Annotated in this window: 371 protein-coding genes, 32 pseudogenes and 2 riboswitches (1 of these 405 cut by a window edge); of the genes and pseudogenes, 194 read left to right on the forward strand and 209 right to left on the reverse strand. The window is 70.2% G+C overall.

Going from position 1 to position 430,699, the window contains the following annotated elements:
- The 4 genes in view from allB to ACHMXE_RS41870 are tightly spaced (at most 40 nt apart) and all read right to left on the reverse strand, a layout consistent with a single transcriptional unit that may run on beyond the window.
- Positions 1–615, reverse strand: partial view of an allantoinase AllB gene (allB, locus tag ACHMXE_RS41855; protein ID WP_395349349.1) — the start only. 855 nt of this gene lie to the left of the window's left edge; the window shows 615 of its 1,470 coding nt (coding positions 1–615); it begins with the start codon at positions 613–615; the stop codon falls past the left edge of the window.
- Positions 616–631: 16 nt separating this feature from the next.
- Positions 632–1,423 carry an SDR family NAD(P)-dependent oxidoreductase gene (locus ACHMXE_RS41860; RefSeq protein ID WP_395349350.1) on the reverse strand — a complete coding sequence of 264 codons (792 nt, stop codon included), beginning with the start codon at positions 1,421–1,423 and terminating at the stop codon, positions 632–634.
- A 40-nt stretch (positions 1,424–1,463) separates the two neighbouring features.
- Complete coding sequence (locus ACHMXE_RS41865) at positions 1,464–2,504, reverse strand: ABC transporter substrate-binding protein (protein WP_395349351.1); 1,041 nt, start codon at positions 2,502–2,504, stop codon at positions 1,464–1,466.
- Between the two features lies 1 nt (position 2,505).
- Complete coding sequence (locus ACHMXE_RS41870; RefSeq protein ID WP_395349352.1) at positions 2,506–3,351, reverse strand: cysteine hydrolase family protein; 846 nt, start codon at positions 3,349–3,351, stop codon at positions 2,506–2,508.
- Positions 3,352–3,507: 156 nt separating this feature from the next.
- Between ACHMXE_RS41870 and ACHMXE_RS41875 the strand changes: the two genes are divergently transcribed.
- On the forward strand, positions 3,508–4,413 hold the full coding sequence (locus ACHMXE_RS41875) for a LysR family transcriptional regulator (RefSeq protein ID WP_395349353.1): 906 nt from the start codon (positions 3,508–3,510) through the stop codon (positions 4,411–4,413).
- A gap of 229 nt (positions 4,414–4,642) precedes the next feature.
- Here ACHMXE_RS41875 and ACHMXE_RS41880 read toward each other — a convergent pair whose 3' ends face one another.
- Positions 4,643–5,542 carry a LysR family transcriptional regulator gene (locus ACHMXE_RS41880; RefSeq protein WP_395349354.1) on the reverse strand — a complete coding sequence of 300 codons (900 nt, stop codon included), beginning with the start codon at positions 5,540–5,542 and terminating at the stop codon, positions 4,643–4,645.
- A gap of 72 nt (positions 5,543–5,614) precedes the next feature.
- Here ACHMXE_RS41880 and ACHMXE_RS41885 point away from each other — a divergent pair, with 72 nt between their 5' ends.
- Both ACHMXE_RS41885 and ACHMXE_RS41890 read left to right on the forward strand, forming a co-directional pair.
- Positions 5,615–6,865, forward strand: a complete 1,251-nt coding sequence (locus tag ACHMXE_RS41885; protein ID WP_395349355.1) for a flavin-dependent oxidoreductase — start codon at positions 5,615–5,617, stop codon at positions 6,863–6,865.
- A 34-nt stretch (positions 6,866–6,899) separates the two neighbouring features.
- The gene (locus ACHMXE_RS41890) at positions 6,900–7,862 is read left to right on the forward strand and encodes a tripartite tricarboxylate transporter substrate binding protein (protein ID WP_395349356.1); all 963 of its coding nucleotides are present in this window, start codon (positions 6,900–6,902) and stop codon (positions 7,860–7,862) included.
- 332 nt (positions 7,863–8,194) lie between these two features.
- Here the strand turns inward: ACHMXE_RS41890 and ACHMXE_RS41895 are convergent.
- The 17 genes and pseudogenes from ACHMXE_RS41895 to ACHMXE_RS41975 form a co-directional block, all read right to left on the reverse strand.
- Positions 8,195–8,991, reverse strand: a pseudogene (locus ACHMXE_RS41895) (GntR family transcriptional regulator); the annotation flags it as partial.
- Entirely contained in the window at positions 8,988–9,656 is a 669-nt protein-coding gene (locus ACHMXE_RS41900; RefSeq protein ID WP_395349357.1) for a cysteine hydrolase family protein, read from the reverse strand. The gene ACHMXE_RS41900 and the pseudogene ACHMXE_RS41895, both read right to left, overlap by 4 nt.
- A 13-nt stretch (positions 9,657–9,669) precedes the next feature.
- Positions 9,670–11,236, reverse strand: a pseudogene (locus tag ACHMXE_RS41905) (ABC transporter ATP-binding protein).
- 313 nt (positions 11,237–11,549) lie between these two features.
- Complete coding sequence (locus ACHMXE_RS41910) at positions 11,550–12,260, reverse strand: cysteine hydrolase family protein (protein ID WP_395349358.1); 711 nt, start codon at positions 12,258–12,260, stop codon at positions 11,550–11,552.
- Entirely contained in the window at positions 12,257–13,258 is a 1,002-nt protein-coding gene (locus ACHMXE_RS41915; RefSeq protein WP_296798172.1) for a formamidase, read from the reverse strand. Before ACHMXE_RS41915 ends, ACHMXE_RS41910 begins: the two co-directional genes overlap by 4 nt.
- Positions 13,259–13,301: 43 nt before the next feature.
- Positions 13,302–14,225: an ABC transporter permease gene (locus ACHMXE_RS41920; protein WP_395349359.1), complete on the reverse strand. Its 924-nt coding sequence runs from the start codon at positions 14,223–14,225 to the stop codon at positions 13,302–13,304.
- Complete coding sequence (locus ACHMXE_RS41925) at positions 14,222–15,298, reverse strand: ABC transporter permease (protein WP_057592789.1); 1,077 nt, start codon at positions 15,296–15,298, stop codon at positions 14,222–14,224. Before ACHMXE_RS41925 ends, ACHMXE_RS41920 begins: the two co-directional genes overlap by 4 nt.
- Before the next feature lie 117 nt (positions 15,299–15,415).
- Positions 15,416–16,534, reverse strand: a complete 1,119-nt coding sequence (locus ACHMXE_RS41930; protein ID WP_209540463.1) for a BMP family ABC transporter substrate-binding protein — start codon at positions 16,532–16,534, stop codon at positions 15,416–15,418.
- Between the two features lie 63 nt (positions 16,535–16,597).
- On the reverse strand, positions 16,598–16,984 hold the full coding sequence (hpxZ, locus tag ACHMXE_RS41935) for an oxalurate catabolism protein HpxZ (protein ID WP_395349360.1): 387 nt from the start codon (positions 16,982–16,984) through the stop codon (positions 16,598–16,600).
- Positions 16,985–17,006: 22 nt separating this feature from the next.
- Positions 17,007–17,657, reverse strand: coding sequence for an amidase family protein (locus tag ACHMXE_RS41940; protein WP_395349361.1), 651 nt, complete (start codon positions 17,655–17,657; stop codon positions 17,007–17,009).
- A 97-nt stretch (positions 17,658–17,754) separates the two neighbouring features.
- A pseudogene (locus ACHMXE_RS41945) lies at positions 17,755–18,435 on the reverse strand (amidase family protein); the annotation flags it as partial.
- The gene (locus ACHMXE_RS41950) at positions 18,432–18,653 is read right to left on the reverse strand and encodes a DUF4089 domain-containing protein (RefSeq protein ID WP_395349362.1); all 222 of its coding nucleotides are present in this window, start codon (positions 18,651–18,653) and stop codon (positions 18,432–18,434) included. The pseudogene ACHMXE_RS41945 and the gene ACHMXE_RS41950, both read right to left, overlap by 4 nt.
- Before the next feature lie 14 nt (positions 18,654–18,667).
- Positions 18,668–19,501 carry an ABC transporter ATP-binding protein gene (locus ACHMXE_RS41955; protein ID WP_203203762.1) on the reverse strand — a complete coding sequence of 278 codons (834 nt, stop codon included), beginning with the start codon at positions 19,499–19,501 and terminating at the stop codon, positions 18,668–18,670.
- Positions 19,498–20,328, reverse strand: coding sequence for an ABC transporter permease (locus tag ACHMXE_RS41960; RefSeq protein WP_203203761.1), 831 nt, complete (start codon positions 20,326–20,328; stop codon positions 19,498–19,500). Before ACHMXE_RS41960 ends, ACHMXE_RS41955 begins: the two co-directional genes overlap by 4 nt.
- A 4-nt stretch (positions 20,329–20,332) precedes the next feature.
- Positions 20,333–21,334 (reverse strand): ABC transporter substrate-binding protein, encoded by a 1,002-nt coding sequence (locus ACHMXE_RS41965; protein ID WP_261215299.1) that lies wholly within the window; start codon positions 21,332–21,334, stop codon positions 20,333–20,335.
- Positions 21,335–21,372: 38 nt separating this feature from the next.
- Positions 21,373–23,094 (reverse strand): allophanate hydrolase, encoded by a 1,722-nt coding sequence (gene atzF, locus ACHMXE_RS41970; RefSeq protein ID WP_395349363.1) that lies wholly within the window; start codon positions 23,092–23,094, stop codon positions 21,373–21,375.
- A 230-nt stretch (positions 23,095–23,324) separates the two neighbouring features.
- Complete coding sequence (locus ACHMXE_RS41975) at positions 23,325–24,179, reverse strand: M48 family metallopeptidase (RefSeq protein WP_395349364.1); 855 nt, start codon at positions 24,177–24,179, stop codon at positions 23,325–23,327.
- 88 nt (positions 24,180–24,267) lie between these two features.
- Between ACHMXE_RS41975 and ACHMXE_RS41980 the strand changes: the two genes are divergently transcribed.
- The 10 genes and pseudogenes from ACHMXE_RS41980 to ACHMXE_RS42025 all read left to right on the forward strand — a co-directional run bounded on the left by ACHMXE_RS41980 (position 24,268) and on the right by ACHMXE_RS42025 (position 34,719).
- The gene (locus ACHMXE_RS41980; protein WP_395349365.1) at positions 24,268–25,656 is read left to right on the forward strand and encodes an AmpG family muropeptide MFS transporter; all 1,389 of its coding nucleotides are present in this window, start codon (positions 24,268–24,270) and stop codon (positions 25,654–25,656) included.
- Positions 25,657–25,783: 127 nt separating this feature from the next.
- Positions 25,784–26,989: a beta-ketoacyl-[acyl-carrier-protein] synthase family protein gene (locus ACHMXE_RS41985; protein WP_395349366.1), complete on the forward strand. Its 1,206-nt coding sequence runs from the start codon at positions 25,784–25,786 to the stop codon at positions 26,987–26,989.
- Positions 26,986–27,807, forward strand: a complete 822-nt coding sequence (locus ACHMXE_RS41990; protein WP_395349367.1) for a beta-ketoacyl synthase chain length factor — start codon at positions 26,986–26,988, stop codon at positions 27,805–27,807. The genes ACHMXE_RS41985 and ACHMXE_RS41990 overlap by 4 nt, the downstream gene beginning before the upstream one ends.
- A 13-nt stretch (positions 27,808–27,820) precedes the next feature.
- Positions 27,821–29,005 carry an NAD(P)/FAD-dependent oxidoreductase gene (locus ACHMXE_RS41995; protein ID WP_395349368.1) on the forward strand — a complete coding sequence of 395 codons (1,185 nt, stop codon included), beginning with the start codon at positions 27,821–27,823 and terminating at the stop codon, positions 29,003–29,005.
- A complete protein-coding gene (locus ACHMXE_RS42000) occupies positions 29,002–29,472 on the forward strand; it encodes a hypothetical protein (protein ID WP_395349369.1) in 471 nt (156 codons plus the stop codon). Before ACHMXE_RS41995 ends, ACHMXE_RS42000 begins: the two co-directional genes overlap by 4 nt.
- A 66-nt stretch (positions 29,473–29,538) precedes the next feature.
- Positions 29,539–30,261: a response regulator transcription factor gene (locus tag ACHMXE_RS42005; RefSeq protein ID WP_093344026.1), complete on the forward strand. Its 723-nt coding sequence runs from the start codon at positions 29,539–29,541 to the stop codon at positions 30,259–30,261.
- 83 nt (positions 30,262–30,344) lie between these two features.
- Complete coding sequence (locus ACHMXE_RS42010) at positions 30,345–31,529, forward strand: ATP-binding protein (protein WP_395349371.1); 1,185 nt, start codon at positions 30,345–30,347, stop codon at positions 31,527–31,529.
- An 81-nt stretch (positions 31,530–31,610) separates the two neighbouring features.
- Positions 31,611–32,882 carry an O-antigen ligase family protein gene (locus ACHMXE_RS42015; protein ID WP_395349372.1) on the forward strand — a complete coding sequence of 424 codons (1,272 nt, stop codon included), beginning with the start codon at positions 31,611–31,613 and terminating at the stop codon, positions 32,880–32,882.
- Between the two features lie 54 nt (positions 32,883–32,936).
- Positions 32,937–33,573 (forward strand): annotated as a pseudogene (locus ACHMXE_RS42020) (TetR/AcrR family transcriptional regulator).
- A gap of 108 nt (positions 33,574–33,681) precedes the next feature.
- The gene (locus tag ACHMXE_RS42025; RefSeq protein WP_395349373.1) at positions 33,682–34,719 is read left to right on the forward strand and encodes an NADP-dependent oxidoreductase; all 1,038 of its coding nucleotides are present in this window, start codon (positions 33,682–33,684) and stop codon (positions 34,717–34,719) included.
- Here ACHMXE_RS42025 and ACHMXE_RS42030 read toward each other — a convergent pair.
- Genes ACHMXE_RS42030 through ACHMXE_RS42040 form a run of 3 tightly spaced genes read right to left on the reverse strand, consistent with a single transcriptional unit; the run spans position 34,716 to position 37,049 of the window.
- A complete protein-coding gene (locus ACHMXE_RS42030) occupies positions 34,716–35,840 on the reverse strand; it encodes a DUF2827 family protein (protein ID WP_395349374.1) in 1,125 nt (374 codons plus the stop codon). The genes ACHMXE_RS42025 and ACHMXE_RS42030 overlap by 4 nt on opposite strands.
- 40 nt (positions 35,841–35,880) lie before the next feature.
- The gene (locus ACHMXE_RS42035; protein ID WP_057592770.1) at positions 35,881–36,090 is read right to left on the reverse strand and encodes a zinc-finger domain-containing protein; all 210 of its coding nucleotides are present in this window, start codon (positions 36,088–36,090) and stop codon (positions 35,881–35,883) included.
- A gap of 5 nt (positions 36,091–36,095) precedes the next feature.
- On the reverse strand, positions 36,096–37,049 hold the full coding sequence (locus tag ACHMXE_RS42040) for a branched-chain amino acid transaminase (RefSeq protein ID WP_057592769.1): 954 nt from the start codon (positions 37,047–37,049) through the stop codon (positions 36,096–36,098).
- Between the two features lie 214 nt (positions 37,050–37,263).
- On the opposite strand from ACHMXE_RS42040, the pseudogene ACHMXE_RS42045 reads away from it, so the two are divergent.
- Positions 37,264–38,251, forward strand: a pseudogene (locus ACHMXE_RS42045) (recombination-associated protein RdgC).
- 16 nt (positions 38,252–38,267) lie between these two features.
- Here ACHMXE_RS42045 and ACHMXE_RS42050 read toward each other — a convergent pair.
- Positions 38,268–39,478 (reverse strand): annotated as a pseudogene (locus ACHMXE_RS42050) (M20 aminoacylase family protein).
- A 44-nt stretch (positions 39,479–39,522) separates the two neighbouring features.
- Positions 39,523–40,839: an MFS transporter gene (locus tag ACHMXE_RS42055; RefSeq protein WP_395349375.1), complete on the reverse strand. Its 1,317-nt coding sequence runs from the start codon at positions 40,837–40,839 to the stop codon at positions 39,523–39,525.
- Positions 40,840–41,180: 341 nt separating this feature from the next.
- Here ACHMXE_RS42055 and ACHMXE_RS42060 point away from each other — a divergent pair.
- Together ACHMXE_RS42060 and ACHMXE_RS42065 are read left to right on the forward strand one after the other, a co-directional pair.
- A pseudogene (locus tag ACHMXE_RS42060) lies at positions 41,181–42,186 on the forward strand (asparaginase).
- A gap of 16 nt (positions 42,187–42,202) precedes the next feature.
- Positions 42,203–43,135, forward strand: a complete 933-nt coding sequence (locus tag ACHMXE_RS42065; RefSeq protein WP_395349376.1) for a LysR family transcriptional regulator — start codon at positions 42,203–42,205, stop codon at positions 43,133–43,135.
- Here ACHMXE_RS42065 and ACHMXE_RS42070 read toward each other — a convergent pair.
- The 5 genes from ACHMXE_RS42070 to ACHMXE_RS42090 form a co-directional block, all read right to left on the reverse strand.
- Entirely contained in the window at positions 43,132–43,563 is a 432-nt protein-coding gene (locus ACHMXE_RS42070; RefSeq protein WP_209540444.1) for a glycerate kinase, read from the reverse strand. The genes ACHMXE_RS42065 and ACHMXE_RS42070 overlap by 4 nt on opposite strands.
- A 461-nt stretch (positions 43,564–44,024) precedes the next feature.
- Positions 44,025–45,416: a DNA repair protein RadA gene (gene radA, locus ACHMXE_RS42075; protein ID WP_395349377.1), complete on the reverse strand. Its 1,392-nt coding sequence runs from the start codon at positions 45,414–45,416 to the stop codon at positions 44,025–44,027.
- Positions 45,417–45,468: 52 nt separating this feature from the next.
- Complete coding sequence (locus ACHMXE_RS42080) at positions 45,469–46,422, reverse strand: D-2-hydroxyacid dehydrogenase (RefSeq protein WP_395349378.1); 954 nt, start codon at positions 46,420–46,422, stop codon at positions 45,469–45,471.
- On the reverse strand, positions 46,419–47,420 hold the full coding sequence (locus tag ACHMXE_RS42085) for a Bug family tripartite tricarboxylate transporter substrate binding protein (RefSeq protein ID WP_395349379.1): 1,002 nt from the start codon (positions 47,418–47,420) through the stop codon (positions 46,419–46,421). Before ACHMXE_RS42085 ends, ACHMXE_RS42080 begins: the two co-directional genes overlap by 4 nt.
- 36 nt (positions 47,421–47,456) lie before the next feature.
- Positions 47,457–48,230, reverse strand: coding sequence for a class II aldolase/adducin family protein (locus ACHMXE_RS42090; protein WP_057592760.1), 774 nt, complete (start codon positions 48,228–48,230; stop codon positions 47,457–47,459).
- Between the two features lie 112 nt (positions 48,231–48,342).
- Between ACHMXE_RS42090 and ACHMXE_RS42095 the strand changes: the two genes are divergently transcribed.
- A complete protein-coding gene (locus ACHMXE_RS42095) occupies positions 48,343–49,260 on the forward strand; it encodes a LysR family transcriptional regulator (RefSeq protein WP_203203738.1) in 918 nt (305 codons plus the stop codon).
- Positions 49,261–49,264: 4 nt separating this feature from the next.
- Here ACHMXE_RS42095 and ACHMXE_RS42100 read toward each other — a convergent pair whose 3' ends face one another.
- Complete coding sequence (locus ACHMXE_RS42100) at positions 49,265–50,191, reverse strand: LysR substrate-binding domain-containing protein (RefSeq protein WP_395349381.1); 927 nt, start codon at positions 50,189–50,191, stop codon at positions 49,265–49,267.
- A 74-nt stretch (positions 50,192–50,265) separates the two neighbouring features.
- On the opposite strand from ACHMXE_RS42100, the gene ACHMXE_RS42105 reads away from it, so the two are divergent.
- The 19 genes and pseudogenes from ACHMXE_RS42105 to ACHMXE_RS42195 all read left to right on the forward strand — a co-directional run bounded on the left by ACHMXE_RS42105 (position 50,266) and on the right by ACHMXE_RS42195 (position 66,743).
- Entirely contained in the window at positions 50,266–51,966 is a 1,701-nt protein-coding gene (locus ACHMXE_RS42105) for an FAD-dependent oxidoreductase (RefSeq protein WP_395349382.1), read from the forward strand.
- Complete coding sequence (locus ACHMXE_RS42110; protein ID WP_057592757.1) at positions 51,963–52,949, forward strand: tripartite tricarboxylate transporter substrate binding protein; 987 nt, start codon at positions 51,963–51,965, stop codon at positions 52,947–52,949. The genes ACHMXE_RS42105 and ACHMXE_RS42110 overlap by 4 nt, the downstream gene beginning before the upstream one ends.
- Positions 52,950–53,041: 92 nt before the next feature.
- On the forward strand, positions 53,042–53,473 hold the full coding sequence (gene hpaR / locus ACHMXE_RS42115) for a homoprotocatechuate degradation operon regulator HpaR (RefSeq protein WP_093343992.1): 432 nt from the start codon (positions 53,042–53,044) through the stop codon (positions 53,471–53,473).
- Positions 53,470–54,126, forward strand: coding sequence for a fumarylacetoacetate hydrolase family protein (locus ACHMXE_RS42120; protein ID WP_395349383.1), 657 nt, complete (start codon positions 53,470–53,472; stop codon positions 54,124–54,126). Before hpaR ends, ACHMXE_RS42120 begins: the two co-directional genes overlap by 4 nt.
- On the forward strand, positions 54,123–54,875 hold the full coding sequence (locus ACHMXE_RS42125) for a fumarylacetoacetate hydrolase family protein (protein ID WP_395349385.1): 753 nt from the start codon (positions 54,123–54,125) through the stop codon (positions 54,873–54,875). Before ACHMXE_RS42120 ends, ACHMXE_RS42125 begins: the two co-directional genes overlap by 4 nt.
- Before the next feature lie 76 nt (positions 54,876–54,951).
- Positions 54,952–55,935: a tripartite tricarboxylate transporter substrate binding protein gene (locus ACHMXE_RS42130; RefSeq protein WP_057592753.1), complete on the forward strand. Its 984-nt coding sequence runs from the start codon at positions 54,952–54,954 to the stop codon at positions 55,933–55,935.
- A 13-nt stretch (positions 55,936–55,948) separates the two neighbouring features.
- Positions 55,949–56,548: pseudogene (locus ACHMXE_RS42135) on the forward strand (aldehyde dehydrogenase family protein); the annotation flags it as partial.
- Positions 56,549–56,594: 46 nt separating this feature from the next.
- Positions 56,595–57,415, forward strand: a pseudogene (locus ACHMXE_RS42140) (aldehyde dehydrogenase family protein).
- Positions 57,412–58,386, forward strand: coding sequence for a tripartite tricarboxylate transporter substrate binding protein (locus ACHMXE_RS42145; protein WP_395349386.1), 975 nt, complete (start codon positions 57,412–57,414; stop codon positions 58,384–58,386). The pseudogene ACHMXE_RS42140 and the gene ACHMXE_RS42145 overlap by 4 nt, the downstream one beginning before the upstream one ends.
- A gap of 2 nt (positions 58,387–58,388) precedes the next feature.
- The gene (locus ACHMXE_RS42150; RefSeq protein ID WP_208510163.1) at positions 58,389–58,724 is read left to right on the forward strand and encodes an aromatic ring-opening dioxygenase subunit LigA; all 336 of its coding nucleotides are present in this window, start codon (positions 58,389–58,391) and stop codon (positions 58,722–58,724) included.
- Complete coding sequence (locus ACHMXE_RS42155; RefSeq protein WP_093343981.1) at positions 58,721–59,548, forward strand: extradiol ring-cleavage dioxygenase; 828 nt, start codon at positions 58,721–58,723, stop codon at positions 59,546–59,548. Before ACHMXE_RS42150 ends, ACHMXE_RS42155 begins: the two co-directional genes overlap by 4 nt.
- Positions 59,549–59,561: 13 nt before the next feature.
- Positions 59,562–59,969 (forward strand): 5-carboxymethyl-2-hydroxymuconate Delta-isomerase, encoded by a 408-nt coding sequence (locus ACHMXE_RS42160; RefSeq protein WP_209540433.1) that lies wholly within the window; start codon positions 59,562–59,564, stop codon positions 59,967–59,969.
- A gap of 17 nt (positions 59,970–59,986) precedes the next feature.
- Positions 59,987–60,790, forward strand: coding sequence for a 2-oxo-hept-4-ene-1,7-dioate hydratase (hpaH, locus tag ACHMXE_RS42165; protein WP_093343978.1), 804 nt, complete (start codon positions 59,987–59,989; stop codon positions 60,788–60,790).
- A gap of 17 nt (positions 60,791–60,807) precedes the next feature.
- Positions 60,808–61,638, forward strand: a complete 831-nt coding sequence (gene hpaI, locus ACHMXE_RS42170) for a 4-hydroxy-2-oxoheptanedioate aldolase (protein WP_395349387.1) — start codon at positions 60,808–60,810, stop codon at positions 61,636–61,638.
- Positions 61,639–61,657: 19 nt separating this feature from the next.
- Positions 61,658–62,122 carry an ester cyclase gene (locus ACHMXE_RS42175; RefSeq protein ID WP_395349388.1) on the forward strand — a complete coding sequence of 155 codons (465 nt, stop codon included), beginning with the start codon at positions 61,658–61,660 and terminating at the stop codon, positions 62,120–62,122.
- 37 nt (positions 62,123–62,159) lie between these two features.
- Positions 62,160–63,896 carry a dihydroxy-acid dehydratase gene (gene ilvD, locus ACHMXE_RS42180; RefSeq protein ID WP_395349389.1) on the forward strand — a complete coding sequence of 579 codons (1,737 nt, stop codon included), beginning with the start codon at positions 62,160–62,162 and terminating at the stop codon, positions 63,894–63,896.
- 34 nt (positions 63,897–63,930) lie between these two features.
- Positions 63,931–64,920 (forward strand): Bug family tripartite tricarboxylate transporter substrate binding protein, encoded by a 990-nt coding sequence (locus tag ACHMXE_RS42185; protein ID WP_203203724.1) that lies wholly within the window; start codon positions 63,931–63,933, stop codon positions 64,918–64,920.
- A gap of 18 nt (positions 64,921–64,938) precedes the next feature.
- Positions 64,939–65,739, forward strand: coding sequence for a class II aldolase/adducin family protein (locus tag ACHMXE_RS42190; protein ID WP_203203723.1), 801 nt, complete (start codon positions 64,939–64,941; stop codon positions 65,737–65,739).
- A 26-nt stretch (positions 65,740–65,765) separates the two neighbouring features.
- Complete coding sequence (locus tag ACHMXE_RS42195) at positions 65,766–66,743, forward strand: 2-dehydropantoate 2-reductase (RefSeq protein WP_395349390.1); 978 nt, start codon at positions 65,766–65,768, stop codon at positions 66,741–66,743.
- A gap of 12 nt (positions 66,744–66,755) precedes the next feature.
- Here the strand turns inward: ACHMXE_RS42195 and ACHMXE_RS42200 are convergent, their stop codons facing one another.
- A complete protein-coding gene (locus ACHMXE_RS42200; protein WP_395349391.1) occupies positions 66,756–67,397 on the reverse strand; it encodes an alpha/beta hydrolase in 642 nt (213 codons plus the stop codon).
- Between the two features lie 92 nt (positions 67,398–67,489).
- On the reverse strand, positions 67,490–68,431 hold the full coding sequence (locus ACHMXE_RS42205) for a DMT family transporter (protein ID WP_395349392.1): 942 nt from the start codon (positions 68,429–68,431) through the stop codon (positions 67,490–67,492).
- A gap of 112 nt (positions 68,432–68,543) precedes the next feature.
- Here ACHMXE_RS42205 and ACHMXE_RS42210 point away from each other — a divergent pair, with 112 nt between their 5' ends.
- Entirely contained in the window at positions 68,544–69,464 is a 921-nt protein-coding gene (locus ACHMXE_RS42210) for a LysR substrate-binding domain-containing protein (RefSeq protein WP_209540424.1), read from the forward strand.
- 124 nt (positions 69,465–69,588) lie between these two features.
- Here ACHMXE_RS42210 and ACHMXE_RS42215 read toward each other — a convergent pair whose 3' ends face one another.
- The 6 genes from ACHMXE_RS42215 to alr all read right to left on the reverse strand — a co-directional run bounded on the left by ACHMXE_RS42215 (position 69,589) and on the right by alr (position 76,409).
- On the reverse strand, positions 69,589–70,584 hold the full coding sequence (locus ACHMXE_RS42215) for a tripartite tricarboxylate transporter substrate binding protein (RefSeq protein WP_395349393.1): 996 nt from the start codon (positions 70,582–70,584) through the stop codon (positions 69,589–69,591).
- A gap of 34 nt (positions 70,585–70,618) precedes the next feature.
- Complete coding sequence (locus ACHMXE_RS42220) at positions 70,619–71,827, reverse strand: acyl-CoA dehydrogenase family protein (RefSeq protein ID WP_395349394.1); 1,209 nt, start codon at positions 71,825–71,827, stop codon at positions 70,619–70,621.
- A 14-nt stretch (positions 71,828–71,841) separates the two neighbouring features.
- The gene (locus tag ACHMXE_RS42225; RefSeq protein ID WP_395349395.1) at positions 71,842–73,416 is read right to left on the reverse strand and encodes an AMP-binding protein; all 1,575 of its coding nucleotides are present in this window, start codon (positions 73,414–73,416) and stop codon (positions 71,842–71,844) included.
- A gap of 140 nt (positions 73,417–73,556) precedes the next feature.
- Positions 73,557–74,549: a LysR family transcriptional regulator gene (locus tag ACHMXE_RS42230; protein WP_395349396.1), complete on the reverse strand. Its 993-nt coding sequence runs from the start codon at positions 74,547–74,549 to the stop codon at positions 73,557–73,559.
- A gap of 16 nt (positions 74,550–74,565) precedes the next feature.
- On the reverse strand, positions 74,566–75,303 hold the full coding sequence (locus tag ACHMXE_RS42235) for a hypothetical protein (RefSeq protein WP_395349397.1): 738 nt from the start codon (positions 75,301–75,303) through the stop codon (positions 74,566–74,568).
- Entirely contained in the window at positions 75,300–76,409 is a 1,110-nt protein-coding gene (gene alr / locus ACHMXE_RS42240; protein ID WP_395349398.1) for an alanine racemase, read from the reverse strand. Before alr ends, ACHMXE_RS42235 begins: the two co-directional genes overlap by 4 nt.
- Positions 76,410–76,586: 177 nt before the next feature.
- On the opposite strand from alr, the pseudogene lplT reads away from it, so the two are divergent.
- The 3 genes and pseudogenes from lplT to ACHMXE_RS42255 all read left to right on the forward strand — a co-directional run bounded on the left by lplT (position 76,587) and on the right by ACHMXE_RS42255 (position 79,410).
- Positions 76,587–77,892: pseudogene (lplT, locus tag ACHMXE_RS42245) on the forward strand (lysophospholipid transporter LplT).
- Between the two features lie 124 nt (positions 77,893–78,016).
- The gene (locus tag ACHMXE_RS42250) at positions 78,017–78,922 is read left to right on the forward strand and encodes a DMT family transporter (protein ID WP_395349399.1); all 906 of its coding nucleotides are present in this window, start codon (positions 78,017–78,019) and stop codon (positions 78,920–78,922) included.
- Positions 78,919–79,410: a glutathione peroxidase gene (locus tag ACHMXE_RS42255; RefSeq protein ID WP_395349400.1), complete on the forward strand. Its 492-nt coding sequence runs from the start codon at positions 78,919–78,921 to the stop codon at positions 79,408–79,410. Before ACHMXE_RS42250 ends, ACHMXE_RS42255 begins: the two co-directional genes overlap by 4 nt.
- Positions 79,411–79,413: 3 nt before the next feature.
- On the opposite strand, the gene ACHMXE_RS42260 is transcribed toward ACHMXE_RS42255, so the two are convergent.
- Positions 79,414–79,836: a carboxypeptidase regulatory-like domain-containing protein gene (locus ACHMXE_RS42260; protein WP_395349401.1), complete on the reverse strand. Its 423-nt coding sequence runs from the start codon at positions 79,834–79,836 to the stop codon at positions 79,414–79,416.
- 185 nt (positions 79,837–80,021) lie between these two features.
- Here ACHMXE_RS42260 and ACHMXE_RS42265 point away from each other — a divergent pair, with 185 nt between their 5' ends.
- Positions 80,022–80,249: a hypothetical protein gene (locus ACHMXE_RS42265; protein ID WP_203203708.1), complete on the forward strand. Its 228-nt coding sequence runs from the start codon at positions 80,022–80,024 to the stop codon at positions 80,247–80,249.
- 4 nt (positions 80,250–80,253) lie between these two features.
- On the opposite strand, the gene glcF is transcribed toward ACHMXE_RS42265, so the two are convergent.
- The 9 genes from glcF to ACHMXE_RS42310 all read right to left on the reverse strand — a co-directional run bounded on the left by glcF (position 80,254) and on the right by ACHMXE_RS42310 (position 89,963).
- Entirely contained in the window at positions 80,254–81,489 is a 1,236-nt protein-coding gene (gene glcF, locus ACHMXE_RS42270; RefSeq protein WP_395349402.1) for a glycolate oxidase subunit GlcF, read from the reverse strand.
- A gap of 26 nt (positions 81,490–81,515) precedes the next feature.
- Positions 81,516–82,328 carry a YoaK family protein gene (locus ACHMXE_RS42275; RefSeq protein ID WP_203203706.1) on the reverse strand — a complete coding sequence of 271 codons (813 nt, stop codon included), beginning with the start codon at positions 82,326–82,328 and terminating at the stop codon, positions 81,516–81,518.
- 9 nt (positions 82,329–82,337) lie between these two features.
- Complete coding sequence (glcE, locus tag ACHMXE_RS42280) at positions 82,338–83,465, reverse strand: glycolate oxidase subunit GlcE (RefSeq protein ID WP_395349403.1); 1,128 nt, start codon at positions 83,463–83,465, stop codon at positions 82,338–82,340.
- Positions 83,465–84,901: an FAD-linked oxidase C-terminal domain-containing protein gene (locus ACHMXE_RS42285; protein WP_395349404.1), complete on the reverse strand. Its 1,437-nt coding sequence runs from the start codon at positions 84,899–84,901 to the stop codon at positions 83,465–83,467. Before ACHMXE_RS42285 ends, glcE begins: the two co-directional genes overlap by 1 nt.
- Before the next feature lie 212 nt (positions 84,902–85,113).
- Positions 85,114–86,007 (reverse strand): LysR substrate-binding domain-containing protein, encoded by an 894-nt coding sequence (locus ACHMXE_RS42290; protein WP_209540410.1) that lies wholly within the window; start codon positions 86,005–86,007, stop codon positions 85,114–85,116.
- 14 nt (positions 86,008–86,021) lie between these two features.
- Complete coding sequence (locus ACHMXE_RS42295) at positions 86,022–86,951, reverse strand: SMP-30/gluconolactonase/LRE family protein (RefSeq protein ID WP_395349406.1); 930 nt, start codon at positions 86,949–86,951, stop codon at positions 86,022–86,024.
- Between the two features lie 273 nt (positions 86,952–87,224).
- Positions 87,225–88,652 carry an ammonium transporter gene (locus tag ACHMXE_RS42300; RefSeq protein WP_203203701.1) on the reverse strand — a complete coding sequence of 476 codons (1,428 nt, stop codon included), beginning with the start codon at positions 88,650–88,652 and terminating at the stop codon, positions 87,225–87,227.
- Between the two features lie 29 nt (positions 88,653–88,681).
- Entirely contained in the window at positions 88,682–89,020 is a 339-nt protein-coding gene (gene glnK, locus ACHMXE_RS42305) for a P-II family nitrogen regulator (protein ID WP_057597341.1), read from the reverse strand.
- Positions 89,021–89,084: 64 nt separating this feature from the next.
- On the reverse strand, positions 89,085–89,963 hold the full coding sequence (locus ACHMXE_RS42310; RefSeq protein ID WP_203203700.1) for a TorF family putative porin: 879 nt from the start codon (positions 89,961–89,963) through the stop codon (positions 89,085–89,087).
- 214 nt (positions 89,964–90,177) lie between these two features.
- Between ACHMXE_RS42310 and ACHMXE_RS42315 the strand changes: the two genes are divergently transcribed.
- On the forward strand, positions 90,178–91,716 hold the full coding sequence (locus tag ACHMXE_RS42315) for a YifB family Mg chelatase-like AAA ATPase (protein ID WP_395349407.1): 1,539 nt from the start codon (positions 90,178–90,180) through the stop codon (positions 91,714–91,716).
- 88 nt (positions 91,717–91,804) lie between these two features.
- Here the strand turns inward: ACHMXE_RS42315 and ACHMXE_RS42320 are convergent, their stop codons facing one another.
- The 6 genes from ACHMXE_RS42320 to tssJ all read right to left on the reverse strand — a co-directional run bounded on the left by ACHMXE_RS42320 (position 91,805) and on the right by tssJ (position 101,686).
- Positions 91,805–93,814, reverse strand: a complete 2,010-nt coding sequence (locus ACHMXE_RS42320) for a serine/threonine-protein kinase (protein WP_395349408.1) — start codon at positions 93,812–93,814, stop codon at positions 91,805–91,807.
- A 28-nt stretch (positions 93,815–93,842) separates the two neighbouring features.
- Positions 93,843–94,559: a type VI secretion system-associated protein TagF gene (gene tagF / locus ACHMXE_RS42325; protein WP_296774512.1), complete on the reverse strand. Its 717-nt coding sequence runs from the start codon at positions 94,557–94,559 to the stop codon at positions 93,843–93,845.
- Positions 94,559–98,239 carry a type VI secretion system membrane subunit TssM gene (gene tssM, locus ACHMXE_RS42330; protein ID WP_395349409.1) on the reverse strand — a complete coding sequence of 1,227 codons (3,681 nt, stop codon included), beginning with the start codon at positions 98,237–98,239 and terminating at the stop codon, positions 94,559–94,561. The genes tagF and tssM overlap by 1 nt, the downstream gene beginning before the upstream one ends.
- Position 98,240: 1 nt before the next feature.
- Positions 98,241–99,590, reverse strand: coding sequence for a DotU family type VI secretion system protein (locus ACHMXE_RS42335; protein WP_395353032.1), 1,350 nt, complete (start codon positions 99,588–99,590; stop codon positions 98,241–98,243).
- 8 nt (positions 99,591–99,598) lie between these two features.
- Positions 99,599–100,981, reverse strand: a complete 1,383-nt coding sequence (gene tssK / locus ACHMXE_RS42340; protein ID WP_203203695.1) for a type VI secretion system baseplate subunit TssK — start codon at positions 100,979–100,981, stop codon at positions 99,599–99,601.
- A gap of 189 nt (positions 100,982–101,170) precedes the next feature.
- Entirely contained in the window at positions 101,171–101,686 is a 516-nt protein-coding gene (tssJ, locus tag ACHMXE_RS42345) for a type VI secretion system lipoprotein TssJ (protein WP_203203694.1), read from the reverse strand.
- A gap of 125 nt (positions 101,687–101,811) precedes the next feature.
- Here tssJ and ACHMXE_RS42350 point away from each other — a divergent pair, with 125 nt between their 5' ends.
- From ACHMXE_RS42350 to ACHMXE_RS42360, 3 genes are read left to right on the forward strand one after another with little or no spacing between them, the layout of a single operon-like run.
- On the forward strand, positions 101,812–102,225 hold the full coding sequence (locus ACHMXE_RS42350; protein WP_203203693.1) for a TssQ family T6SS-associated lipoprotein: 414 nt from the start codon (positions 101,812–101,814) through the stop codon (positions 102,223–102,225).
- A 45-nt stretch (positions 102,226–102,270) separates the two neighbouring features.
- Complete coding sequence (tagH, locus tag ACHMXE_RS42355) at positions 102,271–104,490, forward strand: type VI secretion system-associated FHA domain protein TagH (protein WP_395349410.1); 2,220 nt, start codon at positions 102,271–102,273, stop codon at positions 104,488–104,490.
- Positions 104,483–105,313 (forward strand): PP2C family serine/threonine-protein phosphatase, encoded by an 831-nt coding sequence (locus tag ACHMXE_RS42360; protein ID WP_203203691.1) that lies wholly within the window; start codon positions 104,483–104,485, stop codon positions 105,311–105,313. The genes tagH and ACHMXE_RS42360 overlap by 8 nt, the downstream gene beginning before the upstream one ends.
- A 25-nt stretch (positions 105,314–105,338) precedes the next feature.
- Here ACHMXE_RS42360 and ACHMXE_RS42365 read toward each other — a convergent pair whose 3' ends face one another.
- The 29 genes and pseudogenes from ACHMXE_RS42365 to ACHMXE_RS42505 all read right to left on the reverse strand — a co-directional run bounded on the left by ACHMXE_RS42365 (position 105,339) and on the right by ACHMXE_RS42505 (position 140,904).
- Positions 105,339–105,719 carry a DUF4150 domain-containing protein gene (locus ACHMXE_RS42365; protein WP_203203690.1) on the reverse strand — a complete coding sequence of 127 codons (381 nt, stop codon included), beginning with the start codon at positions 105,717–105,719 and terminating at the stop codon, positions 105,339–105,341.
- 14 nt (positions 105,720–105,733) lie between these two features.
- The gene (locus tag ACHMXE_RS42370) at positions 105,734–106,399 is read right to left on the reverse strand and encodes a DUF3540 domain-containing protein (RefSeq protein ID WP_209540404.1); all 666 of its coding nucleotides are present in this window, start codon (positions 106,397–106,399) and stop codon (positions 105,734–105,736) included.
- A gap of 53 nt (positions 106,400–106,452) precedes the next feature.
- Positions 106,453–106,680, reverse strand: coding sequence for a pentapeptide repeat-containing protein (locus tag ACHMXE_RS42375; protein ID WP_395353034.1), 228 nt, complete (start codon positions 106,678–106,680; stop codon positions 106,453–106,455).
- 2 nt (positions 106,681–106,682) lie between these two features.
- Complete coding sequence (locus ACHMXE_RS42380) at positions 106,683–107,504, reverse strand: pentapeptide repeat-containing protein (RefSeq protein ID WP_395349413.1); 822 nt, start codon at positions 107,502–107,504, stop codon at positions 106,683–106,685.
- On the reverse strand, positions 107,501–110,092 hold the full coding sequence (locus tag ACHMXE_RS42385) for a DUF2169 domain-containing protein (protein WP_395349414.1): 2,592 nt from the start codon (positions 110,090–110,092) through the stop codon (positions 107,501–107,503). Before ACHMXE_RS42385 ends, ACHMXE_RS42380 begins: the two co-directional genes overlap by 4 nt.
- Positions 110,093–110,105: 13 nt before the next feature.
- Complete coding sequence (locus ACHMXE_RS42390; RefSeq protein WP_203203686.1) at positions 110,106–110,495, reverse strand: hypothetical protein; 390 nt, start codon at positions 110,493–110,495, stop codon at positions 110,106–110,108.
- A 50-nt stretch (positions 110,496–110,545) separates the two neighbouring features.
- The gene (locus ACHMXE_RS42395) at positions 110,546–112,927 is read right to left on the reverse strand and encodes a type VI secretion system Vgr family protein (protein WP_395349415.1); all 2,382 of its coding nucleotides are present in this window, start codon (positions 112,925–112,927) and stop codon (positions 110,546–110,548) included.
- A gap of 15 nt (positions 112,928–112,942) precedes the next feature.
- Positions 112,943–115,681, reverse strand: coding sequence for a type VI secretion system ATPase TssH (gene tssH, locus ACHMXE_RS42400; protein WP_395349416.1), 2,739 nt, complete (start codon positions 115,679–115,681; stop codon positions 112,943–112,945).
- Complete coding sequence (gene tssG / locus ACHMXE_RS42405) at positions 115,678–116,862, reverse strand: type VI secretion system baseplate subunit TssG (protein ID WP_395349417.1); 1,185 nt, start codon at positions 116,860–116,862, stop codon at positions 115,678–115,680. The genes tssH and tssG overlap by 4 nt, the downstream gene beginning before the upstream one ends.
- Positions 116,859–118,739: a type VI secretion system baseplate subunit TssF gene (tssF, locus tag ACHMXE_RS42410; protein ID WP_395349418.1), complete on the reverse strand. Its 1,881-nt coding sequence runs from the start codon at positions 118,737–118,739 to the stop codon at positions 116,859–116,861. Before tssF ends, tssG begins: the two co-directional genes overlap by 4 nt.
- On the reverse strand, positions 118,739–119,296 hold the full coding sequence (gene tssE / locus ACHMXE_RS42415) for a type VI secretion system baseplate subunit TssE (protein ID WP_203203681.1): 558 nt from the start codon (positions 119,294–119,296) through the stop codon (positions 118,739–118,741). The genes tssF and tssE overlap by 1 nt, the downstream gene beginning before the upstream one ends.
- Complete coding sequence (locus ACHMXE_RS42420) at positions 119,296–120,162, reverse strand: type VI secretion system accessory protein TagJ (protein WP_395349419.1); 867 nt, start codon at positions 120,160–120,162, stop codon at positions 119,296–119,298. Before ACHMXE_RS42420 ends, tssE begins: the two co-directional genes overlap by 1 nt.
- Before the next feature lie 262 nt (positions 120,163–120,424).
- Entirely contained in the window at positions 120,425–120,907 is a 483-nt protein-coding gene (locus tag ACHMXE_RS42425; RefSeq protein ID WP_057593445.1) for a type VI secretion system tube protein Hcp, read from the reverse strand.
- 45 nt (positions 120,908–120,952) lie between these two features.
- Positions 120,953–122,458, reverse strand: coding sequence for a type VI secretion system contractile sheath large subunit (tssC, locus tag ACHMXE_RS42430; protein WP_057593408.1), 1,506 nt, complete (start codon positions 122,456–122,458; stop codon positions 120,953–120,955).
- A 33-nt stretch (positions 122,459–122,491) separates the two neighbouring features.
- A complete protein-coding gene (gene tssB, locus ACHMXE_RS42435; protein WP_203203679.1) occupies positions 122,492–123,061 on the reverse strand; it encodes a type VI secretion system contractile sheath small subunit in 570 nt (189 codons plus the stop codon).
- A gap of 61 nt (positions 123,062–123,122) precedes the next feature.
- Positions 123,123–124,214 (reverse strand): type VI secretion system protein TssA, encoded by a 1,092-nt coding sequence (gene tssA, locus ACHMXE_RS42440; protein ID WP_395349420.1) that lies wholly within the window; start codon positions 124,212–124,214, stop codon positions 123,123–123,125.
- Positions 124,215–124,394: 180 nt separating this feature from the next.
- Positions 124,395–125,585, reverse strand: coding sequence for a fumarylacetoacetate hydrolase family protein (locus tag ACHMXE_RS42445; RefSeq protein WP_395349421.1), 1,191 nt, complete (start codon positions 125,583–125,585; stop codon positions 124,395–124,397).
- Positions 125,586–125,682: 97 nt separating this feature from the next.
- Positions 125,683–129,434 (reverse strand): annotated as a pseudogene (locus ACHMXE_RS42450) (molybdopterin cofactor-binding domain-containing protein).
- Positions 129,431–129,937, reverse strand: coding sequence for a (2Fe-2S)-binding protein (locus ACHMXE_RS42455; protein ID WP_203203675.1), 507 nt, complete (start codon positions 129,935–129,937; stop codon positions 129,431–129,433). Before ACHMXE_RS42455 ends, ACHMXE_RS42450 begins: the two are co-directional and overlap by 4 nt.
- A complete protein-coding gene (locus ACHMXE_RS42460) occupies positions 129,915–131,075 on the reverse strand; it encodes an ABC transporter substrate-binding protein (protein ID WP_395349422.1) in 1,161 nt (386 codons plus the stop codon). The genes ACHMXE_RS42455 and ACHMXE_RS42460 overlap by 23 nt, the downstream gene beginning before the upstream one ends.
- Positions 131,076–131,154: 79 nt before the next feature.
- The gene (pncA, locus tag ACHMXE_RS42465) at positions 131,155–131,880 is read right to left on the reverse strand and encodes a bifunctional nicotinamidase/pyrazinamidase (protein WP_057593414.1); all 726 of its coding nucleotides are present in this window, start codon (positions 131,878–131,880) and stop codon (positions 131,155–131,157) included.
- 78 nt (positions 131,881–131,958) lie between these two features.
- Positions 131,959–132,702 (reverse strand): ABC transporter ATP-binding protein, encoded by a 744-nt coding sequence (locus tag ACHMXE_RS42470; protein ID WP_395349423.1) that lies wholly within the window; start codon positions 132,700–132,702, stop codon positions 131,959–131,961.
- The gene (locus ACHMXE_RS42475) at positions 132,699–133,463 is read right to left on the reverse strand and encodes an ABC transporter ATP-binding protein (protein ID WP_203203672.1); all 765 of its coding nucleotides are present in this window, start codon (positions 133,461–133,463) and stop codon (positions 132,699–132,701) included. The genes ACHMXE_RS42470 and ACHMXE_RS42475 overlap by 4 nt, the downstream gene beginning before the upstream one ends.
- A gap of 61 nt (positions 133,464–133,524) precedes the next feature.
- Positions 133,525–135,453 (reverse strand): ABC transporter permease, encoded by a 1,929-nt coding sequence (locus ACHMXE_RS42480; protein ID WP_395349424.1) that lies wholly within the window; start codon positions 135,451–135,453, stop codon positions 133,525–133,527.
- Between the two features lie 202 nt (positions 135,454–135,655).
- Positions 135,656–136,861: an ABC transporter substrate-binding protein gene (locus tag ACHMXE_RS42485; RefSeq protein ID WP_203203670.1), complete on the reverse strand. Its 1,206-nt coding sequence runs from the start codon at positions 136,859–136,861 to the stop codon at positions 135,656–135,658.
- A 74-nt stretch (positions 136,862–136,935) separates the two neighbouring features.
- Positions 136,936–137,520 (reverse strand): amino acid synthesis family protein, encoded by a 585-nt coding sequence (locus ACHMXE_RS42490; protein ID WP_395349425.1) that lies wholly within the window; start codon positions 137,518–137,520, stop codon positions 136,936–136,938.
- A 46-nt stretch (positions 137,521–137,566) separates the two neighbouring features.
- Positions 137,567–138,211, reverse strand: a complete 645-nt coding sequence (locus ACHMXE_RS42495) for an amino acid synthesis family protein (protein WP_057593420.1) — start codon at positions 138,209–138,211, stop codon at positions 137,567–137,569.
- 21 nt (positions 138,212–138,232) lie between these two features.
- Positions 138,233–139,126, reverse strand: a complete 894-nt coding sequence (locus ACHMXE_RS42500; protein WP_395349426.1) for a UPF0280 family protein — start codon at positions 139,124–139,126, stop codon at positions 138,233–138,235.
- 149 nt (positions 139,127–139,275) lie between these two features.
- Positions 139,276–140,904 (reverse strand): 6-hydroxynicotinate reductase, encoded by a 1,629-nt coding sequence (locus ACHMXE_RS42505; protein ID WP_395349427.1) that lies wholly within the window; start codon positions 140,902–140,904, stop codon positions 139,276–139,278.
- 304 nt (positions 140,905–141,208) lie between these two features.
- On the opposite strand from ACHMXE_RS42505, the gene ACHMXE_RS42510 reads away from it, so the two are divergent.
- The 3 genes from ACHMXE_RS42510 to ACHMXE_RS42520 are packed head-to-tail and all read left to right on the forward strand — an operon-like array spanning position 141,209 to position 143,917.
- A complete protein-coding gene (locus ACHMXE_RS42510) occupies positions 141,209–141,982 on the forward strand; it encodes a ferredoxin--NADP reductase (RefSeq protein WP_395349428.1) in 774 nt (257 codons plus the stop codon).
- A 19-nt stretch (positions 141,983–142,001) separates the two neighbouring features.
- Positions 142,002–142,772, forward strand: a complete 771-nt coding sequence (locus tag ACHMXE_RS42515; protein ID WP_057593424.1) for a TetR family transcriptional regulator — start codon at positions 142,002–142,004, stop codon at positions 142,770–142,772.
- The gene (locus ACHMXE_RS42520) at positions 142,718–143,917 is read left to right on the forward strand and encodes an amidohydrolase family protein (protein WP_296742063.1); all 1,200 of its coding nucleotides are present in this window, start codon (positions 142,718–142,720) and stop codon (positions 143,915–143,917) included. Before ACHMXE_RS42515 ends, ACHMXE_RS42520 begins: the two co-directional genes overlap by 55 nt.
- Positions 143,918–143,929: 12 nt before the next feature.
- Here the strand turns inward: ACHMXE_RS42520 and ACHMXE_RS42525 are convergent, their stop codons facing one another.
- The 5 genes from ACHMXE_RS42525 to ACHMXE_RS42545 form a co-directional block, all read right to left on the reverse strand.
- Complete coding sequence (locus ACHMXE_RS42525; RefSeq protein ID WP_395349429.1) at positions 143,930–144,331, reverse strand: GtrA family protein; 402 nt, start codon at positions 144,329–144,331, stop codon at positions 143,930–143,932.
- Positions 144,332–144,335: 4 nt separating this feature from the next.
- Positions 144,336–145,352 carry a glycosyltransferase family 2 protein gene (locus ACHMXE_RS42530; RefSeq protein ID WP_395349430.1) on the reverse strand — a complete coding sequence of 339 codons (1,017 nt, stop codon included), beginning with the start codon at positions 145,350–145,352 and terminating at the stop codon, positions 144,336–144,338.
- Positions 145,349–147,175: an ArnT family glycosyltransferase gene (locus ACHMXE_RS42535; protein WP_395349431.1), complete on the reverse strand. Its 1,827-nt coding sequence runs from the start codon at positions 147,173–147,175 to the stop codon at positions 145,349–145,351. Before ACHMXE_RS42535 ends, ACHMXE_RS42530 begins: the two co-directional genes overlap by 4 nt.
- A gap of 66 nt (positions 147,176–147,241) precedes the next feature.
- Positions 147,242–149,956, reverse strand: coding sequence for a methionine synthase (gene metH, locus ACHMXE_RS42540; RefSeq protein ID WP_395353036.1), 2,715 nt, complete (start codon positions 149,954–149,956; stop codon positions 147,242–147,244).
- 60 nt (positions 149,957–150,016) lie between these two features.
- Positions 150,017–150,142: riboswitch (S-adenosyl-L-homocysteine riboswitch) on the reverse strand.
- A 59-nt stretch (positions 150,143–150,201) separates the two neighbouring features.
- Positions 150,202–150,639 carry a PACE efflux transporter gene (locus ACHMXE_RS42545; RefSeq protein ID WP_395349432.1) on the reverse strand — a complete coding sequence of 146 codons (438 nt, stop codon included), beginning with the start codon at positions 150,637–150,639 and terminating at the stop codon, positions 150,202–150,204.
- A 117-nt stretch (positions 150,640–150,756) separates the two neighbouring features.
- Here ACHMXE_RS42545 and ACHMXE_RS42550 point away from each other — a divergent pair, with 117 nt between their 5' ends.
- Positions 150,757–151,680: a LysR family transcriptional regulator gene (locus ACHMXE_RS42550; RefSeq protein ID WP_209540383.1), complete on the forward strand. Its 924-nt coding sequence runs from the start codon at positions 150,757–150,759 to the stop codon at positions 151,678–151,680.
- Between the two features lie 23 nt (positions 151,681–151,703).
- Here ACHMXE_RS42550 and ACHMXE_RS42555 read toward each other — a convergent pair.
- The 13 genes and pseudogenes from ACHMXE_RS42555 to ACHMXE_RS42615 all read right to left on the reverse strand — a co-directional run bounded on the left by ACHMXE_RS42555 (position 151,704) and on the right by ACHMXE_RS42615 (position 166,597).
- Positions 151,704–152,754: pseudogene (locus tag ACHMXE_RS42555) on the reverse strand (homocysteine S-methyltransferase family protein).
- 202 nt (positions 152,755–152,956) lie between these two features.
- Complete coding sequence (locus ACHMXE_RS42560; protein WP_395349433.1) at positions 152,957–154,096, reverse strand: histidinol-phosphate transaminase; 1,140 nt, start codon at positions 154,094–154,096, stop codon at positions 152,957–152,959.
- On the reverse strand, positions 154,093–155,481 hold the full coding sequence (locus ACHMXE_RS42565; RefSeq protein ID WP_395349434.1) for an FAD-binding oxidoreductase: 1,389 nt from the start codon (positions 155,479–155,481) through the stop codon (positions 154,093–154,095). Before ACHMXE_RS42565 ends, ACHMXE_RS42560 begins: the two co-directional genes overlap by 4 nt.
- Before the next feature lie 18 nt (positions 155,482–155,499).
- Positions 155,500–156,315 (reverse strand): N-formylglutamate deformylase, encoded by an 816-nt coding sequence (hutG, locus tag ACHMXE_RS42570; RefSeq protein ID WP_395349435.1) that lies wholly within the window; start codon positions 156,313–156,315, stop codon positions 155,500–155,502.
- A gap of 13 nt (positions 156,316–156,328) precedes the next feature.
- Entirely contained in the window at positions 156,329–157,711 is a 1,383-nt protein-coding gene (locus ACHMXE_RS42575; protein ID WP_395349436.1) for a formimidoylglutamate deiminase, read from the reverse strand.
- Positions 157,708–158,953 (reverse strand): annotated as a pseudogene (hutI, locus tag ACHMXE_RS42580) (imidazolonepropionase). Before hutI ends, ACHMXE_RS42575 begins: the two are co-directional and overlap by 4 nt.
- Before the next feature lie 183 nt (positions 158,954–159,136).
- Positions 159,137–159,718, reverse strand: a complete 582-nt coding sequence (locus ACHMXE_RS42585; RefSeq protein WP_395349437.1) for a HutD family protein — start codon at positions 159,716–159,718, stop codon at positions 159,137–159,139.
- Between the two features lie 2 nt (positions 159,719–159,720).
- Positions 159,721–161,445, reverse strand: coding sequence for a urocanate hydratase (hutU, locus tag ACHMXE_RS42590; RefSeq protein WP_395349438.1), 1,725 nt, complete (start codon positions 161,443–161,445; stop codon positions 159,721–159,723).
- 53 nt (positions 161,446–161,498) lie between these two features.
- Positions 161,499–163,064: a histidine ammonia-lyase gene (gene hutH, locus ACHMXE_RS42595; RefSeq protein WP_395349439.1), complete on the reverse strand. Its 1,566-nt coding sequence runs from the start codon at positions 163,062–163,064 to the stop codon at positions 161,499–161,501.
- Positions 163,065–163,128: 64 nt separating this feature from the next.
- Positions 163,129–163,908 carry a histidine utilization repressor gene (gene hutC, locus ACHMXE_RS42600; RefSeq protein ID WP_395349440.1) on the reverse strand — a complete coding sequence of 260 codons (780 nt, stop codon included), beginning with the start codon at positions 163,906–163,908 and terminating at the stop codon, positions 163,129–163,131.
- Between the two features lie 5 nt (positions 163,909–163,913).
- Positions 163,914–164,711: an ABC transporter ATP-binding protein gene (locus ACHMXE_RS42605; RefSeq protein WP_209540371.1), complete on the reverse strand. Its 798-nt coding sequence runs from the start codon at positions 164,709–164,711 to the stop codon at positions 163,914–163,916.
- Positions 164,708–165,592 carry an ABC transporter permease gene (locus tag ACHMXE_RS42610; protein WP_203203648.1) on the reverse strand — a complete coding sequence of 295 codons (885 nt, stop codon included), beginning with the start codon at positions 165,590–165,592 and terminating at the stop codon, positions 164,708–164,710. Before ACHMXE_RS42610 ends, ACHMXE_RS42605 begins: the two co-directional genes overlap by 4 nt.
- Before the next feature lie 42 nt (positions 165,593–165,634).
- Positions 165,635–166,597, reverse strand: coding sequence for an ABC transporter substrate-binding protein (locus ACHMXE_RS42615; protein WP_209540369.1), 963 nt, complete (start codon positions 166,595–166,597; stop codon positions 165,635–165,637).
- Positions 166,598–166,970: 373 nt separating this feature from the next.
- On the opposite strand from ACHMXE_RS42615, the pseudogene recQ reads away from it, so the two are divergent.
- Positions 166,971–168,846, forward strand: a pseudogene (gene recQ / locus ACHMXE_RS42620) (DNA helicase RecQ).
- A 6-nt stretch (positions 168,847–168,852) separates the two neighbouring features.
- Here the strand turns inward: recQ and ACHMXE_RS42625 are convergent.
- The 3 genes and pseudogenes from ACHMXE_RS42625 to ACHMXE_RS42635 form a co-directional block, all read right to left on the reverse strand.
- A pseudogene (locus ACHMXE_RS42625) lies at positions 168,853–170,047 on the reverse strand (nucleoside hydrolase).
- A 242-nt stretch (positions 170,048–170,289) separates the two neighbouring features.
- Positions 170,290–171,879, reverse strand: coding sequence for a S41 family peptidase (locus ACHMXE_RS42630; RefSeq protein WP_395349441.1), 1,590 nt, complete (start codon positions 171,877–171,879; stop codon positions 170,290–170,292).
- 128 nt (positions 171,880–172,007) lie between these two features.
- A complete protein-coding gene (locus ACHMXE_RS42635) occupies positions 172,008–174,332 on the reverse strand; it encodes an ATP-binding protein (RefSeq protein WP_203203644.1) in 2,325 nt (774 codons plus the stop codon).
- A gap of 116 nt (positions 174,333–174,448) precedes the next feature.
- On the opposite strand from ACHMXE_RS42635, the gene ACHMXE_RS42640 reads away from it, so the two are divergent.
- The 3 genes from ACHMXE_RS42640 (at position 174,449) to ACHMXE_RS42650 (ending at position 177,923) form a co-directional block, all read left to right on the forward strand.
- Entirely contained in the window at positions 174,449–175,648 is a 1,200-nt protein-coding gene (locus ACHMXE_RS42640; protein ID WP_203203643.1) for a threonine ammonia-lyase, read from the forward strand.
- A gap of 124 nt (positions 175,649–175,772) precedes the next feature.
- Positions 175,773–175,925, forward strand: coding sequence for a hypothetical protein (locus ACHMXE_RS42645; protein ID WP_172705419.1), 153 nt, complete (start codon positions 175,773–175,775; stop codon positions 175,923–175,925).
- A 150-nt stretch (positions 175,926–176,075) separates the two neighbouring features.
- Positions 176,076–177,923, forward strand: a complete 1,848-nt coding sequence (locus ACHMXE_RS42650; protein ID WP_057592396.1) for a phosphoenolpyruvate carboxykinase (GTP) — start codon at positions 176,076–176,078, stop codon at positions 177,921–177,923.
- Positions 177,924–178,004: 81 nt separating this feature from the next.
- On the opposite strand, the gene ACHMXE_RS42655 is transcribed toward ACHMXE_RS42650, so the two are convergent.
- A complete protein-coding gene (locus ACHMXE_RS42655; protein WP_395349442.1) occupies positions 178,005–178,550 on the reverse strand; it encodes a hypothetical protein in 546 nt (181 codons plus the stop codon).
- A gap of 102 nt (positions 178,551–178,652) precedes the next feature.
- Between ACHMXE_RS42655 and ACHMXE_RS42660 the strand changes: the two genes are divergently transcribed.
- Positions 178,653–179,633 carry a LysR family transcriptional regulator gene (locus tag ACHMXE_RS42660; protein ID WP_203203641.1) on the forward strand — a complete coding sequence of 327 codons (981 nt, stop codon included), beginning with the start codon at positions 178,653–178,655 and terminating at the stop codon, positions 179,631–179,633.
- Between the two features lie 28 nt (positions 179,634–179,661).
- On the opposite strand, the gene ACHMXE_RS42665 is transcribed toward ACHMXE_RS42660, so the two are convergent.
- Positions 179,662–179,835, reverse strand: a complete 174-nt coding sequence (locus ACHMXE_RS42665; protein WP_203203640.1) for a hypothetical protein — start codon at positions 179,833–179,835, stop codon at positions 179,662–179,664.
- Positions 179,836–179,961: 126 nt separating this feature from the next.
- Here ACHMXE_RS42665 and ACHMXE_RS42670 point away from each other — a divergent pair.
- Positions 179,962–180,769, forward strand: a pseudogene (locus ACHMXE_RS42670) (metallophosphoesterase).
- A 78-nt stretch (positions 180,770–180,847) separates the two neighbouring features.
- Positions 180,848–181,252: a phage holin family protein gene (locus ACHMXE_RS42675; protein ID WP_057592392.1), complete on the forward strand. Its 405-nt coding sequence runs from the start codon at positions 180,848–180,850 to the stop codon at positions 181,250–181,252.
- A 13-nt stretch (positions 181,253–181,265) separates the two neighbouring features.
- Here ACHMXE_RS42675 and ACHMXE_RS42680 read toward each other — a convergent pair whose 3' ends face one another.
- From ACHMXE_RS42680 to ACHMXE_RS42690, 3 genes are all read right to left on the reverse strand, one after another.
- Positions 181,266–181,880 carry a TetR/AcrR family transcriptional regulator gene (locus ACHMXE_RS42680; RefSeq protein ID WP_281080998.1) on the reverse strand — a complete coding sequence of 205 codons (615 nt, stop codon included), beginning with the start codon at positions 181,878–181,880 and terminating at the stop codon, positions 181,266–181,268.
- Between the two features lie 82 nt (positions 181,881–181,962).
- Positions 181,963–183,447 carry a diguanylate cyclase domain-containing protein gene (locus ACHMXE_RS42685; protein ID WP_203203638.1) on the reverse strand — a complete coding sequence of 495 codons (1,485 nt, stop codon included), beginning with the start codon at positions 183,445–183,447 and terminating at the stop codon, positions 181,963–181,965.
- Positions 183,448–183,615: 168 nt separating this feature from the next.
- Positions 183,616–185,205 (reverse strand): phospholipase D family protein, encoded by a 1,590-nt coding sequence (locus ACHMXE_RS42690; protein WP_395349444.1) that lies wholly within the window; start codon positions 185,203–185,205, stop codon positions 183,616–183,618.
- A gap of 109 nt (positions 185,206–185,314) precedes the next feature.
- Here ACHMXE_RS42690 and ACHMXE_RS42695 point away from each other — a divergent pair, with 109 nt between their 5' ends.
- Positions 185,315–186,544, forward strand: coding sequence for a nucleoside recognition domain-containing protein (locus ACHMXE_RS42695; RefSeq protein WP_203203636.1), 1,230 nt, complete (start codon positions 185,315–185,317; stop codon positions 186,542–186,544).
- Here the strand turns inward: ACHMXE_RS42695 and ACHMXE_RS42700 are convergent.
- The 5 genes and pseudogenes from ACHMXE_RS42700 to ACHMXE_RS42720 form a co-directional block, all read right to left on the reverse strand.
- A complete protein-coding gene (locus ACHMXE_RS42700) occupies positions 186,526–188,214 on the reverse strand; it encodes an aldolase/citrate lyase family protein (RefSeq protein WP_395349445.1) in 1,689 nt (562 codons plus the stop codon). The two genes, ACHMXE_RS42695 and ACHMXE_RS42700, sit on opposite strands and share 19 nt — an antisense overlap.
- Positions 188,214–189,402: pseudogene (locus ACHMXE_RS42705) on the reverse strand (CaiB/BaiF CoA transferase family protein). Before ACHMXE_RS42705 ends, ACHMXE_RS42700 begins: the two are co-directional and overlap by 1 nt.
- The gene (locus ACHMXE_RS42710) at positions 189,393–190,412 is read right to left on the reverse strand and encodes an acetyl-CoA hydrolase/transferase family protein (RefSeq protein WP_395349446.1); all 1,020 of its coding nucleotides are present in this window, start codon (positions 190,410–190,412) and stop codon (positions 189,393–189,395) included. The pseudogene ACHMXE_RS42705 and the gene ACHMXE_RS42710 overlap by 10 nt, the downstream one beginning before the upstream one ends.
- A 273-nt stretch (positions 190,413–190,685) precedes the next feature.
- Complete coding sequence (locus ACHMXE_RS42715; protein ID WP_203203631.1) at positions 190,686–191,150, reverse strand: MaoC family dehydratase; 465 nt, start codon at positions 191,148–191,150, stop codon at positions 190,686–190,688.
- Between the two features lie 44 nt (positions 191,151–191,194).
- A complete protein-coding gene (locus tag ACHMXE_RS42720) occupies positions 191,195–192,496 on the reverse strand; it encodes a CaiB/BaiF CoA transferase family protein (RefSeq protein WP_395349448.1) in 1,302 nt (433 codons plus the stop codon).
- Positions 192,497–192,654: 158 nt separating this feature from the next.
- On the opposite strand from ACHMXE_RS42720, the pseudogene ACHMXE_RS42725 reads away from it, so the two are divergent.
- From ACHMXE_RS42725 to ACHMXE_RS42735, 3 genes and pseudogenes are all read left to right on the forward strand, one after another.
- A pseudogene (locus tag ACHMXE_RS42725) lies at positions 192,655–193,820 on the forward strand (acyl-CoA dehydrogenase family protein).
- Positions 193,821–193,892: 72 nt separating this feature from the next.
- A complete protein-coding gene (locus tag ACHMXE_RS42730) occupies positions 193,893–194,861 on the forward strand; it encodes a Bug family tripartite tricarboxylate transporter substrate binding protein (protein ID WP_395349449.1) in 969 nt (322 codons plus the stop codon).
- A gap of 7 nt (positions 194,862–194,868) precedes the next feature.
- Positions 194,869–195,549: a nitroreductase family protein gene (locus ACHMXE_RS42735; protein WP_395349450.1), complete on the forward strand. Its 681-nt coding sequence runs from the start codon at positions 194,869–194,871 to the stop codon at positions 195,547–195,549.
- Between the two features lie 3 nt (positions 195,550–195,552).
- Here ACHMXE_RS42735 and ACHMXE_RS42740 read toward each other — a convergent pair whose 3' ends face one another.
- The gene (locus ACHMXE_RS42740; RefSeq protein WP_395349451.1) at positions 195,553–197,547 is read right to left on the reverse strand and encodes an alkyl/aryl-sulfatase; all 1,995 of its coding nucleotides are present in this window, start codon (positions 197,545–197,547) and stop codon (positions 195,553–195,555) included.
- Positions 197,548–197,654: 107 nt separating this feature from the next.
- Between ACHMXE_RS42740 and ACHMXE_RS42745 the strand changes: the two genes are divergently transcribed.
- The 5 genes from ACHMXE_RS42745 to ACHMXE_RS42765 all read left to right on the forward strand — a co-directional run bounded on the left by ACHMXE_RS42745 (position 197,655) and on the right by ACHMXE_RS42765 (position 201,566).
- Positions 197,655–198,578: a LysR family transcriptional regulator gene (locus ACHMXE_RS42745; RefSeq protein WP_395349452.1), complete on the forward strand. Its 924-nt coding sequence runs from the start codon at positions 197,655–197,657 to the stop codon at positions 198,576–198,578.
- A gap of 30 nt (positions 198,579–198,608) precedes the next feature.
- Positions 198,609–199,118 (forward strand): flavin reductase family protein, encoded by a 510-nt coding sequence (locus tag ACHMXE_RS42750; RefSeq protein WP_395349453.1) that lies wholly within the window; start codon positions 198,609–198,611, stop codon positions 199,116–199,118.
- On the forward strand, positions 199,115–199,621 hold the full coding sequence (locus ACHMXE_RS42755; protein WP_395349454.1) for a BON domain-containing protein: 507 nt from the start codon (positions 199,115–199,117) through the stop codon (positions 199,619–199,621). Before ACHMXE_RS42750 ends, ACHMXE_RS42755 begins: the two co-directional genes overlap by 4 nt.
- Positions 199,622–199,708: 87 nt before the next feature.
- Complete coding sequence (locus tag ACHMXE_RS42760) at positions 199,709–200,611, forward strand: DMT family transporter (protein WP_395349456.1); 903 nt, start codon at positions 199,709–199,711, stop codon at positions 200,609–200,611.
- 13 nt (positions 200,612–200,624) lie between these two features.
- Complete coding sequence (locus ACHMXE_RS42765; RefSeq protein WP_395349457.1) at positions 200,625–201,566, forward strand: glutaminase; 942 nt, start codon at positions 200,625–200,627, stop codon at positions 201,564–201,566.
- Between the two features lie 206 nt (positions 201,567–201,772).
- On the opposite strand, the gene ACHMXE_RS42770 is transcribed toward ACHMXE_RS42765, so the two are convergent.
- The gene (locus ACHMXE_RS42770) at positions 201,773–202,972 is read right to left on the reverse strand and encodes an AGE family epimerase/isomerase (RefSeq protein ID WP_395349458.1); all 1,200 of its coding nucleotides are present in this window, start codon (positions 202,970–202,972) and stop codon (positions 201,773–201,775) included.
- 94 nt (positions 202,973–203,066) lie between these two features.
- Positions 203,067–204,053 carry an NAD-dependent epimerase/dehydratase family protein gene (locus ACHMXE_RS42775; protein ID WP_395349459.1) on the reverse strand — a complete coding sequence of 329 codons (987 nt, stop codon included), beginning with the start codon at positions 204,051–204,053 and terminating at the stop codon, positions 203,067–203,069.
- Positions 204,054–204,149: 96 nt separating this feature from the next.
- Here ACHMXE_RS42775 and ACHMXE_RS42780 point away from each other — a divergent pair, with 96 nt between their 5' ends.
- The 13 genes and pseudogenes from ACHMXE_RS42780 to ACHMXE_RS42840 all read left to right on the forward strand — a co-directional run bounded on the left by ACHMXE_RS42780 (position 204,150) and on the right by ACHMXE_RS42840 (position 217,423).
- Positions 204,150–205,079: a LysR family transcriptional regulator gene (locus ACHMXE_RS42780; protein WP_395349460.1), complete on the forward strand. Its 930-nt coding sequence runs from the start codon at positions 204,150–204,152 to the stop codon at positions 205,077–205,079.
- Complete coding sequence (locus ACHMXE_RS42785; RefSeq protein WP_093343804.1) at positions 205,076–205,576, forward strand: hypothetical protein; 501 nt, start codon at positions 205,076–205,078, stop codon at positions 205,574–205,576. The genes ACHMXE_RS42780 and ACHMXE_RS42785 overlap by 4 nt, the downstream gene beginning before the upstream one ends.
- Before the next feature lie 411 nt (positions 205,577–205,987).
- Positions 205,988–207,136, forward strand: a complete 1,149-nt coding sequence (gene urtA / locus ACHMXE_RS42790) for an urea ABC transporter substrate-binding protein (RefSeq protein WP_395349461.1) — start codon at positions 205,988–205,990, stop codon at positions 207,134–207,136.
- A 50-nt stretch (positions 207,137–207,186) separates the two neighbouring features.
- The gene (urtB, locus tag ACHMXE_RS42795) at positions 207,187–208,089 is read left to right on the forward strand and encodes an urea ABC transporter permease subunit UrtB (protein WP_209540345.1); all 903 of its coding nucleotides are present in this window, start codon (positions 207,187–207,189) and stop codon (positions 208,087–208,089) included.
- A 10-nt stretch (positions 208,090–208,099) separates the two neighbouring features.
- The gene (gene urtC, locus ACHMXE_RS42800; RefSeq protein WP_203203612.1) at positions 208,100–209,149 is read left to right on the forward strand and encodes an urea ABC transporter permease subunit UrtC; all 1,050 of its coding nucleotides are present in this window, start codon (positions 208,100–208,102) and stop codon (positions 209,147–209,149) included.
- A 14-nt stretch (positions 209,150–209,163) separates the two neighbouring features.
- Positions 209,164–209,946 carry an urea ABC transporter ATP-binding protein UrtD gene (gene urtD / locus ACHMXE_RS42805; RefSeq protein ID WP_281081428.1) on the forward strand — a complete coding sequence of 261 codons (783 nt, stop codon included), beginning with the start codon at positions 209,164–209,166 and terminating at the stop codon, positions 209,944–209,946.
- 13 nt (positions 209,947–209,959) lie between these two features.
- Complete coding sequence (gene urtE / locus ACHMXE_RS42810; protein WP_209540344.1) at positions 209,960–210,649, forward strand: urea ABC transporter ATP-binding subunit UrtE; 690 nt, start codon at positions 209,960–209,962, stop codon at positions 210,647–210,649.
- Positions 210,650–210,688: 39 nt separating this feature from the next.
- The gene (locus ACHMXE_RS42815) at positions 210,689–211,726 is read left to right on the forward strand and encodes an aliphatic amidase (RefSeq protein ID WP_208511019.1); all 1,038 of its coding nucleotides are present in this window, start codon (positions 210,689–210,691) and stop codon (positions 211,724–211,726) included.
- Positions 211,727–211,737: 11 nt separating this feature from the next.
- Positions 211,738–212,748, forward strand: coding sequence for an alpha/beta fold hydrolase (locus tag ACHMXE_RS42820; protein ID WP_208511018.1), 1,011 nt, complete (start codon positions 211,738–211,740; stop codon positions 212,746–212,748).
- Positions 212,745–213,563, forward strand: coding sequence for a CbbQ/NirQ/NorQ/GpvN family protein (locus ACHMXE_RS42825; protein WP_093343794.1), 819 nt, complete (start codon positions 212,745–212,747; stop codon positions 213,561–213,563). The genes ACHMXE_RS42820 and ACHMXE_RS42825 overlap by 4 nt, the downstream gene beginning before the upstream one ends.
- Before the next feature lie 1,164 nt (positions 213,564–214,727).
- Positions 214,728–215,213: a VWA domain-containing protein gene (locus ACHMXE_RS42830; protein ID WP_395349462.1), complete on the forward strand. Its 486-nt coding sequence runs from the start codon at positions 214,728–214,730 to the stop codon at positions 215,211–215,213.
- Between the two features lie 96 nt (positions 215,214–215,309).
- Positions 215,310–216,465: pseudogene (locus ACHMXE_RS42835) on the forward strand (ABC transporter substrate-binding protein).
- A 314-nt stretch (positions 216,466–216,779) separates the two neighbouring features.
- A pseudogene (locus ACHMXE_RS42840) lies at positions 216,780–217,423 on the forward strand (ANTAR domain-containing response regulator).
- Positions 217,424–217,429: 6 nt separating this feature from the next.
- On the opposite strand, the gene ACHMXE_RS42845 reads toward ACHMXE_RS42840, so the two are convergent.
- Complete coding sequence (locus tag ACHMXE_RS42845; protein WP_395349463.1) at positions 217,430–218,320, reverse strand: LysR family transcriptional regulator; 891 nt, start codon at positions 218,318–218,320, stop codon at positions 217,430–217,432.
- A 109-nt stretch (positions 218,321–218,429) separates the two neighbouring features.
- Here ACHMXE_RS42845 and ACHMXE_RS42850 point away from each other — a divergent pair, with 109 nt between their 5' ends.
- Positions 218,430–218,651 carry a DUF1127 domain-containing protein gene (locus tag ACHMXE_RS42850; protein ID WP_395349465.1) on the forward strand — a complete coding sequence of 74 codons (222 nt, stop codon included), beginning with the start codon at positions 218,430–218,432 and terminating at the stop codon, positions 218,649–218,651.
- A 53-nt stretch (positions 218,652–218,704) separates the two neighbouring features.
- A complete protein-coding gene (locus ACHMXE_RS42855) occupies positions 218,705–220,411 on the forward strand; it encodes a hypothetical protein (RefSeq protein WP_395349466.1) in 1,707 nt (568 codons plus the stop codon).
- A 125-nt stretch (positions 220,412–220,536) separates the two neighbouring features.
- Here ACHMXE_RS42855 and ACHMXE_RS42860 read toward each other — a convergent pair whose 3' ends face one another.
- The 4 genes from ACHMXE_RS42860 to ACHMXE_RS42875 all read right to left on the reverse strand — a co-directional run bounded on the left by ACHMXE_RS42860 (position 220,537) and on the right by ACHMXE_RS42875 (position 223,439).
- Positions 220,537–220,938 carry a RidA family protein gene (locus ACHMXE_RS42860; protein WP_395349467.1) on the reverse strand — a complete coding sequence of 134 codons (402 nt, stop codon included), beginning with the start codon at positions 220,936–220,938 and terminating at the stop codon, positions 220,537–220,539.
- An 86-nt stretch (positions 220,939–221,024) separates the two neighbouring features.
- The gene (locus tag ACHMXE_RS42865) at positions 221,025–221,618 is read right to left on the reverse strand and encodes a uracil-DNA glycosylase family protein (protein WP_395349468.1); all 594 of its coding nucleotides are present in this window, start codon (positions 221,616–221,618) and stop codon (positions 221,025–221,027) included.
- Positions 221,619–221,623: 5 nt separating this feature from the next.
- Positions 221,624–222,463 carry an oxaloacetate decarboxylase gene (locus tag ACHMXE_RS42870; RefSeq protein ID WP_395349469.1) on the reverse strand — a complete coding sequence of 280 codons (840 nt, stop codon included), beginning with the start codon at positions 222,461–222,463 and terminating at the stop codon, positions 221,624–221,626.
- 58 nt (positions 222,464–222,521) lie between these two features.
- Positions 222,522–223,439 (reverse strand): LysR substrate-binding domain-containing protein, encoded by a 918-nt coding sequence (locus tag ACHMXE_RS42875; protein ID WP_395349470.1) that lies wholly within the window; start codon positions 223,437–223,439, stop codon positions 222,522–222,524.
- 105 nt (positions 223,440–223,544) lie between these two features.
- On the opposite strand from ACHMXE_RS42875, the gene ACHMXE_RS42880 reads away from it, so the two are divergent.
- Both ACHMXE_RS42880 and ACHMXE_RS42885 read left to right on the forward strand, forming a co-directional pair.
- Positions 223,545–224,420, forward strand: coding sequence for a fumarylacetoacetate hydrolase family protein (locus ACHMXE_RS42880; RefSeq protein WP_395349471.1), 876 nt, complete (start codon positions 223,545–223,547; stop codon positions 224,418–224,420).
- Positions 224,417–225,016 (forward strand): VOC family protein, encoded by a 600-nt coding sequence (locus ACHMXE_RS42885; protein WP_395349472.1) that lies wholly within the window; start codon positions 224,417–224,419, stop codon positions 225,014–225,016. The genes ACHMXE_RS42880 and ACHMXE_RS42885 overlap by 4 nt, the downstream gene beginning before the upstream one ends.
- Before the next feature lie 17 nt (positions 225,017–225,033).
- Here ACHMXE_RS42885 and ACHMXE_RS42890 read toward each other — a convergent pair whose 3' ends face one another.
- From ACHMXE_RS42890 to ACHMXE_RS42900, 3 genes are read right to left on the reverse strand one after another with little or no spacing between them, the layout of a single operon-like run.
- Entirely contained in the window at positions 225,034–226,413 is a 1,380-nt protein-coding gene (locus tag ACHMXE_RS42890; protein ID WP_395353039.1) for an L-serine ammonia-lyase, read from the reverse strand.
- A gap of 4 nt (positions 226,414–226,417) precedes the next feature.
- Entirely contained in the window at positions 226,418–227,587 is a 1,170-nt protein-coding gene (locus ACHMXE_RS42895) for a M20 aminoacylase family protein (protein ID WP_395349473.1), read from the reverse strand.
- 20 nt (positions 227,588–227,607) lie between these two features.
- Positions 227,608–228,945, reverse strand: coding sequence for a DUF3100 domain-containing protein (locus tag ACHMXE_RS42900; protein WP_395349474.1), 1,338 nt, complete (start codon positions 228,943–228,945; stop codon positions 227,608–227,610).
- Between the two features lie 138 nt (positions 228,946–229,083).
- Between ACHMXE_RS42900 and ACHMXE_RS42905 the strand changes: the two genes are divergently transcribed.
- Together ACHMXE_RS42905 and ACHMXE_RS42910 are read left to right on the forward strand one after the other, a co-directional pair.
- Positions 229,084–230,061, forward strand: coding sequence for a LysR family transcriptional regulator (locus tag ACHMXE_RS42905; RefSeq protein WP_395349475.1), 978 nt, complete (start codon positions 229,084–229,086; stop codon positions 230,059–230,061).
- A 56-nt stretch (positions 230,062–230,117) separates the two neighbouring features.
- Positions 230,118–230,573 (forward strand): CopD family protein, encoded by a 456-nt coding sequence (locus ACHMXE_RS42910; RefSeq protein WP_093343774.1) that lies wholly within the window; start codon positions 230,118–230,120, stop codon positions 230,571–230,573.
- On the opposite strand, the gene ACHMXE_RS42915 is transcribed toward ACHMXE_RS42910, so the two are convergent.
- From ACHMXE_RS42915 to ACHMXE_RS42925, 3 genes are all read right to left on the reverse strand, one after another.
- Positions 230,570–231,016 (reverse strand): VOC family protein, encoded by a 447-nt coding sequence (locus ACHMXE_RS42915; RefSeq protein WP_395349476.1) that lies wholly within the window; start codon positions 231,014–231,016, stop codon positions 230,570–230,572. The two genes, ACHMXE_RS42910 and ACHMXE_RS42915, sit on opposite strands and share 4 nt — an antisense overlap.
- A 13-nt stretch (positions 231,017–231,029) precedes the next feature.
- Positions 231,030–232,262, reverse strand: a complete 1,233-nt coding sequence (locus tag ACHMXE_RS42920; RefSeq protein ID WP_395349477.1) for a CaiB/BaiF CoA transferase family protein — start codon at positions 232,260–232,262, stop codon at positions 231,030–231,032.
- 131 nt (positions 232,263–232,393) lie between these two features.
- Positions 232,394–233,593, reverse strand: coding sequence for an acyl-CoA dehydrogenase (locus ACHMXE_RS42925; protein ID WP_057592354.1), 1,200 nt, complete (start codon positions 233,591–233,593; stop codon positions 232,394–232,396).
- 175 nt (positions 233,594–233,768) lie between these two features.
- Between ACHMXE_RS42925 and ACHMXE_RS42930 the strand changes: the two genes are divergently transcribed.
- Positions 233,769–234,671: a LysR substrate-binding domain-containing protein gene (locus ACHMXE_RS42930; protein WP_395349478.1), complete on the forward strand. Its 903-nt coding sequence runs from the start codon at positions 233,769–233,771 to the stop codon at positions 234,669–234,671.
- 132 nt (positions 234,672–234,803) lie between these two features.
- Positions 234,804–235,016, forward strand: coding sequence for a GyrI-like domain-containing protein (locus tag ACHMXE_RS42935; RefSeq protein WP_395353041.1), 213 nt, complete (start codon positions 234,804–234,806; stop codon positions 235,014–235,016).
- A gap of 18 nt (positions 235,017–235,034) precedes the next feature.
- Here ACHMXE_RS42935 and ACHMXE_RS42940 read toward each other — a convergent pair whose 3' ends face one another.
- Both ACHMXE_RS42940 and ACHMXE_RS42945 read right to left on the reverse strand, forming a co-directional pair.
- Complete coding sequence (locus ACHMXE_RS42940; protein ID WP_395349479.1) at positions 235,035–235,826, reverse strand: zeta toxin family protein; 792 nt, start codon at positions 235,824–235,826, stop codon at positions 235,035–235,037.
- Positions 235,823–236,170, reverse strand: coding sequence for a hypothetical protein (locus ACHMXE_RS42945; protein ID WP_395349480.1), 348 nt, complete (start codon positions 236,168–236,170; stop codon positions 235,823–235,825). The genes ACHMXE_RS42940 and ACHMXE_RS42945 overlap by 4 nt, the downstream gene beginning before the upstream one ends.
- Positions 236,171–236,287: 117 nt before the next feature.
- Between ACHMXE_RS42945 and ACHMXE_RS42950 the strand changes: the two genes are divergently transcribed.
- Both ACHMXE_RS42950 and ACHMXE_RS42955 read left to right on the forward strand, forming a co-directional pair.
- A complete protein-coding gene (locus ACHMXE_RS42950) occupies positions 236,288–236,998 on the forward strand; it encodes a 2OG-Fe(II) oxygenase (RefSeq protein WP_395349481.1) in 711 nt (236 codons plus the stop codon).
- Between the two features lie 187 nt (positions 236,999–237,185).
- The gene (locus ACHMXE_RS42955) at positions 237,186–239,159 is read left to right on the forward strand and encodes an adenylate/guanylate cyclase domain-containing protein (protein ID WP_395349482.1); all 1,974 of its coding nucleotides are present in this window, start codon (positions 237,186–237,188) and stop codon (positions 239,157–239,159) included.
- Positions 239,160–239,162: 3 nt separating this feature from the next.
- On the opposite strand, the gene ACHMXE_RS42960 is transcribed toward ACHMXE_RS42955, so the two are convergent.
- Positions 239,163–239,621: a YbaY family lipoprotein gene (locus ACHMXE_RS42960; RefSeq protein ID WP_395349483.1), complete on the reverse strand. Its 459-nt coding sequence runs from the start codon at positions 239,619–239,621 to the stop codon at positions 239,163–239,165.
- A 7-nt stretch (positions 239,622–239,628) separates the two neighbouring features.
- Positions 239,629–241,623, reverse strand: a complete 1,995-nt coding sequence (locus ACHMXE_RS42965; protein WP_395349484.1) for an acetoacetate--CoA ligase — start codon at positions 241,621–241,623, stop codon at positions 239,629–239,631.
- Positions 241,624–241,723: 100 nt separating this feature from the next.
- Between ACHMXE_RS42965 and ACHMXE_RS42970 the strand changes: the two genes are divergently transcribed.
- The 7 genes from ACHMXE_RS42970 to fahA are packed head-to-tail and all read left to right on the forward strand — an operon-like array spanning position 241,724 to position 248,027.
- On the forward strand, positions 241,724–242,476 hold the full coding sequence (locus ACHMXE_RS42970) for a TetR family transcriptional regulator (RefSeq protein WP_395349486.1): 753 nt from the start codon (positions 241,724–241,726) through the stop codon (positions 242,474–242,476).
- Entirely contained in the window at positions 242,473–243,417 is a 945-nt protein-coding gene (locus tag ACHMXE_RS42975; RefSeq protein ID WP_395349487.1) for an ABC transporter substrate-binding protein, read from the forward strand. The genes ACHMXE_RS42970 and ACHMXE_RS42975 overlap by 4 nt, the downstream gene beginning before the upstream one ends.
- The gene (locus ACHMXE_RS42980; RefSeq protein WP_203203583.1) at positions 243,414–244,271 is read left to right on the forward strand and encodes an ABC transporter ATP-binding protein; all 858 of its coding nucleotides are present in this window, start codon (positions 243,414–243,416) and stop codon (positions 244,269–244,271) included. Before ACHMXE_RS42975 ends, ACHMXE_RS42980 begins: the two co-directional genes overlap by 4 nt.
- Positions 244,264–245,034, forward strand: a complete 771-nt coding sequence (locus tag ACHMXE_RS42985; protein WP_395349488.1) for an ABC transporter permease — start codon at positions 244,264–244,266, stop codon at positions 245,032–245,034. Before ACHMXE_RS42980 ends, ACHMXE_RS42985 begins: the two co-directional genes overlap by 8 nt.
- On the forward strand, positions 245,031–245,816 hold the full coding sequence (locus ACHMXE_RS42990; protein ID WP_395349489.1) for an ABC transporter permease: 786 nt from the start codon (positions 245,031–245,033) through the stop codon (positions 245,814–245,816). Before ACHMXE_RS42985 ends, ACHMXE_RS42990 begins: the two co-directional genes overlap by 4 nt.
- A 56-nt stretch (positions 245,817–245,872) precedes the next feature.
- Entirely contained in the window at positions 245,873–246,679 is an 807-nt protein-coding gene (locus ACHMXE_RS42995) for a cyclase family protein (RefSeq protein ID WP_203203580.1), read from the forward strand.
- A gap of 13 nt (positions 246,680–246,692) precedes the next feature.
- A complete protein-coding gene (gene fahA / locus ACHMXE_RS43000) occupies positions 246,693–248,027 on the forward strand; it encodes a fumarylacetoacetase (RefSeq protein ID WP_395349490.1) in 1,335 nt (444 codons plus the stop codon).
- A 228-nt stretch (positions 248,028–248,255) separates the two neighbouring features.
- Here the strand turns inward: fahA and ACHMXE_RS43005 are convergent.
- From ACHMXE_RS43005 to ACHMXE_RS43020, 4 genes and pseudogenes are all read right to left on the reverse strand, one after another.
- Positions 248,256–249,202: pseudogene (locus ACHMXE_RS43005) on the reverse strand (NAD(P)/FAD-dependent oxidoreductase).
- The gene (locus ACHMXE_RS43010; protein WP_093343749.1) at positions 249,195–249,653 is read right to left on the reverse strand and encodes an Rrf2 family transcriptional regulator; all 459 of its coding nucleotides are present in this window, start codon (positions 249,651–249,653) and stop codon (positions 249,195–249,197) included. The pseudogene ACHMXE_RS43005 and the gene ACHMXE_RS43010 overlap by 8 nt, the downstream one beginning before the upstream one ends.
- A 93-nt stretch (positions 249,654–249,746) precedes the next feature.
- Positions 249,747–250,433 (reverse strand): 4'-phosphopantetheinyl transferase family protein, encoded by a 687-nt coding sequence (locus ACHMXE_RS43015; RefSeq protein ID WP_395349491.1) that lies wholly within the window; start codon positions 250,431–250,433, stop codon positions 249,747–249,749.
- A 260-nt stretch (positions 250,434–250,693) separates the two neighbouring features.
- Positions 250,694–250,897 (reverse strand): hypothetical protein, encoded by a 204-nt coding sequence (locus ACHMXE_RS43020; RefSeq protein WP_395349492.1) that lies wholly within the window; start codon positions 250,895–250,897, stop codon positions 250,694–250,696.
- Positions 250,898–250,973: 76 nt separating this feature from the next.
- Here ACHMXE_RS43020 and ACHMXE_RS43025 point away from each other — a divergent pair, with 76 nt between their 5' ends.
- A complete protein-coding gene (locus tag ACHMXE_RS43025) occupies positions 250,974–251,396 on the forward strand; it encodes a hypothetical protein (protein WP_395349493.1) in 423 nt (140 codons plus the stop codon).
- A gap of 64 nt (positions 251,397–251,460) precedes the next feature.
- Here ACHMXE_RS43025 and ACHMXE_RS43030 read toward each other — a convergent pair whose 3' ends face one another.
- The 5 genes from ACHMXE_RS43030 to ACHMXE_RS43050 all read right to left on the reverse strand — a co-directional run bounded on the left by ACHMXE_RS43030 (position 251,461) and on the right by ACHMXE_RS43050 (position 257,616).
- A complete protein-coding gene (locus ACHMXE_RS43030) occupies positions 251,461–251,910 on the reverse strand; it encodes a MaoC family dehydratase (RefSeq protein ID WP_395349494.1) in 450 nt (149 codons plus the stop codon).
- 31 nt (positions 251,911–251,941) lie between these two features.
- Positions 251,942–253,222 carry a benzoyl-CoA 2,3-epoxidase subunit BoxA gene (gene boxA, locus ACHMXE_RS43035; protein ID WP_395349495.1) on the reverse strand — a complete coding sequence of 427 codons (1,281 nt, stop codon included), beginning with the start codon at positions 253,220–253,222 and terminating at the stop codon, positions 251,942–251,944.
- Positions 253,223–253,353: 131 nt separating this feature from the next.
- A complete protein-coding gene (gene boxB / locus ACHMXE_RS43040; RefSeq protein WP_395349496.1) occupies positions 253,354–254,781 on the reverse strand; it encodes a benzoyl-CoA 2,3-epoxidase subunit BoxB in 1,428 nt (475 codons plus the stop codon).
- A 31-nt stretch (positions 254,782–254,812) separates the two neighbouring features.
- Positions 254,813–256,489 carry a 2,3-epoxybenzoyl-CoA dihydrolase gene (gene boxC / locus ACHMXE_RS43045; RefSeq protein WP_395349498.1) on the reverse strand — a complete coding sequence of 559 codons (1,677 nt, stop codon included), beginning with the start codon at positions 256,487–256,489 and terminating at the stop codon, positions 254,813–254,815.
- A 191-nt stretch (positions 256,490–256,680) separates the two neighbouring features.
- On the reverse strand, positions 256,681–257,616 hold the full coding sequence (locus ACHMXE_RS43050; protein ID WP_203203572.1) for a helix-turn-helix transcriptional regulator: 936 nt from the start codon (positions 257,614–257,616) through the stop codon (positions 256,681–256,683).
- A 162-nt stretch (positions 257,617–257,778) separates the two neighbouring features.
- Between ACHMXE_RS43050 and ACHMXE_RS43055 the strand changes: the two genes are divergently transcribed.
- The 9 genes and pseudogenes from ACHMXE_RS43055 (at position 257,779) to ACHMXE_RS43095 (ending at position 267,091) form a co-directional block, all read left to right on the forward strand.
- Positions 257,779–258,279 carry a DUF4863 family protein gene (locus tag ACHMXE_RS43055; protein WP_209540309.1) on the forward strand — a complete coding sequence of 167 codons (501 nt, stop codon included), beginning with the start codon at positions 257,779–257,781 and terminating at the stop codon, positions 258,277–258,279.
- Positions 258,280–258,403: 124 nt separating this feature from the next.
- Positions 258,404–259,955, forward strand: a pseudogene (locus ACHMXE_RS43060) (3,4-dehydroadipyl-CoA semialdehyde dehydrogenase).
- 60 nt (positions 259,956–260,015) lie between these two features.
- Positions 260,016–261,563, forward strand: coding sequence for a benzoate-CoA ligase family protein (locus tag ACHMXE_RS43065; RefSeq protein ID WP_395349499.1), 1,548 nt, complete (start codon positions 260,016–260,018; stop codon positions 261,561–261,563).
- Positions 261,560–262,366 (forward strand): alpha/beta fold hydrolase, encoded by an 807-nt coding sequence (locus tag ACHMXE_RS43070; RefSeq protein WP_395349500.1) that lies wholly within the window; start codon positions 261,560–261,562, stop codon positions 262,364–262,366. Before ACHMXE_RS43065 ends, ACHMXE_RS43070 begins: the two co-directional genes overlap by 4 nt.
- A complete protein-coding gene (locus ACHMXE_RS43075) occupies positions 262,363–263,538 on the forward strand; it encodes an ABC transporter substrate-binding protein (RefSeq protein WP_093343725.1) in 1,176 nt (391 codons plus the stop codon). Before ACHMXE_RS43070 ends, ACHMXE_RS43075 begins: the two co-directional genes overlap by 4 nt.
- A 199-nt stretch (positions 263,539–263,737) precedes the next feature.
- On the forward strand, positions 263,738–264,610 hold the full coding sequence (locus ACHMXE_RS43080; protein WP_093343724.1) for a branched-chain amino acid ABC transporter permease: 873 nt from the start codon (positions 263,738–263,740) through the stop codon (positions 264,608–264,610).
- 26 nt (positions 264,611–264,636) lie between these two features.
- Positions 264,637–265,629 (forward strand): branched-chain amino acid ABC transporter permease, encoded by a 993-nt coding sequence (locus ACHMXE_RS43085; protein WP_395353043.1) that lies wholly within the window; start codon positions 264,637–264,639, stop codon positions 265,627–265,629.
- Positions 265,626–266,390 carry an ABC transporter ATP-binding protein gene (locus ACHMXE_RS43090; protein ID WP_395349501.1) on the forward strand — a complete coding sequence of 255 codons (765 nt, stop codon included), beginning with the start codon at positions 265,626–265,628 and terminating at the stop codon, positions 266,388–266,390. The genes ACHMXE_RS43085 and ACHMXE_RS43090 overlap by 4 nt, the downstream gene beginning before the upstream one ends.
- Positions 266,390–267,091 (forward strand): ABC transporter ATP-binding protein, encoded by a 702-nt coding sequence (locus ACHMXE_RS43095; protein WP_057595313.1) that lies wholly within the window; start codon positions 266,390–266,392, stop codon positions 267,089–267,091. Before ACHMXE_RS43090 ends, ACHMXE_RS43095 begins: the two co-directional genes overlap by 1 nt.
- A 7-nt stretch (positions 267,092–267,098) precedes the next feature.
- On the opposite strand, the gene ACHMXE_RS43100 is transcribed toward ACHMXE_RS43095, so the two are convergent.
- Positions 267,099–267,557, reverse strand: a complete 459-nt coding sequence (locus ACHMXE_RS43100; protein ID WP_395349502.1) for a hypothetical protein — start codon at positions 267,555–267,557, stop codon at positions 267,099–267,101.
- A 162-nt stretch (positions 267,558–267,719) separates the two neighbouring features.
- Here ACHMXE_RS43100 and ACHMXE_RS43105 point away from each other — a divergent pair, with 162 nt between their 5' ends.
- Positions 267,720–269,678: a sigma-54-dependent Fis family transcriptional regulator gene (locus ACHMXE_RS43105; RefSeq protein WP_395349503.1), complete on the forward strand. Its 1,959-nt coding sequence runs from the start codon at positions 267,720–267,722 to the stop codon at positions 269,676–269,678.
- A gap of 53 nt (positions 269,679–269,731) precedes the next feature.
- Here ACHMXE_RS43105 and ACHMXE_RS43110 read toward each other — a convergent pair whose 3' ends face one another.
- Positions 269,732–271,090 (reverse strand): hypothetical protein, encoded by a 1,359-nt coding sequence (locus tag ACHMXE_RS43110; RefSeq protein WP_395349505.1) that lies wholly within the window; start codon positions 271,088–271,090, stop codon positions 269,732–269,734.
- Between the two features lie 371 nt (positions 271,091–271,461).
- Here ACHMXE_RS43110 and ACHMXE_RS43115 point away from each other — a divergent pair, with 371 nt between their 5' ends.
- Positions 271,462–273,264, forward strand: coding sequence for an NAD(P)/FAD-dependent oxidoreductase (locus tag ACHMXE_RS43115; protein ID WP_395349507.1), 1,803 nt, complete (start codon positions 271,462–271,464; stop codon positions 273,262–273,264).
- Between the two features lie 12 nt (positions 273,265–273,276).
- Here ACHMXE_RS43115 and ACHMXE_RS43120 read toward each other — a convergent pair whose 3' ends face one another.
- Both ACHMXE_RS43120 and ACHMXE_RS43125 read right to left on the reverse strand, forming a co-directional pair.
- Complete coding sequence (locus tag ACHMXE_RS43120) at positions 273,277–273,987, reverse strand: Crp/Fnr family transcriptional regulator (RefSeq protein WP_395349509.1); 711 nt, start codon at positions 273,985–273,987, stop codon at positions 273,277–273,279.
- Between the two features lie 13 nt (positions 273,988–274,000).
- Positions 274,001–274,381 carry a DUF1090 domain-containing protein gene (locus tag ACHMXE_RS43125; RefSeq protein ID WP_395349511.1) on the reverse strand — a complete coding sequence of 127 codons (381 nt, stop codon included), beginning with the start codon at positions 274,379–274,381 and terminating at the stop codon, positions 274,001–274,003.
- A 156-nt stretch (positions 274,382–274,537) separates the two neighbouring features.
- Between ACHMXE_RS43125 and ACHMXE_RS43130 the strand changes: the two genes are divergently transcribed.
- From ACHMXE_RS43130 to ACHMXE_RS43145, 4 genes are all read left to right on the forward strand, one after another.
- Positions 274,538–275,458, forward strand: coding sequence for a 3-keto-5-aminohexanoate cleavage protein (locus tag ACHMXE_RS43130; protein WP_395349513.1), 921 nt, complete (start codon positions 274,538–274,540; stop codon positions 275,456–275,458).
- Between the two features lie 38 nt (positions 275,459–275,496).
- Complete coding sequence (locus tag ACHMXE_RS43135) at positions 275,497–276,702, forward strand: ABC transporter substrate-binding protein (RefSeq protein ID WP_395349515.1); 1,206 nt, start codon at positions 275,497–275,499, stop codon at positions 276,700–276,702.
- Positions 276,699–277,646 carry a 3-hydroxyacyl-CoA dehydrogenase NAD-binding domain-containing protein gene (locus tag ACHMXE_RS43140; protein ID WP_395349516.1) on the forward strand — a complete coding sequence of 316 codons (948 nt, stop codon included), beginning with the start codon at positions 276,699–276,701 and terminating at the stop codon, positions 277,644–277,646. The genes ACHMXE_RS43135 and ACHMXE_RS43140 overlap by 4 nt, the downstream gene beginning before the upstream one ends.
- A 178-nt stretch (positions 277,647–277,824) precedes the next feature.
- A complete protein-coding gene (locus tag ACHMXE_RS43145; protein WP_395349518.1) occupies positions 277,825–279,633 on the forward strand; it encodes a feruloyl-CoA synthase in 1,809 nt (602 codons plus the stop codon).
- 147 nt (positions 279,634–279,780) lie between these two features.
- Here ACHMXE_RS43145 and ACHMXE_RS43150 read toward each other — a convergent pair whose 3' ends face one another.
- Entirely contained in the window at positions 279,781–280,593 is an 813-nt protein-coding gene (locus ACHMXE_RS43150) for a PaaX family transcriptional regulator (protein WP_395349520.1), read from the reverse strand.
- An 80-nt stretch (positions 280,594–280,673) separates the two neighbouring features.
- On the opposite strand from ACHMXE_RS43150, the gene ACHMXE_RS43155 reads away from it, so the two are divergent.
- A complete protein-coding gene (locus tag ACHMXE_RS43155; protein WP_395349521.1) occupies positions 280,674–281,465 on the forward strand; it encodes a crotonase/enoyl-CoA hydratase family protein in 792 nt (263 codons plus the stop codon).
- Between the two features lie 6 nt (positions 281,466–281,471).
- On the opposite strand, the gene ACHMXE_RS43160 is transcribed toward ACHMXE_RS43155, so the two are convergent.
- Entirely contained in the window at positions 281,472–282,896 is a 1,425-nt protein-coding gene (locus tag ACHMXE_RS43160; RefSeq protein WP_395349522.1) for a PLP-dependent aminotransferase family protein, read from the reverse strand.
- Positions 282,897–283,039: 143 nt separating this feature from the next.
- Between ACHMXE_RS43160 and ACHMXE_RS43165 the strand changes: the two genes are divergently transcribed.
- From ACHMXE_RS43165 to ACHMXE_RS43175, 3 genes are all read left to right on the forward strand, one after another.
- On the forward strand, positions 283,040–284,329 hold the full coding sequence (locus ACHMXE_RS43165) for a hydroxymethylglutaryl-CoA reductase, degradative (RefSeq protein WP_395349523.1): 1,290 nt from the start codon (positions 283,040–283,042) through the stop codon (positions 284,327–284,329).
- 101 nt (positions 284,330–284,430) lie between these two features.
- Complete coding sequence (locus tag ACHMXE_RS43170; RefSeq protein WP_209540285.1) at positions 284,431–284,886, forward strand: hypothetical protein; 456 nt, start codon at positions 284,431–284,433, stop codon at positions 284,884–284,886.
- The gene (locus tag ACHMXE_RS43175) at positions 284,883–286,271 is read left to right on the forward strand and encodes a tripartite tricarboxylate transporter permease (protein WP_177239342.1); all 1,389 of its coding nucleotides are present in this window, start codon (positions 284,883–284,885) and stop codon (positions 286,269–286,271) included. Before ACHMXE_RS43170 ends, ACHMXE_RS43175 begins: the two co-directional genes overlap by 4 nt.
- Here ACHMXE_RS43175 and ACHMXE_RS43180 read toward each other — a convergent pair.
- Positions 286,268–287,536 (reverse strand): hypothetical protein, encoded by a 1,269-nt coding sequence (locus ACHMXE_RS43180; RefSeq protein ID WP_395349525.1) that lies wholly within the window; start codon positions 287,534–287,536, stop codon positions 286,268–286,270. The two genes, ACHMXE_RS43175 and ACHMXE_RS43180, sit on opposite strands and share 4 nt — an antisense overlap.
- A gap of 154 nt (positions 287,537–287,690) precedes the next feature.
- Between ACHMXE_RS43180 and ACHMXE_RS43185 the strand changes: the two genes are divergently transcribed.
- The 5 genes from ACHMXE_RS43185 to minE all read left to right on the forward strand — a co-directional run bounded on the left by ACHMXE_RS43185 (position 287,691) and on the right by minE (position 291,534).
- Positions 287,691–288,116 carry a hotdog fold thioesterase gene (locus tag ACHMXE_RS43185; RefSeq protein ID WP_209540282.1) on the forward strand — a complete coding sequence of 142 codons (426 nt, stop codon included), beginning with the start codon at positions 287,691–287,693 and terminating at the stop codon, positions 288,114–288,116.
- 49 nt (positions 288,117–288,165) lie between these two features.
- On the forward strand, positions 288,166–289,449 hold the full coding sequence (locus ACHMXE_RS43190) for a solute carrier family 23 protein (protein WP_209540280.1): 1,284 nt from the start codon (positions 288,166–288,168) through the stop codon (positions 289,447–289,449).
- A gap of 155 nt (positions 289,450–289,604) precedes the next feature.
- The gene (minC, locus tag ACHMXE_RS43195) at positions 289,605–290,372 is read left to right on the forward strand and encodes a septum site-determining protein MinC (RefSeq protein ID WP_203203544.1); all 768 of its coding nucleotides are present in this window, start codon (positions 289,605–289,607) and stop codon (positions 290,370–290,372) included.
- Positions 290,373–290,436: 64 nt separating this feature from the next.
- Positions 290,437–291,252: a septum site-determining protein MinD gene (gene minD / locus ACHMXE_RS43200; RefSeq protein WP_057591862.1), complete on the forward strand. Its 816-nt coding sequence runs from the start codon at positions 290,437–290,439 to the stop codon at positions 291,250–291,252.
- Between the two features lie 3 nt (positions 291,253–291,255).
- On the forward strand, positions 291,256–291,534 hold the full coding sequence (minE, locus tag ACHMXE_RS43205; RefSeq protein ID WP_093343682.1) for a cell division topological specificity factor MinE: 279 nt from the start codon (positions 291,256–291,258) through the stop codon (positions 291,532–291,534).
- 1 nt (position 291,535) lies between these two features.
- Here minE and ACHMXE_RS43210 read toward each other — a convergent pair whose 3' ends face one another.
- Positions 291,536–293,143, reverse strand: coding sequence for a rhodanese-like domain-containing protein (locus ACHMXE_RS43210; protein WP_395349526.1), 1,608 nt, complete (start codon positions 293,141–293,143; stop codon positions 291,536–291,538).
- 4 nt (positions 293,144–293,147) lie between these two features.
- On the reverse strand, positions 293,148–294,128 hold the full coding sequence (locus ACHMXE_RS43215) for a tripartite tricarboxylate transporter substrate binding protein (RefSeq protein WP_203203542.1): 981 nt from the start codon (positions 294,126–294,128) through the stop codon (positions 293,148–293,150).
- A 136-nt stretch (positions 294,129–294,264) separates the two neighbouring features.
- Between ACHMXE_RS43215 and ACHMXE_RS43220 the strand changes: the two genes are divergently transcribed.
- Entirely contained in the window at positions 294,265–295,233 is a 969-nt protein-coding gene (locus ACHMXE_RS43220) for a fatty acid desaturase (protein ID WP_395349527.1), read from the forward strand.
- On the opposite strand, the gene ACHMXE_RS43225 is transcribed toward ACHMXE_RS43220, so the two are convergent.
- Positions 295,234–296,151: an alpha/beta fold hydrolase gene (locus ACHMXE_RS43225; RefSeq protein ID WP_203203540.1), complete on the reverse strand. Its 918-nt coding sequence runs from the start codon at positions 296,149–296,151 to the stop codon at positions 295,234–295,236.
- Positions 296,152–296,355: 204 nt separating this feature from the next.
- A complete protein-coding gene (locus ACHMXE_RS43230; RefSeq protein ID WP_209540275.1) occupies positions 296,356–296,958 on the reverse strand; it encodes a TetR/AcrR family transcriptional regulator in 603 nt (200 codons plus the stop codon).
- A gap of 176 nt (positions 296,959–297,134) precedes the next feature.
- Between ACHMXE_RS43230 and ACHMXE_RS43235 the strand changes: the two genes are divergently transcribed.
- Both ACHMXE_RS43235 and ACHMXE_RS43240 read left to right on the forward strand, forming a co-directional pair.
- Positions 297,135–298,079: a CysB family HTH-type transcriptional regulator gene (locus ACHMXE_RS43235; protein ID WP_057591795.1), complete on the forward strand. Its 945-nt coding sequence runs from the start codon at positions 297,135–297,137 to the stop codon at positions 298,077–298,079.
- Between the two features lie 176 nt (positions 298,080–298,255).
- Positions 298,256–298,519 carry a hypothetical protein gene (locus ACHMXE_RS43240; RefSeq protein ID WP_203203539.1) on the forward strand — a complete coding sequence of 88 codons (264 nt, stop codon included), beginning with the start codon at positions 298,256–298,258 and terminating at the stop codon, positions 298,517–298,519.
- A gap of 92 nt (positions 298,520–298,611) precedes the next feature.
- Here the strand turns inward: ACHMXE_RS43240 and ACHMXE_RS43245 are convergent, their stop codons facing one another.
- Complete coding sequence (locus ACHMXE_RS43245) at positions 298,612–299,034, reverse strand: RcnB family protein (RefSeq protein WP_203203538.1); 423 nt, start codon at positions 299,032–299,034, stop codon at positions 298,612–298,614.
- Between the two features lie 153 nt (positions 299,035–299,187).
- Entirely contained in the window at positions 299,188–299,784 is a 597-nt protein-coding gene (locus tag ACHMXE_RS43250; protein WP_203203537.1) for a dihydrofolate reductase family protein, read from the reverse strand.
- 144 nt (positions 299,785–299,928) lie between these two features.
- Here ACHMXE_RS43250 and ACHMXE_RS43255 point away from each other — a divergent pair, with 144 nt between their 5' ends.
- From ACHMXE_RS43255 to ACHMXE_RS43265, 3 genes are all read left to right on the forward strand, one after another.
- Positions 299,929–300,357 carry a helix-turn-helix domain-containing protein gene (locus tag ACHMXE_RS43255; protein WP_203203536.1) on the forward strand — a complete coding sequence of 143 codons (429 nt, stop codon included), beginning with the start codon at positions 299,929–299,931 and terminating at the stop codon, positions 300,355–300,357.
- An 89-nt stretch (positions 300,358–300,446) separates the two neighbouring features.
- Entirely contained in the window at positions 300,447–300,863 is a 417-nt protein-coding gene (locus tag ACHMXE_RS43260) for a VOC family protein (RefSeq protein ID WP_395349528.1), read from the forward strand.
- A gap of 126 nt (positions 300,864–300,989) precedes the next feature.
- Positions 300,990–301,628 (forward strand): GDSL-type esterase/lipase family protein, encoded by a 639-nt coding sequence (locus ACHMXE_RS43265; RefSeq protein WP_395349529.1) that lies wholly within the window; start codon positions 300,990–300,992, stop codon positions 301,626–301,628.
- A 25-nt stretch (positions 301,629–301,653) separates the two neighbouring features.
- On the opposite strand, the gene ACHMXE_RS43270 is transcribed toward ACHMXE_RS43265, so the two are convergent.
- The 3 genes from ACHMXE_RS43270 to ACHMXE_RS43280 are packed head-to-tail and all read right to left on the reverse strand — an operon-like array spanning position 301,654 to position 303,161.
- Positions 301,654–302,175: a class IV adenylate cyclase gene (locus tag ACHMXE_RS43270; protein WP_395349530.1), complete on the reverse strand. Its 522-nt coding sequence runs from the start codon at positions 302,173–302,175 to the stop codon at positions 301,654–301,656.
- 10 nt (positions 302,176–302,185) lie between these two features.
- Positions 302,186–302,548, reverse strand: coding sequence for a hypothetical protein (locus ACHMXE_RS43275; RefSeq protein ID WP_395349532.1), 363 nt, complete (start codon positions 302,546–302,548; stop codon positions 302,186–302,188).
- 25 nt (positions 302,549–302,573) lie between these two features.
- Positions 302,574–303,161, reverse strand: a complete 588-nt coding sequence (locus ACHMXE_RS43280; protein ID WP_203203531.1) for a cob(I)yrinic acid a,c-diamide adenosyltransferase — start codon at positions 303,159–303,161, stop codon at positions 302,574–302,576.
- Positions 303,162–303,399: 238 nt separating this feature from the next.
- On the opposite strand from ACHMXE_RS43280, the gene ACHMXE_RS43285 reads away from it, so the two are divergent.
- Positions 303,400–304,824, forward strand: coding sequence for an FAD-binding oxidoreductase (locus ACHMXE_RS43285; RefSeq protein ID WP_203203530.1), 1,425 nt, complete (start codon positions 303,400–303,402; stop codon positions 304,822–304,824).
- A 91-nt stretch (positions 304,825–304,915) separates the two neighbouring features.
- On the opposite strand, the gene ACHMXE_RS43290 is transcribed toward ACHMXE_RS43285, so the two are convergent.
- From ACHMXE_RS43290 to ACHMXE_RS43335, 10 genes are all read right to left on the reverse strand, one after another.
- Positions 304,916–305,821, reverse strand: a complete 906-nt coding sequence (locus ACHMXE_RS43290; protein ID WP_203203529.1) for a CsgG/HfaB family protein — start codon at positions 305,819–305,821, stop codon at positions 304,916–304,918.
- A gap of 105 nt (positions 305,822–305,926) precedes the next feature.
- Positions 305,927–306,889, reverse strand: a complete 963-nt coding sequence (locus tag ACHMXE_RS43295; RefSeq protein WP_203203528.1) for a ParB/RepB/Spo0J family partition protein — start codon at positions 306,887–306,889, stop codon at positions 305,927–305,929.
- Positions 306,889–307,437 (reverse strand): alpha/beta hydrolase, encoded by a 549-nt coding sequence (locus tag ACHMXE_RS43300; RefSeq protein WP_057591807.1) that lies wholly within the window; start codon positions 307,435–307,437, stop codon positions 306,889–306,891. Before ACHMXE_RS43300 ends, ACHMXE_RS43295 begins: the two co-directional genes overlap by 1 nt.
- Before the next feature lie 42 nt (positions 307,438–307,479).
- On the reverse strand, positions 307,480–308,397 hold the full coding sequence (locus ACHMXE_RS43305; protein ID WP_209540265.1) for an AAA family ATPase: 918 nt from the start codon (positions 308,395–308,397) through the stop codon (positions 307,480–307,482).
- Between the two features lie 9 nt (positions 308,398–308,406).
- Complete coding sequence (locus ACHMXE_RS43310) at positions 308,407–309,021, reverse strand: LysE family transporter (protein WP_203203525.1); 615 nt, start codon at positions 309,019–309,021, stop codon at positions 308,407–308,409.
- A gap of 147 nt (positions 309,022–309,168) precedes the next feature.
- A complete protein-coding gene (rsmG, locus tag ACHMXE_RS43315) occupies positions 309,169–309,807 on the reverse strand; it encodes a 16S rRNA (guanine(527)-N(7))-methyltransferase RsmG (RefSeq protein ID WP_395349533.1) in 639 nt (212 codons plus the stop codon).
- The gene (mnmG, locus tag ACHMXE_RS43320; protein ID WP_395349534.1) at positions 309,804–311,756 is read right to left on the reverse strand and encodes a tRNA uridine-5-carboxymethylaminomethyl(34) synthesis enzyme MnmG; all 1,953 of its coding nucleotides are present in this window, start codon (positions 311,754–311,756) and stop codon (positions 309,804–309,806) included. Before mnmG ends, rsmG begins: the two co-directional genes overlap by 4 nt.
- Positions 311,757–311,926: 170 nt before the next feature.
- Positions 311,927–312,811 (reverse strand): transglutaminase family protein, encoded by an 885-nt coding sequence (locus ACHMXE_RS43325; protein WP_209540259.1) that lies wholly within the window; start codon positions 312,809–312,811, stop codon positions 311,927–311,929.
- A gap of 27 nt (positions 312,812–312,838) precedes the next feature.
- Positions 312,839–312,988, reverse strand: coding sequence for a hypothetical protein (locus tag ACHMXE_RS43330; protein WP_203203521.1), 150 nt, complete (start codon positions 312,986–312,988; stop codon positions 312,839–312,841).
- Entirely contained in the window at positions 312,988–313,173 is a 186-nt protein-coding gene (locus ACHMXE_RS43335) for a DUF1328 domain-containing protein (protein ID WP_203203520.1), read from the reverse strand. The genes ACHMXE_RS43330 and ACHMXE_RS43335 overlap by 1 nt, the downstream gene beginning before the upstream one ends.
- A 177-nt stretch (positions 313,174–313,350) precedes the next feature.
- Between ACHMXE_RS43335 and gstA the strand changes: the two genes are divergently transcribed.
- The 4 genes and pseudogenes from gstA (at position 313,351) to ACHMXE_RS43355 (ending at position 316,300) form a co-directional block, all read left to right on the forward strand.
- Positions 313,351–313,959, forward strand: coding sequence for a glutathione transferase GstA (gstA, locus tag ACHMXE_RS43340; protein WP_395349535.1), 609 nt, complete (start codon positions 313,351–313,353; stop codon positions 313,957–313,959).
- Positions 313,960–314,194: 235 nt separating this feature from the next.
- Entirely contained in the window at positions 314,195–315,298 is a 1,104-nt protein-coding gene (locus tag ACHMXE_RS43345) for an alkene reductase (RefSeq protein ID WP_395349536.1), read from the forward strand.
- 45 nt (positions 315,299–315,343) lie between these two features.
- Positions 315,344–315,820: pseudogene (locus ACHMXE_RS43350) on the forward strand (RidA family protein); the annotation flags it as partial.
- 129 nt (positions 315,821–315,949) lie between these two features.
- Entirely contained in the window at positions 315,950–316,300 is a 351-nt protein-coding gene (locus tag ACHMXE_RS43355) for a GNAT family N-acetyltransferase (protein ID WP_395353045.1), read from the forward strand.
- A 34-nt stretch (positions 316,301–316,334) separates the two neighbouring features.
- Here the strand turns inward: ACHMXE_RS43355 and ACHMXE_RS43360 are convergent, their stop codons facing one another.
- Together ACHMXE_RS43360 and ACHMXE_RS43365 are read right to left on the reverse strand one after the other, a co-directional pair.
- Positions 316,335–317,744 (reverse strand): sensor histidine kinase, encoded by a 1,410-nt coding sequence (locus ACHMXE_RS43360; RefSeq protein WP_395349537.1) that lies wholly within the window; start codon positions 317,742–317,744, stop codon positions 316,335–316,337.
- Positions 317,745–317,757: 13 nt separating this feature from the next.
- Positions 317,758–318,447, reverse strand: coding sequence for a response regulator transcription factor (locus ACHMXE_RS43365; protein WP_093343640.1), 690 nt, complete (start codon positions 318,445–318,447; stop codon positions 317,758–317,760).
- A 137-nt stretch (positions 318,448–318,584) separates the two neighbouring features.
- Between ACHMXE_RS43365 and ACHMXE_RS43370 the strand changes: the two genes are divergently transcribed.
- The 5 genes from ACHMXE_RS43370 (at position 318,585) to ACHMXE_RS43390 (ending at position 322,941) form a co-directional block, all read left to right on the forward strand.
- Positions 318,585–319,457 (forward strand): alpha/beta hydrolase, encoded by an 873-nt coding sequence (locus tag ACHMXE_RS43370; protein WP_395349538.1) that lies wholly within the window; start codon positions 318,585–318,587, stop codon positions 319,455–319,457.
- A gap of 160 nt (positions 319,458–319,617) precedes the next feature.
- A complete protein-coding gene (locus ACHMXE_RS43375) occupies positions 319,618–319,908 on the forward strand; it encodes a phosphopantetheine-binding protein (protein ID WP_209540253.1) in 291 nt (96 codons plus the stop codon).
- On the forward strand, positions 319,905–321,215 hold the full coding sequence (locus ACHMXE_RS43380) for a beta-ketoacyl-[acyl-carrier-protein] synthase family protein (RefSeq protein ID WP_395349539.1): 1,311 nt from the start codon (positions 319,905–319,907) through the stop codon (positions 321,213–321,215). The genes ACHMXE_RS43375 and ACHMXE_RS43380 overlap by 4 nt, the downstream gene beginning before the upstream one ends.
- A gap of 47 nt (positions 321,216–321,262) precedes the next feature.
- Entirely contained in the window at positions 321,263–322,399 is a 1,137-nt protein-coding gene (locus tag ACHMXE_RS43385) for a sterol desaturase family protein (RefSeq protein WP_395349540.1), read from the forward strand.
- A gap of 59 nt (positions 322,400–322,458) precedes the next feature.
- A complete protein-coding gene (locus tag ACHMXE_RS43390; RefSeq protein ID WP_395349541.1) occupies positions 322,459–322,941 on the forward strand; it encodes a GNAT family N-acetyltransferase in 483 nt (160 codons plus the stop codon).
- Between the two features lie 7 nt (positions 322,942–322,948).
- Here ACHMXE_RS43390 and ACHMXE_RS43395 read toward each other — a convergent pair whose 3' ends face one another.
- Positions 322,949–325,207 carry a heavy metal translocating P-type ATPase gene (locus tag ACHMXE_RS43395; protein ID WP_395349542.1) on the reverse strand — a complete coding sequence of 753 codons (2,259 nt, stop codon included), beginning with the start codon at positions 325,205–325,207 and terminating at the stop codon, positions 322,949–322,951.
- 146 nt (positions 325,208–325,353) lie between these two features.
- Between ACHMXE_RS43395 and ACHMXE_RS43400 the strand changes: the two genes are divergently transcribed.
- Together ACHMXE_RS43400 and cueR are read left to right on the forward strand one after the other, a co-directional pair.
- Positions 325,354–325,548, forward strand: coding sequence for a heavy-metal-associated domain-containing protein (locus ACHMXE_RS43400; protein WP_057591827.1), 195 nt, complete (start codon positions 325,354–325,356; stop codon positions 325,546–325,548).
- Positions 325,549–325,616: 68 nt separating this feature from the next.
- The gene (cueR, locus tag ACHMXE_RS43405) at positions 325,617–325,964 is read left to right on the forward strand and encodes a Cu(I)-responsive transcriptional regulator (protein WP_281081424.1); all 348 of its coding nucleotides are present in this window, start codon (positions 325,617–325,619) and stop codon (positions 325,962–325,964) included.
- A 4-nt stretch (positions 325,965–325,968) separates the two neighbouring features.
- Here cueR and ACHMXE_RS43410 read toward each other — a convergent pair whose 3' ends face one another.
- Positions 325,969–326,943 carry a YcjF family protein gene (locus ACHMXE_RS43410; RefSeq protein WP_203203507.1) on the reverse strand — a complete coding sequence of 325 codons (975 nt, stop codon included), beginning with the start codon at positions 326,941–326,943 and terminating at the stop codon, positions 325,969–325,971.
- A gap of 559 nt (positions 326,944–327,502) precedes the next feature.
- Here ACHMXE_RS43410 and ACHMXE_RS43415 point away from each other — a divergent pair.
- Positions 327,503–328,315, forward strand: a complete 813-nt coding sequence (locus tag ACHMXE_RS43415) for a response regulator (RefSeq protein WP_395349543.1) — start codon at positions 327,503–327,505, stop codon at positions 328,313–328,315.
- Complete coding sequence (gene creC / locus ACHMXE_RS43420; RefSeq protein WP_395349544.1) at positions 328,312–329,748, forward strand: two-component system sensor histidine kinase CreC; 1,437 nt, start codon at positions 328,312–328,314, stop codon at positions 329,746–329,748. Before ACHMXE_RS43415 ends, creC begins: the two co-directional genes overlap by 4 nt.
- 1 nt (position 329,749) lies before the next feature.
- Here creC and ACHMXE_RS43425 read toward each other — a convergent pair whose 3' ends face one another.
- The 4 genes from ACHMXE_RS43425 to creD form a co-directional block, all read right to left on the reverse strand.
- A complete protein-coding gene (locus tag ACHMXE_RS43425; RefSeq protein WP_209540241.1) occupies positions 329,750–330,361 on the reverse strand; it encodes a hypothetical protein in 612 nt (203 codons plus the stop codon).
- A gap of 80 nt (positions 330,362–330,441) precedes the next feature.
- The gene (locus tag ACHMXE_RS43430; RefSeq protein WP_395349546.1) at positions 330,442–332,826 is read right to left on the reverse strand and encodes a penicillin-binding protein 1A; all 2,385 of its coding nucleotides are present in this window, start codon (positions 332,824–332,826) and stop codon (positions 330,442–330,444) included.
- Positions 332,827–332,839: 13 nt separating this feature from the next.
- Positions 332,840–334,156: a glycoside hydrolase family 3 N-terminal domain-containing protein gene (locus ACHMXE_RS43435; protein WP_395349547.1), complete on the reverse strand. Its 1,317-nt coding sequence runs from the start codon at positions 334,154–334,156 to the stop codon at positions 332,840–332,842.
- On the reverse strand, positions 334,153–335,601 hold the full coding sequence (gene creD / locus ACHMXE_RS43440; protein ID WP_395349548.1) for a cell envelope integrity protein CreD: 1,449 nt from the start codon (positions 335,599–335,601) through the stop codon (positions 334,153–334,155). Before creD ends, ACHMXE_RS43435 begins: the two co-directional genes overlap by 4 nt.
- A gap of 187 nt (positions 335,602–335,788) precedes the next feature.
- On the opposite strand from creD, the gene ACHMXE_RS43445 reads away from it, so the two are divergent.
- Genes ACHMXE_RS43445 through ACHMXE_RS43465 form a run of 5 tightly spaced genes read left to right on the forward strand, consistent with a single transcriptional unit; the run spans position 335,789 to position 341,415 of the window.
- Positions 335,789–337,861, forward strand: a complete 2,073-nt coding sequence (locus tag ACHMXE_RS43445; protein WP_395349549.1) for a VIT domain-containing protein — start codon at positions 335,789–335,791, stop codon at positions 337,859–337,861.
- Between the two features lie 33 nt (positions 337,862–337,894).
- Positions 337,895–338,815, forward strand: a complete 921-nt coding sequence (xrtQ, locus tag ACHMXE_RS43450) for an exosortase Q (RefSeq protein ID WP_395349550.1) — start codon at positions 337,895–337,897, stop codon at positions 338,813–338,815.
- Positions 338,816–338,858: 43 nt separating this feature from the next.
- Positions 338,859–339,386 (forward strand): hypothetical protein, encoded by a 528-nt coding sequence (locus ACHMXE_RS43455; protein WP_395353049.1) that lies wholly within the window; start codon positions 338,859–338,861, stop codon positions 339,384–339,386.
- Positions 339,383–340,672, forward strand: coding sequence for a biosynthetic peptidoglycan transglycosylase (locus tag ACHMXE_RS43460; protein WP_395349551.1), 1,290 nt, complete (start codon positions 339,383–339,385; stop codon positions 340,670–340,672). Before ACHMXE_RS43455 ends, ACHMXE_RS43460 begins: the two co-directional genes overlap by 4 nt.
- Entirely contained in the window at positions 340,669–341,415 is a 747-nt protein-coding gene (locus ACHMXE_RS43465) for a GNAT family N-acetyltransferase (protein WP_395349552.1), read from the forward strand. The genes ACHMXE_RS43460 and ACHMXE_RS43465 overlap by 4 nt, the downstream gene beginning before the upstream one ends.
- A 10-nt stretch (positions 341,416–341,425) precedes the next feature.
- Here the strand turns inward: ACHMXE_RS43465 and ACHMXE_RS43470 are convergent, their stop codons facing one another.
- The gene (locus ACHMXE_RS43470; RefSeq protein WP_395349554.1) at positions 341,426–342,031 is read right to left on the reverse strand and encodes a TetR/AcrR family transcriptional regulator; all 606 of its coding nucleotides are present in this window, start codon (positions 342,029–342,031) and stop codon (positions 341,426–341,428) included.
- 257 nt (positions 342,032–342,288) lie between these two features.
- Here ACHMXE_RS43470 and ACHMXE_RS43475 point away from each other — a divergent pair, with 257 nt between their 5' ends.
- The 5 genes from ACHMXE_RS43475 to ACHMXE_RS43495 all read left to right on the forward strand — a co-directional run bounded on the left by ACHMXE_RS43475 (position 342,289) and on the right by ACHMXE_RS43495 (position 347,160).
- Entirely contained in the window at positions 342,289–343,758 is a 1,470-nt protein-coding gene (locus ACHMXE_RS43475) for a carotenoid oxygenase family protein (RefSeq protein ID WP_395349556.1), read from the forward strand.
- Entirely contained in the window at positions 343,755–344,318 is a 564-nt protein-coding gene (locus tag ACHMXE_RS43480) for a hypothetical protein (protein WP_395349557.1), read from the forward strand. Before ACHMXE_RS43475 ends, ACHMXE_RS43480 begins: the two co-directional genes overlap by 4 nt.
- Positions 344,319–344,370: 52 nt before the next feature.
- On the forward strand, positions 344,371–345,270 hold the full coding sequence (locus ACHMXE_RS43485; RefSeq protein ID WP_395349558.1) for a pirin family protein: 900 nt from the start codon (positions 344,371–344,373) through the stop codon (positions 345,268–345,270).
- Positions 345,271–345,362: 92 nt separating this feature from the next.
- Positions 345,363–346,436 carry a flavodoxin family protein gene (locus ACHMXE_RS43490; protein ID WP_209540225.1) on the forward strand — a complete coding sequence of 358 codons (1,074 nt, stop codon included), beginning with the start codon at positions 345,363–345,365 and terminating at the stop codon, positions 346,434–346,436.
- A gap of 151 nt (positions 346,437–346,587) precedes the next feature.
- Positions 346,588–347,160, forward strand: coding sequence for a Spy/CpxP family protein refolding chaperone (locus ACHMXE_RS43495; RefSeq protein WP_395349559.1), 573 nt, complete (start codon positions 346,588–346,590; stop codon positions 347,158–347,160).
- Between the two features lie 94 nt (positions 347,161–347,254).
- Here ACHMXE_RS43495 and ACHMXE_RS43500 read toward each other — a convergent pair whose 3' ends face one another.
- Positions 347,255–347,692: a serine/threonine protein kinase gene (locus ACHMXE_RS43500; RefSeq protein WP_203203490.1), complete on the reverse strand. Its 438-nt coding sequence runs from the start codon at positions 347,690–347,692 to the stop codon at positions 347,255–347,257.
- Between the two features lie 377 nt (positions 347,693–348,069).
- Between ACHMXE_RS43500 and ACHMXE_RS43505 the strand changes: the two genes are divergently transcribed.
- Genes ACHMXE_RS43505 through ACHMXE_RS43515 form a run of 3 tightly spaced genes read left to right on the forward strand, consistent with a single transcriptional unit; the run spans position 348,070 to position 351,076 of the window.
- Entirely contained in the window at positions 348,070–348,798 is a 729-nt protein-coding gene (locus ACHMXE_RS43505) for an endonuclease/exonuclease/phosphatase family protein (protein ID WP_203206035.1), read from the forward strand.
- 14 nt (positions 348,799–348,812) lie between these two features.
- Positions 348,813–350,084 (forward strand): cardiolipin synthase ClsB, encoded by a 1,272-nt coding sequence (gene clsB / locus ACHMXE_RS43510; protein WP_203203489.1) that lies wholly within the window; start codon positions 348,813–348,815, stop codon positions 350,082–350,084.
- Complete coding sequence (locus ACHMXE_RS43515; RefSeq protein WP_203203488.1) at positions 350,081–351,076, forward strand: lysylphosphatidylglycerol synthase domain-containing protein; 996 nt, start codon at positions 350,081–350,083, stop codon at positions 351,074–351,076. Before clsB ends, ACHMXE_RS43515 begins: the two co-directional genes overlap by 4 nt.
- Here ACHMXE_RS43515 and ACHMXE_RS43520 read toward each other — a convergent pair.
- Positions 351,067–351,642, reverse strand: a complete 576-nt coding sequence (locus tag ACHMXE_RS43520) for an acyloxyacyl hydrolase (protein ID WP_203203487.1) — start codon at positions 351,640–351,642, stop codon at positions 351,067–351,069. The two genes, ACHMXE_RS43515 and ACHMXE_RS43520, sit on opposite strands and share 10 nt — an antisense overlap.
- 228 nt (positions 351,643–351,870) lie before the next feature.
- Here ACHMXE_RS43520 and ACHMXE_RS43525 point away from each other — a divergent pair, with 228 nt between their 5' ends.
- Positions 351,871–352,389 carry a polyhydroxyalkanoate granule-associated phasin gene (locus ACHMXE_RS43525; protein WP_395349560.1) on the forward strand — a complete coding sequence of 173 codons (519 nt, stop codon included), beginning with the start codon at positions 351,871–351,873 and terminating at the stop codon, positions 352,387–352,389.
- A 9-nt stretch (positions 352,390–352,398) separates the two neighbouring features.
- On the opposite strand, the gene ACHMXE_RS43530 is transcribed toward ACHMXE_RS43525, so the two are convergent.
- The 6 genes from ACHMXE_RS43530 to dnaA form a co-directional block, all read right to left on the reverse strand.
- Positions 352,399–353,646 (reverse strand): metallophosphoesterase, encoded by a 1,248-nt coding sequence (locus ACHMXE_RS43530; protein WP_395349561.1) that lies wholly within the window; start codon positions 353,644–353,646, stop codon positions 352,399–352,401.
- Positions 353,647–353,765: 119 nt separating this feature from the next.
- Complete coding sequence (locus ACHMXE_RS43535) at positions 353,766–354,254, reverse strand: hypothetical protein (RefSeq protein ID WP_395349562.1); 489 nt, start codon at positions 354,252–354,254, stop codon at positions 353,766–353,768.
- Positions 354,255–354,384: 130 nt separating this feature from the next.
- Positions 354,385–354,906 (reverse strand): hypothetical protein, encoded by a 522-nt coding sequence (locus ACHMXE_RS43540; protein ID WP_203203483.1) that lies wholly within the window; start codon positions 354,904–354,906, stop codon positions 354,385–354,387.
- Positions 354,907–355,253: 347 nt separating this feature from the next.
- On the reverse strand, positions 355,254–357,875 hold the full coding sequence (gyrB, locus tag ACHMXE_RS43545; protein ID WP_395349563.1) for a DNA topoisomerase (ATP-hydrolyzing) subunit B: 2,622 nt from the start codon (positions 357,873–357,875) through the stop codon (positions 355,254–355,256).
- 140 nt (positions 357,876–358,015) lie between these two features.
- Positions 358,016–359,122 (reverse strand): DNA polymerase III subunit beta, encoded by a 1,107-nt coding sequence (gene dnaN, locus ACHMXE_RS43550; RefSeq protein ID WP_203203481.1) that lies wholly within the window; start codon positions 359,120–359,122, stop codon positions 358,016–358,018.
- Positions 359,123–359,243: 121 nt separating this feature from the next.
- Complete coding sequence (gene dnaA, locus ACHMXE_RS43555; protein ID WP_395349564.1) at positions 359,244–360,623, reverse strand: chromosomal replication initiator protein DnaA; 1,380 nt, start codon at positions 360,621–360,623, stop codon at positions 359,244–359,246.
- Positions 360,624–360,993: 370 nt separating this feature from the next.
- Here dnaA and rpmH point away from each other — a divergent pair.
- The 7 genes and pseudogenes from rpmH (at position 360,994) to ACHMXE_RS43590 (ending at position 366,687) form a co-directional block, all read left to right on the forward strand.
- Positions 360,994–361,127: pseudogene (rpmH, locus tag ACHMXE_RS43560) on the forward strand (50S ribosomal protein L34).
- Positions 361,128–361,213: 86 nt separating this feature from the next.
- Positions 361,214–361,636 carry a ribonuclease P protein component gene (locus tag ACHMXE_RS43565; RefSeq protein WP_395353051.1) on the forward strand — a complete coding sequence of 141 codons (423 nt, stop codon included), beginning with the start codon at positions 361,214–361,216 and terminating at the stop codon, positions 361,634–361,636.
- Positions 361,633–361,920, forward strand: coding sequence for a membrane protein insertion efficiency factor YidD (gene yidD, locus ACHMXE_RS43570; RefSeq protein WP_057591857.1), 288 nt, complete (start codon positions 361,633–361,635; stop codon positions 361,918–361,920). Before ACHMXE_RS43565 ends, yidD begins: the two co-directional genes overlap by 4 nt.
- Positions 361,917–363,605, forward strand: coding sequence for a membrane protein insertase YidC (gene yidC, locus ACHMXE_RS43575; protein WP_395349566.1), 1,689 nt, complete (start codon positions 361,917–361,919; stop codon positions 363,603–363,605). The genes yidD and yidC overlap by 4 nt, the downstream gene beginning before the upstream one ends.
- A 76-nt stretch (positions 363,606–363,681) precedes the next feature.
- Positions 363,682–365,092: pseudogene (gene mnmE / locus ACHMXE_RS43580) on the forward strand (tRNA uridine-5-carboxymethylaminomethyl(34) synthesis GTPase MnmE).
- A 106-nt stretch (positions 365,093–365,198) separates the two neighbouring features.
- Positions 365,199–365,660, forward strand: coding sequence for a Crp/Fnr family transcriptional regulator (locus ACHMXE_RS43585; RefSeq protein ID WP_203203478.1), 462 nt, complete (start codon positions 365,199–365,201; stop codon positions 365,658–365,660).
- Positions 365,661–365,736: 76 nt separating this feature from the next.
- On the forward strand, positions 365,737–366,687 hold the full coding sequence (locus ACHMXE_RS43590) for a zinc-ribbon domain-containing protein (protein ID WP_395349567.1): 951 nt from the start codon (positions 365,737–365,739) through the stop codon (positions 366,685–366,687).
- A 12-nt stretch (positions 366,688–366,699) separates the two neighbouring features.
- Here the strand turns inward: ACHMXE_RS43590 and ACHMXE_RS43595 are convergent, their stop codons facing one another.
- Positions 366,700–368,685: a monovalent cation:proton antiporter family protein gene (locus ACHMXE_RS43595; protein WP_203203476.1), complete on the reverse strand. Its 1,986-nt coding sequence runs from the start codon at positions 368,683–368,685 to the stop codon at positions 366,700–366,702.
- A 125-nt stretch (positions 368,686–368,810) separates the two neighbouring features.
- Between ACHMXE_RS43595 and ACHMXE_RS43600 the strand changes: the two are divergent.
- The 4 genes and pseudogenes from ACHMXE_RS43600 (at position 368,811) to ACHMXE_RS43615 (ending at position 371,834) form a co-directional block, all read left to right on the forward strand.
- Positions 368,811–369,813, forward strand: a pseudogene (locus ACHMXE_RS43600) (SIS domain-containing protein).
- Entirely contained in the window at positions 369,813–370,361 is a 549-nt protein-coding gene (locus ACHMXE_RS43605; RefSeq protein ID WP_395349568.1) for a KdsC family phosphatase, read from the forward strand. Before ACHMXE_RS43600 ends, ACHMXE_RS43605 begins: the two are co-directional and overlap by 1 nt.
- Entirely contained in the window at positions 370,358–371,035 is a 678-nt protein-coding gene (gene lptC / locus ACHMXE_RS43610) for an LPS export ABC transporter periplasmic protein LptC (RefSeq protein ID WP_395349569.1), read from the forward strand. The genes ACHMXE_RS43605 and lptC overlap by 4 nt, the downstream gene beginning before the upstream one ends.
- Positions 371,036–371,045: 10 nt before the next feature.
- On the forward strand, positions 371,046–371,834 hold the full coding sequence (locus ACHMXE_RS43615) for an SDR family oxidoreductase (RefSeq protein ID WP_203203473.1): 789 nt from the start codon (positions 371,046–371,048) through the stop codon (positions 371,832–371,834).
- A 71-nt stretch (positions 371,835–371,905) separates the two neighbouring features.
- On the opposite strand, the pseudogene ACHMXE_RS43620 reads toward ACHMXE_RS43615, so the two are convergent.
- A pseudogene (locus ACHMXE_RS43620) lies at positions 371,906–372,435 on the reverse strand (RNA recognition motif domain-containing protein).
- 266 nt (positions 372,436–372,701) lie between these two features.
- Positions 372,702–372,891: riboswitch (yybP-ykoY riboswitch) on the forward strand.
- A gap of 8 nt (positions 372,892–372,899) precedes the next feature.
- Between ACHMXE_RS43620 and ACHMXE_RS43625 the strand changes: the two are divergent.
- From ACHMXE_RS43625 to ACHMXE_RS43640, 4 genes are all read left to right on the forward strand, one after another.
- The gene (locus tag ACHMXE_RS43625; RefSeq protein ID WP_395349570.1) at positions 372,900–373,463 is read left to right on the forward strand and encodes a TMEM165/GDT1 family protein; all 564 of its coding nucleotides are present in this window, start codon (positions 372,900–372,902) and stop codon (positions 373,461–373,463) included.
- Between the two features lie 156 nt (positions 373,464–373,619).
- A complete protein-coding gene (locus tag ACHMXE_RS43630) occupies positions 373,620–374,780 on the forward strand; it encodes a homoserine O-acetyltransferase (protein ID WP_209540203.1) in 1,161 nt (386 codons plus the stop codon).
- Positions 374,777–375,364, forward strand: a complete 588-nt coding sequence (metW, locus tag ACHMXE_RS43635) for a methionine biosynthesis protein MetW (protein WP_203203470.1) — start codon at positions 374,777–374,779, stop codon at positions 375,362–375,364. The genes ACHMXE_RS43630 and metW overlap by 4 nt, the downstream gene beginning before the upstream one ends.
- Positions 375,365–375,380: 16 nt before the next feature.
- On the forward strand, positions 375,381–375,968 hold the full coding sequence (locus ACHMXE_RS43640; protein WP_057597360.1) for a YigZ family protein: 588 nt from the start codon (positions 375,381–375,383) through the stop codon (positions 375,966–375,968).
- On the opposite strand, the gene ACHMXE_RS43645 is transcribed toward ACHMXE_RS43640, so the two are convergent.
- Positions 375,913–376,866, reverse strand: a complete 954-nt coding sequence (locus tag ACHMXE_RS43645) for an ion transporter (protein WP_395349571.1) — start codon at positions 376,864–376,866, stop codon at positions 375,913–375,915. The two genes, ACHMXE_RS43640 and ACHMXE_RS43645, sit on opposite strands and share 56 nt — an antisense overlap.
- Before the next feature lie 157 nt (positions 376,867–377,023).
- On the opposite strand from ACHMXE_RS43645, the gene ACHMXE_RS43650 reads away from it, so the two are divergent.
- Positions 377,024–377,548 carry a polymer-forming cytoskeletal protein gene (locus tag ACHMXE_RS43650; protein WP_261212084.1) on the forward strand — a complete coding sequence of 175 codons (525 nt, stop codon included), beginning with the start codon at positions 377,024–377,026 and terminating at the stop codon, positions 377,546–377,548.
- Positions 377,549–377,587: 39 nt separating this feature from the next.
- Here ACHMXE_RS43650 and ACHMXE_RS43655 read toward each other — a convergent pair whose 3' ends face one another.
- Positions 377,588–378,490: a DUF72 domain-containing protein gene (locus ACHMXE_RS43655; RefSeq protein WP_395349572.1), complete on the reverse strand. Its 903-nt coding sequence runs from the start codon at positions 378,488–378,490 to the stop codon at positions 377,588–377,590.
- A gap of 95 nt (positions 378,491–378,585) precedes the next feature.
- Here ACHMXE_RS43655 and ACHMXE_RS43660 point away from each other — a divergent pair, with 95 nt between their 5' ends.
- Positions 378,586–380,097, forward strand: a complete 1,512-nt coding sequence (locus ACHMXE_RS43660) for a M20 family metallopeptidase (protein ID WP_203203466.1) — start codon at positions 378,586–378,588, stop codon at positions 380,095–380,097.
- Positions 380,094–380,957 carry a lysophospholipase gene (locus tag ACHMXE_RS43665; RefSeq protein WP_395349573.1) on the forward strand — a complete coding sequence of 288 codons (864 nt, stop codon included), beginning with the start codon at positions 380,094–380,096 and terminating at the stop codon, positions 380,955–380,957. The genes ACHMXE_RS43660 and ACHMXE_RS43665 overlap by 4 nt, the downstream gene beginning before the upstream one ends.
- Positions 380,958–380,967: 10 nt before the next feature.
- On the opposite strand, the gene ACHMXE_RS43670 is transcribed toward ACHMXE_RS43665, so the two are convergent.
- The 6 genes and pseudogenes from ACHMXE_RS43670 to ACHMXE_RS43695 all read right to left on the reverse strand — a co-directional run bounded on the left by ACHMXE_RS43670 (position 380,968) and on the right by ACHMXE_RS43695 (position 389,269).
- Complete coding sequence (locus ACHMXE_RS43670; RefSeq protein ID WP_395349574.1) at positions 380,968–383,904, reverse strand: DUF4132 domain-containing protein; 2,937 nt, start codon at positions 383,902–383,904, stop codon at positions 380,968–380,970.
- A gap of 54 nt (positions 383,905–383,958) precedes the next feature.
- Positions 383,959–385,129 (reverse strand): annotated as a pseudogene (locus ACHMXE_RS43675) (MFS transporter).
- Between the two features lie 131 nt (positions 385,130–385,260).
- Complete coding sequence (locus ACHMXE_RS43680) at positions 385,261–385,728, reverse strand: YidB family protein (RefSeq protein WP_395349575.1); 468 nt, start codon at positions 385,726–385,728, stop codon at positions 385,261–385,263.
- A gap of 98 nt (positions 385,729–385,826) precedes the next feature.
- Positions 385,827–387,194, reverse strand: a complete 1,368-nt coding sequence (locus ACHMXE_RS43685) for a M20/M25/M40 family metallo-hydrolase (protein ID WP_395349576.1) — start codon at positions 387,192–387,194, stop codon at positions 385,827–385,829.
- Between the two features lie 134 nt (positions 387,195–387,328).
- Positions 387,329–388,063, reverse strand: coding sequence for a 16S rRNA (uracil(1498)-N(3))-methyltransferase (locus ACHMXE_RS43690; RefSeq protein WP_395349577.1), 735 nt, complete (start codon positions 388,061–388,063; stop codon positions 387,329–387,331).
- Between the two features lie 87 nt (positions 388,064–388,150).
- Positions 388,151–389,269 (reverse strand): aminoglycoside phosphotransferase family protein, encoded by a 1,119-nt coding sequence (locus ACHMXE_RS43695; RefSeq protein WP_395349579.1) that lies wholly within the window; start codon positions 389,267–389,269, stop codon positions 388,151–388,153.
- Positions 389,270–389,505: 236 nt separating this feature from the next.
- On the opposite strand from ACHMXE_RS43695, the pseudogene ACHMXE_RS43700 reads away from it, so the two are divergent.
- The 3 genes and pseudogenes from ACHMXE_RS43700 (at position 389,506) to rsmA (ending at position 394,331) form a co-directional block, all read left to right on the forward strand.
- Positions 389,506–392,119 (forward strand): annotated as a pseudogene (locus ACHMXE_RS43700) (LPS-assembly protein LptD).
- A gap of 21 nt (positions 392,120–392,140) precedes the next feature.
- Positions 392,141–393,553, forward strand: a complete 1,413-nt coding sequence (locus ACHMXE_RS43705) for a peptidylprolyl isomerase (protein WP_395349580.1) — start codon at positions 392,141–392,143, stop codon at positions 393,551–393,553.
- 10 nt (positions 393,554–393,563) lie between these two features.
- Positions 393,564–394,331, forward strand: a complete 768-nt coding sequence (rsmA, locus tag ACHMXE_RS43710) for a 16S rRNA (adenine(1518)-N(6)/adenine(1519)-N(6))-dimethyltransferase RsmA (RefSeq protein WP_209540188.1) — start codon at positions 393,564–393,566, stop codon at positions 394,329–394,331.
- A gap of 93 nt (positions 394,332–394,424) precedes the next feature.
- Here the strand turns inward: rsmA and ACHMXE_RS43715 are convergent, their stop codons facing one another.
- From ACHMXE_RS43715 to ACHMXE_RS43730, 4 genes and pseudogenes are all read right to left on the reverse strand, one after another.
- On the reverse strand, positions 394,425–394,682 hold the full coding sequence (locus tag ACHMXE_RS43715; RefSeq protein ID WP_203203456.1) for a hypothetical protein: 258 nt from the start codon (positions 394,680–394,682) through the stop codon (positions 394,425–394,427).
- Positions 394,661–395,086: a barstar family protein gene (locus tag ACHMXE_RS43720; protein WP_172705479.1), complete on the reverse strand. Its 426-nt coding sequence runs from the start codon at positions 395,084–395,086 to the stop codon at positions 394,661–394,663. The genes ACHMXE_RS43715 and ACHMXE_RS43720 overlap by 22 nt, the downstream gene beginning before the upstream one ends.
- Positions 395,087–395,139: 53 nt before the next feature.
- On the reverse strand, positions 395,140–395,556 hold the full coding sequence (locus tag ACHMXE_RS43725) for a ribonuclease domain-containing protein (RefSeq protein WP_203206389.1): 417 nt from the start codon (positions 395,554–395,556) through the stop codon (positions 395,140–395,142).
- A 201-nt stretch (positions 395,557–395,757) separates the two neighbouring features.
- Positions 395,758–398,106: pseudogene (locus tag ACHMXE_RS43730) on the reverse strand (NADP-dependent malic enzyme).
- A 180-nt stretch (positions 398,107–398,286) separates the two neighbouring features.
- Between ACHMXE_RS43730 and ACHMXE_RS43735 the strand changes: the two are divergent.
- From ACHMXE_RS43735 to ACHMXE_RS43805, 15 genes and pseudogenes are all read left to right on the forward strand, one after another.
- Positions 398,287–399,337: pseudogene (locus ACHMXE_RS43735) on the forward strand (SPFH domain-containing protein).
- A 103-nt stretch (positions 399,338–399,440) separates the two neighbouring features.
- A complete protein-coding gene (locus tag ACHMXE_RS43740) occupies positions 399,441–400,934 on the forward strand; it encodes a DUF4178 domain-containing protein (protein ID WP_203203453.1) in 1,494 nt (497 codons plus the stop codon).
- A 64-nt stretch (positions 400,935–400,998) separates the two neighbouring features.
- The gene (locus tag ACHMXE_RS43745; RefSeq protein WP_019653703.1) at positions 400,999–401,217 is read left to right on the forward strand and encodes a DUF350 domain-containing protein; all 219 of its coding nucleotides are present in this window, start codon (positions 400,999–401,001) and stop codon (positions 401,215–401,217) included.
- Positions 401,214–402,779 carry a polyamine aminopropyltransferase gene (locus ACHMXE_RS43750; protein ID WP_395349582.1) on the forward strand — a complete coding sequence of 522 codons (1,566 nt, stop codon included), beginning with the start codon at positions 401,214–401,216 and terminating at the stop codon, positions 402,777–402,779. The genes ACHMXE_RS43745 and ACHMXE_RS43750 overlap by 4 nt, the downstream gene beginning before the upstream one ends.
- A 185-nt stretch (positions 402,780–402,964) precedes the next feature.
- Positions 402,965–404,596: an FAD-dependent oxidoreductase gene (locus ACHMXE_RS43755; protein WP_395349583.1), complete on the forward strand. Its 1,632-nt coding sequence runs from the start codon at positions 402,965–402,967 to the stop codon at positions 404,594–404,596.
- Positions 404,593–405,711: a saccharopine dehydrogenase family protein gene (locus ACHMXE_RS43760; RefSeq protein WP_395349584.1), complete on the forward strand. Its 1,119-nt coding sequence runs from the start codon at positions 404,593–404,595 to the stop codon at positions 405,709–405,711. Before ACHMXE_RS43755 ends, ACHMXE_RS43760 begins: the two co-directional genes overlap by 4 nt.
- A 7-nt stretch (positions 405,712–405,718) precedes the next feature.
- Positions 405,719–406,198: an SRPBCC family protein gene (locus ACHMXE_RS43765; protein WP_395349585.1), complete on the forward strand. Its 480-nt coding sequence runs from the start codon at positions 405,719–405,721 to the stop codon at positions 406,196–406,198.
- Positions 406,195–406,572 carry a DoxX-like family protein gene (locus ACHMXE_RS43770; RefSeq protein ID WP_395349586.1) on the forward strand — a complete coding sequence of 126 codons (378 nt, stop codon included), beginning with the start codon at positions 406,195–406,197 and terminating at the stop codon, positions 406,570–406,572. The genes ACHMXE_RS43765 and ACHMXE_RS43770 overlap by 4 nt, the downstream gene beginning before the upstream one ends.
- Entirely contained in the window at positions 406,569–407,045 is a 477-nt protein-coding gene (locus ACHMXE_RS43775) for a DUF2269 family protein (RefSeq protein ID WP_395349587.1), read from the forward strand. Before ACHMXE_RS43770 ends, ACHMXE_RS43775 begins: the two co-directional genes overlap by 4 nt.
- A gap of 115 nt (positions 407,046–407,160) precedes the next feature.
- Entirely contained in the window at positions 407,161–413,184 is a 6,024-nt protein-coding gene (locus tag ACHMXE_RS43780) for an alpha-2-macroglobulin (protein ID WP_395349588.1), read from the forward strand.
- 19 nt (positions 413,185–413,203) lie between these two features.
- Positions 413,204–415,537 carry a penicillin-binding protein 1C gene (pbpC, locus tag ACHMXE_RS43785; RefSeq protein ID WP_395349589.1) on the forward strand — a complete coding sequence of 778 codons (2,334 nt, stop codon included), beginning with the start codon at positions 413,204–413,206 and terminating at the stop codon, positions 415,535–415,537.
- A gap of 73 nt (positions 415,538–415,610) precedes the next feature.
- Positions 415,611–416,966 (forward strand): esterase-like activity of phytase family protein, encoded by a 1,356-nt coding sequence (locus ACHMXE_RS43790; RefSeq protein ID WP_395349590.1) that lies wholly within the window; start codon positions 415,611–415,613, stop codon positions 416,964–416,966.
- Positions 416,967–417,083: 117 nt separating this feature from the next.
- Positions 417,084–417,434, forward strand: a complete 351-nt coding sequence (locus ACHMXE_RS43795; RefSeq protein ID WP_395349591.1) for a DUF3649 domain-containing protein — start codon at positions 417,084–417,086, stop codon at positions 417,432–417,434.
- Entirely contained in the window at positions 417,431–419,104 is a 1,674-nt protein-coding gene (locus ACHMXE_RS43800; RefSeq protein WP_395349592.1) for a PepSY-associated TM helix domain-containing protein, read from the forward strand. The genes ACHMXE_RS43795 and ACHMXE_RS43800 overlap by 4 nt, the downstream gene beginning before the upstream one ends.
- Complete coding sequence (locus ACHMXE_RS43805) at positions 419,104–419,469, forward strand: DUF3325 family protein (protein WP_209540176.1); 366 nt, start codon at positions 419,104–419,106, stop codon at positions 419,467–419,469. The genes ACHMXE_RS43800 and ACHMXE_RS43805 overlap by 1 nt, the downstream gene beginning before the upstream one ends.
- Positions 419,470–419,484: 15 nt before the next feature.
- Here ACHMXE_RS43805 and ACHMXE_RS43810 read toward each other — a convergent pair whose 3' ends face one another.
- Genes ACHMXE_RS43810 through ACHMXE_RS43820 form a run of 3 tightly spaced genes read right to left on the reverse strand, consistent with a single transcriptional unit; the run spans position 419,485 to position 422,042 of the window.
- Positions 419,485–420,882, reverse strand: a complete 1,398-nt coding sequence (locus ACHMXE_RS43810; protein WP_395349593.1) for an aminopeptidase P N-terminal domain-containing protein — start codon at positions 420,880–420,882, stop codon at positions 419,485–419,487.
- A 30-nt stretch (positions 420,883–420,912) separates the two neighbouring features.
- Positions 420,913–421,626: an NDP-sugar synthase gene (locus ACHMXE_RS43815; RefSeq protein WP_395353054.1), complete on the reverse strand. Its 714-nt coding sequence runs from the start codon at positions 421,624–421,626 to the stop codon at positions 420,913–420,915.
- A gap of 29 nt (positions 421,627–421,655) precedes the next feature.
- Entirely contained in the window at positions 421,656–422,042 is a 387-nt protein-coding gene (locus ACHMXE_RS43820) for an S-adenosylmethionine decarboxylase family protein (protein WP_203203440.1), read from the reverse strand.
- 172 nt (positions 422,043–422,214) lie between these two features.
- On the opposite strand from ACHMXE_RS43820, the gene ACHMXE_RS43825 reads away from it, so the two are divergent.
- Together ACHMXE_RS43825 and gap are read left to right on the forward strand one after the other, a co-directional pair.
- Positions 422,215–424,317: a transketolase C-terminal domain-containing protein gene (locus tag ACHMXE_RS43825; RefSeq protein WP_209540174.1), complete on the forward strand. Its 2,103-nt coding sequence runs from the start codon at positions 422,215–422,217 to the stop codon at positions 424,315–424,317.
- 64 nt (positions 424,318–424,381) lie between these two features.
- The gene (gene gap, locus ACHMXE_RS43830; protein ID WP_395349595.1) at positions 424,382–425,383 is read left to right on the forward strand and encodes a type I glyceraldehyde-3-phosphate dehydrogenase; all 1,002 of its coding nucleotides are present in this window, start codon (positions 424,382–424,384) and stop codon (positions 425,381–425,383) included.
- A 64-nt stretch (positions 425,384–425,447) separates the two neighbouring features.
- Here the strand turns inward: gap and ACHMXE_RS43835 are convergent, their stop codons facing one another.
- From ACHMXE_RS43835 to ACHMXE_RS43845, 3 genes are all read right to left on the reverse strand, one after another.
- A complete protein-coding gene (locus tag ACHMXE_RS43835; protein ID WP_395349596.1) occupies positions 425,448–426,050 on the reverse strand; it encodes a hypothetical protein in 603 nt (200 codons plus the stop codon).
- A gap of 23 nt (positions 426,051–426,073) precedes the next feature.
- On the reverse strand, positions 426,074–426,673 hold the full coding sequence (locus tag ACHMXE_RS43840) for a hypothetical protein (RefSeq protein WP_203203436.1): 600 nt from the start codon (positions 426,671–426,673) through the stop codon (positions 426,074–426,076).
- 131 nt (positions 426,674–426,804) lie between these two features.
- Entirely contained in the window at positions 426,805–427,113 is a 309-nt protein-coding gene (locus ACHMXE_RS43845) for a putative quinol monooxygenase (RefSeq protein WP_209540172.1), read from the reverse strand.
- A gap of 137 nt (positions 427,114–427,250) precedes the next feature.
- Between ACHMXE_RS43845 and ACHMXE_RS43850 the strand changes: the two genes are divergently transcribed.
- Both ACHMXE_RS43850 and ACHMXE_RS43855 read left to right on the forward strand, forming a co-directional pair.
- Complete coding sequence (locus ACHMXE_RS43850) at positions 427,251–428,579, forward strand: Nramp family divalent metal transporter (RefSeq protein WP_209540171.1); 1,329 nt, start codon at positions 427,251–427,253, stop codon at positions 428,577–428,579.
- A gap of 122 nt (positions 428,580–428,701) precedes the next feature.
- Positions 428,702–428,992: a YciI family protein gene (locus ACHMXE_RS43855; RefSeq protein ID WP_395349598.1), complete on the forward strand. Its 291-nt coding sequence runs from the start codon at positions 428,702–428,704 to the stop codon at positions 428,990–428,992.
- A gap of 4 nt (positions 428,993–428,996) precedes the next feature.
- On the opposite strand, the pseudogene ACHMXE_RS43860 reads toward ACHMXE_RS43855, so the two are convergent.
- Together ACHMXE_RS43860 and ACHMXE_RS43865 are read right to left on the reverse strand one after the other, a co-directional pair.
- Positions 428,997–430,197 (reverse strand): annotated as a pseudogene (locus ACHMXE_RS43860) (pirin family protein).
- A 20-nt stretch (positions 430,198–430,217) separates the two neighbouring features.
- On the reverse strand, positions 430,218–430,634 hold the full coding sequence (locus tag ACHMXE_RS43865; protein WP_203203431.1) for a VOC family protein: 417 nt from the start codon (positions 430,632–430,634) through the stop codon (positions 430,218–430,220).
- Positions 430,635–430,699: the final 65 nt, after the last annotated feature.

A 430,699-nucleotide genomic window follows, 5' to 3' on the forward strand; every position in this document is an offset into this window, starting at 1 on the left:
CATCGCGTCGATGCGCCCGGCCGCCTGCATCTTCTTCTGGCGCCGGAACAGGATCGAGGAGTTCTCGGCATGCACCACGGTGCGGATGCCCAGCGGCGCGAGCTTCTCGAAGCCCTCGAGCAGCGCGCCGTCGGTGGGCGCGGGCAGGTTGCCGAAGGTGTTGCCGACGAAGGCCTTGAAGCTGGTCACGCCGGCCTCGAGCAGTTCCTCGAGCCGCTCGACGGTGTCGTCGCCGAGCAGGCCGTGGATGCCGAAGTCCACGTACGAGGACTCGGCAGCCTTCTGCTTCAAGCGCAGCGCCTCGACGGTGCCGGTCGGCGGGTTGGTGTTGGGCATCTCGAACACGGTGGTCACGCCGCCGAGCGCCGCGGCCGCCGAGCCGGTCTTCCAGGTCTCCTTGTTCGGATAGCCGGGATCGCGGAAATGCACGTGGCTGTCGATGGCGCCCGGCAACAGGTGCAGGCCGTCGGCGCGCATCTCCTCGCGCGCGCTCGGCATGGTGTCGTCGTGGCCCACGGCCACGATGCGCTCGCCGGCGATCGCGACGGCGGCTTCGAAGATGCGGTCCGGCGACACCACCTGGGCGCCGCGGATGACGAGGTCGACTTCCTTCATGGTTCGTTCCTCGCGTTCAGAGCATGGCCCAGCCGCCATCGACCGGCAGGTCGACGCCGGTGATCTGGCGCGAGACCTCGCTGGCCATGAACAGGCAGGCGTTGGCCACGTCGGCGTCGGTGGAGACGCGGCGCAGCGCGTAGTCGGCCGCGTGGCGCGTCATCGCCTCCTCGAGCGTGATGCCCAGCTTCTCGGCCATGTTGGCGCACACCTTCTCGCGAAAGCGCGGCCCGTCGACCATGCCCGGCGCGACGCAGTTGACGTTGATGCCGTGCGGGCCGGCCTCGAGCGCGAAGCTCTTGGTGATGCCGCGCAGCCCCCACTTCGAGGCCGAGTAGGCGAGCCGGCCGGCGCGCCCGCGCATGCCGAAGGTGCCGCCGACGTTGACCACCTTGCCGCTCTTGCGCTCGATCATCGAGGGCAGCACCGCGTGCATGGTGTTGAAGCAGCCGGTCATGTTGAGCTGCACGATCTCGTCGAACTCCTCGCTCGTGGTCTCCCAGCCGGTCTTGCCGATCGGGCCCGAGCCGCCGGCCACGTTGACCAGGATGTCGATGCGGCCGAAGGCCTCGAGCGCATGCGCGGCCAGCGCCTCGGTCTGGGCGCTCTTCGTGAGGTCGCAGGGCACCACGATGGCGGCCACGCCGAGCGCGCGCGCTTCCGCAGCCACGGGCTCGATGGCGGCGGTGTCGCGGCCGGCCAGCACCAGCTTCGCGCCTTCGCGCGCGAAGGCCAGCGTCACGGCGCGCCCCATGCCCTTGGCGGGGCCGGTGATGAGCGCCACCTTGTCCTTGAGTTGCAGGTCCATGTTCGTGTCTTTCTCTGTTCGTTCGTCGTTGTGGCGGGGTTCAGGGCTGGCGGTCCAGGCTCGAGGGCCGCTCGGCGCGCGCGGGCAGGAAGCCGCGGTCGAAGACCTCGGCCACCGTGGGCTTGCGCGGCAGCTTGTTGGCATCGGCCACGATCTCGATCCCGCGCTGCATGCGCGCCTCGTCGATGTCGCCCAGGCCGATGCGCGCGATCTCGGGATGGCTCATGTCGTTGCGCAGGGTGGCGAGCAGCTTCTCCTTCTCGACCTCGCGCTTGAGCAGCGGCTCGCGCTTCATCACCGCGGCCACGCCGGCATCGGGATCGGCGATCACGTCCTTGATCGCGCGGTTGAGCGCCTTCACGAAACCCTGCACCGCCTTCGGGTTGTCCTTCACGAAGGCGCGCGAGAAGAACACGGCGTTCGAATAGAGGTCCATGCCGTGGTCGCCGTAGCGGATGAAGCGCAGGTCCTTCGCGGGATCGAGGCCCATGGCCTTGGCGCTGAAGCTCACGGTGGTCACGTAGCCGAAGGCGGCGTCGATCTGGCCGCGGCTCAACATCTGCTCGCGCAGGTTGGGCGCCATGTTGGTGATGTTGACCTTGGCGGGGTCGACGTTGGCGATCTTCGCGAAGGCCGGGAACAGCTTGAGCGCGCCGTCGTTGGCCGGGCCGCCGATGGTCTTGCCCTCGAGGTCCTTGGGCGTGCGGATCGGGCTGTCCTGCTTCACCACCAGCGTGAAGGGCGGCGTGTTGTAGAGCATGTAGACCGCCACCGGCGCATCGGCCGGGCGCTTGGAGGCCAGGTCGATCAGCGCGTTGACGTCGCCGAAGCCGGCCTGGTAGGCGCCCGCGGCCACCTTCGGGATCGAGGCGGCCGAGCCCTCGCCCTGGTCGATCTCGACGTCGAGGCCCTCGGCCTTGAAGTAGCCCTTGTCCTGCGCGGTGAAGAACCAGGCCTGCGCGCCTTCGTACTTCCAGTTGAGGACCATCTTGACCGAGGTCTGGGCGGCGGCGCCGGTGGCGGCCAGCGCGAGCGCGCAGGCCGAGAGCAGCGCGGGCATGGGGCGGCGGAAGAGGGACATGTCAGGACTCCTGGTGGGACGGGGTGGATGCGGTGCGGCGCGAACGCTTCGGCAGCGAGGCCATCAGCGCTTCGGCCGTGGCGACGAAGCCGTGCAGCTGCTGCACGATGAAATGGATGCCGCGCGTGACGTAGGCCGGCGACGGCGTGTTGCGGGCGTCCTTCAGCAGCACGCAGTCGTAGCCGAGGAAGGCCGCGTCCTGCAGCGTGGAGAACACGCAGCGGTCGGTGTTGATGCCCGCGAACAGCAAGGTGGTGATGCCCTGCTGGCGCAGCAGGCTGTCGAACTCGTTGTCCCAGAAGCCGCTCAGGCGATGCTTGTGCACGGTGATGTCGGAGGCGGCGACCTCGAGCTCGTCGACCACGCGCGCGCCCCATTCGCCGCGCACCAGCGAGGGGCCGCGGTCGATCGGCGAACGCTCGGCATAGCCCACGCCGTCGGCGCTGCGCTTGCCCTTGAAGTGGATGGTCGGGCTGAGGTTGCGCGCATCGGCGCGGATGCCCCAGTTGAGCCACACGACCGCGCCGCCGGCAGCGCGCCAGGTGGGCAAGAGGCGCGCGATGACGGGAATGGGCTTGCGCGCGGCCTTCGTGCCCAGGCCCTTCTGCGCGAACCAGCCCTCGGGGTGGCAGAAGTCGTTCTGCATGTCGACCACCACGAGCGCGCTGCGCGCGAGGTCGAAGCGCACCGGCTGCGGCTGCGCATCGATGCGCACCGAAACGGGCCGCCTTGGTGCGCGCACTAGGCTCACGCCCTGCGCGTCGAGCGTCCAGGCGTTGTGCGCGGCGGGGCCGAAGCGCGCCGGCTGTTCGTCTTTGGTGCGTGGGGACGGCGATGGGCGTTTCATGCCCGACCTCCACGCAGTCACCGTGCCAGAAGGTGCTCCGAATCCATACCGTTTCGCGGACCCTGCGTTGCCGCAACGGCAACGCACGTCCGGGGCTGCCATTGGCCCGGATCGTGCAACCGGTCGCGGCCACATCCCTCCAGCCAACGATCCGCCATGAACCACCTGCGCTTCCTGCGCTATGCCGACGAGGTCGCCCGCGCGGGTTCGATCCGCCAAGCCGCCGAACGGCTGCATGTCGCGCCCTCGGCCGTCAACCGCCGCATCCAGGACATCGAGGAGGAGCTCGGCACGCCGATCTTCGAGCGGTTGCCGCGCGGCATGCGGCTGACCACCGCGGGCGAGCTGTTCATGCGCTACGTGCGCGGCCGCGCGGCCGACCTCGAGCGCGTGCGCTCCGAGATCGAGGAGCTCAAGGGGCTGCGCCGCGGTACGGTGCGGGTGGTGGCGAGCCAGGCGCTGGCGCCGCGCTTCCTGCCCGCGGCGATCCACGACTTCCGCCGGAGCCATCCGCTGGTGGCCTTCGAGGTGCGCATCGGCGACCACGTGCAGGCCGCCGAGGCGCTGCGCAGCTTCGGCACCGACCTCGCGCTGGTGTTCAACCTCGCGCCCGAGAGCGACATCGAGCGCCTGACCTCGGTCGAGCAGCGGCTCATGGCGCTGATGCATGCACGCCATCCGCTCGCGATCGCCACCGGGTCGGCCACCGGCGTGCGGCTGCGCGACTGCGCCGAGTACCCGGTGGTGCTGCCCAACCGCGACACCGGCGGGCGCCAGCTGATCGAGCGCTTCCTCGCGCGCAGCTCGACACGCATCGACGCGATGGTGGAGAGCAACAGCTTCGAGTTCCTGCGCGGCTGCGTCTACGACCGGCGCTCGATCTCGTTCCAGATGGCGATCGGCGCGCTGTCCGACGACCGCGAGGTGGTGGTGCGCGAGATCGAGGACCGCGGCTTCCCGCGCGGCGAGCTGGTGCTCGCGAACCTGCGCGGGCGGCAGCTGCCGGTCATCGCCTATGCGTTCGCGGAGTTCCTGGGGAAGCGGCTGGCTGAGCTGGATTGACTTCGGGAGCGGGCAGCCGGACGCAGAGGACGCGAAGGTTTCGCGAAGGACGCGAAAGAGCAGCCGAAATGATGTGGGTCGCGCTAGGACGACCTCCGCGCTCCGGGTCGGGCATCGTTTCCAGAGGAGCGCGCCGGCCGCTCAAGCGCAGCCCACCTTTTGAGATTTCTTTTTCGCGTCCTTCGCGAAACCTTCGCGTCCTCTGCGTCCGGCTGTTGGTATTCGCAGCCTAACGCGACAACGCCGGCAACGCCCTCTCCAAAGTCTCGCTGAAGGCCCGCAGCGCCTCGGTCTCGTGCGCGCCGCGCCTGGTCACGCGGAAGAAGTCCATGCCCACGCGCGGCTTCACGAGCACATCGGTTTGCACGCGGTGGCGGCGGCAGGCCGCAAGCGCGAAGGTGGGCATCACGGCGGTGCCGAAGCCGGCCTCGACCATCGAGATCAGCGTGCCGAAGAAGTTGAAGGCGGGCCGCTGCGCGTCGGCCAGGCCCATCTCGCCGAGCTGGCGGTCGATCACCTTCTGGATCGGGTTGCCGGGCGGCAGGCCGATCAGCGCGGCGCCGCGCAGCGCCGACCAGGGCGCGCTGCCGACCGGCTCGCCGTCGGCCGCGGCCTGCGTCACGCGCATCAGCTCGAAGCGGCCCACGGGCGTGCGGTCGAGGTCGGGCGCGGCCTTGAAGAAGAAGCCCAGGCCGAGGTCGGCATCGCCCGCCTCCACCATCGCCTCGACGTCGCGCAGGTCGGCATCGAACAGCCGCAGCGCGACCTGCGGATGCGCCTCGCGAAAGCTCGCGAAGACCCAGGGCAGCAGGTGCGACGACACCAGCGGCGTGGCCGCGATGCGCAGGGTCTGGCGCGCCGCGTCGCCCTCGGCACCGAGCTCGGCCGCCACATCGTCGAGGTCGGTCAGCAGCCGCTCCACCACCGGCAGCAGGCGCCGGCCGGCCGGCGTGAGGCTCACCATGCGCGTGGTGCGGTCGAACAGGCGGCAGCCGAGCTGCTTCTCCATCTCGCGGATCAGGATGCTCAGGCCGGCCTGGGTGATGTGCGCCTGCTCGGCCGCGCGCGTGAAGTTGCCGATGCGCGCCACCTGCAGGAAGGCGCGCATCTGGCGCGTGCTCAGGTTCATAAGGATTCATGATAAATCCATATCACATCTAAATTTCCCCTATGGCTCGTTTCAGGTCCCAATACGGCCCCCATGAGCACCGCATCCAACGAAGTCATCATCCTGGGCGCCGGCATCGGCGGCCTGACCCTTGCGCTGAGCCTGCACCAGGCCGGCATCGCCTGCCGCGTCTACGAGGCCGTGCCCGAGCTGCGCCCGCTGGGCGTGGGCATCAACCTGCTGCCGCACGCGGTGCGCGAGCTGTCCGAGCTGGGCCTGCTCGAGGCGCTCGACCGGGTCGGCGTGCGCACGCAGGAGGCGGTGTTCTTCACCGAGCACGGCCAGCTGGTGTTTCGCGAACCCGCGGGCCGGCATGCGGGCTACGACTGGCCGCAATACTCGATCCACCGCGGCGACCTGCAGACCGTGCTGCTCGAGGAGACGCTGAAGCGTCTCGGCCCCGACAGCGTGCGCTGCGGCTACCGCTGCACCGGCGTCGAGCAGGACGACGCGGGCGTGACGGTGCATTTCGCCGACGGCCGCGCGCCGGTGCGCGGCGCGGTGGCGATCGGCTGCGACGGCATCCACTCGGCGCTGCGCAAGCAGCTCTATTCCGACGAGGGCGCGCCGCGCTATTCGGGCATCAACATGTGGCGCGGCACGGCCGCGTGGCAGCCGTTCCTTTCGGGCGGCAGCATGGTGCGCGCGGGCTGGCTCACGGTCGGCAAGATGGTGATCTACCCGATCCGCAACGACATCGACGCGCAGGGCCGCCAGCTCGTGAACTGGGTGGCCGAGATCCACGCGCCGCAGCCCGCGATGCGCGACTGGAGCCGCGCCGGCCGGCTCGAGGACTTCCTGCCCGCCTTCGCCGACTGGCACTTCGACTGGCTCGACGTGCCGGCGCTGATCCAGGCCTCCGACACCATCCTCGAGTACCCGATGGTCGACCAGGACCCGCTGCCGCGCTGGACCCACGGCCGCCTCACGCTGCTGGGCGACGCCGCGCACCCGATGGTGCCGCGCGGCTCCAACGGCGCGGGCCAGGCGATCATCGACGCGCGTTTTCTCGCGGGTGCGATGAAGCGCGAGGGCGTCGGCCAGGCCGCGCTCGAGAGCTACGACCAAGTGCGCGTGAAGGCCACCACCGAGGTGGTGCTGACCAACCGCAGCAACCCGCCCGACACCATCCTGCGCGAGGTGTTCGAGCGCTCGGGCGGCAAGCGCTTCGACAGGCTCGACGAGATCGTGACGCAGCAGGAGCTGCAGGCGATCTCGGATCACTACAAGCGCGTGGCCGGCTACGACCCGGCCGCGCTCAAGCAGCGCGCCTCGTACCTTTGAACCCGTCCCACAAGAACATGCCCACGGAGACACCATGCGCCTTCTGACCAAGACCCTCGCCACCCTGCTCACCGCCGCCAGCGCCATGGCCGCCCATGCCTGGCCCGACCAGGCCGTGACGCTGGTCGTGCCCTACACGCCCGGCACCGGCATCGACCTGATCGCGCGCCAGCTCTCGGCGCGGCTGCCCGCGGCGCTGGGCCAGCCGGTGGTGGTGGAGAACGTGGCCGGCGCCAGCGGCAACATCGGCAGCGAGAAGGTGGCGCGCGCCAAGCCCGACGGCTACACGCTGATGGTGCAGGTCAACACGCTGGTGATGAACAGGAGCCTCTACAAGACGCTGGCCTACGACCCGGTGGCCGACTTCACGCCGGTGTCGCTGACCTCCTGGGGCACGCTGCTGCTGGTGACCAACCCGAACACGCAGAAGGCCACCACGCTCGCGCAGCTCGTGGCCGCGGCCAAGTCGCATCCGGGCCAGCTGACCTACGCCACGCCCGGTGTCGGCACGCCGCACCACCTGTCGATGGCGCTCTTGATGCAGGGCACCGGCACCGAGCTGCTGCACGTGCCCTACAAGGGCACCGCGGGCGCCGTCACCGACCTGCTCGGCGGGCGCATCGACGCGATGTTCCTGCCGGTGCACGTGGCGCTGCAGCACATCCAGGCCGGCAAGCTCAAGGCGCTCGCCACCGGCAGCAGCCAGCGCCTGCCGCAACTGCCCGACGTGCCCACCCTGGCCGAGGCCGGCGTGACCGCCGACAACGTCGACATGTGGTACGGCGTGCTCGCGCCCAAGGGCACGCCGGCCGACGTGGTGGCGCGGCTCAACAAGGAGATCGCCGCGGTGCTGAAGTCGCCCGAAGTGGCGAAGTCCTTCGAGTCGCAGGGCATGGTGCCCGCGAGCTCGACGCCGGCGGAGTTCGGCACGCTGATCCAGAAGGATGCGCAGCGCTGGGCGGCGGTGGTGAAGAAGGGGAACATCACGGCGGATTGAGCCGGCGTCTTGCTCCCTCCCCGCTGGGGGAGGCCGGGGTGGGGGCATGCGGCGGTGGATCGGGTCGCGGCCTCGTCGACCGTCCGGTGCCCCCATCCCGACCTTCCCCCAGAGGGGAAGGGGCAAATACCCAGACGGATGCGCAGCGTCGGGCGGCGATGTGAAGAAGGGGAACATCACGGCCGATTGAGCCGGTGTCTTGCTCCCTCCCCCGCTGGGGGAGGGCCGGGGTGGGGGCATGCGGCGGTGGATCGGGTCGCGGCCTCGTCGACCGGCCGGTGCCCCCATCCCGACCTTCCCCCAGAGGGGGAAGGAGCACATACCCTCAGCGCGGCGCGCGCCCCCGCGTGCCGCGCCAGATGCACCTGGTGCAGCGTGATCTTGCGCACCTCGGCCTGGCTGGTCTCGATGTGGGCGCGCAGCAGCATCGCGGCCTGGTCGCCGCGGTTGGCGCGCACGGCCTTGAGGATCTTGGCGTGCTCGTCGTAGGTGGCGTCGATGCGCGGCTGCTGCGTGAAGTCGAGGCGGCGGATGATGCGGATGCGGTCGGTGACGTCGCGATGCACGCGCGCCATCTCGGCATTGCCCGCGGCAGCGACCAGCGAGCAGTGGAAGTTCTCGTCCAGGCCGCGACCTGCGCCATGTCGGTGCTGCGCTGCGCGGCGGGCACCAGCCAGATCGCCGCGAGTTCGTCGAGCAGGCTGCGGTCGACGCGGCGGTCGGCCTCGCACAGGCGGTGCACGGCCGATGTCTCCAGGATCATGCGCAGGTCGTAGAGCTGCTCGAACTGCTCGAAGTCGAAGGGCAGCACGCGCCAGCCGCTGCGGAACAGCACCTCGACGAAGCCCTCCTGCTGCAGCCGGAACAGCGCCTGGCGCACCGGCGTGCGCGAGACGCCGAGGCGGTCGCTGATCTCGTTCTCGGTGAAGCGGTCGCCCGGCACGAGGATGAACTCGGCCACGTCGCGCTTGAGCTGCGCATAGACCTCGTCGGCGCGCGTGCGGAACACGACCGCGTCGGCGGCCACGGGCGTGGACGCGGGCGCGGTGGGTTCGGCGGCTTCGGTGCCGGGGCGGGGACGGGCGATGGTCGACACGGGGCGAATGGTAGTCGCTGCGGCGCGCTTCATGCGCCGCCGAGCGCTTCGATGAGCTGGCCGCCGGTCGCGGTCCAGCCGACGATGCCGCCCTGGGCGCGCACCATCTCGACGGTGGCGGCCTTGAAGGCCGGGAAGTAGCTCTCGGTGCAGTCCTCGAGCAGCAGGCTGTCGTAGCCGCGGTCGTTGGCCTCGCGCATGCTGGTCTGCACGCAGACCTCGGTGGTGACGCCGCCGAACAGCAGGTGGGTGATGCCGCGTGCCTGCAACAGTTCGTGCAGCTCGGTGGCGTGGAAGGCCCCCTTGCCGGGCTTGTCGATCACGATCTCGCCGGCCACGGGCGCGAGCGCCTCGATGATCTGGTTGCCGGGCTCGCCGGCCACGAGGATGCGACCCATCGGCCCCTCGTCGCCGATGCGCAGCGTGGGATTGCCGCGGTTGCGCTTGGCCGGCGGGCAGTCCGAGAGATCGGGCCGGTGCGCCTCGCGCGTGTGGACGACCAGCCCGCCGGCCGCGCGCCAGGCGGCGAGCACGCGCTGCGTGGCCGGCACGATGGCCTCGAGCAGCGAGACGTCGTTGCCCAGGGTCTCGCCGAAGCCGCCGGGCTCGATGAAGTCGCGCTGCATGTCGATCAGCACGAGCGCGGTGGACTTCGGGTCGAAGTCGTAGGGGAAAGGCAGGGCCTGCGCGATCTGCATGTTGGATGTCCTTCTAGTGGCCGCCGCCCATGTGCGCCCCGATCACGTGCCGCTCGGCACCCGCGGCGGCGGTCTCGTGGACCACGCGGCCCTCGCTCATGACGACGATGCGGTCCGACAGCTCGAGCAGCTCGTCGAGGTCCTCGCTGACCAGCAGCACCGCCCCCGCCCTTCTCGCGCACCTGCACGATGCGCGCATGGATCTCGGCCACGGCCGCGAAGTCGAGGCCGAACACAGGGTTGGCCGCGATCAGCACGTTGATCTCGCCCGCGAGTTCGCGCGCGAGCACGGCGCGCTGCACGTTGCCGCCCGAGAGGCTGCGAATGGGCGCGCCCTCGCCCTGGGTCTTCACGCCGTACTCGGCGATCCATTCGCGCGCCCGTGCGCGCCAGCGCGAGAAGCGCAGCAGGCCGCCGGCCGCGAGCGGCGCTCGATCGAAGTCGCGCAGCGCCATGTTCTCGGCCACGCTCAAGTCGCCCACGCAGGCATTGCGCAGCGGCTCCTCGGGCAGGCTGCGCACCTTGAGTTCGCGGTTCTCGGCGCGGCTTGCGCGGTAGGGCGCGCCCATCACGCGCACCCGGCCCGCGAGGCGCGGGCGCTGGCCGACCAGTGCCTCGACCAGTTCGCGCTGGCCGTTGCCCGAGACGCCCGCCACGCCGAGGATCTCGCCCGCGCGCACCGACAGGCTCAGGTCGTGCAGCGCGAGCGTGCCGCGGTCGCCGAGCGCGCGCAGGCCCTCGACCTCGAGCGCGACGGGTGCATCGGCGGCCGGCGCGCGCCGCGTGGAAGCGACTGCCTGCGCGGGGGCCGCGGCAGTCTCCTGCGCGCCCATCATGGTCGCGGCGAGCAACGCCGGGCTGGTGTCGGCCACGCGGCCGTGATGCACGGCCTTGCCGCGCCGCAGCACCGTCACGCCGTCGGCATAGGCCATGACCTCGCGGAACTTGTGCGTGATGATCAGCACCGTGCATAGCCCGCTGCGCGCGAACTCGCGCACATGGCCCAGCACCTCGTCGGCCTCCTGCGGCGTGAGCACCGAGGTGGGCTCGTCGAGGATCAGCAGGCGCGGCTTCAGGTAGAGCTGCTTGAGCAGCTCGAGCTTCTGCTTCTCGCCCGCGGCCAGTTCGGACGGCCGCGCATCGAGGTCGAGGCGAAACGGCGTGGTGGCCAGGAAGGCCTCGAGCTCGGCGCGCTTAGCCTTCCAGTCGATCACCGCGGGCGTGCGGCCGCCGGCCAGCAGCAGGTTCTCGGCCACGGTCATGCCCGGCGCCAGGGTGAAGTGCTGGTAGACCATGCCGATGCCGAGCGCGCGCGCAACGATCGGGTTGGCGATGTCCTGCTCGCGGCCGTCGATCAGGATGCTGCCCTCCTCCGCGCGCTGGAAGCCGGCCACGCACTTGACCAGCGTGCTCTTGCCCGCGCCGTTCTCGCCGAGCAGCGCATGCACGCTGCCGGGTTCCACGCGCAGGGTCACGCTGTCCATCGCGGTGAAGGCGCCGAAGCGCTTGGTGAGGCGGTAGGTGTCGAGCGCGAGGGCGCCGGTGCCTGGGGGGAGGCCGCCGATGGCGTGGGTGCTCATGTCCGTGCTCCAGCTTCTTTGACGCCCGAGAGGCTTCGTTCGGGGCGCGTGCACAGGCCGCCGGGTACTCCCCTCCGCGAATGTCCCCCGCCTTCGGCTCCTCCTTGATTTCGCTGCGGGGAGTACCCGACGCCCTGTGCACGAGGAGCGCAGCGGTGGCGCGGCCGGCACGACCGCAGCGCCCCTCGATCACGTCGCTGGGGTGCCTTGCGCAGCGAAATCAAGGAGGAGGCCGAAGGCCGGGGGACATTCGCGGAGCAAGGCACCCCAGTGGCGTGATCGCGCCCCGGCCGTCGACAGAGAAGATCCGCGCTCATACCGCCGCCAGCAAAGCCTGCGACGAAGCATGCGCCCCGAACACCCCGCCCTGCATCGTGATCATCTTGAGCGCCGCGAGATGGTTGCCATGGTCGGTCGCCGCCGTGCAGTCCGACAGCAGCAGGCATTCGAAACCGCGGTCGTTGGCGTCGCGCATGGTGGTGTGCACGCAGACGTCGGTGGTGATGCCCGCGAGGATCAGGTTCTCGATGCCGCGCGTGCGCAGGATCAGCTCGAGGTCGGTGGCATAGAACGAGCCCTTGCCGGGCTTGTCGATCACGGTCTCGCCGGGCAGCGGCGCGAGCTCGGGAATGATTTCCCAGCCCGGCTCGCCGCGCACCAGGATGCGCCCGCAGGGACCGTCGTCGCCGATGCCCACGCCGTTGGCGCCGATCTGGCGCGAGCGCCAGCGCTTGTTGGCCGGCAGGTCGGCGAGATCGGGCCGGTGGCCCTCGCGCGTGTGGATCACGTGATAGCCCAGCGGCCGCAGCGCCGCAAGCGTGCGCGCGATCGGCTGGATCGGCGCCTGCACCAGCGACAGGTCGTAGCCCATCACGTCGACATAGCCGCCCTTGCCGCAGAAGTCGGTCTGCATGTCGATCACGATCAGCGCCGTGTTGTCGGGCCGAAGCGCGCCGTTGTAGGGCCAGGCATAGGGTTCGGCCGCGACGTGGCGCTGCACGGCGGCGGTGTCGGTGGTGCTCATTGCTCGGGTCCTGCGTAGCTGCGTTCGGGCGGCGCGAAGCCGCAAGGCGTGCCGTCGGTCACCTTCACCTCGGCGCTCCAGGGCAGTCGGTAGGTGCCCGCGGCCATGTCGCGCATGTAGGTGTAGGGACAGTCCTGCGCCCCGCCCTTCACCGCCACGTAGCCGCGGTGGTAGAGCTGGTAGATGTTGTTCTCCACGCCCCAGCCGGTGCGCGCCTCGCGCACCAGGTCGGGCCGCAGCTCGGCCGTGACGATCTCGTCGACGCGGCCGCCGCCCTCGACCAGCACGGTGCCGTCGAAGTTGCAGAACATGCCCTCGCCCATCGAGTCGAAGCTGCCGTCGCTGCCGCTCAGGCACACGCTGGCCGTGTACGCGAGGTTGCAGAAGGCGTTGGCCTGGTTGGTGATCTTCCAGGCATGGCGGATCGGCGCGGTGTAGCCGGCCGTGCGCAGGATGATCTCGGCGCCCTTGTACGCGGCCTCGCGCGCCATCTCGGGGAACATGCCGTCGTGGCAGATGATCAGCGCGAGCTTGCTGCCGTTGGGGCCGTCGCACACCGGCACGCCGAGGTTGCCGGGCTCCCAGGGCTCGACCGGCACCCACGGATGCAGCTTGCGGTAGTAGAGCCGGATCTCGCCCTGGTCGTCGATGATCAGCCCGCTGTTGTAGGGGTTGCCGCGCGGGTTGGCTTCCATGATCGAGAAGCAGCCCCAGATGCGGTGCTCGATGCAGGCCCGCTTGAAGGCCGCGACCTCGGGGCCGTCGAGCGTGCACATGATCTCGGGATTGGTGTCCATCGAGAGGCCGTGCAGCGCGTACTCGGGGAACACCACCAGGTCCATGGTCGACTGGTTGCGGCGGGCCTTGCCCACCAGCTCGCAGATGCGCGCGGTCTGGGCCGCGAGCTCGGCGCGTGTCTTCACGTTGGGCAGCTGCAGCTGCACCAGGCCAACGACGACGCCGTTGGCCGATTTGTTGAGTCCGCCGAGGCCGCTCATGGGCGATGTCCTTGTGTGATGGGTTCAGGGGTCATGTCGAAGCTCAGTTCCTAGTGGCCGACAGCTCGCCGGGACTGCCCGCGGCCGCGCTGCCGGGACGGCAGGTCAGCACCAGGATCGCCAGCGTGAGCACGTAGGGCACGGTGTTGAAGAGGTGGTAGCCCCAGCCGATGCCGATCGACTGCAGCGCGGGACCGATGGCGCCCGCGCCGCCGAAGAGGAAGGCCGCGCCCACGCAGCGCAGCGGGCTCCAGCGCGCGAAGATCACCAGCGCCACCGCGATCAGGCCCTGGCCGCTGGAGATGCCCTCGTTCCAGCTGCCCGGATAGAACAGCGTGAGCGACGCGCCGCCGAGGCCCGCGATGAAGCCGCCCGCGGTGGTGGCCGCGATGCGCAGGCCCGACACCGAATAGCCGAGCGCGCGCGTGGCCTGCGCCGAATCGCCGGCCATGCGCACCAAGAGGCCGATGCGCGTGCGCGCGAAGCTCCACCACAGCAGCAGCGCGAGCGCCAGGCCTACCGGCACCAGCGCGTTGAGCTGCAGCGCCGAGCGCACCACCGGGTTGTCGCTCCAGAAGCCCAGCGGGATCGCGGGAATCTGCGGTGCCTGCGGCTGGATCAGCGGCTTGCCGAGGTAGAACGCCAGGCCGGTGCCCAGCAGCATCAGCGCGATGCCGGTGGCCACGTCGTTGACGCGGTCGAGCGAACACAAGAGCCCGTGCAGCAGCGCGAGCGCCGCGCCCGCCGTCGCGCCGATCAGCACGCCGAGCCAGGCCGAGTCTGTGAGGTAGGCACCGCCGAAGGCCGCCATGGCCGACAGCACCAGCACGCCCTCGAGGCCGAGGTTGATGCGGCCCGACTTCTCGGTGAGGCATTCGCCCAGGCTCACGAACAGGAAAGGCGCGCCCACGCGCAGCGCGCCGCCGACGATGCCGGCCACGAGTGCGATCCACTGGTCGGCGGTCATGCAACGGAACTCCTGTCGTAGCTCTTGGCTTCGGGCAGCATGCGATCACCGAACTTCTTCCAGTTGACCGTGCGCAGCCCCTCGCTCGCGAGGATCAGCACGAAGGCGATGCCCTGCAGCACCAGCACCGAGGCATCGGGCAGACCGACGCGCCGCTGCAGCAGGCTGCCCGCGGCGCCGAAGCCGCCGAACAGGATCGCCACCGGCACGATGGCCGCGGGGTTGTGGCGCGCGATGAAGGAAACGAGGATGCCCGCGTAGCCGTAGCCCGCGATCAGCGAGGCGTTGGCGTTGGTGTGCACCGCCGCCACCTCGATCGCGCCGGCCACGCCCGCGCAGGCGCCGCCGAGGCCGCAGGCACCGAGGATCAGCCGCGTGGCCGGCAGTCCCACGAGCTGCGCGGTGCGCGGGTTGCCGCCCACCACGCGCACCGAGAAGCCCGAAGGCGTGGCGCGCAGCCAGGCCGCGAGGCCCAGGCAGGCGACGATGCCGACCACCAGGCCCCAGTGCACGTCGGAGCCGCCGATGCCGCCGATCAAGAGGCCGTCGGGCAAGGTGTGGGTCGAGGGCTTGTTGAGGCTCGCGGGATCGCGCAGCGGCCCTTCGACCAGGTGCTTGAAGATGCCGATCGCGATGTAGGCCAGCAGCAGGCTGCTGATGGTCTCGTTGATGCCGCGGTACTGGCGCAGCCAGCCCGCGAGCATGATCCACAGCGCGCCGACCGCCGCGCCCGCGATGCACAGCAGCGTGATGCCGGCCACGCCCGAGGGCAGAGGCAGTGCATGCGCGAGCGCCGCGCAGGCCAGGCCGCCGAACACCAGCGCGCCCTCGCCGCCGATCACGATCAGCCCGGCGCGCGCGGGCAGCGCCACGCACAGGGCCGTGAGCATCAGCGGCGCCGCGCGCTGCAGCGTGTTCTGCCACGAGAACCAGTCGCCGAAGGCGCCCTTGAACAGCGTGGTCCAGACCTCCACCGGATCGACGCCCGCGAAGGCGACGACCAGGCCGAAGACCAGCAGCGCCGCCGCGATGGCGAAGACCGGGAGGGCGAATTCCTTGAATGCGCTACGCATGACCGCTTTCTCGAAAGGGGGAGAATCGGCCGCCGCCGGGCCGCCCCAAGGCGGGCCGAGCCTCCCCCTCGGGGGGTGGCGAAGCACACGCAGTGGCAAGCCGGGGGGCCAACATTGCTAGACGGAGCCGAGCACGCCTTCGACCAGGTAGTTCATCTTCTCGAGCTCGAGGTCGGTCTGCTTGAGCACCTTGCCCGCGGGCACCACCACCGCGCCCTTGTTGTCCTTGATGCCGTCCTTGAAGATGTCGAAGCTGCCCGCGATCATCTTCGCCTTGATGTCGTCAGCCTGCTTCTTCGCGGCGTCCGGCACCATCGGGCCGTAGGCCGACATCTTCACGTAGCCTTCCTTCAGGCCGCCGCGCAGGAAGTTGGGATGCGGCTTGCCGGTCTGCGCGGCCTCGATCGCAGTCTTGTAGGCGGTGAGCCAGTTCCACTCGGCGCCCGTGAGGTAGGCGTTCGGCGCGAGCTTGGCCTGGCTCGCGTGGTAGCCGCAGACCATCTTGCCGCGCTTGGCGGCCGTCTCGACCACCACCTTGGGGCCGTCCACGTGCATGGTGAACACGTCGCAGCCCTGGTCGGCCAGGCTGTTGGTGGCTTCGGCCTCCTTCACGGCCATCGACCAGTCGCCCGTGAAGATCACGCTGCAGGTGATGTTCGGCTTGACCGAGCGCGCACCCAGCGTGAAGGCGTTGATGTTGCGCAGCACCTGCGGGATCGGCTTGGCCGCGACGAAGGCGATCTTGTTGCTCTTCGTCATGTGGGCGGCGATCACGCCGTTGAGGAACTGGCACTCGTCGATGTAGCCGAAGAAGCTGCCGACGTTCTTCGGATGCTTGCCCTCGGTCCAGAGGCCGCCGCAGTGCGAGAAGCGCACGTCGGGGTTCTTGGGCGCCACGGCCAGGATGTGCGGATCGAAGTAGCCGAAGGAGGTCGGGAACAGCAGCTTGGCGCCGTCCTGCGCGATCATGCCCGACATGGTCTTCTGCACGGCCGCGGTCTCGGGCACGTTCTCCTCTTCCACCAGCTTGATGCCGGGCAGCTTCTTGATTTCGGCCGCGGCCTGCGCGTGTGCCTGGTTGTAGCCGTAGTCGTCGCGCGCGCCGACGTAGATCACGCCGACGGTGAGCGGCTTGGCCTGCGCGCGAGCGAAGGGGCTCAGCGCACCGAGGGTGCCGGCCGCGCCGAGGGCGGCCAGGGTCTTGAGGGAATCGCGGCGATTGGGTTGGCTCGTCATGCTGTGCTTTCGGGAGGGTGGAGGTGGGGGTGCAAGAAATGGGCCCTGCGTCGGAACGTGTTCTCAGGCGCCGAGCAGGCTCACGTGCGCGGCGACCACGCGCCAGCCCTGGTCCGTGCGCATCCAGGTCTGGCTCTGGCGGCCGGTGCGTTCGCTGCCTTCGCGGCGGAACTCGCAGTTGGCGGTCGCGAAGTCGCGGCCGTAGGTGGTGACGACGACGCGCAGCAGCGCGCGCGCGAGCCCCTGCGCGGGGCGCGATGCGCGAAAGGCCTGGATCGCTTCGTAGCCGTAGAGGTTCTCGGTCGCGCCATAGCGCAGCGTGGTCGGGCTGGCCCAGAACAGTTCGTCGAGCACCTCGACCTCGTTGTGCACCAGCGCGTGCTCGTAGCGCGCGAACACGGCCTCGACTTCGGCGAGCACGTCGGGCAGGTTGATCTCGGGAGTGGTCATGAAGCGGGATGTCCGTCGGTCGTCAAAGGGTGGCCACGGGCGCGCGCACTACGCCCGCGTCCTCGAGCGCCGCGGCCACGCGCAGCGCCAGGTCTTCGCGCCAGGGCGCAGCGATCAGCTGCACGCCGATCGGCAGCCGCGCATGCGCGCCCCACACCGGCACGCTGCACACCGGCAGGCCGATGCACGAGATCGGCTGCGTCAGCAGCCCCATGTTGGGCCGCACCGGCAGGCTCTGGCCGTTGATCTCGAAGCGCTCGGCGCCCACCGGCGTGGCGGCGCTGGGCGTGGCGGGCGCGAGCAGCACGTCGAAGCGGCCGAACACGCGCGCCACCGCCTCGGCATAGGCGCGGCGCACGCGCTGGGCGCGCGCGATCCAGGCGGCGGGCAGCAGCGCGCCCGCGAGGAAGCGGTCGCGCGACAGCGGCTCGAAGTCGTGCGCGCGGCGGCGCAGGTCGTCGAGGTGCAGCGCCGCGCCTTCGGCATTGGTGATCAGGAAGGCGGCCGCGCGGCCGGCCTCGACCAGCGGCAGTTCGACGCTGGCGTGCGCGGCCAGCGCATCGGCCACGCGGTCGACCGCGGCGGTGGCCTCGGCACCGGCGTTGGCGCGGAAGTAGCCGCCGAGCACGCCGATGCGCAAACCCTGCGTGCCGCGCACCAGCAGCGGCGCCACCGGTTCGACCGCGCGCTGCGTGCAGCCGGGGTCGCGCCGGCCGGCGGGGATCCTCCGGCCCCTGCATCGCGTCGTAGGCCAGCGCGAGGTCGCGCGCCGAACGCGCGAAGGGCCCGAGGTGGTCGAGGCTCGAGACGAAGGGATAGCTGCCGCTGCGCGGCAGCCGCCCGAAGGTGGGCTTGAGGCCGAACACGCCGCACAGCGAGGCCGGCACGCGGATCGAGCCGTTGGTGTCCGAGCCCAGCGTGAGCGCGACCTGCCCCGCGGCCACGGCCGCGCCCGAGCCGCCCGAGGAACCGCCCGCGATGCACGAGAGGTCGTGCGGATTGCGCGTCGGGCCCTCGTGGCTGTTCTCGGTGGTGAAGCCGTAGGCGTACTCGTCCATGTTGAGCGCGCCGACCAGCACCGCGCCCGCGCGCTCGAGCCGGCGCACCAGCAGCGCGTCGGCATTCGCGGGCGCGGCCTCGCGCTCGATCTTCGAGCCGGCCAGGGTGGCGATGCCCGCGATGTCGAACAGGTTCTTGACCGCGAAGGGCACGCCGAGCAGCGGCAGTTCGCGCGTGCGCTCGGCCGTGGTCGAAGCCAGCGAGGCATCGACCTGCGCGGCACGGCGCAGCGCGCGTTCGCGCAGCACGGCGGTGAAGGCGTTGACGCGGCCGTCGGTGGCCTCGATGCGCGCGAGGCTGGCCTCGGCCAGCGCGCTCGCGCTGACCTCGCCGCGGCGCACCGCCTCGGCCATGGCGCTCGCGTCCCTGGCGATCAGGCTGGCGGCGTTCATCGGCCGGCCTCCGAGGGCGAAGCCGGTGCCACGGGCACGAACTGCACCGCGGCCTCGTCATGCACCGACAGCGGCACCGCCTCGACGGTGGCCGCGAAGCCGGCCGCGAGTGCGAAGTAGCGCAGCACGCCCTCGCGGTGGGCGGGCGAGAGCGGGAGGCCGAGCGCGGCCGCGGCCGCGGCCGCGTCGACGTGACGTTCGATCTGTTCGGGCGTCATCGCGTCGTCCCCTCTCAACGGCGCACTTCGCGCTGGAAGATGTCGAGGCTGAGCTTCTTCATCGCGACGAAGCTCTCGGTGCTCAGGGTCTCGACCGTGCGCGGGCGCGCATCGCCGTAGCGCAGGATCTCGGCCACCTTGGTCGGGCGCTTGGTCAAGAGCAGCACCTCGTCGGCAAGATACACGGCTTCCTCGAGGTCGTGCGAGACCAGCAGCATGGTGGTGCCGGTCTGCATGAACACCTCCTGCAGCTTCTCGCGGATGAACAGCGTCATCTCGAAATCGAGCGCCGAGAAGGGCTCGTCGAGGAACAGCACCTCGGGGTTCGGCGCGAGCGCGCGCATGATCGACGCGGTCTGCTGCTGGCCGCCCGAGAGCTCGTAGGGAAAGCGCTTGAGGTCGAACTTGACGTCGAAGGAAGCGACCAGCTCCTCCATGCGGCGATCGACCTCGGCCTTGCTGCGGCCTTCCAGTTTCAGCGGATAGGCGATGTTGTCGATGGTGCGCATCCACGGGAACATCGCCTCGCGGTAGTTCTGGAACACGTAGCCGATCTTGGTGTCCTTGCGCTGTTTCCCGTCGAACAGGATCTCACCGCTGTCGATGGGGATCAGCCCCGCGATCATGTTGATCAGCGTGGACTTGCCGCAGCCGTTGGGACCGAACACCGAGACGATGCGGTGCTTGGGGATGTCGAGGTCGAAGTTCTCGTACAGCGGCCAGCCCGCGAAGTACTTGGTGAGGCCGCGGATGGTGATGTGGGTACCGGCCGGGCCGGGCTTGAACACCGGCTTGGGCACGTCGGCATACACCGGGCCGTTGACGACGATGTCGGGCGTGGCTTTCATCGACCGCTCCAGTGAACGATGCGGCGCTCGGCCACGAGGAAGAGGATGTTGAGCACGTAGCCCAGTGCGCCGGCCGCGAGGATCGCCGCATACATGCTCTTGACGTTGAGCACCTGCTGCGCGTCGATGATGCGGTGGCCCAGGCCGTTGTCGGAGCCGATGAACATCTCGGCCACGATCACGATCACCAGCGCCATCGAGACCGCCGAGCGCAGGCCCACGAAGCTGGGCTGCAGGCTCTCCCACACCAGCACATCCTTGAAGATCTGCCAGCGCGAGGCGCCCATCACGCGCGCTGCCATCACGCGCTGCTTGCGCGCGTTGATGACGCCGTAGGCGCTGTTGAACACCACGATCAGCAGCGCGCCGAAGGCCGCGATCGCCACCTTGTTGATGTCGGACACGCCGAAGATCAAGAGGAACAGCGGGATCAGCGCCGACGAGGGCGTGGAGCGGAAGAAGTCGATCAGGAACTCGACGCTGCGGTAGGCGCGCTCGTTGCTGCCCAGCAGCACGCCCAGCGGCATGCCGACGATGGCGGCGATGGCGAAGGCCTGCACGGTGCGCCACACGGTGACGGCGAAGTCGAGCAGCAGCGGCCCGCCGGCCAGGCCGGTGATGAGCGCGGCCACGGTGTCGGCCGGCGAAGGCAGCAGGATCGGCTTGATGAAGCCGAGCCGCACCACCAGGTCCCAGACGATGAACAGGACGACCGGCCCGATGGCCGGCAGCCAGCGCTCCCAGGCGGGCGCCTTCGGTGCCGCGGAGGCGGCGGCGTTGCCCGCGGGCGGCGCCCAGGGCGAAGCGGTGGTGCTGCTGTCGGCCATGGCGTCAGGCCTTGTAGAGCAGGCCGTCCACCAGGACCTTCTTCTCGAAGATCCCCTTCTCGGTGAACAGGTCGTAGAACTTCTGGAAGTAGGCGACGTCGCTGGGCTTGAACTCGTTGTAGAGCATGTACGAGGCCAGCGGCACCTCGGCCGTGAGCTTGCCCTCGATGGCGGTGTAGCCCTTCATGTACTGGCGCGCCTCGTCGGGCTGGCTGCGCACCAGCTCGACGCCGCGCGCATAGGCGGCGATGTACTTCTTCGCGGCGTCGGGGTTCTTCTTGAGGAACTCGGTCGTGAGGCTGGCGGCACCGCCGTGCCAGGGCGCCATCGGGTCGCCGAGGATGTAGCGCGCGACCACGCCGGCCTCGAGCACGCGCGTGGTGCCGTTCATGCGGCCCACGGTGCCGGTGGGCTCGAGCGTGTAGCAGGCATCGACCTGCCCCGCCACCAGCGCGGCCACGTGCTGGCCGATCGGCAGCTCGCTGACCGACACGCCCTTGGCGCCCGCGCGCTCGAGCATGGTCTTGCACAGCGTGACGTTCTGGATGCCCGGGCCCGAGGCCACCTTCTTGCCCGCGAGCTCGGCCATGGCCTTGATCGGGCTGTCCTTGGCGACGATGAACTCGTCGAGCACGAACTTCGCGTTGCTCGGGTTGGTGCAGAAGATCTTGAACAGGCCCGGCTGCGCGATCTCGCCGATCGCGAGGTTGGCCGAGCCGGTGCCGTTGGCGCTGCCGTCGCAGCGGCCCGCGAGCATGGCTTCCATCACCTGCTGCGCGCCCGCGAACTTCTGCGGTTCCACGTCGAGCCCCGCTTCCTTGAAGAAGCCGCGCTCGACCGCTGCGAAGAAGGGCAGGCCCGCGGCCACCGGCCAGAAGCCGACGCGGATCTTCGGTGCCGCCTGGGCGCGCACGATCGCCGGCGCGGCGAGCACCGCGAGGCCGGCGGCGCCGGCCTGCAGCACCTGTCGGCGCGAAGCGGAGGAAGGAAGGTCGGAGATGGACATGGAAGACTCCTCGGTCGGGGTTCGAAGACAACAGGGATTCAGGCGGTGCGGCTCGCGAGGTAGGCGCGCCAGCCGCCATGGCGCGTGACCTCTTCGGCGCCGGCCAGCGCATGGCCCTCGCAGATGAAGCCGTGCACCCAGCGGCCGTCGGCCAGCTCGACGCTGCCCAGGCCCAGCGGCGCGGGGATCAGCGCGAGGAAGCCGCCGACCTCGGCCAGCGGCAGGTCCCACACCTCGAGCGCGATCGCGGCGCCGCCCTCGGCGCTGCGCTGCAGGCCGGGCTTGGGCGGCACGGTGCCGGGCAGTGCGTACAGGCGGTAGCGCGGCGCGGTCTGGATGGCCTCGCGCAGCACGGCGCCGCGCTCGGTGAGCTGGCCGTTGAGCGGCATGCCACTGAGGTGCGCGCCGACCACCGCGATCGGCAGCGTCGCGGCCGGCACTGGTGCGAGGCCAGGGATCGGCCGCGGCGCGGGCAGCGGCTCGCCGGTCGCGCCCTGCGCGAGGCCGGTGGCATGGTGGTAGCGCTGGCCCAGTTCGGCCAGCGCGAGATCGCTGCCGCAGCGGCCGATCAGCGTGATGCCGAAGGGCAGGCCATCGGGCCGCAGGCTGCTGGGCACCGAGAGCGCGGCGTAGTCGAGCAGGTTGACGAAGTTGGTGTAGGCGCCGAGGTTGCGGTTGAGCGCCACCGGGTCGGCGCGCATCGCGTCGCGCGTGTAGTGCGTGGGCGCGGTGGGCACCAGCAGCACGTCGATGTCGCGCCACATCGGCTCGGCCTGCTGCGCGAGCGCGCGCAGCCGGGTCTGGGCCTCGAACACGTCGGCCGCGTTGTAGCCGCGGCCCTGCGCGAGGATGCCGCGCACCGGCTCGACGACCTCGGCCTCGTGGCGGTCGAAGAAGGCGCGCACCGCGGCATAGCGCTCGGCCACCAGCGCGCTGTCGTAGAGCAGCGCGGCGGCCTCGGCCAGCGGCGCGAAGGGCACGGTGACGGCCGTGCCGCCCAGGGCCTCGAGGCGCCGGCGCGCATCGGCGAAGGCGGCCTCGGCGAGCGTGTCGCCGAAGAAGGCGAGGCGGTCGGGCACGCCGAAGCGGAAGGCGGCGGGGAAGGGCCTGGCATCGAGCGCGATGTCGCGCGAATAGGGATCGCGCGCATCGAAGCCGAGCGCGGCCTGCAGCACCTCGACCGCGAGCGCGACCGTGCGCGCGAAGATCGAGACGCAGTCGACGCTCTGCGCGGCCGGCACCACGCCGACGGTGCTCAGCAACCCGCGCGAGGGCTTGAGGCCGACGATGTTGTTGAGGCCCGCGGGCACGCGGCCCGAACCGGCCGTGTCGGTGCCGAGCGCGAAGTCGGCCTCGCCGGTGGCGACCACGCGGGCCGAGCCCGAACTCGAGCCGCCCGAGACATAGCGCGCATCGAAGGCATTGCCGACCTCGCCATAGGGCGAGCGCGTGCCGTTGAGGCCGCAGGCGAACTGGTCGAGGTTGGTCTTGCCGAGCAGCGACGCACCGGCATCGAGCAGCCGCTGCACCACGGCCGCATGGACGGCCGGCAGGCGATCGAAGGCCGGGCAGGCGGCGGTGGTGGGGACGCCGGCGACGTCGATGTTGTCCTTGACGGCGAAGCGCAGGCCCGCGAGCGGGGCGGGGGCGGCGGTGGAAGCGGGCGTGGCTTCCCGCGTCTCGTCGTTCTCGCGCGTCAGCGGCTGCGCGAAACGCAGGATCCACGCCGCGGCGGCCGGGTCTTTCTCGTCATGCACCATGATCAGGCATCCAAACTTGTGTACAAGTCGAGATGCAAGCGGCGTGCCAGCGCGCGCGGGCCGCTGCCGACGCGCCTGCGGCGTCGGTCGGTCAGCTATCTATGTATGTGCTCCCTCCCCCGCTGGGGGAGGGTTGGGGTGGGGGCACCGGGCCTTTCAACAGCGCAGACCGCATCCACCGCCCGGAGCCCCCATCCCGGCCTTCCCCCAGAGGGGGAAGGAGGAAGACCTCAGCTCTTCTTGGCGTCCCGGTACAGGTTCTCCACCTTCGGCAGATTCGCCTGCAGCTTGGCGATCCGGTCCGGCCCGCTCGGGTGGGTCGAGAGAAAGCTCAGCCCGCCCTGGTTCTTCGAGGCCGTGGCCATCTTGTTCCACAGCGACACCGAGGCCTTCGGGTCGTAGCCGGCGCGCGCCGCGAGTTCCAGGCCGACGAGGTCGGCCTCGGTCTCGTCGCCGCGGCTGAACTTGAGCGTGAGCAGCTGGGTGCCCGCGCGCGCGGCGAGGTCGCCGACCTGCCCCAGGCCGAGCAGCTGCGCACCGATCGAGAGCGCGGCGCCGGTGCCCGCGCTCTTGGCCATGCGGGCGCGCGCATGCTCGCGCAGCGCATGGGCCATCTCGTGGCCCATCACCATCGCGACCTCGTCGTCGGTGAGCTTGAGCTGCTCGAGGATGCCGGTGAAGAAGGCGATCTTGCCGCCCGGCAGGCAGAAGGCGTTGATCTGCTTGCTGCCGATCAGGTTGACCTCCCACTTCCATTGGCGCGCGCGGCTGTTCCAGGGCGTGGCGAAGGGGATCAGCCGGTTGGCGATGGCGCGCAGCCGCTGCAGCTGCGGATTGCCGTCGCCCGCGAGCGCGTTCTTGGCGCGCGCTTGCTGCAGCAGTTCGCCGTACTGCTGGCCGCCCGCGGCCTCGATGCGGTCGGCCGGCACCAGGTTGCGCGCCACCGAGGCATTGCCGACGTCGACCTGCGCGAGCGCCGGCCCGCTCAGCACCGCGCCGGCCGCGGCCAGCAGGAAGGCGCGCCGCGGCTGCCAGGCCGAGGCATGGGAGGGAACCGGGGCAAAGCGATCGCAGCGTGTGCACATATGGGGCCGGATGATAGGAACAAATGAAGACGTCTTGGTGGATGACCCGGCGGCCGGCAGGCGCGGCGCTCATGGACAATCGCCCCACATGTCTTCCGTCCCGCCCGCCGAATCCACCGCCGCCGGTTCGCCGCCCTGGCGCGACGCCCTGAAGGTCTACCTCGAACCCGCCACCTTGCGCATGCTGGCGCTGGGCTTCTCGGCCGGCCTGCCGCTGCTGCTGGTGCTGGGCACGCTGAGCTTCCGGCTGCGCGAGGCCGGCATCGACCGCGCCACCATCGGCTACCTGAGCTGGGTCGGCCTGGCCTACGGCTTCAAATGGGTGTGGGCGCCGCTGGTCGACCGGCTGCCGCTGCCGCCGCTGACCACCCTGCTCGGGCGCCGGCGCGGCTGGCTGCTGCTGGCGCAGGGGATGGTGATCGCGGGGCTGGTCGGCATGGCGGTCAACGATCCGCGCCAGGGGCTCACGCCGATGATCTGGTGCGCGCTGCTGGTGGCCTTCGGCTCGGCCACGCAGGACATCGCGCTCGACGCCTTCCGCATCGAGTCGGCCGAAACCCGCAAGCAGGCGGCGCTGGCGGCCGCCTACCAGACCGGCTATCGGCTCGCGATGATCTGGGCCGGGGCCGGGGTGCTGTGGGTAGCAGCCTGGGCCGAGGTCGCGCCGGTCGCGGCAGCGGCGGGCGCGGCGGGCGCGGCGGCCGGCGCGGCCTACCAGAACGGCGCCTGGAAGACCGCCTACCTCGTGATGGCCGGCTCCATGATCGTGGGCGTGCTCACGGTGCTGCTGTCGCCCGAACCCGCGCAGCGCTCGCTGTCGGCGCCGCGCAATGCCGCCGAATGGCTGCGCGACGTGCTGGTCGAGCCCTTCGCCGACTTCATCCGCCGCTACAAGTGGCAGGCGGTGCTGATCCTGTCGCTGATCGCGATCTACCGCATCAGCGACGTGGTGATGGGCATCATGGCCAACCCCTTCTACGTCGACATGGGCTTCACCAAGGACGAGGTGGCCACGGTCAGCAAGATCTACGGCGTGATCATGACGCTGGTGGGCGCCTTCGTCGGCGGCGTGCTGTCGATGCGCCTGGGCGTGATGCGGGTGCTGATGCTGGGCGCGGTGCTCAGCGCGGCGAGCAACCTGCTGTTCGCCTGGCTGGCCTCGCGCGGCCACGACCTGACGGCGCTGATCGCCGTGGTCTCGGCCGACAACCTCGCGGGCGGCATCGCCTCGGCGGCCTTCATCGCCTACCTCTCGAGCCTCACCAACATCAGCTACTCGGCCACGCAGTACGCGCTGTTCAGCTCGCTGATGCTGCTGCTGCCGAAGTTCATCGCCGGCTACTCGGGCGTGTTCGTCGATGCCTACGGCTACAGCACCTTCTTCTGTGCCACCGCCCTGCTCGGCGTGCCGGTGCTGGTGCTGGTGGCGCTGGCCTCGCGCACGCTGACGGCGCGCCCGGACAGCGGGAAATCCTGACCCGGCCCCATAGGAAACCGCCGACACGGCCCCACCCCCGCAACTGGTAGGCTTTGCGCTGCTTTCCCCAGCACCGACCACGAGAACTACTCCTCCAACCGCGTCACCGCCCAGCCACGTCCACACCGTGCCCGCCCGCATTCCCCCCCTCCAGATCAGCGCCTACACGGCCACCTCGGCCGTCGGCGTCGGCAAGGAGCCGCTTGCCGAAGCGCTCGAACATTCGCGCAGCGGCCTGCGCGCCAACGACTTCGGCCCCGCGCCGCTGCCGACCTGGATCGGCCGCGTCGACGGCCTCGAAGAGATCCGCCTGCCCGACGCCTTCGCGCGCTGGGACTGCCGCAACAACCGGCTGGCCTGGCTCGGCCTGCAGGCCGACGGCTTCCTCGAGGCGGTGGCCGCGGCGCGCCAGCGCCATGGCGCGGCGCGCATCGCGCTGATCCTCGGCACCTCGACCTCGAGCATCGGCGAGACCGAGCTGGCCTACACCCAGCTCGACGCCGACGGCCATTTCCCGCCCGCGCAGCGCCGCCCGGCGGTGCACACGCCGCATTCGCTCGCGATGTTCGTGCAGGAAGTGCTGGGCCTCGAGGGGCCGAGCGAGACCATCTCCACCGCCTGCTCGTCGAGCGCCAAGGTGTTCGCCTCGGCCGAGCGGCTGATCCGCCTGGGCCTGGTCGACGCGGCCGTGGTCGGCGGCGTCGACACGCTGTGCGGCAGCGTGCTGTTCGGCTTCAACTCGCTCGAGCTGGTGTCCGGCGGGCCCTGCCGGCCCTTCGATCCGGAGCGCGACGGCATCAGCCTGGGCGAGGCCGCGGGCTTCGCGCTGCTCGAGCGCGCCGACGCCGCTTCCGCCACCGGACTGCAGCTGTTGGGCTACGGCGAGGCCAGCGACGCGCACCACATGTCGACGCCGCATCCCGAGGGCCTGGGCGCCGAACGCGCGCTCGACGAGGCGCTGGCACGCGCCGGCCTCGCGCCCGAGGCGATCAACTACATCAACATGCACGGCACCGCGAGCCAGAAGAACGACGAGGTCGAGGGCGCGCTGGTGGCGCGCCGCTTCCCGGCGCGCACGCATGCGAGCTCGACCAAGGGCTTCACGGGCCACACGCTGGGTGCCGCGGGCATCGTCGAGGCGGTGATCAGCCTGCTGGCGATCGAGCGCGGCCTGATGCCGGGCACGGTCAACTCGGCCGCGCTGGACCCGGGCTTCGGCCCGCAGATCCGGCTCGCGCCGGCGCACGGCGAGGTGCGCTACGCGCTCTCCAATTCCTTCGGCTTCGGCGGCAACAACTGCGCGCTGGTGTTCGGCAAGGCGGCGGGAGCATGAGCACCACGCCGACGATCTACCTCGAGGGTCCGGCCTTCTGGACCCCCACCCTGCCCGGCTGGGAGGCCGCGCGCGCGGCCTTCCGCGGCGAGGGCGCGCTCACCGATCCGCCGGCCAAGCGCCCGTCGCCGCAGGTGCTGGCCCCGGCCGAGCGCCGCCGCGCGCCCGACACCGTGGCGCTGGCGCTCGAGGTCGCGGCGGCCGCCATCGCGGGGTCGGGCCGGCAGGCCGTCGACCTGCCCTGCGTGTTCGTCTCGGCGCACGGCGACCTGTCGATCAACGACTACATGTGCAGCACGCTCGCCACCGATCCGTCGGTGCTGTCGCCCACGCGCTTCCACAACTCGGTGCACAACGCCGCCGTGGGCTACTGGACCATCGGCACCGGCTGCATGGCCGCGAGCAATTCGATCTCGGCCTACGACAGCAGCTTCGGCGCCGCCCTGCTCGAGGCCGCGGCGCAGTGCGCGGCCGACCGGGAAGCCGTGCTGCTGGTGGGCTACGACGCGCCCGCCTCCGGCCCGCTGGCGGCCGTGACGGGCAGCCAGGGCCAGCTCGCGCTGGCGCTGGTGCTGGCGCCCGAGCCCACCGAACGCACGGTGGCGGCGCTCGACTGGTCGCTGGCCAGCGGTGCCGCGGCCGGCACGGCGCCCACTTCCGACGCGGCGAAGACGCTCGCGCAGTTCAACCCGATGGCGCAGGCGCTCGGCCTGTTCGAGGCGCTCGCGCGGCTCGACGGCCCGGCCGGCGCCGAAGTGGCGCTGCCGCTGTCCCCCACCCTCTCGCTGAAGCTGCAGTTGCGGCCCGGCGGACACTGACCAAGGAAACCGGATGAAGCCGACCGCCCCCCGCTACGACGCAGTGATCATGGGTGGCGGCCTGGCGGGGCTCACGCTCGCGCTGCAGCTGCGGCAGCGCTTCGAGGACATCTCGGTGCTCGTGCTCGAGCGCCGCGCGCACCCGGTGCCGCACGCGGCGCACAAGGTGGGCGAATCCTCGGTGGAGATCGGCGCCCACTACTTCGACACGGTGCTGGGACTGAAGCCGCACTTCCACAACGAGCAGCTGCGCAAGTTCGGCTTCCGCTTCTTCTTCAGCGAGGGCCGGCGCGACATCGACGGCGTGACCGAGATCGGCGCCAGCCGCTACCTGGCGGTGCCCAGCTACCAGATCGACCGCGGCATCCTCGAGAATTACCTCGCGCAGGAGGCCGCGCGCCACGGCGTGCACTTTGCCGACGACGCCTTCGTGCGCCGCATCGAACTGGCCGAGGACGGCGCCACCCACCACCGGCTGCAATGGACCCAGGGCGGCGAAACGCGCGAGACCGAGGCGCGCTGGCTGATCGACGCCTGCGGGCGCGCGGGCCTGCTCAAGCGCAAGCTGGGGCTGGCGCAGCCCAACGACCACGACGTGAACGCCGTGTGGTTCCGCATCGGCGAGCGCATCACCATCGACCACTGGAGCGACGACGAGGCCTGGCGCGCGCGCTGCGACCCGCAGGCGCGCTGGCTGTCGACCAACCACCTGGTGGGCGCGGGCTACTGGGTGTGGCTGATCCCGCTGGCCTCGGGCTCGCATTCGGTGGGCATCGTGGCCGACCAGAAGCTGCATCCGCTGGCCACCATCGACACCTTCGACAAGGCGATGGACTGGTTCGCCACCTACCAGCCCCGGCTCTACGAGGCGCTCGACGGCAAGCGCCACCTGCTGCAGGACTTCGCGTTCCTGCGCCACTTCTCGTACGGCTGCAAGCAGGTGTTCTCGGACCGGCGCTGGGCGCTGACCGGCGAGGCCGGCCTGTTCCTCGATCCCTTCTATTCGCCGGGCAGCGACTTCATCGCGATCGGCAACACCTACATCACCGACCTGATCGCGCACGACCGGCGCGGCCGCTCGATCGAGGCGCGCGCGCGCAGCTCTACGACCAGATCTACCACTCGTTCTACGAGAGCACGCTGGCGCTCTACCAGGACCAGTACCCGCTGTTCGGCGATCCGGAAGTGCTGCCGGTGAAGGTGATCTGGGACTACGCCTACTACTGGGGCGTGCTGTCGCAGATCTTCTTCCAGGGCCGGCTCACCGACCTGGCGCTGCTGGGCAGCGTGCGCGACGAGCTGCAGCACTGCCAGCGCCTCAACCTCGCGGTGCAGGCGCTGCTACGCGCCTGGTCGGGTGCGAGCGAGAAGCGCAACCGCGCGGCGATGCTCGACCAGGCCTCGATGCCGTGGTTCGCCGAGCTCAACCGCAGCCTCAACGACCGGCTCGACGACGCGGCCTTCAAGGCACGCATCCGCGCCTCGACCGCGCAGCTGCGCCGGCTGGCCGGCGAGATCCTCGCGCGGGCGCGCGACTGCGATCCGGCGCTCGAGGCCGCCGCGCTCGAGGCCCTGCTCGCGCAGCCCGACTACGGCGGCGCGGAGCGGCTCTCGGCCGCGCCGCGCGAAGACGAGACCATGCTCTTCGCCGTGCCGGCCGGTTGACATGGCCGCACGAGGTTTACGCAACTTTACGGAGCGTTCAAGCCAGCTTGCTCCCGGTGGACCACCATGAAGCGCATGAGCACCCCTCAACTCCTGATGATCGAAGACGACCAGCGCCTGGCGCAGATGGTCGGCGAATACCTCACCCAGTCGGGCTTCGGTTTCAACCATGCCGGCGACGGCGCCAGCGGCCTCGAGCAGCTGCAGCAGCACGCGCCCGACCTCGTCATCCTCGACCTGATGCTGCCCGACACCGACGGCCTCGAGGTCTGCCGCCGCATCCGCGCGCTGCCGGGCGCGATCTCCAAGGTGTCGGTGCTGATGCTGACCGCCAAGGGCGACCCGATGGACCGCATCATCGGCCTGGAGATCGGCGCCGACGACTACCTGCCCAAGCCCTTCGAGCCGCGCGAGCTGCTGGCGCGCATCCGCGCCGTGCTGCGCCGCCGCGGCGAGAGCAGCACCGAGGCCGAGGCGGCGTCGATGATGCGTTTCGGCACGCTCGAGATCGACCGCAACGCGCGCACCGTCTCGGTGGCCGGCCAGGTGGCCGACCTCACCTCCTACCAGTTCGACCTGCTGGTCGCGATGGCCGAGCGCGCGGGCCGGGTGCTGACGCGCGACCAGATCATGGAAGCCGTGCGCGGCCGCGAGCTCGAGGCCTTCGACCGCTCGATCGACGTGCACATGGGGCGCATCCGCGCGGCGATCGAGGTCGACGCGAAGAATCCCAAGCGCATCCTCACGGTGCGCGGCGTGGGCTACGTGTTCGCCAAGCAGCAGGACTGAACAGCCGACGGGTCATTTCCGTCTCGCTTGCGGCACCTCTTTCAAAAAGCGCCGGCCCGAAAGCCGCCGCCCCACATCTCCCCATGATCAATCTGTACTCCCGCCATCTCTACGTGCGCATCTGGCTCGCGGTGGTCGGCGGCGTGGTGATCCTCACGCTGATGGCCAACTGGATCGTGCGCGTGGCGGCCGAGGCCGAGCGCGAACGGCTGGCGCCGGTGCCGCGCGAGGTGGTGGTGCTCGACGCGCAGGACAAGCAGATCGGCGCCGGCAAGGCGCTGCGCGTGCCGGGCCAGGGGCTGGAGTTCGACGTGACCCTGAGCGACGGCAAGGAGATCACGCTGCGCGTGGCGCCGCGCGAGCGCGCCACCGGCACCAGCGGCTTCGCGCCCTGGCGCACGCCCTTCGGCCTGGGCTGGATGATCGCGCTGGTCGGCGTGGCGGTGGCGCTCGGCGTCTATCCGATCGTGCGCCGGCTCACCAAGCGGCTCGAGACGCTGCAGCGCGGCGTGCAGCGCTGGGGCGAGGGCGATCTGTCGGTGCGCGTCACCGAGGAAGGGCAGGACGAAGTGGCCGATCTCTCCAAGCGCTTCAATGCATCGGCGGTGCGCATCGAGCAATTGGTGCGCTCGCACAAGTCGCTGCTGGCGAATGCCTCGCACGAGTTGCGCTCGCCGCTGACCCGCATCCGCATGAGCCTGGAGCTCATGGGCGACCAGCCGAGCCCCGCGGCGCGCGCCGAGATCTCGCGCAACATCGCCGAGCTCGACCAGCTGATCGACGAGATCCTGCTGGCCAGCCGGCTCGACGCCAGCGAGGCCGACATGGGCACCATCGAGGCGGTCGACCTGACCGGCCTGGCCGCCGAGGAATGCGCGCGCGTCGACGCCGAGCTCGACCTGGTGGAAGGCACCGACAACGCGGCGCTGACCGTGCCCGGCGTCTCGCGGCTGCTGCGCCGCGTGATCCGCAACCTGCTCGAGAACGCGCGCCGCTACGGCGCCGGCGAGATCTCGGTCGAGCTCGGCAGCGCCGACGGCCAGGCCACGGTGCGCGTGAACGACCGCGGCCCGGGCGTGCCGGCCGCGCTGCGCGAGCGCATCTTCGAGCCCTTCTACCGGCTGCCGGGCGCGAGCGAGCGCAACGGCGGCGTCGGCCTCGGGCTGGCGCTGGTCAAGTCGATCACCGAGCGCCATGGCGGCACGGTGCGCTGCGAGGACCGGCCCGGCGGCGGCGCGAGCTTCGTGATCCGGCTGCCGCGCGGCTGAAGCACGGCGCGGCCAAGCCCCGCGCGCCCCCGGGGTGAAGTCAGGTTGCGCCGGAATGCGGCCCCCTAGAATTCGCGCCCTATGCAGAGATCGCACATCGTCCGGCCCGCGGCCATGTTCTGGGGGCTCGCGGTGTACATGCCGGTCGGCGTCACCTACCTCTCGGCCCTGCTGCTGCTGGTCGCCCTGCTGGTCGCGGGCAGCGGCCGCGAACGCATCGCGCGGCTGCGCGCCAATCCGCTGTGGTGGCCGGTCGTGGCCTATGTGGCCTGGACCCTGATCGTGCTGGCCATCCGGCCGCACTACCCCGAGACCCCCTCGAACCTGGTGCACGGACTGCGCATCGCGGCCACGCTGCTGATGGCGATGGCGCTCGCGCGCGACGAGGCCATGTGGGCGCTGCGCGGCTTCCTGCTGATCTCGGCGCTCAACCTGCTGCTGGTGGTGGTGTTCTACGCGGTCGGCGGCTTCCACATCTGGGCGCCGCTGCGCGGCGTGGTGATGGAGGTCGGCAACAAGTCGATCAGCAATGCGCTGCTGTTCAGCGTGGTGGCATCGACGGCGGCGGTCTGGGGCCTGTCGCGGATCGCGGCGCACCGGCCGCTGCGCGCGCTGCCGGCCTTCGCGCTGGTGCTGCTGCTGGTCGCGGTGGTGGCGCTGCCGCTGACCTCGCGCACCTCGGTGCTGGCGCTGCTGCTGGTGCTGCCGCTGGTGTGCATCCACCAGTGGCGCAGCCACCTGAAGGCGCTGTCGGCCGCGCTGATCGTGGGCGCGGTGGTGCTGGGTGCGGGCCTCTACCAGTTGCCGCAGCTGCAGCAGAAGGTCGAGGTCGGCATCCAGGAGATCGAGAAGGCGCAGGCCGGCGAGATCTTCCACGGCAGCATGGTCATCCGCTACTTCATGTACCGCGACACCGGCCGGATGATCGCCGACCGGCCGCTCACCGGCTGGGGCATCGGCGGCTGGACCGAGCAGTGGCACCAGCGCGGCCCCGCGCTGTTCGCCGACTCGAACATGCCGCACAACGACTTCCTCTGGATGGGCGCGCAGGGCGGCCTGCCGGGCCTCTTGAGCCTGCTCGCGATCATGGTCGCGGCCGTCTGGCAGGCCTGGAAGCGGCCCGACATCGCGGGCCGCTATGCGCTGGCCGCGACCCTGATCGCGCTGATCGCCTCCTGCGTGAACTCGGCGCTGCGCGATGCCCAGATCGGGCTGGCGCTGCTGTGGATCGCGATGGTCTACCTGCGGCTGGCGCAGGAGCGGCAGGACCCCGAGCCCTGGCGCGACCTCTGGCCGGGCCGGCGGATCGGCGGCGAATCCGAGGCCTCGAAGCGCGCGGCGGCACCGGGCTGACTACGAAATCCCGGCACTAGACGACTGGTCTAATCGGCGCTAGAGTCCGGCGCCATGACTGCCGTCGCCACGCCTCCCGACGTTCGCCGCCACATCCTCGACGTGGCGCATCCGCTGTTGCTGCGCAAGGGCTTCACGGCCGTCGGGCTGGCCGAGGTGCTGAGCCTGGCCAAGGTGCCGAAGGGCTCGTTCTATCACTACTTCGGCTCGAAGGAGTCCTTCGGCGAAGCGGTGCTCGAGGCCTATTTCAGCGACTACCTCGCGCGCACCGACGCCCTGCTGGCCGAGTCGGGCACGGGCGCGCAGCAGCTGGTCGCCTACTTTCAGGACTGGCTCGACTCGCAGACCGGCGACGACGCCCAGAGCCGCTGCCTTGTGGTGAAGCTGGGCGCCGAGGTCTGCGACCTGTCCGAGACCATGCGCGCGGCGCTGGACCGCGGCATCCGCCAGATCACCGACCGGCTCGCGCGCTGCATCGAGACCGGCCGCGCCGACGGCTCGCTGCCGGCCGCCGAGGCCGGCGATCCCCGCGCAGAGCCAGGCCCAGACCCAAGCCGTTTCGCTCTACCAGAGCTGGCTCGGCGCCAGCCTGCTCGCGAAGATCGCGCGCGACCGCGCACCGCTCGACCGCACCATGGCCGGCACGCGGCAGGCGCTGGGCCTGGCGCCCGTTCCCACCCCGGTCGGCTGAGAGGCGGGACGACCGATGTCGCTCCCGCCTTTTTGCGGCCGCTTTCTAGACGACCGGTCTAATTACCTGACAGGTCATCGCCCTTCCACCACCCAGGAGCCCCTGCCCATGCCCCAAAGCGACACCGTCAACCGCCGCCTCGTCCTTGCCGCGCGCCCGCGCGGGCTGCCGACGCCCGCGCACTTCCGCCTCGAGGAGGGCGCCGTGCCCGCGCCCGCCGAGGGCCAGGTGCTGCTGCGCACGCTGTACCTCTCGCTCGACCCGTACATGCGCCAGCTGATGGACGAGGTCGCGCCGATCTACGCGGCTTCGGTGCCGCTGGGCCAGCCGATGGTGGGCGGCACGGTCAACCGCGTCGTGGCCTCGAAGCACTCGCAGTTCCGCGCCGGCGAACTCGTGCTCGGCAACGCGGGCTGGCAGGACTACGCGCTGTCCGACGGCCAGGACCTGATGCCGCTGGGCGACATGGCGCGCCCCTCGCTCGCGCTCGGCGCGCTCGGCATGCCGGCCTTCACCGCCCACGTGGGCCTGCTCGACATCGGCCAGCCGAAGCCCGGCGAGACCGTGGTCGTGGCCGCGGCCACCGGCGCGGTCGGCGCGATGGTCGGGCAGATCGCCCGGCTGAAGGGCGCGCGCGTGGTCGGCATCGCGGGCGGTGCGGACAAGTGCCGCCATGCGGTCGAGGTGCTGGGCTTCGACGCCTGCCTCGACCGCCACGATCCCGCGCTGGCCGAGCGCCTCGCCGCGGCCTGCCCGAAGGGCATCGACGTCTATTTCGAGAACGTCGGCGGACCGGTGTTCGACGCGGTGCTGCCGCTGTTCAACATCGGCGCGCGCGTGCCGGTCTGCGGCCACATCGCCGACTACAACGCCGACGGCGAAACCCAGGGGACGAACCGCCTGCCGCTGCTGATGGCGTCGCTGCTGCAGAAGCGCATCCGCATGCAGGGCTTCATCATCCTCGACCACTACGGTGAGCGCTTCGAGGCCTTCCGCCGCGAGATGGGCGACTGGATCGAACGCGGCGAGGTGCAGCCGATGGAAGACGTCGTCGAGGGCCTGGAGAGCGCGCCGGCCGGCTTCATCGGCCTGCTGCAGGGGCACAACTTCGGCAAGCGCGTGGTGCGCGTGGCCGACGAGATCTAGTTGGCGAACAGCGCCCTGATGCGCGCGTCGTGCGCCTCGATGTTCGGCGCATGCGCCGGAGCCAGCGTGCGCAGGAAGGCCGCGTTGGCCTGCGCCTGCGCATCCAGCTGCGCATCGTGCGTCTCGGCCGCGCGCTCGATCGCGGCGGCCGCCTCGAAGACCTCGAACCCGGGGTAGTAGTAGCCCACCTCGCGCAGGAACGGCGAGTTGTGCACCAGTGCGTAGTTGCCGTACAGCGCCTCGTACAGCAGGTAGTTGAGCCCGTTCTCCCACTGGTGCGACACCACGATGTCGGTGTGATGCGCGGCCCATTCGACGAAGGGCCCGCGCGGGTCGGCCGTGGCCTTGCCGTCCTGCACCATGCGCAGCCCCAGCGCGATGTGCTTGAAGGCCGTGTTCTCCTTCTTGTCGAAGGTGTTCGTCATGTACACGTGCTGCACGAGCTCGGGCCGCCGCACATGGCATTCGTTGGCCGCCAGCATCGGGATCAGCGAGCTCTTGACCACGTTGAGGTTCGGCTCGAAGAAGGCGATGCGCTTGGCCCGGCCCTGGTTGCGGTAGCCGAAGCGCGCCTTGAGCTCGGCGTTGGCCGCGAGGCTCTGCTCGAGGAAGTACGGCGACCACACGTGCGGCAGCACGTGCACCGGCGCGCGGTACACGGCCTCGAAGTAGCTCTTGCAGGTGTGGGCGTGCTGCGGGTTGGTCCAGAGCTCGTCGAACTGCACGCGGTGCGGGTTCGGCAGCCAGGGATTGGCCTGGAAGTTGATGGTCTCGACCGCCACCACGTAGTCGTTGCCGAATCGGTAGGACACGCAATGCCCGCCGCGCTGGCGCACCGCCTCGACGTGCGTCGGATGAACGAAGGCGTTCATCTCGATCAGCAGGTCGGTCTGGTGGACCACCGCCGAGAGCGGCCGCAGCGCGCCGGCCAGCTCGCCGAGCATCATGCCCTCGGCATAGGCGGCGACGCCGTCGCCGTGCACCAGCCAGACCTCGCCCACCAGCGGCGAGCGCTTCAGCAGCATGTAGAGGTACACGCAGTGCTGGTTGGCGCCGTTGAACCAGATCGATTGCTGCGCATCGGCCCGGATCTCCATCGTGATCGCGACGTTGATCTTCATGGATGTTCCGGGCCTCCCCGGTCTCTTTTCTATCGCCGCGTCAGTGCCGCGCGGACACCACCTCGCCGGCCTTGAGCCGGTAGGTGGTGCCGCAATACGGGCACCTGGCCTCGCCGGTGCGCGCCACGTCCAGGTAGACCTTGGGGTGGCTGTTCCAGAGCTTCATGTCGGCCTTGGGGCTGGGGCAGAACACGCCGCCCTGGTGGTTGAGCTCCTTCGCGAGGAGTTCGACGACTGCAGTGGTGGACATGTTCTTCAGACCTTCGTGAGCCAGTGGGCGTACTTGGGGTTCTTGCCGTTCACGATGTCGAAGAAGGCCGCCTGGATCTTCTCGGTGACCGGGCCGCGCGCGCCGCCGTCGCCGCGGTTGCCGATCTCGACGCGGTCGAGTTCGCGGATCGGCGTGACTTCGGCCGCGGTGCCGGTGAAGAAGGCTTCGTCGGCGATGTAGACCTCGTCGCGCGTGATGCGCTTTTGCACCAGCTCGATACCGAGGTCCTTGCACACGTGCAGGATGGTGTTGCGCGTGATGCCGTTGAGCGCGCCGGCCGACAGGTCGGGCGTGTAGACCACGCCGTTCTTGACCACGAACACGTTCTCGCCCGCGCCTTCGGACACGAAGCCGCTCGCGTCGAGCAGCAGCGCCTCGTCGTAGCCGTCGTCCAGCGCTTCCATGTTGGCGAGGATCGAGTTGGTGTAGTTGCTGACCGTCTTGGCCTGCGTCATCGTGATGTTGACGTGGTGGCGCGTGTAGCTCGAGGTCTTCACGCGGATGCCGCGCTTCATGCCTTCCTCGCCGAGGTAGGCGCCCCAGGACCAGGCCGCGACCATGGCGTGGATCTTGTTGCCCTTGGGGCTCACGCCGAGCTTCTCGGAGCCGATCCAGATCAGCGGGCGCAGGTAGCAGCTCTCGAGCTTGTTCTCGCGCACGACCTGCTTCTGGGCCTCGTTGAGCTGTTCCTGCGTGAACGGAATCTTCATGCGCAGGATCTTGGCGCTGTTGAACAGGCGCTCGGTGTGCTCGGCCAGGCGGAAGATCGAGGTGCCGCCGTCGGCCGTCTTGTAGGCGCGCACGCCCTCGAAGGCGCCGCAGCCGTAGTGCAGCGTGTGGCTCAGCACGTGGATCTTGGCGTCGCGCCAGTCCACGAGTTCGCCATCCATCCAGATCTTGCCGTCACGGTCGTCGAGCGAGGGGGGGATCGAGCTCATTTCCTGATTCCTTTGGGAGCTTTTGCAGAAAGCCTTCAGCGGGGGGAGGCTGTGGGGTGCGGCCTGAAGGCCGCCAAAGCCGCCGATTTTACGGCGCCGTGCCACGCTTGCCTGACCGGCGCCCCGGGCCATGCAGCGCCGGTGGCGCGAACCGGCCCGACGCCGCGACAATGGCCGGTTCCGCCAAACAAGCGATTGAAGGGAAAGATTCTCCGTGTCCGTATTCAAGAACGTCATCGTCTACCGCATCGAGCCCGGCTGGTCGCAAACGCTGGCCGAGGCCGAGGAAGGCCTGGGCAAGCAGCGCTTCGAGCCCTGCGGCGCCTCGCAGGAGAAGTCGGCCGGCTGGGTCGAGCCGCGCGGCGAGGCCCACGGCCCGCTGGTGGAATCCATCGACGGCCAGTGGCTGCTCGAGTACATGATCGAGAGCAAGTCGGTGCCGGGCTCGGTGGTGCGCCGCAAGCTCGACGAGCGCTGCGCGCAGATCGAGGCCACCACCGGCCGCAAGCCCGGCAAGAAGGAAAAGAAGGACCTCAAGGAGGACATCACGCACGAGCTGCTGCCGATGGCCTTCACGCGCACCGCGCGCGTCACGGTGTGGGTCGACCAGGCCGAGCGCCGGCTGGTGGTCAACAGCTCCAACGCGGCGCGCGCCGACGAGGTGGTCAGCAGCCTGGTGCAGAACTTCACCGGCTTCGGCACCATGCAGCTCAACACCCAGATCGAGCCGGCCGCCGCCATGTCCGAATGGCTGGCCTCGCAGGGAGCCGCCCGCGGGCTTCACCATCGACCGCGAGTGCGAGCTCAAGGCCACCGACGAGTCGAAGGCCGTGGTGCGCTATGCCAAGCACCCGCTCGACATCGACGAGGTCAAGCAGCACATCGCCGACGGCAAGCGCCCGACCCGCCTCGCGCTGACCTGGGACGACCGCGTGTCCTTCGAGCTCACGCACGGCCTGCAGATCCGCAAGATCGTGTTCCTCGAGGGCACCGACGAAGGCGCCGGCGGCGGCAAGAAGGAAGACAACTTCGATGCCGACGTGGCGATTGCCACCGGTGAGCTGGGCCAGCTGGTGCCCGCGCTGCTCGACGCGCTCGGCGGCGAGGCGGCCTTCACCGCGGCGCCGGCCGAGGAAGCACCGAAGGCCGCTGCCAGCGCGACGGCCGTGACCACGGCCGAAGAGGAAGACGCGCCGTTCTGAGCCGGCGCGGCCGGCGTCAGGCCACCAGGTAGGTCTGCGCCAGCCGCACCCAGCAGGCCGCGCCCAGCGGCAGCACCTCGTCGTTGAAGTCGTAGCCGGGGTTGTGCACCATGCAGCCGCCGAACTCGCCTTCGCCGTTGCCCAGCAGCACGTAGCAGCCGGGCAGCTCGGCCAGCATCCAGGCGAAGTCCTCGCTGCCCGCGAAGCCGCGCGGCACCGTGGCCGCCACCTTGTCCGCGCCCACGAGCGCGGCGCACACCTCGGTCATCAGCCGGCTCTCGGCCTCGGTGTTGACCACCGGCGGCACCAGCGGCCGGTAGTCGATGCTGGCCTCCACGCCATGCGCCTGCGCGGTCAGCGCGACGATCTCGCGGATGCGCGACTCGACCAGCGCGCGCGTCTCGGGCCGGGCCGCGCGCACGTTGAGCCCGAGCGCGACCGATTGCGGGATCACGTTGTGGGTGGCGCCGCCGCGAATGAAGCCGACCGACAGCACCGCCGTGTCGTCGGGCGCGACGTTGCGCGCCACCACGCTCTGCAGCGCGGTCACGGTGGCGGCGGCCGCCACCACCGGGTCCTGCGCGCGGTGCGGCATGGCGCCATGGCCGCCCTTGCCCTGGATCGTCACGTCGGCCACGTCGGACGAGAGCGTGACCGGCCCGGCCTGCACGATGAAGCTGCCGGCCGGCACGCCGGGCGCGTTGTGCAGCGCATAGACCGCGTCGCAGGGAAAGCGCTCGAACAGGCCGTCGGCGATCATCGCGCGCGCGCCGCAGAGGTTCTCCTCGTCGGGCTGGAAGATCAGGTTCAGCGTGCCGTCGAAGTCGCGGCTTTTCGCGAGCGCCTTCGCCGCCGCGAGCAGGATCGCCGTGTGGCCGTCGTGGCCGCAGGCATGCATGCGGCCGTGCTGCCGGCTCGCGTAGGGCAGGCCCGTGGCCTCGACGATCGGCAGCGCGTCCATGTCGGCGCGGATGCCCAGGCGCCGCGTGCCGCTGCCGAGCCTGAGCTGCCCCACCACGCCGGTCCGGCCGATGCCGGTGTGCACCTCGTAGCCCCATTCGCGCAGCAGCCGCGCGACCAGTTCGCTGGTCGCGCTCACCTGAAGCCGAGTTCGGGCTCGGCATGGATCCGGCGCCGGATGTCGACGAAGGCCTCGGTGTCGATCTCGATCGGCGGCAGCAGGCGGGACAGGAGCTTGGTGGTCTGGAGGCTGAGTTCGCGGGTCATGGAAGGAAGTCGTTTCGCGGAAAAGGTGGGAAGGAAGGCGGCGCTCAACCGACGCGCCGCTCGCGCAGGCTCAGCAGCGCGCCGATGCTCAGCACGCCGCAGGCCATCATGTAGAAGGCCGGCGAGAGCGGGTTGCCGGTCTGCGCCAGCAGCCAGGTCACGATGAACTGCGAGGAGCCGCCGAAGATCGTGACGCCCACGCTGTAGATCACCGAGATGCCGCTGGCGCGCACGCCGATCGGCAGCATCTCGAGCAGCATCAGGAACATCGGCGTGGTGCCGATGTTCACGCTCGCGGTCAGCAGCGCCGACAGGCACAGCACCAGCGGCACGCTCGGATGGTGGCTGATGAGCCAGAACACCGGGCCCACCGCGACCAGGCTGAACAGCAGCGAGCCGATCGCCAGCGGCTTGCGGCGCTCGAGCCGGTCGGCCAGCCGGCCCGCCACCAGCGACACAACGAACAGCGTGATGCCGGTGACGCAGCCCGACAGCAGCGACAGCGAGGGCGGCATCTTGAGCACGCGGATCATGTAGGTGGGCATGAAGAACACCACCAGGTACATGGTGGCCGTGCCCGCGGTGGTTGCGAGGATGCCCTTGAACACGGTGCCGCCGTGCGCGCGCAGCAGCCGGCCGATCGGGCTGGCTTCGTGGCTCTCGGCCTGGTGCGTTTCCTCGAGGTGCGAGCGGATGTACAGGCCCACCGGCGCGATCAGCAGGCCCAGCAGGAAGGGCAGGCGCCAGCCCCAGCTCTCGAGCGAGGCCTGCGGCAGCAATGCATACAGCAGCGCACCGGTGAGCGCGCCGGCCAGCGCCGACAGGCCCTGGCTCGCGAGCTGCCAGCTGACGCGGAAGCCGCGGCCCTTGACGCCGCCGGCCTCCATCAGCATCGAGGTCGCGGCGCCGACCTCGCCGCCGAGCGAGAAGCCCTGCAGCAGCCGGCCCGCGACGATCATCAGCGAGCCGAACACGCCGGCCGAGGCATAGGTGGGCGCGAGCGCGATGCACAGCGTGCCGGCCACCATCAGCGCGATGGTCAGCGTCATCGCGGCCTTGCGGCCCTTGCGGTCGGCGTAGTTGCCGATGATCACGCCGCCCAGCGGCCGCATCACGAAGCCGATGCCGAAGGTGGCGACCGCGAGCAGCAGCGAACCGAAGGCGCTCTCGGAGGGAAAGAACAGCTTGCCGATCAGCAGCGCGAAGAAGCTGTAGACGGTGAAGTCGTACATCTCGAGCGCATTGCCGATCGAGCAGGCGGCGATCAGCCGGAACTGGCTCTGGCCGCCCTTGGTGGCGGCATTGGCGGGCGTGGCGGAACCCAGCACGGGGCTGGCAGGCAGGGCGGCGGCTTCGCTCATTCGATCTCCACGGGTTGTTGTGCTGTTGTGCGGACGACGGATTCGCGAAGCGCGAACTTCATGCGGCGCATGGCACCCCGAACCCGTGGCGGCGGAGTATTCAGGCAAAGCGCGGTGGCGAGGAATCACAAATTTTCATGCCGATAACCAAATGGCATCCCCCGCAGAAGCGGGGCCGCGAAGCCATCAGTGGAACTACCGAGTGGCGCATTGCGCGCCATTCGCGTGCGTGCGGCCTTCACAATGGCGCGTCGGCGCACCGCCGCCTCCAGAACAAGGACAACACCATGAAGCTCATTCGCCACTGCCTCTGCCTGCTGGCCCTCGCGCCCTGCTGCATGATGGCCGCCTCGGCCCAGGGCACCAAGCCCGTCGTGCAGTTCATCGCCACCGGCGGCACCATCGCGATGAAGGTCGACCCCGTCACCAAGGGCGTGGTGCCCGCGATCTCGGGTGACGACCTGATGCAGACCGTGCCCGATGCCGGCAAGTACGCCACCATCGAGGTCAACAACTTCTCGGCCATGTCGGCCAACTACGTCGAGCCCAAGTGGTGGACGCGCCTGACCAGGGCCGTGGACGACGCGCTCGCGCGCCCCGAGGTGGCGGGCGTGGTGATCGCGCACGGCACCGACACCATGGAGGAGACGGCCTACTGGCTCGACCTCACGGTCAAGTCGAACAAGCCCGTGATCCTGATCGGCGCGCAGCGCAATGCCTCCTCGAGCGACTTCGACGGCCCGCGCAACCTGCTCAACGCGATCCGCATCGCCACCACGCCCGAGGCCGTGGGCCAGGGCGTGATGCTCGCGATGAACAACCAGATCAATGCCGCGCGCGCGGTGACCAAGACCCACACCGGCAACGTCGAGACCTTCAAGTCGGGCGACTTCGGCTTCATCGGCGAGGTCTGGGACGACAAGGTGGTGTTCTCGCGCACCGCGCTGCGCCGCCAGCACATCGACATCGGCAGCGCCGAGATGCCGCGCGTGGAGATCCTCGCGATGTTCGGCGGCGCCGACGGCTCGCTGCTGCGCTACGCGGTGGACCAGGGCGCGAAGGGCGATCGTGGTACAGGCCGTGGGCATGGGCAACATGAACGTCTCGATGTACGAGGCCGTGAAGTACGCGCTCGGGCGCGGCGTGCCGGTGGTGATCGCCACCCGCGTGCCCAACGGCCGCACCATGCCGCTGTACGGCTTCGTGGGCGGCGGCAAGACCACCTTTGATGCCGGCGCCGTGATGGCCGGCGACCTGAGCCCGCAGAAGGCGCGCCTGCTGCTGATGCTCGAGCTGCACCAGGGCGTGAGCGACAAGGCCGGCCTGCAGGCGGCCTTCGACCGTTGAGGCCCGGGCGCGCGCGATGAAGCTGCAGCAGTTGCGCGTGCTGCTCGCGGTGGCGCAGCACGGCAGCATCCACGAGGCGGCGCGCGGCCTGCACACCACCCAGCCGGCGCTGTCGAAGGCGATCGCCGAGCTCGAGCGCGAGCTCGGCGTCACGCTGATGTCGCGCTCCACGCGCGGCGTGAGCCTCACGCCCTACGGCGCGGCGCTGGTCAAGCGCGCCAGTGTGGTCGAGCAGGAGCTGCGCCATGCGCTCGAGGACATCGAGGCGATCCGCGGCCACGACGAGGCGCGGCTGGACATCGGCTTCACCGCGGTGGCCTCGAACGGCCCGCTGCCCGAGGCCATGGCCGCGTTCCGCCAGCGCTTTCCCAACGTGGCGCTGCGCGCCTTCGAGATGCGGCCGCAGCAGATGCTCGAAGGCCTGCGCGAGGGCCGGCTCGACCTCGGCCTGATCTCGACCTGCAGCGGGCCGGGCTCGAACGTGTTCCAGTGGGAGCCGCTGTTCTCGGTGGCGATGCACATCTCGGTGCGCGCGGGCCATCCGCTGCGCCGCGTGCGCAAGCTGCGGCCGCTGCTCGATGCCGACTGGCTGGTGCTCGACCCGGTCGACGATCCGTTCAGCCCGCTGGTCAGCACCATGCGCCTGCACGGCCTGGAGATGCCGCGGCGCATGGTGCAGAGCGCCTCGAACCTGCTGGGCCTGCAGCTCGCCACGCAGACCGACCTGGTCAGCATGTGGTCGGACGCGGTGTTCCACGGCGCCGGGCCGCTGCGGCTGAGCGGCGACGCGCTCGAGCGGCTGCCGATCACCGACGCGCTGCCCGACTTCGAGGTCTACCTGGTCTACCGCTCGGCCGACCTCATGACGCACGTGTGCACCGAGTTCGTGAAGGAGGCGCGCCATCACGCGCGCATCAACCCGCCGTGGCGCGCGCCGCGCGGCGCCTAGGCCGCGGGCGTCTCGGCCTCGTCGTCCTGCGCCGGCGGCCGCGTCAGCGTCCAGCTCTGCAGCCGGCCGCCGTTGAACACCGTGTCGACGTACGAGCCGCCGGCATCGGTCCAGCGGTAGTGCTCGGGCTGCTGGTCCTGCGGCGAGCGCAGTTCGCCGAGCGCGCGCGTCATCGCGACCACGTGCATCAGCGTCACGCCCGGCTTGAGCTTGGCATTGAGCATCACCGAGCTGGCCACCGTGCCCACGGGCCGGTCGGCCGCGCGCTTGAGCACCTGCATCGCGCGGTTGAAATGCATCAGCAGGAACATCACGATCGCGCCGGCCGCCAGGGCCACGCCGCCCCAGCCATAGCTGCGCCAGGCCACGCCGAGCACGACGAGCGCCCCCACGGGCACGAGAAACTTCTGAAAATTCATGGCCCGCATTGTCGCCGCGCCGGCGCGGCGGGGTAGCGGGCCCGGCTACCGCCAGGCGCATCTCGCGCTACCGGGCCACAAAGCCGCGCGCGCCGCGGGCCGTCGCGGGCACATTTCGCCGCACGGGCATCAGCCCGGGCCCCGCGGACACCGCAGATGAACATTCCACGCTCCGTCACCTTCGTCCGGCTCAGCCTCGCCGCCCTGCGCGGTAGCGGCGAAACCCGGCGCGAACCAGGCGGCCGCGGCGGCCCACGTTGTCAGGGAGAGGCCGTCGGCGACGGCCGGAACGCGATGAACCCGGCCCCGTCGCCCGGCGGCCAATGCCGGCGCGACGGCGGACCGGCGTTCACGCCGCGCATCGACGCACGAATCAGGGGGTAGGAGGGCAGGGAGCCCGCCCGGCGCGCCGCCACCGATGCGCCGGGCGTCTTTTCAACGGGCCATGACGGCCCGTTTTTTTTGGGCGCTCACTCGAGCTCGCGCACCACGTCCATCGCCTCCTCGATGCGGTCCACCGCGTGGATCGTCAGGCCCTCGATGTCCTTCGTGCCCTTGCGCGGCGCATTGGCCCTGGGCACCACCGCGAGGCTGTAGCCCAGCTTGGCGGCCTCGCGCAGCCGCTCCTGGCCGCGCGGCGCGGGCCGCACCTCGCCCGCCAGGCCCACTTCGCCGAAGGCGATGAAGCCCTTGGGCAGCGGCTTGCCGCGCAGGCTCGAGGTGATGGCCAGCATCACCGCGAGGTCGGCCGCCGGTTCGCTGATGCGCACGCCGCCGACCGCGTTGACGAACACGTCCTGGTCCATGCAGGCCACGCCCGCATGGCGGTGCAGCACCGCCAGCAGCATCGCCAGCCGGTCGCGGTCCAGGCCCACCGACAGCCGGCGCGGGCTCGGCCCGCCGTCATCGACCAGCGCCTGGATCTCGACCAGCATCGGCCGCGTGCCTTCGAGCGTGACCAGCACCACGCTGCCAGGCACCGGCTCGGTGTGCTGGCTCAGGAAGATCGCGCTCGGGTTGGCCACGCCCTTGAGGCCGCGCTCGGTCATCGCGAACACGCCGATCTCGTTGACCGCGCCGAAGCGGTTCTTGATCGCGCGCACCAGCCGGAAGCTCGAGTGCGTGTCGCCCTCGAAGTACAGCACCGTATCGACCATGTGCTCGAGCACGCGCGGCCCCGCGAGCGCGCCCTCCTTCGTGACGTGGCCCACCAGCACCACGGCCGTGCCGCTGGTCTTGGCGAAGCGCGTGAGGTGCGCCGCGCATTCGCGCACCTGCGCCACCGAGCCCGGCGCCGAGGTGAGCTGGTCGGAGTAGACGGTCTGGATCGAGTCGATCACCGCGATGGCCGGGCGCGTGGCATCGAGCGTGGCGATGATCTTCTCGAGCTGGATCTCGGCCAGCACCTGCACCTGCGAATGGTCCAGGCCCAGCCGCTTGGAGCGCAGCGCCACCTGCGCGCCGCTCTCCTCGCCCGTGACGTAGAGCGCGTTCTGCCCCGCGCGCTGCAGCGCATCGACCGCCTGCAGCAGCAGCGTCGACTTGCCGATGCCCGGGTCGCCGCCGATCAGCGTGACGCCGCCGGCCACCACGCCGCCGCCGAGCACGCGGTCGAGCTCGTCGAGGCCCGTGGGCGTGCGCGCGACGTCGCTGGCCTCGATCTCCGAGAGCACCGCGAGTTCGGAAGCCCCGGCGAGCGACGCGAACTGCGTGCCGAAGCGGTTGTTGGCCGGGGCGTTCGCGCCGCCGGCCGCTTGTTCGATCAGTGTGTTCCAGGCGCCGCAGCTCGGGCACTTGCCGAGCCACTTGGCGCTGGTGCCGCCGCATTCGCTGCAGACGTAGATGGATTTGTCCTTGGCCATGGCCGGGAGTTTAGGGCGTGGCCCCGCGCCACCGCGGCGCGGGGACGCTCGCTCAGCACACGCGGTTGACCAGCGCGCCCACGTCGCCCGCCGCCAGGGCCGCCGCGTTGTCGAGCAGCATCGGCAGCACCTGCCGCGCATAGACGTCGCTCAGGCCGCCGATGTGCGGCGTGGCGATCACGTTCGGCAGCCGGCGCAGCGGATGGCCGGCCGCGAGCGGCTCGGTCTCGTAGACGTCGAGCCCGGCGCCGGCGATGGTCCCGTTCTCGAGCGCCGCGAGCAGCGCGTGCTCGTCGACCACGCCGCCGCGCGAGAGGTTGACGAGGAAGGCATGCGCCGGCATCGCCGCGAGCACCGGCGCATCGATCAGGTGGTGGGTGCGCGCATCGTGCGCGGTCAGCACCACCACGAAATCGGCCTGCGCCACCACCTGCGGCAGCCGCTCGCGCGCCTGCACGTCGTCGAAGCCGTCGACAGGCGCGGGCGTGGCCGAGATGCCGCTGACCCGCATCCCCATCGCCTGGCAGCGCCGCGCCAGCTCGCGCGCGACGTGGCCGGTGCCGATGAGCACCGCGTGCCGGCGCCACAGCAGCGGCTGCGGCCAGCGGTGCCAGGCGCCTTCGCGCTGGTCGCGCAGCATGCGCGGCAGGTCGCGCGCCAGCGCCATCATCATCAGCAGCGCCAGCTCGGACATCTGCGGCCCATGCACGCCGCGCGACGAGGTCACGAGCGTGCCGGGCAGCAGCGCGGACGAGCCGGTGATGGTGTCGGTGCCCGAGGTCAGCGCATGGACCCAGCGCAGCGCGGGCCCGGCCGCGAGCATCGCGTCGTCGACCCACGGGCCCGAGACCACCAGCGCCTCGACCTCGGCCAGCAGGCGCAAGGCCTCGGCCCGCTCGGTGGTGGCGTGCACTTCCAGCGCCGGGCAGCGCGCGCGCAGGGCCTGCGCATAGAACCCGGCCTCGCCGTTGAAGACCAGCAGCGAGCGCAGCGGCGGCGCCGTCATTCGAGCTTGATGCCGGCGGCCTGGATCACGGCGCGCCACTTGGCATTCTCCGAGGCAATGAACTCGGTGAAGCGGGCCTGCGAGGACGGCGCGGGCTCGACGCCGATGAGCGCCAGCTTGGCGCGCACGGCCGGATCGGCGATGACCTTGTTGAGCTCCAGCGCCAGCCGGTCGACGATGGGCTGCGGCGTGCCCTTGGGCACGGCCAGGCCGGCCCAGGTGTCGAAGTCGATCTCGCCCACGCCCGCCTCGGCCAGGGTCGGTGCGTCGGGATAGAGCGCCGAGCGCGTCTTGCCCGCGGTCGCGATGATCTTCGCGCGGCCGCCCTGCACGTGCGGCAACGCGGCCGGCAGGTCGGCGAACATGAACGACACGCGGCCGGTGGCGACCTCGGGCGCGGCCTGCACCATGGCCTTGAACGGCACCGCCGTCATGTCGGCCTTGAGCTGGCGCTTCATCAGCTCCGAGCCCAGGTGGCCGCCGCTGCCGCTCCCGCCGATCGCGAACAGCAGCGGCTGGCTGCGCGCCGCCGCGAGGAACTTGGGCATGGTGTCGAGCGGCCCGCCGGCCTCGACCATCAGGAACAGCGGGAAGTGCACCAGCTGCGTCACCGGCGTGAGCGCATCGCTCGCATAGGGCAGCTTGTCGTAGAGGTTCGGGATCACGGCCATGGTCGACAGCGCCGCGAAGAACACGGTGTAGCCGTCGGGTGCCGCAGAAGCAGCCGCCGCCGCGCCGATCACCGTGTTGCCGCCGGGCCGGTTGTCGATCACGATCGGCTGGCCCAGCGCCACCGAGAGCTTCTCGGCAATGATGCGCGAGCTCTGGTCGGTGCCGCCGCCGGGCGTGTAGGGCACCACCCAGCGGATCGGCTTGCTCGGCCAGGCGGGCTGCGCGCTCGCAGTCATGGCCCCAGCGGCCAGTTGCAAGGCCACGGCGGCCATGCCCAGCAGCGCGGCCGCGCGGCGCGGCCATCCAACGGTCTTCTTCTTCGTCATCGTGTGTCTCCTGTCGTTCTCGTGGGGCTGCCGGGTTCAGGTCGCGTACGACGGATCGATGCGGTCCAGCAGCCGGCGCAGCGCCGGCCAGTCGTTGTCGCGCGCCGAGCGACCGGGCCGGTCGAGCGCCTGCGCCACCTTCTCGGCGATCTCGTCGCTGCATTCGATGAGCTCGGCGCCGCCCGACTGCGCGCGCACCTGCGCCTCGCAGGCACGCTCGAGGTAGTAGAGGCGCTCGAAGGCCTCGCGGATGGTGTCGCCCGCGGCCAGCAGGCCGTGATTGCGCAGGATCATCACGTTGTGCGGGCCGAGATCGCGCACCAGCCGGTCCTGCTCGCTGAAGTCGAGCGCCACGCCTTCGTAGTCGTGGTAGCCGATGCGGCGATGGAAGCGCATGGCGTGCTGCGACAGGTTGAGCAGCCCGCGCCGCTGCGCCGCCACCGCGATGCCGGCCGCGGTATGGGTGTGCAGCACCGCATGCAGGTCGGGCCGCGCGCGATGGATGCAGCTGTGGATCAGGAAGCCCGCGGGATTGATGCCGATGCCGGTCGGGTCGAACACCACCTCGCCGTCGATGTCGACCTTGACCAGGCAGGAGGCCGTGACCTCGTCGAACAGCACGCCGTAGGGGTTGATGAGGAAATGCGCCTGCGTGCCCGGCACCTTGGCCGTGAGGTGGGTGTAGATCTGGTCCGTCATGCGGTAGTAGCCGGCCAGCCTGAAGGCCGCCGCCAGATCGACGCGCTGCCGCCACTCCGCGTCGGACACGGCGGCGCGCGTGTGCGCGAATGAAAAGCCCGAGCCGTTCATCGAGTCTCCTGTTGTCGTTGGCGCCCGCCGGGTGCAGGGCATGGGCGCGATTGGAGCGGAGGACGCAGCGCGAGAGAATCGAAACTTATTTTGCAAGCGTCGAAATAAATTCATGAATCACGATGGCTCGATCCCCGGCACCAGCCTGCGCCAGCTGCGCGCCTTCGTGGAGGTCTATCGCTGGCGCAAGCTCAGCGCCGCGGCCGACCGGCTCTACCTCACGCACTCGGCCGTCAGCGTGCTGGTCCGCCAGCTCGAGGCCGCCACCGGCACCAGCCTGTTCGACCGCACCACGCGCTCGCTGAGCCCGACCGAGGCCGCGCACGAGATGCTGCCGATCGCGGAGCGCATCCTGCGCGACGTGCGCTCGCTCGAGACCGGTTTCCGCGGCCAGGCCACGCCCAGCGGGCGCATCGGCATCGCCGTCACGCCGACCATCGCGCTGACGCTGGTGCCGCCGGTGATCCGGCATTTCAACGACCTGCATCCGGGCGTGCGCGTGCAGCTGGTCGACTGCGAGACCGAGCAGTTCGTGCCGCGCATACTCTCGGAGCAGGTGGACTTCGGCATCGGCTCGCCCGACCAGGAGGTGGCGGCGCTGAGCCAGCGCACGCTGATCCACGACCACCTCGCGCTGGTGTGCCTGCCCAGCCATCCGCTGGCACGGCGCCGCCAGGTGCGCTGGAGCGACCTCGCGGGCCACGCGCTGATCACGGTGAAGGCCGGCTACGGCATCCGCAATGCCATCGACCGCACCGCGCGCGCGGCCAACGTGGCGCTCGACATCCAGCAGGAGGTGTCGCTGTTGACCACCGCGCTCGCGATGAGCGCCTCGGGCCTGGGCGCGTCGATCGTGCCGGCCGAACTGGTGGCGCAGTGCGGCTTCAAGGAACTGGTGGCGCGCAAGATCCACGCGCCGGTGGTGACGCGCAACATCTCGGTGGTCGCCAAGCGCGACCGCACGCTTTCGGTGGCGGCCAAGACCTTCATCGAGACCATGCAGGCCTACCTGGCACGGCCGCGCGCCTGAGCCTTCAGATCGCGAATTCGCTCGCCAGCAGGTCGGCGAAGGCCGCCGCGGCCGGCGACAGCGAGCGGCCCTGCCGCGTGACCACCGCGATGTTGCGCGCCACGGTCGGCCGGATCAGCCGGCGCGCGACCAGCCGCGAGGGATCGGCATGCGCGAGGATCGACGCCGGCAGCAGCGCCGGTCCGAGCCCGCCCGCGGCCATCGCGAGCGCGGTGGTCAGCAGGCTCACCTCGTAGGCGATCTCGAGCCGCACGCCGGCCTCGGCGGCCGCGGCGTCGATGCTGTTGCGCACGCCGTAGCCCGGCTTGACCGTGATGAGCCGCAGCGCCGCGAGCTGGCGCCAGGTGATGCCCGCGGCGCCGCCGGGCAGCGGCAGGTCGCGGTCGGCGATCACGGCGAGGTGGTCGTGCACGAACACGCGCTCGTCCAGGCCCGGCGTGCGCGCCTGCAGGGTGCCGACGCCGAAATCGACCTGGCCGCTGAGCACGGTCTCGACGAACTGGCTCGGCGCGCAGTCGTCGATCGCCACCTTCACCTCGGGATGCTGCTGCGTGTAGCGGCGCAGCGCGCGCGGCATCAGCGTCTGCGCGATGGTCGAGGTGACGGCGATGCGCAGGCGGCCGCGCCGCCCGGCCGCGAGCTCGGCCATGCCGCTGCCCAGCGCGTCGAGCTCGGCCAGCACGCGCTCGGCATGGCCGATGGCCTCGTCGGCCGCGGCGGTGCGGTGCAGGCTGCGCGTGGTGCGGTCGAACAGCCGCACGCCGAGCCGGTCCTCGAGCTCGCGCAGCAGCACGCTGACCGCCGGCTGGGTGAGCGACAGCGCCGCGGCGGCGCTCGACAGCTGGCCGCTGTGGTAGACGGCCGCGAAGGCGCGCAGCTGGCGCACCGAGGGCACGCCGCGCATTGATAAAGGCTTTTTATGAATGGCCATGAAAGTTTCACTTCTGTCGGATGGCACTTCGGCACTGTAATGGCCGCCGTCCACAACGAGAGACAAACGAACCCATGACAGAACCACTGCAGGCGCAGGTGCTGATCGTCGGCGGCGGGCCGGTCGGCCTCACGCTGGCCATCGACCTGGCGCAACGCGGCATCGACGTGCTGGTCACCGAGATCCGCCACCGCGGCGAGCCGCCGAACGTGAAGTGCAACCACGTGTCGGCGCGCTCGATGGAGATCTTCCGCCGGCTCGGCGTGGCGCAGGCACTGCGCGACGCGGGCCTGCCGGCCGACTATCCGAACGACGTGGCCTACCGCACCACGGTGACGGGCCCCGAGCTCTCGCGCATCCCGATCCCCGCGCGGCGCGAGCGCTACACCGCCACCGGCGGCCCCGACACCTGGTGGCCCACGGCCGAGCCGCCGCACCGCATCAACCAGATCTTCCTCGAGCCGGTGCTGTTCGCGCATGCCGAGGCCACGCCGGGCCTGCGCATCCGCAACCGCACGCGCATCGACGACTTCGAGCAGGACGACGAGGGCGTGTGGGCGACCGGCGTCGACCTCGACGACGGCAGCGCGGTGCGCATCCGCTGCAGCTACCTGATCGGCTGCGACGGCGGGCGCTCGACGGTGCGCAAGAAGATCGGCGCCAACCTGCGCGGCACCGACGTGGTGGGCCGCGTGCAGTCGACCTACTTCCGCGCGCCCGCGCTGCTGGGCCTGCTGAAGAACAAGCCGGCCTGGGCCACCTTCGCGCTCAATCCGCGGCGCTGCGGCAACGTCTATGCGATCGACGGGCGCGAGACCTGGCTGCTGCACAACTACCTGCTGGCCGACGAGACCGACTTCGAATCGATCGACCGCGACTGGGCGATCCGCCAGATCCTCGGCGTGGGCGCGGACTTCGAGTACGAGGTGATCTCGAAGGAGGACTGGATCGGCCGCCGCCTGGTGGCCGAGCGCTTCCGCGACCGCCGCGTCTTCATCTGCGGCGACGCGGCCCACCTGTGGATCCCGATGGCGGGCTACGGCATGAACGCCGGCATCGCCGACGCGATGAACCTGTCGTGGCTGCTCGCGGGCCACCTGCGCGGCTGGCTCGCCGAGGCCGCGCTCGACGCGCACGAGGCCGAGCGCCAGCCGATCACCGAGCAGGTCTCGAAGTTCGCGATGAACCATGCGCTGGCCCTGCAGAAGCAGCGCGAGGGCGTGCCCGAAGGCATCGAGGCGCCGGGCCCCGAGGGCGACGCGCTGCGCGCCGCGCGCGGCCAGGCGCTGTACGACCTCAACGTGCAGCAGTACTGCTGCGGCGGGCTGAACTTCGGCTACTTCTACGACGCCTCGCCGCTGATCGCCTACGACGGCGAGGCCGCGCCGGCCTACACCATGTACGACTTCAAGCCATCCACCGTGCCCGGCTGCCGCGTTCCGCACCTGTGGCTGGCCGACGGCCGCTCGCTCTACGACGCGATGGCCGCGCTCGGCGAGGGCTACGTGCTGCTGCGCCGCGACCCGGCGCTCGATGTGGCACCGCTCGCGGCCGCCGCCGCCGCGCGCGGGCTGCCGCTGCGCGTGCTCGACATCGACGGCCCCGAGGCCGCCGCGCTCTACGACCGCGCGCTCGTGATCTCGCGCCCCGACCAGCACGTGGCCTGGCGCGGCGATGCCGTGCCGGCCGATCCCGAGGCGCTGGTCGACCTGCTGCGCGGCGCCACGCCAGCCGCTGCTTCCGAATCCAACGAAGAAAGAGAGACATCCGCATGAACCGCCGCCACGCCCTGCGCCAGCTCGGTGCCCTGTCCGCCGCCGCCTGCGCCGCCGGCCCGCTCGCCGCGCTGGCGCAGAACGACAAGCCCATCACCATCGTCGTGCCCTACGCGCCCGGCGGCACCACCGACATGCTCGGCCGGCTGATCGCGCAGCAGCTCGGCACGGCGCTCGGCCGCACCGTGATCGTCGACAACAAGCCCGGCGCGGGCACCGCCATCGGCGCCTCGCAGGTGGCGCGCTCGGCGCCCGACGGCTCGACCCTGCTGGTGGCCACCAGCACCACGCTCGCGATCAATCCCTGGCTCTACAAGAAGCTCTCGTACGACCCGGCGAAGGACTTCGCGCCCGTGGGCCTGATCGGCGCGGTGCCGCTGATGGTGGTGGTGCATCCCTCGGTGCCCGCGCGCACGCTGGCCGAACTGGTGGCGCTCGCCAAGTCCAAACCCGAGGGCCTGAGCTACGGCTCGGCCGGCAACGGCAGCCCGCAGCACCTGGGCGCCGAGATGTTCAAGTTCGCCACCGGCACCGCGATGACCCACGTGCCCTACAAGGGCAGCGCGCTCGCGCTCACCGACCTGCTCGGCGGCCAGCTGCAGCTGATGTTCACCGACATCGCGCCGGCGCTGCAGCACGTGCGCAGCGGCAAGCTGCGCGCGCTGGCCGTGACCTCGAAGAAGCGCCAGCCCACCTTCCCCGACGTGCCGACGGTGGCCGAGTCGCGGCTGCCGGGCACGGCCGATTTCGAGGCCGTGGCCTGGCAGAGCATCGTCGCGCCCGCGGGCACGCCGGCGCCGGTGGTCGAGCGCCTGAGCCAGGAGATCGCGAAGGTGATCGCCCAGCCCGCGCTGCGCCAGAAGCTCGAGAACGACGGCTTCGAGCCCGGCTCGAGCACGCCCGCGCAGCTCGCGGCCTACATCCGCAGCGAATCGGAACGCTGGGGGCAGGTGATCCGCGCCTCGGGCGCGACCGTCGACTGAAGTCCTCCACCCTGGCCCGAGCGCGGGCCAGGGTTATCCCGTAGCCGTGTTTTTTTTGCCGATCATTTAACATGTTAAATAAATCGATCGACATGAGTACCGCCTTCACCCACCGCAACCTTCCGCGCCTGCTGTTGCAGGCGCGCGAAGCCGTCATGGCCCACACCCGGCCCAGCCTGCGCGTGCATGCGCTGTCGGACCAGCAGTGGCGCGTGCTGCGCGTGCTCGGCGAACACGGCGCGGTCGAAACCGGCCGCGTGGCCCGCGAGGCCTTCATCCTCGGGCCCAGCCTCACGGGCGTGCTCGCACGCATGGAGCGCGACGACCTGATCACGCGCAGCCGCGACCCGGCCGACCAGCGCCGCACCGTGGTCGAGGCCACGCCGCGCGGCATGAAGCTGGTGAACAAGCTGTCCTCGAGCATCGAGGCGCACTACCAGTGGATGGAGCAATCCCTGGGCAAGGACAAGCTCGGCCAGCTCTACGAGCTGCTCGACGAACTGATCGCACTGGAACAGCCATGAGCCCCCCTTCTTCACCTTCCCATTTCCTTCCCACCGGCACCGTCTACGGCACGCTGCTCAACTTCCGCGCCGAGGTGGAGGCGCTCGCGCCGCAGATGAGCGCCCCGCCCTACAAGGCGCCGCCCAAGGCCCCGGTGCTCTACGTCAAGACCGCCAACACCTGGAGCCCGCACGGCGCCGCGATTCCGGTGCCGGCGAACGTGCCCGAGGTCGAGGTGGGCGCGAGCATCGGCATGGTGGTGGGCGCCGACGGCGACATCGAAGGCTTCGTGCCGATGAACGACCTGTCGGTGCCGCATGCGAGCTTCTTCCGCCCGCCGGTCAAGTTCAAGTGCCTCGACGGCTTCCTCGGCATCGGCCCCGCGCTGCGCGACGCGCAGGAGGTGGACGATCCCGCGGCGTTCCGCGTCGAGGTGCGCATCAACGGGGAAGTCCGGCAGACGCTGGACTTCTCCACGCTGGTGCGCCCCGCGCGCCAGCTGCTGGCCGAGGTCGGCGAATTCATGACGCTGGCACACGGCGACGTGCTGATGCTCGGCTGCGGCGCGGGCCGGCCGCTGGCGCGCGTGGGCGATCGCATCGAGATCTCGGCGCCGGGCTTCGAGACGCTCACCAACACCCTGGTTGCAGAAGAAAAGGGAGCCGCCGCATGAAGCACGCACGCATCCGCTACGAGAGCGCCGTGCACGAGGCCGTCGAACACGACGGCGCGCTGCGGCTGGCCGATGGCCGCGTGGTCGGCTTCGACGCCGTCGACTGGCTGCCGCCGCTCGCGCCCACGCCGCGCCCGCGCACCATCCTCGCGCTCGGCCTCAACTACGCCGACCATGCGAAGGAACTTGAGTTCAAGGCGCCCGAGGAGCCGCTGGTCTTCGTCAAGGGCCAGAGCGCGCTGATCGGCCATCGCCAGAAGACCTTCCGCCCGGCCGGCGTGCAGTTCATGCACTACGAGTGCGAACTCGCGATCGTGATCGGCAAGACCGCGCGCCACGTGAAGCGCGACGACGCCTACGACTTCATCGGCGGCTACACCGTGGCCAACGACTACGCGATCCGCGACTACCTCGAGAACTGGTACCGCCCCAACCTGCGCGTGAAGAACCGCGACACCTGCACGCCGATCGGCCCCTGGCTGGTCGATGCGAAGGACGTGGCCGACCCGATGGCGCTCGCGCTGCGCACCACGGTCAACGGCCAGGTCACGCAGCAGGGCAACACGCGCGACATGATCTTCGACGCACCCTTCCTGATCGAGTACTTCAGCCGCTTCATGACGCTGTCGCCCGGCGACCTGATCCTCACCGGCACGCCCGACGGCGTGGTCGACTGCCAGCCCGGCGACGAGGTCGTGACCGAGATCGAGGGCATCGGCGCGCTGGTCAACACCATCGCGGCGGCTTGATTTTTTCCAGCGCGCCCGCGCGGCGCGCTCTCCTTTTCCATCCACACGCCCAAGAAATCAGCGGAGACGACACGACATGATCACCGGCAAGAAGCTCCTCCAGTCCGTGGCCGCAGCCACGATGGCGCTGGCCGTCTCGGCCCTCGCCGTCGCGCAGACCGCCTATCCCGCCAAGCCGGTGCGCTGGGTGGTCGGCTATCCGGCCGGCGGCGGCACCGACTTCCTCGCGCGCACCGTGGGCGCGCAGGTGTCGCAGCAGCTGGGCCAGCCGGTGCTGGTCGACAACCGGCCCGGCGCCGGCGCGATCATCGCGTCGGAGAACGTGGCGCGCTCGGCCGGCGACGGCTACACCGTGTTCTCGGCCGACAACGGCGTGCTGGTCTACAACCCCGCGCTCTACAAGAAGCTGCCCTACGACGCCGAGAAGGACTTCGCGCTGGTCGGCATGATGGGCCGCTCGCCGCTGATCATCACGGCCGCGCCCAATGCGGGCATCGCCGACGCGAAGGCGCTGCTGGCCGCGCTCAAGGCCTCGCCCGGCAAGTACAGCATCGCGACGCCGGGCACCGGCAGCCCGCACCATCTCGCCTACGAACTGTTCCAGCGCGAAGCCGGCGTGTCGATGCTGCACGTGCCCTACAAGGGCGGCGCGCCCGCGCTGCAGGACCTGATGGGCGGCCAGGTCGCGCTGATGATGCTCGACCTGCCCAGCGGCGTGAGCGCGGTCAAGGCCGGCAAGGTGGTGCCGCTGCTCGCCATGTCGGCCGAGCGCGTGCCGCAGCTGCCGAACATACCCACCGCCAGGGAACTGGGCTTCGCCAACGTCGAGGCCTACACCTGGCAGGGCCTGGTCGTGCCCGCGGCCACGCCGAAGGAAGTGCAGGCCAAGCTCGGCACCGAGCTGCAGAAGGCCATGGCCGATGCCGGCGTGCGCCAGAAGCTCTACGACGCCGGCTGGGAGGCCCGCCCCGCCGACGCCACCGAAATGACGCGCTACACCGATGCGGAGCGCAAGAAATGGCATGCCTTGATCAAGGCACGCGACATCAAACTGGACTGAACCGGATTCCCTCATGCAACAGATCGACCATCTCATCGGCGGCAAGTCCGTCAAGGGCTCGGACTACTTCGAGACCGTCAACCCCGCCACGCAGGAAGTGCTGGCCGAAGTCGCCTCCGGCGGCGAGGCCGAGGTGAACGCGGCCGTGGCCGCCGCCAAGGAGGCCTTTCCCAAGTGGGCCGGCATGCCCGCGCCCGAGCGCGCGAAGCTGATCCGCAAGCTCGGCGACCTGATCGCGAAGAACGTGCCCGAGATCGCGCAGACCGAGACCAACGACTGCGGTCAGGTCATCGCGCAGACCGGCAAGCAGCTGGTGCCGCGCGCGGCCGACAACTTCTACTACTTCGCCGAGATGTGCACGCGCGTCGACGGCCACACCTATCCCACGCCCACGCACCTGAACTACACGCTGTTCCACCCGGTCGGCGTGTGCGCGCTGATCAGCCCGTGGAACGTGCCCTTCATGACCGCCACCTGGAAGGTCGCGCCCTGCCTGGCCTTCGGCAACACGGCCGTGCTGAAGATGAGCGAGCTCTCGCCGCTCTCGGCCGCGCGCCTGGGCGAGCTGGCGCTCGAGGCCGGCATTCCGCCCGGCGTGCTGAACCTGGTGCACGGCTACGGCAAGGAAGCGGGCGAACCGCTGGTGGCGCACCCCCGACGTGCGCGCGATCTCGTTCACCGGCTCCACCGCCACCGGCAACCGCATCGTGAAGAGCGCGGGCCTCAAGAAGTTCAGCATGGAACTCGGCGGCAAGAGCCCGTTCGTGATCTTCGACGACGCCGACCTCGACCGCGCGCTCGACGCGGCCGTGTTCATGATCTTCAGCAACAACGGCGAACGCTGCACCGCCGGCTCGCGCATCCTGGTGCAGCAGTCGATCTACGCCGACTTCGCGGCCAAATTCGCCGAGCGCGCCAGGCGCATCACGGTGGGCGACCCGCTCGACGAGAAGACCATCGTCGGCCGATGATCTCGCAGGCCCACCTGGCCAAGGTGCGCAGCTACATCGAGCTGGGCCCGAAGGAAGGCGCCACGCTGCTGTGCGGCGGCCTCGAAGCACCGAGCAACCTGCCCGACCGCGTGAAGAAGGGCAACTACGTGATGCCCACGGTGTTCGCCGACGTCGACAACCGCATGAAGATCGCGCAGGACGAGATCTTCGGCCCCGTGGCCTGCCTGATCCCGTTCCGCGACGAGGCGCATGCCATCGAGCTCGCCAATGACATCCAGTACGGCCTGTCGAGCTACGTCTGGACCGAGAACATCGGCAAGGCGCACCGCGTGGCCGCGGCCGTGGAGGCCGGCATGTGCTTCGTCAACAGCCAGAACGTCAGAGACCTGCGCCAGCCCTTCGGCGGCACCAAGGCCTCGGGCACGGGCCGCGAAGGCGGCACCTGGAGCTACGAGGTGTTCTGCGAACCGAAGAACGTGGCGGTGTCGATGGGCTCGCATCACATCCCGCACTGGGGCGTGGCATGAGCCTGGGTCGCCGCACGCTGCTGCAAGGCACGGCCGCGCTTGCGGCCCTGCCCATGCTGGCGCGCGCCCAGGCCGCGTGGCCGGCCCGGCCGGTGCGCATCGTCGTGCCCTTCCCGCCCGGCGGCACCACCGACTTCGTCGCGCGCCTGGTCGGCACCGAGCTCGCGAAGGCCTTGGGCCAGCCCGTGGTGATCGAGAACAAGCCCGGCGCGGGCACGGTGATCGGCGTCGACACGGTCGCCAAGGCCGCGCCCGACGGCTACAGCTTCGTCTGCGTGGCCAACAGCTTCGCGGCCAACCAGACGCTGGTGCGCAAGCTGCCCTACGACACGCTGAAGGACCTGCGCCCGGTGGCGCTGATGGGCATGTCGGAACACGTGCTCGCCACCCATCCGGGCAGCGGCCTGAAGACGCTGGCCGACCTGCGCGACCAGGCCAAGGCAAAGCCCGGCACGCTGAGCTTCGCCTCCTTCGGCAACGGCACCTCGGCCCACCTGTCGGGCGAGATGCTCAAGCTGCAGATGGGCCTGGACATCGTGCACGTGCCCTACAAGGGCCAGGGCCCGGCGCTGACCGACCTGCTCGGCGGCCAGGTCACGATGATGTTCGGCAACTGGCCCGAGTTCCGCGGCCATGTGGAGGGCGGCAAGCTGGTGGCGCTGGGCATGGCGACCGCGCAGCGCTCGCAGTACGCGCCGAACATTCCCACACTGGCCGAACAGGGCGTGGCGATCGAGTCCAATTCGTGGAACGGCCTGCTGGCGCCCGCCGGCACGCCCGACGCCGTGGTGCAGCGCGTGAACGCCGAGGTCAACCGCGCGCTCGCGGGACCGGTGGTGACCGAGGCCTTCCGCAAGGGCGGCATCGCGTCGCTGTCGGGCTCGCCCGAGCGCTTCGCGGTCTTCGTCCAGAGCGAGATCGCGAAGTACGGCGACGTGATCCGCAAGGCCAACATCCAGATCGAGGGCTGACCATGAGCCTCTATGCGATGCAGAAATTCCTGTTCGCGCTCAACCGCGATGCCGAGGTGCAGCGGCGCTATGCCGAAGGCGGCGACACGCGCAAGGCGCTGCTCGGCGGCTACGACCTCAGCGACGAGGAGCGCGAGGCCATCGACGGCGGCGACGTCGGCAAGCTCTACGTGCTGGGCTGCAACGGCCAGCTGCTGATGCACTTCGCGCCGCTCTTGGGCATTCCGTGGGCCGACTACCTCGAGGCCATGCGCGAGGGCGTGCGCAAGTACGGACCGGTGCGCGCCGGCATCTATGCAATGACAACCGGAACCGACGAGAAAGTGGCGGGCGTATGAGTCTCGTATTCGCAGGCGTGTGCAGCCACGCCCCCGGCATCACCGGCCGCGCGCATCTCGCCGACCCGGCGGTGAAGGACGAGTTCCACGCGCAGTTCCATCGCTTCGGCGAGGCCATGCGCGCGACCAAGCCCGACGCGGTGATCGTGATCGCGGCCGAGCACTTCGCGAACTTCTTCATGAACAACATGCCGGCCTATGCGATCGGCATGGCCGACAGCTACGAGGGCCCGATCGAGGACCCGAAGTGGCTCGGCATCGAGAAGCACACGATCCCGGGCGACGCCGCGCTGTCGCAACGGCTGATCCGCGAGGTGATGCAGACGGTTGACGTGGCCTATGCCGAGGAGTGGAAATTCGACCACGGCATCATGGTGCCGCTGAACTTCCTCACGCCGAACTTCGACACGAAGGTGATCCCGGTCAACATCAACTGCCAGGGCCCGCCGCTCACGCCGCTGCACCGCGCCTGGGCCTTCGGCGAGGCGCTGCGCCGCGCCTGCGACAAGGTGCCCGAGCGCATCGCGCTGGTGGGCACCGGCGGCATCTCGCACTGGCCGGCCACGCCCGACTCGGGCAAGGTCAATGCCGAGTGGGATGCCGAGTTCATGCGCCGCTGGTGCGCCAACGACCGCGAGGCGCTGCTGTCGCTCGACGACTACGGCGACGAGGCGACCTACCGCGAGGCCGGCCAGGGCGGCTTCGAGATCCGCACCTTCCTCAGCGTGGCCGCGGCTGCGCGCGGCCAGGGCGAGATCTTCCACATGAAGGCCATTCCGATCTTCGCGGTGACCTGCACGGCCGCGACGATGTCCGTTGTCTGAAGGAAAGAACACCATGCCCCACGTCACCGTCCAGTACACCGGCAACCTCGAAGCCGAAACCCGCATGGGCGACCTGTGCCGCGCTCTCGCGGCCACGCTCGTCGCGCAGAAGGACGCACAGGGCAAGCCCGTCTTTCCCATCGGCGGCACCCGCGTGCTCGCCTACCCCGCGGCCCAATACGCGGTGGCCGACGATGCGGACGACTACGCTTTCGTCTACGTCAATGTGCGCATCGCGGCAGGCCGCAGCGAGGAAGCGAAGAAGAAGGCCGGCGACGAATTGCTGGCCGTCCTGAAATCGCATTTCGAGCCCGTCTTTTCGCAACGCCACATCGGCATCACGCTGCAGATCGACGAGAGCCCCGGCCAGGTCTACGACGGCAAGCACAGCAACCTGCATCCCCTGTTCAACAAGAGCTGACCCCCACACACACCGCCATGCTTTCTTCCGACACCATCGCCCGGCTCGCGGCCGAATTGCACGAGAGCGAACGCTCGCGCGTGCAGGTCGAGCATTTCTCCAAGCGCTTTCCCGAGATGACCATCGAGGACGGCTATGCGATCTCGCGCGCATGGGTCAAGCAGAAGATCGCCGAGGGCCGCGTGGCCAAGGGTCACAAGATCGGCCTGACCTCGCGCGCGATGCAGCAGTCGAGCCAGATCACCGAGCCCGACTACGGCACGCTGCTCGACGACATGTTCTTCGAGCAGGGCTCCGACATCCCCTTCACGCGCTTCATCGCGCCGCGCATCGAGGTCGAGCTGGCCTTCATCCTCGGCAAGCCGCTCAAGGGCCCGGGCGTGACCATCTTCGACGTGCTCGCGGCCACCGACTACGTGGTGCCGGCGATCGAGATCATCGACGCGCGCATCGAGCAGTTCGACCGTCACACCAAGGCGCCGCGCAAGGTCTTCGACACCATCGCCGACAACGCGGCCAATGCCGGCATCGTGATCGGCGGGCGGCCGGTGAAGCCCGACGCGGTCGACCTGCGCTGGGTCAGCGCGCTGCTCTACAAGAACGGCGTGATCGAGGAATCGGGCGTGGCCGCGGCCGTGCTCAACCATCCGGCCACCGGCGTGGCCTGGCTCGCGAACAAGCTCGCGCCCTGGGACGAACACCTGGAGGCCGGCGAGGTCGTGCTCGGCGGCTCGTTCACGCGCCCGACCACCGCGCTGCCCGGCGACACCTTCCATGCCGACTACGGCCCGCTGGGCGCCGTGTCGTTCCGCCTCGTCTGACCTCTTCGGAATCCTCCATGCACACCCCCATCAACCTGTTCAAGAAGGCCATGGCCGAGAAGCGCGCCCAGATCGGCCTGTGGGTCGGCCTGGCCGACGGCTACGCGGCCGAGATCCTGGCCAGCACCGGCTACGACTGGCTGCTGGTCGACGGCGAGCACGCGCCCAACGACGTGCGCTCGGTGCTCGCGCAGCTGCAGGGCATCTCGAGCGCCTGGTCGGCGCTGCCCGAGGGCGCGACCCGGCCGCAGCCGATCGTGCGCGTGCCCGTGGGCGACACCACGCTGCTCAAGCAGTACCTCGACATCGGCGCGCAGACGCTGCTGGTGCCGATGGTCGACACCGCCGAGCAGGCCGCGCGCATGGTGCAGGGCATGCGCTATCCGCCCGAGGGCATCCGCGGCATGGGCAGCGCGCTCGCGCGGGCCTCGCGCTGGCAGGCCTATCCGAACTACCTGCACGAGGCCAATGCCCAGACCTGCCTGCTGGTGCAGGCCGAGACGGTGGAGGCGATGAAAAACCTCGACGCGATCGCGGCCACGCCCGGCGTCGACGGCGTGTTCATCGGCCCGGCCGACCTGTCGGCCTCGATGGGCTTCGTGGGCCAGCCCAACCATCCCGAGGTGCAGGCGGTGATCGCCGACGCGGTCGCGCGCATCCAGAAGGCCGGCAAGGCCGCGGGCATCCTCTCGACCACCGAGGAGCAGGCACGCAAGTGGCTCGCGGCCGGCGCCACCTTCGTGGCCGTGGGGGTGGACACCATCGTGCTGGCCGCGGCGGCGCGCCAGCTCGCCGCCAAGTTCAAGAACGGCGCCGCCCCGGCCGCGCCCGCTCCCAGCAGCTACTGAAGCAACGACAGGAGTCCGCATGCGCCGCCTCGCCCTCAAGTTCCTCGCCGCCGCCGCCGTGCTGGGCCTCGCGGCCTGCGCCCAACTCCCCGCCCCCGGCCCCGCCGCCCAACAGGAAGCCAACCGCCAGGCCGTGCTGGCCTTCTACGAGAAGGGCCTGAACCAGAAGGACGCCGAGGCCGCGCTCAAGTACGTGGGCAACCGCTACGTGCAGCACAACCCGACCGCGGCCGACGGCCCCGAGGGCTTTCGCAAGTTCATCGCCTTCCTGCGCGAGAAATTCCCGAACTCGAAGAGCGAGATCAAGCGCAGCTTCGCCGAGGGCGACTACGTGATCCTGCATGTGCACGCGGTGCGCGAGCCCGGCACGCGCGGCAATGCGATCGTCGACATCTTCAAGCTCGAGAACGGCAAGATCGTCGAGCACTGGGACGTGATCCAGCCGGTGCCCGAGACCGCCGCCAACAGCAACGGCATGTTCTGACCCTTTTCCCCCACCCGAGCCAGCCCGACGCCAGCCGATGACCACGCCCACCGATCCCAAGCCGCCGCGCTTCCGTTCCGCCACCATCCGCGAGGGCACGATCCGCGCGACCACGCGCAGCTTCCTGCATGCGCTGGGCCAGGACGACGAGGACATCGAGCGCCCGCACGTCGGCGTGTTCCACACCGGCGGCGAGATGAGCCCGTGCAACCTGAACCTGCGCGAGCAGGCGCAGCATGCCAAGACCGGCATCTACGCGGGCGGCGGCACGCCGCACGAATGCCCGGTGGTGTCGGTCAGCGACGGGCTGACCATGGCGCACTCGGGCATGCGCTTCTCGCTGATCTCGCGCGAGCTGATCGCCGACAGCGTGGAGGCCTCGGTGCGCGGCCACCAGTGGGACGGCATCTTCGCGATCGGCGCCTGCGACAAGAACCTGCCGGGCCTGATGATGGGCATGGTGCGCTGCAACGTGCCGAGCGTGTTCGTGCACGGCGGCTCGGCGCTGCCGGGCCAGATGCCCGGGCCCGACGGGCGCGACCTCAACGTGGTCGACACCTACGAGACCATCGGCAAGGTGCTGGCCGGCACGGCCACGCACGACGAGCTCGACGCCATGAGCCGCGCCTGCCTGCCCACGGCCGGCGCCTGCGCGGGGCAGTTCACGGCCAACACCATGGGCATGGTGTCGGAGGCACTGGGCCTCGCGCCGATCGGCTCGAGCATGGTGCCGGCCGTGTTCAGCGAGCGCGCGCCGCTGATGCGCCGCGCCGCGAAGACGCTGATGAAGGCCGTGATGGGCGACAGCCCGCTGCCGCGCGACATCGTCACGCGCAAGGCGCTCGAGAACGCCTGCGCCGTGGTCTCGGCCACGGGCGGATCGACCAATGCCGCGCTGCACCTGCCGGCGATCGCGCACGAGGCCGGCATCCGCTTCCACCTCGACGACGTGGCCGAGGTGTTCGCGCGCACGCCGCTCATCGCCGACCTGCGCCCGGGCGGGCGCTACCTCGCGCGCGACGTGTTCTACATCGGCGGCGCCGGCGTGATCCTGCGCTCGCTGCTCGAGCAGGGCTTCCTGCATGGCGACGTGCTCACCTTCACCGGCCGCACCATGGCCGAGGAACTGGCCGGCGCCCTGGCGCCCGACGGCCACGTGGTGCGCGAGGCCGGCAACCCGATCACGCGCGACGGCGGGCTGGCGGTGCTCAAGGGCAACCTCTGCCCCGACGGCGCGCTGCTCAAGACCGCCGGCCTGCAGACGCTGGTGCACCGCGGCCCGGCGCGCGTCTTCGATTCGGAGGAACAGGCGCAGACCGCGGTGCAGAACCGGCGGTACGAAGCGGGCGACGTGATCGTGATCCGCAACGAGGGCCCCCGGGGCAGCCCCGGCATGCGCGAGATGCTGGGCATCACCGCCCTGCTCTACGGCCAGGGCATGGGCGACAAGGTGGCGCTGCTGACCGACGGGCGCTTCTCGGGCGCCACGCGCGGCCTGTGCATCGGCTATGCCGGGCCCGAGGCGGCCGACGGCGGGCCGATCGCGGCGCTGCGCGACGGCGACCTGATCGCGATCGACGCGCGCGCGGCGGCGCGCACCATTTCGGTGGAACTGACGGACGAGGAGATCGCGCGGCGCCTCGCCGGACGTGGAGTAAACGCGGGGGTCCCGCACGGTGGCTTGCTGGAAAAATACGCGCTCACCGTGCGTCCTGCCCACCAGGGCGCGGTGACCCATTCGGGCGCGGTCACCTGGCTGCGCGACGAGTCCTGACCCCCAACCACCGTTACCCGGAGACAGAACCATCATGAGCTTCACCCGCCGCCAGCTGCTGCAGTCCACCGGCGCCTCCGCGCTGCTCGCCGGCATCGGCCAGCGCGCCTTCGCGCAGGCCGGCATCGAGACCGCGACTATCGTCACCGGCTTCGCGGCCGGCGGCACCTCGGACACCATCTGCCGCCGGGTCGCGACCAAGCTGAGCCCCGATTACGCGCGCGCGGCGGTGGTGGAGAACCGCACCGGCGCGGGCGGCCAGATCGCGGTCAGCTACGTCAAGGGCCGCCCGGCCGACGGCACCACGATCCTGCAGACGCCGACCTCGATCCTCACGATCTACCCGCACATCTACAAGAAGCTGCCGTACGACCCGATGGTCGACATCACGCCCGTGACCATCGGCTGCATCTTCGACTTCGGCTTCGCGGTCGGCCCGGCCGTGCCGGCCAGCGTGAAGACCGTGCCCGAATTCCTGGCCTGGGCCAAGGCCAACCCGGCCGGCGCCAACTACGGCTCGCCGGCCGCCGGCTCCACGCCGCACTTCATCGGCGCGCTGCTCGGCAAGAAGGGCGGCGTCGAGCTCAAGCACGCGGCCTACCGCGGCACGCAGCCGGCCATGCTCGACCTGCTGGGCGGCAACATCTCGGCGGTGTCGGGCCCGATCGGCGACATCACGCAGCACCTGCCCACGGGCAAGGTGCGCATCCTCGGCGTCTCGGGCGCCAAGCGCAGCCGCTTCGCGCCCGACGTGCCGACCTTCGGCGAGCAGGGCATCCAGGACATGGCGCACAGCGAGTGGTTCGCCTTCTTCCTGCCGGCCAAGGCCTCGCCCGAGCTGGTCGCGAGGCTCAATGCCTCGATGAAGAACGCGCTCGCGCAGAAGGACGTGGTCGACGGCCTCGGCACCTTCGGCCTGGAAGCCATGTCGTCCACGCCCGCCGAGCTGACCGAACTGTTGAAGAAAGACACCGCCAAGTGGGCGCCGATCGTCAAGGAAGTCGGCTTCACCGCGGAAGGCTAACCCCATGAAGGAACTGCAATGACCCCTCTCGCCACCACCACGCCGTCGTCCGCGTCGGCCCTGGTCCATCCCTCGATCCATCCCGACGAGCGCGCCGCGCGCGAGGAGCTCGCGGCCTGCTACCGCATCTTCGCGATGCTGGGCTGGACCGAGATGATCTACAACCACATCACGGTGCGGCTGCCCGACAGCGTGACCGGTGGCGAGAAGCAGTTCCTGATCAATCCCTTCGGCCTGCACTACAGCGAGGTGACGGCCAGCAACCTGGTGAAGATCGACCTGCAGGGCCGCGTGCTCGACGGCTCGACCTTCCCGGTCAACCCGGCAGGCTTCACGGTGCATGCCGCGATCCACGACGGCCTCGAGGGCGCGCACTGCGTGATGCACACGCACACCACCGCGGGCGTGGCCGTGGCCTGCCTGCAGGGCGGCCTGCAGCAGACCAACTTCTACACCGCGCAGCTGCACGGCATGGTGGCCTACCACGAGTTCGAGGGCATCACCATCCACGCCGACGAGGGCCCGCGCCTGCTCAAGAGCATCGGCGACCGCAACGCGGTGATCCTGCGCAACCACGGCCTGCTGGCCTGGGGCCAGACCTTGCCGCAGACCTTCGCGATCCTCTGGACCCTGCAGCGCGCCTGCGAGATCCAGATGGCGACCTTCTCGATGGGCGCCGCGATCCCCGTGAGCGAGGAGATCGCGAGCCGCTGCACGCGCGACGCGTTGCAGTTCAGCCCCGCGCACGGCGCCGGCCAGGACGTGTTCAATGCCCTGGTGCGCCAGGTCGACCGCATCGATCCTTCCTACCGCGCCTGAGCGCGACTGACCACTACGATCGACCCATGAAGATCTGCATTTACGGCGCCGGCGCGATCGGCGGATGGATCGGCGTCGGCCTCGCGCAAGCGGGCCAGCGCCTCAACGTGGTGGCGCGCGGCGCCACGCTCGAAGCGCTGCGGCGCGACGGCCTCTCGCTGATGCGCGGCGACGTGCGCACGCGCGTGCCGGTCAACGCGGTGGCCGACCCGGAAGAGCTCGGCGTGCAGGACCTGGTGGTGATCGCCGTCAAGGCGCCGGCGCTGGCCGGCGTGGCCGAGCGCATCGCGCCGCTGATCGGTGCCGACACCCTGGTGCTGACCGCGATGAACGGCGTGCCCTGGTGGTTCCTCGAGGGCGGCTTCGGCGGCCCCATCGCGGGCCACCGCCTGGGCGCGGTCGATCCCGACGGCGCGATCGCTCGCGCCATTCCCGCCGCCAACGTGATCGGCGGCGTGGTGCACTGCAGCTGTTCGCTCGACGCGCCCGGCGTGGTGCGGCACCACTTCGGCAACGGCCTGATCGTGGGCGAGCCCTCGGGCGAGGCCACGCCGCGCGTGAAGAAGCTGGTCGAACTGCTGCAGGCCACGGGCATCGAGACCACGCTGTCGCCGCAGATCCAGCGCGACGTCTGGTTCAAGCTCTGGGGCAACATGACGGTGAACCCGATCAGCGCGCTGACCGGTGCCACCACCGACCTGATCATGGGCGACGACTACGTGCGCGGCTTCATCTCGGCCGTGATGCTCGAGGCCAAGGAGATCGGCCGGCGCATCGGCATCGAGATCGCGCAGAGCCCGGAAGACCGCCACGCGGTCACGCGCAAGCTCGGCGCCTTCAAGACCTCGATGCTGCAGGACGTGGAGGCCGGCCGCTCGGTCGAGCTCGACGCCCTCGTGACCGTGGTGCGCGAGCTCGGCGAACTGACCGCCGTGGCGACGCCGTTCACCGATGCGCTGCTGGGCCTGGCGCGCCTGAAGACGCGGCAGCTCGGCCTGTACTGAGCGGCGCCTGCGCTACGCCAGCGTGCGCAGCGCGGCCTCGAGCACGCGCGCATGGTCCCGCGGATGCGCGGGCAGCCATTCGTGCAGCTTGTGGCCCGCGCCCGCGAGCCGCAGCACTTCCACGCTCTTCGCGCGCCGCGCCCGCTGCGTGTACTGCGCGAGCACCGCGGCGGGAATGACCGCGTCCTCGCCGCCGAGCACCAGCAGCAGCCGGCCCTCGAAGCGATCGAGCGCGGCGAAGGCCGGCGAGGCCGCGTAGTCCTCGTCGCGGGTCGCGCGCAGGACGCCGTGGAAGCGCGGGCCGAAGGGCGCGTCCTCGGCCTCGGCCACGTAGGCGGCCGGGCAGAACAGCACCAGCGCGGACGGGTTCAGCACCGGGATCAGCGCGCAGGCGATGTGGCCGCCCATGCTGCTGGCGATCAGCGACAGCGGCCGGCCCGGTGCCACCCGTTCGGCGACGGTCCGCGCCTGCGCCACACGGTGCGCGAGGCTCGATCCCTCGAGCTGCCCGCCGCTCTCGCCATGGCCGCAGAAGTCGAAGGAGGCGCAGGGCACGCCGCCGTGCACCAGGCCGTCGAGCAGGTAGCGGATGCCGCGCCGCGAGGCCTGGACGCCGCCGCCATGCAGCGCCAGCACGCGGGGCGGCTCGCCCAAAGCATTCGGAAGGATCGAGCCCCGCAGGGTGTGGGGGGCCATGGGCCACGGAGAAATCGGTCATGCGCGCCGAGGATGCCATGCCGGGCGGCTCAAGCTCGGCGCGGCGGCAGCGTGACCCACCACGCGGCCGCGACGATCATCGCGCCGCCGATCCAGCCGCCGGGGCCGACCCGTTCGCCGAAGCCCCAGACCGCGATCAGCGCGCCGAACACCGGCTCGCTGCCCATCAGCAGCGACACCCGGCTCGGGCTGGTGCGCGAGGCCGCATGGTTCTGCGCGAAGAAGGCGAACACGGTGCACAGCAGCACGAGGTAGGCCATGCCCCACCAGAACGAGGCCGTGGCCGGCGGCACATGCCAGGCACCGCCCGACACCGCGAGCGCCAGCACGGCCGCGCCCAGCGCCATGGTGCCCGCCTGCACCGCCGTCAGCGTGAGCGCCGGCAGCGCATGGCGGCCCGCGAGGCGGCGCGTCAGGCAGACCATGAGGGCGCGCAGCACGGCGGCCGCGACCATCAGCGCATCGCCCCAGCCCAGGCCGGCCGAGCTGGCCGAGGCATGCGCGCTCAGCGACAGCAGCGCGGCGCCCGCGAGCGAGATCGCCGCGGCCGCGAACACGCGCGGCGCGGGCCGCTCGCCGAGCAGCCACCATTCGGCCAGCGGCGTGAAGGCCACGCACAGGCTGATCAGGAAGGCGGCGTTGCTCGCGCTGGTGAGCGAGACGCCGAAGGTCTCGCAGACGAAGATCGCGAGCAGGTTCGCGCCCAGCAGTCCGCCCACCGCGAGCCCCTGCCGCCACCGCGGCCCGACGAGCGGGCGCAGCGCGGGCAGCAGCACGAGGAAGGTCAGGCCGAAGCGCAGCGCGATGAATTCGAGCACCGGCAACTGCAGGGTGGCCTGCTTGGCGACCGCGTAGCTGCCGCCCCAGACCGCCGCCACCAGCAGCAGCATGAGTTCGGCCATGCCGAAGCCGGGCCGGGCCGGCATGCCGCCGGGGGTGAGGGCGATGCCGCCCGCGCGCTTTGAATCCATACTCCGCCTGTTCGATGCCGATGCCCGCGCGCCATGCGCGGGGACCGAGGCGGAATTGTTCCGGGCCTCGATCGCGGCGGGTAGCCATCCGCAGGAACAGGACTGTTGCACCGTGGGACCGAATTCATTCCTCAAGGTACTGCCCGAGATGGTGGCCTTCCTGCGCGTGGCCGAGCTCGGCAGCTTCTCGGCCGCGGCCGACCTGCTGGGCATCACGCCCTCGGCCGCGAGCCGGCAGGTGAAGCGGCTCGAGAAGGAGATCGGCGTGCAGCTGCTGCAGCGCACCACGCGCCAGCTGCGCCTGACCGAGGCCGGCGCCGAGGCCTTCGAACGCTGCCGCGAACTGGCGGCCGCGGCGCAGGACACGATGGCGCTGGCGCAGCGCTTCTCGGCCGAGCCGCGCGGGCTGGTGCGGTTGAGCGCGCCCAAGGCCTTCGCGCGCCGGGTGCTGCATCCGCTGGTGCTGGACTTCCTCGCGCGCCATCCCGCGGTCGACGTGCAGCTGATCGTGGAGGACCGCGACATCGATCCGATCCGCGAGGGCGTGGACCTCGTGGTGCGGCTCACCACCGAGCCGCCCGAGGGGCTGGTGGCGCGCCGGCTGATGGCGGTGGCGCACATCCTGGTGGCCGCGCCCGCGTACCTCGAGGGCCACGCGGCCATCGCGCATCCACGCGATCTCGCGGCCCACAGCTGCCTGTCGCTGGGCGAGCACGAACGCGACAACCACTGGCGCTTCAGCCGCCCCGGCGAGGACGACGTGGAAGTGACGGTGCACGGCCGCTACATCGCCAACCACAGCGAGATGCGCATGGAGGCCGCGACGGCCGGCCTGGGCGTGGCCTGCGTGCCGGCCTTCTCGGCGCAGCAGGCGCTGAGCGACGGCCGCGTGGCGCGCGTGCTCGGCGACTGGGAGTTCCGCGGCAACTACCACGGCCATGCGTGGATCCTCTATCCGCCGAACCGCTTCACGGTGCCCAAGTGCCGGGTGCTGATCGATCACTTGGTAGCGCGGCTAGGGACCGAGGGCTGAATGCGGGAACCGGACGCAGAGGACGCGAAGGTTTTGCAAAGAGCGCAAAAGAAACCGCAAGAAATTTCTTCTCTTTCGCGTCTTTCGCGAAACCTTTGCGTCCTCTGCGTCCGGAAGTCCGCTTTCACTGCGGCTGCAAGCCCGCCTGCTTCATCATCGCCTCGGTCAGCGCCATCTCCTGCGTGAAGCCGCGCGTGTAGTCGACGGCGCCCTGCGGGCTGGCCAGGCCGCCGTTCTCGGCCAGCGTGGCCTGCACCGCGGGCTGCGCGAGCGCCTTCTCGAAGGCCACGCGAATGCGCTCGGCGATCGCATCGGGCGTGCCGGCCGGCACCGAGATGCCGCCCCAGGAGGTCAGCTCGACGCCCTTCACGCCGAGCTCGGCCAAGGTGGGCACTTCGGGCAGCGAGGGGTTGCGGCGCGCGCCCGCGATCGCGAGCGCCCTGAGCTTGCCGGCCTGGATCTGCGGATAGGCCACCGACAGGATCGGCGTGCCGAACACCACCTGCCGGCCAAGGATCGCGTTGACCAGTTCCGAGGCGCCCTTGTAGGGCACGTGCGTGGCCTGCGCGCCGAGCGCGCTCAGCAGCAGCTCCACGCCGAGGTGCGAGGGCGTGCCGACGCCGCCCGAGGCGTAGTCGAGCTTGCCGGGCTGGGCCCGCGCCTTCGCGGCCAGATCGGACAGGCTCGCGATGCCCGCGTCGGCATGCACCACCAGCACGATGTCGGAGGTGGTGAGCCGCATGATGTGGCGGAAGTCCTTGAGCGCGTCGTAGCCGGGGCTGCGGTACATGCGCATGTTGGCCGCCATCGGCGCGGCCGAGTAGATCCAGGTGTAGCCGTCGGCCGGCGCGCGCGCCACCAGCCGCGCGCCGATGTTGCCGCCGGCACCGCCCTTGTTCTCGATCACCACCGGCTGGCCCAGCAGCGGGCCCACGGCCTCGGCGAGCACGCGCGCCGTGATGTCGGGGCCGGTGCCCGCGAGGTAGGGCACGACCCACTTGATCGGGCGCTCGGGCCAGGGCGCGGCGGCCGCGCGGGCACGCGAGGCGGCCGGCAGCGCGAAGGCGGCCAGCGCGGCGGAAGCGGTGCCGAGGAAGCGTCGGCGGTCCGTGAAGCACATGGGGTTGTCTCCTTGTCGTTCTTGGTCGAGGCGTTCAGCTCGAAAGCTCGCCGAGCAGCTCGCGCGCGATGGTGTTGCGCTGGATCTCGCTGGTGCCGGTCAGCACGCGGTACATGCGCAGCATGCGGAACAGGAACTCCACGCGCCGGCCCTGCACGATGCCCTCGCCGCCGTGGATCTGCACCGCGCGGTCGGCGATGCGGAAGGCCGACTCGGAGCAGAACAGCTTGGCCATCGAGGCCTCGGCGCGCGCCTCCGAGCCGGCGTCGATCTGGCGCGCGGTCGCGAGCATCAGCGCGCGCGCGGCCGCCAGCTCGGTCGCCATGTCGGCGAGCAGGTGCTGGATCGCCTGGAACTGGCCGATGGCGCGGCCGAACTGGCGCCGCTGGCTCGCGTACTCGCAGGCATCGCGCAGCGCCACCGCGGCCAGCCCCACCATCGCGGGGCAGTGCAGCAGGCGATTGACCGTGATGCGCCCGAGCGCGAGCGCGAGGCCGCGGCCGGGTTCGCCCACGAGGTTCGCCACCGGGATGCGGCAGTCCTCGAGCACGATGTCGCCGGTGTGCGACTGGCCGGCCATGGTCTTGTAGCCGGCCTCCACGCGCACGCCGGGCTGCGTGAGGTCGACGAAGAACGCGCTGACCTCGCGCTGCGCCGGGTCGCTCGCGGTGGAGGCCATCAGCACCGCGAAGTCGGCGAAGGGCGAGCCCGAGATGAAGCGCTTGCGGCCGTTGAGCACGAAGTGTTCGCCCTCGCGCACGGCGCGCGTCTGCACCGCGCCCGCGTCGGAGCCGGCCTCGGCCTCGGTCAGCGCGAAGCAGATCGCCTTCTCGGCGCGCGCCACCGGCACGATGAAGCGCTCCATGTGGTGCGGCGTGGCCTTGCGCACCAGCGCACCCACGCGCGGCGGGCCGCTGAGCTCGCCGAGCACGTGCGGCGCCAGCGGCGAGCCGCTCGCATAGATCGCTTCCTTGACGAGCACGTGGTCGAGCACCGAGAGGCCGAGCCCGCCCATGGCTTCGGGCAGGGTCATGCCGTAGAAGCCCAGTGCCTGCGAGCGGCGCCAGACCTGCCGCAGCAGCTCGCGGCTCGCGCCGTGCTCGTGGTCGATGCCGTGCGCGCGCACCAGGTCGGCGAGCTCGCCGTGCAGGAAGTCCTCGATGCGCGCGATCAGCTCGGCCGCGCGCGCGGAACCTTCGAAGGGGCGCGCATGGGCGCCGGACGGCGGGAGGGATGCGTTCATGTCCGTGCCTTCCTTCAGTTGACCATGCGGCTCTGGCCGGCCCAGTACGGCGCCTGGATCGCCTTGCGCGCGACCTTGCCGTTCGGGTTCTTCGGCAGCGCGCCCACGAACTCCACGCGGCGCGGCCGCTTGAAGCCGCCGAGCCGCTCGGCGCAGAAGGCATCGAGCGCGCCCGTATCGAGCGCATGGCCGGGCTTGAGCACCACGTGCGCGGCCACGGCCTCGCCCCACTTGTCGTCAGGCACGGCGAACACGCAGGCATCGGCGACGGCCTCGTGCTGGTAGAGCACGGCCTCGACCTCCGAGGGATAGACGTTGAAGCCGCCGCTGATCACCATGTCCTTCTTGCGGTCGACGATGTACACGAAGCCCTGGTCGTCGGCGCGCGCGAGATCGCCCGTGTGGTAGCGGCCGTTCTTCAGCACCTCGGCCGTGAGCTCGGGCGCGCGCCAGTAGCCGGCAAACACGTCGGGGCCGCTGACCACGATCTCGCCGATCTCGCCGCTGGCCACGGGCTGGCCCGCGTCGTCGACGATCTCCACCAGCGACTCGAGGAAGGGCCGGCCGCACGAGGCCAGCCGCTCGGGCGCGGCGGCGCGCGCGAACAGGTGGTCCTCCACGCCGAGGCCGCAGACGCCCGAGGTGGTTTCGCCCGCGCCGTAGCCCTGCGACAGCACCGGGCCGAACACGTCCATGGCGCGCAGGATGCGCGCGGGCGCCATCGGCGCGGCGCCGTAGCCCAGGCGCTGCAGGTCGGGCAGCGGGCGGTAGCGGCCCTCGAGCTCGGCCAGCAGCATGTTGATCATGGTCGGCACCATGAAGGTGTGGGTCACGCGCTCGGCCTTCATGTCGGCGAGGAAGCGGCCGGGCTCGAAGCCCGCGAACAGCCGGATGGTGGCGCCGCTGCACAGCGCGGGCACGATCTGCATGCCCGAGGCATGGGTGACCGGGCCGACCAGGCCCAGCAGGTGGCCTTCGCGCATGCCCTCGGAACGCACGAGGAACTTGCGCAGCTGCGCGAGCCGGTTGCCGAAGGTCTGCATCGCGGCCTTGAGCACGCCCGAGGAGCCCGAGGTGTAGTGCAGCACCGCGAGCTCGTCGGCCTCGACGCGCGCGGCCTCGAAGGCGTCGCTGGCGCGGCCGAGCGCGCCCTCGTAGGAGGCGGCGTCGCCCTCGGGCACGTCGACGAACAGCAGCATGGGGCGCGCGTCGCCCTTCAGGTGCGGCAGGAAGGCTTCGGCACGCTCGGCCGTGGTGACGATCAGCGCGGCGCCGCTGTTGGCGACGATCTCGCCGACCTCGGCGGGCGAGAGCCGCGCATTGAACGGCGCCTTGACCAGCGCGGCCTTGTAGCAGGCCAGCTCGACCTCGACGATCTCGATGCAGTTCGGCAGGTAGATGCCGACGCGGTCGCCGCGCGCGAGGCCGAGCCCCAGCAGCGCGTTGGCGAGCCGGTTGGAGCGGCGGTCGAGCGCCTCGTAGCTGAGGCTGCGGGATTCGGTGCGCAGCGCGATCCGCGGGCCGTGCAGGCGCGCGCAGCGCGAAACGAGTTCGCCGACGTTGGCGACCCGGGGGGTGGTCTGGGGCAAGGGTGTCTCCTGGATGCAGGCATGCGTTCGTGCATGCGATGCGCCACTGTCCGCCAAAGCGGCCCGGCACAGGAAATACCGTTTGCTGATGCCGAGCCATCAATCGCATTGATGGCCCGGCTCGCGAGAAGCGCGTCGCGCTATGCCTCGGGCTCGACCTCGGCCAGCAGCTCGGCCTCCCAGCGGCCCTCGGCGATCAGCCGCGCGGCCTGCCGCACGAGCGAACGCGCCACCACCCGCGCGGCGGGATCGGGCGCGCGGTCGGCCGGCGTGGCGATGAAGTAGCTGCGCTGCAGCGCGGGCCGCACCACGCGCGCCGCGATCCAGCCTTCGCCCGCGGGCGGGTTGTCCGACAGCGCGCAGGCCGGCGTGAAGGTGAAGCCGGCGCCGCAGACGTAGAGCGAGCGGATCACGCGCGCCGAGTCGTGCTCGTGCGCGAGGTTGAGCGCCACGCCGAGCGTGGCCGCGGCCTCCTCCACGCGCTGGCGGATCGCGAAGCGGCGCGACTGCAGCACCAGCGGCAGCCGGGCCGCGTCGGCGAAATCGATCTCGGGCCGCGGCGCGCTCCGGGCCTTGCCGCGCCGGCCGGCGCGCAGGCGCGGCGCCACGCTGGCGTCGCGGTCGAAGCCGCAGGCGAAGATGGCCTCGCGCGCGAGCGGGCGGCAGGCCAGGCCCTCGACCTGCGGCGTGTCGACCAGGATGCCGACGTCGGCGCGGCGGTCGAGCATGGCCTTTCTCACCATCAGGCTCAGGTCGTCGAGCACGAACACGCGGATGCGCGGATGCGAGGCCTTGAGCTCGGCCAGCACCGGCCCGAGCAGCAGCGAGGCCAGCAGGAAGGGCACGGCCACCGTGACCGAGCCCTCGGGGCCCTGCGGCAGCCGCTGGATGCGCTCTCGCACCGCATCGGCATCGGACAGCAGGCGCCGCGCGTCCTCGTAGAGCTGCAGGCCCGCGGGCGTGGGCGTGACGCCCGCGTGCGAACGCTCGAACAGCTGCGCGCCGAGCTCGGCCTCGAGCTTCTTGATCTGCGCCGTGAGCGCCGGCTGCGCGATGTAGAGCGTGCCCGCGGCGCGAGAGAGGCTGCCGGCCTCGAGCACGGCGATGAAGTAGCGCAGGGTGCGCAGGTCCACGGCGCGGGCTCCGGCCTCAGCGCCCGAGCAGCATGCGCACCGCCGCGGGCAGGCTGCGCGCCTCGGGCAGGAAGTGGTCGAGAGCGGCGCCGAGGATCACCGCGCAGGCGACCGCGCCCAGCAGCGGCTTCCAGGTCAGCCGCACCGCCGCCATGAGCCAGCCCTCGCGCGCCACGCGCACCGCGGCGCGCGCCGAGGCGTACGAGAACGCCACCTCGATCGCCACGGCCAGCAGCGCGTCCCAGCTGAAATACAGCAGCACCAGCGAGCCGGCGCCGAGCACGACGGCGATGCAGATCAGGAAGATCGCGACCACCGGCACGACCACCACGGCGCCCTCGTCGGCACCGCCGGCGACATCGAGCGCGCCGCTGGCGGCATCGGACAGCAGGCCGCCGTCCGCGCTGGCGCCCGAGCGCGCGAGCGCGCTGCCCGCGTCGAAGGCCAGCTCGCCGGCATCGCCCGCATCGACCGCGTCACCGAGGTCGGCGCGCCCCTCCACCAGCCGCTGCGCCCACCAGCGCAACACCAGCAGGTAGCCGAGGTAGCCCACGCCCAGGGTCATGAAGTAGCGCACCGCCAGCGACTGCACGCCCAGCAGGTGCATCTGCAGCGCCGAGGCGCCCCACATCAGCAGCAGCGTGAAAGTGCCGATCAGGATGCCGTGCGTGCGCAGGCTGTGGTGGCGGTGCAGGTCGCGCTCGACCTGCGTCTCCCAAAGGCGCACCGAGCGCCAGTTGGAGAGGACCTTCATCGGTCGTGGTCGACGGTCTCGGGTGCGAAGGGCACGCGCTGGGCCACCGCGCACATCAGCTCGTAGCCCACGGTGCCCGCGGCCCGCGCCACCTCGTCGATGGGCAGCACCGCATCGTTGACGGCCGAGCGGCCCCACAGCGTGACCTCGGTGCCGAACTGCGCGTCGGGCACGAGCGTGAGGTCGACCGTGATCATGTCCATGCTGACGCGCCCGACCATGCGCGTGCGCACGCCGTTGACCAGCACCGGGGTGCCGGTGTCGCAGTGGCGCGGGTAGCCGTCGGCATAGCCGACCGCCGCGATGCCGATCCTGAGCGGCGCCTCGGCCGTGAAGCGCGAGCCGTAGCCGATGGTGTCGCCCGGTTGCAGGGTCTGCACGCCGATCAGCTTCGTCGACAGCGTCATGGTGGGCTGCAGCTGCCAGTGGGCGGCATCGTTGGCCGGGAAGTCGGGGGCGCTGCCGTACAGCACGATGCCGGGGCGCACCCAGTCGGCGCGCGTGCTGTCGGCATGGCGCAGGGTGGCGGCGCTGTTGGCGATGGAACGCTCGCCGGGCAGGTCGCGCGCGGCGCGCTCGAAGGCCTCGACCTGGTGCGCGATGCCGCGCTCGCCGTCGGCGTCGCTGAAGTGGGTCATCAACGAGATCTCGTCGACCTGGGTCAGCGCGTTGAGGCGGGTCCAGGCGGCGGCGAAGCGCTCGGGCGTGAAGCCCAGGCGGTTCATGCCCGAGTTCATCTTGAGGAATACGCGGTGCGGCTGCAGGGTCTTGTGGGCCGCGAGCATGTCGATCTGCTCGTCGCAGTGCACCGTGTGCCACAGGTCGAGCCGCGAGCACAGCTCGAGGTCGCGCGCCTCGAACACGCCCTCGAGCAGCAGCACCGGCCCGCGCCAGCCCAGCGCGCGCACGCGTTGCGCCTCGGCCAGGTCGAGCAGCGCGAAGCCGTCGGCGCCGCGCAGCCCCTCGTAGACGCGCTCGATGCCGTGGCCGTAGGCATTGGCCTTGACCACCGCCCAGACGCGGGAATCGAGCGCATTGCGGCGCACGCGTTCGAGGTTGTGGCGCAAGCTGTCGGTGTGAACCGTGGCGAGAATGGGGCGGGGCATGGCGAAGGGTCTTTGAAAACGAATTGCAGACCACGTTTTAGCATCTTCGGGAATGGGGTCGAATACGCAGAAGCCGCCTGCAGGAGCTGTCGTACCCCCATGCTATAACCGCCCATTCGCCTTCCGGGCGACACTTTTTCACTACTGCCAGCGACCCCCTGGCCAGCCAGCCCATCGATGAAGCGCGGTTTCTACACGATCATGTCGGCCCAGTTCTTTTCGTCGCTGGCCGACCAAGCGCTCTTCGTCGTTGCGGTCGATCTCATGCGAAGCGCCGGCGCGCCCGAATGGCAGCGCGCGGCGCTGGTGCCGATCTTCGCGGTCTTCTACGTGGTGCTCGCGCCGCTGGTGGGCGCCTTCGCCGACGCGTTGCCCAAGGGCCGGGTGATGTTCATCAGCAACGCCATCAAGGTGTTCGGCTGCCTGATGATGCTGTTCGGCTCGCACCCGCTTCTGTCCTATTCGATCGTCGGGCTGGGCGCGGCGGCCTATTCGCCGGCCAAGTACGGCATCCTCACCGAGCTGCTGCCGGCCTCGCAGCTGGTCAAGGCCAACGGCTGGATCGAGGGCCTGACGATCGCCTCGATCCTGCTGGGCATCGTGCTCGGCGGCACGCTGGTGGGCCATGCGGTGTCGAGCAAGCTGCTGGCCTTCGACATGCCCTTCTTCGACACCGGCATCGACTCGCCGGCCGAGGCCGCGCTCACGGTGCTGATCGTGGTCTACATGATCGCGGCCTGGTTCAACACGCGCATCCCCCACACCGGCGTCGAAATGCGCCCCCATGCGCTCCAACCCCGAGCACAGCCTGGCGCGCAACCTGGTCGGCCTGCTGCCCGACTTCTGGCACTGCAACGCGCGCCTGTGGCGCGACCGCCTCGGCCAGATCTCGCTGGCCACCACCACCCTGTTCTGGGGCGCGGGCGGCAACCTCAAGTACATCGTGCTGGCCTGGGCCTCGCTGGCGCTGGGCTACAACACCACGCAGGCCTCGGCCCTCACGGGCGTGGTGACCATCGGCACCGCGGTGGGCGCCATCGTGGCCTCGATGCGCATGCGGCTGGACATGGCCACGCGCGTGATCCCGATGGGCATCGCGATGGGGCTGATGGTGATCTGCATGAACTTCATCGGCAACGTGTGGCTGGCGGTGCCCTTCCTCATCATCCTGGGCGGGCTCGGCGGCTTCCTGGTGGTGCCGATGAACGCGCTGCTGCAGCACCGCGGCCACAACCTGATGGGCGCCGGCCGCTCGATCGCGGTGCAGAACTTCAACGAGCAGGCCTGCATCCTGCTGCTCGGCGGCTTCTACAGCGTGTGCACCGGGCTGGGCCTGTCGGCCTACGGCGCGATCAGCGCCTTCGGCCTCGTGGTGGCGGGCTGCATGTGGATCATCAAGCGCTGGCACGAGAACAACCTCAAGAAGTATCCCGAGGAAGTCGAGCACCTGCTGGCCATCGCCCGCAGCGACAAGCATCACTGAGCCCCCCGGCTTTTCACGCCCTTCGGTCGTGTAACTCCCCCCGAGGGGGACACGCGGCCCGCCTTGGGGCGGCCCGGCGGCGGCCGCACCGAGGGACCGCTATGCTCGGCGGTTTGCCCGCCCGATGCCCGCCCTCGCCCTGATCTTCAATGCCTTCGTCTGGGGGCTGTCGTGGTTTCCGTTCCGCCACATCGAAGGCCATGGCCTGCATCCGGTGTGGACCACCTGCCTGATCTACCTCGCGATCGCCACCGTGGTGGGCCTGCTGCGCCGCGGCGCCTGGGCCGGCTTCGCGGCCCATCCGATGCTGGTGCTGCTGGGCCTCGCGGCCGGCTTCACCAACGTGGGCTTCAACTGGGCCGTGACGCAGGGCGACGTGGTGCGCGTGGTGCTGCTGTTCTACCTGATGCCGCTGTGGAGCGTGCTGCTGGGCTGGGCGGTGCTGGGCGAGCGGCCCACGGGCGGATCGCTGGCGCGCGTGGCGCTGGCGCTGGCCGGCGTGGCGGTGGTGCTCAAGACGCCGGGCACCGACTGGCCCGTGCCCTCGAGCCTGCCCGACTGGCTCGGCGTGGCGGCGGGCTTCGGCTTCGCGGTCACCAACATCGTGCTGCGCCAGCTGCGCGCGGCGCCCGGCGAATCGCGCGCGCTCGCGATGTTCTGCGGCTGCGCGGTGGTGGCGGGCACGGCCGCGCTGGCCGGCACCGCGCTCGGCGCCTTCGCGCCGCCCACCACCGCTTCGCCGGGCTGGATCGGCTGGGCCGCGCTGCTGGGCTTCGGCTTCGTGATCGCGAACGTCTGCCTGCAGTACGGCGCCGCGCGGCTGGCCGCCAGCGCGACGGCGGTGATCATGCTGTCGGAGGTGCTGTTCGCGAGCGTGTCGTCGGTGGCGCTGGGCGCGGCCACGATGAACTCGCGCATCCTCGCGGGCGGCGCGCTGATCGTGGCGGCCGCGGTCTGGTCCTCGTTTGCGCGAACGCCCGCCGCGAGCGAAGATCGCGCTCCTTCGACCCCCCTGAGGACATCCCCATGACCAGCGTCTACGACTTCGAGGCCAGGCAGATCGACGGCCAGCCGGTGAATCTCTCCGCCTACAAGGGCAAGGTGCTGCTCATCGTCAACACCGCGAGCAAGTGCGGCTTCACGCCGCAGTTCGCGGGCCTCGAGCAGTTGCACGAGAAGTACGCGGACCAGGGCCTCGCGGTGCTGGGCTTCCCGTCGAACCAGTTCGGCGGCCAGGACCCGGGCACCAACGAGGAGATCGGCGCCTTCTGCATGAAGAACTACGGCGTGAGCTTCCAGATGATGGAGAAGATCGACGTCAACGGCAGCGGCGCCGCGCCGCTGTACCAATGGCTGGTGAAGGAGAAGCCGGGCCTGCTGGGCAGCACCGCCATCAAGTGGAACTTCACCAAGTTCCTGGTCGGGCGCGACGGCCAGGTGCTCAAGCGCTATGCGCCGCTCGACACGCCGGCCTCGCTCTCGCGCGACATCGAGGCGGCGCTGGCCGCCTCCGCCTGACGCTCAGTACCTGAAGCTCGCGGTCGTCGAGCCGCTGCCGACCGTGACGGCCTGGCTCTTCGACTCGCCGCCCTGCGTGGTCGCGACCACGGTGTAGCGGCCTGCGGGAATGTCGACCAGGCACACCGGCCCCGAGGCGCGCAGCGACAGCGCGGCGGCGCCGTCCGCGCCCTTGATCTCGACCTGCAGATCGGCCAGGTAGGCGCCGTCGGCGCGTGCGAACAGCAACGCCAGCGGATGTTCCTTCATCGCGGCGCGCATGGCGTTCGACTCGTCGGAGCCGATGCCGCCGCAGACGTAGCGCGTGGCGCCCTCGCCCTTCCAGGCGGGCATGGCGGACTGGGCCTGGGCGCTGGTGAAGGCACCGGCACCGAGCGACAGGAAGGCGGCGGCAAGCGCGGCACGGGTGGGAGAAGAGCGGGACATGGGACGTACTCCTTGGCGCTGTGGATGCCGAAATGATGCGGCGGCGCCACAGTCGGGCGAGTCGGACCAGGGCGCGGCAGCGTGTGCGGCGCGGGCGCAGGCGGCCGGCAGCGTCGGCGCGCCCGGACCCGCTACAGTCGGCGGCTCCCGCACTTCCACGCCGCCGTCCCGGCGCCGTTCACGCCATGCGCCATCGCGCCGCCCCGCTCATCGTCCTGGCCCTGGCGGCCGTTCTCGCCGGCTGCGCGACCCGCACCGCGCCGCGCGTGACCATGCTCGGCGACGGCGTGCTGCGTTCGCCGAGCCCCGAGGAGGCCGAGGCCTACTGCCGCAACTTCGGCGCGCCGCTGCGCTTCGTGCCGCCGACCACGGGCCGCGCGCCGCAGGGCGAAGTCACCTACCGCTGCGATTGAGCCGTCACGCAGCCGGCTGCAGCGCCGCGTCGAGCAGCTCGACCCAGTGCCGCACCGGCAGCTCGCCGCTGCCGCTTTGCAGGTGCGTGATGCAGCCGATGTTGGCCGACGCGATCGCCACCGGCTGCAGCTGCTTCAGGTGGCCCAGCTTGCGGTCGCGCAGCGGGTAGGCGAGCTCGGGCTGCAGCACCGAGTAGGTGCCGGCCGAACCGCAGCACAGGTGCGATTCGTTCATCGCCACGCGCACGTCGAAGCCCAGGGCACGCAGATGGGTCTCGATGCCGCCACGCAGCTTCTGGCCGTGCTGCAGGGTGCAGGGCGGGTGGTAGGCGATGGTGCCGGGCGTGGCGCGCACGCGGGCTTTGAGCGCCGGCACCAGGTCGGGCAGCAGCTCGCCGAGGTCGCGCGTGAGCTCGCTGATGCGCGCGGCCTTCAGCGCGTAGGCCGGGTCGTTGCGCAGCACGTGGCCGTATTCGCGCACCGTGACGCCGCAGCCCGAGGCGTTCATCACGATGGCCTCGACCTCGTTGCGTTCGACCAGCGGCCACCAGGCGTCGATGTTGGCGCGCATCTGCGCCTTGCCGCCCTCCTGGTCGTTGAGGTGGAACTTCACCGCGCCGCAGCAGCCGGCCTCGGGCGCGAGCACGGCCTGGATGCCGCCCGCGTCGAGCACGCGCGCGGTGGCGGTGTTGATGTTCGGCATCATCGACGGCTGCACGCAGCCCGCGAGCATCAGCACCTTGCGCGCATGCGTGGCCGTGGGCCAGGCCCCGGCCGCCTGCTTCGCGGGCACCTTGGCCTGCAGTGACTCGGGCAGCAGGCCGCGCACCGACTGGCCCAGCTTCATCGCGGGGCCGAACAGCGGCGAGGGCAGGCCTTCCTTGAGCACCCAGCGCGTGGCCGATTCCATCGCGGGGCGCGGCACCTTCTCGTCGACGATGCGCCGGCCGATGTCGACCAGGTGGCCGTACTGCACGCCGCTCGGGCAGGTGCTCTCGCAGTTGCGGCAGGTCAGGCAGCGGTCGAGGTGCAGCTGCGTGCTGCGCGTGGGCGCCTGGCCCTCGAGCACCTGCTTGATCAGGTAGATGCGCCCGCGCGGGCCGTCGAGCTCGTCGCCGAGCAGTTGATAGGTCGGGCAGGTGGCGGTGCAGAAGCCGCAGTGCACGCACTTGCGCAGGATGGCCTCGGCCTCGCGGCCGTCGTCGGTGCCGCGGAATTCGGGAGCGAGCTCGGTTTGCATCGTGGGGATCGGTTCTTGTCGTTGTCTCAGGGGCCGGGGGAAGCGTCGTTCTTGCGCCGCGGGCGGATCGCGCCGAGCAGCTGGCGCAGGTGGGCCGAACGCCGCACGTCCTCGATGAAGGGCGGCAGCGACAGCGCCAGCAGCAGCGCCGCGAGCGGCACCACGCAGACGAAGCCGACGTAGGTGAAGCCGGCCGCGCCGACGATGCCGCCCGTGACGAACATGCCGACCAGCCCCGCGAACAGCCGCAGCCGCGCGCCGTTGTGGCGCACCGGTCCCGCCGGGGTTTCGCCGGGCTTCGCGCGGCGGTTCCAGTACAGCAGCTTGCCGAGCTCGATGCCGAGGTCGGTGAGGTTGCCGGTCATGTGGGTGGTGCGGATGCGGCCGCCCGAGGTCTTGGAGCCCACCGCGTTCTGCAGCCCCATGATGAAGGACAGCAGCAGCACCGTGAGCGGCACCGCGAAGGGCGTGTGCCAGGTCAGCGTGATCGCGCCCATCAGGCCGAAGGGCAGCATCAGCGCCGACTCGAGCAGCAGCGGCAGCGCGTAGACGCTGCGCAGGTGGTGCTGGCGCGCCCAGTTGACCAGCAGCGCCGAGACCGCCGCGCCGGCCACGAAGGCCAGGATCGCGCCCAGCGCATTGAGCAGCAGCGTGGTGTTGCCGAGCACCAGGCCGTCGGCCACCTGCGAGGTGAAGCCGGTCATGTGCGAGGTGTACATGTGCAGCACCAGGAAGCCGCCCGCATTGACGGCGCCGGCGTTGAACGCGAGCAGCAGGCCGAGCATGTGGTTGGTCGAGGGCGCGCGATGGCGGCCGGTGAGGAAGCGCAGGCGCCGCATGGGGATCGCTCAGTCGAAGGCGTGCAGGCGGCCGCGGTCGAACACGGCATGCGGATCGAACTCGCGCATCAGTGCGCGGTGGATGCGCTCGACCGCGGGCTCGAGCCGGTCGAAGCGCGGCACCGCGGCCTCGTGGGCCCCATCGTTCGCGGGCAGGCGGAACAGCGTCGCATGCCCACCGGCCGCGCGCGCGGCCTCGCGGATGCGCGCGGCCGCGGCCGGCGTGGGCGGTGCCTTGTACCAGCGCTGGCCGCCATGCCATTCGACCAGCGGCGCGCCGAATGCCTCGAGCCCCAGCACCGGCGCGGTCTGAGGCACCGACAGGCGCCACAGCGCATCGGGCCCGGCCGCGGTGTCGAACCACGGCAGGCGCTGCTCGCGCAGCGACTGCCAGTCGGCGGCGGCGCGCTCCTTGTCCTTGCGTTCGCCGCCGAGGTGCGCGCACGCGGCCTCGACCGCCGCCACCGCGCCGCGCAGCCGCAGGTAGAGCGCGCCGGCACCCGCGTAGTCGAACCAGCAGCTCGCGTTGAGCGGCAGCGGCCGCCCGCCCCATTCGTTGAGCAGCCGCAGCGCATCGGCCTGGTCGCAGGCGAACTCCAGCGTGGCCTCGGCCGGCGGCACCGGCAGCACCTTGAGGCTGACCTCGGCGATCAGGCCCAGCGTGCCGAGCGAACCCGCGAGCACGCGCGAGACGTCATAGCCCGCCACGTTCTTCATCACTTGGCCGCCGAAGCTCAACACCTCGCCGCGCCCGTTGACCAGGGTGGCGCCGAGCACGTAGTCGCGCACATTGCCCACGCTGGCGCGCGACGGGCCCGCGAGGCCCGCGGCGACCATGCCGCCAACCGTGGCACCCGCCGCGAAGTGCGGCGGCTCGAAGGCCAGGCACTGGCCCTTCTCGGCCAGCGCCGCCTCGAGCTCGGCCAGCGGCGTGCCCGCGCGCACGGTCACGACCAGCTCGCTCGGTTCGTAGCTCGCGATGCCCGCGAGCGCGCGCGTGTCGAGCAGCTCGCCGCGCGGTGCCTCGCCGTAGAAATCCTTGCTGCCGCCGCCGCGGATGCGCAGCGCGGTGCCGTCGGCGGCCGCGGCGCGGATGCGCTCGACGGCCTGGCCCAGTGCGTGGTCGATGCCGCTCATCAGAACCTCGGCAGCTCGGGATGCGGCAGCCGGCCGCCGCGCACCACCTGCTTGCCGTACTCGGCGCAGCGCTGCAGCGTGGGGATCACCTTGCCGGGGTTCAGCATGCCCTCGGGATCGAAGGCGCGCTTGACGCCGAACATCTGCTCGTTCTCGGCGGCCGTGAACTGCACGCACATGCTGTTGAGCTTCTCGACGCCCACGCCGTGCTCGCCCGAGACGGTGCCGCCCATCGCGACGCTGGTCTCGAGGATGTCGGCGCCGAACAGCTCGCAGCGGTGCAGCTCGTCGGGGTCGTTGGCATCGAACAGCACCAGCGGATGCAGGTTGCCGTCGCCCGCGTGGAACACGTTGCAGCAGCGCAGGCCGTACTTCTGCTCCATCGCCTGGATCGCGAGCAGGATGTCGGCCAGCCGCTTGCGCGGGATGGTGGAGTCGAGGCACATGTAGTCGGGGCTGATGCGGCCCGAGGCCGGAAAGGCGTTCTTGCGCCCGCTCCAGAAGCGCATGCGCTCGTCCTCGCTGTTGCTGACCGCGATGGCGGTGGCGCCGCAGCCGCGCAGCACGGCCGTCATGCGGCCGATTTCCTCCTCGACCTCCTCGGGCGTGCCGTCGGATTCGCACAGCAGGATGGCGGCCGCGTCGAGGTCGTAGCCGGCATGCACGAAGTCCTCGACGGCGGCGGTCATGGGCTTGTCCATCATCTCGAGCCCCGCGGGGATGATGCCCGCGGCGATCACCGCGGCCACCGCGTCGCCGGCTTTGCGCACGTCGTCGAAGCTGGCCATGATGCAGCGCGCCAGCTGCGGCTTGGGCACCAGCTTCACCGTGACTTCGGTGGTGACGGCGAGCATGCCCTCGCTGCCGATCACCAGCGCCAGCAGGTCGAGGCCGGCGGCATCGAGCGCCTCGCCGCCGAACGTCACCGGCTCGCCCTCGGCCGTGAAGCCGCGCACCTGGAGCACGTTGTGCAGCGTGAGGCCGTACTTGAGGCAGTGCACGCCGCCCGAGTTCTCGGCCACGTTGCCGCCGATCGAGCAGGCGATCTGGCTCGAGGGATCGGGCGCGTAGTAGAGGTTGTAGGGCGCGGCCGCCTCGCTGATGGCGAGGTTGCGCACGCCGCACTGCACGAGCGCGGTGCGCGCGACCGGGTCGATCTTCAGGATGCGGTTGAACTTGGCGAGCGAGAGCGTCACGCCCATCTCGTGCGGCATGGCACCGCCCGACAGCCCCGTGCCCGAGCCGCGCGCCACCACCGGCACGCCCAGCCCGTGGCAGGTGCGCAGCACGGCCGCCACCTGCGCCTCGGTCTCGGGCAGCGCCACCACCAGCGGCCGCTGGCGGTAGGCCGTGAGGCCGTCGCACTCGTAGGGCGTGGTGTCCTCGGCATGCCAGATCAGCGCATGCGCCGGCAGGTGGGCCTGCAGCGCGCGCACGACCTGCGACTGGCGTTCTGTCTTCTGGAGCGACGCATGCTGCGTCGGGCTCGGGGGGCGCGTTCATGGGCGAAGTCTCTTCTCGGTGTTCTTCTGCGGAAGCCTGGCGGGGGCCGGCCCCCCACTCTAAGGAAATGCGCGGCCTCCGGGTTGAAGGATTTTTGCGGCGGGCTTGAGGAATCTTCGCCGCGCGGTGCGGGCTGGGGCCGTGTTCAGCGCAGCGCCTGCACCAGCCAGTCGGCGAAGGCCGCGCATTCCCAGCGCTCGAGCGCGCCCGGCTGCCAGCACAGCGTGTGGCGGTGCGGCGAGCGCACCGCGTGCTCCGACAGCGCCACCAGCCGGCCCGATTCGAACCAGGCCGCGCCCATCTTCTGGCGCACCAGCGCCACGCCGAAGCCGCTCGCGGCCGCGTCGTAGACCAGGCCCAGGTCGTTGAACTGCGAGCCCAGCCGCGGCTCGGGCTGGTCGATGCCGCAGCTCGCGAACCAGGTGCCCCAGGGCTCGAGCGGGCTGCGGATCAGCCGCGCGGCCGCGATCTCGGCCGCGGTGCGGAAGCCGTGGAACGGGCCGAACTCGTTGAGGTAGCTCGGGCTGCAGGCCGGCACCACCAGCTCCTCGAGCAGCGGACGGTGCTCGCAGTCGGCGTAGTTGCCGCTGCCGTAGCGCACCTCGAGGTCGGCCGGCTCGGCGGTCACGTCGAGCAGCGGTATCGACACCTGCAGCACCAGGTCGATGTCGGGATAGATGTTGCGGAACAGCTCGAGCCGCGGCATGAGGAACTGGCGGCTGAAGGTCGGCGTGACCGCGAGCCGCAGCCGCGTGGCGGCGCGCTGGCCCACCGCCGCGTTGCCGCCGCCCGCATGCGCCTGCAGCGCGGCCAGGCCGGTGCGCACGTTGGCGAGGTAGGCCGCGCCGTCGGCCGTGAGGCTGAAGTCGCCGCGGCCGAACAGCTTGAAGCCCACGTGCGACTCGAGCTGGCGGATGCGGTGGCTGACCGCGCTGGCGGTCACGCAGAGCTCGTCGGCCGCGCGGCCCGCATGGCGCAGCCGCGCCAGCGCCTCGAAGGTCACGAGGCACTGGATCGGCGGGATGTGCTGCAAGGCCATGCGAACGCCGGGGTTCAATCCTCGAAGAAGTGGACCGGCAGTCCCGGCGTCTCGACGCGCGTCGACAGCACCATGCCCGAGGCGGGCTTGCGCGCCAGTTCGGCCTCGGGCCGGCCCTTGCGCGCGGTGGTGACGAACAGCGTGCGCAGGTCGTCGCCGCCGAAGCAGGGCATGGTCGGGCATTGCGCCGGCAGCGCGAAGGCCGCCACGACCTCGCCCGAGGGCGCGAGGCGCAGCAGTTGCGCGCCCTCGAACATCGCGACCCAGTAGTGGCCTTCGGCATCGACCGTGGCGCCGTCGGGCCGCCCGCCGTAGGCCAGCGCCGAGCCGGGCGACCAGCCCTCGGGCTTGGCGTCGAACTGCTTGAAGACGCGGGCGCGCGAGAGCGTGTTGTGCGCGGCATCCCAGTCCCAGGCGCGCACCGCGTGGGCCGGCGTGTCGGCCCAGTAGAGCGTGCGCGCATCGGGCGAGAACGCGAGGCCGTTGGCCGTGGTCACGCCATCGGCCATCTGCGAGAGCATCGGCGACTGGCCGCCGTCGCGGCGCGCGTCGAGGCAGTAGAGCGCGGCATTGGCGCGGTCCTTCGCCTCGTTGATGCTGCCGGCCCAGAAGCGGCCGAACGCGTCGCACTTGCCGTCGTTGAAGCGCATGGTGGCCGCGTCGTGCTCCACGCGCGCGATCGCGGACAGCGCGCCGCCCCATTCCCGCGCGCGGTAGATGCCGTCGCGCAGCGCGATCACCAGGCCGCCGCTGCGCGCGGGCGCCATGCAGCCGGGCTCGGTCGGCAGGTCCCAGCGCTCGACCGCGCCGCCGGCGCCGATCTCGCCGCGCGTGCGCAGCACCGCGCGGCCGGGAATGTCGAGCCAGTACAGGGAGCGTTCCTGCGGGTGCCAGAACGGCGATTCGCCGAGGGCGCTGAGGCTGTTGTCCAGGGGGGTCCACATGCCTGGGATTGTGCCCCCGCGCCACGGCCAGCCGCTGTCGGACCGCACCGGGCCGCGCCGGGCCGCGCCGGATCGGGGACAAAAAAAAGCCCGCTCGCACCGAGGTGCTTGCGGGCTGAACATCCAAAGGAGACTCTCGCTGAAAAAATGGGCTTCAGGAAACCTTGGAAGGACCTTGGAAAAACAGGGTGGTGGTCTGGTGGTGGACCGCGGGTCCCTTCCTCTGGAGCGAGGAACCCGCGGTGTCCTTGTCGCGTGTCGGAGCTTTTCCGATCAGCGGTTGTAGGCGGTTTCGCCGTGCGACGAGATGTCGAGGCCTTCGCGCTCTTCCTCTTCCGTCACACGCAGGCCGAGCACCAGGTCTGCGATCTTGAAGGCGATGAACGCCACGACGCCGGACCAGACGATGGTGAACAGCACGCTCTTGATCTGGATCCAGACCTGGGCGCCCATCGAGAAGGTGTCGGGGGTCAGGCCGCCGGTACCGCCGAGGCCCTGGGCCGCGAACACGCCGGTCAGGATGGCACCCAGGATACCGCCCACGCCGTGGACGCCGAACACGTCGAACGCGTCGTCGGCACCGAGCATGCGCTTGAGACCGCCCACGCCCCAGAGGCAGACCAGGCCGGCCAGCAGGCCCAGCACGATCGAACCCATCGGGCCGACGAAGCCGGCGGCGGGGGTCACTGCGACGAGGCCGGCGACGGCGCCCGAGGCGGCACCCAGCATCGAGGCCTTGCCCTTGTGCAGGCTCTCGCCCAGGATCCAGGACAGCGCGGCGGCGGCGGTGGCGAGCACCGTGTTCACGAAGGCCAGGCCAGCAGCGGCGTTGGCGGCACCCGCCGAGCCGGCGTTGAAGCCGAACCAGCCGACCCACAGCAGCGAGGCGCCGACCATGGTGAGCGTGAGCGAGTGCGGCGTGAAGGCTTCCTTGCCGTAGCCCACGCGCTTGCCGACCATGTAGGCACCGACCAGGCCGGCCACACCGGCGTTGATGTGCACCACGGTGCCGCCCGCGAAGTCGAGCGCGCCGTCCTTGCCGAGCAGGCCGCCGCCCCAGACGATGTGGGCCATCGGCACGTAGGCGAAGGTGAACCACAGCACCGAGAACAGAAGCACGGCCGAGAACTTGGCGCGTTCGGCGAAGGCGCCGACGATCAGCGCCACGGTGATGGCGGCGAAGGTGCCCTGGAACGCGACGAACACGTACTCGGGGATCGTCGTGAGCGCGCCGAAGGTCTCCTGCGACACGCCCTTGAGGAAGATCTTGTCGAAGGTACCGACGAAGCTTCCTTCACCCGTGAAGGCGAGGCTGTAGCCGTAGATGGCCCACAGGATGCTGATCAGCGAGAAGATCACGAAGACCTGCATCAGCACCGACAGCATGTTCTTCGAGCGGCCCAGGCCGCCGTAGAACAGCGCGAGGCCGGGGATGGTCATCAGGATCACGAGCAGCGTGGAGGTCAGCATCCAGGCGGTGTCGCCCGAATCGACCTTGGGTGCCGGGGCCGCGGCCGGCGCGGCGGCGGGAGCGGCAGCAGCCGGTGCGGCCGCGGCTGCGGCGGCCGGCGCGGCGGCAGCCGGAGCCTCGGCGGCCGGTGCCGAAGCGGCGGCGGCGGGCGCGGGCGTCTGCGCGAAGCCGGTGGTGCCGGCGGCAAGCACGCTCAAGCCGAGCGCGAGGGAGACAAGCAGTTTTTTCATGGACGTTGTTCTTTCGGGCCTGGACTCGATCAAAGGGCTTCGCGGCCCGTTTCGCCGGTGCGGATGCGCACGACCTGCTCGAGGTTGTAGACAAAGATCTTGCCGTCGCCGATCTTGCCGGTGCGCGCGGCGCCCTCGACGGCTTCGATCACGCGTTCGACGAGGTCATCCGAGACGGCCGCCTCGATCTTGACCTTGGGCAGGAAGTCGACGACGTACTCCGCGCCGCGGTAGAGCTCGGTGTGGCCCTTCTGGCGGCCGAAGCCCTTGACCTCGGTGACGGTGATCCCCTGCACGCCGATGGCCGAGAGGGCTTCGCGCACTTCGTCGAGCTTGAACGGTTTGATGATGGCTGTGACCAGCTTCATGAGTTGCTCCTTTGGATGGAAAGAATTCGCGCGGCAGCATGGGCCGCGCCTCGTTGTGTTGCGCTTACAGCGTCTTCGTCAGCGTGAGGATGAAGCGCGGCTTGTTGGGCGAGTAGACCTGCTGCACGGTGTAGAAGCCGAAGTCGTACAGCGGGCCGGCCGCGACGTTGAACGCGTCCTTCTTGTTCGCGCCTTGCACCGAGCCGGTGAGCGTGAGACCGCCGCCGAAGTCGTAGGTGGCGCCGACGTTGTAGTCGACGTAGTTCTTGGCGGCCGTGTTGTGGCGGATGTCGCTCGAGAAGCGGGTGAAGCCGACGGCGGCCTTGAGCGTGACCTTCGGCACGATCTCCTTGCTGTAGCTCAGGTTCAGGTAGCCGGTGTTGCGGCCCTTGAGGCCCGAGCCCAGCTTGTTGCCGGCGTAGCCGAAGTAGTCCTTCGACACCGTGTGCGAGTACTTGGCCGTGAACGAGCCGAAGGTTTCGTTCGCGTAGGTGGCCGCGCCGTAGAGCTCGGTGGTGTTGCCCACGGAGTTGCCCGGGTAGATGTAGGTCAGCGCACCGACGTCCATGTCCAGCGGGCCGGCCTTGAACTTGTAGCCGCCGTACAGGTCGACCTCGACGCTGTTGCCCTTGAGCCAGTTGACGCTGGAATTCCAGTTGCCGACGTAGAAGCCGCTCTCGCCGAAGGCGTAGTCGAAGCCGCCCTGGATGGCGGGCTTGAGGCCGCGGGTCTTGGCGTAGTCGTCCCGGCCGATCATGTCCTGGTCCTGGCCGCGGAACTTGTAGTTCGTGGTCAGCGAGATGTTGGCCGTGATCGGGGAAGCAGCGGGTGCCGCGGCAGGCGCCGCCGCAGCGTCTGGGGTGGCCTGCGCCAGGGCGGCGCCCGACGTGGTCAGGGCGGTGGCCAGGACGATCAGGGCCTGGGCGGCGGAACGGTGCGTCATCGGGAACTCCTCGCAAGTAGTGTTGTGGAACCTGATGACCCTCAAAGCAGGGAGCGTGCCAAAGTGCACATCCCCCGGCGACCGGTTGCGGCGCACCCCAGGAAGACAGCCAAAAATAGTTACAAGCGCAATGCTTTGTGGCTTGCACTGAAAAAAGAACAAGACGCCCGCGACGACCGAAATCGGGCGCACCAATATAGGGAGGAAGCACGGAATGAGTCTGTCTTTGGTGCAAAGCCGCGCCTTGCTCGGGCTTGAAGCGGCCAGTGTCACGGTCGAGGTGCATCTGGCCAACGGCCTGCCGAGCTTCACGCTGGTCGGGCTCGCCGAAACCGAGGTCAAGGAAGCGCGCGAGCGCGTGCGTTCGGCCATCCAGAACGCCGGGCTGGAGTTCCCGCACAACAAGCGCATCACCGTGAACCTCGCGCCGGCCGACCTGCCCAAGGACTCGGGCCGCTTCGACCTGCCGATGGCGCTGGGCATCCTTGCGGCCAGCGGCCAGATCGAGGGCGCGCGGCTCGCGGGGCACGAATTCGCGGGCGAGCTCTCGCTGTCGGGCGAGCTGCGGCCGGTGCGCGGCGCGCTCGCGATGGCGCTCGCGCTGCACACGCGCGGCATCGCCACCCGGCTGGTGCTGCCCGCGACCAGCGCCGACGAGGCCGCGCTGGTGCCCGGCGCCGAGGTCCATGGCGCCAGGCATCTGCTCGACGTGGTGCGGCGCTTCCTGCCGGCCGATGCGCAGGCCGACCAGGACGCGGACGACGACGGCTGGTCGCGCGCCCGGGCGTCGGCGCCAGCCGGCGCCCCGGCCTATGCCGACATGGCCGACGTGAAGGGCCATGCCGGCGCCAAGCGCGCGCTCGAGATCGCCGCGGCCGGCGGCCACAGCCTCCTGATGATGGGCGAGCCGGGCTCGGGCAAGTCGATGCTGGGCCAGCGCTTCGCCGGCCTGCTGCCGCCGATGCGCATCGACGAGGCGCTCGAGAGCGCGGCCATCGCGAGCCTGGGCGGGCGCTTCTCGACCGAGCGCTGGATGCACCGGCCGACCGCGTCGCCGCACCACACCTCGAGCGCGGTGGCGCTGGTCGGCGGTGGCTCGCCGCCGCGGCCCGGCGAGATCTCGATGGCGCACCACGGCGTGCTGTTCCTCGACGAGTTCCCCGAGTTTTCGCGCGCCGCGCTCGAGGCGCTGCGCGAACCGCTCGAGACCGGCACCATCACCATCGCGCGGGCCGCGCGGCGGGCGGATTTTCCGGCGCGCTTTCAACTCGTGGCCGCCATGAATCCATGCCCCTGCGGCTTTTTGGGCGCCCCCGCGAAGGCCTGCCGCTGCACGCCCGACCAGGTGGCGCGCTACCAGCGCAAGCTCAGCGGCCCCCTGCTCGATCGCATCGACCTGCACATCGAAGTGCCCGCAATCTCGGCGCAACAGCTGCTCGACGCGCCCGCGGGCGAACCCACCGCCGCCATCCGCACGCGCGTGATCGCCGCGCGCGAACGCGCGATCGAGCGCCAGGGCCGGCCCAACCAGGCGTTGCAGGGCGCCGACATCGACCGCCATGCGTCGCTCGGCGACGAGGCGCGCCGCTTCATGCACACGGCCGCCGCCCGGCTCGGCTGGTCGGCGCGCAGCACGCACCGCGCGCTGAAGGTGGCGCGCACCATCGCCGACCTCGCGGGGTCACAGGTCATCGAGACCGCGCATGTGGCGGAGGCGGTGCAGTACCGGCGGGCACTGCAGAAGGGCCTGTAGCGCCTCGCGCGACGCGCGGATGGGCTACGGCGCAGGCCGTTCGCCACCACCTGCTGGCACTGGCAGGCGACGACGACCGGCCGCTCGCCTACTTGAACTCGTGGCTCACCACCGGCGCCGACTTGCTGTCCTGCACCGTCACGCGCTGCCGGTAGACCTCGAGGTCGCCGTTGCGCACCTCGATGTTGTAGATGCCGGGACGCAGCGACAGCGACTTGAGCGGCGGGCTCACGCCGCGGTCGGCGCCGTCGACGAAGACCTGGCCCCAGGGCCGGATGTTGAGCGTGACGCGCCCCATGCCGGCCGCGGCGCCCGGCACGGGCGCTGCCGCCGTGCCGCCCGCGACCGGGGGCACCGCGCCCGGCGCACCTGGCGCGCCGGGCACCCCGGCCGTGCCCGGCGGCACGGTGCCCTGCAGCACCGGTTGCGTGCTGGCCGGCTGCGCGAGCCGGTTGAGTTCGGCGATGGCGTTGCGCGCGTCGCGCGCATGCGGGCCGCGGCGGTAGCGGCGCAGGTAGGCCTCGTAGCCCTCGCGCGTGTTCTCGGCCTGCGCGAGGTTCCAGTCCTCGGCCTCGCTGATCGCGAGCGCGGGCTCGGGCGGCGGGCTCGTGGGCGTCACGGGCACGTTGTCGAGCGGGCTCAGCGCGCCGTTGCTGCCCGGTGCGGTGGCCGGCGGCACGGCGGTCGGCGAGTTGCCGCCGGTGGGCGCGGCCGCGGCGCCGCCATCGGCCGCGGGCGGCTGTGAGGCGGCCGCCACCGTGGCCGAGGCCGAGGCGGCCGGCGGCATCACGGCCGGCGGCGAGGCCGGGTTCGACATCGGCGCGCCCGGCGGCGGCACCGGCGGAACCATCGCGGTCGAAGTGGGCGGCGGCGACTGCGTGATGCGCAGGCCGATCCAGCTGCCGACGGCGATCAGCGCCAGCACCAGCACGCCGACCAGGCCCCAGCGCGGCAGCGAGGACTTCTTCTTCGCGGACGGCCGTGCGCCCGGCGCGCGTGCCGGCGCGGCGGCCGGCGGCGGCACCGGCGCGACCGGCGGCGGCGCCTCGAAGGGCGCGGGCGCCGAGACCGGCACATAGGGCTCGACCGGCGGCGCGACCGGTGCGACGGACGCCACGGGCACGGCGGGCACCACCGGCGCCGGCGCCGCGAGCCCGCTCACGTAGATGTCGCCGAGCTTGGTGAGGCCCAGCTCGGCCGCGAAGGCCGCCACGGTCTGCGTGCGGTCCTTGCTGTGCACCGCCAGCGTGTGGTCGACCGCGGCACAGAAGGCCGGGCTCAGGTCGGGCCGGTTCAGGCTCGCGAGCGGCACGTAGGCGTCCTGCACGCTGCGCACCACGGCCGAGGGCGGCGGATGGCCGGTGACGGCGCGGTAGAGCACCGCGCCCAGCGCGTAGAGATCGGTCCAGGCGCCCTGCAGCAGCGTGTTGTCGTCGGCGTACTGCTCGATCGGCGAGTAGCCCGACTTCACCATCACCGCCACCTCGTCGACCAGGTCGGCGATCGACTTGCGCGCGGCGCCGAAGTCCAGCAGCACCGGCAGGCCGTCCTGCTGGATGAAGATGTTGTCGGGCGCGATGTCGCGGTGGAAGCAGCCGCTGCGGTGCAGCGTCTCCAGCGCGCCGAGCAGCGGCCCGAGCATGCCGAGCAGCCACGCCTCGGAGATGGTGCCCGGCTCCTCGTCGGCCAGCCGGCGCAGGGTGCGGCCCTTGTAGAGCTGGATCGCCATGTAGGCGGTCGAATTCGATTCCCAGAAGCGATGCACGCGCACCAGCGCGGGATGGCTGAACTGCGCGAGCGTGCGCGCCTCGTTGATGAAGCTGCGCAGCCCGGCCTGGAAGGTGGCCGTGAGCCGATCGGAACGCACGTGCACGCTGTCGTCGCCGATGCGCCGCGCCAGCATCGAGGGCATGTACTCCTTGATCGCGACCTCGCGCTGCAGCGAGTGGTCGTAGGCCCGGTAGACGATGCCGAAGCCGCCTTCGCCGATCACCTCGAGCAGCTCGAACTCGTCGAGCCGGTGGCCGATGGCCAGCGGGTGGGGCCGCTCCTGCGGGTCGGCGTCCACCGGAGAGCCGGTGCGTCCTTCCGTCGTCATTCTTGTTCCTCCTCTTGCATCGGGACTCTCAGGCCCATGGCACGTGCCCCTGGGAAAAAAGCTTCGAGAACAGCGGCGTGTTGAGCCCGCCACCATGCGCCGCGGTCCGCAGCGGCGAGCCGTCGGCCTGGTTGGTCCACCAGTAGCTCGTGCTTCCGAACGCGTCGAAGCACAGTGGAAGCTCCGGCCAGCCCAGCCGCTGCTGGGCACCCTCGCCCGCCGACGTAGGCCCGAGGATCGAAAGAATGTCGTCCGAGCCGCCGCTGGCCGGCTGGAAACCGCCATGGCCCGCGGCCAGCACCTGCGCGTCGAACTGCTCGGGCGCCACGCCATGGCGGATCGCCTGCAGCATGGCGTTGCCGCAGCGCCAGTACCAGGCGGCCGCGCCCTCGAGCACCGCGGGTCGGTAGGCGCGCGCATCCACCTGCAGGCTCACGCACACCGGGTAGTAGCGGCCCACGCGGTCGCAGCTCGGCGCGATGCAACCGAATTGCACTGCGTTCACGCCCTGGGTGGCGGGGATCGCGAAGTTCCACACCGGCGCCACCGCGTAGTGGCGCGTCATGGCATCGGGCCAGCGCTTGAAGGCACCCAGGCCGTTCTGCATCCAGCGGTCCCACCAGGCCTGCAGCTCGCGCGACATGCGCCGGTGCAGGAAGTCGCCGGCCGCGGGCAGCTTGCCGTACCAGCCGACCTGCTCGTCGCCGGGCACCCAGGCCGGCTGCGCCGCCGCGCCGTGGTTCATCACGAGCGCCCCGGGCACGAGAAGCCGCTCATCTGCGACAGCCGCAGCGGGTTGTAGACGCTGTTGGCGGTCACGTTGAGCACCACCTTGCGGCCCTGCAGGTCGAAGCTGGCATTGAAGGATTCGCTCGAGCCGCCCGGCGAGATCGAGGCCTTGTCGAACAGCCGGTGCAGCGCCCACGGGCCCTCGGTGACGATGCCGCCGGCCGGCGTGCCGCTCGAGGTCGTGACCTGCAGCCGCACCTGGTTGCTGTTGCGCGGACCCGGCCACTTGACGGTGGTGGGCGCCTGCGGCCCGTGCGCGTAGCGCACCGTCTGGCCATCGATGTCCAGCGTCATCTGCGTGAGGCCGGCGTCCATGTCCTCGGGCCGGATGTCGATCGAGAACGAGGGCGTGCGACCGCCCGCCATGCCCGTGAAGAACACGTCGCGGATCGCCTGCGCCTTCTGGAACGAATCGAGGTAGGCCGAGCGGCCCGAGGCGCTGCCGTCGACGCCGCGCTTCCAGGTCCACGGGTTGCTCGAGGTGTCGACCTGCGTCATGAGGTTCTTCTGGAAGAAGTCGTCCATCATCCCGCCCGGCGCGAACAGGTTGGCGAAGTCGCCCGCGGCCACGTCGCGGCTCGAGCCGCGCGAGAACGGATAGCGGCCCGCGATCGCCTGGTTGCAGAAGTTGCCGATGGTGGCGGCCGCGTTCTGGCCGATGTTCTGGCGCGTGACCGCGGCCGCCTTCGACGAGGCGGTGGCCGAGAGGTCGTTGAGCATGCCCTGGAACGGCACCGGCATGCGGCCGGCCTCGGCCTGCACCTTGGTCACGGCGTCGCTGGTCGGCGGGATGTTGCCGCTGCGCAGCGCGGTGTCGGTGGCCGTCAGGTAGTTGTAGAGCTCGTTGATCAGCGCGGCGGTGGCATCGATCGGCGCCTGCCCGCCCTGCTTGGGCGCGGTCACCATGCGGCGCAGCGGCTCGAAGTGGTTGTCCACCAGCGACTCGGGCCGGTCGGGCACGGTGTTGCGGCGCTGGCTGCCGTCGGGCTGGCCGATGAGCTGCTCGATGCGCTCGCGCGTGGTCTGCACGCGGTTCTGCGCCTGGTCGAGCAGGCTGCGCGCGGCCTCGTCGTGGTTGCGCAGCAGGTCGGTCTCGCGCGCGGCGCCGCGGATGATGCGCGACATCGGCGACTCCGAGGTCGAGAGCACGCGCGTCATCTGGATGCTCTGCAGCAGAGAGCGGCTGTCGGCCAGCCGGATGTCGGCCAGGTAGTCGTCCCAGACCCGGATGTAGTCGGTGAGATAGAGCCGGCGCACCTCGCGCAGCAGCAGTTCGCGCGAGGTGATGTCGGTGATGCCGGGCGCGCGGATCTGCAGCACCCAGCGGTCCTCCTGCTCGAGCGCGAGCGTGGTCTCGGCCATGCGCTTGTCGAAGATGTCCCAGTAGCCGCGGTAGGTGAACAGCGTGGGGATGCCGTCGGTCAGCGGCTTGCCGCTGGCGCGCCGCACCACCAGCGCCGATTCGGCGCCGCCGGCCTCGGCGATGGTGAAGGCATTGGGCTGGCTGGTCTGCAGCAGGATGCGGCGCAGCCGCGCGTACGAGCGCTGCGCCAGCGGCACGCCCGCGAGGCGCTCGCGCGTCTCGGTGATCAGGCGCTCGTCCTTGGCGAATGGCGAGCTCACGACGCGGCCGCCGAACAGCGCCTTCAGGTGCGACTCGAGGTTGGTGCGCTGCTCGCGCGTGAGCGCGGCGCCGACCTTGCGGTCCACGTCGGTCAAGAGCCAGGCCTGCAGGAAGTCGGCGTCGTAGCGCTCGGCGTCGTACAGCATCAGGTAGGCCTTGAGCGCCTCGTAGCTGTACTCGGGGTTGTTCTTCGAGGCCTCGCGCAGCGACTGCTCCACGCGCTGCGCCGCCTGCGGCAGCAGCACGCTCTCGAGCGCGCGCTGGTAGACGCCGTCGGTCGCGGCCTGCAGCTTCTCGCCCTGGTAGAGGCCGAAGCGGTAGCCGACGGGCGGGTCGCCGATGTCGAACTTCTCCGACTTCGGCAGGTCGCGCAGCCGGTCGAGGATCAAGAGCGAACTCGCGAGGTCGCCGCTCGAGTCGACCACCGTCGGCAGCTCGCCGCGCGCCGCGGCGCGGTTGAAGGACTTCGCGTTGCCGTCGACCTCGGCCACGTACTGCTTGTTGTTGTGCCAGCTGTTGACGCAGGCGCCCAGCAGCGCCACCAGCAGCACGCCGATCACGCTGTAGCCCACCAGGTCGGCCGCGCGCTTGCGCCGGTACCAGCGCAGGTTGGTGCCGGCCACGCCCGCGTCGCGGAAGATCACCTGCTGCAGCAGCTCCTTGAGGAAGTAGCTCTTGCCCGGGCCCGGCGGCGGCGCCGGCGGCGCGTTGACCTGCAGGTAGCGCTTGATCGCGCCCATCACGCGGTCGAAGGCCGTGCCCTCCTGCGTGCCGCTGGTGAAGTAGACGCCGCGCAGCATCGGCGCGGTCTCGAACTTCGACGGGTTGAAGACGTCGGCCAGGAAGGTGCCGAGGATGTCCTCGAAGCTCGCGAACTGCTGCGGCAGCAGGTAGGCCTGCGCGCGGCGCATCGGGTCGGGCTCGGCGGCCAGCAGCTCGGGCAGGCGCTCGTCGAGCCGCTGGTGCAGCAGCCGGTACTCCTGCTGGAAGCGCTCGCGCAGGTCGCTGCCCTCGAGCGTGGTGGCGGTGCCCGCGCGCTTGTCGCCCTTGGCGGGCTTGGCGCTGGCGGCGCTCGCGTCGATCGGGAACGTGAAGCCCCAGACCTGCGCGCGCTCGGCGCGGCTCAGGCCGCCGAAGTACTCGTTGAAGCCGGCCAGCAGGTCGGCCTTGGTCACCATCACGTAGACCGGGAAGTTGATGCCCAGGTCGTTGCGCAGCTCGAGCAGCCGCTTGCGCAGCGCCATCGCATGGCGCGCGCGCTGCGCGTCGTCGGCCAGCGGCAGGTCGGCGATGCTGATGGTGAGGATCGCGCCGTTGATCGGCTGGCGCGGGCGGAACTTCTTGAGCAGCTCGAGGAAGCCCTTCCACTCGCCCTCGTCGGTCTCGCGGTTGCTCTCGTGCGTGGTGTAGCGCCCCGCCGTGTCGATCAGCACCGCGTCGTTGGTGAACCACCAGTCGCAGTTGCGCGTGCCGCCGATGCCGCGCACCGCGGCCTTGCCGAGCTGGTCGGCGAGCGGGAAGTCGAGGTCGGAGTTGACCAGCGCCGTGGTCTTGCCCGAGCCCGGCGCGCCGATGAAGATGTACCAGGGCAGCTGGTAGAGGTACTGGCGGTCGAAGATCGAGAAGCGGCCCGCGGCCTTGCCCTCCTCGCCCGGTCCGAAGCGCATGTTGCGCAGGATCGAGGTGGCGTCGTTGAAGCCGGTCTGCAGCTCCTTGATCTCGGGCGCCTCCTCGGGCTTGGCCTCCTTCTCCTTCCTGGAGGGCGTGCGCAGCTGGTTCAGCAGCTGCGCGTTGAGGCGGCGCTCGCGCCACTTGCGGTAGGCAACCCGCACCAGCCAGATCGCGAACATCAGCGCGATCACGACGATGCGCACGAACTCGCTCTCGAGCGGGCGGTAGCGACCGACCGCGATCACCGGGCCGATGATCCAGATCAGGAAGGCCAGCGCGACCAGGCCGAAGAAGACCCAGAGGTCGCGGCTGATCAGGAAACGGAAGAACGCGCGCAGCATCTCAGCGTCCTCCCTGCGGTGCCACCGGCGCGACCAGCAAGGTCACTTCCACGCGGCGGTTGCGCGCGCGGTTGGCGGGCGAGTCGTTCGGCACGATCGGGTCGGCATCGCCGCGGCCCTCGGCGCGCAGCCGGTCGGGGCGCGTCATGCGCGCGCCGATCATCTTGCGCACCGAGTCGGCCCGCGCCTGCGACAGGTGCCAGTTCGACGGGAAGCGCACGCTGCGGATCGGCTGGTCGTCGGAGTAGCCGTTGATCAGCACGCTGCCCTCGACCGCGTTGAGCGCCTCGGCCACGCGGTTGAGCACCGGCACGTAGCGGTCCAGCACCTTGTCGGCGCCCGAGGCGAACAGGCCGTCGCCGCGCAGGATCACCACGCTGCGGTCGGCCTCGTCGCGCACGCTCACCAGGCCCTCGCGGATCTCGGCCTCGAGGAAGCGCTGCAGCCGAGGCTGCGGCGCGGGCTGGGCCACCGCGCGCTGCGTCTGCGGCAGGCGCACCGCGTTGATCGCGGAGAAGGCGCCGTCGGAGGTGCCGCCGAGGTTGAAGGTCAGGAGCGCGAAGACGATCATCAAGAGCACCGCGGCCACCGCGCCCACGGCCCACACCGGCAGCCAGTTGCGCGTGCGGCGCACGGGCGCGCTGGTGTCCTGCCAGTGCGGCGACAGCGGCTGCGCGATCTCGCCGCGCGTCTGGCGGATGATCTGCAGCAGGCGCTGCTTGAGGGTCTCGAGTTGCGAGCGGCCGTTGTCGATGACGCGGAAGCGCCCCTCGAAGCCCATCGCGAGGCAGAAGTAGATGAGCTCGATCAGGTGCAGGTGCTGCTGCGGGTTCTGCACCAGGCGCGAGAGCAGCTGGAAGAACTTCTCGCCGCCCCAGGTCTCGTTGTGGAACATCACCAGCAGGCTCTGCGAGGACCAGATGCTGCCGCCCCAGGGCGTGAGCGCGGCCGCCTCGTCGACGGCGGTGCACAGGCAGTAGCGCGCGCCGATGATGACCTCGGGCGAGATGCCGCTCTGCTGCGCGCGCGTCTCGAAGCGGCGCACTTCGTCGACCAGGTGCTCGCGCAGCTGCGCGGGCGAGTCGTGGTGGCCGGTGGCGCGGATCTGCGGGATGAGGTCGAGCAGCGGATTGGCCGCGGCCACCAGCGGGTTGTTGCCGGCCAGCGCGGTGTCGCCCGCATGCGGGCGCCGCGTGTCGTGGAAGGCGGTGAAGGCCTGCGGCTGCTCGCCGAGGCCGCGCGGGGCGTTCAGCGGGTTGTTGCCGCCATGGGCGCCGCCGTTGGTGCCGCCGCCCGGATTCGGCGGCACGAAGCCACCCGGCCCGACGGCCACGTCGTTGATGCCGTTCATGCGATCGCTCACGGACGGATGGCCCAGAACTCCATGGCCAGGCCGGGGAACTCGCCGGCCAGGTGCATGGCCACGCCGCCCGACTTCTCGAGCTGGCGCCACATGTCGCCGCTCTTGTCGAGCTCGAAGTAGTGGTAGCCCGCGTTGTAGGGAATCTGCCGCGGCGCCACCGGCAGCGGCCGCACGGTCACGCCCGGCAGCTGCAGCTGCACCAGGTCGCGGATGCGCTCGACCGAGCCGATCTTCACCTGCGTGGGGAAGCGCTGCTGGATCGCGTCGGCCGGCAGGTCGGCATGCACCGCGAGCACGAAGCCCGCGTTGCGCACCAGCACCGGGTCGGGCATGCGGCCCACGCGCACGCCATGGCTGCGTTCCTCGAGCTCGATCGCGATCGCGCTCTGCTCGAGCACGGCCGACAGCGAGCGGCGCAGCTCCTCCATCAGCGGGCGGATGCTCTCGTTGAGGTTGTCGTGGTCGTACACCGGCCACACCACGGGCCGCCGCGTGGGCGAGGTGTGCGTGGCGAGGTGGCAGGCCAGCTTGAACCAGTCGATGAACAGCTCCTCGGGATGCACCTGCACCGCCTGCTGCGCATGCCAGGTGAGCGCGAGGTAGCGGTTCACGAGCTCGAGCAGCAGGAAGTCGGAGACCTCGCTGACGCCGCCGCGCCCCGGCTGCGACAGGCGCGAGGCCAGCGCCTCGGAACGCTGCGTGAGCAGGCCGTGCAGCTCGGCCACCATGCTGCGCAGCATCGGCTGCGCCGACACGTCGAGCACCGGCGGGATGTAGTTGGCGTCGATCACCAGCTTGTGGTCGGTGCGGCGCTCGATCACGCGCACCGCGCCGATCGCCTGCCACTCCGCGGTCAGCGAGGAGGCGCGCACCAGCCGCAGCCGCGGCGCCGCGAGCTGCAGCACCGCCGGGCCCAATGCAACTGCGTTGCCATCGGCGACTTCGCGCTCGACCACGTGGAAGCGCGCGGCCGAGGTCGTGTCTTCCGCGAAGATGACTTCCTCGCTGCCGGGCCTGCGCAGCGGCAATGCGAGCACCACCAGTTCATCGGTCAGGTCGCTCGGCACGTCGTAGGGAACGGGTGCGTCCTCCACGCCGAAGGAGAACGGCGTGCCGTCGGGCATCACGCCCGATCCGCCGAGCAGCGAGACGCGGCCCAGCGCATGCGCGTCGCGATCGATGTCCAGGTGCAGCCAGCCCCAGAACGCACCCTGCAGCCCCGCGGTGCGGCGCGTCACGTACTGCTCGACGTAGCGCTCCAGTTGCTGGAAATGCTGCGGCCGCAGGTACATGCCCTCGGACCACACCACGCGATTCGCCAACGCCTGCGGATGGGCGCCTGTTCTGCTGATGGCGCCCGGATTGCGAACTGTCACCAAAGAAAACCTCCTGGAGTGCGGCCACTCTCTTGCGGGCGGTCCATCGTCGAGATGCCCTCCCTGCATGGGCGCATTGCGTGTCGATGCTACACGGCGATGTTTACGTTTTGCACCGTTTTTGCAGCGTCGAGGCCTTGGCCTACGTGCGGCGCACTTTCGTATTAGGGCGTGCGCGCAAGTGCTACGAAATCACGTAGTCGGCAACAGTTCGATACCGGTCTTGCGGATCACGATGCGAACCTTTTGTTCACTCGGAGAGAACTGCCAGACCTTGTAGAGGTTCGTCTGCTTGGGCTCCTTGAGCGGCAGCACGAGGCGCCAGCGTGCGTTCTCGAGCTTGCGGTAGCCCGCGATCACGCCGATGGCGCGCGAATCGAGGCCGGCCTCGCGCTTGAAGACGCGCTCCTCGCCGCTGCGCAGAATGGCCTGGTCGGCATTCACGAGTTCGGCCGCGAGCGTCTCGCGATCGCGGTCCTGCAGTGCGAAGTAGTCGGCGGTCTCGAAGTTGCCCGAGGACTTGAGCTCGAACACCTTCACGAGGATCGGCGCGGCCTGTCCGCGGCCATCGGGGTTGACGCCGTCGTCGACCTTGATCGACACCGCGTAGGGCGTGGGCATGGACTTGGCCGTCGATGCGCAGCCGCCGAGTCCGGCGAGCAACGGCGAGGTCACGATCGCGCTTCGCAGCAGGGTTCGTCGATGCATGGGTTCTCCCATCGAAGTTCGCGCCTATAGTATCGAGACGTCATGCAGCGACGATGTCGGCCGACGTGCCGTCATATCGATGCGGCACAGTATCCAAGCTTAACTTTGCAAGGCAGGAGAGAAGATTGAAGTCATTGCTGTGCGCTCTGGTGATCCCGCTCTTTCTGGTCGCAGGCTGCGACACCACGCCGAAGGCCACCGATCCAGGACCGCCGCAACCCGAACGCCTGAGCCAGCAGGTCGCGCGCACCACGCTCGAACGCGCGCAGCAGGCCTACGACGATGGCGACTACGCGAAGGCCATCTCCACGCTCAAGAGCGGCGGCGTGTCGGTGTTCGATGCGGCCGAGCCCAACACGCGGCTCGCCGCGATGAAGCTCGAGGCCTTCAGCTACTGCGTGGCCAACCAGTTGCCCGAGTGCCGCACGCAGTTCCTCAAGATCCTCGATGCCTTCCCTTCCTTCGATCTCAGCATCGCCGAGCGCAAGCATCCCGTGTGGGGCCCCGCGTTCGAAGCCGCCAAGAAGATGAAGCGCTGACGGGCCTCCCACGCCAGGAGCCCGTGTCATGAATTGGGAGATGCCATGCGTTGGACGGTGATCGAACATGCGGGCCGGCCGGTGGCCGCGGGTCCGTCGGCCCTGCTCGCCGCGCCCGGCGGCACCATCGGCCGCAGCCCCGACAACCACCTCGTGCTGCCCGACGAACAGCGGCAGATCTCGCGCCTGCAGGCCACGGTGCGCTTCGACGAAGGCCGCGCGGTGCTGCGCAACATGAGCGCGGTGCTGCCGATCAGCGTGAACGGACAGACGCTGCGGCACGACCAGGAGTCGCCGATCGCCGAGGGCGATCGCGTGACGATCGGCAGCTACGTGCTCGAGGCCACGCCCGCGAATGCCGGCACGAGCCGCGCGGCACCGGCCATCGCGCCCGCGCCGGCCGCTGTCGAACCCACCGTCGCGTGGCCGCCCGCGGTCGAGTCCGCGAGCTCGCGCCTGGCCGCGGCACCGGTGAGCTCGCGCCTCGCATCGACACCGGACTTCGGTGCGCAGGCCGCATCGCTGCCGACCTCGATGCCGCCGGCCTATCCGCCAGCGCCTCCACCCGCGGCCGCGCCGCTCGATGCGCTGCTGCCGCAGGCACCGGTGTCCGACGTGTTCTCCGATCTGTTCGGCGCGGGCGCCCTGCCGATCGGCGACACGCATACCGCGCCGCCGCGCGAGGCGCCCCTACAGCAACCCGTGCCGCAAGCGGTGCCGCAATCCGTGCCGCCGCCGGCGCAACGGCCGCCCGCGCCCGTGGCCGCGCCGGTCTTCGCGCCCGCATCGCCGGCATTCGCGCCGCCGCCCGCCGCCTTCGCATCGCCGGTGCCGCCGCCCCCCGCGGCGCCCGCGCCCGCACCGGCCGCGCGCTCGTCGATGCCCACCGCGGCCGACTGGGATGCGATCCTCGCCAACGCGCCGCGCCGTGCCGACACCACGCCCGAGCCCATGCCCGACCCGTTCGCGCACGAGCCCTTCGAGCTGCCCTCGCAGGCGCGCAGGAACCCGGCCGATCCGCTGGCGCAGCTGAACCCCGGCGCCACCACCGACGTGTCCGACTTCGCGCTCAAGCGCGGCATCGATCCGCTGTCGCTGTTCGCGGCCGACCGGGACGCGCCTTCGCCGCTGTCCGATCCGCGGCCCACCGCGCTGACGCATGCGCCCGCGCTCGAGGACGTGCATCCCGCGGTGGACCTGCTCGAGAAGCGGCCGGCGGTGCCGGGCTACACCCAGCCCAACCATGCGCGCGAGGTGTCGGGCCAGTTCCGTCCGCCGACGCCGATGCCGCTGCCCGTGGCGCAGCCGCCCGCGCGCATGGTCGAGCCCGAGCCCGAACGCGAGGCGGCACCCGCGACGCCGGTCGCCGCGCCGCCCACCGCATCGATGCAGAGCGCGCCCGTCGAGGCCGTGCTCGCGGCCATGCCGACGCACCCACCCGTCACGTCCGCCGAAGCACCGCAGCCCTCGGCGCTCCCGACCATGGCCCCGGTGGTCACGCCCGTGGTGACGCCCGCGCCGGCCGCGGTCGAAGTGCCGGTCGAGGTGCCGGTCGAGGTGCCGGCCGAAGTCGTCGCCCCGAAGGCGAGCCCCGAACCGGTCGCCGTCCCCGCACCTTCGAGCCCCGCCACCGACACCGCGCCCGCGCTGCCCGCGGCCTCCTGCGAGGCGCTGTTCCGCGCCTTCCTCGATGGCGCCGGCGTGCCCGACGTCGCGGGCCAGCAGCAGCTCGATGCCGAGATGATGCGCAGGCTCGGCCGGCTGATGCGGGCCTTCACCGACGGCACCATCGAGCTGCTGTCCTCGCGCGCGATGCTCAAGCGCGAGGTGCGCGCCGAGATCACGATGATCGTGGACGAGGAGAACAACCCGTTCAAGATCCTGCCCAACGGCCGCGCGGTGCTGATGCAGATGTTCGGCGCGCGCATGCCGGGCTTCCTGCCGCCCGAGGCCGCGGTGCACGATGCGCTCGGCGACCTGCAGTCGCACCAGCTCGGCATGGTCGCGGGCATGCGCGCCGCGCTGCTGATGGTGCTGCAGCGCTTCGATCCCGAGGCGCTCAAGAAGGACACGCCTCACGACGGCGGCCTCGGCGAGAAGCTGCTGCCCGGCGGCCGCGACGCACGCCTGTGGCGCCAGCTGCAGCAGCTGCATGCCGAGACCACGGCTGCCGTCGAGGACGACTTCCAGGCCGTGTTCGGCCGGGCCTTCCAGCAGGCCTACGACCGGGAAATGGAACGATTGAAGGAGGCACGCCGTGCTTGAAGCGACCCGCACGACCCCGTTCGCCGTCCCGCTGTCCACGTCGCAGTTCTCCTGCGTGGGCGAGCGCAGCGGCAACCAGGATGCGATCGGCTACCACCTCGACGACTGGTTCGGCTGCTTCGTCGTGAGCGACGGCGTCGGCGGCAATGCCGGCGGCGAGCAGGCCGCGCGCACCGCGGTCGACACCGCGCTCAACGCCTTCGTCGCCAACCCCTCGGTGGCCGCCGAGGACATCCAGCAGTGCGTGACGCGCGCCAACGACGCGATCCTCGCGCGCCAGCGCGCGCAGGCCGAGCAGGGAAAGATGAGCGCGACCTTCGTCTCGCTGTTCGTCGACCGCAGCAGCGGCCAGGCGCGCTGGGCCCATGTGGGCGACAGCCGCCTCTACTGGTTCCGTCGCGGCGTGCTGATGGAACGCACCGAGGACCACAGCCTGTCGCAGCGCTCGCGCGAAGGCATGGCCCACGGCGAGGCCGCGCCGGCCAACGGCGCGCAGGCGCTGATCCAGAGCAACCTGCTCTACCGCGCGCTCGGCGCGCGCGAACGTGCCGAGGCCACCGTCTCGGGCACGCAGCGGCTGGCCGACGGCGATGCCTTCCTGCTGTGCACCGACGGGCTGTGGCAGCTGATCTCGCAGCAGGTCATGGAACGCTCGCTGCAGCTGGCCGACAGCGCCGAGGAATGGCTCGCGCTGCTGCGCCGCGCGGCCGAGGCCAAGGCCGACGAGTCGCGCGACAACTTCTCGGCGCTCGCGGTGTGGGTGGGATTTCCGCAGCAGGTGACGCTGGCGGGGACGGCGCAGCCCCCGCGCCATCCCGGCTGAAGGCGCGGCGCGCCCCTCGCGCGGCTCAGGGCGCCAGCACCAGCATCTTGAACTGGCTCGGCACCAGCCGCATGCCCACGATGTTGCAGCGGTTCTGCAGCGAGATGCTCGTCACGCGCGTGACCGGCGTGCCCTTGACCAGCACGGTGAAGGCGCCCGTCAGGTGGCGCGACTGCTGCATGAAGGTCTGCGAGATCACGCCGCCAAGCACGCCCGGCTGGTCGCCCAGCGTGATCGGCGTGAAGGTGGCCATGTTGTGCGCGGGCATGGCCATGAACAGGATGTTCCAGGCGTTGGGAATGGCCATCGGCCCGAGCGCCATGTTGGGAAAGGGAAAGGGCACGGGCGTGCGGCACACGTCGGGAAACGCGATATCCATTCCCATGAGCTGGCAGTTGGCGAACATCGTCGGTCCCTCCTTCAGCCCATGTGGATCTGGGCCGCGTCCACCTTGACCAGTTCCTTGCCGGTCACGACGGTGTGGTGGCCATGGATGCGCACCGCGTGGCTGGCTTCGCAATCGAGGTGGCCGACGCGGACCTGCTCGGTCTCGTCGACCACGCGCAGCGTGCTGCGCGCCATGCTGAGCAGCCGGTCCGCCATCGTCTCGAACAGCTTGCCCAGAAGCCGCACGCGCCCGACGGTCGCATCGACGGCCTGCCCGACGTAGCGCATCTCCGCGACCTGGAGCTGGGCCTGCTCGGCCCGCACCTGCCATTGCGCGCCCGCCATGTCGAGCTTGCCGGCACCGTGCAGCCGGAGGTCGGTCGCGCTGTCGACGGCGATCGACCCGCCCGGTGCGCTCAGCACCAGGTCGCCGGGCACCTCGATGCGGCTGGCCCGTGGATCGGCCTGCTCGACGACGGCGATCAGGAACACGCGCTGCGCATCGGGCCCGGAGAACAGCACCGTATCGCCAGGCGCGGGCTGCAGCAGGCAGCTGGCGGCGCGGCGGCAGGTCCATTGGCCGCCGCCCTCGTCCTCGACGAGGATGGCCCCGTGCGGCTCGCAGGCCAGGACCTTGCCCAGCAGGTGGATGGAAACCGAAGCGGCGGTGGCCGGCGAACGCAATGCGACGACATTCATCTCGTTACTCCTTTGTGCTTTCGGATGCTTTGCGAATCTCGCGGTCCGCGGCCTCATGGCGCGTCGGACCACGCCTGCGCCTTGTGCAGTTCGAGGTCGTGCTCGATGATGCCGGCGCGTGTCGAGAAGCGGGTTTCCGCCTGCTCCGCGCGGTGCAGGCGGGTGCGCAGGAAATGCGCGTCGCGCAGGTCGGCGCCGCCGAGGTCGGCATACGACAGGTCGGCATCGTCGAGCCGCGCACCGCGCAGGTCCGCGCCGGCGCAGCGCGCGCGCTGGAACACGCTCAACGACAGGTCGGCCTCGCGCAGGTCCGCGCCATCAAGCCGGGGCCCGGACCCCAGATCGATCGCTCGAAGCGGCCGGCGCGGAAGTTCACGCCGCGCGCATCGGCCTCGGGAAACAGCGCCTGCCTGGCATCCACGCCCGCGAAGCACGCGCCTGCGAGCGAGGCGCCCTTGAAGTTGCTCTGCACCAGGTCGGCCCCGGTGAAGTCGACCTCGTCGAGCCTGCTGTCGGTGAACTGGCACAGCGCGAAGCGCTGCCCGGCCAGGCGCTGGCCGGAGAGGTCGCACTCGATGAAGACCGAGCTCTCGCAACGCGCGCCGGTCCATGCCACGGTGCGCAGGTCGGCCCGGTGGAAGACCGCGAATTCCAGCCGCGCGCCGCACAGGTCCATGCCGTCCATGCGCGATTCGGCGAAGGTGGAGCGCTCGATCCAGGCCCCTTTCAGCACGGCCTGCTCGAGGCCGCAGCGGAAGAACTGCACGCGGGCGATGCGCTCGGTCTCGAACAGCGCCCGCGCCAGCTGCGACTCCACGAACGCGGCATCGTCGATCCGCGCGCCGGGCGCGCGTACCTCGCTCAGGTCGCAGCGGTGAATGCGCGCGCCCTCGAGGCAGGCCTGCGAGAGATCGGCGCCGGCGAGCTGGCAATTCGACAGCGTGGCGTCCTCGAGGCTGCAACCCGCCAGGGCCGCCCCGGAAAGATCGACGCCTTCCAGGATGGCACCCGAGAGATCGAGCCCCGACAGGTCGGCGCCGGACAGGCGCGCGCCCATGAGCGGAACGCCGTGGCGCACCTTGTCGACGAGCTCATCGCGCGTCATGCGCCGCCTCCCGTCCCGCGCGCGGGCCAGACCTTGGCATGCTGGGTGTAGGCGCCGTCCATGTGCGTGGTGCCGTCGAGCAGCGCCTGCGAGACGTCGGCACGGAACAGGTTGGCCTGCGCGAGGTCGGCGCCGAGCAGGTTCGACTTCGAGAGGTTGGCATCGATGAGGTTGGCGCCGCGCAGCGAGGCCCCCGACAGGTCGGCGCGCACGAACAGGCTCTCGCCCGCGGCCATGCGTTCCAGGCGCGCGCCGCGCAGATCGCACGCGGAGAAGTCGCAGCCGTCGAGCCGGGCCTGCGTGAGGTCCGCGCCGGCGAGCCCGGCGCCGCGCAGGCCGCAATGGGTCAGCGAGGCGGCGCGAAAGAGCGCGCCCGGAAGCGAGCTGCCGTGGGCGAAGCTGCAGGCCTCCAGGCGCGCCTCGGAAAAGGCGATGCCCGCGCCGCCGTCGAGCGATACGAAGCCGCACTGCACCAGCTTCGCGCCCGCGAACGAAACGTCCGCCATGCGGCACTCGAGCCAGACCACGCGCGAGAAGTCCGCCTCGTCGAACACCAGCTGGTCGAGCTGGAGCCTGAACATGGGCACCTGCATCCAGCGCGTGCGGCGCAGGTCGCATTGCCGCAGCACGCTCTCGTGGAAGCCGGTGCGCTCGAAGGTCGCGCCGGCGAACACGCTCGATTCGAGCGTGGCCTTGTCGAGGTTCGCCTCGACGAAGCTGGCCCCCGAGAAGTCGGATCCGACGCAGCGCGCGGCCCCCAGGTTGGCGCCATCGAAGCGCGCGGCGGGCCCGATCGCGCCCGACAGGTTGGCGCGCGCCAGCACCGCCTGCGAGAAATCGCAGCCATCGAGCCGCGCGCCCGAGAGGTCCGCATCCTCGAGCATCGCGCCCGAGAAGTCGGCCCCGCGCAGGTCCATGCCCGACAGGTTCGCGCCGATGAGGTTCATGCGCGCGAAGCGGCGCTCGCCGGGCGGCGCCGATTCGAGCCGGCGCCGGATCTTGGCGGCACGGAACGAGGTGGGCGCGGGCGCGGGATCCGACAGGTGCGCCGCGTGCAGGTAGCTGCGATGCACGCGCTCGATCATCTGCGCGCGCTGCTGCGCCGAGAACATCGGTGCCGCCGCCGCGCCGCCGGCTTCGCGCGCGAAGTCGTCGGCGCGCTCGATCTCGCGAATGAAGGCATCGGGATCGAAGCGGCTCGCGGGCGCCCCCGGCGTCGGCTCGGCATCGAAGCCCGCCTCCTGCCGGCGCGCCTCGTTGTCGGCCTCGAGCTGCTTGCGCGAACGCACCGAGTCCTCGATCCGCTCCTGCACCCGCTGCGTGTAGTCGGGCATGTCGTCGAGGTCAGGCAGGATCTCGGCGTCCGGCGGACGCGGCAGGTAGTCGTCGGGCTCCAGCCCCATCGCCACCAGCTGCGCGCGCTGCGTGTCGTACTCGCGCTGCTGGCCGGCCCGCATGTTGCGCGCGGTCGGACGGCTCCAGGGATCGAAGAGCTTCGCAGCCTCCCACTCGCCGAGCACCGACTTCGGCACCAGGTCGCTGTCGCGCACCACGTGGATCGCCTGGGCCGGGTCGATGCGGCGCCGGAGCACCTCCTGGTAGTGCGCCAGCGGCCGCGGTGCGTCCGGCAGCTCGAGCGCCGGCATGATGTGCTTCACGTCGGCTGCATCGTCCTCGGCGATCGGCATGCCGCCATGCCAGACGAGCACGGCGCGCTCGAGATGCGGGAAGAACCACACGGTGGTCGGCCGCAGCGCGATCTCCGCGAGTTCCGCGCCGTCCTGGCGAAAGCTCGCGAAGCAGCGCGCGGTCCAGTCGGGCAGGAAGCCGCGCAGCACCGGCTCGCGCGGATGCATGTTGGTGATCTCGTAGGGCGCGCCCAGCGGCAGCGCGCTGGCATCGGGCCAGCGCTGCTCGGGCGCCGCCGCGTTGAGGAAGTGCCAGTCCACGTCGCTCGCCAGGCCCGGGAAGTCGTTCTCCACCCAGCCCTTGCCATAGGCCGAGCCCATGAGCTTCATGCGCTGCGGCCAGTCGGGCGGCATGCCGGCAAGGCTGGCTGGCGCGACCGGCTGGTCCGGCGCGCTCATGTCCCGGCCCGGCACCACCACGTTCGGCAGGCGGCGCGTGCGCACGCCATTGACGATCTCGTCGCTGCGGCCGATGCCCATCGGGTTGTCGGCGAGGTCGGCGCCGCCGTAGGCATGCCGCCAATCCATGCGCATGCGGTCGAAGGGCTGGGGACTGGTGCTGCGGCCATCGAGCCAGTAGCGGTCGCCATAGACCAGCAGCGAGCGCTCGAACCCCGCGACGCGCAGCCCCGCGGCCGCGCGCGTCTTGTCGTCCTGGTGCGCGGTGTAGCAGTAGCCGCTGGCGAGCATCTCGGGCGCGAGCTTGGGCAGGCCCAGGTCGAGCACGCATCCGGGATCGAGTTCCTCGCTGGCGACCTGCCAGAGTTCCTGCTCGGGCATCAGCTTCGGGTCGGCGCCGAGGCTGAACATCGCGAGCACGCTGACCCCGAGCGTGTCCCTGCGCTGCCAGCGATAGGGCCGGGTCAGGATGCTGAGACGAAAGGGCTTGACCGTCTTCACCGCGCCGCCGTTCCTACTTGAGCGCCTGGTCGATGGCCACGCGGCGGGTCGCCGGATCGACCTTCACCCGGATGCGCCGGCCGGTCGCGAAATCGGGCAGCTTGACCGGCGAGATCGGTGCGAGCACCTCGGCCTCGAAGGCCGGCACCGGGCCGTTCGCCTGGATGTCGAGCGTCAGCCGGGTGAGGATGTAGATGCGCTCGACGCGGATCTCGGCATCGGTCGACGCGCGCACGACCGCGGTGGCGGGCACGCCTTCGGCGAGCACCCGCGCCGGCATCGCGCGCTCGAGGAGCACCTCAAGGTTGAAGGCCTGCATCCTGCGCACCCCGACGGCGCCGAGCACGATCAGCGCGAGGACCGCCAGCGGTATCGCGATCCAGAGGTAGCCTTCGAACGCCATCTTTGTTCCGGGTCCTTTCTCGTTGCCTTCGCCGCCGCGCGGACGCAGGCTCACATGCACATCCAGAGCAGCTGCAGGTAGGTCTTGAGGCCGCCGATCTTGATGTCGAGGGCCTTGTTGCTGACCTGCGCCGAGGTCTGCGTGCTGGTGAACGCGCCGATCGCGTAGCCGACGCCGAAGATCTCGCCCTTGAGGCCGTTGCTGCTGAGCTGCAGCAGCGAGTTGAAGTTGGCCAGGCCCGAGGTGCTGGTGTTGACGCCGTTGAATGCCACGTTGGCGCCGGTCGCCGTCAGCCGGTAGGGCGCCGTGTCCCACTTGGTGGCGCGGTTGATGTGCTTGACGTGCTCGCCCTCGGCGATCACGTTGCCCGCCGCGGTGATCTTGATGTCGCCCGAGGTGGAGGTGATCGACACCGCCTTGGCCGAGCCGACATAGTCGCCGCCGGTGACGGTCGAGGTGTGGGTGCCGTCGATGGTCTCGGTGAGCGTCGAGGTGATGTGGTCGACCGCCGTGCCCGTGACCTTCCGGTCCCAGTTGGCGTTGTAGCGTTCGGTGCGCAGCGCATCCACGGCCGTGAGCTTGGACTCGCCCTTGACCGTCTCGGTCATGCCGCTCTTCACCTCGACCAGCAGTCCCTGGTCGAAGGTCTCGTGGCGCAGCCCGGCCAGCACGTTGACCTCGGACATGCCGGTCTCGACCGTTTCCTTGGCGCCTTCCTTGGTCGTGATCTCGATGCTGTTGTTGAAGAAGTGCTCGGTCTTCTTCGTCACCTCGAGCTTGGAGCCCGACTTGTAGATCGCATGGTCGAGCCCGTTGTTGACCGTGGTGGTGCGCGCCTCGTCCACCGTCAGCTCGTCGTTCTTGTGGACGTGGGTGGTGCGGTTGCCCTCCACCGTGTGCGTCTCGTCGTTCTCGACCTCGATGACGAAGTCCTTTTGCGCATGGATCTTGATCGACTCGTTGCTCGGGTCGTCGTCGATCACGAAGTGGTTGGCCAGCTCGCCGTCGCCCTTGATGGTGCGGCTGATGAAGCCGCTGACCGTGGCCTTGGCCGGCAGCTCCAGCGGCGGCATCTGGTCGGCGTTGTAGACGCGGCCGATGATCAGCGGCCGGTCGGGGCAGCCGGCGATGAAGTCGACCACCACCTCCTGGCCGATGCGCGGATGGTTGACCGCGCCGAAGTTCGAGCCGGCCCAGGCGCTCGACACGCGCACCCAGCACGAGCTGTCCTCGTTGCGCTGGCCGTAGCGGTCCCAGCGGAACTGCACCTTCACGCGGCCGTACTTGTCGATCCAGATGTCCTCGCCGGCCGGTCCCACCACGGTGGCGGTCTGCGGCCCGTTGGTGGTCGGGATGCGCGTCACGCGCGGCGCGCGGTAGGGGAAAGAGGTCGGCTGCACGCCGAACTGGAAGCCGTAGTCGCCTTCGCCGTTGCCCGAGGCGTAGCCGCCCTCGCGCAGGTTGTAGAGCACCGAGACGATCAGGTACTCGCGGTTGTCCTCGTCGCGCGGCGCGTTCTGCATCGTGAAGCGGTAGCCGGGCGCCATGCCGCGCACGGTGGCGTGGCCGATGTCGAGCTCGGCCTGGGCCTGCGCCTCCTCGAGCCGGATGCGCGCGTAGTGCTCGCCCTGGCCGGCGTCGCTGTAGCCGCCGAGCCATTCGTACATCTCGTACTGGCCGTGGTCGTTGCCGCGCGGCTGGCTGCGCGTGGTGAGCAGGTCGGCCTTGGGCTTCTTGAAGTCGAAGTCGTCGACCACGTAGGTGCCGGGGCGGATCTCCTCGGTCACCTCCCACTGGTCGATGGCCTCGCGGCCCGGGTCGCCCACGCGGTCGGTCGAGACGTAGCTGATCCTCGGGTATTCGGGCAGCGTCTCGTGCGCGCTCATGTCGTCGGCCAGCACCAGCGTGTGCTGGTTCTTCTCGTGCTTGAAGAAGTAGTAGATGCCCTCGTGCTCCATGAGACGGCTCACGAACGCGAAGTCGGTCTCCTGGTACTGCACGCAGTAGTCCCACTGCCGGTACGAGGCCGTGAGCTTCTTCTCGAGCGCGAAGCCGTACTCGCCGAGCACCTCCTCGAGGATCTCGACCACCGACTTGTTCTGGAAGATCTTGCAGTCGCTGGTGCGCGTGAGATACCACAGCCACGGCCGCACCGAGGCGCGATACACCATGTAGCGCGACGAGGCCGCGTCGCGCCCGATCAGCGTGAAGCGCGTGATCTGGCCGTTGAGGTAGCGCGGCGTGCCGGTGAGGGTCTTGATCTCGAGCGTGAGCGGCTTGCCGAGCATGGCCTTCATGTCGACCGAGGTGTTCGGGCTCAGCAGGTCGACCTCGAACTCGAACAGCTGCGACAGCCCCTCGCTGCCGTGCATCGAGCGGAAGAGCAGCTGGTCTTCCCCGAGCGGTGTGTGGGCGGTGACGACGCGGGCCATGACGACTCCCTTCGCTTAGCTGGTTTCGGTAAACGCGTAGTGGAAGTCGTCGCCCTGCGCCGACAGCTCGACGCCCGCGAGCTTGCGCCCGCTGACCGTGGCGCCAATGACTTCCTCGCTCAATCGCGGCAGGATGGTGTGCGTGAGGATCGCATCGATCATCCGTCCACCCGACTCTATGGCCGTACACCGGCGCGCCACAAGCTCCACGGCGCTGTCGGTGTAACCCAAGGTAATGCCGTGGTTGGCCTGCAGACGCGCGGCCACGCGGTCGAGCTGCAGCCGGATGATGCGGTGCAGCGCGTCGGCATGCAGCGGGTAGTAGGGCACCACCACCAGCCGGCCGAGCAGCGCGGGCGCGAACACCTTGAGCAGCGGCTCGCGCAGCGCCTGCGCCAGCGGCTCGGGGTCGGGGCGCAGCACCGGGTCCTCGCACAGCTGCATGACCAGGTCGGTGCCGACGTTCGAGGTCATGATGATCACGGTGTTGCGGAAGTCGATGTGCCGGCCCTCGCCGTCCTCCATCCAGCCCTTGTCGAAGACCTGGAAGAAGATCTCGTGCACGTCGGGATGGGCCTTCTCGATCTCGTCGAGCAGCACCACGCTGTAGGGCCGCCGACGCACCGCCTCGGTCAGCACGCCGCCCTCGCCGTAGCCCACGTAGCCGGGGGGCGCGCCCTTGAGCGTGGAGACGGTGTGCGACTCCTGGAACTCGCTCATGTTGATGGTGACGAGGTTCTGCTCGCCGCCGTACAGCGCCTCCGACAGCGCGAGCGCGGTCTCGGTCTTGCCCACGCCCGAGGGGCCGCACAGCAGGAACACGCCGACCGGCTTGTTGGGGTTGTCCAGCCGCGCGCGCGCGGTGCGGATGCGCCGCGCGATGGTGTCGAGCGCATCGGTCTGCGCGACCACGCGCTGCGACAGGATCTCGCCGAGCCGCAGCACCGACTGCGCATCGTCGCGCACCATGCGCCCGATCGGGATGCCGGTCCAGTCGGCCACCACCGTGGCCACGGCCTGCGCATCGACCGCGGCGAGGATCAGCGGCGATTCGCCCTGCAGTTGCGCAAGCTTGCGCTGCGCCGCGTCGAGTTCGGCACGCATCTGCTCGGGCGAGGCTTCGGGCTCGGGCTCGGTCTCGACGGGCGCCGGTGCGGCCTCCGCGCTGTCTTCTTCATCGCCCTCCTCGTCGACCTCCTCGGCCTGCACCGGCACCGCCGCCGGCGAGAGCCGACGGCGCAACGCCACGATGCGCTCGACCAGTTCGCTCTCCTCGGTGCGCCTTTGCTCGAGCGTCGCGAGTTCGGCCTGGGCGGCATCGATCTGCGCCGCGATGTCCTGCACGCGCTGCGCCTCGCCGACACCGATCGCGGCCTCGCGCTGCGCGATGCCTGACTCGATGCCCAGCACCTCGATGCGCCGCTGCAGGTCCTCGAGCGCGGCCGGCAGCGCATGCTGGCTCAGCGCCACGCGCGCGCAGGCGGTGTCGAGCAGGCTCACGGCCTTGTCGGGCAGCTGGCGCGCGGGAATGTAGCGGTGCGACAGGCTCACGGCGGCCTCGAGCGCGGCGTCGAGGATCAGCACGCCGTGGTGCTTCTCGAGCTCGGCCGAGATGCCGCGCAGCATGATCACGGCCTTGGGCTCGGTCGGCTCCTGCACCTGGATGGTCTGGAAGCGCCGCGTGAGCGCCGGGTCCTTCTCGATGTATTTCTTGTACTCCGACCAGGTGGTGGCGCCGATGGTGCGCAGCCGGCCGCGCGCGAGCGCGGGCTTGAGCAGGTTGGCGGCGTCGCCGGTGCCGGCGGTGCCGCCCGCGCCCACCAGCGTGTGGACCTCGTCGACGAACAGCACGATCGGCTTCGGGCTCTTCTCGACCTCGTCGATCACCTGCCGCAGCCGCTGCTCGAACTCGCCCTTCACGCCCGCGCCGGCCTGCAGCAGCGTGGGATCGAGCACCCACAGCGAGACCTCGCGCAGCGAGGGCGGCACGTCGCCCGCGGCCAGGCGCTGCGCCAGGCCCTCGACCACCGCGGTCTTGCCTACGCCGGCCTCGCCCGTGAGCAGCGGGTTGTTCTGGCGCCGGCGCATCAGGATGTCGACGATCTGGCGGATCTCGTCGTCGCGGCCGTAGACCGGATCGAGCTCGCCCGCGCGCGCCTTGGCCGTGAGGTCGCTCGCGTACTTGGCGAGCGCCGAGCCGCCCGCGGCCTGCGGCGCGGCACCGGCCGGGTTCGGCGCGCCGCCGGCCACGGGTTCGGGCGCGACGTCGTAGTCGTCCTCGGGCGAGCCTTCGGTCCAGGCCGGCAGCTGCGCGATCAGCACGTCGGGCACCAGCTTGTCGAACTCGCGCGAGATGCCCGAGAGCACCTGGCGCAGCCCCGGCGTCTTGACGATGCCCGCGAGCAGGTAGGCGCCGCGGATCGAGGTCGCCTCGAAGCGCAGGCTGGCATAGACCCAGGCCCGCTCGACCGCGCTGTCGACGTGCTCGGAGATGTCGCTGATCGAGGTCGCGCCGTGCGGCAGCCGGTCGAGCGCGCGCACCAGGTCCTGCTCGACCGCGTCGAGGTTGAGGCCGGCGCGCTTGACGATGCGCAGCAGGTCGCTGTCCTGCAGCTGCAGGATCTGGTGCAGCCAGTGCACGAGCTCGACGTAGGCATTGCCACGCAGCTTGGCGAAGGCGGTGGCGGTCTCCAATGCCTTGTAGAGCATCGGGTTGAGCTTGGAGAACAGCGAGACGCGGCGGATGTCGGTCATGAGGCCTGGGTGAAGGAAGCGGAGGTGTGGGAAGCGGTGGATGCGGAACGCGAATGCAGGGCCTCGGGCGCGAACACCAGGTCGCCGGCATCGGTGTCGGACAGGCGGGTGCCGAGCCAGCTGCCCCAGCCCAGGCGCTGGCCGCCGCTGAGCTGCATGCCGCCGGCCTCCTCCTTGCGCAGCACGAGCCGCAGCTCCCACGCGAATTCGATGCCGACGTACTGGCGCACCCAGTCGACCACCTGCTGCAGCCGCCGGCTGCCGGGCAGGAAGGCGCGGTACTGCTCGAGCGTCAGCGGACCGAGCTCGAGGCGGAACTTGCTCTGCGCATCGCGCACGGCCAGGCCGATGGTGGCGCCGGCGCCGAGCCGGTGGTTGCGCCCGAACAGGCCGATGCGGCTGACCTGCGGTTCGTCGATGGTCACCCAGTCGCTCACGAACTCCTCGATGCGCACCGGCAGGTCGAAATACAGGCGCAGGATCTGGATCAGGCCCTCGGGATTGCGCGTCTGGCGCACCAGGTGGCCCGCCATGTGGGTGCGCGCATGGTCGGCGATGCGGTCGCGTTCCTTGAGCCCGGGCTGCCCCATGTTCATGAGGCTCGCGACGTACTCAACGAAGCGGTGGCCGTCGGGCCGGTCGAGGCTGTTGACCGACTGGGCATCGGCCCAGGCGCGGTAGAACAGAAGGATCAGCCGGTGGTGGAACAGGTCGGCGAAGGCGCTGAGCGTGTGGTCGTTGTGGTGCCGCTTGCGCTCGCGCGCGTACTCGGTCAGGTGCAGCGGCAGCGGGCCGTTGGGGCCGAACAGGCCGAAGCCGTAGATCGAGATCTGCGGCGGGCCGTCGCGGCTGTCGTCCACGCCCGAGACGTTCGAGGGCGCGAAGGCCATCGAGGGCTCCTGGCCGAGGCGCAGCGGCTCGTCGAGCGGGCGCGGCGCGCGGCCCAGCAGCGGATGGTCGCCGTGCGCATCGAGCCGGCGCAGCAGCATGAAGAGGTCGTGCTCGAACGGCTGCTCGACCAGGCCGGCCCACAGCGCCGGATCGACCTGCGGCAGGCCGCGCGCGGGCGGCGGCGCGGCGGCGGCCCCCGCCTCGTGGTCGAGCACCCGATCCGCCGCGTCGCTCGCCGGCGTGTCCTGCGCGGCGCCGGTGTCCTCGCGGAGGTCGGTGGTGCTGTTCATACGGCGGGTCGGCGTCCGATGCGCGGCGTCCAGCGCGCGATGTCGCCGCGCTGCAGGCTGGACAGCGAGAACTCGGTGAAGGCGTTGAGCGACACGTGGCGGCTGAAGAACTGCTCGAGCACGGCGCCGAACAGATACGGGCTCGCGCCCGAGAAGGCGGTCTCGTCGAGCTTCAGCGCGATCTCCACGCCGCGGCCGAAGACGATCGGGCCCGGCTCGGGCAGGCGGCGGAACACCGGCGCCAGCTTCATCGAGCGCACGCCCTGGATCTGCCGGCGCACCGAGGGATCGGCGAGGTTGCCGTAGAGGTCGAGCATCTCGCGCAGCGCGGCCGCACCCTGCTCGGCATCGACGTCGGTGAGGCTCAGGTAGTTGAGGCCCAGGTGGCTGATGAGGCGCCAGGTCAGCGCGCCCTCGGCCAGCGCCGGATAGGGCCGCGAGGGACCGCGCAGGATGCGGATCGCGCGCACCGGCGCCGACACGCGCAGCGTGAAGTCCGACTCCAGGCCCGTGGGCAACAACAGCGGCAGGTCGCGGTTGGTGCACAGCGCGTCGAGCGTGATGTGGCGCAGGCTGTGCGGAAAGGGCGCGTCGTGCTGGTCCACCAGCGAGACGTAGATCTCGCTGCCGGTGTAGCTGGTGCGCGTGCCCTGCGCGCGTGCGCGGTCCGACACCAGCCGCGGTTCGCGCCGCACCGAGAAGTAGGCGCCGAAGTCGCCGTCGTCGGAGGCGAAGGAACCGAGGAAGGGCCGGAACTCGCGCTCCTCGGAGCCGTTGCTCATGTGGCCGACCACGCGCTCGACCGTGAAGATCTCGAAGTCGCGCGGCCGCGTGCGGTCGATCACCGCATGGTGCTCGTGCTGGCCCGGGCCCACAGGGATGCGGTCGCTGCGGCGCGGCACCAGGTTGACGATCGGCGTGCAGAACAGCGAGAACTGGCGCGCGTCGACCAGCCGCTCGAGGTCGCCGTCGGCGCGGTCGAGCAGGATCACGATCTCCATCGTGTTGCCGCTCATCGCCGCGGCCGCGGCACGCAGCTTGTTGACGCTGAAGAACAGGTAGCGCTCGGGGAAGGCGAAGTACTCGTGCAGCAGCCGGTAGCCCTGGAACGAGCGCGCGTCGTAGGGCAGCAGCGACTGGTCGGGCTCGAAGCCCTCGTGGCGGATCGCCTCCTCGCCCAGCGGCACGATGCGCGTGCCCTGGCCCGCGGTGCCGGGGCCGCTGCGGCAGACCGTGCCGATCGAGTGGTGCACCGCGAGTTCGAGCACGCGCAGCGCATGCAGCTCGGCGCCCGAGAGGAAGAACTCGAGCCGATCGAGCGGCATCTCGGCGAAGCGCGCGCCGCCCACGGCCTCGAGCTTGATCGTGATCGCGCTTTTGGCCTGCCGCGCGACGATCGGCAGCGCATGCAGGATCTCGGCCGGCACCGGCCCGAGGCTGGCCTCGGCGATGCGGATCGGCCACAGCGTGACCGCGTGGCCGGTGCGGAACTCGCAGGCCGTCTGCTCGCCCTTGATCATGCGCCCGCGCAGGATCGTGTGGCGCGGCAGCTCGTAGCCGGCCTTCAGCGAGCCCTCGTTGAGGTTGCCGTCGATCTGCACCACGCCCATGGCCGGCAGCGGCGCGAGGAAGTTCGGATAGACCACCTCGAGCAGCCGCTGCGAGAAGCGCGGGAACTCGGCATCCATCTTGAGCTGGATGCGCGCCGTGAGGAAGCTGAAGCCCTCGAGCAGCCGCTCGACGTAGGGATCGCTGACCTCGATGCCGCGCATGCCCAGGCGGCCCGCGATCTTCGGATAGCGCTGCGCGAACTCGGCACCGAGCTCGTGCATGTAGGTGAGTTCGCGGTTGTAGTAGTCGAGCAGCCGCGCGTCCATCAGAGGCCTCCGGTGGGGCGCAGCATCATGTGGCCGCTTTCGAGGTCGAGCTCCGAGCGAAGGATGAACTCGATCGGGTAGGGCACCGACCACAGGGTGCCGCGGATCTCGAGCGCGAGCAGGTTGTGGTGCTCGAGCTCGGTGGCGTCGGTCACGCAGCGCACGTCGATGCTGTCCTTCATGATGCGCGGCTCGAAGTCGATGATGGCGGTGCGGATCGCGGCCTCGACGTCGGCGAAGTCGACCTCCGACATGCGCCCGCCGGCCCAGCCGCGCACGCCGTAGTTGACGACCGAGCGGCGCGCGCGCGGCAGGTTCTGGATCGAATGCGCGGTGCCGAAGTTGGTGGTGTTCAGCAGCCACTGCAGGTCGCGCAGCACCGAGTCGCGCAGCAGCTTGCCGCTCATCAGGAAGGCGCCCGCGCGCTCCTGGCGGTTGCTCGGCTGCTTGTCGGTGAGGCGATCGAGCAGCACCGGCTGCAGCCGGTCGCGCGCGACGCTCTCCTGCTCGCCCTCGGCATCGAGCCCCGACCAGGCGGAGGCGCCGGCCGTGGCCATCAGGCGGCCTCCCCGGCGGTGAATTCGATGCCGCGCAGCTCGAGCAGCGCATGGTCGCCCGCGTCGCTGATCAAGGTGCGCTGGCCCGCGCCCGCGAACGCGGCCTCGCCGGCCAGCGGCAGCCAGTCGGTACGGCGCGCGAGCGCGAGGCCGTCCTCGAGCGTGGCCAGATCGCCGGCATAGCGCACCGGCACCAGCACGGCCAGCGCGCGGCCATCGGCCAACTCGACCTGCACCGGCGACCACAGCAGATCGACCAGGTGCTGCGGCCGCTGGAACGTCAGGCGGCGCACCGAGGGCAGCGGCAGCCAGCCATAGCCCGCGGGCGTGATGACTTCGAGCGCGGCGCCAAGGCGCGCGTCGCCGTCGCAGAGCCAATCGATGTCGATGCGCTCGATCGCCTCGCCGTCGACCGGCTCGCCCGTCGCGTCGCCCGAGCGGTCCACGGCCTGCAGCAGGCCGCGCAGCGCGGGCGTGGCATCGCGCGCCGATTCGCGCAGCCGGGCCGCCTCGTCGGCCTGGTCGGCCGGCAGCGCGGCGGCCGCGAGCAGGGCATCGACCCAGTCCGCGCCGTCGCCGAGCACGGCGGGCGCGCGCGCGGCATCGCCGGCCCAGAAGGCGCTGCGCTGGCGTTCGCCGGCCAGCGCCATCGAGCAGGTGGCGCTCGCGGGCGTGAACGAGGGATCGAACTTGACGGCTGCCTTGAGCTGGTCCTCGGCGCGCTGCCACTCGCCGCGCAGCGCGAGGAAGTGGCACAGCGCGAGGCGCAGGCTGGCGTTCTGGGGATCGGCGCGGATCTGCCGCTGTATCCCCTCGGTGTGCTCGGCCACCGAGCGCTCGCCCAGCCCTGCAAACGCATCGCCCATGAAGCAGCCTCCTCTGTCGTTTCGCCAATGCACGGTCCCGGCCCTGTGATGCCAGAGCCGCCGCCGTGGTCGGTGGTTGGATATCGCTCGTGGCCTGCCGACGCCCGCTTCGCGGGGCCGTGGCCTTTGCCGTGCGATGGCGGCGCCATGCACCGCCTTCGCCGCTCGGCCTTCGGCTGGCGGCCCCAGGACCGTCAGCCGGAGACCGGCTCGCCCGCGGCACCGAGGCGCCGCCCGCGAGCCCGGCCGGGCCCGCGGAAGATCAGGCTTCCTTGTTTTCCTTGATGTTCCAGCCGAGCTGGGTTTCGGCGCCCTTGCCGCCCTTGTCGGTCTGTTCCCAGTACTGCTGCTTGACCTTGGCGGCCTGGAACGCGTACTGCACGAACACCGCGTCGCTGCCCTGCTCGGCCGTGTACTGGACCGAAGTGACCAGCACTTCCTCGAGCGTCACCCGCGTGTATTCGATCTGTCCGCCACCGGCCTTGCAGACCGAGACCTCGACCTTGCTCAGGTGCTTGCCGCTGGCGCAGTTCTTCATGACGGACGGTGCCGCCTTGTCGATGCGCGCGAGCACCTGCAGGTCGTTGAAGCTGGCCTTGCCCACGCCGCCGCCACCGCCGCTCACCATGTTTCCAGGCTGCGTCGCACCCCACGCGAACGACTTGATGTCGGTCCAGTCCTTGTGGTTCGAGTCCTTGGATTCGCCGTTCGCGCCTTCGACGCGCATGAACATGTCTACTGCCATCATTAACCCCCGGAGTTGTGCGTGCCCCATCGGAGCACTGTTGAATTAGCTGCTGTCCTTCTTGTTGGACGGCAGCTTCGAAACCAGCCGCAACGACACCGTGAGCCCTTCGAGCTGGTAGTGCGGCCGGAGAAAAAACTTGGCGGCGTAGTAGCCGGGGTTGTCCTCGATCGGTTCCACCTGGACCTCGGCGGCGGCCAGCGGCTTCATCGCCTTGGTGTCCTGCGACGAGGTGCCGGGGCTGCCGTCGACGTAGTTCATGATCCAGTCGTTGAGCCAGCGCTCCATGTCCTCGCGCTCGCGGAACGAACCGATCTTGTCGCGGACGATGCACTTCAGGTAGTGCGCGAAGCGGCAGCAGGCGAACAGGTAGGGCAGGCGCGCCGCCAGGTTCGCGTTGGCCGTGGCGTCGGCGTCGTAGTACTCGGCCGGCTGCTGCAGCGACTGGGCGCCGATGAAGGCCGCGAAGTCGGAGTTCTTGCGGTGCACCAGCGGCATGAAGCCGTTCTTCGCGAGCTCGGCCTCGCGCCGGTCGCTGATCGCGATCTCGGTCGGGCACTTCATGTCCACGCCGCCGTCGTCGGTCGGGAAGGTGTGGGTCGGCAGGTTCTCGACCGCGCCGCCCGATTCCACGCCGCGGATCGAGGTGCACCAGCCGTACTGCTTGAACGAGCGGTTGATGTTCACGCCCATCGCATAGGCCGAGTTGGCCCAGGTGTAGCGGTTGTGCGCGGCCGAGTCGGTCTCTTCCTCGAACTCGAACTCGTCGACCGGGTTGGTGCGCGCGCCATAGGGCAGGCGTGCCAGGAAGCGCGGCATCGCCAGGCCGATGTAGCGCGCATCCTCCGACTCGCGCAGCGAACGCCACGCGGTGTGCTCGGTGTTGTGGAAGATCTTCGTCAGGTCGCGCGGATTCGAGAGTTCCTGCCACGACTCCATCTGCATCACGGTCGGCGAGGCGCCCGCGATGAAGGGGCAGTGCGCGGCCGCGGCGATCTTCGCCATCTCGCCGAGCATCTCGACGTCGGGCGGGCTGTGGTCGAAGTGGAAGTCGCCGATCAGCGCGCCGAAGGGCTCGCCGCCGAACTGGCCGTACTCGGCCTCGTAGATCTTCTTGAACAGCGGGCTCTGGTCCCAGCCGATGCCCTTGTGGCGCTTGAGCGAGCGCGCGACTTCGCGCTTGGAGGCGCACATCACGCGGATCTTGAGCTGCTCGTCGGTCTCGGTGTTGTTCACGAGATAGTGCAGGCCGCGCCAGGCACCCTCGAGCTGCTGGAAGTCCTCGTGGTGCAGGATCTGGTTGATCTGCTCGGAGAGCTTGCGGTCGATCTCCGTGATGATGGCCTGCACCGTGCGATAGGCATCGTTGGAGATGGTGACGGAGCTCTCGAGCGCCTGCACCGCCAGCGTCTTGACGGCGTTCTGCACCGCCTCGCGCGCCTGGTCGGTCTTGGGCTTGAACTCGCGCTGGAGCAGGTCGGAGAACTCGTTCGGCTCGAGCGCCTCGACGGTCTGCTGGGCGCGCGCGGATTGTTTTTGCACGGTACTCATGGTGATGGTCCTGTCGACGTGATCGGCTCGCGCTTACTCGGCGGTGCCCGGCGTGCCCGCCGGCTTCTCCGCGGCCGCGTCGATGGCGCTGGCCACCGCGGGGTTCGGGCTGGTGGCCAGCGACTTCAGCAGCGCCGGGTTCTGCAGCGCCTGCGCGATGAGTTGCTCGGCGCCGTTCTTGCCGTCCATATAGGACAGCAGGTTCGACAGCTCGGTGCGCGCGTCGAGCAGCTGCTGCAGCGCGTCGACCTGGCGCGCGATGCGCGCGGGCGAGAAGTCGTCCATGCTGTCGAAGGTGATGTCGACGTTGAGCTGGCCATCGCCGGTCAGCGTGTTGGGCACCTGGAAGGCCACGCGCGGCTTGATCGACTTCATGCGGTCGTCGAAGTTGTCGATGTCCACCGCCATGAACTCGCGCTCGGCGAGGTCGGGCATCGGGTCGACCTGCTTGCCCGCGAGGTCGGCGATCACGCCCATCACGAAGGGCAGCTGGATCTTGCGTTCGCTGCCGTAGATCTCGACGTCGTACTCGATCTGCACGCGCGGCGCGCGGTTGCGCGCGATGAACTTCTGACCACTGTTCCTGACACGGTTGTCTGCCATAAAGCTTCCTCTTGATTCTTCGATCGAATGCGTGCGGACCGCGTGCGCCGGTCGCCGGCGCCTACTCCGATGCGTCGGACCCCGGTGGCCGTCCGGCCAGGCTTTCCAGCTTCTGCAGTCCCTCGGGCATGAGCTCCTCGATGATCTGGAAGAAGTTGAGCGCGAGCAGCTTCTGCGCCCTGCGTATCAGCAGGGGCGCGGGATGGCTGGGCTCCGCGCGCTCCAGGTACCGGCAAGCCTTTTCCAACAACACCTGCACATCTTCGCGGCTCGTTATTTCAATATCGTTGATACCGATCGCGCGTAGGCCGGGACCGCCACTTGCAGCGGTCGCCACCGCCATGGGCGCCGCGGCCGGCGCGGCCGGATCGCTCGCCGAAGGGCTCTGGCGTTCGCTCGGCGGCGCTTCGGCCACGGACTGCAATGCCTTCTCGGGCAGCAGCTGCGCCACCGTGCGCATCGAACGTTCGAGGCGCGAGAAATCGGGGGCCCAGCTCTGGCCCAGCGCGCGTTCCGAGGTCTCGCGGATGCGTTGCAGCAGCGCGAGCGCGGCGCGCAGCGCGACGATCGGCGGCGCGTCGTTGTCGTGCGCGCGGCGCGCGGCCTCGCGCAGGCGGCCCACGCCACCCGGGTAGTCGATCTGGTCGGCCTTGCTCGAATCGAGCAGCGCCTCGACCTGCCGCAAGGTCATCGTCACGCCGCCGTCGTCGAGCAATCGCGCATCGCGCACGCTGCGCCCGATGCCTTCGCTCTCGGCCAGCGCGGCCAGTGCATTCATGCGCGGCAGCGGGTCCTCGTCGCCACCCTCGACCACGCGCGGATGCACGTCGTCCCAGAAGGTCTGCAGCACCACGTCGACCAGTTGCAGCCCTTCGACGTAACCCGGCAGGCCACGGCTCTCGGTCCACGCGAGCGTGAGCGGCACCAGCACGCGCAGGTCGCGCGTGCGCTCGCACAGCTGCTTGGCAATGCGCTCGACCTTGGTCCAGTCGGGCGGTTCGGCCGGAATGATCGTGTTGCCGAACTGCTGCTCGCGCTTGCCGAGCGTCGCCTGCTGCAACGCCATGAAATCGGCGTCGTATTCCAGATCCTCACCGCACGGAAGCGGACCCTCGACGGGCTTTTGCAAAAGCTCGATCTCTGCCTGCGACACCCGTTCTCCCTCGTTCAACCAGTCAAAACATTAACGAATCTTTAGTTATCTTGAGTGGAAGCGAGGAGCCGGTCAACTACATCTGAGGTCATCGTGCCGTCTATGAATCACAAAGAAGTACATCTTCAAAGATCGTTACACAGTACGGCTTAACAGTGCATGACGGCACCATGACAGAACTCAATGCAGGAGGCCGCGCGCGCCGAGGTTGCGCATCAGCGCGCCGATGCCGAAGGTCCAGCGCGGGGCCTTGTCGGCATGCGCGACGCGATTGACGAGCGCGCCGAGTTCGGGCGCCGCGATGCGCACGATGTCGCCGACCGTGTGCGTGAAGCCCTGGCCCGGACCGTGGCGGTCCTGCGTGGGCGCGAACATCGTGCCGAGGAACAGCATGAGGCCGTCGGGATAGTCGTGATGGATGCCGATGGCCTGCGCCACGAGGTCGAGCGGATCGCGGCTGATCTTCGCGAGCGAGCTCGAGCCCTCGAGCACGAAGCCCTCGGGGCCGCGCACCTCGAGCGCCACCGTGATGCGGCGCACCTGCGCGATGCCGAAGTGCGCATCGAACAGCCGGATGAACGGACCGATCGCGCACGAGGCGTTGTTGTCCTTCGCCTTGCCCAGCAGCAGCGCGCTGCGGCCTTCGAAGTCGCGCAGGTTGACGTCGTTGCCGAGCGCGGCGCCCAGGGTCTCGCCGCGGCTGTTGACGGCGAGCACGACCTCGGGCTCGGGGTTGTTCCACACCGAGGCCGCGTGGATGCCGATGTCGGCCCCCGTGCCCACCGACGAGAGCACGGGCGCCTTGGTGAAGATCTCCGCGTCGGGCCCGATGCCGACCTCGAGGTACTGCGACCATGCGCCCTGCGCGATCAGCACCTCCTTGGCCTTCATCGCCTCGGGCGAGCCCGGCACGATGTCGGCGAGGTTGTCGCCGAGCACGCCGCCGAGCGCCGCGCGCGTGGCCTCGGCCTTCGATGCGTCGCCGCGCGCCTGTTCCTCGATCACGCGCTCGAGCAGGCTCGCGACGAAGGTCACGCCGCTGGCCTTGACGGCCTGCAGGTCGCAGGGCGCGAGCAGCCAGGGCCGGTCCTCGTCGCGCGCGCCGCCGTCGCTGTTGGCGAGCACCTCGGCCAGCGCTGCGATGCGCGGCGCCTGGCCGCTGCGCAGCACGCGCTGCACGGCATCGGCGGGCGGCTCCTGCAGCTCGAGCAGGTCGCTCATCGTGGGCGCGAGCTGCGACAGATCGTGCAGACCGTCGCCCTGCACGGCCACGAGCACGGGGCCCACGCCCGGTTGCCAGAGACGGCCGACGAGGGTGGCCCGGTCGGCGTCTTGCGGAAGGCTGGTGGCAGTCTGGAGATCGAGTGGCATGGCGGTGGTTGTCTCTGGAGGTTGGAAGGAATGCGCGGGCATCGTAGCGCCGCACGCGCCACGGCGTGCGGTCTTCCATCGACAGGGACTCGCGGCCTCAGTGACCCGGCGCGGCGCGCACGCGCGCGCGACCTCGGCCTGCAGGTCGGGCCAGGCCGGCTCCCGCGGCGCGAAGCGTGCGCGCATGTAGCCCGCGAGCTCGGCGATCTGGCGGTCGTCGAGCGCGTCGCGGAAGGCCGGCATGAAGCCGATGTCGCGCGTCGCGGGATGGCGCACGCCATCGAGGATGGTGCGCAGCAGGTTGTCGGGCTTCGCGCTCGCGAGGTTGCCGTTGAGCGCGAGCGGCGTGTTCACGCCCAGCAGCGTGGGACCGTCGCCGTCGTGATGGCAGGCGGCGCAGGCGCTGTCGAACATGCGCTGCGCGGGACCGAGCAGCCGGCCCTGCGTGCGCGCCGCGGTGTCGACGATGCGCCGCGCCTCGGCCTGCGCGGCGGCCTCGGGCAATGGCTCGGGATTGAACGAGGCGAGGTAGGTCGCCATCGCGCGGACGTCGGCATCGGGCACGGCGCCGAGCTCGCGCACCACCTCGGCCATCGGGCCGCCCGCGATGCCGTGGCGCGGAGAGTGGCCGTCGCGCAGGTAGCGGTAGAGCGACTCGGCATCCCAGGGCATGGCGGACTTCGAGCGCATCGTGAGCGACGGCGCCTCCCAGCCATCGACCATCGCGCCCGACAGGAAGGCGCTGCCGCCCTGCTCCGCGCCGAGCGCGTTGCGCGGCGTGTGGCAGGCGCCGCAATGGCCGAGGCCGTTGACGAGGTAGGCACCGCGGTTCCACTCGGCGCTCTGCGTGGCCACGGGCGCGAGCGGCGCGGGATCGTGGAAGAGCGCGTTCCATCCGGCCATCAGCGGCCGCAGGCTGAACGGGAACTTGAGTTCGGACTTCGGCGTTTCGGCGCGCACCGCGGGCATCGCCATGAAGTAGGCATAGAGCGCCTGCAGGTCGTCGTCGCTGGTCTTCGCGAAGGCGGTGTAGGGGAAGGCCGGATAGAGGTGATGGCCGTCGCGCGACACGCCCTCGCGCATCGCGCGCTGGAAGGCGCTGAAGGACCAGCGGCCGAGGCCGGTCTCGGCATCGGGCGTGAGGTTGGTGGTGTAGAGCGTGCCGAAGGGCGTGTCCATCGCGCGGCCGCCGGCGTTGGGCGCGCCGCCCGGCGCGGTGTGGCAGACCGCGCAATCGCCGAGCGCCGCGAGCACGCGGCCGCGCTCGATGGTGGCCTCGCTGTAGACCGGCGCGGTGAGCGACACCGGCGCGATCGCCGAGCGCCAGCCGAGCAGGCCCGCGACGACGCCGATGCCGCCGACCACGAGCGCGGCGCCCGTGGCCCACAGGCTCTTGCGCTTCGGCCATGGCGCATCGGTGTTGCTCCTTCCCCCTCTGGGGGAAGGCCGGGATGGGGGCACGCCGGCATCCCCATCGCCCGGCGGCTTGCCGGCGCCTTCTCCGGGCGGCGGCGGCAACAGCCCCCGATTCAACTCCGCCAGCACCGTCTCCGGCGTGAACGGCGGCGCCCTGAAACGCACGCCCGTCGCATCGAAGATCGCGTTCGCGATCGCCGCCGTGCCCGGCACCGACGAGGACTCGCCCGCACCCAGCGACGGCTCGCCCGGGCGCGGCATGTGCATCACCTCGATCACCGGCACTTCGCGGAAGTTGATGATCGGGTAGCTGCCCCATTCGCGGCTCGCGACCACGCCAGAGGGCAGCACGCCGGGCAGTCGTTCGCCGCCCTCGGCCGGCCCGGACTGCGGCGCGAACTGCACCTGCTCCTTGAGCGCACGGCTCGTGGTCTGGATCACGTTGCCGTGCACCTGGTGCTCGACGCCCGCGGGATTGACCAGCAGGCCCGCGTCGTGCCCCACCACCACGCGGCGCACATGCACCTCGCCGGTCCGGCGGTTGACCTCGACGTCGGCCACCCAGGCGGCCCAGGCGGCGCCGAAGCCGGGCCACTTGCTGTGCACGTAGCGCGCATAGGCGAAGCCCTGGCCGAACAGGATGTCGCCGCCGGCACCGAGCCCGCCATCGGCGTTCTCCTGCGGGCCGGTGCGCAGCCGCCAGCCGGCCTTTTGTGCCGTGGCCTCCACCAGCTCGATCGCGCGCGGGTCCTCGAGGTGGCGCAGCCGGAACTGCACCGGGTCGACGCCGGCCGCGGTCGCGAGCTCGTCGATGTACGACTCGTGCGCGAACGAGCTCGGCAGCGCCGACACGCCGCGCAGCCACGAGGCGCGCACGATCGGCGCCATGTCGTTGACCTTCACGCGCAGGTTGTCGTAGCCATAGGGCGGGCGCGCGGTGCGGTCGCCCATCTCGTAGGCCTGCGCCACCGGTTCGATGGCGCGCGTGAGCAGCAGCGCGAGCGTGGGCGCGCCGTTCGACGGATAGGAGGTCTGGAAGTCGTAGGCCGCGACGCTGCCGTCGGCCGCGAGGCCGCCATCGATCTCCATCAGTTGCGCGGCGCCCTTGGGCTCCCACGCATGCTCCTGCTCGCGCGTGAGCTGCACGCGCACCGGCGCGCCCACGGCGCGCGCGAGCAGCGCGGCATCGGCGGCCACGTCGTCGGCGCCGTTGCGGCCATAGCAGCCCGCGGCCTCCATGCGCACCACGTCGACCTGCAGGTCCTGCACGCCGAGCAGCTTCGCGAGATCGGCGCGCAGCACGTGCGGGTTCTGCGTGCCGGCCCAGCAGCGCAGTTGCATGCCGCTGCCGTCCTCGGGCTGCCATTCGGCCAGCGCGCACGAGGGCCCGATCGAGGCATGCATCTGGTAGGGCCAGACATAGGTGCGCGGCATCGGATGCGCGGCGCGCGCGATCGCGCCGTCGACGTCGCCCTCGTCGACCAAGAGGCGCTGCGTCGAGGGGTTGTCGCGCAGCGCCTGCGCGAGGTCGTCGAGGCCGGGCATGCCGGGCCAGGGCTTCCAGCGCACGCGCAGTTCGCGCAGCGCCTGCTCGGCGTGCTCCTCGCGCTCGGCCACGATGCCGACGAAGTCGCGGATCACCACCACCGCGCGGATGCCGGGAATGTGGGCGATCGACGACTCGTCGACCGACTCGAGCGTGTTGCCGATGAAGTCGCCGTGGTCTGCGCCCGCATAGGGCGGGCGCACCACGCGGCCGTGCAGCATGCCCGGCACGCGCATGTCGTGCACGAAGACCAGTTCGCCCGCGAGCTTGGCCGGGATGTCGACGCGCGCCTGCCGCGTGCCGACGACGCGGTAGTCGGCCGGGTCCTTGGTGGCGGCCTTCGCATCGAGCTTGAGCACGGTGCGCTGGCCCGCCACCAGTTCGGCATAGCTCAGGTGCCGGTCGGGCGACTCGGCCACGCGCACGATGCCGTTGCGCGCCTGCAATGCCTCGACGGCCACGCCCAATTGCTCGGACGCGCGCGCGAGCAGCCAGGCGCGCGCCTGCGCGGCCGCGAGGCGCAGCGGCTGCGCGTGGATCTGGATCGAGGCGCTCGCGATGGTCGCGCCCTGGTTGGGCGCGCGCGCGGTGTCGCCAAGCATCACGCGCACGCAGGGCATGCCGAGCTCGAGCTCCTCGGCCACGATCTGGCCCAGCGCGGTCTGGATGCCGGTGCCGAGGTCGACGTGGCCGTTGAGCGCCGAGGCGCTGCCGTCGTCCCACACGGCGAGCAGCACCTCGTCGCCCTCGGCGGGATTGCCCGCGATGAACGCCGGCTGGCCCTGGGCCGGCGGCGGCGCCGGCGGGGTCTCGCGCACCACCAGCAGCACGCCCTCGGCGGCGAGGAACTCCGCGCGCGTGCGCGGCAGGTCGGCGCGCCGTGTCATGGCTGCGTCGCCCGCAGCTGGCGGGCCGCGCGCTGCGCCGCGTCGAGGATCTCGATGTGCGTGCCGCAACGGCACAGGTTGCCCGAGAGCTCGCTGCGGATGCGCGCCTCGCTGGCGCCCGGCTCGCGCGCCAGCAATGCCGCCACCTGCATCACCATGCCGTTGAGGCAGTAGCCGCACTGCGCGGCCTGCGCCTCCTCGAAGGCGGCCTGCACCGGGTGCCAGTCGCCACGCGTGCCCAGGCCCTCGAGCGTGGTGATGGCGCGGCCCGCCACGCCGTGCGCGGGGATCACGCAGGCGCGCGCGGCCATGCCGTCGACATGCACCGTGCAGGCGCCGCACTGGCCGAGGCCGCAGCCGTACTTGGGTCCGTTGAGGCCGAGGTCGTTGCGCAGCACCTGCAGCAGCGAGGCCTCGCGCGGCACCGCGAGCGCCTGCGCGCGGCCGTTGACTCTCAGCTGCAGTGGTTCGGCACGGCCCTCAGCGCCGCAGCTGGCCGTCACGGGTGTACATCTCCAGGTCCACGAAGTTCGAGCCGTTGTGGTTCCTCGGCCCGTACTCGATCGGGAAGTCGCCGAAGCGCGTGCTGCCGATGCTCTCGAGGCCCGCGACGAAGCTCTCGCGCGTGAGCGCCTTGCCGCCGCGGCGCAGGCCCTCGGCCATCACGCGCGCGACGATGTAGCCCTCGAGCGCGGTGTAGCTGTCGATCTTCTCGCCGAACTCGGCGCGGTCGCGCTGGTAGTCGGCCACGATGGGCACGCGCACGGCCTGCGGCGGCGGCACGATGCTGGCCGTGACCAGGCCCGCGAGCTTGCCCTCGAGCCGCTGCGCCGAGCCGGCCGCGTCGGTGATGCCGACCGACAGCGTGTACAGCGGCGCGCCGCCCGCGCTCGCGCGGTAGTCGCGCATGAAGACCTCGACCTGGCGCCCGGCCATGATCATCACGACCGCGCCCGGCTTGGCCTCGGCCAGGCCCGCGACCACCGGCTTCGCGTCCTCGGCGGCGATCGCCAGCGGGAAGGTCTTGACCACCTTCACCTTGTAGTCGGCCGCGAGTTCCTCGCAGGTCGCGAGGTTCGACTTGCCGAAGGCGCTGTCCTGGTGCACCACCGCGATCGACTGGATGCCGATGGTCGACAGGTGGCTGATGATCTTGCGCAGCTCGAGGTCGTAGCCCGCGCGCACGTGGAACAGCAGCCGGTTGGTCTTGGTGCGGAACGAGGTGGTGCCCACCAGCGGCGCGAACATCGGCACGCCCGCCTTCTCGGCCAGCGGCATCGCGGCCGCGAGGTTGCCGGTGGCGACGTAGCCGGTGAGCGCGAACACCTTGTCCTCGTCGATCAGCTTCGCGGTGTTGAGCGCGGTCTTCGCGGGTTCGTAGACATCGTCGTAGCTCACCAGCTCGAGCCGGCGCCCGTTGATGCCGCCGCCCTTGTTGACGCGATCGAAGTGCAGCTTGATGCCGGCGCGGTAGTCGATGCCGAAGTCCTTGGCCGGGCCGCTGAACACGGCCGACTGGCCGATGCGGATGGCGCCGTCGCTCACGCCGTTCTCGGCGCGCGCAACGGACAGCAGGCCGGGGCCGAGCGCGAGGGCCGCGCCGCCGGCCACCAGGGAGCGCCTGGAGAGGGAAATCGTCATGGGGTCGTCTTGTCTCGCAGTTGTGGTGTGTCGATGCGCGGCGGGGGCCCGCGCAGCGCCGGGCGTCCCTGTCGTCTTCTCAGGCGCCCTGGATGTCGGCCGACTGGATGCGCTTCACGCCCTTGGCGCTCATCTGCTTCCAGGCCGCGGCCAGCGAGCCGTTGAGGTCGATGGCGCGCGTGGCGTCCTCGATCACGTAGGCATCGAAGCCGGCCTTGCGTGCATCGAGCGCGGTCCAGGCGACGCAGAAGTCGGTCGCCAGGCCGGTCACGAACACGGTCTTGATGCCGCGCGCCTTGAGGTAGCCGGCCAGGCCGGTCGAGGTCTTGCGGTCGGCCTCCTCGAAGGCCGAGTAGCTGTCGACGTCGGCGTGGAAGCCCTTGCGGATGATCAGCTGCGCGGTCGGCAGCTTGAGGTCCTTGTGCAGCGCCGCGTCGTCCGTGCCCTGCACGCAGTGGTCGGGCCACAGTACCTGGTTGCCGTAGTTCAGCTTGATGCTGCTGAAGGGCTTCTGCCCCGCGTGCGCGCTCGCGAACGAGGCATGGCCCTGGGTGTGCCAGTCCTGCGTGACCACGATGTTCTGGAACGAGGCGGCCAGCTGGTTGATGACCGGCACCACGTCGGCACCGCCCTTGACCGGCAGCGTGCCGCCGTCGATGAAGCAGTTCTGCACGTCGACCACGATCAGCACGGCCTTGTCCCCGGGCTTGATCTTCGCGCCGGCGGCGAAGAGCGCGCCCGAGGCGCCGAGCAGGCCGAGGGCGGCCGTGGATTGGAGGAAGCGTCTGCGGTGCGTGTCGTTCATGGTCTGTGCTCCGTGCTTGCGTTGATGGAAACGAAACCCTGCAAGGAATGCGCCCGCGGACGCATTCGACTCGTACAACTAGACGCTCAGGTACGCGCGCCGCACTTCCTCGTTGGCCGCGAGCTCGGACATGGTGGCGTGGTAGCGGATCTGGCCCTTCTCGAGCACGTAGGCGCGGTCGGAGACCAGCTCCGCGAAGTGCATGTTCTGCTCCGACAGCAGGATGCTCACGCCCTGCGCCTTGAGCTCGAGGATCATGTTCGCCATCTGCTCGACGATCACCGGCGCCACGCCTTCGGACGGTTCGTCGAGCAGCACCAGGTAGGGGTTGCCCATCAGCGTGCGCGCCACGGTCAGCATCTGCTGCTCGCCGCCGCTCATGCGGCCGCCGGGCCGGTTGGGCATCTCGCCGAGGTTGGGGAACAGCTCGAACAGCCGCTCGGGCGTCCACAGCGGCGCCTCGCTGCCGTCGGCCCAGCGGCGCGCGGCCTGCTTGCCGACCTCGAGGTTCTCCATCACCGTGAGGTCGGTGAACACGCGCCGGTCCTCGGGGACGAAGCCCAGGCCCAGGCGTGCCGCGTGGTGCGGCTCGCTCTTCGAGATGTCGTGGCCCAGGAAGCGCACCGCGCCGCGGCGCTTGCCGAGCATGCCGATCAGCGCCTTGAGCGTGGTCGACTTGCCGGCGCCGTTGCGGCCCATGAGCGCCACCACCTCGCCGCGCCGCACCTCGAGGTCGACGTCGTAGAGGATCTGGGCGGCGCCGTACCAGGCGCACAGGGCCTTGGCCTGGAGCAGGGGTTCGGAGGCGTTCGTCGTATTCATGCCGCTGCTTTCTCGAAGGTCTTGCCGCTGCCGAAGTACACCTCCTGCACCTTCGGGTGGTCGCGGATCTCGAGCGGCTTGCCCTGCGCGATGAGGCGGCCGCGCGCCAGCACGATCATGCGGTCGGCATAGGCGAACACCACGTCCATGCTGTGCTCGGTGAACAGCACGGCCATGCCGCGGTCGATGACCAGCTGCTTGGTCAGCGCCATCAGCGAGTTGCGCTCCTTCGGCGCCATGCCGGCCGTGGGCTCGTCCATCAGCAGCAGCTTGGGGCTGTTGGCCATCGCGATCGCGAGCTCGACGCGCTTGACGTCGCCATAGGCCAGCACGCTGCAGGGCCGGTCGGCCTGCGACTTCATGCCGACCTGGTCGAGCAGCGCCAGCGCCTCGTCGCGCTTGTGCTCGGCGGCGCGGCGCCACATCGAGAACAGCTTGCGGTCGTGCGAGAGCAGCGCCATCTGCACGTTCTCGACCACGGTGAGCGAGGCGAAGGTCTCGGCGATCTGGAAGGTGCGGCCCACGCCCATGCGCCAGATCTCGCGCGGCCTGCGGCCCACGAGCTCCTGGCCGTCGAGCGTGATCGAGCCCTGATCGGCCTTGAGCTGGCCGTTGACCATGTTGAAGGTGGTGGACTTGCCGGCGCCGTTGGGGCCGATCAGCGCGAGCAATTCGCCCGGGGGCAGCTCGAAGCTGATTCCATCGACGGCCTTGACGCCGCCGAAGGACTTGCCGAGGTTGTTGACCTTGAGCAGGCTCATTGAAATACCTCCGTGCTTCGCACTGCGGTGCGAGCTTGCTTGGGGCGGCCCGGCGCGGCGCTCATGCCTTCACCTCCTCGAGCTTCGCATCGACGGCCTTCTCTTCCTTGGGCGCGCGCAGGCGCTCCACGAGCTGCTTGATCGATCCCGCGATGCCCTGCGGGAACAGCAGCACCAGGATCAGGATGATGGCGCCGAGCATCGCGCGCCAGTAGTCGGTGTTGCGTGCCACGGTGTCGTGCAGCCAGGTGAAGGTGACGGCGCCGACCACCGGGCCCGCGAGCGTCTGGATGCCGCCGAGCAGCACCATCACGAGGCCGTCGACCGACTTGCCGACCGACAGCGTCTCGGGCGAGATGCTGCCCTTGGAGAACGCGAACAGCGCGCCGGCCAGGCCCGCCACCGCGCCCGCGATGACGAAAGCGGCCCACTGCATGCGCTTGACGTCGATGCCGATGGCGTCGGCGCGCAGCACCGAGTCGCGGCCCGCGCGCAGGGTGTAGCCGAAGGGCGAATACAGCACGCGGCGCAGCCACCACACGCCGGCCGACACCAGCACCAGCGTGAGCCAGTAGTAGGCGCGCTTGTCCGACAGCCAGGCCGAGGGCCAGACGCCCGTGAGGCCGTTGCTGCCGCCCGTGAAGCTGTCCCACTGGTAGGTGATGGCCCAGGTGATCTGCGCGAAGGCCAAGGTGAGCATCGCGAGGTACACGCCCGACAGCCGCACCGCGAACCAGCCGTAGACGAAGGCGCCGAGCGCGGCCACCAGCGGCGCGACCACCAGCGTGAGTTCCATCGGGAGGCCCAGCGAACGCGCGAGCAGCGCGGCGCCGTAGGCTCCGAGGCCGAAGTAGGCGGCATGGCCGAACGAATGCATGCCGGCCGGGCCCATGATGAAGTGCAGGCTGGTGGCGAACAGGGCCGCGATCAGCAGGTCGATCATCAGCACCAGCGTGTAGGGCGAACCGGCCGTCAGCACCGGCAGCGCGGCGAGCACCAGCGCGAGCACCGCCGCGCCGGCCAGGTAGAGGTTGCCGGGGCGGCGCAGCGGTTCCTCCTGCATGCCGACGTAGCGGCTCGGCGCCTGCGCGCGGCCGAACAGGCCCCACGGGCGCCACACCAGCACGGCCGCCATCACGAGGAAGTCGACCATCAGCGTGAGCTTGGAGAAGGACACGTCGATGCCGAAGATCTGCACCACGCCGAGCCAGATGCACACGGCCTTGATCTCGGCGATGAGCAGCGCGGCCACGTAGGCGCCGGGCAGCGAGCCCATGCCGCCGACCACCACCACCACGAAGGCGGCGCCGATGGTGTTGAGGTCCATCTCGAGCGTGGCGGGCTCGCGCGGCAGCTGCAGCGCGCCGCCCAGGCCCGCGAGCAGCGCACCGAGCGCGAACACCGCGGTGAACAGCCACGCCTGGTTGACACCCAGCGCGCTGACCATCTCGCGGTCCTGCGTGGCGGCGCGCACCAGCGTGCCGAAGCGCGTGCGCGTGAGCAGCAGCCAGACCAGGCCCAGCACCACCGGGCCGACCACGATCAGGAACAGGTCGTACGAGGGGAACTGGCGCCCGAGGATCTCGACCGAGCCCTTGAGGCCGGGCGCGCGCGGGCCCAGCAGCTCGTCGGGGCCCCAGAGCCACAGCACCGCGTCCTTGATGACCAGCACCAACGCGAAGGTGGCGAGCAGCTGGAACAGCTCGGGCGCCTTGTAGATGCGGCGCAGCAGCAGCACCTCGATCAGCGCGCCGAGCACGCCGACCGCGACCGCCGCGATCAGCAGCGCGGGCCAGAAGCCCAGGCTCGCGCTGAGCTTGTCGACCAGCGTGTACGCGAGGTAGATGCCGACCATGAAGAAGGACCCATGGGCGAAATTGACGATGCGCGTCACGCCGAAGATCAACGAGAGGCCGGCCGCCACGAAGAACAGCGACGAGGCGCCGGCCAACCCGTTGAGCAACTGAACAACGAAGCCTGAAAAGCTCATTCAAGGATCCCGAGGAACTGGAAACTGGGGTGCGTCGAAGTGCGTCGCGCACCGCTTCGGCCACGATGACAAGGCGCCATTCGCATCGAATGGCCTGCGATCCACGTCAACCGTTCGGGCTGAGCCTGTCGAAGCCGGGGTGCGGCGCTTCGACGAGCTCGGCGTGAACGGTCTGCCGGCGAAAACCGGAAGCGCTCCGACCTCAGTCGGCGGGGCGCATCTTCTTGACTTCGTCGTCGCTCGGCTGGAACTTGGCGCCGTCGAGGTAGACGTAGTCCACCATCACGCCCTTGCCGCCGTCGTTCTTGGTCTTGCCCACGTAGGCGCCCATGGTCGACTGGTTGTCCTGCGCGCGGTAGCTGATCTTGCCGAAGGGGCTGTCGAGCTGCAGGCCCTTGAAGGCCGCGACCAGCTTCTCGGTGTCGGTGCTGCCGGCCTTCTGGATGCCGGCCGCGATCGAGTGGATGGCGCTGTAGCCGACCACCGAGCCCAGGCGCGGGTAGTCCTTGAACTTGGCCTGGTAGGCATCGAGGAAGGCCTTGTGCTCGGGCGTCTTGATGCCGTTCCACGGATAGCCGGTCACGATCCAGCCGTTGGGCGCCTCGTCCTTCAGCGGATCGAGGTACTCGGGTTCGCCGGTCAGCACGCTGACCACTTCACGGTCCTTGAACAGGCCGCGGGTGTTGCCCTCGCGCACGAACTTCGAGAGGTCGGCGCCGAACAGCACGTTGAAGATCGCGTCGGGCTTGGCATCGGCGAGCGCCTGCACCACGCTGCCCGAATCGACCTTGCCCAGCGGCGGCGCCTGCTCGGCGACGAACTCCACGTCGGGCTGCGCGGCCTTCAGCAGGGTCTTGAAGGTCGCGACCGAGGACTGGCCGTACTCGTAGTTGGGGTAGACGATGGCCCAGCGCTTCTTCTTGAGCTTGGCGGCCTCGGGCACCAGCATCGCGACCTGCATGTAGGTCGAGGGACGCAGGCGGTAGGTGTAGCGGTTGCCGTTGCTCCAGACGATCTTGTCGGTCAGCGGCTCGGCGGCCAGATAGAAGAACTTCTTCTGCTTCGCGAAGTCGGTCAGCGCCAGGCCGGTGTTCGAGAGGAAGGCGCCCGCGAGCACGTCGACCTTCTCGCGCGAGATCAGCTCCTCGGCCACGCGCACCGCATCGCCGGGGTTCGCGTTGTCGTCGCGGCTGATCAGTTCGATCTTCCGGCCGTTGACCCCGCCCTTGGCGTTGATCTCGTCGACCGCGAGTTCCATGCCCTTCTTGTAGGGCTCGAGGAAGGCCGGCTGCGCCTTGTAGCTGTTGATCTCGCCGATCTTGATCACGCCCTGGGCGTGCGCGGGAACGAGGGCGCAGGTCAGTGTCAGGACGGAAGCCGCGCTGAAAACATGGCGCAAGGGGATCATCGGGAAGCTCCTGGTGGGGTTCGAGAAAACGGAAAGGGGAACGAAGGAAATCGGTGGAAAGGTGGAGTGTCGCCTCAGCGCAGGCCGTCTTCGCCCTTGATCTCGCCGGCCTGCAGGCCGCCGATGCGCGGCAGTGGGCGGCCACTGTCGGTGACCGCCACGGCCACCACGATCTCGCCGGCGCGCGGGGCGTCGGATACGCGGGCCTCGATGGCGTCGAAATGGCTGCGCACGAAGGCCGCGTCCTTGTGGCCCAGCGGCACGTCGATGGCGGTGCCGAGGGTGCCGAGCTTCTTGGCCGAGGGCACGAGCGCCGCGCCCTTCTCGACCGCCACGCGCAGCGGCGCGCCGAGCTTGGGATGCAGGATCGCGGCCGCGTGCTCGAGCTCGCCGCCTTCGCCGACGATCGCGGCCTTGCCGTAGCTCTGCGCCTGGCCGGGCTCGACGCCCAGCGCCTTCACGGCCTTCTGGCCCAGCAGCGCGCCGAGCTCCTCGCCGATCGCGATCAGTTCGTCGAGGTTCTCGCTGTAGCGGCCCGCGTAGGGGTTGGCGATCACGGCGATGGCGACGGCGCGGCGCGTGGGCGGCGCGATGTCGCGGCCCATTTCCTTGCGGGTTTCGTCGACCTGGACGACGAGCTTGCGGATGTTGGCGGTCATGTCTGGATTTCCTTTGGCTTCTCTTCTTGTCTCTTCGTAGACGGGCTCAGCGCAGGCCGTCCCACTTGGCGATGTTTTCGGCGAGCAGGCCGCCGACGCGCGCGTGAACGCGGTAGCCGGTGCTCATTGCGAGGATGAACACGATCTCGTCGGCCGCGGGCGCGCCGGGCACGCGCACTTCGATGGCGTCGAACTGGCCGCGCACGTAGCTGGCGTTGATGTTGGTCAGCGGCACGTCGAGCGTGGTGCCGGGTGCGCCGACCTTCTTGGTCGACGGCACGATCGACAGCGCATTGCCGGGCTGGCCGGTCTTCTTCTCGTCGACGGTGCCCTTGGCATAGGCGACGCGGTCGCCCTTCCAGCCGAGCAGCTCGCGCATCGCATAGCCGCCGGGCACGTGCCACAGCGCGCCATGCTCGAGCTCGCCCGCGGCGCCGACGATGGCGCCCTTGCCGTAGGTGGCGAGCTGCTCGAGCGGCACGTCCATCGCGGCGTGCAGCTTGTGCGCCATCTCGAGGCCCACCGGATCGAGCAGGCTCATCATCGGCAGGATGTCGGGCTCGTAGCGGCCCGCGAAGGGATTGGTCAGCACGGCGGCGATGGCACCACGCACCAGCGGCGTCTGGGCACGCGGCCCGAACTCGTGGTGGATGTGCTCGACCTGGGTGAAGACTCGGCGGATATCGATCATGAAAAAGAACCTTGCTTTTCGTTAAGCAATTACTGAACCAACTGCGCGGAAGCCTAGCTTCGAGCATAAGGGCTCGACCAGCCGCCACTGCCCCTGGCAAACGAGCAGAGCGGCCCATGCGAGCCCGCCTTGTTGCAGGACCCGGGCGCACACCGCGCCCGTATCGAGTGCGCTGCGCACCTGCGCGGGGGGCAGTGGCGGCACGTCGACGGTGACCAGCGTGTCGCCGAGGTCGCTGTTGTCCTTGCGCTCGCTCGCGGGCACGCGGCGGATCGCCTCGTTGTCGACGTCGACCGCGTTGGCGATCACGGTCGCGGCCGCGTCGGCCTGCGCCGCGGTGGCCGCCAGCACCGTCACGCTGTCGGCGATGCCGAGCGAGAAGCTGCGCCCGCGCCAGCCGCTGGTGGCGACGCCGCGCACCGGCTGGTCGGCGCGCAATTCGAACTGGCCGTCGGTGTCGACGAAGCCGTTGGCATCGCGCCAGTCGAAGCGCGCGAGGTCCGCGTAGACGCCCACGCGCGCGGTCTGGCCCGGCGCGAGATGCACGGCGATGTCGCCGCCGTTGTTGATCCAGGCACGCTCGATGCCGGGGCGCTGGTAGAAGGCGATCAGCTCCTGCGCCACCGAGCCCGCGACCGCGGCCATCGGCGTGATGAAGGTCGGCGCGAACGCCGCGCAGGCATCCCACATGCGGCGCGCCACCACGCCGCGCGGGCGCATCTTGTCGGTGACCGGCAGCCGCAGCAGCGGCAGCTCGTGCACCAGTTCGTCGAGCACGTGCGCGAAGCGCGCCCAGGCCGCATCGTGCGCGGCCGCCACCGCGTAGCGGTCGCCGTGCGCCTCGGCCACGATGTCGATCGGGCCGTGGTTGAGATGCCAGCGGTGCTCGTCGAGCGCCGTGCGTTGGGCGCTCATGGCTGCGGGTGTTTCTCCCTCCCCCGCTGGGGGAGGGTTGGGGTGGGGGCACGCGGCGCCTCCATGGGACGCGGGGCCTGCCCCCATCCCGGCCTTCCCCCAGAGGGGGAAGGAGCAAGAGCCACTGCCAGCTGCGAGACAGGCATCGCTCAACCCAGCATGGGCGCGTGGCCCAGCGGCCACGGGTTGGCTTCGTCGATGACGAGCCATTGGCGCGCGAGCGGCGCACCGTCTTCCTGCCACGCACCGCGCGCGAGCGCCTGCTCGAGCGGAAAGACATGCTCCATGTGGCCGCCGAGCGCCTCGTAGTCGGCGCGCCGCATGCTGAACTCGATGGGCGCGACGATCGCGGGCGTGGGCACGGTGCCGAAGCTGTTGTCGGGCATGCGCATGACGTCGGCCATCACCGTGATGCCGCCGCCCGGCCACACATAGGCCGGCGCGCCGCCGCAGGTGACGTTGACCAGCGCGCGCTTGATGGCGCGCGTGAGCAGCACCGGGTTCTCGGTGACGCCCGCGCGCAGGCTGCCGCCGGCACCGCCGAGGAACAGCACGGTGCACAGCGAGGGCTCGCAGTTCTCGCCGATGCGCTCGACGATGCGCTTCACCTCGCTCGGCATCGGCTGCTCGACGGGCTGCAGCGCGTCGTCGAGCACGTACCACTGCGCATGCTCGCCGGTGGTCGAGGTCATGAGCAGGCGCAGGCCGGGCCTGGCCACGCCCTCCTCCCAGCCCTCGATGATCGACAGCGGATCGGCGATGTCGGTGCCGCCCCAGCCGTTGCCCGGATTGGCGACCTGGAAGTAGCGCCCCGGCGTCGACTTGCGGCCCAGCATCTGGATGCCCGAGGGCGGCATGTCGAGGCAGCGGCCGGCCTGGTGCTCGGTCAGCACGCCGGTGATGTGGTCGTCGACCACCACCACCTCGTCGGCCACGCCGGCGAACTGGCGCGCGAAGATGCCGACCGCGGCCGAGCCGCAGCCCACGCGCATGCGCTGCTCCTCCACGCCGTTGACGATCGGCGCCTTGCCGGCCTGGATCACCAGGCTGGCGCCGCCGTCGATGGTGCATTCGATGGCCTTCTTGTTGCCCAGCAGCTGCATCAGCTCGGCCGTCATGCGGCCTTCCTTCTTGCTGCCGCCCGTGAGGTGGTGCACGCCACCCAGCGACAGCATCTGCGAGCCGTACTCGGCCGTGGTGACGTGGCCCACCACCTCGCCGCGGTAGCGCACGTTGGCCTGCTCGGCGCCGAGGAAGCGGTCGGTGTCGATCTTCACCTTGAAGCTGCAGTAGCTGAAGATGCCCTCGGTGACCACGGTGACCATGTCCACGCCCTGCGCCTTCGAGGCGACGATGAAGGGCGCGGGCTTGTAGTCGGGATAGGTGGTGGAGGAACCGACGCCGGTGACGAAGACCTCGTCGGCATGCAGCAGGTCGCCGTTCCAGTCGGCCGAGGGTGCGTCGACGACCTTGCCGTCTTCAGCCGCCGCCGTGCGGTCGAACGCCACCAGCGCGGGCGCATCGCTCGCGAGCTGACGGCGCAGCAGCACCACCGGATCGACGCGCACCAGCACGCCCTCGCGGTTGGCATAGCGGTCGCAGGCGCCGGTGCGCCCGTCGGAGATCTGGCACAGCACCGGGCAGGCATTGCATTCGACCTTGGCCGCGCTCATGCGCTCGTTGCGCAACGGCGCCTTGCCGAAACCGCCGGGGCCGGCCTCGGCGACCACCGGCACGTCCATGCCCGGCAGTCCGTCTGTCTTCGTGTGTTCCGTCATCGGGGGCGACCTCTTCTTGGCTGCAAATCGTGGTGGCGGGGTTTGCAACAAACGTGCCGCATGTCCGCTTGTGCCGGGGCTTTCGTTTGTGTAGCATCCCCTACACTTTCATGTTGCATTCACTACATTGAAGGTCAATGTAGCAAACGGGCCCGATGCTTGCAATGGTGTTTTCTCGCGATGTTCATCGGGGTTTTTCCGACCAACGACAATGGAGGGTTCGGAGCCGGCCGGCAGCTGGCGCCCCAAGGGCGTGCATCCCGGCTCAGCCACCCCCCCGTCATTCACCACTATTGAGTTCCGTATGAGTGCATTCAGCGAAGAGAAGGTCCTGAGCGTCCACCACTGGACCGACCGCCTGTTCACCTTCACCACCACGCGCGACCCGGCGCTGCGTTTCTCCAACGGCCACTTCACGATGATCGGCCTGCGCGTCAACGACAAGCCGCTGCTGCGCGCCTACAGCATCGTGAGCCCGAACTACGAGGAGCATCTCGAGTTCCTGAGCATCAAGGTGGAAGACGGCCCGCTGACCTCGCGGCTGCAGCACATCCAGGTGGGCGACACCATCATCGTGGGCCGCAAGCCCACCGGCACGCTGCTGATCGACTACACGCTGCCCGGCAAGCGCCTCTACCTGTTCGGCACCGGCACCGGCCTGGCCCCGTTCATGAGCGTGATCCGCGACCCCGAGACCTACGAGAAGTTCGAGCAGGTCATCCTGGTGCACGGCGTGCGCCAGGTCGACGAGCTGGCCTACCACGACCTCGTGACCGACCACCTGCCCAAGCACGAGTTCCTCGGTGAGATGGTCGCCAAGCAACTGCTGTACTACCCCACGGTCACGCGCGAGGAGTTCCGCAACCAGGGCCGCATCACCGACCTGATCTCGAGCAACAAGCTCACCGACGACCTCGGCCTGCCGCCGATCAACGCCGCCGAAGACCGCGTGATGCTGTGCGGCAGCCCGGGCCTGCTGGTCGACCTCAAGCACATCCTCGAGGCACGCGGCTTCAAGGAAGGCAACACCAGCACGCCCGGCGACTTCGTCGTCGAACGCGCCTTCGCCGAGAAGTAAGCAGGACGCCGCGCGATCGATGGCCGACAGCCGCTCCATCACCAAGCCCAAGCCCCAGCGCCGCACCGGCGTGCGCGAGGCCGCGGCCCAGGCCACGCGCGACAGCATCCTCAAGTCGGCGACCAAGGTATTCGCCAAGTACGGCTACGACGGCGGCAGCGTGGAGAAGATCTCCAAGGCCGCCAAGTCGTACGACCGGATGATCTACTACTACTTCGGCAGCAAGGAAGGCCTGTTCATCGCGGTGCTCGAGGGCATCTACCAGCGCATGGACGACGCCGAGGCCGCGATCGCGCTCGACGCCTCGCGCCCGGTGGAGGCGCTCACCGAAGTGATCCGCTTCGTGCTCGGCTACTACCGCAAGAACCCCGAGTTCGTGACGCTGCTCAACACCGAGAACCTGCACAAGGGCCGGCACATCTCGAAGTCGCTGCGCGCGCGCGAGTATTCGTCGCGGGCGGTGGCGATCATCTCGGAGATCCTCGCGAGCGGCGCGGCCCAGGGGCTGTTCCGCAAGGACCTCGTGGCGCGCGACATCTACCTGCTGATCGCGTCCACCGGCTATTTCTACACCTCCAACCGCCACACGCTCACGGCCTTCCTCGGCGAGCCGCTCGAGTCGCCGGACGCGATCCGGCACTGGGAAGACTTCGTGATCGAGACCGTGCTGCGCACCGTGCGCGCGGACGATCTGCAGGACAACAACACTCCCCCCCACGACGAGGACAACACGAAATGGCAGAAATCGCGAGCAGCGGAAAGTCGGGCAAGGTCGTCATCCAGAACATAGGGCTGCTGCTCTCGGGCGACATCGACAAGCCCATCCTCGACGCCGACACCATCGTGGTGAACGACGGCCTGATCGTCGCCATCGGCAAGCAGAAGGACTGCGACCTCGAGGGCGCGAAGACCGTCATCGACGCGCGCCGGACCTGCGTCGCGCCCGGCCTGATCGACAGCCACGTGCACCCGGTGTTCGGCGACTGGACGCCGCGCCAGGGCCAGATCGGCTGGATCGACTCCACCATGCACGGCGGCGTGACCACCATGATCTCGGCCGGCGAAGTGCACCTGCCCGGCCGCCCCAAGGACATCGTGGGCCTGAAGGCCCTGGCCATCACGGCGCAGCGCGCCTTCGACAACTTCCGCCCCGGCGGCGTGAAGGTGCTGGCCGGCGCGCCGGTGATCGAGAAGGGCATGGTCGAGAGCGACTTCAAGGAACTCGCCGAGGCCGGCGTGGGCCTGCTCGGCGAGGTCGGCCTGGGCTCGGTGAAGGCCGGCTACGAGGCCAAGGAGATGGTGGCCTGGGCGCGCAAGTACGGCATCCAGAGCACGATCCACACGGGCGGCCCCTCGATCCCGGGCTCGGGCCTGATCGACAAGGACGTGGTGCTCGAGGCCGACGCCGACGTCATCGGCCACATCAACGGCGGCCACACCTCGCTGCCCGAGGCCCACGTGTGCGAGCTCTGCGAGAAGAGCTCGCGCGCGATCGAGATCGTGCACAACGGCAACGAGAAGGTGGCGATCGCGGCGGCCAAGGCGGCGCTCGAACTCAAGTGCCCGCACCGCGTGATCCTCGGCACCGACGGCCCCGCGGGCTCGGGCGTGCAGCCGCTGGGCATCCTGCGCATGGTCGCGATGCTGTCGTCGATCGCGAACATCCCGGCCGAGCTGGTGTTCTGCTTCGCCACCGGCAACACCGCGAAGATCCGCAAGCTCAACTGCGGCCTGATCGAGGTCGGCCGCGATGCCGATTTCGTGTTCATGGACCGCGCGCAGCATTCACCCGCGCCGGGCCTGCTCGAGAGCGTGCAGCTCGGCGACATCCCGGGCGTGGGCATGGTGATGATCGACGGCATCGTGCGCTGCGGCCGCAGCCGCAACACGCCGCCGGCGACCGAGATCCCGGTGGTGGTGTCGGGCGCGCACTGATTCGCGCGGCGCTCAGGGCGAGCGCCGTGTCTTGAAGACCAGGTAGCGCGCGGCGAGGAAGTTCACGACCATGCCCGCGCCGCTGCCCACGGCCACGCCGAGCATCGGCGCCCAGCGGCCGCTCGCCGAGTGCAGCACCAGCACGTAGGCGCCGTAGTTCACGACCGCGCCGCCGAGCATGGTCGCGAGGTAGCCCAGGTACTCGCGCCACAGGCTGGTGCCGGCATGGCGGTCGCCGAAGGCCAGGTGGCGGTTCATCACCCAGGTGGTGGTGGCGGCCGCGAGGAAGGACAGCACGCGCGCGCCGTACCAGCCCAGCAGCGGCGCGGCCAGGTACAGCACCGCCACGTCGACACCGAAGCCCACCACGCCGGCCACGGCGAACAGCAGGAACTGGCGCCCGGCCTGCCTCATCGCCTCAGCCGCAGGCGCCGTCTTGCCACGACTCGGAACCGGCCGCGGGCATGGCGAGGTAGCGCAGCCGCTTGGCCTCCTGCCGGCCGATGGTCACGGTGTGCAGCACCGCGCCGCAGACCAGCGCGAGCATCGCGCTGAGCATCAGGCCGGTGGCCAGCACGGCCGTGGGCAGGCGCGGCACCAGGCCGGTCTCCCAGAAGGTCATCGCGAGCGGGATCGCGAGCCCCACCGCGGCCAGCGCGAGCAGGCCCGCGAGGATCGCGAAGAACATCAGCGGCCGCTCGCTCACGAACAGCTTGGAGATGGTGACGAGGATGCGCCAGCCGTCGCGGTAGGTCGACAGCTTGCTCACCGAGCCCTCGGGCCGCGAGCGGTAGACCGAGGCCACCTCGGCATAGGGCATGCGCAGCTCGAGCGCATGCACGGTGAGTTCGGTCTCGATCTCGAAGCCCTTGGCCAGCGCGGGAAAGGACTTCACGTAGCGGCGCGAGAACACGCGAAAGCCCGACAGCATGTCGGTGAAGCTGCCGCCGAACAGGCCCGCGACCGCGCCGGTCAGCATCTGGTTGCCCAGCCGATGGCCGCGGCGGTAGGTCTGGGCATCGCTCTGGTCGTCGACGCGCGCGCCCACCACCATGTCGAGCTTCTGGTCGACCAGCATGCGGATCATCTCGCGCACCGTCGAGAGGTCGTAGGTGGCGTCGCCGTCGACCATGACGTAGATGTCGGCCTCGACGTCGGCGAACATGCGCCGCACCACGTTGCCCTTGCCGCGCAGCGGCACGTGCACGACGCGCGCGCCATGGGCGCGCGCGACCTCGGCCGTGCCGTCGGTGGAGTTGTTGTCGAAGATGTGGATCTGCGCCTCGGGCAGGTCGGCGCGGAAGTCGGCCACCACCTTGGGAATGGCCAGCGCCTCGTTGTAGCAGGGGATGATGGCGGCGATGCGCAGCGCCGGCGGCAGCGGCGAGAGCGCGGCGGCGGCCGTGGGGGAAGCGAGGCGTTCGGCGGTCGTCATGGCGTGGGCGCGAGTATGCGGTAGGCCTTCACACCATCCTTCTCGACGATCAGGCTGAAGTACTTGTCGAAGTCGGGCTTGGTGTGGACATAGGGCGCGAGCGCGGTCTGGATCACGATCGAGCCGAACTGCTGCGAGGCCAGCTTGCGCGCGAGCTGGTCGGCCGGCAGGTACAGGTAGTCCGAATAGCGGAAGGGCCCGAAGATGTCGCCCCACACCGGGTTGGGCGCGAAGTAGATCGAGTCGTTGAGGCCGACCTGGTAGAGCCGGCCCACGGGGTTGGCGCGCAGCTGGCTCAGCACCTCGTAGCCGGGCACGCGTTGGGCGAGGAAGGCCTCGCGCGAGGCGGGCGTGGGCGAGATCATGCGCACGTCGCGCACCGAATGCGCGAGCGCGAAGCCCGCGAGCACCACCATCAGCAGCCCGCCGAAGACGCCCGGCGTGCGCCCGCGCGCGAGCGCCGGCAACCGGCGCCGCACGAAGGCACCGGCCCAGCCCAGCAGCGTGTGCCAGCCCACGGCGGCCATCAGCGCGAGCAGCGGGAACGAGGCCATCATGTAGCGCGGATAGCGCGAGGTCGCGACCCAGATCACCAGCGAGTAGAGGCAGAACACGAAGGCCGCGCGCACCGGGCCCGGGCGCCACAGCGGGCTGAACGGCACCAGCAGCAGCGGCCAGAACAGGCCGTTGGGCATGTTGGCGTGGTCGCGCACGTCGGCCAGCTGCTGCGTGTAGTCGGCCATGTTCCAGTTGGTGAAGCCGAACACGCGCGCGCCGATCGGGTTGAACGGATCGCCGGTCTGCAGGTAGTTGCGCGCATACCAGTAGATGCACGGCGCCAGGAACAGCCCGAGGGCCGCGAGCCACGGCAGCGGCCGGCGCTCGCGCCGCGCCACGAACACCGCCACCAGCGGCAGGAAGATCAGCGCCTGGTACTTGGAGCCCGCCGCCACGCCGAGGAAGAAGGCCGCCAGCAGCAGCCAGCGCGCGCGCCCGTGGCGCGGACCGCCGGGCGCCGGTTCGAGCACGTGGCCCTCGTCCCACCACCACAGCGCGACGAAGGCCGCGAGCACGAACAGCGCCACGCCCATGTCGATGTACGAGTTGGGATAGTCGCCGAGCGCGAGCCAGATGCCGGCGCCCATGCAGGCGATGTAGCGGTTGGCGTGCAGCCGGCCGAGGCGGTAGATCATCAGCACCGACAGCCAGCCCGCGAGGCCGTGGATGAAGTGGGTGAAGACGTCGTCGTAGACCGTCAGCGCGGCGGCGTAGAGCAGGTCGTAGTTGTAGGGGAACCAGGGGTAGCGCAGCCACTCGTAGACGCCCAGCGTGCCGCTTTGCGCGACCTGGCGCGCATACGGCAGGTGGTACATCACCTCGTCGAAGGCCACCGGCGGCGCCAGCGGCGAGAACAGCGTGGGCAGGCCCACCAGCAGCAGCGCGGCGAACGCGCACTTCTCGCCGAGGGTCGGTGCCGGCTGCGCGGGCGCGAGCGCGGCGCGCGCCTTCAGCTCGCGGCGCCAGCCGGGCAGCCGCAGCAGCGCCAGCACGATGCCCGCGCCCAGCAGCGCGAGCACCGCGCCCTGGCGCAGCGCGCCGGCGATGGCCAGCGCCTGGAAGGCGACGATGAACAGGCCGACGCCGAGCGTGGTCGCGATCGCGCCCTCGAGCCAGGCGTCGCGGCGCGCGGGCGCCCCGAAGCGCGCCAGCACGGTGGCACCGAAGCCCCAGGCACCGGCCACGAAGAGGGCCAGCGCCGCGTGGTGCGCGAGGATGAAGAGCAGTGTCTGAATGGGAATCCCCGGAAGCCTGGATCGGTTCACCGGCCCGCGGGGCGGGCGGCGTGGATGGCGGCGGCGCGGGGGAACGGAAGGGCCCGCCGCGCGCCGTCAGAGGTTGGGCGCCAGCAGCCGTTCCAGTTCGGATTCGCTCGCCTTGCGGCGCACCGCCTGGTCCTGCAGCTGGTCATGGCCGATTTTGCCTACGTTGAAGTACGTGCTGTCGGGGTGCCCGAGGTAGAACCCCGACACGCTGGCGGCCGGCATCATAGCGAGGCTTTCGGTCAGGCTCATGCCAATGTCCGTGCAGTTCAGGAGGTCGAACATCGGCTTCTTCACGCTGTGGTCGGGGCAGGCCGGATAGCCGGGTGCGGGGCGGATGCCGCGGTACTTCTCGGCGATCATCTGCTCGTTGCTCAGCGCCTCGTCGGCCGCGTAGCCCCAGAGGTCGGTGCGCACGCGGTGGTGCATGGCCTCGGCGAAGGCCTCGGCCAGCCGGTCGGCCAGCGCCTTGAGCATGATCGCGGAGTAGTCGTCGAGGTCGTCGACGAAGTACTTCTCCTTCTTCTCCACGCCCAGGCCCGCCGTCACGGCGAACATGCCCACGTAGTCCTTCAGGCCGCTCTCGCGCGGCGCGACGAAGTCGGCCAGGCAGCGGCTCGGGCGCATCGTGCCCTCGATCTCCTGCTTCTCGGTCTGCTGGCGCAGGCCGTACCAGGTGAGCGCGGCCTCGCTGCGCGACTCGTCGGTGTAGAGCACGATGTCGTCGTCGTTCTCGGTGTTGGCCGGCCAGAAGCCGACCACGCCGCTCGCGCTGAGCCAGCGGCCCTCGATCAGGCGCTTGAGCATGCGCTGGCCGTCGGCGTAGACGCGCACGGCCTCGGTGCCGACGATCTCGTCCTTGAGGATGGCCGGGAACGGGCCCGCGAGGTCCCAGGTCTGGAAGAACGGGCCCCAGTCGATGTACTTCGCGAGCTCGGTCAGGTCGAAGTTGCGGAACACGCGCCGGCCGATGAACTTGGGCGCGGGCGGCACGTAGTTCGACCAGTCGACGGGCGTCTTGTTGGCGCGCGCCCTGGCCAGCGGCCACAGCGGCACCTGCTTCTTGTTGGCGTGCTGCGTGCGCACCTTCTCGTAGTCGGCGTTGATCTCGCCGATGTAGGCCGCGGCCTGGTCGCTCAGCAGCGACTGCGCCACGCTCACGCTGCGCGAGGCGTCGGGCACGTAGACCACCGGGCCTTCGTAGTGCGGCGCGATCTTCACGGCCGTGTGCACGCGGCTGGTGGTGGCGCCGCCGATCAGCAGCGGGATCTTCCTGATGCGGAAGTGGTCGTCCTTCTGCATCTCGCCGGCCACGTACTGCATCTCTTCCAGGCTCGGCGTGATCAGGCCCGACAGGCCCACGATGTCCGCGCCCTCGACCTTCGCCTTGGCGAGGATCTCGTGGCACGGGACCATCACGCCCATGTTCACCACCTCGAAGTTGTTGCACTGGAGCACGACGGTGACGATGTTCTTGCCGATGTCGTGCACGTCGCCCTTCACGGTGGCGATGATGATCTTGCCCTTGGTGCGCACGTCGCGGCCCGCGGCCTCGTCCTGGCGCTTCTCCTCCTCGATGTAGGGGATGAGGTGGGCCACGGCCGACTTCATGACGCGCGCCGACTTCACCACCTGCGGCAGGAACATCTTGCCCTGGCCGAACAGGTCGCCCACGATGTTCATGCCGTCCATCAGCGGGCCCTCGATCACGTGCAGCGGACGGCCGCCCTTGGCGAGGATCTGCTGGTAGGCCTCCTCGGTGTCCTCCACGATGAAGTCGGTGATGCCGTGCACCATGGCGTGCGACAGCCGCTGGTTGACGTGCACCGGCTGCTCGGGCGTGCCGCGCCACTCGAGCTTCTTGCTGTCGTCCTTGGCGCCGCTCTTGGCGCTCTCGGCCACCTCGACCAGGCGCTCGCCGGCGTCGGGCCGGCGGTTGAGCACCACGTCCTCCACGCGCTCGCGCAGCTCGGGCTCGAGGTCGTCGTAGACGCCGACCATGCCGGCGTTGACGATGCCCATGTCCATGCCGGCCTGGATCGCGTGGTACAGGAACACGGTGTGGATCGCCTCGCGCACCGGGTCGTTGCCGCGGAAGCTGAAGCTCACGTTCGACACCCCGCCCGAGACCTTGGCGCCCGGCAGGTTCTGCTTGATCCAGCGCACGGCGTTGATGAAGTCGACCGCGTAGTTGTCGTGCTCCTCGATGCCGGTGGCGATCGCGAAGATGTTCGGGTCGAAGATGATGTCCTCGGGCGGGAAGCCCACCTCGTCGACCAGGATGCGGTAGGCGCGCTCGCAGATCTCGATCTTGCGCGCGTAGGTGTCGGCCTGGCCCTTCTCGTCGAAGGCCATCACCACGGCGGCCGCGCCGTAGCGCTTCACGAGGCGGGCCTCGTGCTTGAACTTGTCCACGCCCTCCTTCATGGAGATCGAGTTGACGATGCCCTTGCCCTGGATGCAGCGCAGGCCGGCCTCGATCACCTCCCACTTCGAGCTGTCGACCATCACCGGCACGCGCGCGATGTCGGGCTCGCTGGCGATCAGGTTGAGGAAGCGCACCATCGCGGCCTTGCTGTCGAGCATGGCCTCGTCCATGTTGATGTCGATCACCTGCGCGCCGTTCTCGACCTGCTGGCGCGCGACGGCCAGCGCATCCTCGAACTGGCCGTTGAGGATCATGCGCGCGAAGGCCTTGGAGCCGGTGACGTTGGTGCGCTCGCCGATGTTGACGAACAGGGAGCCCTCGCCGATGGCCACCGGTTCGAGACCGGACAGCTTCATGGGAGGAACGGAAGGCGCGGGAACATCGCTCATGGGGCTCACCTGGGCAGGGGAAGACACGTCAGGTGAGCGTCGTTGCAACCGGGCCTTCCGGGCAGGTTCTGCGAGAAGGCGCCTTCCAAGCCTGACGGCGGGTGCGCGGACCGGGGGGTGCCGCGCGCCGCCGCTGCAACGCTCCTTGGAAGGGGTGGCGATTTTACCGGCTGCCGGTGGCGCGGCCGGCGCGCGGGTCTATCGGCGCGGGTTCAGGCCGCCTGCGCGACCGGCGCCGCCGAGGCCGGCAGGCCGAAGGCGCGGTCGAAGGCCCAGTTGAAGACGAAGGTGTAGACCAAGAAGAAGATCACCAGCCCGAGGTCCATCACCAGCGCCTGCCACAGCGAGATGCCCAGGCCCCAGGCGAACATCGGCACCAGCAGGCCGATCAGGCCGCCCTCGAAGCCGATGGCATGGGCGATGCGGCGCTTGATGCTGCGCCCGCGCACCGCCTGGCGGGCCTCCCAGCGCTCGAACAGGCTGTTGAAGATCAGGTTCCAGATCACGGCGATGACCGAGGCCGCCACCGCCAGCACGCCCGAATGGCCGAGGCCGGCGCCCGTCATCAGCGCCAGCCCGGCGCTGGCGGCCACGATGGCGATCCCTTCGTAGAGGGTGATGTAGACGATGCGGCGCTGGATTCCCTGCATGACGGACTCTCTCTTTGGCTTGTTGTGTGACTGCAATGCCTGGACTTTATGTGTCTTCTGCTGATATAAAAAGTCAACTTATTTCAGTTTTATTGATAGGTCCATCCGAAAATCGCCATGAGCTTTTCCAGCGACAGCGTCGAGGTCTTCCTGGCCGTGATCGACCACGGCTCCTTCTCGGCCGCCGCCCGCGCCCTGCGCCGCGTGCCGTCGGCGGTCAGCATGGCCATCGCCCACCTCGAGGCCGAGCTCGACCTGCAGCTGTTCGACCGCAAGGGCCGCGAGCCCCGGCCCACGGCCGCCGCGCGCTCGCTCGAGCCGCAGGCGCGCGCGCTGGCGGCGCAGCTGCGCCAGCTCGACGCGCAGGCGCTGGCGCTCACGCAGGGGCTGGAGGAGCGACTCACGCTCGCGATCGCGCCCGAACTGCTGGCCGCGCCCTGGAGCGGCGCGCTGGCCGAGCTGGCGCACGAATACCCGCTGCTGCAGGTCGAGGTGCTGGCCGCGCCGCAGGCCGATGCGCTGGCGCTGCTGCACAGCGGCCGGGCCCAGCTCGCGCTGGTGTTCGAGCGGCCCAGCCTCGACGGCCGCGAGGGCTTCCAGGAGGTGGGCAGCGACACCATGGTCGCGGTGATGGCGCCGGGCCACCCGGTGCTGGCCGCCGCGCCCGGCGGCCGCCTGCGCGAGGAGCACCTGATCGCCACCCGCCAGATCGTCGTGGCCGGCCGCGACCTCGTCGCGACCATGGACCCGCGCAGCGTGTTCGCGCGCCACCTCTGGCGCACCGACAACGCACTGGCCGCCCTGAGCCTGATCACCGCCGGCGTCGGCTGGGGCTGGCTGCCGCGCAATTTCGTGCGGCCGCACGTGGCGGCGGGCGCGCTGGTCGAGATCCCGCTCGAGAACCTCAGCAACGGCCTGAACCTGTGGGTGGACGTGGTGTGGTCGCGCGAGCGGCCGCTGGGGCTGGGGGCGCAGCGCTTCGTGGCGCTGATTTCGCGCGAGCGGCAGGCTGCCGGGGTGTCGGTGCCTATCGCGTCCTGAAACGCGAGGCTACGGGCCCGGGCTCAAGCCGCTTCCTTGTAGAACCCCGCCGCATTGTTCAGCAGCCGCCCCGCCACCGGCGACACCGCGCGCCCGATCGCCGCGATGTGGTCCGGCGTGGTGCCGCAGCAGCCGCCGACGATGTTGACCAGCCCCTCGGCCGCGAACTCGTGCAGCAGGCGCGAGGTCACGTCGGGCGTCTCGTCGAAGCCGGTGTCGCTCATCGGGTTGGGCAGGCCGGCGTTGGGATAGCAGCTGATGAAGGTGTCGTCGGCCACGCGCGCCAGTTCCTGGATGTAGGGGCGCATCAGCGCCGCGCCCAGCGCGCAGTTCAGGCCGATGGCCAGCGGCCGCGCATGGCGCACGCTGTGCCAGAAGGCGGTCACGGTCTGGCCGCTGAGGATGCGGCCCGAGGCGTCGGTCACGGTGCCGCTGATGATCAGCGGCAGGCGCTCGCCGCTGTTCTCGAAGTACTCATCGACGGCGAACAGCGCGGCCTTGGCGTTGAGCGTGTCGAAGATGGTCTCGACCAGGATCACGTCGGCGCCGCCCTCGACCAGCGCCTCGGTCTGCTCGTAGTAGGCGGCGCGCAGGGCCTCAAAATCGACATTGCGCGCGCCCGGGTCGTTGACGTCGGGGCTGATGCTCGCGGTCTTGGGCGTCGGGCCGAGGGCGCCGGCCACGAAGCGCGGCTTGTCGGGCGTGGAGTACTTGTCGCAGGCGGCGCGCGCCAGCTTCGCGGACTCGAGGTTCATCTCGCGCGCCAGGTGCGCCATCTTGTAGTCCTCCTGCGCGACGGTGGTCGCGCCGAAGGTGTTGGTCTCGATCAGGTCGGCGCCGGCCGCGAGGTAGCCCTCGTGGATGTCGGAGATGACGTCGGGCCGGGTCAGCGACAGCAGCTCGTTGTTGCCCTTCACGTCGCGCTCGAAGTCCTTGAAGCGCTCGCCGCGGTACTGGGCCTCGGTCAGCTTGAAGCGCTGGATCATGGTGCCCATGGCGCCATCGAGGATGGCGATGCGGCGCCCCGAGGATCTCGGACAGTTGCTGGGCACGGGTGTAGACGATCGGCTTCATGGGTCCGAATTGTAGAAAACGCGCCCCCGCCGCACCGCCGAAGCGGTCTTCGGGACTTCAGCCCGACGCGTGCCGGGCCGTGCGCGCGAGGCAGCCGACCGACAGCAGCGCCAGCAGGCCGAGCTCCTGCGGCCGGGCCCGGATCGCCCAGGCCGCCAGCAGCACATGGGCCGCCGCGACGACGCCCAGCCGCGAAAGAGCCTCATGGCACCTTCGACATGATCTCGTCCATCGCCGCGACGAAACGCTCGAGCTCGTGCGGCGCGCCGACCGAGACGCGGATGAAGCGCTCGAAGCCCGGCTCCTTCCACGGCTTGACGATGATGCCGCGCGCCAGCAGCGCCTCGTTGACCGGCCCGTTGGGCCGGCCCAGGTCGATGAACAGGAAGTTGGCCGCCGACGGCGCGATCCGCAGCCCCGGCCAGCGGCGCGCGCGCAGCTGCGCGGCCAGCGCGTCGCGCAACCGCACGGTCCGTTCCACGGCCGCCGTCATGCAGGCCTCGTCGCCCCAGGCCGCAAGCGCCGCGGCCTGCGCCGCGAGGTTCACGTTGAACGGCGTGCGCACGCGGTCGAGCAGCTGCACCAGCGCCGCGTCGGACGCGATGCCGTAGCCCACGCGCAGGCCGGCCAGGCCCCAGGCCTTGGAGAAGGTGCGCAGCACGATCCACGGGAAGGCCACCGCCTCGCCGCGCAGCCGCGCGAGCACGTCGGGGTAGCCGCTCGCGAGCCGCGCGTATTCGTAGTAGGCCTCGTCGACCACCAGCAGCGTGCCCGCGGGCACGGCGGCCAGCAGGCGCTCGAAGTCCCGCGCGTCGAACATGCAGCCGACCGGGTTCGAGGGATTGGCCAGCATCACCAGCTTGGGGCCGCGCGCGAGCGCCGCGCACCAGGCCTCGATGTCGAAGCCCAGTTCGGGGGTGAGCGCCAGCAGCTCGACCTGCGCGCCCATCATGCGCGGATAGATCTCGTGCAGGCCGAAGGCCGGGCGCTGCGTGAGCACGCGGTCGCCGGGGCCCAGGAAGGCCTGGCACAGCATCTGGAGGATGTCCTCCGAGCCGTTGCCGATCACCAGTTCCGCGGGCTGCGCGCCGCAGCGTTCGGCGATCGCGGCGCGCAGCGCGGTGCAATGGGCATCGGGGTAGGTGCCCGCGCGCGCCGCCAGGTCGACCAGCGCGCGCGCCACCGCCGGGCTCGCGCCGTACGGGTTCTCGTTGCTCGCGAGCCGCGCGATCTCGTCGACGCCGTAGCGCGCGCGCACGGCCTCCGAGGACAGGCCGGCGTTGTAGGCCGGCAGCGGCGCGACTTCGGGCCGCGCGAGGGCATGGATGGCGGTCGTGTTCACAGGTCGAATACCTTGCCGGGGTTGAGCAGGTGGAGGGGGTCGAGCGCCTGCTTGATGGCGCGCATCGCGGCCAGCTCGTCGGGAGTGCGGCTCGCGCCCAGGTAGGGCTTCTTGTGCAGGCCGATGCCGTGCTCGGCCGAGATGCTGCCGCCGCGGGCCTCGACCTGCGCGTAGACCATGCGCTCGAAGGCCTCGGCCTCGCCGCCGATGGCCTGGCCGTCGGTGGTCACATGCAGGTTGCTGTCGCCCACGTGGCCGAAGAACAGCGAATGGTGCCCGGGCCAGCGCGCATCGAGCGCCGCGCGGCAGTCGTCGGCGAAGCGGCCGATGCTGGCCATCGGCAGGCTCACGTCGAGGTTGATCGGCGGATGCATGTGCACCGGCAGCTCGGCCGTGGCCTCGCGGATCTTCCAGAAGGCACGCGCCTGCGACTGCGACTGGGCGATGACGGCATCGACCGCCGCGCCCTCCGCCATCGCGTCGGCCAGCGCAGCCTCGAGCGCCTCGCGCAGCGCGGCCTCGTCCTCGCCGGCCACGTCGACCAGCGCCACCAGCGGATGCACCGCGTCGAAGGGCTCGCGCAGTTGCTGCCAGCGCAGCGAGGTCTGCACGAAGTCGCGCCACATCAGCTCGAAGGCCGCCAGCGCACCCGGAAAGCGTGCGCCGAGCCGGCGCAGCAGCGCCAGCGCGGCCTCGAAGTCCGGCAGCGCGACCAGCGTCGTGGCCTTGGCGCGCGGTGCCGGATGCAGCCGCAGCAGCGCGCGCGTGATCACGCCCAACGTGCCCTCGGCGCCGATGAAGAACTGCTTGAGGTCGTAGCCGGTGTTGTTCTTGAGCATGGGCCGCAGCATCGGCAACACGCGACCGTCGGCCAGCACCACCTCCAGGCCCAGCGCCTGCTCGCGCATCATCCCGAACTGCAGCACGCCGTTGCCGCCCGCGTTGGTCGACAGCGCGCCGCCGATCTGGCACGAGCCGCGCGCGCCGAAGTCCACGCCGAACAGCAGGCCCCGCGCGGCGGCCGCCTCCTGCACCGACTGCAGGGTGGCGCCGGCCTGCACGGTCAGCGTGCCGGTGGCGGCATCGAGCGACTCGATGGCGTTCATGCGCTCGAGCGAGAGCGCGATCGCATCCGAACGCGGCACCGCCGCGCCGGCCAGCCCGGTGAGCCCGCCCTGCGGCACCACGGGCACGCGGTGCTCGCTGCACAGGCGCAGCACGGCCGACACCTCGCGCGTGTCGCGCGGCCGAACCAGCGCGAGCGGCAGCACGGGCGCAACGCCGCTCCAGTCGCTGCGGTGGCGCTCGGCGATGGCCTCGCCGCGCAGCACCTGGCGGGCGCCCAGCGCCTCGCCGAGCGCGGCGAGAAAGGGCTCCGTGTTCATTGCCGGCTCATTCCCGGCTCACCCGCGGCCTTCGACGAAGTCGAGCACCGCCTCGAGCATGCGGCGCACCTGCGGCTGCACGCCGGCCGCCACCTGGGGCAGGTAGGCGAAGGGCAGCGCCTCCTGCATGTAGCTCGACTGCGTCATCTCGAGCTGGACCGCGTGCACGCCGGCCGCGGGATTGCCGTACTGCCGCGTGATGTGGCCGCCCTTGAAGCGGCCGTTGAGCACGCCGGTGTAGCCAGGGTTCGACGTCGCGATGCCCAGCAAGGTGGCGGCGAGCGCGGGGTCGCAGCTCCTGCCGTCGGCGGTGCCGAGGTTGAGGTCGGGCAGCTTGCCCTCGAAGAAGCGCGGCAGCACCGAGCGGATCGAGTGCGCGTCCCACAGCGCGATGGTGCCGTGCGCGGCCTTCAGCCGGGCCAGCTCGGCCGCGAGCTGCGCGTGGTAGGGCTGCCAGATCGCATCGCGGCGCGCGGCGATCTCGGCCTCGCCGGGCAGGTCGCCCGCGGCGTACAGCGGCGTGTCGTCGAAGGTGTCGACCGGGCACAGGCCGGTGACGCTCTGGCCCGGGTAGAGACTGGCGCCGTCGGGCGGACGGTTGAGGTCGATCACGTAGCGCGAGTGCGTGGCCACCAGCACCGAGGCGCCGAGGTCGTCGGCGAAGTCGTAGAGCTGCTCGAGGTGCCAGTCGGTGTCGGGCACATGGCGCGCCTCGTCGGTGAAGCGCGCGAGCAGCGCGCCCGGCACGTGGGTGCCCACGTGCGGCATCGAGATCAGCAGCGGGCGCGTGCCCTGGCGAAATCGGAAGGCCGGTTCGGTGGTGGCGAAAGTCATGGCGTGAGGTTCCTCAGTCTTGAAGCAGTTGGGTGCGCGCGGCCACGAAGGCGGACGCGGCCTCGGCATGCAGCGCATGGCGTCCGGCGGCGACGCGCGGGCAGCCCGCCACCCACACGGCGTCGATGGCGCGGGTGCGGTGGCTCGCGAAGACGTGCGCCGACAGCATGTCGGGCGCCGACAGCCCCTGCAGCGCGAGCCGTTGCGCATCGAGCACCACGAAGTCGGCCTGCTGGCCCGCCGCGAGGCCGCCGATGGCGCGGCCCGCGGCCTGCGCGCCGCCTTGCACCGCCTGCAGGGTGAGCGCGGTCGCCACCTGCGGCTGCGCCGCGGTCGCGCCCACGTTGCGCTGGCGCGTGCGCAGGCGCTGGCCGTACTCGAGCATCAGCAGCTCCTCGGCCGCATCGACGCAGGCATGGCTGTCGGAGCCCAGGCCCCAGGCACCGCCGTGCTGGCGCCAGGCAGCGAAGTCGAACAGGCCGTCGCCGAGGTTGGCCTCGGTGGTCGGGCAGAGGCCGGCGACCGCGCCGCTCCTGGCACCGCGCCGATACTCGTCGGCGTCCATGTGCGTGGCATGCACCAGGCACCAGCGCGCGTCGACCGGCGCATGGTCGAGCAGCCACGCCACCGGGCGCTGGCCGCTCCAGGCGATGCAGTCGTCGACCTCCTTGGTCTGCTCGGCGATGTGGATGTGGACCGGCGCGCCGGCCTCGATCGCATCGAGCCCCGCGAGCGCCTCGCGCAGCGCGTCGGGCGGCACCGCGCGCAGCGAGTGCGGCGCCAGGCCGAGCCGCGCGCCCTGTGCGTCGCAGGCGGGCTTGAGTGCCTCGAGCAGCCGCAGCATCGAGTCGGTGGAACGGATGAAGCGCCGCTGCCCCTCGTTGGGCGGCAGGCCGCCGAAGCCGCTGGTCTGGTAGAGCACCGGCAGCAGGGTGAAGCCGATGCCGGTCTTGTGCGCGGCGCGCAGCAGCGCGCGGCTCAGCGTGGCGTCGTCGGCATAGGGCTTGCCGTCGGCGTCGTGGTGCACGTACTGGAACTCGCAGACGCTGGTGTAGCCGGCCTCGAGCATCTCGGCATAGAGCCAGGTCGCGATGTCCTCCATCTGCCGCGGGCCGAGGCGCGCGGCGAAGCGGTACATCAGCGTGCGCCAGCTCCAGAAGCTGTCCTGCTGTTCGGCGCGGTGCTCGGTCAGGCCCGTGAAGGCGCGCTGGAAGGCGTGCGAGTGCAGGTTGGGCATGCCGGGGATCACGGGGCCGTTGGCCGTCTCGGCATCGGCGGGCTTGTCGGCGCCGGCCCTCGCCTCGACGAGCTGGCCGGCCGCGTTCCATGCCAGCAGCACGTTCTTCGCCCAGCCGGTGGGCAGCAGCGCGTCGGCCGCGAACAGCGCGCGGGTCATGCCGAAACTCCCACGGCTTCGACGGCGATCCGGCCCTGCCGCACCACGGTGCGCACGGGCCGCTGGCCGAACCAGTAGGCGAGCTCGGCCGCGTCGCGCACCGACCAGAGCACGAAGTTCGCGGGCCGACCCGCGGCGATCACGCCGTGCGTGGCCGCCAGGCCGAGCGCGCGCGCCGCATGCACGGTGACGCCGGCCAGCGCCTCGGGCACGGTGAGGCGGAACAGGGTGCAGGCCATGTTGACCATCAGCAGCAGGCTCAGCGCGGGCGAGGTGCCGGGGTTGTGGTCGGTAGACACCGCCATCGGCACGCCCGCGGCGCGCAGCGCCTCGATCGGCGGCAGGTGGGTGTCGCGCAGCGTGTAGTACGCACCGGGCAGCAGCACGGCCACGGTGCCGGCCGCGCGCATCGCCTCGATGCCCTCGGCCGACAGGTGCTCGATGTGGTCGCAGGACAGCGCGCCGTAGCGCGCGGCCAGCGCGGCGCCGCCCATGTCCGAGAGCTGCTCGGCATGCAGCTTGACCGGCAGGCCCAGCGCCCGGGCGGCCTGGAACACGCGCTCGGTTTCGTCGAGCGAGAAGGCGATGCGCTCGCAGAACACGTCGACCGCGTCGACCAGCCCCTCGGCCGCGAGCGCCGGCAGCATCTCGCGGCACACGAGCTCGATGTACTCGCCGCTGCGGCCCGCGTACTCGGCGGCAGCGCATGAGCGCCGAGGAAGGTGGTGCGCACCGTCACGCCGTAGTGTTCGCCGAGCCGCCGCGCCACGCGCAGCTGCTTGCGCTCGTGCGCGAGCGCGAGGCCGTAGCCCGACTTGATCTCGATCGCGCAGACGCCGTCGGCGAGCAGTGCCTCGAGCCGCGGCGCGGCCTGGGCGAACAGCGCGTCTTCGTCGGCCTCGCGCGTGGCGCGCACCGAGGAGACGATGCCGCCGCCGGCCTTCGCCACCTCCTCGTAGCTCGCGCCCGCGAGCCGCATCGCGAACTCGTTGGCGCGCTGGCCGCCGTAGACCAGGTGGGTGTGGCAGTCGACCAGGCCCGGCGTGGCCAGCGCGCCGCCGCCGTCGTGCACGGGCAATGCGGCGTACTCGGCCGGCAGCGCCGCGCGCGCGCGCCGACCCAGCGGATCGTGCCCTGCACGACGACGAGGGCGGCATCGTCCGATTCGATGCCGGGCGCGGCGCCCGGCGCGAGGCGCAGGCCGGTCCAGAGGCCGTCGGCGGAAGGATGGGAGAGGGTCATGTCAGTGATCCGATGCAATGCGCCGCGAGCCAGTCACGTTGCAGGAAAGCGGACTTCTGGACGCAGAGGACGCGAAGGTTGCGCGAAGGACGCGAAAGGAATTCATGAAAATCTCGACTTTCTTTTTCGCGACCTTCGCGGATTCTTCGCGTCCTCTGCGTCCGGCTGTTGGTATTTCATGATTCAAGCGGGAACGATGCGCACGGCCACGAGGCGTGCCGTCGCGTCCTCGGGCGCGAGCTGCCAGCCGCGCGGTGCATCGGACCAGCACAGGCCCTCGCCTTCGCGGCACGCCGCGCCGCCGGCATCGAGCCGCCAGCCGCCGCGCAGCGCGAGCAGCACGCCGTGCGGCGCGGCCTCGAGCGCGGTGGCGCCGTCGAGCACGCGCACCTCGGCGCGCCAGGCGCCGCGGCGGGTCATCACGTTGAAATCGCTCGAGGCGCCGCCCAGCAGCGTGCAGTCGAGCGCGATGTCGCCGCTGAAGGCGAAGGGCCGGTGCGGCGCGTCGAGCGAGTGGTCGATGGCGCCGTCGGCCGAGCGCAGCCGCACGCCGTCGCCCTCGAGCAGCATGATGGAGCGGTCGATGCCCGCGAAGCGCGAGAACGGCCCGGCCTGCGCGATGCTGGCGATGCTCACGCGCCAGCCGAAGTCCTCGAGCCCGGCGCCGGCCGGCCAGCAGGCGATCTCCTGCGTGGTGCCGCCGCCGTTCTTCCACGGCATCACGGGCAAGGTGGCGCGCGAGAAGCGCTGCGTGCCGCCGGCCATGCTCAGCCCTTGATCATCGGCAGCTTCAGGCCCTGCTTCTTCGCGGTGGCCACGGCGATGTCGTAGCCCGCGTCGGCATGGCGCATCACGCCGGTGGCGGGGTCGTTGAACAGCACGCGCTCGATGCGCTTGGCGGCCGCGTCGGTGCCGTCGCAGACGATCACCACGCCCGAATGCTGCGAGTAGCCCATGCCCACGCCGCCGCCATGGTGCAGGCTGACCCAGGTGGCGCCGCCCGCGGTGTTGAGCAGCGCGTTGAGCAGCGGCCAGTCGCTCACGGCATCGGTGCCGTCCTTCATCGCCTCGGTCTCGCGGTTGGGGCTGGCGACCGAGCCGGTGTCGAGGTGGTCGCGGCCGATCACGATCGGGCCCTTGAGCTCGCCCGACTTCACCATCTCGTTGAAGGCCAGGCCGGCCTTGTGTCGCTCGCCCAGGCCGAGCCAGCAGATGCGCGCGGGCAGGCCCTGGAAGCTGATGCGCTCGCGCGCCATGTCGAGCCAGCGGTGCGTGTGGGTGTTCTCGGGGAACAGCTCCTTGATCTTGGCGTCGGTCTTGTAGATGTCCTCCGGATCGCCCGAGAGCGCGACCCAGCGGAACGGGCCCTTGCCCTCGCAGAACAGCGGCCGGATGTAGGCGGGCACGAAGCCCGGGAAGTCGAAGGCGTTCTTCACGCCCTCGTCGAAGGCCACCTGGCGGATGTTGTTGCCGTAGTCCACGGTCGGGATGCCCATGGCCTGGAAGTCGAGCATGGCCTGCACGTGCACCGCGCACGACTGCGCGGCCGCCTTCTTGAGCGCGGCATGCTGCGACTCGTCCTTCATCGCGGCCTGCCATTGCGCCACGCTCCAGCCCGCGGGCAGGTAGCCGTTGATCAGGTCGTGCGCCGAGGTCTGGTCGGTCACGAGGTCGGGCTTGAGGCCGCCGGCCTTCGCGCGTTTCACCAGCTCGGGCAGGATCTCCGCCGCGTTGCCGAGCAGCGCGATCGACACGGCTTCCTTGGCGTCGCAGTGCTGCTGGATCAGTTCGAACGCATGGTCGATGTCGCGCGCCTGCTTGTCGACGTAGCGGGTACGCAGGCGGAAGTCGATGCTCGACTGCTGGCACTCGATGTTGAGCGACACCGCGCCCGCGAGCGTGGCCGCGAGCGGCTGCGCGCCGCCCATGCCGCCGAGGCCGGCCGTGAGGATCCACTTGCCCGCGAGGCTGTTGCCGTAGTGCTGGCGACCGGCCTCGACGAAGGTCTCGAAGGTGCCCTGCACGATGCCCTGGCTGCCGATGTAGATCCAGCTGCCGGCCGTCATCTGGCCATACATGAAGAGGCCCTTGCGGTCGAGCTCGTTGAAGTGCTCCCAGTTGGCCCACTGCGGCACCAGGTTCGAGTTGGCGAGCAGCACGCGCGGTGCATTCTCGTGCGTCTTGAACACGCCCACCGGCTTGCCCGACTGGATCAGCAGGGTCTCGTCGTCCTCGAGTTCCTTCAGCGAGGCGAGGATCTGGTCGAAGCATTCCCAGTTGCGCGCGGCGCGGCCGATGCCGCCGTAGACCACGAGGTCCTGCGGCCGCTCGGCCACTTCGGGGTCGAGGTTGTTCTGCAGCATGCGGAACGGCGCCTCGGTGAGCCAGCTCTTGCAGTTCAGCTGGCTGCCGCGCGGGGCGCGGATCACGCGCGTGGGGTCGTGGCGCGGATCGGCGGCGGTGGCGGCGATGAATTTGTCGGGTGCGTTCATGGCGGGAGTCCTTTCGTTGGCAAGGAAGGTCGGACGAAGAATCGGGGGAAGGTTCAGGCGCGGCTCGGCAGCACGGCGGCCAGCGGCGCGGCCCAGTCGCCGCGGCGGGCCCACAGGCGCATGGCTTCCACGTCGGGCGCCATGAAGCGGTCCTGCTCGATGAAGGCCACGCGCTCGCGGATGGCGGCGAACTCGGCCTCGACCAGCGCGGAGCTGCGCGGGCTGTCGGCATTGCGCTTGAGCTCGATGCCCTGGCAGGCGCCCATGGCCTCGATGCCGACCACCACCGCAGTGTTGTCGACCATCTCGGCCAGGCGGCGGCCCGCGAAGGTGGCCATCGAGACGTGGTCTTCCTGGTTGGCCGAGGTCGGCAGGCTGTCGACGCTGGCCGGATGGGCCAGCGACTTGTTCTCGGAGGCCAGCGCCGCGGCCGTGACCTGCGCGATCATGAAACCGGAGTTGACGCCGCCGTCGCGCACCAGGAAGGGCGGCAGGCCCGAGAGGCCCGAGTCGAGCAGCAGCGCGAGCCGGCGCTCGGAGATGGCGCCGATCTCGCTCACCGCCAGCGCGATGATGTCGGCCGCGAAGGCCACGGGCTCGGCGTGGAAGTTGCCGCCCGAGATCACGTCGCCGGTGTCGCTGAAGACCAGTGGGTTGTCCGAGGCCGCGTTGGCCTCGATGCGCAGCACCCGCGCCGCATGCGCTAGGTTGTCGAGGCAGGCGCCCATGACCTGGGGCACGCAGCGGATCGAGTACGGGTCCTGCACGCGACCGCAGTCGGCGTGCGAAGGCACGATGTCGCTGCCCTCGAGCAGCGCGCGCACCGCGCCCGCCACCGCGATCTGGCCCGGCTGGCCGCGCGCGGCGTGGATGCGTTCGTCGAAGGGCTTGATCGAGCCCTGGATCGCCTCGAGCGAGAGCGCGCCCGCCATCAGGCCGGCCGCGAACACGTCCTCGGCGCCGAACAGGCCCGCCAGCGCGAGCGCGGTCGACACCTGCGTGCCGTTGAGCAGCGCCAGGCCTTCCTTGGGGCCGAGCACGAAGGGCGCGAGGCCGATGCGGCGCATGGCCTCGGTGCCGCCGATGGTCTCGCCCTCGGGCGTGCCGACCTCGCCCTCGCCGATCAGCACGCAGGCCATGTGGGCCAGCGGCGCGAGGTCGCCCGAGGCGCCGACCGAGCCCTTGCTCGGGATGCGCGGCAGGAGGCCCGCGTTGAACAGCGCGAGCAGCGCGTCGACGATCTCGGGCCGCACGCCCGAATGGCCGCGCGCCAGGCTCACGGCCTTGGTGGCGAGCACCAGCCGCACCACGCCGTCGGGCAGCGGCGCGCCGGTGCCCACGCTGTGCGAGAGCACGAGGTTGCGCTGCAGCTCGGCCAGGCGCTCGGGCGGAATGATGGTCTGCGCGAGCTTGCCGAAGCCGGTGTTGATGCCGTAGACCACCTCGCCGGCCTCGACGATGCGGCGCACGGTGGCCTGGGCGGCCAGCAGGCCGGCGCGCGCGGCGTCGACGAGCTCGAGCCGCGCGCCGCCCGCATGGATGCGGCGCAGCGCGGGCAGGTCGACCTCGCCGGGCGAGAGCACGAGCGGTTCGGTGGCGGCGTTGGGAGCAAGCTTCATGGTGCGATCCTGTATATACAAGTAGGTGCGAAAAAAATCGAAGGCCGGGTTGGCGTGCGTGGGTTCAGCCGAAGGCCTGGTTGCCGTCGACGCGGAAGCGGCTGCCGAGCCGGTAGCGCGAGGCCGGGTGCAGGCAGCGCACCAGCGTCACGGGCAGGTCGCGGGTCCAGGTGCGGCGGGTCAGCAGCAGGCAGGGGTCGGCCGGCGGCATGTCCAGGCGCTCGGCCTGCTCGGCGGTGGGCAGCACCGCGTCGACCACGTGCTCGATCTGGTCGAAGGGCACGTTGCGCACCAGGTACTCGCCGGGCGAGACGACCGAGAAGTCCTGGTCGAGGAATTCGGGCACGGCGCGCGGATTGACGTAGCGGTCCTCGATCTGCACCGGCGTGCCGTTCTCCAGGTGCAGGCAGACGGTGTGGAACACCGACTCGCCGGGCCGCAGGTCGAGCCACACGGCGATGTCGGGCGAGGCGGCGATGCGCTCGAGCGCGATGAACTCGCAGCGGTAGTCGTGGCCGCGCTGGCGGATCTCGCTCGCGATGTTGGCGATCTGCAGCAGCGTGGACTGCGGCTTGTTCTCGGCCACGAAGCTGCCCACGCCGGCCACGCGCACGATGCGGCCCTGCTCCGAGAGCTCGCGCAGCGCGCGGTTGGCGGTCATGCGCGAGATGGCGAACTGCGCCACCAGCTCGTGCTCGGACGGCAGCCGGTGGCCGGGCGGCCAGGTGCCGTCCTGGATCTTGCGCGAGATGTGGTCCTTGACCTGCGCGTAGAGCGCGAGCGACGGCGCGGCCACAGGGGCGCCGGCGGGGTTCGGTGCGGAGGACGGCAGGTCGCGCTTCATCGGTCTCAATGCTCCGCCGACGCCATCGATTCGGCGCGGATCTCCTCGGTCAGCCGGGCCTTGATCTCCATGAACTCGGGCGAGGTCTTGATCGTGTAGTGGCGCGGATGCGGGAAGTCGACCGCGATCTCGGTCTTGATGCGGCCGGGCCGGGCGCTGAACACGGCCACGCGGTTGGCCATGAAGATGGCCTCGTCGATGTCGTGCGTGACGAACAGCACCGTCTTCTGCGCCGATTCCCAGATGCCCAGCAGCAGCTCCTGCATGAGCACGCGGGTCTGGTTGTCGAGCGCGCCGAAGGGCTCGTCGAGCAGCAGCATCTTGGGATCGTTGGCCAGCGCGCGCGCGATCGCGGTGCGCTGCTGCATGCCGCCCGAGAGCTGCTTGGGATAGTGGTGCTCGAAGCCGCGCAGGCCGACCTTGGCGATGAAGAACTCGCTGCGCTCCTTCTGCTCGGCCTCGCTCATGCCGCGCTCGCGCAGGCCGAAGCGGATGTTCTGCGCGATCGTGAGCCAGGGGAACAGGGTGTAGCTCTGGAACACCACGCCGCGGTCGGCGCCCGGACCCTCGATCGGCTGGCCGTCGAGCAGCACCTCGCCGGTGGTCGGGAAGTCGAGCCCCGCGACGATGCGCAGCAGGGTGGACTTGCCGCAGCCCGAGGGGCCGAGGATGGTGACGAAATCGTTCTCGCGCACCTCGAAGTCGACCGGCAGCAGCGCCTGCGTGCGCTGGCCGCGCGTGCCGGTGAAGGTGCGCGAGACGCCGCGGATCGACAACTGGGCGGGCTTGACGAGGGTGCTCACAGCGTGCTCCAGGCGAAGAGGCGGCGGTTGACCGCCTTGAAGGCGAAGTCGGACACCAGGCCGATCACGCCGATGACGATGATCCCGAAGATGATCTGGCCGGTGTTCAGCAGCGCCTGGCTGTCGGTGATCATGTGGCCGATGCCCGAGGAGGAACCGATGAGCTCGGCCACGATGACGTAGGTCCAGGCCCAGCCCAGCACCAGGCGCAGGGTCTCGGCGATGCCGGGCGCGGCGCCCGGGATCAGCACGCGGCGCACGATGCCGCGGCTGCTGGCGCCCAGCGTGTAGGCGGCCTCCACCAGGTCCTTGCGCGCGCTGCCCACGGTCACGGCCACCATCAGGATCACCTGGAACACCGAGCCGATGAAGATCACCAGCAGCTTCTGGCTCTCGCCGATGCCGGCCCAGAGGATCAAGAGCGGAATGAAGGCCGAGGCCGGCAGGTAGCGGCAGAACGAGACGAAGGGCTCGAGGAAGGCCTCGATCGGCTTGTAGGCGCCCATCGCGATGCCCAGCGGCACGGCGATGACCGAGGCCAGCACGAAGCCGCCGACCACGCGCCACACCGTCATCCCGATGTCCTGGATGAAGTTGTACTCGGTGAACAGCAGCCAGCCTTCGCGCACCATCGTGACCGGGCTGGCCAGGAAGGTCGGCGAGACGAAGCCGCCCAGCGTGAAGAAGGCCCAGACGGCGAAGAACAGCACGAAGAAGCCGACGCCCAGCATCCACCGCGCGCGCGGGCTCACGGGTTCGAGCGGCGCCATCGCGCGCCGGCGCCGCGCGGAGGGCACGGCGGCGGAGGGCACGGCGGCGGGGGGAACGGAGGCCGCCGCGGAAGCGGCTGGCGCGGAGGGGATGGCGGTCGTCGCTTCCATGGCGGGCGATACGTGGCGCTTCGTCGTTGTGGCTGGGGTGGCTTACTTGATGAAGCTCGCGTCGAAGGTCACGGCCAGGTCCTCGGGCGCCTTGCGGATCACGCCGGCCTCCAGCAGGATCGGCACCGACTCCTTCATGAACTGGGTCAGTTCGCCGCTGAAGAACTTCTGGTTCGCGGCCTTGTCCTGCCAGCGCAGGTAGGCGGAGGACTTGGCGAACTGCTCGCCGCTCTGCTTGACCGCGCTGCCCATCAGCTCGTTGGACTTGGCCGGGTCGGACTTGATCATCTCGAGCGCCTCGAAGTACGAGTCGGTCAGCGCCTGCGCGGCCTTGGCGTTGGCCTTGAGCCAGGTCGGCGCGCAGCCCACGGTGTCCATCACCATCGGGTAGTCGAGCGTGGTCGCGAGGATCTTGCCGGCCTGCGGGTTGGCGCGCACGGTCGACAGGTAGGGCTCGTAGGTCATGGCGGCATCGTTCTGGCCCGCGACGAAGGCCTGCGCGGCCGGCTGGGGCTCGAGCGAGACGGTCTTCACGTCCTTGATGCTCATGCCGTTCTTCGACAGCATCCAGGCCAGGCCGAAGTACGGCGCGGTGCCGGGCGCGCTCACGCCGACGGTCTTGCCCTTGAGGTCGGAGAAGCCCTTGACGTCGTTGCGCACCGCGATGCCGTCGGCGCCGTAGGACTTGTCCATCTGGAAGATCTGCACGATCGGCACGCCGTTGGCGTTCCAGGCCACGTGCGTCTCGACGGTGGTGGCGGCGCACTGGATCGCGCCCGAGGCCAGCGCCAGGTGGCGGTCCTTCTGCGGGATCATCTTGAGCTCCACGTCGAGCCCGTTCTTCTTGAAGATGCCGGCCTTGTCGGCCAGCGACAGCGGCGCGAAGCCGGTCCAGCCCGACATGCCGAGCGTGATCTTGGTCTGGGCGGCGGCGCCCCCGGCCGCGCCCGCGATGCATGCACCGGCTGCCAGCAGCGTGGCGATCTTTGCGACTGTCTTGGCCATCGAGGCCCTCCTGTTCGTGTGAAGCGTCAATTGAATCGGCTGGCAGCGCCCGTCGGAGCTTTCCGTGGTGCGCGGCCGCAGTGTCATTCGCCTGAACACCCCTGTATATACAGGATAACCCGAAAAAGCCGCGGCGGGAACGGTGCAAGCCGGCGTGGAGCGCACCTTGTATTGGTGCGGACCGTTCGACGCATGCACCAGAATGCTGTCTATACAGGCATTTCAGGCGAATGCCGATCGCTTGCAAACGGCGTGCCAGCCGGGCCGGCCGCCCTGGCCGACGGGCGGTCGCGCCCGGCCTCGCGACCGCGGCGGCGCGCCTGCTGCGCTGCGGCGACAATCGACCCCTTCCGTCGCCACCCAGCCCGCCGCCTTGTCCAATTCACCTTCCGCCGACCCCGCGCAGATCCTGCACGAGGTCTTCGGCTACGCCGCCTTTCGCGGTCCGCAGGCCCCGATCGTCGACCACGTGACCGGCGGCGGCGACGCCCTGGTGCTGATGCCCACCGGCGGCGGCAAGTCGCTGTGCTACCAGATCCCCGCGATCGCGCGCCAGCGCGCCGGGGCACGGCATCGCGGTGGTGGTGTCGCCGCTGATCGCGCTGATGCACGACCAGGTCGGCGCGCTGCACGAGGCCGGCGTGGACGCGGCCTTCCTCGATTCCACGCTCGACTGGCAGCAGACGCAGGACGTCGAGCGCCGCATGGCGCGCGCCGAGGTCACGCTGTTGTACGCCGCCCCCGAGCGCGTGACCACGCCGCGCTTCCTCGAGCTGATGGACGCGCTGGCCGCGCGCGGCAAGCTGTCGATGTTCGCGATCGACGAGGCGCATTGCGTGAGCCAGTGGGGCCACGACTTCCGTCCCGAGTACCGCGCGCTGACCGTGCTGCACGAGCGCTACCCGGGCGTGCCGCGCATCGCGCTGACCGCCACCGCCGACGCGCTCACGCGCGCCGACATCGTCGAGCGGCTGCAGCTCGAGCAGGCGCAGCAGTTCGTCTCGAGCTTCGACCGGCCGAACATCCGCTACACCATCGTCGAGAAGAAGGAAGCCACCACGCAGCTGCTGCGCTTCATCGAGCGCGAGCACGAGGGCGATGCAGGCGTGGTCTATTGCCAGTCGCGCAAGCGCGTCGAAGACGTGGCGGTGGCGCTGCGCGACGCGGGCATCAACGCCCTGCCCTACCACGCGGGGCTCGACGCCTCGGTGCGCCAGCTGCACCAGGACCGCTTCCTGCGCGAGGAAGGCATCGTGATGTGCGCCACCATCGCCTTCGGCATGGGCATCGACAAGCCCGACGTGCGCTTCGTGGCCCACCTCGACATGCCCAAGAACATCGAGGGCTACTACCAGGAGACCGGCCGCGCGGGCCGCGACGGCGAGCCGGCCCAGGCCTGGATGGCCTACGGCCTGCAGGACGTGGTGAACCAGCGCCGCATGATCGACGAGAGCCCGGCCGGCGAGGAATTCAAGCAGGTGATGCGCGGCAAGCTCGACGCGCTGCTCTCGCTGGCCGAGGCCAGCGACTGCCGGCGCGTGCGCCTGCTGGGCTACTTCGGCGAGCAGAGCACGCCCTGCGGCAACTGCGACAACTGCATCGCGCCGCCGCAGGTCTGGGACGGCACCGACGCGGCGCGCAAGCTGCTGTCCACCGTCTACCGCGTGCAGCAGCAAAGCGGCATCAGCTTCGGCGCCGGCCACGTGATGGACATCCTGCGCGGCAAGGAGACCGAGAAGGTCAAGCAGTTCGGCCACGAGCGCATCAGCACCTTCGGGCTCGGCGCGGAGTTCAGCGAGGTGCAGCTGCGCGGCGTGCTGCGCCAGCTGATCGCGATCGGCGCGGTGGCGGTCGACGCCGAGGCCTACAACACGCTCAAGCTCACCGAGGGCTCGCGCGCGGTGCTGCGCGGCGAGACCACGGTGTCGCTGCGCGAATCGATCTCCTCGCCGACGGCGCGCGGCGGCAAGGCGCGGCGCGAGAAGACCGCGCGCGGCGCGCCCTCGCCGGCCGCGGCCACGCTCGACGCGCAGGGCCAGTCGCGCTTCGACGCGCTCAAGGCCTGGCGCGCCGAGGTGGCGCGCGAGCACAACCTGCCGGCCTACGTGATCTTCCACGACGCCACGCTGGCCGCGATCGCCGAGCGGGCACCGGCCACGCTCGAGGACCTGAAGGGCATCAGCGGCATCGGCACCAAGAAGCTCGAGGCCTACGGCAGCGAGGTGCTGCGGGTGTGCTCGGCGTTCTAGCCGGCCTCAGTTCGCGACCGGCAGCTTCACCGGCACCGGCCGCGTGAGCAGGTCGACGTAGAGATCGTAGAAGCGCGCGTTGTCGAACTTCTTCACCACCTTCATCTTCTGCAGCGCCACGCCCGCGGGCGGCGTGGCATAGCCGACCGAGCGGCCGTTCTCGGGATCGCCGGGCTTGGCGATCACGTCGACGTACTCCTCGCTGACCTCGGTCGCGTAGCTCGGGGTCGAGCAGGTAGGCGATGGTCAGCGTGTCCCAGATGTTCGAGGTGTAGCCGGGCTTGGTCTCGAACGAGTCCGCGAACCATTCCTTGCGGAAGACCTCGGTGACCGGGGTGGGCGTGGCCGGGTGCGCGATCTTGTCGTAGATGGCCTTGGTCATCAGCACCGTGTCGGTCACGTCCAGCGGCAGCACCACCTGCGGGATCGGCAGCCGCACCACGTACTGCGCCGCGTCGGGGTCGAACCACCAGTTGAACTCGGCCGTCTTGGTCGTGTTGCCAGCCACGTGGACCGCGCCGCCCATGTAGATGATCTCCTTGATCAGCGGCACGATCTCGGGCGCGCGCTTGGCGGCCAGCGCGATGTTCGTGAGCGGGCCGATCGCGAGGATGCTGACCTCCTTCGGATTCGCCTTGATGGCATCGATCAGGAAGTCGACCGCGCCCTTGGCCTGCACCTTGGTGTGGGTGGCGAAGCCGTCGGGGATCGGCACCAGCTCGGCGTCGCTCTTGGGCTCGGGCGAGCTCCAGGCGCCCAGGTAGCCGTCGCCGCCGGCACCGGCCTTCATCTCGGCGTCGATGTCGGCCTTGGTGTGGTTCAGCGCGTAGTTCTCGCCCACGTAGATGCCGATGCGATCGCCCACGCCGAGCCGCTCGACCGACTTCAGCGCCTCGGCCACGCCCTGGCGCAGCCACTTGTTGCCCGACACCACGCTGATGCCCAGCACGTCGACCTTGCCCTCGGCCTGCAGCTGCGCGGCCATGGCGCCGAGCTGGCCGTCGTCGCTCATGGTGTTGTAGTCGCTGTCGATGATGATCTTGCGCGCCGGCGGAGGGGGCGGCGGCGGCGGCGGCGGAGGCGGTGGGGGCGGCGGCGCGCTGCCGGTCGGCACGAACGCGAAGCCGTTGCCGCCACCGCCGCCGCAGGCGGTGAGCACCGCGACCGACAGGGCCGACACGATCCATCGTCTTCTGGGCATCTGCATCTCTCTCTCCTTGGAATAGTGGTTGTCTTGAGGGGAAGCCGTCGAACGGACGCTCGAACGAAAACGTTTGCGCAAACGTTTGCTGAATTCTGGGCGCGAGGGCACGGCACAGGCAAGGGCCGGGGCCTAGGGGTTTTCCGCGAGGAGGATGGGGCGCGGCCGGCGCGGTCGGACACGTGAAAACGGGCCCGTCGGGCCCGTTCGTCGGTTCGGCGAGAAGGGCGCCGGCCGGTGGATCAGTCGGTCTCGATCAGGCGGTTCTCGCGCAGCGGCGAGCGCAGCAGCAGCATCGGACCCGTGTCCTGCGCCGCGTCCGCCTTCTCGAGTTCCGGCGCGGCGCGCGCCGCGGCCGCGACCGGCACCGGGCAGCTGCCGGTGCTGCGCAGCGCGAGCGCGGCCGAGAAGCGCGCCTCGCTGGTATCGCCCAGCGCATGCGTGAAGTCGTCGGCCACCGTGCAGTTGGGCGCGAAGCCGTCGCCGTAGTCGCCGGCGCCCTTGTTGTTCACGCCCTGGAACTGGATCGCGAAGTAGGTGGTGCCGCAGTTGTCCTGCGGATAGAAGCCGTAGGGCTTGCCGCAGGTGGTGCCGCCCACGAGGTTGACACGGACGTCCACGCCGCGCAGGCCGTTGATGACCGACTCGCTGGCCGAGCAGGTGTCGGGGCTGGTGAGCACCGTGACCTGCGACAGGCCGAGCTGCGGCAGCGGCAGGCCGGAGCGCGAGGTGCTCTGGAAAGGCAACGGGCTCTGCAGTCCGAAGGGGTTCTTGTTGTTGAAGGCCAGCCGCTCGAAGGTGGTGCCGGAGGTCGCGGCCGGCGTGGCCACCATGTAGGCGAGCTGGCTCGCGATCTGCAGCCGGCCGCCGCCGTTGTAGCGCATGTCGAGCACGAGGTCCTGCACGCCGTCGGCCTTGAACTTGTTCATGGCCGCGATCAGCTGCGCCTCGGCGGTGGCGATGTGGTCGTTGAACAGCAGGTAGCCGACGCGGCCGCTCGGCGTGTCGACGGTCTTCACGTTCTGCACCGGCGTGCGCGTGATCTGGGCCGCGGCCAGCGTGACGGTGCGCGTGGCGCCGCCGGCCTCCTCGAGCCTGAAGCTGTGCGACTCGCCGAGCGCGGCGGGCGACAGCGCGTTGTTGATGGCGGTGGTGTTGGTGCTGTTGACCACGCTGATGCCGTCGACCTCGAGGATCTTGGCGCCGCGTGCGATGCCGGCGTTGGCCGCCGGCGAGTTCGGTTCGGTGAAGGCCACGCGCAGGTCGCGCGGGCGCGAGTTGCGCACGAACGCGAACTCGATGCCGTAGCCGGCCGAGACACCGGCCTCGGAGAGCTGGCGGTAGACCTCGGTGTCGTAGACGTAGTGGAAGCGGTCCTTGGCGCGGCCCGAGGCCGTGGTGAGCGGGGTCTTCAGCACGTTGAAGTAGGCCACCGGCGTCGCGTAGTCGGCCGCCTTCAGCGTGGTCGGCACCTCGTTGTACCAGAGGTAGGTTTCGTCGATCCAGGCGCGCACCCAGCGCTTCTCGATCGCCAGCGAGCCGGCGCGGTCGGGGTAGCCGAGGCCGGTGGCCGGATTGATGCCGGGGCGCGGCGCGGCGCACTGGCCGGCCACGCTCGAGGAGGCGACGATCGCGTCGTCGTCGCCCGTGCCGGGCGTTCCGGTTCCGGTCCCGGTCCCCGTCCCCGGCAGGAACGGCAGGCCCCCGCCTCCGCCGCCGCCCCCACCGCCGCAGCCGGCGAGCAGCCCCGCGAGGGCCAGCGCACCGGCCAGGGCCCAGCGGCTCGAAGCCCCGGCGTGTGGCCGCGCACGGCCTGGGTTGCGAAAGCTCATCGAAATCTCCCTCATGCGGGCCCGCGGACGCGGGCGGACGTCTGGAACCCGGAAAGCACGTGGCTCCCGGCCTGTCGGCGGCTTCCCTTCCGCCCTTGTTCTTGCTGCGCTCCGGCCGCGCGGGGCCGCTACTGCACGAAACCCATGCCGCGCGATTCGCGCACTTCGGGCTTGATGCGGTGCTCGGCCTCGAGCTGGTCGAGGAATTCGGCCGCCGAGAACTCGGTCGCCAGGATATCGGTCTGCCGTTTCACCGCCGCGAAATCGCCGGGGCACAGCTGCGAAAGCTGCGTCAGCCGCGCGCGGACCTCGCCCGTGAGCAGCGACGCATCGCCCGCGAGCGCCTCGGTCACGAACATGCGCTCGCGCTGCGCCGCGGTCAGCGGCATGAACTTGATCTTGAAGGTGAAGCGCCGCAGCGCAGCCTGGTCGAGCCGGTCGAGCAGGTTGGTGGTGCACACGAAGATGCCGTTGAAGCGCTCCATGCCCTGCAGCATCTCGTTGACCTCGGTGACCTCGTAGGTGCGCTGGGCACCGCGGCGGTCCTGCAGGAAGCTGTCGGCCTCGTCGAGCAGCAGCACGGCCTTCTCGCTCTCGGCCTCGCGGAACATGGCGGCCATGTTCTGCTCGGTCTCGCCGACGTACTTGCTCATGAGGTCGCTGGCCTGGCGCACGATCAGCGGCCGCGCGATGGCCTTGGCGATGTGCTCGGCGAGCGCGGTCTTGCCGGTGCCGGGCGCGCCGTAGAAGCACAGCGTGCCGTGGCCGCGCGCCTTCAGCGCCTCGACGACGCGCGGGATCTCGAAACGGGTCTCGACATTGAGCATGTCGAGGTCGTAGGTGGTCACGGTGCGGCGCTCGCCGCGGCCGGTGTCGGTGGTGCCCAGCGCGAGGTCGGCATTGCGCAGCTGGCGTTCGATCAGCGCCTCGACCGAGGCGTCGTCGGTCTGGGCCAGGCCCGCGAAGCGCACCGCGGTGCGGATCTGCGCGGGCGTCAGGCCCTTGCGCCCGGCCAGCTTGGCGGTGAAGGCCTCGGACACCGTCACGCCCTCGAGCGTCTTCTTCACGAGTTGCTCGCGCGCGCCCGGCGGCGGCGACTTGAGCTCGAGGTGGTAGGCGAAGCGGCGCCGGAACGCGGGATCGATCTGCTCGATGCGGTTGGTGACCCACAGCGTGGGCACCGGGTTGGCCTCGAGGATCTGGTTGACCCAGGCCTTGCCGCTGACGCTGCCGTTGGCCGGCGCGGGAATCTGTTCGGCGCGCGCCATGTACTGCGCGGCCTCGGTGCTGATCGGCGGGAACACGTCCTCGACCTCGTCGAACAGCAGCGCGGCCTGCGCGCTGCCCTTGAGGAAGACCTGCGCGATCTGCAGCGAGCGGTAGCGGTCGCGGCCCGACAGCGAATTGCCGTCGCGGTCCGCGTACTCGACCTCGAACAGCTCGAGCCCCGCGGCCTGCGCCACCACCTTGGCCAGTTCGGTCTTGCCGGTGCCGGGCGGGCCGTAGAGCAGCACGTTCACGCCGAGCTCCTTGCGCGCGACCGCCGCGCGCAGCAGCGTGACGAGCACGCGCACCTCCTCGTCGACGAAGGAGAAGTCGTTGGGCAGCAGCGCGCTCTTGGCCGAGGGCCGCGTGAACACGGCCATCAGCTCGTTGTGGTCGCGGTACTCGCGCATCAGCACCGGCGGCAGCTTCTCGCTGACCTTCATCAGGTCGGCGAGGTCGGTGATGTTGTGTTCGGAGATCAGGTTCTCGACCAGCCCGATGCGCTCGAGCCGCGAACCGGCACGCAGCGCCTCGCCGACCTCGCTCGCGTTCACGCCCGCGATGTCGGCGATCGCGGCATAGGCCTCGGGCGCGTTGTTGACCTTGAACTCGACCAGCAGCGAGCGCAGGTCGCGCTGGTAGCGCGCGAGCGTGCCGTACAGCAGCAGCGCGCGCTCGGCCTTGTTGAGCTGCAGCAGGCCCGCGAGCGCATCGATGTTCTTCTCGACCAGCGTGGACTGCTTGCGCAGCGCATGCGTGAGCCAGTCGCGCGTGACGGCCAGCACCGACAGCAGGTCCTTGGGCTGGTCCTTCGCGTACTCGTCGAGGTAGAAGAACAGCGTGCCTTCCTCGTACGGGCCGCGCCAGACGCCGTGGCGCTCGAGCAGCGTGCGGCCGTCGAGGTTCTCGACGCCCTTCCAGGCCTCGTTGCCCGCGCAGCGGCGGCCGAGGAATTCGCGCAGCCGCTGCAGCACCGCGGCCGGCCACACCAGGTGGCGGCCGGTGAGCGAGAGCAATCCGTTGATGTCGCGCCGCACGTTGAAGCGCGGCCCCTGCTTGGCGGCGAGCGTGAGCACGAAGTGCGAGCACATGAGCTCGAGCACCGGTGCTTCCTTGAGACCGGGCGACGGCAATGCCTGCCCGCGAACCGCAGCAGCCACGACATCGACACCCGCACGCTTGACCATCGGACGAACCTCCAGAGAGGGGAATTACCGGCCAGACCATAACGCAGACTTTTGGCTTCGGGAAGACGCCGAAAGGGTAAAAACCCTGGTGTCCGATTCCGTCCACAATGCGCGCCATGGTCGAAATCGAAGAAATACGCCGTGCCGCGGCACGCCTTTCGGGACAGGTGCTCGACACGCCCTGCGTGGAATCGCGCACGCTCTCGGAGATCGTGGGCGCGCAGGTGTTCCTCAAGTTCGAGAACCTGCAGTTCACCTCCTCGTTCAAGGAACGCGGCGCCTGCAACAAGCTGGTCGACCTGTCGGAGAGCGGCACCCGCGGCGTGATCGCGATGTCGGCCGGCAACCATGCGCAGGGCGTGGCCTATCACGCGCAGCGGCTCGGGCTGCGCGCGCTGATCGTGATGCCGCGCTTCACGCCCGGCGTGAAGATCGAGCGCACGCGCGGCTTCGGCGCCGAAGTGGTGCTGTACGGCGACACGCTCGACGCGGCGCGCGCCCATGCGGTCGAACTCGCGCAGCGCGAGGGCCTGGCCTTCGTGCATCCCTACGACGACGAGGCCATCATCGCCGGCCAGGGCACGGTGGCGCTCGAGATGCTCGCGGCCGAGCCCGAGCTCGACACCCTGGTGGTGTCGGTCGGCGGCGGCGGACTGATCGCGGGCATGGCGGTGGCCGCGCGCGCGCTCAAGCCCGGCATCGAGATCGTGGGCGTGCAGACCACGCGCTTCCCGGCCATGGTCAACGCGGTCCAGGGCACGCAGCATCCGCAGGGCAAGAGCACCATCGCCGAGGGCATCGCGGTCGGCACGCCGGGCGTGCTGACGCGCGAGATCATCGCGCGCCATGTCGACGACCTGGTGCTGGTGGACGAAGGCGACATCGAGCAGGGCGTGCTGATGCTGCTCGAGATCGAGAAGACGCTGGTCGAAGGCGCCGGCGCCGCCGGGCTGGCCGCGCTGATCCGCCACCCCGAACGCTTCAAGGGCAAGCGCGTGGGCCTGGTGCTGTCGGGCGGCAACATCGATCCGCTGCTGCTCGCGGCCATCATCGAGCGCGGCATGGTGCGCGCCGGCCGGCTCGCGCGGGTGCGCGTCAGCGCACGCGACGTGCCGGGCTCGCTGGCCCAGATCACGGCCACCGTGGCCGAAGCGGGCGCTAACGTCGACGAGGTCCACCACCAGCGCGCCTTCACCATGCTGGCGGCGCAGAACGTCGACATCGAGCTGGTGCTGCAGACCCGCGGCCGCGAACACCTGGCCAGCGTGCTGGAAGCGCTGGCCACGGCGGGCTTCGAGGCGCAGGAGCAGCACTGACCCTGGCCCGGCCGTCCGGTTACGTCTGGTTCCAGGGGTCTCGCAACCCCCTAGACCGCGCGCATGCACCCCACCGGTAAAATGCCACCAGTTCGTGTCATTCAAAGTATCAGAGGTATTCCCGATGTCCCACCCCACTCCTGTCGAGCCCGCGCACGGCGCTGCCGTCGAGCAAGACACGGTCGAGTCGATCGTTCACCTGATGCCGATCGTGCTGCCGATCGCTGGCGGCGTGCTGATGCTGCTGCTCGCATCGATCGCCGTCTTCCTCGCCTGACAGGCATTTGCGCTCTCGTCCGCGGGTCGTGCGGCCCGCGCTGACGCATCCTCCTCTCCCGAGCCGAAACGTTTTCTCAAACGGACCTCCACGCCTTTGCGGCGTGGCGCACCGTTCGGAAAGACGATTTTTCAACTTAGGAGATTTCCGATGAACGCACCCACGAAGGGCCTTGGCATTCAGGCGCCCGCCTACGTCAAGAACGCCAAGCTGATTGCCTGGGTGGCCGACATGGCCGCGCTGTGCAAACCCGAATCCATCTACTGGTGCGACGGCAGCAACGAAGAGTACGACCGCCTCTGCCAGCAGCTGGTGGACGCCGGCACCTTCCAGAAGCTCAATCCCGCCAAGCGCCCGAACTCGTTCCTCGCCTCCTCCGACCCGAGCGACGTGGCGCGCGTCGAGGACCGCACCTACATCTGCTCCGCCAACAAGGAAGACGCCGGCCCCACCAACAACTGGATGGCCCCGGCCGAGATGCGTGCCACTCTGCAGCCGCTTTTTGACGGCTGCATGAAGGGTCGCACGATGTACGTCGTGCCCTTCAGCATGGGCCCGCTGGGCTCGCCGATCGCGCACATCGGCATCGAGCTGTCCGACAGCCCCTACGTCGCGGTCAACATGAAGATCATGACGCGCATGGGCAAGGCCGTGTACGAGGTGCTGGGCGCCGACGGCGAGTTCGTGCCCTGCGTGCACACCGTGGGCGCGCCGCTCGAGGCCGGCCAGAAGGACGTCGCCTGGCCCTGCAACAAGACCAAGTACATCGTCCACTACCCCGAGACGCGCGAGATCTGGAGCTTCGGTTCGGGCTACGGCGGCAACGCGCTGCTGGGCAAGAAGTGCTTCGCGCTGCGCATCGCCTCGAACATGGGCCGCGACGAAGGCTGGCTCGCCGAGCACATGCTGATCCTGGGCGTGACCAGCCCCGCGGGCAAGAAGCACCACGTGGCCGCCGCCTTCCCGAGCGCCTGCGGCAAGACCAACTTCGCGATGCTGATCCCGCCGGCCGGCTTCGACGGCTGGAAGGTCACGACCATCGGCGACGACATCGCCTGGATCAAGCCCCAGGCCGACGGCACGCTGCGCGCCATCAACCCCGAGGCCGGCTACTTCGGCGTGGCCCCGGGCACCAACGACCTGACCAACCCGAACTGCATGGCCAGCCTCGACCGCGACGTGATCTTCACGAACGTGGCGCTGACCGACGACGGGGACGTCTGGTGGGAAGGCATGGGCGACGCCCCCGCGCATTGCATCGACTGGCAGGGCAAGGACTGGACGCCGCAGATCGCCAAGGAAACCGGCGCCAAGGCCGCCCATCCGAACGCGCGCTTCACCGTGGCCGCCACCAACAACCCCGCGCTCGACGACGCCTGGGACGATCCGAAGGGCGTGAAGATCGACGCCTTCATCTTCGGCGGCCGCCGCTCGACCACCGTGCCGCTGGTGACCGAGGCCCGCAACTGGGTCGAGGGCGTCTACATGGCCGCGACCATGGGCTCGGAAACCACCGCCGCGGCCGCCGGCCAGCAGGGCGTGGTGCGCCGCGATCCGTTCGCGATGCTGCCGTTCATGGGCTACAACATGAGCGACTACTTCCAGCACTGGCTCGACCTGGGCAAGAAGCTGCAGGCCTCGGGCGCCACGCTGCCGCGCATCTACACCACCAACTGGTTCCGCAAGGGCGCCGACGGCAAGTTCGTCTGGCCCGGCTACGGCGAGAACATGCGCGTGCTCAAGTGGATGATCGACCGCATCGAAGGCAAGGCCGACGGCGTCGACCACATCACCGGCGTGAGCCCGCGCTACGAGGACCTCAACTGGACCGGCCTGGACTTCAGCGCCGAGCAGTTCGCCACCGTCACCAGCATCGACAAGGCCGCCTGGCAGGCCGAACTCAAGCTGCACGACGAGCTGTTCGAGCAACTGGCCCATCACCTGCCGAAGGAGCTGCCCGCGACCAAGGCGGCGATCGAGCAGCGCCTCGCGGCCTGAGGTGAACGCGCCCCGCGAGGGGTGCGCTCCAGACGCGAAAAAGCCGCCCGAGGGCGGCTTTTTCGTGGGCGCGATCGCCGATCAGTAGTAGCGCGAGCTGTTCATGCGGCGCATCGCTTCGTACAGCGTGGGCATGCGAGCCGATTGCGTACGGGCGGCCGCGCCAGCCAGCGCGTCGATCCGGGCCGCGTCGGCCACGCTCGCCGTGCCTTCCGACTGCTGGCGCCAGACGGCGGCCTGCAGTTCGGCCATCACGCGCGGGTCGCTGTGCGCGGTTTCGAGGAAGCGGGCGTCGGCGCGGGCCGCGGCACGGCGACGCGAAGCGGCCAGCCAGGTGGCGCCCAGCTTGTTGGCACCGTTGGCCAGCGAACCGGCGAACAGCGCGATCACCGCGAAGGCGCCGGCGCAGACCAGGGCCCAGGCCGCGAGCAGCGCGCCTTCGTCCCAGTGGCTGACGATGGTGTCGGCCACCACGAGCACGGCCGAGACGATGGCGACGATCAGCAGCAGGATCAGCGGACGGGCGTTGCTGCCGCCGCGTGCGGCCTTCAGGTGGCCGAACAGGACTTCGGCGCGCTGGACGCCGGGGTGGACGGTGGGTTGGTCGACGTGTACAAAGCTGGTCATGGTGCCCTCCAAGGCGTGTTTCTATTTCCGATGCCTCGATATTAGGGTTTGCCCTAGTAAGTTTCCACTTTATCTTTCTGATGTTTATCATTCACAAGACTGATGGACGTCAATTTCCGCACACTCGACCTCAACCTGCTTCGCGTCTTCGACGAGGTGATGGCGGAGCGCAACCTCACGCGCGCCGCGCGCAACCTGTCGATCACGCAGCCGGCCGTGAGCAACGCGCTGCGGCGGCTGCGCGAGGTGCTGGGCGACGAGCTGGTGCGCCGCGCCGGTGCCGGCGTGGAGCCCACGCCGCGCGCGCTGGCGCTATGGCCCACGGTGCGCGACGCGCTGCGCCAGCTGCAGCACACGCTGGCGCCGGGCGAGTTCGATGCCGGCACCGCCGACACCACCTTCCTGCTGGCGATGGCCGATGCCACCGCGGCCGAGCTGATGCCGGGCCTGGTGCGGATCGCCGAGACCGAGGCGCCGGGCATTTCGATGCGGGTGCTGCCGCTGACCACGCGCGACCCGCGCCGCATGCTCGAGCACGAGGAGGTCGACATGGCGATCGGCTACTTCCCGGCCGTGATCGCGAGCCTGGCGGCGCGCGGCCAGTCGGGCGTGGGCGTGCCCTTCGAGACCCAGCGGCTGTACCTGGGCCAATATGTATGCGTGATGCGCCGCGGCCATCCGCTGGCCGAGCAGCCGCTCACGCTCGACGACTACTGCGCCGCGCGGCACCTGCTGGTGAGTTTCTCGGGCCGGCCCTACGGCTTCATCGACCAGACGCTGGGCGCGCTCGGGCGCGAGCGGCGCATCGTGGTCACGGTGAACCAGTTCTTCACGGCCGGCCAGGTGGTCGCGACCACCGATCTGCTGACCGTGCTGCCGCGCCATTTCGTGACGGTCACCGGCATCGGCGACCAGCTCGTGCTGCGCGACCTGCCCTTCGACCAGCCGCCGGTGCACGTGGATGCCATCTGGCACCGGCGCGCCCAGCACGCCCACTCGCACGAATGGTTGCGGCAATCGCTGCTGCGCTCGGCGGCGGCCGCTTTCGCGGGCTCGATACTCGGGCAGCAGGTGCCGGGCTGAAACGCCCGGCGTTGGAATCGTTCGCGGGTCAGCGAACGACGCGCAGCCAGGCGGCCGCCGCGCCGCGCAGTTCCTGCGCGTGGTGGGCGTCGAGGCCCGCGCGCACATCGGCGCTTTCCATCAGCGTCGCGGCGTGGCTGGCCGGCGCAGAATTGGCGGAGGAACGGAAGAAACGTGCCACTTGGGCAATGAGGCTGAACATGATGGTGCGCGGCTCTTGGCTGCGCTGCAGTGGTTGATGCCCCATAGATTAGGGGTTAACCCTAGTTAAAAAATGCCAGATGTATGCGCGATGCGCATAGGCTGATCCACCTAGATAGAAACCCTGATGAAACTGCAGCTGCTGTCGGACCTGCATCTCGAATCCCATCCGCGCTTCCACGCCGAGCCCGTGCCGGGCGCCGACCTGCTCGTGCTCGCGGGCGACGTGGGCTCCTACCAGGAAGGCTCGCGCCTGGAGGAGCCCGACTTCGGCCTCGGCCGCTTTTCGCCCAGGAAGGGCTGGCCGACGCCCGTGATCTACGTGCCGGGCAACCACGAGTACGACAACCTCGATTTCGACGAGACCCACGCCCGGCTGCGCGCGCTGTGCGAGGAGCTCGGCATCCTCTGGCTCGAGCGCGAAACGCTGGTGATCGACGGCATCCGCTTCATCGGCACCACGCTGTGGGCCGATTTCGACGCGCTCGTGACGCCCACCGACGGCCTCGCCGAGGCGCTCAAGAAGCGCGGCAAGGCGATGCGCGCGGCCGACTTCTATCTCGGGAAGATGTCCTCGCGGCGCAACGGCGTGCCCTTCCTGTCGGCCGAATTGCGAGAGCAAGGGCTCACCTGCCAGGCCTGGCTGCGCGAGGCGCTGGCCCAGCCCTTCGACGGCACCGACGGTCGCCATCACCCATTTCGCGCCCTCGCTGGCCAGCGCCGATCCGCGCTACGGGCTCACGCCCGGCACGGCGGGCTTCTGCAATTCGCTCGACGAGCTGCTGCCGCAAGCCAGCCTCTGGCTGCACGGCCATCTGCACTGCGCCTTCGACTACGTGAAGGACGGCTGCCGCGTGGTCGCCAATCCGCTGGGCTACCGCAGCAAGGGCGAGCAGGAGGGCTTCCGGCCCGAGCTGCTGATCGAGATCCGCTGAATCCGCGGCGGCGGGCCGTCGATATGATGGCCCGCACTTCTCCTCCAACCACCGCCCTTCGGCCCCGGCCGCCCGCGCATGCTCGACAACCTCGCTCCCTTCCTCATCCACTGGGCCATCACCGCGCTCTCGCTCTGGATAGCGAGCCACATCTTCAAGGGCCTGACTTTCGAGAGCACCGGAGCGTTGGTCATCTCGGCGCTGCTGCTGGGCCTGGCGAACGCGGTCGTGAAGCCGCTGCTGATCGTGCTGACCCTGCCGCTCACGCTGGTGACCTTCGGCCTGTTCCTGCTGGTGATCAACGCGCTGATGATCCTGCTGGTGGCGGCGCTGGTGCGCGGCTTCCGGGTCTCGGGCTTCTGGACCGCGCTGTTCGCGAGCCTGTTCGTCTCGATCTTGAGCATCCTGATCGGCGCCTTCGTCGGCGGCAGCGATCCGGCCACCACGATCCAGATGCCGCAGGGCACCGGCAACTGGCTCTAGCCAGCGCCGCGCTTCAGCGCGCGGCCAGCCCGTCGAAGCAGGTCGAGAGCACCAGCTCGACGATCTGCGCGTCGCTGTGCTGCCCGCCGCCCTGCAGGAAACCCAGCACCGGATCGCAGCCGCGCGCATAGAGCGTGTAGAGCACGCCGATCGCGGGCAGCTTCGGATTCATCGAGCCGTCGGCCTGGGCCGCCTGGATCCAGCCGCCGAGGGTGTCGCTGATGGTCACCAAGCGGTCGATGTAGCCGCGGTTGCCCAGCAGGGTCGCGCGCAGGCTGGAGTTCTGGTGCGGCAGCGAGGGCATCTCGCCCGCGAGCTGCAGCTCGAGCGCCCAGCGCACCGTGGCGCGCAGCTTGCCGATCGGCGGCTCGTCGGCCGGCAGCGACGCGAGCAGGTCGAGCGTGCGCTGCATCAGCCGCACCATGGCGGCGGCCGCCAGGTCTTCCTTGCTCGGGAAATGCTTGTAGAGGCTGGCCTTGGCGATGCCCACGGAGGCCGCGACCTCGTCGACCGTCATCGATTCGAAGCCCTTCTGGGCCAGCAGCCGGTTGGCGGTCTGCACGATGGCCTCTTCCCGCGCAGCCAGCATCTGCTCCTTGAACGAGGGCTTGGCGGTCGGGACGGTCATGGCGAAATTCTAGTCTCGCGCGTCGTCTTGCATACACCCCGCGTGCGGAATTACCAACCGGTCTAGGAATTCCGTCGCGGTCTCAGCCGCCGCGGCGCTCGTGCGGGCTGTCCTTGTAGTGCAGCGCCTTGTCGGCGTACATCGCCCGGTCGGCGCGCTGCAGCGCGGCCTCGAGCGAATCGCCCGCGTGGCAGGTCGCCAGCCCGATCGCCAGGCTCAGCGCATGGCCGCTCTGACCGGCATGGAACTGGTTGTTGAGCTCCAGCAGCGCGAGGATGCGCTCGCGCATCGCCTCGGCCCCGCGCTCGTCGGTCTGCGGCATCAGCACCGCGAACTCGTCGCCGCCGATGCGCGCGGGCCAGGACGGCGTGTCGACCGCCTTGTCGAGCACCTCGCCCATGCGGCGCAGCATGGTGTCGCCGGCGGCGTGGCCTTCCTGGTCGTTGAGTTGCTTCAGGCCGTTGAGGTCGATCGCCACGATCGACACCGGCCACGGCCCCTTGCGCGCCAGACGATTGAGCTCCTCGGTATAGAAGGTGCGGTTGCACAGCTGCGTGAGCACGTCGTGCTTGCCCAGGTACTCGAGGTAGGCCTCGGCCTTCTTGCGCGCGGTGATGTCGACCAGCGAGACCAGCACCAGATCCCAGCTGTCGAGCCGGTCCTCCTGCACCGCGAACTGCATGTGGATGTTGAGCATCTCGCCCGACAGCGCGTAGTTGATCACCTCGCGCTGCTGCAGCGTCTTGTGGTTCCACAGGTCGTTGAGCTGCTCGGCGAAGGATTCGCGCATCTCGTCGCGGAAGATGCGCGACAGGCTGCCCAGCAGGGTGCGCAGGTCGGGCGCGCCGAACATGCGCAGGGTCTCGTGGTTCACGTCGATGACGCGGATTTCCTGCATGCAGCGGGTCACGAACTCGGGATGCACCTTGAGGAAGGTGGTGAAGTCGGTGATGCCGCGCGCGCGCAGGTTGTCGAGCAGGCCGCGCACCGCGCTGAAGTCCTCCACCCACAGCGACACCGGCGAGTGGTCGAACAGGCTGCGCGCGTAGCGCTCGCTCTCGGCCTGCCGGCGCTGCGCGGCCACGCGCTCGGTCACGTCGTCGAGCGCGACCAGCACGCGGTCCCAGTGCGCCTCGTGGCCCGGCAGCACGCGCGCGCGCACCCGCACGTCGAGCCGGCGGCCGTCGAGCGCGTAGTTCACGGTCTCGCTCTCGAAGCGCATCTGGCCGCGCCAGAGCTGGTCGAGTTCGTGCACCACGGTCGCCGACATGTCGCCTCGGAACACGCTGTCGAGCGAACCGAGCAGATGGGCCTCGCTCTCGGCCGCGAACAGCTCGAGCGTGTGGCGGTTCACGCGCAGCACCTTCAGCGAGGCCATGCAGTCGCGCACGCGCTGCGGGTCCTCGGCCAGGAAGGCGACGAGGTCGGTCACGCCCTGCGCGCGCCAGCCGTCGAGCATGCGCCGCAGCGCGCTGTAGTCCTCGATCCAGAGCGAGACCGGCGCCAGGTCGAAGGTGGCGTCGAGGTCGTCGACGGGGGCGGCATCGGTCGCGTCGGTCAGGTCCATCCGTGAAGCTTTCGAAAGAAGAGGCGGGACAGGGCATCGCCGCCGCGACGATCCGGCAAGGATCGGCCCGGGGCGGAAGGCGCCAGGGACTTTAAACGTAATTATTACCCGGTGGTAGCACCCGGCGCGAGCCCGCAGCCGGGGATTCTGCCTGCGCGCCGAGGCGTTTCAGAGCAGCTCTTCGCCTACGATCGGCAGCAGCAGCCAGTTCTTGAAGCGCAGCCAGATGAACTCGCCGGGCTCGTCCTCGTGGACGATGTCGCCGCCCGCGTCGTCGTACTCGAGCCACTGGACGCGGCGGCCGTCGGGCCCCAGCCGCAGGCGGTAGCCGATGTTGACGCGCGCGGTGGTGCGCATCAGCCGGTCGTAGTCGTTGACCATGTCGGGGCTGTCGATCACCAGCCCCATCTCGGTGTTGACCGCGGCCGAGCGGTGGTCGAGGTTCATCGAGCCGACGAAGAAGCGCTCGTCGTCCACGATCGCGAGCTTGGCGTGCAGCCGGCTGATGGTCTTGCCGAAGTCGCCGAACTGGCCCGAGCGCCCGCTGAGCAGCGGCGCGATCTCGAAGATGTTGACGCCGATCTTCAGCATGTCGGCGCGGTAGCGCTCGTAGCCCGCGTAGGCCAGCGGCTCGTCGGTGGCGCCCAGCGAATTGGTGATCACCGTGATGCGCGCGCCCGAGGCGATGTTCTTCTTCATCTGCGCCATGCCGCGCGCGCCCGGGATGAAGTAGGGCGAGGCGATCTTCACGTCGTGCTGCGCCGAGTCGATGACGCCGAGCGCGCCCTCGGTCACGCTGCCGCGGTAGGCCTGCTCGGGCTTGCGCGTGATCTTCTCGGGGTCGTCCACGAACAGCGTGAACGGCGCCCAGTAGCGGTCGAGCTTGCCGGTGATCAACTGCTCGCCCACGGGCGACTTGTCGAGGATGTCGCGCGGGCGGATCGGCACGTCGGGCACCGCCGTGCGCGCGATCTCGTCGAAGCGGCGCTGCGCCGCCTCGGGCGTCATCGCCAGCGGCGCGATGTTCTCGATCGGGCGCACGTGCGGGCTGTTCCAGTAGCGGTCGAAGCCGTCCGACATCTGGCGCACCACCGGGCCGCAGGAAATCACGTCCATGTCGATGAAGTTCGCCGCGGTGCTGCGCATGAAGTACTCGTTGGCGATGTTGCGCCCGCCCGAGACCGCGAAGCTGTTGTCGGCGATCAGCAGCTTGTTGTGCATGCGGTGGTTGATGCGGCCGAAGTCGGTGATCGACAGCGCCAGCCGCGTGGCCAGCGAGCTCGAGCGCGAGGGCAGCGGGTTGAACAGCCGCACCTCCACGTTCGGGAAGGCCGAGAAGGTGCTGAAGACCTCGTCCGCGCCGCCGGTGTAGAGGTCGTCGACCAGCAGGCGCACGCGCACGCCGCGCGCGGCCGCCTCGCGCAGCTCCTTGAGGAACAGCAGGCCGACGTCGTCGTTCTCGATCAGGTAGTACTGGACGTCGAGCGACTTCTCGGCGTGGCGCGCCAGCGAGATGCGCGCGTCGAAGGCGAAGGCCGCCTCGGGCAGCAGCCGGAAGCCCGACAGCGGGGTTTCGCTGCCGCCCGGCGCGTCCTTGTACGCGAGCTGGCCCAGCTCGGTCTGCCTCACGTCGGTGAAGGCCAGGGTCGGCGGCTTGTCGGGCGGCGGCGGCGGCAGGCTCGCGCAGCCCGAGATCCATGCGGCCGCGGCGCACAGGGCGAGCACGGCAAGGCGGCGGCGAAGCGGGGTGGCGGGCATGGCTCGAAATGTAGCTCGCGGCGGTGACGAACGTCACCCCTATGATCGACGCGGCGCCACGGGCGCGTGCGAGGGTAAGAGAAGGCTAAGAAAAAGGGGTCGGAAAAGAGTGCTCAACGGCTTGTGGCTGGGTTTCTTTCTGGTGGCGGCGCTGGCCGCCTTCGGCCGCTGGCTGTTCGGCGGCGACCCGGCCGTCTTCGCGGCGCTGGTCGAGAGCCTGTTCGCGATGGCGAAGCTCGCGGTCGAGGTCATGGTGCTGCTGTTCGGCACCCTCACGCTGTGGCTGGGCTTCCTGCGCATCGCCGAGGCGGCCGGCCTCGTGGCCTGGCTCGCGCGCATGCTCGGCCCGCTGTTCCGCCGGCTGATGCCCGGCGTGCCGGCCGGCCATCCGGCGCTGGGCCTGATCACCATGAACTTCGCGGCCAACGCGCTGGGCCTGGACAACGCCGCCACGCCGATCGGCCTGAAGGCGATGCGCGAGCTGCAGCGGCTCAACCCCGACCCGGTCACGGCCACCAACGCGCAGATCCTGTTCCTGGTGCTCAACGCCTCCTCGCTCACGCTGCTGCCGGTCACCATCTTCATGTACCGCGCGCAGCAGGGCGCGGCCGATCCCACGCTGGTGTTCCTGCCGATCCTGCTGGCCACCAGCGCCTCCACGCTGGTCGGGCTGCTGTCGGTGGCCGCGGTGCAGCGGCTCAGGCTGTGGGACCCGGTGGTGCTGGCCTACCTGCTGCCCGGCGCGCTGCTGCTCGGCGGCTTCATGGCCCTGCTGGGCACGCTCTCGGCCGCGGCCATCGCCGCGCTCTCCTCGCTGCTGGGCAACCTCACGCTGTTCGGCGTGCTCGTCGCCTTCCTGCTGGCCGGCGCGCTGAAACGCGTGAAGGTCTACGAATGCTTCATCGAGGGCGCCAAGGAAGGCTTCGACATCGCGAAGAACCTGCTGCCCTACCTGGTGGCGATGCTGTGCGCGATCGGCGTGCTGCGCGCCTCGGGCGCGCTCGACCTCGCGCTCGAGGGCGTGCGCTGGCTGGTGCATGCGGGCGGCTTCGACGCGCGCTTCGTCGACGCCCTGCCCACCGCGCTGGTCAAGCCCTTCTCGGGCAGCGCGGCGCGCGCGATGCTGATCGAGACCATGAAGAGCCAGGGCGTCGACAGCTTCCCCGCGCTCGCGGCCGCCACCATCCAGGGCAGCACCGAGACCACCTTCTACGTGCTGGCCGTGTACTTCGGCGCGGTCGGCATCCAGCGCGCGCGGCACACGGTGGCCTGCGCGCTGCTGGCCGAGCTGGCGGGCGTGGTCGCGGCGATCGCGGTCTGCTACTGGTTCTTCGGCTGAAGACCGGCGTCGGGCAGGTGCGCCGCGATCTCCTCGCGCATGATGCGCGCGAGCTCTTCACGGCGCGGCTGGATCCTGAACATCGGACCGCCCACCAGCAGCGCGAACTGGCGCTGCCCCACCTGCAGCGGCAGCGCCACGCCGCCGAGGTCGGCCGTGAACTCCGCGGCGCCCTCGAACCATCCGCGCTGGATCGAGCGCGCGATCTCGATCTCGACCGCCTCCACGCTCATCAGCGTGGTCGGCGTGTAGCGCTCGAACACGGCCTTGCGCAGGACGGTGGCGCGGTCGGCGTCGGACAGCTGCGACAGCAGCGCGCGGCCGGTGGCGGTGACGTGCAGCGGCACCAGCTTGCCGGGCGCGGCCGAATAGCGCACGGCATGCGGCGACTCGACCGCGTCGATGAACAGCGCCTGGCCGCCGCTGATGGCGCCGAGCACGGCCGTCTCCTGGGTGCGTTTCGACAGCGCCTCCAGCAGCGTGCGCAGGCTCGGCGGCAGCGGCGCGGCGCGTTCGATCGCATCGATCAGCTGCTGCCAGCGCGGCGAGGGATAGACGCCTTCGCGCGCGCGCGGCTCGTAGAGGTAGCCGCGATTGGCCAGCGTGCCCAGCAGGTTGAAGGTGCTCGAGCGCGGCCAGCCGAAGTGCTTCGAGATCTCGGCCAGCGTGGCCGGCCGTCGATGCGTCGCGAAGAACTCGATCAGCTCCAGGGCGTTGACGACCTGCTTGACATCCACGGATGAAAATTTCCTTCTGACTGACGACGGAGTGAGGCTCGGTACCGGCGGGAAGTCTAGCCGGAGCCCACCGGCCCGCCCGGAGCGGCCAGGCCCAGGATGCGGCGCGCCTGCACCTCGTGCGGCCGGTCGATCATCCGGCCGTCGAGGCTCGCCACGCCCGCGGGCGTGGCGGCGAGCGCGTCCAGCACGGCGCGGGCCCAGTGGCGCTCGGCCTGCGACGGCTCGAAGGCCGCGTTGACGATGGCGCACTGGTCCCGGATGGATCGCCGCCTTGGCGCGAAAGCCGTCGATGCGCGCGGCCGAGGCCTCGGCGCGCAGGCCCTCGGCATCGGCGAAGTCGGTATAGACCGCGTCGATGGCCATCACCTCGGCGGCCGCGGCGCCGAGCAGGCACAGGTTGCGCGCGAGCTCGAACGGCGCGCGGTAGCGCCCGTCCGTGCGGTTCGACGATGCGCCCAGCGCGCCCGCCAGGTCCTCGGCGCCCCACATCAGGCCGCACAGCCGCGCGCTGCTTCCCGCATAGCCGGCGAGCCCCAGCACGGCGGCCGGCGTCTCGGTCGCCACGGCGATGATCGAGGTGCGGCCCGGCGGCAGCCCGAGGGCCGCCTCCATGCCGTCGAGCACGTGGTCGAGGCGGACGATGTCCTCGCGCCCCGCGCACTTCGGCAGCACCACGCCATCGGGCCCGCCGGGCATCACGGCGCCGAGGTCGGCGAGCGTGAGGCCGGTGTCGAAGGCATTGACGCGCACGAACACCCGACGCCCGCCCCGCTCACGGCCCAGGGCCTCGCGCGCCAGCCGCCGGGCCTCGTTCTTGCGTTGCGGCGCCACCGCGTCCTCGAGGTCGAGGATCAGCGCGTCGGCCGCGCTCGTGAACGACTTGTCGATCTTGCGCGGGCTGTCCGCGGGCACGAAGAGGAAGGATCGCATCAGGGCATCTCTTGGGATTGGGAATCGAGGGCGCCGGCGACCGCGCCGGCCTGCAGGAGGCCATCGAGCCGGTCGCCACCGATGCCCCAGGCGCGCGCGACGGCCAGGCCGCCCGCGCCGGTTTCGGGTGGCGGGCGCTGGATCGCGCCCGGCGTGCGCGACAGCCGCGGCGCCGGCGCGGGCTGCGCGACGCCGTCGACCCGCACGAAGCTCGCGCGCGCCCGGTTGTGCGGATGCGCCACCGCCTGCTCGTGCGACAGCACGGGCGTGACGCAGGCATCGCAGTCCTCGAACAGCGCGCACCAGTCGGCCTGCGTGCGGCCGCGCGAACAGCGCGCCGAGCATGGCCTTGGCCGCGGGCCAGGTGGCAGGATCGTCGAGCCCCGCGAGCGCATCGGGCGCGAGGCCGGCGCGTTCGGCGAACACCGCGCGGAACTTGCGCTCGATCGCGGCGAACGCGACCCAGGCGCCGTCCGCGCAGCGGTAGACCTCGTAGAACGGCGCGCCCGAATCGAGCAGGTTGCAGCCGCGCGGCGCCGCGTGCATGCCGGCTGCATAGAGGCCGAAGAACGAGGTCATGAGCAGGGCCGCGCCTTCGACCATCGAGGCATCGATGACCTGGCCGCGGCCCGAGCGGCCGCGCTCGACCAGCGCGCAGGCGATGCCGAAGGCCAGGTTCAGCGCCCCGCCCGCATAGTCGCCGACCAGGTTCAGCGGCGGCGTCGGCGCCTGCCCGGCCCGGCCCATGGCATGGAGCGCGCCGGCCAGCGCGATGTAGTTGAGGTCGTGGCCCGCGGCGCGGCTCATCGGGCCATGCTGCCCGTAGCCGGTCATGCGGCCATAGACCAGCGCCGGCTGGCGCGCCAGGCAGGGCTCGGGGCCGAGCCCCAGCCGCTCCATCGTGCCGGGCCGGAAGCCCTCGACCAGCACGTCGGCCGCGCCGGCGAGATCGGCCGCGAGCGCCACGCCCTCCGGCGCCTTGAGGTCGATCGCGATCGAGTGCTTGCCGCGGTGCGGCAGCTCGAAGCGCCGCGGCCGCGGCAGCCCGATGTCGACCGCCTCCCTGCGCTCGACCAGCAGCACCTCGGCACCCATGTCCGCGAGCAGCATGCCGCACAGCGGCCCCGGGCCGATGCCCGCGAACTCGAGCACGCGAATGCCCGCGAGCGGTCCCTGCGTCAGTGCCATGCCCTTCTCCCCCCGATGGATGCGCGCCAGCCGCGCGCCAGCGTTTCGCGGAATTCGGGCGCGGCGATCGCGATCAGCCGCTCGGCCCGCTGGTCCAGCGTGGCGTGGCGCAGGTCGGCGGCGCCGAATTCGGTGACGACCAGGTCCACGTCCGCGCGGCCGATGGTGGCGGGGTTGCCCGCGAGGTCGAGCACGATGCGGCTGCGCCGTCCGCCGTCGGCGGTGGCCGGCAGCACCGTGATGGCGCGCCCGCCCGGCGACTGCCGCGCGGCGCGCGCGAAATCCAGCAGGCCGCCGACGCCGCCGCGCTGGCGCCCGCCGATGGCCTCGCAGTTGACCTGGCCCGAGAGGTCGACCTCGAGCGCGCCATTGATCGCGCACAGGCGGTGCAGCCGCGCCATGACTTCAGCCGCGTGCGTGTAGCAGGCGGGGCGCACCTCGACGGCCCGGTTGTCGTCGACCCAGCGATAGAGCTCGGCGCTGCCGATCACGGTGTTGGTCACCGAGATGCCGGCGTCGATGCCCTTGCGGCTGTTGTTCGCCGCGCCCGCGCGCACGAGCCGCGCGCCGGCATCGCCGAGCACGCCCGAATCGATGCCCAGATCGCGGTGCCCGCCGAGTTCGGCCAGCGCGGCATCGGGCAGGCTGCCGATGCCGGTCTGCAGCGTGGCGCCCTCGGGGATGGCGGCCGCGACGTGGCGCGCGATCGCCTGCTCCACCGGCCCGGAACGCGCCGGCGCCAGCTCGACCGGCGGGCCGTCGGCCGCGACCCAGTGATCGACGCGCAGGTCGCCCGGCAGCGCCGCGCCATGGGTCCAGGGCACGGCCGGACTCACCTCCGCGATCACCACGCGCGCGCGCCGCGCGGCGGCCAGCGTGTAGTCGTTGGCCAGGCCCAGGCTCGGCGGCCGGTGCGCTCCGCCCGGCGCCACCTGCAGCAGCACCACGTCGGCGCGCAGCGTGCCCTCGGCGAACAACCCGGCCAGCAAGGCATAGCGCTCGGGCAGCACCTCGAGCAGGCCGCGGTCGGCCAGGCCGGCAGGTGCGCGCCATCGCGCCGTACGAGACGAAGCGCATGCCTTGCGGCACCGGGCCGTCGAAGCTCGTCGACAGGGTGGTGCCGAGGAACACCGTCGAAGGCAACGCCGTGCCGTCGTCCGCCATCAGCCGCCGCGTCAGCGTCAGCGGCTCGGCCGCGGCCTGGCCGCAGACGATCCAGTCGTCCGCGCGCAGCAGGCCGCGCAGGTCGAAGTCGCGCGCATCGACCGGCGACGACCCGCCCGTCATGCGAGGGCCGGCTCGGGCTGTCGGCGCATGAAGGCGGCGCGCTGGCAGACGCAGACGATCTCGCCGCGCTGGTTGTAGCCGCGATGCTCGAAGTCGACGATGCCCGCGTCGGGCCGCGACTTCGACACGCGCTTGCTCTTGACCGTGGTCTCGATGCGCAGCGTGTCGCCCGCGAACACCGGCTTCGGGAACGTGACCTCGCGCATGCCGAGGTTGCCGATGGTGGTGCCCAGCGTGGTCTCGCTGACCGACAGGCCGATGACCAGCGCCAGCGTGAAGGTGCTGTTGACCAGCGGCCGGCCGAACTCGGTCTTGGCCGCGAACTCGACGTCCAGGTGCAGCGGCTGCGGATTCATGCTGAGCACGGTCGCCAGCAGGTTGTCGGTTTCGGTGACGGTGCGCGTGGTCGCGTGCTGGAAGATGTGTCCGATCTCGAACTGCTCGAAGTAGAGGCCTGCCATGGTGGGTCCTGTGCGTGGGTGGAAGCGGAAGAGGAAAACGGATCTCAGTCGCGCGGTCCGGGGCGGCCATCGACCGTGCTGCCTTCGGCCAGCATCGCGTCGATGCGCTCGGCATCGAAGCCGGCCTCGGCCAGCAGCTCGACGCTCTGTTCACCGATGCGCGGCGCATGCCGCCGGATCGAGACGTCGGCGCTGCTCCAGCGCGTGCTGGGCCGCATCTGCACGATGCGGCCTTCGGACGGATGCTCGCCGCGCTCGAAGAAGCCCACCGCCTCGAGGTGCGGATCGACCAGCAGGTCGTCGATCGAATTGACGCGCGCGCACGGCACCTCGTGCGCGCGGCACAGCGCGAGCCACTCGTCGGTGCTGCGGGTGGCGATGATCTCGGCGAGCTGCGCGTAGGTCGCGTGGTAGTTGCTGGCGCGCGCGCTCTGGCTGCCCAAAAGCGGATTGCTGTCGATCTCGTCGGCGCGGCCGATCGCGGCGTAGAAGGCCCGGAACTGCTTGTCGTTGTAGGGCGTGGCGGCGATGTAGCCGTCGAGCGTCCTGTAGGGCCGGCGGTGCGGCGTGAGCAGGCGGCTGTAGCCCGACTCGCCGATCGGCGGCTCGAAGGCCTGCCCGTTGAGATGGTCGCCGAGCACGGTCTGCACCAGCGTCTCGAACATCGGCACCTCGATCGCCTGGCCGATGCCGGTGCGCTCGCGCATCAGCAGCGCGGCCAGCGTGGCGTGCGCCGCGGTCAGCCCGGTCACGCGATCGGCGACGGTCATCGGCACGAACACCGGCTCGTCCAGGCCCGCGCGCACGAACAGGCCCGACACGCCGGCGCCGGCCTGGATGATGTCGTCGAAGGCCGGCTGGTTGGCATAGGGGCCGTGCTCGCTGTAGCCCACGAGCGCGACGTACACGATCGACGGATTGATCGCGCGCAGGTCCTCGTAGCCGAGCCCGGCGCGCTGCATCGCGGCCGGACGCACGTTGTGGATGAACACGTCGGCCGAGCGGCAGAGCGCGAACAGCGCCTCCTTCGCGGCCGGCTGCTTGATGTCCAGCACGATGCTGCGCTTGTTGCGGCCGTTCGCCAGGTACATCGCCCCCATGCGCGGCGTGCGCGCCATGCCGGCGTGGCGCATCACGTCGCCCTCGGGCGGCTCGACCTTGATGACGTCGGCGCCGTAGTCGCCCAGCACCTGGGTCGCGACCGGGCCCATGAGCACCGTGCTCATGTCGACGATGCGGAAGCCCGCGAGCGGCGCGGGCGTGGGGGAACTGTCATGCGTCTCCTGAGGATTGTTCTTTGTCGTGTACGAATAGTACACATACATGAACAATATCGCCAAGCTCATGAAACGCTTTTCCTGAATCGACAAGCTCTTTTGAGTTCGAGTTTTTGCTCGCCCCCCAGAGGAAGAGCATCTCCATCGGCGATCAGTCTAGGTGTTCTCCCTCATGTCAATATTGAACACATAGATGAATGATTGGGTTTTCAACCTGTCGCCCGTCCATGAATTTCCAGCTCAGCGCCGAACAGGAATCCATCCGCGATTCCATCCAGAAGATCTGCCGCCGTTTCGACGATGCCTACTGGCTCGAACGCGACCGGGAAGGCGGCTTCCCCACGGCGTTCGCCGACAGCCTGGCCAAGGACGGCTGGCTGGGCATCTGCATTCCCGAGCAATACGGCGGCTCGGGGCTCTCGATCGCGGATGCGGCCGTGATGATGCAGACCATCTCGCGCTCGGGCGCCGGGATGTCGGGCGCCTCGGCGGTGCACATCAACGTGTTCGGGCTCAACCCCGTGGTCGTGTTCGGCAGCGAAGCCCAGAAGCAGCGCATGCTGCCGCCGATGGCGCGCGGCGAGGTCAAGACCTGCTTCGCCGTGACCGAGCCGAACACCGGCCTCAACACCACCCAGCTGCGCACGCGCGCACAGCGCCGCGGCGACCGCTACGTGGTCAACGGCAGCAAGGTCTGGATCTCGACCGCCCAGGTCGCGCAGAAGGTGCTGCTGCTCGCGCGCACCACGCCGCTGGAGGAGGTCGAGAAGCCCACGCACGGGCTCACGCTGTTCTATACCGACCTCGACCGCAGCCGCATCGAGGTGCGCGAGATCGAGAAGATGGGCCGCAAGTGCGTCGACTCGAACGAGCTGTTCATCGAGGATTTCGAGATCCCGGTGGAGGACCGCATCGGCGAGGAAGGCCGCGGCTTCGAATACATCCTGCACGGCATGAACCCCGAGCGCGTGCTGATCGCCGCCGAGGCGGTCGGCCTGGGCCAGCTCGCGCTCGAGCGCGCCACCGCCTATGCCAACGAGCGCGTGGTCTTCAACCGCCCGATCGGCCAGAACCAGGGCATCCAGCATCCGCTGGCCCGCAACTGGATCGAGCTCGAGGCGGCCTGGCTCATGGTGATGCAGGCGGCCTGGCAGTACGACAGCGGACTGCCCTGCGGCGCGGCCGCGAACGCCGCCAAGTACCTGGCCGGCGAGGCCGGCTTCAATGCCTGCCAGCAGGCGGTGATGACGCACGGCGGCTTCGGCTACGCGAAGGAATACCACGTGGAGCGCTACCTGCGCGAGATCATGATCCGCGCATCGCGCCGATCAGCCCCGAGCTGGTGCTGTGCTTCATCGCGGAGAAGGTGCTGGGGCTGCCCAAGTCCTACTGAGACACACGGCACGCACGCCACGCATCGACCGACCGGACCCACAACAAGCCCTCAGCGGCACAGGAGACACGCATGCAGATTCTGGATTCCTTCCTGGCGAAGGCGCTCGCCGCGGGCGCGCTCGCCCTGGCCTGTGCCGCGGCCTCGGCCCAGCCCTATCCGGCCAAGCCGATCCGCGTCGTCGTGCCCTTCGCCGCGGGCAGCGGCACCGACGTGATGACGCGCGTGCTCATGGAGGACGTGCACAAGGGACTCGGCGCCCCGATCGTGATCGACAACAAGCCCGGCGCCAACGGCTCGATCGCCGCCGAGGCCGTGAGCAAGGCCGCGCCCGACGGCTACACCCTGCTGCTCGGCACGAGCTCGGCCCACTCGGCCAATCCCTGGCTCTACAAGAAGCTCAACTACGCGCCGATCAAGGACTTCACCGCGATCGCGCGCACCACCAACTTCCCGTTCGTGCTGGTGGTCAATGGCACCTCGCCCGTGACCAACGTCGCCGACTTCCTCAAGACCGTGCGCGGCGGCGCGAAGAACACCATGGGCTACGGCAACGCCACCGGCCAGGTGGCGGGCGCCCACCTGATGAACGTCGGCAAGTTCTCGGCGATCGCGGTGCCCTACCGCAGCACGCCGCCGGCGCTGGTCGACCTGGTGGGCGGCCAGTTCGACTTCATGTTCGTGGACCTGGCGTCGTCGCAGGGGCTGGTCAAGGACGGCAAGGTGCGGCCGCTGGCCATGATGGCCGACAAGGGCTCGGTCCTGATGCCGGGCCTGCCGGCGCTGGGCGAGACCTTTCCGGGCTTCTCGTACATCGCCTGGGGCGGACTGATGGGGCCGGCCGGCATACCGCCGGACATCGTCGCGAAGCTCAGCGCCGAAGTCGTCAAGTCGCTCAACAAGCCCGCGATCAAGGAACGCTTCGCGGCGCTGGGCCTCGAGCCCTATCCCGCGCCGCCCGAGGAGTTCGCGCGCTTCATGGTCGAGCAGGAAGCGGCCTGGGGCACGCGCATCAAGGACGCGGGCATCCAGGCGGAGTGAGGAGGCGTTGAGCGCATCCGAAGCCCGGACCCTCGCGCAGCTGGCGTCGCGCCGCCGCAGCTGCCGGGCCTTCCTGGGCGAGGCGCTGCCCGACGCCACCATCGAGCGCCTGTTCGAGACCGCGCGCCACACGGCCTCGTGGTGCAACACGCAGCCCTGGCGCATCGTCGTGACGCGCGGCGCGGGCACCGAGCGCTTCCGCGCGGCCATGCAGGCCGCGGCGCGCGCGCAGCCGCCGGCCAGCGACTTTCCCTTTCCCGCCGAGTACCGCGGCGTGCACCTCGAGCGGCGCCGCGAAGCCGGCCTGCAGCTCTACGACGCCGTCGGCGTGCGCCGCGGCGACCGCGACGCCTCGGCGATCCAGGCGCTGCGCAACTTCGACTTCTTCGGCGCGCCCCATGTGCTGGTCGTCACGGTGCCGGCTGAGCTCGGGCCCTATGCGCTGGTCGACGCCGGCGGCTGGGTCGCGAACTTCCTGCTGGCGGCCGAGGCACACGGCGTCGCGGCCATCGCGCAGGCCGCGCTGGCGCGGCACGCCGCGGCGATCCGCGCGCATTTCGGCCTGCCCGTCGACCAGCAGGTCGTGTGCGGCATCTCCTTCGGCCACGCCAATGCGGACGATCCGGCGAACGGCTACAGGACCTCGCGCGTGCCCGTCGATGCCTGCCTGCAATGGTCGCGCGACTAGCGATCAGGGCCGCGGCTCCACCACCGGAAACATCGGCTCGAAGCTGTCGAGCATCGCCATCAGCTCGGCCAGCTTCGCGCGGTCGCCCTCGATGCGCACCTGGCCGGCCAGCACCGCGGCCGGAAAGCTGGTCTGCTTCAGCGTCACGGCGTCGAGCGTGGCGCGGCTCAGCGTCACCGTGGCGTCGGCATCCGGCTGCCGCCCGGCGATGTGGGTCAGGGCCGAGTTCTCGAGCGTCAGCACGAACTGCTGCTTCGAATCCGTGAAGTTCCAGTCGATGACCAGCCGCTTGCCCTCGGCCTTCGCGGCATCGAGGCGCACGCCGAGGTAGTCGAAGAACAGGTCGTTGCTCACGGCCTTGAGCGTGTCGGCGTTGGCGGTGCCGCCCGACGGGATCTTCGGCACGCCGTTGCGCAGCTCCATCGCGCCCACCAGGTAGGCGCTGCGCCAGGTGCCGGCCTCCGACTGGTAGCCCAGCTGCTCGAGCGCGTCGGCGCCGAGCTCGCGCGCCGCGCGGTTCGAGGGATCGGCATAGACCACCTGGCTCATCGCGCTCGCGACCCAGCGGTACTCGCCCCTGGCGAAATCGCCGCGGGCGCGCGCGATCACCGCCTCGGCGCCGCCCATGTACTCGACCGTCTTGCGGGCCTGGGCCACGGGTGGCAGCGGATTCAGGTTGGCGGGATCGGCGTCGTGCCAGCCCAGGTACTTCTGGTAGACCGCCTTCGCGTTGTGCCGCAGGGTGCCGTAGTAGCCGCGCGCCGACCATTCCTGTTCGAGGCTCGCGGGCATGCGCAGGGTTTCGGCGATGTCGGCCGCGGTGTAGCCGTGGTTGAGCAGGCGCAGCGACTGGTCGTTGATGAACTTGTACATGTCGCGCTGCTTCTTCAGCAGCTCGACGATGCGCTCGCGCCCCGTGGTGGGCCAGTGGTGCTGGGCGATCAGCACATCGGTCCTGTCGCCGAAGGCCACGCGCGCCTGGTCGATGTACTTCGACCACAGGCTGCCGTCGCGCACCTCGGCGCCGCGGATGGTGTAGAGGTTGTGCATGGTGTGCGTCACGTCCTCGGCCATGTTGAGCACGCGGAACTGCGGCAGGTACATGAGCATCTCGGACGGCGCTTCCGAGCCCGGCACGAGCTGGAACACAAACTGCACGCCGTCGATGGTGCGCTCCTCGGTCGGCTTGTCGATGGTGGCGGTGGGCGCGATCAGCGTGACGGTGCCGCGCGCCAGCGCCTTGCCCAGCCCGGTGTCGACCTGGCCGCGCACGCCCGGCGGCAGCAGCGAGCCGAACTGGTACTGCGAGCGCCGGCTGATCGCGTTGCCCGCGAGGATGTTCTCGGCCACCGCGGTCTCCATGAAGCCCGAGGGCGCGATCACCTGCACCTTGCCGGCCGCCACGTCGGCCTCGTCGACCACGCCCTTGACGCCGCCGAAGTGGTCGGCATGGCCGTGCGTGTAGACCACGGTGCCGACCGGCTTGCGCGGCCGGTGCTGGTAGTACAGCGCGAGCGCGGCGCGCGCGGTCTCGGCGGCGAGCAGCGGGTCGATCACGATCAGCGTGCTGTCGCCCTCGACGATGGTCATGTTCGCGATGTCGAAGCCGCGCACCTGGTAGACCCGATCGGTCACGCGGAACAGCCCGTGGATCGCATTGAGCTGCGCCTGGCGCCACAGGCTCGGGTTGACGCTGTCGGCCGGCGCGTCGGCCTGCAGGAAGCCGTAGGGCTTCATGCTCCAGGCCGGGCGCTCGCCGGCGCCGGGCACCAGCGCGTCGGGCACGGTGCCGATGAAGCCGCGCATCGCGTCCTCGAAATCGCGGCGGTCGGCGAAGGGCAGCGTCTTCGCGAACTCGGCGTTGGCGGCCAGCGTGGCGGGCTCCGGCGGCTTGGGCGCGAGGGGCGTTGCCGGCTGCGCGAAGGCCATGGCGCAGGCCAGCGCGGCGCAGGCGGCGGCGGCGCGATGCGCGCGTGGAAGGACGGGGAGGAGATGCATGGTGCGGCCTGGCGCGAAGCTGGAAAGTGGCGCGATTCTGGGCAGCCCCCAAACCATTGGCAAATGCAAAATACGTCGATCGATTTGAAGAAAAACACAAGATCGCCATGCAGCTGCGCCAGCTCCAGCACCTCGTCGCCCTCGCCGAGCAGGGCAGCTTCGGCCGCGCGGCCCAGGCCTCGCACCTCTCGCAGCCCGCGCTCTCGCGCAGCATCGAGGCGCTCGAGGAGGGCCTGCAGGTCCGGCTGATCGACCGCGCCTACGGCACGGTGCGCTTCACGCAGGCCGGCGAGCTGGTGCTGGCGCGCGCCCGCGAACTGCTCATCGACGCGCGCCAGCTCAAGGAGGACGTGCTGCAGCTCGAGGGCCTGGCCGCCGGCAGCCTGCAGGTGGGCCTGGGTCCGTTCGCGGCCGGCATGCTCGGGCGCGCGGCGCTGACCTTGCTGGTGCAGCGGCATCCGCAGCTCTCGGTGCGCACCGAGGTGGCCGACACCGCCACCCTGGCCGAGCGGCTGCACCGGCGCGAGATCGACCTGTTCATCGCCGACACGCGCGACCTCGCGCGCCAGGGCGGCCTCGAGACCATGCGGCTGCCCGACGTGCCGGTCTCGTTCTTCGTGCAGCCGCGCCATCCGCTGCGCAAGCTGGCGTCGGTCACGCTCGAGCAAGCGATGGACTACCCGGTCGCCGGCCCCAGGCTGCCCGCGCGCGTGGCCACTCAGTTCGAACGCCAGGCGAAGCGCGCCGGCCGCGGCGTGTTCAACCTGGTCTGCGACGACACCGGCACCCTGCGCCATCTCGCGCTCACGGCGCGCGCCGTGGTGCTGGCGCCCGATGCGCCGGCCTTCCGCCACGAGACCCGGCCGCTGGTGCCATTGCCCATCGCGGGCCTCGAAGGCATGCGCACCCACTACGGCCTGGTCACGCTCGCGGGCCGCACGCCCTCGCCGGCCGCGGCCGCCTACACCCGCTTCGTGACCGAGGTGATGTCGGCCGCGCCGGGGGCGGGAAGGACGGGTGCGCCAGAATAGGCCCCTGCCCTCCACCGTTCCCGCTCCTTCGTGACCACCTTGCGCAGCGCCCAGCCGCCCACCTTCTCGTCCGCTGAATTCCGCGCGGCGCTCGGCATGTTCGCCACCGGCGTGACCATCGTCACTGCGCGCGCGGCCAACGGCGCGCTGGTCGGGCTCACCGCCAACTCCTTCAATTCGGTCTCGCTGTCGCCGCCGCTGGTGCTCTGGAGCCTGTCGCGCAGCGCCGCCTCGATGGCCGCGCTGCGGGCCGGTTCGCACTACACGGTCAACATCCTCGCGGCCAGCCAGAAGACGCTGGCCGAGCGCTTCGCCACCAAGGACATCGATCGCTGGGCCGACGTGGCCTTCACCGAGGGCCTGGGCGGCGCGCCGGTGCTCGCGGGCGCCGCGGCGAGCTTCGAGTGCTTCAACCGCAGCCGCTACGACGAGGGCGACCACGTGATCTTCGTCGGCGAGGTGGAGCGCTGCAGCCACGACGCCGGCGCCTCGCCGCTGTTGTTCCACGGCGGCCGCTTCTACACGGAACATCCCTTGTGAAGCACGCGGCGCCGGTGCTCGCCCTGCTGTGCGCCGTGGCCGCGCCGCATGCGGCGAGCGCGCAGGACGCCGCCTCGCCTGCCAAGCAGAACTGGTTCGACGATCCCTTCTTCCGCGTCTCGGCCGGACTGCCGGGCTGCCCCGAACCCGAAGGCCCGTTCTACACGGCCGAGGAGCGCCGCATCCAGATCCATTCGCGGCTGGAGCGCGGCACCAGCTGTTGGCTCGCGGGCAAATGCAGCGACAGCAACGCCTACCGCTACGACAAGTCGCTCGCGCCCAAGGTGCGCGCCGCGCTCGAGGCGGTGCCGGGCCTGCGCCAGGGCAGCGTGTGGGTCATGGTGCAGCGGCGCTGGGTCTACCTGCAGGGCTGCGTGCCCTCGCCCGCGCTGGCGCGCCAGCTCGAACGCGCGGCGCGCGCGCTGCCCGACGTCGAGGCGGTGGTGCCCGACCTGATGGTGGGCACGCGCGGCAAGCCGCCGTACCCGGTCGCGGGGCGCTGAGCGCGCATCGATGAAACGGCCGCGCGCTAGGATCGCCGGCACCGCCCCCGCATCCCCGCGGGCTGGCCCTCCCCCCACGAACAACAGATGACCCAGAGAAAAACCCACCTCGACGCGCTCGCCATCGGCCTGCTCGTCGTCTGCTGCGCCTTCTGGGGCCTGCAGCAGATCCTCATCAAGACCACCGTGGCCGAGGTGCCGCCGATGTGGCAGGCCTCGATGCGCATGGCCGGCGCGGTCGTGCTGCTGGGGCTGTGGTGCGCCTGGCGCAAGGTGCCGCTGTTCGAGCGCGACGGCACGCTGCCCGGCGGGCTGCTCGCGGGGCTGCTGTTCGCGGGCGAGTTCGCGGGCATCTACCTGGGGCTGCAGCTCACCAGCGCCTCGCGGCTCACGGTGTTCCTCTACACGGCGCCGTTCTGGGTCTCGCTGTTCCTGCCGCGCTGGGTGCCGGCCGAGCGGCTGCGCGGGCTGCAGTGGGCCGGGCTCGCGATCGCCTTCGCGGCCGTGGTGCTGGCCTTCAGCGAAGGCTTCGGCCATACCTCCTCGTCGCAACTGCGTGGCGATGCGCTGGCGCTCGCCGCCGGCATGCTGTGGGGCCTGACCACGCTGACCCTGCGCGCCACCAGACTCGCCACCGCGAGCGCCGAGAAGACGCTGTTCTACCAGGTCGCCGTGACGGCCGCGGTCTGCCCCATGATCTCGCTGGCGCTCGGCGAGACCTGGGGCACGCACTACTCGGCCTGGGCCTGGAGCTCGATCGCTCTGCAGACCGTGATCGGCGCCTTCGCGAGCTACCTCGCGTGGATGTGGATGCTGCGCCACTACCCGGCCACGCAGATGTCTTCCTTCACCTTCCTCACGCCGCTGTTCGCGCTGGTGTTCGGCGTGCTGCTGCTGTCCGAGCCGCTCACGCCGCAGCTGGTGGTGGCGCTGGCCGGCGTGGCGGTGGGCATCGTGCTGGTGAACCGCGGCGGCGCGCGTCGCGCCTGAAGGAACGAGCGACATGGCGACATCCACCCGATTCCAGCCCGTGCTCGACGAGATCGCGGCCGCGATACAACCGCTGCTGGGCCAGGCCGGCACGGTGGCCCGCTACATCCCCGCGCTCGCGCGCGTCGACGCGCGGCAGTTCGGCATCGCGCTGCGCACCTGCGACGGCGAGGAGGCCGCGGCCGGCGATGCCGACACGGCGTTCTCGATCCAGAGCGTGTCGAAGCTGTTCACGCTCACGCTCGCGATGCAGGCCGTGGGCGACGCGCTGTGGGAGCGCATCGGCCGCGAGCCCTCGGGCAATCCGTTCAACTCGCTGGTACAGCTCGAGAACGAGCAGGGCAAGCCGCGCAATCCCTTCATCAATGCCGGCGCGATCGCGGTCGCCGACCGGCTCGTGAGCCATGCGCGCGCCGAGGGCGGCAGCGCCAAGGCGCGCATCCTCGCGCTCATGGGCAGCCTGGCCGGCGAGCCCGTGGGCTTCGACGAGGAAGTCGCGCGCTCGGAGGCCGAGACCGGCTTTCGCAACGTGGCGCTGGCCAACTTCATGAAGAGCTTCGGCAAGCTCGACAACGACGTGACCGAGGTGCTCGACACCTACTTCCACCAGTGCTCGCTGCGCATGAGCTGCCGCCAGCTCGCGCGCGCCGCGGGCTACCTGTGCCGCGACGGCGCGCACCCGATCGACGGCGAGGCCGCGATCACCAGCGAGCGCCAGACCCGGCGCATCAACGCGCTGATGCTGACCTGCGGCACCTACGACGCCGCGGGCGACGTGGCCTTCTCGATCGGCCTGCCCTGCAAGAGCGGCGTGGGCGGCGGCATCGTGGCCGTCGTGCCCGACCGGCTCACGCTCAGCGTGTGGTCGCCCGCGCTCGATGCCACCGGCAACTCGCTGCTGGGCATGAAGGCGCTCGAGATGTTCGTGGCGCGCACGGGGCTGTCGGTGTTCTGAAATGAAACGCCAACAGCCGGACGCAGAGGACGCGAAGATTTCGCGAAGAACGCAAAAGAGAAATTCAAAATTTTTCTTGCCTTCCTTTCGCGTCCTTCGCGCAACCTTCGCGTCCTCTGCGTCCGGAAGTCCGCTTCCGTCTTTGATCCCACCGGCCGTTTCATGCGATGCGGGTGGCGCGCAGCGCCATGGATGACTGAGTTGCTTCAAGCGCCGAGGGCGCGCAGCACGTCGTGGCAGGCGCCCATCGTGTGGTAGTCGGTCTTGCCGGCCGGGCTCTTCTCGTCGCCCAGCTTGCGGTTGTCGCGCGACAGGATGCGAAACCAGGCGCCATGCTCGTGATCGACCATGTGCCGCCAGGCGTAGTCCCAGATCCGGTCGTACCAGTCCCAGTAGCGCGACTCGCCGGTGCGCACCGCGAGCAGCGCGGCGGCCGCGAAGCTCTCGGCCTGCACCCAGAAGTACTTGTCGCCGTCGTAGAGCGCGCCCGCGGGATCGAAGCCGTAGACCAGGCCGCCGAAATCGGCATCCCAGCCGTGGCGCATCGCCGCCTCGAACAGCGACTGCGCGCGCGGCAGCATCCAGTCCGTTGCCACGCCCCGGCCGGCGAGCAGGCCCTCGAGCTGCAGCAGCAGCTTGGTCCACTCGGTCAGGTGGCCGGTCTGGAAGCCCCAGGGCTTGAAGATGTCGGCGCGGTTGCCGCGGTTGTGGTCGGCATCGACCGACCAGTCCTCGCGGAAGTGCTCCCAGACCCGGCCGCCGGTCAGGTCGGCCTGGCGCAGCGCGATCGCCTGCGCCAGCGTCAGCGCGCGATCCAGGTACTTCGCGTCGCCCGTGGCCTCGAAGGCCGCCATCATCGCCTCGCAGGCATGCATGTTGGCGTTCTGGCCGCGGTAGGGAGACACGGTCCAGTCGGCAGTGGCTTCGTTCGCGTAGAGCTGATGGCGCGGCTCCCAGAAATGCTGTTCGAGCAGTTGCCAGGTGCTTTCGATGCCCGCGCGCGCCTCGTCCACGCCGGCCATCGCCGCATGCGCATGCGCGAGCAGCACGAAAGCCAGGCCATAGCAGTAGTGGGTGTCGTCGCGCACCTGCGCGCGGCCCTCGTGCCAGTCGAGCTCCCACAGGTAGCCGCCTTGCGGATGCGCATGGGCGCGCTGCAGGAACGCGAGGCCGTGGCGCGTCGCCGCCAGGTGCTCGGGCCGGCCGAAGCGGCGCCAGGCGGTGGCGTTGTTGAAGACGAAGCGCGTGCTGCTCACCAGGTGGCGCGTGCGGCGGTCGTAGACCGTGCCGTCGTCCTTGAAGAAGTGGAAGAAGCCGCCGTGCGGATCGAGGCTGCGACCGTCGTAGAACGCGAGCGTGTGCTGCACGTGGCCGATCAGGAAGTCGGGCGAGCGGAAGTCGGGCATGGCGAGAAGGGCTGGGTTGCGATGGCTGAGCGCGGCACCTCAGGCTATCAGCATCCCGGCCCGATCGTCGAAAAACGACGCCCTTGCGCAGCACTCAGACCAGCGCCGCGCGCGGCCCCGCCTGCAGGCAACCCATGCCTTCGAGCGCGGCCTCGACCGCCTCGTCGAGCGGCGTGTGCGGCTCGCGGCCGAGCAGCGCCACCAGCTTCGCGTTGTCCATGGCCACGGGCGTGCGCCACAGGTAGCGCATCTCGCGGAGCTCGCGGAAGGTGGCGACGAAGGGCGAGGCCAGCAGCAGCGGCCACCACGGGAAGGCCGACACGCGCACCTGCGTGCCGGTGCGGCGCGCCACCACGCGCCGGATCGCATCGGCCATGCGCGTGCCGTCGGCATCCCAGTGGCCCGCCATGTGGAAGCGGGCGAAGGGCTCGAGCCGGTCGCGCCGCGCCAGCAGCTCGACCATGGTGCGGGCCACGTCGGGCAGGTACGACCAAAGGTGGCCGACACCGGCATCGCCGGGATAGCTCACGCCCCCGACCGGCTGCCCCGCCTTCACCAGCCCCTGCGAGAACCAGTTGTTGCCGGCCTTCGGGCCGAAGAAGTCGCCGGCGCGCACGATCAGCACGCGCGCGCCCTCGCGGCTCGCGGCTTCGAGGCGCCGCTCCATCTCGACCCGGATCGCGCCCTTGCGCGTGGCCGGATGCTGGGGCGCGTCCTCGGCCAGCAGCGGGAAGGCATCGGCGCCGTAGTTGTAGACGCTGCCGGGCAGCACGATGGTCGCGCCCTCGGCCCTGGCGGCCGCGATCGTGTGGTCGAGCATCGGCAGCACCAGCTGCGACCAGCGGCGGTAGCCGGGCGGATTGACCGCATGCACGATGACCGCGCAGCCGCGCGCGGCCTCGCGCACGTCGCGTGCCTGCATCGCGTCGCCGCCCACCCAGTCGATGCCATCGCGGCGCTGCGACGCCGCGCTGCGCTTCATCGCGCGCACCCGCCATCCCGCGTCGCGCAGCTGGCGGGCCACTTCGCCGCCGATGCCGCCCGTCGCGCCCAGAACCAGAACCGTGTCGTTGCTTGCCATGAAACATCTCCAGAACAGTGATCGATGGATGAATTCTGGGCAGGGTCGGGTTCGAATGGAATTGCCGAACATGAGCCATCGGCCATACATTTATGCATGACCTGGACCATCAGCTGGGAGCTCTACCGCTCCTTCCTCGGCGTGCTGCGCGAGGGCTCCCTCTCGGGCGCGGCGCGCGCGCTCGGCATCACGCAGCCCACCGTCGGACGCCACGTCGCGGCGCTCGAGGAGGCGCTCGAGGTGGTGCTCTTCACGCGCTCGCAGGTCGGGCTGCTGCCCACCGAGGTGGCGCTGGCGCTGCGCACGCACGCCGAGGCCATGGAGAGCACGGCCGCCTCGCTGCAGCGCGCGGCCAGCGGCCAGGGCGAAGGCGTGCGCGGCGTGGTGCGGGTGTCGACCAGCGAGGTGGTCGCGGTGGAGGTGCTGCCGCCGATCGTGGCGAAGCTGCGCGAGGCCCATCCGGCGCTCAAGGTCGAACTGGTGTCGACCAACCGCGTGCAGGACCTGCTGCGGCGCGAGGCCGACATCGCGGTGCGCATGGTGCGCCCGCGCCAGGAACAATTGGTGGCGCGCCGCATCGGCGACATCGAGCTGGGCTTCCATGCCCATCCCGACTACCTCGCGCGCCACGGCACGCCGCGCACGGCCGAGGAGCTGATGCGCCACACGCTGATCGGCTACGACCAGCCCACGGCCTTCGTGCGCGACGCGATCAAGTCCTTCAAGGGCTTCACGCGCGACGCCTTCTCGCTGCGCGCCGACAGCGACCTCGCGCAGTTGGCGCTGATCCGCGCGGGCGCCGGCATCGGCGTGTGCCAGGTCGCGCTGGCGCGGCGCACCCCGGCGCTGGTGCGGCTGCTGCCGCGCGCGCTGTCGCTGAAGCTCGAGACCTGGGTCACGATGCACGAGGACCTGCGCGCGAGCCCGCGCTGCCGCGTCACCTTCGACGCGCTGGCCGAGGGGCTGCAGGCCTACATCGCCGGCCAGGGGACAATGGCACGCGCAAGAACCTCCGCCTCCGAATGACCGACACGACCCCGACCACCGAATCCGACGACATCCTCCCGCTGCAACAGGACCGCCTCTGGCGCGACGAGCGCTGGACCGCCCGCATCATCAAGAACGAGGAAGACGACGGCTGGGCCGTCGAGATGACGCGCCATGGCGACCCCGAGCCCGCGCTGGTCGGCCCCTGGACCATGGGCCGCGACAAGAAGAACCCCAAGCCGCTCGACGGCCCCGCCTTCTCCACCCTGGTGAAGACCGCGGCCGAGGTGATCCGCCGCCACGAGCAGCAGCTGCACGCCACGCTCAACCGCAGCGTGACCGTGAGCGCCGGCGACCGGCGCATCCGCGTCACGCTGGCCATCGTGCCCGACGAGGACAACCCCTCGGCCACGCTGAGCGCCTTCGACGAGGCCGACGACAGCGAGCTCGCGCGCGTGAACGTGCCGGCCTCGTTCAAGCTCAGCGCCACCAGCGCCTCGGCCTGGATCGACGCGGACTTCGCGCGGCCGCGCTGACCCCGCGCAAAGCGACCTCCGGCGCGCCTGTGCGCGCAAATAGCACAGTCCCCGCCAGCCCGCCAATCCGCACAACAACGTATTTGCAGACCGGCGCGGGTTGAGAAGAATCCGCCGCAACGAGCAATCGTTACCAGTCATGCGACGCCCGCTGCCAATGCTGCCAGCGAGGTGTCGGGCAACAAGGCCCGAATCGGTTTGAACACCGGTTCGGGCCTTTTTGTTTTTTCGGTCGCAACAGGGCTTTCGTCGAAACGGATGCATGCATCCGCTGGCGGAGCTTTGCCCGAAGCAAAGGCACTGGCGACGAAGCGCTCGTTTGCAGGGCCGCGTGGCGGGAGGAGACACCCGAAGCGCGGTTCCGAAGGTCGGATCTTCCTGACGACTCGCACAACCACAAAGGAATTTGACATGACGAACGCTTTCAACCGCCGCCAGATCGTGAAGACCGGCGGCTCGATGATCGTGCTGGGCGCCGCGAGCGGCATGGCGCCGCTGGCCTTCGCGCAGGACGGCGGCACGGTGAAGCTCGGGCTGCTGCATTCGCTCTCGGGCACGATCGCGATCGCCGAGGCCTCGCTGGTCGACGCCGAGAAGCTCGCGATCGAGGAGATCAACGCCGCCGGCGGCGTGCTCGGCAAGAAGATCGAGGCCGTGGTGGAAGACGGCGCGAGCGAGAACCCGGTGTTCGCCGAGAAGGCGCGAAAGCTGCTCGAGCGCGACAAGGTGGCGGCCATCATCGGCTGCTACACCTCGGCCTCGCGCAAGGCGCTGCTGCCGGTGCTCGCCCAGGCCAAGGGCCTGCTGTTCTACCCCACCTACTACGAGGGCCAGGAGCAGGACAAGCGCGTGTTCTATCCCTCGCAGGAAGCCACGCAGTCGGTGATCGCGGCGGTCGAATGGATGGCGCGCGAGAAGGGCAAGAACTTCTTCCTCGTGGGCTCGGACTACATCTATCCGCGCACCTGCAACAAGATCGCCAAGCCCGCGATCGCCAAGGCCGGCGGCAAGGTGCTCGGCGAGGAATACGCGCCGCTGGGCCACACCGAGTTCTCCTCGATCATCAACAAGATCAAGGCCGCCAAGCCCGACTGCATCTACAGCACGGTGGTCGGCGGCTCGAACGTGGCCTTCTACAAGCAGCTGCGCGCGGCCGGGCTCGACGGCACGAAGCAGGTGCTGCTGTCGACCGTGGTGTCGGAGAACGAGATCGAGGGCATCGGCAAGGACAACGCCGCCGGCTACTACGCCTGCATGGGCTACTTCCAGAGCATCAAGTCGCCGGCCAACGAGAAGTTCGTGAAGGCCTTCAAGGCCAAGTACGGCCAGGACCGCGTGATCGGCGACCCGATGGAGGTGGCCTACAACAGCGTCTACCTCTGGAAGCTGGCGGTGGAGAAGGCCAAGTCCTTCGAGGTCGACAAGGTCACGGCCGCCGCCGCGGGCGTGGAGATCGAGGCGCCCGAGGGCACGGTGCGCGTGCACGCCACCAACCACCACGTGTGGAAGAAGGTGCGCGTGGGCCGCGCGCGGCCCGACGGGCAGTTCGACATCGTCTGAGAATCGCCGCAGCTGGTCGAGCCCAACCCGTTCCCGAAGGTCTGAGCGCGATGAACTTCGACATCGCGGTGATGCAGGTGTTCAACGGCGTGAGCCTGTTCACCATCCTGCTTCTGATGGCGATCGGGCTGGCCATCGTGTTCGGCCTGATGGGCGTCATCAACATGGCGCACGGCGAGCTGATGGCGCTCGGTGCCTACATGACCTACCTGGCGTCGCGCTTCTTCGAGCACTACGCGCCGGGCTTCATGGACCTCTACCTGTTCGCCGCGATCCCGTTCGCGTTCGCCGTGACCTTCGGGTTCGGCTATGTGCTGGAGCGCGGCTTCATCCGCTTCTTCTACGACCGGCCGCTCGACACCCTGCTCGCGACCTGGGGCCTGAGCCTCATGCTGCAGCAGGCCTACCGCTCGCTGTTCGGCGCGCAGGAAGTCAGCGTGCCGCTGGCCTCCTGGCTCGCCGGGGCGTGGGAACCGACGCCGGGCATCCAGCTGCCGCTCACGCGCCTGTTCATCGTCGGGCTCACGGCCATCGTCGCCATCGGCGTCTACCTGCTGCTCTACCGCACCTCCTGGGGGCTGAAGGTGCGCGCGGTGACGCAGAACCGCGCGATCGCGGGCGCGGTCGGCATCGACACGCAGCGCGTCGATGCGCTGACCTTCGCGCTGGGCTCGGGCCTCGCGGGCATCGCGGGCGCGGTGTTCACGATGATCGGCTCGACCAACCCCGGCACCGGCCAGCTCTACATCGTCGACTCCTTCATCGTGGTGGTGTTCGGCGGCGTGCAGAGCCTGATCGGCACCGCGCTCTCGGGCTTCGCCATCGCGCAGTCGCAGACCTGGCTCGAGTACCTGATGAGCGGCTCGATGGCCAAGGCCACGATCCTGCTGCTGGTGATCGCGGTGCTCTACGTGCGGCCCAACGGGCTGTTCGCGACCCGATCGAGGAGCTGAGCGCATGGGCATGAAGCTTTCTCCCCAACGCCGCGGCGACCTCGTCGGGCTGGCGGCCGTGCTGCTGCTGCTGGCCGTGGTGCTGCCGGCCACGCTCGATCCGTTCCGCCTCAACCTCGTGAGCAAGTACCTGGCCTTCGCCTTCGTCGCGATCGGCGTGGTGCTGACCTGGGGCTACGGCGGCGTGCTGAGCCTGGGCCAGGGCCTGTTCTTCGGCCTCGGCGGCTACATGATGGCGATGTTCCTCAAGCTCGAGGCCTCGGCGCCCGAGCTGCCGGACTTCATGGTCTGGAGCAGCGTCGAGCAGTTGCCCTCGTGGTGGATCCCCTTCCACTCGCTGGGCTGGACCCTGGTCGGCATCCTCGCGATCCCGGCTCTGCTCGCCTACGTGTTCTCGTACGCGATCTTCAAGCGGCGCGTGAGCGGCGTGTACTTCGCGATCGTCACGCTGTCGCTGGCGCTCACGCTCACCGTGGTGGTGATCGGCCAGCAGGGCGACACCGGCGGCGCCAACGGCATCACCGACTTCCGCACGCTGCTGGGGTGGGACATCGCGGGCGACGCGGCCAAGCGGACCATGTACTTCATCGAGGTGGCGGCCGTCGCGCTCGCGATGATGGGCGCGCTGCTGATCGTGCGCAGCCGCTTCGGCAAGATCCTGATCGCCATCCGCGACCGCGAGGACCGCGTGCGCTTCAGCGGCTACAACACGGCGCACATGAAGGCCTTCGTGTTCGCGGTGGCGGCCCTGCTGTCGGCCATCGGCGGCGCCTTCTACAGCCTGCAGGTGGGGCTGATCGCGCCGGGCGTGATCGGCGTGGTGGCCTCGGTCGAGATGGTGATCTACGCGGCCGTGGGCGGGCGGCTCTCGATTCCCGGCGCGGTGATCGGCGCGCTCTTGATCGGCTTCCTCAAGTCCTACCTGTCGGAGACCTTCCCCGAGGGCTGGCTCTACTTCCTCGGCGCGGTCTTCATCCTCGTGGTGTGGGCGATGCCGAACGGCCTGGCGGGCCTGGGCGAGAAGCTGCTGCGCCGCCGCGGCGCGGAGGCCGCGCCATGAACGCGACGCTGGCGATGCCCAACGGCGGCCTGCCGCAGGCGGCCTCGGCCGTGCCGCCCTCGAACGAGCAGATCCTGCGCGTCGAGGACCTCACGGTCTCCTTCGACGGCTTCAAGGCGGTCGACGGCCTGAGCCTCTCGGTCGAGCGCAACGAGCTGCGCGTGATCATCGGCCCGAACGGCGCGGGCAAGACCACGCTGCTCGACATGGTCTGCGGCAAGACCCGGCCCAGCGCGGGCCGGGTGCTGTTCAACGGCCAGGACCTGGGCCGCATGAACGAGCACGAGATCGTGCGTGCCGGCGTGGGCCGCAAGTTCCAGACGCCCTCGGTCTACGAGGACCTCACGGTGCTCGAGAACTTCGAGATCTCGCTGCCGCGCATGCACGGCCTGTGGCAGTCGCTGAGCTTCCGCCGCACCCGCGCGCTGCGCGAGCGCATCGAGGCGATGGCCACCGAGGTGTTCCTGGTCGAGCGGCTCGACCGCCGCGCGGGACAGCTGAGCCACGGCCAGAAGCAGTGGCTCGAGATCGGGATGCTGCTGATGCAGGAGCCCGAGCTGCTGCTGCTCGACGAGCCCGTGGCCGGCATGAGCCCGCGCGAGCGCGAGCAGACCGGCGACCTGCTGCGCCGCATCTCGGTGGGCAAGTCGGTGGTGGTGATCGAGCACGACATGGATTTCGTCAAGCGCATCGCGCACCGCGTGACCGTGCTGCACCAGGGCCGGCTGCTCAGCGAGGGCACGGCCGCCGAGGTGCAGGCCGACCCGCGCGTGATCGACGTCTACCTCGGCCATTGAAGGAGTCCAACGCATGCTCGAAGTCTCCGCACTCGATGTCGCCTACGGCGAGTCGCACGTGATCCACGATGTCTCGCTGCGCGTCGCGCCCGACGAGGCGGTCGCCGTCATGGGCCGCAACGGCATGGGCAAGACCACGCTGCTGAAGTCGCTGATCGGCCTCTTGCCCGCGCGCGGCGGCAGCATCCGCCTGAACGGCACCGAGCTCACCCGTCTGCCGAGCCACCAGCGCGTGGCGCACGGGCTGGCCTTCGTGCCGCAGGGGCGCATGGTGTTTCCGCACCTCACGGTGGAACAGAACATCCTCTCGGGCGCCGCGCGCTCGGGCCATCGCACGGTGCCCGACTACCTCTACCGCTTCTTCCCGGTGCTGCAGGACATGAAGCAGCGCAAGGCCGGCAACCTCTCGGGCGGCCAGCAGCAGATGCTGGCGATCGCGCGCGCGCTGATCTCCGAGCCCAAGGTGCTGATCCTCGACGAGCCCACCGAGGGCATCCAGCCTTCGATCATCAAGGAGATCGCGCAGACGCTGAACGTGCTGCGCGCCGAGCGCGGCTTCGCGATCGTGGTCTCGGAGCAGGTGCTGAGCTTCGCGCTCGCGCTGGCCGACCGCTTCCTCGTGATCGACCGCGGCCGCCTGGTGCACGACGAGGCGCGCGCCACGCTCGACCAGGACAAGGTCCGCTCTTTCCTCACTGTCTGAACCCCTTCCCTTCCCAACCACCCCTTCAGGAGCAGCGTCATGAGACATGGTGATATTTCGAGCAGCAACGATTGCGTCGGCGTCGCGGTCGTCAACTACAAGATGCCCCGCCTTCACACCAAGGCCGAGGTGCTCGACAACGCACGCAAGATCGGCGAGATGCTGGTCGGCATGAAGAAAGGCCTGCCGGGCATGGACCTGGTGATCTTTCCCGAATACTCCACGCACGGGATCATGTACGACGCCAAGGAGATGTACGACACCGCGGCCTCGGTGCCCGGCGAGGAGACCGCGATCTTCGCCGACGCCTGCCGGCGCGCCAACGTCTGGGGCGTGTTCTCGCTGACCGGCGAGCGCCACGAGGAGCATCCGAACAAGGCGCCCTACAACACGCTGATCCTCATGAACAACCAGGGCGAGATCGTCCAGAAGTACAGGAAGATCATGCCGTGGGTGCCGATCGAGGGCTGGTACCCGGGCGACTGCACCTACGTCAGCGAAGGCCCCAAGGGCATGAAGATGAGCCTGATCATCTGCGACGACGGCAACTACCCCGAGATCTGGCGCGACTGCGCGATGCGCGGCGCCGAGCTCATCATCCGCTGCCAGGGCTACATGTACCCGGCCAAGGAACAGCAGATCCTGGTGTCGAAGGCCATGGCCTTCATGAACAACACCTACGTGGCGGTGGCCAACGCCGCCGGCTTCGACGGCGTGTACTCGTACTTCGGCCACTCTGCGCTCATCGGCTTCGACGGCCGCACGCTCGGCGAATGCGGCGAGGAGGAGATGGGCATCAACTACGCCGAGCTCTCGATGAGCCTGATCCGCGACGCGCGGCGCAACGGCCAGTCGCAGAACCACCTGTTCAAGCTGGTGCACCGCGGCTACACCGGCACCATCAACTCGGGCGACGGCGACAAGGGCGTGGCGGCCTGCCCCTACAACTTCTACACCCAGTGGATCAACGACCCCGAGGGCACGCGTGAGAGGGTGGAGTCGTTCACGCGCAGCACCGTGGGCACGCCCGAGTGCCCGATCGAGGGGATTCCGAACGAGCCGGCCAAGCACCGCTGAAGCGCCGCCCCATGGATCACCAGATCTTCGAGCTCGGCGACGTCGTGCTGCAGCGGGGCGCCACCCTGCGCGGCGCGAAGCTCGCCTACAAGACCTACGGCACGCTGAATGCCGACAAGAGCAACGTCGTCGTCTACCCGACCTGGTACTCGGGCCAGCACCACGACAACGAGTGGCTGATCGGCGAGGGCATGGCGCTCGACCCGGCGAAGTACTTCATCATCGTGCCCAACATGCTGGGCAACGGCCTGTCGTCCTCGCCGAGCAACACGCCGCCGCCCTACGACCTGGCGCGCTTCCCGCACGTGACGCTCTACGACAACGTGAGGCTGCAGCACCGGCTGGTGACCGAGCAGTTCGGCATCGAGCGCATCGCGCTGGTGGTGGGCTGGTCGATGGGCGCGCAGCAGACCAACCAGTGGGGCTGCCTCTACCCCGAGATGGTCGAGCGCATCGCGCCCTTCTGCGGCTCGGCCAGGACGGCACCACACAACATCGTGTTCCTCGAGGGCGTGAAGGCGGCGCTCACCAGCGACGCGGCCTGGAACGGCGGCTGGTACACGACACCGCCGACGCGCGGGCTGCGCGCGGTGGGGCGGGTCTATGCGGGCTGGGGCCTGTCGCAGCCCTTCTACCGGCAGGAGCTGTGGCGCGAACTGGGCTTCAGCTCGCTCGAGGACTTCCTGGTCGGCTACTGGGAAGGCTTCTTCCTGAAGAAGGATGCGAACAACCTGCTCGCGATGCTGTGGTCGTGGCAGCACGGCGACATCAGCGCCAACCCGGTGTTCGGCGGCGACTTCAAGAAGGCGCTGGGCGCGATCCGCGCGCGCGCGATCGTGATGCCGGCCGAGCGCGACCTGTACTTTCCGGCCGCCGACAACGAATGGGAGGTGGCGCAGATGCCGAACGCCGAGTACCGGCCGATCCCGGGCGTGTGGGGCCACTTCGCGGGCGGCGGCAGCAGCCCGGTGGACACCCGCTTCATCGACGATGCCCTGCGGGAACTGCTCGCCACGCCATGAACGCACCCGTGCACGATCCGCTCGCGGCCTGGCGCATCGAGTCCGAGCCCTTCTACCGGCCCGCCGGCAACGAGGTGGCGCTGTATCGGCAGGCCTGGCGCCACCGCATGCCGCTGATCCTCAAGGGGCCGACCGGCTGCGGCAAGACGCGCTTCGTCGAGCACATGGCGTGGTCGCTGGGCCGGCCGCTGGTGACGCTGGCCTGCAACGAGGACATGACGGCCTCCGACCTGGTCGGGCGCTACCTGCTCGACGCCGACGGCACGGCCTGGCACGACGGGCCGCTGACGCTGGCGGTGCGCCATGGCGGCATCTGCTACCTCGACGAGGTGGTGGAGGCGCGGCAGGACACGACGGTGGTGATCCATCCGCTGACCGACGCGCGCCGCATCCTGCCGCTCGACAAGAAGGGCGAGCTGGTGCGCGCGCATCCCGACTTCCAGCTCGTGGTGTCGTACAACCCCGGCTACCAGAGCAGCGCCAAGGACCTCAAGCCCTCGACGCGCCAGCGCTTCGCGGCGCTGGAATTCGACTATCCCGATGGCGCGCTCGAGGCCGAGATCGTGGCGCACGAGGCCGGCATCGACACCGCGCTGGCCGCGAAGCTGGTGGCCGTCGCGCACTGCTCGCGCGAACTCAAGCACCGCGGGCTCGACGAGGGCGTGTCGACGCGCATGCTGATCTACGCGGGCGTGCTGATCCGCGACGGCGTGACGCCGCGCGAGAGCTGCGAGATGACGATGACGCGCGCGCTGACCGACGACCCCGACATGGCGAGCGCGCTGCAGGGCTTCGTCGAGGCCCAGTTCGGATGACGCGCGACACGGGCAGCTTCGCCGCGCTGGGGCTGCTCGCGCGCGGGCTGGCCGGCATGGCGCTCGAGGTGCAGCCGCTGGTGGCCGGCGCGAAGCCGGGCACGCGCGCGGTGCTCGCGGCCGGGCGGCTGCTGGTTCCCGAGCACAGCCCGCCGGCGCTGCGCCGCGCGATGGTCGCGCATGCGGTGGCGCACCTGCGGCATTCGACGCCCGCGCGGCGTGCGAACACGCTGCGGCCGATGGGCATCGCGCTGGTGTCGGCGATCGAGGACGCGCGCGTCGAGCGGCTGCTGGTGCGCGACTTCCCCGGCCTGCACCGCTGGTTCGCCGACGCGCTGCCGCCCGCGCCCGATCCGCTCGACCTGCGCTTCGAGGCGCTGCTGCTGCGCATGGACCGGCTGCTGCTGCGGCCCGAGCTGCAGGACGGCAGCCATTGGGTCGAGAAGGCGCGGCGGCTGTTCGAGGACACCGCGGCGCGCGCGGGCCTCGCGGACTACGAGGCCTTCCGCGCGATCGCCTCGATCCTGGCCAACGACCTGGGCCAGATGCGCGTGCGCTTCGAGCCCCAGGGCTACGCCGTGCCCGCGCCCTGGCGCGACGACAACAGCTGGCTCTGGGACTTCGGCGCCGATGCGACGCCGCCACCGCCCGACGAGGCGATCGCGCTGCAGCAGTCGGGCGCGCGCATGCCGCCGCCTTCCGAGGCGGGCGATGCGGCCGCCAGCGCGCCACCCGAGTTCGGCGACATGGAGCTGGGCCGCTACACCTATCCCGAATGGGACCGCCGCCTCGAACGCCTGCGCCCCGACTGGTGCACGGTGATCGAGAAGCTTCCCGGGTGGCAGGGCCTGCTGCCAAGCCAGGCGCAAGCGGCCCTGCGCGCCGAGAGCCTGCCGCCGCTGGCGCTGCCGCGCGCGCGCCACCTCGATCGCCGGCACCGGCTGCGGCGCCAGTGGGAGGGCGACGACATCGACCTCAATGCGGCGATCGAGGTGCTGGTCGACCGGCGTCAGCGGCTGCGTCCCGACGCGCGCCTGTTCATGCGCCCCGGCAAGGCACCGCGGCCGTCGAGCGTGCTGGTGCTGCTCGACCTGTCGGCCTCGGCCGAACGATGCGGGCCCGCACGGCCTGTCGCTGCTCGAGATCGAGAAGCAGGCCGCGCTGATGCTCGCCGCCGCGCGGCTGCGCGGCGCGGACCGGCTCGCGGTGCACGGCTTCTCGTCGAACACGCGTGCCGAGGTCTACTACTACCGGCTGCTCGAGTTCGGCCAGCCGCTCTCACCGCCGGCGCGCGCGACGATTGGCGCGGTGCGCGGCCGCTACTCGACGCGCATGGGCGCGGCACTGCGGCATGCGGCGGCGCTGCTCGCGGACGAGCCCGCGGGCCAGCACGCGATCCTGCTGGTGACCGACGGCGCGCCGGCCGACATCGACGTGCACGATCCGAAGTACCTCGTCGAGGATGCGCGCGAAGCGGTGGCCGAAGCGCGCGGCGCGGGCGTACGCACCGCCTGCATCGCGGTCGATGCCGCGGCCGACGCCTATGTGCGGCGCATCTTCGGTTGGCGCAACTATTGCATCGCCGACGATGCGCGCAGCCTGCCCGCGCGGCTCGCACGCATGAGCGCGCGGCTGGCCGCGGCCCACTGACGAAAGCATCGAACTGCGCTAGGGTGGAGCCCCGAACGAATCCCACACGAGACAGAAAAGACATGACGGCCCCTCACCCCTCACGGACGACCGCCCATGGCTGACAAGGATCCCATCCGCGTCGGCATCCTCTATTCGGAAACCGGCGTCACCTCGACCATCGGCCTGTCGCAGCTGCAGGGCGCGCTGCTCGGCATCGAGGAGATCAACGCGGCCGGCGGCATCGACGGCCGCGAGCTGGTCGCCGTGCGCCACGACCCGCAGTCGAACCCGGCGCGCTATGCGCAACTGGCCGAGAAGCTGATCGTGCAGGACCGGGTCAACGTGATCTTCGGCTGCTACATGTCGAGCAGCCGCAAGGCGGTGATCCCGGTGATCGAGAAGTGGAACAAGCTGCTGTTCTACCCGACGCTCTACGAGGGCTTCGAGTACTCGGGCAACGTGATCTACACGGGCGCGGCGCCGAACCAGAACAGCGTGCAGCTGGCGGAGTTCATGACGACGAACTTCGGCGCGCGGGGTCTACCTGATCGGCTCCGACTACATCTACCCCTACGAGTCGAACCGGATCATGGGCGAGCTGGTGATGCAGCGCCCCGGCAGCGAGAAGCTCGGCGAGCACTACGCGGCGCTCGACGCGACCGAGAAGGACTACCGGGCCATCATGGCCGACATCCGCGACAAGCAGCCCGACTTCATCTTCTCGACGGTGGTGGGCGACTCCACCGCGAGCCTGTACCGCGCCTATGCCGAGGCGGGCTTCGACCCGAAGCGCATGCCGATCGCGAGCCTCACGACCTCCGAGGCCGAGATCTCGCAGATGGGCCGCGGGGTGGCGACGGGGCACTTCACGGCGGCACCCTACTTCCAATCGATCGACTCGCCGGCCAACCAGCGCTGCCTGGCGCAGCTGCGCGCCCGCTTCGGCGACGGCTGCGTGCCCAACCTGTGCTGGGAAGCGGCCTACTTTCAGATGCACATCTACGCCAATGCCTTCGCGCAAGCGGGCAGCGACGGGATCGCGGAGATCCTGCCGCACATCCTGGGGGCCGAGTTCGATGCGCCGCAGGGACGGGTGAAGATCGACCCGTCGAACCACCACACCTGTCTCTATCCGCGCATCGGGCGCGTGGATGCGCAGGGGCAGTTCACCATCGTTCGGCAGGCTACGCGTGCTGTGTATCCCGATCCTTATTTGGTGACGCATTCGCTCGGGGATTGGACTGCGCGGCTCGATACGCTGGAGGTTTAGGCGGTGGTTGAACGCGCTTTCTACCGTTGTGGAGGGGCTCACGCCGACGGGGTACTCCCCTCCGCGAATGTCCCCCGGCCTGCGGCCTCCTCCTTTATTTCGCTGCGGGGAGTACCCCATCGACGTGAGCCTGGACGCGGCCGTAGAACCGCCTGCACAACGACTGCGCCCACGTGCACAGGGCAGTGGGTGCTTCCCGCAGCGAAATCAAGGAGGAGCCCGAAGGGCGGGGGACATTCGCGGAGGGAAGTACCCGCTGTCCTGTGCACGCGCCCCGAACAAAAGCCTCAAGACCAACAACAAGAGGCCTGAAAGTGGAAAGCCCCCCCAAGAGACACACCCTGCGCGTGACCCCACCGCAGCTCAAAGAACTGCGCCTGCTGAAGATCGCAGTCATCCACCCCGACGACAGCGACGGCCGACAGCTCACCCAGCAACTGCAGCGCATCGGCTGCCAGGTGCAGGCCTTCTGGCCGCCGGTGCAGGCGCTGCCCGAGGGCATCGACGTGGCCTTCATGGCCGTGCAGCCCGACTTCATCAACCTGCGCTTCGAGTGGACCAGAGCGAGGACGCGCCGGCCATCATCGCCGTCGTGACCTACGAGAACCCGACCATCGTCGAGGCCGTGCTCGAGATCGGCGCCAAGGCCGTGCTGCCCTCGCCGGTGCGCTCCTTCGGACTGTTGTCGGCGCTGGTGGTGGCGCGCGAGGCGCACAAGCAGAACCGCTCGCTCGCGCGGCGCCTGCGCAAGACCGAGGCCAAGCTGCTGGGCGTGCGGCAGCTCGCGGAGGCCAAGGCGATTCTCATGAAGACCCACGGCGTGTCGGAGGGCCAGGCCTACGACCTGATCCGCGAGCAGGCGATGAGCAAACGTACCACCATGGAAGAGATCGCGGCCGCCATCGTCAATGCCAACGAGATCCTCTCGCTCGGCGCGCGCAAGCCCGACGCGTCCTGAGACCGTTCAGGCCTGGCGGAACCCCGCCAGCACCTCGAGCACCCGCAGCGTGGCACCGTCGAGCAGCGCGCGCGGCCGGTGCGCGATGCACAGGCGGCGCGTGAGCTTCGGCACGATCGGCAGGATCTGCATGCGCTCGCCGAGCGCCGCATCGGTCGTCGGCTGCAGCGGCAGCAGCGCGGCGCCATAGCCGGCCGCCACCAGGCTGCGGATGGCCGCGTCGTAGTTGAGCTCGATGCGCGCGCGCGGCGCGAAGCCCGCGGCCGCGAACCACTCCATCGTGAGCCGATACATGTGGGTCGTCGCGTCGTTGAAGATCAGCGGCTGCCCGGCCAGCCAGGCCGGCGTGACGCGCTTTGGCGCCTTTGTGCGCTGCGGCACGAAGGCCATCATCGGCTGCGTGCGCCAGGGCGTGAACACCAGGTCGCGCAGCGGCGGCTGCGGCAGCGCCACCAGGCCGATGTCGAGCGCGCCCGCGGCCAGCCGCGCCAGCGCCTCGCCCGAGCCGAGGATCGCCACCTCGACGTCGATGCCCGCGTCCTGCGCGCCCAGCGCCTCGAGCACCTGCGGCAGCAGGTCGACCACCACCCCGGTCGACGTGCCCAGCCGCACGCGGCCGCTGCGGCCCTCGACCTGCCGCTTGACCGCGTCGAGCGCATCGTCGGTGTCGCGCAGCAGCTTGCGCCCGCGCTCCACCAGCGCCGCGCCGGCCGCCGTGGGCGTGATGCCGCGCGCGCCGCGCACCACCAGCCTGGCATCGAGCCGCGACTCGAGTTCGGAGACGTGCAGGCTGACCGTGGGCTGCGCCAGATGCAGTGCCTGCGCCGCGGCCGAGAAGCTGCCGAGGTCGGCGATCGCGATCAGGGTGCGCAGCTGGTCGAGGTTGAGGTGGCGCATGGATGTCGAATCAGGAAAGCTGATGAGAGGGCTCAGGAATCTCAACTTCCACAATAGCACGGCGACACGGAAGATGAGCGCACCGACACCCCGACCCCAGGAGCCCATCGTGAAGACCGCATCGTCCCCGAGCTTTCGCCAACGCCTTCTGCATGCCCTGCGCGGCTGGCGCCGGCACGCGGCGAATCGCCGCCGGGCCCATGCCGATGCGCGCCAGCTCGCCGGCATGAGCGAGCACGACCTGCGCGACCTCGGCGTCGGCCGCAGCGAGCTGCCGGGGCTGATGCAGCCCGCGCCCTCGCACTGCGAGCACGGCCGCCGCGCCAGCTGAAGGAAGCGCGCCCGGCCCTTGCCGCGGCCTCGATTTGAGGTCCAATGCGGGGCGTGCCAAGTCCCGCTTCCGCTTCTCCCCCGCTCGTCGTCGAGCTCACCTCCCCGCAGTCGGTCGACGGCCGGCGCGCGGCCTTCCAGTCGCTGTGGCTGCTGGTGCGCATGCGCCATGCGCACGACAGCCAGACCCCGATGGTGCGGCTGGCCGACCTGCGCGGCGAGGTGTCGGACGCGAGCACGCTGCGCATGGTCGTGAGCCGCGCCTTCCGCGACTTCAAGGCCTGGGGCATCGAGGTCGGCTGGGGCGAGGACAGCACGCGCGAGCCGCGCTTCCTCAACGCCGAGCGGCGCAGCCAGGGCCCGTTCTGGCTGCCGCCGGCCGAGGCGCGACGCGTGCGCTGCGAGGTCGAGGGGCGCGCTGCGAGCGCGGCCGAGATCGCCTCGTTCCTCGGCCTGCGCGCACGCACGGGCGCGCAGGCCGGTGCCTCGGCACCGCCCGAGGCGGTGCACCTGCAGGACGCGGCCTTCTGGAAGCAGCTCGTGGCCGCGCAGCGGGCCGCGCGCCAGGGCCGGCTGATGACGCCGGTGGCCGCCGGTGCTGGCGACGGCGCGGGCCAGCCGAGCGCGCTCGAATCGATACGGCTCGCGGGCACGCTCGCGGCCAGCGGCTTCCAGCGCGCGCTGGTCACGCTCAACGAGGCCATGCTGTGGCGCCGCCTCGGCGACAACGAACAGGCGCGCCGACAGCTCGAGGTGCTCAAGAAGCAGCGCCTCGCGCACCACGTGGCGGGCAACGACTACCTCGGCGCGATGGAATGCATCGTCTCGGCCTGGTGCGCCTACACCGCGCGCGACCTGCCGCTGGCGCAGTCGCTGCTCGGCGGCATGGCCGACGACCCGGCGCGCAGCGTGGTGCTGCGCCACCATCCCGACGTGCGCTTCGAATGGTGCAACCTGTGGGCGCTCGGTTGCCGCTCGCGCGCGCTGGCGCTCGCGACCGAGGATGCGCCGGCGGCCAGCCTGCTCGCCGAGGAATCGCTGCGCCGCTTCGGCGACGCGCTGACCGCGGCCTTCGAGTCGCACTCCTTCGATGCCGCCCAGCACGTGGCGGCCAACCTCGGCATGGCGGTGTGGCTGTTCGACCGCGTGGGCCTCGCGCTGCCCGCGCTCCCCTCGGCGCCGGCGGGCGGCGCGAAGCGGCGCGGCGATGCTGCGGCCGCCACCGACACCACGCGCCATGCCGTGCAGTGGATCGCCTTCAGCGAATGGCTGTGCGGCCAGGCCGACGGCCAGGGCCGCTCGGCCTGGAACGCGATCTACCTGATGCGCATCGCGCGCGGCCATTGCGGCGCCGAGCCCCGGCCCACGCTCGCGCAGTTCCGCGCCCAGGCGCCGCTCGACCCGGCCGCGATCTCCACGCTGGCCGGTCCGCTCGCCGATGCCTTCGACGCCACGCACTGGCCCGCGCGCTGGGTCGAGGTGGCGCAGGCGCGGCTGGCCGACCACCAGGCCGGCCGCCGCCGCTACCCGGGCCTGCAGCATTGCAGCCTGCTGTTCGAGCATGCGTGGTACGCGGCCCATGCGGGCGACCTGAAGGCGGCCGAACGCTCGCTGGTCACGCTGCGCGAGGCGCTGCCGCAGTTGGTGCCCAGCGACCGCGCCTACTTCGCCGAGTCGTGGAACGACGGCCTGCCGGCCGAGCTGGTGCTCGAGGCGAAGCCGCCGCGGAGACCGGCGGCGCGGCCGAGGAGGAAGACATAGCCGCCCTGAAAAACGCGGGCGAACACACCACCCAACCGTTCACGCTGAGCTTGTCGAAGCGCTGCGCGAGGCTTCGACAAGCTCAGCCCGAACGGTTGGAGAAATCTCGAACGGTTGGAGAAATCTCAGCCGCGCGCCGCGATGCAGTCGATCTCGATGTCGAACGGCCCGAACCAGGCCGGCACGCAGACGAAGATGCGCGCGGGCGGCGAGTCGGGAAAGTAGCGCGCATAGACCGCGTTGACCGCGGCGAACTTCTCCACCGAGGTGCAGTACACGTTGCACTTGAGCGCATTCGCGAGCGACGATCCCGCGGTCTCCAGGCACAGCTTCAGCTGCTTGAGCACCAGCTCGGCCTGCCGCTCGACCGAGGCGCCGACCGCCACCTGCCCGGTCTCGGGATCGAAGGGCGGCAGGCCCGAGACGTAGACGGTGTCGCCGTGGCGCGTGACGATGGAGGCCGGTGCCTTCCAGCGATCGAGCCAGGTGGAGAGCGGTTCGACACGGAGGACTTCGCGCGCGGGCATGGGAGTGCTTTCCTGTTGCGGTGGATGACGATGACCGCGATGGTGTGGTTTTCGTCCCCCGCATGCTTCGTCCCGCGACGAAGCGTTCAGCCGTCCGTACCCGCTCCCCTGCCCAGCGCCAGCCGCACGCGCTCGCGCAGCACCGGCAGCACCTCGCTCTCGAACCACGGATGGCGCTGCTGCCAGCCGGTGTTGCGCGGCGAGGGATGCGGCAGCGGGACGACGCGCGGCGCGAATTCCGCGAAGGCGCGCACGGTCTCGGTCACGCCGTCGCGCGCGCGGCTGCCGAGGTGGCGGCGCTGCGCGTACTGGCCGATCAGCAACGTGAGCTCGACGCGCGGCATCTGCGCCAGCAGCCGCTCGTGCCACAGCGGCGCGCACTCCTTGCGCGGCGGCAGGTCGCCGCTGGTGCCGCGGCCCGGGTAGCAGAAGCCCATGGGCACGAGCGCGATGCGCGAGGCGTCGTAGAACAGCTCGCGCTCCACGCCGAGCCAGCGCCGCAGTTGGTCGCCGCTGCGGTCGTCCCAGGGCACGCCCGTGCGGTGCACCGTCAGGCTCGGCGCCTGGCCGACGATCAGGAGCCGCGCATCCGCGCCGGCCTGCACCACCGGGCGCGGGCCCAGCGGCAGCTGCGCCTCGCAGACGCGGCAGGCGCGGATCTCGGCGAGCAGCGGCTGCACGCGCCTCAGCGGCCGAAAGGCTTGAAGAAGGCGTTGAGCTCGGCCCCGGGCGCGGCGTCGGCGAAGCCGTCGAAGCGGCCCTCGTCGGCCAGCGTGCGCGCGGCGCGGATGAAGCCGCCCCAGGCCGCGCGCGCCATACCGCCACCCACGCTGACGCGGCGCACGCCGAGCGCCTCGATGTCCTTCATCGTGAGTTCGCTGGTCGCGCCGACCAGCAGGTTCACCGGCTTGGGCGCGACCGCCGCGACCACGGCCGCGATCTGCTCGCGCGTCTTGATGCCGGGCGCGTAGAGGCAGTCGGCGCCGGCTTCGGCATAGGCCTTGAGGCGCGCGATCGCGTCGTCGAGGTCGGGCCGGCCGGCGAAGAAGTTCTCGGCGCGGCCGATCAGCAGCGTGTCGCCGCCCGCCGCATCGATGGCGCCGCGCGCGGCACGCATGCGCTCGACCGCGACCTCGATGGGGAACAGCGGCGCGTCGGGGTTACCGGTCGAGTCCTCGATCGACAGGCCGGCCACGCCGGTCTCGACCGCGAGCCGCACGCTCTCGGCCACGGCCCGCGGATCGGCGCCGAAGCCGTTCTCGAAATCGGCATTGACCGGCAGCGAGGTGGCCGCCACCAGTTCGCGCAGGTGCGCGAGCACCGCGTCGCGCGCGATGGCGCCATCGGCCTGGCCGTGCGACCAGGCGAAGCCCGAGCTGGTGGTGGCGAGCGCCTTGTAGCCCAGGCCTTCGAGGTAGCGCGCGCTGCCGGTGTCCCAGGGGTTGGGGATGACGAAGCAGCCCTGGGCATGCAGCGCGCGGAAGGCCGCGCGTTTCTCGGCGACGGTGGGGTTCGTGGGGGTCATGGGAATCTCTTCCTTCTTTCGATGAAATTCGATGCAGGAGCGAAGGGCGCGAAGCCGTTCAGGATAAGCCAGCGCCCGGCTGCGGCGCGCCGGGCGGATGGGCCAGCAGGTGGTCGATGAAGGCGCGCACCGCCGGCAGCATGCCGCGGCGCGAGGCGAACGCCGCCTGGATCTCGCTCGCGGTGCAGGCCCAGTCGGGAAACAGGCGCACCAGGCGGCCCTCGCGCAACTCGTCGCGGCACAGGATCTCGGGCAGCAGCGCCACGCCCAGGCCCTGCAGCGCCACGTGCCGGAGCGCGAACATGTCGTCGGCGACCAGGCGCGGCACGAAGCCCAGTTCGTGCACCTGTTTGCCGCGCTCCAGCCGCCACAGGTGGCGCTCGCCGGTGTCGGGCAGCGAGAGCATCGGCCACGCGGCCAGGTCGTCGAGGCTCGCGGGCGTGCCGAGGCGCTCGAGCAGCGCCGGGCTCGCGAGCAGCACGTCGACCGTGCGGCCCAGCGGCCGCGCGACCAGGCTCGAGTCCTCGAACGGCGGGCGCCGCACGCGCAGCACCACGTCGACGTTCTCCTGCAGCGGATCGACGCGCCGGTGGCTGACCTCGAGTGAGAGCCGCACCTCGGGAAAGGCGCGCATGAAATCGGGGATCAGCGGCGTGAGCCAGAACTGCGCGAGCGTGAAGGGCGCGCTCACGCGCAGCGGCCCCTGCGGCCGCGCGACCGCCTGGCGCACCACGTCGAAGGCCTCCTCGCCCGCGGCCACCGTGGCCTGGCAGCGCTCGTAGAACTGCTCGCCGACATGGGTCAGCAGCAGCCGGCGCGAGCTGCGCTGCAACAGCCGCACGCCCAGCCGTTCCTCGAGCTGCGCGACGCGGCGGCTCAGGCGCGACTTGGGAATGCCCAGGTGCCGGCTCGCGGCGCTGAAGCCCTGCTGCTGCACCACGTGCGCGAACAGCGCGAGGTCGTTGAAGTCGTCCATGTCTCCTGTTCCGCTGGCAGAACGATCCGTTCTTTTTCGGCGGATTGTTGTCTTTTCGTTCCATCAGCATCATCGATCGCTTCCTATCGGTCAATGTCCACGCCCATGAAAATCGCCAGCTTCCATCACCGCGGTGCCCTTCGCTTCGGCGTGGTCCGAAACGACGACGTGCTCGACGCCAGCGCGCTGCCCGGGGCGCCGGCCGGCGTGCGCGAACTGCTGGCGCGCGGCGACGAGGGCCTGGCCTGGCTGCGCGGAGCCATCGAGACGGCACCGCGCCTGCCGCTGGCCGATGTGAAGCTCGCGGCGCCGGTGCCCGCGCCGCGCAAGTTCCTCGGCCTCGGCGGCAACTACGCCTCGCACCTCGAGGAGGCCGCGAAGCTCGGCCTCGTGCGGCCGCCGGGACAGGTGTGGTTCAACAAGCAGGTGTCGTGCGTGGCCGGCCCCTTCGACGAGGTGCACCGGCCGCGCGTGTCGGCGCAGTTCGACTACGAGGGCGAGCTCGGCGTGGTCATCGGCCGGCGCTGCCGCCATGTGCGCGCCGAGGAGGCGATGGCCATGGTCGCGGGCTACGTGGTGGTCAACGACATGAGCGTGCGCGACTGGCAACTGCGCGCGCCCACGCACACCTTGGGCAAGTCCTTCGACACCCACGGCCCCTTCGGCCCCTGGCTGGTGACGCGCGACGAGATTCCCGACCCGCATGCGCTGCGGCTGCGCACCTGGGTCAACGGCGAGCTGCGCCAGGACGGCAACACGGCCCAGATGATCCATCGCATCGAGGCCATGCTGGTCGAACTGAGCACCGCCTTCACGCTCGAGCCCGGCGACGTGCTGAGCACCGGCAGCCCCGCGGGCGTCGGCGGCCTGATGGACCCGCCGCGCTATCTGGTGGCGGGCGACGTGGTGCGCGTGGAGATCGAGGGCATCGGCCACATCGAGAACCGCGTGGTGGAAGAACCCCTGGAGACCGCCCGATGAACGACCCCCAACGCGCCCTGCCCGACCTCGCCTCCGCCGCACTGCGGCCCGTGAAGCTCGCCCACGTGGTGCTGCGCGTGGCCGAGCTCGCGCGTTCGCGCGCCTGGTACCTCGCGGTGCTGCAGGCGCGCGTGGCCTTCGAGAACGAGATGCTGTGCTTCCTGAGCTACGACGACGAGCACCACCGCATCGGCCTGATCGCGCGCCCCGACCTGGGCCGCGAGGCCGATGCGAACACCGGGCTCGAGCACATCGCCTTCACCTACGGCTCGCTGGCCGCGCTGCTCGCCAACCACCGGCGGCTGGCCGCGCTCGGCATCGTGCCCTACTGGTGCATCAACCACGGGCCGACGATCTCGATGTACTACCGCGACCCCGACGGCCATCGGCTCGAGCTGCAGCACGACGTGTTCGCGACCGCCGCCGAGGTCGACGCCTTCTTTGCCGGCGGTGCCTATGCCGAGAACTTCATGGGCGTGGTGTTCGACCCCGTGGACCTGGCCGCGCGCTTCGAGGCCGGCGAGCCGCTGGCTTCGCTGACCGCGCGGCCCGGCCTGCCAGCAGGCAAGGGGCCGTGGGACATGTTCGTGCCCTGACAAGGTGTGGGGCGGGCTCAGCACTCCACCACGTTGACCGCGAGCCCGCCGAGCGAGGTCTCCTTGTAGGTCGACTTCATGTCCTCGCCGGTCTGCTTCATGGTGCGGATCACGGCATCGAGCGAGACGTAGTGGCTGCCGTCGCCGCGCAACGCCATGCGCGCCGCGTTGATCGCCTTCACCGCGCCCATCGCATTGCGTTCCACGCAGGGGATCTGCACCATGCCGCCGACCGGGTCGCAGGTCAGGCCGAGGTTGTGCTCCATGCCGATCTCGGCCGCGTTCTCGACCTGCGCCGGCGTGCCGCCGAGCACCGCGGCCAGCGCGCCGGCCGCCATCGAGCAGGCCACGCCGACCTCGCCCTGGCAGCCGACCTCGGCGCCCGAGATCGAGGCGTTGGTCTTGTAGAGCATGCCGATCGCCGCGGCCGTGAGCAGGAAGTCGACGATGCCCGCGTCGCTCGCGCTCGGCACGAAGCGCTGGTAGTAGTGCATCACGGCCGGCACCACGCCGGCCGCGCCGTTGGTGGGCGCGGTCACCACGCGACCGCCGGCCGCGTTCTCCTCGTTCACGGCCATCGCGAAGGCATTGACCCAGTCCATGGCCGCGAGCGGATCGGCCGCGCCGGCCTGCGCCAGCAGCTCGCGGTGCAGCTCGCCCGCGCGCCGGCGCATGCGCAGCGGGCCGGGCAGCGATTGCGCGGCCAGCGGGTTGTCGATGCCGAAGCCGCGCTGCACGCACTGCTGCATCACGCCCCAGATGCGCAGCAGGCCCGCGCGCACCTCGGCCTCGGGACGCCAGGCGCATTCGTTGCGCAGCACCAGCGCGGCCACCGAGAGGCCGTTCGCCGCGCATTGCGCCATCAGCTCGTCGCCGGTCGAGAACGGATGCGGCACCGCCACCGCCGCGGTCTGCGCCACGGCCTGGCCGCCCTCGACGACGAAGCCGCCGCCGACCGAGAAATAGCGGCCCTCGGCGAGCACCGCATCGTCGGCCGCGAAGGCCGTGAAGCGCATCGCGTTGGGATGCTCGGGCAGCGATTCCTCGCCGCGAAACACGATGTCGCGCACGCGGTCGAAGGCGATCGGCGTGGTGCCCAGCAGCATCAGCGTGCCGCCGCGGCGCAGCGCCTCGAGCCGCGGCTGCACGGTCTCGGGCCGCACCGTGTCGGGCGCGTCGCCGAACAGGCCGAGGATCACGCCCTGGTCGGTCGCATGGCCATGGCCGGTGGCGCCGAGCGAGCCGAACAGGTCGACGCGCAATCGCGCGACGCGCTCGAGCAGGCCCCGCTGCTCGAGCGAGCGCGCGAACAGCAGCGCCGCGCGCATCGGGCCCACGGTGTGCGAGCTCGAGGGCCCGATGCCGATCTTGAAGATGTCGAAGGCGGACAGCATCAGCGCATCATGCGGCCGGAAGCTGCTGCTTGACCAGTGCCACCCAGTAGGCCGCGCCCAGCGGCAGGATGTTGTCGTTGAAGTCGTAGTAGGGGTTGTGCACGTTCGGATCGTTCGGGCCTTCGCCCGCGCCGATGCCGATGTAGGCGCCCGGACGCTTCTGCAGCATGAAGGCGAAGTCCTCCGAGCCCATGGCCGGCGGGATGTCGGTCAGCACCTGTTCGCGCTCGACCAGGCTGGCGGCCGCGGCGATCGCCGCATCGGTCTCGGCCGGCGTGTTGACCACGCCCGGATAGCCGCGGCGGTAGTCGAGCGCCACCTTCGCGCCGTGGGTGGCGGCCACGCCCTCGCAGATCTGCTGCATCGCGGCCTGGGTCTTGTCCTGGATCGCGGCATCGAGCGTGCGCACGGTGCCGCGCAGCACCACGGTCTCGGGGATCACGTTCCAGGTGTCGCCGCCATGGATCTGCGTGACGCTGACCACGGCCGAGTCGGTGGCGCCGGTGCGGCGGCTCACGATGGTCTGCAGCGCATTGATGAGCTGCGCCGAGACCACCACCGAGTCGATACCGGTCTCGGGCATGGCGCCGTGGCTGCCCTTGCCGGTGACCACGATCTCGAAGGTGTCGAGGTAGGCGGTCATGGTGCCCTTGCGGATCGCGAAGCGGCCGCGCGGCAGGCTCGGGAAGTTGTGCATGCCGTAGACGGCATCGGCGGGAAACCGGTCGAACAGGCCTTCCTCGACCATCACGCGGCCGCCGCCCTCGTTTTCCTCGGCCGGCTGGAACACGAAGTGCACCGTGCCCTTGAAGGGCTTGTGGCGCGACAGGTGCTCGGCCGCGCCCAGCAGCATCGCGGTGTGGCCGTCGTGGCCGCAGGCGTGCATCTTGCCCACGCACTTGGAGGCATGGGCCTGCGTGCCCAGCTCCTGCATGTTGAGCGCATCGAGGTCGGCGCGCAGCGCGATGCTCGGGCCCTCGCCATTCGAAAGCGTGCCGACCACGCCGGTGCCGGCCAGGCCGCGGTGCACCGGCAGGCCCATCAGCATCAGCGCGTTGGCGACCACGTTGGCGGTGCGGTGCTCCTCGAACGCGGTCTCGGGATTGGCGTGGATGTCGCGGCGCCAGGCCTGCATGCGCGCGCGGGTGTCTTCGGCGATTTCGGGGTCGCGGTACATGGTGGGGTTCTCTCGTGGGGTCAGTGGAAGAATTCGGCAATCAGCGTGGCGCCGAGGAAGGTGCCGGCCGTGGCGGTCAGCGACACCACCACGATGCGCCAGCCGAGCTGGCGGAACACCGGCAGGTCCTTCGCGACCGAGAAGCCGGCCAGCGGCAGCACCGGCGTGGTGAAGGCCAGGAAGTTGAGCTTGGCGGTGAGCGCGATCAACGCGTCGGAGAACGGCAGCAGGCCCGGGATGCCCACCACCGTGGCCACCACCGACAGCACCAGCACCATCGGCAGGCGCGGCACCAGGCGCTTGAGGCCCTCGACCGCCAGCGCGATCGCCACCACGGCCAGCATGCCCTCGAGCGAGACCAGCGGCGGCACCTTGTAGGTCAGCGAATTGCCGATCAGCACGCCACCGCCCACCACGGCCCAGGCGATCAGCGTGTCGCGCAGCGGCAGCGCGCCGCCGTGCGCCACGCTGACCTGCGACATGGCGGCGGTGCCCGCATCGGGCGCGCCGCGCTTCGAGAAGCGGCCCAGCACCGGCTCGAGCTTGCCGTAGAGCCAGGAGCACAGCGGCAGCGAGAGGAACAGCGTGAAGTAGAAGCCCGCGACCGTGGTCAGCAGGTTCGAGGCGGCGGCGATGGCCGTGAGCTGCGGCAGCATCTCGGCCGGCTGCTGCGCGGCGATGGCGCCCAGCGCGGCCGCCATCAGGCTGCCCGAGCCCACGCCGGCGCCCATGGCCAGCGAGCGCGGATCGAAGACGTGCAGGCTGGCGATGAAGCCCGCCAGCACCGCGATGAACAGCGCGCCCAGCACGGTGCCGGTGATGTATTCGGCCAGCACGCCGCGGCCCTCGGGCGAGGCCATGCCGTACTTCTCGCCGATGATCACCAGGTTGCCTTCGCGCCCCACCGAGAAGGTGGCGCCCACGGCCTCGCGCTTGATGCCCAGCAGCAGCGCCAGCGGCAGGCCCAGCGCCAGGGTGCCGAGCGCATGGCCGAACTCCTGGAACAGCAGCGCCCAGCCGGCCTGCTTGACCTGCGGCAGCGCGGCGCCGACCGTGAGGCCCAGCTTCACCACGAACAGCAGCAGGCCCGCGTTGAGCAGGCCGCCCGCGAAGGACTGCTCGGCGGTGGCGACGCGCGCCACGCCCGGCACGCGGCGGTGCGCGATGCCCCAGACCGCGGCGATCAGCAGCGCCCACAGCATCGGCAGCAGCGCCACCTTGCCGGGGCCGACGCTGAACTGCACCGGGCCGACCAGCTCGGCCGCGGCCACGATGGCCAGCGTGACGACCGCGAGCTTGAGTTTTCCGGAAGCGCCGGAGGGCGCGGCCGTGACGGGAACGGAGGCGGCGGAGGTCATGGGTGGGGCGTCGGTCTGGAGCCGTGGGTGAAGCCTTTGCTGGCGGATGGCGGCGAGTTTCTCCATGTAGGCCTATTGCATCAATGACCGCAAATCGGGATATTCGATGCATTGAATGCAACACTCAGGAGACCGGGCATGGACGACAGGCTCGACACGCGCCGCGTGCGCTACTTCATGCAGGTGCTCGACAGCGGCTCGGTGCGCGGCGCGGCCGACGTGCTCGACATGGACCCTTCGGCCGTCAGCCGCGCGATCGGCATCCTCGAGCAGGAGTGCGGCGTGCCGCTGCTCGAGCGCCATGGCCGCGGCGTGGTGCCCACCGACGCAGGCGAGATGCTGGCCGGCTACGTGCGCCGCCAGAACAGCCAGAAGCAGCACCTGATGGCGCAGATGGACAGCATCCGCAAGATCGAGCGCGGCCACATCGACATCGTGGTGGGCGAGGGCTACGTCGACTGGCTGATGCGCCACAGCCTGCGCGAGTTCATGACCACGCACCCGGGGATCACCATCGACCTCGACGTGGCCAGCACCGACGAGATCGTGCGCCGCGTGGTCGAGGAGCGCGCCCACATCGGCATGCTGTTCCAGCCGCCGCGCGACGAGCGGCTGACCTCGCACCAGTCGCATCCGCAGCCGATCCAGGCGCTGGTGCTGCGCTCGCACCCGCTCGCGCAGCTGGGCCGCCCGCTCAAGCTCGCCGACCTGCTGCCCTACCCGGGCGCCACCCTGCACCGCAACTTCGGCGTGCGCCAGCACATCGAGGCCGCCGAGATCAGCGAGGGCGTGCGGCTGCCCTCGCTGCTGACCACCACCTCGTTCGGCGCGCTCGGCCATTTCGTCTCGGCCGGGCTGGGCTACACGCTGGGCACGCGGATCTCGCTGACGCCGAATTCCGACCATCCCGAGCTGATCGAGCTGCCGATGAAGAACCCGCTGCTGTCGCAGGGCCGCTCGCACATCGTGTCGCGCCACGGGCGCCTGCTGTCGCCGGCCGCGGCCGAGCTGCTGCGCTGCGTGGTGCGCGACATGAAGCGCTACGCGGACACCGGGCCGGCCAAGGCGCCCAAAACGCGCCAGCCGGCGCCGCGCACGCGCGCGGCCGCCGCTTGAGGAAGGCGCGGGGAGATCGTTGCGCGCGGCGGGCATCGGTGGTCTGATCGCCCCCCATGTCCTACCTGCTCCCGCTCTTCGTCCACCTGCTGTGCGCCGCCTTCTGGGTCGGCGGCATGGCCCTCATGCACTTCGCGGTGCGCCCGGCCGCCGTCGCCACGCTCGAGCCGCCGCTGCGCCTGCGCATGATGGCCGCGACGCTGCGGCGCTTCTTCGTCGGTGTCGATGCCTCGGTCACGCTGCTGTTCGTGACGGGCGTGGCGATGATCCTGGCCACGGGCGGCTTCCGCGGCGTGCACTGGCGCGTCGAGGCGATGATGGGCCTCGCGATCGTGATGGCCGCGATCTACGTCTACATCCGCGCCTCGGTGTTCCGCGCGATGCGGCGCGCGGTCGACGACGGCGCCTGGCCGGTGGCCGCCGGACGGCTCGACCTGGTGCGCAAGCTCGTGAGCCTGAACCTGGTGCTGGGCGTGGCGGTGTTCGCGGTGGCGGTGCTGGGGCGCGGCTAGGCCGCTGCTGGCCCCTTGAGCTCGACGCCGTTGCCGTCGGGATCGCGCAGATAGATCGAGGGCCCCGTGCCCTCGGCCCCGTAATTGTTCTGCACCTCGCCGTCGACCTCGACGCCATGGCGCGCCATGCGCTCGCGGATCGCGGCCTCGTCGAAGGGCTCGATGCGCAGGCACAGGTGGTCGAGGTTGCGGCCCTCGCGGCCGGCCAGCGCGCCGCCCGCGCGACCGAGCTTGCCCTCGTGCGTGACGAGGTCGATCAGGCTCTCGCCCGCGCGCAGGTGCACCAGGCCGAGGTCGTCGCGCCGCTTGTCGACCGTGCAGCCGAGCACGCCCACATAGAAGGCGATGGCGCGCTCGGCATCGCGCACGCGCAGCACGATGTGATCGATGCGCCGCAGCGCGAACGGCGCGGCATCGGAAGGATCATCGTGCGGGCGGGTCATGCCCGCCAGTGTGTCAGACCACGCCCGAGGCGCGCAATGCCTCGAAACGCGCCGCGTCGATGCCCATCTCGGCGAGCACCTCGCGCGTGTGCTGGCCCAGCGCGGGCGGCGCGCGGCGCAGCACCGGCGGCGTGGCCGACAGGCGCAGCGGGCTCGCCACGCCGGTGATGGCCGTGATGCCGTCGCCCGCGTCGCGCGGCAGCGTGACCGCGAGGCCGCGCGCCTTGACCTGCGCATCGTCGAAGGCCTGCGCGATGTCGTTGATCGGGCCGCAGGGCACGGCCTTGTCCTCGAGCAGCGCGACCCAGTCGGCCGTGGTGCGCGTGCGCGTGAGTTCTTCCATCATCGGGATCAGCACGCCGCGGTGTTTCACGCGCAGGGTGTTGCTCGCGAAGCGCGCATCGTTGGCCCAGCCGGGCTGGCCCGCGGCCTCGCAGAAGCGCGCGAACTGGCCGTTGTTGCCGATCGCCAGCAGCATCGCGCCGTCCAGCGTCGGGAAGTCCTGGTAGGGCGCGAGGCTCGGATGGGTGTTGCCCTGGCGCGCCGGCGCCTTGCCGGTGTTGAGGAAGGCGCTGGCCTGGTTGGCGAGGATCGCCATGCCCACGTCGAGCAGCGCCATGTCGATGTGCTGGCCTTCGCCGGTGCGGTGCCGCACCTGCAGCGCGGCGAGGATCGCGGTGCTCGCGTAGACGCCGGTGAAGATGTCGGTGAGCGCGACGCCCACGCGCAGCGGGCCGCCGCCGGGCTCGCCGTCGGGGCGGCCGGTGATGCTCATCATGCCGGTCATGGCCTGGATCATCAGGTCGTAGCCCGCGCGCTCGGCATAGGGGCCGTCGTTGCCGAAGCCGGTGACGCTGCAGTAGATGAGCCGCGGGTTGGCGCGGCGCAGCGTCTCCTGGTCGAGGCCGTACTGCTTGAGGCCGCCGGTCTTGAAGTTCTCGACCACCACGTCGGCCTGCGCCGCCATCTGCCTGAGCAGCGCCTGGCCGTCGGGCGTGGCCATGTCGATAGTGACCGAGCGCTTGTTGCGGTTGCAGGCGGTGAAGTAGCTGGCCTGGTCGCTGTCGTTGCCGTTCGCGTCCTTCACGAAGGGCGGGCCCCAGGTGCGGGTGTCGTCGCCGACGCCGGGACGCTCGATCTTGACGACATCGGCGCCCAGGTCCGCGAGGATCTGCGTGCACCACGGGCCCGCGAGCACGCGGGACAGATCGAGAACCTTGATGCCGTCGAGGGCTGCTTGGGTCATGGCGATGCGGTTGGAATTCGGGCTGCCCGGACGCGAAGAACGCGAAGGTTCCGCGAAGGGCGCAAAAGATTCATTTCAAGGAAGATGGACTTCCCTTCGCGTCCTCTGCGTCCGGAAGTCCGTGTCTGGCTTCAGTTCGCGAACGCGGCGATGCCCGTGATCGCGCGACCGAGGATCAGCGCATGGATGTCGTGCGTGCCTTCGTAGGTGTTCACGACCTCGAGGTTCACGAGGTGGCGCGCCACGCCGAATTCGTCGCTGATGCCGTTGCCGCCCATCATGTCGCGCGCCAGGCGGGCGATGTCGAGGGCCTTGCCGCAGTTGTTGCGCTTCATGATCGAGGTGATCTCGACCGCGGCCGTGCCTTCGTCCTTCATGCGGCCCAGGCGCAGGCTGCCCAGCAGGCCCAGCGAGATCTCGGTCTGCATGTCGGCCAGCTTCTTCTGGATCAGCTGGTTGGCGGCCAGCGGGCGGCCGAACTGCTTGCGGTCCAGCGTGTACTGGCGCGCGCGGTGCCAGCAGTCCTCGGCGGCGCCGAGCGCGCCCCACGAGATGCCGTAGCGGGCGCTGTTGAGGCAGGTGAACGGACCCTTGAGGCCCTGCACCTCGGGGAAGGCGTTCTCTTCGGGGCAGAACACGTTGTCCATCACGATCTCGCCGGTGATGCTGGCGCGCAGGCCGACCTTGCCGTGGATCGCCGGGGCGCTCAGGCCCTTCATGCCCTTCTCGAGCACGAAGCCGCGGATCGGGCCGACGGCGCCGCTCTCGCTGACTTCCTTGGCCCAGACCACGAACACGTCGGCGATCGGCGAGTTGCTGATCCACATCTTGCTGCCGGTGAGCGCGTAGCCGCCCGGCACCTTCTTGGCGCGCGTGGCCATGCTGCCGGGGTCGGAGCCGTGGTCGGGCTCGGTCAGGCCGAAGCAGCCGATCCATTCGCCGGTGGCGAGCTTGGGCAGGAACTTCTGCTTCTGGCCTTCGGTGCCGAATTCGAAGATCGGCACCATCACCAGCGAGCTCTGCACGCTGGCCATCGAGCGGTAGCCCGAATCGACGCGCTCGACCTCGCGCGCGATCAGGCCGTAGGCCACGTAGTTGAGGCCGGGGCCGCCGTACTGCTCGGGGATCGTCGGGCCCAGCAGGCCCAGCGAACCCATCTCGCGGAAGATCGCCGGGTCGGTCTCGCCAGTGCGGAAGCCCTCGAGCACGCGCGGTGCCAGGCGCTCCTGGCAGTAGGCATTGGCCGCGTCGCGGATCATGCGCTCGTCGTCGGTGAGCTGCTGGTCGAGCAGGAAGGGGTCGTCCCAGTGGAAGGAAGCTTTGGCGGCCATGCGGCTGTCTCCGGAAAAGGGGAAAGAGGGGGATCGGGCGATCCTAGCGAGGCATGGGGCGCGGCGCAAACGATGAATCCTCACCCAGATATGCGAATCCAGAATGTCTTGGGCCTTGCCGGACCCGTGCTTTCATTGATGAAAGCCCTGCGTCAGTCATACACTCGCGGCATACATGCGCCGCAAGATCCCGCCCCTGCAGACCCTCGTGTGCTTCGACGCGGCCGCGCGCCACGAGAGCTACACGCGCGCCGCGCAGGAACTCGCGCTCACCCAGAGCGCGGTGTCGCGCCAGATCGGCACGCTCGAGGCCTTCCTCGGCGTGGCGCTGTTCCGCCGCACGCGCCACGGTGTGGCGCTGACCGCGAGCGGCGCGGCCTATGCGCGGCAGACCGCCAAGCGGCTCGAGGCGATGGAGCGCGACACGCTCGATGCGATGGCGCACCAGGGCGAGGGTGGCTCGCTGTCGCTGGCGGCCGTGCCCACCTTCGCCACCCGCTGGCTGATGCCGCGGCTCAAGGGCTTCGCGGCGCTGCAGCCCGACGTGGTGGTGCACATCGAGACGCGCACCCGGCCCTTCCTGTTCGCCGACGCGGAGTTCGACGCCGCGCTCTACGCGGGCACGGTGGCGCAGGTGCAGAACTGGGCCGGCACGCACGCGCTGCCGCTGATGCAGGAGGACGTGGTGCCGGTCTGCAGCCCCGCGCTGCTGCCGCGCGGCAAGCCGGTCTCGCCCACGGCCATCGCGCACATGCCGCTGCTGCAGCAGAGCACGCGACCCGATGGCTGGCGCCAGTGGTTCGATGCGCAGCAGGTCGACGCGCCGAACGCGCGCGGCGGCCCGCGCTACGAGCTGTTCTCGATCCTGGCCGCGGCCGCCTCGCAGGGCCTGGGCGTGGCGCTGATGCCGACCATGCTGGTGGCCGACGAACTCGCGCGCGGTGAGCTGGTGGTGGCCTGCCCGCGGCCGCTCGCGGGCGAGCGCGCCTACTACCTCGTGACACCCGAGCGCGCGGACCAGCGGCCGCTGCTGAAGTTCTTCAGCGACTGGCTGCTCGGACAGGCCCGCCGGGGTTGAAGACGATGCCGCGCTGCGGCTCGCGACGCAGCCGCGGCTGTCGGTGCTCGAGGCCGTGGTGTCGGTCGGCTTCCGTTCGGGCGAGGCCTTCTCGCGCGCCCTCCGTGCGCGCTTCGGCAGCGCGCCCAGCAGCTGGCGGGCGGGCGCTACGCGGCGCTGCGCTTCCGCGGCCTGCCGGCCGAGATCAACACGGCCTGGACGCGCCTCTTGCGCGACTGGCTGCCGGGCAGCGGCTTCCAGTTCGACAACCGGCCGGCCTTCGAGCACTACGCGGCGAGCTACGCCTACGACGACAACACGCACGCCTTCGAGTGCGACATCTGCATTCCGATCGCGCCGCTGTGAGGCATTGCCGATCCGGAATCAACGCGCTGGCGTCTTCGGTCGCCGGGTGCGGGGCGGCTTGAACGGCCCGGCCACTTTTTCGAGCCACGCATCGCAGACCGCTCGCAGTTCGGGGTCCACGTCGAACTGGGGATCGCGCGCATCGAACAACACCGCTTTCTTCGCCTGCGCTCGCACCAGCGCGAAGGCGTTCTTTTCCGAGCGGCTGTTGTCGAACATCAGCGTCATGTTCGCGATCGACGCGGCGTTTCCGACCGCCGCCTGCGTGCGCGGAAAACGCTCGATCAACTTCCTGAGCTCCACATCGTGGCCGCCTTGCTGCTTGCGCGTGCTCACGCGAAAGACGGACAGGTCGACCGAGACCAGTCCGATGAAGAGCAGCACGACGAAATAGCCCGCCTCCTGCATCGCACGGATGTCGTCCGCCTTCGACGCATGACCGCCGCCGGGCAGCGGCTTCCAGTGGGAGAAGACCGTCTCGAATGCGAAGGGCATGCGCTGGTCCATCACCAGGCTCTTGAAGGCGCGCACGCCTTTCTGGGACAGCGCCTGCCACCGCTCGTCATCGTCGCGCAGGCGTTCGGCCCACGTCGGGATGCGCCCCGTGAGCGGATCGGCATCCGGCAGGATGGACATCATCATGCGGTCGGCGTTGACCAGCGGCATGCGCAGCGATTCCGCGAGGCGCGAATACCAGAGCGTCGATTTGCCGGACCCGTTGTGGCCAGCCAGCACGAACGCCACCGGACGCGGCCCCTGCGTCTGCGCCAGCAGCTTCTCGAGCCGGGGTGGGGGTAGGCGTCGACTCACGCCTTGCTGGCGCGGAACCTGCCGTCGACCATGCGGCCGATGACCTTGGTGCCATCGGCCGCCTCGCGCACGACCTTGCTCAAGTCCTGAGGGTAGGCGGAGTAGGCGTAGACCTTGGCCGCGTTCGGCCCGCGAAAGACTTCCGACCGATCGATGCCGGGCTTGCCCAGTGCGCGAGCCGCCTTCTTCAACAGCACCGTGGTCTTGTCTTCGGGACGAACGACCGGACGCGGCGACTTGCCGACCTTGACCAATGCCATGCCGCGTCCCAGCGCGGCAACGGAACGTCCCTGCACCAAGTGCCCGGCGGGGTTCTCGTGTGGAATGGGTTTTTCGCGCGCCATGGCCGGATGATCGCTCAAAAGGCAGGATGCCCGCCGAAAAGGGAAGGCAAGACCGTGCCAAAAACCCGCGTCCGGAAACGGCCAGCCCGCGCCCGCCGGCCGCGCCACACTCGCGCCATGCCCTCCCCCGCTTCCGTGATCGATGCGCTCGACTGGCCCCGCATCGAAGCCGACCTCGCCGCGCGCGGCTGCGCCACCACCGGCCGCCTGCTCGGTCCGCGCCAGTGCGCGGCGCTGGCCGCGATGTACGACGAACCGCGTCATTTCCGCAGCCGCGTGGTGATGCAGCGCCATGGCTTCGGCCAGGGCGAGTACCAGTACCTCGCCTATCCGCTGCCCGAGCCGGTCGCGGCCTGGCGCGCCTCGCTCTATCAGCGGCTCGCGCCGCTGGCCAATGCCTGGGCCCGGGCGATCGGCCTGCCGGCGGACTATCCCGCCGCGCACGAGGACTACCTCGCGCGCTGCCATGCGGCCGGCCAGCAGCGGCCGACGCCGCTGCTGCTGCGCTACGACGAGAGCGACTACAACTGCCTGCACCAGGACCTGTACGGCGAACTGCAGTTCCCGCTGCAGCTCACGGTGCTGCTGAGCCGGCCCGGCGAGGACTTCACGGGCGGCGAGTTCGTGCTGACCGAGCAGCGCCCGCGCATGCAGTCGCGCGCCGAGGTGGTGCCGCTGGCGCAGGGCGAGGCGGTGATCTTCGCGGTCAACCAGCGGCCCGTGACGGGCACGCGCGGCAGCTACCGCGTGACGATGCGCCACGGCGTGAGCCGCGTGCGCTCGGGCCGGCGCCAGACGCTGGGGCTGATCTTCCACGACGCCCAGTAGGCGCGCTGCGCCGCCGAATCTCCGACTGTCCCGGCACAGCTTTCGCCCACTTCGAGGCAGTGGAGCGAGATCCGCCCCGCATCCGGCACTCGCCAGCATTTCCGACGCACTGATCGGACAGCGAGACCGCCGGCCGCCGATCCGTGGCCCTCCGGCCGCGGATGCGCTCAGCAGGACAGGGAGCAGTATGAACAGATATCCGTCCGGCGCGCCGGACCCGGCCGCGCGGCCGTCTTCCGAAGCGACCGCGCCTGTCACACGGTCGTGGGATTTCGGCCTCGCCTCGAACCCGGCGCCTTCGCGGCGCCGCACGCGCCACTTCCGGGTCGACGTGGGCACCATCGTGAGCGTGGTCGCGCTCACGCAATCGCTGCTGCTGGTCTCGCTCGGCTACTGGGGCTCGCAGCGGCTGGTCTCGCGCATCGGGGTGTCGGCCCACAAGTCGAACCACGACCGCACCGAGGACAAGGTGAACGCCTTCCTCGCGAAGGCCGAGTCGGTGGTCGGCGCGGTCGCCGGCACGCCGAGCCTGCGGCCAGTGGGCGAGCAAGGCGTGTGGACGGCCGAGATGCTCTGGACCATGCTGCAGCAGTCGCCCGAACTCGACAGCCTCTACGTCGCGAACGACGAGGGACAGATGCTGATGGCGTTGCGCTATCCCGCGCCGGCGATCCGCCTCATCGCGCCCGAGCGCGGCGTCACCACCGAGACCTGGCAGTACAAGCGCCCTCCCGAGGTCGAGCTGGAGGCCGAACCGCAGCAGCGCTACCAGACGATCCGGCTCGAGGCCTTCCAGAGCGACTACGACCCGCGCACGCGCGCCTGGTACCTTGGTGCCCGCGCGGCCAAGGGCGCGGTGTGGACGCAGCCCTATGTCTTCGCGGCCGCGCAGGAACTGGGCGTGACCTACGCGCTGCCGAGCCGGCGCCGCTACGCCGACGGCAATCCGCAGGCGCTGGTGGTGGCCGGCGACGTGTCGCTGGGCCGGCTCTCTGACTTCGTGCGCCAGTTCAGCAGCAGCGGCTTCGGCGGCAGCGCGCTGCTCTCGGCCGACCACCGCGTGCTCGCGCGCAGCGACCTGCCGGGCGTGCAGCACCAGCTCGAGGCGCCCACGGGCGTGCTCGGCGAGCTGCACCAGCACATGGTGGCCGACGGCACCACGGGTCACACGGCCGACACCGCGTTCTCGTTCGGCCACGAAGGAAAGCGCTACCTGGCCCAGACCTCGCGCATCGCGGCCACCGGCTGGGAACTGGTGAGCTGGGTGCCCGAGGACGCGCTGCTCGGCGACCTGCGCCGCGCAGTGCTGTGGTCGATGCTGCTGGTGCTGGGCTTCCTCGCGGTGGCGCTCGCAATTTCTCTGCGGCTGTCGAAGCTGGTAACGGCGCCGGTCGAGAACCTGTCGCGCATCGCGCGCCGCATCGGCATGCTCGAACTCGACAGCCTGCCGCGCGAGCCGAGCCGGGTGCTCGAGATCCAGCACCTGGACCAGGCGCTCGACGAATCGGCGCGCAGCCTCAAGGCCTTCAGCAAGTTCGTGCCGGTGGACGTGATCAACCAGCTGATCGCGCAGGGCCATGCGCTCGCGCCCAACGGCTCGCCGCGCCGCGTGACGGTGATGTTCACCGACGTGGAGGGCTTCACGAGCATCTCGGAGTCGATGCCACCCGCGGTGCTGGTGGGCCAGCTCACCGAATACTTCAACCTCGCGGCGCGCGTGTTCGCGCGCCATGGCGGCGTGATCGACAAGTTCATCGGCGACGGGATCATGGTGCTGTGGGGCGCGCCCGCCGACCTGCCCGATGCCGAGTACAAGGCCTGCCTCGCGGCGCTCGAGCTGCAGGCCGAGATGCAGGCGCTCAACCGGCAGTGGCTGAGCCAGGCGTTGCCCGAGTTCCGCACCCGCGTGGGCATCCACACCGGCATGGTGATCGCGGGCGTGCTGGGCTCGAACGACCGGCTGTCGTACACGGCCTTCGGCGACGTGATCAACGTGGCGAGCCGCATCGAGGGCATCAACAAGCAGCTCGGTACGCAGCTGCTGGTGTCGGAGGTGACCCATGCCGGGATCAAGGGCCGGCTGGCGACGCGCCGCGTCGAGGAGCAGGTGGAGCTGCGCGGTCGGCAGACGAAGATGGTGCTCTACGAACTTCTACATTGAAGATCAGCGCGGCGGCGCGGGCGTGACGCGCACCAGCACCAGGTCGGCGCGCGCGCCCTGGCCCTGCGTGAGCACGCTGTACTGCGTGTCGTTGATGAACAGCAGCTGCTCGCCGCGCACGATGCGGGCGGCCACGGCGTAGCGCATGCGCGGATCGATGCGCGCCGCGTCGACCTGCAGCGTGTAGGCGAACGGCGGCTGGCGGCCGTCGGCGCGGATGCGCTGCTCGGCCAGCACGACCGAGGGCGCGTCCATGCGCGAGACGTCGAGCAGCTGCACGCGCACCTCGGCCGCGGGATCGAGCGCGATGCGCTCGCGGTAGCTCACGGTGCCGCTCACGACGAGCGGCGCGGCCGCGGCCGCGGGCGCCGGGGAGGAGGAGGTGGCGCAGGCGCTCAGGAGCGCGGCGCCGGCCGCGCCGGTGGCGATCGCGAGAAGGACTACGTTGCGTCTGGAAAGCATCGCGCCATCATACGGACGCGCGCTGCGCCGCGAAGGCCACGTACCAGTCGAGGCTGCCGGGGTTGGCCATCGCCTCGCGGTTCACCACCTTCTCGATCGGCTGGCCCAGCAGCAGCTTCTTGATCGGCAGTTCCTGCTTCTTGCCCGAGAGGGTGCGCGGGATCTCGGCCACCTGGAAGATGTCGTTGGGCACGAAGCGCGGCGACAGCGAGGTCTTGATCGCATGGTTGAGCCGCGCGCGCACCGCATCGTCGAGCGCGACGCCCGGGCGCAGCACCACGAACAGCGGCATGTAGCTCTCGCGGCCCAGGTACTCGAGGTCGACCACCATCGAGTCGAGCACCTCGGGCAGGCCCTCGACCGCGCTGTAGATCTCGCTGGTGCCCATGCGCAGGCCCTGGCGGTTGATGGTGGCGTCGCTGCGGCCGTAGATGATGCAGCCGCCGTCGTTGCCGATCCGGATCCAGTCGCCGTGGCGCCAGACGCCGGGGTAGGTGTCGAAATAGCTCGAGACGTAGCGCGCATTGCCCTCGTCGCCCCAGAAGTAGAGCGGCATCGACGGGATCGGCTGGGTGCAGACCAGTTCGCCGACCTCGCCGATCACCGGCTGGCCCTGCTCGTTCCAGGCCTCGACCGCATGGCCGAGCTCGCGACACTGCATCTGGCCCGGCACCTCGGGCAGCTCGCGGTGGCCGCCGACGAAGGCGCCGCAGAAATCGGTGCCGCCCGAGATGTTGCACCACCACACGTCCTTCGAGCCCGCGTCGAGCAGCTGCTGCGTGCCCCAGCGCTGCACCTCCTCGGGCAGCGGCGAGCCGGTGCTGCCGAGCGCGCGCACGCGCGACAGGTCGCCGCAGTCCTTCGCGACCAGCCCGGCCTTCATGCAGTTGGTGAAGTAGGCCGCGCCCGCGCCGAAGAAGGTGACCTCGTGCCGCGCGACGAAGCGCCACAGCACGCCCCAGTCGGGCTTCTCCTTGCTGCCGGCCGGGTTGCCGTCGTAGATGCAGATGGTGGCGCCGAAGGCCAGGCCCGACAGCTGCGAGTTCCACATCACCCAGCCCGTGGAGCTGTACCAGTGGTAGCGCTCGCCGAAGTTGTTGGCGCCATAGCTCGCGCCCACGTCGTTGTGCAGGCCGCAGGCGTGCATGGTGAGGATGATCCCGCCCTGGCCGTGCACGATGGGCTTGGGCAGGCCGGTGGTGCCGCTCGAGTAGACGATCCAGATCGGATGGTCGAAGGGCAGCCACTCGGGTTCGAAGGCGGCGACCTCGGCATCGTCGCGCGCGGTGGCCCGGGCCCAGTCGACGTCGTGCGCCACCTGGCCCGCGGCATGCGGCGAGGGCACGAGCAGCAGCCGGCGCACGCTCGGCAGCTGGTCGCGCAGTTCCCGCAGCACGGCGCTGCGGTCGAGCGGCTTGCCGCCGTAGTGCACGCCGTCGACCGCGATCAGCAGGCTGGGTTCGATCTGGCGGAAGCGGTCGGCCACGGCGGCCGTGCCCATGTCGGGCGCGCACACGCTCCAGATCGCGCCGATGCTCGAGCAGGCCAGGAAGGCCACCATGGTCTCGGGCACGTTGGGCATGTAGGCCGCGACGCGGTCGCCGCGCTTCGCGCCGAGCGACTTCAGCGTGAGCGCGACCGACGCGACCTGGCGCCGCAGCTCGGGCCACGACAGCTCGCGCACCTCGCCGCGTTCGTTGTCGCCGACGATCGCGGGCATGCCGGCCGCATGGGCCGCGTCGGCATGGCGCAACACCTCGCGCGCATAGTTGACCTGGGCCCCGGGGAACCAGCGCGCGCCCGGCATGCGCGACTCGGCGAGCACGGCCGTGTGCGGCGTGGGCGACGCGATGCGGGCGTAGTCCCAGATGCTCTGCCAGAAGGCATCGAGCTCGGTGACGGACCAGCGCCACAGGGCGTCGTAGTGGTCGAAAGCGAGGCCGCGCGTCTCGCGCAGCCAGTCTTGATAGAGGCGGATCTGGGGAATGTTGGGAGCGGGCATGGACCGAGCGTAGCGCCGTGACGGAGTGCGCTCAATGGGGGTTGACCTCAGGGTTTGTACGCGTGTTCAACATTTTTGTACAAGCGTTCAATACGCCTCCATGAGCACCCGCACACCCACCGCCAAGCGCCGCGCCGCGCGTCCGAGCGCATCGTCCGCCGCCGCTGTCGCCGCCGAGACCGCGCGGCCCGACCGCAAGCAGGCGATCCTGCTGGCGGCCGAGAAGCTGTTCGCGCAGCACGGCTACCACGCGGTGACGATCCGCCAGATCGCCGAGGAGGCCGGCGTGCCGCTGGCGCTGGTGGGCTACTACCACGGCCAGAAACACGAGCTGTTCCACGCCATCTTCGAGCACTGGGCCCCCTCGATCCAGGCGCGGCTCGCCGGCCTGGCCGCGGTGAAGCTCGACCCCGACGACGCGCGCACGCTGCCGCGCATCATCGAGGCCTTCACCACGCCGGTGCTGGCGCTGCGCGCGAGCCCCGAGGGCGAGTACTACGCGCTGCTGGTGGCGCGCGAACTCGCCAACACCACCGAAGAGGCCGACCGCGTGCTGCGCGCCTATTTCGATCCGCTGGCCGAGGCCTTCATCGACGCGCTGCAGGTCGTGCTGCCGCATGCCACGCGCGGCGAGGTCGCCTGGGGCTACCAGTTCGCGCTCGGCGCGCTGATGAACCACCTGAACAGCAGCCGCATCGCGCGCCTGTCGCGCGGCGAGAACACGCCCGGCGATCCGGCCGCGGCGCCGATGCTCGTGAACTTCATCGTCGGCGGCCTGCGCCATGCGCTGCCGCGGCCGAAGAGCGCCAGGTCACCCCAGAAGAAAGCCCCCCTCAGGAGAGAAAAACCATGATCAAGAGACGCACCCTGCTGTCGGCATTGGCCGCGGCATCGGCGGCCGCGGCACTGCCCGCGCGCGCCCAGCCCCTGACGAAGATCGTCTTCGGCTACACGGCCGTGACCGACTTCGGCTCGGTGTTCGTGGCGGCCGACGAAGGCTATTTCAAGAAGCGCAGCCTCGAGGTCGAACTCAAGTTCATCCCGCTCAACTCCACCATTCCCGCGGCGCTGCAGTCCGACTCGCTGCAGCTCGGCGGCCCCACGCCCTCGGTGTTCCTGCAGGCCGTCGACGGCGGCCTCGACCTGGTGGTGGTGGCAGGCGGCGGCCTCACCTCGAAGACCATCACGGGCGCGGGCCTGGTGGCGCGCGCGGGCAGCGGCATCAAGAGCGCGCAGGACTGCGTCGGCAAGAAGATCGGCGTGCCGGGCCTGGGCGCGTTCCTGCACGTGACCTTCCGCGCCTGGCTCAAGGACAGCGGCGTCGACCACCGCAAGGTCAACTTCGTCGAGGCCGCCTTCCCGCAACATGCCGACCTGCTGCGCGGCGGCTCGGTCGATGCGGTGGTATCGACCGACCCGTTCATGACCCGCATCACCGAGAGCGGCGCGGGCTACGTGGCTTCGTACTACTCGACCTTCCTGCCCGACAACAACCAGACCATCGTGCATGCCGCCAAGCGCGAGTGGGTGGCGAAGAATCCGGGCGCGGCGCGCGCCTTCCGCGAAGCGCTGGTCGAGGCCGCGGCCTTCATGCAGCAGCCGAGGAACGATGCCAGGGTGCGCGCTTCGATCGGCAAGTACACCCGGCTGCCGGCCGACGTGCTCGCGAAGATCCAGATCTCGCCGCCGGGCCCGGTGGTGAGCGGGAAGCAGCTCGCCTACTGGACCGGCCTGATGAAGGAGCAGGGCATGCTGCGCACCGACATCGACGTCGCGAAGCTGGTGGCCCAATGATCGCGGCGCACGTTCCCAACCTGGCGCGCAGCGCGCTGCCCGCGGGCGCCGCCTTGCCCGGCAGCGGCCCCGCGCGCCATGCCGCGCCCTTCCTGCGCTTCGACGGCGTGACCATCCGCCTCGGCGGCCGCGAGATCCTCTCGCCCACCTCCTTCGACGTGGCGCGCGGCGAGTTCGTCTGCATCGTCGGCCCCAGCGGCTGCGGCAAGACCACGCTGCTGCGCGCGGCCAGCGGGCTGGTCACCGCGAGCGCGGGCGAGGTGCGGCGCAACGGCGTGAAGATGCTCGAGCCCTCGCGCGAGGTCGCCTTCGTGTTCCAGGACTACGGCCGCGCGCTGCTGCCCTGGCGCACGGTCGAGGGCAACGTGAGCCTCGCGCTCGAGGCCGGCGGCGTGCCCGCGGCCGAGCGCGCGCCGCGCATCGCCGACGTGCTCGCCAAGGTCGGGCTCGCGAAGCACGCCCACAAGTTTCCGGTGCAGCTCTCGGGCGGCATGCAGCAGCGCGCGCAGATCGCGCGCTGCCTCGCGCAGAAGCCCGAGCTGATGATGATGGACGAGCCCTTCGGCGCGCTCGACGCGTTGACGCGGCAGAGCCTGCAGGACGAGCTCGCGCGGCTGGTGCGCGAGGACGGCCTCACGGTGCTGTTCGTCACGCACGACCTCGAGGAGGCGATCTACCTCGGCGACCGCGTGATCGCGCTGCAGGCCAACCCCGGTCCCGGACGGCCCAGCCTCGCGCGCATGATCGACGTGAAGATCCCGCGCCCGCGCGACCAGCTCACGACCAAGGAGCATCCCGACTACCTGCGGCTGCGGCGCGAGCTGTTCGCCTTCATCGAGCACGGCCATGACTGAGAACCGGCTCGTGCGCGGGCTGCGGCCCTGGGTGTTTCCGGCGCTGCTGATCGGCGCCTTCGAGTGGTATGCGCGCCGCGCGGCTGCCTTGGGCAGCGATGCGCTGGCGCCGCCGAGCGCCGCGGCCAGGGCCTTCGCCGGCGCCGCGCTCGACGGCTCGCTGTGGCAGGCCACCGGCTTCACGCTCGGCACCGCCGCGCTGGGCCTGCTGCTGGGCGCGGTGCTCGGCATCGCGCTCGGGCTGGTGCTCGGGCTGTCGCGCCGCGCGGCCCGGCTCGGCTCGGTCACCATCGAGGTGCTGCGCCCCGTGCCCTCGGTCGCGCTGATCCCGCTCGCGATGCTGGGCTTCGGCTTCGGCGTGCGCATGGAGCTCGCGATCGTTGCCTTCGCCACCTTCTGGCCGCTGCTGGTGCTGGTGCAGGCGGCGGTGCAGCAGGTCGAGCCGCGGCTGCTCGAGGTCAGCCGCGTGCTGGGCCTGTCGGCGCGCGAACGCGCCGTCAAGATCGTGCTGCCGGCCATCGTGCCGCGCCTGTTCGTCGCGCTGCGGCTCGGCGTGGCGGTGGCGCTGGTGGTGGCCGTGACGGTGGAGATCGCGGCCAATCCCAACGGCATGGGCTACGCGATGATGATCGCGCAGCAGAGCTTCGACCCCGCGCTGATGCTCGCCTGGCTGGGCTGGATCGGCGTGGTGGGCTTCGCGATCAACGCGGCCATGCTGGGGCTGCAGCGCGGCGTGTCGCGCCGCATGGGAGTCGTGTCATGAACGGCCACGCCGAACGCCAGGGCCTGGAGCGGCTCGGCCCGCTGGGCGTGCTGCTGACGCTGGTCGCGCTTTGGTGGGTCGCGAGCAACGCAGGCTGGGTCAGCCGCGTGTTCCTGCCGACGCCGCAAGCCACCTTCGCGAGCCTGCTCGAAGGACTGAACCTGTCGGGCGAAGGCGGCGGCGAGCTGCTCGCGTTCACCGGCGCCACCGTGGGCCGCATGGTCCAGGGCTGGCTGCTGGCTTCGCTGGCCGGCGTGCTGCTGGGCGCGGCCATCGGCGTCTCGCCCGTGGTGCGTGCCTGGGTCCAGCCCACGCTGGAGTTCGTGCGCCCGCTGCCGGCCTCGGCGCTGCTGCCGCTGGCGATCTCGATCTTCGGGCTCAACCCCGGCATGGTGCTGTTCGTGGTCGCCTTCGGCGCGATGTGGCCGGTGCTGCTGGCCACGGTGCACGGCTTCGCGGCCGTGGAGCCGCGCCTGGCCGAGGTGGCGCGCTGCCTGCAGATGTCGCGCGCGGCCTATGTCTGGAAGATGGGCCTGCCCAATGCGATGCCCGACATCCTGGCCGGCATGCGGCTCGCGCTGACCATCGCGCTGATCGTCGCGGTGGTGGGCGAGATGATCGCCTCGCAAAGCGGCCTGGGCCAGGCCATCCTGCTGGCCGCGCGCGCCTTCCGCGCCAGCGAGCTGTTCGCCGGCATCGTGCTGCTCGGGCTCATCGGCTTCGCGAGCAATGCACTGCTGGCCCTGGCCGAGCGGCGCCTGCTGCGCTGGCAGCAACCCTGATTTCCGTTCCCTTCTCTTCCCTCCGCTCGAACGAACACCCCACAAGGAGCCCACCCATGCCACGCAAACTGGTCGACCTCTCGATCTTCCTGGAGAACGACGTGCTCTCCGACCCGCCGGCCTTCGGCCCGAAGATCCAGTACTTCACGCACGAGAACACCTACGAGCAGATCGAGCCCTTCTTCCCCGGCCTCAAGAAGGAGGACCTGCCCGACGGCGAAGGCTGGGCGGTCGAGCTGGTGCAGCTGTCCACGCACAACGGCACCCACCTCGATGCGCCCTACCACTTCCACTCGACCATGGACAAGGCGCTCGGCGAGAAGAAGCCCGCGATCGCGATCCACGACGTGCCGCTCGACTGGTGCTTCCAGCCCGGCGTGAAGCTCGACTTCCGCCACTTCGCCGACGGCTACGTGGTGCGCGCGGCCGATGTCGAGGCCGAGCTCAAGCGCATCGGCCACACGCTCAAGCCGCTCGAGATCGTGGTGATCAACACGCGCGCCGGCTCGCGCTACGGCAACCCCGACTACGTGTCGGCCGGTGCCGGCATGGGCTACGAGGCGACGATGTACCTGCTCGAGCGCGGCGTGCGCCTCACGGGCACCGATGCCTGGAGCTGGGACGCGCCCTTCGTCCACACGGCGAAGAAGTACGGCGAGACGCACGACGCCTCGCTGATCTGGGAAGGCCACAAGGCCGGCCGCGACATCGGCTATTGCCACATCGAGAAGCTGCACAACCTCGAAGTGCTGCCGCCCACGGGCTTCTTCATCAGCTGCTTTCCGCACAAGATCCGCGGCGCCTCGGCCGGCTGGACGCGCGCGGTCGCGATCTTCGACGACGCGCTGATGGCCTCGGTCTAAGGAATCCTCTTTCATGCACACGCTCAACCACACGCACGACGTCCACGCCCGCAGCTGGGTCGAATCGGCCAATCCCACGGCCACCGACAGCAGCGACTTCCCGATCCAGAACCTGCCGCATGCGGTGTTCCGCCGCGCCGGCGGCGGCGAGGCCTTTCGCGGCGGCGTCGCGATCGGCGACCAGGTGCTCGACCTCGCCGCGCTGGTCCAGGCGCAGCAGCTCGACGGCCTCGCGCTCGAGGCGGCCACGGCGGCCGCGCAGCCCGCGCTCAACGACTTCTTCGCGCTCGGCCCCGCGGCCTGGCAGGCGCTGCGCCATGCGCTGTTCGCGCTGCTGAAGAACGATTCGCCGGTGGCCGCGGTGCAGGCCGTGCGCGCCTGCCTGGTGCCGCAGGCCGAGGCCGAGTACGCGATCCCCGCGCGCATCGGCGACTACACCGACTTCTACACCTCGATCGACCATGCGCTCAACATCACGCGCCTGTTCAACCCCGGCGGCGACGTGACCTCGAACTTCCGCTGGATCCCGATCGCCTACCACGGGCGCGTGTCGACCATCGGCGTGAGCGGCCAGCAGTTCCGCCGGCCCATGGGCCAGGCGATGGCGCCGGGCGCGACCGCCCCCACCTACCAGGCCTGCGCGCGGCTCGACTACGAGCTCGAGCTCGGCGTCTGGATCGGCACCGGCAATGCGCACGGCGAGGCCATTGCGCTCGCGGACGCGGAGCAACACGTCTTCGGCATCTGCCTGCTCAACGACTGGTCGGCGCGCGACATCCAGTTCTGGGAGATGGCGCCGCTCGGCCCCTTCCTCGCGAAGAACTTCGCGACCACGATCTCGCCGTGGATCGTGACCATGGAAGCGCTCGCGCCCTACCGCCAGCCCTGGACGCGCGCGGCCGCCGATCCGCAGCCGCTGGCCTATCTCGAGGACCCGGCCAACCGCGAGGCCGGCGCGATCGACATCCGCCTCGAGGTCTGGCTCGAGAGCGAGAAGGCGCGCGCCGAGAAGCGCGGACCTTCGCGCCTGTCGTCCACGAGCTTTCGCCACCAGTACTGGAGCGTGGCGCAGATGGTGGCGCACCACACGGTGGGTGGCTGCCAGCTCAACCCCGGCGACCTGTTCGGCAGCGGCACCATCTCGGGCCCCGGCGAGGGCGAGGCCGGCGCCATCATCGAGCTCGCGCGCGGCGGCCAGGCGCCCGTGGTGCTGGGCGACAGCGGCGAGCAGCGCAGCTTCATCGAGGACGGCGACGCCGTGCTGCTGCGCGGCTGGTGCGAGAAGCCCGGCCAGGCGCGCATCGGCTTCGGCGAGAGCCGCGGCACGGTGCTGCCGGCGCGCGGCTGACGCGGGGAACGATCCATGCCGTTGCCGCAAGAGAACGATCACGCCGCGGCGATCCACGTGTCGATATGGCAAGCCATTTCGCACGCGAGCCCGGCGCCCGAGCGGGCCGCGACGGTGCCACCGGTAGCGACCCGCGCACGCTCGACGTCCGGCTCGAAGCGTGCATTCCTCGCACCGGATCGACGCATGGCGCGTGCGTCGGCCAGAACCGCGAAGCTTCTTCCTTCCTCAGTCGACGAAGATCAGTGAGCGGTGCAGCGAGGCTCCGGCCCGCACGCCATCGGCCGACGCCAGTGTGGCGTTCTGCATCGCGAGCGCCGCGTCGCCGGCCGCGAACACGCCGGGCACCGAGCTGGTCTTCATCATCGGATCGGTGCGCACCACGAGGCCCAGCGGGCCCTCGTCGAAGGCGCAACCGAGTTGCGCGGCCAGCGTACTGCCCTGGCGCTGGGCCGGCGCCACGAACAGCGCGTCGAGCGGCAGCCGGCGCCCATCGTCGAAGCGCACCGCCTCGAGCGCGCTCGCGGGGCCTTCGAGCGCGACCACGCGGCCCGGGTCGAGCGTGATGCCGCGCGCATCGAGCTGCGCGCGCGTCTTCGCGTCGAGCGGCGGCAGGCCGTGCGTGAACAGCGTCAGCGGGCCCCAGTCGGCCACCAGCATCGCCTGGTGCACCGACAGCTCGCCGCTGCCGAGCACGCCGAGGCGGCGGTCGATGAACTCGTAGCCATGGCAGTAGGGGCAGTGCAGCACGCTGGAACCCCAGCGCGGCGCGAGGCCCTCGATGCTCTCGGGCAGCAGGTCGTGCACGCCCGTGGCCAATAGCAACCGGCGCGTCACCAAGGTCTGGCCCGACGCCAGCGTGACGGCGAAGCGGGTGTCGCCCTCCTCGGCCGGCAGCACGCGCGCCGTCTCCGCCGCGTCCGCGACGAAATCCACCGAGGGATAGGCCAGCAGTTCCGCGCGCGCGCGTGGTCGCGCAATGCCAGCGGCGCCGCGCCGTCGTGGCCGAAGAAGCCGTGCGAGGCCTCGGCGAAGCGGTTGCGCGGCTGGCCCGCGTCGACCACGCAGATGCGCCGGCGTGCACGCGCGAGCTGCATCGCGGCCGAGAGGCCCGCGAAGCTGCCACCGACGATCAATGCGTCATAGGGAAGAGGAGAACTCGTGGAATCAGGCATGGGCAATGTCCTTGGCAGTGAAGCCGCCTTCGTGCATGCGGCGGTGGAAATCCTTCGAGAGATCGGCCAGCGTGATGCGGCCCAGGCGCGCGAGCAGCAGCGCCTCGGCCTCGCGGCAGGCACCGTCGAGCGCGGTGTTGACCGCCTGCTCGACGATGCAGCCCGGGCTCTCGGTGCGGTTGCCGAAGGCCAGCAGCGCGGGCGCGCCCACGGCCGCGTGGATGTCGGCCAGCGTCACCTTCGACAGCGGGCACGACAGCACCCAGCCGCCGCCATGGCCCTTGGCCGAGCTCACGAAGCCGGCCTGCCGCAGCCCGGCCATGAGGCGGCGCACCACCACCGGGTTGGTGTGCATCGCCTGCGCGAGCGACTCGGAGGTCGCGGGTTCGTCCATCTCGGCCATGTGCAGCAGCACGTGCAGGATGGCGGAAAGCTTGCTGTCTCGTTTCATGCAACATTATGAGTTGCATATGTTGAAGCGCGGCGACTTTGGCGATGCATGACCCTGCGGGCCGTACGGTCGCGCGACGCCGGCCGGGAGTTCTCAGCCTGGCGTCGACCGATACCAGGCCAGCGCCGCCGCGTAGCCCGCCGGCGCCGCGAGCCGGATCGCGCGCAGTTCGCGCCATGCGGGCATGCGCGTGGCGAGGACGATCGCATCGCCAGCGCCCTGTGCGATCGAGACCGACTGCAAGTGCTCGGTGATGCCCACGCCGACCGCCTTGAGCACGGCCTCCTTGCCGGTCCAGCGCAGATAGAAAGCTGCAAGCGGATCCGCCGCCTCGCGCACTGCCTCGCGCTCATCGGGCGTGAAGACCATCGCGCCGAGCGCATCGACCTCCACGTCGCGCGCGCAGCCCTCGATGTCCACGCCGACCTCGATTCCCGCCGCTGCGTCCGCGATGGCGACGAGTGCATGCGCGCCCGAGTGCGCGACGTTGAAGCGCGGCGCATCGCGGCCCTGAACGAAGGGCTTGCCCTGCGGTCCGGCCGCGAAGACCAACGCGAGCGGATCGCACCCCATGCGCTCGGCCAGCAGCGAGCGCAGCGCCACCCGCGCCGCGGCGAAACGCACGCGGTCGGCACGCCGCGCGAAACGCTGCATGCGTACGTCCTCCTCGGCCGTCAGCGATGCACGCATCGGGGTGGGTTCGGTGTCGAGGTCCAGGTCGAGGCGGAAAACGGCGATGCTCGAGGGCAGCAGGTCGGAAACGAGGGAAGCGAGGCGCATGCGGCATTGTCCGCCGAGGTCTTTCGGACATGGTCTTCGCAGCGAGGCGCCATGCGACGGCCGCTTTCTGCCGCTATTTTTCGCCTTTTGTTACCTGACTTTACCTGCAGTGCGGGCCAACGCATGAGCCGCCCATTCCGCCGACGGACGGCTCCCACAACCAGGCGCGGCCCCGGCGTTCACGGCCCCCATCGCGCCCTTCCCTATCTTTCATTCCGAGCCGGCACCCTGCCGGCTCTGTGTTTTCAGCGATCCCCGTATCACTCGAAAAGGAAGGAATCCCAGCCATGAAACAACAACACCATCGCATCGTCTTCGGCGCCCTGCTCGCCGGCCTGCTGGCCACCGCGGGCATTCAGGCCGGCGCACAGGTCTCGACCCCGAACGTGGGCGTCGGCGTGGGCGTGAACGCCGGCGTGGGCGCCTCGGGCGGCGGCAATGCAGGCGGCAATGCAGGCGGCCACGCAGGCAGCGCACAGGCTGGCGCGCGTGGCGATGCCGCGGCGCAGACGCGCGCCAATGCCGGCGGCAACGGCGTGAATGCCGGAACCAACGCCGGCGGGGGGTGCTGCTGCTTCGGGCCAGGCGAACGGCCATGGCGCGAGCGCTGGCGGCAACGCCGGCGCGGGCGGCAATGCCTCGGGCAACGCGAACGGCGGCGGCCTCGGCAATGCCGTGGGCGGCGTGCTCGGCGGCGCGACCGGCGCGGTGGGCAATGTCGGCAACACGGTCGGCGGCGCCACGGGGGCGGTGAACGGCGCCACCAATGCGGTCGGCGGCGTGGCGGGCACGGCCAATGGCGCGACCGGCGCGCTCGGCGGTGCGACCAACACCGTCGGCGGCGCGGTGAACGGCGTGACCGGTGCAGCCGGTTCCGCGGGCGGCGCGCTCAAGCCGATCGGCACCGGGGCCGGCGCGGCCGGTCAGGCCGGTGGCAGCGGTGGCGTGAAGCTGGGCAAGTAAGCACGCCCTCCGGTGCGACAAGGCCCGTGGCCCTTTCGAGGCCACGGGCCTTTTTCGTGCGCGCTCAGTTCGACGTGTCGTCGCGCAGCCTGAACAGGCTCGTCACTTCCACATCGAGCACCATCAGCTCGCGCTGGTTGAACAGCCGCCAGCGCCAGCGCAGGATGCCCAGCGTGGGCTTGCTCTCGGAGCGGCGCACCTCGATCACGTCGGCCACCAGGCGCAAGGCGTCGCCGGGGCGCACGGGGTTCGGCCAGCGCAGGTGCTCGAGGCCCGGCGAGGCAAAGGATTCGGAGCCCGCGAGCGCGGCCTCGACCACCAGCCGCATGGCGATGGCGCAGGTGTGCCAGCCGCTCGCGATCAGGCCGCCGAAGGGGCTCTCGCGCGAGGCCTCGGCGTCGGTGTGGAACCACTGCGGGTCGTAGCTGCGGGCGAAGCCGACCAGCTCCTCCTCGCTGAGCACATAGGGGCCGGCCTCGATGACCTGGCCGGCGTGGAAATCGGCGAACTTCATCGGCGCAGCGTACCCGGCTCCAGGATGAGGATCAGTAGGTCTCGAGGTGCAGCCGGCCTTCGCGCTTGAGCGCGGCGCCCACGGTGTCCCAGTCCAGGCCCGCGTCCTTGGCCACGTCGCGCAGCGCGAGCACCACGCCCTCCTCCATGCTCTTGAGGCCGCAGACGTAGAAGTGGCTGGCGCCGTCCTTCAGCAGCGCGGCGAGGTCGGCCGCGCGCTCGCGCATCAGGTCCTGCACGTAGCGCTTGGGGCTTCCCGGCGTGCGCGAGAACGCGAGGTTGATGTCGATGAAATCCTTGGGCAGCGACTGCAGCGGGCCGAAGTACGGCAGCTCCTGCTGGGTGCGCGCGCCGAAGAACAGCATGAGCTTGCCGCCCTCGAACTTGCCGCTCTTGCGCAGCCGGCGGCGCCACTCGGTCATCGCGCGCATCGGCGCGCTGCCGGTGCCGGTGCAGATCATCACGATGTGCGACTTCGGATGGTTCGGCATCAGGAACGAGGCGCCGAAGGGGCCGACCACCTGCACGGTGTCGCCGACCTTGAGATCGCAGACGTAGTTCGAGGCCAGGCCGCGCACCGGGTTGCCCTGGTGGTCCTCGGTCACGCGCTTCACGGTGAGCGAGACGTTGTTGTAGCCGGGCCGCTCGCCGTTGCGCGGGCTGGCCACCGAGTACTGGCGCGCATGGTGGCGCTTGCCGATGGCGTCGACGCCGGGCGGCACGATGCCGATCGACTGGCCCTCGAGCACCGGGAACGGGATGGCGCCGAAGTCCAGCACGATGTGGTGGGTCTCGCTGTCGAAGCCGGCCTCGGTGCAGTTGAAGTTGCCCACCACGGTGGCGGTGGTCGGGGTCTTCGGCGGGAACAGGTTGGTGTAGGCATGCGCGGCCGACCAGGGCGGCACGGTGGCGCCGTACTGGGCCGAGTGGAAGACCGGCTCGGCCGCTTCGGCGCTCGCCTGCGCCGGTGCCGGCTCGGCCGCTTCAGCCACCTCGGCGGCGTCGGCCGTCACGCCCGCGGCCTCGAGCTCCTCGGGCGAGAGTTCGGCCGGCAGCGATTCCCAGCCGAGCTGTTCCTCGATCGAATAGGCACGCACCACGGGCATGGTGCGCCAGTTGTCGATCGAGCCCGTGGGGCACGGCGAGATGCAGGCCATGCAGCCGTTGCAGACGTCCGCGCGCACGACGTAGTTGTTGTCGTCGTGCGTGATCGCGTTGACGGGGCAGGTGGCCTCGCAGGTGTTGCAGCGGATGCAGATCTCGGGGTCGATCAGGTGCTGCTTGATGACCCCGGCTTCAACGGCCATGTCCATGTTGTTCTCCTGAAGCCCTCCCCCTCTGGGGGAGGGTGGGGTGGGGGCACGCGGCGCTTGTCGTGGTCACGCTGCCTGCCCCCATCCCGGCCTTCCCCCAGAGGGGGAAGGAGCAATGCCTAAATACCCGCTCAGCCGAAACGCACGTATTCGAAATCGACCGGCTGGCGGTTGATGCCCATCACCGGCGGCGCGATCCAGCCCGCGAACTTGCCCGACTCGATGACGCGGCCCATCAACGATGCCACGAAAGCGAAGTCTTCGGTGCTCGGCAGCCATTCGTCGCGCTTGGCGGCCCATTCCATGTCGTTCACCACGCGGCCCTCGGGCGACATCTTGATGCCGGCGAGCGCGCCGATCTGGCGGTTGAAGGCCTTGTGCGGCACGACCAGGCGGGTCGGAATGCCGGCCTTCTCGAGCACCTTGTTCCAGCGGCCGACGCCGGCCACCGAGTCCTTGATGAAGTCGTCGCGCAGCACTTCGTTGAGCGCGTTGAGCATCGGCACGTCCTTCTCGACGAGCTGGCCGTCCTTGACCTCCAGCACCTTGTAGGTCTGGCCCTTGAGCACGTGGTCGTCGGTGCGCTTGCCTTCCTCGTAGCGGCCCTTGAGGCCCGAGCTGTAGAAGATGGCGGCGTTGCTCGACTGGTCGGCGCCGAACAGGTCGATGGTCACGCTGTAGTGGAAGTTCAGGTAGCGCTGGATGGTGCCGAGGTCGATGGCGCCGGCCGCGCGCACCTTCTGCGCGTCGTCGGTCTTGAGCTCGTTCATGACCTGCGCGGTGCGCGCGATCACGCGCGACACGCCGCTCTCGCCCACGAACATGTGGTGGGCTTCCTCGGTCAGCATGAACTTGGTGGTGCGCGCCAGCGGATCGAAGGCGCTCTCGGCCAGCGCGGAGAGCTGGAACTTGCCGTCGCGGTCGGTGAAGTAGGTGAACATGAAGAACGCGAGCCAGTCGGGCGTGCGTTCGTTGAAGGCACCCAGGATGCGCGGGTTGTTCTCGTCGCCCGAGGTGCGCTGCAGCAGTGCATCGGCCTCTTCGCGGCCGTCGCGGCCGAAGTGCTTCTGCAGCAGGTAGACCATCGCCCACAGGTGGCGGCCTTCCTCGACGTTGATCTGGAACAGGTTGCGCAGGTCGTACATCGAGGGCGCGGTCAGGCCCAGGTGGCGCTGTTGCTCGACCGAGGCGGGCTCGGTGTCGCCCTGCGTGACGATGATGCGGCGCAGGTTGGCGCGGTGCTCGCCGGGCACGTCCTGCCAGGCCTTCTCGCCCTTGTGGTCGCCGAAGTGGATCTCGCGGTTGGCGTCGCCGGGGTTCAGGAAGATGCCCCAGCGGTAGTCGCGCATCTTCACGTGGCCGAACTGGGCCCAGCCCTGCGGGTCGACGCTCACGGCGGTGCGCAGGTAGACCTCGTGGTTGGTCGAGCCCTCGGGGCCGACGTCGTCCCACCAGTTGATGAAGTTGGGCTGCCAGCCTTCGAGCGCGCGCTGCAGCGTGCGGTCTTCGCCGAGGTTGACGTTGTTGGGGATCTTCTCGCTGTAGTTGATCGTGCTCATCGTTGTTCCTTGGGTTGTACGGGCTGCAGGTTCAGACGCGGTTGAGATCGAAGCCGGCCTTCTCGCCGGTGCCGTAGACCTTGAGCGCACCCTTCTCGCCGACGGCGTTGGGGCGGTTGAAGATCCAGTTCTGCCAGGCCGAGAGGCGGCCGAAGACGCGGGTGATCATGTTCTCCTTGCTCGAGAAGCGCAGGTTGGCCTCGAGGCCGGTCAGCGAGTCGGGCGACATGGCGGCACGCTCCTCGATCGCGATGCGGATCTCGTCGTCCCAGTCGATGTCGTCGGGCGCGGCCGTGACCAGGCCGAGCTTCAGGGCCTCGTCGGCATCGAGCGGCTTGCCGGCGGCGCCGCGCGCGGCCTCGAGCGGCGCGGCCTCTTCGTAGAAACGGCGCTGAAGGCGGCTCTGGTCGTTGACCATCGGGAAGAAGCCGAAGTTGAATTCGTTCAGGACCAGCCTGGGCGCGCGCTCGGCGTCGTCGGGCAGCGCGAGCATGTAGCTGCGGTCGGCCGCGAAGGCCAGCTCGGCCAGCGTGCCGGCGAAGCAGGAACCGGCATCGACCAGCGCGAACAGGCTGCGCGAGGAGACGTCGAGGCGCGCCAGCGTGCGGCGCAGCGCGCCGAGCGTTTCGCGCACCAGCCAGTGGTCCTTGTTCGCGAGCATCACGGCGTCCGAGGCCAGCACGGCCTGGGCGTCGCCCTCGGTCTTCAGCAGCCAGGTGCCGATGTCGAGTTCGTTGGTGCGCAGGTTGAGGATCGCGTCGTCGAGCTCGCGGCACACGGCCAGCGGCCACCAGGCGGCGCCCGCGGCCTCGATGGCGGCGATGTCGGTCGGCTGCGCGCCGCTCGGCGCCTTGACGGTGATCGCGGCGGTGCGCTTGCTGCGGTCGATCTGCACGTTGACGTGCGAGTAGGCGATGCCGTCGGCGCTGTCGGTGCGCTCGAGGCGCGTGAGCGCCACGCCCTTGGCGCCGGCGGGACGGTCGCTGCCGGCCGCGAGCTGCGAGGCGCGTTCCTGCACGGCGGCGGCGAACTGCGCGGGCTTGGCGACCGCGTCGACCAGGCGCCATTCGACGGCACGCTGGCCGCGCACGCCTTCGACGCTGGTGCAGAAGATGTCGGCGAGGTCATGGCGCACGTGGCGCTTGTCGGTCACGCGGGTCAGGCCGCCGGTGCCGGGCAGCACGCCGAGCAGCGGCACTTCGGGCAGCGAGACGGAGGAGGAGCGGTCGTCGACCAGCAGGATCTCGTCGCAGGCCAGCGCCAGTTCGTAGCCGCCGCCGGCGCAGGCGCCGTTCACGGCCGCGAGGAACTTCAGGCCCGAGTGCTTCGACGTGTCTTCCATGCCGTTGCGGGTCTCGTTGGTGAACTTGCAGAAGTTCACCTTCCAGGCGTGGCTGGAGACGCCGAGCATGAAGATGTTGGCGCCCGAACAGAAGATGCGGTCCTTGCCGCTGGTCACGATCACGCTGCGCACCTCGGGGTGCTCGAAGCGGATGCGGTTAAGCGCGTCGTTGAGCTCGATGTCGACGCCGAGGTCGTAGCTGTTGAGCTTGAGCTTGTAGCCCGGGCGGATGCCGCCGTCCTCGGCGATGTCGAGCGTGAGGCGCGCGATCTCGCCGTCGAAGCCGATCGACCAGTGGCGGTACTGGGAAGGCTCGATGCGGTAGTCGACGCGCGGGGCGGCGGTGGCTGCGGTGGTGTCGGTCATGGCGGGGGTCTCCTGGGTCTTCCGTGGGCTTGAAAGGCCGCGGGACAAGGTCGATGCACGAATAATAATGCACTTTCCTGCGGCGATGACATGCATCATGCTGCATGTTTACGGGCACGTCAATGCTTGATGCGGTTTTTTTCGAGAACGTGACCGAAGCCAGGGGCCGGCGCGCGGCGGCGCCGGGCGGGTCAGGCCTTCAGGCCCATCGCCTGGCGGGCCGCGGCGCGCAGGTTCTGGAAGCTCTGCGGCAGGGTCTGGCGGCTGGTGTCGACCGTGAGATCGGCCTTCGAATAGAAGGCGGCGCGGCCGTTGAGGATGCGGCGCAGGTCGTCCATGGCCTCGCGGCTGGCGGCCATCGGGCGGGTGTCGCCCTGGGCGGCCACGCGGCCCATGTGCTCCTCGGGCGCGGCCTGCAGCCAGACGGTGGTGCAGTGCGCGAGCAACTCGTTGAAGGTGGCGGGGTCGGACACGATGCCGCCGGGCGTGGCGATCACCACCTCGCTGTAGATCTGGATCGCCTCCTCGAGCGCGCGGCGCTCGTAGCGGCGGTAGGCGTTGGTGCCGTAGAGGTCGTGGATCTCGCGCACGCTGCAGCCGGCGAGCTTCTCGATCTCGCGGCTCAGCTCGACGAAGGGCACCTCGAGGTCGTCGGCCAGCATCTGGCCCAGCGTGGACTTGCCCGCGCCGCGCAGGCCCACGAGCGCGATGCGCCGGTGCCGCGCCGGGTCGACCGAGGCCGTGCCCAGCAGCTCGCCGAGCGCCACGCGCACGCGGCGCAGGTCGGCCTCGCTGCGGTGCTCGAGCAGCTCGCGGATCAGGAGCCACTCGGGCGAGCTGGTGGTCACGTCGCCGACCAGCTCGGCCAGCGAGCAATGCAGCGCGCCCGCCACCTGCTGCAGCACCAGGATCGAGGCATTGCCGATGCCGTACTCGAGGTTGGCGAGATGGCGCTCCGACACCTCGGCCGCGATCGCCACCGCCTTGCGCGTGAGCCCGCGCTGCGCGCGCAGGTTGCGCACGCGCTCGCCGAGCGCGACCAGCAGCGGGTTCTTCACCTCCCCGGGCGCGGCGGGGGCGGCGCCTTCCGGCGCGGTGGCCAGCACCGCGTCTACATGCTCATTCATGCCATTCCTCTTGTTTCGCCGGCATTGTGCGCGCTCAGGGTAAACACCATAGATGCACTATATTGCTTGACACTGGTTGTCTCGATGCTTATTGTTCGGCCACACGCAAGATACTGCACGTGCAGCATTCCTGCAAGGCAATACCAAAGTTCGAGGCCCACGATGTCCGACAGCAGCCACTCCGCCAGCCCCGGCGGCAAGGAAGCCTTCCACCAACTGATCGCCGGCCTGACCGCCGAGATCGCCGGCCGGCCGCTCGACGCCGAGCTCGACCGCTGGCTCAACGCGAACCACGGCGCCGGCAGCCCCACTTTCGCGCGGCTCGGCGCCGCCTGCCGCCAGGGCGTGGCCGAAGGCTGGCTGTGCGAACGCGAAGGCGGCGGCATCAGGTACGGCCGTGTCTTCAAGGCCGAGGACGCGCTGCACCGCTTCTCGGTCGACGTGGTCGACATGCAGGACATCGCCGGCCCGCACCACACCCATCCGCAGGGCGAGATCGACCTGATCATGCCGCTGGACGACAGCCCCGGCGCCAGCTTCGACGGGCGGCCCGCGGGCTGGTGCGTCTACGGCCCCGGCAGCGCGCACCGCCCGACCGTCGCGCAAGGCCGCGCGCTCGTTCTCTACCTGCTGCCCGAAGGGCAGATCAAGTTCACGGTATGAGGCACTCCCCCAGGCTTGCCCACTTCGTGTGGCCGCCAACCCCCTCGCCGGGGGCAACACCAGCGGCCCGGCAAAGCCGGTTCCGCGGTGTTCCCCGAATCTGCACACATCGAGAGCCCATCGAATGACCGAGCTTCTTCCCAACCACGTCGCCGGCCGCTGGCAAAGCGGCTCGGGCGCCGGCACGCCCCTCTTCGACCCGGTGCTCGGCACCGAGCTCGTGCGCGTCGACGCCACCGGGCTCGACCTGCCCGGGGCCTTCTCGTTCGCGCGCGAACAGGGCGGCCAGGCGCTGCGTGCCCTCACCTACCGCCAGCGCGCCGGCCTGCTGGCCGCCGTCGTCAAGGTGCTGCAGGCCAACCGCGATGCCTACTACGAGATCGCGACCGCGAACTCGGGCACGGTGAAGAACGACTCGGCCGTCGACATCGACGGCGCGATCTTCACGCTGGGCCAGTACGCGAAATGGGGCGACGCGCTCGGCGACGTGCGCGCACTGCGCGACGGCGAGGCCGCCAGGCTCGGCAAGGAGCCGCTGTTCCAGTCGCAGCATCTGCAGGTGCCCACGCATGGCGTGGCGCTGTTCATCAATGCCTTCAACTTCCCCTCGTGGGGCCTGTGGGAGAAGGCCGCGCCCGCGCTGCTCTCGGGCGTGCCGGTGATCGTGAAGCCGGCCACCGCCACCGCCTGGCTCACGCAGCGCATGGTCAGGGACGTGGTCGACGCGGGTGTGCTGCCCGCGGGCGCGCTGTCGGTGATCTGCGGCAGCTCGGCCGGCCTGATGGACCAGCTCCAGCCCTTCGACGTGGTCTCGTTCACCGGCTCGGCCGACACCGCCGCGCTGATCCGCTCGCACGACGCGGTGGCGCGGCGCTCGGTGCGCGTGAACATCGAGGCCGACAGCCTCAACAGCGCGCTGCTGCTGCCCGGCGCCGCGCCCGGCAGCGAGGCCTTCAACCTGCTGGTGCGCGAGGTGGTGCGCGAGATGACGGTGAAGGCGGGCCAGAAGTGCACCGCGATCCGCCGCATCCTCGTGCCGGCCGAACTCTATGACGCCGCCGCCGAGGCGATCGGCGCCAAGCTCGCGCGCGTGAGCGTGGGCAACCCGCGCAACGAGGGCGTGCGCATGGGCTCGCTGGTGAGCCGTGCGCAGCTGGCCGCGGTGCGCGAAGGCCTCGATGCGCTCGCCGCGCAGACCCAGGTGCTGCACGACGGCCGCGACCGCCCGCTGGTCGATGCCGACCCCGGCCGTGGCCGCCTGCATCGGCCCGGTGCTGCTGGGCGCGCGCGACGCCGACGCGGCGCGGCAGGTGCACGACATCGAGGTCTTCGGCCCGGTCGCCACGCTGCTGCCCTACCGCGACACGGCCCATGCCTACGCGCTCGCCCACCGCGGCCAGGGCTCGCTCGTGACCTCGCTCTACGGCGCCGACGAAACGGCGCTCGCGCAGGCGGCGGTCGAACTCGCGGCCAGCCATGGCCGCGTGCACGTGATCACGCCCGAGGTGGCGCAGGCCCAGACCGGCCACGGCAACGTGATGCCGATGTCGCTGCACGGCGGCCCGGGCCGCGCGGGCGGCGGCGCCGAACTCGGCGGCCTGCGCGCGCTGGACTTCTACCACCGCCGCAGCGCGGTGCAGGCGGGCAACGGCGTGCTCGCCGCCCTGGGGCTGTAGCCGCCCTTCTATATAGATACCGCCGCAGCCCCCCGGAGAGAGGCCCCAAGGAGACACACGATGAGCCTGCCACCCCGCTTCAATTTCGCCGAGCACCTGTTCGCGCTCAACCGCGAGCGCGCCGCGCGCACCGCCTACGTCGACGACCGCGGCACGCTGAGCTACGGCCAGCTCGAGGACCGCGCGCGCCGCCTGGCCGCGGCGCTCAAGGCCGCGGGCCTGCGCCGCGAGGAACGCGTGCTGCTCTTGATGCTCGACGGCAACGACTGGCCCGTGAGCTTCCTCGGCTGCCTCTATGCCGGCATCGTGCCGGTGGCCGTCAACACGCTGCTCACGCCCGAGGACTACGCCTACATGCTCGACCACAGCCGCGCGCAGGCCGCGCTGGTGTCGGGTGCGCTGCTGCCGGTGCTGCAGGAAGCGATGGCACGCGGCGGCCACGAGCTGCACACGCTGCTGGTGTCGCAACCCGCGGGCGCGCTGCCCGAGGGCGCGCGCGACTTCGAGGCCGCGCTCGCCGCCGCCGAGCCGCTGGCCGCGCCCGCGCTCACGGCCTCCGACGATCCGGGCTTCTGGCTCTACTCGTCGGGTTCCACCGGCAAGCCCAAGGGCACGGTCCACACGCAGGCCAACCTCTGGTGGACCGCCGAGCTCTACGGCAAGCCGGTGCTGGGCCTGACCGAGAACGACGTCTGCTTCTCGGCCGCCAAGATGTACTTCGCCTACGGCCTGGGCAATGCGCTGACCTTCCCGCTGTCGGTGGGCGCCACCGTGGTGCTGATGGCCGAGCGCCCCACGCCCGATGCAACGTTCCGCCGCTGGGTGGAGCACAAGCCCACGGTCTTCTTCGGCGCGCCCACCGGCTTCGCGGGCATGCTCGCCTCGCCGAAGCTGCCGGCGCGCGAAGCGGTGGCGCTGCGCATGTGCTCGTCGGCCGGCGAAGCCCTGCCCGGCGAGATCGCGCAGCGCTTCAAGACGCACTTCGGTTGCGACATCATCGATGGCATCGGCTCGACCGAGATGCTGCACATCTTCATCTCGAACCGGCCCGACGACGTGCGCTACGGCACCACGGGCAAGCCGGTCGAGGGTTACGAGGTCGAGCTGCGCGGCGAGGACGGCCGCGCGGTGCCCGACGGCGAGGTCGGCGACCTCTACATCCGCGGCCCGAGCTCGGCGCTGATGTACTGGACCAACCGCGAGAAGTCGCGCGAGACCTTCCAGGGCGGCTGGACCAAGAGCGGCGACAAGTACACGCGCGACGCCGACGGCTACTTCACCTATGCGGGCCGCAGCGACGACATGCTCAAGGTCAGCGGCATCTACGTCTCGCCCTTCGAGGTCGAGGCCACGCTGATGCAGCACCCGGCCGTGCTCGAGGCCGCCGTGATCGGCAAGGAGGACGGCGAGGGCCTCACGAAGACCAAGGCCTTCGTGGTGCTCAAGGACGGCGGCACCACCACCGAGGACGAGCTCAAGGCCTTCGTGAAGGAGCGCCTCGCGCCCTACAAGTACCCGCGCTTCCTCGAGTTCGTGGCCGAGCTGCCGAAGACCGCGACCGGCAAGATCCAGCGCTTCCGGCTGCGCGAGAGAGAGAAGCAGGCATGAGCCTTCCGGACTTCGCCACCATCGACTGGCGCGGCCGCGCGGTGCGCATCGAGTGCCAGTGGATCGCGGCCGAGCGCGCCGACGCGCCGCTCGTCGTGTTCCTGCACGAGGGCCTGGGCTCGGTCGCGATGTGGAAGGACTTTCCCGCGCGCCTGTGCGAAGCCGCCGGCGTGCGCGGCCTGGTGTTCTCGCGCCCCGGCTATGGCCGCTCGACGCCGCGCGCCGAGGACGAGCTCTGGGACGTGGACTTCATGCACCGCCAGGCGCACGAGGTGCTGCCCGCGCTGTTCGCCGCGCTCGCGCTCGACGGCGAGCAGCCCTGGCTGTTCGGCCACAGCGACGGCGGCTCGATCTCGCTGCTGTACGCCGCGCGCTTTCCCGATCGCGTCGCGGGCCTCATCGTGCTCGCGCCGCACATCTTCGTGGAAGACGTGACGGTGGCGAACATCGAGCTCGCGCGCACTGCCTACCTCGGCACCGACCTGCCGCAGAAACTCGGCCGCTACCACGACAGCGCCGACTCGGCCTTCTGGGGCTGGAACCGCATCTGGCTGCATCCGCCATTCCGCGACTGGAACATCGAGGCCGAGCTCGACGCGATCCGCTGCCCCGTGCTCGCCGTGCAGGGCGTCGGCGACGAGTACGGCAGCCTCGCGCAGATCCGCGGCATCGCCGCGCGCGTGCCCGGCTGCGAGCTGCTCGAGATCCCCGAATGCGGGCATTCCCCGCATCGCGATCAGCCGGATCGTGTCATCGTCGCGGCCACTTCGTTCATCACCAAAAACAGGAGACAGAGTTCATGACCATTCGCCACACCACCCGCCTCGCGCTGACCGCGCTGTCCTTCGCCGCGCTGTGCACGGCCGCCTCGGCCCAGGGCACGGGCAAGCTCAAGGTCGGCCTGATGCTGCCCTACAGCGGCACCTTCACCGCGCTCGGCGTGGCGATCGAGAACGGCTTCAAGCTCTACGTCGACGAGCAGGGCGGCAAGCTCGCGGGCCGCGAGATCGAATACTTCAAGGTCGACGACGAGTCCGATCCCGCCAAGGCCACCGACAACGTCAACAAGCTGATCAAGCGCGACAACGTCGACGTGATCGTGGGCACCGTGCACTCGGGCGTGGCCATGGCCATGGCCAAGGCCGCCAAGGAGAGCGGCACCGTGCTGATCGTGCCCAATGCCGGCGCCGACGCCGTCACCGGCCCGATGTGCGCGCCCAACATCTTCCGCAGCTCGTTCAGCAACTGGCAGCCGGCCTACGCCATGGGCGAAGTGGCGGCCAAGCAGCAGGGCAAGAAGAAGGTCATGACCATCACCTGGAAGTACGCGGCCGGCGAGGAGTCGGTCAACGGCTTCAAGGAAGGCTTCGAGAAGGCCGGCGGCAAGGTCGACAAGCAGCTCACGCTGCCGTTCCCGAACGTGGAGTTCCAGGCCCTGCTGACCGAGATTGCGGCGGCCAAGCCCGATGCCGTGTACGCCTTCTTCGCGGGCGGTGGCGCGGTCAAGTTCGTCAAGGACTACCAGGCCGCGGGCCTGAACAAGACCATCCCGTTGTACGGCCCGGGCTTCCTGACCGACGGCACGCTCGAGGCGCAGGGCGAATCGGCGCAGGGCATGCTCACCACGCTGCACTACGCCGACGGCCTGAACACGCCGCGCGACACCGCCTTCCGCACCGCCTACGCCAAGACCTTCAAGCTGCAGCCCGACGTGTACGCGGTGCAGGGCTACGACGCCGCGCAGATGCTGGGCGTGGGCCTCGCCGCCACCAAGGGCGACATCACGAAGAAGGCCGACTTCGCGGCCGCGGTCGAGAAGGCGAAGATCGACAGCCCGCGCGGCACCTTCACGGTCAGCAAGTCGCACAACCCGGTGCAGGACATCTATCTGCGCAAGGTGGAAGGCAAGGAGAACAAGCTGGTGAGCACGGCGATCAAGGGCTTGGCCGACCCTGCCCGCGGTTGCCGCATGTAAGGCCTCGGCCTTCCGCGGATCGGCTCGATCTTCTTCTCTTCGCTTTCGTATTTCGTCCCGGCCCGCCCCTGCCCGTTCGGGCTGAGCCTGTCGAAGCCGCCGCGCAAGCTGCGTGCCCCGCCTTCGACAGGCTCAGGCCGAACGGCTGGAGCGGCATCCGGCTCCGATTCTTGCCAGCCTCTTCAGTGAGACCCCACCCGTGGACTTCGGCACCTTCCTCGTCCAGTGCCTGAACTCGGTTCAGTACGGACTGCTGCTCTTTCTCGTGGCCTCGGGCCTGACGCTGATCTTCGGGATCATGGGCGTGATCAACCTCGCGCACGGCAGCTTCTACATGATCGGCGCCTACATGGCGTTCTCGCTGGCGCCGCTGTTCGGCGACCAGTTCCTGCTGATGCTGGTGGCCGGCGTGGTGCTCGCCGCCATCTTCGGCTACCTGCTCGAGTGGGCCTTCTTCAGCTACCTCTACCAGCGCGACCACCTGCAGCAGGTGCTCATGACCTACGGCCTGATCCTGGTGTTCGAGGAACTGCGCTCGATCCTGGTGGGCAACGACGTGCACGGCGTGAAGGTGCCGGCCTGGCTCGACGGCAGCTTCGCGCTGGGCAGCGTGATGAGCTATCCCTGGTATCGCCTGTTCGCCTCGGCCGCCTGCATCGTGCTGGCGCTGGCGCTGTACTGGGTGGTCAACCGCACGCGCCTGGGCATGATGATCCGCGCCGGCGCGAGCAACCGCGACATGGTGCGCGGCCTGGGCATCGACGTGAAGCGGCTCTACCGCATCGTCTTCGCCGCCGGCGTGGCGCTCGCGGCGCTGGCCGGCATGATCGCCGCGCCGATGTCCTCGGTCTATCCCAACATGGGCGCGAGCGTGCTGATCATCTGCTTCGTGCTGGTGGTGATCGGCGGCATCGGCTCGATCACCGGCGCGCTCGTCGCCTCGCTGCTGGTGGGCTTCGTCGACACCTTCGGCAAGGTGTTCTTCGCCGACTTGAGCGGCATCGGCATCTACCTGCTGATGGCGATCGTGCTGATCTGGAAGCCCGAGGGGCTGATGGGACGGCGTCCATGAGTTCGATCCCCAGGACCTCCACGCGCATGATTGCCTCCACGCCCTCTTCTTCCCTCGCCCGGAACGCCGGCTCGTTCGGCGGCGCGGCGCTGCCGCTGGCCTGCGCGCTGGCCATCGGCATCGCCGGCCCGCTGCTGGGCAACTACGCCTCGGACTTCATCGTCAAGGTGATGATCCTGTCGATCTTCGCGCTGAGCCTCGAGCTGCTGGTCGGCATGACCGGCCTCGTGAGCCTGGGCCACGCGGCCTTCTACGGCATCGGCGCCTACGTCACGGTGCTGGCCTCGGGCGCCGAGGGCGGCAACTTCGCGCTGCTGCTGCCCGCGGCCATGGGCGCGGCCGGACTCTATGCCCTGTTCGTCGGCGCGCTGAGCCTGCGCACGCGCGGGGTCTACTTCATCATGGTGACGCTGGCCTTCGCGCAGATGGCTTTCTTCGTGTTCCACGACACCAAGGTCGGCGGCGGCAGCGACGGCATCTACCTCTACGTGCGCCCGGCCCTCGGCGCGCTCGACCTCGAGAACCGCACGGTGCTGTTCTACGTGGTGCTGGCGTCGCTGGTGTTCACCTACGCGCTGCTCGCGCTGCTGCGCCGCTCGCGCTTCGGCGCGGCGCTCGCGGGCATCCGCGTCAACGAACAGCGCATGCGCGCGGCGGGCTTCCCCACCTACGCCTACAAGCTCGCGGCCTTCGTGCTGGCCGGCGCGCTGGCCGGCCTCGCGGGCTTCCTGCTGGCCTCGCGCGACGGCGTGGTCAATCCCGAGCTGATGGCCTGGCACAACTCGGGCGAGGTGCTGCTGATGGTGATCCTCGGCGGCCTGGGCCACCTGCGCGGCGCGGTGATCGGCGCCATCGCCTTCACGCTGCTCAAGGAGATCTTCTCGACCCACGCGCTGCTCGGGCCGCTGGCCGACCACTGGCAGCTCACGCTGGGGCTGACCATCATCGTGTTCGTGGCGCTGCTGCCCAAGGGCCTGATCGGGCTGGTGCAGCGGCTGTCGCCGAGGAGCGGGGCATGAACGCACGCATCAGCGATTCGGTGCTGCTGTCCGTCGAGGGACTGACCCGCCGCTTCGGCGGCCTGGTCGCGGTCAACGCGGTCACGCTCGACCTGCACGTGGGCGAGGTGCATGCGGTGATCGGCACCAACGGCGCGGGCAAGTCGACCCTGATCAACATGCTCTCGGGCGAGATCGAGGCCTCGGCCGGCCGCATCCGCCTCGACGGCGAGGACATCACGACGCGCGCGCAGTTCCGCCGCGCGCTCGCGGGCGTGGGCCGCAGCTATCAGCGCACCACCATCTTTCCGGAGTTCAGCGTGCACGAGAACTGCCGCCTCGCGGCGCAGGCGGCCACGCCGCGGCCCTGGGCGATCTGGCAGTCGTCGCGCGGCTGCGCCGCGAGCTCGGCCTCGGCCGACGCGGCGCTCGAAGCCGCGGGCCTCGCCGCCGAAGCGCACCGCATCGCCGGCACGCTGAGCCACGGCGCGCAACGCCAGCTCGAGGTGGCGATGTGCCTGGCCACGCATCCGCGCGTGCTGCTGCTCGACGAGCCGCTGGCCGGCATGGGCGCGGAGGAGACCGACCGCATGCTGAACCTGCTCGCGCAGCTCAAGGCCACGCACGCCATCCTGCTGGTGGAGCACGACATGGACGCGGTGTTCCGCGTGGCCGACCGCATCACGGTGATGGTCAACGGCACGGTGATCGCCACCGGCAGCCCCGACGCGATCCGCGAGAACCCCGAAGTCCGCACCGCCTACCTGGGAGAGGAACACTGATGCTGAACGTCAAGGACCTCAACACCTACTACGGCAACAGCCACATCCTGCGCGGCGTGCATGCCGAGATCCCGGCCGCGACCTCGGTCGGGCTGCTGGGGCGCAACGGCATGGGCAAGACCACGCTGATCCGCACGATCATGGGCTACGTGCGCCCCGCCTCTGGCGAGGTGCAGGTCGACGGCCGCACGGTCACGGGCCTGCCGCCCGAGAAGATGGCGCGCCTGGGCATCGGCTACGTGCCCGAGGGCCGCGGCATCTTCCCCAACCTCTCGGTGCGCGAGAACCTCGTGATGAGCGAGCGCGCCGGCATCGACGGCCAGCGCGCCTGGACCTTCGAGCGCGTGATGGCCACCTTCCCGCGGCTGGCCGAGCGCCTGTCGCACGGCGGCCAGCAGCTCTCGGGCGGCGAGCAGCAGATGCTGTCGATCGGCCGCGCGCTGATGACCAACCCGCGCCTGCTGATCCTCGACGAGGCGACCGAGGGCCTGGCGCCGCTGATCGTGGCCGAGATCTGGCGCGTGATCGAGCAGATCCGCCAGACCGGCATCGCCACCCTGATCGTGGACCGCGACTACCGCAAGGTGCTGGCCCACACCGAGCTCGCGGTGGTGATGGAGAAGGGCCAGATCGTGCGCCAGGGCGCCTCGGGCGCGCTGCTCGCGCAGCCGCAGGCGCTGGAGGCGCTGCTCGGGGTCTGAGGGCCGCTCAGGCCGCGCGCTGTTTGACGACCGAGGGCTCGATGGCCGGCGCCGGCCACAGCGCGAGGTGGTAGCGGTCCTCGCCCTCGAGCCCGTCCTCGGACAGCGTCGCGAGCCCCGCGTAGCAGGCACGCACGCGGTAGGTGCCCGGCGCGATCGCTATGCGCGCCGCATCGGGAAGGTAGTCGGTGCAGCCCGCGATCGCGAGGCGCCCGCTCGCCGTCGCGAGCGTGCATTCGACGATGTGCTCCCAGGCATCGGCATCGAGCGGCGGGGCGGCCGCGAGGATCTCGAGCGTGACCGGCACGTTCATGTTGCGCGCCGTGCCGATGCCGACCACGCCGGGCGCGGTCGCGAGCATGCGTTCCACGGCCTCGTCGCTCCATGCATCGGAAAGATCGCCTTCGGCGGATTCGTCCTGGATGTAGAACTGAAAGTAGTCGGCGAAGAGCTGGAAGGTGTGCATGCGTCGGTCTCCGGTGGAGACCCAGCGTAGCGCGTCCCGGTGAAAGTCCGGTGGCGCACCGGGTTTCACCTCTGTGCTGCGACAGCGCGACAGCCGAATGATGTCCGGCTGCACGGCAGCCCTCCGATCCCCCGGCGGCCGCGTGCCATCGCGAGGTCGAGCATGCCTTCCCTGCAATCGCGCCACATCGACAACGTCTATTCGATCGCCACCGGCACCGCGCTGGCCGATCCGGCGACCAGCCTGGTCCACAAGTCGTGGGCGCGCTGCGTGCGCGACCATGGCCTCGATCCCTCGCGGCCCACGCCCGCGCGCATCCTGCCGGCGCACGAGGTGCGCGCGCACCAGCAGCAGCTCGAGCACTTCCTGTGCACCGCGCGCGCGGGCATGGAGGACATCTACCGCCGCGTGGCCGACCTCGGCTACATGGTGCTGCTGACCGATGCCGAGGGCATCACGGTCGACTACATCGGCAACCCGGCCTGGGACGACCAGCTGCGCAAGGCCGGCCTCTACCTCGGCGCCGACTGGAACGAGGCCCATGCGGGCACCTGCGGCGTGGGCACCTGCCTGGTCGAGCAGGCACCGATGACCTGCCACCAGACCGAGCACTTCGACGCCACCCACATCGCGCTGACCTGCACCACCGCGCCGCTGTTCGACCATGGCGGGCGGCTCACGGCGGTGCTCGACGTGTCGGCGCTGCATTCGCCCGAGGCCAAGGAGAGCCAGCACCTGGTGCGGCACCTGGTCGCGATCTACGCGCGCATGATCGAGGACGCCGATTTCCTGCGCCACTTCCGCGGCCACTGGGTGCTGCGGCTGGGCAGCGCCTTCGGTCTGGTCGACGTCGCCGGCGAACTGATGCTCGCGCTCGACGAGGCGGGCACGGTGGTCGGCGCGAACAGCAGCGCGCGGCGGCTGTTCGCGACCCATCCGGTCGGCACCTGCGTGGCCGAGCTGCTGCGCATGCCGCTCGATGCGATCTGGCGCCTGGGCGCGAGCGCATCGGCCATGCCCTTCGCCCACACCGTGCTGCTGCCGGACGGCGGCGAGTACCACGCCTCGCTGCTCGCGCCGCGCGTGGCGCGCCGCGCGCCCGCGACCGAACGCAAGACCGCCGTGCCGGGCGCCGACCGGCTGCCGCCGCTCGAGGGCATCGCGGGCGACGATCCCGCGATGCAGTCGCTGCTCGCGCAGGCGCGCCGGCTGGTCGACCGCGGCATCCACGTGCTGATCGAGGGCGAGACCGGCAGCGGCAAGGAGGTGCTGGCGCGCGCGCTGCACGGCGCGAGCCGCCGCGCGGCCCTGCCCTTCGTGGCCGTGAACTGCGCGGCCATTCCCGATTCGCTGATCGAGAGCGAGCTGTTCGGCTACCTGCCAGGCACCTTCACCGGCGGCCGCAGCAAGGGCATGAAGGGCCTGATCGCGCAGGCCGACCGCGGCACGCTGTTCCTCGACGAGATCGGCGACATGCCGATGGCCCTGCAGACGCGGCTGCTGCGCGTGCTGTCCGAAGGCGAGGTGCTGCCGCTGGGCGGCGACGCGCCGCAGCGCGTGGACCTCGCGGTGGTGGCCGCCACGCACCGGGGCCTGAGCGAACTCGTCGCCGCGGGCCGCTTCCGCGAGGACCTCTACTACCGCCTGTGCGGCGCCGTGCTGAAGCTGCCGCCGCTGCGCGAACGCGGTGATCGGCGCCACCTGATCGATCGCCTGTTCGCCGAGGAAGCCGCGGCGATGGATTCGAATGCACGGCTGTCGGCCGAAGCGATCGAGGCGCTGATGGCGCACCGCTGGCCCGGCAACCTGCGCGAGCTGCGCAACGTGCTGCGGCTCGCGCTGGCGTTGTGCACGGAGCGCGAAGTCATGGTGGAGGACCTGCGGTTGCCGGAGCGCGTCGCGGTGGCGGTGCCCGCAATGGTCGATGAGGCCGAGGACACGGCCGCCGAATCGGAGCGGCTGCTCGCGGCGCTGCGCCAGCACCGCTGGCGAGTCGCGCAGGCGGCCGATGCGCTGGGCCTGAGCCGGGCCACCGTGTACCGGCACATGAAGCGGCTCGGGATCGTGGCGCCGCCGCGCAGCCCGGCGCCATCACGGCCGGCAGGCATGCAGCGCCCCTGAATGAAAAAAGCCCGCACCCTGGCGGGCGCGGGCTCGTCGCGGAGTGGACGCGATCAGTCGACCAGGCCCAGGTGCAGGAAGCCGGCGTTCAGCGACGGGGTGCTCGCGCCGATCAGCAGCTCGAGCTGCTTCGAGCGCATCGCGAAGTAGACCGAGCTGCCCTTCGTCGCCGTGCGCATGCCCGTCGGCCCGAACGATGGCTGGACCGCCAGCGCGAGATCGACCTGCGCGGTCGCCGCGCCGTCCGTGCCGGTCAGCGAGTACGTCGAGCCGGCGGCCACCACGACATCGGCCGTGCCGCCCGTCGACCAGCCCTTGCTGCTGAAGTCCGCGTAGCCCGATGCGGCCGGCACGCCCACCGCCAGCACCTGGCTGTTGGTCGTGGGCGACGGACCCGCGCTCAGGTACACCTTCTCGCCGCCGAAGTCGGCGAGCGCGAAGCGACCGAACAGGGTGCCGTCGACGGCGCTCTTCATCGTCCACAGCCCGGGCTGCTGCGGATCGGGCTCGACGTTGCTGACAGACACGTCGGCGCTCGGGCACTGTTCGATCTTGTAGATGGTGAGGTTGAGGCACTGCTTCATCACCTTGCCGCCACCCGAGATCTGGATCTGCGCGATGGCCGATTGCCCGCCCGCGGGCGAGAAGTCGATGCGGCCGCGGTCGTAGGTGCCGTCGAGCTTGCCCTGCTGCAGGACCAGCGCGCGCGACGCGATGAAGGGGAACGGTTCGTAGGTGGTCGGCGACTTGTAGCCCACCGCGAACGGCAGCGCGCCGACGATGTTGTCGCCGAGGCCGCGCAGCGCGAGCACGTCGCTCTTGCTGCGGCTGCTCTGCACCTTCCAGTCGCCGTCGCGCGACGCGCCCGCGGTCAGGGTGCCCGAGCTCGCATCGCCCGCCGTGTCGGTCAGGGTGTAGGTGGCCTTGTCGAAATCGATGGCAAGCACCTGGCGCGAGCCGTTGGCCGCGTACACGGTGTAGCGGCCGTTGCGATAGTCGCCGTTACCGACCGAGAAGCTCAGTTCCTTGCGGCGGTTGCCCGATGCGCTGGCCGTCAGCTTGAACTCGACGCTGCCCGTCGCTTTGGGGTTCTTGAAACGCGACAGCCATTGCGAGCCGGAGGTATCGACCTCGACGCGCTGGGCCGCGCCATCGCGGCTGTCCGCGGTCCAGGTGATCTCGCTGCCATCGCTGGACTTGACCGTCACGAGCTGGCCCGGCGCCACCTGGTACTTGCCCGCGCCGTCGGGACTCGCGGCGCTGCCGTCGACCTCGACGGACAGCTTGGCTTCCGACTCGGCGGGCGTCTGCGGCACCACGGCGAACGGCAGCCCGCCACCGCCTCCTCCCCCACCGCCACCGCCACCGCATCCCGCGATGACCGCCGCCAGTGCCGTGGCGCACAGGGCCATTGTTGTCGTGCTCCTCATTTCCTCATCTCTTTCTGTTGGATTGACGCGTTGCCCCGCCGACCTCGTCGGCAGACGGCGGCCAAATCTATCCGCGACGGAATACTTTCGCATCACCATGAGACGTGGTCGTCGCCCTGCGGCAACGCTCCTCCCAATGGGTGATTGAAGGGACTTCGCAAAGGCGGCGGGGCCGTCTCGCCGTCTCATCCGCGTCGCACCGGGAGCGCGACAACGCAGCCCACCCGCGACAAAACCCCCGCCAAGTCCTTGATCCACCGTGCGCCGCCGCGCGGCACGAAAGCTGCGCAACGCAACCCGCGCCGTCCGCGGCGCAGCGTTCGTTCTCATCCATTCATACACGGAGACATTCGATGACCGCATCCACCGCCGCCCCCACGCGGGCTGCCGCCACCTGGCTGGCCGACTTCGGCGCCGCGCTCGCGCGCAACGACGTCGAGGCCACGGTCGCGCTGTTCGAGGCCGAGGGCTTCTGGCGCGACCTCGTGGCCTTCACCTGGAACATCCGCACGCAGGAAGGCGCGGGCGCGATCCGCGCGATGCTGGCGGCGCGGCTGGCCGACACGCAGCCCTCGAACTTCGCGCTCGAGGGCGAGGCCAGCGAGGCCGATGGCGTGACCGAGGCCTGGTTCACCTTCGAGACCCGTGTGGCGCGCGGCCGCGGCCACCTGCGGCTGCGCGGCGGCAAGGCCTGGACGCTGCTGACCACCATGACCGAGCTCAAGGGCTTCGAGGAGAAGACCGGCGCGAACCGCATCAAGGGCGCGGAGCACGGCGTGCAGAAGGGGCGCCAGAGCTGGCTCGAGAAGCGCGAGGAGGAGGCCCGCACGCTGGGCTACACCGAGCAGCCCGAGGTGGTGATCGTGGGCGGCGGCCAGGGCGGGATCGCGCTCGGCGCGCGGCTGCGCCGGCTCGGCGTGCCCACGATCATCATCGAGCGCAACGCGCGCGCGGGCGACTCCTGGCGCAACCGCTACAAGTCGCTGTGCCTGCACGACCCGGTCTGGTACGACCACCTGCCCTACATGCCCTTCCCCGACGACTGGCCGGTGTTCGCGCCCAAGGACAAGGTCGGCGACTGGCTCGAGATGTACACCAAGGTGATGGAGCTCGACTACTGGAGCTCGACCACGGCGAAGAAGGCGCGCTTCGACGAGGCCACGCAGCGCTGGGAAGTGCGCGTGGAACGCGAGGGCAAGGAGGTGGTTCTGCGGCCGAAGCAGTTGGTGTTCGCGCTCGGCGTGTCGGGCTACCCGAACGTGCCCGTGCTCGCGGGCGCCGAGAACTTCCAGGGCGACCAGCACCATTCGAGCAAGCACCCCGGGCCCGAGGCCTACGCGGGCAAGAAGTGCGTGGTGCTGGGCTCGAACAACTCGGCGCACGACATCTGCGCGGCGCTGTGGGAGCACGGCGCCGACGTGACGATGATCCAGCGCTCGTCGACCCACATCGCGCCCTCCGACTCGCTGATGGAACTGGCGCTCGGCGGCCTGTACTCCGAGCAGGCGGTGAAGAGCGGCATCGACCACCACAAGGCCGACCTGATCTTCGCCTCGGTGCCCTACCAGGTGATGCACACCTTCCACATCCCGGTCTACGACGAGATGAAGAAGCGCGATGCCGACCTCTATGCGCGGCTGGAGAAGGCGGGCTTCCTGCTCGACTTCGGCGCCGACGGCTCGGGCCTGTTCATGAAGTACCTGCGGCGCGGCTCGGGCTACTACATCGACGTGGGCGCCTCGGAGCTGGTGGCCAACGGCAGCGTGAAGCTCAGGAGCGGCGTGAACATCGAGCGCGTGAACGAACGCTCGGTGACGCTGACCGACGGCAGCGAGCTGCCGGCCGACCTGCTGGTCTATGCCACCGGCTACGGCTCGATGAACGGCTGGCTGGCCGACCTGATCTCGCCCGAGGTCGCCGACCGGGTCGGCAAGTGCTGGGGCCTGGGCTCCGACACGCCGAAGGATCCGGGTCCGTGGGAAGGCGAGCTGCGCAACATGTGGAAGCCGACGCAGGTGCCCAACCTCTGGATCCACGGCGGCAACCTGCACCAGTCGCGCCACTACTCGCAGTTCCTCGCGCTGCAGCTCAAGGCGCGCGCCGAAGGGCTCGACACGCCGGTGTACGAGCTCGCGCCCTCGCACCACCGGCGCTGAGGCACGCGGCGCTCAGCCGTCGATGCGGCGGCGCAGGCCGTCGAGATCGGTCACGGTGATGCCGCCGTACTCGATGCGCAGCAGGCCGGCCGATGCCAGCCGCCGCAACGCCGCGTTGCAGCGCTGGCGCGACAGGCCCGAGAGGTTGGCGATCTCCTCCTGGGACACCTCCAGGTGCGGATCGCTGCCCGGATGCAGCCACTCGTGGAACAGGCCGACGAGCGCGCGCGCGACCTGGCTGTCGGTGTCCAGCAGGTGGTGCGCGGCGAAGTTGCCGAGGAACCAGTGCATGCGCTCGTTGATCTGGCGCAGCAGGAAGTCGTCGAAGCTGCGGTGCGTGGCGCGCAGCCAGTCGAAGGTCTCGAGCGGCATCAGCGCCACCCGGCTGGGGCGCAGCGCGATGATGTCCGCGGTGCGCGGCACGCCGCGCAGCAGCGTGCCTTCGCCGAACCAGCTGCCGGTCGACAGGCCGCCCAGGGTGACCGAGCGCCCGTCGGGCGAGCTCACGCACCACTTGAGCAGGCCGTCGATGGTGCCGTACCAGTGCAGCGGGGTGTCGCCGCAGCGGCACAGCGCGGCGCCGGTCGCCACCTCGACCTCGCGCATCTCCTCGAGCACGCGCTCGCCGGCGGCCACGCCGAGCTGCGGAAACCAGGCCGAGCCCTGCAGCAGTTGAGCCAGGGTCAGCGAGGCGGGGGGAGGAGCGGGCCGGGCAGCGGGCATCTTCTCTCGAGGCTCAGGGCAGGTCCCTGACGCGCTGCAGCTCGGCCTGGGCTTCGCGCAGCTTGTCCTCGCGGCGCGCGATCTTGTCGCGATCGCCCTTGCGGCGCGCCTCGGCCAGCTCGCGTTCGCGCTGCGCGACCTTGCGCTCCTCGCCGCGGATGCGCTCCTGGTGGCGCGCGGCCAACTTGGCATCGCTGCAGTTGCGGCGCACCTCGGCCAGCGCGCGCTCGAGGCCGCGCACGCGGTGGTCCTGGCCCTGCGCCTTGGCGGCTTCGATGTCGCGCGAGATGGCCTCGCGCTTGGCGGCGCAGCCCGCCTCGGGACCGCGCTGCGCGAAGGCCTGGCCCGATGCGAGGACGGCGATGGCCGCGAGGACCAGCGATGACAGTTTCATGAGCGCTCCTTGTTGTGGATGAATGCGGACGACAGGGGCGACTGTAGCCTCTGCACGCCGCGTAAACCCTGCCCCCGAATGTCGTCGCGATGACTGAGTGCGCTGCCCGCGCCAAAAATAATGGCGCGCTCCACGAAGGACTCCAGGAACCCCGCCATGTCGAAGCGCAAAGTGATCGTGACCATCGCCCCCACCGGCGGCATGGCGCACAAGTCCCAGAACCCCCACCTCCCCACCCAGCCCGCCGAGATCGCGGCCGACGTGCTGCGCTGCTGGAACGCCGGCGCCAGCGTGGCGGCGATCCATGCGCGCCGCCCCGACGACGGCGCGACCTGCGACGCCGAGGTCTACCGCGAGATCAACAGCCGCATCCGCGCGGGCGGCTGCGACATCGTGCTCAACAACTCCACCGGCGGCGGCGTGCACGGCGACATGGTCAAGCCGCTGGCCGGCGACCGCTGGGAGATCGCATGGGAGGAACGCATCAAGGGCATGGACGCGGGCGCCGAGATGTGCACGCTCGACGCCACCACGCTGAACCTCAGCTTCGAGGGCAGGCAGATCCTGATGGACACGCCGATCACGCGCGGGCGCGAGCTCGCCGCCGGCATGAAGGCGCGCGGCATCAAGCCCGAGTGGGAGGTGTTCAGCCCCACGCACATCCTGCAGGACGCGACCACGCTGATCGGCGAGGGCCACGACGACGAGCCCTACTTCATCAACCTGGTGATGAACGTGCACCGCAATTTCCAGAACGCGATGCCCTACTCGCCGCGCTTCCTGCAGATGATGGTCGACACGCTGCCCAAGGGCAGCATCTTCGGCGTCAGCGGCATCGGCACCTCGCAGCTCGAGGCCAACGTGGCGGCGCTGCTGCTGGGCGGCCATGCGCGCGTCGGCCTCGAGGACAACCTCTACTTCCGCCAGGGCGAGCTGGCCACCAACGTGCAGCTCACCGAGCGCATCGTGCGCGTGATCCGCGAGCTCGACATGGAAGTGGCGACGCCCGCCGAGGCACGCCAGCTCATGGGCCTGCCGCGCGTGGGCACGCCGCGGCCCGAGTTCGCGCTCGGCTGAACCGGCACCCGCCAGAACAACGAACGGAGACAGATCGAATGAACCCTTCCCGCACCGCCCTGGCCCTCGCGCTCGGCACCGCCTTTTCCGCAAGCGCATCGGCCCAGGTGTCCGACGACGTGATCCGCATCGGCTTCATCAGCGACATGTCGGGCCTGTACCGCGACTACGACGGCCCGGCCGGCGCCGAGGCCATCCGCATGGCGATCGCCGACATGGGCGGCGCCATCGGCGGCAGGAAGATCGAGCTGGTCACGGCCGACCACCAGAACAAGCCCGACATCGCCGCCGCCAAGGCACGCGAGTGGTTCGACGTGCAGAAGGTCGACATGCTGATCGGCGGCGTCAACTCGGGCGCGGCCATCGCCATGGCCGGCGTGGCGGCGGACAAGAAGAAGCCCTACTTCGTGGTGGGCTCGGGCGCGTCGAGCCTCACCAACGAGTACTGCTCGCCCTACACGGTGCACTACGCCTACGACACGGTGGCGATGGCGCGCGGCACCGCGAGCGCGGTGGTCAAGGCCGGCGGCAAGAGCTGGTACTTCGTGGCGGCCGACTATGCCTTCGGCGCCGCGCTGCAGAACGACGCGACCAGGACGGTGCTGGCGAACGGCGGTACGGTGGCGGGCTCGGTCAAGCATCCGCTGGGCGCGAGCGACTTCTCGTCGTTCATGCTGCAGGCGCAGAGCTCGAAGGCGCAGGTGCTGGCGCTGGCCAACGCGGGCGGCGACACGGTCAACGCGATCAAGTCGGCGGCCGAGTTCGGCATCGGCAAGAACATGAAGCTGGCCGGCATGATCATCACCATCAACGACGTGCATGCGCTGGGCCTCAAGGCCTCGCAGGGGATGTACCTGACCGACAGCTGGTACTGGAACCAGAGCCCCGAGGCACGCACCTGGGCGCGGCGCTTCTTCGACAAGCACAAGCGCATGCCCTCCTCCTTCCATGCGGGCGACTACTCGGCCGCGCTGCAGTACCTGCAGGCCGTGAAGGCCGCGGGCAGCGACGACGCCGACAAGGTGATGGCGCAGCTGCGCAGGACGAAGTTCGACGACATGTTCGTCAAGGGCGGCTGGCTGCGCGACGACGGCCTGATGGTGCACGACATGCACCTGATGCAGGTGAAGTCGCCCGAGGAATCGAAGGAGCCCTGGGACTACTACAAGGTGGTGGAAGCGATCCGCGGCGAGGCTGCCTGGACCACCAAGGCCGAGAGCCGCTGCGCGCGGTGGAAGTCATGAGCGCGGCGCACGGCGTGCAGCGCGTCGCGGTGGTCGGCACCGGCGTGATCGGCGCGAGCTGGACCGCCTACTTCCTCGCGCAGGGCCTCGACGTCAACGCGACCGATCCCTCGCCCGGCGCCGAGGAAAGGCTGCGCCAGGCGGTGGCGCAACACTGGCCCACGCTCGAGCGCTTCGGGCTGGCCGCGGGCGCCTCGGTCGACCGGCTGCGCTTCCACGACAGCCTGGAGGACGCGGTCTCGGTGGCCGACTTCGTGCAGGAGAACGGCCCCGAGCGCATGGACTTCAAGATCGAGCTGTTCCGCCGCATGGACGCGGCCGCGCCGCCCGATGCGATCCTGGCCTCGAGCTCCTCGGGCCTGGCGATCAGCGGCGTGCAGTCGGGCTGCGCGCATCCGCAACGCGTGGTGCTGGGCCATCCGTTCAACCCGCCGCACCTGATCCCGCTGGTGGAAGTAATCGGCGGCGAGCGCACGTCGGCCGACACCATCGAGCGCACCATGGCCTTCTACGCGGCCATCGGCAAGCGGCCGATCCACGTGAAGCGCGAGGTCAAGGGCCATATCGCGAACCGGCTGCAGGCCGCGCTGTGGCGCGAGGCCTTCCACCTGGTCGAGCAGGGCGTGGCCTCGGTGGCCGACATCGACACCGCGATCGCGCACGGCCCGGGCCTGCGCTGGGCCGTGATGGGACCGTTCATGAACCTGCACCTGTCGGGTGGCGCGGGCGGCATCGCGCACGTGCTCGCGCACCTGGGCGGGCCGATCGAGGACTGGTGGAAGGACCTGGGCGCGCCGTCGATGACGCCCGCGCTCCAGGCGCAGGTGAGCGAAGGCGTGGCGCAGGAACTGGGCGCGCGTCGCACGGCCGAGCTCGAGGCCGCGCGCGACACCCTGCTGTTGAACCTGATTCGCGCCAAGGCCGACACCGGCACACTGGATTGAAACGAACACCAACAGCCGGACGCAGAGGTCGCGAAGGTCTCGCGAAGAACGCGAAAGAGAAATCCAAAAGATTTTTTCTGAATTCCTTTTGCGTCTTTCGCGAGACCTTCGCGCCCTCTGCGTCCGGAAGTCCGCTCCCGCTTTCGGCAGCCGCCCCTCAGCGCAACAGATCACCCAGATGACCGACTTCCTCCAAGACGAAAACCTCATCGCCCCGCCCCGCACGGTGCGCATCGACTTCGACGACGGCTCCTTCGCGCTGCGCTCGCCGCAGGCGCTGAAGCCCTATGCGCGCTGCATCGGCGAATGGATCGAGCGCTGGGCGCGCGAGACGCCCGGGGCGCTGGCCTTCGCCGAGCGCGACGACGGCGGCGAGGACTGGCGCCGGCTCGACTACCGCGCGCTGCGCCACGCCGTCGGCGCGGTGGCGCAGGGCCTGCTCGACCTCGACCTGCCGGCCGACGCGCCGGTCGTGATCCTGTCGGACAACGCGATCGACCACGCGGTGCTGATGCTGGCCGCGATGCACATCGGCCGCGCGGCCTGCTCGCTGTCGAGTGCCTATTCGCGCATGGCCAAGGACCCCTCGCGGCTGCACGAGATGCTGCGCGCGCTGCGGCCGGGGCTGGTCTATGCCTCGGATGCGAAGGCCTACGGCGCCGCGCTCACGGGCAGCGGCGTGGAGGCGGTCGCGGTGTTCAGCCGCAACGCCGACGCGCACCCCGGCGCGCTGGACTTCGCGCGGCTGCTCGCCACCGCCGAGACGCCCGCCGTGATGCAGGCCTTCGAGGCGGTGCTGCCCGACACCCATGCCAAGTACCTGCTGACCTCGGGCTCGACCGGCAAGCCCAAGGTGGTGATCAACACCCATCGCATGCTGTGCGCCAACCAGCAGATGATGGCCCAGACCTGGCGCTTCCTCGCGCACGAGAAGCCGGTGCTGGTCGACTGGCTGCCCTGGAGCCACACCTTCGGCGCCAACCACGACCTGAACATGGTGCTGGCGAACGGCGGCGCGCTCTACATCGACGAGGGCCGGCCCGCGCCGGGCCTGATCGAGAAGACGGTGCGCAACCTGCGCGAGGTCAAGCCCACGCTGCTGTTCAACGTGCCGCGCGGCTACGACATGCTGCTGCCCTTCCTCGAGGCCGACGACGCGCTGGCCACCGAGGTGTTCTCGCGCCTGCGCCTGGCCTTCTACGCGGCCGCGGCGCTCGCGCCCTCGACCTGGCAGCGGCTCGAGGCGGTGGCGCGGCGCGTGCGGCCCGACCGGCCGCTGTGGCTCACCACCTCCTGGGGCGCCACCGAGACCTCGCCCGCGATCACCTCGGCGCACTGGAAGCTCGATGGCGCGGGCTGCATCGGTGCGCCGCTGCCGGGGCTGGAACTGAAGTTCGTGCCCAACGGCGAGAAGCTCGAGATGCGCGTGAAGGGCGTGTCGGTGTTCCCCGGCTACCGCGGCGCGCCGCGCGAGACCGCGCAGGCCTTCGACGAAGAGGGCTACTACCGGCTCGGCGACGCGGGCTTCCTGGCCGACCCCGCCGATCCGGTGCGCGGCGTGATCTTCAACGGCCGCGTGGCCGAGGACTTCAAGCTCTCGACCGGCACCTGGGTGTCGGTGGGCACGCTGCGCGTGAAGCTGGTGTCGCTGCTGGCGCCGCATGCGCAGGACGTGGTGCTCACGGGCCACGACCGCGACGAGATCGGCATGCTGGTGTTCGCGAGCCCGCAGGGCGCGGCGCTCGCGCCCGAGGCGCTGGCCGAGCGCATCGCCGGCGTGCTGAGCGCCTTGCGCGCGGAGGGTGCGGGCTCCTCGCAGTGCCCGGCCTGCGCGCTGGTGCTGAGCGAACCGCCGAGCCTCGATGCCGGCGAGATCACCGACAAGGGCTACATCAACCAGCGCGCGGTGCTGGTGCGGCGCGCGAGCGACGTGCAGCGGCTGCATGCGCGCGCGCCGGAAGATGCGCTGGTGGTGCGGTTGAGCTGAAACGGGATCGGGCAGCCGAACGCAGAGGGCGCGAAGGTTTCGCGAAGGTCGCGAAAGAAATCGTCGTGTCTCCCACCCCGTTCGCGCTGAGCTTGTCGAAGCGTTGCGCGAGGCTTCGACAGGCTCAGCCCGAACGGGAATGGGTTTTCAAGCTGAAGGCAGCGCCAGCCATTGCCGCCACAGCTGCCGCGCCGTGTCCTGGTAGCGGCGAGTGACCGCGAGCAGCTCGGCGCGCGGCTCGGGCGGCATCAGCTCGGCCGGCAGCAGCGGATCGCGGATCAGGTGCGCGATGACCGCGCGGCCCAGCAGCAGCGATTCGCGCACGGCCGTCTCGAGCGGCCGCGTGCGCAGGCGCTGTTCGCTGCGCTCGAGGCCGGCCTGCAGGCGGCGGCATTGCGCGGCCAGCGCGCGCACGTCCCACAGCCGGCGCGCGCTCGCCTGCGCCGCCTCGTCGAGGTCGGCGAGCCGGAACACCGGCGCGCCCGGCGAAAGCCCCAGTTCCTTGAGCTTGCGGCGCTCGGCCTCGAGGCCGCCCGCGAGGTTGTCGGGCCGGATCTGCAGGCCGGGCCGCAGCGGCGCGAAGCCGCGCAGCGAGAGCGCGAGGCCGTGGCGGCGCCAGGCGGTCTTGTCGGCGCGCGCCACGCCGGCGTCGTGCACGGCCAGCCAGTCGCCGCGCCAGCCGACGGCCTGTGCCTGCTTGTGCAGCCAGCCGTCGACCGCGCGCGACAGCGCCGGGCCCTCGCGCTCGAGCCGGTAGTTGCCGCGCTCGCCGCGCGCGATCTTGCCTTCGGCCGCGAGCCGCGTGAGGCCCACGCGCATCGTGGTCTCGCCGATGCCCAGCAGCGCGCCCGCGCGGCACAGCGCCTGCGAACTCAGCGTGCCGCCGTCGGCCACCAGCAGATCGAGGATCAGGTCGGGCGCGCTCGGCACGCTGATCTCGACATGACAGATCTTGGTCATGTTTGCGGAATGAAGAAATGTTTCCTACGATGACCACGAACGATCAACTCCGGTAATTTTGTGTCCGAAGGAGCCCCTCCATGGCATCCGAACAAACCCCCGGCGTCCGCGTCGAGGCCGACGACGGCATCTTCACGATCACCATCGACCGGCCTGCTCAGCGCAACGCGGTCGACGGCGCGGTGGCCGCCGGGCTGCGCGCGGCCTTCGAGCGCTTCGAGGCCGACGACGCCCTGCGCGTGGCGGTGCTGACCGGCGCGGGCGGCCACTTCTGCGCCGGCGCCGACCTCACGGCCGTCGGCGACCCCGCGCGGCGCAACGAACTCGATCCCGCGGGCGGCGGCAGCGGACCGATGGGGCCGACGCGCATGGCGCTGTCCAAGCCGCTGATCGCCGCGATCAACGGCTACGCGGTGGCCGGCGGGCTCGAGCTGGCGCTGCTGGCCGACCTGCGCGTGGCCGACGAGGACGCGGTGTTCGGCGTGTTCTGCCGCCGCTGGGGCGTGCCGCTGATCGACGGCGGCACGGTGCGGCTGCCGCGGCTGGTGGGCATGGGCCGCGCGCTCGACATGATCCTGACCGGCCGCCCCGTGGGCGCGGCCGAGGCGCTGGCCATGAGCCTCGCGAACCGCGTCGTGCCGCCCGGCGGCGCGCTGGCCGCGGCGCGGGAACTGGCGCGCCAGATCGCCGCCTTCCCGCAGCAATGCATGCTGGCCGACCGTCGCTCGGCCTTCGAGCAATGGGACCTGCCGCTGGCCGAGGCGCTGCGCCGCGAGGGCGCGCGCGGCGTGCCGATCGTCGCGGCCGAGGGCGAGGCGGGCGCCGCGCGCTTCGCGGGCGGCGCGGGCCGGCACGGCGAGTTCGGGCGCTGAGCCGCCTCAGCCGCCCATCCGCTTGAGCGTGGCGCGCATCGCCTTCGCGAAGCGCGGGTCGGCCATGGCGCCGACGTTGAAGCGCGACCAGCGCGAGACCTGCGTCGAGTCGACGCTGAAGATGCGCCCCGGCGCCATCACGATGCGCCGCGGCAGCAGCTCCCTGGCGAAGGCCAGCGAATCGGCCACGCCCGGCAGCGCGGCCCAGACGTAGAGCGACTGCGGACTGCGCGCGAACACCTCGGCGCCCACCGCATCGAAGAAGCGCAGCGCCTCGCGCGTGGCCTCGCCCAGGCGGTTCTGCAGCCGGTTCAGGTGGCGCTGGTAGTGGCCCTCGCTGAGGATCACGTCGACCGTGCGCTCGGCGTATTCGGAGCTGCTCACGTGGATCAGCGCCTTGAGGTCGGCGAGATCGCTCGCGAGGTCGGCGCCGCAGGCGACGAAGCCCACGCGCAGCGCGGCCGAGAAGGACTTGGAGAAGCTGCCGATGTAGATGGTGCGCTCGAGCTGGTCGAGCGCCGCCAGCCGCGGCAGCGCGGTGGGCTTGAAGTCGGCCAGCGGGTCGTTCTCGACGATCAGCAGGTCGTGCTTCTGCGCCAGCTGCAGCACGCGGAAGGCCTTGGCCGGCGAGATGTCGGAGCCGGTGGGGTTGTGGGCCAGCGATTGCGTGAAGAACAGGCGCGGCCGCTCGGCCACCAGCAGCTGCTCGAGCACCTCGAGGTCGGGCCCGTCGGCCAGCCGCGGCACCGCGAGCATCTGCGCGCCCGCGAGCTTGAGCTTGCCGAACAGCGGGTAGTAGCCGGGATCGTCGACCAGCACCTTGCCACCGGGCGGCACGAAGTAGCGGATGACGATGTCCATGGCCTCGTTGGCGCCGTGCGTGAGCACGATCTGCCGCGGCTCGGCACCGATGCCGAAGTCGGCCAGCTTGCGCACCAGGTGCTCGCGCAGCGGGCCGTAGCCGAAGCGGCTGCCGTAGCGGAACAGCGCGCCGAGCCCCGTGCGCACCACCTTCGGGTGGTACTTGTCCAGCCGCACGTCGGCCAGCCATTCGACCGGCGGGAAGCCGTCGCCCACGGCCACCGCGTCGGGCTCGGTCTTGAGCTGCTCGCGCATCAGCCACACGATGTCCATCGCGCGGCCCAGGCTGCCGGCATCGTCCTCGGGCGGCCTGGCGCCCGCGGGCTTGGGCTGCGCGCGCACGAAGTAGCCCGAGCCCCGGCGCGGCTCGACCAGGCCGCGCGAGACCAGGTTCTCGAAGGCCGCCACCACGGTGTTCTTGGCATAGCCGTGCAGCTGCGCGAGCTCGCGCAGCGAGGGCAGCTTGTCGCCGGCCTTGTAGGCGCCGCTGGCGATCTGGCGCGCGAGGGCCTCGGCGAGCGAATCGGCGATGGGGGCGGCGCGCGGGCCGCGGCTGGAAGATGCGCTCATGGCCGGCGACTGTGACACAGCGGGCACTGGACGCGCCTCACTGTCCCGACTGTCCCGCGAAACTGTGCCTGCCGAGGCTGGTACAGCGGGCCTAGATTCGCACGCTTCCGAATCCACCCCTTGCACGAACCGAAGCACGAACGATGGTCGCCGACGCCCGCCTCCCCAATTTCCGAGCCCTGACACCCGAGCAGCGCCTCGATCACATCGCGCAGGCCGCTGCGCTCACGCCCGAGGAGAAGGCGCTGCTCGCCGCGCCCGGCGCGCTCGGCATCGAGCGCGCCAACGGCATGGTCGAGAACGTGATCGGCACCTTCGAGCTGCCGCTGGGCGTGGCCGGCAACTTCACGGTCAACGGCCGCGAGTACCTGGTGCCGATGGCGGTGGAGGAGCCCTCTGTGGTGGCCGCCGCCTCCTTCATGGCCAAGCTGGCGCGCGAGGGCGGCGGCTTCGAGGCCTCGAGCAGCGGGCCGCTGATGCGCGCGCAGGTCCAGCTGCTGGGCCTGGGCGATCCGCACGGCGCGCGGCTGGCGCTGCTGCGCGCGCGCGATCGCATCCTCGAGGTGGCGAACAGCCGCGACAAGGTGCTGATCGGCCTGGGCGGCGGCTGCCGCGACATCGAGGTGCACGTGTTCGAGGACACGCCGCGCGGCGCGATGGTGGTGCTGCACCTGGTGGTCGACGTGCGCGACGCGATGGGCGCGAACACGGTCAACACCATGGCCGAGGCGGTGTCGCCGCTGGTCGAGCAGCTCACGGGCGGCACGGTGCGGCTGCGCATCCTCTCGAACCTGGCCGACCTGCGGCTGGCGCGCGCCCGCGTGCGGCTCACGCCCGCGGTGCTCAAGACCACGGAGCGCAGCGGCGAGGAGATCGTCGAGGGCGTGCTCGACGCCTACACCTTCGCGGCCGTCGACCCCTACCGCGCGGCCACGCACAACAAGGGGATCATGAACGGCATCGACCCGGTGATCGTCGCCACCGGCAACGACTGGCGCGCGGTCGAGGCCGGCGCGCATGCCTATGCCTGCCGCCATGGCCGCTACGGCTCGCTCACCACCTGGGAGAAGGACAAAAGCGGCGCGCTGGTCGGCACCATCGAGATGCCGATGCCCGTGGGGCTGGTCGGCGGCGCCACCAAGACCCATCCGCTCGCGCGGCTGGCGCTCAAGATCCTCGGCGTGCAGTCGGCGCAGGAGCTCGGCGAGGTGGCGGTGGCCGTGGGCCTGGCGCAGAACCTCGGCGCGCTGCGCGCGCTCGCCACCGAAGGCATCCAGCGCGGCCACATGGCGCTGCATGCGCGAAACATCGCGCTGGTGGCCGGTGCCACGGGCGACGAGATCGATGCCGTCGCCAAACAGATGGCCACCGAGCACGACGTGCGCACCGACCGCGCGGTGGCGCTGCTCGAGGCCCTGCGCGCCAAAAACTGAATCTCACGGATCGCGGGAAGGTCCCGCACCACGGACCGCGGCCGATACCGCGGCGGCACGCGGGGCGCGTGCCGTCACACCAGCAAGAACGGAGACAAGCAATGAACCCGAACGGCACGACGCAGGCGCGATGGCGCCTGGTGGAAATCTGGGGCGACACGGCGGACCTGCGCCATCTCGCGGGCGCGATCGCGATCGGCATCGCCGTGAGCCTGGCCGGCTTCCTGCTGGCCAACCGCCTGCTCGCGGGCGCCGTGCGCTCACCCGAACTGGCGCGTGCCTACGCGATGCTGGCGGGCCTCGCGGGCTGCGTGATCGCGGGCCTGATCTGCGCGCTGCTGTTCGCGCCGAAGCGCGAGGTGGTGGAAGGCGGCGCGGCCGATCCGCGCTGGCGCGAGGAGGTGCTGGCCGAACTGGCCGGCGAGCACGGCGAACTCGGCGCGATGAGCGACCTGCCGCCCGCCGCGCTGCGCGAGCTCCAGGAGCTGGGCCTGCACGACCTGTTCGCCAACTACCGGCCGCGCACGCGCGCCGCCGCCGAAGGAGCCGCCTCGTGATCGACGCCGCACTGCTGAACCAGATCCTCGTCGCCACCGGCATGGGCCTCGTGGGCGCCGTGGTGTTCGCCGCCATCGGCCTGGTGTCGGGCACCGACGAGACCACCACGCTCGCGCCGCTGACCCTGCTGGTGGTGCTGCTGGGCGTGCCGCCCGAGGGCGTGTTCACCTTCTTCCTCGCGGCCGCGGTGGCCAAGCACATGACGCACGCGGTGCCGACGGCGCTGCTGGGCATTCCGGGCGACACCATGGCCACGCCGCTGCTGCAGGACGCCAACATGCTGCGCAACCTCGGCGTGCCGCACATCGCGCTGCGCAAGATGGTGTCGGGCGCGATCATCGCGGCCTTCGTCGCGGTGCCGCTGGCCGTGCTGTTCGCGGTGCTGCTCGCGCCCTACGGCGCGGCCATCACCAAGGCGGCGCCATGGATCTTCGTGGTGGCGGCCGTCGCCATCGCCTGGTTCTCGAGCGGGCGCTGGGCCTCGGTGGCGACGCTGGTGCCGTTCGTGATCGTGATCGTGGCGCTGCAGTCGCTGACCGCCAAGTACGGCGTGAAGCTCAGCATCAGCTACTTCCTCGGCATCGCGATCGGGCCGCTGGTGGCCGACCTGTTCTCGGTGCTGTCGCCGACGGCCAGGGCGCGCATGGCGCGCGAGAAGGTGCGCACCTTCTCGCTGGCGCCCGACGTGAAGGGCTGGAGCGGCTACTTCCCCAACCCCTTCAAGGTGCTCGACCGCGGCCAGGTGAAATGGACGCTGGCCACCGCCACCATCTCGAGCGCCACCTTCGTCTTCAGCCCGGTCGCGATGACGGTGGTGCTCGGCGAGTTGGTCGGCTCGCGCATCAAGCATGCCTACCACCGGCTCACCACCACGCTGGCCGCGCGCAACGGCGTGACCGAGGCCACCTACGTGGCCGAGGCGCTGATCCCGCTGATCGCGATCGGCCTGCCGCTGAGCCCGGTGGCCGCGGGCCCGGCCGCGCCGCTGTTCAATGCGCCGCCGGTGTTCACCATCGACGCCGCCACCGGCCAGACCCACAACCTGCACAACCTGCTGAGCCACTGGGAATTTTTGGGCTACGGCATGCTGGCGGTGATCCTCGCGGCGCTGGTGGCCTATCCCTTCACCATGAACTTCGCGCGCCGCGCGGCGCTGTTCGTCTCGCGCAAGGTCAGCCACGAGGCGATCATCGCCACCTTCGTCGGCCTGATCGTGGTGATCAGCGTCTGGGAAGGGCAGCTGCTGGGGCTGTTCGTGATCCTCACCATGGGCCTGCTCGGCGGGCTGCTGTCGCGCGCCATCGGCTTCAACACCGGGGTGCAGTTCATGGGCTACTACACGGCGGTGCTGACGGTGCCGGCGGTGCTCAAGGCGATCGGCTAGGGCTTGGGTTTTTTCTTCGATCCGGGCGGCTCGTCGAGCCCGAACAGCCGCTCCACCTGCTGTCCCACGCGCGCCCCGATCGCGGTGCCCACGCCCGGCAGCACCGCGCTGCCGACGGCCGCGCCCGCGAGCGCGGCGCCGGTCAGCGAGAGCTCGGGATCGCTCAGGGTGCCGCCGATCTTCAGCGGCACGCCGACCACGCCGTCGATCAGGTCGACCGCGGCATCGCCCTGGATGCGGCGGTTGAACAGCCGCACGTTGCCGCTGGCGGTGAGCACGCCCGAGCGCGCCTTGAGGTTGGTGTAGCGCAGCACGGTGCCGTCGGGCGTGGCCTGGGTGTCGAGCGTGCCGCTGAGCTCGTCGAGCGCGGTGCGCCCGCCGCGGCTGATGCCGGCGGTGCTCACGGCCTTGGCGAGGTCGAGCTTGGTCAGGGTCGCCGGGCTGACCGAGAACACGGTGCGCGTGCGCAGGCCGCGCATCAGGGCGCCGACCTTGTCGGCCTCGGCCGTCAGCGTGGTCTGGCCGTGCAGCTTGCCGGCGACGAAGGTGCGGCGCCCGAAGGTCTGGACCAGCGCCTCGATGTCGACGTCGCGCGGCGCGAGCTCGGCCGACACGCGCAGGCGGCCGTCGTCCAGCGTCTCGAAGCGGCTGACGCCGTTCCAGCTGCCGCCCGCCACGTCGATGCGGGTCTGCCATCGGTCGTTGCTGCCCTCGCGGTCCAGCCGCAGCCGGGCCGGCGGCGAGGCCTGCGTGCGCTCGGCCAGCGCATGGCGCGGGCGCCAGCCGGGGTCGAAGTCAATCTGGCCGTCGTAGGCCAGTTCGATGTCGCGCCGGTCGATCCAGCGCACGTCGCGCCAGCGCAGCTGCTCGAGCGGGGTCTCGGCCAGGGTCCAGGGCGCGGGCAGGGCGATCCGGCCCTTCTCCACGGTCTCGGGCGCGCGGCCGCGGAAGGCGCGAATCGATTCGCCGGGCAGCACCGCGCCCTCGACCTCGAGCGAATCGGCCGCGACCACGCGCTTCCACAGCGGGGCGAGCTGCAGCCGCAGCGCGATGCGCTGCAGCGTGACCGGGCGCGGCTGGTCGGTGGCGACGTCGGTCAGCACCAGCACCGGCATCGGCAGCAGCGACCAGTGGGCGCCGCCGATCCTGAGGCCGATGCCGTAGTGCTTCTCGAAGCCCTCGGCGATGCGCTGCGACACCTCGGCGTCGCTGGGCAGCAGCCAGCGCGCCACCCCCCACAGCGCGAGGGCGCCCGCCAGCAGCACCAGGGGCCGAGCCGGCGAGCCAGAACCGGACGCGCCGGGAGAGGGGTTTCATCCACGCAAGCTAGCACGCCTAGGCGACTGCCGATGTCAGCCACCGTCGCTATAGTTTCCGCCACCCTTTTCGAAGCACACCAAGACGAAAGACGAGCACGCCATGCGCATCTGGAAGAAAGACATCTCGGTCGAGGCCCTGACCCAAAGCCACGTCGGCACCACCGTGGAACACCTGGGCATCGAATTCCTCGAGGTCGGCGACGACTTCATCCGCGCGCGCTGCCCGGTCGACCACCGCACGCGCCAGCCCTACGGCATCCTGCACGGCGGCGTGTCGGTGGTGCTGGCCGAGACGTTGGGCTCGTGCGGCGCCCACTATTCGGCGCCCGAGGGCGACCGCGCCGTGGGCCTGGACATCAACGCCAACCACATCCGCTCGGCCTCGAGCGGCTGGGTGATCGGCACCGCCCGCCCGGTGCACCGCGGGCGCAGCACCCAGGTCTGGCAGATCGACCTGACCAACGAGGCGGGCGAGCTGACCTGCGTTTCGCGCATCACAATGGCGGTGCTCCAGCCCAAGGGCTGAGCATGACCGGCACCCTACAAGCCTGGAACACGACAAGAGGAGACACAGCATGAGCAGTCCATTCACCTGGCGCGAAGTCGCCGCCACCGAGGGGCGCGTGGTCGCGCCCGACGAACGCCTGCCCTGGGTCCAGACCGGATTCATGGGCGTGCAGCATGTGATCGCCATGTTCGGCGCCACCGTGCTGGCGCCGATCCTGATGGGCTTCAGCCCCAACATCGCGATCCTGATGAGCGGCATCGGCACGCTGATCTTCTTCCTGATCACGGGCGGCAAGGTGCCCAGCTACCTGGGCTCGAGCTTCGCCTTCATCGGCGTGGTGATCGCTGCCAGCGGCTACGCCGGCAAGGGGCCCAACGCCAACATCGCGGTGGCACTGGGCGGCATCGTGGCCTGCGGCGTGGTCTACATCCTGATCGGCGCGATCGTGCAGGCCGTGGGCACGGGCTGGATCGAGCGCTTCATGCCGCCGGTGGTGACCGGCGCGGTGGTGGCGGTGATCGGGCTCAACCTCGCGAACGTGCCGATCAAGAACATGGCGGCCGGCAACTTCGACGCCTGGATGCAGGCGCTGACCTTCCTCTGCGTCGGCCTGGTGGCGGTGTTCACGCGCGGCATGGTGCAGCGGCTCCTGATCCTGGTGGGGCTGATCCTGGCCACCGTCGTCTATGCCGTGCTGACCAACGGCATGGGCCTGGGCAAGCCGGTGGACCTCAGCGGCATCGCCGCCGCGGCCTGGTTCGGCCTGCCGGCCTTCACCGCGCCGGTGTTCACGGCCAACGCGATGCTGCTGATCGCGCCGGTGGCGATCATCCTGGTGGCCGAGAACCTGGGCCACCTGAAGGCGGTGACGGCCATGACCGGGCGCAACCTCGACGGCTACATGGGCCGCGCCTTCATCGGCGACGGCATCGCCACCGTGGTCAGCGGCGCGGCCGGCGGCACCGGCGTGACCACCTATGCCGAGAACATCGGCGTGATGGCCGCCACCCGCATCTACTCGACCGCGGTGTTCGTGGTGGCGGCGGTGATCGCGCTGGTGCTGGGCTTCAGCCCCAAGTTCGGCGCGCTGATCCAGGCCATCCCGCTGCCGGTGATGGGCGGCGTGAGCATCGTGGTGTTCGGCCTGATCGCGGTGGCGGGCGCCAAGATCTGGGTCGACAACAAGGTCGACTTCTCGCAGAACAAGAACCTGATCGTGGCCGCGATCACGCTGATCATCGGCACCGGCGACTTCACGCTGAAGTTCGGCGACTTCGCGCTGGGCGGCATCGGCACCGCCACCTTCGGCGCCATCATTCTTTACGCACTGCTGGGCCGCACGAAGAACTGAGACGCTCCCGGGGGCGCCCGACAAGCCCCCAAAGTGAAACCTCGTGCAATAAATGTGCTTCCAGGGCGGCCCGGGCCGCGGCGCCGCACCGCCGCGCGGCCCGCGCCCGTTAGACTCCGAGGCTTTTCGCACCGACGTTTTCCAGACGTTTTCCAATGGCCGATGTTTCCGCCGCGCGCACCAGGGCGGTATTCGAATTCAAGAGCGCCACGCTGCCGCTGATCGCAGTCATCCTCAAGACGACCGATCTGGGCGTGCTGGCCGAGGCGCTCGACGCCCAGCTGGCGGATTCCCCCGATTTCTTCGAACAGGAACCGGTGGTCATCGATCTCTCGCAACTGCCGGAAGCCTCGGCCGAGGGCGGGGCGGGCGACGCGCTCGACTTCGAGGCCCTGCGCGGCCTGCTGGCGCGCCACCAGACCCAGCCGATCGCGGTGCGCGGCGGCAGCGAGGCCCAGCACGCCGCGGCCCGCGCCGCCGGCCTGGTGGTGACCGACATGCCCGCCGCCCCGGCCCCGCGCCCGGCCGAGCCGCCGCCGGCCACCCCGTCGCCCGCGCCGCAGATCGTGCGCGAGGTGCCGGTGCCGGCCAACGGCACGCTGCTGATCGACCGGCCGCTGCGCTCGGGCCAGCAGGTCTATGCCCGCGGCGGCGACGTGATCGTGACGGCCGTGGTGAGCCATGGCGCGGAGGTCATCGCCGACGGCAACGTGCACGTGTACGCGCCGCTGCGCGGCAAGGCGATCGCCGGCGCGCGCGGCAACACCGAGGCGCGGATCTTCTCGACCTGCCTCGAAGCCCAGCTGGTGGCGGTGGCCGGCATCTACCGGACCTCGGAAGTGCCGCTGCCCGACACGGTGCTCGCGAAGGCGGCCCAGATCCGGCTCGACGGCAAGAAAATCGTGATCGAGCCCATTGCCTGACGGCAGGGCGGGACGACGCGGCAGCGATCCAGCAACAACCGAATCGAAACAAGAAGGAATGGCCATGGCCAAGATAGTGGTGGTGACCTCGGGCAAGGGCGGCGTCGGCAAGACGACCACGAGCGCCAGCTTCTCCTCGGGCCTCGCGCTCGCGGGCAAGAAGACGGCCGTGATCGACTTCGACGTGGGCCTGCGCAACCTCGACCTGATCATGGGTTGCGAACGCCGCGTGGTGTACGACCTGATCAACGTGATCCAGGGCGAGGCCAACCTGAGCCAGGCCCTGATCAAGGACAAGCAGTGCGAGAACCTGTTCGTTCTCGCCGCCTCGCAGACGCGCGACAAGGAAGCGCTGACGCAGGAAGGCGTGGAGAAGGTGCTGGCCGACCTGGCGGCGATGGACTTCGACTACATCGTCTGCGACTCGCCCGCGGGCATCGAGACCGGCGCGATGATGGCCATGCACTTCGCCGACGAGGCGCTGGTGGTGACCAATCCCGAGGTCTCGTCGGTGCGCGACTCGGACCGCATCCTGGGCATGCTCAGCAGCAAGACCAAGCGCGCCAAGGACGGCGGCGACCCGGTCAAGGAACACCTGCTGATCACGCGCTACAACCCGAACCGGGTGGCGGGCGGCCAGATGCTGTCGCTGGAGGACATCCAGGACATCCTGCGCATTCCGCTGATCGGCGTGATCCCGGAGTCGGAGAGCGTGCTGCACGCTTCCAACCAGGGCGTGCCCGCGATCCACGACAAGGACACGGACGTGGCCCAGGCCTACAGCGACGTGGTCGCGCGTTTCCTCGGCGAGGACAAGCCGATGCGCTTCGTCGAGGCCGAGAAGCCCGGCTTCTTCAAGCGGATTTTCGGAGGCAGATAAGGCATGTCGTTCCTCTCGTTCCTCCTTGGCGAAAAGAAGAAGACTGCCAGCGTTGCCAAGGAACGCCTGCAGATCATCCTCGCCCACGAGCGTTCCAGCCTCAGCGGCAAGAGGCGGCCCGACTATCTGCCCGAACTCCAGCGCGAGCTGGTGGCGGTGATCTCGAAGTACGTGGCCATCAATCCCGAGGACATCAAGGTCCACCTGGAAACCCAGGACAACCTCGAGGTGCTCGACATCAAGATCGAGCTGCCCGACCCGGCGCCCACGCCGGCGCGCTGAGTCAGTCCGGCGCGAAGAAGCGGAAGCGGACCGTCGGGTCCGCGACCACGCGCGCCGACAGGGCGCGCTCCCACGCCAGGTAGTCGGCCCAGGCCGGGTCGCGCCGCGGCCCGAACACGCGCATCACCGAGCCCCAGTCGTCGTCGAAAGGGGTCAAGAGGCGCGCCGCCTCGAGCGTGGTCGACAAGGGCCGCCCCGAGGCCTTCCAGGCCTGCGTGCCGCCCGCGAGCCAGCCGAAGCGCACGCCGGCCTCGGGCCAGCGGCGTTGCGCATCGCGCGCCACGCGGCTCGCCGCGATGCCGTCGGGCGAGGTGAAGACCAGCGTGCGGCCCGGCACGATCCATGGAGAGATCGGTGCCAGCGAGGCCGGCAGCAGGTAGAGCGCGCCCGGCAGGTGGCCGCGCTCGTAGTCCAGGCTCGGACCGACGTCGACCACCGTGGCGCCTTCGAGCGCCCCGGCCTCGATGGCGGGCGGGGCATCGGCGATCGCGGTGGAAGGGGCCGGCGGCAGGCCCTGGGAGGGCAGCGGGCCGTCGAACACGAACACCTCGGCCTGACCGAGCTGCGTGAGCCAGAAGCTCGTGATGGCGGCGCGCAACCGGTGCGCCGGGTCGTCGATGAGCACGATGCGCGCGCCGCGCGTGCCCACGAGGTTCTCGAAATGCATCAGCAGCTGGCCGCCCGGCACCTGCTGCACGGCCGTGCCCGCGAAGGCCGGGTCGGGCTGCGGGCGCACGTCGAACAGGTAGAGGCTGCGCCGCGGGTCGGCCTGCCAGCGCGCGAGCTGGGCGGCATCGGCCAGCGGCAGGCGGTGGCGCGCGATCAGGCCGTCGGCCAGTTCGCGCAGCCGCTCGGGCGACTCGGCCGGCAGCAGGTCGGCCGGCGCGGCGTTCTGCACCACGGGACCGCCATGCAGGCCCCAGTCCATCACGCCGTCCTCGACGAACACCGCGTCGCGCGCGCGGCCCAGCAGCCGCAGGGTGGTGGCGCCGACGATGCCGCGCGTGCGGCTGAAGCAGTTGACGGCCCAGAGATGGTCGGCATCGGGGGGTGCCTCGAAGCGCCGCAATGCGAGCTCGGTGCCGGGGTGGTTGCGCGCGCCGGGCAGCGAGAGGAACTCGAATTCGGCGCGCGGCCGCGCATCGACCAGCGTGGTGGGCCGGCCATCGCGCAGCCGCGCGCGCAGTGCCTCGACACCGACCGAGGGCGTGCCGAAGTGCAGCCGCGCGCGGTCGCCGAAGGCCTTGACCAGCGTGCCGTAACCGTCGATGACGGGCAGCCCCCGCGCGGCCCAGGCCTCGATGCCGCCGGCCAGCAGGCGCACGTCGATGTAGCCCAGGCGCTCGAGCACGGCCGCGGCCTCGTGCGCGGGGCCATCGGGCGCGGCGCGGTCGTCGTAGAGCACGATCGCCGTGGAACGGCGCGGCACCAGCGTGGCGATCTGCGGCTCGAGGCCGCTCAGCGGCGCATTGCGCGCGAGGTTCGGATGCCGCGCGACGTAGTGGCGGGTCTCGCGCACGTCGAGCAGCGCGAGCTCGGGGCCGTCGGCGGCCAGCAGCAGCGCATGCAGCGCCGCGGCATCGAGGGTGGGGCGGTCGTGCGCGCTCATGTGTTCAGTTCGGCTGGATGCCGGCCTGCTTCACCACCGCGGTCCACTTGACGGTCTCGGTCTGGATGAAGCGCGCGAACTCCTCGGGCGAGCTGCCGACGGTGAAGGCGCCGATGTCGTCGTAGCGCTTGCGGAAGTCGGCCGACTGCACGATCTCGCGCAGCTCGCGCGAGAGGCGCTGCACCAGCGGCGCGGGCGTGCCGCTGCGCACCACCACGCCGTACCACGAGGTGACCTCGAAGTCGCCGAGGCCCGCCTCGGCCGCAGTGGGCACCTCGGGCAGCCAGGGCGCGCGGCTGCGGTAGGCCACGGCCAGCGGCTTGAGCGTGCCGGCCTTGACGAAGGGGATCGCGGTCACGACCTCGTTGAAGATGAACTGGGTCTGGCCCGCGAGCAGGTCGTTGAGGGCGGGCGCGCTGCCCTGGTAGGGGATGGGCGTGAAGTCGGCGCCGGTCCGGGACTTGAGCAACTCGCCCGCGAGGTGCGAATAGGCGCCCACGCTGATGCCGTAGTTGACCTTGCCGGGGTTCTTCTTCGAATAGTCGATGAGCTCGCGCGGGCTGTTGACCGGCACCTGGGGATTGACCAGCAGCAGCTGCGGCGTCTGCACCAGCAGCGACACCGGCGTGAAGTCGCGCGCGAGGTCGTAGCTCAGCTGCTTGAACAGCGCGGGCTGCACCGTGAGGTTGGAGGCCGGCGCGAGCAGCAGCGTGTAGCCATCGGCCGGCTGGCGCGCCACGTGGTCGAAGCCGATGTTGCCGGCCGCGCCGCTGCGGTTCTCGACCACCACGGGCTGCTTCAGGCGCTGCTGCAGCTGCTCGGCGACCTCGCGGCCGATCTTGTCGGCGATGCCGCCCGCGGGGTAGGGCACGACCACGCGGACCGTGCGCTGCGGATAGTCGTCGGGCGCGGCGGCCCGGGCCGGCAGCACGGTCGACAGGGCGAGCAACAAGGCGGCGAGGCCGCGCGAGGGGAGGGTGTTCATGGGACGACGCAAAAAGCCAGCGAGCCTAGGTCGCGCGGGCGGCGGCGCGAACGAAGTTTCGCACCCTTGCTTATGCGGAATGGGCGCATGCGGCGCGGCCGATGCTTCCTAGCATCGCAGGCCGGACCGCCTCCTCATGAACACCGCCGCCCGCACCTCCACCCAGCCGCTGCAACCCACGCCCGCCGTTGCGGTGGCGCCCGCGCGCGGCCGCCGCCACTGGTGGTGGCACTACGAGGTGCCCACCCTGCTGCTCGCGGGCGCGCTCTACCTGGCCTGGGCCGCGCTGGTCTGGTGGCATGCGGCGCTGCCGGGCTGGGCACTGTTCGTCGCGGGCGGCTACCTCGCGCAGCTGCACTTCTCGCTGCAGCACGAGAGCATCCACGCGATGCGCCAGCTGCCGCAGTGGCTGCGCTGGGCCGTGGTGTGGCCGCCGCTCAACCTGTGGCTGCCGTACCCGTTCTACAACCGCGGCCACAGCGCGCACCACGTCAACTTCCACCTCACGCATCCCGAGCGCGACTCCGAGAGCGCCTATCACTCGGCACCGGCCTGGGCCGGCTACGGACGCTTCTGGCGCTGGATCTACCTGGCGAACCAGACGGTGGCCTTCCGCGTCGTGCTGGGGCCCTTCCTGCGGCTGTGGAAGCTGGTGCGCTTCGAGACCGGCCGGGTCGCGGCCGGCGACTTCTCGCGCTTGCCGACCTGGGGCTGGCATGCGCTGAGCGTGGCGCCGGTGTTGTACTTCGTGATCGGCGTGGCCGGCATGAGCCTGGGCGAGTACCTGCTGTGCTTCGTCTACCCGGGGATGATGCTGGGCTCGCTGCGCACCTTCACCGAGCACCGCTGGGCCGACACGCCGCACGAGCGCGTGGCGATCGTCGAATCGAACGCGGTGTTCGGCCTGCTCTACCTCTTCAACAACCTGCACCACGTGCACCACCGCGCGCCGACCATGCCCTGGTACGAGATCCCGGTGTACTTCCGGCGCCACCGCGCGGCGGTGCTGGCGGCCAACGGCCACTTCTACTACCGCGGCTATGGGCAGATCGTGCGGCGGCATCTGTTCCGGCCGGTGTTCGTGCCGGTGCATCCCGCCTGGTAGCTAGCCCGCGACGAAGCCCAGCACGCGCTCGATCACCTCGGCCTCCTTGAGGATGCGACGGTGCCCGAGCCCCTGCGTGGCGACGAGCCGCGCGCCCGCGATCGCATCGCGGTAGGCCTCGCTGTCGGCGAAGCGGTTCACGCGGTCGTCGCGGTCGTGCACGATCAGGGTCGGCCGCGCGATGCGCGGGCCCACGGCGGGCGGCTCGAACTGCGGCATCAGGATGCCCTCGCGCGATTCGATGCGCCGCTGCATCGCGGCGCGCGTGCGCTCGCGCAGGCCGAACACGTGGGCGAAGTAGCGCGTGTATTCGCGCGGCGAGGCCGGCGGCGCCAGCAGCACCAGCCGATCGGCCGGCAGTCCGCGCGCCGCCGCATAGGCCAGCGCGTTGGCGCCCATCGAGTGCGCGATGGCCGCGCGCAGCGCATGGCCCTCGGCCGCGAGCCGCGCGCCGACGTATTCGATGCCGCGCGCGAACTGCGGCAGGTTGCTGGCCCAGCCTGCGCTGCGCCCATGCGCCGGCAGCTCGAGCAGCACCGGCCGCAGGCCCGCCGCGGCCAGGGCCTGCGCCAGCGGCAGCATCTGGCCCGCATGGCCGCCCCAGCCATGCATCAGCAGCACCACGGGCGTCTCGGCCACCGCGCCCGCCTGCGACGCGAGGTGGTAGAGGCCGAGGCTGCCCTGTTCGAAGGCCCAGGTCTCGCGCCGCCACTCGGCGCCCGGCCCCTGGCCGCGGTAGAGCCACTTGGGCGGCAGCGGCGTGCGGAACACGCGGCTGGCCGCGCGCACGCCGAGCGCGGGCCAGAGGCGCTCGATGGCGCCGAGCGTCCAGCGCACGGCGCGCAGCCGGAGGCTGGCGCCGTAGTAGCCGGAACGCGCGGCGTGGGTGGAGCCCGAAGGCGTGGCGCTGCTCGTCATGCCGTGCGCTCCTTCAGTACCAGACCCAGTCCTGGTTGCTGCCGGGCAGCGCACGCAGGGCTTCGCGCAGGGTTTCGACGCCGAGGGCCACCGCATAGACGGCCAGGCAGAGGGCGATGATCAGCATGGTGTTTCTCCTTTTTATCGCACGACTGTGCGAAATCTGAATAAGCAAAGACGAAAGGCGTGCGCTGGGGACGAGCCTCAGGCGCGGTAGTCGGAAAGAATGCGCCGCCAGCTGCGCGCGGCATGCTCGCCGGCCAGCGGATCGCGCAGGAAGCGCGCGTCGTGCAGCAGGGTCATCACGAGGCCGTTGAGCTCGCTCACCAGCAGCGCGGCGTCGGTGCCGGCCTTGAGCTCGCCGCTGTCCACCGCCTGCAGCACGGTGCGGCGCAGCGCGGCGCGCCAGCGGGTGATCTCGGCGAGCAGCAGCTCGCGCAGCTCGCCCTCGCGGTCGTCGTACTCGAAGGCGCCGGCCATGTAGAGACAGCCGGTCTCGCTCTCGATGTCGCGGGTGCGCGCGATCCAGCGCTCGACGATGTCGGTCAGCCGCGCCAGGCCCTTGGGCTTCTGCATCGCGGGCACGAACACGTCGGCCAGGAAGCGGCGGCCGTACTCCTCGATGACGGCCTTCTGCAGCGCCTCGCGCGATCCCACGCGCGAGAACACGCCGCTCTTGGACAGGGCCAGCCGGCTGGCGATCGCCTGCAAGGTGATCGCCTCCAGGCCCTCGGCCAGCGCGAGATCCATCGCCGCGCCGACGATGGCGGTGCGGGTCAGTTCGCTCTTCTGGGTCTTGGCGTCCATGCGGCAAACTTTAGCACAGTCGTGCGAAATAGCAAATCAATGCGAAGGCCGCTCTGTCAGCAGCTCCAAAGATGATTTGCTCATGTGAAACCAACAAACGCATCGTTCCCCGCATAAGCCGTTGTGCAGAGAATTCCCGGTCCGTCCCGCTCCGGGACATGACACCTCCGCGCCAGATGAACTTCCAACAACTGCGCTCGGTACGCGAGGCCGTTCGTTGCGGCTTCAACCTGACCGAGGTCGCCCATACCCTCCACACCTCGCAGCCTGGCGTGAGCCGGCAGATCCGCGAACTCGAGGAGGAGCTCGGCATCGAGCTCTTCGTGCGGGCCGGCAAGCGGCTCACCGGCCTCACCGAGCCCGGCGGCCACGTGCTGCCGATCATCGAGCGCATGCTGCTCGAGAGCAGCAACCTGCGGCATGCCGGACAGGAGTTCGTCGCGCAGCAGAGCGGCCTGCTGTCGGTGACGGCCACGCACTCGCAGGCGCGCTATGCGATGCCGGTGGCGGTGCAGGAATTCCGCGCCCAGTTCCCCAACGTGAAGCTGCACCTGCACCAGGGCTCGCCCAAGCAAATCGCGCAGATGCTGATCGACGGCGAGGCCGACGTGGGTATCGCCACCGAGGCATTGGGCGACTACCCGCAGCTGGTCGCCCTGCCCTGCTACCGCTGGACCCATTCGGTGATCGTGCCGCCGGGCCATCCGCTGCTCGACGCGCCGCTCACGCTCGACGCGCTCACGCGCTATCCGCTGATCACCTACGACACCGGCTTCACGGGCCGCTCGCGCATCGACGAAGCCTTCGCGCAGCGCGGCCTCACGCCCAACATCGTGCTGGCCGCGATGGATGCCGACGTGATCAAGACCTACGTGCAGCTGGGCATGGGCGTGGGCATCGTGGCCGGCGTGGCCTACGAGGCCGAGCGCGACACGCAGCTGCGCGCGATCGACGCCGGACGCCACTTCGGCATCAACCTCACCAAGCTCGCGGTGCGGCGCGGCAACTACCTGCGCAAGTACGTCTATGCCTTCATCGAGTCCTTCGCGCCGACCCTCACGCGCGCTGTGGTGGAAAAGGCACTGACCGACGAGACCCGCGCTTCGCACTACGAAATCTGAAAAGCGTGGCCCGACAAGGGCTTGGCGCGTGGACTTCGCACGGCGGATGCGCGGCTTTGGCCACGATGTCGACGAAAGCGGGGCGACTTCCATACGAAAGCATGAAAAAGCTGCCAGTTGCTTCACACAAGGAGCGTACATTCGCATTCATCCCAGCTTTCCGGAACGGATCAGCAATGGCATCGATTTCGCAGCAGCACCCCTCAGCGAAGGCCAAGGCCCTCAAGGCCGCCGAAGCCAGCGAACGGCGCGAACGCCTGCGACGAGGGCTGCCCGCCACGGTGGAACTGCTGCAGCAACGCCATGCCGACCGCATCGACGACAGCGACATCGACGCCTACGTGAACCTCAACTGGCTCGAATGGCACGGCGGCGGGCTGCGGCTCACGATCACGGGCCGCAACGTCTGCGCGCAGCTCGCGCCCACCGCGCTCGTCTGAGGTCTCCAAATGCAAAAGCCGCCGCGGCGTGAAGCCTGCGGCGGCTTTCGCGCGGGTTCCTCTCGGAACCCAGCGGCAGTGGGCACTTGCCGTTATTGACCGGCGATGATCTGCGCGATCACGCCCGTGGCGATCGCGGCCAGCACGAAGTCGCCGCCCACGCCCACCCATTGATAGCCGCGCGGCGGCTGCTGCAGGCGATAGGCGCGGTAGTCGTTGACCACGTAGTTGCGCGCACGGTACTCGACCGGCACGCGGCCGCCGCGGCGCCATTCGGCATGCGGCTGCGGGAAGCCGCGGCGATCGAACTGGCGTCCGTCGCGGAAATCCTGGTTGCCCCAGTGGCCGGGCGGTGGGCCGCGGCGCTCCATGCGCTCATGGCCCGGAGGGCCGCCGCGATGGCCGTCGCGATGGCCGTCATGGCCGCGGCCTTGCGCAAAGGCGCTTCCCGCTGCCATGCACATGGCGAGTGCCGCGGCGGCCACGGCCATGCCCTTCGTCTTGTTGATGAACATCTGGAACTCCTTCGCTTTTGGTGATGACGAGTCCATTGTGGGCGGCCCGTGTGTCGGTCAGCCAGGGCTCAGGTAGGCGCGAAGTGAAAGAAGGTAAGGGCTGGTATCCGCATCTCCTGCGCTCCTACGGCCGCGCGGCGCCATGGTGCCGTTTCAGGGCAGGCCGGGCACGTAGCGGTTCACGACGATGCCGCATTCGTAGGCGTCGGAGCGCAGCAGCGCGAGCCGGTGGCCCTTGCTGCGGTCGTTGAACACCGAGAGGCCGCCGCCCACGGCGGCCGGGTTGACGAAGAACTGGAACTCGTCGACCACGCCGGCCGCGACCAGCGCCGAGGCGAAGCCCACGCCGCCGACCGAAATGATGTCGCCGCCCTCCTGGCGCTTGATCGTCTCGACCGCTTCGGCCAGGTCGCCATGGACCACCGCGGTGCGCTCCCAGCGCGAGGCCTCGAGCTTGTTCGACAGCACCACCTTGTCGGCATTGACGATCTTCTGCGCGAAGGCGTAGTGGCGGTCGGCCGGAAAGCGCGTCGCGGCGCGGCCCCAGTGGTCGATGTAGCCCTCCTCCGCGATCTTGCGGCTCAGCAGGATGGTGCCCACGCTGTCGAACACGGTGTTGAAGTCCTGCTTGAGCCGCTCGTCCCAGGGCCAGGGATCGCCCCAGCCCCAGAGCTGCCAGCGCAGGTCGGCGTGGGCCGCCGACACGTAGCCGTCGACGGACATCTGCATCTGAAGGATCAGCTTTCTCATGCACGGTCTCCTGGTGGGTCGTCAAGGGATCGAAGCGCCAACTGCTTGTGAATTGCAATCGGTTTTCGGCGCGCGGTTGCAGTGTCTTGCGACCGGTGCAAGAATGCAAGCGGTTTCGAAAAGAGAAGCGTAGGAGCGCGCGCCATGGCATCCCAGGAAAAATCCACCTGCCCGATCAACCTCGCGCTGGAAGTCTTCGGCGATCGCTGGAGCCTCCTGATCGTGCGCGACATGATGTTCGCGGGCAAGCGCCACTTCCGCGAGTTCCTGCAGTCCGACGAGGGCATCTCGACCAACATCCTCACCGAGCGGCTCGGCAAGCTCGTCGAGCAGGGCGTGCTGCGCAAGAGCGACGATCCCACGCACCGGCAGAAGGCGCTCTACAGCCTCACGCCGATGGGCATCGACCTGCTGCCGGTGGTGGCACAGATCGGCATCTGGGGCCGCAGGCACACGCCGGTCACGAAGGACAGCGCGGCCGACGCCGCCGCGCTCGAGAAGGGCGGCCCCGCGCTCTGGAAGAAGCTGCAGGCGGAACTGCGCCGCGCGCATGCCGAGGGCCGCGCGGCCTGAGGGCCTGCGCGTCACTTCCGGTCACCAGGCTCGCGCATGAGCGCTGGCAGAATGCCGCCCCAACGCAGCAACCAGCACCGAGGGGTCCGATGACCGAACACACCGTCGCGGCAGCCGTCGTCTATGCCAAGGACGTGACGCGCCTGAGCACGTTCTACACGCGCGTCGCCGGCCTGTCGCTCGCCCATGCCGAAGGCGGCTTCCACACCCTCGAATCGCCCGCGCTGCAGCTGTTCGTGGTCGCGATGCACGGCGACATCGCGGCCCGGGTCCATGTATCGCAACCGCCGGCGCGGCGCGAGAACACCGCGCTGAAGTTCGTCTTTCCGGTCGAGAGCCTGGGCGATGCGCGGCGCGCGGCCGCCGAGCACGGCGGCGCATTGAAGCCGGCCGAGGCCGAATGGGCCTTCGGCGGCCATCGCTACTGCGACGGGCACGACACCGAGGGCAACGTGTTCCAGCTGCGCGAGCGCGCGGTGGCCGCGGGCGACGAGGCGAACGATTGAGTGGTCGCGGCGAGCGCCGCATGTGTCGGGCGCAGGTCCCGTACGGTCTTTCGCTCATCGATGGAAACGGCCGCTAAGCTGGCGCCCGCCTCAGCGTCCCCTCTTCCTCTCCTCCTTCACGCACGCATGAACCGACGCCACCTGCTGCAGTTCCTCGCCGGCGGCATCGCCGCCTCCACGCTCGCGGCCTGCGGCCGGCGCAAGGCCTCGGAGCCGGCGTTGAAGGCCGATGCCAAGCTGCTCGCGCTGGGCGACAGCCTGACCTTCGGCTACGGCGCGCCGCCCGGCGAGGACTGGCCCGCGAAGCTCGCGGCGCTCACGGGCTGGCAGGTGGTCAACGAAGGCATCAACGGCGACACCTCGGCCGGCGCCCTGAAGCGGCTCGACGCACTGCTCGCGGCCGACAGCTACGACGCGGTGCTGGTGGGCATCGGCGGCAACGACATGCTGCGCGGCGTGCCGCTGCAGACCACGCGCGACAACATCGCGGCGATCGTGCGCCAGGCGCGCACCCACACGCCGCGCGTGGCGCTGATCGCCACGCCCGCGCCCGAGCTGCTGCGCGCGACCATCGGCGCGCTCAGCGACGCGCCGCTCTACGAAGAAGTCGCGACGGCCGAGCAGGCGCTGCTGATCCCGGCGGTGTATGCGAGCGTGCTGTCCGATCCGGCGCTGCGCTCCGACCGCATCCATGCGAATGCGCAGGGCTACGAGAAGGTCGCGCAGCAGATCGCAGCGCAGTTGCAGAAGGCCGGCTGGCGCTGAGCGACACCAAGCCGCACGGCGCGCCTCAGCGCCGCGCCGCGAGCAGGTCGACGTAGGCACCGCGCTCAAGCTGCGCGGCCTCGATGCCCAGCCGCGCCATCAGCGCCCGCGCCTCGGCCACGCCGGCTTCGGCGGCCTCGTGCTCGCCCAGCACCACCTCGAGCTCGAGGAACTCGCCGAGCCCCTCCACGCGGTCGAGGTGCACGCGCGTGCGGCCCACGAGGTAGAGCCGGCGCTGCTTGCGCACGCGGCCGGCCTGCCCCCAGGCCAGGGTCAGCGACTCGCGCAGCAGGTCGGGCGTGGCGGTCGGCGTGATCAGGTAGAACGATTCCTTCGGGCCACCCTCGTCGGCGCGGCGGTAGAAGATCAGCTCGCCGCGGTCGGGCGCGAAGCTGCGCAGCTTGAGGCGGTCGCCGGGCTCGGCGCAGCGGAAGAAGGTGTCGTCCTGGGCGATCTCCACCGGCCCCGAATCGGCCAGCGGCGCGGTCAGGGCCGCGATGCGTTCGATGCTGTCGATGCGGGCCTTGATCTCGATGTTGCGTGCCATGCGCCGGGGCTCAGGGCGCGTTGCCCTGCGGGCCGACCGGCGGCGGCGCGGTGCGGCCGCTGGAGCCCGGCGCGAGCTTGCGGCCGAAGGCCTCGCCCACGTTGCGCACCGGGCGGCTCGCGCGCCGCGACACGTTGTCGACGCCGCGCCGCGTGGCGTCGTCCGCGCGGTCGATGCCACGGCCCGCGGCATTGGTGCCGCGCTGCACGCCGCCCATCACCTTGCCGTCGCGCGGCGGCGACTTGAGCGTGTGGGCGCGCTGCGCGCGCGGCGGGTTGTCGGCGCTCTGGGCCTGCACCGCGGCGGCCGGCAGCAGCAGCAAGGCGGCGAGCGACGACGCGGCCGCGAGACGGAGGCGGAGGGGAAGTTTCATCGGCGATCTCCTCGAAGCATCGGGTTCATGATCCAGCGGGCTCGTCGCCCGCGGCGGCAGCGCGCGCCATGCGCTCGCTCTTCCAGTAGACGTCGTCGCCGCCATCGACGCGGTTGAGCACGCGCGCGAGCACGAACAGCAGGTCGCTCAGGCGGTTGAGGTACTGGCGCAGCGTGTCGTTGAGCGTGGCGGTGGCGCCGAGCGCGACCACGGCCCGTTCCGCGCGGCGCGCGATGGTGCGGCACACATGGGCCTGCGAGGCACCGCGGGTGCCGGCCGGCAAAATGAATTCGGCCAGCCGCGGCAGCGTGGCATTGTGGTCGGCCAGCGCGTTGTCGAGCTGCAGCAGGGCCTCGGGCTTGAGCAGCGCATAGCCGGGCATCGAGAGCTCGCCGCCGAGGTTGAACAGCTGGTGCTGCACGTCGACCAGCAGCTCGCGCACCGCCTCGGGCAGCGGCTCGCACAGCAGCAGGCCGATGTGCGAGTTGAGCTCGTCGACGTCGCCCATGGCGTGCACGCGCAGGTGGTCCTTGGGCACGCGCGTGTTGTCGCCGAGGCCGGTGGTGCCGTCGTCGCCGGTGCGCGTGGCGATCTGCGAGAGTCGGTTGCCCATGGTGTGTTCGTTCCTGTGGCGAAGGGTTGGAGGCGCTCCGCGCCTCGATCCAGCCGCGGGCCGCGCAGAAAGGCGGGAAGAGGATTCTGCGGCATCGCCCGCCGGGTCACGCCCGCTTAACCCCCTCGCCCGACTGCCGTACGGGGATCGGCCCGATGCCGATCCGCGCCCCGCTTCGTAGAATGGTCCGTTCGCCCCCGCCCCTCTTTCCCCCTCTTCCACAGCCAGGAGACCTCCGATGAACGCCCCGACCTCGACCTCGCATCTGCTGCCGGAGCTTCATCTGCGCGAGGTGCCGCCGGTGCTGATCGACGCGCTCAAGGCCCGCTTCGGCGAGCGCTGTTCCACGGCGCTCGCGGTGCGCACGCAGCACGGGCGCGACGAGTCTTCGTTCGATGCGCCGCCGCCCTCGGCCGTGGTGTTCGCCGAGAGCACGCAGGACGTGGCCGATGCCGTGAAGCTCGCGAGCGAGCACAGCGTGCCCGTCATCCCCTTCGGCGTGGGCTCCTCGCTCGAAGGCCACCTGCTCGCGGTGCAGGGCGGCATCAGCATCGACGTGTCGCGCATGAACCGCGTGCTGTCGGTCAATGCCGACGACCTCACGGTCACGGTGCAGCCCGGTGTCACGCGCAAGCAGCTCAACGAGGAGATCAAGAGCACCGGCCTGTTCTTCCCGATCGACCCGGGCGCCGACGCCTCCATCGGCGGCATGACGGCCACGCGCGCGAGCGGCACGAACGCGGTGCGCTACGGCACGATGCGAGAGAACGTGCTGGCGCTCGAGGTGGTGACGGCCGCCGGCGACACGATCCGCACCGGCACGCGCGCGAAGAAGTCCTCGGCCGGCTACGACCTCACGCGCCTGATGGTGGGCAGCGAAGGCACGCTGGGCGTGGTCACCGAGATCACGCTGCGCATCTATCCGCTGCCCGAGGCGGTGTCGGCCGCGATCTGCTCGTTCCCGAGCATCGAGGCCGCCGTGCGCACCACCATCGAGACCATCCAGCTCGGCGTGCCGATCGCGCGCGTGGAGCTGATCGACGTGAACACGGTGCGCATGGTGAATGCCTACGCCAAGCTGAACCTGCGCGAGGAACCGATGCTGCTGATGGAGTTCCACGGCTCGCCCGCGGGCGTGAAGGAACAGGCCGAGACGGTGCAGGAACTCGCGAGCGGCCACGGCGGCAATGCCTTCGAATGGGCCAGCACGCCGGAAGAACGCACGCGCCTGTGGACCGCGCGGCACAACAGCTACTTCGCCGCGGTGCAGTCGCGCCCGGGCTGCCGCGTGATCTCGACCGACACCTGCGTGCCGATCTCGCGCCTGGCCGACTGCCTGCTCGACTCGGTGGCCGAGGCCGATGCCAGCGGCATCCCCTACTTCCTGGTCGGCCACGTGGGCGACGGCAACTTCCACTTCGGCTACCTGCTCGATCCGAACGTGCCCGAGGAGCGCGTGAAGGCCGAGGCGCTCAACCATGCGCTGGTGAGCCGCGCGCTCGCGCTCGAGGGCACCTGCACCGGCGAGCACGGCGTGGGCCTGCACAAGATGGACTTCCTGGTGACCGAGGCCGGTGCCGGCGCGATCGACATGATGCGCACGATCAAGCGCGCGCTCGATCCGAAAAACATCATGAACCCGGGCAAGATCTTCCAGCTCTGAGCGCACGCTGCGCATCGGGCGAAAAAAACCCGGCGGCTTCGCGAGAAGCCCCGGGTTTTTTGCTGGGCGGGCCCGCAGGCCCTGCGCTCGACTACTTGCGGCGGCGCGCCGGCTGCTGCGGCTGCTCGGCCGGCACGTAGGTCTGCGACGGCGCCGCGCCGCCATCAACGCCGAGACGGCCGCCGCCGCCCAGGCCCTGGCCGCGCACGGTCTGCGCCTTGTAGTTGCGCAGCGAGCGGACCATCTGGTTGAAGGCGTCCATGAAGGCCGCCGCGATCACCTTGCCCTGCGCGGTGTTGGTGTAGCCGCCGAGGCCGCCGCCGGCGCTGCGGCCGATGACGGAGCCGAAGGCGCCGAAGTCGGTCTTGGAGGCGCTGCCTTCGGAGGCCGCGACCTGCACGCCCGAGCGGTTGTCGATCAGCGTCAGCAACGCCGAGGCTTCCTTGGTCTGCATGCTGCCGCCGATCGCGGCCAGCGCACGGCCGCGGTTGCCGCCCACCAGGCCGCCGAGCGAACCGCCGAGGCCGCCCGCGTCGCTGTTGCTGAACACGATCTCGGGCGACAGGCCGTAGTCCGAAGCGACCATCTGGCCGCGGCCGAAGTTGCTGCCGCCGCGCATCTCGCCCGACTGCTGCAGCGCGCGCTCGCGCGTCATCGCGTTCATGCCGGCCGCGCCGCGCTCGACCACCACGAAACAGTTCGACTGCTGCACCAGCAAACGCAACAGGTTTGCAGTAGGCGGCAGGCGGTATTCGCCCGTGAGGATGGTGTACCAGCCCGCGTTGACGTTCTCGATCAGCGAGACGGTGCCCAGTGGCGACTCGCAGCGCTCGAGCTGGCTGCTCTCGCCCGAGGTGGCGCCGCCGGCGGCGCTGCCGGTGGCCATGGTCTTGGCCGACTGGCTGCCCATCTGCATGTCGGTGGTGGCGCAGCCCGTGAGCAGCAGCGCGCCCACGGCCACGGCCGCGAACGGGAAACGGGTGGTGATGAACTTCATGGAAGGCTCCCTCGGCGAGATCGGGTGGAAAAAAGCTGCGGCGAGGATACGCGCAATGGATGACTGGAACAATCAAGCGGACGTCGGAGGACGCCGCGAAGCGGCTTAGGCCGTTCGGCGGATTCGCTCGATCAGGCCGTTGAGCGCGTCGATCGAGCCGAAGTGGATGGCGAGCTCGCCGCTCTCCTCGATCTTGCCGCCGCGCTTGCTGCGCTTCTTGATGCGGACCTCGACCTCGGCAGTCAGCAGGTCGGCCAGTTCTTCCTCGACCCGCTCGAGGTCGCGCGATTTCTCGCCGGTCTGGCCGCTGCGCCGCGGCGTGGCCGCGAGGCTGAATTCGGCCGCGAGCTTCTTCACCAGCGCCTCGGCCTCGCGCACCGACATCTTCTTCGCGGCGATCTGGTTGGCCGCCGTGATCTGGGTGCCGCGGTCCAGCGCCAGCAGCGCGCGCGCATGGCCCATGTCGATGTCGCCGGCCATCAGCATCGCCTGCGCGGGCTCCGCCAGGTTGAGCAGGCGCAGCAGGTTGCTGGCGGCGCTGCGCGAGCGGCCCACGGCCTGGGCGGCGGCCTCGTGCGTGAGGCCGAACTCGCTGACCAGGCGCTGCAGGCCCTGGGCCTCTTCGAGCGGGTTCAGGTCCTCGCGCTGGATGTTTTCGATCAGCGACATCGCCGCGGCGGCCTCGTTGGGCACGTCGCGCACCAGCACCGGCACGCTCTCGAGGCCCGCCAGTCTGGCGGCACGGAAGCGGCGTTCGCCCGCGATGATTTCGAACTCGGCGTTCTTGGCCGCGGCCGAGGCTTCGTCGAGCCGGCGCACCAGGATCGGCTGCATGATCCCCTGCGCCTTGATGCTCTCGGCCAGCTCGTAGAGCGCGCCCTCGTCCATGCGGGTGCGCGGCTGGTAGACGCCGGCCACCATCTGGTCGAGCCGCAGGCTGTTGGGGTTCTGCGACGCGCCGTTCTCGCCGGAGCCGCCGTCGCCGGCGTTGTCGCTGGAAGGGGCGGCCGTCGGGCCGAGCAGCGCTTCGAGGCCGCGGCCCAGGCCCTTGGGTTTCTTGGTCGCCATCAGTTCTTTTCTTTCGACACGTCGTTCAGGAGTTGTCGGCCCTCGGGCCAGTCGCCCAGGCCGGATTCGGCATTCAGGTGGCCGCGCGCGCCCGCGTCGACGAAGCGCGCGCCCCAGTCGCTCGCCATCTGGCGCGAGCGGGCGGCCTCGCAGTAGGGGTCGTCGTTGGCGGCGATCAGCACCGCCGGGAATGGCAGCGGCTGGCGCACGATCGGCGCCCAGCCCGGGATCATCTGGCGCACATCCTCGCGCTCGAGGTCGCCGGGCGCGACCAGCAGCGCGCCGCGCACCCGCGCGGTGTTACGCGAATGGGCGGCCCAGGCCGCCACCAGGATGCAGCCCAGGCTGTGGGCGGCAAAGACCACGTCGCCGGGCGAAGCCAGTACTTCCTCCTCGAGCCGCGCCGACCAGTCGCCGCGCAGCGGCCGCATCCATTCATGCTGTTCCACGCGGTGGTCGTGGTGCTTTTCTTCCCAGAGGGTCTGCCAGTGGCCGGGGCCGCTGTTCTGCCAGCCGGGCAAGAGGAGGACGCGGGGTTCAGCGCTCATTTGCTATTATTTTTATAGCTAGCTACGTAGATGGGATAAGGGTTAGGCGTTGTTTTCGCTGCTGGACTTGGGCTCGCCCACCGGCGCCAGCACGTCTTCGGGGATCGGCAGATCGGGCGAGCTGCGGCCCGGTGCCGGCGGCGTGCTGGGCGCCACCGCGCCCGAAGCGAAGGCGCTCGCGGGCGGCATCTTGGCGATCAGCTCCTCGGCAAAGGCGATGAAGGCCTGGCTGCCGCGCGCGGCCGGATCGAAGACCACGCCCGGCAGGCCGTAGCTCGGCGCCTCGGCCAGCCGCACATTGCGCGGGATCACGGTGTCGAACACCTTGTCGCCGAAGTGGGCCTTGAGCTGCTCGCTGACCTGCTGCTGCAGCGTGATGCGTGGATCGAACATCACGCGCAGCAGGCCGATGATCTGCAGGTTCTTGTTGAGGTTGGCGTGCACCTGCTTGATGGTGTTGACCAGGTCGGTCAGGCCCTCGAGCGCGAAGTACTCGCACTGCATCGGCACGATCACGCCATGCGCGGCGCACAGGCCGTTGAGCGTCAGCAGGCTCAGGCTCGGCGGGCAGTCGATCAGCACGAAGTCGTACTCGGCACCGACTGCGGCCAGCGCGGTGCGCAGGCGCTTCTCGCGGCGATCGAGCGCGACCATCTCGACTTCGGCACCGGCCAGCTCGCGGTTGGCACCGAGCACGTCGTAGGCGTAGCCGCCCTCCGCGAGCTTGTCGGCCCGGACCCGCGCCTCGGCCACCGAGGCCGATTCGAGCAGCACGTCGTACACCGTGGTCTCGAGCTGGCGCTTGTCGATGCCCGAACCCATGGTGGCATTGCCCTGCGGGTCGAGGTCGATCATCAGCACCCGCTGGCCCACCTTGGCCAGACCGGCGGCGAGGTTGACGGTGGTGGTGGTCTTGCCGACGCCGCCCTTCTGGTTGGCGATGCAGAAAATCTTGGCCATGGAGGAGGATCAGTTCGAGGCGGCGAGCTTGACGCCGAAGGCGATCAGGAAGACACCGGCCAGCTTCTCGAGCACGGCCGAGATCCGCGGATTGGCGCGGATGCGCTCGGCCAGGAAGTGTGTCAGCAAGGTGGAGGTCAGGCCGTAGAGAAAGGTCAGCGCCGCGATCGTCACAGCCATCGCGCCGAAGGTGACGATGCCCTGGTGGCGGGCCGGATCGACGAACAGCGGGAAGAAGGCCATGTAGAACACGATCGCCTTCGGATTGAGCAAGGTGATCATCAGCGCTTGCCGCATGAAGTGGCTCGGGCGGATGTTGAGGATCGGTGCCGAGCCGGGCTTGGCGCGCAGCATCCTGAAGCCCAGCCAGGCCAGGTATGCGGCACCCAGCCATTGCACCGCCTTGAAGGCCGCCGGGTAAGCGGCCAGCACGGCCGACACGCCCGCCACCGCGGCCCACATCAGCACCTGGTCGCCTGCAATCACGCCCAGGGTTGCCGCCAGGCCGCCGCGAATCCCGCCTTTGCTGGTCGACGTGATCAGCGCCAGATTGCCCGGGCCGGGAATCAGGAGGAACAGGATGATGGCGGCGACGAACGCGCCATAGTCAGCGATGCCGAACATGGGAATTGCCTCGTGGAAAGAGGGAAAGGGGAGCCGTCGAGTCTAAGCGAGGCAGGTGGCGCGGCGATTGGCCGAACGGCCGGTTTCGCGTGGCCCGCGCCTTTCTTTTGGCAAGACAGCGGGCGCCGCCGTCTCGCAGGGAGCGGATCAGGCCTGTTTTCGCGCCCAGACGATGCAACGCTCGGCGTCGAGGCCGGGCACCGTCAGTTGTTCCACGTGAAACACTGCGACTTCGGCCGGCAGTCCGGCGAGTTCATCGGCCGGGTTCTTGCCCTTCATCGCAAGCCATTTGCCGCCGTCGGCCAGCAGATGCGAGGAGCCCGAGAAGAAATCCGGCAGCGACGCGAAAGCGCGCGAGCTGATCAAATCGAAGCGGCCTTCGAGCTTCTCGACCCGGGCGTGGAGCCCGCGCAGGTTGGGCAGCGCCAGTTCGCCCGCCACCTGCTGCACGAAAGCCATCTTCTTTGCGACCGCATCGAGGCAGGTGATGTCGAGGTCGGGCCGCAGGATCGCGATGACCACGCCCGGCAATCCGGCCCCCGATCCCACGTCGAGCAGCTTGCCCTGCCCTGCCCACTCGCGCTGCAGCGGCGGAATCACGGCGAGGCTGTCGAGCAGGTGGTGGGTCAGCACACTGTCGGGATCGCGCAGCGCCGTGAGGTTGTAGACCTTGTTCCACTTGAGCATCAGCGCGCCATAGGCCGTGAGTTGCTCGGCCTGGCGTTCGGACAAGGCCACGCCCAGCGTCTCCGCACCCGCGCGCAGCCGTTCGATCGTCGCCGTCATTCGGCCGACTGCGGCTCGGTGGCTGCTTCCTTGGTCGCGGAAAAGGCCTTGTGGCCGCCCTTGCGCAGGTGAATCAGCAGCAGCGAGATGGCCGCCGGCGTCACGCCCGAGATGCGCGAGGCCAGGCCCAAGGTCTCTGGCTTGTGCTTCGCGAGCTTCTGGCGCACCTCGAAACTCAAGGCCTTGACTTGGCCATAGTCGAAATCGGCCGGCATCTTGAGGCTTTCGAAGTGGGCGGCGCGCTCCACCTCGTCGTTCTGGCGCTCGATGTAGCCCGAATACTTGGCCGAGATCTCGATCTGCTCGATCTCGGTTTCGCTGAGCTGGGCCTCGGCACCGTACTTGCCGCCGTCCAGCGACATCAGGGTCTGATAGTTCACATCGGGCCGGCGCAGCAGGTCGGCGAGGTTGTATTCATGCTCGATCGCCTTGCCGAGCACCCGTACCGACTCCGCGGCCGGCAGGTTGCGCGGGTTCACCCAGATCGACTTGAGCCGCTCTGTTTCACGTGAAACAGCGTCGCGCTTGCGGCTGAAAGCATCCCAGCGAACATCGTCGACCAGGCCCAGCTTGCGCCCTGCTTCGGTCAGCCGCATGTCGGCGTTGTCTTCGCGCAGCTGCAGCCGGAACTCGGCGCGGCTCGTGAACATCCGGTAGGGCTCGGTCACGCCCTTGGTGATCAGGTCGTCGACCAGCACGCCGAGATAAGCCTCGTCGCGGCGCGGCAGCCAGGCGTCTTCGCCGCGGCATTGCAGCGCGGCATTGATGCCGGCGAACAGGCCCTGGGCCGCCGCTTCTTCGTAGCCGGTCGTGCCGTTGATCTGCCCGGCGAAGAACAGGCCCTGGATCGCGCGGGATTCGAAGCTGCTCTTGAGCTCGCGCGGATCGAAGTAGTCGTACTCGATCGCGTAGCCGGGACGCAGGATGTGGGCGTTCTCCAGCCCGGGCATCGAGCGCACCAGCTGGTACTGGATGTCGAAAGGCAGGCTGGTCGAGATGCCGTTCGGGTAGTACTCGTTGGTGGTCAGGCCCTCGGGCTCGAGGAAGATCTGGTGGCTGTCCTTGTCGGCGAAGCGGTTGATCTTGTCCTCGACGCTCGGGCAGTAGCGCGGACCGACGCCATCGATCTTGCCGGTGAACATCGGGCTGCGGTCGAAGCCCGAGCGGATGATCTCGTGCGTGCGCGCATTGGTGTGCGTGATCCAGCACGGCATCTGTTGCGGATGCATCTCGACCTTGCCGAGGAAGCTGAACACCGGCATCGGCCCTGCCCCACCGGGCATGCCGTCGCCGGGCTGCTCGGTGCACTTCGAGAAGTCGATGCTGCGGCCATCGAGTCGCGGCGGCGTGCCGGTCTTGAGCCGGCCCTGCGGCAGCTTGAGTTCCTTGAGGCGCGCCGACAGGCTCACGGCCGGCGGGTCGCCGGCGCGGCCGGCCTGGTAGTTGTCGAGGCCGACATGGATGCGGCCGTCGAGGAAGGTGCCCGCGGTCAGCACCACGGTGCGCGCGCGGAAAGCGATGCCGACCTGCGTGACCGCGCCCACCACGCGATCGCCCTCGACCATCAGGTCGTCGACCGCCTGCTGGAACAGGCTCAGGTTCGGCTGGTTCTCGAGCCGGCGGCGGATCGCCGCCTTGTAAAGCACGCGGTCGGCCTGGGCGCGCGTGGCGCGCACGGCCGGGCCCTTGCTCGAGTTGAGGATGCGGAACTGGATGCCGGCCTCGTCGGTGGCGATCGCCATCGCGCCACCGAGCGCGTCGACTTCCTTCACCAGGTGGCCCTTGCCGATGCCGCCGATCGAGGGGTTGCAGCTCATCTGGCCCAGCGTCTCGATGTTGTGGGACAGCAGCAGCGTCTTCGCGCCCATGCGGGCGGCAGCGAGCGCGGCTTCGGTGCCGGCATGGCCGCCACCGACGACGATCACGTCGAATTCTTCGGGATAAAGCATGAGAGGGGGCGCACTGACGCGTGCGCGGCGCAAAGGAGGGCCATGATTTTAATCGGCCCACCCTGCTCGCGCCCACTGTGGGGACAAGCTGGTTGTGCGACTCTAAAAGCCCGCCAGGCCCCTATGGGACTCGATAGTTTGCTATGTTTTTGATAGCAAACTATACGGAGTCAAGCGGAGGTGGCCAACTCCACCACCGGCACGGGCTTCTCGATGCCCAGGAGCGCGCCGCTGGCCGGCGGTTCCACGGGCGGTGCCACGCTCTGGTCCTGCAGTTCCGTCACCACGATCTGCTTGTCGCGCATGCTCACGCTGCCGAAGATCGTGCAGAAGGCCACGTCCTTCGCGTCGCGTCCCGTGCCCACGCGCACGAGGCGGTCGACCGGAGCCATGCGCGTGGCGTCGAACAACACCCAGCGTCCGCCGAGCCAGGCCTCGAACACCGCATGGAAATCCTGCGGCGGTTCCTCGAAAGCCACGTAGCCCACGACCAGCCGCGCCGGGATGTTGAGCGCGCGGCAGAAGGTGATGCCCAGGTGCGCGAAGTCGCGGCACACGCCGGCGCGCTGCACGAAGACCTCGCGCGCCGTGGTGGTCGAGTCGGTGCTGCCCGACTCGTAGGTGATGCTGTCGTGGATCCAGTCCACGATCGCCTGCACGCGGCCGATGCCGGGCGGCAGGTCGCCAAAGAGCTGGTAGGCGCAGCGCGCCATCAGGTCCGACTCGCAGTAGCGCGTCGGCATCATGTAGTGCAGCACTTCGTCGGGCACTTCGTTGACCGGCACTTCGGGCAGGTCGTGCGGTACGTCGACCTGAGTGCGCTGCACGGTCGCGGTGTAGGCGATCTTCAGCGGGCCCGGCGCCACGTCGAAGCGCAGGAAGCGGTTGCCGCTGGCCTCGTCGCAGAACACCTGCACCTCGGCCGCCGGCTCGATCGTGAGGGTCTCGCGTATCACCGCCTGCGCGCCCGCACGGGCCGCCTCGATGTTCAGCAGCAGATGGGCCGGCGCGCCGACTTCATAGTCCAGCTGCGCCTCGATGTGCGAGATGTGCATGGGGCTCCCCTTCCCTCTTCGCCTGGCTCAGGCGCGCCTTCGGCGCGAACGGTGTTCGGGCAGCTGCCAGTGCGTCTGCGTCACCAGCAGCACCCGCAGCACGCAATGCGCGGGGCTCTGCAGCAGCTGGCCCAGCGAGCGCGTGCGCGGCCAGCGCACCGACCGGTGCCGGTGCATCAGTCGAGCGCCTTCTTCACCGCGCCCACGCCCAGTGCGGCGAGCACGATGAAGATCACTGCCAGGATGAGGAACAGGCCGAACAGCACCTTGGCAATGCCCGCGGCGCCCGCCGCGACGCCGCCGAAACCCAGCAGGCCGGCCACCAGGGAGATGACCGCGAAAATGATGGCGTACTTCAACATCGAGTGACTCCTTTGCCGCGGGTCGCAGCCCTCGGTGCCCGAAGAATAGAAAGCGGTGCTCGGCGCCCCGATAGTCACCGAGCCCAAGCACCCGTAGGACAAACCCGCGCAGCCCAAACCCGCTAGCATCCGGTGCGTTCCAAAGAACCATTTCAACGATCGATTGGAGTTTTTCGCATGAAGCTGTACTACTCGCCGGGCGCCTGCTCGCTCTCGCCGCACATCGCAATGCACGAAGCCGGCCTCGCCTTCGAACCGGTGCTCGCAAGCACCAAGAGCCACAAGCTGCAGGACGGCACGGACTACTACGGCATCAACCCGCTGGGTTACGTGCCGATGCTCGAACTCGACGACGGCACGCGCCTGCGCGAAGGCCCCGCGATCCTGCAGTACATCGCCGACCTCGTGCCGACCAAGAACCTCGCGCCCGCCGCCGGCACCATGCAGCGCTACCGCCTGCAGGAGTGGCTGACCTTCATCGGCACCGAGATCCACAAGGGCTTCAGCCCGCTGTTCAACCCGGCCATGCCCGAGGAAGCCAAGACTATCGCGCGCGACAAGCTCGCTTCGCGCTTCACCTGGCTCGACGGCGAACTCGCGAACAAGCAGTACCTGATGGGCGACCAGTTCAGCGTGGCCGACGGCTACCTGTTCACCGTGACCAACTGGGCCAAGCCCACCGGCGTGGACCTCGCGGGCTTCGCGAACATCCAGGCCTGGCGCACGCGCGTGAGCGAGCGTCCCGCCGTGCAGGAAGCGATGAAGGCCGAAGGCCTGCTGAAGTAATTCCGCACCGCCGGAGCGCAACGCCGCGCTTCGCCCCTCGACGGCCGGCGACTCGCCGGCCGTTCGCTTTTCTGCGAACGCCCGGGCAATGCCACCCGATTGCATTTGCACCGACACATCGCCTAGCACCAAGACGACAACCCCGTGGCAGCAGGGTTGAGGCCCCACCCCTACCCTTGCGCTTCTTTCGCTGTTCACACCGTCCCTTCAACCCACTCGACCCAGAGCCACGGCCATGTCCACCCTTTTCGACCCCGTCCAAGCCGGCGACCTGAAGCTCGCCAACCGCATCGTGATGGCGCCGCTCACGCGCAACCGCTCGCCCAATGCCATCCCGACCGCGCTCGCGCCCACCTACTACGCACAGCGCGCGAGTGCCGGCCTGCTGATCACCGAGGCCACCGCCATCAGCCAGCAGGGCCAGGGCTATGCCGACGTGCCCGGCCTCTACGGCACCGAGCAGCTCGATGGCTGGAAGAAGGTGACCGACGCCGTGCATGCCGAGGGCGGCAAGATCGTGGTGCAGCTGTGGCACGTGGGCCGCGTCTCGCACACCAGCCTGCAGCCCGACAACGGCCAGCCGGTGGCGCCCTCGGCCATCACCGCCAAGACCAAGACCGTGCTGATCCATGACGGGGTGCCGACCTTCACCGAGACCTCCGAGCCGCGCGCGCTCGACGCCGCGGAGATCCCCGGCATCGTCCACGGCTTCGCCACCGCCGCGCGCAACGCGGTCGAGACCGCGGGCTTCGATGGCGTCGAGATCCACGGCGCCAACGGCTACCTGCTCGACCAGTTCCTCAAGGACGGCAGCAACCAGCGCGGCGACGACTACGGCGGCAGCATCGAGAACCGCGCGCGCTTCCTGCTCGAGATCACGCGCGCCGTGGCCGACGCCGTGGGCGCACGCCGCACCGGCATCCGCCTGTCGCCGGTCACGCCCGCCAACGACGTGCACGACAGCAACCCGCAGCCACTGTTCACCTACGTGGTGAAGGAACTGGCGAAGCTCGATCTCGCCTACATCCACATCATCGAAGGCGCCACCGGCGGCCCGCGCGAGATCGCCGACCGGCCCTTCGACTACGAAGCGCTCAAGGCCGCCTACCGCGAGGCCGGCGGCAAGGCCGCCTGGATGGTCAACAACGGCTACGACCGCCCGCTCGCGGAAGAGGCCGTGAAGGAAGGCGACGACCTCGTGGCCTTCGGCAAGCCCTTCATCTCCAACCCCGACCTGGTGCGCCGTCTGCGCGAGCACGCGCCGCTCAACGAGCTCGACAAGGCCACCCTGTACGGCGGCGGCGCCAAGGGCTACACCGACTACCCCGCGCTGGCCTGAGCCCGCGGGCGACCGGCGCATGGTGCTTTCGGGTACCGTTGCGCCATGTCGCAGATCGAGAACCAGCTGGCCGCGCGCGGCCTCGTCCTTCCGCCCGCCGTCCAGCCGCCACCGGGCGTGGTGCTGCCCTTTCGCTTCGTGCGCATCGTCGGGCGGCGCGCCTTCGTCTCGGGTCATGGCCCTCTCAATCCCGACGGCAGCATCGCCGCGCCGCTGGGCAAGCTCGGGCGCGAGCTCGACGTGGAACAGGGCTACACGGCCGCGCGCCTCACCGCGCTCGCGATGCTCGGCAGCCTGCAGCGCGCGCTCGGCGACCTCGACCGCATCACGGCCTGGACGCGCGTGTTCGGCATGGTCGCCTCGGCCCCGGGCTTCGACCGCCAGCCCTCGGTCATCAACGGCTTCTCCGACCTCGTGCTCGAGCTCTTCGGGCCCGAGGTCGGCGCACATGCGCGCAGCGCGGTCGGCATGGCCGAGCTGCCGTTCAACATCCCGGTGGAGATCGAGGCCGAGGTGGAGATCGCCGAAATGAACGAGGCGCCGCGCTGGACCGTGCGCCGCGCCGAAGCGGCCGATGCCGCCGCGATCCGCGACTGCGCGATCGCCGCCTTCAGCGTCTACCTGCCGCGCCTGCCGGTCGTGCCGCTGCCGATGGGCAAGGACTACGCAAGCGCCATCGAGTTGCAACAGGTCTGGGTCGCCGCCGATGCCACCGATGCCACCGAGATCGCGGCCGCGCTCGTGCTCGACATCACCGACGAAGGCTTCCTGATCGACGTGATCGCGGTGCAGCCGAAGCACCAGGGCAGCGGCGCGGGCCGCATGCTGCTCGAACTCGCCGAGCGCGAAGCATTGCGCCAGGGCTTCGATTCGATCTACCTGTTCACCAACGAGAAGATGAGCGAGAACCGCGCGCTCTACGAACGCATCGGCTATGTGGAGTACCGGCGCCTGGTGCTCGAGAACCGCACGCGCGTCTTCCTGCGCAAGGCCCTGCGATGAACACCGCGCCGAAGCGCGCGCGCATTCGTTGCGGCTACGAGGCCCTGCGCGTGAAATCCACGCTGACCTTCAAGCCCGTCGGCTCGGCCGCCGCAAGCCGCAGCTCGGCGCCGAGCAGCTCCGCATAGCGCGCCACGATCGACAGGCCCAGTCCCGAGCCCTGTCCCAGCTTCTGCCCCGCCGGACCCTGCGCCCAGCGCTGCATCAACAGGCGCTGCGCATCGAGCGGAATGCCGGGTCCGTCGTCGATCACGCTGAGCACTTCGCCGCTGACCTCGACCGTGATGGTGCGACCGCCATAACGCAACGCGTTGTCGATCAGGTTGTCGAGGATGCCTTCCACCAGGGCCTCGTTGGCCTGCACCGTCACGCTGTCGTCGAGGCCGCGTGCGCCCAGGTCCACGCCGCGCGCATCGGCGCGCGCGAGGTGCCGCAGCACCGTCTGCTCGGCCAGCGCATCGAGCCGCACGGGCGCGGTCTCGAGGCTGGTGCTGGCCTCGTCGGCCAGCGCGAGCGCGAGCAGCTGATCGATCAGGTGGCTCGCGCGCTCCTGGCTCTTGGCCACCTGCTCGAGCTGCTCGCGCCACACCGAGGGCTTCTGCTGCGCGAGCCCGTAGTCGGCCAGCGCGCGGATGCCCGCGAGCGGCGTGCGCAGTTCGTGCGCCACGTTGCCGACGAATTCGCGCTGCCCGCGCACGCTGTGGCCCAGCCGCTCGAACAGCGCATTGACCGCCTCGCCCAGGTGCTGCAGCTCGCGCGAGGTCCGCACCACCGCCACCGGCGAGAGGTCGCGCACATCGCGCCGATCGAGCGCCTGCTGCAGGTCGCCGAGCGGGCGCAGATCGCTGCGGATCCCATGCCAGAGCCATACGGCGAGCAGCATCAGCAGCAGCACCTGCGGCGCCAGTGCATAGCCCAGCAGCTGCCGCACGAGCGCCGTGCGGCTCAACGTGGTCTGCGCGATCACCACGCGATAGGGCATCGCCACGCCGGGCTCGGCATCGTGCTCGAGCACCACCGCGCGCATCGGCTTGCCCTGGTAGGTGACGTCGGAGAAGCGGTAGCGCGCGCCATTCACGGGCAGTGGCGCCTGCAGGTCGTCGGCGCCCGAGATCAAGGTGCCGTCGAGCCGCTGCACCGAGAAGTTGACCTTGTCGATCTGGTCGAACAGCACCGTGGCCACCTCGCGCGGCGTGAGCAGCAGCTCGATGCCACGCTCGCCCGCCTGCACGTTGGCCGACAGTGCGTAAGCGTCGTCGAGCATGCCGCGGTCGAAGGCCTGCTCGGAGAAGTAGTTGGCGATGACCAGCGCGATCACCGCGCCCACCATCCAGCTCAGCGCGAGCGGCACCAGCACATTGCGCAGCACGCGCCGCGTGAGCGTGGGCACCGCGCGCGACGGTCCGGGCGTGGTCCGCGCGTGCGCTGTTTCGCTGTCGCTCACGGTCGCGGCGCGCTCAGACTTCAGCTTCGAGCAGGTAGCCGATGCCGCGCAGGGTGCGGATGCTCGCGCCCGAACCGACCAGCTTCTTGCGCAGCCGCGAGATGAAGGCCTCGAGCGCGTTGTCGCCCAGCGATTCGTCGAAGCTCGAGAGCTTGTCGGACAGCGCACGCTTGCTCACCGTGCGGCCCGGCGGGCTCATCAGTTCCCACAGCACTTCGAACTCGCGCGCCGGCAGGTCGAGCGGACCGCTCGCGGTGGAGAAGCGCCGTGCCTTGCGGTCGAGCTTCAGCTGGCCCAGCAGCACGATGTCTTCGGTGCCCTTCGCGCGCCGCACGAGCGCACGCAGACGCGCCTCGACCTCGGCAAGGTCGAAGGGCTTGCCGAGGTAGTCGTCGGCACCGGCATCGAGGCCCGCGATGCGTTCCTCGGTGCGGCCGCGCGCGGTGAGCACCAGCACCGGCGTGCGGTCGCCGCGTGCGCGCGCCTGTCGCAGCGCGGTGAGTCCGCTCGCGAGACCGCTGGTCGCGCTCGCGGTGGCGGGCAGGTTCAGATCGAGCAGCACCGCATCGAAGGGCTGCACGCGCCACAGGTGGTCGGCGTCCTCGACGTTGGTGGAAACATCGACGCGGTGACCGGCGTCCGCGAGGCTGCGAAGCATCACGTCGCGCAGCACGGCATCGTCTTCGACTAGCAGGATTCGCATGATTTTCGAGTGGGTTGAGGTGCCTATTCTTGCTCGCGGGAGGGTCAGCAGGCGGTCAGTACGACACGCGATAAACACGGCATGAGCATACGACAGCCCATCGCCGCACGGGCCCTTTTCATCGGGGCCGCATCGTCATGAGCGCACGCGAACCCTCCGGCCTGCTGAGCTTCGTGCACCCCGCGGTGCAACGCACCGCGGTCGTGCTGCTGCATGGTTTGTGCAGCACACCTGACGAACTGCTGACCGTGCAGTCCGCGCTGCGCGACGGCGGCTACGCGGTGCATCCGATGTCAATCCCCGGCTACTCCTTCGACGCCAATGCACCGATGCAGCAGGCCGCGCCCTTCCAGCACTGGCTCGACAGCATCGAGGCCCAGGTCGCGGCCCTGCGCGAGACGCACGAGCGCGTGCTGCTGGTGGGCATCTCGGCCGGCTCGTCGCTCGCGCTCGGCGCCGCCATCCGCTGCGGCGACGCGGTCGATGCGCTGGTGCTGATGTCGACCACGCTGCGCTTCGACGGCTGGGCCATCCCGCGCACGCAGGTGCTGCTGCCGCTGGCCTACTACACGCCGCTGGGCCGCTTCTGGCAGTACCGCGAACGCCCGCCCTACGGCGTGAAGAACGAACGCGTGCGCGCCTGGATCGAGCGCGAACTGCGGCACCGCAAGATCTCGCGCGCCGGCAGCTCGGTGATCGGCGTGAGTCACCTGCGCGAACACCATCGGCTGATCCGCCACGTGCGCGCCAACCTGCATCGCGTGCAGTGCGACCGCGTGCTCGCGCTGCATGCGCAGCAGGACGAAGTGGCCAGCGTGGCCAACCTCGAGATCCTCGCGCGCGGCCTGCGCTGCCGATCGTTCCGAAGCGTCGTGGTGAGCAACAGCTACCACATGATCACCATCGACAACGACCGCCAGCAGGTGGTGCGCGAGACCGTCGCGTTCGCCGACGAGGTCGCGCATGGCACGGGCGCCGATGCCCCGATTTCCTCTCTGAAGGCTTCCTGAAAAGGAATGCGTTCGCCACCGCGATGCCATCGATCCCACTCCACAATGAACCACGCAAGGTGACACGGCGACGCGTGCCTTCCCTGCATTCGCAGCGCCGACCGATGGCACTCCCGCACGACGATCGTGCATCACGCTTCGCCTGAAAGGATCAAGCCCCATGTCCACTTCGCCCACCTTCAACAGCATCGCGCGCATCCTCGAGAACGACTTCCACGTCGAAGCGAACCTGGTCGCGCCGCAGACCGCGCTCGCCGACCTGGGCCTCGACTCGCTCGCGCTGATGGAGTTCGTCTTCGCGGTCGAGGACGCCTTCCACCTGCGCATTCCCGAGGACCGGCTCGATCCGCGCGAAGCGGGCATCACGCTGCAGCGCCTGTGCGAAGTGATCGATGCGGAGAGCGCCGCGACGGTGGGTGCCGTGCATGCACCCGAGGCGGCGCACGCATGAGCAGCGGTGTCGAACATGCGGTGATCGCGGCCTCGGCACAGCGCATCGCGGCGCCGCCGGTGCGCGTCAGCGGCATCGGCTTCGTCACGCCCATCGGCCGCACGCTCGAGGCCTTCGACGACGCGCTGTTCCATGGCCGCTCGGCCGTGCGCTCGCACACGCTCGCGATCCCCGGCATGGACAGCGTCGAGATCCCGGTGGCCGCCTGCGACTTCGACTCGAACGGCGTGCGCAGCACCTCGCGCCTGCCGCTCGATCGCGGCACCGCGATGGCGCTCGCGGCCGCGCAGGATGCCGCGGCGCAAGCCGGGCTGACGCGCGACAGCGTCGATCCCGAACGGCTCGGCATCTTCTGGGGCAGCGGCCTCGCGGGCGCGGGCAGCTTCGACAACACCACCCAGGCGCTCTACGCCGAGCAACGCCGCATGCGGCCGACGACCGTGCTCATCGTGATGCCCAACGCGGCGGTGGCCGAACTCGCGCTGCACTTCGGCGCGCACGGCGCGGCCATCGCCTATGCCTGCGCCTGCGCCTCCTCGGCGGTGGCGATCGGCGAGGCGATGCGCGCCATCCGCGGCGGCTGGATCGATGTCGCCATCGTCGGCGGCCACGACGCCATGCTCACGCCCGGCGTGATGGCGAGCTGGCAGGCGATGCGCGTGATGGCCGCGCCGCCGGCCGGCGCGCCCGAGACCGCCTGCCGCCCCTTCTCGGGCGACCGCGCGGGCTTCGCGCTCGGCGAAGGCGCCGCTGCGCTGGTGCTCGAGTCGGAAGCGCATGCGCGTTCGCGCGGCGCGGCCGACCCAGGCGACACGGGCGACGGTGCGTCCTACGTGCTGGCCGGCTACGCCACCAACTGCGACGGCACGCACATCACCAACCCCGACAGCGCGGGCCAGGTGCGCGCGATGCGCGCGGCGCTGCGCGACGCGGGCATCGATGCCACCCAGATCGGCCACGTGAATGCCCACGGCACCGCGACCATCGCCGGCGATGCGGCCGAGGCCGCTTCGGTGCGCGAGGTGTTCGGCAGCGCGACGCCGGTGTGCGCCACCAAGGCGATCCACGGCCACGTGCTCGGCGGCGGCGGCGCGATCGAACTGGTCGCGACCTTGCGCGCGCTGGCGCACGAGGCCGTGCCACCGATCGCCAACCTGCGCGAGCCCGACGCAGCCTTCGACCTGGCCTTCGTGCGCGGCGAGGCACGCGCGATGCCCGGCATGCGCTGGGCGATGTCGAATTCCTTCGCCTTCGGCGGCACCAACGCCGTGCTCGTCGCGGGACGCATCGACGCACCATCTCGCTGAAACTTCGCTGAATTTTTTTTCGCGCGCAGGAAGGCTCAAGGCAGGCAGTGCATCGGCTGGTGGTTCTCGTCGTGCCGGTGTTCGTGCTGCTGATGGCCTGCGAGTTCGCCTGGGGCTGGCTCAAGCGGCGCAACACCTACCGCTTCGGCGACACGGTCGCGAGCCTGAGCCAGGGCCTCTTGAGCCAGGCGCTCGCGGTCTGCACGCAGCTGTTCCAGATCGGCCTCTACGCGCTGGTCTATCCGCATGTCGCGCTCTGCACCGACGCGGGCTTCTGGGACAGCGCCCTCGGCTGGATCGCCGCAGTGCTGCTGTTCGACTTCTGCGACTACTGGCTGCATCGCGCGGGGCACGAGTCGGCGCTGTTCTGGGCCGCGCATGCGGTGCACCACCAGAGCCGGCGCTTCAACTTCTCGACCGCGCTGCGGCAGGAGAGCATGGTCGCCTTCCTCGGCTGGGCCTTCTACCTGCCGATGGCCGTGGTGGGCGTGCCGCCCGAGCAGTTCGGCCTCGCGGGGCTGATCGTGCTGGTCTACCAGTTCTGGATCCACACCGAACACATCGGCAAGCTCGGCTGGTTCGACCGCGTGTTCTCCTCGCCCTCGAACCACCGCGTGCACCATGCCGTCAACGACGACTACCTCGACCGCAACTACGGCGGCATGCTGGTGGTGTGGGACCGCCTGTTCGGCACCTTCGCCGAGGAGCGCGAGCGCTGCGTCTACGGCACGCGCAAGCCGCTCGCGGGCTTCGATCCGCTGCGCGCGGTGCTCGGTCCCTATGCGCCGCTCGTGCGCGATGCCTGGTACACGCGGCGCTGGCGCGACAAGCTCGGCGTGTTCTGGAAGTCGCCGGGCTGGCGGCCGGCCGACGTGGCGGCGCGTTTTCCCGAACCCGACTTCTCGCTCGAGGCGGCGGCCGCCCTCGACGACCCGCCGGTCGGCCGTGCGCGCGCGATCGCGGCCACGCTGCATTTCGCGGGCTGGGTCGGCATGACGCTGGCCTTTCTCTGGCGCGCGGACGACATGGCTTTTCGCACCGGCCTCGAACTGCTGACGCTGACGGTCGCGGGCTTCTGGGCCGTGGGCGCGGTGCTCGATGCGCGGCTGCGATTGCGCTGGGCCTGGCCCGCGCAGGCGTTGCTGCTGGCATTGGCCGGCGCGATCCTGTTCGCGGCGGGTTGAGCTGCGGCGCGGGATTGCTATCCTGCGGGCCCCAGACCCACACCGACCATGGAGCCACCGTGCGCCGACTTGCCACTTCCCGCGACCTCGCTGCCGTCCATGCCCTCTACATGCACGAGAAGGTCGTGCGCTTCCTCGGCTACGACCCGATGCCGCTCGCGGACTTCCAGCCGATCCACGAGGAACTGGTGCGCAGCGGCTGCTTCCACATCTGGGAGGTCGACGGCCGCATGGCCGGCTTCTACCGCGCCACGCGCTACCCGGGCCGAGTGGCGCACGTCGCCTGCCTCGGCACGCTCGCGGTGGACCCGGCCTTCCATGGCCGCGGCGTGGCGCTGGCCATGGTGAGCGATGCCATCGAGCAACTGCGCGCGGCCGGCGTCAAGCGCATCGAGCTCTATGCCGAGGGCGACAACGCACCCGCGTTGCGCTTCTACGAGAAGCTGGGCTTCGAGCGCGAGGGCACGCTGCGCAAGTTCTACAAGCGCGCCGGCGAAGCCGACTACATCGACGATCACCTGATGGCGCTGCTGCTCGACTGACAGGGTTTCAGGAACCCTTCCAGCGCCGCAGCAGCAAGGCGTTGGCCATCACGCTCACGCTCGACAGCGCCATCGCCGCCCCGGCCACCACCGGGCTCAGCAGCCCGAAGGCCGCCAACGGAATCCCCGCCACGTTGTAGGCGAAGGCCCAGAACAGGTTCTGCCGGATCTTGGCCACGGTGCGGCCCGAGAGGTCGAGCGCCTGCGCCACCAGCGCGAGATCGCCGCGCATCAGCGTGATGCCCGCGGCCTCCATCGCCACGTCGGTGCCGCCATCCGCCGGCGCCATCGCGATGCCCACGTCGGCGGCCGCGAGCGCGGGCGCGTCGTTGGCGCCATCGCCCACCATCGCGACCACGTGGCCGTCGCGGCGCAGCGCGCTCACCTGCTGCGCCTTGTCGGCCGGCAGCACTTCGGCGCGCACGTCCTCGGGCGCGATGCCCAGCCGCGCCGCCATGGCGCGCGCGGCGCGCAGGTTGTCGCCCGAGATCATCACCACGCGCAGGCCGCGCGCACGCAGCGCGGCGACGGTCTCGGCCGCCTGCGGCTTGGGCTCGTCGGCAAAGGCCAGCAGCGCCAGCGCCTCGGCCGCGCCACTGGCATCGAAGCGCAGCAGCGCCGACACCGTGGCGCCCTGCGCCTGCAGCCGGTCGACCTCGGCGGCATCGACATCGGCATCGAGCTCGCGGCACCAGCGCAGGCTCGCGAGGGCCCAGGCACCGGCGAATTCGCCCTCGACCTCGCCGCGCACGCCGCGGCCGGGCATGGCCTGCATCGAACGCAGCGCCGGCACCGCCAGCTTTTTATCGGCGGCGGCCACGAGCACGGCGCGCGCCAGCGGATGTTCGCTGCCGCTCTGCAGGCTCGCGGCCACGGCCAGCAGCGCATCGGCATCGACGGCCCGCGCGATGGGCACGAGCGCGGTCAGCACCGGCCGGCCCAGCGTCAGCGTGCCGGTCTTGTCGAAGGCCACCGTGTCGACGCGGTGCGCGAGTTCGAGCGAACGCGCGTCCTTGATGAGGATGCCGCGCCGCGCCGCCACGCCCGTGCCCGCCATCACCGCCACCGGCGTGGCCAGGCCCAGCGCGCAGGGGCAGGCGATCACCAGCACCGCCACCGCGTGGATCAGCGCGGTCTCGATGTCGGCGCCGCCGAGCAGCATCCAGCCGCCGAAGGTGAGCAGCGCGATCACCAGCACCACCGGCACGAAGATGGCCGCCACCTTGTCGACCAGCCGCTGGATCGGCGCCTTCGCGGCCTGCGCGTCCTCGACCAGCCGGATGATGCGCGCGAGCACGCTCTCGGCACCGACCGCGCGCACCTCGACCACCAGCCGGCCGTCGCCATTGACGGCACCGCCGGTCAACGGGTCGCCCGGGCCCTTGGGCACGGGCAGCGGCTCGCCGGTCAGCATCGATTCGTTGACCTCCGACTCGCCTTCGATCACGCGCGCATCGGCCGGCACGCGTTCGCCGGGACGCACCGCGAGGCGGTCGCCCACCAGCACCTCGGCCAGCGGCACGTCGCTCTCGCCGCGCGGGCCGACCAGGTGCGCCACCTCGGGCCGCAGCTGCTGCAGCGCGCGGATCGCCGAGGTCGCCTGGCGCTTGGCGCGCGCCTCGAGCCACTTGCCCAGTAGCACCAGCGTGATGACCACCGACGAGGCCTCGAAGTACAGGTGCGGCGCCATCGCGTGGCCCGCATGCTCGCCGGTGGCCGAACGCCACCAGAGCCACAGCGAGAGTCCGTAGGCGGCGCTGGTGCCGAGCGCGACCAGCAGGTCCATGTTGCCGGTCAGCGCGCGCGCCGCATGCCAGCCGGCGCGGTAGAAGCGCGCGCCGAGCCAGAACTGCACCGGTGTCGCGAGCAACAGCTGCAGCCAGGGGTCGAGCATCCAGTCGCGGCCGAAGAACTCGCCGACCATCGGCAGCATCAGCGGCGCCGACAGCGCGAGGCCGACCGCCACCGGGCCGAAGCCGTGCCAGGGCGACAGCGCCGCGGCTTCCTCCTGCGCATCGGCCGCCGCGCGCGGCTCGTAGCCGGCGGAACGCACCGCGCGGCGCAGCCGGGCATCGATGTCCTCGCCACCCTGCGCCTGCGCCACCACGCGCGCCGATTCGGTCGCGAGGTTCACGGCGACGTCCTGCACGCCGGGCACGCCCTTGAGCGCGCGCTCCACGCGCATCACGCAGGACGCGCAGGTCATGCCGCCGACCGAGAGGTCGAGCGTGAGATTCGGCAACGGCCGTTCTTGTACGTTTTCCATGGTTCGAAGGCTAAAGCTTCACACCATGGCAAGGTCAAGCGCGGCAAAAAGAGTCCCTGGACTGGACATTGACATCGTGGCAAGGTTCAGACTGCGGTTTCCGAACGGGCGAACGCCCCCTTTCCATCCACGAAGGAGCAGAAACGATGAGCCAGAAATTCCAGGTCGCGGGCATGAGCTGCGGACATTGCGTGAACGCCGTGCAGAACGCGGTGCAGACGGTCGACCCCGAGGCCCAGGTCACGGTCGATCTCGAGACCGGTCATGTCGACGTGCTGAGCCAGCAGCCGCGCCAGGATCTGGTGGCGGCGATCGAGAACGCCGGCTACCGGGTGCAGTGACAGTGCCGGTCACGCACGGCCCCGTGGCGATCGGCGAGGCCGCCCGGCTGTCGGGCGTTTCCGCGCGCATGGTGCGCCACTACGAGGGCCTGGGCCTGCTGAGCGCGGTGGCGCGCACCGACAGCGGCTACCGCCAGTACGGCGAGGCCGACATCCACACGCTGCGCTTCATCAAGCGCTCGCGCGACCTGGGTTTCTCGATGGAGGAGATCGCCGAGCTCGTGGGCCTGTGGCACAACCGCCGGCGCACGAGTTCGAGCGTGAAGCGCATCGCGCAGAAGCACCTCGAGGAACTGGAACAGCGCATCGCCGACATGCAATCGATGCGCAGCACCCTGGCCCACCTGGTGCACTGCTGCCACGGGGATGCGCGGCCCGACTGTCCGATCCTCGACGATCTGTCGAAGACCGCCTGACGACTCAGGCGCCGCGCACGAGCGACAGCACCTTGCCCGCATCGAGCGTGCGGGCCTTCTCCTGGATCGCCGGCAGGTAGCGCGACTGCAGGCCCTGGCCTTCCTGCACCACGCCCGAGAAGGCGTCCTTGAGCATCTGCGTCGACAGCGTGCGCCCGCCCGCGTAGTAGCGCTTGGCGACATGGCCCAGCGCATAGGTCGTGGCGAAGCTCATGCCCGAACTCACGGCCTGCTTGCCGACGCCGCGCAGCAGGCCCCCGCCCACCTTGCCGAGCAGTCCGCCCAGCAGCTTGCGCCCGGCCTGCTCGAGGTACTGCGAGGTCAGGCCCACGCCCACGGTGGCGATGAAATCCTTGACGTGGCCGCTGTCGAGCTCGTAGCCGTGCGCCTTGCCGATGCGGTAGACCAGCTTCATCTGCAGCGGAATGATCGCCATGGTCGACAGCGTCTCGGGCAGCAGCTCAAGCGCGCCGTTGAGGATGGCGGCGTTGAGGATCGACTTGTCGAGTTCGGCGCTGTCGGGCGTGAGCGGCGACGCGCCCGCCGCGACGGCCGGCACCGGCGCCGCGGCCACCACGGCGCCCGCAGAAGCACCGGCCACCGCCCCGGCCGCCGCGATCTCCTCGGCCTGGTTCGAGAACTGCGCCGCCGAGGCATCGAGCCCGAGCGAGGTGCGCACGTCGGTCAGGAACATGCGCTCGGCCTGCGACTGTGCGCCGTCGGCATCGCACACGCACACCGCCATCTCGTAGCCGAGCTGCTTCGCCTCGGTGCTCTGCAGCTGCGCCGCCACCGACGGCAGGGAGACGCGCTTCATCAGCACGTCCTGGTAGAGCGTCGGCAGGTTCAGGCCGTCGGTCTGCGACAGCCCTTCGGCAATGCGCTTGATCTCCGCGCGCTCGCGTTCGTGCTTTTCGCCGTCGACGAAGGCAGCCAGCAGGCTGAGGGTCACGATGGCCTGGGTTTCGGAAGGTGTCACGGCTGGAATTTCCACAAGGTGAAGGACGAAGTTCGGTCGGAAGACCGGGGGAAGGTTCCGCCGCGCGTTCTCCCCACAAAGCGGGTGCAACTCTGTGGATAACCACAGAACTACTTTGTAGGGGCGCGGCAAGTTATTGATTTTTATGGGGAATCTACAGACCGCTTAAAAAATAGGCAATGAATTTCCTCACCCGAAAAACGCCTTTCGCAGATTTCCGGAAGGCTGTCAAAGGACAACTCTGGGGAGAGTTCTGGCACAAGCAGGTGGTTATCCACAGGGCCGGACGGATGCGCCAGGTTGTCCCTTTGGCCGCGACAGCACGGAAGCACGGCTGCGCACAGTGACCGCTGTATGACAAGTGCTTGTCACATAACGAAAAAAACGGCCTGTCCACAGAAGGGGTGGACCCTTATCTACTACTACTAATTTGAATAAGAAGAATAAGAAATAGAGAGAGACCGAAGGTCGCGCCCGAAAAAAGTCCGAAGGCCGCGCGCCGTTGCAACGCCGTCGACGTCGCTGGCGTCCGCCCCGCGGCGCTCGCTACCATCGCCGGATGAGCTTCAAACCGCGGATCCTGATCGCCGAGGACGAATCGGGCATCGCCGACACCCTCCAGTACGTGCTCAAGAGCGACGGTTTCACGCCGGTCTGGTGTGCCACGGCGGAAGACGCGCTGGCGCAGTTCGCGCAGGAGGCGCCGGCGCTGGCGATACTGGATGTGGGATTGCCCGACATGAACGGCTTCGAGCTGTTCAAGCGGCTGCGCACGCTGAACCAGGCCATGGGCGGACCGGAGGTGCCGATGTTGTTCCTCACGGCGCGCAGCGACGAGATCGACCGCGTGGTGGGGCTGGAGCTCGGTGCCGACGACTACGTGGCCAAGCCCTTCTCGCCGCGCGAACTGGTGGCGCGCGTGCGCACCATCCTTCGGCGCAGCGCACGCGGCGCGCCCGGGCCCTCAGGAGCGCCTGGCGGCGCCGGCGCGTCCGGACAGGGGGTCCCCCATGGCGCAGCGCCCCAGTCGGCGCCTGCGGCGCCTCAGACCCCTCCAGCGCCCAGCCAGCCCTTCGTGCTCGATCAGGAGCGCATGCAGATCCGCTACTACGGCCGGCTGCTCGAACTCTCGCGCTACGAATACGGTCTGCTGCGCCTGCTGGTGCAGCGCCCGGGACGCGTGTTCACGCGCGACGAGCTGCTCGAGCGGGTCTGGGACGATGCGAGCGAGAGCTTCGACCGCACCGTCGATGCCCACATCAAGACCCTGCGCGCCAAGCTCAAGGCGATCGCGCCCGAGGTCGAGCCGATCCGCACCTTGCGCGGCACCGGCTACGCCCTCAACGAAGAACTGCCCACCAAGATCTCGTGACCCGGCGCACGCGCATCTTCATCGGCATCCTGCTGATCTACACGATCGGCATCGCCTTCCTGCTGTACCGCGTCGTCTCCGACATCGATCCGCGCTACCGCGAGTCGGCCGAGGAGTCGCTGGTCGAGACCTCGCAGCTGGTGGCCAGCCTGGTCGAGCAGGACGTGATCGCGGGTGCCATCAACACCGCTCGGCTCGAGCCGCTGTTCCGCACGCTCTACGCGCGCGAGTTCTCGGCCCAGATCTACAACCTGCACAAGAACCGGGTCGAGCTGCGCGTCTACGTGACCGACCGCGGCGGCCGCGTGATGTTCGATTCGCTCGGCCGGCACCTGGGTGCCGACTATTCGAAATGGAGCGACGTCAGCCGCACGCTGGCCGGTCTCTACGGCGCGCGCACCTCGCGCGACGTCGACGTCGATCCGCGCACCTCGGTGATGTACGTGGGCGCGCCGATCCGCTGGAACAACGAGATCGTCGGCATGGTCAGCGTGGGCAAGCCGGTGCAGAGCTTCGGCCAGTTCGTGGAGGACGCGCGGGCGCGCACCATCTGGGTCGGCGTGGGTTCGGCGCTGGCGCTGCTGCTGCTCGCGGTGATCGTCTCGGTCTGGCTGGTGCGGCCCTTCGGGCTGATCCGCGACTACTGGGGCTGGGTGCGCGCGCAGCGCAGCCTGAGCCTGCGGCGCATGGCGCGGCGCGCGGTCGATGCGGTGCGCAGCGGCTTCAGCGAGATGCGCGACACGCTGACCGGCCGCAACTATGTCGCCGACTACGTGCAGACCTTCACCCACGAGGTGAAGAGCCCGCTGTCGGCGATCCGCGGCGCGGCCGAGCTGCTGCAGGAACCGTCGATGCCGCACGAGGAGCGCGAGCGCTTCCTCGCCAACATCGCGCGCGAGACCCAGCGCATCCAGGAGATCGTCGACCGCATGATGGAGCTGACCGCGCTCGAGACCCGGCGCGCGCTCGAGCGCACGGAGCCGGTGGCGCTGGCTTCGCTGATCGAGGACATCGCGATCAGCGCCCGCAGCGCCGCGGCGCAGCGCAACATCCGCGTGCAGGTGGACATCCGGGCCGAGGCCTCGGTCGAGGGCGATCCCTTCCTGCTGCGGCGCGCCATCAGCAACCTGCTCGACAACGCGATCGATTTCTCACCGACCGGCAGCGAGGTCGGCATGACGCTGGAGACCACCTCGCGGCTGGCGCGCGTGAGCGTGCGCGACCGCGGGCCGGGCATTCCCGACTACGCGCAGGAGAAGGTCTTCCAGAAGTTCTATTCGCTCGCGCGGCCGCACAACCAGAAGAAGAGCACGGGGCTGGGCCTGGCCTTCGTCAAGGAGATCGCCGCGCTGCACCACGGCCGCATCGAGCTCGGCAACGCGACGCGCGGCGGCGCGGTGGCCACGCTCACGCTGCCGCTGCTGTCGTCCTGAGCTACTGGCGCCCGATCAGCGCGAGGTAGTCGCGCCGCGTGCCTTCGCTGACCGAGGCGATCAGCTGTTCGTACGGGGTCTTGTGGCGCGCCAGCATGCGCGCCGAGGCCACCATCTTCGACTTGCAGAACCAGTGGCAGGTGTGCTGCATCAGGAACAGCTCGGCCGACAGCATGTAGGCCTTGTCCTTGGGACTGCGGCCGGCGCGGTTGTGCATCACCTCGTTGATGCCGCGCGCATGGATCGCGAAGGCCGTGCGCAGGTCGAAGGTCTCGCGTGGAAACAGCAGGTGCGCATAGGGCAGCGTCGCCAGCGGCGAGGTGCTCACGCGCGTCTGCGCGGCATCGACGCGCGCGAACTCGGCCGCGAAATTGGCGAACTGGGCCGCGAGCCGCGCCTCGGTCGCGTCGAGCACGCCCCAGACCTGCTGGCGCCGCTCGGGATCGTCCTCGCCGAGGCAGCGCAGGTAGCCCTCGGTGAGGTTTTCCATCAGCTTCTCGATCTGATAGTTGCCCAGGTGGCTTGCCAGCAGCGCGATGCGCCGGCGCTGGTCGTGGGACTTGAGGAGGTAGGCGCCGATGGCGATCAGCGCCACCAGGGTGAGGATTTCCATGGACTTGGGAACGGGCTGACGGGAAGAAAGGGAGTGCGCCGAGTGTAGAGACCCCGGCGCGGCCCCCGTCGCCCGCGGCCCTAGCGGAAGAAGTCCAGGATGCGGTTGCGCTCCTCGGGCGGCGGCGGCGCGCCGATCGGCACGCCGGTCAGCACCTCGACCGGCTGGGGCGCGGCCTCGGGCTCGAGACCCAGGCTCGCGACGCCGCGGCCCGGCGCGTAGTCGTCGAAGTAGAGCTCGCCGTCCACGTGCACCAGGCCGGGCGGCTCGGGCAATTGCGTCACCGGCACGCCGCGCAGCGCGGTCTGCATGTAGCCGGTCCAGATCGGCAGGCTCAGGCTGCCGCCGGTCTCGCCGCGCACGCCGAGCTGGCGCGGCGTGTCGTAGCCGATCCAGGTCACGCCGACCATGGTGGGCTGGAAGCCCGCGAACCAGGTGTCGAAGGAATCGTTGGTGGTGCCGGTCTTGCCGAACAGGTCGTCGCGCTTGAGCGCCTGGTAGGCCTTGAAGCCGGTGCCGTTGCGCACCACGCTCTGCAGCAGCGAGTCCATCAGGTAGGCGTTGCGCGCGGGAATGGCGCGGTTGCTCTCGTCGAGCGCCGCCGGCTCGGTTTCCATCAGGACCTTGTCCTTGGCATCGGTCACGCGTGTCACGAGGTAGGGATTGACGCGGTAGCCGCCGTTGGCGAACACCGAATAGCCCGCGGCCATCTGCAGCGGCGTGACCGAGCCCGCGCCGAGCGCCATCGGCAGGTTGGCCGGATGCTTGTCCTTGTCGAAGCCGAAGCGCGTGATCCAGTCCTGCGCGTAGTCGGCGCCGATCGACTGCAGCACGCGGATCGTCACGAGGTTCTTCGATTTCATCAGCGCGGTGCGCAGCGGCATCGGGCCCTCGAAGCCGCCGTCGAAGTTCTTCGGCTCCCAGGGCTGGCCGCCGTTGGCGCCGGGCTCGAAGTACAGCGGCGCGTCGTTCACCACGGTGGCGGGCGTGAAGCCCTTCTCGAGCGCGGCCGAGTAGATGAAGGGCTTGAAGCTGGAACCGGGCTGGCGCCAGGCCTGCGTCACGTGGTTGAACTTGTTCTTGCTGTAGTCGAAGCCGCCGACCAGCGCCTTGATCGCGCCGGTGCGCGGGTCCATGCCGATGAAGGCGCCCTCAACCTCGGGCAACTGCGTGATCTCCCAGTTGTTCTTGGCCGTGCGCGCCACGCGGATCACCGCGCCGCGGCGAATCTTGATGTTGGGCTGCGCCTTGGCCGCCAGGCCCGACTGCGCGGGCCGCAGGCCTTCGCCCGTGATCTCGATCGCCTCGCCGTTCGCGCGCACCGCGCTGACCTGCTTGGGCGAGGCCTCGAGCACCACGGCCGCGATCACGTCGCCGTTGTCGGGATGCTCGGCCAGCGCGTCGTCGACCGCCTCGTCGACCTCCTTCGGATCGTCGGGCAGGTCGACGAACTTCTCGGGGCCGCGGTAAGGCTGGCGGCGCTCGTAGTCCATGATGCCGCGGCGCAGCGAGCGGTAGGCCGCCGACTGGTCGGCCGCCACCAGCGAGGTGTAGACCTTCATGCCGCTGGTGTAGATGCTGTCGCCGTACTGCGCGTGCATCATCTGGCGCACCGTTTCCGCCACGAACTCGGCATGCAGCCGGTTCGGGTCGGCGGCATCGCGCAGGTGCAGTTCCTCCTTCTTGGCCTCGGCCGCCTGCTCGGCGGTGATGAAGCCGGTCTCCTGCATGCGGTCGATCACGTAGAGCTGGCGCGCGCGGGCGCGGCGCGGATTGGCCACCGGGTTGTTGGTGCCCGGTGCCTTGGGCAGGCCCGCGAGCATCGCGGCTTCGGCGATCGTGATGTTGGCCAGCGGCTTGCCGAAGTAGGCATCCGATGCCGCGGCGAAACCGTAGGCACGGTTGCCGAGGTAGATCTGGTTCATGTAGATCTCGAGGATCTGGTCCTTGGTCAGCTGCTGCTCGAGCCGCAGCGACAGCAGGATCTCGTAGGCCTTGCGGCTCAGCGTGCGCTCGGAGCTCAGGTAGACGTTGCGCGCCACCTGCATCGTGATGGTGGAGGCACCCTGCTTGCGTCCGCCCTTGAGGCTGGCCACCGCCGCGCGCACGAAGCCCTTGTAGTCGACGCCGCCGTGGTCGTAGAAGCGCGCGTCTTCGACCGCGAGCACCGCGTCCTTCATGACCTTGGGGATCGCCGCGAAGGGCGTGAGGTTGCGGCGCTCCTCGCCGAATTCGCCGAGCAGCTCGCCGTCGGACGAAAACACGCGCAGCGGTTGCTTGGGCCGGTAGTCGGCGAGTTCGGAGCTGTCGGGCAGGCGCGGCGAGATCAGGGCGATGGCGACGGCGCCCGCGACCGCGAGCACCAGCACGCCCGAGCCCGCGACGATGGCGCTCCAGACGGCGATGCGCTGCCAGCGCGGTGGTTCGGGGGCGTCGGGTGAGCGGGGCTTGAAGGGATTGAACATGAGGGAGGTCCTGCTATTGAGAGAGTCCGCGCAGGCGCGGGTTCCGGGCCAGTCGCGATGCGCTCGCGGCCAGCATGGCGGCGTCGATGGCGCCGCGGCCCTCGGCCTGCCGCGCGCAGTGCATCGCGTCGAAGTATTTGTCGTGGTCGTAGGCGACCAGCAGCAGGTCCACGCCGGCATTCAGCGCACGCACCGTGGCGTTGCACAGGCCCCGGTCGTAGGCTGCACCCATCGTGAGATCGTCGGTGACGAGCAGGCCTTCGTGCCCCCACGCGCCGCGAATCACGGACTGCACGATTTTGCGCGAGAACGATGCCGGATGGTCGGGGTCGAGTTCTGGAACGATCACATGGGCGAGCATGACAGCCGCTTGTGTCGAAGCCGACACCTCTTGAAACGGTTTCCAGTCATGTGTTGCAAGTTGGGCTGCGGGCGTGCGCAGGAAGCCGGCCGCATGGTGCGTGTCCTCGGCCACGCCTGCCAGTCCCGGAAAGTGCTTGAGCGTGCCTTGCACGCCGGCCGCTTCGAGGCCCTGTTCGTAGGCCCGCGCCACCTCGGCGACGAGGGCAGGATCGGCCGAGATCGCGCGTTCGTCGATGCGGGTGTGCAGGTCCCAGCGGCCCGGCGCGCGGCCGGTGCGCAGGTCGACCACGGGACTGAAGTTGAGCGTGATGCCCAGCGCGGCGAGCGCCCTGCCCTGCTGCTCGCCGTAGGCACGCGCGCGCTGCGCGAGTTCGTCCTCGGGCACGTCGGCATCGATCAGGGTGGCGAGCGGCGGCTGGCGTTCGATCAGCGGCGAGAGCCGCGACACGGTGCCGCCTTCCTGATCGGTCGCGACGATCAGCGGCGGCAGACCGGCTTCGGTGCGCAACTGCTGCAGGCTAGAGATCTCCTCGCGCAGTTGCGTTGCGCTGCGGCCCTTGACGTTGCGGCCGGTCACGAAGATGCCGCCGATCGAACCCTGGCGCGCGAGTTCGCGCAGCATCGGCATCTCGGCGTTCTCGTAGCCGACGATGAAGTGCGCGCCGAGCCTGCGTGCCTGCGCGTCCGATGCGGCGAGCACTTCCGAGCGGCGCTGGCGGCTCGACAGTTCGTCGGCCCCGCTGCACAGCATCACCGCGCACAGCAGCCCGAGCAGCATCGGCCGCAGCGAACGGCGCGCGAAGCGCCAGACGATCGCCACGCCGCCGCCCGCGAGCGCGAGCAGCAGCGGCGCTTCCCAGGCGCGCATGAAGCGCAGGTGCGGATCCTTCAGGTGCCAGGCCCAGAAGCAGAGAGCGACCAGCGCCAGCCAGCCCAGGGCACCGAGCGCGACGCGCAGCGCTTTCATGCCGGATCGGTGAGGGCCGCCGGTGCGGCTTCGGGCCGGCGCGACAGCGCATACCAGTCGACCTTGCGCGTCATCAGCATCAGTGCCGACAGCATGCCGAAGATCAGCAGCGCGCCGAGCAGCAGCGCATTGCTCTCGGAGGCCAGCAGTCCGTAGAGCGCACCGTAGAGCACCGCGACGAAGGCCGCGAAACCGGCGCCGCGCTTCCTGCTGCCGAGCACCGCGGCGAAGTAGATGCCCAGCAGCAGCACGCTCGCGCCGGCCGCGCCCGCATAGGCGAGCCAGAAGGCCAGCTTCTCCGACAGCGCCAGCAGCAGCAGGAAGAAGATCGCGATCGACAGGCCCACCAGGCCGTACTGCACCGGGTGCAGCCGCAGCTTGCGGAACAGCTCGAACATGAAGGCCGCCATCAGCACCAGGCCAATGAAGAGCGCGCCGTACTTGCCCGCGCGGGTGCTCATCGAATAGACGTTGATCGGCTGCGCGAGCGAGACGTCGAAGCTCTGCGGGTTGAAGGGCTGCGCGCTGGCGCGCACATTGCCGTTGGCCGAGGCCGCCGTCGCGTCGGCGCGGCCTGCCAGGTCGACGCGCACCTGCTCACGCGCCGAGCTCACGAGCGAGGACACGCGCCAGTGTGCATCGAAGCCTTGCGGCGTGACCTCGCGCTGCGCCGCGAGGAAGCGGCCGCCGAAGCTCGGATGGGCCCAGGGCGACTTCAGGTGCGCGCTGGTTTCTTCCGCGATCGGCACCATCGACAGGGTGTCCTGGCCGACCAGCGAGAGCTTCATCTCGAAGGGCAGCGGCGCGCGCGACTGCCATGCGGCCAGGGCCGCGCCGCCGAGCGGCGCGTGGATGCCGTTGGCGAACCAGGATTCGTCGGGCAGGCCGGGCACGCGCTGGCGCAGCCGCAACTCGGCGCCGTTCACCGTCAGCGCGGGCGAACCGTCGAGGCCGCGCAGGTCGCTCACGTTGAAGGCCACCAGCGGGGCCTTGAATTCGATCTTCGACCCGGGCTCGCTGTGCGCGACCGCCTCGGGATCGAAGGCCGCGAAGCCGCCCGACAGGGTGGCATCGAGCGTGTAGAACGGGATCTTGAAGATGCCGCGGTAGCGCTGCTGCGGCGTCATCGAACCCTCGATGTGCAGCTTGTCGGGGAAGACCACGTGCGCCATCTCCTTGCTGCGCGCCTCCTGGCCGATCACCTTGCCCTGCGCGTCGCGCAGCGGCTCCATCCAGCGCTCGACGTAGGGCACCAGCAGCAGCGGGCCGACCACGGTCTGCGGGCCCGCGTAGGTGGCGGCGAGTTCGGCGGCGGCTTCGCGCTGGCTGTCGCCGCGCTCGTTGTTGATGCGGTCGATCTCGGCCAGCGGAATGCACAGCAGCAGCACCAAGAGCAGCAGCCCGCCCACCTTGGCCAGCATCGAATCCTTCAGCAGTTGAAGCATGTTTTCTCTCCTCGTTGACGACGGACCGGATGCTCGCCGTGCGATCCGAAGCCCGTGTGAAGCGAGGCGGCGCGGCGACTTCACGCGGACTTCACACAGCGCGGCGGACTTCAAGAAGCCTTCCCATTGCCTTCTCGCGGGCTGGCGACAGTGCGGGCCATCCGATACACAGAGAAGAGGACCCGACATGCACACCCCCTCCACCCACCGACCCGGCCGCTGGCTCTGGCTGGCGACGCTGAGCCTCGCGGTCGCGGGCTTCGTCGCGCTGAGCCTGAATCCCGTGCATGCGCAGGAAGCAGCCGGGCCGCGCCTGAAGACCGAGAGCCCGTACTTCTTCGTGAAGAGCGACGATCCCTCGATCGACCGGCTGCCGCTCAAGGGCACCGAGGTCTCGGTGAAGATCTCGGGCGTGATCGCCGACGTGACGGTGACCCAGACCTACCGCAACGAGGGCCAGCGCCCCATCGAGGCCAAGTACGTGTTCCCGGGCTCGACCCAGGCGGCCGTGAGCGGCCTCAACGTGCGCCTGGGCGACCGCCTGATCACCGCGCAGATCCGCGAGAAGCAGCAGGCGAAGATCGAATACGACACCGCCAAGCGCGAGGGCAAGACCGCCGCGCTGCTCGAGCAGCACCTGCCGAACGTGTTCCAGATGAACGTCGCCAACATCCTGCCGGGCGACGACGTGAAGGTGGAGCTGCGCTACAGCGAGCTGCTGGTGCCGCAGTCGGGCAACTACGCATTCGTGTTCCCCACCGTGGTGGGCCCGCGCTACAACAGCCCGCAGTCCTCGAATGCGCAGGCGCCCTGGGTCGGGCAGCCCACGCTGCGCGCGGGCGTCGCGGCCGGCACCACCTTCCGGCTCAAGGCCAGCATCGACACGCCGATGGGCCTGAAGGAGATCCGCTCGGCGACGCACGCGATCGACGTGAAGAAGAGCGACGAGGACCGCCATGCCGAGATCGTGCTGGCCGCCGACGGCCACCCGGCCGACAACCGCGACTTCGTGCTCGACTATCGCCTCGCGGGTGAAAAGATCGAATCGGGCCTGATGCTCTACAAGGGCCAGGGCGAGAACGCCGAGAACTTCTTCCTCGCGATGGTCGAGCCGCCCAAGGCCGTGGCCGCCAGTGCCATCTCGCCGCGTGACTACATCTTCGTGGTCGACATCTCGGGCTCGATGCACGGCTTTCCGCTCGATACCGCGAAGGTGGTGCTCGAGCGCCTGATCGGCGGCCTGCGCCCCAGCGACACCTTCAACGTGCTGCTGTTCTCGGGCAGCAACAAGATGCTGTCGCCGGCCTCGGTGCCCGCGACCCGCGCCAACATCGAACAGGCGCTGGCCACCATCAAGAACTTCAACGGCAGCGGCAGCACCGAGCTGATCCCGGCGCTCAAGCGCGTGTACGCGGAGCCGAAGGACGAGAAGGTCTCGCGCACCGTGGTGGTGGTGACCGACGGCTACGTGACGGTGGAGCGCGAGGCCTTCGAGCTGGTGCGCAACAACCTGTCGAAGGCCAACGTGTTCGCTTTCGGCATCGGATCCTCGGTCAACCGCAGCCTGATGGAAGGCATCGCGCGTGCCGGCATGGGCGAGCCCTTCATCATCACCGACCCGGTGCAGGCGCCCGAGCAGGCCGCGCGTTTCCGCCGCATGGTCGAGTCGCCGGTGCTGACCAGCGTGAAGGCCACCTTCGGCGGGCTCGACGTGTACGACGTGGAACCGCAGGCGCTGCCCGACGTGCTGGGTGAACGGCCGGTGATCGTGTTCGGCAAGTGGCGCGGCGAAGCGCGCGGGCGCGTGATCGTCGAGGGCCAGGGCGCCGAGGGCCCGTACCGCCAGGAGGTGCGCATCGATGCGCGCACGCGCCAGGACACGGCCGCGCTGCGCACGCTGTGGGCGCGCCATCGCATCCAGAGCCTGAGCGACCAGGAAGCGCTCGAAGGCAGCGCCGCCTTCAAGGACCGCATCACCGAGCTCGGCCTCAAGTACGGCCTGCTGACCCAGTACACCAGCTTCATCGCGGTCGACAAGGTGGTGCGCAATGCCGCGCCGCAGGACAGCGCGAGCGTGAACCAGCCGCTGCCGATGCCACAGGGCGTGAGCGACAGCGCGGTGGACGGCGGCGCGCTCGGTGCCGAGGTGCCGAGCACACCCGAACCCGAGACGTTGGGCGCCATCGCGGTCGTGCTGTCGGTGCTGGCGATGCTGCGCCGCCGCGCGCGCCGCCACGATGCACGCCGTTTCACGGCCTGATGCGGGAGCACGACCTCATGTCTCTGGCAACGCTTGCCCACCGCCATCCACGCATCGTGGATTCGGGGCATCCGCATCGACCGATTCCCGGCCGCCGGCTGGCTGGCCCTGCAGTTCGCCGCGCTGGTGCCGACCTGGGGCTGGATGCTGCGGCGCATGGTCGACGGATCGGACGATCCGCTCGGGCTGCTGGCGCTGGTCGCGCTCGCGGCATTGGCCTGGCAGTGCCGCGGCGAGCTGCGCGCCGCGCCGCGGCTGGGCTGGCTCGCGCTCGCAGGTGCCGGCACGCTCGCGGCGACCGTGCTGCGCACCGGCCTCGGCGGCCTGCCCGCGCTGCCGCCGCTCGCGGCCGGCCTGCTGGCGGTGCTGTCATTGGCGGTGGGCCTCATGGCCTTCCTGCCGCGCCGCGTGGCGGCCGTGCCGGTCGCGGGCCTCGCGGTGCTGGCGCTGCCGCTGCTGTCCTCGCTGCAGTTCTATGCCGGCTATCCGCTGCGCGTGGTGACGGCCGAGGCCAGCCGCTGGTTGCTGGCACCGGGCTTCGAGGTGGCGCGCGAAGGCAGCACCCTGCTGATCGATGGCCGGATGGTGATCGTCGATGCGCCGTGTTCGGGCGTGCAGATGGTCTGGCTCGGCTACTTCACGGCCTGCGCCGTCGCGCTGTGGGCGCGGCGCGCCGACCGTGGCTTCCTGGCCCGGCTGCCGCTGGTCGGCCTCGCGGTGCTGGCCGGCAACATCGTGCGCAACAGCGTGCTGATCGCCTGCGAGGGCGCCGGCCATCCGCTGGCGCCGTGGGCGCACAACGCGCTGGGCCTGACCGTGTTGGCGCTGGTGTGCGGTGCCATCGCGCGGCTGATGGCGCGCGAGCGCTGCGACGCGGGCCTCGATTTCGTCATGCGGCCCGTTCCGAGCCTGATCACCACCCAGGGAGGCCGCCGTGTCGACACTGCCCATTGAGCGCCTGTTCGAGCGCCTGTTTGCGAACCACTTCATCAACCGCATGGGCCACAAGACACTGTTCGCCGTCGCGATGCTGCTGTGCATCCTGTGGTCGGGCGCCGCCGCGCTGCGCACGCCGGCCGTGGCCGCGTCGGTGGCGAGCACGATCGAGTGGCCGCGCGAATGGGACGGTGCCGCGCTGCGTCCGCTCGCGCTCAGCGAGGTGGAGCAGCGCTTCGCCGACCGTTTCCCGGGCGCCATCGGCCGCATGACCGACGGCCGCCAGACCCTGGTGATGCGCGAGGTGCGCGAGCCCACGCGCATGATGCATCCGGCCGCCGACTGCTATCGCGCGCTCGGCTACCGCATCGCGCAGGAGCGGCTGGAGCAGCAGGTGCAGGCCGGCGAATCGCATTTGTGGCGCTGTTTTGTTGCGCAACGGCACGGCGGGCAAAAGTTACGCGTCTGCGAGCGCATCGTCGACGCCGACGGCGCCGCTTTCACCGACACTTCAGCCTGGTACTGGGCGGCAGCCAGCGGCCGGTCGAACGGACCGTGGCAAGCCGTCACCGTGGCGAGACCGATGTGAACCCGTTGCTGAAAAAAACTCTCAGATTCTTCCTCTTCGGCCTGCTGGCCCTGGTGATCACGGCCGGCGTGGCCATCTTCCTGATCGTCAAGCTCGCGCTGGCGCCCGCGCCCGGCGAATGGCGCACCACGGTGAAGGCCGGTCCGCTCGCCTTCGAGACCGGCGTGCCGACCGCGGTGCGCATCGCCACCTCGCCCTGGTTCGCGCCATGGCTCGACGGTCGCTCTCTCGATACCGGCCACGGCACCGTGCGCTTCGCCTGGAAGGCGGCCGACGGCCTGCTCGAGCTGCACTGCGCGCCATGCAGCGTGGAGCTGCCGGCACTCGGCGCGCAGCCGATCCGCGTGCAGCAGCTGGTGGCCACGGTGCGCCGCGACGGCAACACGCTCAACGGCACGCTCGGCGCCACGCCGCAGGGATCGCCCGCGGGCGATCCCGCCGCCACGCTGCAGGGCAAATGGGAAGGCCGCCTCGCGCCGAAGAACCTGCAGCTCAGCGTCGACATCCAGGACGCGCCGATCGCGCGCTGGTACGCGGTGCTCGTGCCCGGCCTGCCCGAGCTGCAGCGCGCGCGCATCGGCGGCACGCTGGCATTGCGCGGCCACGTCGTGCTGCCCGAAGCCACCTTCTCGGTGCTGCCCACCATCAGCCAGTTCACGGTCGAGGGTCTGGGCACCGAGGCCATGCTGGGCGCGCGTACCAGCTGCGGCCCCTCGGCCAGGCTGACCAACGACAGCTGGCTCGCGCGCGCGGTCATCGCCGCGGAGGACCAGCGCTTCTTCACCCACACCGGCTACGACCTGACCGAGATCCTGGCCTCGATCGACAACAACCAGAAGGAAGGCGCGCAGAAGCGCGGCGGCAGCACGCTCACGCAGCAGCTCGCGAAGCTGCTCGCGACCGGCAGCGAGCGCACGGCCGAGCGCAAGCTGCGCGAAATGCTCTACGCGGTCGAGATGGAACAGACGCTGGGCAAGGCGCGCATCCTGCAGCTCTACCTCGACAACGCGCCCTGGGGCGGCAACCTGTGCGGCGCCGAGGCCGCGGCCAAGCGCTATTTCAAGCGCAGCGCGCGCAACCTCGAACCCGCGCAGGCGGTCTGGCTCGCGGCCATGCTGCACAAGCCGCAGGCGGTGCTCGAGCAGTGGCGGCGCGACGGCGCCATCGATCCCGACCGCGTGAAGTGGGTGGCCGAGGGCGTGCGCGGCATCAGCCGCAACCAGCGTGAGGCGCTGCTCAAGAGCGTGGCCAGCGCGAAGTTCGCGCCACCGGAGCCGAATCCATGAGCGCCGAGGTCGAAGCGATCGAGCGCGCCACGGTCGCGGCCGTGTCGCCCGATGCCGTCGGCGCCATCGAGGGCTGGCTGCTGCCCTTCGATCACGGCACGGTCTCGCGCGCCCGCTCCGCGGTGCCGCTGCACCATGCGCCGGCGGCCGAGGGCACGCTCGAGCGGATCGAGCAGCGCTACGCCGCGCAGGGGCTCCCGCCCATGCTGCGGTTGGCCGACCTGGAATGCTTCGACGGCCTGCGTGCCGAACTCGAAGCCCGGCGCTATCGCGGCGCCAAGCCCACACTGGTACAGACCGCCACCTTGCGGCGGATGCAGGCCGTGGCGCCGACCGGCGCGCTGCCGGCCGAGGTCGATACCGCGCCCGACGACGCCTGGGCGGCGCTGTTCCTCGGCGAGGGTTTCGATCCCGTGGATGGCGCCCACCGCGTGCGCGTGCTGGCGCGTGCCCAGGGTTCGCTCTATGCGAGCGTGCGCGAAGGCGGCCGCACCGTGGCCGCGGGCGCGATGGCCTTCGGCCATGGCTGGGCCAGCGTGCACGGCATGCGCACCGACGCCGCGCAGCGCGGGCGTGGCCTGGCCGGACGCGTGCTCGCGGGGCTGGCGCGCGTGGCGCTCGAGCGCGGGTTCGAAAAGGTGTTCCTGCAGGTCGAGGCGCAGAACGATCCCGCGCTGGCGCTGTACCGGCGCGCGGGTTTCGAGACGCGCTGGCAGTACCGGTACTGGCAGCCTTCGAGCTGAAGCGGCAGGCTCAGTCGCGCGGCTCGAGCTCCAGCCCGAAGCGCACCTCGTCCAGCGCCGCGTCGACCAGCGCCAGCGGATCGTCGAAACCCGGCGCGAGCTTGAGGATGCCGCGCAGCCGGTGATCGATCAGCAGCACCGCGAGCCCGTGCACATAGCCCCAGGCCGAGGTCATCTGCATGGCTTCGGCATTGCTCAGCGAGGTGGGCGGGCTGTCGGGCAGCCGCGGCGCGCCGCCGATGATCGAGGCCATCACGCGCATCGCCTCGGCGGCCGCGGCGCCCAGCACGGGATGCAGCATGTCGATCTTCTCGGTGCGGAACATCAGCCCGAACAGCGCCGGGTTCCCGTGCGCGAAATGCACGTAGGCGCGGCCGATCGCATTGCGCCGCGCGCTGGCGTCGGCGCCCTCGGGCGCCGAGGTGCGCATCGCGTCGGCCAGGCGATGGAACCCCACGGCGGCGAGCGAACTCAACAGGCCGGTGGTGTCGCCGAAGTGGTGCTTGGGCGCGGTGTGCGACACACCCGCTTCGCGCGCGATCGCGCGCAGGCCAAGCCCGGCGATGCCGTCGCGCCGCAGCACGGTCTCGGCCGCGGCCAGCAAGGCATCGGGCAAGGCGCCGTGGTGGTAGCGGCGGGCCGGCGCGGCGGACTCGGCCGGTGTGGCCGCTGTGGCCGGCGAAGATTCGGCGGTGGCCGGTTCCGTGGAACGGGAGCGGCGCGGACGGGAAGCAGCAGGCATCCAAAAATCTTACCACTGGAAAAATCTCTTGACTTCATCGGATGGCTCGACGATATTTCCACTGGAAAGATAAGCCCTCCCCGCTTTTCCAACCCCCTATCGGCCCCGGCCGACGATCCGAAGGAACCCCGATGAACGATGCCGTCACCCGCAGCGCCCCGCCTTCCAACATGGGCCCGATCGACTTCGAGACCGACGTCGGTCCGCTGCCGCTGAAGGGCGCGCTGCCCGCCGGCCTGCGCGGCACGTTGGTGCGCAACGGCCCGAACCCGGTGGCGCCCGATCCGCGCGCCCACTGGTTCGCCGGCGACGGCATGCTGCATGCCTTCCACATCGCCGACGGCGCGGTGCACTACCGCAACCGCTGGGTGCGCACCCAGCGCTGGCAGGCCACGGTCGAAGGGCAGGAGCGGCGCCGCGTCGGCTTCCAGAGCACCGAGGGCGAGGCGCCGAAGCGCGAGGACGACGGCACCGGCAACACCAACGTGATCGGCCATGCCGGCCGCATGCTCGCGCTGGAAGAAGCGCACCTGCCGATCGAGTTGACGCTGCCCGGGCTCGACACGCTCGGCGCCACCGACCTCGACGGCCGCCTGCACGGCAGCTTCACGGCCCATCCCAAGACCGATCCGCGCACCGGCGAGCTGCTGTTCTTCGGCTACGGCACGCCCGCGCCGCTGTCGGCGGGCATGAGCTTCGGCAGCATCGCGGCCGACGGCCGCGTCACGCGCTTCGAGACCTTCGAGGCGCCCTATGCCAGCATGGTCCACGACTTCATGGTGACCGAGGGCCACGTGATGTTCCCGATCATGCCGATCACCGCCAGCCTCGAGCGCGCCCAGCAGGGCCGCCCGCCCTATGCCTGGGAGCCCGAGTTCGGCACGCGCGTCGGCCTGATGCCGCGCGGCGGCAGCAGCGCCGACATCGTCTGGTGGCGCGGCCCGGCCTGCTACGTGTTCCACGTGATGAATGCCTGGGAAGCCGACGGCAGCCTGTACGCCGACGTGATGCAGTTCGACACCCCGCCGCTGTTCCCGCGTCCCGACGGCTCGCCGATCGGCGCGGGCGATCCGCCCGCGCGCCTGGTGCGCTGGCGGTTCGAGCTCGCGAACCCGGCGCGCGAATTCACGCGCACCGTGCTCGATCCGCGCCCCGGCGAATTCCCGCGCATCGACGACCGCTTCGCCGGCCTGCCCTACCGCCATGGCTGGTACGTGCTGCGCGACGACGAGGGTCCCACCGAGGCACGGCGCAACTTCGCGGGCCTCGCGCACGTCGACCATGCCAACGGCGAGCGCGGGATCTACAGGCTGCCGGCGCCCGACACGATGTCCGAGGCCGTGTTCGTGCCGCGCTCGGCGCAGGCCGAAGAAGGCGACGGCTGGCTGCTCGCCACCATCTGGCGCGGCGCCACCCACACCAGCGAGCTCGCCATCTTCGATGCGCGCGCCGTGGCAAACGGCCCGCTGTGCACCGCCGCGCTGCCGCACCGCGTGCCCGTGGGCTTCCATGGCAACTGGTTCGATGCCGCGGGCAGCGTGCCCGGCGCGGCCACACGGGCCGATGCCCAACCCACCGTGCGCTTCGGAGCGTCGTCATGAGCATGCTGCTGGCCTTCGCGCCCTTCATCGTCTTCGCGCTGTTCGACCGCCTGCTCGGCGTGGTGCCCGCGCTCTCGGCCGCGGCGGCGCTGTCGGCCGTGCTGCTGCTGCGCGACTGGCTCACGCCCAAGCGCACGGTCAAGGTGCTCGAGATCGGCACCGTGCTGCTGTTTGGCGGCCTCGCCGTGTACGCGCTCGCCACGCACACCGAATGGTCGCTGCTCGGCGTGCGGCTGCGCGTCGACGCCGGCCTGCTGCTGGTGGTGCTGGCCTCGATGGCCATCGGCCAGCCCTTCACCCTGCAGTACGCGAAGGAGCAGACGCCGCCCGAGGTCTGGGTGCTGCCGGGCTTCAAGCTGGTCAACATGGTCATCACCGCCGCCTGGGCCGTGGCCTTCGCGCTGATGGTGCTGGCCGACGTGGCGATGGTCTATGTGCCCTCGCTGCCGCTGTGGGTGGGCATCGCGGTCACGGTCGTGGCCATCGTCGGCGCGATCCGCTTCACGCAGTGGTACCCCGAGCACATGCGCGCGCGCTTCGAAGCCGCGGCCGGGGGTTGAGCGCCCGTCCCCTCGGGTGGCGCGGTCGGGCCATTGGTGCGACCATGGCCGGATGACCCAGACGAACCATCACCATCTCCACCATCCCACCGAGCCCGTGGCCGCGCCGCGCGGCATCGACCACATCGTGGCCGGTGTGTCGGCCAGCGATGGCGACGGCGTGAAGCTCACGCGCGTGCTCGGCCAGCCGCTGCAGAAGCGGCTCGATCCCTATCTCATGCTCGATGCCTTCGGCAGCGACAACCCCGGCGACTACGTCGGCGGCTTTCCGAACCATCCGCACCGCGGCTTCGAGACGGTCACCTACATGATCGCCGGCCGCATGCGGCACCGCGACAGCGCGGGCCACGAGGGCCTGCTCGAGAACGGTGGCGTGCAGTGGATGACCGCGGGCCGCGGCCTGGTGCACAGCGAGCTGCCCGAGCAGCAGGAGGGCCTGATGGAAGGCTTCCAGCTCTGGCTCAACCTGCCGGCCGACGAGAAGCTGCGCGAGCCCTGGTACCGCGACATCCAGAGCGCGGAGATCCCCGAGTTCACCACCGCCGCGGGCGTGCAGGTGCGCGTGATCGCGGGCGCGAGCCACGGCATCGAGGGCGCCGTGCGGCGCGAGCGCACCGAGCCGCTGTACCTCGACATCACGCTGCCGCCGGGCGCCGAGTTCGCGCAGCCGCTGCCGCCGTCGCACAACGCGCTGATCTACGTGTTCCGCGAATCGCTGTGGATCGCGGGCAGCGAGGTGCCGACGCGGCGCATGGCGATCCTCGCGAACGAGGCCGGCAGCGACGGCGTGCTGCTGCGCGCCGGCTCGACCAACCACAGCCCGGCGCGCGCGCTGCTGATCGCGGGCCAGCCATTGCACGAACCCATCGTGCAGTACGGCCCGTTCGTGATGAACACGCCCGAGCAGATCAAGCAGGCGGTCGACGACTTCCGCCAGGGCCGCTTCGGCTGAGCCTGCGCCGACGCGGCGGTGCGGCCTGCGCCTACCGCGTGTCGGCATGCAAGGCGGCGCGCGTGACTCGGCGGGGCTTCTACGTTGCCCACATGCCCCCCACGATCCGAAAAGGACAGGCGCCCGCCACGCTGCAGCGCGCCGAGTTCCATGAACGCTTCATGCAGGACTTCCAGGACCCGGCCTTCCAGGCCGAGTCCGAATCGCTGCGGCGCATCGAGCTGATTGCCTGGGAGGCCTACCACGAGGGCCGCAAGGCGCCGGTCACGCGCAAGGCCGGGCCCGGCTATGCCGATCCCGACTACGAGCTCTCGGTGGAATGGCTCGAGGCGAAGGCGCGCATCGACGCCGCGCATGCGAAGTGGGCCGATCCGCAGAGCCATTCGCGCGTGCTGCTGGTCAATGGCTCGCCGCGCAACGACGGCACCTGTCCCGGCGAGATCTCCAAGACCTGGCGGCTGACGCAGCTCGCGCGCGAGGTGCTCGAGGGCAGCGGCGTGAAGACCGACGTGCTCGACCTCAGCCTCCTGACCTCCGACTACGGCCGCGAGATCCATCCGTGCAAGGGCTGCGTCTCGACCGCGATGCCGCTGTGCCACTGGCCCTGCAGCTGCTATCCCAACCATTCGCTGCGCCAGACCGGCGACTGGATGAACGAGATCTACGAACGCTGGACCGCGGCGCATGGCGTGATCGTGCTCACGCCCGCTCACTGGTACCAGGCCACGAGCCCGCTCAAGCTGATGATCGACCGGCTGGTGTGCGCCGATGGCGGCAACCCCGATCCCACCAGCACGCACGGCAAGAAGGCAGAGGAAGCCAAGGCGCTCGAGCTCGAGGGCTGGGGCTATCCCAAGCACCTCGATGGCCGCGCCTACGGCGTGGTGGTGCATGGCGACGTGGCCGGCATCGAGAGCGTGCGGCGCAACCTCTGCGACTGGCTCGACTGGATGGGGCTGATCGATGCGGGCAATGCGGCGCAGCTCGACCGCTACATCGGCTACTACGAGCCCTATGCCACCAGCCACGACACGCTCGATGCCGATGCCGACCTGCAGGAGGAGGTGCGCAACGTCGCGCGCGCGGTGGCGCAGGCGGTGCGGCAACTGCGCACCGGCAAGCTCAAGTCGCCTGACCGGGGCCTGAAGAGGCCGCGTCCCAAGTAGCTCGCGCGCCGGAAATCCACGACGGCCCGCGTCGCCATTCACCATTCTTTACGCAGGCTCACGCAGGGCTCACCGACGGGTTACAGAAGGCTTCCACACTTCGTCTCACCAGCTGCCCATCGGCGGCGGTTCTTCGAAAGGAAGCACTCTCATGATCTCTCTCCGCCAACGCATCCTCTGGGCCGGCCTGCTGGGCTCGGCCGCCCTCGCATCGTCGGGCGCTTTCGCCCAGACGCCGTCGCCCACGACCGCGGCACCCACCGCTGCCGTGGCGCAGGCCGACGGCACGGCGCCGCAGCGCAAGGCCCACGCGGAGCACAAGCGCATGGATCCGGCCAAGCGTCTCGAACGCATGCAGGAACATCGCGCCAAGCGGCTCGCGGCCCTCAAGGACAAGCTGAAGCTCAATGCCTCGCAGGAAAGCGCATGGTCCAGCTACACCAGCGCGACGCAGCCGCCCGGCCCGCGTCCCGATGGCCAGCGCATGACCCGCGCCGACTTCGCCAAGCTGACCACGCCGCAGCGCATCGAACGCATGCAGGCCCGCCAGGCCGAACGCAGCGCGATGTTCGCCAAGCGCGCCGACGCCACGAAGTCCTTCTATGCCGCGCTGACGCCCGAGCAGCAGAAGACCTTCGACGCCGAGAGCATGCACTTCGGCGGCCATCGTTTCCATCGCGGCGGCCACCATGGCGGCCCCGACGCCCAACCGGCCAAGGGTTGAGCCGACGAAGCCCTCGACTCGGTCGTCGAGGGCGGCCCATGACAAAGGCCCGCAACGCTTCACGCGTTGCGGGCCTTTTTTCGGCTCGACCCGGTTACTTCGGCGTACCGGTCTTCTCGGTCGGGTTGGTCGGCACTTCCGGGCGCTCGCCCGGCTGGCCGAAGTGCGGCTTCACCTTGCGGCCCTGCTGGCTCACTTCCCAGCGCGACTGATCGCCAGTCGGCGCCATCACCATGTTCGGCTGGCCGTTCATCGTGGTGCTGGCCTCGCCCTTGGGCACCAGCGTGTTGGTGTTGTTGCGGTTGTGGGCGCGTGCCTCGGCCTTCACGGCCTCGCGCGACACCGGCTCGAAGCCGTCGGGACGCTGCGTGGGGTTGGCCACGCCCGTCGGCGACTGCGTGCTGGCCTGGCCGCCCACCGCCGGATCGGGCGCCGCGGGCATCGAGGAGGTCTGCGCCATCGCGAAGCTGCCGGCACCCATCAGGCCGGCCAGCAGGGTGGCTCGAAGAAGTCGTTGCTGTGCGTGTTTCATGATCGGTTTCCTTTGCGTCTCGTGAATGTGGGTGAAGAAATCGCGGACGCCTTTCCCGACGTCCTGAATTCACCGTAGGAGTCGTGTCGTCGCGGCCTTGTGGGGGTGCGTCAGGGCTGCCTGTAGGAGCCGGCCGGCCACGCGCGAAGGCGCGGCGAGCCTCTCGCGTCGGAGGGCTGGAGGCGCCACAAGAAGGTGGCGCGTTCCTACAGGCGGGCCCGGATCGAGCACGTACAACCCGAAATCCGATGTCCTCCACACCGATCTTCACGAACGAATCCGCCGCGAACGCGGAAGCCGCCCACGCCCTGGGCGCCAACCCGCCCGGCCCCGCGACCGTGGCGGGACTTGCCGCCGCGCCCGTGTCGCTGAAGGTCATGACGGTGAACACCCACAAGGGCTTCACCGCGCTCAACCGCAAGTTCATCCTGCCCGAGCTGCGCGACGCGGTGCGAACCGTGGGCGCCGACGTGGTGTTCTTGCAGGAGGTGCTGGGCACGCATTCGCGCCATTCGCGGCGCGTGAGCAACTGGCCCGAGGCGCCGCACTACGAATTCCTGGCCGACACGATGTGGCCGCAGTTCGCCTACGGGCGCAACGCGGTCTATCCCAAGGGCCACCACGGCAATGCGCTGCTGTCGAAGTTTCCGATCGTGCACCACCGCAACCACGACGTGTCGGTGGCCGGCCCCGAGAAGCGCGGGCTGCTGCACTGCGTGCTGCGCCTGCCGGGCCGCACGGTGGACGTGCACGCGATCTGCGCCCACCTCGGCCTGGCCGAGGCGCATCGGCAGCAGCAGCTCGAGCTCCTGTGCCACATCGTGCGCGACGAGGTGCCGGCCGATGCGCCGCTGATCGTGGCGGGCGACTTCAACGACTGGCGCGGCCGCGCGCATGCGACCCTGGCCGAGGGCGCGTCGCTGCGCGAGGTGTTCGTGCACGCGCACGGCCGTGCGGCCAAGACCTTCCCCTCGCGCTTCCCCGTGCTGCCGCTGGACCGCATCTACGTGCGAAATGCCGGCGTGCACGCACCGGTGGTGCTGCCGCGCCGGCCCTGGTCGCACCTGTCCGACCATGCGCCGCTGGTGGCCGAGATCGATCTCTGAAGGCGCATCCATCCATGAGCAACGGCAACCCCTGGGTCGCGGGCAACCGCATCGAGCTGCTGGAGAACGGCGAGCAGTTCTTCCCGCGCGTGTTCGAGGCGATCCGCGCGGCGCAACGCGAAGTGGTCATCGAGACCTTCATCCTGTTCGAGGACAAGGTGGGTCTCGACCTGCATGCCGCCATGTGCGAAGCGGCGCGGCGCGGCGTGAAGGTCGACCTGATGATCGACGGCTTCGGCTCGCCCGATCTCTCGCGCGAGTTCCTCGAGGAGCTGAGCCAAGCCGGCGTGAAGGTGCGCGTGTTCGATCCGGGCCATCGCTTCCTGGGCCAGCGGCTCAACGTGTTCCGCCGCATGCACCGCAAGATCGTGGTGATCGATGGCGAGCGCGCGTTCGTCGGCGGCATCAACTATTCGGCCGACCACTTGATGGACTTCGGCCCCAAGGCCAAGCAGGACTACGCGGTCGAACTCACCGGGCCGATCGTGGCGCAGATCCACCATTTCGCGCTGCGTGCGATCGCGCTCGGCGGCAAGGGGCCGGGCTGGTTCCGGCGCCGGCTCAGGCAGGCGCCACCCGTGGGCGACACGGTGGTCGGCGATGTGGAAGCGATGTTCGTCACGCGCGACAACCGCCACCACACCAACGACATCGAGCGCCACTACCGCGCCGCGATCCGCAGCGCGCGCGAGCGCATCGTGATCGCCAACGCCTACTTCTTTCCGGGCTACCGGCTCATCAAGGAGCTGCGGCGCGCGGCGCGGCGTGGCGTCGACGTGCGGCTGATCCTGCAGGGCGAGCCCGACATGCCGATCGTGAAGACGGCCGCGAGCATGCTCTACCACCACCTGCTGCATGCGGGCGTGCGCATCTACGAATACTGCGAGCGGCCGCTGCACGGCAAGGTCGCGCTGATGGACGACCGCTGGAGCACCGTGGGCTCGAGCAACCTCGATCCGCTGAGCCTGTCGCTCAACCTCGAGGCCAACGTGGTGGTGCGCGACGCGGCCTTCAACACGCTGCTGTACGAGCGCCTCGACCACCTGATGCAACACAGCTGCAAGCAGATCGACACGGCCGACCTCGCGAGCGAATGGAGCGGCTGGCGGCTGGTGCGCAGCTTCTTCATCTTCCACTTGATGCGCTGGTATCCCTCGCTGCTCGGCTGGCTGCCGCGCCATGTGCCGCGGCTCAAGCCGGTGGAGGTCACCGACCTCGGCGACCGGCGGCGCCGGGACCACGGCGACGGCGTCGAGGGCGCGCCCGCGTCGACGGAGGCCGCATGACGACGGCGGCTGGCGGCCGCCTGCACGCGTTGCCCGCCAGCGGCTGGCGCCGCGCCTGGCCCTGGGCCAAGCGAACGCTGGTGTGGGGCTTCTTCGGGCTCGTGGCCTGGCTGCTCGTGAGCCAGGCGCGTTCCATCGACTGGCACGAGGTCGGCGACGCGATCACGGCGCTGCCGCTTCTCACGCTGCTCGGCGCCGGCCTGCTCGCGGCCTGCAGCTTCGCGCTCTACAGCACCTACGACCTGCTGGGGCGCCATCTCACCGGCCACCCCTTGCGCGCCGGCACGGTGATGGGCGTGACCTTCATCAGCTACGCCTTCAACCTCAACCTCGGTTCGCTGGTGGGCGGCGTGGCCTTCCGCTACCGGCTCTATTCGCGGCTGGGCTTGCGCAACGACACCATCACGCGCGTGCTGGGCTTCAGCATGCTCACCAACTGGATCGGCTACCTGGTGGTGGCCGGTGCCGCCTTCTTCTTCTGGCCGCTGGGCCTGCCGCCGGCGTGGAAGGTGGATGGCGAGGAGTTGCGGCTGCTTGGCGCGGCGCTGCTGGTGCTGGCCGCGGTCTATCTGCTGGTGTGCGCCTTCGCGCACGAGAAGCGCTGGCATGTGCGCGGGCACGAGCTGCGCACGCCGACCCTGCGCATGGCGCTGCTGCAGTTCCTGCTGTCGTGCACCAACTGGTCGCTGATCGGTGGCGTGATCTGGCTGCTGCTGCAGGGCCAGGTCGCCTATCCGCAGGTGCTGGCCGTGCTGCTGGTCGCCGCGGTGGCCGGCGTGATCACGCACGTGCCGGCGGGGCTCGGCGTGCTGGAAGCGGTGTTCGTCGCGCTGCTCGCGCACCAGGTGGCCGAGGCGCAGCTGCTGGCTGCCCTGCTCGCCTACCGAGGCCTCTACTACCTGCTGCCGCTGGTGGTCGCCACGCTGGCCTACTTCGCGACCGAGCTGCGCGCGCGGCGCGTGCGCCGGGCCCGCGTCGCGCATCAGAAGTGATAGGTGTAGCGCACCCGCACGAAGTTCTCGCCGGGGTTGGGCTTCTTGATGCCGCCGTTGGAGAAGTGCTGCACGCGCAGCGACAGGTCGTGTTCCCCGTGCTCGCCGAAGCTGCGGCCCACGCCGAGCACCTCGGTGAACTGGAAGGCGGTGCTGAAGCTGCGATCGGGTGTCCGGTAGACGTGGTCCATCACGCTGCCGCCCACGCCGCCTTCGACGTACCAGGGCGAAGTGCCGTGCGCAAAGCGCCAGCGCCAGGTGTAGATGGCGCCGATCTGCACGTAGTCGCGCCGGCCATCGTCGAGCGCGGGCGCGTGCCAATCGCTGAGGAAGACGTCCCAGTAGGAGGTGAGCGCGCCTTCCTGCACCGGCTGTCGCGGTGACCAGGGCAGCGTCATCCCGACGGTGAAGGCATTGGTGCTGCCCATCTGGCCGTGGGGGGCGCGCCCGCCTTCCACGTAGAAGCCGCGCTGGCCGTCCTCGAAGGCGTGGGCGCTGGCGCCCAGCAAGCCCAGCAGTCCGGCCAGCGCGGCGGCACGGAGCGGGGCGGGTGTTTTGAATCTCATGATCCGGAGCGCCAAAGCGAATGATGAAAACCGAGGGGTCATATTCACTTTGCGTTCAGTTTTGTGTCGTGCCGATGCGCGATTTCCACGTCGAGGGGTAGGACTTCGCCAACAACATGCGCGAGACGCCACGAATTGCGCTCGGCTTCTTGTTGCACTGCAGCATTTGCAGCGCGACAGGCCTATAGTGGGCCGATCTCCCTCGCAGGCATTACGCCGCTCCCCACGATGTCATCCACTTCTTCCCTTCCCTCCTTCAGCGTTTCGTCGTGGCCGCTGTGGCCGCTGCGCGAATGGACCGAGCTCGCGCTCAAGACGCAGGAGATGCTGCTGTCATCGGGCACCGTGATCCGCCTGCGCACCGAGCGCATCGCGCAGGCGGGGCTCGCGCCAAGTGCCGACGACCTGGTCGAATTCCGGCGCATGGGCGACGAGAAGCTCGAGGCCGCGCATGCCTCGGGGTTCGCGATGGCGCGGCAATGGCACAGCAGCCAGATCGGCCTCGCGAGCCGCATCTGCCAGCAATGCCTGCATGGCGCCGCGGCCTTCCTCTCGCTGGCCGGCAGCGTCACGCCGGCGCAGGCCGCCGAGCATGGCGATGCGCTGATCCGCGCGGCCTCGCGCGCCGCGAACGCGGCCCAGCGCTGGCCGAACAGCACGGCGCGCATCGCGAGCGAGGGATTGAAGCCGATCCACGCGGTGGCCACCGCCAACGCGCGGCGGCTCGGCGCGCAGGCCGAGGGCTGAGCGCAGCACTCAGCCGCGTGCCGGCATCAGCGTCAGCAGCGTGATCTCGGACGGCGCGCCGAAGCGCTTGGGCGGGCCCCAGTAGCCGGTGCCGCGGCTCACGTAGATCCACATGTCCTGCAGCCGGTGCAGGCCCGCCGTGAAGGGCTGCTGCATCGGCACGAACAGGTTCCACGGGAAGAACTGGCCGCCATGCGTGTGGCCCGAGAGCTGCAGCTGGAAGCCGGCCGCGGCCGCCTTCGGCGCGCTGCGCGGCTGGTGCGCGAGCAGCACGCGCGTGTGCACCAGCGGCGGTGCGTCGTCGAGCGCGCGCTGCGGATCGCTCTCGTGCGAGGCGTCGAAATGGCCGGCCGTGTAGTCGGTCACGCCGGCCAGCACCAATTGGCTCTCGAAGGTTTCCTCGTCGTTCTGCGCGCCGCGCACGTTGCGCGTCTGCAGCACCACGTGCTCGTTGAGCAGCACCTGCAGCCCGAGGCGGCGCAGCTCGTCGATCCAGGCATGGGCGCCCGCGTAGTACTCGTGGTTGCCGGTCACCACGAAGGTGCCGTGGCGCGCGCGCAGCCCGGCCAGCGGCGCGATGTGCTCGCGCAGTTCGGGCACGCTGCCGTCGACCAGGTCGCCGGTGATCGCGATCGCGTCGGCGCCGAGCCGGTTCACCGCGTCGACGATGCGCTGGATGTAGCTGTTGCGGATGGTCGGGCCGACGTGGATGTCGCTGAGCTGCACGATCGTGAAGCCCTTGAGCGCGGCCGGCAGCCCGCGGATCGGCACGTCGACGTGCTTCACGTCCGCGGTGCGGCGCGCATTGACGAAGCCGATCAGCGAGACGAGCGTGGCCAGCGCGAACACCGCCAGCGCGCTCCAGGGCCGCAGCGTGTCCCACGGCACCGCGAGGCCGGCCACGCGCTGCGCGATCCAGGTCAGCAGCAGGCCGGCGTCGCGCACCAGCGTCAGCACGAACAGCGACGAGAACCAGCCCATGCTCAGCAGGCCGGTCCATTGCAGTGCGCCGTGCAGCGGCTTCTTGCGCGGCGCGTGCCGCGACAGGAAGGGCAGCGGGATGGTGAGCGCCGACACCACCAGCGCCAGCAGACCGATCGGCCACGCCGGCGTGAGCACCGCGGCCGCGGGCAGCAGACGCAGGGCGATGTAGGCATGCAGGAGCGCGGTCAGCACGCTCAGGGGACGGATCGGCATCGGGGCAATGGGTTCGGGCACTGCCCGGGACACGTCATCTGCAAGGCGCATGCCGTGCATTCAAGTCGCCGCAACGCTATTTTTTCAGTAGCGCAGCATGCCGGGCCGGCCGGCACCGGGCCGCCGGCGGCGAGGTGAGCGCATGCACCCGGCGCCCGTGCCGCCGTGCCTTCGCGTGCCTACTGCACCGCGCGCGTGCCGACGGCGGCCATGTCGGTGCCCGCCGGCCAGAGGAAGGTGGCCTTGGTGGGCGTGCCGAACACCACCTGCAGCGGCTGCTTGAGCGTCTGACCGCGCAGCGTGGCCTCGACCTGGTAGCTGCCGGGCTCGAGCCGCGCCACCATGAACGGCCCGCCCGCCACCACGTTGTCGAGCAGCGCCACGCCCCGGCCATCGCGCACCGTCACGTGCACGTCGGCCGCGAAGTCCGCGCCCTGGTGGTCCTTGATCGCGAATTCGAAGCTCGCCGGCCAGCGCGGCAGGACCGTTTCCATCAGCTTCGCCTCGTCGCTGCCGATGCCGCCGCTCATGTATTCGATGCCGTGCGACATGCGGATCGGCGGGTTGAACGCGGCTTGCGCGGAGGTGGCGAGCGCGCCGAACGCGAGGGCGCCGCACAGCAGGGCGGCGGCCAGCGGCCGCGCGCGCGGTGAAATCAGGGGGGTCATGGTCAGTCCTTTCTTTCCTTGCTCTCGTGGCGGAAAACCACGGCGCCACTGTGCGGCGCACGGCTTAGACAGGACTTAACGAAACGGCGCGGCGGGTGGCCGCCGGCCGTGGAAGCGCGCGGGCGGCGCCTCAGCGCGCGGCGCTGGTCTGCGCCATCGCCTGGGTTTCGGGCTGCGGCGGCAGCACCGAGGCCATGTCGAAGTTCGACGGCCACATGAAGGTCGCCTTCGCGGGCACGCCCGCGAACACCACCAGCGGCTGCGTCAGCGTGAGGCCGCCGAGCGTGACGTTGACGTCGTAGGCGCCCGGGTCGAGCCGCGCGAGCATGTACGGGCCCTGCGACTGCGCTTCCATGATCGCGCGGCCGGTGTAGCGCTCGCGCACCTCGACCTTGGCGCGGGCCGGGAAGCTCGCGCGCTGCGCGGGGCTGCCATTGATGCCGAGCTCGATCGTGGCGGCCCAGCGCGGCGACACCATCTGCATGAACGCGGCTTCGTCCTTGCTGTTGCCGCCGCACATGTATTCGACGCCCTGGGCGGTCTGGATGGGCGGATTCGGGGCCGCGTGGGCCGGAAGGGTCGCGCCGAGGAAGGCGGCCGCACCGCACGTTGCAAGGGCGGCCAGGGACCGGCTGAGACGCATGGATTTCATTGCTTCGGTGTCCTCGATCAGGGGTGACGCGGAATTCGTCGAGGATTTTGCTTAGCAAGACTCGGGCTAGATATAGCGTTTACGAGGAACGATCCTCGCCGAGGCTTTGAACGCTATTGTTTTAATAGCTGGTGACGGGCTTGTGACAAGCGTTTACAGACTGTGTGGTCGCCCACCCTCAGACAAACCCTTGGTCGCCCGCGCGAGCCGCCCGCGTTGCGTGCGCGCACTCCGCCGCGAAGCGGCATGCGAATGGTGCGAAGCAGCCGGGCGCGGCGATCGGGCGCCCCATGAAAAACGCCGCCGGGTACGAACCACGGCGGCGTGACGCGAGGGCGGAAATCGACTCAGACGTCGATGTTCGCCGCCCGCAGCGCGTTCTGCTCGATGAACTCGCGGCGCGGCTCCACCTCGTCGCCCATCAGCATCGTGAACACGCGGTCGGCCTCGATCGCGTCGTCGATCTGCACGCGCAGCAGGCGCCGAACGGTCGGGTCCATGGTGGTCTCCCACAGCTGCTCGGGGTTCATCTCGCCCAGGCCCTTGTAGCGCTGGCGCGCGGTGGCGCGCTCGGCCTCGCCGATCAGCCACAGCATGGCCTGGCGGAAATCGAGCACCTTCTCTTCCTTGGCGCGCTCGCCCTCGCCGCGGCGCACCACGGCGCCCTCGGGGCTCAGCAGGTTGCGGAAGGTGTCGGCGGCGCCGGACAGCGCGGCGTAGTCGGCGCCGTGCACGAAGTCCTGCGTGATCACGCTGCTCTTGATGTTGCCGTGGTGGCGGCGGCTGATGCGCAAGAGCGGCTTGTCGGTGCGCGCGTCGAACTCGTTGCTGACCTCGGCCGGCACGCCGGTGGTGTTGAGCTCGCGCAGCTTGGCTTGCAGCGCCACGGCCGAGGCCTCGGCCGCGGGCGTGGTGTCGAGGTCGAGCGCCACGCCGTCGGCGATGGCGCGCAGGGCCTCGGCGTCCATGAAGTTGCGCAGCCGGTGGATCACGGCCTCGGCCACCTGGTGCTTGCGCGCCAGCTCGGCCAGCGTGTCGCCGCTGAGCGTGGTGGAGGTGACGCCGCCGGTCTCGATGCTGGCGTCCTTCAGCGCGACCTTGAGCAGGAAGGCGTCGAGCGCATTGCCGTCCTTCAGGTACTGCTCTTCCTTGCCGACCTTGACCTTGTACAGCGGCGGCTGCGCGATGTAGATGTGGCCGCGCTCGACCAGCTCGGGCATCTGGCGGTAGAAGAAGGTCAGCAGCAGCGTGCGGATGTGCGCGCCGTCCACGTCGGCGTCGGTCATGATGATGATGCGGTGGTAGCGCAGCTTGGCGACGTTGAAGTCGTCGGCGCCGCCGCCTGCGGTGGTCGCGCCGGCACGGCCGATGCCGGTGCCCAGGGCGGTGATCATCGTGAGGATTTCGTTGCTGGTCAGCAGCTTCTCGTAGCGCGCCTTCTCGACGTTCAGGATCTTGCCGCGCAGCGGCAGGATGGCCTGGAACTTCCGGTCGCGGCCCTGCTTGGCGGAACCGCCGGCGGAGTCGCCCTCCACCAGGTAGACCTCGCACAGCGCCGGGTCCTTCTCCTGGCAGTCGGCCAGCTTGCCCGGCAGGCCCATGCCGTCGAGCACGCCCTTGCGGCGCGTCATTTCGCGGGCCTTGCGCGCGGCTTCACGGGCGCGCGCGGCCTCGATGATCTTGCCGCAGATGATCTTGGCGTCGTTCGGGCGCTCCTGCAGGTAGTCGGTCAGCAGGCGGCCGACGATGTCCTCCACCGGCGCGCGCACTTCGCTCGACACCAGCTTGTCCTTGGTCTGGCTCGAGAACTTGGGCTCGGGCACCTTCACGCTGAGCACGCAGCACAGGCCTTCGCGCATGTCGTCGCCGGTGACCTCGACCTTGGCCTTCTTGGCCAGCTCGTTCTCTTCGATGTACTTGTTGATGACCCGCGTCATCGCCGCGCGCAGGCCCGTGAGGTGGGTGCCGCCGTCGCGCTGCGGGATGTTGTTGGTGAAGCACAGCACCTGCTCGTTGTAGCCGCTGTTCCACTGCATCGCGACCTCGACGCCGATGTGCGTGCCGGGGATGCCGCCGTAGGTGTCGGCCGGCTTCTCGCCCGCCGCGTAGAACGAGTTCGGGTGCAGGACGGTCTTGCCCTTGTTGATGAACTCCACGAAGCCGCGCACGCCGCCGGCGCCCGAGAAGTCGTCTTCCTTGCCGGTGCGCTCGTCCTTCAGGCGGATGCGCACGCCGTTGTTCAGGAAGCTCAGCTCGCGCAGGCGCTTGGAGAGGATCTCGTAGTGGAAATCGTTGTTCTCCTTGAAGATTTCCGTGTCGGGCAGGAAGTGCACCTCGGTGCCGCGCTTGTCGGTGTCGCCGATGATCTTCATCGGCGAGACCTCGAAGCCGTTCACGGTTTCGAGCAGGCGGTCCTGCACGAAGCCGCGGCTGAACTCGAGCTCGTGGATCTTGCCTTCGCGCCGCACCACCAGGCGCAGCATCACGCTCAGCGCGTTCACGCAGCTCACGCCCACGCCGTGCAGGCCGCCCGAGACCTTGTAGCTGTTCTGGTTGAACTTGCCGCCCGCGTGCAGCTCGGTGAGGGCGATCTCGGCGGCCGAGCGCTTGGGCTCGTGCTTGTCGTCCATCTTCACGCCGGTCGGGATGCCGCGGCCGTTGTCGGTCACCGAGACCGAGTTGTCGGAATGGATGGTGACGACGATGTCGTCGCAGTGGCCGGCGAGCGCTTCGTCGATGGAGTTGTCGACGACCTCGAACACCAGGTGGTGCAGGCCGGTGCCGTCGGAGGTGTCGCCGATGTACATGCCGGGGCGCTTGCGAACGGCCTCGAGGCCTTCGAGGATCGTGATCGAGCCTTCGCCATAGGAGGTATCGGGCTTGACCTCGATCGGCACCGCGTTGTCGATCTCGGGTGTGTAGACCGGTTCGGTGTGCGGCACTTCCGGCTTGTTCTCTTCTGCGCTCATTCGGATATTCCTCTATCTCTCACGGATTCACGGGGTCCACGGACTCGCGGGCACCCGGTTTTTCAGGCCTCTTGAAAGCGCAAACCCGCGGGGGCGAACCGCGGGCTGTGTGCGCAAGGCGCTGTGGTGACGCGGGGTGACTAGATCCGCATCGGCATCACGACGTACTTGAAGGACGCGTTGTCGGGAATGGTCAACAGCGCGGAGCTGTTGGAATCGGCCAGGTCCAGCTTCACCATGTCCTGGCCCATGTTGGCCAGCGCGTCGATCAGGTAGGTGACGTTGAAGCCGATCTCGATGGCGTCGCCGCCGTAGTCGATGTCGAGCTCGTCCTGCGCTTCTTCCTGCTCGGCATTGTTCGAGGCGATGCGCAAGGTGCCCGGCTCGATGTTCAGGCGCACGCCCTTGAACTTCTCGCTGGTCAGGATCGCGGTGCGCTGCAGGCTGGCCAGCAGTGGCGCGCGGCCCAGCGTGACCGAGTTCTTGTGGTTCTTCGGGATCACGCGGTTGTAGTCGGGGAACTTGCCCTCGACCAGCTTGGTGACGAACTCCATGCCGCCGAAGCTGAACTTGGCCTGGTTGTTGGCGAACTGCATCTCGATCGCGCCTTCGGCGTCGGACAGCAGGCGCTGCATCTCGAGCACGGTCTTGCGCGGCAGGATCACTTCCTGGCGCGGCACTTCCACGTCGAGCGTGGCCGAGGAGAAGGCCAGGCGGTGGCCGTCGGTGGCGACCAGGCTCAGCTGCTTGCCCTCGGCGACGAACAGGATGCCGTTGAGGTAGTAGCGGATGTCGTGCACGGCCATCGCGAACGAGACCTGCGAGAGCAGGTCCTTCAGCGTCTTCTGCGGCACGCTGAACACCGGGCCGAAGTTGGCGGCTTCCTGCACCAGCGGAAAGTCTTCCGCGGGCAGCGACTGCAGCGTGAAGCGGCTCTTGCCGCCCTTGAGCACCAGCTTGCTCGCGCTCGACTCGAGGCTCACGGTCTGGTCGGCCGGCATCGTGCGCAGGATGTCGATCAGCTTGCGCGCGCCGATGGTGGTGGTGAAGTTGCCTTCGTCGCCGCCGAGCTCGGCGGTGGTGCGGATCTGGATCTCGAGGTCGCTGGTGGTCAGCTGGATCTGGCCACCGGTCTTGCGGATCAGCACGTTGGCGAGGATCGGCAGGGTATGTCGCCGTTCCACGATGCCCGCCACCGACTGCAGCGCGGCGAGGACTTTGTCTTGTGTTGCCTTCAGGACGATCATGTCTTCTACCTCTTCTCTTATCTCTTTGAATCAGCTTGGTCGGTCGGGGCCCCACCGCCCCGCACAGACCGCCATTCTCCGCTGTCGCGGCGTCCGGCCTGGTTGACTTTGGTTTTCAGTTTCAACCCTTGAGCGTCTGCTCGAGCACGTGAAGCTGCTGGTTGAGCTCGGTGAGCTGCTGGCGCTCGCCCGAAATCTTTCGCACCGCGTGCAGCACGGTCGTATGGTCGCGTCCGCCGAACAGCTCGCCGATCTCGGGCAGGCTCTTCTGCGTCAGCTCCTTGGCCAGGTACATCGCGATCTGCCGCGGCCGCGCGATCGAGGCCGGGCGCTTCTTGCTGTACATGTCGGCGACCTTGATCTTGTAGTAGTCGGCCACCGTCTTCTGGATGTTTTCCACCGAGATCTGCCGGTTCTGGATCGACAGCAGGTCGCGCAGCGCCTCGCGCGCCAGGGCGATCGAGATCTCCTTCTGGTTGAAGCGCGAATAGGCCAGGATCTTGCGCAGCGCACCCTCGAGCTCGCGCACGTTGGAGCGCACGTTCTTGGCCACGAAGAAGGCGACTTCCTCGGGCATCTCGGCGCCCTCGACGCGGGCCTTGTTGATCAGGATCGCCACGCGCATCTCGAGCTCGGGCGGCTCGATCGCCACCGTGAGGCCCGAGTCGAAGCGCGAGACCAGCCGCTCGTGGATGTCCGCGAGGCCCTTGGGATAGGTGTCGCTGGTCATCACGATGTGCGACTTCTTGGCCAGCAGGGCTTCGAAGGCGTTGAAGAATTCTTCCTGCGTGCGGTCCTTGTTGGCGAAGAACTGCACGTCGTCGATCAGCAGCAGATCGAGCGAGTGGTAGCGCTCCTTGAACTCGTCGAAGGTCTTGCGCTGATAGGCCTTGACCACATCCGAGACGAACTGCTCGGCGTGGATGTAGAGAACTTTGGAATCGACCCGGTCGGCCAGCAGCCGGTTTCCCACCGCGTGCATCAGGTGGGTCTTGCCCAGGCCCACGCCGCCGTAGATGAAAAGCGGGTTGTACAGATGCCCCGGCATGCCGGCCACGTGCATCGCCGCGGCGCGCGCCATGCGGTTGGCCGTGCCCTCGACCAGGGTGTCGAAGGTGAGGCCCGAATTGAGCCGGTTCTTGAAGCCGGCGGCCGGCGGTTCCTCGCCCGGGCCGGCCACGTCGCGCGGCACGTCGGTCTCGGTCGTGACCGCCACCGGCGCAGCACGCACGGGGATTTCCCGAGGAGCAAGCGCTAACTCGATGGCGACAGGCTGGCCGTAGATCTTCTCGGCCATGCCGGCGATCTTGCCGGCGTACTGGGCCCGGATCCAGTCGAGCTTGAAGCGGTTGGCGACGAACACCGTCATGCGCGAGAGGTCGTCGGCGACCTCGGCGGTGAGGGGCTTGATCCAGGTGTTGAACTGTTGTTCGGACAGCTCCTGCGCGAGCTGGTCGACGCAGGCCTGCCAGAGGCTTTCGCCGATGCCGTCAGTCGACATGGGCGCTCGGATTTTGGATGGTTCCCTCTGCCATTTTTTTGCTGTTTGTATTGTGGATATTCTCTGCTGGAAGGCGCCGCGCATTCTAACTTGTCAAAACCTTATCCACATACCCTGGACGGCTGGGGAAAGGCCCGCAAAGTCGCTCGAAGATTGTTGCCGGGCCGAATGTTTGCGATAATTGCGGGTTTCCCTGAAAACCTCTTTGCGTCTTTCGGGGTCCGACCGAACCACCGGCTGAGCCCAACGAGGCCGGAACCAACCGCACCCAGCGCCTTTCGCGCAGCCCTCGCCCGTCGAGCCCATGGATTCCCCAGGGGCCGATGACCGCGGAACTGCCGAGGAAACAGGGGAATCAGGAAATCTCATCATGAAACGCACCTACCAAGCATCGAAGTCCGCCGCGCCCGTACCCACGGTTTCCTGGTCCGCATGAAGACCCGTGGCGGCCGTGCCGTCATCAACGCACGCCGCGCCAAGGGCCGCAAGCGCCTGGCCGTCTGACGCCCGACCCACGGCAGTTGCCAGCAGCCGGAACGCCCGAGCCAGCTTCGACGGCTCGCGCCAGCGGCGTGTCCAGCCCGGCTCCCATGCAGCGGCTCAAGACCCGCGCGCAGTTCCAGGCCGTTCTCGCAGGTGCCACCGTGGCCCGCACTGCCCATTTCGCATTGCATCGCTGCGCGCTCGATTCCGAATCGAGCGCGCAGCTTTTTGCGTCCGACGACGTCTGGCTGGGTGCCATGGTGCCCAAGCGCTGGGCGCGCCGCGCGGTCACGCGCAATGCGATCAAGCGCCAGATCTACAGCGTGAGCGCCCTGCCCCACGCGGGATTGCCGCGCGGGGCGCATGTGGTTCGCCTGAAGTCGGCCTTCGACCGCAAGGAATTCGTGAGTGCCTCGTCCGAGCGGCTCAAGCGAGCCGTGCGGGCCGAGCTCGAACTGTTGCTGGAGCGCGCCGCGCGCCCGGCACCGGCGCGCGCGCCTGCCGCGCCACCCGCACGGTCTTCTCCATGAAACGCCTGCTGATCGGCCTCGTCAAAGGCTACCGCCTGCTGCTGAGCCCCTGGCTCGGCCAGTCGTGCCGTTTCGAGCCGACCTGCTCGGTCTATTCGATCGAGGCGCTCGAGGTGCACGGCGCGCTCAAGGGCAGCTACCTCACGCTGCACCGCATCGCGCGCTGCCAGCCCTGGTGCCAGGGCGGGCACGATCCGGTCCCACCGAAATCACAGCGTCGCACGGACCGGTCAGGCTCGCTGTTTTCGTCTCTTCTCTCCTCCGACAAGAAGTCTTCGTCATGAACGATATACGCCGCACGATCCTGTGGGTGATTTTTGGGTTCTCGCTGGTGCTGCTGTGGGACCAATGGCAGGTCTTCAACGGCAACAAGCCGACCTTCCTGCCCTCGACCAAGCCCGCCGTCACGGCGCCCGCGCCCACCACCGGCGCCGCCGGCAGCAGCGTGCCCAGCGCCAGTGCCGCACCGGGTGCCAGCGCGGGTGCCGTGCCCACGCAGGCCGCGGCCGCCGTGCCGAAGGAACAGGTCACGGTCACCACCGACCTGTTCAAGGCGACGATCGACAGCGAAGGCGCGACGGTCAACTACCTCGAGCTGCTCAAGTACGACGAGAACGACCGCACCAAGCACGTGGTGCTGTTCGAGAACGGCTCGCCCGCCACGCGCTACCTCGCGCAGACCGGCCTGCTGAACCAGGTCGACACCGGCGAGCGCTTCCCGAACCACCTGACGCCGATGGCGCCCAAGGCCGGTCCGCGCGAAATGGCCAACGGCCAGAACACCCTCGAAGTCGGCTTCGAGAGCGCGCCGGTCGGTGGCCTCAAGTACGTCAAGACCTATGTGTTCCACCGCGGCGACTACTCCATCGGCGTGCGCCATGAAGTCGTCAACGTGAGCGACCAGCCGCGCGATGCGCAGCTCTACATGCAGCTGCTGCGCCACGGCACCGTGGCCTCGAGCACCATGTTCGGCACCAACACCTTCACCGGTCCGGCGGCCTACACGAACGAGAAGAAGTTCCACAAGCTCGCGTTCACGGACATCACCAAGGGCAAGGTCGAGCCCCCGCCGGCCGCCAACGACGGCTGGATCGCCATGGTCCAGCACTACTTCGTGTCGGCCTGGCTGCTGCGCGGCGACCCGGCCAGCGAAGGCCTGAAGCGCGAATTCCGCGTGAAGGACCTGGGCGACAACCTCTACACCATCGCCATGGTGGCCACGCTGCCGAAGATCGCCCCGGGCGCGACCCAGGTGGTCAACAGCACGCTGTTCGCCGGCCCCGAGGAAGAGAAGAAGCTCGAAGCCATCGCGCCGGGCCTCGACCTGGTCAAGGACTACGGCATCTTCGCGATCATCTCGAAGCCGCTGTACTGGCTGCTCAACCAGCTGCACGGCCTGATCGGCAACTGGGGCTGGTCGATCGTGGCGCTGGTGGTGCTGCTCAAGGCCGCCTTCTACTGGCTCAACGCCAAGGCCTACGCGAGCATGGCCAAGATGAAGGCCATCAATCCGAAGATCATGGAAATGCGCGAGCGGCTCAAGGACAAGCCGCAGGAAATGCAGCAGGAGATGATGCGGATCTACAAGACCGAGAAGGTCAATCCGATGGGCGGCTGCTTCCCGATCGTGATCCAGATCCCGGTGTTCATCGCGCTGTACTGGGTGCTGCTGTCCTCGGTCGAGATGCGCCACGCGCCCTGGATCGGCTGGATCACCGACCTGTCGGCACCCGACCCCTGGTACATCCTGCCGATCGTGATGACGGCCACCTCGCTGCTGCAGACCTGGCTGAACCCGACGCCGCCCGATCCGATGCAGGCCAAGCTGATGTGGATCATGCCGCTGGCCTTCAGCGTGATGTTCATCTTCTTCCCGGCCGGCCTGGTGCTGTACTGGATCACGAACAACATCCTGTCGATCGCTCAGCAGTGGGTGATCAACAAGCGGCTCGGCGTGCTCGGCAAGTAGGCCGGCGCGGCGTCACCGTTTTCCCCGAGGGGCCGCGCGAGCGGCCCTTTGTCGTTTTTGCTGAAAGAATCCGCCCATGCTCACCCGCGCTTCCGATCCCATCGTCGCCATCGCCACCGCCTCCGGACGCGGCGCGGTCGGCATCGTGCGGGTGTCGGGCGCACGACTCGCGCCGCTGATCGAGGCGCTGTGCGCGCGGCCGCTCAAGCCGCGCGAGGCCACCTACCTGCCCTTTCGAGATGCCGCGGGCGAGCCGGTCGACCACGGGCTGGCGCTCCATTTCCCCGCGCCCCATTCGTTCACGGGCGAGGACGTGCTCGAGCTGCAGGCCCATGGCGGCGCGGTCGTGCTGCAGCTGCTGCTGGCGCGCTGCCTCGAGGCCGCGGCCGAGCCCGACGCCGTCACCGGCCGCCCCCCGGTTGCCGGGCCTGCGCGTGGCTGAGCCCGGCGAATTCAGCCAGCGCGCCTTCCTCAACGGCAAGATCGACCTGGCCCAGGCCGAGGCCATCGCCGACCTGATCGACGCCAGCACCGAGGCCGCGGCGCGCAGCGCCGGGCGTTCGCTGTCGGGCGCCTTCTCGCGCGAGATCCACACCCTGCGCGATGCGCTGATCCACCTGCGCATGCTGGTCGAGGCCACGCTCGACTTCCCCGAGGAGGAGATCGACTTCCTGCAGAAGGCCGATGCCGCGGGCCAGCTCGCGCGGCTGCAGGCGCAGCTCGCGGCGGTGCAGCAGCGCGCGCGCCAGGGCGCCCTGCTGCGCGAGGGCATCAAGGTGGTGATCGCGGGCCAGCCCAATGCCGGCAAGAGTTCGCTGCTCAACGCGCTGGCCGGCGCCGAGCTCGCGATCGTGAGCGCCGTGGCCGGCACCACGCGCGACGTGGTGTCGCAGACCATCCAGATCCACGGCGTGCCGCTGCACGTGGCCGACACCGCCGGCCTGCGCGAGAGCAGCGACGAGGTCGAGCAGATCGGCGTGGCGCGCGCCTGGGGCCAGATCGAGAGCGCCGACGCGGTGCTGTTCCTGCACGACCTGACGCGCGCCGCCGCGCCCGACTACGCCGCGGCCGATGCCGAGATCCTGCGCGGCCTGCGCCAGAAGCTGCCCGCGGGCGTGCCGGTGCTCGACGTCTGGAACAAGCTCGATGCGGCCGGCTCGGTGGCCGCGCCGGCCGAAGGCATCGCGCTGTCGGCCAAGACCGGCGCCGGCATCGAGGCGCTGCGCGAGCAGCTCTTGGCCATGGCCGGCTGGCAGGCCGTGCCCGAGGGCGTGTACCTGGCGCGCGCGCGCCATGTGCAGGCGCTGGGCCAGGTCGAGATGCACCTGGCGCTGGCGGCCGAGCATCTTTCGGCCCATGCCCAGTCGCTCGACCTGCTGGCCGAGGAGCTGCGGCTGGCGCAGAACGCCCTCAACGAGATCACCGGCGAGTTCGGCGCCGACGACCTGCTGGGTGTCATCTTTTCGCGGTTCTGTATCGGCAAATAGCGACACTCGGCGCAACCGGCGCCGTCATTGCGTAAACATTTGTAGCCGAAATGTGGGCCGTTCGCGGATACTCCGGCTGAACTGCCCGGGGGCGAGTGAGAGCAGCATGTCGATCCAGAACCTGAGCCGCGCGATCGCGGACAACACCAGCAACGATGCCTTTGCGCTGATCCTCAACGTTCAGCAGTGGGACACGCTGGCCGGGTATCTGCAGCCGCAGGACGTCAACGTCGGCGACGTGCTGATCGCCCAGGGCGCGCAGGACCGCTCGGTCTTCTTCCTCGAGAGCGGCGCGCTCAGCGTGCATCGCGTGAGCAGCAAGGAGCAGATGCGCCTGGCGGTGCTCGCCGCGGGCTCGGTGGTCGGCGAAGGCTCGTTCTTCTCGCGCCAGCCGCACGCGGCCAACGTGGTGGTCACGGGCGCCGGCCGGGTCTGGCGCCTCACCACGGTGCGCTTCTCCGAGATGTCGAACCGGCAACCCAACCTCGCGCTCGAGCTCACGATGGCGCTCGGCGCCGTCATCGCCAAGCGCATGGCGCACCGCTCCAAGCGGGTCGCGGTGACCTGAACAGCGCCCCGAGACGACGAGCCCCCATGCGGCCCTTGCCAGCCAGCATGTTCTTCCTGGATTGCCCCACTTCGCCATGGCCTTGATCTGTCCCGTCTGCAGCGCGGAGAACCGCGAGGGCGCCAACTTCTGCATGCGCTGCGGCGAGCGGCTGACGCCCGCCTCGGCGCCGCCGGTTCCGCCCGCGCCCACGCCCAATCCGAGCACGCGCTTCGAGCGCGAATGGGCCGCGACCGCGCCCGCGCAGCTGCGCGCGCCGACCATTCCCGGCGAGCTCTACGACGCGGCCGCCGTCACGCCCGGCGGCAAGGGCCAGCCGCGGGACGGCGATGCCGACCGCACCGTGCTGGTCGGCGCGGGCAAGCCGAAGCGCGCGCCGAAGCCGGAATCCTCGTCCGACGAATCCGCCGAGGCCCGTCGTGCGCGCCGCCGCGAGCGCACGCAGGCCCAGCCGGCCCAGCCGGCAGCCGGCCGAAGCGGCATGTGGCTCTGGGTCGGCCTGCTGGTGCTGGGCGTGGCGATGATCGCGGCGGGCTGGTACGGCTTCGGCGGCCGCGGTGCCGCGCCCGCGTCGCCCACGCCGGCCGTCGTGGCGCCCGCGCCGCAACCGGCGCCTGTACCGGCACCGCCGCCCGCGCCTGCCGAGCCGGCGCCGGCGGCCGAAGCGCCTCCGGCCCCCCCGGCACCCGCCGCGCCGGCCGTGGAGGAGCCCCCTGCGCCCGCGACCAGGCCCGTCGCGGCCGCCGCGCCGAAGGCCGCGCGCAAGGCAACCACTCCCGCGGCCGCGCCGGCCGCGGCCGAGGCGCCCGCGGCAGCGCCACCACCCGCGGCGGCTCCCGCGCCGGCCCCGGTGGCCGCGCCGGCCGATCCGCAATCGCAGTGCGGCGACCGCAACTTCATCGCCAGGGCCCAATGCATGGCCGCGCAATGCGCCAAGCCCGAGTTCCGCGGCCACGCCCAGTGCGAAGCGGTGCGGCGCCAGCAGCAGCTCGACGAGGAGAAGCGCAACCCGACGCTGGTGAACTGAGCCCCGGCGGGCTCAGCCCTTCTGCAGTCGCTCGATCGCCATCGCCAGCGCGGCCGGCTTGCCCGACAGCACCAGCGTGTCGCCGTCCGACAGCACGGTGTCCTCGGCCGGCACGCGCGGCTGGCCGTCCTGGCGCCGCAGGCTCGCCACCCGCACGCCCAGGCCCTGCAGCGACAGCCGCTCCAGCGTCTGACCGATGGCGCGCGCGCCCGGCGTGAGCGTGAAGGTGTTGAGGCGCTCGTGGTCGAGCTCGTCGGCGTTGTCGTCGTCGGCGCCGTGGAAGTAGCCGCGCAGCAGGTTGTAGCGCGCGTCGCGCTGGTCCTGCACCACGCGGATCACGCGCCGCATCGGCACGCCGACCAGCGCCAGCGCATGGCTGGCGAGCATCAGCGAACCCTCGATGGCCTCGGGCACCACCTCGGTCGCGCCGGCGGCCTGCAGCTTCTCGAGGTCGTGGTCGTCCTGCGTGCGCACGATCACCGGCACCTGCGGCGCATGGGCGCGCGTGTTGGCCAGCACCTTCATCGCGCCGGGCACGTCGAGGTAGGTCACGACCACCGCGCTGGCGCGCGCCAGGCCCGCGGCCATCAGCGCCTGCAGCCGCGCGGCGTCGCCGAAGACCACCGAGTCGCCGGCCGCGGCGGCTTGCCGCACGCGGTCGGGGTCGAGGTCGAGCGCCATGTAGGGAATGCCTTCGCGCTCGAGGATGCGCGCCAGGTTCTGGCCGCAGCGGCCGTAGCCGCAGATGATCACGTGGCGCGCGGTGTTGATCGTCTTGCGCGCGATGCTCGTCATCTGCAGCGACTGCTGCAGCCAGTCGCTGGCCACCAGCTTGCGCACGATCGCGTTGCTGTACATCACGATGAAGGGCGTGGCCAGCATCGACAGCACCATCGAGGCCAGCACCGGGTTGGCCAGCCAGGGCGGCAGCAGGCTGCGCTCCTGCGCCAGCGTCAGCAGCACGAAGCCGAACTCGCCGGCCTGCGCCAGGTAGAGGCCGGTGCGCAGCGACACGCCCGAGGTCGCGCCCAGGCTGCGCGCGAGCAGCGTCACGAGGCCGAGCTTGAACAGCAGCGGCACCAGCAGCAGCACCGCCACCAGCAGCCAGCGCTCGACCACGATGTGCCAGTCGAGCGACATGCCCACGGTGATGAAGAACAGGCCCAGCAGCACGTCGTGGAAGGGGCGGATGTCGGTCTCGACCTGGTGCTTGTATTCGGTCTCCGAGACCAGCATGCCCGCGATGAAGGCGCCCAGCGCCAGGCTCAGGCCCGCGAGTTCGGTGAGCCAGGCCAGGCCCAGCGTGACCAGCAGCACGTTGAGGATGAACAGCTCCTCGCTGCGCCGCCGCGCCACCAGGGTGAGCCACCAGCGCATCACGCGCGGCCCGCCGTACAGCAGAACGCCGATCAGCAGGCAGGCCTTGAGCAGCGCGAAGCCCAGCGCCTTGGCCAGCGCCTCGGGCGGCGCGCCCAGCGCGGGGATCAGCACCAGCAGCGGCACCACCGCCAGATCCTGGAACAGCAGCACCCCCATCACGCGCTTGCCGTGCTCGCTCTCGAGCTCGAGCCGCTCGGCCATCAGCTTGACCACGATGGCGGTGCTGCTCATGGTGAGCGCGCCCGACAGCGCGAGCGCGGTCTGCCAGCCCAGGCGCCAGTCGGGCGGCAGGAAGGAGGCGATCAGCAGCGCGCCCACGGTGGCGATCGCCATCGTCAGCAGCACCTGCAGCAGCCCGAGTCCGAACACGTGCTTGCGCATCGCGCGCAGCTTGGGCAGGCTGAATTCGAGCCCGATCACGAACATCAGGAACACCACGCCGAATTCGCCCAGGTGCCGGATGCCTTCGGAGTTCTGCGCCAGCGCCAGCGCATGCGGGCCGATCAGCACGCCGGCCGTCAGGTAGCCGAGCATCGGCGGCAGCTTGAGGAAGCGGCATGCCACCACGCCGATCACCGCGGCCACCAGATACAAGAGCGTGAGATCGAACGAAGACATGGTGGGCGATGCTAGAGCAAGAGCCGTGCGCGCGTGGCGGGGCTTTCGGGTCCATTCCGGGGCCGCGGCGTAGGGGCTCGCCGGGGAACCGCGAGGCGGCGGGGCGCGGCCCGTAAAATCCGCCGATGCCCTCCAGCCCCCCCACGCCCCCCGTGGTCGATCCCGCCGCGATGCTCGCGCGGGCGCGCGCCACCTTCGACATCGAAGCCGAAGCCGTGCTCGGCCTCAAGGCGCGCGTGGGCGACAGCTTCGTCGATGCCGTGCGCAAGATCCTCGAGGTGCGCGGCCGCGTGGTCGTGATGGGCATGGGCAAGAGCGGCCACGTCGGCCGCAAGATCGCCGCCACCCTGGCATCGACCGGCACGCCGGCGATGTTCGTGCACCCGGCCGAGGCCAGCCACGGCGACCTCGGCATGATCAAGGCGGTCGACCTCGTGCTCGCCATCTCCAACAGCGGCGAGGTCGAGGAGCTCACGGTGATCCTGCCGGTGGTCAAGCGCCAGGGGGTGCCGCTGATCGCGATCACGGGCCGCGCCGATTCCACGCTCGCCCGGCATGCCGACATCGTGCTCGACGCCGGTGTCGCCAAGGAAGCCTGCCCGCTGAACCTCGCACCCACCGCGAGCACCACCGCCCAGATGGCGATGGGCGACGCGTTGGCCGTGGCGCTGCTCGATGCGCGCCGGCTTCGGCTCGGAGGACTTCGCGCGTTCGCATCCGGGCGGGGCGCTGGGGCGCAAGCTGCTCACGCATGTGAGCGACCTCATGCGCACCGGCGCCGACGTGCCGCGCGTGGTGCCGGGCGCCAGCTTCAGCGAGCTGATGCGCGAGATGAGTTCCAAGGGCCTGGGCGCCACCGCGGTGGTCGATGCCGAGGGCCGCGCCATCGGCATCTTCACCGACGGCGACCTGCGCCGGAGGGTCGAGACCGGCGGGGACCTGCGCGGTCTCACCGCGGCCGACGTCATGCACCGCGGTCCGCGCACGCTGCGCGCCGACGCGCTGGGCGTCGAGGCGGCCGAGCTGATGGAACAGCACCGCATCACCAGCGTGCTGGTGGTCGACGCCGCGGGCCTGCTGATCGGCGCCCTCAGCATCAACGACCTGATGCGCGCGAAGGTCATCTGATGCCCTTCAAATTCCAGCCAGAGACATTGCTCGCCGCGCAGGACATCCGCATCGCCTTCTTCGACATCGATGGCGTGCTGACCGACGGCGGCGTCTACTTCACCGAGCACGGCGAGACCCTCAAGCGCTTCAGCATCCTCGACGGCTACGGCCTGAAGCTGCTGCGCAAGGCCGGCATCCTGCCCGCGGTGATCACCGGGCGCGATTCCAAGCCGCTGCGCGTGCGGCTCGAGGCGCTCGGCATCGAGCACGTGCGCTACGGCACCGAGGACAAGCTGCCGTCCGCCGAGGCCATGCTGCAGTCGCTGGGCTTCGGCTGGCCGCAGGCCGCGGCCATCGGCGACGACTGGCCCGACCTGCCGGTGCTGGGGCGCGTGGGTTTCGCGGCCGCGCCGGCCAATGCCCACGTCGAGGTGCGCGATGCCGTGCGCTACGTGACCCGCGCGCGCGGCGGCGAAGGCGCGGCGCGCGAATTCTGCGATCTGCTGGTCACCGCCAGCGGACAGTACCGGCGCCTGCTCGACGTCGCACGGAACACCGCCCTATGAAGCAGGCCTGGAACCTCCTGCGCGACGTGTTCGATCGCGTCACCATCTACCTGCCGATCATCCTGACGGCCGCGGTCGCGCTCGGCACCTACTGGCTGGTGCGCAACGCGCCCAAGCTGCTCGAGCCCACCGCCAAGGTCGCGCCCACCCACGAGCCCGACTACTTCATGCGCGGCTTCGTCATCAAGAACTTCCTGCCCAGCGGCGACCTGCGCAGCGAGCTGTTCGGCAAGGAAGGCCGGCACTACCCCGACACCGACACCATCGAGGTCGACGAGGTGCGCATGCGCTCGGTGTCGCCGCAGGGCTTCACCACCCACGCCACCGCCAACCGCGGGCTGTCGAACTCCGACGGCAGCGAGATCCAGCTGTTCGGCAACGCGGTCGTCATCCGCGACGCGGCCGTCGGCGCCAGCGGCAAGGCCTCGCCGCGGCTGGAGTTCCGCGGCGACTTCCTGCATGCCTTCCTCGACACCGAGCGCGTGCAGTCGAACAAGCCCGTCACGCTGATCCGCGGCACCGACCAGTTCACCGCCGACACGATGGACTACGACAACCTGACCGGCATCGCCAACCTCAACGGCCGCGTGCGCGGCACGATGATGCCCTCGGCGAAGGTGCCGGCGGCCAAGGCCCCCGCAGGGAAGGCGCCCGCCGCCGCGGGCAAGCGCTGAGCGCCGCGCCATGACCACCGCGCCGTCGCCCCTCGTCTTCATCACCGGCGCCTCCAGCGGCATCGGCCAGGCGCTGGCCGCGCGCTTCTACGACGCGGGCTACCGGCTGGCGCTGGTCGCGCGCCGCACCGGCGAGATCGAGGCCTGGGCCACCGCGCGCGGACTCGACCGCGGCCGCTACCTGATCTACAGCGCCGACGTGGCGCGCACCGACAGCATCGTGGCCGCCGGCGCCGCCTGCATCGAGCGCCAGGGCGTGCCCGACGTGGTGATCGCCAATGCCGGCATCAGCGTGGGCATCGATACGGCGGAGCGCGAAGACCTCGACGTGCTGACGCAGACCTTCGCCACCAACAACGTCGGGCTGGCCGCCACCTTCCATCCCTTCGTGCGCGCGATGACGCAGCGCGGCAGCGGACGGCTGGTCGGCATCGCGAGCGTCGCGGCCATTCGCGGACTGCCGGGGCACGGCGCCTACTGCGCGAGCAAGGCCGGCGTGGTCGCCTACTGCGAGAGCCTGCGCGGCGAGCTGCACGACAGCGGCGTCAAGGTCGTGACCCTGCTGCCCGGCTACATCGACACCCCGCTCACGCAGGGCAACCGCTACGGCATGCCGTTCCTGATGAAGCCCGAGGCCTTCGCCGACCGGGCGCTGGGCGCGATCGAGAGCGGCGCCAGCTACCGCGTGATTCCCTGGCAGATGGGCGTGGTCGCGAAGATCATGCGCATGCTGCCCAATGCGCTGCTCGACCGCGCGGTGCAGGGGCGCGGGCGGAAGAAGCGGCGCGGCGAAGGCTGAACCCGAGGCCGCACCGGCCGCGGCAACGAAAAAGGCTCCCGAAGGAGCCTTTTGTCTTTTTGGGAAAGCGATCAGTAGCCGCTGTTGCCGCCGCCACCGTAGCCGCCGCGACCACCGCCGCCGCCGCCACGCGGGCCGGCGCCGTAGGGGCTGCGGAAACCGCCATCGCCACCACCGCCGCCGCCGCCACTGCGGCCACCGCCGCCGTAGCCGCCACCGCCGCCGCTGCGACCGCCGCCACCACCACCGCCGTAGCCGCCACCACCGCCGCCGCCGTAGCCACCGCCACCACCGCCGCCATAACCACCACCACCGCCGCCGTAGCCGCCACCACCGCTGCGCGGGGACGTGCTTCCATCGGACGGGCTTCATTGACGACCACGCTGCGGCCGCCCAGGGGTTGGCCGTTCATGCCGTTGATGGCGGCCTGTGCTTCCGCTTCACTGCCCATCTCGACGAAGCCGAAGCCCTTCGAGCGGCCGGTATCGCGTTCCATCATGACCTTGGCGCTGGTCACAGCACCGAACTGACCGAATGCCTGCTCCAGATCACCGTCGCGCACCGAGTAAGGCAGGTTGCCGACGTACAGTTTGTTGCCCATCAAGGGACTCCTATAAACACATCAAGAAAAGCGATGGAGTCCCGATTAGCATCACTCAAACGAGAGCCGCCGAGTCGCGCGAAACTGTCCGATCACCCGGTGCCTCCAACCCGAAATGAAAAGGGAGGCTCGTGCATTATGGGTGAAATACAAGAAATGCAAGCAGGAAATTGCTTCTTGCGGTAGCACAGATTTGGCCTATTGGAGTTGGCGCACGCTTACTAACCAGGCCCCGCGCCGGGCCTTTGACACTTAAGGGTTAGAATTTGCCCGTCATTGGGGAGTAGCCGCCTTCCATCTGCGAGAAGGGCCCGTGTCAACAGACTTGTCCTGCCCCACACAGGACATGGCGCGGGCAGTGAAGAACAACACCTGGCGAGACCATTGACCGTGCAACTTCGGGAAATTTGGCCGAAGGTGTTGCACGGTCAATTGCGTCCCTTCGGCCAAGGAACCGTTTTTTCATGGAAGCTTTTCTCGTCGCGACCGGCGTCGTCGCGCTCGCCGAAATGGGCGACAAGACCCAGTTGCTCGCCCTCCTGCTGGCGGCCCGTTTCAGAAAACCCTGGCCGATCGTGGCGGGCATCTTCGCCGCCACCGTCATCAACCACGCGCTCGCGGGCGCGGTCGGCAACTGGATCACCCACTGGCTCGGCCCCGACATCCTGCGCTGGATCCTCGGCGGCTCGTTCATCGCGATGGCGATCTGGATGCTGATCCCCGACAAGCTCGACGACGACGATGCCCCGCGCTCCTCGCACTTCGGCGTCTTCGGCACCACGGTCATCGCCTTCTTCCTCGCCGAGATGGGCGACAAGACGCAGATCGCCACCGTGATGCTCGCGGCGCGCTTCACCGAGGCCTATTTCTGGGTCGTGCTCGGCACCACCTTCGGGATGATGCTGGCCAACGCGCCGGTGGTCTGGCTCGGCGACCGCATCGTCAAGCGCGTGCCGATCAAGCTCGTGCACTCGATCTCGGCCGTCATCTTCCTGGTGCTGGGCGTGGTCGCGCTGATCGGCTGGTAGCGCCGCCGTCCAAAGCCCGGGGCCTGCCGTCCCGGGCCCGCGGCGATATACTGCCTCTCGCGCCGATTTGCTCCAGCTTGCGGGCGCTTGATAAATACAGCTAAAGACGGATGCCGTGACCCGGCTCGTTTTTGGCGAGGCCGGGTTTTTCATTTCATGTCCTCGTTGGTCGTCACCCCCCAGTCGATGCAGTTCGCGGGCCCGCTGGCCCTGCGCAGCGGCGCGACCATCGGCAGCTACACGCTCGCCTACGAAACCTACGGCACGCTCAATGCCGACCGCAGCAACGCGGTGCTCGTGTGCCACGCCCTCAATGCCTCGCACCACGTCGCGGGCGTCTACGAGGGCCAGGCCCGGTCCGCGGGCTGGTGGGACAACATGGTCGGGCCCGGCAAGCCGCTGGACACCGACCGCTTCTTCGTCATCGGCGTCAACAACCTCGGCTCCTGCTTCGGCTCCACCGGGCCGATGCACGTCAACCCCGCGACCGGCCGCGTCTACGGCGCCGACTTCCCGGTGGTCACGGTCGAGGATTGGGTCGACGCCCAGGCCGCGCTGCTCGACGCGCTCGGCATCCGCACGCTCGCGGCGGTGATGGGCGGCAGCCTCGGCGGCATGCAGGCGCTGTCGTGGACGCTGCAGTACCCCGAGCGCGTGCGCCACGCGGTGGTGGTCGCGAGCGCGCCCAACCTCACGGCCGAGAACATCGCCTTCAACGAGGTGGCGCGCCGCGCCATCGTGACCGACCCCGACTTCCACGGCGGCCACTTCTACGAGCACGGCGTGATCCCCAAGCGCGGCCTGCGCATCGCCCGCATGATCGGTCACATCACCTACCTCAGCGACGACGTCATGAACGCGAAGTTCGGCCGTCTGCTGCGCAACGCGGTCGAGGGCGAGTCCGGCGGCAACGACGCGGCCTACCGCTACTCCACGCAGGAGATCGAGTTCCAGATCGAGAGCTACCTGCGCTACCAGGGCGACAAGTTCAGCGAGTACTTCGACGCCAACACCTACCTGCTGATCACGCGCGCGCTCGACTACTTCGACCCCGCGCGCGAGCACGGCGGCAACCTCACGGCCGCGTTCGCGCGCGCCAGCGCCAAGTTCCTGCTCGTGAGCTTCAAGACCGACTGGCGCTTCTCGCCCGCGCGCAGCCGCGAGCTGGTGAAGGCGCTGCTCGACAACCGCCGCAACGTGAGCTACGCCGAGATCGACGCCCCGCACGGCCACGACGCGTTCCTGCTCGACGACGTGCGCTACATGGGCGTGGTGCGTTCCTACTTCGAGCGCGTTGCGCAGGAGATCGCATCGTGAGCGACAACGACATCCAGCGCCACATCGCATCGCTCGTGCCCGAGGGCTCGCGCGTGCTCGACCTCGGCTGCGGCGACGGTGCCCTGCTCGCGCTGCTGCAGCGCGAGCGCGGCTGCACCGGCTACGGCGTCGAGATCGCAGACGGCAACGTGCTGCAGTGCATCCGCCGCGGCGTCGACGTGATCCAGCTCAACCTCGACGAAGGCCTGGCGATGTTCGACGACGCCACCTTCGACGTGGTGCTGCAGATCGACACCCTGCAGCACCTGCGCAATGCCGAGGTGATGCTGCGCGAGACCGCGCGCGTGGGCCGCTTCGGCATCGTGGCCTTCCCCAATTTCGCGCACTGGCCCAACCGCATCAGCGTGGCGCGCGGCCGCATGCCGGTCACGCGGCGGCTGCCCTACCAGTGGTACGACACGCCCAACATCCGCGTGGGCACCTTCAAGGACTTCGAGGTGCTCGCGCGCAAGAACAACCTGCGCGTACTCGATGCCTTCGGCCTGCAGGACGGCCGCGACGTGCGCTGGCTGCCCAATGCGCGCGCGAGCACCGCGGTGTTCAAGTTCGAGCACGGGGGCTGAAGGCGCCCCGCCGTCCATGGCGTTCACGCTCGCCCAGCCGGTCCACAGCGAACTGCTGATCAAGAAGAGCCGCTTCATCGGCTGCGTGCAGTCCGTGCCCGACCGCGAGGCGGCGCTGGCCGTCGTCGCCGCGCTGCGCGCCGCGCATCCGGGTGCGGCCCATGTGTGCTGGGCGCTGATGGCCGGCGGCCAGTCGGCCGCCAACGACGACGGCGAGCCCGGCGGCACCGCGGGCCGGCCGATGCTCGAGGTGCTGCGCCACCAGCAGGTCGAGGGCGCGCTCGCGACCGTGGTGCGCTATTTCGGCGGCGTGAAGCTCGGCGCGGGCGGCCTGGTGCGCGCCTACACCGACAGCATCGCGCAGGCGCTGGCCGGCGCGACGCTGGTGCCGCTGGTGCGCCAGCGCACCTTGCGCTGCGAGGTGCCGTATGCGCTCGAGGGCCTGGTGCGGCGCGAGCTGGCCGCGGCCGGCGCGGTGCTCGAATCGGTGGCGCACGCCAGCACGGTGGCCTTCGTCTTCGCGCTGCCCGAGACCGCGGCCGAGGCCTTCATCGCGCGCCTCGACGATGCTGCCCAAGGGCGCGTCGCCTGGCCGCGGGCGTGAGCCGCTTGCGCGGCACGGCGGGCGCGCCCGCTTCGTCGGGCGCCAGCGCCGTCATCGCGAGCACGCCGCGCGGCGCCAGCGGCAAGGCCGCCGCGCCGCCTTCGTCGTCGTAGGGGCGGCGCGCCATCTCGGCCGTCACGATGCCGGTGGGCACCGCGAGCACGCCCCAGCCCAGCAGCATCATCACCGAGGCGATCGCGCGGCCCAGGTCGGTCTTGGGCACCAGGTCGCCGAAGCCCACCGTGGCCATGGTCGAGATCGCCCAGTACACCGCCACCGGGATGCTGGTGAAGCCGTGCTGCGGGCCCTCGACCACGTACATCAGCGTGCCCATCACCAGCACCACCAGCATCACGAAGCCGACGAACACGATGATCTTGCGGCGGCTGGCCGCCACGGCCGAGACCAGCGCGCGGTACTCGGCCGAATAGCGCGAGAGCTTGAAGATGCGGAACACGCGCAGGAGCCGCAGGATGCGCACGTCGATCAGGTAGGCGAGCTCGGGCGTGAGGATGGCCAGGAAGGTCGGCAGCAGCGCCAGCAGGTCGATCACGCCGTAGAAGCTCAGCGCATAGCGCAGCGGCCGCTTCACGCAGGCCAGGCGGCCCAGGTACTCGAGCGTGAAGAGCGCCGTGAAGAACCACTCGAGCACGCTGAAGGTCGAGCCCCAGCGCTGGTGGATCGGCTGCACGCTGTCGAGGATCACCACCGCCACGCTGGTCACGATCACCGCGATCAGCACCAGGTCGAACAACCGGCCCGCGCGCGATTCCGATTCGAAGATCACCGAGAACAGCGAGCGGCGCCAGCCGTGCTCGGGCTTGCCGAAGCGCGCGTCGCCGGCCGCGGCCTCGGCCGTGAGGGAAGCGATGGTGTCTCGCGAGAGGAAGGTCGTCATGGTCGGGGATTGTCCGATGCGCTCCGTGGTTGGCACCGTCGCCGAATCGGACGATGATGGCGGGCGATCGATTTATTCGGTTACGCCTCTTGCGCAATGAAGTGCAAGAGGTGCCGAGTGCATTCTTACGATAGTCGTTTTCATGAGGAGCTCTCTTTTGGCCACTTCTTCCTCCCCGTTCTTCGGCAAGCGCGACCGCGAAAACGATGCATTGACCTCCAGGCCCGCGCCGCTCGTGGGCTCGGGCACCAACCTCTCGGGCTCCCCCGTCAATCCCTCCTCGTTGACCGCCCAGGCCGGCCTCAATGCCGCCTCGGCCGCCGCACCCGCAGCCAAGGAAGGCGGCAGCAAGCTCACCGTCGGCCCGAACATCAAGCTCAAGGGCGTCGAGATCACCGACTGCGACACGCTCGTGGTCGAAGGCCTGGTCGAGGCCACGATGGATTCGCGCCTGATGCAGATCGCCGAACAGGGCGAGTTCAAGGGCTCGGCCGAGATCGACATCGCCGAGATCCGCGGCGTGTTCGACGGCAACCTCACGGTGCGCGAGAAGCTCGTGATCCATTCGACCGGCAAGGTCACGGGCAAGATCCGCTACGGCAAGATCGTGATCGAGGAAGGCGGCCAGATCTCTGGCGAGATCAGCTTCGGCGCGAAGCCCGCGGGGCAAGCCGCGGCCTGATCGGCCGATCGGCCGTTTCCGATCGCAACGCGGGCCGGGTCAGGCTTTCTTCGAAGCCGCCCCGGTCTTCGCTTTTTTAGCCGCCGTGCCAGCCGTCTTCTTGGCGGCAGCCGGCGGCTTCGGCGTCTTGGAGGCCTTCGGTGCCGCTGCGGGTTCTTCCGCCGGTGCCGGTGCTTCCCAGCCCAGGCGCTTGAGCAATTCCGCCGCCGCCGCCGGTGCACGCTCCTTCGCGCCGTTGATGAAGTAGACGAACACCTCGCGCGGCTTCGCGGTCGTTCCGGCCCAGCCCTGCGCGCGCTCGGCCCAGTCGTCGAGCGCCTTCGCTGCATAACCCGTCTTCTGCTTCGCGTCGGCCATCATGAGCCGCGCATAGGCGAACTCGCCCTCGGGCTCGTCGAAGGACGGAAACTTGTCGGCGTCGGTGAAGACGGTCGACACCTTGTGCTTCTTCGCGAGCGCCTTGTAGGCCGGCACGATGAAGCTCTCGTGGCGCACGTCCATCACGTGGCGCAGCGGCGTGCTGCCCTCCTTCTTCGGCAGCAGCTCGAGGAAGGCCTCGAAGTCCTCGGCGTCGAACTGCTTGGTCGGCATGAACTGCCAGACGATCGGCCCGAGCTTGGGTCCGAGCTCGGTCACGCCGCTGTCGATGAAGCGGCGGATCGATTCGCCCGCGGTGGACAGCAGCTTGCGGTTGGTCGCGAAGCGCGAGGCCTTCATCGAGAACACGAAGCCCTCGGGCGTGTCGTCGCGCCACTTGCGGAAGTTGTCGGGCTTGAAGGTGCTGTAGTAGGTGCCGTTGATCTCGATCGCGCTGACGTGGCGGCTCGCGTAGTTCAGTTCCTTCGCGTGCGCGAGTCCCTTGGGGTAGAAGTTGTCGCGCCAGGGCTCGTAGGTCCAGCCGCCGATGCCCACCTTGATCCGAGTCGTCGATGCCTTGCTCACGTCGCCCTCCAGGTTGATCGACCGCACTCTACGCGCCCGCGGCCATGGGCGCAAAATGCGGCTTTTGTCTCGCCACCCCACCGCGGAGAACCCCGATGAACGCTCCCCTGCACCGCGAAATCCCCGCCGGCCTGCTCGACGCCGAGCGGGCCCTGTCCGACGTCACCGCCCAGTGGGACGGCGACATCGTGCGACAGCTCACCGACTACATCGCCATTCCGGCCAAGTCGCCGGGCTTCGACAAGGACTGGTCGGCCCACGGCCACCTCGAGACCGTGCTGCGCAATGCCGCGGCCTGGGTCGAGGCGCAGAAGGTCGAGGGCCTGAAGCTGGAGATCGTGCGCCTCGAGGGCCGCACGCCGGTGCTGTTCTTCGAGGTGCCCGCCACCGGCACCGACATGCGCGAGACCGTGCTGATGTACGGCCACCTCGACAAGCAGCCCGAGTTCACCGGCTGGCGCAACGACCTCGGCCCCTGGACGCCCAAGTACGAGAACGGCCTGCTCTACGGCCGCGGCGGCGCCGACGACGGCTACGCGGTCTATGCCAGCATCGCGGCGCTGCAGGCCATCAAGCGCCAGGGCACGGCCCATCCGCGCATCGTCGGCCTGATCGAGACCTGCGAGGAGAGCGGCTCCTACGACCTGCTGCCCTACGTCGACGCGCTGCGCCCGCGCCTGGGCGAGGTCGAGCTGGTGATCTGCCTCGACTCGGGCGCCGGCAACTACGACCAGCTGTGGCTCACCACCTCGCTGCGCGGCATGGCCAGCGGCACGCTCAAGGTCGAGGTGCTGACCGAGGGCATCCACTCGGGCGATGCCTCGGGGCTCGTGCCCTCGAGCTTCCGCATCATGCGGCAGGTGCTCGACCGCCTCGAGGACAGCGCCACCGGCCGCCTGCTGCCCGCGAGCTTCCATTGCGAGGTGCCGCCCGACCGGCTGGCGCAAGCCAAGGCCACGGCCGCGATCCTCGGCGAGGAGGTCTACAAGCGCTTCCCGTGGGCGCACTACGACTGCGGCGGCTCCACCATGTTCGCGTTGCCGACCACCACCGACCCGGTCGAGGCGCTGCTCAACCGCACCTGGAAGCCCACGCTGTCGGTGACCGGCGCCGAAGGCTTCCCGGCGCTGAAGGACGCGGGCAACGTGCTGCGCCCCTACACCGCCTTCAAGCTGTCGCTGCGGCTGCCGCCGCTGGTCGACGCGGCCGAGGCGGTGGCCAGCCTCAAGACGCTGCTCGAGGACAACGCGCCCTACCAGGCGCGCGTGACCTTCGAGAGCAACGGCGGCGCCACCGGCTGGAACGCGCCCACCATCACGCCGTGGTTCGAGGACGCGCTCAACAAGGCCTCGCGCGCGCACTTCGGCGCCTCCTGCGGCTACATCGGCCAGGGCGGCACGATCCCGCTGATGAACATGCTGAGCGCCGGTTTCCCGACCGCGCAGATGATGGTCTGCGGCGTGCTCGGCCCGAAGAGCAATGCCCACGGCCCGAACGAGTTCCTGCACGTGCCCTACGCCAAGAAGCTCACGGCCGCCGTGGCCGAGGTGATCGCGGCGCTGCCGGCCGCGCACCGCGCCGCGCAGGAAGCACCGGCGGCCGCGTGAGCCCGCGGGCCGCGTTGCCCGAGCCGCAGCGCGTGTCGCTCGCCGCGCCCGGCGGCGAAACGCTGGTGCTGCGCCGCCTGCCCGCGCCGGGCCCGGCGCGGGCCGTGGTCGTGCTGGTGCACGGCCTCGGCGAGCATGCCGGGCGCTACCACGCGCTGGCCGAGCGGCTGCACGGGTGGGGCTTCGCCGTCTGGGCCCACGACCACCATGGTCACGGCGCCTCGAGTGGCGCGCGCGGCGGCCTGCCGAGCGAGCTGCGGCTGGTCGACGACCTCGCGCTCGTGATCGACGATGCGCGCGCCTCCAACCCGGGCCTGCCGCTGGTGCTGCTGGGCCACAGCCTGGGCGGACTGGTCGCGGCGAGCCTGGTGGCGCGCGGCGTGCGGCCGGTCGACGGGCTGGTGCTTTCGTCGCCGGGGTTCGACCCGGGCTTGAGCGGCTTCCAGAAGCTGCTGCTCGCGGTGCTGCCGCGCATCGCGCCCAACCTGCGCGTGGGCAACGGGCTCGACGACGACTTCCTCTCGCACGACCGCGCCGTGGTCCAGGCCTACCGCGACGATCCGCTGACCCACGACCGCATCGGCAGCCGGCTCGCGCGCTTTCTCGCCTACGAAGGCGAGACCGTGCTGCGCCAGGCGCCGCGCTGGCCGGTGCCCACGCTGCTGCTGTACGCGGGCGACGACCGGCTCGTGAAGCCGGCCGCGAGCCGGGCCTTCGCGCAGGCCGCCGTGGCCAGCGGGCAGGTCGAGGCGCATGGCTTCGAGACGCTCTATCACGAGCTCTTCAACGAACGCGAGGCGCAGCCGGTGTTCGACGCGCTCGAGCGCTGGCTGGAGCAGCGCTTTCCCGCCGGGGCCTGAGCACGGGCGTTCAGGGCGCCGGCGCCCACACCGCGCGCTGCAGGTCGCGCTCGACCTCGCTCCACGCGATCGGCGCCACGTCGCCGAGGCTGCGGCCCTGGGCACCCTCGAGCGCCACGCCCGCCACCGTCTGCTGCGCCTTGGGGTCGGCCGTGCCCTGCACGTACCAGCCCTCCTCGACCTGCAGCCAGATCGCCAGGCCTTCGCCCACCGGCTTGCCGAAGCGGTAAATCATTCCGCCGTCGCCGACCTCGCGCTGCCAGCCGCGTGCTTCCAGGCCGAGCAGGCCGGCATTCGTCACCGTGCGGCCGGTCCACTGCGGCAGCGTGCGTTGCGTGCGCAGCGCCGGATCGAGCGTGGAGTGCGCCCGCGCGAGCTGCTCGAAGGGCTGCACGATCTCGTAGTCGGCCAGCACCGAGGCCCAGGCGGTGGCCAGCGCGGGGTCGCACGCCGCGAGCTCGAGCGGGTGCGCGATGCCGATGCGCGCGCCCTCGTCGTCGGGCAGCGCGAGGGGATCGTCGTGGGCATCGACCAGCTCGCCCTCGGCGCTCACGCGGAAGCTCGCTGCGAGTTCACCGCCCTCGTGGAACAGCCCCCACACCAGCTGCCGGACGAACACGCGCATCACCGGATGCCGCACCAGGAAGGCCATGAACTCGCCGTGCGTCCAGCGCCGCTGCTCGCACATCGCGGCCTCGAGCCGGCGCAGCTGCGTGGCCGCGACGGTCTTCGCCAGCTTGCGCAGTTCCTTGAGCTGCTCGGTCGCGGCGGCGGCCAGCGCCGCATCGTCGGCGGCATTGGGCTTGGGCAGCGCCTTCAGCGGCTTGCCCGCGCCGTCGCGCAGCAGGGGATGCAGGCGGTCGTCCATCTGCAGCGTGAAGCGCCGCGGGCCGAAGTCCAGCGTCAGGCCCGCGCGCGCATCGAGCCCGAGTTCGGGCACCGTGCGGTCGGCCAGCTGCGCCAGGCTCAGGCCGCGCTGCGCCGCCACCTCGTCGAGCAGCGCCGAGGCCCTTGCATTGAGGTCGGCGTAGCGCGTCTGGCGCGCGAGCTCGCCCAGGTGCATCAGCGCGGCATCGCTGCCGATCTCGCCGAGCATCGCGAGCGCGTCGTAGGCACGCACGCGGTCGAGCGCCGCGCGCCACTGGCGCAGCAGGCTCGCGAGCTGGCGCGCGGTCTCGTCGTCGCCGAGCCGGCCCTGCAGCGCGAACATCCAGCGCTCCTTGCCCGGGCGGCCGTTGCCGATCCACCAGGCCAGCAGCGCGCGTGCGAAACGCGCCAGCGCCTCGGGCGCGACCGCGGCCTGCAGCGCCGCGAGCCCCGGGTACGGCGTCTCGGGCTTGCCGAGTGCCATCGTCATCAGCACGTCGGGCAGCAGCGACACCGGCAGCGCCTGCGTGGCGTCCTCGGTGAGCACCAGACGCGGCAGGGTCGACAACGGCAGTGACTTCGGCAGCGTCGGCAGCGTTTCGGGCAGCAGGTGTTCGGGCGCGATGGCGAGCAGCTGCGACACGGCCTCGGCCGCGGCGGGGCCGTAGGCCGTGGCCTGTGCATCGACCGCATCGGCATGGCCGGCTTCGTGCAGCCAGCGCAGCGCGGCCTGCGCCGCATCGCGCGCGGTGCCGGGCGCGCCGAGCGCGTCGGGCACCAGGCCACGCGCGGCGGCCTCGGGATAGCGGCCGAGCCAGGCACAGGCTTCCTGCCGCACCCAGCGGTTGCCGTGGAAGCCCCTGGCGATCCAGGGCGCGAGCCGGTCCCATTCGATCACCGCGGCCAGCTCGAACATGGCGCGCGAGCCCTGCTTGAGATAGGTCGGCAGGCCCGGCAGCGCGGCGGTGCCGAAGCGATGCAGCAGCGGCCGCAGATAGCTCGCGTCGCCCATGTAGTGGCTCGCGGGTGGCAGCCGCGCGAACACCGCCATCGCGAGCGCCTCGGGCAGTTGCCAGAGCTGGTCGCCGCAGCTCCACGAGTCGCCGGGCGGCTTGCCGAAGTCGTCCGCCGACAGGCTGGCGCCGTGGTCGCGGATCGCGCCCTCGATGCGCTCGGCCTTCAGGCCCAGCATCCACAGCGCCTTGCGCGGGCGGTCCCAGGCCTGGGCTTCGGGTGGCGGCTGGGTCGCGTGGTGCGGGCGCGGATACTCGGCCAGCTGGCGTTCGCCGCGCTGCTGCGCTTCGCGAACCTCATCGGCCAGCCACTGCGCGGGTTCGCCGCTGACCGGCGGATAGCGCCGCGGCACCGCGTGCTGCCAGTGCAGCCGCGCGGTCCGTTCGACGGCATCGAGCGCCAGCACCGGGATCGCGGGCAGCGCCTGCCGGTCCTTCCACGGCGGTGCGCGCAGGAAGGCCGGCCACTGCGCGGGTTCGGCATCGGCCAGCCCGCCGCCGTCGTCGGCCTGCAGCCGCGCGAGCGCCTTGCGCCGGGGCTCGTCGCAGGCGGCTTCGAGCGGCGCCTGCCATTCGGGATGCGCGGCCAGCAGCTCGAGCACCAGCGTCGCGCCGGCCTGGTGGCGCGACGGGTTGGCGGCCAGCAGTTCGCCCAGCACCAGCAGCGGCCAGCGCTCGGCCTGCTTCGCGAGCGCCGTCTTGCATTCGGGATGCCGGACCTGGCCCGCGAGGAAGCGCACCGCGTCGACGTGATGGATCGCGAGCAGGTCGGCCAGCGCCTCTTTGCGCGGCGCGGCCTCGAGGAACAGCGGCAGCGCCTCGGCGCCATGCAGCTCGAGCACGCGCAGCCTCTGCGGCCGCTGCTGCCAGGCGGGCTGCGGGTGGCGACCGATGTGGTCGAGCTGCTCGTGCAGCGGCTGGGTCTCGGACAGCGTGGCGCCGCACTGGCGGCAGGGCGTGTTGCGGAATTCGGCGAGCGCGCCGCGCATCGCCGCCGTCCAGCGGACCGTGCCATCGGGCAGCGCGCCCGGATCGTCGCCCTGCTTTCCCTTGCGGCCAGCCGCCATCGCCTCTCCCCGTGGTTGTTGCGGGCGGGATTGTCGGGGATGGCCGTGACCGATTCAGGCCGCGGTGCGCGCTCGGCGGCGCGTGTGCGCGAGCCACAGCAGCGCGGCGCCGGTCAGCGCCACCGGCACCAGCGAGCCGAGGTTCAGCAGCTGCCAGCCCTGGGTCGTCACCAGCACGCCCGAGGCGAAGGAGGTCAGCGCCAGCGTCGCGAACACGCAGAAGTTGAGCGCGCCCTGGGCCCGGTCGCGCTCCTGGGCCGTGTAGGCCGTCAGCGACAGCGTGGTGCTGCCGGTGAAGAGGAAATTCCAGCCCACGCCGAGCAGGCACAGCGCGATCGCGAAGTGCCGCAGCTCCACGCCCGACAGCGCGACCGCGATGCAGGCCAGGTTCAGCACCAGCCCCGCGCCCATCACCGGCAGCGCGCCGAAGCGGCGGATCAGGTGGCCGGTGAAGAAGCCCGGCGCGAACATGCCGATCACGTGCCATTCGAGCACCAGCGCGGCGTCCTCGAACGGCAGGCTGCAGATCTGCATCGCGATCGGCGTCGCGGCCATCAGCAGGTTCATCACGCCGTAGCCGAGCGCGCCCGCGGCGGCGGCCACGATGAACACCGGCTGCCGCGCGATCTCGGCCAGTGGCCGTCCGCCGCCCTGCGCGCGCGCGCGGGCGGCGCGGGAACTCGATGAAGCGCATGAGCGCCATCGACAGCAGCGCCACCAGTGCGAGCGCGAGGTAGGCGCCCGCGAAGGGCACGGCGAACATCTGGCGCGTGGCGGCCGCGAGGTTCGGGCCTGCCACCGCGCCGATCAGCCCGCCGGCCATCACCAGCGAGACCGCCTTCTCGCGCCAGTCGGGCGCGGCGAGCTCGGCCGCCGCGAAGCGGTAGAGCCCCGCGTTGGCGTTGTAGTAGCCCGCGACCACGGTCGCGAAGCACAGCAGCCAGAAGTTCTTCGAGAACGCCGCATAGGCGCACAGCAGCGCCGAGCCCAGCGCCACGGCCAGGCCGATCTGGAACGCGCCGCGCCGGCCGAAGCGGCGCTGGCTGCGCACCACCAGCCCGGTGGCGAGCGCGCTGCCGACCACATAGCCCATCACCGGCAGCGTCGCCATCCAGCCGCGCGGCGCGATCGCGAGGCCGACCAGGCCGTTGATCGCGATGAAGGTGACGTTGTTGGTCAGGAACAGGCCCTGGCAGATGGCGAGCAGCCAGAGGTTGCGATTCATGGGGGAGGACGCGGCACGGGGGTTGCGGACGATGGGCGAGCCCGCGGTTCTACGCGAACGGCCCGGACTGCGCCAGCGGGCCAAAAAAAGCGCCCTCGCGGGCGCCGAATCCTTGATCCGCTTCTTGCAATTCAGGACTGCCGGCCTTGCAGCAGGCCGCTGAGCGAACCCAGCAGATCTTCGTGGTTGCCGAGCCCCTGCTCGGGCACCTTGCCGTGCGGCGTGAGTTGATCGATCAGGGCCGGCAGCATGGTGGCGAGCATCGGCAGCAGGGTCTGCGCATTGATGCCGAGCTTCGAGGCGATGCTGGCGATGGTGTCGCCGCCCAGCGCATCCTGCAGCTGGCCGCCCGAGACCGGCAGGTTCTCCCCCTTGCCGACCCACGAGCCGATGACGTCGCCGAGGCCCGCCTGCTCGAACTTCGAGACCAGGCCGCCAAGGCCGCCCGTGCTTCCGTTGTTGGCGAGCAGGCCGCCCAGCGCGCCGGCCAGGCCTCCCAGATCGCCCAGGCCGCCCAGGCCGCCGAGTGCCCCGCCCTGGGGCTGCTGTTGCGCGGCGCCTCCGAGCACCTGACCGAGTACCGAGTCGAGCAATCCCATGGCTTTTCCTTGGTGTGTGACAGAACCGCGGGATTTTCCCTGGCGGTGGAATGTTGCCGAAATCTTGCTTGCTGACTTTCGGCTTACTACGTGACAAATTACTTGGTACGTGCCGCGCGTTTGGGCAACAGGGCCGGGCTCACGCCCGGAACGCCGACCAGGCCCAGCACGGTGACCAGCGAATTCTGCGCGCCTTTCCATCCGTCTGTCACGTCGATCCATTCATGGGTCGAATGCGATCCGCCCGACTTGCCGCCGCCGCCGATGATGATCGCGGGGATGCCCAGCGAGATCGGCACGTTGGCGTCGGTACTGCCGCCGCGCAGCAGTGTCTTGTGGCCGAAGGCGCTGTTCGCGCGCACCGCGGCCTCCACGATCACCGAGTCGGTCGGCGTGCGGCCACCGGGACGGTCGCCGATCAGCTTGGTGCTCACGCTCAGCGTGTTCACGTTCCAGCGCCTGTTCTCCTCGGCCACCGCCTCGTCGAGCGTCGCGAGGATCTTCTTCTCGGCCTCGAGCAGCGAGGCCATGTCGTCCGAGCGGATGTCGATCGCCATGCGCGCGTCGGGCGCGATGGTGTTGACCGAGGTGCCGCCGCCGACCGTGCCGACCGTGAAGGTGGTCTTGGGGAAGCTCGGCGTGCGCACCTCGGCGATCTTGGCGATCGCGCGGCCCATGCCGTGGATCGCGCTCGGCACCTGGCCGAAGGCGCCGAAGCTGTGGCCGCCCGGGCCCTTGAAGCTCACCTCGTAGCGATGGCTCGCGGTGCCCAGCACCAGCACGTGGCCGTCGGGCGAGGGTTCGAGGCCGACCATGCCGTCGATGTCGAGGTGGTCGCGGAAGATCGCCTTCATGCCGCGCAGGTTGCCGAGCTCCTCCTCGCCGACGTTGGCGACGAACAGCAGGTCGCCCTGCGTCTGCACCTTGTTCTCGTTGAGCACCTTGAGCCACGACAGCAGCACCGACAGGCCGCGCGTGTCGTCGGCGATGCCGGGCGCATGGAGCCTGCCATCGCGTTCCTTCACCTTCACGTCCGTGCCGGCGGGGAACACGGTGTCGAGGTGGGCCGAGACCAGCAGCTTCGGGCCATGGCCCGTGCCCTTGCGCAGGCCGACCACGTTGCCTTCGGCGTCGATGCGCGCATCCGTCAGGCCGAGGGCCTTCATGCGCGCGAGGAAGGCCTCGGCGCGCTTCTGTTCCTTGAACGGCGGCGCCTCGATCTCGGTCAGCGTCTTCAGCTCCTCCACCGCGCGCTCGTGGTCCGCCTTCACCGCCTCGAGCAGCTTCTGGATCGCGGGCGCGGCCATCAGCTGCGTGTAGGCCCGGTCGACCTCGGGGCTCACCTGCGCCGGCGTGGGCGCCACCGGCGCGCTCTGCGCCCTGGCGAGCTGGACGGTGCCGAAAGCCGCCAGTGCGATGGCGAAGGTCAGCGGGGCGAGCCGGGGCGCGCGAAGCGGTCGATGCATGGGCGGGAGATCCTTTGGAAACGATGCAATGGAACGTGGAGCCCCATTGTTCCGAAAGGCCCGCGCTCGCGCGTCGCGGAAAACACCCACGAGGATTCCGGGGGAGCGGCCGAGGGGGCCGCCGGCTCACCTTGTCAGGCCAGCCGCACCAGCGCCGCGAGCGCGGCGGTCTCGGCGCGCAGCACGCGCGGACCCAGCGTTACCGGTGCGAAGCCGCGCGCGATGGCGTCGGCTTCCTCGGTGCCGCTCAGGCCGCCTTCGGGGCCGCTGAGCACCCGCACCGCGGCCGGGTCGCCACCGGCCTGCGCGAGCGCATCGCCGAGCGCGCGCGTGCCCTCGGCCAGGCTCAGCACGAGGCGCAGCGCCGGGCCGTGCCCGCCGTCGTCCGGCGCCGCATCGAGCCAACTGGCCAAGGAGCGCACCGGATGGATCGCCGGCACCCGGTTGCGCCCGCACTGCTCGCAGGCCGCGATGGCGATGGCCTCCCAGTGCGCGCGCTTCTTCTCGGCGCGCTCGCCGGCCAGCCGCAGCACGCCGTGCGCCGTGACCAGCGGCTGGATGCTCGCCACGCCGAGCTCGGTGGCCTTCTCGACCAGCCAGTCCATGCGCTCGTTGGCCGGCATGCCGACCGCCAGGTGCACGGCGCGCGCGGCCTCGCTCTCGCGCGCCGTGTGCGCACCGACGACCACGCTGACCTCGCTGCGGCCCATGCGCTCGACCGTGGCCGCGTACTCGCCGCCGCTGCCGTCGAACAGCACGATGGCATCGCCGGGCTGCAGCCGCAGCACCTGCACGTGGCGCGCGGCACCGGGCGGCAGCGCCAGCGTGGCGCCGGCCTGCAGCGGAACGGAGCAGTGAAAACGCGGCATTGCTATGAGATTCGGAGCTGCATTCCCATGTTGCATGGGCGATACAGCGTCCCTTCCTTCAGGTTTCGTTCAGCGCTTCTTCAGCGGTCAGACCCGGCCGTAGGCGAAGCCGGTGGTCGCGGTCGTGCCTTCGACCTCGTCGATCACCCGCAGCAGCGGCGTGAGTTCGCTGTAGCGGCTGGCGGTGGCGCGGATGTAGGCGATGAAGCGCGGGGCGTCGGCCAGGTAGCGCGGCTTGCCGTCGCGCAGCGTGATGCGCGCGAAGATGCCGGCCACCTTGAGATGGCGCTGCAGGCCCATCCACTCGACCGCGCGGTAGAAGGCGCCGAAGTCCTCGTCGACCGGCAGGCCGACCTTGCGGGCCTTCTGCCAGTAGCGCACGGTGATGTCGAGCACGAACTCCTCGTCCCAGCTCAGGAAGGCATCGCGCATCAGGCAGGCGATGTCGTAGGTGATCGGGCCGTAGACGGCATCCTGGAAATCGAGCACGCCCAGCGGCGCCTTCGCGCGCTCGGCGAGCGTGTCGCCCGGCGCCACCATGAGGTTGCGCGGCATGAAGTCGCGGTGCACGTAGACGCTGGCCGCGGCGAGGTTGCTGTCGACGATCAGCTTGAAGCTGCGCTCCAGCCGTTCCTTCAGCTTGCCCTCGATGGCGATGCCGCGGTGGCGGCCCAGGTACCACTCGGGAAACAGCGACAGCTCGCGCTCGAGCAGCGCGCGGTCGTAGGGCGGCAGCACGCCGGGCTTCGAGGCGAGCTGCCAGCGGATCAGCGTGTCGATCGCCTGGTCGTAGAGCGGGCGGCTGGTGTCGGGGCGCTCGGGGTCGAGCACCTCGAGCATGGTCTGGCGGCCCAGGTCGTCGAGCAGCAGGAAGCCGTGGGCCTGGTCCCATTCGAGCACGCGCGGCGCATGCACGCCGGCCTCGGCCATGAGCTGCGCCACCTGGACGAAGGGGGCGCTGTTCTCCTTGTCGGGCGGCGCGTCCATCACGATGCGCGTGCCCTCGGGGCCGCTGCTGTCGACGCGGAAGTAGCGGCGGAAGCTCGCGTCGGCGGAGGCGAGCCGCACGGTGTCGGGCCGCAGGCCGTGCGAAGCCGCGATGCCGGCAAGCCAACCCCGGAACGCTTCGGCCCGTTGAGGATCAGTCCAGGAAATGGCCCCATGGAGGGCTGGGGCCGTGGAGGCCGGGGGCGGGGGTGCTGTCATGGATAATCGATTCTACAAACCGCCTGGCGCGGCAACCTCTGCGATCGGCGCCCGATCGGGACCGGTTCGCCGCCGGCTCCCGCAACCGGCCGGCCTGCCGCGCCGCCTCCCCCGACGTTTCCTTTGTCCGAACCGATGCCTACGAATCCATGCCCCGACGCCTGGCACCTTGTGCGCTCGCTGCCTTCCTCGGGAGGACGCCAGGCTCTCCTCGGAACGGATCGGCGGGAGGCCTGATGAGCCGACGAGTCGACGCGCGCCGTTCCGGCCCGCCGCTGCCGCTGGCCCTCCTGACGCTGGCCCTGCTGCACGCGCATGGCGCCTCGGCGCAGGGCACGGGCCTCGACGGCCCGCTCACGCTCAAGCGCACGCCCCAGCTCGCCGAGACCATTCCGCCGCTGCTGCGCAGCCAGCTGCCCAGCCTCGTGAGCGGCGACCGCATCTCGGGGCCGGCCCGACCTCGAGACCGTGGTGGAAGGCAATGCCAGTCTGCGGCGCGGCGAAACCGCCATCACCGCCGACCGCCTCGAGTACTACCAGCCCGACGACCGCGCGCGTGCCACGGGCAACGTGCGCGTCAACCAGGCCGGCAACGTCTATGAGGGCCCCGAGCTCGAGCTCAAGCTCGAGACCTTCGAGGGCTTCTTCAACAACGTGCGCTACACCTTCCTCGCCAATGGCGGGCACGGCGAGGCGCAGCGCATCGACTTCGTCGATTCCAACGTGTCGATCGCGCGCCAGGGCACCTACACCACCTGCCGCCGCGAGGACTTCCCGGGCTGGATGCCGGCCTGGATCCTGAGCGCCGCCTCGATCACCACCGACAGCGAGGAGAACGTGGGCGTCGCCAAGGACGCGCGGCTGAGCTTCATGGGCATCACCACGCCGGCGCTGCCCAGCCTGAGCTTCCCGCTGTCGAACGAGCGCAAGAGCGGCCTGCTGCCGCCCACCATCGGCATCGACAACACCAACGGCATCGAGTATTCGCAGCCGTACTACTGGAACATCGCGCCGAACCGCGACGCCACCATCACGCCGACGCTGATGTCCAAGCGCGGCATCAACCTGGGTTCGGAGTTCCGCTACCTCGAGAAGGGCTACAACGGCACCGTCCGGCTCGACCTGATGGGCAGCGACCGCCTGGTGGGCCAGCGCTTCAACGAGTCGCGCGCCACGCAGTTGCAGCAGCTGGCCAGCGGCCAGATCCAGGCCAAGGACCTCGACCTGCGGCAGCCCAGTTCCCGGCGCTGGGGCGTCTGGCTCAACCACCATCAGGATTTCGACGCCAAGTCGCTCGGTCTCGATTCGCTCGCGGCCAACATCAACATCAACCGCGTCAGCGACAACGACTACTGGCGCGACTTCACGCGCACGCCCACGCTGTCGCAACGCCTGCTGCCCAACGACGCCACGCTCAGCTGGAGCAAGGGCGACTGGAACGGCGTGGTGCGCGCGCTGCGCTACCAGACGCTGCAGTACACCCTGGCGCCCGTCGTGCCGTCGTACGACCGCATGCCGCAGATCACGGCCAACTACAACAAGTACGACTGGGGTGGCTTCGACTTCTCGTTCACCACGGACTACACGCGCTTCCGCGTGAACCGCATCGCCTCCGGCCAACCGGGCTACGACGCGGTCCAGCAGTCGCAGCCCGACGGCGACCGCCTGTACGCCGTGGCGGCGCTGAGCCGGCCCTTCCTCACGCCGAGCACCTTCGTCATCCCGAAGGTGCAGCTGCACGCCACCACCTACAGCTACTACGTGCCGCAGGGCGACATCCCGAAGCTCACGGTCAACAACGTGCAGTACGTGAACGGCATTCCGTACGACCCGAACTCGCCGGTGCTCTGGTCCACCTCGGCCAACCGCACGGTGCCGACCTTCAGCCTCGACAGCGGCCTGATCTTCGAGCGCGACGCGAGCTTCTTCGGCCGCGCCTTCCGCCAGACGCTGGAGCCGCGCGCCTACTACGTCTACACGCCCTTCCGCGACCAGAGCAAGCTGCCCAACTACGACACGGCCGCCAACGACTTCAGCTTCGCGACCATCTACACCGAGAACGCGTTCTCGGGCAACGACCGCATCTCCGACACCAACACGCTCACCACGGGCGTGACCTCGAGGCTGATCGATCCCGACACCGGTGCCGAGGCCGCGCGCTTCGGCGTCGCGCAGCGGCTGCGCTTCTCCGACCAGCGCGTCACGCTGCCGGGCGCGAATCCCGTCACCGACCGCGCGAGCGACCTGCTGCTGGGCGGCCAGATCAACTGGACGCCCAAGTGGAGCCTGGACACGGTCATCCAGTACAACCCCGACACCCGCAAGTCCACGCGCAGCGCCATCAGCGCGCGCTACAACCCGGCGCCCTATCACAACGTGAACATCGCGCTGCGCTACCAGGCGCCCAGCGATGCCTACCTCGCGGCCAAGGCGCTCAACCCGAACACCACCGCCGTCAACGACGGCAGCAAGTCGATCGACGTCGGCTGGCAGTGGCCGCTCAACGACTTCTGGGGCGACAAGGGCAAGGACCTCGGTCCCGGCAAGGGCCAGGGCGGCGGACGCTGGTACGCGGTGGGCCGGCTGAACTACGACCTGCAGGACCGCAAGCTCACCGACGGCGTCCTCGGCGTCGAATACGACGGCTGCTGCTGGATCGGGCGCGTGGTGCTGCAGCGCATCACCACCGGCCAGGTGACGGCCAACACCCGCATCATGTTCCAGCTCGAATTCGTCGGTTTCGCGGCCATCGGCTCGAGTCCGATGCAGGCCCTGCGCACCAACATCCAACGCTACCAGCCCCTGCGCACACCGGTCGAAGGGCCGAGCCGCTTCACCAATTACGACTGAGACGAGAGACCGAGCAACGCCATGAAACACATCCGTTCCATTCTCAGCCTGGCCTGCCTCGCCACGCTGGCCGTTACCGCCGGCGCCCAGCAGGGCTTCCGTTCCAGCGGCGGCATCACCGACATCATGCGCGCCGGTCCGCGCCTGGCGCCGCCGGCCGCACGGCCCGCCGCGCCGCCGGCACCGGTGCAGCGCTCGGCCGAATTCATCGTCGCGCTGGTCAATTCCGAACCGATCACCAACACCGAGGTGCTGACCCGCGTGCAGCGGCTGATCCAGGAGAACCCCGACGCCGAGCGCGTGCCGCGCCCCGAACTCGCGCGCATGGTGCTCGAGCGGCTGATCTCCGAGCGCGCGCAATTGCAGCTCGCCAAGGAAACCGGCATCAAGGTCGACGAGATCGCCATCGACCAGGCCGAGCAGACCGTGGCGCGCCAGAACCAGATGACCCTGCCCGAGCTGCGCCAGCGCGTGACGGCCGAAGGCATCAGCCTGCAGGCCTTCCGCAACGACCTGCGCGACCAGCTGCTGCTCACGCGCCTGCGTGGCCGCGAGGTCGATTCGAAGGTCAAGGTCAGCGACGCGGAAGCCGACCAGTTCCTGCTGGACCAGCGCAACAGCGGCGGCAAGGGCGATCCGTCCATGCTGAACCTCAACCTCGCGCAACTGCTGGTGGCCGTGCCCGAGAACGCCACCGACGCGCAGGTGGCGCAGGCGCAGCAGAAGGCCCAGGGCCTCGCGCAGCGCGCGCGTTCCGGCGAGGACTTCACCAAGCTGGTGCAGAGCAATTCCGACGCGCCCGACCGCGCCAATGGCGGCGCGCTCGGGATGCGCACGGCCGACCGCTATCCGCCGCTGTTCGTCGAGGCCGTGCAGTCCACGGCCGTGGGCGGCATCGTCGGGCCGGTGCGCACGGCCGCCGGCTTCCACGTCGTCAAGGTGATCGCCAAGGAACAGGTCGGCTCGGCCGATGCCGTGGTCACGCAGACCCATGCGCGCCACATCCTGCTGCAGAACGACCCCAAGCGCACCACCGAGCAGGCGGTGGCGCAGCTGGCCGAATTCAAGCGGCGCATCGAGGCCAGCGGCGGCAGCGTCGACTTCGCCAGCCTGGCACGCGACAACTCGCAGGACGGCAGCGCCAAGGACGGCGGCGACCTCGGCTGGGCTCGCCCGGGCATGTTCGTGCCCGAGTTCGAGGAGGCCATGAACCGCCTCGCGCCGGGCCAGATCAGCGATCCGGTGGTGTCGCGCTTCGGCGTTCACCTGATCCAGGTGCTCGAGCGCCGCAACGTCAAGCCGAGCCAGGACGAGCAGCGCGAAGCCGCCCGTGCCGTGCTGCGCGACCAGCGCACCGAGGAAGCCTTCAACACCTGGGCGCAGGAAGTGCGCGCGCGCGCCTACGTCGAGTTCCGCGAGCCGCCGCAGTCCTGATCGGCACACGATGGCGCACATTCCCAGGAAGCGCTTCGGCCAGCACTTCCTGTCCGACGGCGGCATCATCGACGCGATCGTGCGCGAGATCGCGCCGCAGCCCGGCGACCCCATGGTCGAGATCGGTCCCGGCCTCGCGGCGCTCACGCAGCCGCTGGTCGAGCGGCTCGGCCGGCTCACCGTCATCGAGCTTGACCGCGACCTCGCCAAGCGGCTGCGCAGCCATCCGCAGCTCGAGGTGGTCGAGTCCGACGTGCTCAAGGTCGACTTCGCGGCGCTGGCGGCGAAGGTGCCGACCACCGCGCTGCGCGTGGTCGGCAACCTGCCCTACAACATCTCCACGCCGATCCTGTTCCACCTGCTGGGCTATGCCCACCTGGTGGCCGACCAGCACTTCATGCTGCAGAAGGAAGTGATCGACCGCATGGTGGCGCGCCCCGCCACCTCGGACTACAGCCGCCTGAGCGTGATGCTGCAGTGGCGCTACGCGATGGAGAACGTGCTGTTCGTGCCGCCCGAGAGCTTCGATCCGCCGCCGCGCGTCGACAGCGCCGTGGTGCGCATGGTGCCGCTGGCCACGCCGCCGGCGGTCGATGCGAAGCGGCTCGAGGAGATCGTGCAGGTCGCGTTCAGCCAGCGCCGCAAGCTGCTGCGCCACACGCTGGGCAAGTGGCTCGACGAACACGGCTTCGCCGGCGAATTCGATACGCAGCGCCGGGCCGAGGAGGTGCCGGTCGAGCAGTACGTGGCGCTGGCGCAGACGCCGGGGCTCGGCTGAGCGGGCGTTGTCTGCGGGAGAAACGAAAAAACCCGTCGACGACGGGTTTTTTTTCTTGCGGTGCCGGAACGTGCCCGGCGAGCGCTTTCTCGATTACGCCGCGGCGAGCCAGTAGCCCGCGTTGAACGGGCTGCTCATGCGCAAGGCGAGCGGCGAGACATCGACCAGTTTGTCGGTCGGCATCTTTTCGCCGGTGGGTTCATCGGTCGCGGTGGCGGTCACCGCGGGGGCGACGGTGGCCGGATCGATCTGGATGCCATCGAGGGTTGCCGCGGCGGTCGGCTGGGCCTCGTTCGCCCGTTCTGCTTGGCTGGTTTGTGCAGAACGGGCTACAGAAAAGAATAGAAGCACCGGAAGGGCACCTTGCGGTCGCCCCAGTAGTCCGACGCGTCGCGGAAGATGTCGAGCAGCTGCTCGCGCGCTTCCTTGTCGAACTTGCCATTGGCCGGGATCTGTTCGAGAACGATCACGAAACCGGGCTGCGGGCCCGATTTATGCAACGGGTCGGTCATGCAGTCGTACAGCGCGTCGAAGTTCTTGCCGAAGTGCGCCGGAAAGGTGAACTGCTGGGCGATCAGGTCGAGCACGTCCTGCTTCGTCTGTGCGTTGCCCAGGTTGGCGTACAGGAAGTGCTGGCCCGCTGCGTTGGCGGCGTCCTGCAGGTCGCTCACGCGGAACGCGCGAATCGATTGCACGATGTTCGGGCGTACGCCACGAAGGGATAAAGTCATCTCCGCTGGTCTTTCCATAGTCATCATCATTTCTTCGGGGCGCTTCGGTGCGCCGCTCAAGTCGTTGTCGTCGCCGCTCATGGCGTGATCCGCCTGAAACTCGCGTAGTGGTCCGCCGTGTACCAGCAGGCCTCGGGTGCCGTGCGCTTCTCGCCGCCGCAGACGATGCGCCGGGCGCCGCGATCGCGCGATCCGGGCGTGGTCACCGTGTACTCGCGATAGTGGCCGCGCCGGGCCGGGGGCAGGAGCCGTTCGCGATTGCCGAACACCGAGCCGTCCTTGTCGTACCGGAAGGGGCCGCCGTTCAGGATGGCTTCGTAGGTACGCTGGCCTTGCGCCGGCAGCTCGGCCAGCGCAATCGTTTCCTGGGCGGTGGAATTCCCGGCGCCGAACCATCCGCGGGCCTCGGCCCCCGTCGTCGCCAGCGCCGCCAGCATGAAGCCGGTGAGCGCAAACTTAGCGACAGAGGACGTGATCGAGGCGCAAGACGCCATCGCCATAGAGAGGCACCACAAGAAAAGAGCGGGGGGTTCGGATCAGCGATCAACCTTGGGGTTAACCCGCAAATCCAAGCCCGCGAGTGTGCACCACGCTGGCGAAAATAGCAAGCGACTGCCCAAAGTTTGAGCAGTATCGGGGGCTTGACAGGGACACCATAAGTTGGCGTCCACTCTCGAAGGAATGCTTGCTAAAGCTTAACGTTCAGCGTTGGCGTCGGCCACCGTGAGTGCCGTCATGTTCACGATGCGCCGCACGGTGGCGCTCGCCGTGAGAATGTGCACGGGTTTGGCCGCTCCGAGCAGCACCGGGCCGATCGCGATGTTGCCGCCGGCCGCCGTCTTGAGCAGGTTGTAGGAAATGTTGGCCGAATCGATGTTCGGGAAAACCAGCAGGTTGGCATCGCCGGCCAGCGCGCTGTGCGGCATGACCACCGCGCGCTGCTTGCTGTCGAGCGCCACGTCGCCGTGCATTTCGCCGTCGACCTCGAGCCAGGGCGCCTGCACGCGCAGCAGGTCGAGCGTCTTGCGCATCTTCAGCGCGCTGGGCTCGTTGCTGGTGCCGAAGTTCGAATGCGACAGCAGCGCCGCCTTGGGCTTGAGGCCGAAGCGCATCATCTCCTCGGCCGCCATGGTCGTGATCTCGGCCAGTTCCTCGGGCGTCGGGTCGTAGTTGACGTGGGTGTCGACCAGGAACACCTGGCGCTCGGGCAGCAGCAGGCCGTTCATGCAGGCGTACACCGGCACGTCCTGCGGGGTGCTGGCGCAGCCGCCGGGGCGCTTGCCGATCACCTGGTCGATGTAGTGCAGGTGGATCAGCGTGGTGCCCCAGGTGCCGCAGATCATGCCGTCGACCTCGCCCTTGTGCAGCAGCATCGCGCCGATCAGCGTCAGGCGGCGGCGCATCTCGATCTTGGCGACCTGCACCGTGATGCCCTTGCGCTCGGTCATGCGGTGGTAGGTCTGCCAGAAGTCGCGGTAGCGGTGGTCCTGCTCGACGTTGACCACGTCGTAGTCGAGCTCTTCCTTCAGGCGCAGGCCGAACTTCTCGATGCGCTGGGCGATGATCGCCGGGCGGCCGATCAGCGTCGGGCGCGCGATGCCCTCGTCGACCACGATCTGCGCGGCGCGCAGCACCGCGTTCTTCCTCGCCCTCGCAGTAGGCCACGCGCTTCTTCGGCGCGCGCTTGGCGGCGTCGAAGATCGGCTTCATGGTGGTGCCCGAGGCGTAGACGAAGCTCTGCAGCTTGTCGCGGTAGGCGTCCATGTCCTTGATCGGACGCAGCGCCACGCCGCTTTCCTCGGCCGCCTTGGCCACGGCCGGCGCGATCTTCATCATCAGGCGCGGGTCGAAGGGCTTCGGGATCAGGTATTCGGGGCCGAACGACAGCTTCTCGCCGACGTAGGCGGCCGCCACGCGCTCGCTCTGCTCGGCCTGGGCCAGCTCGGCAATGGCGTGCACCGCGGCGATCTCCATCTCGTCGGTGATCGTGGTCGCGCCCGAGTCGAGCGCGCCGCGGAAGATGTACGGGAAGCACAGGACGTTGTTGACCTGGTTCGGGTAATCGGTGCGGCCGGTGGCCATGATGATGTCGTCGCGCACCGTGCGCGCGTCTTCGGGCGTGATTTCCGGATTCGGATCGGCCAGCGCGAAGATCACCGGGCGCGTCGCCATCTTGGCGACCATCGCGGGCTTGAGCACGCCGCCGGCCGACAGGCCCAGGAACACGTCGGCACCCTCGATCACCTCGGCCAGCGAGCGCGCCGTGGTGTTCTGCATGTACTGGCGCTTGTCGTCGTCCATCAGCTCGGTGCGGCCTTCGTAGACCACGCCGGCCAGGTCGGTCACGAACACGTTCTCGCGCTTCAGGCCCACCTTGAGCAGCAGGTTCAGGCAGGCCAGCGCCGCGGCGCCCGCGCCCGAGGTCACGAGCTTCACGTCGGCGATGTTCTTGCCGGCCACCTTCAGGCCGTTGAGCATGGCCGCGGCCACGGTGATCGCCGTACCGTGCTGGTCGTCGTGGAAGACCGGGATCTTCATGCGCTTGCGCAGCTCGCGCTCGACGTAGAAGCAGTCGGGCGCCTTGATGTCCTCGAGGTTGATCGCGCCGAAGGTGGGCTCGAGCGCGGCGATCACCTCGACCAGCTTCGCGGGGTCCTTCTCGTCGATCTCGATGTCGAACACGTCGACGCCGGCGAATTTCTTGAAGAGAACGCCCTTGCCTTCCATCACCGGCTTGGAAGCCAGCGGGCCGATGTCGCCCAGGCCCAGCACCGCGGTGCCGTTGGTGATGACCGCCACGAGGTTGCCGCGCGCGGTGTACTTGAAGGCGTTGGCCGGGTCCTTGACGATCTCCTCGCAGGGCGCGGCCACGCCGGGCGAGTAGGCCAGCGACAGGTCGCGCTGGTTGACCATCTGCTTGGTCGCGGCGATCGAGATCTTTCCGGGGACCGGGAACTCGTGGTACTCGAGGGCGGCACGTCGAAGTTCGGCGCGTTTGTCTTCGGCGAGGGAGTCGAGGATGACGAAGGGGTCGTGTCAGACATGTGCCGTTGCTCCTGGGGCGCTTCTTCTGGGGGCGCCGATTGTAGACCTCGGACGATGACGGACTATGCCGCCTGGCCAGGGTGCAGCCATGACCAAAATGACCAAAAGCACGGGTCCGCCGTCAAGTCGGTGTGGCAATATGCCAAGTCCGCACAAAAACCCTCTAGAGGAGCGCAGCCATGGCCCTGATGGATTTCATCAAGAAACAGTTCATCGACATCATCCAGTGGACCGAGTCCGGCGACGGCACGCTGGCCTGGCGCTTCCCGATGGCGGAGATGGAAATCCAGAACGGCGCCTCGCTGACGGTGCGCGAGTCGCAGGTCGCGGTGTTCGTCAACGAAGGCCAGGTGGCCGACGTGTTCGGCCCCGGCATGTACAAGCTCACCACGCAGACGCTGCCGGTGCTGACCTACCTGAAGAACTGGGACAAGCTTTTCGAGTCCCCGTTCAAGAGCGACGTCTACTTCTTCAGCACGCGCCAGCAGGTCGACCAGAAGTCGGGCACGCCGCAGCCCATCACCATCCGCGACAAGGACTTCGGCGCCGTGCGCCTGCGCGCCTTCGGCAACTACTCGTTCCGCATCGGCGACGCCAAGCTGTTCCACACCGAGATCTCGGGCACGCGCGACATCTACACCGTGGCCGACCTCGACGGCCAGCTGCGCGGCCTGGTGCTGCAGAACATCAGCAACGCCATCGCCTCCAGCGGCGTGCCCTTCCTCGACCTCGCGGCCAACCAGATCCAGTTCGCGCAGGCGCTGGCGGCCCAGCTGGTGCCCGAGTTCGCCAAGATCGGCATCAAGCTCGAGAACATCACGGTCCAGAACGTCTCGCTGCCCGAGGAACTGCAGAAGATCCTCGACCAGAAGATCGGCATGGGCATGGTCGGCAACGACATGGGCAAGTTCATGCAGTACCAGACGGCGCAGGCGATCCCCAAGTTCGCCGAGGGTGCCGCCAACGGCGGCGGCATCGCGGGCGACGCGATGGGCCTGGGCGCCGGCGTGGCGCTCGGCCAGGTGCTGGCGCAGAACCTCGCGCAGGGCCTGAGCCCGAACGCGGCGGCCCAGGCGGCCGCGACCCCAGCAGCAGCCGGCGGTGGCGGTGGTGAACCCCAACGACGTGATGACCACGCTCGAGAAGCTCGGCGAACTCAAGACCAAGGGCATCCTGACCCAGGAAGAGTTCGACGCCAAGAAGGCCGAACTGCTCAAGAAGCTGGTCTGACCCGGCGCCATGTTCTGTACAGCGCCTGACGCCCGCTCGACGGGCGTGAGAGGCATGATCGGCTGGAAGAACGCCGCGGGCCTCGCGTCCGCGCGTGCGCGCCATGGCTGAGGAAGCCGGCGGCACCCAGCGCTACTACCGCGCGCCCTGCCCCGGTTGCGGCGCGCCGGTCGAGTTCCGATCGGCCCAGTCGACCCATGCGGTCTGCCCCTACTGCCAGAGCACCGTCGTGCGCCAGGGCGACACGCTCGCGCGCACCGGCAAGATGGCCGAGCTGTTCGACGACTTCAGCCCGCTGCAGTTGTTCGCCGCGGGCCGGATCCAGGACAAGCCCTTCACCATCGTCGGCCGGCTTCAATACAAGTACGCCGGCGGCCGCTGGACCGAATGGATCGCGGCCCTCGACGGCGACCGCACCGGCGTGCTCAGCGAGGACAACGGCGCGTACGTCTTCTCGCTGCCGTTCGAACTGCAGCGCACGCCGCCGGCCGCGGCCGACCTGCGCGTGGGCGCCACCACCGCCTTCAACGGCCAGAGCTACACCGTCGCCTCGAACGAGGAAGTGACGCTGGTCTCGGCGCAGGGCGAACTGCCGCACCTGCCCGAGCTCGGCCGGCCGTTCCAGGTGGTCGAGCTGCGCAACGACAAGGGCCTGGTGCTGAGCCTGGACTACGGCTCGCAGCCGCCCACGGCCGCGCTGGGCCGCTCGGTCGAACTCGAATCGCTGCAGCTCACGGGCTTGCGCGAGGACTCCGCCAAGGACGAGAAGGGTCGCAGCTTCAACTGTCCCAACTGCGGCTCGCCGGTCACGCTCAACCTGGCCGACAGCAAGAGCGTCACCTGCCGCTCGTGCAACAGCATCATCGACCTGTCGCAGGGCATCGGCGGCGAGCTCAAGCATGCGGCGCAGAACGAGCCGGTGCGCCCGCTGATCGCGCTGGGCAGCATGGGCCAGCTGCAGGGCGTGCAGTGGCAGGTGGTGGGTTTCCAGCACCGCATGGGCAGCGAGCCCGGCGACGACGAGCAGTTCGGCTGGGACGAATACCTGCTCTACAACAAGAAGCGCGGCTTCAGCTTCCTGGTCGATGCCGAGGACGGCTGGAGCATGGTGCGCCCCACCACCGGCGCGCCGGTGATGGCCGAGAACGGCAGCACCGCCACCTACCTCGGCAAGCGCTACCAGCAGCAGTACGCCTACAACGCCGAGACCACCTACGTGGCCGGCGAGTTCTACTGGCAGGTCGAGCGCGGGCAGAAGACCTTCAACCGCGACTTCGCGTCGGGCGGCGCCCTGCTGTCGATGGAGCGCTCGGCCAACGAGCTCACCTGGTCCTCGGGCAGCAAGATCGACAGCGGCGCGGTCGCCACGGCCTTCAAGCTCGATGCCAAGAAGGACCTGTTCGAGCGCTCCGACGCACTGCCGGTCAGCGCGGCTTCGGGGCTGGGCTGCGGCACCATGATCGTGATCGCCATCGTGATCATCGTGCTGGTCATCATCCTGAGCACCTGCAGCAGCAGCGGCGGCGGTTCGGGCGGCGGCTACCGCAGCTCGGGCGGCTCCTACGGCGGCTCCTCGAGCGGCGGCGGCCACAAATGACGAAGATCGCGCTGCCGCTTCCGATTCATCGACTGATACGATACAGATACGACTGGAGGTCCCCATGGGATTTGAATGGCTGAAACCTGGCGTGGTCCTCGGATCGCTCGTGTACGCGCTGATCGGCGTGGTGATCTTCTGGCTCTGCTTCCTGATCATCGACAAGATCACGCCCTATGACCTGTGGGGCGAGATCGTCGAGAAGCAGAACGTGGCGCTGGGCCTGGTCGTCGCCGCGATGAGCCTGGGCATCAGCATCATCGTCGCCGCCGCCATCCATTGAGCGCGGAGCAGGCCCCGTCCGCGCGCCCGGCCGATGCGCGCGGGCCGCAGCCCGTAGAGATCGCGCTGCTCGCCAGCGTCTTCGTGGTGGCCGCCTGCGGGCTGGTCTACGAACTCAGCGCGGCGGCGCTCAGCTCCTACCTGCTGGGCGACTCGGTGCTGCAGTTCAGCACCATCATCGGCACCTACCTGTTCGCGATGGGCGTGGGCTCGTGGCTGTCGCGCTATTTCGACCGCCAGCTGCCGGCCCATTTCCTGCGCATCGAACTGATGGTGGCGCTGATCGGCGGCGCGCTGCCGGCGGTGCTGTTCCTGGCCAATGCCTATGCGCCCGGCGCGTTCCGGCTGCTGCTGTACGGGCTGGTGGTCGTGGTCGGCACGCTGGTCGGGCTCGAGATCCCGCTGGTGATGCGCATCCTGCGGCGCAACGTGGCGCTCAAGAACCTGGTGTCGCAGGTGCTGACCTTCGACTACCTCGGCGCGCTCGCGGTGTCGGTGGCCTTCCCGCTGATCCTGGTGCCGCAGCTCGGCATGATCCGCACCGGCCTGCTGTTCGGCTTCATGAACGCGGCGGTGGCGGTGTGGGCGCTCTGGCTGTTCCGCCACGAGCTGCGGCGCGTCGGCGCGCATGCGCTGGCCTGCTTCCTGTCGCTGGCGGCGCTGCTCGGCGGCTTCATCGGCGCCGACCACATCACCACGCTGGCCGAGGACAAGTTCTACCAGGACCGCATCGTCTTCAGCGCCACCTCGCCCTACCAGCGCATCGTGGTCACGCGCGGGCTGCTCGGGCACCGGCTGTTCCTCAACGGCAACCTGCAGTTCGCCGAGCGCGACGAGTACCGCTACCACGAGGCGCTGGTGCATCCCGTGATGGCCGCCCACGGCGCGCCCAAGAAGGTGGCGGTGCTCGGCGGCGGCGACGGCATGGCGGTGCGCGAGGTGCTCAAGTACCCCTCGGTGGAGTCGGTCACGCTGGTCGAGCTCGATCCGAACATGACGAAGCTGTTCACCGAGCACGAGACCCTGGCCGCGCTCAACGGCCATTCGCTGTCGTCGCCGAAGCTCAAGATCGTCAACACCGATGCTTTCCAGTGGCTGCAGCAGCGCAGTGACGATGACCTGTTCGACGTGATCGTGGTCGACTTTCCCGATCCCACCAACTTCGCGATCGGCAAGCTCTACACCAACAGCTTCTACGCGCTGCTCGACAAGCGCCTCGCGGCCAGCGGCTATGCGGTGATCCAGACCACCTCGCCGCTGGTGGCGCGCAAGAGCTTCTGGACCGTGGCGCAGACGGTGGAGTCGGTGGGCCTGACCGCGACGCCCTATCACGTGCATGTGCCGAGCTTCGGCGAATGGGGCTTCATCATCGCGAGCCACCGCCCCTACCGGAAGCCCGACGCGCTGCCCGCGGGCCTGCGCTTCCTGTCCGCGCCCACGCTGCCGCTGATGTTCGATTTCCCGCTCGACATGGCGCGCGTGCCGGCCGAGGTCAACCGGCTCTCCAACCAGGTCCTCGTCACCACCTATGAGCAAGAGTGGGGCAAGGTCATGGCACATTAAATGGTCCTCCCCCAGGCTGCGCGGCACTGCGTGCCGCTTCGCCAACCCCCTCGCCGGGGGCGATACCCGTGGCCCGGCAAAGCCGGTTCCACGGTGTCTCCCGAACAGGCCGCGCTACGCGGGCCCTTGGCAGACCGCAGGTCGGGCGCAGTTCGTTGGCTCCGCGAGGTGATGGCGACATGGGCATGAGGCGGCGCGGCTTCCTCGGCACGGTCGGCGCCGCCGGTGCGCTCGCGCTCGCCGGCTGCGATGCGCCGCCGCCCATCGAAGGCGGCTTCACCGGCATCGACATGGCGCGCGGCCACGCGATGCGCGACGGCACGCTGAAGTCGCGCGCGCCCGCGAGCACGCGCAAGACCCGCGTGCTGATCGCCGGCGGTGGCGTCGCGGGGCTCGCGGCGGCGCGTGCGCTGCGCCTCGCGGGCATCGACGACTTCGCGCTGCTCGAGCTCGAGGAAAGCGCGGGCGGCAATGCGCGCGGCGGCCTGGTCAACGGCATCGCCTGCCCGCTCGGCGCGCACTACCTGCCGGTGCCCGGCGACGATGCGCGCGAGGTGCAGGACCTGCTCGAGGAACTGGGCCTGCGCCGGCGCGTGGCCGGCCGCTGGGAATACGACGAGCGCACGCTGTGCCACAGCCCGCAGGAGCGGCTGTTCTTCCACGGCGAGTGGCAGGACGGCCTGCTGCCGGTGCATGGCGTGGGCGCCGACACGCAGGCGCAGTACCGCCGCTTCGCGCAGCGCATCGACGCGCTCCAGCATGCAGCCCACTTCGCCATTCCCACGCTCAAGGTCGCGGTCACGCCCGAGCTGCTGGCGCTCGATGCGCAGGCCTTCTCGGCCTGGCTCGATCGCGAGGGATTCAGCGACGAGCACCTGCGCTGGTACCTCGACTACTGCTGCCGCGACGACTACGGCGCGGGCATCGAGCAGGTTTCGGCCTGGGCCGGCATCCACTATTTCGCGAGTCGGCACGGCTTCCACGCGCCCGGCGATCCGTCGGGCAGCGCCAACGACACCAACCCCGAGCGCGACGGCGTGCTGACCTGGCCCGAGGGCAACGGCTGGCTCACGAAGCAGCTGGCCGCGCCGCTGGGCGAACGGCTGCGCACGGGCCAGGTGGTCGTGCGCATCGCCGAGCTGCGCGGCGGCGTCGAGGTCGATGCCTGGGATGCCGCCTCGCAATCGCTGGTGCGCTGGCAGGCCGCGCATTGCATCGTCGCGCTGCCGGTGTTCGTCGCCGCGCGCGTGGTCGAGAACGCGCCCGCGGTGCTCGCGCATGCCGCCGCGCACGTGCGCCATGCGCCCTGGCTGGTGGCCAACGTGCACCTGCGCGGCCCGCTGGTCGACCGCCCCGGCGCCGCGCCGAGCTGGGACAACGTGGTCTACGGCACGCGCGGCCTCGGCTATGTCGATGCGCGCCACCAGACGCTCGACCCCACGCCGCGCGGCACCGTGCTGAGCTGGTATCGCCCGCTGGGCCCGAGCCGCTACGACGAGGGCGACGGCCGCCGCCTGCTGCTCGAGCGGCCCTGGACCGGCTGGCGCGACGACCTGCTGGCCGAGCTCTCGGTGCCGCACCCCGACCTGCCCGCGCTGGCCACGCGCATCGAGATCACGCGCTACGGGCACGCCATGGCCATTCCGCGGCCCGGCCTGCTGGCGCAGATCGGTTCGCAGCGCACCGCGCCCGACGATGCGCACCGCGGCAGCGTGATCGCGGGCCGGCTGTCGTTCGCGCATGCCGACTGGTCGGGCTATTCGATCTTCGAGGAAGCCTTCACGCGCGGGCACGTGGCCGGAGCGAGCCTGGCATGAAGACGCTGGTGCTCGGCGGCTACGGCAACTTCGGCGCGCGCATCAGCCGCGCGCTGGCCGCCGACGCGGCCATCGAGCTGCTGGTGGGTGGCCGTGATCTCGAACGGGCGACGGCCTTCGCGCAATCGCTGCCGCGCGAGGCGCGTGCCGTTCGCGTCGATGCGCAGTCGCCGGATTTCGCACGGGGCTTGCGCGAGCTCGGCGTCGAGCTCGTCATCCACACGGCCGGTCCGTTCCAGAACCAGGACTACCGCGTGCCACAGGCGGTGGCCGCCGCCGGCGCGCACTACATCGACCTGGCCGACGGCCGTCGCTTCGTCTGCGACTTTCCCGCGGCGCTCGACGGCGTCTTTCGCGGCGCGGGCCGCACGGCCGTCACGGGCGCGAGCACCGTGCCGGCGCTTTCGTCGGCCGTGGTCGACCAGCTCGCGGCCGGCTGGCAGGGCATCTGCGACATCGACATCTGCATCGCGCCGGCCCAGGGCGCGCCGCGCGGCGAGGCCACGCTCGCGGGCGTGCTCGCCTACTGCGGCGCGCCGATCCGCGTCTGGCAGCAAGGCCGCTGGACCGAGCAGCCCGGCTGGGCCCGGCCCTCGGTCGTGCGCTTCGCGCGCATGCGCCCGCGCCGCGGCGCGCTGTGCGACATCCCCGATCTCGAACTCTTCCCGGCGCGCCATCCGGGCGTGCAGTCGGTGATGTTCCGTGCCGCGCTCGAGGTGGGCCTCACGCAGCAGGCCTTCGCCTTCCTGGCGGCCCTGCGCCGCATCGGCCTGCTGCCCGCGCCGCAGAAGCTGGCGCCGCTGCTGCATGCCACGGGCGGCCTGTTCGATGCGTTCGGCAGCGCGCTCGGCGGCATGGTGGTGCGCGTCGAAGGCATCGACGCACGAGGCGCCGCCGCGCACCGCGCCTGGCACATCGCGGCCGACGACAACCATGGGCCGGAGATTCCCTGCATGGCCGCCATCCTGCTGGCGCGCCGGCTCGCGCGCGGCGATGCGCTGCCGATGGGCGCGCAGGCCTGCATGGGGCTGCTCGCGCTGCGGGAGTTCGAGCCCGAGTTCGCGCGCTGGGGCATGGTGACGGACGTGGTCGACGATGGCGCACGAGCGGCTTGAGTTCGACATGCCGGCGCCGGCCGACGTGGTCTTCGACACCTTCCACTACCACGTGTGGCGCGCGCGCTGGGACTCGCTGGTCGGCGATGCCCGGGTGGTGGGCGGCGCGCCGTGCCCCTTCGTCGGCGCCGAGACCGAGAACGTGGGCCACGGCTGGCTGCGCGGGCTGTCGATGCGAACCCGCTTCGTGAGCTTCGATCGTCCGCACCTGGCCGCCGCCTCGATGATCGGCCGCTCCTTCCCGTTCGATCGCTGGGCTGCATCGATGCGGCACCGCGACACCGAGCCCGGTCGTTCCGTGCTGATCTACACCTACACCATCGAGGCGGGGCCGAAGGCCCTGCGCTGGTTGCTGCAACCGATCGTCGCCCGGGCCTTCGCGCGGCAGACCCGGCGGCGCTTTGCGCGCATGCATGCGTTCCTGGCGGTCCATGCGCAGGAAGTCGTCGACTGGCAACGCACGCAGCACGGGAGCGCGCGGATATGAGGCAGCGGGCCGACGACGACCGCCTGCTGCGCCTGAGCCTCGTCGCGGTCTGGCTGGTCACGGCCGTCGTCAGCATCGTCGAACTCGACGGCCAGAGCCGCCGGGTGCTGGCCGAGGCCGGTATCGCCTCGCCGCCCTGGCTGGTGCATCTGCTGATCGTCGGCGGCGCGGCGGCCGACCTCGTCGTCGGCCTCGCGCTGTGGTGGCGGCCGGGCCGCGCCAGCTATTTCGCGGCGCTCGGCCTGCTGCTGCTCATGACGGCGGTCGCCACCGGCCTGCAGCCGGCGCTGTGGCTGCATCCGCTGGGGCCGCTGCTCAAGAACCTGCCGATCGCCGCGCTGCTGTGGCACCTGTACCGGCGCGCCGTGCCATGAACACCTACCTGGTCCTCAAGTGGCTGCACATCGTCTCGAGCGTGCTGATGGTCGGCACCGGGCTGGGCTCGGCCTTCTACATGTTCTTCACCAACCGCAGTGGCAGCGTGGCGGCGCAGGCGGTGGTGAGCCGGCTGGTGGTGCGCGCCGACTGGTGGTTCACCACGCCCACCGTGATCCTGCAGCCTGCCACCGGCTTCGCGCTCGCCCACATGGCGGGCTGGCCGCTGTCGACGCCATGGCTCGCGTTGTCGCTGGGCCTCTTCGTGTTCGCAGGCGCGTGCTGGCTGCCCGTGGTGTGGCTGCAGATCCGCATGGCCGCGATGGCCGGACAGGCGCACCGCGACGGCCAGCCGCTGCCGCCGCTGTATGCGCGCTACCAACGCTGGTGGGAGTGGCTCGGCTATCCCGCCTTCGTGGCCATGGTCCTGGTCTTCTGGCTCATGGTGAACAAGCCCGCGCTCTCGCCCTGAACCGGGCCGGGGTGCGCGCCCGTGCGGTTTTCACGCAGACTTCACACACGCCGCGATTGCTTCACAGACAGCCTGGAGACTGCCAGGCGCCAACAAAAACACCGGGGGAGCTTCCATGCTTCAAGTTGCCAATCGAAAACTCGCGTCGCTCAGCGACGTGCTCTTCACCGGGCTGGGCCGCGCGCTCGGCTTCCTGCGCCCGCTCGCACGCGGGCTCATCGGTTCCTGGCGACCCCCGGGCTGGCTGCGCATCGCGGGCGCGCTGCTGCTGCTGGGACTGCAATGGCTGCAGCAGCGGCTCGTCTGGGTGCTGCTGCTGGTGTTGCTGGCGTTCGCGGGCTGGATGGCCAGCCCGCAGCTCCTGAAGTGGTGGCATGGCCTCACGCCCGATCGCGTCGAGCCCATCGTGGCGACCGCGCAGATCGTGCCGCCGCCGCGCACCCAGATCGAGCTCGACAAGGGGCCCAATCCGGTCGTGATCAACTTCTCGGCCTCGGTCGCGCCGATCGCGCGTGTCGGCCAGGAAGCGGTTGGTGTCGGCATCGAACCCGCCATCGCCGGGCGCTGGACCTGGACCGATGCCAAGAAGCTGGAGTTCGTGCCCGCGCAGGACTGGCCGGTGGGCCAGGCCTACAAGGTGCAGCTCTCGAAGGACGCGCTCGCGCCGCACATCGAGATCGAGCAGCGCAAGTACGACTTCAGCTCGGCCGAGTTCAGCGCCCGCATCGCCGGCGCCGAGTTCTACCAGGACCCGGTGCAGGCCAACGTGCGGCGCGCGCTGTTCCAGGTGCGCTTCTCGCATTCCGTGAACACCGCCGAGTTCGAGAAGCGGCTGGTGCTCACCTACGACCAGGCCTGCAGCAGCTCGTTCTTCAGCGTTGGCAAATGCGCGAGCGAGAAGTTCACGGTCAGCTACGACAAGCTGCGCCTCACGGCCACGGTCCAGTCCGAGCCCCTGCCCATTCCCGAGAAGACCCGCCCCGTGCTGCTGAGCCTCACCGCCGGCGCGGTGGCGCAGAAGGGCGGCCCGGGCCAGCGCAACGACGTCTCGCGCGCGGTCGACATCCCCGGCCTCTTCAGCCTCGACATCGCGAGCGTGGAGCCCACCATCGTCACCGGCGAGAACGGCGAGCCCGAGCACGTGATGCACGTCAGCGCCTCGATGCCGGTGCACGAGCGCGAAATGGCGCGCCTGGTGCAGGCCTGGCTGCTGCCGGCCACCGAAGATCCCAAGGGCGATCCGGAAGACAAGTTCGACTGGTCCGCCGATCCAGCGAAGATCACCGACGCGGTGCTGCACCGCGCGAAGAAGATCGGCCTGCAGCCCATCGCCAGCGAGCGCGAGGTGACCGAGACGGTCAGCTTCCGCCTGCCGCAGGCCGAGGGCGGGCGCTACCTGCTGGTGCGCGTGGCCAAGGGCCTGAAGACGCCCGGCGGCTACCAGCTCGGCACGGCCTTCCAGAGCGTGCAGCTGCTCAAGACCTTTGCGCCCGAGCTCACGATCATGAGCCAGGGTTCGCTGCTCGCGCTGTCGGGCGAGCGCAAGCTGCCGATCCTGGTGCGCGACCTGCCGGGCGTGCGCGTCGAGATCGGGCGCCTGCTGCCGCAGCAGCTGCAGCACCTGGTGACGCAGAGCAACGGCGATTTCTCGCATCCCAAGTTCTACGGTGGCCTCGGCACCGACAACCTGGTCGACCGCTTCGAGAAGCAGATCCCGCTCGCCATTCCGCCCGGCAAGGCGCACTACGAGACGGTCGATTTCGCCGAGTACCTGCGCAGCGACATCAGCGACCGGCGCGGCGTGTTCCTGCTCAAGGTGCAGGGCTTCGATCCCAAGGCGAAGAAGAAGCCCGAGGGCGAAGCGGACGCCACCGAGGCGTCGTCCGAGGACGAGGAGCAGCAGTCGTCCGGCGAGGACGAGGGCAATCCCGAGAGCGGCAACCCCGAGGACCAGAAGGACGAGCGGCTGGTGCTGGTCACCGACCTGGGCATCGTCGCCAAGAAGTCGCTCGACGGCACGCGCGACGTGTTCGTGCAGAGCATCGCCAACGGCCAGCCCGTGGGCGGCGCGTTGGTCGAGGTGTGGGGCCGCAACGGCATGATCGTGGCGTCGCAGGCCACCGATGCCACGGGCCGCGCGAAGCTGCCCAACCTCGCGGGCTTCCAGCGCGAGAAGCAGCCGGTGGTGCTGGTGGTGCGCAAGGACGGCGACCTGAGCTTCCTGCCCTTCAACAAGACCGACCGCACGCTCGACATCTCGCGCTTCGACGTCGGCGGCCTGCGCGCGGCCGGCGTGCCGAACCAGATGACGGCCTACGTCTTCAGCGACCGCGGCATCTACCGCCCGGGCGACACCATGCACATCGCGATGATGGTGAAGGCCGGCAACTGGGGCACCTCGCTGCGCGACCTGCCGCTCGAAGCCGAGATCATCGATGCGCGCGGCCTGAGCGTGCGGCGCGAGAAGCTGCGCCTCGGCCCCGGCGGCGCGGCCGAGATCGCGCACGCCACGCAGGACACCTCGCCCACCGGCAGCTACACCGTCAACCTCTACCTGCCGCGCGAGTCCTCGCCCGGCGCGCCCGAGGTGCAGGGGCTGCTGCTGGGCAGCACCACGGTGAAGGTGCAGGAGTTCCTGCCCGACCGCACCAAGGTCACGGCCAGGCTCAGCAGCGAGATCGCCGAAGGCTGGGTCAAGCCGAAGGACATGAAGGCGCTGATCGACGTGCAGAACCTGTTCGGCACGCCCGCGCCCGACCGCAAGGTCGAGGGCACGCTGACGCTGAGCCCGGCCTTCCCGGTGTTCCGTGCCTTCGCCGACTACGCCTTCTTCGATCCGCAGCGCGCGGCCGAGAAGCAGGTCGACGACCTCGGCAGCGTGCAGACCAGCGCCGAGGGCAAGGCCGAGTTCGACCTGCGGCTGTCGCGCTTCGATTCCGCCACCTACCAGGTGCATGTGCTGGCCAAGGCCTTCGAGCCCGAGGGTGGGCGCAGCGTGTCGGCCGAGGCGCGCACGCTGGTGAGCGACCTGCCCTACCTGGTGGGCGTCAAGGTCGACGGCGACACCGGCTACGTGAGCAAGGGCGCGGCGCGCACTGCGCACGTGATCGCGATCGATCCGCAGGCGAAGAAGACCGCGGTGGCCGACCTGGTGCTGCAGCGCGTGGAGCGCAAGGTGCTGTCGGTGCTGATCAAGCAGGACAACGGCCTGTACCGCTACGAATCGCGGCGCAAGGAGATCGTGCTCGACGAGAAGCCGCTGGCCATCGGCGCAGCCGGCAACAACGTGGCGCTCGACACCGGCACGCCCGGCAACTTCGCCTACGTGGTGCGCAATGCCGGCGGGCTCGAGCTCAACCGCGTCGAGTACAGCGTGGCGGGCAACGCCAACGTCAGCCGCTCGCTCGACCGCAATGCCGAGCTGCAGCTCACGCTCGATCGCAAGGACTACGAGCCGGGCCAGGAGATCGAGGTCAGCATCCGCGCGCCCTACGTCGGCGCGGGCCTCATCACCATCGAGCGCGACAAGGTCTACGCGCACGCCTGGTTCAAGACCGACAAGACCGCCTCGGTGCAGAAGATCGTGCTGCCCAAGGACTTCGAGGGCACCGGCTACATCAACGTGCACTTCGTGCGCGACCCGGCCTCGGACGAGGTCTACATGAGCCCGCTGTCCTACGGCGTCGTGCCCTTCGCGACCAGCCTGTCGAAGCGCAGCGCCAACCTGCAGCTCACGAGCACCGAGCTCGTGAAGCCCGGCCAGACCGTGAAGATGAAGCTCACCAGCGACCAGCCCACGCGCGCCGTGGTGTTCGCGGTCGACGAGGGCATCCTGCAGGTGGCGCGCTACAAGACGCCCGACCCGCTCAAGCACTTCTTCCAGAAGCGCGCGCTCGAGGTCGGCACCCTGCAGACGCTCGACCTGATCCTGCCCGAGTTCAAGAAGCTGATGCAGGGCGCCGCGCCCGGCGGCGACGGCGAAGGCGAGCTCGGCAAGCACCTGAACCCGTTCAAGCGCAAGCGCGACAAGCCGGTGGCCTACTGGTCGGGCCTGGTCGACGTGAACGGCAGCCGCGAGTTCAGCTACACCGTGCCCGAGAGCTTCAACGGCAGCCTGCGCGTGATGGCGGTGGCCGTGAACGACGAGACCACGGCCGCGAAGAGCACCCGCACCACGGTGCGCGGCGACATGGTGATCCTGCCGAACGCGCCGCTCGCGATGGCGCCCGGCGACACGGTCGAGGTCGGCGTGGGCCTGGCCAACAACATCGCGGGCTCGGGCAAGGAGGCGCCGATCGCGATCACGCTCACCGCCTCGGGCGGGCTCGAGGCGGTCGGCGATGCGACGCAGACGCTCAAGGTCAACGAGCGCGGCGAGGCCAGCACGAAGTTCAACGTGCGCGCCAAGCCCGGCGAGCAAGCGGTGCTGGGTTCCTCGGCGCTGGTGTTCACCTCCACCCACAAGAACTTCAGCGCGCGGCTCGCCACCGAGGTGAGCGTGCGGCCCGCCTCGCCCTTCGTCTCGCTGGTGCAGGCCGGCAGCTTCCAGCGCTCGGGCGAGATCGCGAGCAAGGGCGACTTCTATCCGAACTTCCGCCGCAGCGACCTCGCGGTGTCGGCCGCGCCCTGGGCCTTCGCCACCGGCCTCATGCAATACCTCGAGGCCTACCCGCATGGCTGCACCGAGCAGATCACGAGCCAGACCTTCCCGGCCGTGCTGCTCGCGGGCCGGCCCGAACTGCTGAAGGAGATGGCGCGCGGCCGCACGGCCGACCAGGGCCCGCTGCCCGAGGCGCGCAAGACGCTCGAGCGCTACCTCGTGCAGCTGCGCGCGCGCCAGACGGCCGACGGCGGCTTCTCGCTGTGGCCCGGCGCGGGGGCCGATCCGTTCGCGACGCTCTATGCGGTGCACCTGCTGGTGGAGGCGCGCGACCACAAGCTGCCGGTGCCGCAGGACCTGCTGCAGCGCGCCAACACCTACCTGCAGGGCTGGCTCGGCAGCGGCGACTCGTCGCTCGACGGCTGGCGCCAGCGCACGCAGGCCGCCTACCTGCTGACGCGCCAGGGCATCGTGGTGCCGGCCGCGCTGGCCAACCTGCGCGAGACCTGGCGCAACCAGCAGGCCAAGCAGACCGCGGGCTGGAGCGACGACCTCGGCGCCGTCTACCTCGCGGCGAGCTACCAGCTCGTGAAGCAGGAGCAGGTGGCCAACGAGCTGCTCAACCCCGTGTGGGCCGACCTGCTCGCGCGCAGCGAGAAGAACCAGCGCCGCAACGTCTGGGGCCGCTACTACGACCCGCTGGTGCACGACAGCATGATGCTGCACCTGGTGGGGCGGCACTTCCCCGCGCGGCTCAAGACGCTGAAGCCCGCGGTGTGGGAAGGCATGGCCGGCATGGTGCGCGACGGTTGGTACAACAGCCTGTCGTCGGCCGCGATGCTGATGGCGGTCGATGCCTACTTCGACGCCGTGGCGCAGAACGCCGAGGGCAAGCTCACGGCCTCGGCCATCGATGCGCAGGGCAAGGCCGCGGCGCTCGCGCTCGGCGCCGTCAACCCGGTGGCGCGCGCCGCGGTGCCCGCCGGCACCGCGAAGCTGGGCCTCGCGAACGACAGCGACTTCAACCTCTACTACAGCTGGACCGAGCAGGGCTTCGAACGCAAGCAGCCCGACACCGCGGTGAACCAGGGGCTGGAGGTGTTCCACGAGGTGCTCGATGCCAAGGGCAACCCGGTCACCAAGGCGAAGCTCGGCGAAGAGGTCACCGTGCGGGTGCGCGTGCGCAGCCTCGAGCGGCCGCAGATCGCCGACGTCGCGCTGGTCGACCTGCTGCCGGGCGGCCTCGAGCCCGTGCTGCAGGCCGTGGGGGACGATGCCGAGGGAGAGAACGCCGACGCGCCGGTCTGGAAGAAGCGCCTGGGCGGCAACGGCTCCTGGAAGGTGCAGTACGCCGACATCCGCGAGGACCGCGTGGTGTTCTATGGCGGCGTCGACAAGAACCTGCTCGAGGTGACCTACAAGGCGCGCGCCACCAACGTCGGCGACTTCGTGGTGCCCGCGGCCTACGGTGAGGCGATGTACGACCGGCGCATCTACGCGCGCTCGGCCGGTGCGCGCTTCCAGGTCGTCGCGAACTGAGGCCGGAGCGGAGCGAGTCATGACCCGGACCCTCGCGCGTCGGGCCCTGATCGCGGGCGTGCTGCTGGCCCTGCTGCTCGCGCTGCTGCGGCTGTGGCCGCATGCCCCGCTCAGCGAGACGGTGGGCAGCTCGCGCGCCGTCTATGCGCGCGGCGGCGAGCTGTTGCGGCTCACGCTCGCGGCCGACGAGCAGTACCGGCTGTGGGTGCCGCTAGCGCGCATCTCGCCCACCCTGATCGACGCGGTGCTGCTCTACGAGGACCGGCGCTTCCACGCCCACCCGGGCGTCAACCCCGCGGCGCTGGTGCGCAGCGCCTGGCGCATCGCGAGCGGCGAGCGCCGCCAGGGCGGCTCCACCCTCACGATGCAGCTCGCGCGCCGGCTCTATGGCATCGACAGCCGCACGGCCGGCGGCAAGGTCGCGCAGATCGCCGCCGCGCTGTGGATCGAGGCGCGCCACGGCAAGCGCGAGATCCTCGAGGCCTACCTCAACACCGCGCCCTACGGCGGCAACATCGAGGGCGTGCAGGCCGCGAGCCTGATCTATTTCCGCAAGGACGCCGCCAGGCTCAGCCTGCCCGAGGCGCTCACGCTCGCGGTGATTCCGCAGAACCCGGTCAAGCGCATCGCCGAGCGCGGCCGCAACACCGAGCTGCAGGCCGCGCGCGAACGGCTCTGGGCGCTGTGGGCCGAGCGCGATCCCACCGCGCGCCAGCATGCGCCCGACGCGCAGCTCGTGCTCTCGGCGCAGTCGCGCGGCAGCCTGCCCTTCCTGGCGCCGCACCTCACCGACATGCTGCTCGCGCAGCCGCGAAGCGATGCCAGCGTCGCGGCGCCGGTCGAGATCCGCGCCACCATCGACCTGCGCATGCAGTCCACGCTCGAGCGCGTGATGGCCCAGTACCTGCGCACGCATGCCGACGTCGGCATGAACAACGCGAGCGCGCTGCTGCTCGATGCCTCGACCATGCAGGTGCGTGCGCTGATCGGCTCGGCCGACTGGCACGACGACACCATCGCGGGCCAGGTCAACGGCACCCAGGCCAAGCGCTCGCCGGGTTCCACGCTCAAGCCCTTCATCTATGCGCTCGCGCTCGACCAGGGCCTGCTGCATCCGAAGACCATGCTGAAGGACGCGCCGACCGCCTTCGGCCCCTACGCGCCCGAGAACTTCGACCACCGCTTCGCCGGGCCGCTGTCGGCGCAGGAGGCGTTGATCCGCAGCCGCAACGTGCCCGCGGTCGCGGTGGCCGCGAAGCTCTCGAAGCCGGGCCTCTACGACTTCATGCGGCTGGCCGGCGTGCAGAAGCTGCAGAGCGAATCGCACTACGGCCTCGCGCTGGTGCTCGGCGGCGGCGAGGTCACGCCCGAGGAGCTCGCGGGCCTCTACGGCACCCTGGCCAACGGCGGCGTCGCGCAGCCGCTGCGCTACACCGAGCCCGCGCCCGACGAGCGGCCCGCGCAGCCGCTGCGGCTGCTGAGCGAGGAGGCTTCGTTCATCACGCTCGACATGCTGCGCCAGACGCCGCGCCCCGACACCACCCTGCCCGCGCGGCCCGCCATCGCCTGGAAGACCGGCACCTCCTGGGGCTTTCGCGATGCCTGGACCGCGGGCGTGTTCGGCCGCCACGTGCTGGTGGTGTGGGTCGGCAACTTCGACGGCAGCAGCAACCCCGCGCTGGTGGGCGTCGACGCGGCCGCGCCGCTGTTCCTGCGCATGGTCGACGCGCTGCGCGCCGAGCGGCTCGATCCCGGCGAGGTCGCCGTCACGCAGCCGGCCAACCTGCGCCAGGTCGAGGTCTGCGCCGCCACCGGCGGCCTGCCCGATGCGCTGTGCCCGGTGCGCACGCGCACCTGGTTCATCGCCGGCAAGTCGCCGATCCAGGTCAGCAACCTGCATCGCGCCGTGTGGGTCGACGAGACCACGGGCAAGGTGGTCTGCGGTCCGCAGCCGAATGCGCGCCAGCAGGTTGTCGAGCAGTGGGGCAGCGACATGCGCCGCCTGTTCCGCCAGGCCGGCCTGCCGCGCGCCAGCGTGCCCGCCGACGGCTGCGAGCAGAAGGACGCGGGCGCGCCCGAGGCCGCCCCGCTCATCAGCTCGCCACTGCGCGGCGTGCGCCACACGCTGCGCATTGCCAGGCCCGAGCCGCTGGTGCTGCGCGCCGAGGCCGCGGCCGGCACGCAGACCCTCTACTGGTTCGCCGACGATGCGCTGGTCGGCCGTGCCGCGCCCGGCGAAGGCCTCGCCTGGATGCCCGACCTGGCCGAGTCGGGCCGGCGCTATGTGCTGCGCGTCGTCGACGACCAGGGGCGCGCCGAGTCGCGTGAAGTGATCGTCGATATCGCACCTTAGTGGCAGTCATGTCACCGCGGCGTCACGCGTCGTCGGCAAGGTCTCGCGTTTTCGACTCGGACTCCCGACCTCCATGAAGAAGACGCGCCTTTCCCTCCTCGCTCTGGCCGCCGCCGCCGCGTTCGCCGCCACCGGTGCCTCGGCCCAGACCGCCTTCCCCGCCACCCTCGCCGGCCATGCCGTGCTGCCCGCGCAGAGCTTCGTCGCCGCGCCCAAGGATGCGCCCACCGACCTGCAGGTCAGCGGCAAGTTCACCACGCCCAAGCGCGTGGAAGCCATCGGCAGCGTCGAGGGTCTCTCGGGCGGCCGCGGCACCGGCGTGTCGCTCCCCTTCAAGGGCCAGCCGCTGCAGGGCCACTCGGGCATCAAGAAGATGGACGACGGCAGCTTCTGGATCCTCACCGACAACGGTGCCGGCGCGAAAGCCAACTCGCCCGACTTCATGCTCTACCTCAACCACTACAAGGTCGACTTCAAGAGCGGCAAGTTCCAGCGCCTGGCCACCGTGTTCCTGCACGACCCCGACAAGAAGGTGCCGTTCCGCATCGTCCACGAGGGCAGCAAGCAGCGCTACCTGACCGGCTCCGATTTCGATCCCGAGAGCTTCCAGTTCGCCGGCGGCGCGCTGTGGATCGGCGAGGAGTTCGGCCCCTACCTGATCAAGGCCGACCTCCAGGGCAAGGTGCTCGCCGTGTTCGACACCCAGGTCGACGGCAAGGTCGTGCGCTCGCCCGACAACCCCGCCGTGACCACGCCCGGCGTGCCCGGCGGCGCGGTCGACTTCCAGATCAAGCGCTCCAAGGGCTTCGAGGGCATGGCCGCCTCGAAGGACGGCAGCAAGCTCTACGCGCTGCTCGAAGGCCCGGTGTGGAACGCCGAGGCCAAGGACTTCGAGAAGGTCGAGGGCAAGGAAGCGCTGCGCGTGCTCGAGTTCGATGTCGCGGGCGAGAAGTGGACCGGCCGCCACTGGAAGTACGTGCTCGAGGCCAACGGCAACGCCATCGGCGACTTCAACATGATCGACGGCACCACGGGCCTGATCATCGAGCGCGACAACGGCGAAGGCACCAGCGACAAGGCCTGTCCCGAAGGCCAGAAACGCACCGACTGCTTCCACGACATCGCGAAGTTCAAGCGCGTCTACAAGGTCGAACTCGGCGACGCCAACGTCGGCGGCCCGGTGCGCAAGATCGGCTACATCGACCTGCTGAACATCGCCGACCCCGACAAGCTCGCGCGCAAGCCGCTCAACGACGGCGTGCTCAAGTTCCCGTTCTTCACCATCGAGAACGTCGACGTAGTGGATTCCACCCACATCGTCGTCGGCAACGACAACAACCTGCCCTTCTCGAGCAGCCGCGAGCCGAACAAGGCCGACGACAACGAGCTGGTGCTGCTCGAGGCGGGGGCGCTGCTGCAGGCGAAGTGAGCGGCGGAAGCGCCCGCTATCGCCCTGCGTTCGGGTCGAGATAGCAGGGCGTTTCCTTGGGGAAATCGTGCCAGATGAGTATTATTCTCATTCTCCCGGCCCTGGCCTCTCCCCTTTTTGCATGACTTCCCGAACGACCTCGCACGCCGTCCGGCGCGCGGCGTGAGCGCCGGCCTGCGCTACCGCCTCGGCGTGGCCTCGCGCGCCATCGCCGCCATCGCCGGCGGTTACGGCGTGGCCGCGCTCTCCGCCGCCGCGCTCGCGCTGTGCCTGCCCGCCGCCTTCGGCATGGCGCGCAGCGAAGCCGCGATGACCGGCACGCTGGCCTCCTTCCTCGTGTTCGCGGTCGCGGTGATGTGGGTGTTCGCGGCGCGCAGCGCGTGGCGCGCCTGGATCGGCCTGGTCATCGCCGCGGCGCCGCTGGGCGCGCTGCTGCTCGCGCTGCCCACGCCGGGAGCGGGCGCATGAAGGAGGGCTTTCGCCAGTCGATGGCCTGGCTGCACACCTGGTCGGGCCTGTTGGTCGGCTGGGTGCTGTTCATGGTGTTCGCCGCCGGCACGGCCTCGTACTTCAAGGACGAGATCACGCTGTGGATGAAGCCCGAGCTGCACGGGCTCTCACGCGCGCCGGTGCCGCAGGTGCAGGCCACCGAGGGCGCCTACGCCTACCTGCAGCAGCACGCGGCCGACTCGCCGCGCTGGTTCATCACCTTGCCGACCGAGCGCGAACCCTCGACCAGCCTGTTCTGGACCCGGCCCGCGCCGCCGGCCGGTTCGCCGCCGCGCGACCGGCGCGACCGCTTCGGCCGCGCGGTGCTCGACGCCGCCAGCGGCCAGCCCTCGGCGGCGGTGCGCGAGACGCGTGGCGGCGAATTCTTCTACCGCCTGCATTTCGACCTGCACTACATGCCCGCGATCTGGGGCCGCTGGATCGTCGGCTTCTGCGCGATGTTCATGCTGGTGGCGATCCTCAGCGGCATCGTCACGCACAAGCGCATCTTCAAGGACTTCTTCACCTTCCGCCCGAAGAAGGGCCAGCGCTCGTGGCTCGACGCGCACAACGCGACCGCGGTGCTGGCACTGCCCTATCACGCGATGATCACGTACACGGGCCTGGTCACCCTGATGTTCATGTACATGCCCTGGGGCCCGCAGGTGGCCTACAAGGACAGCGGCGGCACGCAGACCTTCTTCTCCGAGGCCTTCGCGGGCGGCGTGCGCGAGCAGTTCAAGGCCGCGGGCCAGAAGGCGCCGTTGGCACCGGTTGCGCCGATGCTCGCGCAGGCCTCCGCGCACTGGGGCGGCGCGCCGGTCGGCCGCCTCACCGTCAATTCGCCGAACGATGCCAACGCGACGGTCATCGTGCGCCGCGCCGAGGGGCCGCAACTGGGGTCCGAGCAACCGTCGATGGTCTTCAACGGCGTGACCGGCGCGCTGATCGGCGCCTACGGCGACAGCATGCGGCCCGCCGTCGAGACGCGCAGCGTGCTCTACGGCCTGCACATCGGCCGCTTCGGCGATCCGCTGCTGCGCGCGCTGTTCTTCGTCTCCGGCCTCGCGGGCTGCTTGATGGTCGCCACCGGGTTGCTGTTGTGGGCCGTGAAGGAGCGCCAGAAGTTCGCGAAGCGGCTCAAGCAGGGCGGCCGCGTGAGCTTCGGCCTGCGGCTGGTCGACGGCCTCAACCTCGGCGCGATCGCGGGCCTGCCGCTCGCGATGGCCGCCTTCTTCTGGGCCAACCGGCTGGTGCCGTTCGACACGGCCGACCGCGGCGCGGCCGAGATCGGCTGGTTCTTCGCGGTCTGGGGCGCGGCCGCGCTGCTGGGCCTCGCGCGGCCCACGCTGCGCATGTGGCAGGCGCAGCTGGCCGCGGGCGCGCTGCTGTTCGCGCTGCTGCCGGTGCTCAACGCCTTCACCGGCCCCGCGCCGCTCACGGTCAGCCTGCGCTCGGGCCCGAGCGCCGTCGCCGGCTTCGACCTGGTGTCGATCGCGCTGGGCCTGGGGCTCGCGGGCGCGGCCTGGATGGTGGAACGCAAGCGGCGCAAGGCCCTGAGCACCTCGGCGAAGAAAGCCGCGAAGGCCGACCCGGCCGATGACGCGGCGGACTCGCCTGCGCTCGCCACCTCGGGCCAGGGATCGTGATGAACGCCTTGCTGATCGCAACCGTGTTCGCCGCCTCGCTCGCGGGCTTCTGCGCGCTGGGCCTCGCGATGGACCGCCACAGCGAGGACGTCTTCGGCCGCGGCAGCACGCCCGGTCCGTGGCGCCGCTGGCTGCAGCTCGGCGGCAGCGTGGCGCTGTGCCTGTCGCTCGTCGCGAGCCTGCGCGCCGCCGGCCATTCGATCGGCTGGGTGCTCTGGCTCGGCGCGCTCACGGCGGCCGCGCAGACGGTGGTGGGACTCTTGAGCTATGCGCCGCGCCGCTTCCACTGGGTGGCGTCGGCGGCGGCGGCGATCGCGCTGCTGGCGGGGCTCGGGTGCCTGGTGCTGGCGGCGCTGGGCGATTGACCCGCCGCGCGGCGCTCAGGCCCGCATCAGCGCCTCGATCTCGTCCGCCTTCACCGGCACGCCGCGCGAAATGAGTTCGCAGCCGGTGGCCGTGACGATGGCGTCGTCTTCCGTGCGGATGCCGATGTTGTGGAACTGCTCGGGCACGCCGTCGGCCGGGCGCACGTAGATGCCGGGTTCGAGCGTGAGCACCATGCCGGGCTGCAGGATGCGGCTCGGGCGGTTCTTGATCAGCTCGTTCGACAGCGGGTCCTTGCGCTCGCTGACCTCGCCGACCTGCGTGGGCTCGACGTAGCTGCCGCAGTCGTGCACGTCCATGCCGAGCCAGTGGCCGGTGCGGTGCATGTAGAACTGGAAGTAGGCGCGGCTGTCGATCACGTCGTCGAGGCCACCGACCTTGTTGGCGTCGAGCAGGCCCAGGTCGAGCATGCCCTGCGCGAGCACGCGCACGGCGGCGTCGTGCGGGTCGTTGAAGCGGTTGCCGGCCTTGGTGGCGGCGGCCGAGGCGTCCTGGCTCGCGAGCACGAGGTCGTACAGCGCGCGCTGCGGGCCGGTGAACCTGCCGTTGGCGGGAAAGGTGCGCGTGATGTCGCTGGCGTAGCCGTCGAGCTCGCAGCCGGCGTCGATCAGCACCAGCTCGCCGTCGCGCACCGGCGCGGCATCGGCGCGGTAATGCAACACGCAGGCGTTGGCGCCGGCCGCGACGATGGAACCGTAGGCCGGGTACTGCGAGCCGCCGAGGCGGAACTCGTGCAGCAGCTCGGCGTCGAGGTGGTACTCGCGCACGTCCTTGCCCTCGCGCAGCATGCGCGCCGACAGCTGCATCGCGCGGATGTGGGCGCGGGCGCTGATCTGCGCGGCGCGGCGCATGATGTCCTGCTCGTGCGCGTCCTTCACGAGGCGCATCTCGTCGAGCGGGCCGCAGAGGTCGCGCTGCTCCTCGGGGCACAGCGCGCCGTAGCGCACCCGCGCGCGCACCGACTGCAGCCAGCCGTCGACGCGGGTCTCGAGGCCCTTGTGGGTGGCGAACGGATACCAGACGACCGAGCGGTTCTCGAGCAGCTTGGGCAGCTTCGCATCGAGCTCGGTGACCGAGAAGGCCTCGTCGAGGCCGAGCGCCTCGGGCGCGGCCTCGGGGCCGAGCCGGTAGCCGTCCCAGATCTCGCGCTCCAGGTCCTTGGGCGCGCAGAACAGCGTGGCGCGGCCGTCGCCGCCGAGCACCAGCCAGGCGTTGGGCTCGGTGAAGCCGCTCAGGTAGTAGAAGTAGCTGTCGTGGCGGAACAGGAAGTCGCTGTCGCGGTTGCGCTGGCGTTCGGGCGCGGTCGGGATGATCGCGATGCCGTCCTTGCCCAGTTGCGAGGCGAGGCGAGCGCGGCGCTCGGCGTAGATCTTCTTGGTGTCGGTGGTGGTCATCGCGTGGAGACTTCCTCTGAGACGGGCTGGCTACGAAGGCCGGTTGAGTTCGGCGAGGCGCTCGGGCGTTCCCACGTCGGTCCAGGGGCCGGTGTAGAGCTCGGCGCTCACCAGGCCATTGTCCATCGCGGCACGCAGGATCGGCGCCAGCGGGGCTTTGACGCCGTCGGGATTGCCGCCAGGGATGGCGCAGTAGGGCGGTGCGAACAGCGCGGCGCGGTACAGGCCGATGGTCGAGAAGGTGTGGCGCGGGCCGTCTTGGGTGTTGAGCGCGAGGCCCTCGGCCGAGAGGCCGAAGTCGCCCTTGGGGTTGTGCGCGGGATTGGGCACCAGCCACAGGTGCGCGAGCTTGCCGCCCGCCACGAAGCGCTCGACCGCGGCCTGGGTGAAGACGAAGCCGGGCGCGAACACGTCGCCCGCCGCGACCCAGAACGGATCGCCCAGCAGCGGCAGCGCGCGCACGATGCCGCCCGCGGTCTCGAGCGCGCCGCCGAAGTCGCGGGCCTCGTCGGAGTATGAAATCGATAGCGCCACCTGGCCGTCCAGCAACGGTTTCGAGCCGAAGTGGCCGGAGATCCGGTCGCCGAGCCAGGCCGTGTTGAGCACCAGCTCGGTGAAGCCGCCGGCCGCCAGCGCCTCCATCGGCCATTGCATCAGCGGCTTGCCGCGGACCTCGAGTAGGGGCTTGGGGGTGGTGTCGGTCAGCGGCCGCATGCGCTCGCCGCGACCGGCCGCGAGCACCATGGCCTTGGCCGCCACCGTCGCGTTCCCGCTCAAGCGCTGGCCGCCACGCGCCCGCGTTGCAGCTCGTTGCGTTCGCTGTGGCGTGGGCGGAACAGCGAGACCAGGCAGTCCATCAGCGCATGCGCCTTGGCCGAATGGTCGCCGCCGAAGTTGCAGACGTAGACGTCGAGCGTGACGGCGCGCTGCTCGGGCCAGGTGTGCAGGCACAGGTGCGATTCGGCCAGCAGCACGGTGGCGGTGACGCCGCCGGGGCCGTGCGAGGTGGCCGGGAAGCCGTGGACCAGCTTGCCCACCGGCTGCAGCCCCGCGGCCGACACCGCCTTGAGGCAGACGGCGCCGAGCGCCTCGCCATCGGTGAACCACTGCGCGCCGCATTGGCAGTCGTGAAGGTCGGCGGTGAGGTGCAGCCCGTGCATATGTCCGCGACTTTAGTACATCGCCCATGAGGGAAAACGCGGGTCCGGCCGGCTGCGCAAAATAAGCGCAGAGGGGTGTAGAGAGGCTGTCGGTGCCGGTTCGGGCTCGCCCGGTAAAATCGCGGGTTCTCCCGAGTCCCACCCACCCAACTCCCCCGAAAGTTCCCTGCCCATGGCCAACCAAGCCCTGATGGCCAACGCGATCCGCGCGTTGGCTATGGATGCCGTTCAACAAGCCAATTCCGGACATCCGGGCGCACCGATGGGGATGGCCGACATGGCCGTCGCGCTGTGGGGCGAGCACCTGCGCTACAACCCCGCCAACCCGCACTGGTTCGATCGCGACCGCTTCGTGCTGTCGAACGGCCATGCCTCGATGCTGCTGTACGCGGTGCTGCACCTGACCGGCTACGACCTGCCGATCGACGAGATCAAGAACTTCCGCCAGCTGCACAGCAAGACCGCGGGCCACCCCGAGGTCGACGTGACCCCCGGCGTGGAAACCACCACCGGCCCGCTGGGCCAGGGCATCACCAATGCCGTGGGCTTCGCGCTGGCCGAGAAGCTGCTGGCCGCCGAGTTCAACCGCAAGGGCCACGACATCGTCGACCACCACACCTACGCCTTCCTGGGCGATGGCTGCATGATGGAAGGCATCAGCCACGAAGCCTGCGCGCTGGCCGGCGCCTGGCACCTCAACAAGCTGATCGCGCTGTACGACGACAACGGCATCAGCATCGACGGGCAGGTCAAGCCCTGGTTCATCGACAACACGGAAGAGCGCTTCAAGGCCTACGGCTGGAACGTCATCGGCCCGATCGACGGCAACGACGCCCAGGAAGTGTCGAAGGCCATTGCCAAGGCGAAGAAGGAAACGTCGCGCCCCACGCTGATCGCCTGCAAGACCACCATCGGCAAGGGCAGCCCGAACCGCGCCGGCACCGCCAAGGCGCACGGTGAGGCGCTCGGCGCCGAAGAGATCAAGCTCACGCGCGAAGCCCTGGGCTGGACCGCGCCGGCCTTCGAGATCCCGACCGAGGTCTATGCCGACTGGAACCACAAGGACGAGGGCCATCGCGTCGAGACCGACTGGAACGAGCGCTTCGCCGCCTACGCCGTCGCCTACCCCGAGCTGGCCGGCGAGTTCACGCGCCGCATGAAGGGCGAGCTGCCCAAGGAATTCCACCAGGTCGCGTTCGACACCGTGGTGGCCGCGCACACCAAGGCCGAGACCGTGGCCAGCCGCAAGGCCAGCCAGCTCGCGCTGGAAGCGTTCACCGCCGCGCTGCCCGAAATGCTCGGCGGCAGCGCCGACCTGACCGGTTCGAACCTCACCAACACCAAGAGCACCGCCGCGCTGCGCTTCGATCCGAAGACCGGCGCCGTGGTCATGAACGTGCCGGCGGTCGAGGCCAAGCCCGGCGCCGAAGACGAAGCCAAGCCGGCAGCGCCGGCCGAAGTCCCGCACGGCACCATCGGCCGCCACATCAACTACGGCGTGCGCGAGTTCGGCATGGCCGCGATCATGAACGGCGTGGCGCTGCATGGCGGCTACATCCCGTACGGCGGCACCTTCCTGACCTTCAGCGACTACAGCCGCAACGCGATCCGCATGGCCGCGCTGATGAAGCGCCGCGTGATCCACGTGTTCACGCACGACTCCATCGGCCTGGGCGAAGACGGCCCGACGCACCAGTCGATCGAGCATGCCGCCTCGCTGCGCCTGATCCCCAACCTCGACGTCTGGCGTCCGGGCGACACGGCCGAAACCGCCGTGGCCTGGGCCGTGGCGCTGCAGAACCAGTCGCGCCCGACCGCGTTGCTGCTGAGCCGCCAGAACATCGCCTATGCGGCGAAGAACGAACTCGGCGACATCAGCCGCGGCGCCTACGTGCTGTCCGAGCCCGAACAGGTCGGCCTGAAGAACAAGAAGACTGCGGCGGTCATCATCGCCACCGGTTCCGAAGTGCAGCTCGCGCTCGCCGCGCAGAAGCTGCTGGCCGAGAAGAAGATCGCGGTGCGCGTGGTGTCGATGCCCTCGACCACCACCTTCGACCGCCAGGACCTGGCCTACAAGAAGGCCGTGCTGCCGAAGAAGCTGCCGCGCGTCGCGGTCGAGATGGGCTGCACCGACGGCTGGTGGAAGTACGGCTGCGCCGCCGTCGTCGGCATCGACACGTTCGGCGAATCGGCCCCCGCGCCGGTGCTGTTCAAGCACTTCGGCTTCACGGCCGAAAACGTCGCCGCCACGGTCGAGGCCGCGCTGCGCGACTGAGGCCGCGGCGCGCCTTCCGTCCGATCAAGATCAGAGAAGTTTTTCAACCTTAGGAGCAAGTCAGATGGCTATCAAACTCGGTATCAACGGCTTCGGCCGCATCGGTCGCAACGTGCTGCGCGCAGCCGTGCAGAACTTCAAGAACGACATCGAAATCGTTGCCATCAACGACCTGCTCGAGCCCGACTACCTGGCCTACATGCTGCAGTACGACTCGGTGCACGGCCGCTTCAAGGGCGAGGTCACGGTCGAGGGCAACACGCTGATCGTGAACGGCAAGAAGATCCGCCTGACGCAGGAACGCGACCCCGCGAACCTCAAGTGGAACGAGGTCGGCGCCGACGTCGTGCTCGAGTCGACCGGCCTGTTCCTCACGAAGGAAACGGCGCAGAAGCACATCGACGCGGGCGCCAAGAAGGTGATTCTCTCGGCCCCGTCGAAGGACGACACGCCGATGTTCGTCTACGGCGTGAACGACAAGAAGTACGCCGGCGAAGCCATCGTCAGCAACGCCAGCTGCACCACCAACTGCCTGGCCCCGCTGGCCAAGGTGCTCAACGACAAGTGGGGCATCAAGCGCGGCCTGATGACCACCGTGCACGCCGCCACCGCCACGCAGAAGACCGTGGACGGCCCGAGCAACAAGGACTGGCGCGGCGGCCGCGGCATCCTCGAAAACATCATCCCGTCGTCGACGGGCGCGGCCAAGGCCGTGGGCGTGGTGATTCCCGAGCTCAACAAGAAGCTCACGGGCATGAGCTTCCGCGTGCCGACCTCCGACGTGTCGGTGGTCGACCTGACGGTCGAGCTGGTGAAGGAAGCCACGTACAAGGAAATCTGCGCCGAGATGAAGGTGCAGAGCGAAGGCGCGCTCAAGGGCGTGCTGGGCTACACGGAAGACAAGGTGGTGGCCACTGACTTCCGCGGCGACCCGCGCACCTCGATCTTCGACGCCGAAGCCGGCATCGCGCTCGACGGCACCTTCGTGAAGCTCGTGAGCTGGTACGACAACGAATGGGGCTACTCGAACAAGTGCCTCGAGATGGTGAAGGTCGTCTCGAAGTAAGCCTTCGAACCCGCCATGAAGAACGCGCTCCCCGGAGCGCGTTTTTTCTTTGGGGGCGCCGCCTTCAGCGCAGCTTCTCGTTGCGCCGTATCTCGCTCGCGAGCTGCCCCGCCATGCGCGCCGCGGCGCGCCGCGCGGCCAGGCCGAAGTCGCCCTTGTACTCGCCGAACTCGGCTGTGCCGTTGCCGACCGCGCGCACCCGCGTGACCTCGGCACCCGCGGCATCGGTGACCACGCACTGCACCTCGGCGGTGAACGAGGTCGGCGGCCAGGCCAGCAGCGAGGTGGAGCTCGAGTCGGTCGTGATCTTCGGCGTGAACACCAGCGCGATGCCGGCCGCCTGGTTGGCCTTCACGTCGTTCGCGGTGCGCAGCACCACCACGTCGCGGTAGACGGAGCGCAGCGCATCGCGCACCGGCTTCTCGAGGTCGCGGTAGGGAAAGTAGCTGACCTTGTCGCCGCTGCCGCCGGGCGTGACCACCTGGGTGTCGCGCTGCGCGTCGGTCATCACGTAGGCCACCTTCTTCTGCACCAGGTGCTGCAGCGAACGCGGCGGTGCCGGGTCGGTGACCATGGTGATCGGATGGGTGCAGGCCGCGAGCAGCAGCGCGCCGAAGGCGAGGGCGGCGACGCCGGCGGCGCGCGAGCAGGAAGAGAGCAGGGACATGGCGGCGCCTCGTGTCGTTGTCGTCATGGCCGGATCGCCGCCACGAACTGCGGATCGGCATAGACCTGGCGCAGCAGAGCGCGCACCAGGCGCGGGTACTCGGCCTGGCCGGCCGGCACGGCCACCGCGGCGCCGTAGCCCGATTCGAACTTCGTCTCGCCGCGGTAGGTGCGGCGCAGCCGCTGCACGTCGCCGCGCGTGACCACGATCTCGACCTCCATGCGGCCGCCGCCGTTGAACACGCCGAGGTCGAGCTCGTTGAGCAGGATGCGCGCCGCGATGCGCGTGGGCGCCTTCGGATCGAGGATGGAGATCTCGGCCAGGTCGCGCCGCATCGCCTCCTCGAGGTAGAGCGCGAAGCTGCCGTTGGGCGAGACCAGGCGCGTGCTGCGCATGCGCACGTTGTTGACCCTGTCCTCGGGATCGGTGGGTTGCGCGCGCGCCACCGCCACCATGCCGGGGCGCGTGGCCTCGAGGCGGTCGAGCGCCTCGTAGTCGGCCGCGTAGGGCGGCGCCATCAGCGGCGCGCAGCCGCTGGCCAGCAGCACGAGCGCGGCCAGCGCGGCGGGCACCGCGGCGGCACGCGCACACCGGCGCGTGCCTTGCGAACGGAAGATCGCCATGTCCGTGGTCCCCTCTCTGTGTCGTTGAACGGCTGCCGGCAAAGGTAGCAGCATCGCGAGCGCGCGAATACAACGGAAAGGGGTAGGCGGCGAAGGAGAAAGAAGCAAAAGCGCCCGTCGGGCGCGCGACCTCAGACCGGCTCGAGCACGTGGATCAGCTTGCTCTCGACCAGTGCCTTGGTCTTCTCGCCATGGGCCTTCATGTGCGGCGCGACCGCGTGGGCCTGCAGGTCGGCCAGCGTCTCCCACTTCTCGATCACGACGAAGGTGTCGCCGCCGAAGCTGGCCTTCGAGGGCGGGATGCCTTGCGCGTCGATGGTGGCGCCGTATTCGACGCAGCCCTTCTCGGCCAGCACCGCGGCGCGGTTCTCGGCGAAGGCGGCGAGCAGTGCGGCGCGCTGGCCGGGCTTGGCGGTGATGACGGCGACGACGTGGATCATGGGCGAGGGTCTCCTGAACGGGATGAGCGGGCCGGTGCGGCCGCGAGCCTTCGAATCTAAAAGATTCCGCGCGGGCCTGCCGGGGGCGCTGGTCCGATGGGCGACAAGACCGAGGGCTTGTCCCTATCATCGCGCGCATGTTCTTCCCGCTGCCCCGCACCGCCACCGCGCCCTTCTGTCCGTCCGAGGTGAAAGGCAGCGTCGCGGTGCCGCAGGAGCTGTCCTTCGGCCGCAAGCTGCTGCGCTACGCGGGGCCGGGGCTGCTGGTGTCGGTGGGCTACATGGACCCGGGCAACTGGGCCACCGACATCGAGGCCGGCTCGCGCTTCGGCTACGGCCTGCTGTTCGTGGTGCTGCTCGCGAGCCTCGCGGCGATGCTGCTGCAGACCCTGTGCGTGCGGCTCGGGCTGATCGCGCAGAAGGATCTGGCGCGCGCCTGCCGCGAGCGCTATTCGCCGCGCGTCAACCGCTTCCTCTGGCTCGGCGCCGAACTCGCCATCGTGGCCTGCGACCTGGCCGAGGTGCTCGGCAGCGCGCTCGCGCTGCACCTGCTGTTCGGCGTCTCGATCCCGGTGGGCATCCTCATCACCGCCTTCGACACCCTGCTGGTGCTGGGCCTGCAGGGTGCGGGCTTCCGGCGCGTGGAGGCGATCGTGCTCGGCCTGGTCGGCACCATCGCGGCCTGCTTCGTGGTCGAGCTCGCGATGGCGCCGCCCAACTGGCTCGGCGTGGCGGTCGGCTTCGTGCCGATGCTCGAGCGGCTGCACCAGCCGGGCGCGCTCTACCTCGCGATCGGCATCGTGGGCGCGACGGTGATGCCGCACAACCTCTACCTGCATTCGTCGATCGTGCAGACCCGGCTGGTGGCGCCGACCGAGCCCGCGCGGCGCGAGGCGGTGCGCTTCTGCACGCTCGACGCGGTGGTCTCGCTGTCGCTCGCGCTGCTGGTCAACGCGGCCATCATGGTGCTCGCGGCCAGCGCCTTCCACGGCACCGGCCATACGGCGGTGACCGAGATCGACGATGCCTACCGGCTGATCGAACCGGTGGTGGGCAGCGCGCTGGCGGCCACGCTGTTCGGCATCGCGCTGCTGGCCTCGGGGCAGAGCTCGACCTTCACCGGCACCATCGCGGGCCAGATCATCATGGAAGGTTTTCTCGACCTGAAGATCCCGTGCTGGCAGCGGCGCCTGATCACGCGCGCGCTGGCGCTGGTGCCGGCCTTCGTCGGCGTGTGGTGGTTCGGCGACGGCGGCGTGGGCAAGATGCTGGTGCTGAGCCAGGTGGTGCTGAGCTTCCAGCTGCCGTTCGCGATGTGGCCGCTGATCCGCTTCACGAGCGACCGCGCGCTGATGGGCGGCTTCGCGAACGGGCCGGTGGTGAAGTCGCTGGCCTGGCTGCTGTTCGGCGTGATCAGCGCGGCCAACGTGTGGCTGGTGGCGTCGGTGGTGCTGGGCATCGGTTGAGCGCCAAGTGCCAGATGGCGGATGCCGGGCGTGGATTTGCATCCGGTTACCGCGGCCCGGTCCGAGGCCGTGATGCGAAGGCCCTAGCATCGGTCGGTCGCATCACCCAGGAAGCCCCGCGCATGTTGATCGTGACCCTCACCTACATCCGCCCCCTCGAGGAGGTCGACGCGCTGATCGACGCGCACATGGTGTGGCTGCGCAAGCACTACGAGAGCGGGATGTTCATCGCCTCGGGTCGCCAGGTGCCGCGCCGCGGCGGCGTGATCATCGCGCGCTCGGGCGACCGCGCCGCGCTCGAGGCGGTGCTGGCGCGCGACCCCTTCGTGCAGGGCGAGGTGGCGCGCGCCGAGGTGATCGAGTTCGTGCCGAGCATGACGGCGCTGGGCGCCGAGATGCTCAAGACCTTCTGATCTTTCAGCCGGCCGGCTTGTCCTCGCGTCCGCCCGGATGCCGCGCGAATCGCGCCGGGTCGCGGCCATGCACCGGCGCCCCGTCGTCCCAGGGCCAGCCGCCGAACTGCGTGCGGCGGTAGTCGGCCAGGGTCTGGCTGATCTCGGCCTGCGTGTTCATCACGAAGGGCCCGTACTGCACCACCGGCTCGGCGATCGGGCGGCCCTGCAGCAGCAGGAACTCGGCCGTGTCGGCCTCGCCGTTGACGATCTCCACCGCGCTGCCGGCATGCAGCTCGATGGCCGCCGGCCCCTGCACCTCGCGGCCCGCGATGCGCGCCCGCGCACCCTTGAAGAAGTACAGCATGCGCCGCGTGCCTTCGCCGCTGGCGGCCGGCAGCGTCCAGTCGGCGCCGGGGCGTCATGCGCAGGGTCCAGATCGCCACGTCGGCCTCGGTGCGCGCGGCCCACGAATCGGGCGGCGGCGCCAGCGGATCGATGGGCGCGGGCGCGCCGGCCTCGGCCGCGTTGCCGAGCTGGCCCGCGATCACCGCGATCTCGGTGCGGCCGCCGCGTGGCGACTCGACCACCAGGCGCGGAATCGCTTCCGACCAGAACATGGTGAAGTGCGGCTCGGCCATCTTGCTGGCGGCCGGCAGGTTCAGCCAGATCTGGAACAGCTCGAGCGGATTCGCCGCGTCGGCGTCGAGCAGCGGGAACATCTCCGAATGCACGATGCCCTTGCCGGCGGTGAGCCACTGCACGTCGCCGCCGCCGAAGCGCGCGGTGGCGCCCAGCGAATCGGAATGGTCGATCAGGCCCTTGCGCACGATGGTCACGGTCTCGAAGCCGCGGTGCGGGTGCGAGGGAAAGCCCGGCACGGTCTCGCCGTGGTACATGCTCCAGCCGTCCTTGCGGCTGAAGTCCTGGCCGATGTCGCGGCCCGCGAGCGAGGCCTCGGGGCCCATCCGCGCATTGGCGCGCGGATAGGCGTCGTCGTGGTAGACGCAGAACAGGAACGGGTCGACCGTCTCCCACGGGAAGCCCAGGGGCTTGATCCCCACGATGGGGTTGTAGCTGGCGGTGGCGGTGGGCACGTCGGCCTTCCTTTCGGGATCGGACGCCGTCGATGGCGCGGTGTCCTTGCCGCTCATATCGGGGCGCCGGCGCCCATCGGAAGGGCGCGTGCGCGCGACAGTGCGGCTCGCGGATGGAACGATGGGCATCGCCGGACCGCTTGCCGCTCTTATTGCTGCGGCATCTGCGCGTTCGGGTCCATGAACACGAGTTCCCAGAGGTGGCCGTCGAGGTCCTGGAAGCCATGGCCATACATGAAGCCGAGGTCCTGCGGCGCGCGCGGCGTGGTGCCGCCGGCGGCGACCGCCTTGGCCACCAGCTCGTCGACCTCGGCGCGGCTCTCGCACGACAGGCACAGCAGCACTTCGGTGCTGGTGCGGGTGTCGGCGATCGCTTTGTCGGTGAAGGTCTTGAAGAAGGACTCGACCAGCAGCATCGCGTGGATGCTGCCTTCCTGCACCACCATGCAGGCGGCATTGGCGTCGGTGAACTGCGGGTTGAAGCTGTAGCCCAGCGCGTTGAAGAAGGCCTTGGACTTGTCGAGGTCCTTGACGGGGAGGTTCACGAAGATCTGCTTGGTGGCCATGGTGTTTCCTGTGCGTCGAAAGAAGAGAACGAAAGAGGGGGCTTCGGGGCGCTGGACGGGTTGTT

The sequence above is a fragment of the Variovorax sp. UC122_21 genome (assembly GCF_044056785.1).
GTDB lineage: Bacteria > Pseudomonadota > Gammaproteobacteria > Burkholderiales > Burkholderiaceae_C > Variovorax.

Excerpts from the sequence above, each read along its gene's own strand:
- ACHMXE_RS41860 (WP_395349350.1), bottom strand. The coding sequence starts at position 1,423 with ATGGACCTGCAACTCAAGGACAAGGTGGCGCTCATCACCGGCCCCGCC.
- ACHMXE_RS41865 (WP_395349351.1), bottom strand. The coding sequence starts at position 2,504 with ATGTCCCTCTTCCGCCGCCCCATGCCCGCGCTGCTCTCGGCCTGCGCG.
- ACHMXE_RS41870 (WP_395349352.1), bottom strand. The coding sequence starts at position 3,351 with ATGAAACGCCCATCGCCGTCCCCACGCACCAAAGACGAACAGCCGGCG.
- ACHMXE_RS41875 (WP_395349353.1), top strand. The coding sequence starts at position 3,508 with ATGAACCACCTGCGCTTCCTGCGCTATGCCGACGAGGTCGCCCGCGCG.
- ACHMXE_RS41880 (WP_395349354.1), bottom strand. The coding sequence starts at position 5,542 with ATGAACCTGAGCACGCGCCAGATGCGCGCCTTCCTGCAGGTGGCGCGC.
- ACHMXE_RS41885 (WP_395349355.1), top strand. The coding sequence starts at position 5,615 with ATGAGCACCGCATCCAACGAAGTCATCATCCTGGGCGCCGGCATCGGC.
- ACHMXE_RS41890 (WP_395349356.1), top strand. The coding sequence starts at position 6,900 with ATGCGCCTTCTGACCAAGACCCTCGCCACCCTGCTCACCGCCGCCAGC.
- ACHMXE_RS41900 (WP_395349357.1), bottom strand. The coding sequence starts at position 9,656 with ATGCAGATCGCGCAGGCCCTGCCTTTCCCCTACGACTTCGACCCGAAG.
- ACHMXE_RS41910 (WP_395349358.1), bottom strand. The coding sequence starts at position 12,260 with ATGAGCACCACCGACACCGCCGCCGTGCAGCGCCACGTCGCGGCCGAA.
- ACHMXE_RS41915 (WP_296798172.1), bottom strand. The coding sequence starts at position 13,258 with ATGAGCGGCCTCGGCGGACTCAACAAATCGGCCAACGGCGTCGTCGTT.
- ACHMXE_RS41920 (WP_395349359.1), bottom strand. The coding sequence starts at position 14,225 with ATGACCGCCGACCAGTGGATCGCACTCGTGGCCGGCATCGTCGGCGGC.
- ACHMXE_RS41925 (WP_057592789.1), bottom strand. The coding sequence starts at position 15,298 with ATGCGTAGCGCATTCAAGGAATTCGCCCTCCCGGTCTTCGCCATCGCG.
- ACHMXE_RS41930 (WP_209540463.1), bottom strand. The coding sequence starts at position 16,534 with ATGACGAGCCAACCCAATCGCCGCGATTCCCTCAAGACCCTGGCCGCC.
- hpxZ (WP_395349360.1), bottom strand. The coding sequence starts at position 16,984 with ATGACCACTCCCGAGATCAACCTGCCCGACGTGCTCGCCGAAGTCGAG.
- ACHMXE_RS41950 (WP_395349362.1), bottom strand. The coding sequence starts at position 18,653 with ATGACGCCCGAACAGATCGAACGTCACGTCGACGCGGCCGCGGCCGCG.
- ACHMXE_RS41955 (WP_203203762.1), bottom strand. The coding sequence starts at position 19,501 with ATGAAAGCCACGCCCGACATCGTCGTCAACGGCCCGGTGTATGCCGAC.
- ACHMXE_RS41960 (WP_203203761.1), bottom strand. The coding sequence starts at position 20,328 with ATGGCCGACAGCAGCACCACCGCTTCGCCCTGGGCGCCGCCCGCGGGC.
- ACHMXE_RS41965 (WP_261215299.1), bottom strand. The coding sequence starts at position 21,334 with ATGTCCATCTCCGACCTTCCTTCCTCCGCTTCGCGCCGACAGGTGCTG.
- atzF (WP_395349363.1), bottom strand. The coding sequence starts at position 23,094 with ATGGTGCATGACGAGAAAGACCCGGCCGCCGCGGCGTGGATCCTGCGT.
- ACHMXE_RS41975 (WP_395349364.1), bottom strand. The coding sequence starts at position 24,179 with ATGTGCACACGCTGCGATCGCTTTGCCCCGGTTCCCTCCCATGCCTCG.
- ACHMXE_RS41980 (WP_395349365.1), top strand. The coding sequence starts at position 24,268 with ATGTCTTCCGTCCCGCCCGCCGAATCCACCGCCGCCGGTTCGCCGCCC.
- ACHMXE_RS41990 (WP_395349367.1), top strand. The coding sequence starts at position 26,986 with ATGAGCACCACGCCGACGATCTACCTCGAGGGTCCGGCCTTCTGGACC.
- ACHMXE_RS41995 (WP_395349368.1), top strand. The coding sequence starts at position 27,821 with ATGAAGCCGACCGCCCCCCGCTACGACGCAGTGATCATGGGTGGCGGC.
- ACHMXE_RS42005 (WP_093344026.1), top strand. The coding sequence starts at position 29,539 with ATGAAGCGCATGAGCACCCCTCAACTCCTGATGATCGAAGACGACCAG.
- ACHMXE_RS42010 (WP_395349371.1), top strand. The coding sequence starts at position 30,345 with ATGATCAATCTGTACTCCCGCCATCTCTACGTGCGCATCTGGCTCGCG.
- ACHMXE_RS42015 (WP_395349372.1), top strand. The coding sequence starts at position 31,611 with ATGCAGAGATCGCACATCGTCCGGCCCGCGGCCATGTTCTGGGGGCTC.
- ACHMXE_RS42025 (WP_395349373.1), top strand. The coding sequence starts at position 33,682 with ATGCCCCAAAGCGACACCGTCAACCGCCGCCTCGTCCTTGCCGCGCGC.
- ACHMXE_RS42030 (WP_395349374.1), bottom strand. The coding sequence starts at position 35,840 with ATGAAGATCAACGTCGCGATCACGATGGAGATCCGGGCCGATGCGCAG.
- ACHMXE_RS42035 (WP_057592770.1), bottom strand. The coding sequence starts at position 36,090 with ATGTCCACCACTGCAGTCGTCGAACTCCTCGCGAAGGAGCTCAACCAC.
- ACHMXE_RS42040 (WP_057592769.1), bottom strand. The coding sequence starts at position 37,049 with ATGAGCTCGATCCCCCCCTCGCTCGACGACCGTGACGGCAAGATCTGG.
- ACHMXE_RS42055 (WP_395349375.1), bottom strand. The coding sequence starts at position 40,839 with ATGAGCGAAGCCGCCGCCCTGCCTGCCAGCCCCGTGCTGGGTTCCGCC.
- ACHMXE_RS42065 (WP_395349376.1), top strand. The coding sequence starts at position 42,203 with ATGAAGCTGCAGCAGTTGCGCGTGCTGCTCGCGGTGGCGCAGCACGGC.
- ACHMXE_RS42070 (WP_209540444.1), bottom strand. The coding sequence starts at position 43,563 with ATGCGGGCCATGAATTTTCAGAAGTTTCTCGTGCCCGTGGGGGCGCTC.
- radA (WP_395349377.1), bottom strand. The coding sequence starts at position 45,416 with ATGGCCAAGGACAAATCCATCTACGTCTGCAGCGAATGCGGCGGCACC.
- ACHMXE_RS42080 (WP_395349378.1), bottom strand. The coding sequence starts at position 46,422 with ATGACGGCGCCGCCGCTGCGCTCGCTGCTGGTCTTCAACGGCGAGGCC.
- ACHMXE_RS42085 (WP_395349379.1), bottom strand. The coding sequence starts at position 47,420 with ATGACGAAGAAGAAGACCGTTGGATGGCCGCGCCGCGCGGCCGCGCTG.
- ACHMXE_RS42090 (WP_057592760.1), bottom strand. The coding sequence starts at position 48,230 with ATGAACGGCTCGGGCTTTTCATTCGCGCACACGCGCGCCGCCGTGTCC.
- ACHMXE_RS42095 (WP_203203738.1), top strand. The coding sequence starts at position 48,343 with ATGAATCACGATGGCTCGATCCCCGGCACCAGCCTGCGCCAGCTGCGC.
- ACHMXE_RS42100 (WP_395349381.1), bottom strand. The coding sequence starts at position 50,191 with ATGGCCATTCATAAAAAGCCTTTATCAATGCGCGGCGTGCCCTCGGTG.
- ACHMXE_RS42105 (WP_395349382.1), top strand. The coding sequence starts at position 50,266 with ATGACAGAACCACTGCAGGCGCAGGTGCTGATCGTCGGCGGCGGGCCG.
- ACHMXE_RS42110 (WP_057592757.1), top strand. The coding sequence starts at position 51,963 with ATGAACCGCCGCCACGCCCTGCGCCAGCTCGGTGCCCTGTCCGCCGCC.
- hpaR (WP_093343992.1), top strand. The coding sequence starts at position 53,042 with ATGAGTACCGCCTTCACCCACCGCAACCTTCCGCGCCTGCTGTTGCAG.
- ACHMXE_RS42120 (WP_395349383.1), top strand. The coding sequence starts at position 53,470 with ATGAGCCCCCCTTCTTCACCTTCCCATTTCCTTCCCACCGGCACCGTC.
- ACHMXE_RS42125 (WP_395349385.1), top strand. The coding sequence starts at position 54,123 with ATGAAGCACGCACGCATCCGCTACGAGAGCGCCGTGCACGAGGCCGTC.
- ACHMXE_RS42130 (WP_057592753.1), top strand. The coding sequence starts at position 54,952 with ATGATCACCGGCAAGAAGCTCCTCCAGTCCGTGGCCGCAGCCACGATG.
- ACHMXE_RS42145 (WP_395349386.1), top strand. The coding sequence starts at position 57,412 with ATGAGCCTGGGTCGCCGCACGCTGCTGCAAGGCACGGCCGCGCTTGCG.
- ACHMXE_RS42150 (WP_208510163.1), top strand. The coding sequence starts at position 58,389 with ATGAGCCTCTATGCGATGCAGAAATTCCTGTTCGCGCTCAACCGCGAT.
- ACHMXE_RS42155 (WP_093343981.1), top strand. The coding sequence starts at position 58,721 with ATGAGTCTCGTATTCGCAGGCGTGTGCAGCCACGCCCCCGGCATCACC.
- ACHMXE_RS42160 (WP_209540433.1), top strand. The coding sequence starts at position 59,562 with ATGCCCCACGTCACCGTCCAGTACACCGGCAACCTCGAAGCCGAAACC.
- hpaH (WP_093343978.1), top strand. The coding sequence starts at position 59,987 with ATGCTTTCTTCCGACACCATCGCCCGGCTCGCGGCCGAATTGCACGAG.
- hpaI (WP_395349387.1), top strand. The coding sequence starts at position 60,808 with ATGCACACCCCCATCAACCTGTTCAAGAAGGCCATGGCCGAGAAGCGC.
- ACHMXE_RS42175 (WP_395349388.1), top strand. The coding sequence starts at position 61,658 with ATGCGCCGCCTCGCCCTCAAGTTCCTCGCCGCCGCCGCCGTGCTGGGC.
- ilvD (WP_395349389.1), top strand. The coding sequence starts at position 62,160 with ATGACCACGCCCACCGATCCCAAGCCGCCGCGCTTCCGTTCCGCCACC.
- ACHMXE_RS42185 (WP_203203724.1), top strand. The coding sequence starts at position 63,931 with ATGAGCTTCACCCGCCGCCAGCTGCTGCAGTCCACCGGCGCCTCCGCG.
- ACHMXE_RS42190 (WP_203203723.1), top strand. The coding sequence starts at position 64,939 with ATGACCCCTCTCGCCACCACCACGCCGTCGTCCGCGTCGGCCCTGGTC.
- ACHMXE_RS42195 (WP_395349390.1), top strand. The coding sequence starts at position 65,766 with ATGAAGATCTGCATTTACGGCGCCGGCGCGATCGGCGGATGGATCGGC.
- ACHMXE_RS42205 (WP_395349392.1), bottom strand. The coding sequence starts at position 68,431 with ATGGATTCAAAGCGCGCGGGCGGCATCGCCCTCACCCCCGGCGGCATG.
- ACHMXE_RS42215 (WP_395349393.1), bottom strand. The coding sequence starts at position 70,584 with ATGTGCTTCACGGACCGCCGACGCTTCCTCGGCACCGCTTCCGCCGCG.
- ACHMXE_RS42220 (WP_395349394.1), bottom strand. The coding sequence starts at position 71,827 with ATGAACGCATCCCTCCCGCCGTCCGGCGCCCATGCGCGCCCCTTCGAA.
- ACHMXE_RS42235 (WP_395349397.1), bottom strand. The coding sequence starts at position 75,303 with ATGAAGGTCCTCTCCAACTGGCGCTCGGTGCGCCTTTGGGAGACGCAG.
- alr (WP_395349398.1), bottom strand. The coding sequence starts at position 76,409 with ATGCCCCGCCCCATTCTCGCCACGGTTCACACCGACAGCTTGCGCCAC.
- ACHMXE_RS42250 (WP_395349399.1), top strand. The coding sequence starts at position 78,017 with ATGCCCGCCCTCGCCCTGATCTTCAATGCCTTCGTCTGGGGGCTGTCG.
- ACHMXE_RS42255 (WP_395349400.1), top strand. The coding sequence starts at position 78,919 with ATGACCAGCGTCTACGACTTCGAGGCCAGGCAGATCGACGGCCAGCCG.
- ACHMXE_RS42260 (WP_395349401.1), bottom strand. The coding sequence starts at position 79,836 with ATGTCCCGCTCTTCTCCCACCCGTGCCGCGCTTGCCGCCGCCTTCCTG.
- ACHMXE_RS42265 (WP_203203708.1), top strand. The coding sequence starts at position 80,022 with ATGCGCCATCGCGCCGCCCCGCTCATCGTCCTGGCCCTGGCGGCCGTT.
- glcF (WP_395349402.1), bottom strand. The coding sequence starts at position 81,489 with ATGCAAACCGAGCTCGCTCCCGAATTCCGCGGCACCGACGACGGCCGC.
- ACHMXE_RS42275 (WP_203203706.1), bottom strand. The coding sequence starts at position 82,328 with ATGCGGCGCCTGCGCTTCCTCACCGGCCGCCATCGCGCGCCCTCGACC.
- glcE (WP_395349403.1), bottom strand. The coding sequence starts at position 83,465 with ATGAGCGGCATCGACCACGCACTGGGCCAGGCCGTCGAGCGCATCCGC.
- ACHMXE_RS42290 (WP_209540410.1), bottom strand. The coding sequence starts at position 86,007 with ATGGCCTTGCAGCACATCCCGCCGATCCAGTGCCTCGTGACCTTCGAG.
- ACHMXE_RS42295 (WP_395349406.1), bottom strand. The coding sequence starts at position 86,951 with ATGTGGACCCCCCTGGACAACAGCCTCAGCGCCCTCGGCGAATCGCCG.
- ACHMXE_RS42300 (WP_203203701.1), bottom strand. The coding sequence starts at position 88,652 with ATGAAAAAACTGCTTGTCTCCCTCGCGCTCGGCTTGAGCGTGCTTGCC.
- glnK (WP_057597341.1), bottom strand. The coding sequence starts at position 89,020 with ATGAAGCTGGTCACAGCCATCATCAAACCGTTCAAGCTCGACGAAGTG.
- ACHMXE_RS42310 (WP_203203700.1), bottom strand. The coding sequence starts at position 89,963 with ATGACGCACCGTTCCGCCGCCCAGGCCCTGATCGTCCTGGCCACCGCC.
- ACHMXE_RS42315 (WP_395349407.1), top strand. The coding sequence starts at position 90,178 with ATGAGTCTGTCTTTGGTGCAAAGCCGCGCCTTGCTCGGGCTTGAAGCG.
- ACHMXE_RS42320 (WP_395349408.1), bottom strand. The coding sequence starts at position 93,814 with ATGACGACGGAAGGACGCACCGGCTCTCCGGTGGACGCCGACCCGCAG.
- tagF (WP_296774512.1), bottom strand. The coding sequence starts at position 94,559 with ATGAACCACGGCGCGGCGGCGCAGCCGGCCTGGGTGCCCGGCGACGAG.
- tssM (WP_395349409.1), bottom strand. The coding sequence starts at position 98,239 with ATGCTGCGCGCGTTCTTCCGTTTCCTGATCAGCCGCGACCTCTGGGTC.
- ACHMXE_RS42335 (WP_395353032.1), bottom strand. The coding sequence starts at position 99,590 with ATGAACGGCATCAACGACGTGGCCGTCGGGCCGGGTGGCTTCGTGCCG.
- tssJ (WP_203203694.1), bottom strand. The coding sequence starts at position 101,686 with ATGCATCGACGAACCCTGCTGCGAAGCGCGATCGTGACCTCGCCGTTG.
- tagH (WP_395349410.1), top strand. The coding sequence starts at position 102,271 with ATGCGTTGGACGGTGATCGAACATGCGGGCCGGCCGGTGGCCGCGGGT.
- ACHMXE_RS42365 (WP_203203690.1), bottom strand. The coding sequence starts at position 105,719 with ATGTTCGCCAACTGCCAGCTCATGGGAATGGATATCGCGTTTCCCGAC.
- ACHMXE_RS42370 (WP_209540404.1), bottom strand. The coding sequence starts at position 106,399 with ATGAATGTCGTCGCATTGCGTTCGCCGGCCACCGCCGCTTCGGTTTCC.
- ACHMXE_RS42380 (WP_395349413.1), bottom strand. The coding sequence starts at position 107,504 with ATGACGCGCGATGAGCTCGTCGACAAGGTGCGCCACGGCGTTCCGCTC.
- ACHMXE_RS42390 (WP_203203686.1), bottom strand. The coding sequence starts at position 110,495 with ATGGCGTTCGAAGGCTACCTCTGGATCGCGATACCGCTGGCGGTCCTC.
- ACHMXE_RS42395 (WP_395349415.1), bottom strand. The coding sequence starts at position 112,927 with ATGGCCCGCGTCGTCACCGCCCACACACCGCTCGGGGAAGACCAGCTG.
- tssH (WP_395349416.1), bottom strand. The coding sequence starts at position 115,681 with ATGACCGACATCCGCCGCGTCTCGCTGTTCTCCAAGCTCAACCCGATG.
- tssG (WP_395349417.1), bottom strand. The coding sequence starts at position 116,862 with ATGAACAGCACCACCGACCTCCGCGAGGACACCGGCGCCGCGCAGGAC.
- tssF (WP_395349418.1), bottom strand. The coding sequence starts at position 118,739 with ATGGACGCGCGGCTGCTCGACTACTACAACCGCGAACTCACCTACATG.
- tssE (WP_203203681.1), bottom strand. The coding sequence starts at position 119,296 with ATGGCCACGGCCGGCGCCTCCGCCTGGTCGGGGCTCGATGCCGAGGGC.
- ACHMXE_RS42420 (WP_395349419.1), bottom strand. The coding sequence starts at position 120,162 with ATGGGCGATGCGTTTGCAGGGCTGGGCGAGCGCTCGGTGGCCGAGCAC.
- ACHMXE_RS42425 (WP_057593445.1), bottom strand. The coding sequence starts at position 120,907 with ATGGCAGTAGACATGTTCATGCGCGTCGAAGGCGCGAACGGCGAATCC.
- tssC (WP_057593408.1), bottom strand. The coding sequence starts at position 122,458 with ATGAGTACCGTGCAAAAACAATCCGCGCGCGCCCAGCAGACCGTCGAG.
- tssB (WP_203203679.1), bottom strand. The coding sequence starts at position 123,061 with ATGGCAGACAACCGTGTCAGGAACAGTGGTCAGAAGTTCATCGCGCGC.
- ACHMXE_RS42445 (WP_395349421.1), bottom strand. The coding sequence starts at position 125,585 with ATGCCACTCGATCTCCAGACTGCCACCAGCCTTCCGCAAGACGCCGAC.
- ACHMXE_RS42460 (WP_395349422.1), bottom strand. The coding sequence starts at position 131,075 with ATGACGATTTCCCTCTCCAGGCGCTCCCTGGTGGCCGGCGGCGCGGCC.
- pncA (WP_057593414.1), bottom strand. The coding sequence starts at position 131,880 with ATGAACGACACGCACCGCAGACGCTTCCTCCAATCCACGGCCGCCCTC.
- ACHMXE_RS42470 (WP_395349423.1), bottom strand. The coding sequence starts at position 132,702 with ATGAATACGACGAACGCCTCCGAACCCCTGCTCCAGGCCAAGGCCCTG.
- ACHMXE_RS42475 (WP_203203672.1), bottom strand. The coding sequence starts at position 133,463 with ATGAGCCTGCTCAAGGTCAACAACCTCGGCAAGTCCTTCGGCGGCGTC.
- ACHMXE_RS42480 (WP_395349424.1), bottom strand. The coding sequence starts at position 135,453 with ATGAGCTTTTCAGGCTTCGTTGTTCAGTTGCTCAACGGGTTGGCCGGC.
- ACHMXE_RS42485 (WP_203203670.1), bottom strand. The coding sequence starts at position 136,861 with ATGATCCCCTTGCGCCATGTTTTCAGCGCGGCTTCCGTCCTGACACTG.
- ACHMXE_RS42490 (WP_395349425.1), bottom strand. The coding sequence starts at position 137,520 with ATGACCGCCAACATCCGCAAGCTCGTCGTCCAGGTCGACGAAACCCGC.
- ACHMXE_RS42495 (WP_057593420.1), bottom strand. The coding sequence starts at position 138,211 with ATGATCGATATCCGCCGAGTCTTCACCCAGGTCGAGCACATCCACCAC.
- ACHMXE_RS42500 (WP_395349426.1), bottom strand. The coding sequence starts at position 139,126 with ATGAGCGCCCAACGCACGGCGCTCGACGAGCACCGCTGGCATCTCAAC.
- ACHMXE_RS42505 (WP_395349427.1), bottom strand. The coding sequence starts at position 140,904 with ATGACGGAACACACGAAGACAGACGGACTGCCGGGCATGGACGTGCCG.
- ACHMXE_RS42510 (WP_395349428.1), top strand. The coding sequence starts at position 141,209 with ATGAGTGCATTCAGCGAAGAGAAGGTCCTGAGCGTCCACCACTGGACC.
- ACHMXE_RS42515 (WP_057593424.1), top strand. The coding sequence starts at position 142,002 with ATGGCCGACAGCCGCTCCATCACCAAGCCCAAGCCCCAGCGCCGCACC.
- ACHMXE_RS42520 (WP_296742063.1), top strand. The coding sequence starts at position 142,718 with ATGGCAGAAATCGCGAGCAGCGGAAAGTCGGGCAAGGTCGTCATCCAG.
- ACHMXE_RS42525 (WP_395349429.1), bottom strand. The coding sequence starts at position 144,331 with ATGAGGCAGGCCGGGCGCCAGTTCCTGCTGTTCGCCGTGGCCGGCGTG.
- ACHMXE_RS42530 (WP_395349430.1), bottom strand. The coding sequence starts at position 145,352 with ATGACGACCGCCGAACGCCTCGCTTCCCCCACGGCCGCCGCCGCGCTC.
- metH (WP_395353036.1), bottom strand. The coding sequence starts at position 149,956 with ATGAAGCTGTCCGGTCTCGAACCGGTGGCCATCGGCGAGGGCTCCCTG.
- ACHMXE_RS42545 (WP_395349432.1), bottom strand. The coding sequence starts at position 150,639 with ATGCAGGGAATCCAGCGCCGCATCGTCTACATCACCCTCTACGAAGGG.
- ACHMXE_RS42550 (WP_209540383.1), top strand. The coding sequence starts at position 150,757 with ATGAGCTTTTCCAGCGACAGCGTCGAGGTCTTCCTGGCCGTGATCGAC.
- ACHMXE_RS42565 (WP_395349434.1), bottom strand. The coding sequence starts at position 155,481 with ATGAACACGGAGCCCTTTCTCGCCGCGCTCGGCGAGGCGCTGGGCGCC.
- hutG (WP_395349435.1), bottom strand. The coding sequence starts at position 156,315 with ATGACTTTCGCCACCACCGAACCGGCCTTCCGATTTCGCCAGGGCACG.
- ACHMXE_RS42575 (WP_395349436.1), bottom strand. The coding sequence starts at position 157,711 with ATGACCCGCGCGCTGTTCGCGGCCGACGCGCTGCTGCCCACCGGCTGG.
- ACHMXE_RS42585 (WP_395349437.1), bottom strand. The coding sequence starts at position 159,718 with ATGGCCGGCGGCACGCAGCGCTTCTCGCGCGCCACCTTGCCCGTGATG.
- hutU (WP_395349438.1), bottom strand. The coding sequence starts at position 161,445 with ATGAACGCACCCGACAAATTCATCGCCGCCACCGCCGCCGATCCGCGC.
- hutH (WP_395349439.1), bottom strand. The coding sequence starts at position 163,064 with ATGAAGCTTGCTCCCAACGCCGCCACCGAACCGCTCGTGCTCTCGCCC.
- hutC (WP_395349440.1), bottom strand. The coding sequence starts at position 163,908 with ATGAAGCGCGACCTGCCGTCCTCCGCACCGAACCCCGCCGGCGCCCCT.
- ACHMXE_RS42610 (WP_203203648.1), bottom strand. The coding sequence starts at position 165,592 with ATGGAAGCGACGACCGCCATCCCCTCCGCGCCAGCCGCTTCCGCGGCG.
- ACHMXE_RS42615 (WP_209540369.1), bottom strand. The coding sequence starts at position 166,597 with ATGGCCAAGACAGTCGCAAAGATCGCCACGCTGCTGGCAGCCGGTGCA.
- ACHMXE_RS42630 (WP_395349441.1), bottom strand. The coding sequence starts at position 171,879 with ATGAGCTTTCGCAACCCAGGCCGTGCGCGGCCACACGCCGGGGCTTCG.
- ACHMXE_RS42635 (WP_203203644.1), bottom strand. The coding sequence starts at position 174,332 with ATGGTCAAGCGTGCGGGTGTCGATGTCGTGGCTGCTGCGGTTCGCGGG.
- ACHMXE_RS42640 (WP_203203643.1), top strand. The coding sequence starts at position 174,449 with ATGGTCGAAATCGAAGAAATACGCCGTGCCGCGGCACGCCTTTCGGGA.
- ACHMXE_RS42645 (WP_172705419.1), top strand. The coding sequence starts at position 175,773 with ATGTCCCACCCCACTCCTGTCGAGCCCGCGCACGGCGCTGCCGTCGAG.
- ACHMXE_RS42650 (WP_057592396.1), top strand. The coding sequence starts at position 176,076 with ATGAACGCACCCACGAAGGGCCTTGGCATTCAGGCGCCCGCCTACGTC.
- ACHMXE_RS42655 (WP_395349442.1), bottom strand. The coding sequence starts at position 178,550 with ATGACCAGCTTTGTACACGTCGACCAACCCACCGTCCACCCCGGCGTC.
- ACHMXE_RS42660 (WP_203203641.1), top strand. The coding sequence starts at position 178,653 with ATGGACGTCAATTTCCGCACACTCGACCTCAACCTGCTTCGCGTCTTC.
- ACHMXE_RS42665 (WP_203203640.1), bottom strand. The coding sequence starts at position 179,835 with ATGTTCAGCCTCATTGCCCAAGTGGCACGTTTCTTCCGTTCCTCCGCC.
- ACHMXE_RS42675 (WP_057592392.1), top strand. The coding sequence starts at position 180,848 with ATGCTCGACAACCTCGCTCCCTTCCTCATCCACTGGGCCATCACCGCG.
- ACHMXE_RS42680 (WP_281080998.1), bottom strand. The coding sequence starts at position 181,880 with ATGACCGTCCCGACCGCCAAGCCCTCGTTCAAGGAGCAGATGCTGGCT.
- ACHMXE_RS42685 (WP_203203638.1), bottom strand. The coding sequence starts at position 183,447 with ATGGACCTGACCGACGCGACCGATGCCGCCCCCGTCGACGACCTCGAC.
- ACHMXE_RS42690 (WP_395349444.1), bottom strand. The coding sequence starts at position 185,205 with ATGCCCGCCACCCCGCTTCGCCGCCGCCTTGCCGTGCTCGCCCTGTGC.
- ACHMXE_RS42700 (WP_395349445.1), bottom strand. The coding sequence starts at position 188,214 with ATGCGATCCTTCCTCTTCGTGCCCGCGGACAGCCCGCGCAAGATCGAC.
- ACHMXE_RS42715 (WP_203203631.1), bottom strand. The coding sequence starts at position 191,150 with ATGGCAGGCCTCTACTTCGAGCAGTTCGAGATCGGACACATCTTCCAG.
- ACHMXE_RS42720 (WP_395349448.1), bottom strand. The coding sequence starts at position 192,496 with ATGAGCTTGGCGATATTGTTCATGTATGTGTACTATTCGTACACGACA.
- ACHMXE_RS42730 (WP_395349449.1), top strand. The coding sequence starts at position 193,893 with ATGCAGATTCTGGATTCCTTCCTGGCGAAGGCGCTCGCCGCGGGCGCG.
- ACHMXE_RS42740 (WP_395349451.1), bottom strand. The coding sequence starts at position 197,547 with ATGCATCTCCTCCCCGTCCTTCCACGCGCGCATCGCGCCGCCGCCGCC.
- ACHMXE_RS42745 (WP_395349452.1), top strand. The coding sequence starts at position 197,655 with ATGCAGCTGCGCCAGCTCCAGCACCTCGTCGCCCTCGCCGAGCAGGGC.
- ACHMXE_RS42760 (WP_395349456.1), top strand. The coding sequence starts at position 199,709 with ATGACCCAGAGAAAAACCCACCTCGACGCGCTCGCCATCGGCCTGCTC.
- ACHMXE_RS42765 (WP_395349457.1), top strand. The coding sequence starts at position 200,625 with ATGGCGACATCCACCCGATTCCAGCCCGTGCTCGACGAGATCGCGGCC.
- ACHMXE_RS42770 (WP_395349458.1), bottom strand. The coding sequence starts at position 202,972 with ATGCCCGACTTCCGCTCGCCCGACTTCCTGATCGGCCACGTGCAGCAC.
- ACHMXE_RS42775 (WP_395349459.1), bottom strand. The coding sequence starts at position 204,053 with ATGGCAAGCAACGACACGGTTCTGGTTCTGGGCGCGACGGGCGGCATC.
- ACHMXE_RS42780 (WP_395349460.1), top strand. The coding sequence starts at position 204,150 with ATGACCTGGACCATCAGCTGGGAGCTCTACCGCTCCTTCCTCGGCGTG.
- ACHMXE_RS42785 (WP_093343804.1), top strand. The coding sequence starts at position 205,076 with ATGACCGACACGACCCCGACCACCGAATCCGACGACATCCTCCCGCTG.
- urtA (WP_395349461.1), top strand. The coding sequence starts at position 205,988 with ATGACGAACGCTTTCAACCGCCGCCAGATCGTGAAGACCGGCGGCTCG.
- urtB (WP_209540345.1), top strand. The coding sequence starts at position 207,187 with ATGAACTTCGACATCGCGGTGATGCAGGTGTTCAACGGCGTGAGCCTG.
- urtC (WP_203203612.1), top strand. The coding sequence starts at position 208,100 with ATGAAGCTTTCTCCCCAACGCCGCGGCGACCTCGTCGGGCTGGCGGCC.
- urtD (WP_281081428.1), top strand. The coding sequence starts at position 209,164 with ATGCCCAACGGCGGCCTGCCGCAGGCGGCCTCGGCCGTGCCGCCCTCG.
- urtE (WP_209540344.1), top strand. The coding sequence starts at position 209,960 with ATGCTCGAAGTCTCCGCACTCGATGTCGCCTACGGCGAGTCGCACGTG.
- ACHMXE_RS42815 (WP_208511019.1), top strand. The coding sequence starts at position 210,689 with ATGAGACATGGTGATATTTCGAGCAGCAACGATTGCGTCGGCGTCGCG.
- ACHMXE_RS42820 (WP_208511018.1), top strand. The coding sequence starts at position 211,738 with ATGGATCACCAGATCTTCGAGCTCGGCGACGTCGTGCTGCAGCGGGGC.
- ACHMXE_RS42825 (WP_093343794.1), top strand. The coding sequence starts at position 212,745 with ATGAACGCACCCGTGCACGATCCGCTCGCGGCCTGGCGCATCGAGTCC.
- ACHMXE_RS42830 (WP_395349462.1), top strand. The coding sequence starts at position 214,728 with ATGCTCGCCGCCGCGCGGCTGCGCGGCGCGGACCGGCTCGCGGTGCAC.
- ACHMXE_RS42845 (WP_395349463.1), bottom strand. The coding sequence starts at position 218,320 with ATGCGCCACCTCAACCTCGACCAGCTGCGCACCCTGATCGCGATCGCC.
- ACHMXE_RS42860 (WP_395349467.1), bottom strand. The coding sequence starts at position 220,938 with ATGCCCGCGCGCGAAGTCCTCCGTGTCGAACCGCTCTCCACCTGGCTC.
- ACHMXE_RS42870 (WP_395349469.1), bottom strand. The coding sequence starts at position 222,463 with ATGACCCCCACGAACCCCACCGTCGCCGAGAAACGCGCGGCCTTCCGC.
- ACHMXE_RS42875 (WP_395349470.1), bottom strand. The coding sequence starts at position 223,439 with ATGGACGACTTCAACGACCTCGCGCTGTTCGCGCACGTGGTGCAGCAG.
- ACHMXE_RS42880 (WP_395349471.1), top strand. The coding sequence starts at position 223,545 with ATGAAAATCGCCAGCTTCCATCACCGCGGTGCCCTTCGCTTCGGCGTG.
- ACHMXE_RS42885 (WP_395349472.1), top strand. The coding sequence starts at position 224,417 with ATGAACGACCCCCAACGCGCCCTGCCCGACCTCGCCTCCGCCGCACTG.
- ACHMXE_RS42895 (WP_395349473.1), bottom strand. The coding sequence starts at position 227,587 with ATGTACCGCGACCCCGAAATCGCCGAAGACACCCGCGCGCGCATGCAG.
- ACHMXE_RS42900 (WP_395349474.1), bottom strand. The coding sequence starts at position 228,945 with ATGACCTCCGCCGCCTCCGTTCCCGTCACGGCCGCGCCCTCCGGCGCT.
- ACHMXE_RS42905 (WP_395349475.1), top strand. The coding sequence starts at position 229,084 with ATGGACGACAGGCTCGACACGCGCCGCGTGCGCTACTTCATGCAGGTG.
- ACHMXE_RS42910 (WP_093343774.1), top strand. The coding sequence starts at position 230,118 with ATGTCCTACCTGCTCCCGCTCTTCGTCCACCTGCTGTGCGCCGCCTTC.
- ACHMXE_RS42915 (WP_395349476.1), bottom strand. The coding sequence starts at position 231,016 with ATGACCCGCCCGCACGATGATCCTTCCGATGCCGCGCCGTTCGCGCTG.
- ACHMXE_RS42920 (WP_395349477.1), bottom strand. The coding sequence starts at position 232,262 with ATGACCCAAGCAGCCCTCGACGGCATCAAGGTTCTCGATCTGTCCCGC.
- ACHMXE_RS42925 (WP_057592354.1), bottom strand. The coding sequence starts at position 233,593 with ATGGCCGCCAAAGCTTCCTTCCACTGGGACGACCCCTTCCTGCTCGAC.
- ACHMXE_RS42930 (WP_395349478.1), top strand. The coding sequence starts at position 233,769 with ATGCGCCGCAAGATCCCGCCCCTGCAGACCCTCGTGTGCTTCGACGCG.
- ACHMXE_RS42945 (WP_395349480.1), bottom strand. The coding sequence starts at position 236,170 with ATGGCGCGCGAAAAACCCATTCCACACGAGAACCCCGCCGGGCACTTG.
- ACHMXE_RS42950 (WP_395349481.1), top strand. The coding sequence starts at position 236,288 with ATGCCCTCCCCCGCTTCCGTGATCGATGCGCTCGACTGGCCCCGCATC.
- ACHMXE_RS42955 (WP_395349482.1), top strand. The coding sequence starts at position 237,186 with ATGAACAGATATCCGTCCGGCGCGCCGGACCCGGCCGCGCGGCCGTCT.
- ACHMXE_RS42960 (WP_395349483.1), bottom strand. The coding sequence starts at position 239,621 with ATGCTTTCCAGACGCAACGTAGTCCTTCTCGCGATCGCCACCGGCGCG.
- ACHMXE_RS42965 (WP_395349484.1), bottom strand. The coding sequence starts at position 241,623 with ATGCCCGCTCCCAACATTCCCCAGATCCGCCTCTATCAAGACTGGCTG.
- ACHMXE_RS42970 (WP_395349486.1), top strand. The coding sequence starts at position 241,724 with ATGAGCACCCGCACACCCACCGCCAAGCGCCGCGCCGCGCGTCCGAGC.
- ACHMXE_RS42975 (WP_395349487.1), top strand. The coding sequence starts at position 242,473 with ATGATCAAGAGACGCACCCTGCTGTCGGCATTGGCCGCGGCATCGGCG.
- ACHMXE_RS42980 (WP_203203583.1), top strand. The coding sequence starts at position 243,414 with ATGATCGCGGCGCACGTTCCCAACCTGGCGCGCAGCGCGCTGCCCGCG.
- ACHMXE_RS42985 (WP_395349488.1), top strand. The coding sequence starts at position 244,264 with ATGACTGAGAACCGGCTCGTGCGCGGGCTGCGGCCCTGGGTGTTTCCG.
- ACHMXE_RS42990 (WP_395349489.1), top strand. The coding sequence starts at position 245,031 with ATGAACGGCCACGCCGAACGCCAGGGCCTGGAGCGGCTCGGCCCGCTG.
- ACHMXE_RS42995 (WP_203203580.1), top strand. The coding sequence starts at position 245,873 with ATGCCACGCAAACTGGTCGACCTCTCGATCTTCCTGGAGAACGACGTG.
- fahA (WP_395349490.1), top strand. The coding sequence starts at position 246,693 with ATGCACACGCTCAACCACACGCACGACGTCCACGCCCGCAGCTGGGTC.
- ACHMXE_RS43010 (WP_093343749.1), bottom strand. The coding sequence starts at position 249,653 with ATGAAACGAGACAGCAAGCTTTCCGCCATCCTGCACGTGCTGCTGCAC.
- ACHMXE_RS43015 (WP_395349491.1), bottom strand. The coding sequence starts at position 250,433 with ATGCGCCTCGCTTCCCTCGTTTCCGACCTGCTGCCCTCGAGCATCGCC.
- ACHMXE_RS43025 (WP_395349493.1), top strand. The coding sequence starts at position 250,974 with ATGCCGGAACCAACGCCGGCGGGGGGTGCTGCTGCTTCGGGCCAGGCG.
- ACHMXE_RS43030 (WP_395349494.1), bottom strand. The coding sequence starts at position 251,910 with ATGAAGTTCGCCGATTTCCACGCCGGCCAGGTCATCGAGGCCGGCCCC.
- boxA (WP_395349495.1), bottom strand. The coding sequence starts at position 253,222 with ATGGACATGGCCGTTGAAGCCGGGGTCATCAAGCAGCACCTGATCGAC.
- boxB (WP_395349496.1), bottom strand. The coding sequence starts at position 254,781 with ATGAGCACGATCAACTACAGCGAGAAGATCCCCAACAACGTCAACCTC.
- boxC (WP_395349498.1), bottom strand. The coding sequence starts at position 256,489 with ATGACCGACACCACCGCAGCCACCGCCGCCCCGCGCGTCGACTACCGC.
- ACHMXE_RS43050 (WP_203203572.1), bottom strand. The coding sequence starts at position 257,616 with ATGAATGAGCATGTAGACGCGGTGCTGGCCACCGCGCCGGAAGGCGCC.
- ACHMXE_RS43055 (WP_209540309.1), top strand. The coding sequence starts at position 257,779 with ATGTCCGACAGCAGCCACTCCGCCAGCCCCGGCGGCAAGGAAGCCTTC.
- ACHMXE_RS43065 (WP_395349499.1), top strand. The coding sequence starts at position 260,016 with ATGAGCCTGCCACCCCGCTTCAATTTCGCCGAGCACCTGTTCGCGCTC.
- ACHMXE_RS43070 (WP_395349500.1), top strand. The coding sequence starts at position 261,560 with ATGAGCCTTCCGGACTTCGCCACCATCGACTGGCGCGGCCGCGCGGTG.
- ACHMXE_RS43075 (WP_093343725.1), top strand. The coding sequence starts at position 262,363 with ATGACCATTCGCCACACCACCCGCCTCGCGCTGACCGCGCTGTCCTTC.
- ACHMXE_RS43085 (WP_395353043.1), top strand. The coding sequence starts at position 264,637 with ATGATTGCCTCCACGCCCTCTTCTTCCCTCGCCCGGAACGCCGGCTCG.
- ACHMXE_RS43090 (WP_395349501.1), top strand. The coding sequence starts at position 265,626 with ATGAACGCACGCATCAGCGATTCGGTGCTGCTGTCCGTCGAGGGACTG.
- ACHMXE_RS43095 (WP_057595313.1), top strand. The coding sequence starts at position 266,390 with ATGCTGAACGTCAAGGACCTCAACACCTACTACGGCAACAGCCACATC.
- ACHMXE_RS43100 (WP_395349502.1), bottom strand. The coding sequence starts at position 267,557 with ATGCACACCTTCCAGCTCTTCGCCGACTACTTTCAGTTCTACATCCAG.
- ACHMXE_RS43105 (WP_395349503.1), top strand. The coding sequence starts at position 267,720 with ATGCCTTCCCTGCAATCGCGCCACATCGACAACGTCTATTCGATCGCC.
- ACHMXE_RS43110 (WP_395349505.1), bottom strand. The coding sequence starts at position 271,090 with ATGGCCCTGTGCGCCACGGCACTGGCGGCGGTCATCGCGGGATGCGGT.
- ACHMXE_RS43115 (WP_395349507.1), top strand. The coding sequence starts at position 271,462 with ATGACCGCATCCACCGCCGCCCCCACGCGGGCTGCCGCCACCTGGCTG.
- ACHMXE_RS43120 (WP_395349509.1), bottom strand. The coding sequence starts at position 273,987 with ATGCCCGCTGCCCGGCCCGCTCCTCCCCCCGCCTCGCTGACCCTGGCT.
- ACHMXE_RS43125 (WP_395349511.1), bottom strand. The coding sequence starts at position 274,381 with ATGAAACTGTCATCGCTGGTCCTCGCGGCCATCGCCGTCCTCGCATCG.
- ACHMXE_RS43130 (WP_395349513.1), top strand. The coding sequence starts at position 274,538 with ATGTCGAAGCGCAAAGTGATCGTGACCATCGCCCCCACCGGCGGCATG.
- ACHMXE_RS43135 (WP_395349515.1), top strand. The coding sequence starts at position 275,497 with ATGAACCCTTCCCGCACCGCCCTGGCCCTCGCGCTCGGCACCGCCTTT.
- ACHMXE_RS43140 (WP_395349516.1), top strand. The coding sequence starts at position 276,699 with ATGAGCGCGGCGCACGGCGTGCAGCGCGTCGCGGTGGTCGGCACCGGC.
- ACHMXE_RS43145 (WP_395349518.1), top strand. The coding sequence starts at position 277,825 with ATGACCGACTTCCTCCAAGACGAAAACCTCATCGCCCCGCCCCGCACG.
- ACHMXE_RS43150 (WP_395349520.1), bottom strand. The coding sequence starts at position 280,593 with ATGACCAAGATCTGTCATGTCGAGATCAGCGTGCCGAGCGCGCCCGAC.
- ACHMXE_RS43155 (WP_395349521.1), top strand. The coding sequence starts at position 280,674 with ATGGCATCCGAACAAACCCCCGGCGTCCGCGTCGAGGCCGACGACGGC.
- ACHMXE_RS43160 (WP_395349522.1), bottom strand. The coding sequence starts at position 282,896 with ATGAGCGCATCTTCCAGCCGCGGCCCGCGCGCCGCCCCCATCGCCGAT.
- ACHMXE_RS43165 (WP_395349523.1), top strand. The coding sequence starts at position 283,040 with ATGGTCGCCGACGCCCGCCTCCCCAATTTCCGAGCCCTGACACCCGAG.
- ACHMXE_RS43170 (WP_209540285.1), top strand. The coding sequence starts at position 284,431 with ATGAACCCGAACGGCACGACGCAGGCGCGATGGCGCCTGGTGGAAATC.
- ACHMXE_RS43185 (WP_209540282.1), top strand. The coding sequence starts at position 287,691 with ATGCGCATCTGGAAGAAAGACATCTCGGTCGAGGCCCTGACCCAAAGC.
- ACHMXE_RS43190 (WP_209540280.1), top strand. The coding sequence starts at position 288,166 with ATGAGCAGTCCATTCACCTGGCGCGAAGTCGCCGCCACCGAGGGGCGC.
- minC (WP_203203544.1), top strand. The coding sequence starts at position 289,605 with ATGGCCGATGTTTCCGCCGCGCGCACCAGGGCGGTATTCGAATTCAAG.
- minD (WP_057591862.1), top strand. The coding sequence starts at position 290,437 with ATGGCCAAGATAGTGGTGGTGACCTCGGGCAAGGGCGGCGTCGGCAAG.
- minE (WP_093343682.1), top strand. The coding sequence starts at position 291,256 with ATGTCGTTCCTCTCGTTCCTCCTTGGCGAAAAGAAGAAGACTGCCAGC.
- ACHMXE_RS43210 (WP_395349526.1), bottom strand. The coding sequence starts at position 293,143 with ATGAGCGCGCACGACCGCCCCACCCTCGATGCCGCGGCGCTGCATGCG.
- ACHMXE_RS43215 (WP_203203542.1), bottom strand. The coding sequence starts at position 294,128 with ATGAACACCCTCCCCTCGCGCGGCCTCGCCGCCTTGTTGCTCGCCCTG.
- ACHMXE_RS43220 (WP_395349527.1), top strand. The coding sequence starts at position 294,265 with ATGAACACCGCCGCCCGCACCTCCACCCAGCCGCTGCAACCCACGCCC.
- ACHMXE_RS43225 (WP_203203540.1), bottom strand. The coding sequence starts at position 296,151 with ATGACGAGCAGCGCCACGCCTTCGGGCTCCACCCACGCCGCGCGTTCC.
- ACHMXE_RS43230 (WP_209540275.1), bottom strand. The coding sequence starts at position 296,958 with ATGGACGCCAAGACCCAGAAGAGCGAACTGACCCGCACCGCCATCGTC.
- ACHMXE_RS43235 (WP_057591795.1), top strand. The coding sequence starts at position 297,135 with ATGAACTTCCAACAACTGCGCTCGGTACGCGAGGCCGTTCGTTGCGGC.
- ACHMXE_RS43240 (WP_203203539.1), top strand. The coding sequence starts at position 298,256 with ATGGCATCGATTTCGCAGCAGCACCCCTCAGCGAAGGCCAAGGCCCTC.
- ACHMXE_RS43245 (WP_203203538.1), bottom strand. The coding sequence starts at position 299,034 with ATGTTCATCAACAAGACGAAGGGCATGGCCGTGGCCGCCGCGGCACTC.
- ACHMXE_RS43250 (WP_203203537.1), bottom strand. The coding sequence starts at position 299,784 with ATGAGAAAGCTGATCCTTCAGATGCAGATGTCCGTCGACGGCTACGTG.
- ACHMXE_RS43255 (WP_203203536.1), top strand. The coding sequence starts at position 299,929 with ATGGCATCCCAGGAAAAATCCACCTGCCCGATCAACCTCGCGCTGGAA.
- ACHMXE_RS43260 (WP_395349528.1), top strand. The coding sequence starts at position 300,447 with ATGACCGAACACACCGTCGCGGCAGCCGTCGTCTATGCCAAGGACGTG.
- ACHMXE_RS43265 (WP_395349529.1), top strand. The coding sequence starts at position 300,990 with ATGAACCGACGCCACCTGCTGCAGTTCCTCGCCGGCGGCATCGCCGCC.
- ACHMXE_RS43270 (WP_395349530.1), bottom strand. The coding sequence starts at position 302,175 with ATGGCACGCAACATCGAGATCAAGGCCCGCATCGACAGCATCGAACGC.
- ACHMXE_RS43275 (WP_395349532.1), bottom strand. The coding sequence starts at position 302,548 with ATGAAACTTCCCCTCCGCCTCCGTCTCGCGGCCGCGTCGTCGCTCGCC.
- ACHMXE_RS43280 (WP_203203531.1), bottom strand. The coding sequence starts at position 303,161 with ATGGGCAACCGACTCTCGCAGATCGCCACGCGCACCGGCGACGACGGC.
- ACHMXE_RS43285 (WP_203203530.1), top strand. The coding sequence starts at position 303,400 with ATGAACGCCCCGACCTCGACCTCGCATCTGCTGCCGGAGCTTCATCTG.
- ACHMXE_RS43290 (WP_203203529.1), bottom strand. The coding sequence starts at position 305,821 with ATGAAGTTCATCACCACCCGTTTCCCGTTCGCGGCCGTGGCCGTGGGC.
- ACHMXE_RS43295 (WP_203203528.1), bottom strand. The coding sequence starts at position 306,889 with ATGGCGACCAAGAAACCCAAGGGCCTGGGCCGCGGCCTCGAAGCGCTG.
- ACHMXE_RS43300 (WP_057591807.1), bottom strand. The coding sequence starts at position 307,437 with ATGAGCGCTGAACCCCGCGTCCTCCTCTTGCCCGGCTGGCAGAACAGC.
- ACHMXE_RS43305 (WP_209540265.1), bottom strand. The coding sequence starts at position 308,397 with ATGGCCAAGATTTTCTGCATCGCCAACCAGAAGGGCGGCGTCGGCAAG.
- ACHMXE_RS43310 (WP_203203525.1), bottom strand. The coding sequence starts at position 309,021 with ATGTTCGGCATCGCTGACTATGGCGCGTTCGTCGCCGCCATCATCCTG.
- rsmG (WP_395349533.1), bottom strand. The coding sequence starts at position 309,807 with ATGACGGCGACGATCGAACGGCTGCGCGCGGGTGCGGAGACGCTGGGC.
- mnmG (WP_395349534.1), bottom strand. The coding sequence starts at position 311,756 with ATGCTTTATCCCGAAGAATTCGACGTGATCGTCGTCGGTGGCGGCCAT.
- ACHMXE_RS43325 (WP_209540259.1), bottom strand. The coding sequence starts at position 312,811 with ATGCACATCTCGCACATCGAGGCGCAGCTGGACTATGAAGTCGGCGCG.
- ACHMXE_RS43330 (WP_203203521.1), bottom strand. The coding sequence starts at position 312,988 with ATGCACCGGCACCGGTCGGTGCGCTGGCCGCGCACGCGCTCGCTGGGC.
- ACHMXE_RS43335 (WP_203203520.1), bottom strand. The coding sequence starts at position 313,173 with ATGTTGAAGTACGCCATCATTTTCGCGGTCATCTCCCTGGTGGCCGGC.
- gstA (WP_395349535.1), top strand. The coding sequence starts at position 313,351 with ATGAAGCTGTACTACTCGCCGGGCGCCTGCTCGCTCTCGCCGCACATC.
- ACHMXE_RS43345 (WP_395349536.1), top strand. The coding sequence starts at position 314,195 with ATGTCCACCCTTTTCGACCCCGTCCAAGCCGGCGACCTGAAGCTCGCC.
- ACHMXE_RS43355 (WP_395353045.1), top strand. The coding sequence starts at position 315,950 with ATGGGCAAGGACTACGCAAGCGCCATCGAGTTGCAACAGGTCTGGGTC.
- ACHMXE_RS43365 (WP_093343640.1), bottom strand. The coding sequence starts at position 318,447 with ATGCGAATCCTGCTAGTCGAAGACGATGCCGTGCTGCGCGACGTGATG.
- ACHMXE_RS43370 (WP_395349538.1), top strand. The coding sequence starts at position 318,585 with ATGAGCGCACGCGAACCCTCCGGCCTGCTGAGCTTCGTGCACCCCGCG.
- ACHMXE_RS43375 (WP_209540253.1), top strand. The coding sequence starts at position 319,618 with ATGTCCACTTCGCCCACCTTCAACAGCATCGCGCGCATCCTCGAGAAC.
- ACHMXE_RS43380 (WP_395349539.1), top strand. The coding sequence starts at position 319,905 with ATGAGCAGCGGTGTCGAACATGCGGTGATCGCGGCCTCGGCACAGCGC.
- ACHMXE_RS43395 (WP_395349542.1), bottom strand. The coding sequence starts at position 325,207 with ATGGAAAACGTACAAGAACGGCCGTTGCCGAATCTCACGCTCGACCTC.
- ACHMXE_RS43400 (WP_057591827.1), top strand. The coding sequence starts at position 325,354 with ATGAGCCAGAAATTCCAGGTCGCGGGCATGAGCTGCGGACATTGCGTG.
- cueR (WP_281081424.1), top strand. The coding sequence starts at position 325,617 with ATGGTGCGCCACTACGAGGGCCTGGGCCTGCTGAGCGCGGTGGCGCGC.
- ACHMXE_RS43415 (WP_395349543.1), top strand. The coding sequence starts at position 327,503 with ATGAGCTTCAAACCGCGGATCCTGATCGCCGAGGACGAATCGGGCATC.
- ACHMXE_RS43425 (WP_209540241.1), bottom strand. The coding sequence starts at position 330,361 with ATGGAAATCCTCACCCTGGTGGCGCTGATCGCCATCGGCGCCTACCTC.
- ACHMXE_RS43430 (WP_395349546.1), bottom strand. The coding sequence starts at position 332,826 with ATGTTCAATCCCTTCAAGCCCCGCTCACCCGACGCCCCCGAACCACCG.
- ACHMXE_RS43435 (WP_395349547.1), bottom strand. The coding sequence starts at position 334,156 with ATGAAAGCGCTGCGCGTCGCGCTCGGTGCCCTGGGCTGGCTGGCGCTG.
- creD (WP_395349548.1), bottom strand. The coding sequence starts at position 335,601 with ATGCTTCAACTGCTGAAGGATTCGATGCTGGCCAAGGTGGGCGGGCTG.
- ACHMXE_RS43445 (WP_395349549.1), top strand. The coding sequence starts at position 335,789 with ATGCACACCCCCTCCACCCACCGACCCGGCCGCTGGCTCTGGCTGGCG.
- ACHMXE_RS43455 (WP_395353049.1), top strand. The coding sequence starts at position 338,859 with ATGGGCCACAAGACACTGTTCGCCGTCGCGATGCTGCTGTGCATCCTG.
- ACHMXE_RS43465 (WP_395349552.1), top strand. The coding sequence starts at position 340,669 with ATGAGCGCCGAGGTCGAAGCGATCGAGCGCGCCACGGTCGCGGCCGTG.
- ACHMXE_RS43475 (WP_395349556.1), top strand. The coding sequence starts at position 342,289 with ATGAACGATGCCGTCACCCGCAGCGCCCCGCCTTCCAACATGGGCCCG.
- ACHMXE_RS43480 (WP_395349557.1), top strand. The coding sequence starts at position 343,755 with ATGAGCATGCTGCTGGCCTTCGCGCCCTTCATCGTCTTCGCGCTGTTC.
- ACHMXE_RS43485 (WP_395349558.1), top strand. The coding sequence starts at position 344,371 with ATGACCCAGACGAACCATCACCATCTCCACCATCCCACCGAGCCCGTG.
- ACHMXE_RS43490 (WP_209540225.1), top strand. The coding sequence starts at position 345,363 with ATGCCCCCCACGATCCGAAAAGGACAGGCGCCCGCCACGCTGCAGCGC.
- ACHMXE_RS43495 (WP_395349559.1), top strand. The coding sequence starts at position 346,588 with ATGATCTCTCTCCGCCAACGCATCCTCTGGGCCGGCCTGCTGGGCTCG.
- ACHMXE_RS43500 (WP_203203490.1), bottom strand. The coding sequence starts at position 347,692 with ATGAAACACGCACAGCAACGACTTCTTCGAGCCACCCTGCTGGCCGGC.
- ACHMXE_RS43505 (WP_203206035.1), top strand. The coding sequence starts at position 348,070 with ATGACGGTGAACACCCACAAGGGCTTCACCGCGCTCAACCGCAAGTTC.
- clsB (WP_203203489.1), top strand. The coding sequence starts at position 348,813 with ATGAGCAACGGCAACCCCTGGGTCGCGGGCAACCGCATCGAGCTGCTG.
- ACHMXE_RS43515 (WP_203203488.1), top strand. The coding sequence starts at position 350,081 with ATGACGACGGCGGCTGGCGGCCGCCTGCACGCGTTGCCCGCCAGCGGC.
- ACHMXE_RS43520 (WP_203203487.1), bottom strand. The coding sequence starts at position 351,642 with ATGAGATTCAAAACACCCGCCCCGCTCCGTGCCGCCGCGCTGGCCGGA.
- ACHMXE_RS43525 (WP_395349560.1), top strand. The coding sequence starts at position 351,871 with ATGTCATCCACTTCTTCCCTTCCCTCCTTCAGCGTTTCGTCGTGGCCG.
- ACHMXE_RS43530 (WP_395349561.1), bottom strand. The coding sequence starts at position 353,646 with ATGCACGGCATGCGCCTTGCAGATGACGTGTCCCGGGCAGTGCCCGAA.
- ACHMXE_RS43535 (WP_395349562.1), bottom strand. The coding sequence starts at position 354,254 with ATGACCCCCCTGATTTCACCGCGCGCGCGGCCGCTGGCCGCCGCCCTG.
- ACHMXE_RS43540 (WP_203203483.1), bottom strand. The coding sequence starts at position 354,906 with ATGAAATCCATGCGTCTCAGCCGGTCCCTGGCCGCCCTTGCAACGTGC.
- gyrB (WP_395349563.1), bottom strand. The coding sequence starts at position 357,875 with ATGAGCGCAGAAGAGAACAAGCCGGAAGTGCCGCACACCGAACCGGTC.
- dnaN (WP_203203481.1), bottom strand. The coding sequence starts at position 359,122 with ATGATCGTCCTGAAGGCAACACAAGACAAAGTCCTCGCCGCGCTGCAG.
- dnaA (WP_395349564.1), bottom strand. The coding sequence starts at position 360,623 with ATGTCGACTGACGGCATCGGCGAAAGCCTCTGGCAGGCCTGCGTCGAC.
- ACHMXE_RS43565 (WP_395353051.1), top strand. The coding sequence starts at position 361,214 with ATGCAGCGGCTCAAGACCCGCGCGCAGTTCCAGGCCGTTCTCGCAGGT.
- yidD (WP_057591857.1), top strand. The coding sequence starts at position 361,633 with ATGAAACGCCTGCTGATCGGCCTCGTCAAAGGCTACCGCCTGCTGCTG.
- yidC (WP_395349566.1), top strand. The coding sequence starts at position 361,917 with ATGAACGATATACGCCGCACGATCCTGTGGGTGATTTTTGGGTTCTCG.
- ACHMXE_RS43585 (WP_203203478.1), top strand. The coding sequence starts at position 365,199 with ATGTCGATCCAGAACCTGAGCCGCGCGATCGCGGACAACACCAGCAAC.
- ACHMXE_RS43590 (WP_395349567.1), top strand. The coding sequence starts at position 365,737 with ATGGCCTTGATCTGTCCCGTCTGCAGCGCGGAGAACCGCGAGGGCGCC.
- ACHMXE_RS43595 (WP_203203476.1), bottom strand. The coding sequence starts at position 368,685 with ATGTCTTCGTTCGATCTCACGCTCTTGTATCTGGTGGCCGCGGTGATC.
- ACHMXE_RS43605 (WP_395349568.1), top strand. The coding sequence starts at position 369,813 with ATGCCCTTCAAATTCCAGCCAGAGACATTGCTCGCCGCGCAGGACATC.
- lptC (WP_395349569.1), top strand. The coding sequence starts at position 370,358 with ATGAAGCAGGCCTGGAACCTCCTGCGCGACGTGTTCGATCGCGTCACC.
- ACHMXE_RS43615 (WP_203203473.1), top strand. The coding sequence starts at position 371,046 with ATGACCACCGCGCCGTCGCCCCTCGTCTTCATCACCGGCGCCTCCAGC.
- ACHMXE_RS43625 (WP_395349570.1), top strand. The coding sequence starts at position 372,900 with ATGGAAGCTTTTCTCGTCGCGACCGGCGTCGTCGCGCTCGCCGAAATG.
- ACHMXE_RS43630 (WP_209540203.1), top strand. The coding sequence starts at position 373,620 with ATGTCCTCGTTGGTCGTCACCCCCCAGTCGATGCAGTTCGCGGGCCCG.
- ACHMXE_RS43640 (WP_057597360.1), top strand. The coding sequence starts at position 375,381 with ATGGCGTTCACGCTCGCCCAGCCGGTCCACAGCGAACTGCTGATCAAG.
- ACHMXE_RS43645 (WP_395349571.1), bottom strand. The coding sequence starts at position 376,866 with ATGACGACCTTCCTCTCGCGAGACACCATCGCTTCCCTCACGGCCGAG.
- ACHMXE_RS43660 (WP_203203466.1), top strand. The coding sequence starts at position 378,586 with ATGAACGCTCCCCTGCACCGCGAAATCCCCGCCGGCCTGCTCGACGCC.
- ACHMXE_RS43670 (WP_395349574.1), bottom strand. The coding sequence starts at position 383,904 with ATGGCGGCTGGCCGCAAGGGAAAGCAGGGCGACGATCCGGGCGCGCTG.
- ACHMXE_RS43680 (WP_395349575.1), bottom strand. The coding sequence starts at position 385,728 with ATGGGATTGCTCGACTCGGTACTCGGTCAGGTGCTCGGAGGCGCCGCG.
- ACHMXE_RS43685 (WP_395349576.1), bottom strand. The coding sequence starts at position 387,194 with ATGCATCGACCGCTTCGCGCGCCCCGGCTCGCCCCGCTGACCTTCGCC.
- ACHMXE_RS43690 (WP_395349577.1), bottom strand. The coding sequence starts at position 388,063 with ATGCCGCGTTTTCACTGCTCCGTTCCGCTGCAGGCCGGCGCCACGCTG.
- ACHMXE_RS43695 (WP_395349579.1), bottom strand. The coding sequence starts at position 389,269 with ATGACAGCACCCCCGCCCCCGGCCTCCACGGCCCCAGCCCTCCATGGG.
- ACHMXE_RS43705 (WP_395349580.1), top strand. The coding sequence starts at position 392,141 with ATGAAACACATCCGTTCCATTCTCAGCCTGGCCTGCCTCGCCACGCTG.
- rsmA (WP_209540188.1), top strand. The coding sequence starts at position 393,564 with ATGGCGCACATTCCCAGGAAGCGCTTCGGCCAGCACTTCCTGTCCGAC.
- ACHMXE_RS43720 (WP_172705479.1), bottom strand. The coding sequence starts at position 395,086 with ATGACTATGGAAAGACCAGCGGAGATGACTTTATCCCTTCGTGGCGTA.
- ACHMXE_RS43725 (WP_203206389.1), bottom strand. The coding sequence starts at position 395,556 with ATGGCGTCTTGCGCCTCGATCACGTCCTCTGTCGCTAAGTTTGCGCTC.
- ACHMXE_RS43740 (WP_203203453.1), top strand. The coding sequence starts at position 399,441 with ATGGCTGAGGAAGCCGGCGGCACCCAGCGCTACTACCGCGCGCCCTGC.
- ACHMXE_RS43745 (WP_019653703.1), top strand. The coding sequence starts at position 400,999 with ATGGGATTTGAATGGCTGAAACCTGGCGTGGTCCTCGGATCGCTCGTG.
- ACHMXE_RS43755 (WP_395349583.1), top strand. The coding sequence starts at position 402,965 with ATGAGGCGGCGCGGCTTCCTCGGCACGGTCGGCGCCGCCGGTGCGCTC.
- ACHMXE_RS43760 (WP_395349584.1), top strand. The coding sequence starts at position 404,593 with ATGAAGACGCTGGTGCTCGGCGGCTACGGCAACTTCGGCGCGCGCATC.
- ACHMXE_RS43765 (WP_395349585.1), top strand. The coding sequence starts at position 405,719 with ATGCCGGCGCCGGCCGACGTGGTCTTCGACACCTTCCACTACCACGTG.
- ACHMXE_RS43770 (WP_395349586.1), top strand. The coding sequence starts at position 406,195 with ATGAGGCAGCGGGCCGACGACGACCGCCTGCTGCGCCTGAGCCTCGTC.
- ACHMXE_RS43775 (WP_395349587.1), top strand. The coding sequence starts at position 406,569 with ATGAACACCTACCTGGTCCTCAAGTGGCTGCACATCGTCTCGAGCGTG.
- ACHMXE_RS43780 (WP_395349588.1), top strand. The coding sequence starts at position 407,161 with ATGCTTCAAGTTGCCAATCGAAAACTCGCGTCGCTCAGCGACGTGCTC.
- pbpC (WP_395349589.1), top strand. The coding sequence starts at position 413,204 with ATGACCCGGACCCTCGCGCGTCGGGCCCTGATCGCGGGCGTGCTGCTG.
- ACHMXE_RS43790 (WP_395349590.1), top strand. The coding sequence starts at position 415,611 with ATGAAGAAGACGCGCCTTTCCCTCCTCGCTCTGGCCGCCGCCGCCGCG.
- ACHMXE_RS43800 (WP_395349592.1), top strand. The coding sequence starts at position 417,431 with ATGAAGGAGGGCTTTCGCCAGTCGATGGCCTGGCTGCACACCTGGTCG.
- ACHMXE_RS43805 (WP_209540176.1), top strand. The coding sequence starts at position 419,104 with ATGAACGCCTTGCTGATCGCAACCGTGTTCGCCGCCTCGCTCGCGGGC.
- ACHMXE_RS43810 (WP_395349593.1), bottom strand. The coding sequence starts at position 420,882 with ATGACCACCACCGACACCAAGAAGATCTACGCCGAGCGCCGCGCTCGC.
- ACHMXE_RS43815 (WP_395353054.1), bottom strand. The coding sequence starts at position 421,626 with ATGGTGCTCGCGGCCGGTCGCGGCGAGCGCATGCGGCCGCTGACCGAC.
- ACHMXE_RS43820 (WP_203203440.1), bottom strand. The coding sequence starts at position 422,042 with ATGCACGGGCTGCACCTCACCGCCGACCTTCACGACTGCCAATGCGGC.
- ACHMXE_RS43825 (WP_209540174.1), top strand. The coding sequence starts at position 422,215 with ATGGCCAACCAAGCCCTGATGGCCAACGCGATCCGCGCGTTGGCTATG.
- gap (WP_395349595.1), top strand. The coding sequence starts at position 424,382 with ATGGCTATCAAACTCGGTATCAACGGCTTCGGCCGCATCGGTCGCAAC.
- ACHMXE_RS43835 (WP_395349596.1), bottom strand. The coding sequence starts at position 426,050 with ATGTCCCTGCTCTCTTCCTGCTCGCGCGCCGCCGGCGTCGCCGCCCTC.
- ACHMXE_RS43840 (WP_203203436.1), bottom strand. The coding sequence starts at position 426,673 with ATGGCGATCTTCCGTTCGCAAGGCACGCGCCGGTGTGCGCGTGCCGCC.
- ACHMXE_RS43845 (WP_209540172.1), bottom strand. The coding sequence starts at position 427,113 with ATGATCCACGTCGTCGCCGTCATCACCGCCAAGCCCGGCCAGCGCGCC.
- ACHMXE_RS43850 (WP_209540171.1), top strand. The coding sequence starts at position 427,251 with ATGTTCTTCCCGCTGCCCCGCACCGCCACCGCGCCCTTCTGTCCGTCC.
- ACHMXE_RS43855 (WP_395349598.1), top strand. The coding sequence starts at position 428,702 with ATGTTGATCGTGACCCTCACCTACATCCGCCCCCTCGAGGAGGTCGAC.
- ACHMXE_RS43865 (WP_203203431.1), bottom strand. The coding sequence starts at position 430,634 with ATGGCCACCAAGCAGATCTTCGTGAACCTCCCCGTCAAGGACCTCGAC.